The sequence below is a fragment of the Noviherbaspirillum sp. FW303-A3 genome (assembly GCF_058788695.1).
In genome coordinates this window covers 2,143,150-2,601,257 of the sequence record NZ_JBYTAZ010000001.1, presented here as the reverse complement: position 1 = coordinate 2,601,257, position 458,108 = coordinate 2,143,150, and the positions used below count along the sequence as shown (strand labels likewise).

Annotated in this window: 412 protein-coding genes, 5 pseudogenes and 3 riboswitches (1 of these 420 running past the window's edge); of the genes and pseudogenes, 222 read left to right on the top strand and 195 right to left on the bottom strand. The window is 62.7% G+C overall.

The genetic code is table 11. From position 1 onward, the window contains the following. The 8 genes from AC3WOY_RS12615 to AC3WOY_RS12580 all read right to left on the bottom strand — a co-directional run. On the bottom strand, nt 1-2,390 hold the 5' portion of the coding sequence (locus AC3WOY_RS12615; RefSeq protein ID WP_492424234.1) for an EAL domain-containing protein. It extends 1,537 nt beyond the left edge of the window; only the first 2,390 of its 3,927 coding nucleotides appear in the window; it begins with the start codon at nt 2,388-2,390; its stop codon lies beyond the left edge, outside the window. A 211-nt stretch (nt 2,391-2,601) separates the two neighbouring features. Next, complete coding sequence (locus tag AC3WOY_RS12610; protein WP_492424232.1) at nt 2,602-4,362, bottom strand: carboxylesterase/lipase family protein; 1,761 nt, start codon at nt 4,360-4,362, stop codon at nt 2,602-2,604. 212 nt (nt 4,363-4,574) lie between these two features. After that, entirely contained in the window at nt 4,575-5,405 is an 831-nt protein-coding gene (locus AC3WOY_RS12605) for a hypothetical protein (RefSeq protein ID WP_492424230.1), read from the bottom strand. Nucleotides 5,406-5,428: 23 nt separating this feature from the next. Continuing rightward, nucleotides 5,429-6,049 carry a penicillin-binding protein activator LpoB gene (lpoB, locus tag AC3WOY_RS12600; RefSeq protein ID WP_492424228.1) on the bottom strand — a complete coding sequence of 207 codons (621 nt, stop codon included), beginning with the start codon at nt 6,047-6,049 and terminating at the stop codon, nt 5,429-5,431. Between the two features lie 32 nt (nt 6,050-6,081). Then, nucleotides 6,082-6,480 (bottom strand): YcfL family putative periplasmic lipoprotein, encoded by a 399-nt coding sequence (locus AC3WOY_RS12595; protein WP_492424226.1) that lies wholly within the window; start codon nt 6,478-6,480, stop codon nt 6,082-6,084. 33 nt (nt 6,481-6,513) lie between these two features. Then, entirely contained in the window at nt 6,514-8,007 is a 1,494-nt protein-coding gene (locus AC3WOY_RS12590; RefSeq protein WP_492424224.1) for a COG3014 family protein, read from the bottom strand. Between the two features lie 104 nt (nt 8,008-8,111). Then, nucleotides 8,112-9,035 carry an alpha/beta fold hydrolase gene (locus AC3WOY_RS12585; protein WP_492424222.1) on the bottom strand — a complete coding sequence of 308 codons (924 nt, stop codon included), beginning with the start codon at nt 9,033-9,035 and terminating at the stop codon, nt 8,112-8,114. 39 nt (nt 9,036-9,074) lie between these two features. Beyond that, nucleotides 9,075-9,446: a hypothetical protein gene (locus AC3WOY_RS12580; RefSeq protein ID WP_492424220.1), complete on the bottom strand. Its 372-nt coding sequence runs from the start codon at nt 9,444-9,446 to the stop codon at nt 9,075-9,077. 223 nt (nt 9,447-9,669) lie between these two features. Here AC3WOY_RS12580 and AC3WOY_RS12575 point away from each other — a divergent pair, with 223 nt between their 5' ends. The 3 genes and pseudogenes from AC3WOY_RS12575 to AC3WOY_RS12565 form a co-directional block, all read left to right on the top strand. Beyond that, nucleotides 9,670-10,176: an Hsp20/alpha crystallin family protein gene (locus AC3WOY_RS12575; RefSeq protein WP_492424218.1), complete on the top strand. Its 507-nt coding sequence runs from the start codon at nt 9,670-9,672 to the stop codon at nt 10,174-10,176. A gap of 58 nt (nt 10,177-10,234) precedes the next feature. Beyond that, nucleotides 10,235-11,359, top strand: a complete 1,125-nt coding sequence (locus AC3WOY_RS12570) for a Do family serine endopeptidase (protein ID WP_492424216.1) — start codon at nt 10,235-10,237, stop codon at nt 11,357-11,359. A 178-nt stretch (nt 11,360-11,537) separates the two neighbouring features. After that, nucleotides 11,538-12,353, top strand: a pseudogene (locus tag AC3WOY_RS12565) (NYN domain-containing protein); the annotation flags it as partial. Nucleotides 12,354-12,504: 151 nt separating this feature from the next. Here AC3WOY_RS12565 and AC3WOY_RS12560 read toward each other — a convergent pair. Next, nucleotides 12,505-13,134 (bottom strand): ComEC/Rec2 family competence protein, encoded by a 630-nt coding sequence (locus tag AC3WOY_RS12560; RefSeq protein WP_492424214.1) that lies wholly within the window; start codon nt 13,132-13,134, stop codon nt 12,505-12,507. A gap of 151 nt (nt 13,135-13,285) precedes the next feature. Between AC3WOY_RS12560 and AC3WOY_RS12555 the strand changes: the two genes are divergently transcribed. The 7 genes from AC3WOY_RS12555 (at nt 13,286) to AC3WOY_RS12525 (ending at nt 22,036) form a co-directional block, all read left to right on the top strand. Further along, complete coding sequence (locus tag AC3WOY_RS12555) at nt 13,286-13,606, top strand: hypothetical protein (RefSeq protein WP_492424212.1); 321 nt, start codon at nt 13,286-13,288, stop codon at nt 13,604-13,606. Between the two features lie 68 nt (nt 13,607-13,674). Beyond that, the gene (locus AC3WOY_RS12550) at nt 13,675-14,253 is read left to right on the top strand and encodes a restriction endonuclease subunit S domain-containing protein (protein WP_492424210.1); all 579 of its coding nucleotides are present in this window, start codon (nt 13,675-13,677) and stop codon (nt 14,251-14,253) included. Between the two features lie 20 nt (nt 14,254-14,273). Further along, nucleotides 14,274-15,785 carry a type I restriction-modification system subunit M gene (locus tag AC3WOY_RS12545; protein ID WP_492424208.1) on the top strand — a complete coding sequence of 504 codons (1,512 nt, stop codon included), beginning with the start codon at nt 14,274-14,276 and terminating at the stop codon, nt 15,783-15,785. Then, a complete protein-coding gene (locus tag AC3WOY_RS12540) occupies nt 15,778-16,827 on the top strand; it encodes a virulence RhuM family protein (protein ID WP_492424206.1) in 1,050 nt (349 codons plus the stop codon). The genes AC3WOY_RS12545 and AC3WOY_RS12540 overlap by 8 nt, the downstream gene beginning before the upstream one ends. Further along, nucleotides 16,817-18,034: a restriction endonuclease subunit S gene (locus AC3WOY_RS12535; protein ID WP_492424204.1), complete on the top strand. Its 1,218-nt coding sequence runs from the start codon at nt 16,817-16,819 to the stop codon at nt 18,032-18,034. The genes AC3WOY_RS12540 and AC3WOY_RS12535 overlap by 11 nt, the downstream gene beginning before the upstream one ends. Continuing rightward, the gene (locus AC3WOY_RS12530; protein ID WP_492424202.1) at nt 18,031-21,309 is read left to right on the top strand and encodes a type I restriction endonuclease subunit R; all 3,279 of its coding nucleotides are present in this window, start codon (nt 18,031-18,033) and stop codon (nt 21,307-21,309) included. Before AC3WOY_RS12535 ends, AC3WOY_RS12530 begins: the two co-directional genes overlap by 4 nt. A gap of 1 nt (nt 21,310) precedes the next feature. Next, entirely contained in the window at nt 21,311-22,036 is a 726-nt protein-coding gene (locus tag AC3WOY_RS12525; protein WP_492424200.1) for a M48 family metallopeptidase, read from the top strand. A gap of 36 nt (nt 22,037-22,072) precedes the next feature. Here the strand turns inward: AC3WOY_RS12525 and AC3WOY_RS12520 are convergent, their stop codons facing one another. The 8 genes from AC3WOY_RS12520 to AC3WOY_RS12485 all read right to left on the bottom strand — a co-directional run bounded on the left by AC3WOY_RS12520 (nt 22,073) and on the right by AC3WOY_RS12485 (nt 31,861). Further along, nucleotides 22,073-22,786 (bottom strand): hypothetical protein, encoded by a 714-nt coding sequence (locus AC3WOY_RS12520; RefSeq protein WP_492424198.1) that lies wholly within the window; start codon nt 22,784-22,786, stop codon nt 22,073-22,075. Further along, nucleotides 22,783-24,183, bottom strand: a complete 1,401-nt coding sequence (locus tag AC3WOY_RS12515; RefSeq protein ID WP_492424196.1) for a LysM peptidoglycan-binding domain-containing protein — start codon at nt 24,181-24,183, stop codon at nt 22,783-22,785. Before AC3WOY_RS12515 ends, AC3WOY_RS12520 begins: the two co-directional genes overlap by 4 nt. Continuing rightward, nucleotides 24,167-26,962: a type VI secretion system Vgr family protein gene (locus tag AC3WOY_RS12510; protein WP_492424194.1), complete on the bottom strand. Its 2,796-nt coding sequence runs from the start codon at nt 26,960-26,962 to the stop codon at nt 24,167-24,169. The genes AC3WOY_RS12515 and AC3WOY_RS12510 overlap by 17 nt, the downstream gene beginning before the upstream one ends. 119 nt (nt 26,963-27,081) lie before the next feature. Next, entirely contained in the window at nt 27,082-28,338 is a 1,257-nt protein-coding gene (locus AC3WOY_RS12505; RefSeq protein WP_492424192.1) for a patatin-like phospholipase family protein, read from the bottom strand. A gap of 81 nt (nt 28,339-28,419) precedes the next feature. Then, nucleotides 28,420-29,232, bottom strand: coding sequence for a type 2 periplasmic-binding domain-containing protein (locus tag AC3WOY_RS12500; protein WP_492424190.1), 813 nt, complete (start codon nt 29,230-29,232; stop codon nt 28,420-28,422). Between the two features lies 1 nt (nt 29,233). Next, nucleotides 29,234-30,007, bottom strand: coding sequence for an ABC transporter permease (locus tag AC3WOY_RS12495; protein WP_492424188.1), 774 nt, complete (start codon nt 30,005-30,007; stop codon nt 29,234-29,236). Between the two features lie 91 nt (nt 30,008-30,098). Then, complete coding sequence (locus AC3WOY_RS12490) at nt 30,099-31,094, bottom strand: ABC transporter substrate-binding protein (protein ID WP_492424186.1); 996 nt, start codon at nt 31,092-31,094, stop codon at nt 30,099-30,101. Further along, nucleotides 31,091-31,861, bottom strand: a complete 771-nt coding sequence (locus tag AC3WOY_RS12485) for an ABC transporter ATP-binding protein (protein WP_492424184.1) — start codon at nt 31,859-31,861, stop codon at nt 31,091-31,093. Before AC3WOY_RS12485 ends, AC3WOY_RS12490 begins: the two co-directional genes overlap by 4 nt. 275 nt (nt 31,862-32,136) lie before the next feature. On the opposite strand from AC3WOY_RS12485, the gene AC3WOY_RS12480 reads away from it, so the two are divergent. Beyond that, the gene (locus AC3WOY_RS12480) at nt 32,137-32,859 is read left to right on the top strand and encodes a glutathione S-transferase (protein ID WP_492424182.1); all 723 of its coding nucleotides are present in this window, start codon (nt 32,137-32,139) and stop codon (nt 32,857-32,859) included. Here AC3WOY_RS12480 and AC3WOY_RS12475 read toward each other — a convergent pair. The 13 genes from AC3WOY_RS12475 to AC3WOY_RS12415 all read right to left on the bottom strand — a co-directional run bounded on the left by AC3WOY_RS12475 (nt 32,856) and on the right by AC3WOY_RS12415 (nt 49,966). After that, complete coding sequence (locus AC3WOY_RS12475) at nt 32,856-33,116, bottom strand: hypothetical protein (RefSeq protein ID WP_492424180.1); 261 nt, start codon at nt 33,114-33,116, stop codon at nt 32,856-32,858. The genes AC3WOY_RS12480 and AC3WOY_RS12475 overlap by 4 nt on opposite strands. Before the next feature lie 168 nt (nt 33,117-33,284). Further along, on the bottom strand, nt 33,285-34,853 hold the full coding sequence (locus AC3WOY_RS12470; protein ID WP_492424178.1) for an SDR family oxidoreductase: 1,569 nt from the start codon (nt 34,851-34,853) through the stop codon (nt 33,285-33,287). 54 nt (nt 34,854-34,907) lie between these two features. Beyond that, a complete protein-coding gene (locus AC3WOY_RS12465; RefSeq protein WP_492424176.1) occupies nt 34,908-35,921 on the bottom strand; it encodes a DUF2156 domain-containing protein in 1,014 nt (337 codons plus the stop codon). 145 nt (nt 35,922-36,066) lie between these two features. Then, the gene (locus AC3WOY_RS12460) at nt 36,067-36,720 is read right to left on the bottom strand and encodes a class I SAM-dependent methyltransferase (RefSeq protein ID WP_492424174.1); all 654 of its coding nucleotides are present in this window, start codon (nt 36,718-36,720) and stop codon (nt 36,067-36,069) included. Between the two features lie 329 nt (nt 36,721-37,049). Beyond that, complete coding sequence (locus AC3WOY_RS12455) at nt 37,050-38,204, bottom strand: MFS transporter (RefSeq protein ID WP_492424172.1); 1,155 nt, start codon at nt 38,202-38,204, stop codon at nt 37,050-37,052. Nucleotides 38,205-38,342: 138 nt separating this feature from the next. Then, nucleotides 38,343-38,726, bottom strand: a complete 384-nt coding sequence (locus AC3WOY_RS12450) for a nucleotide pyrophosphohydrolase (RefSeq protein ID WP_492424170.1) — start codon at nt 38,724-38,726, stop codon at nt 38,343-38,345. 4 nt (nt 38,727-38,730) lie between these two features. Next, complete coding sequence (locus AC3WOY_RS12445) at nt 38,731-41,280, bottom strand: sensor domain-containing protein (protein WP_492424168.1); 2,550 nt, start codon at nt 41,278-41,280, stop codon at nt 38,731-38,733. Between the two features lie 111 nt (nt 41,281-41,391). Then, on the bottom strand, nt 41,392-42,177 hold the full coding sequence (locus tag AC3WOY_RS12440; protein ID WP_492424166.1) for a metallophosphoesterase: 786 nt from the start codon (nt 42,175-42,177) through the stop codon (nt 41,392-41,394). 192 nt (nt 42,178-42,369) lie between these two features. Then, a complete protein-coding gene (locus AC3WOY_RS12435; protein WP_492424164.1) occupies nt 42,370-42,726 on the bottom strand; it encodes a DUF4148 domain-containing protein in 357 nt (118 codons plus the stop codon). A 309-nt stretch (nt 42,727-43,035) separates the two neighbouring features. Further along, entirely contained in the window at nt 43,036-44,481 is a 1,446-nt protein-coding gene (locus tag AC3WOY_RS12430; RefSeq protein WP_492424162.1) for an efflux transporter outer membrane subunit, read from the bottom strand. Beyond that, a complete protein-coding gene (locus tag AC3WOY_RS12425) occupies nt 44,481-47,654 on the bottom strand; it encodes an efflux RND transporter permease subunit (protein WP_492424160.1) in 3,174 nt (1,057 codons plus the stop codon). Before AC3WOY_RS12425 ends, AC3WOY_RS12430 begins: the two co-directional genes overlap by 1 nt. A 158-nt stretch (nt 47,655-47,812) precedes the next feature. Further along, the gene (locus AC3WOY_RS12420) at nt 47,813-49,027 is read right to left on the bottom strand and encodes an efflux RND transporter periplasmic adaptor subunit (protein ID WP_492424158.1); all 1,215 of its coding nucleotides are present in this window, start codon (nt 49,025-49,027) and stop codon (nt 47,813-47,815) included. A 75-nt stretch (nt 49,028-49,102) separates the two neighbouring features. After that, nucleotides 49,103-49,966: an alpha/beta hydrolase gene (locus AC3WOY_RS12415; RefSeq protein WP_492424156.1), complete on the bottom strand. Its 864-nt coding sequence runs from the start codon at nt 49,964-49,966 to the stop codon at nt 49,103-49,105. A gap of 143 nt (nt 49,967-50,109) precedes the next feature. On the opposite strand from AC3WOY_RS12415, the gene AC3WOY_RS12410 reads away from it, so the two are divergent. Together AC3WOY_RS12410 and AC3WOY_RS12405 are read left to right on the top strand one after the other, a co-directional pair. Continuing rightward, nucleotides 50,110-51,129: a LysR family transcriptional regulator gene (locus tag AC3WOY_RS12410; RefSeq protein WP_492424154.1), complete on the top strand. Its 1,020-nt coding sequence runs from the start codon at nt 50,110-50,112 to the stop codon at nt 51,127-51,129. Nucleotides 51,130-51,367: 238 nt separating this feature from the next. Further along, nucleotides 51,368-53,611, top strand: coding sequence for a putative bifunctional diguanylate cyclase/phosphodiesterase (locus tag AC3WOY_RS12405; RefSeq protein WP_492424152.1), 2,244 nt, complete (start codon nt 51,368-51,370; stop codon nt 53,609-53,611). Nucleotides 53,612-53,670: 59 nt separating this feature from the next. Here AC3WOY_RS12405 and AC3WOY_RS12400 read toward each other — a convergent pair whose 3' ends face one another. The 8 genes from AC3WOY_RS12400 to AC3WOY_RS12365 form a co-directional block, all read right to left on the bottom strand. Further along, complete coding sequence (locus AC3WOY_RS12400; protein WP_492424150.1) at nt 53,671-55,788, bottom strand: T6SS phospholipase effector Tle1-like catalytic domain-containing protein; 2,118 nt, start codon at nt 55,786-55,788, stop codon at nt 53,671-53,673. Continuing rightward, nucleotides 55,785-56,513, bottom strand: a complete 729-nt coding sequence (locus AC3WOY_RS12395) for a DUF3304 domain-containing protein (protein ID WP_492424148.1) — start codon at nt 56,511-56,513, stop codon at nt 55,785-55,787. The genes AC3WOY_RS12400 and AC3WOY_RS12395 overlap by 4 nt, the downstream gene beginning before the upstream one ends. Nucleotides 56,514-56,530: 17 nt before the next feature. Continuing rightward, nucleotides 56,531-57,439, bottom strand: coding sequence for a DUF4123 domain-containing protein (locus AC3WOY_RS12390; protein ID WP_492424146.1), 909 nt, complete (start codon nt 57,437-57,439; stop codon nt 56,531-56,533). A gap of 4 nt (nt 57,440-57,443) precedes the next feature. Next, nucleotides 57,444-59,987 (bottom strand): type VI secretion system Vgr family protein, encoded by a 2,544-nt coding sequence (locus AC3WOY_RS12385; RefSeq protein ID WP_492424144.1) that lies wholly within the window; start codon nt 59,985-59,987, stop codon nt 57,444-57,446. A 136-nt stretch (nt 59,988-60,123) separates the two neighbouring features. Beyond that, nucleotides 60,124-60,951 (bottom strand): Crp/Fnr family transcriptional regulator, encoded by an 828-nt coding sequence (locus AC3WOY_RS12380; protein WP_492424142.1) that lies wholly within the window; start codon nt 60,949-60,951, stop codon nt 60,124-60,126. A gap of 387 nt (nt 60,952-61,338) precedes the next feature. Then, the gene (locus AC3WOY_RS12375; RefSeq protein ID WP_492424140.1) at nt 61,339-64,197 is read right to left on the bottom strand and encodes a putative bifunctional diguanylate cyclase/phosphodiesterase; all 2,859 of its coding nucleotides are present in this window, start codon (nt 64,195-64,197) and stop codon (nt 61,339-61,341) included. Between the two features lie 266 nt (nt 64,198-64,463). Beyond that, nucleotides 64,464-66,392 carry an acyl CoA:acetate/3-ketoacid CoA transferase gene (locus AC3WOY_RS12370; protein WP_492424137.1) on the bottom strand — a complete coding sequence of 643 codons (1,929 nt, stop codon included), beginning with the start codon at nt 66,390-66,392 and terminating at the stop codon, nt 64,464-64,466. Nucleotides 66,393-66,587: 195 nt separating this feature from the next. Further along, a complete protein-coding gene (locus AC3WOY_RS12365) occupies nt 66,588-66,977 on the bottom strand; it encodes an ANTAR domain-containing response regulator (protein ID WP_492424135.1) in 390 nt (129 codons plus the stop codon). A 122-nt stretch (nt 66,978-67,099) separates the two neighbouring features. Here AC3WOY_RS12365 and AC3WOY_RS12360 point away from each other — a divergent pair, with 122 nt between their 5' ends. After that, the gene (locus AC3WOY_RS12360) at nt 67,100-67,648 is read left to right on the top strand and encodes a glutathione peroxidase (RefSeq protein ID WP_492424133.1); all 549 of its coding nucleotides are present in this window, start codon (nt 67,100-67,102) and stop codon (nt 67,646-67,648) included. Nucleotides 67,649-67,739: 91 nt separating this feature from the next. Beyond that, nucleotides 67,740-68,192 (top strand): universal stress protein, encoded by a 453-nt coding sequence (locus tag AC3WOY_RS12355; protein WP_492424131.1) that lies wholly within the window; start codon nt 67,740-67,742, stop codon nt 68,190-68,192. A gap of 46 nt (nt 68,193-68,238) precedes the next feature. Here the strand turns inward: AC3WOY_RS12355 and AC3WOY_RS12350 are convergent, their stop codons facing one another. The 3 genes from AC3WOY_RS12350 to AC3WOY_RS12340 all read right to left on the bottom strand — a co-directional run bounded on the left by AC3WOY_RS12350 (nt 68,239) and on the right by AC3WOY_RS12340 (nt 72,711). Beyond that, entirely contained in the window at nt 68,239-69,753 is a 1,515-nt protein-coding gene (locus AC3WOY_RS12350; RefSeq protein ID WP_492424129.1) for an alpha/beta hydrolase family protein, read from the bottom strand. A gap of 223 nt (nt 69,754-69,976) precedes the next feature. Next, nucleotides 69,977-70,438 (bottom strand): cyanophycin metabolism-associated DUF1854 family protein, encoded by a 462-nt coding sequence (locus AC3WOY_RS12345; protein WP_492424127.1) that lies wholly within the window; start codon nt 70,436-70,438, stop codon nt 69,977-69,979. After that, nucleotides 70,435-72,711 carry a cyanophycin metabolism-associated ABC transporter gene (locus tag AC3WOY_RS12340; RefSeq protein ID WP_492424125.1) on the bottom strand — a complete coding sequence of 759 codons (2,277 nt, stop codon included), beginning with the start codon at nt 72,709-72,711 and terminating at the stop codon, nt 70,435-70,437. The genes AC3WOY_RS12345 and AC3WOY_RS12340 overlap by 4 nt, the downstream gene beginning before the upstream one ends. Nucleotides 72,712-72,994: 283 nt before the next feature. Here AC3WOY_RS12340 and AC3WOY_RS12335 point away from each other — a divergent pair, with 283 nt between their 5' ends. Both AC3WOY_RS12335 and cphA read left to right on the top strand, forming a co-directional pair. Beyond that, nucleotides 72,995-75,181, top strand: a complete 2,187-nt coding sequence (locus AC3WOY_RS12335; RefSeq protein WP_492424123.1) for a cyanophycin synthetase — start codon at nt 72,995-72,997, stop codon at nt 75,179-75,181. Between the two features lie 113 nt (nt 75,182-75,294). Beyond that, on the top strand, nt 75,295-77,859 hold the full coding sequence (gene cphA, locus AC3WOY_RS12330) for a cyanophycin synthetase (RefSeq protein ID WP_492424121.1): 2,565 nt from the start codon (nt 75,295-75,297) through the stop codon (nt 77,857-77,859). A 190-nt stretch (nt 77,860-78,049) separates the two neighbouring features. Here the strand turns inward: cphA and fusA are convergent, their stop codons facing one another. Continuing rightward, entirely contained in the window at nt 78,050-80,098 is a 2,049-nt protein-coding gene (gene fusA / locus AC3WOY_RS12325) for an elongation factor G (RefSeq protein ID WP_492424119.1), read from the bottom strand. A 354-nt stretch (nt 80,099-80,452) separates the two neighbouring features. Between fusA and AC3WOY_RS12320 the strand changes: the two genes are divergently transcribed. The 7 genes from AC3WOY_RS12320 to AC3WOY_RS12290 all read left to right on the top strand — a co-directional run bounded on the left by AC3WOY_RS12320 (nt 80,453) and on the right by AC3WOY_RS12290 (nt 88,567). Further along, complete coding sequence (locus AC3WOY_RS12320) at nt 80,453-80,992, top strand: GAF domain-containing protein (protein ID WP_492424117.1); 540 nt, start codon at nt 80,453-80,455, stop codon at nt 80,990-80,992. Between the two features lie 39 nt (nt 80,993-81,031). Continuing rightward, nucleotides 81,032-82,729, top strand: a complete 1,698-nt coding sequence (locus AC3WOY_RS12315; protein ID WP_492424115.1) for a methyl-accepting chemotaxis protein — start codon at nt 81,032-81,034, stop codon at nt 82,727-82,729. A 338-nt stretch (nt 82,730-83,067) separates the two neighbouring features. Then, on the top strand, nt 83,068-83,751 hold the full coding sequence (cysC, locus tag AC3WOY_RS12310) for an adenylyl-sulfate kinase (protein WP_492424113.1): 684 nt from the start codon (nt 83,068-83,070) through the stop codon (nt 83,749-83,751). Next, complete coding sequence (locus tag AC3WOY_RS12305) at nt 83,748-84,773, top strand: hypothetical protein (protein WP_492424111.1); 1,026 nt, start codon at nt 83,748-83,750, stop codon at nt 84,771-84,773. The genes cysC and AC3WOY_RS12305 overlap by 4 nt, the downstream gene beginning before the upstream one ends. Then, nucleotides 84,763-85,983 carry a chromate efflux transporter gene (gene chrA, locus AC3WOY_RS12300; protein WP_492424109.1) on the top strand — a complete coding sequence of 407 codons (1,221 nt, stop codon included), beginning with the start codon at nt 84,763-84,765 and terminating at the stop codon, nt 85,981-85,983. Before AC3WOY_RS12305 ends, chrA begins: the two co-directional genes overlap by 11 nt. A 93-nt stretch (nt 85,984-86,076) precedes the next feature. Continuing rightward, a complete protein-coding gene (locus AC3WOY_RS12295; RefSeq protein ID WP_492422126.1) occupies nt 86,077-87,198 on the top strand; it encodes an IS110 family RNA-guided transposase in 1,122 nt (373 codons plus the stop codon). 274 nt (nt 87,199-87,472) lie between these two features. Then, the gene (locus tag AC3WOY_RS12290) at nt 87,473-88,567 is read left to right on the top strand and encodes a sulfotransferase family protein (RefSeq protein WP_492424107.1); all 1,095 of its coding nucleotides are present in this window, start codon (nt 87,473-87,475) and stop codon (nt 88,565-88,567) included. Here the strand turns inward: AC3WOY_RS12290 and AC3WOY_RS12285 are convergent. Then, on the bottom strand, nt 88,564-89,277 hold the full coding sequence (locus tag AC3WOY_RS12285) for an autoinducer binding domain-containing protein (protein WP_492424105.1): 714 nt from the start codon (nt 89,275-89,277) through the stop codon (nt 88,564-88,566). The two genes, AC3WOY_RS12290 and AC3WOY_RS12285, sit on opposite strands and share 4 nt — an antisense overlap. A 195-nt stretch (nt 89,278-89,472) precedes the next feature. Between AC3WOY_RS12285 and AC3WOY_RS12280 the strand changes: the two genes are divergently transcribed. Continuing rightward, entirely contained in the window at nt 89,473-89,958 is a 486-nt protein-coding gene (locus AC3WOY_RS12280) for a DUF4902 domain-containing protein (RefSeq protein WP_492424103.1), read from the top strand. A 68-nt stretch (nt 89,959-90,026) separates the two neighbouring features. After that, the gene (locus AC3WOY_RS12275; protein WP_492424101.1) at nt 90,027-90,680 is read left to right on the top strand and encodes an acyl-homoserine-lactone synthase; all 654 of its coding nucleotides are present in this window, start codon (nt 90,027-90,029) and stop codon (nt 90,678-90,680) included. 27 nt (nt 90,681-90,707) lie between these two features. Here AC3WOY_RS12275 and AC3WOY_RS12270 read toward each other — a convergent pair whose 3' ends face one another. From AC3WOY_RS12270 to AC3WOY_RS12245, 6 genes are all read right to left on the bottom strand, one after another. Continuing rightward, nucleotides 90,708-91,751 carry a DUF2804 domain-containing protein gene (locus AC3WOY_RS12270; RefSeq protein WP_492424099.1) on the bottom strand — a complete coding sequence of 348 codons (1,044 nt, stop codon included), beginning with the start codon at nt 91,749-91,751 and terminating at the stop codon, nt 90,708-90,710. A 39-nt stretch (nt 91,752-91,790) separates the two neighbouring features. Next, the gene (locus AC3WOY_RS12265) at nt 91,791-94,412 is read right to left on the bottom strand and encodes a putative bifunctional diguanylate cyclase/phosphodiesterase (RefSeq protein WP_492424097.1); all 2,622 of its coding nucleotides are present in this window, start codon (nt 94,410-94,412) and stop codon (nt 91,791-91,793) included. After that, nucleotides 94,405-95,589: a GGDEF domain-containing protein gene (locus AC3WOY_RS12260; RefSeq protein WP_492424095.1), complete on the bottom strand. Its 1,185-nt coding sequence runs from the start codon at nt 95,587-95,589 to the stop codon at nt 94,405-94,407. The genes AC3WOY_RS12265 and AC3WOY_RS12260 overlap by 8 nt, the downstream gene beginning before the upstream one ends. 392 nt (nt 95,590-95,981) lie before the next feature. Further along, entirely contained in the window at nt 95,982-96,491 is a 510-nt protein-coding gene (locus AC3WOY_RS12255) for a response regulator (protein WP_492424093.1), read from the bottom strand. Between the two features lie 235 nt (nt 96,492-96,726). Next, nucleotides 96,727-97,266, bottom strand: coding sequence for a response regulator transcription factor (locus AC3WOY_RS12250; protein WP_492424091.1), 540 nt, complete (start codon nt 97,264-97,266; stop codon nt 96,727-96,729). Continuing rightward, nucleotides 97,256-98,524, bottom strand: a complete 1,269-nt coding sequence (locus tag AC3WOY_RS12245; RefSeq protein WP_492424089.1) for an ATP-binding protein — start codon at nt 98,522-98,524, stop codon at nt 97,256-97,258. The genes AC3WOY_RS12250 and AC3WOY_RS12245 overlap by 11 nt, the downstream gene beginning before the upstream one ends. 136 nt (nt 98,525-98,660) lie before the next feature. Here AC3WOY_RS12245 and AC3WOY_RS12240 point away from each other — a divergent pair, with 136 nt between their 5' ends. Genes AC3WOY_RS12240 through AC3WOY_RS12225 form a run of 4 tightly spaced genes read left to right on the top strand, consistent with a single transcriptional unit; the run spans nt 98,661 to nt 103,850 of the window. Beyond that, nucleotides 98,661-99,374 (top strand): energy transducer TonB, encoded by a 714-nt coding sequence (locus AC3WOY_RS12240; RefSeq protein WP_492424087.1) that lies wholly within the window; start codon nt 98,661-98,663, stop codon nt 99,372-99,374. A 29-nt stretch (nt 99,375-99,403) separates the two neighbouring features. Beyond that, on the top strand, nt 99,404-101,701 hold the full coding sequence (locus tag AC3WOY_RS12235; protein ID WP_492424085.1) for a TonB-dependent receptor: 2,298 nt from the start codon (nt 99,404-99,406) through the stop codon (nt 101,699-101,701). Nucleotides 101,702-101,712: 11 nt separating this feature from the next. Next, nucleotides 101,713-103,380, top strand: coding sequence for an exo-alpha-sialidase (locus AC3WOY_RS12230; protein ID WP_492424083.1), 1,668 nt, complete (start codon nt 101,713-101,715; stop codon nt 103,378-103,380). Beyond that, nucleotides 103,377-103,850: a TlpA family protein disulfide reductase gene (locus AC3WOY_RS12225; protein ID WP_492424081.1), complete on the top strand. Its 474-nt coding sequence runs from the start codon at nt 103,377-103,379 to the stop codon at nt 103,848-103,850. Before AC3WOY_RS12230 ends, AC3WOY_RS12225 begins: the two co-directional genes overlap by 4 nt. 15 nt (nt 103,851-103,865) lie before the next feature. On the opposite strand, the gene AC3WOY_RS12220 is transcribed toward AC3WOY_RS12225, so the two are convergent. The 5 genes from AC3WOY_RS12220 to AC3WOY_RS12200 form a co-directional block, all read right to left on the bottom strand. Beyond that, nucleotides 103,866-104,927 (bottom strand): PQQ-dependent sugar dehydrogenase, encoded by a 1,062-nt coding sequence (locus AC3WOY_RS12220; protein WP_492429283.1) that lies wholly within the window; start codon nt 104,925-104,927, stop codon nt 103,866-103,868. Between the two features lie 118 nt (nt 104,928-105,045). Next, nucleotides 105,046-105,432: a hypothetical protein gene (locus AC3WOY_RS12215; protein WP_492424079.1), complete on the bottom strand. Its 387-nt coding sequence runs from the start codon at nt 105,430-105,432 to the stop codon at nt 105,046-105,048. Nucleotides 105,433-105,438: 6 nt separating this feature from the next. Beyond that, nucleotides 105,439-105,738, bottom strand: a complete 300-nt coding sequence (locus tag AC3WOY_RS12210; protein ID WP_492424077.1) for a hypothetical protein — start codon at nt 105,736-105,738, stop codon at nt 105,439-105,441. A 41-nt stretch (nt 105,739-105,779) separates the two neighbouring features. Further along, nucleotides 105,780-106,058 (bottom strand): hypothetical protein, encoded by a 279-nt coding sequence (locus AC3WOY_RS12205; protein WP_492424075.1) that lies wholly within the window; start codon nt 106,056-106,058, stop codon nt 105,780-105,782. Further along, nucleotides 106,055-106,594: a hemerythrin domain-containing protein gene (locus AC3WOY_RS12200; protein WP_492424073.1), complete on the bottom strand. Its 540-nt coding sequence runs from the start codon at nt 106,592-106,594 to the stop codon at nt 106,055-106,057. The genes AC3WOY_RS12205 and AC3WOY_RS12200 overlap by 4 nt, the downstream gene beginning before the upstream one ends. 174 nt (nt 106,595-106,768) lie before the next feature. Here AC3WOY_RS12200 and AC3WOY_RS12195 point away from each other — a divergent pair, with 174 nt between their 5' ends. The 3 genes from AC3WOY_RS12195 (at nt 106,769) to AC3WOY_RS12185 (ending at nt 108,574) form a co-directional block, all read left to right on the top strand. Next, nucleotides 106,769-107,668, top strand: coding sequence for a DMT family transporter (locus AC3WOY_RS12195; RefSeq protein WP_492424071.1), 900 nt, complete (start codon nt 106,769-106,771; stop codon nt 107,666-107,668). Between the two features lie 91 nt (nt 107,669-107,759). Then, entirely contained in the window at nt 107,760-108,068 is a 309-nt protein-coding gene (locus AC3WOY_RS12190; RefSeq protein WP_492424069.1) for a YkvA family protein, read from the top strand. 107 nt (nt 108,069-108,175) lie between these two features. Beyond that, nucleotides 108,176-108,574, top strand: coding sequence for a nuclear transport factor 2 family protein (locus tag AC3WOY_RS12185; RefSeq protein WP_492424067.1), 399 nt, complete (start codon nt 108,176-108,178; stop codon nt 108,572-108,574). Here AC3WOY_RS12185 and AC3WOY_RS12180 read toward each other — a convergent pair. Beyond that, the gene (locus AC3WOY_RS12180) at nt 108,571-109,386 is read right to left on the bottom strand and encodes a metal-dependent hydrolase (protein ID WP_492424065.1); all 816 of its coding nucleotides are present in this window, start codon (nt 109,384-109,386) and stop codon (nt 108,571-108,573) included. The genes AC3WOY_RS12185 and AC3WOY_RS12180 overlap by 4 nt on opposite strands. Nucleotides 109,387-109,502: 116 nt before the next feature. Here AC3WOY_RS12180 and AC3WOY_RS12175 point away from each other — a divergent pair, with 116 nt between their 5' ends. The 4 genes from AC3WOY_RS12175 to AC3WOY_RS12160 all read left to right on the top strand — a co-directional run bounded on the left by AC3WOY_RS12175 (nt 109,503) and on the right by AC3WOY_RS12160 (nt 116,046). Beyond that, a complete protein-coding gene (locus tag AC3WOY_RS12175; protein WP_492424063.1) occupies nt 109,503-110,096 on the top strand; it encodes a TetR/AcrR family transcriptional regulator in 594 nt (197 codons plus the stop codon). A gap of 116 nt (nt 110,097-110,212) precedes the next feature. Then, on the top strand, nt 110,213-112,945 hold the full coding sequence (locus tag AC3WOY_RS12170; protein ID WP_492424061.1) for a bifunctional diguanylate cyclase/phosphodiesterase: 2,733 nt from the start codon (nt 110,213-110,215) through the stop codon (nt 112,943-112,945). A gap of 85 nt (nt 112,946-113,030) precedes the next feature. Continuing rightward, complete coding sequence (locus AC3WOY_RS12165) at nt 113,031-114,527, top strand: ATPase domain-containing protein (RefSeq protein WP_492424059.1); 1,497 nt, start codon at nt 113,031-113,033, stop codon at nt 114,525-114,527. After that, nucleotides 114,517-116,046 (top strand): hybrid sensor histidine kinase/response regulator, encoded by a 1,530-nt coding sequence (locus tag AC3WOY_RS12160; protein ID WP_492424057.1) that lies wholly within the window; start codon nt 114,517-114,519, stop codon nt 116,044-116,046. The genes AC3WOY_RS12165 and AC3WOY_RS12160 overlap by 11 nt, the downstream gene beginning before the upstream one ends. A 188-nt stretch (nt 116,047-116,234) precedes the next feature. On the opposite strand, the gene AC3WOY_RS12155 is transcribed toward AC3WOY_RS12160, so the two are convergent. The 4 genes and pseudogenes from AC3WOY_RS12155 to ku form a co-directional block, all read right to left on the bottom strand. Beyond that, a complete protein-coding gene (locus tag AC3WOY_RS12155; RefSeq protein WP_492424055.1) occupies nt 116,235-116,528 on the bottom strand; it encodes a hypothetical protein in 294 nt (97 codons plus the stop codon). 106 nt (nt 116,529-116,634) lie between these two features. Beyond that, nucleotides 116,635-117,366, bottom strand: a complete 732-nt coding sequence (locus AC3WOY_RS12150) for a type 1 glutamine amidotransferase domain-containing protein (RefSeq protein ID WP_492424053.1) — start codon at nt 117,364-117,366, stop codon at nt 116,635-116,637. 82 nt (nt 117,367-117,448) lie between these two features. After that, nucleotides 117,449-119,106, bottom strand: a pseudogene (gene ligD, locus AC3WOY_RS12145) (non-homologous end-joining DNA ligase). Between the two features lie 9 nt (nt 119,107-119,115). Next, nucleotides 119,116-119,997 (bottom strand): non-homologous end joining protein Ku, encoded by an 882-nt coding sequence (gene ku / locus AC3WOY_RS12140; RefSeq protein WP_492424051.1) that lies wholly within the window; start codon nt 119,995-119,997, stop codon nt 119,116-119,118. 196 nt (nt 119,998-120,193) lie between these two features. On the opposite strand from ku, the gene AC3WOY_RS12135 reads away from it, so the two are divergent. Further along, a complete protein-coding gene (locus AC3WOY_RS12135) occupies nt 120,194-121,111 on the top strand; it encodes a Tim44 domain-containing protein (RefSeq protein ID WP_492424049.1) in 918 nt (305 codons plus the stop codon). Between the two features lie 114 nt (nt 121,112-121,225). Here the strand turns inward: AC3WOY_RS12135 and AC3WOY_RS12130 are convergent, their stop codons facing one another. The 4 genes from AC3WOY_RS12130 to AC3WOY_RS12115 form a co-directional block, all read right to left on the bottom strand. Next, on the bottom strand, nt 121,226-121,423 hold the full coding sequence (locus AC3WOY_RS12130; protein ID WP_492424047.1) for a DUF3079 domain-containing protein: 198 nt from the start codon (nt 121,421-121,423) through the stop codon (nt 121,226-121,228). A gap of 2 nt (nt 121,424-121,425) precedes the next feature. Then, nucleotides 121,426-122,829, bottom strand: a complete 1,404-nt coding sequence (hemN, locus tag AC3WOY_RS12125; RefSeq protein WP_492424045.1) for an oxygen-independent coproporphyrinogen III oxidase — start codon at nt 122,827-122,829, stop codon at nt 121,426-121,428. A gap of 73 nt (nt 122,830-122,902) precedes the next feature. Continuing rightward, the gene (locus AC3WOY_RS12120; protein WP_492424043.1) at nt 122,903-123,523 is read right to left on the bottom strand and encodes a hypothetical protein; all 621 of its coding nucleotides are present in this window, start codon (nt 123,521-123,523) and stop codon (nt 122,903-122,905) included. 29 nt (nt 123,524-123,552) lie between these two features. Continuing rightward, a complete protein-coding gene (locus AC3WOY_RS12115) occupies nt 123,553-123,804 on the bottom strand; it encodes a heavy-metal-associated domain-containing protein (protein WP_492424041.1) in 252 nt (83 codons plus the stop codon). A 204-nt stretch (nt 123,805-124,008) separates the two neighbouring features. On the opposite strand from AC3WOY_RS12115, the gene AC3WOY_RS12110 reads away from it, so the two are divergent. Beyond that, complete coding sequence (locus AC3WOY_RS12110) at nt 124,009-124,530, top strand: hypothetical protein (RefSeq protein WP_492424039.1); 522 nt, start codon at nt 124,009-124,011, stop codon at nt 124,528-124,530. Nucleotides 124,531-124,585: 55 nt separating this feature from the next. Here AC3WOY_RS12110 and AC3WOY_RS12105 read toward each other — a convergent pair whose 3' ends face one another. Beyond that, nucleotides 124,586-124,999 (bottom strand): hemerythrin domain-containing protein, encoded by a 414-nt coding sequence (locus tag AC3WOY_RS12105; RefSeq protein WP_492424037.1) that lies wholly within the window; start codon nt 124,997-124,999, stop codon nt 124,586-124,588. Between the two features lie 88 nt (nt 125,000-125,087). On the opposite strand from AC3WOY_RS12105, the gene AC3WOY_RS12100 reads away from it, so the two are divergent. Next, the gene (locus tag AC3WOY_RS12100) at nt 125,088-125,342 is read left to right on the top strand and encodes a hypothetical protein (protein WP_492424035.1); all 255 of its coding nucleotides are present in this window, start codon (nt 125,088-125,090) and stop codon (nt 125,340-125,342) included. A 24-nt stretch (nt 125,343-125,366) separates the two neighbouring features. Here the strand turns inward: AC3WOY_RS12100 and AC3WOY_RS12095 are convergent, their stop codons facing one another. Then, complete coding sequence (locus tag AC3WOY_RS12095; RefSeq protein WP_492424033.1) at nt 125,367-126,536, bottom strand: DUF4382 domain-containing protein; 1,170 nt, start codon at nt 126,534-126,536, stop codon at nt 125,367-125,369. A gap of 168 nt (nt 126,537-126,704) precedes the next feature. Here AC3WOY_RS12095 and AC3WOY_RS12090 point away from each other — a divergent pair, with 168 nt between their 5' ends. From AC3WOY_RS12090 to AC3WOY_RS12060, 7 genes and pseudogenes are all read left to right on the top strand, one after another. Then, complete coding sequence (locus AC3WOY_RS12090) at nt 126,705-127,001, top strand: hypothetical protein (protein WP_492429281.1); 297 nt, start codon at nt 126,705-126,707, stop codon at nt 126,999-127,001. Nucleotides 127,002-127,144: 143 nt separating this feature from the next. Further along, nucleotides 127,145-127,474 (top strand): annotated as a pseudogene (locus tag AC3WOY_RS12085) (tripartite tricarboxylate transporter permease); the annotation flags it as partial. Beyond that, nucleotides 127,470-127,751, top strand: a pseudogene (locus AC3WOY_RS12080) (type 2 periplasmic-binding domain-containing protein); the annotation flags it as partial. The pseudogenes AC3WOY_RS12085 and AC3WOY_RS12080, both read left to right, overlap by 5 nt. 320 nt (nt 127,752-128,071) lie before the next feature. Continuing rightward, on the top strand, nt 128,072-129,157 hold the full coding sequence (locus tag AC3WOY_RS12075) for a porin (protein WP_492424031.1): 1,086 nt from the start codon (nt 128,072-128,074) through the stop codon (nt 129,155-129,157). A gap of 13 nt (nt 129,158-129,170) precedes the next feature. Then, nucleotides 129,171-130,205, top strand: coding sequence for an ABC transporter substrate-binding protein (locus AC3WOY_RS12070; protein WP_492424029.1), 1,035 nt, complete (start codon nt 129,171-129,173; stop codon nt 130,203-130,205). 61 nt (nt 130,206-130,266) lie between these two features. Beyond that, a complete protein-coding gene (locus AC3WOY_RS12065; protein ID WP_492424027.1) occupies nt 130,267-131,088 on the top strand; it encodes an ABC transporter ATP-binding protein in 822 nt (273 codons plus the stop codon). Then, complete coding sequence (locus AC3WOY_RS12060) at nt 131,085-131,852, top strand: ABC transporter permease (protein ID WP_492424025.1); 768 nt, start codon at nt 131,085-131,087, stop codon at nt 131,850-131,852. The genes AC3WOY_RS12065 and AC3WOY_RS12060 overlap by 4 nt, the downstream gene beginning before the upstream one ends. A 199-nt stretch (nt 131,853-132,051) precedes the next feature. Here AC3WOY_RS12060 and AC3WOY_RS12055 read toward each other — a convergent pair whose 3' ends face one another. Next, nucleotides 132,052-134,646 carry a sensor domain-containing protein gene (locus AC3WOY_RS12055; protein WP_492424023.1) on the bottom strand — a complete coding sequence of 865 codons (2,595 nt, stop codon included), beginning with the start codon at nt 134,644-134,646 and terminating at the stop codon, nt 132,052-132,054. Between the two features lie 253 nt (nt 134,647-134,899). Between AC3WOY_RS12055 and AC3WOY_RS12050 the strand changes: the two genes are divergently transcribed. The 4 genes from AC3WOY_RS12050 (at nt 134,900) to AC3WOY_RS12035 (ending at nt 137,233) form a co-directional block, all read left to right on the top strand. After that, nucleotides 134,900-135,115 carry a hypothetical protein gene (locus tag AC3WOY_RS12050; RefSeq protein WP_492424021.1) on the top strand — a complete coding sequence of 72 codons (216 nt, stop codon included), beginning with the start codon at nt 134,900-134,902 and terminating at the stop codon, nt 135,113-135,115. Then, nucleotides 135,112-135,435, top strand: a complete 324-nt coding sequence (locus tag AC3WOY_RS12045) for a hypothetical protein (protein WP_492424019.1) — start codon at nt 135,112-135,114, stop codon at nt 135,433-135,435. Before AC3WOY_RS12050 ends, AC3WOY_RS12045 begins: the two co-directional genes overlap by 4 nt. 191 nt (nt 135,436-135,626) lie before the next feature. Then, nucleotides 135,627-136,352 (top strand): hypothetical protein, encoded by a 726-nt coding sequence (locus tag AC3WOY_RS12040; protein ID WP_492424017.1) that lies wholly within the window; start codon nt 135,627-135,629, stop codon nt 136,350-136,352. 191 nt (nt 136,353-136,543) lie between these two features. Beyond that, complete coding sequence (locus AC3WOY_RS12035) at nt 136,544-137,233, top strand: aspartate/glutamate racemase family protein (protein WP_492424015.1); 690 nt, start codon at nt 136,544-136,546, stop codon at nt 137,231-137,233. Between the two features lie 4 nt (nt 137,234-137,237). On the opposite strand, the gene AC3WOY_RS12030 is transcribed toward AC3WOY_RS12035, so the two are convergent. The 5 genes from AC3WOY_RS12030 to AC3WOY_RS12010 form a co-directional block, all read right to left on the bottom strand. Beyond that, nucleotides 137,238-138,350, bottom strand: a complete 1,113-nt coding sequence (locus AC3WOY_RS12030; protein ID WP_492424013.1) for an NADH:flavin oxidoreductase/NADH oxidase — start codon at nt 138,348-138,350, stop codon at nt 137,238-137,240. 93 nt (nt 138,351-138,443) lie between these two features. Further along, nucleotides 138,444-139,364 carry a delta(1)-pyrroline-2-carboxylate reductase family protein gene (locus tag AC3WOY_RS12025; RefSeq protein WP_492424011.1) on the bottom strand — a complete coding sequence of 307 codons (921 nt, stop codon included), beginning with the start codon at nt 139,362-139,364 and terminating at the stop codon, nt 138,444-138,446. Nucleotides 139,365-139,394: 30 nt separating this feature from the next. After that, a complete protein-coding gene (locus AC3WOY_RS12020) occupies nt 139,395-140,660 on the bottom strand; it encodes a c-type cytochrome (RefSeq protein WP_492424009.1) in 1,266 nt (421 codons plus the stop codon). Then, nucleotides 140,657-141,346 carry a c-type cytochrome gene (locus AC3WOY_RS12015; protein WP_492424007.1) on the bottom strand — a complete coding sequence of 230 codons (690 nt, stop codon included), beginning with the start codon at nt 141,344-141,346 and terminating at the stop codon, nt 140,657-140,659. Before AC3WOY_RS12015 ends, AC3WOY_RS12020 begins: the two co-directional genes overlap by 4 nt. Nucleotides 141,347-141,354: 8 nt before the next feature. After that, nucleotides 141,355-142,428, bottom strand: coding sequence for a 3-deoxy-7-phosphoheptulonate synthase (locus AC3WOY_RS12010; RefSeq protein WP_492424005.1), 1,074 nt, complete (start codon nt 142,426-142,428; stop codon nt 141,355-141,357). Between the two features lie 114 nt (nt 142,429-142,542). Here AC3WOY_RS12010 and AC3WOY_RS12005 point away from each other — a divergent pair, with 114 nt between their 5' ends. The 6 genes from AC3WOY_RS12005 (at nt 142,543) to AC3WOY_RS11980 (ending at nt 147,792) form a co-directional block, all read left to right on the top strand. Further along, the gene (locus AC3WOY_RS12005) at nt 142,543-142,947 is read left to right on the top strand and encodes a gamma-glutamylcyclotransferase family protein (RefSeq protein WP_492424003.1); all 405 of its coding nucleotides are present in this window, start codon (nt 142,543-142,545) and stop codon (nt 142,945-142,947) included. A gap of 80 nt (nt 142,948-143,027) precedes the next feature. Further along, nucleotides 143,028-144,755, top strand: a complete 1,728-nt coding sequence (gene argS / locus AC3WOY_RS12000; protein ID WP_492424001.1) for an arginine--tRNA ligase — start codon at nt 143,028-143,030, stop codon at nt 144,753-144,755. A 21-nt stretch (nt 144,756-144,776) separates the two neighbouring features. Continuing rightward, nucleotides 144,777-145,424 (top strand): SPOR domain-containing protein, encoded by a 648-nt coding sequence (locus AC3WOY_RS11995; RefSeq protein ID WP_492423999.1) that lies wholly within the window; start codon nt 144,777-144,779, stop codon nt 145,422-145,424. Nucleotides 145,425-145,452: 28 nt separating this feature from the next. Further along, nucleotides 145,453-146,118 carry a thiol:disulfide interchange protein DsbA/DsbL gene (locus tag AC3WOY_RS11990; RefSeq protein ID WP_492423997.1) on the top strand — a complete coding sequence of 222 codons (666 nt, stop codon included), beginning with the start codon at nt 145,453-145,455 and terminating at the stop codon, nt 146,116-146,118. A gap of 79 nt (nt 146,119-146,197) precedes the next feature. Continuing rightward, on the top strand, nt 146,198-146,983 hold the full coding sequence (locus AC3WOY_RS11985; protein ID WP_492423995.1) for an SDR family oxidoreductase: 786 nt from the start codon (nt 146,198-146,200) through the stop codon (nt 146,981-146,983). Next, nucleotides 146,980-147,792: a helical backbone metal receptor gene (locus AC3WOY_RS11980; protein ID WP_492423993.1), complete on the top strand. Its 813-nt coding sequence runs from the start codon at nt 146,980-146,982 to the stop codon at nt 147,790-147,792. The genes AC3WOY_RS11985 and AC3WOY_RS11980 overlap by 4 nt, the downstream gene beginning before the upstream one ends. Here the strand turns inward: AC3WOY_RS11980 and AC3WOY_RS11975 are convergent. Next, nucleotides 147,776-148,177 (bottom strand): hypothetical protein, encoded by a 402-nt coding sequence (locus AC3WOY_RS11975; RefSeq protein ID WP_492423991.1) that lies wholly within the window; start codon nt 148,175-148,177, stop codon nt 147,776-147,778. The two genes, AC3WOY_RS11980 and AC3WOY_RS11975, sit on opposite strands and share 17 nt — an antisense overlap. 248 nt (nt 148,178-148,425) lie before the next feature. Beyond that, complete coding sequence (locus tag AC3WOY_RS11970; protein WP_492423989.1) at nt 148,426-149,466, bottom strand: MBL fold metallo-hydrolase; 1,041 nt, start codon at nt 149,464-149,466, stop codon at nt 148,426-148,428. 153 nt (nt 149,467-149,619) lie between these two features. On the opposite strand from AC3WOY_RS11970, the gene AC3WOY_RS11965 reads away from it, so the two are divergent. From AC3WOY_RS11965 to AC3WOY_RS11870, 20 genes are all read left to right on the top strand, one after another. Further along, the gene (locus AC3WOY_RS11965) at nt 149,620-150,060 is read left to right on the top strand and encodes a MerR family transcriptional regulator (protein ID WP_492423987.1); all 441 of its coding nucleotides are present in this window, start codon (nt 149,620-149,622) and stop codon (nt 150,058-150,060) included. 133 nt (nt 150,061-150,193) lie between these two features. Beyond that, a complete protein-coding gene (locus tag AC3WOY_RS11960) occupies nt 150,194-151,378 on the top strand; it encodes an isovaleryl-CoA dehydrogenase (RefSeq protein ID WP_420475706.1) in 1,185 nt (394 codons plus the stop codon). Nucleotides 151,379-151,545: 167 nt separating this feature from the next. Next, the gene (locus AC3WOY_RS11955) at nt 151,546-151,983 is read left to right on the top strand and encodes a PaaI family thioesterase (RefSeq protein WP_492423985.1); all 438 of its coding nucleotides are present in this window, start codon (nt 151,546-151,548) and stop codon (nt 151,981-151,983) included. Nucleotides 151,984-151,998: 15 nt separating this feature from the next. After that, on the top strand, nt 151,999-152,940 hold the full coding sequence (locus AC3WOY_RS11950) for a pyridoxal-phosphate dependent enzyme (protein ID WP_492423983.1): 942 nt from the start codon (nt 151,999-152,001) through the stop codon (nt 152,938-152,940). 1 nt (nt 152,941) lies between these two features. Beyond that, on the top strand, nt 152,942-154,735 hold the full coding sequence (gene aceK / locus AC3WOY_RS11945) for a bifunctional isocitrate dehydrogenase kinase/phosphatase (protein ID WP_492423981.1): 1,794 nt from the start codon (nt 152,942-152,944) through the stop codon (nt 154,733-154,735). Nucleotides 154,736-154,755: 20 nt separating this feature from the next. After that, entirely contained in the window at nt 154,756-155,937 is a 1,182-nt protein-coding gene (locus tag AC3WOY_RS11940) for an acetyl-CoA C-acetyltransferase (protein ID WP_492429279.1), read from the top strand. Between the two features lie 133 nt (nt 155,938-156,070). After that, nucleotides 156,071-156,742, top strand: coding sequence for an SDR family oxidoreductase (locus AC3WOY_RS11935; RefSeq protein ID WP_492423979.1), 672 nt, complete (start codon nt 156,071-156,073; stop codon nt 156,740-156,742). An 11-nt stretch (nt 156,743-156,753) separates the two neighbouring features. Beyond that, complete coding sequence (locus AC3WOY_RS11930; RefSeq protein ID WP_492423977.1) at nt 156,754-157,884, top strand: acyl-CoA dehydrogenase family protein; 1,131 nt, start codon at nt 156,754-156,756, stop codon at nt 157,882-157,884. Nucleotides 157,885-157,894: 10 nt separating this feature from the next. Beyond that, nucleotides 157,895-158,500, top strand: a complete 606-nt coding sequence (locus tag AC3WOY_RS11925; protein ID WP_492423975.1) for a 2-hydroxychromene-2-carboxylate isomerase — start codon at nt 157,895-157,897, stop codon at nt 158,498-158,500. 12 nt (nt 158,501-158,512) lie between these two features. After that, nucleotides 158,513-158,914, top strand: coding sequence for a rhodanese-like domain-containing protein (locus AC3WOY_RS11920; protein WP_492423973.1), 402 nt, complete (start codon nt 158,513-158,515; stop codon nt 158,912-158,914). Further along, entirely contained in the window at nt 158,914-159,303 is a 390-nt protein-coding gene (locus AC3WOY_RS11915) for a YchJ family protein (RefSeq protein WP_492423971.1), read from the top strand. Before AC3WOY_RS11920 ends, AC3WOY_RS11915 begins: the two co-directional genes overlap by 1 nt. 17 nt (nt 159,304-159,320) lie before the next feature. Next, nucleotides 159,321-161,015 (top strand): AMP-binding protein, encoded by a 1,695-nt coding sequence (locus tag AC3WOY_RS11910; RefSeq protein WP_492423969.1) that lies wholly within the window; start codon nt 159,321-159,323, stop codon nt 161,013-161,015. Nucleotides 161,016-161,040: 25 nt separating this feature from the next. Next, the gene (locus AC3WOY_RS11905; RefSeq protein WP_492423967.1) at nt 161,041-162,648 is read left to right on the top strand and encodes a carboxyl transferase domain-containing protein; all 1,608 of its coding nucleotides are present in this window, start codon (nt 161,041-161,043) and stop codon (nt 162,646-162,648) included. Nucleotides 162,649-162,650: 2 nt separating this feature from the next. Further along, complete coding sequence (locus AC3WOY_RS11900; protein WP_492423965.1) at nt 162,651-163,436, top strand: enoyl-CoA hydratase/isomerase family protein; 786 nt, start codon at nt 162,651-162,653, stop codon at nt 163,434-163,436. Between the two features lie 69 nt (nt 163,437-163,505). Next, on the top strand, nt 163,506-164,846 hold the full coding sequence (bioA, locus tag AC3WOY_RS11895; RefSeq protein WP_492423963.1) for an adenosylmethionine--8-amino-7-oxononanoate transaminase: 1,341 nt from the start codon (nt 163,506-163,508) through the stop codon (nt 164,844-164,846). A 2-nt stretch (nt 164,847-164,848) separates the two neighbouring features. Beyond that, nucleotides 164,849-166,030, top strand: a complete 1,182-nt coding sequence (gene bioF / locus AC3WOY_RS11890) for an 8-amino-7-oxononanoate synthase (protein WP_492423961.1) — start codon at nt 164,849-164,851, stop codon at nt 166,028-166,030. Beyond that, nucleotides 166,027-166,734 (top strand): dethiobiotin synthase, encoded by a 708-nt coding sequence (gene bioD / locus AC3WOY_RS11885; protein ID WP_492423959.1) that lies wholly within the window; start codon nt 166,027-166,029, stop codon nt 166,732-166,734. Before bioF ends, bioD begins: the two co-directional genes overlap by 4 nt. A gap of 17 nt (nt 166,735-166,751) precedes the next feature. Then, nucleotides 166,752-167,783 (top strand): biotin synthase BioB, encoded by a 1,032-nt coding sequence (bioB, locus tag AC3WOY_RS11880; protein WP_492423957.1) that lies wholly within the window; start codon nt 166,752-166,754, stop codon nt 167,781-167,783. 217 nt (nt 167,784-168,000) lie between these two features. Continuing rightward, nucleotides 168,001-170,016, top strand: a complete 2,016-nt coding sequence (locus AC3WOY_RS11875; RefSeq protein ID WP_492423955.1) for an acetyl/propionyl/methylcrotonyl-CoA carboxylase subunit alpha — start codon at nt 168,001-168,003, stop codon at nt 170,014-170,016. A gap of 14 nt (nt 170,017-170,030) precedes the next feature. Next, nucleotides 170,031-170,939: a hydroxymethylglutaryl-CoA lyase gene (locus AC3WOY_RS11870; protein WP_492423953.1), complete on the top strand. Its 909-nt coding sequence runs from the start codon at nt 170,031-170,033 to the stop codon at nt 170,937-170,939. A 24-nt stretch (nt 170,940-170,963) separates the two neighbouring features. Here the strand turns inward: AC3WOY_RS11870 and AC3WOY_RS11865 are convergent, their stop codons facing one another. Beyond that, nucleotides 170,964-171,761, bottom strand: a complete 798-nt coding sequence (locus AC3WOY_RS11865; RefSeq protein WP_492423951.1) for a bestrophin-like domain — start codon at nt 171,759-171,761, stop codon at nt 170,964-170,966. A gap of 100 nt (nt 171,762-171,861) precedes the next feature. Between AC3WOY_RS11865 and AC3WOY_RS11860 the strand changes: the two genes are divergently transcribed. From AC3WOY_RS11860 to AC3WOY_RS11830, 7 genes are read left to right on the top strand one after another with little or no spacing between them, the layout of a single operon-like run. Next, nucleotides 171,862-172,446, top strand: coding sequence for a uracil-DNA glycosylase family protein (locus AC3WOY_RS11860; RefSeq protein ID WP_492423949.1), 585 nt, complete (start codon nt 171,862-171,864; stop codon nt 172,444-172,446). Nucleotides 172,447-172,456: 10 nt separating this feature from the next. After that, entirely contained in the window at nt 172,457-172,954 is a 498-nt protein-coding gene (locus AC3WOY_RS11855; RefSeq protein ID WP_492423947.1) for a YbaK/EbsC family protein, read from the top strand. Between the two features lies 1 nt (nt 172,955). Then, complete coding sequence (locus tag AC3WOY_RS11850; protein WP_492423945.1) at nt 172,956-173,384, top strand: thioesterase family protein; 429 nt, start codon at nt 172,956-172,958, stop codon at nt 173,382-173,384. A 5-nt stretch (nt 173,385-173,389) separates the two neighbouring features. Next, nucleotides 173,390-173,590, top strand: a complete 201-nt coding sequence (locus AC3WOY_RS11845) for a DUF1289 domain-containing protein (protein WP_492429277.1) — start codon at nt 173,390-173,392, stop codon at nt 173,588-173,590. 20 nt (nt 173,591-173,610) lie between these two features. Next, nucleotides 173,611-174,240 carry a 2-hydroxychromene-2-carboxylate isomerase gene (locus AC3WOY_RS11840; protein WP_492423943.1) on the top strand — a complete coding sequence of 210 codons (630 nt, stop codon included), beginning with the start codon at nt 173,611-173,613 and terminating at the stop codon, nt 174,238-174,240. Then, complete coding sequence (locus AC3WOY_RS11835) at nt 174,240-174,689, top strand: hypothetical protein (RefSeq protein WP_492423941.1); 450 nt, start codon at nt 174,240-174,242, stop codon at nt 174,687-174,689. The genes AC3WOY_RS11840 and AC3WOY_RS11835 overlap by 1 nt, the downstream gene beginning before the upstream one ends. Then, nucleotides 174,686-175,594: an MBL fold metallo-hydrolase gene (locus tag AC3WOY_RS11830; protein ID WP_492423939.1), complete on the top strand. Its 909-nt coding sequence runs from the start codon at nt 174,686-174,688 to the stop codon at nt 175,592-175,594. The genes AC3WOY_RS11835 and AC3WOY_RS11830 overlap by 4 nt, the downstream gene beginning before the upstream one ends. Here the strand turns inward: AC3WOY_RS11830 and AC3WOY_RS11825 are convergent. Beyond that, the gene (locus tag AC3WOY_RS11825) at nt 175,581-176,510 is read right to left on the bottom strand and encodes a LysR family transcriptional regulator (protein ID WP_492423937.1); all 930 of its coding nucleotides are present in this window, start codon (nt 176,508-176,510) and stop codon (nt 175,581-175,583) included. The two genes, AC3WOY_RS11830 and AC3WOY_RS11825, sit on opposite strands and share 14 nt — an antisense overlap. A 137-nt stretch (nt 176,511-176,647) precedes the next feature. On the opposite strand from AC3WOY_RS11825, the gene AC3WOY_RS11820 reads away from it, so the two are divergent. Both AC3WOY_RS11820 and AC3WOY_RS11815 read left to right on the top strand, forming a co-directional pair. After that, on the top strand, nt 176,648-178,261 hold the full coding sequence (locus tag AC3WOY_RS11820; RefSeq protein ID WP_492423935.1) for an FAD-binding dehydrogenase: 1,614 nt from the start codon (nt 176,648-176,650) through the stop codon (nt 178,259-178,261). Nucleotides 178,262-178,284: 23 nt separating this feature from the next. Beyond that, nucleotides 178,285-180,018 carry a thiamine pyrophosphate-binding protein gene (locus AC3WOY_RS11815; protein WP_492423933.1) on the top strand — a complete coding sequence of 578 codons (1,734 nt, stop codon included), beginning with the start codon at nt 178,285-178,287 and terminating at the stop codon, nt 180,016-180,018. Here AC3WOY_RS11815 and AC3WOY_RS11810 read toward each other — a convergent pair. From AC3WOY_RS11810 to AC3WOY_RS11800, 3 genes are read right to left on the bottom strand one after another with little or no spacing between them, the layout of a single operon-like run. After that, nucleotides 180,015-180,917: an SDR family oxidoreductase gene (locus tag AC3WOY_RS11810; protein ID WP_492423931.1), complete on the bottom strand. Its 903-nt coding sequence runs from the start codon at nt 180,915-180,917 to the stop codon at nt 180,015-180,017. The genes AC3WOY_RS11815 and AC3WOY_RS11810 overlap by 4 nt on opposite strands. 59 nt (nt 180,918-180,976) lie before the next feature. Then, nucleotides 180,977-181,834, bottom strand: coding sequence for an enoyl-CoA hydratase-related protein (locus AC3WOY_RS11805; protein WP_492423929.1), 858 nt, complete (start codon nt 181,832-181,834; stop codon nt 180,977-180,979). Nucleotides 181,835-181,852: 18 nt separating this feature from the next. Beyond that, nucleotides 181,853-182,527 (bottom strand): TetR/AcrR family transcriptional regulator, encoded by a 675-nt coding sequence (locus AC3WOY_RS11800; RefSeq protein WP_492423927.1) that lies wholly within the window; start codon nt 182,525-182,527, stop codon nt 181,853-181,855. Between the two features lie 135 nt (nt 182,528-182,662). Here AC3WOY_RS11800 and AC3WOY_RS11795 point away from each other — a divergent pair, with 135 nt between their 5' ends. After that, complete coding sequence (locus AC3WOY_RS11795) at nt 182,663-183,634, top strand: NAD(P)H-dependent flavin oxidoreductase (protein WP_492423925.1); 972 nt, start codon at nt 182,663-182,665, stop codon at nt 183,632-183,634. 42 nt (nt 183,635-183,676) lie between these two features. Here the strand turns inward: AC3WOY_RS11795 and AC3WOY_RS11790 are convergent, their stop codons facing one another. After that, nucleotides 183,677-184,081 carry a hypothetical protein gene (locus AC3WOY_RS11790; protein ID WP_492423923.1) on the bottom strand — a complete coding sequence of 135 codons (405 nt, stop codon included), beginning with the start codon at nt 184,079-184,081 and terminating at the stop codon, nt 183,677-183,679. Nucleotides 184,082-184,212: 131 nt separating this feature from the next. Here AC3WOY_RS11790 and AC3WOY_RS11785 point away from each other — a divergent pair, with 131 nt between their 5' ends. After that, nucleotides 184,213-185,001, top strand: a complete 789-nt coding sequence (locus tag AC3WOY_RS11785) for a helix-turn-helix domain-containing protein (RefSeq protein WP_492423921.1) — start codon at nt 184,213-184,215, stop codon at nt 184,999-185,001. Here the strand turns inward: AC3WOY_RS11785 and AC3WOY_RS11780 are convergent. The 6 genes from AC3WOY_RS11780 to AC3WOY_RS11755 all read right to left on the bottom strand — a co-directional run bounded on the left by AC3WOY_RS11780 (nt 184,998) and on the right by AC3WOY_RS11755 (nt 192,420). After that, nucleotides 184,998-187,586: an EAL domain-containing protein gene (locus AC3WOY_RS11780; protein WP_492423919.1), complete on the bottom strand. Its 2,589-nt coding sequence runs from the start codon at nt 187,584-187,586 to the stop codon at nt 184,998-185,000. The genes AC3WOY_RS11785 and AC3WOY_RS11780 overlap by 4 nt on opposite strands. Further along, a complete protein-coding gene (locus tag AC3WOY_RS11775) occupies nt 187,583-188,221 on the bottom strand; it encodes a SpoIIE family protein phosphatase (protein WP_492423917.1) in 639 nt (212 codons plus the stop codon). The genes AC3WOY_RS11780 and AC3WOY_RS11775 overlap by 4 nt, the downstream gene beginning before the upstream one ends. Nucleotides 188,222-188,224: 3 nt before the next feature. Further along, nucleotides 188,225-188,638, bottom strand: coding sequence for an anti-sigma regulatory factor (locus tag AC3WOY_RS11770; protein WP_492423915.1), 414 nt, complete (start codon nt 188,636-188,638; stop codon nt 188,225-188,227). Continuing rightward, nucleotides 188,619-188,996 carry an STAS domain-containing protein gene (locus AC3WOY_RS11765; protein WP_492423913.1) on the bottom strand — a complete coding sequence of 126 codons (378 nt, stop codon included), beginning with the start codon at nt 188,994-188,996 and terminating at the stop codon, nt 188,619-188,621. The genes AC3WOY_RS11770 and AC3WOY_RS11765 overlap by 20 nt, the downstream gene beginning before the upstream one ends. A gap of 9 nt (nt 188,997-189,005) precedes the next feature. After that, nucleotides 189,006-189,980, bottom strand: coding sequence for a protoglobin domain-containing protein (locus AC3WOY_RS11760; protein ID WP_492423911.1), 975 nt, complete (start codon nt 189,978-189,980; stop codon nt 189,006-189,008). A gap of 364 nt (nt 189,981-190,344) precedes the next feature. Continuing rightward, nucleotides 190,345-192,420 carry a putative bifunctional diguanylate cyclase/phosphodiesterase gene (locus tag AC3WOY_RS11755; RefSeq protein ID WP_492423909.1) on the bottom strand — a complete coding sequence of 692 codons (2,076 nt, stop codon included), beginning with the start codon at nt 192,418-192,420 and terminating at the stop codon, nt 190,345-190,347. 323 nt (nt 192,421-192,743) lie between these two features. Between AC3WOY_RS11755 and AC3WOY_RS11750 the strand changes: the two genes are divergently transcribed. From AC3WOY_RS11750 to AC3WOY_RS11740, 3 genes are all read left to right on the top strand, one after another. Further along, a complete protein-coding gene (locus AC3WOY_RS11750; RefSeq protein ID WP_492423907.1) occupies nt 192,744-193,691 on the top strand; it encodes a homocysteine S-methyltransferase family protein in 948 nt (315 codons plus the stop codon). A 446-nt stretch (nt 193,692-194,137) separates the two neighbouring features. After that, entirely contained in the window at nt 194,138-195,112 is a 975-nt protein-coding gene (locus AC3WOY_RS11745; protein ID WP_492423905.1) for an NHL repeat-containing protein, read from the top strand. 224 nt (nt 195,113-195,336) lie between these two features. Then, a complete protein-coding gene (locus AC3WOY_RS11740) occupies nt 195,337-195,624 on the top strand; it encodes a hypothetical protein (protein ID WP_492423903.1) in 288 nt (95 codons plus the stop codon). Here AC3WOY_RS11740 and AC3WOY_RS11735 read toward each other — a convergent pair. The 6 genes from AC3WOY_RS11735 to AC3WOY_RS11710 form a co-directional block, all read right to left on the bottom strand. Then, nucleotides 195,602-196,771, bottom strand: coding sequence for a zinc-dependent alcohol dehydrogenase (locus AC3WOY_RS11735; protein WP_492423901.1), 1,170 nt, complete (start codon nt 196,769-196,771; stop codon nt 195,602-195,604). The genes AC3WOY_RS11740 and AC3WOY_RS11735 overlap by 23 nt on opposite strands. Then, nucleotides 196,768-197,817, bottom strand: coding sequence for an SRPBCC family protein (locus AC3WOY_RS11730; RefSeq protein ID WP_492423899.1), 1,050 nt, complete (start codon nt 197,815-197,817; stop codon nt 196,768-196,770). The genes AC3WOY_RS11735 and AC3WOY_RS11730 overlap by 4 nt, the downstream gene beginning before the upstream one ends. 149 nt (nt 197,818-197,966) lie before the next feature. Beyond that, complete coding sequence (locus AC3WOY_RS11725) at nt 197,967-198,539, bottom strand: hypothetical protein (RefSeq protein ID WP_492423897.1); 573 nt, start codon at nt 198,537-198,539, stop codon at nt 197,967-197,969. A gap of 148 nt (nt 198,540-198,687) precedes the next feature. Then, a complete protein-coding gene (locus tag AC3WOY_RS11720) occupies nt 198,688-200,394 on the bottom strand; it encodes a methyl-accepting chemotaxis protein (protein ID WP_492423895.1) in 1,707 nt (568 codons plus the stop codon). 118 nt (nt 200,395-200,512) lie between these two features. Further along, entirely contained in the window at nt 200,513-200,818 is a 306-nt protein-coding gene (locus AC3WOY_RS11715) for an antibiotic biosynthesis monooxygenase family protein (protein ID WP_492423893.1), read from the bottom strand. Nucleotides 200,819-200,890: 72 nt separating this feature from the next. Beyond that, on the bottom strand, nt 200,891-202,027 hold the full coding sequence (locus AC3WOY_RS11710; RefSeq protein ID WP_492423891.1) for a DNA topoisomerase IB: 1,137 nt from the start codon (nt 202,025-202,027) through the stop codon (nt 200,891-200,893). Nucleotides 202,028-202,234: 207 nt separating this feature from the next. Here AC3WOY_RS11710 and AC3WOY_RS11705 point away from each other — a divergent pair. Next, nucleotides 202,235-203,027, top strand: a protein-coding gene (locus AC3WOY_RS11705) for an IS5 family transposase (RefSeq protein WP_492423889.1) whose coding sequence is annotated in 2 segments (ribosomal slippage) — nt 202,235-202,507 and nt 202,509-203,027 — 792 coding nt in all. Because the reading frame shifts where the segments join, the coding sequence is not laid out codon by codon here. Nucleotides 203,028-203,095: 68 nt separating this feature from the next. Next, nucleotides 203,096-204,457 (top strand): EAL and HDOD domain-containing protein, encoded by a 1,362-nt coding sequence (locus tag AC3WOY_RS11700; protein ID WP_492423887.1) that lies wholly within the window; start codon nt 203,096-203,098, stop codon nt 204,455-204,457. Between the two features lie 13 nt (nt 204,458-204,470). Here the strand turns inward: AC3WOY_RS11700 and AC3WOY_RS11695 are convergent, their stop codons facing one another. Next, nucleotides 204,471-205,607: a sensor histidine kinase gene (locus tag AC3WOY_RS11695; RefSeq protein WP_492423885.1), complete on the bottom strand. Its 1,137-nt coding sequence runs from the start codon at nt 205,605-205,607 to the stop codon at nt 204,471-204,473. 207 nt (nt 205,608-205,814) lie between these two features. On the opposite strand from AC3WOY_RS11695, the gene AC3WOY_RS11690 reads away from it, so the two are divergent. Further along, entirely contained in the window at nt 205,815-207,308 is a 1,494-nt protein-coding gene (locus AC3WOY_RS11690; RefSeq protein ID WP_492423883.1) for a sensor domain-containing diguanylate cyclase, read from the top strand. Nucleotides 207,309-207,351: 43 nt separating this feature from the next. Here the strand turns inward: AC3WOY_RS11690 and AC3WOY_RS11685 are convergent, their stop codons facing one another. Further along, nucleotides 207,352-208,476 carry a branched-chain amino acid ABC transporter substrate-binding protein gene (locus AC3WOY_RS11685; protein WP_492423881.1) on the bottom strand — a complete coding sequence of 375 codons (1,125 nt, stop codon included), beginning with the start codon at nt 208,474-208,476 and terminating at the stop codon, nt 207,352-207,354. A 254-nt stretch (nt 208,477-208,730) separates the two neighbouring features. Here AC3WOY_RS11685 and AC3WOY_RS11680 point away from each other — a divergent pair, with 254 nt between their 5' ends. Together AC3WOY_RS11680 and AC3WOY_RS11675 are read left to right on the top strand one after the other, a co-directional pair. Then, on the top strand, nt 208,731-209,066 hold the full coding sequence (locus tag AC3WOY_RS11680; protein WP_492423879.1) for a cupin domain-containing protein: 336 nt from the start codon (nt 208,731-208,733) through the stop codon (nt 209,064-209,066). A 5-nt stretch (nt 209,067-209,071) separates the two neighbouring features. Then, nucleotides 209,072-210,346 (top strand): amidohydrolase family protein, encoded by a 1,275-nt coding sequence (locus tag AC3WOY_RS11675; RefSeq protein WP_492423877.1) that lies wholly within the window; start codon nt 209,072-209,074, stop codon nt 210,344-210,346. Here the strand turns inward: AC3WOY_RS11675 and AC3WOY_RS11670 are convergent. Next, nucleotides 210,336-210,725: a phosphopantetheine adenylyltransferase gene (locus AC3WOY_RS11670; RefSeq protein ID WP_492423875.1), complete on the bottom strand. Its 390-nt coding sequence runs from the start codon at nt 210,723-210,725 to the stop codon at nt 210,336-210,338. The two genes, AC3WOY_RS11675 and AC3WOY_RS11670, sit on opposite strands and share 11 nt — an antisense overlap. A gap of 11 nt (nt 210,726-210,736) precedes the next feature. Continuing rightward, nucleotides 210,737-211,174, bottom strand: a complete 438-nt coding sequence (locus AC3WOY_RS11665) for an MAPEG family protein (RefSeq protein ID WP_492423873.1) — start codon at nt 211,172-211,174, stop codon at nt 210,737-210,739. 92 nt (nt 211,175-211,266) lie between these two features. Between AC3WOY_RS11665 and AC3WOY_RS11660 the strand changes: the two genes are divergently transcribed. Then, the gene (locus AC3WOY_RS11660) at nt 211,267-212,268 is read left to right on the top strand and encodes a GlxA family transcriptional regulator (protein WP_492423871.1); all 1,002 of its coding nucleotides are present in this window, start codon (nt 211,267-211,269) and stop codon (nt 212,266-212,268) included. Then, nucleotides 212,265-213,362, top strand: coding sequence for a DUF748 domain-containing protein (locus tag AC3WOY_RS11655; RefSeq protein ID WP_492423869.1), 1,098 nt, complete (start codon nt 212,265-212,267; stop codon nt 213,360-213,362). The genes AC3WOY_RS11660 and AC3WOY_RS11655 overlap by 4 nt, the downstream gene beginning before the upstream one ends. A 2-nt stretch (nt 213,363-213,364) precedes the next feature. Here the strand turns inward: AC3WOY_RS11655 and AC3WOY_RS11650 are convergent, their stop codons facing one another. After that, nucleotides 213,365-214,051: a FecR family protein gene (locus tag AC3WOY_RS11650; RefSeq protein WP_492423867.1), complete on the bottom strand. Its 687-nt coding sequence runs from the start codon at nt 214,049-214,051 to the stop codon at nt 213,365-213,367. Nucleotides 214,052-214,178: 127 nt separating this feature from the next. Here AC3WOY_RS11650 and AC3WOY_RS11645 point away from each other — a divergent pair, with 127 nt between their 5' ends. Continuing rightward, a complete protein-coding gene (locus AC3WOY_RS11645) occupies nt 214,179-214,943 on the top strand; it encodes a phytanoyl-CoA dioxygenase family protein (protein ID WP_492423865.1) in 765 nt (254 codons plus the stop codon). Nucleotides 214,944-214,972: 29 nt separating this feature from the next. On the opposite strand, the gene AC3WOY_RS11640 is transcribed toward AC3WOY_RS11645, so the two are convergent. Both AC3WOY_RS11640 and lon read right to left on the bottom strand, forming a co-directional pair. Then, nucleotides 214,973-215,341 (bottom strand): hypothetical protein, encoded by a 369-nt coding sequence (locus AC3WOY_RS11640; RefSeq protein WP_492423863.1) that lies wholly within the window; start codon nt 215,339-215,341, stop codon nt 214,973-214,975. After that, the gene (lon, locus tag AC3WOY_RS11635; RefSeq protein ID WP_492429275.1) at nt 215,317-217,650 is read right to left on the bottom strand and encodes an endopeptidase La; all 2,334 of its coding nucleotides are present in this window, start codon (nt 217,648-217,650) and stop codon (nt 215,317-215,319) included. The genes AC3WOY_RS11640 and lon overlap by 25 nt, the downstream gene beginning before the upstream one ends. A 334-nt stretch (nt 217,651-217,984) precedes the next feature. Between lon and AC3WOY_RS11630 the strand changes: the two genes are divergently transcribed. Beyond that, the gene (locus AC3WOY_RS11630) at nt 217,985-218,584 is read left to right on the top strand and encodes a type 1 glutamine amidotransferase domain-containing protein (RefSeq protein ID WP_492423861.1); all 600 of its coding nucleotides are present in this window, start codon (nt 217,985-217,987) and stop codon (nt 218,582-218,584) included. Here the strand turns inward: AC3WOY_RS11630 and AC3WOY_RS11625 are convergent. Both AC3WOY_RS11625 and AC3WOY_RS11620 read right to left on the bottom strand, forming a co-directional pair. Beyond that, nucleotides 218,581-219,324: an MgtC/SapB family protein gene (locus AC3WOY_RS11625; protein ID WP_492423859.1), complete on the bottom strand. Its 744-nt coding sequence runs from the start codon at nt 219,322-219,324 to the stop codon at nt 218,581-218,583. The genes AC3WOY_RS11630 and AC3WOY_RS11625 overlap by 4 nt on opposite strands. A 64-nt stretch (nt 219,325-219,388) precedes the next feature. Continuing rightward, nucleotides 219,389-220,075, bottom strand: coding sequence for a Crp/Fnr family transcriptional regulator (locus AC3WOY_RS11620; RefSeq protein ID WP_492423857.1), 687 nt, complete (start codon nt 220,073-220,075; stop codon nt 219,389-219,391). A gap of 218 nt (nt 220,076-220,293) precedes the next feature. On the opposite strand from AC3WOY_RS11620, the gene AC3WOY_RS11615 reads away from it, so the two are divergent. The 7 genes from AC3WOY_RS11615 (at nt 220,294) to AC3WOY_RS11585 (ending at nt 228,945) form a co-directional block, all read left to right on the top strand. Further along, nucleotides 220,294-222,249: an AMP-dependent synthetase/ligase gene (locus tag AC3WOY_RS11615; RefSeq protein ID WP_492429273.1), complete on the top strand. Its 1,956-nt coding sequence runs from the start codon at nt 220,294-220,296 to the stop codon at nt 222,247-222,249. 1 nt (nt 222,250) lies between these two features. Further along, nucleotides 222,251-223,039 carry an ABC transporter ATP-binding protein gene (locus AC3WOY_RS11610; RefSeq protein WP_492423855.1) on the top strand — a complete coding sequence of 263 codons (789 nt, stop codon included), beginning with the start codon at nt 222,251-222,253 and terminating at the stop codon, nt 223,037-223,039. Between the two features lie 153 nt (nt 223,040-223,192). Beyond that, nucleotides 223,193-224,095, top strand: a complete 903-nt coding sequence (locus tag AC3WOY_RS11605; RefSeq protein ID WP_492423853.1) for a branched-chain amino acid ABC transporter permease — start codon at nt 223,193-223,195, stop codon at nt 224,093-224,095. Between the two features lie 135 nt (nt 224,096-224,230). After that, the gene (locus AC3WOY_RS11600) at nt 224,231-225,289 is read left to right on the top strand and encodes a branched-chain amino acid ABC transporter permease (protein WP_492423851.1); all 1,059 of its coding nucleotides are present in this window, start codon (nt 224,231-224,233) and stop codon (nt 225,287-225,289) included. Nucleotides 225,290-225,344: 55 nt separating this feature from the next. Continuing rightward, nucleotides 225,345-226,646: an ABC transporter substrate-binding protein gene (locus AC3WOY_RS11595; protein WP_492423849.1), complete on the top strand. Its 1,302-nt coding sequence runs from the start codon at nt 225,345-225,347 to the stop codon at nt 226,644-226,646. Nucleotides 226,647-226,750: 104 nt separating this feature from the next. Next, on the top strand, nt 226,751-227,596 hold the full coding sequence (locus tag AC3WOY_RS11590) for an ABC transporter ATP-binding protein (RefSeq protein ID WP_492423847.1): 846 nt from the start codon (nt 226,751-226,753) through the stop codon (nt 227,594-227,596). Nucleotides 227,597-227,697: 101 nt separating this feature from the next. Continuing rightward, on the top strand, nt 227,698-228,945 hold the full coding sequence (locus tag AC3WOY_RS11585) for a phenylacetate--CoA ligase family protein (protein WP_492423845.1): 1,248 nt from the start codon (nt 227,698-227,700) through the stop codon (nt 228,943-228,945). A gap of 39 nt (nt 228,946-228,984) precedes the next feature. Here the strand turns inward: AC3WOY_RS11585 and AC3WOY_RS11580 are convergent, their stop codons facing one another. Continuing rightward, nucleotides 228,985-229,242: a hypothetical protein gene (locus tag AC3WOY_RS11580; protein WP_492423843.1), complete on the bottom strand. Its 258-nt coding sequence runs from the start codon at nt 229,240-229,242 to the stop codon at nt 228,985-228,987. 251 nt (nt 229,243-229,493) lie between these two features. Between AC3WOY_RS11580 and AC3WOY_RS11575 the strand changes: the two genes are divergently transcribed. Then, complete coding sequence (locus tag AC3WOY_RS11575) at nt 229,494-230,075, top strand: hypoxanthine-guanine phosphoribosyltransferase (RefSeq protein ID WP_492423841.1); 582 nt, start codon at nt 229,494-229,496, stop codon at nt 230,073-230,075. 28 nt (nt 230,076-230,103) lie between these two features. On the opposite strand, the gene AC3WOY_RS11570 is transcribed toward AC3WOY_RS11575, so the two are convergent. Further along, nucleotides 230,104-230,718: a response regulator transcription factor gene (locus AC3WOY_RS11570; protein WP_492423839.1), complete on the bottom strand. Its 615-nt coding sequence runs from the start codon at nt 230,716-230,718 to the stop codon at nt 230,104-230,106. After that, nucleotides 230,715-232,532 (bottom strand): sensor histidine kinase, encoded by a 1,818-nt coding sequence (locus AC3WOY_RS11565; RefSeq protein ID WP_492423837.1) that lies wholly within the window; start codon nt 232,530-232,532, stop codon nt 230,715-230,717. Before AC3WOY_RS11565 ends, AC3WOY_RS11570 begins: the two co-directional genes overlap by 4 nt. 257 nt (nt 232,533-232,789) lie before the next feature. Between AC3WOY_RS11565 and AC3WOY_RS11560 the strand changes: the two genes are divergently transcribed. Beyond that, entirely contained in the window at nt 232,790-233,755 is a 966-nt protein-coding gene (locus AC3WOY_RS11560) for a c-type cytochrome (protein ID WP_492423835.1), read from the top strand. A gap of 113 nt (nt 233,756-233,868) precedes the next feature. Next, a complete protein-coding gene (locus tag AC3WOY_RS11555) occupies nt 233,869-234,468 on the top strand; it encodes a LysE family translocator (protein ID WP_492423833.1) in 600 nt (199 codons plus the stop codon). Here AC3WOY_RS11555 and AC3WOY_RS11550 read toward each other — a convergent pair whose 3' ends face one another. The 3 genes from AC3WOY_RS11550 to AC3WOY_RS11540 all read right to left on the bottom strand — a co-directional run bounded on the left by AC3WOY_RS11550 (nt 234,469) and on the right by AC3WOY_RS11540 (nt 238,661). Continuing rightward, on the bottom strand, nt 234,469-236,466 hold the full coding sequence (locus tag AC3WOY_RS11550; protein ID WP_492423831.1) for a M1 family metallopeptidase: 1,998 nt from the start codon (nt 236,464-236,466) through the stop codon (nt 234,469-234,471). After that, nucleotides 236,463-237,647 (bottom strand): ChaN family lipoprotein, encoded by a 1,185-nt coding sequence (locus AC3WOY_RS11545; RefSeq protein ID WP_492423829.1) that lies wholly within the window; start codon nt 237,645-237,647, stop codon nt 236,463-236,465. The genes AC3WOY_RS11550 and AC3WOY_RS11545 overlap by 4 nt, the downstream gene beginning before the upstream one ends. Nucleotides 237,648-237,746: 99 nt before the next feature. Next, nucleotides 237,747-238,661, bottom strand: coding sequence for an SDR family NAD(P)-dependent oxidoreductase (locus AC3WOY_RS11540; protein ID WP_492423827.1), 915 nt, complete (start codon nt 238,659-238,661; stop codon nt 237,747-237,749). 166 nt (nt 238,662-238,827) lie between these two features. Here AC3WOY_RS11540 and AC3WOY_RS11535 point away from each other — a divergent pair, with 166 nt between their 5' ends. Genes AC3WOY_RS11535 through AC3WOY_RS11520 form a run of 4 tightly spaced genes read left to right on the top strand, consistent with a single transcriptional unit; the run spans nt 238,828 to nt 243,470 of the window. Continuing rightward, on the top strand, nt 238,828-240,045 hold the full coding sequence (locus tag AC3WOY_RS11535) for a 6-phosphofructokinase (RefSeq protein ID WP_492423825.1): 1,218 nt from the start codon (nt 238,828-238,830) through the stop codon (nt 240,043-240,045). Between the two features lies 1 nt (nt 240,046). Next, nucleotides 240,047-240,466 (top strand): secondary thiamine-phosphate synthase enzyme YjbQ, encoded by a 420-nt coding sequence (locus AC3WOY_RS11530; protein ID WP_492423823.1) that lies wholly within the window; start codon nt 240,047-240,049, stop codon nt 240,464-240,466. After that, nucleotides 240,463-243,084 (top strand): ATP-binding response regulator, encoded by a 2,622-nt coding sequence (locus AC3WOY_RS11525; RefSeq protein ID WP_492423821.1) that lies wholly within the window; start codon nt 240,463-240,465, stop codon nt 243,082-243,084. The genes AC3WOY_RS11530 and AC3WOY_RS11525 overlap by 4 nt, the downstream gene beginning before the upstream one ends. A gap of 14 nt (nt 243,085-243,098) precedes the next feature. Beyond that, the gene (locus tag AC3WOY_RS11520; protein ID WP_492423819.1) at nt 243,099-243,470 is read left to right on the top strand and encodes a response regulator transcription factor; all 372 of its coding nucleotides are present in this window, start codon (nt 243,099-243,101) and stop codon (nt 243,468-243,470) included. Between the two features lie 3 nt (nt 243,471-243,473). Here the strand turns inward: AC3WOY_RS11520 and AC3WOY_RS11515 are convergent, their stop codons facing one another. Then, the gene (locus AC3WOY_RS11515; RefSeq protein WP_492423817.1) at nt 243,474-243,839 is read right to left on the bottom strand and encodes a hypothetical protein; all 366 of its coding nucleotides are present in this window, start codon (nt 243,837-243,839) and stop codon (nt 243,474-243,476) included. A gap of 185 nt (nt 243,840-244,024) precedes the next feature. On the opposite strand from AC3WOY_RS11515, the gene AC3WOY_RS11510 reads away from it, so the two are divergent. Then, nucleotides 244,025-244,861, top strand: a complete 837-nt coding sequence (locus AC3WOY_RS11510) for an SIR2 family NAD-dependent protein deacylase (protein ID WP_492423815.1) — start codon at nt 244,025-244,027, stop codon at nt 244,859-244,861. On the opposite strand, the gene AC3WOY_RS11505 is transcribed toward AC3WOY_RS11510, so the two are convergent. Genes AC3WOY_RS11505 through AC3WOY_RS11495 form a run of 3 tightly spaced genes read right to left on the bottom strand, consistent with a single transcriptional unit; the run spans nt 244,847 to nt 247,555 of the window. Continuing rightward, the gene (locus AC3WOY_RS11505) at nt 244,847-246,073 is read right to left on the bottom strand and encodes a metal-dependent hydrolase (protein ID WP_492423813.1); all 1,227 of its coding nucleotides are present in this window, start codon (nt 246,071-246,073) and stop codon (nt 244,847-244,849) included. The two genes, AC3WOY_RS11510 and AC3WOY_RS11505, sit on opposite strands and share 15 nt — an antisense overlap. Before the next feature lie 53 nt (nt 246,074-246,126). Further along, on the bottom strand, nt 246,127-246,453 hold the full coding sequence (locus AC3WOY_RS11500) for a thioredoxin family protein (protein ID WP_492423810.1): 327 nt from the start codon (nt 246,451-246,453) through the stop codon (nt 246,127-246,129). 1 nt (nt 246,454) lies between these two features. Beyond that, the gene (locus AC3WOY_RS11495) at nt 246,455-247,555 is read right to left on the bottom strand and encodes a 6-phosphofructokinase (protein ID WP_492423808.1); all 1,101 of its coding nucleotides are present in this window, start codon (nt 247,553-247,555) and stop codon (nt 246,455-246,457) included. A gap of 199 nt (nt 247,556-247,754) precedes the next feature. Further along, a riboswitch (cyclic di-GMP riboswitch) is annotated at nt 247,755-247,839 on the top strand. A gap of 216 nt (nt 247,840-248,055) precedes the next feature. Between AC3WOY_RS11495 and AC3WOY_RS11490 the strand changes: the two genes are divergently transcribed. Further along, entirely contained in the window at nt 248,056-248,760 is a 705-nt protein-coding gene (locus AC3WOY_RS11490) for a lytic transglycosylase domain-containing protein (protein ID WP_492423806.1), read from the top strand. On the opposite strand, the gene AC3WOY_RS11485 is transcribed toward AC3WOY_RS11490, so the two are convergent. Then, nucleotides 248,730-249,299, bottom strand: coding sequence for a tetratricopeptide repeat protein (locus AC3WOY_RS11485; protein ID WP_492423804.1), 570 nt, complete (start codon nt 249,297-249,299; stop codon nt 248,730-248,732). The genes AC3WOY_RS11490 and AC3WOY_RS11485 overlap by 31 nt on opposite strands. Nucleotides 249,300-249,487: 188 nt before the next feature. Here AC3WOY_RS11485 and AC3WOY_RS11480 point away from each other — a divergent pair, with 188 nt between their 5' ends. From AC3WOY_RS11480 to AC3WOY_RS11450, 7 genes are all read left to right on the top strand, one after another. Continuing rightward, nucleotides 249,488-250,390: a GNAT family N-acetyltransferase gene (locus tag AC3WOY_RS11480; protein WP_492423802.1), complete on the top strand. Its 903-nt coding sequence runs from the start codon at nt 249,488-249,490 to the stop codon at nt 250,388-250,390. A 90-nt stretch (nt 250,391-250,480) separates the two neighbouring features. Further along, nucleotides 250,481-250,768: a GNAT family N-acetyltransferase gene (locus AC3WOY_RS11475; protein ID WP_492423800.1), complete on the top strand. Its 288-nt coding sequence runs from the start codon at nt 250,481-250,483 to the stop codon at nt 250,766-250,768. 155 nt (nt 250,769-250,923) lie between these two features. Beyond that, nucleotides 250,924-252,312 (top strand): efflux transporter outer membrane subunit, encoded by a 1,389-nt coding sequence (locus AC3WOY_RS11470; RefSeq protein ID WP_492423798.1) that lies wholly within the window; start codon nt 250,924-250,926, stop codon nt 252,310-252,312. 40 nt (nt 252,313-252,352) lie between these two features. Next, nucleotides 252,353-253,510 (top strand): efflux RND transporter periplasmic adaptor subunit, encoded by a 1,158-nt coding sequence (locus tag AC3WOY_RS11465; RefSeq protein WP_492423796.1) that lies wholly within the window; start codon nt 252,353-252,355, stop codon nt 253,508-253,510. A gap of 15 nt (nt 253,511-253,525) precedes the next feature. After that, the gene (locus AC3WOY_RS11460) at nt 253,526-256,624 is read left to right on the top strand and encodes an efflux RND transporter permease subunit (protein ID WP_492429271.1); all 3,099 of its coding nucleotides are present in this window, start codon (nt 253,526-253,528) and stop codon (nt 256,622-256,624) included. 307 nt (nt 256,625-256,931) lie between these two features. Beyond that, entirely contained in the window at nt 256,932-257,450 is a 519-nt protein-coding gene (locus tag AC3WOY_RS11455) for a helix-turn-helix domain-containing protein (protein ID WP_492423794.1), read from the top strand. 10 nt (nt 257,451-257,460) lie between these two features. Beyond that, nucleotides 257,461-258,759: a type II toxin-antitoxin system HipA family toxin gene (locus tag AC3WOY_RS11450; protein ID WP_492423792.1), complete on the top strand. Its 1,299-nt coding sequence runs from the start codon at nt 257,461-257,463 to the stop codon at nt 258,757-258,759. Between the two features lie 67 nt (nt 258,760-258,826). On the opposite strand, the gene AC3WOY_RS11445 is transcribed toward AC3WOY_RS11450, so the two are convergent. Further along, nucleotides 258,827-259,237, bottom strand: a complete 411-nt coding sequence (locus AC3WOY_RS11445) for a hypothetical protein (RefSeq protein ID WP_492423790.1) — start codon at nt 259,235-259,237, stop codon at nt 258,827-258,829. A gap of 266 nt (nt 259,238-259,503) precedes the next feature. Between AC3WOY_RS11445 and AC3WOY_RS11440 the strand changes: the two genes are divergently transcribed. From AC3WOY_RS11440 to AC3WOY_RS11415, 6 genes are all read left to right on the top strand, one after another. Beyond that, complete coding sequence (locus tag AC3WOY_RS11440) at nt 259,504-260,469, top strand: glycoside hydrolase family 16 protein (protein WP_492423788.1); 966 nt, start codon at nt 259,504-259,506, stop codon at nt 260,467-260,469. Nucleotides 260,470-260,827: 358 nt separating this feature from the next. Continuing rightward, nucleotides 260,828-261,415 (top strand): NAD(P)H-dependent oxidoreductase, encoded by a 588-nt coding sequence (locus AC3WOY_RS11435; protein WP_492429269.1) that lies wholly within the window; start codon nt 260,828-260,830, stop codon nt 261,413-261,415. A gap of 14 nt (nt 261,416-261,429) precedes the next feature. After that, entirely contained in the window at nt 261,430-261,699 is a 270-nt protein-coding gene (locus AC3WOY_RS11430) for a DUF4389 domain-containing protein (RefSeq protein ID WP_492423786.1), read from the top strand. A gap of 65 nt (nt 261,700-261,764) precedes the next feature. Next, entirely contained in the window at nt 261,765-264,947 is a 3,183-nt protein-coding gene (locus AC3WOY_RS11425; protein ID WP_492423784.1) for a DUF748 domain-containing protein, read from the top strand. Nucleotides 264,948-265,184: 237 nt separating this feature from the next. After that, entirely contained in the window at nt 265,185-266,879 is a 1,695-nt protein-coding gene (locus tag AC3WOY_RS11420) for a diguanylate cyclase (RefSeq protein ID WP_492429267.1), read from the top strand. Nucleotides 266,880-266,986: 107 nt separating this feature from the next. Continuing rightward, nucleotides 266,987-267,661, top strand: a complete 675-nt coding sequence (locus AC3WOY_RS11415; protein WP_492423782.1) for a cyclic di-GMP-binding domain-containing protein, MshE-related — start codon at nt 266,987-266,989, stop codon at nt 267,659-267,661. Nucleotides 267,662-267,673: 12 nt separating this feature from the next. Here AC3WOY_RS11415 and AC3WOY_RS11410 read toward each other — a convergent pair whose 3' ends face one another. Next, nucleotides 267,674-269,041 (bottom strand): sodium-dependent transporter, encoded by a 1,368-nt coding sequence (locus AC3WOY_RS11410; protein WP_492423780.1) that lies wholly within the window; start codon nt 269,039-269,041, stop codon nt 267,674-267,676. 25 nt (nt 269,042-269,066) lie between these two features. Then, nucleotides 269,067-270,296, bottom strand: coding sequence for a serine/threonine transporter SstT (gene sstT, locus AC3WOY_RS11405; RefSeq protein ID WP_492423778.1), 1,230 nt, complete (start codon nt 270,294-270,296; stop codon nt 269,067-269,069). Nucleotides 270,297-270,716: 420 nt separating this feature from the next. Here sstT and AC3WOY_RS11400 point away from each other — a divergent pair, with 420 nt between their 5' ends. After that, nucleotides 270,717-274,784, top strand: coding sequence for a PAS domain S-box protein (locus tag AC3WOY_RS11400; protein ID WP_492423776.1), 4,068 nt, complete (start codon nt 270,717-270,719; stop codon nt 274,782-274,784). A gap of 12 nt (nt 274,785-274,796) precedes the next feature. Beyond that, the gene (locus tag AC3WOY_RS11395) at nt 274,797-275,993 is read left to right on the top strand and encodes an EAL domain-containing protein (RefSeq protein ID WP_492423774.1); all 1,197 of its coding nucleotides are present in this window, start codon (nt 274,797-274,799) and stop codon (nt 275,991-275,993) included. 102 nt (nt 275,994-276,095) lie between these two features. On the opposite strand, the gene AC3WOY_RS11390 is transcribed toward AC3WOY_RS11395, so the two are convergent. Further along, nucleotides 276,096-276,827, bottom strand: a complete 732-nt coding sequence (locus AC3WOY_RS11390) for a response regulator (RefSeq protein WP_492423772.1) — start codon at nt 276,825-276,827, stop codon at nt 276,096-276,098. A gap of 143 nt (nt 276,828-276,970) precedes the next feature. Next, entirely contained in the window at nt 276,971-277,309 is a 339-nt protein-coding gene (locus AC3WOY_RS11385) for a PilZ domain-containing protein (protein ID WP_492423770.1), read from the bottom strand. A gap of 112 nt (nt 277,310-277,421) precedes the next feature. Here AC3WOY_RS11385 and AC3WOY_RS11380 point away from each other — a divergent pair, with 112 nt between their 5' ends. Beyond that, entirely contained in the window at nt 277,422-277,628 is a 207-nt protein-coding gene (locus tag AC3WOY_RS11380; protein WP_492423768.1) for a hypothetical protein, read from the top strand. Between the two features lie 87 nt (nt 277,629-277,715). Next, nucleotides 277,716-279,023 (top strand): solute carrier family 23 protein, encoded by a 1,308-nt coding sequence (locus AC3WOY_RS11375; RefSeq protein WP_492423766.1) that lies wholly within the window; start codon nt 277,716-277,718, stop codon nt 279,021-279,023. Nucleotides 279,024-279,059: 36 nt separating this feature from the next. Here the strand turns inward: AC3WOY_RS11375 and AC3WOY_RS11370 are convergent, their stop codons facing one another. After that, nucleotides 279,060-280,019, bottom strand: coding sequence for a LysR family transcriptional regulator (locus tag AC3WOY_RS11370; RefSeq protein ID WP_492423764.1), 960 nt, complete (start codon nt 280,017-280,019; stop codon nt 279,060-279,062). A gap of 109 nt (nt 280,020-280,128) precedes the next feature. On the opposite strand from AC3WOY_RS11370, the gene AC3WOY_RS11365 reads away from it, so the two are divergent. From AC3WOY_RS11365 to AC3WOY_RS11355, 3 genes are read left to right on the top strand one after another with little or no spacing between them, the layout of a single operon-like run. After that, on the top strand, nt 280,129-280,683 hold the full coding sequence (locus AC3WOY_RS11365; protein WP_492423762.1) for a flavodoxin family protein: 555 nt from the start codon (nt 280,129-280,131) through the stop codon (nt 280,681-280,683). A 10-nt stretch (nt 280,684-280,693) separates the two neighbouring features. Further along, nucleotides 280,694-281,059, top strand: a complete 366-nt coding sequence (locus AC3WOY_RS11360; RefSeq protein ID WP_492423760.1) for a nuclear transport factor 2 family protein — start codon at nt 280,694-280,696, stop codon at nt 281,057-281,059. Nucleotides 281,060-281,070: 11 nt separating this feature from the next. After that, a complete protein-coding gene (locus AC3WOY_RS11355; protein WP_492423758.1) occupies nt 281,071-281,853 on the top strand; it encodes an enoyl-CoA hydratase/isomerase family protein in 783 nt (260 codons plus the stop codon). A gap of 2 nt (nt 281,854-281,855) precedes the next feature. Here AC3WOY_RS11355 and AC3WOY_RS11350 read toward each other — a convergent pair whose 3' ends face one another. After that, on the bottom strand, nt 281,856-282,200 hold the full coding sequence (locus tag AC3WOY_RS11350) for a zinc ribbon domain-containing protein YjdM (protein WP_492423756.1): 345 nt from the start codon (nt 282,198-282,200) through the stop codon (nt 281,856-281,858). A gap of 69 nt (nt 282,201-282,269) precedes the next feature. Here AC3WOY_RS11350 and AC3WOY_RS11345 point away from each other — a divergent pair, with 69 nt between their 5' ends. Then, nucleotides 282,270-282,719: a hypothetical protein gene (locus tag AC3WOY_RS11345; protein ID WP_492423754.1), complete on the top strand. Its 450-nt coding sequence runs from the start codon at nt 282,270-282,272 to the stop codon at nt 282,717-282,719. Here AC3WOY_RS11345 and AC3WOY_RS11340 read toward each other — a convergent pair. From AC3WOY_RS11340 to AC3WOY_RS11290, 11 genes are all read right to left on the bottom strand, one after another. After that, nucleotides 282,716-284,413, bottom strand: coding sequence for a cation:proton antiporter domain-containing protein (locus AC3WOY_RS11340; protein WP_492423752.1), 1,698 nt, complete (start codon nt 284,411-284,413; stop codon nt 282,716-282,718). The genes AC3WOY_RS11345 and AC3WOY_RS11340 overlap by 4 nt on opposite strands. A gap of 3 nt (nt 284,414-284,416) precedes the next feature. Then, nucleotides 284,417-285,190, bottom strand: a complete 774-nt coding sequence (otnI, locus tag AC3WOY_RS11335) for a 2-oxo-tetronate isomerase (RefSeq protein WP_492423750.1) — start codon at nt 285,188-285,190, stop codon at nt 284,417-284,419. A gap of 48 nt (nt 285,191-285,238) precedes the next feature. Continuing rightward, nucleotides 285,239-285,643 (bottom strand): hypothetical protein, encoded by a 405-nt coding sequence (locus AC3WOY_RS11330; RefSeq protein ID WP_492423748.1) that lies wholly within the window; start codon nt 285,641-285,643, stop codon nt 285,239-285,241. A gap of 294 nt (nt 285,644-285,937) precedes the next feature. Next, complete coding sequence (locus tag AC3WOY_RS11325; protein WP_492423746.1) at nt 285,938-287,401, bottom strand: NAD-dependent succinate-semialdehyde dehydrogenase; 1,464 nt, start codon at nt 287,399-287,401, stop codon at nt 285,938-285,940. Between the two features lie 146 nt (nt 287,402-287,547). Then, the gene (locus tag AC3WOY_RS11320; RefSeq protein ID WP_492423744.1) at nt 287,548-288,702 is read right to left on the bottom strand and encodes an iron-containing alcohol dehydrogenase; all 1,155 of its coding nucleotides are present in this window, start codon (nt 288,700-288,702) and stop codon (nt 287,548-287,550) included. Between the two features lie 18 nt (nt 288,703-288,720). Then, a complete protein-coding gene (locus tag AC3WOY_RS11315) occupies nt 288,721-289,377 on the bottom strand; it encodes an ATP-binding cassette domain-containing protein (RefSeq protein ID WP_492423742.1) in 657 nt (218 codons plus the stop codon). Next, complete coding sequence (locus tag AC3WOY_RS11310; protein ID WP_492423740.1) at nt 289,374-290,156, bottom strand: ABC transporter ATP-binding protein; 783 nt, start codon at nt 290,154-290,156, stop codon at nt 289,374-289,376. The genes AC3WOY_RS11315 and AC3WOY_RS11310 overlap by 4 nt, the downstream gene beginning before the upstream one ends. Beyond that, entirely contained in the window at nt 290,153-291,136 is a 984-nt protein-coding gene (locus tag AC3WOY_RS11305; RefSeq protein ID WP_492423738.1) for a branched-chain amino acid ABC transporter permease, read from the bottom strand. The genes AC3WOY_RS11310 and AC3WOY_RS11305 overlap by 4 nt, the downstream gene beginning before the upstream one ends. A gap of 1 nt (nt 291,137) precedes the next feature. After that, nucleotides 291,138-292,043, bottom strand: coding sequence for a branched-chain amino acid ABC transporter permease (locus AC3WOY_RS11300; protein WP_492423736.1), 906 nt, complete (start codon nt 292,041-292,043; stop codon nt 291,138-291,140). 163 nt (nt 292,044-292,206) lie between these two features. After that, nucleotides 292,207-293,520 carry an ABC transporter substrate-binding protein gene (locus AC3WOY_RS11295; protein ID WP_492423734.1) on the bottom strand — a complete coding sequence of 438 codons (1,314 nt, stop codon included), beginning with the start codon at nt 293,518-293,520 and terminating at the stop codon, nt 292,207-292,209. Beyond that, entirely contained in the window at nt 293,517-294,860 is a 1,344-nt protein-coding gene (locus tag AC3WOY_RS11290; protein ID WP_492423732.1) for an ABC transporter substrate-binding protein, read from the bottom strand. Before AC3WOY_RS11290 ends, AC3WOY_RS11295 begins: the two co-directional genes overlap by 4 nt. Before the next feature lie 376 nt (nt 294,861-295,236). Here AC3WOY_RS11290 and AC3WOY_RS11285 point away from each other — a divergent pair, with 376 nt between their 5' ends. Together AC3WOY_RS11285 and AC3WOY_RS11280 are read left to right on the top strand one after the other, a co-directional pair. Continuing rightward, nucleotides 295,237-296,940 carry a sensor histidine kinase gene (locus tag AC3WOY_RS11285; protein WP_492423730.1) on the top strand — a complete coding sequence of 568 codons (1,704 nt, stop codon included), beginning with the start codon at nt 295,237-295,239 and terminating at the stop codon, nt 296,938-296,940. Next, nucleotides 296,940-298,295, top strand: a complete 1,356-nt coding sequence (locus AC3WOY_RS11280; protein WP_492423728.1) for a sigma-54-dependent transcriptional regulator — start codon at nt 296,940-296,942, stop codon at nt 298,293-298,295. Before AC3WOY_RS11285 ends, AC3WOY_RS11280 begins: the two co-directional genes overlap by 1 nt. 13 nt (nt 298,296-298,308) lie before the next feature. On the opposite strand, the gene AC3WOY_RS11275 is transcribed toward AC3WOY_RS11280, so the two are convergent. Beyond that, nucleotides 298,309-298,818, bottom strand: a complete 510-nt coding sequence (locus AC3WOY_RS11275; RefSeq protein ID WP_492423726.1) for a hypothetical protein — start codon at nt 298,816-298,818, stop codon at nt 298,309-298,311. 248 nt (nt 298,819-299,066) lie between these two features. On the opposite strand from AC3WOY_RS11275, the gene AC3WOY_RS11270 reads away from it, so the two are divergent. Further along, entirely contained in the window at nt 299,067-300,626 is a 1,560-nt protein-coding gene (locus AC3WOY_RS11270) for a methyl-accepting chemotaxis protein (RefSeq protein ID WP_492423724.1), read from the top strand. 165 nt (nt 300,627-300,791) lie between these two features. After that, a complete protein-coding gene (locus tag AC3WOY_RS11265) occupies nt 300,792-302,468 on the top strand; it encodes a methyl-accepting chemotaxis protein (protein ID WP_492423722.1) in 1,677 nt (558 codons plus the stop codon). Between the two features lie 84 nt (nt 302,469-302,552). On the opposite strand, the gene AC3WOY_RS11260 is transcribed toward AC3WOY_RS11265, so the two are convergent. Further along, nucleotides 302,553-303,026 carry a bacteriohemerythrin gene (locus AC3WOY_RS11260; protein ID WP_492423720.1) on the bottom strand — a complete coding sequence of 158 codons (474 nt, stop codon included), beginning with the start codon at nt 303,024-303,026 and terminating at the stop codon, nt 302,553-302,555. Nucleotides 303,027-303,317: 291 nt separating this feature from the next. Between AC3WOY_RS11260 and AC3WOY_RS11255 the strand changes: the two genes are divergently transcribed. The 4 genes from AC3WOY_RS11255 (at nt 303,318) to AC3WOY_RS11240 (ending at nt 309,994) form a co-directional block, all read left to right on the top strand. Further along, nucleotides 303,318-304,439: a mandelate racemase/muconate lactonizing enzyme family protein gene (locus AC3WOY_RS11255; RefSeq protein WP_492423718.1), complete on the top strand. Its 1,122-nt coding sequence runs from the start codon at nt 303,318-303,320 to the stop codon at nt 304,437-304,439. An 81-nt stretch (nt 304,440-304,520) separates the two neighbouring features. Then, a riboswitch (cobalamin riboswitch) is annotated at nt 304,521-304,724 on the top strand. A 106-nt stretch (nt 304,725-304,830) separates the two neighbouring features. After that, complete coding sequence (locus AC3WOY_RS11250; RefSeq protein WP_492423716.1) at nt 304,831-309,186, top strand: cobaltochelatase subunit CobN; 4,356 nt, start codon at nt 304,831-304,833, stop codon at nt 309,184-309,186. After that, entirely contained in the window at nt 309,183-309,617 is a 435-nt protein-coding gene (locus AC3WOY_RS11245) for a MotA/TolQ/ExbB proton channel family protein (protein WP_492423714.1), read from the top strand. Before AC3WOY_RS11250 ends, AC3WOY_RS11245 begins: the two co-directional genes overlap by 4 nt. Beyond that, the gene (locus AC3WOY_RS11240; RefSeq protein ID WP_492423712.1) at nt 309,614-309,994 is read left to right on the top strand and encodes a hypothetical protein; all 381 of its coding nucleotides are present in this window, start codon (nt 309,614-309,616) and stop codon (nt 309,992-309,994) included. The genes AC3WOY_RS11245 and AC3WOY_RS11240 overlap by 4 nt, the downstream gene beginning before the upstream one ends. Before the next feature lie 66 nt (nt 309,995-310,060). On the opposite strand, the gene AC3WOY_RS11235 is transcribed toward AC3WOY_RS11240, so the two are convergent. After that, complete coding sequence (locus AC3WOY_RS11235; RefSeq protein WP_492423710.1) at nt 310,061-310,957, bottom strand: LysR family transcriptional regulator; 897 nt, start codon at nt 310,955-310,957, stop codon at nt 310,061-310,063. Nucleotides 310,958-311,348: 391 nt separating this feature from the next. Here AC3WOY_RS11235 and AC3WOY_RS11230 point away from each other — a divergent pair, with 391 nt between their 5' ends. Further along, nucleotides 311,349-312,419, top strand: coding sequence for a DmsE family decaheme c-type cytochrome (locus AC3WOY_RS11230; RefSeq protein ID WP_492423708.1), 1,071 nt, complete (start codon nt 311,349-311,351; stop codon nt 312,417-312,419). Between the two features lie 37 nt (nt 312,420-312,456). Beyond that, entirely contained in the window at nt 312,457-315,177 is a 2,721-nt protein-coding gene (locus AC3WOY_RS11225) for an MtrB/PioB family outer membrane beta-barrel protein (protein ID WP_492423706.1), read from the top strand. A 52-nt stretch (nt 315,178-315,229) separates the two neighbouring features. Here AC3WOY_RS11225 and AC3WOY_RS11220 read toward each other — a convergent pair whose 3' ends face one another. After that, nucleotides 315,230-315,862 (bottom strand): LysE family translocator, encoded by a 633-nt coding sequence (locus tag AC3WOY_RS11220; protein WP_492423704.1) that lies wholly within the window; start codon nt 315,860-315,862, stop codon nt 315,230-315,232. A gap of 437 nt (nt 315,863-316,299) precedes the next feature. Here AC3WOY_RS11220 and AC3WOY_RS11215 point away from each other — a divergent pair, with 437 nt between their 5' ends. From AC3WOY_RS11215 to AC3WOY_RS11200, 4 genes are all read left to right on the top strand, one after another. Then, nucleotides 316,300-316,845 (top strand): RrF2 family transcriptional regulator, encoded by a 546-nt coding sequence (locus AC3WOY_RS11215; RefSeq protein WP_492423702.1) that lies wholly within the window; start codon nt 316,300-316,302, stop codon nt 316,843-316,845. A 128-nt stretch (nt 316,846-316,973) separates the two neighbouring features. Continuing rightward, complete coding sequence (locus tag AC3WOY_RS11210) at nt 316,974-318,182, top strand: NAD(P)/FAD-dependent oxidoreductase (RefSeq protein ID WP_492423700.1); 1,209 nt, start codon at nt 316,974-316,976, stop codon at nt 318,180-318,182. A gap of 117 nt (nt 318,183-318,299) precedes the next feature. After that, nucleotides 318,300-318,512 carry a GDCCVxC domain-containing (seleno)protein gene (locus AC3WOY_RS11205; protein ID WP_492429265.1) on the top strand — a complete coding sequence of 71 codons (213 nt, stop codon included), beginning with the start codon at nt 318,300-318,302 and terminating at the stop codon, nt 318,510-318,512. Between the two features lie 159 nt (nt 318,513-318,671). Then, entirely contained in the window at nt 318,672-318,989 is a 318-nt protein-coding gene (locus AC3WOY_RS11200) for a hypothetical protein (RefSeq protein ID WP_492423698.1), read from the top strand. Between the two features lie 107 nt (nt 318,990-319,096). On the opposite strand, the gene AC3WOY_RS11195 is transcribed toward AC3WOY_RS11200, so the two are convergent. Continuing rightward, the gene (locus AC3WOY_RS11195) at nt 319,097-319,273 is read right to left on the bottom strand and encodes a hypothetical protein (RefSeq protein WP_492423696.1); all 177 of its coding nucleotides are present in this window, start codon (nt 319,271-319,273) and stop codon (nt 319,097-319,099) included. 49 nt (nt 319,274-319,322) lie between these two features. Here AC3WOY_RS11195 and AC3WOY_RS11190 point away from each other — a divergent pair, with 49 nt between their 5' ends. Next, nucleotides 319,323-321,242 carry a hybrid sensor histidine kinase/response regulator gene (locus AC3WOY_RS11190; protein ID WP_492423694.1) on the top strand — a complete coding sequence of 640 codons (1,920 nt, stop codon included), beginning with the start codon at nt 319,323-319,325 and terminating at the stop codon, nt 321,240-321,242. 39 nt (nt 321,243-321,281) lie between these two features. Here AC3WOY_RS11190 and AC3WOY_RS11185 read toward each other — a convergent pair whose 3' ends face one another. The 7 genes from AC3WOY_RS11185 to AC3WOY_RS11155 form a co-directional block, all read right to left on the bottom strand. After that, entirely contained in the window at nt 321,282-321,863 is a 582-nt protein-coding gene (locus AC3WOY_RS11185) for a NapC/NirT family cytochrome c (protein ID WP_492423692.1), read from the bottom strand. Between the two features lie 10 nt (nt 321,864-321,873). Further along, a complete protein-coding gene (locus tag AC3WOY_RS11180; RefSeq protein ID WP_492423690.1) occupies nt 321,874-322,350 on the bottom strand; it encodes a nitrate reductase cytochrome c-type subunit in 477 nt (158 codons plus the stop codon). 9 nt (nt 322,351-322,359) lie between these two features. Beyond that, nucleotides 322,360-324,858, bottom strand: a complete 2,499-nt coding sequence (gene napA / locus AC3WOY_RS11175) for a nitrate reductase catalytic subunit NapA (protein ID WP_492423688.1) — start codon at nt 324,856-324,858, stop codon at nt 322,360-322,362. Next, the gene (locus AC3WOY_RS11170) at nt 324,855-325,127 is read right to left on the bottom strand and encodes a chaperone NapD (RefSeq protein WP_492423686.1); all 273 of its coding nucleotides are present in this window, start codon (nt 325,125-325,127) and stop codon (nt 324,855-324,857) included. The genes napA and AC3WOY_RS11170 overlap by 4 nt, the downstream gene beginning before the upstream one ends. A gap of 7 nt (nt 325,128-325,134) precedes the next feature. Beyond that, on the bottom strand, nt 325,135-325,296 hold the full coding sequence (locus AC3WOY_RS11165) for a periplasmic nitrate reductase, NapE protein (RefSeq protein WP_492423684.1): 162 nt from the start codon (nt 325,294-325,296) through the stop codon (nt 325,135-325,137). 443 nt (nt 325,297-325,739) lie between these two features. Further along, nucleotides 325,740-326,183 (bottom strand): thioesterase family protein, encoded by a 444-nt coding sequence (locus AC3WOY_RS11160; protein WP_492423682.1) that lies wholly within the window; start codon nt 326,181-326,183, stop codon nt 325,740-325,742. Nucleotides 326,184-326,813: 630 nt separating this feature from the next. After that, on the bottom strand, nt 326,814-327,146 hold the full coding sequence (locus tag AC3WOY_RS11155) for a hypothetical protein (protein WP_492423680.1): 333 nt from the start codon (nt 327,144-327,146) through the stop codon (nt 326,814-326,816). Between the two features lie 92 nt (nt 327,147-327,238). Beyond that, nucleotides 327,239-327,349, top strand: a riboswitch (guanidine-I (ykkC/yxkD leader). Nucleotides 327,350-327,412: 63 nt separating this feature from the next. Between AC3WOY_RS11155 and AC3WOY_RS11150 the strand changes: the two genes are divergently transcribed. The 7 genes from AC3WOY_RS11150 to AC3WOY_RS11120 are packed head-to-tail and all read left to right on the top strand — an operon-like array spanning nt 327,413 to nt 336,108. Then, on the top strand, nt 327,413-328,414 hold the full coding sequence (locus AC3WOY_RS11150; RefSeq protein ID WP_492423678.1) for an ABC transporter substrate-binding protein: 1,002 nt from the start codon (nt 327,413-327,415) through the stop codon (nt 328,412-328,414). 5 nt (nt 328,415-328,419) lie between these two features. Then, on the top strand, nt 328,420-329,268 hold the full coding sequence (locus tag AC3WOY_RS11145) for an ABC transporter permease (RefSeq protein ID WP_492423676.1): 849 nt from the start codon (nt 328,420-328,422) through the stop codon (nt 329,266-329,268). A gap of 4 nt (nt 329,269-329,272) precedes the next feature. Further along, nucleotides 329,273-330,109: an ABC transporter ATP-binding protein gene (locus tag AC3WOY_RS11140; RefSeq protein ID WP_492423674.1), complete on the top strand. Its 837-nt coding sequence runs from the start codon at nt 329,273-329,275 to the stop codon at nt 330,107-330,109. Nucleotides 330,110-330,165: 56 nt separating this feature from the next. Next, entirely contained in the window at nt 330,166-330,906 is a 741-nt protein-coding gene (locus tag AC3WOY_RS11135; protein WP_492429263.1) for an urea amidolyase associated protein UAAP1, read from the top strand. 9 nt (nt 330,907-330,915) lie between these two features. Further along, a complete protein-coding gene (locus AC3WOY_RS11130; protein WP_492423672.1) occupies nt 330,916-331,566 on the top strand; it encodes an urea amidolyase associated protein UAAP2 in 651 nt (216 codons plus the stop codon). Nucleotides 331,567-331,570: 4 nt separating this feature from the next. Beyond that, nucleotides 331,571-335,194 (top strand): urea carboxylase, encoded by a 3,624-nt coding sequence (gene uca, locus AC3WOY_RS11125; protein WP_492423670.1) that lies wholly within the window; start codon nt 331,571-331,573, stop codon nt 335,192-335,194. A 32-nt stretch (nt 335,195-335,226) separates the two neighbouring features. Then, nucleotides 335,227-336,108, top strand: a complete 882-nt coding sequence (locus AC3WOY_RS11120) for a TorF family putative porin (RefSeq protein WP_492423668.1) — start codon at nt 335,227-335,229, stop codon at nt 336,106-336,108. Nucleotides 336,109-336,221: 113 nt separating this feature from the next. Here AC3WOY_RS11120 and AC3WOY_RS11115 read toward each other — a convergent pair whose 3' ends face one another. The 6 genes from AC3WOY_RS11115 to lipP1 form a co-directional block, all read right to left on the bottom strand. Beyond that, nucleotides 336,222-337,022 (bottom strand): DUF2145 domain-containing protein, encoded by an 801-nt coding sequence (locus AC3WOY_RS11115; RefSeq protein ID WP_492423666.1) that lies wholly within the window; start codon nt 337,020-337,022, stop codon nt 336,222-336,224. 8 nt (nt 337,023-337,030) lie between these two features. Beyond that, nucleotides 337,031-337,480, bottom strand: a complete 450-nt coding sequence (locus AC3WOY_RS11110) for a hypothetical protein (protein WP_492423664.1) — start codon at nt 337,478-337,480, stop codon at nt 337,031-337,033. A 23-nt stretch (nt 337,481-337,503) separates the two neighbouring features. After that, on the bottom strand, nt 337,504-337,959 hold the full coding sequence (locus AC3WOY_RS11105; protein WP_492423662.1) for a YiaA/YiaB family inner membrane protein: 456 nt from the start codon (nt 337,957-337,959) through the stop codon (nt 337,504-337,506). Nucleotides 337,960-338,084: 125 nt separating this feature from the next. Next, nucleotides 338,085-339,680, bottom strand: coding sequence for a polysaccharide deacetylase family protein (locus tag AC3WOY_RS11100; protein ID WP_492423660.1), 1,596 nt, complete (start codon nt 339,678-339,680; stop codon nt 338,085-338,087). 152 nt (nt 339,681-339,832) lie between these two features. Next, nucleotides 339,833-341,797, bottom strand: coding sequence for an MFS transporter (locus tag AC3WOY_RS11095; protein ID WP_492423658.1), 1,965 nt, complete (start codon nt 341,795-341,797; stop codon nt 339,833-339,835). 118 nt (nt 341,798-341,915) lie between these two features. After that, nucleotides 341,916-342,845, bottom strand: coding sequence for a LipP1 family hormone-sensitive lipase (lipP1, locus tag AC3WOY_RS11090; RefSeq protein WP_492429261.1), 930 nt, complete (start codon nt 342,843-342,845; stop codon nt 341,916-341,918). 326 nt (nt 342,846-343,171) lie between these two features. On the opposite strand from lipP1, the gene AC3WOY_RS11085 reads away from it, so the two are divergent. Further along, nucleotides 343,172-343,780 carry a TetR/AcrR family transcriptional regulator gene (locus AC3WOY_RS11085; protein ID WP_492423656.1) on the top strand — a complete coding sequence of 203 codons (609 nt, stop codon included), beginning with the start codon at nt 343,172-343,174 and terminating at the stop codon, nt 343,778-343,780. A gap of 4 nt (nt 343,781-343,784) precedes the next feature. On the opposite strand, the gene hpf is transcribed toward AC3WOY_RS11085, so the two are convergent. The 5 genes from hpf to AC3WOY_RS11060 all read right to left on the bottom strand — a co-directional run bounded on the left by hpf (nt 343,785) and on the right by AC3WOY_RS11060 (nt 350,244). Beyond that, complete coding sequence (gene hpf / locus AC3WOY_RS11080) at nt 343,785-344,126, bottom strand: ribosome hibernation-promoting factor, HPF/YfiA family (protein WP_492423654.1); 342 nt, start codon at nt 344,124-344,126, stop codon at nt 343,785-343,787. Nucleotides 344,127-344,418: 292 nt separating this feature from the next. Beyond that, entirely contained in the window at nt 344,419-345,561 is a 1,143-nt protein-coding gene (locus tag AC3WOY_RS11075; protein ID WP_492423652.1) for a PA0069 family radical SAM protein, read from the bottom strand. A 72-nt stretch (nt 345,562-345,633) separates the two neighbouring features. Then, entirely contained in the window at nt 345,634-346,131 is a 498-nt protein-coding gene (locus AC3WOY_RS11070) for a hypothetical protein (RefSeq protein WP_492423650.1), read from the bottom strand. A gap of 211 nt (nt 346,132-346,342) precedes the next feature. After that, on the bottom strand, nt 346,343-348,586 hold the full coding sequence (locus tag AC3WOY_RS11065) for a helicase C-terminal domain-containing protein (protein ID WP_492423648.1): 2,244 nt from the start codon (nt 348,584-348,586) through the stop codon (nt 346,343-346,345). Further along, the gene (locus AC3WOY_RS11060; protein WP_492423646.1) at nt 348,583-350,244 is read right to left on the bottom strand and encodes a VRR-NUC domain-containing protein; all 1,662 of its coding nucleotides are present in this window, start codon (nt 350,242-350,244) and stop codon (nt 348,583-348,585) included. The genes AC3WOY_RS11065 and AC3WOY_RS11060 overlap by 4 nt, the downstream gene beginning before the upstream one ends. Nucleotides 350,245-350,349: 105 nt before the next feature. On the opposite strand from AC3WOY_RS11060, the gene AC3WOY_RS11055 reads away from it, so the two are divergent. Next, on the top strand, nt 350,350-351,249 hold the full coding sequence (locus AC3WOY_RS11055; protein ID WP_492423644.1) for a DMT family transporter: 900 nt from the start codon (nt 350,350-350,352) through the stop codon (nt 351,247-351,249). Here AC3WOY_RS11055 and AC3WOY_RS11050 read toward each other — a convergent pair. Together AC3WOY_RS11050 and AC3WOY_RS11045 are read right to left on the bottom strand one after the other, a co-directional pair. Further along, nucleotides 351,246-351,449, bottom strand: coding sequence for a hypothetical protein (locus AC3WOY_RS11050; RefSeq protein WP_492423642.1), 204 nt, complete (start codon nt 351,447-351,449; stop codon nt 351,246-351,248). The genes AC3WOY_RS11055 and AC3WOY_RS11050 overlap by 4 nt on opposite strands. A 46-nt stretch (nt 351,450-351,495) precedes the next feature. Further along, nucleotides 351,496-351,933: a response regulator gene (locus AC3WOY_RS11045; protein WP_492423640.1), complete on the bottom strand. Its 438-nt coding sequence runs from the start codon at nt 351,931-351,933 to the stop codon at nt 351,496-351,498. Between the two features lie 155 nt (nt 351,934-352,088). Between AC3WOY_RS11045 and AC3WOY_RS11040 the strand changes: the two genes are divergently transcribed. Continuing rightward, nucleotides 352,089-352,283 carry a hypothetical protein gene (locus tag AC3WOY_RS11040; protein WP_492423638.1) on the top strand — a complete coding sequence of 65 codons (195 nt, stop codon included), beginning with the start codon at nt 352,089-352,091 and terminating at the stop codon, nt 352,281-352,283. Nucleotides 352,284-352,476: 193 nt separating this feature from the next. Then, complete coding sequence (locus AC3WOY_RS11035) at nt 352,477-353,412, top strand: alpha/beta fold hydrolase (protein ID WP_492423636.1); 936 nt, start codon at nt 352,477-352,479, stop codon at nt 353,410-353,412. Between the two features lie 65 nt (nt 353,413-353,477). On the opposite strand, the gene AC3WOY_RS11030 is transcribed toward AC3WOY_RS11035, so the two are convergent. Continuing rightward, the gene (locus AC3WOY_RS11030) at nt 353,478-353,756 is read right to left on the bottom strand and encodes a hypothetical protein (protein ID WP_492423634.1); all 279 of its coding nucleotides are present in this window, start codon (nt 353,754-353,756) and stop codon (nt 353,478-353,480) included. Nucleotides 353,757-353,949: 193 nt separating this feature from the next. Here AC3WOY_RS11030 and AC3WOY_RS11025 point away from each other — a divergent pair, with 193 nt between their 5' ends. Both AC3WOY_RS11025 and AC3WOY_RS11020 read left to right on the top strand, forming a co-directional pair. Then, nucleotides 353,950-355,980, top strand: coding sequence for an FAD-dependent oxidoreductase (locus tag AC3WOY_RS11025; RefSeq protein WP_492423632.1), 2,031 nt, complete (start codon nt 353,950-353,952; stop codon nt 355,978-355,980). Nucleotides 355,981-356,056: 76 nt separating this feature from the next. Further along, entirely contained in the window at nt 356,057-357,367 is a 1,311-nt protein-coding gene (locus AC3WOY_RS11020) for a sialidase family protein (RefSeq protein WP_492423630.1), read from the top strand. Here the strand turns inward: AC3WOY_RS11020 and AC3WOY_RS11015 are convergent. Together AC3WOY_RS11015 and AC3WOY_RS11010 are read right to left on the bottom strand one after the other, a co-directional pair. Continuing rightward, entirely contained in the window at nt 357,364-357,759 is a 396-nt protein-coding gene (locus AC3WOY_RS11015; RefSeq protein ID WP_492423628.1) for a VanZ family protein, read from the bottom strand. The genes AC3WOY_RS11020 and AC3WOY_RS11015 overlap by 4 nt on opposite strands. Nucleotides 357,760-357,886: 127 nt before the next feature. Continuing rightward, nucleotides 357,887-358,225, bottom strand: a complete 339-nt coding sequence (locus AC3WOY_RS11010) for a DUF1294 domain-containing protein (protein WP_492423626.1) — start codon at nt 358,223-358,225, stop codon at nt 357,887-357,889. Between the two features lie 171 nt (nt 358,226-358,396). On the opposite strand from AC3WOY_RS11010, the gene AC3WOY_RS11005 reads away from it, so the two are divergent. Continuing rightward, nucleotides 358,397-358,768 carry a hypothetical protein gene (locus AC3WOY_RS11005; protein ID WP_492423624.1) on the top strand — a complete coding sequence of 124 codons (372 nt, stop codon included), beginning with the start codon at nt 358,397-358,399 and terminating at the stop codon, nt 358,766-358,768. On the opposite strand, the gene AC3WOY_RS11000 is transcribed toward AC3WOY_RS11005, so the two are convergent. The 3 genes from AC3WOY_RS11000 to AC3WOY_RS10990 form a co-directional block, all read right to left on the bottom strand. Then, nucleotides 358,765-360,117 carry a UDP-glucose dehydrogenase family protein gene (locus AC3WOY_RS11000; RefSeq protein ID WP_492423622.1) on the bottom strand — a complete coding sequence of 451 codons (1,353 nt, stop codon included), beginning with the start codon at nt 360,115-360,117 and terminating at the stop codon, nt 358,765-358,767. The genes AC3WOY_RS11005 and AC3WOY_RS11000 overlap by 4 nt on opposite strands. 126 nt (nt 360,118-360,243) lie before the next feature. Beyond that, complete coding sequence (locus AC3WOY_RS10995; RefSeq protein ID WP_492423620.1) at nt 360,244-361,005, bottom strand: TerC family protein; 762 nt, start codon at nt 361,003-361,005, stop codon at nt 360,244-360,246. A 154-nt stretch (nt 361,006-361,159) separates the two neighbouring features. Then, nucleotides 361,160-361,849 carry a Bax inhibitor-1/YccA family protein gene (locus AC3WOY_RS10990; RefSeq protein ID WP_492423618.1) on the bottom strand — a complete coding sequence of 230 codons (690 nt, stop codon included), beginning with the start codon at nt 361,847-361,849 and terminating at the stop codon, nt 361,160-361,162. A 161-nt stretch (nt 361,850-362,010) separates the two neighbouring features. Between AC3WOY_RS10990 and nhaR the strand changes: the two genes are divergently transcribed. Further along, complete coding sequence (gene nhaR, locus AC3WOY_RS10985; RefSeq protein WP_492423616.1) at nt 362,011-362,919, top strand: transcriptional activator NhaR; 909 nt, start codon at nt 362,011-362,013, stop codon at nt 362,917-362,919. On the opposite strand, the gene AC3WOY_RS10980 is transcribed toward nhaR, so the two are convergent. Beyond that, nucleotides 362,916-363,542, bottom strand: coding sequence for a LysE/ArgO family amino acid transporter (locus AC3WOY_RS10980; protein WP_492423614.1), 627 nt, complete (start codon nt 363,540-363,542; stop codon nt 362,916-362,918). The two genes, nhaR and AC3WOY_RS10980, sit on opposite strands and share 4 nt — an antisense overlap. 70 nt (nt 363,543-363,612) lie before the next feature. Here AC3WOY_RS10980 and AC3WOY_RS10975 point away from each other — a divergent pair, with 70 nt between their 5' ends. From AC3WOY_RS10975 to AC3WOY_RS10960, 4 genes are all read left to right on the top strand, one after another. Further along, nucleotides 363,613-364,506, top strand: coding sequence for a LysR family transcriptional regulator ArgP (locus AC3WOY_RS10975; protein WP_492423612.1), 894 nt, complete (start codon nt 363,613-363,615; stop codon nt 364,504-364,506). Nucleotides 364,507-364,558: 52 nt separating this feature from the next. After that, nucleotides 364,559-365,752 (top strand): MFS transporter, encoded by a 1,194-nt coding sequence (locus AC3WOY_RS10970; protein ID WP_492423610.1) that lies wholly within the window; start codon nt 364,559-364,561, stop codon nt 365,750-365,752. Nucleotides 365,753-365,783: 31 nt separating this feature from the next. Next, nucleotides 365,784-366,164, top strand: coding sequence for a carboxymuconolactone decarboxylase family protein (locus tag AC3WOY_RS10965; protein WP_492423608.1), 381 nt, complete (start codon nt 365,784-365,786; stop codon nt 366,162-366,164). Between the two features lie 75 nt (nt 366,165-366,239). Then, a complete protein-coding gene (locus tag AC3WOY_RS10960) occupies nt 366,240-366,821 on the top strand; it encodes a CHRD domain-containing protein (protein ID WP_492423606.1) in 582 nt (193 codons plus the stop codon). Nucleotides 366,822-366,863: 42 nt separating this feature from the next. Here AC3WOY_RS10960 and AC3WOY_RS10955 read toward each other — a convergent pair whose 3' ends face one another. The 3 genes from AC3WOY_RS10955 to cls form a co-directional block, all read right to left on the bottom strand. Further along, entirely contained in the window at nt 366,864-367,856 is a 993-nt protein-coding gene (locus AC3WOY_RS10955) for a M28 family peptidase (protein ID WP_492423604.1), read from the bottom strand. A 70-nt stretch (nt 367,857-367,926) separates the two neighbouring features. Beyond that, complete coding sequence (locus tag AC3WOY_RS10950) at nt 367,927-369,336, bottom strand: PQQ-dependent sugar dehydrogenase (protein ID WP_492423602.1); 1,410 nt, start codon at nt 369,334-369,336, stop codon at nt 367,927-367,929. A gap of 98 nt (nt 369,337-369,434) precedes the next feature. Next, nucleotides 369,435-370,862 carry a cardiolipin synthase gene (gene cls / locus AC3WOY_RS10945; RefSeq protein ID WP_492423600.1) on the bottom strand — a complete coding sequence of 476 codons (1,428 nt, stop codon included), beginning with the start codon at nt 370,860-370,862 and terminating at the stop codon, nt 369,435-369,437. 161 nt (nt 370,863-371,023) lie between these two features. Here cls and AC3WOY_RS10940 point away from each other — a divergent pair, with 161 nt between their 5' ends. Continuing rightward, a complete protein-coding gene (locus tag AC3WOY_RS10940) occupies nt 371,024-371,869 on the top strand; it encodes a DUF429 domain-containing protein (RefSeq protein ID WP_492423598.1) in 846 nt (281 codons plus the stop codon). 43 nt (nt 371,870-371,912) lie between these two features. On the opposite strand, the gene AC3WOY_RS10935 is transcribed toward AC3WOY_RS10940, so the two are convergent. After that, entirely contained in the window at nt 371,913-372,167 is a 255-nt protein-coding gene (locus AC3WOY_RS10935; RefSeq protein WP_492423596.1) for a DUF6139 family protein, read from the bottom strand. A gap of 306 nt (nt 372,168-372,473) precedes the next feature. Between AC3WOY_RS10935 and AC3WOY_RS10930 the strand changes: the two genes are divergently transcribed. From AC3WOY_RS10930 to AC3WOY_RS10915, 4 genes are all read left to right on the top strand, one after another. Next, the gene (locus tag AC3WOY_RS10930) at nt 372,474-373,709 is read left to right on the top strand and encodes an alpha/beta hydrolase family protein (RefSeq protein ID WP_492423594.1); all 1,236 of its coding nucleotides are present in this window, start codon (nt 372,474-372,476) and stop codon (nt 373,707-373,709) included. Between the two features lies 1 nt (nt 373,710). Then, nucleotides 373,711-373,944: a hypothetical protein gene (locus tag AC3WOY_RS10925; protein WP_492423592.1), complete on the top strand. Its 234-nt coding sequence runs from the start codon at nt 373,711-373,713 to the stop codon at nt 373,942-373,944. A 36-nt stretch (nt 373,945-373,980) separates the two neighbouring features. Then, entirely contained in the window at nt 373,981-374,553 is a 573-nt protein-coding gene (locus tag AC3WOY_RS10920) for a DNA-3-methyladenine glycosylase I (RefSeq protein WP_492423591.1), read from the top strand. Between the two features lie 111 nt (nt 374,554-374,664). Continuing rightward, a complete protein-coding gene (locus AC3WOY_RS10915) occupies nt 374,665-375,084 on the top strand; it encodes a hypothetical protein (RefSeq protein WP_492423590.1) in 420 nt (139 codons plus the stop codon). 13 nt (nt 375,085-375,097) lie between these two features. Here the strand turns inward: AC3WOY_RS10915 and gstA (AC3WOY_RS10910) are convergent, their stop codons facing one another. Further along, the gene (gene gstA, locus AC3WOY_RS10910) at nt 375,098-375,706 is read right to left on the bottom strand and encodes a glutathione transferase GstA (RefSeq protein ID WP_492423589.1); all 609 of its coding nucleotides are present in this window, start codon (nt 375,704-375,706) and stop codon (nt 375,098-375,100) included. Nucleotides 375,707-375,777: 71 nt separating this feature from the next. On the opposite strand from gstA (AC3WOY_RS10910), the gene AC3WOY_RS10905 reads away from it, so the two are divergent. From AC3WOY_RS10905 to AC3WOY_RS10885, 5 genes are all read left to right on the top strand, one after another. Next, nucleotides 375,778-376,668, top strand: coding sequence for a LysR family transcriptional regulator (locus tag AC3WOY_RS10905; RefSeq protein ID WP_492423588.1), 891 nt, complete (start codon nt 375,778-375,780; stop codon nt 376,666-376,668). 163 nt (nt 376,669-376,831) lie between these two features. Next, nucleotides 376,832-378,541, top strand: a complete 1,710-nt coding sequence (locus AC3WOY_RS10900; RefSeq protein WP_492423587.1) for a sensor domain-containing diguanylate cyclase — start codon at nt 376,832-376,834, stop codon at nt 378,539-378,541. Between the two features lie 102 nt (nt 378,542-378,643). Beyond that, on the top strand, nt 378,644-379,210 hold the full coding sequence (locus AC3WOY_RS10895; protein WP_492423586.1) for a hypothetical protein: 567 nt from the start codon (nt 378,644-378,646) through the stop codon (nt 379,208-379,210). Between the two features lie 393 nt (nt 379,211-379,603). Next, nucleotides 379,604-380,341 (top strand): YoaK family protein, encoded by a 738-nt coding sequence (locus tag AC3WOY_RS10890; RefSeq protein ID WP_492423585.1) that lies wholly within the window; start codon nt 379,604-379,606, stop codon nt 380,339-380,341. 27 nt (nt 380,342-380,368) lie between these two features. Beyond that, the gene (locus tag AC3WOY_RS10885; protein ID WP_492423584.1) at nt 380,369-381,136 is read left to right on the top strand and encodes a ParA family protein; all 768 of its coding nucleotides are present in this window, start codon (nt 380,369-380,371) and stop codon (nt 381,134-381,136) included. Here AC3WOY_RS10885 and AC3WOY_RS10880 read toward each other — a convergent pair whose 3' ends face one another. Next, the gene (locus AC3WOY_RS10880) at nt 381,137-381,346 is read right to left on the bottom strand and encodes a hypothetical protein (protein WP_492423583.1); all 210 of its coding nucleotides are present in this window, start codon (nt 381,344-381,346) and stop codon (nt 381,137-381,139) included. Between the two features lie 180 nt (nt 381,347-381,526). Here AC3WOY_RS10880 and AC3WOY_RS10875 point away from each other — a divergent pair, with 180 nt between their 5' ends. The 7 genes from AC3WOY_RS10875 to AC3WOY_RS10845 all read left to right on the top strand — a co-directional run bounded on the left by AC3WOY_RS10875 (nt 381,527) and on the right by AC3WOY_RS10845 (nt 386,922). Continuing rightward, nucleotides 381,527-382,258, top strand: a complete 732-nt coding sequence (locus AC3WOY_RS10875) for an AzlC family ABC transporter permease (RefSeq protein ID WP_492423582.1) — start codon at nt 381,527-381,529, stop codon at nt 382,256-382,258. After that, nucleotides 382,255-382,578, top strand: coding sequence for an AzlD domain-containing protein (locus AC3WOY_RS10870; RefSeq protein WP_492423581.1), 324 nt, complete (start codon nt 382,255-382,257; stop codon nt 382,576-382,578). The genes AC3WOY_RS10875 and AC3WOY_RS10870 overlap by 4 nt, the downstream gene beginning before the upstream one ends. 171 nt (nt 382,579-382,749) lie before the next feature. Beyond that, on the top strand, nt 382,750-384,741 hold the full coding sequence (gene siaA, locus AC3WOY_RS10865; RefSeq protein WP_492423580.1) for a biofilm regulation protein phosphatase SiaA: 1,992 nt from the start codon (nt 382,750-382,752) through the stop codon (nt 384,739-384,741). A gap of 9 nt (nt 384,742-384,750) precedes the next feature. Then, the gene (gene siaB, locus AC3WOY_RS10860) at nt 384,751-385,293 is read left to right on the top strand and encodes a biofilm regulation protein kinase SiaB (protein WP_492423579.1); all 543 of its coding nucleotides are present in this window, start codon (nt 384,751-384,753) and stop codon (nt 385,291-385,293) included. An 11-nt stretch (nt 385,294-385,304) separates the two neighbouring features. Next, nucleotides 385,305-385,682, top strand: coding sequence for a biofilm regulation phosphoprotein SiaC (gene siaC, locus AC3WOY_RS10855; protein ID WP_492423578.1), 378 nt, complete (start codon nt 385,305-385,307; stop codon nt 385,680-385,682). 2 nt (nt 385,683-385,684) lie between these two features. Further along, nucleotides 385,685-386,470 (top strand): biofilm regulation diguanylate cyclase SiaD, encoded by a 786-nt coding sequence (gene siaD, locus AC3WOY_RS10850; protein ID WP_492423576.1) that lies wholly within the window; start codon nt 385,685-385,687, stop codon nt 386,468-386,470. 131 nt (nt 386,471-386,601) lie between these two features. Beyond that, a complete protein-coding gene (locus AC3WOY_RS10845) occupies nt 386,602-386,922 on the top strand; it encodes a DMT family transporter (RefSeq protein WP_492423574.1) in 321 nt (106 codons plus the stop codon). Nucleotide 386,923: 1 nt separating this feature from the next. Here the strand turns inward: AC3WOY_RS10845 and AC3WOY_RS10840 are convergent, their stop codons facing one another. Continuing rightward, nucleotides 386,924-387,415: an SET domain-containing protein gene (locus AC3WOY_RS10840; protein WP_492423572.1), complete on the bottom strand. Its 492-nt coding sequence runs from the start codon at nt 387,413-387,415 to the stop codon at nt 386,924-386,926. 136 nt (nt 387,416-387,551) lie between these two features. On the opposite strand from AC3WOY_RS10840, the gene mnmC reads away from it, so the two are divergent. From mnmC to AC3WOY_RS10800, 8 genes are all read left to right on the top strand, one after another. After that, nucleotides 387,552-389,492 carry a bifunctional tRNA (5-methylaminomethyl-2-thiouridine)(34)-methyltransferase MnmC2/FAD-dependent 5-carboxymethylaminomethyl-2-thiouridine(34) oxidoreductase MnmC1 gene (gene mnmC / locus AC3WOY_RS10835; RefSeq protein WP_492423570.1) on the top strand — a complete coding sequence of 647 codons (1,941 nt, stop codon included), beginning with the start codon at nt 387,552-387,554 and terminating at the stop codon, nt 389,490-389,492. Next, entirely contained in the window at nt 389,476-391,872 is a 2,397-nt protein-coding gene (locus AC3WOY_RS10830) for an AsmA family protein (RefSeq protein ID WP_492423568.1), read from the top strand. Before mnmC ends, AC3WOY_RS10830 begins: the two co-directional genes overlap by 17 nt. A gap of 441 nt (nt 391,873-392,313) precedes the next feature. Then, nucleotides 392,314-394,236: a PrkA family serine protein kinase gene (locus AC3WOY_RS10825; RefSeq protein ID WP_492423566.1), complete on the top strand. Its 1,923-nt coding sequence runs from the start codon at nt 392,314-392,316 to the stop codon at nt 394,234-394,236. A 241-nt stretch (nt 394,237-394,477) separates the two neighbouring features. Then, a complete protein-coding gene (locus tag AC3WOY_RS10820) occupies nt 394,478-395,743 on the top strand; it encodes a YeaH/YhbH family protein (protein ID WP_492423564.1) in 1,266 nt (421 codons plus the stop codon). Further along, nucleotides 395,740-397,305 (top strand): SpoVR family protein, encoded by a 1,566-nt coding sequence (locus AC3WOY_RS10815; RefSeq protein WP_492423562.1) that lies wholly within the window; start codon nt 395,740-395,742, stop codon nt 397,303-397,305. Before AC3WOY_RS10820 ends, AC3WOY_RS10815 begins: the two co-directional genes overlap by 4 nt. 389 nt (nt 397,306-397,694) lie before the next feature. Further along, nucleotides 397,695-398,426, top strand: a complete 732-nt coding sequence (locus AC3WOY_RS10810; protein WP_492423560.1) for a DUF4142 domain-containing protein — start codon at nt 397,695-397,697, stop codon at nt 398,424-398,426. A gap of 61 nt (nt 398,427-398,487) precedes the next feature. Further along, entirely contained in the window at nt 398,488-398,934 is a 447-nt protein-coding gene (locus AC3WOY_RS10805) for a PA2169 family four-helix-bundle protein (RefSeq protein WP_492423558.1), read from the top strand. 51 nt (nt 398,935-398,985) lie between these two features. After that, nucleotides 398,986-400,635, top strand: a complete 1,650-nt coding sequence (locus AC3WOY_RS10800) for an NAD(P)/FAD-dependent oxidoreductase (protein WP_492423556.1) — start codon at nt 398,986-398,988, stop codon at nt 400,633-400,635. On the opposite strand, the gene AC3WOY_RS10795 is transcribed toward AC3WOY_RS10800, so the two are convergent. Next, nucleotides 400,632-401,102: a metallophosphoesterase family protein gene (locus tag AC3WOY_RS10795; protein ID WP_492423554.1), complete on the bottom strand. Its 471-nt coding sequence runs from the start codon at nt 401,100-401,102 to the stop codon at nt 400,632-400,634. The genes AC3WOY_RS10800 and AC3WOY_RS10795 overlap by 4 nt on opposite strands. A 297-nt stretch (nt 401,103-401,399) precedes the next feature. Here AC3WOY_RS10795 and cysE point away from each other — a divergent pair, with 297 nt between their 5' ends. Continuing rightward, nucleotides 401,400-402,272: a serine O-acetyltransferase gene (gene cysE, locus AC3WOY_RS10790; RefSeq protein WP_492423552.1), complete on the top strand. Its 873-nt coding sequence runs from the start codon at nt 401,400-401,402 to the stop codon at nt 402,270-402,272. 56 nt (nt 402,273-402,328) lie between these two features. Here cysE and AC3WOY_RS10785 read toward each other — a convergent pair whose 3' ends face one another. Genes AC3WOY_RS10785 through AC3WOY_RS10775 form a run of 3 tightly spaced genes read right to left on the bottom strand, consistent with a single transcriptional unit; the run spans nt 402,329 to nt 408,701 of the window. Beyond that, nucleotides 402,329-405,334, bottom strand: coding sequence for an ATP-binding protein (locus AC3WOY_RS10785; protein WP_492423550.1), 3,006 nt, complete (start codon nt 405,332-405,334; stop codon nt 402,329-402,331). A gap of 5 nt (nt 405,335-405,339) precedes the next feature. Then, complete coding sequence (locus AC3WOY_RS10780; RefSeq protein WP_492423548.1) at nt 405,340-406,377, bottom strand: substrate-binding domain-containing protein; 1,038 nt, start codon at nt 406,375-406,377, stop codon at nt 405,340-405,342. Between the two features lie 29 nt (nt 406,378-406,406). Next, nucleotides 406,407-408,701, bottom strand: a complete 2,295-nt coding sequence (locus AC3WOY_RS10775; protein ID WP_492423546.1) for a two-component system response regulator — start codon at nt 408,699-408,701, stop codon at nt 406,407-406,409. Between the two features lie 76 nt (nt 408,702-408,777). On the opposite strand from AC3WOY_RS10775, the gene AC3WOY_RS10770 reads away from it, so the two are divergent. The 3 genes from AC3WOY_RS10770 to AC3WOY_RS10760 are packed head-to-tail and all read left to right on the top strand — an operon-like array spanning nt 408,778 to nt 410,527. Continuing rightward, a complete protein-coding gene (locus AC3WOY_RS10770) occupies nt 408,778-408,966 on the top strand; it encodes a hypothetical protein (protein WP_492423544.1) in 189 nt (62 codons plus the stop codon). Next, complete coding sequence (locus AC3WOY_RS10765) at nt 408,963-409,622, top strand: class I SAM-dependent methyltransferase (RefSeq protein WP_492423542.1); 660 nt, start codon at nt 408,963-408,965, stop codon at nt 409,620-409,622. Before AC3WOY_RS10770 ends, AC3WOY_RS10765 begins: the two co-directional genes overlap by 4 nt. A 50-nt stretch (nt 409,623-409,672) precedes the next feature. After that, complete coding sequence (locus tag AC3WOY_RS10760) at nt 409,673-410,527, top strand: TolB-like translocation protein (RefSeq protein WP_492423540.1); 855 nt, start codon at nt 409,673-409,675, stop codon at nt 410,525-410,527. On the opposite strand, the gene AC3WOY_RS10755 is transcribed toward AC3WOY_RS10760, so the two are convergent. Together AC3WOY_RS10755 and gstA (AC3WOY_RS10750) are read right to left on the bottom strand one after the other, a co-directional pair. Continuing rightward, on the bottom strand, nt 410,516-411,667 hold the full coding sequence (locus AC3WOY_RS10755) for a patatin-like phospholipase family protein (protein ID WP_492423538.1): 1,152 nt from the start codon (nt 411,665-411,667) through the stop codon (nt 410,516-410,518). The genes AC3WOY_RS10760 and AC3WOY_RS10755 overlap by 12 nt on opposite strands. A 45-nt stretch (nt 411,668-411,712) precedes the next feature. Continuing rightward, nucleotides 411,713-412,324 carry a glutathione transferase GstA gene (gene gstA, locus AC3WOY_RS10750; RefSeq protein WP_492423536.1) on the bottom strand — a complete coding sequence of 204 codons (612 nt, stop codon included), beginning with the start codon at nt 412,322-412,324 and terminating at the stop codon, nt 411,713-411,715. A 139-nt stretch (nt 412,325-412,463) separates the two neighbouring features. Here gstA (AC3WOY_RS10750) and AC3WOY_RS10745 point away from each other — a divergent pair, with 139 nt between their 5' ends. Next, entirely contained in the window at nt 412,464-414,125 is a 1,662-nt protein-coding gene (locus AC3WOY_RS10745) for a long-chain fatty acid--CoA ligase (protein WP_492423534.1), read from the top strand. A gap of 170 nt (nt 414,126-414,295) precedes the next feature. Then, nucleotides 414,296-415,081, top strand: coding sequence for a c-type cytochrome (locus tag AC3WOY_RS10740; protein ID WP_492423532.1), 786 nt, complete (start codon nt 414,296-414,298; stop codon nt 415,079-415,081). Between the two features lie 45 nt (nt 415,082-415,126). Here the strand turns inward: AC3WOY_RS10740 and AC3WOY_RS10735 are convergent, their stop codons facing one another. Further along, nucleotides 415,127-415,537: a bacteriohemerythrin gene (locus AC3WOY_RS10735; RefSeq protein WP_492423530.1), complete on the bottom strand. Its 411-nt coding sequence runs from the start codon at nt 415,535-415,537 to the stop codon at nt 415,127-415,129. 306 nt (nt 415,538-415,843) lie between these two features. On the opposite strand from AC3WOY_RS10735, the gene AC3WOY_RS10730 reads away from it, so the two are divergent. The 3 genes from AC3WOY_RS10730 (at nt 415,844) to AC3WOY_RS10720 (ending at nt 418,901) form a co-directional block, all read left to right on the top strand. Beyond that, nucleotides 415,844-416,500 (top strand): hypothetical protein, encoded by a 657-nt coding sequence (locus AC3WOY_RS10730; RefSeq protein ID WP_492423528.1) that lies wholly within the window; start codon nt 415,844-415,846, stop codon nt 416,498-416,500. A 72-nt stretch (nt 416,501-416,572) separates the two neighbouring features. Next, complete coding sequence (locus AC3WOY_RS10725) at nt 416,573-417,325, top strand: hypothetical protein (protein ID WP_492423526.1); 753 nt, start codon at nt 416,573-416,575, stop codon at nt 417,323-417,325. 76 nt (nt 417,326-417,401) lie between these two features. Then, the gene (locus tag AC3WOY_RS10720; RefSeq protein ID WP_492429259.1) at nt 417,402-418,901 is read left to right on the top strand and encodes a B12-binding domain-containing radical SAM protein; all 1,500 of its coding nucleotides are present in this window, start codon (nt 417,402-417,404) and stop codon (nt 418,899-418,901) included. A gap of 260 nt (nt 418,902-419,161) precedes the next feature. Here the strand turns inward: AC3WOY_RS10720 and AC3WOY_RS10715 are convergent, their stop codons facing one another. Further along, the gene (locus AC3WOY_RS10715) at nt 419,162-419,377 is read right to left on the bottom strand and encodes a DUF3717 domain-containing protein (RefSeq protein ID WP_492423524.1); all 216 of its coding nucleotides are present in this window, start codon (nt 419,375-419,377) and stop codon (nt 419,162-419,164) included. A 69-nt stretch (nt 419,378-419,446) separates the two neighbouring features. On the opposite strand from AC3WOY_RS10715, the gene AC3WOY_RS10710 reads away from it, so the two are divergent. The 6 genes from AC3WOY_RS10710 (at nt 419,447) to AC3WOY_RS10685 (ending at nt 426,211) form a co-directional block, all read left to right on the top strand. Further along, nucleotides 419,447-420,145, top strand: a complete 699-nt coding sequence (locus AC3WOY_RS10710; protein ID WP_492423522.1) for an SDR family oxidoreductase — start codon at nt 419,447-419,449, stop codon at nt 420,143-420,145. Between the two features lie 6 nt (nt 420,146-420,151). Beyond that, entirely contained in the window at nt 420,152-420,835 is a 684-nt protein-coding gene (locus tag AC3WOY_RS10705) for a response regulator transcription factor (protein ID WP_492423520.1), read from the top strand. Beyond that, nucleotides 420,825-422,093 (top strand): sensor histidine kinase, encoded by a 1,269-nt coding sequence (locus AC3WOY_RS10700; RefSeq protein WP_492423518.1) that lies wholly within the window; start codon nt 420,825-420,827, stop codon nt 422,091-422,093. Before AC3WOY_RS10705 ends, AC3WOY_RS10700 begins: the two co-directional genes overlap by 11 nt. 108 nt (nt 422,094-422,201) lie before the next feature. Beyond that, nucleotides 422,202-424,112: an LTA synthase family protein gene (locus AC3WOY_RS10695; RefSeq protein WP_492423516.1), complete on the top strand. Its 1,911-nt coding sequence runs from the start codon at nt 422,202-422,204 to the stop codon at nt 424,110-424,112. After that, complete coding sequence (locus tag AC3WOY_RS10690; protein ID WP_492423514.1) at nt 424,109-424,822, top strand: phosphatase PAP2 family protein; 714 nt, start codon at nt 424,109-424,111, stop codon at nt 424,820-424,822. Before AC3WOY_RS10695 ends, AC3WOY_RS10690 begins: the two co-directional genes overlap by 4 nt. A gap of 69 nt (nt 424,823-424,891) precedes the next feature. After that, nucleotides 424,892-426,211 (top strand): DUF1161 domain-containing protein, encoded by a 1,320-nt coding sequence (locus AC3WOY_RS10685; RefSeq protein ID WP_492423512.1) that lies wholly within the window; start codon nt 424,892-424,894, stop codon nt 426,209-426,211. Between the two features lie 9 nt (nt 426,212-426,220). Here AC3WOY_RS10685 and AC3WOY_RS10680 read toward each other — a convergent pair whose 3' ends face one another. From AC3WOY_RS10680 to AC3WOY_RS10670, 3 genes are read right to left on the bottom strand one after another with little or no spacing between them, the layout of a single operon-like run. Continuing rightward, nucleotides 426,221-427,408 (bottom strand): pyridoxal phosphate-dependent aminotransferase, encoded by a 1,188-nt coding sequence (locus AC3WOY_RS10680; RefSeq protein WP_492423510.1) that lies wholly within the window; start codon nt 427,406-427,408, stop codon nt 426,221-426,223. Beyond that, the gene (locus tag AC3WOY_RS10675) at nt 427,399-427,527 is read right to left on the bottom strand and encodes a hypothetical protein (RefSeq protein WP_492423508.1); all 129 of its coding nucleotides are present in this window, start codon (nt 427,525-427,527) and stop codon (nt 427,399-427,401) included. The genes AC3WOY_RS10680 and AC3WOY_RS10675 overlap by 10 nt, the downstream gene beginning before the upstream one ends. 5 nt (nt 427,528-427,532) lie before the next feature. Then, nucleotides 427,533-428,753, bottom strand: coding sequence for an MFS transporter (locus AC3WOY_RS10670; RefSeq protein WP_492423506.1), 1,221 nt, complete (start codon nt 428,751-428,753; stop codon nt 427,533-427,535). Nucleotides 428,754-429,076: 323 nt separating this feature from the next. Between AC3WOY_RS10670 and AC3WOY_RS10665 the strand changes: the two genes are divergently transcribed. Together AC3WOY_RS10665 and AC3WOY_RS10660 are read left to right on the top strand one after the other, a co-directional pair. Further along, nucleotides 429,077-430,675 carry a CHASE domain-containing protein gene (locus tag AC3WOY_RS10665; RefSeq protein ID WP_492423504.1) on the top strand — a complete coding sequence of 533 codons (1,599 nt, stop codon included), beginning with the start codon at nt 429,077-429,079 and terminating at the stop codon, nt 430,673-430,675. Nucleotides 430,676-430,765: 90 nt separating this feature from the next. Then, nucleotides 430,766-431,128, top strand: coding sequence for a DUF1304 domain-containing protein (locus tag AC3WOY_RS10660; RefSeq protein WP_492423502.1), 363 nt, complete (start codon nt 430,766-430,768; stop codon nt 431,126-431,128). A gap of 1 nt (nt 431,129) precedes the next feature. On the opposite strand, the gene AC3WOY_RS10655 is transcribed toward AC3WOY_RS10660, so the two are convergent. From AC3WOY_RS10655 to AC3WOY_RS10630, 6 genes and pseudogenes are all read right to left on the bottom strand, one after another. Further along, the gene (locus AC3WOY_RS10655; protein ID WP_492423500.1) at nt 431,130-431,966 is read right to left on the bottom strand and encodes an alpha/beta fold hydrolase; all 837 of its coding nucleotides are present in this window, start codon (nt 431,964-431,966) and stop codon (nt 431,130-431,132) included. After that, nucleotides 431,963-433,027, bottom strand: coding sequence for a branched-chain amino acid ABC transporter permease (locus AC3WOY_RS10650; protein WP_492423498.1), 1,065 nt, complete (start codon nt 433,025-433,027; stop codon nt 431,963-431,965). The genes AC3WOY_RS10655 and AC3WOY_RS10650 overlap by 4 nt, the downstream gene beginning before the upstream one ends. Before the next feature lie 5 nt (nt 433,028-433,032). Beyond that, the gene (locus AC3WOY_RS10645) at nt 433,033-434,061 is read right to left on the bottom strand and encodes a branched-chain amino acid ABC transporter permease (protein ID WP_492423496.1); all 1,029 of its coding nucleotides are present in this window, start codon (nt 434,059-434,061) and stop codon (nt 433,033-433,035) included. A 139-nt stretch (nt 434,062-434,200) separates the two neighbouring features. Next, nucleotides 434,201-434,938 (bottom strand): ABC transporter ATP-binding protein, encoded by a 738-nt coding sequence (locus tag AC3WOY_RS10640; RefSeq protein WP_492423494.1) that lies wholly within the window; start codon nt 434,936-434,938, stop codon nt 434,201-434,203. Then, a pseudogene (locus tag AC3WOY_RS10635) lies at nt 434,935-435,719 on the bottom strand (ABC transporter ATP-binding protein). Before AC3WOY_RS10635 ends, AC3WOY_RS10640 begins: the two are co-directional and overlap by 4 nt. A gap of 59 nt (nt 435,720-435,778) precedes the next feature. Then, nucleotides 435,779-436,954 carry a substrate-binding domain-containing protein gene (locus AC3WOY_RS10630; protein ID WP_492423492.1) on the bottom strand — a complete coding sequence of 392 codons (1,176 nt, stop codon included), beginning with the start codon at nt 436,952-436,954 and terminating at the stop codon, nt 435,779-435,781. 306 nt (nt 436,955-437,260) lie between these two features. On the opposite strand from AC3WOY_RS10630, the gene AC3WOY_RS10625 reads away from it, so the two are divergent. Genes AC3WOY_RS10625 through AC3WOY_RS10615 form a run of 3 tightly spaced genes read left to right on the top strand, consistent with a single transcriptional unit; the run spans nt 437,261 to nt 439,494 of the window. After that, nucleotides 437,261-438,724 carry an AlkA N-terminal domain-containing protein gene (locus AC3WOY_RS10625; RefSeq protein WP_492423490.1) on the top strand — a complete coding sequence of 488 codons (1,464 nt, stop codon included), beginning with the start codon at nt 437,261-437,263 and terminating at the stop codon, nt 438,722-438,724. Between the two features lies 1 nt (nt 438,725). After that, a complete protein-coding gene (locus AC3WOY_RS10620; protein ID WP_492423488.1) occupies nt 438,726-439,199 on the top strand; it encodes a methylated-DNA--[protein]-cysteine S-methyltransferase in 474 nt (157 codons plus the stop codon). Next, nucleotides 439,186-439,494 carry a hypothetical protein gene (locus AC3WOY_RS10615; RefSeq protein WP_492423486.1) on the top strand — a complete coding sequence of 103 codons (309 nt, stop codon included), beginning with the start codon at nt 439,186-439,188 and terminating at the stop codon, nt 439,492-439,494. Before AC3WOY_RS10620 ends, AC3WOY_RS10615 begins: the two co-directional genes overlap by 14 nt. A 407-nt stretch (nt 439,495-439,901) precedes the next feature. On the opposite strand, the gene AC3WOY_RS10610 is transcribed toward AC3WOY_RS10615, so the two are convergent. Continuing rightward, nucleotides 439,902-440,123, bottom strand: coding sequence for a YMGG-like glycine zipper-containing protein (locus AC3WOY_RS10610; protein WP_492423484.1), 222 nt, complete (start codon nt 440,121-440,123; stop codon nt 439,902-439,904). Nucleotides 440,124-440,243: 120 nt separating this feature from the next. Here AC3WOY_RS10610 and AC3WOY_RS10605 point away from each other — a divergent pair, with 120 nt between their 5' ends. Both AC3WOY_RS10605 and AC3WOY_RS10600 read left to right on the top strand, forming a co-directional pair. Beyond that, nucleotides 440,244-441,128 (top strand): NAD(P)-dependent oxidoreductase, encoded by an 885-nt coding sequence (locus AC3WOY_RS10605; RefSeq protein ID WP_492423482.1) that lies wholly within the window; start codon nt 440,244-440,246, stop codon nt 441,126-441,128. Beyond that, on the top strand, nt 441,125-441,529 hold the full coding sequence (locus AC3WOY_RS10600) for a GFA family protein (protein ID WP_492423480.1): 405 nt from the start codon (nt 441,125-441,127) through the stop codon (nt 441,527-441,529). The genes AC3WOY_RS10605 and AC3WOY_RS10600 overlap by 4 nt, the downstream gene beginning before the upstream one ends. On the opposite strand, the gene AC3WOY_RS10595 is transcribed toward AC3WOY_RS10600, so the two are convergent. From AC3WOY_RS10595 to AC3WOY_RS10575, 5 genes are all read right to left on the bottom strand, one after another. Continuing rightward, nucleotides 441,526-441,870, bottom strand: coding sequence for a DUF4870 domain-containing protein (locus AC3WOY_RS10595; RefSeq protein ID WP_492423478.1), 345 nt, complete (start codon nt 441,868-441,870; stop codon nt 441,526-441,528). The two genes, AC3WOY_RS10600 and AC3WOY_RS10595, sit on opposite strands and share 4 nt — an antisense overlap. 24 nt (nt 441,871-441,894) lie before the next feature. Further along, complete coding sequence (locus tag AC3WOY_RS10590) at nt 441,895-444,522, bottom strand: DNA topoisomerase III (protein ID WP_492423476.1); 2,628 nt, start codon at nt 444,520-444,522, stop codon at nt 441,895-441,897. Between the two features lie 236 nt (nt 444,523-444,758). Continuing rightward, nucleotides 444,759-445,235, bottom strand: coding sequence for a Smg family protein (locus tag AC3WOY_RS10585; protein ID WP_420472777.1), 477 nt, complete (start codon nt 445,233-445,235; stop codon nt 444,759-444,761). A gap of 209 nt (nt 445,236-445,444) precedes the next feature. After that, nucleotides 445,445-446,560, bottom strand: a complete 1,116-nt coding sequence (gene dprA / locus AC3WOY_RS10580) for a DNA-processing protein DprA (protein ID WP_492423474.1) — start codon at nt 446,558-446,560, stop codon at nt 445,445-445,447. A 10-nt stretch (nt 446,561-446,570) separates the two neighbouring features. Further along, nucleotides 446,571-447,695 (bottom strand): LysM peptidoglycan-binding domain-containing protein, encoded by a 1,125-nt coding sequence (locus AC3WOY_RS10575; protein ID WP_492423472.1) that lies wholly within the window; start codon nt 447,693-447,695, stop codon nt 446,571-446,573. Between the two features lie 179 nt (nt 447,696-447,874). Between AC3WOY_RS10575 and def the strand changes: the two genes are divergently transcribed. Beyond that, complete coding sequence (gene def / locus AC3WOY_RS10570) at nt 447,875-448,408, top strand: peptide deformylase (protein ID WP_492423470.1); 534 nt, start codon at nt 447,875-447,877, stop codon at nt 448,406-448,408. A gap of 56 nt (nt 448,409-448,464) precedes the next feature. Further along, complete coding sequence (gene fmt, locus AC3WOY_RS10565; protein ID WP_492423468.1) at nt 448,465-449,418, top strand: methionyl-tRNA formyltransferase; 954 nt, start codon at nt 448,465-448,467, stop codon at nt 449,416-449,418. Here the strand turns inward: fmt and AC3WOY_RS10560 are convergent. Continuing rightward, entirely contained in the window at nt 449,415-449,798 is a 384-nt protein-coding gene (locus AC3WOY_RS10560; RefSeq protein ID WP_492423466.1) for a tautomerase family protein, read from the bottom strand. The two genes, fmt and AC3WOY_RS10560, sit on opposite strands and share 4 nt — an antisense overlap. Before the next feature lie 349 nt (nt 449,799-450,147). Between AC3WOY_RS10560 and metH the strand changes: the two genes are divergently transcribed. After that, the gene (metH, locus tag AC3WOY_RS10555) at nt 450,148-453,891 is read left to right on the top strand and encodes a methionine synthase (protein ID WP_492423464.1); all 3,744 of its coding nucleotides are present in this window, start codon (nt 450,148-450,150) and stop codon (nt 453,889-453,891) included. A gap of 61 nt (nt 453,892-453,952) precedes the next feature. On the opposite strand, the gene AC3WOY_RS10550 is transcribed toward metH, so the two are convergent. The 3 genes from AC3WOY_RS10550 to AC3WOY_RS10540 all read right to left on the bottom strand — a co-directional run bounded on the left by AC3WOY_RS10550 (nt 453,953) and on the right by AC3WOY_RS10540 (nt 457,315). Next, on the bottom strand, nt 453,953-455,230 hold the full coding sequence (locus AC3WOY_RS10550) for an EAL and HDOD domain-containing protein (protein ID WP_492429257.1): 1,278 nt from the start codon (nt 455,228-455,230) through the stop codon (nt 453,953-453,955). Nucleotides 455,231-455,562: 332 nt separating this feature from the next. Continuing rightward, nucleotides 455,563-456,333, bottom strand: a complete 771-nt coding sequence (locus tag AC3WOY_RS10545) for a class II glutamine amidotransferase (protein ID WP_492423462.1) — start codon at nt 456,331-456,333, stop codon at nt 455,563-455,565. A gap of 67 nt (nt 456,334-456,400) precedes the next feature. Beyond that, a complete protein-coding gene (locus AC3WOY_RS10540; protein WP_492423460.1) occupies nt 456,401-457,315 on the bottom strand; it encodes a LysR family transcriptional regulator in 915 nt (304 codons plus the stop codon). 149 nt (nt 457,316-457,464) lie between these two features. Here AC3WOY_RS10540 and AC3WOY_RS10535 point away from each other — a divergent pair, with 149 nt between their 5' ends. Next, nucleotides 457,465-457,755 carry a DUF4148 domain-containing protein gene (locus AC3WOY_RS10535; RefSeq protein ID WP_492423458.1) on the top strand — a complete coding sequence of 97 codons (291 nt, stop codon included), beginning with the start codon at nt 457,465-457,467 and terminating at the stop codon, nt 457,753-457,755. Nucleotides 457,756-458,108 lie beyond the last annotated feature (353 nt).

Here is a 458,108-nt window from a genome sequence, read left to right as displayed (position 1 = left end):
TGCTTGTTCCGGCCCAGCGTTTCATCCGCAGACCAGCCGTACAGCCGCTCCGCGCTCTTGTTCCAGAAGGTGATCCGGTTATCCGTGTCGCACACGATGATGGCGTCCTGCGCCTTGTCGAGCAGGGACGCCTGGTCGCGGATGCGCTGGTCGGCTTCCTGCCGCTCCAGCTCGCTCGCCGCCCGCGCGGCAAAGATGCGGAACGTCGAGTTCACCAGGTCCAACTGTTTCAGCGGTGTGCGGAACAGGACGAACAGCAGGCCCATGAGCTGGCCCGAGGCATCGACCAGGCGGCTGCCGACGTATGCCCTGGCGCCGAGCTCGGCCAGCGACGGGGATTGCGGAAAACGTTCGGCCACCTTGTCGAGGACGACGCAATGGTTTTCCGTCAGCAGGTGCTCGCAGGGCGTGCCTTGGATCACGTACTCGAAATTGTCGACGACCTTGCCGTCCACCACGGCGACGATGGTCCGGCTCCTGATCGGTTCGCCGGGAATGACGCGCGCGATGAACCCGGCCTGCGCGTCGACTGCTTCGGTGAGGTTGCGGGTCAGCTGCTCGAAGAATTCGGTGCCGGTGCTGGCCGAGACGCTGGTTGCTACCTTGACGATGGCCTCTTCCAGCCGGCGCTGGCGTTGCTGCGCGCGCAAGTGCTCGATGCCGAACGACACATCATTCGCAAGGTCCTGCATCAGTTTCACTTCATCCTGCGAAAAGGTGCGGACGCCGCGGTCATACAGGACAAGGACGGCAAATACCCGTCCCTTGGTCACCAGCGGCAAGGCGATCATGCTCCTGAAGCCTTCCGCACGGATCCACTCCTCCCATGGCGCCATGGAGGGGTCTTGCGCCAGGTCTTCGACCAGGACCGGCTTGCTTTCCCAGACCACCCTTCCTACCGGGCCGCGTCCGAATGCCGAGGTGGGGGACCAGCTGATCTGCGTTGCCGCCGCGTGCGCCGGCTCGTGCAGCAGCCCGGCATGCGCAACCGGCTGGATGTTCTTGCGCTCGTCATCGTGCACCAGGCCGACCCAGGCGAACTGATAGCCGTCGCTTTCCACCGCCAGTTCGCAAATCTGGTACAGCAGTTCGCGCTGGTCCTCGGCACGCATGAGCGCCTCGTTGCAGCGTTTGAGCATGTGCAGCGCCCGCGTGGTCTTTTCCAGTTCGAGGTCGCGCTGCTTGCGTTCGGTGATATCGCGCTGGACGGCGACGAAGTGCGTTGCCTTGCCGTGCTTGTCGAGCACGGGCACGATATCGATCTCGACCCAGAACTCCTCGCCGCTTTTCCTGTAGTTGATCACCTCGATGCAGATACCCTGCTGCCTTTTCATGGCTTCGCGCAGGCGTTCGAGTTGCTTGCGGTCCGTCTTCGGGCCTTGCAGGAAGCGCGGGGAGCGCCCCGCTACATCCTCGTGGCTGTAGCCGGTGTGGCGTTCGAACGCGCTGTTGACGAAGACGATGCGCGGCCCCGGCTCGTCGGCGGCGGCCTCGGTAATCATTACCATGTCGTTGAGGTGCGCGACGCTGGTTTCCAGCAGGCGCAGGTGCTCGGCAACCTGCCGTTTCGCCGTGATGTCCTGCACCGTGCCCGACAGCGATTCTTCGCAGGCCGAATTGGTGCCCATCTCGGCACGCATGTGCACGAAGCGCACCTCGCCGTCGGGACGCACGATGCGGAATTCGGTATCCAGCGGGGCGTTTCCCCTCAATGCGCGTTCCTGTGCAACGACGACGTTTCGCCTGTCTTCTGCGTGGATCAGCTGCATGAATGCCTTGATATCGTCCCCGGAAGATTTTCGTTCGAAGCCGAAGATGCGGTACATCTCGTCAGAGCAGCGCAACTGCCGGTCGCGCAGGCCGATTTCCCAACTCCCCATGTAATTGAGGCGTTGTACGGTTTCGAGATGCCGGTTGCGTTCATTCAGGATATCTTCCTGGCATCGCAATTCCTCCTGCAGCGTGTCGAGCCGCGACGACTGCCGTTGCAATTCCAGCTCCATCATCACATGCACGGCGAGCAGGCGGATCGCTTCGGCCTGGACGTCAGACAGCGTGCGGGGCTTGTAATCCAGTACGGCAAGCGTACCAAGCGGAAATCCACTGCGGGAAATGAGCGGCATGCCGGCGTAAAAGCGGATGCCGGCTCCCCGCACCAGCGGTTCGTTCATGAACAGCGGGTCGATGCTCGCGTCGGATACGACATAGAGGTCGGTGCCGCATACTGCCTGGGCGCAAAAACAGGTGCCGCCCTTTCCTTCAAGCGCGACCCCGAGCGTCGACCGGAACCATTGTTGGCGCTCGTTAATGAAGGCCAGCAAAGCGGCCGGGGCGTCGCACAAGCGGGCGGCCCGTTGCGGAATTTCCTCTAACTGTATTTGGAGCGGCATGCTTGTTGCGGCGAGCCGTTACTGCAACGTTGGGACACGAGGGAAGGGAAACCGTATTGCCACTATAGGAACATCAAAACGGCGTAATGTTCCGTACGTCACGCGAACGCAGCAACGAGCGTGCTGCGGTATGAGTTCGGACGGGCACGGCATCATGCCCGCTGATACGAGCGGACCGGGGGACATGCCCCCGGGATGGCAACAGGCTGGCTTACTTGATCGCCGGTTCGATGTTCTGCACGCCGATCACCTTCTGTGTCTGCGTCGCGTCGAAGATCACTCCGGTCGGCCACGCCGGCCAATAAACGCCCAGCGCATCATTGTTCGGATTGCCGTGCCGTGCAAACGCACCGATGCTGCGCATCATCGCGTCCGACAATTCCAGGCGTCCCTGCTTGTTGGCCGTCGTGTTCATGATGTTGGCCATGAGCGACGGGCCGAAATTGCCGAACACGAAGGGCAGGTCGAACAGGTGGGCCGCGCCGTAGATCACATTCCACGGCGCCGGCTGCTCATCCCAGTCGAAACGGTAGTACCAGACGTCCGGCTGTTTCGATTTCAGCGCATTGAGGATGTTGTCGCGGCTGGCGAGGAAGAAGATGCGGTTGAACTGTTCAGCACGCGCGGTGAAGCCGGTGACCGGCGCGTCGGCCGGCAGATAGGACGGCGTGATCCACTGTTCGATCGTCGTTTGCGGCGGATCGTTCGGTTTGTAGCTGAAGTGGTTGGCAAACAGTTGCGCGTCCGTGACAGCGCGCGCACTGCCGGTGCCGCCGACCAGCGGGAGGAAGCCTGGGAACAGCTTACCCTCGTCGCGGGTGTTGCCGGCCAGGACGGGTACCTTCACATACTGCTGGCTGTAGATGGCGTTGACCGGATTGCTGGCAACGATGGCGCCATCCGGGATCGGCCCCGATCCGGCCAGACCCTGCAGCGCCAGCCGGGTGAGCAGGACGCTGAACAGCTGTGCCGGCGTCTTCGAACGCAGGTAGGCGGCGATCTGCTGCTCCGTCTGGCTGGCCGCATAGGCTTGCGCGGACGGGACGTCGACGGCCTTGCCATCGACGATCAGCAACTGGTACAGCAAGGCATTGCCCTGGGCCGCGTAGGTCGCCGCGGGTGACATTGTCGGGATGGTTCCCGGCGGCAGGTTGGATGCCAGCGAGAGGCCGCCGCTCAATGGTACCGCGCGGTGGAACAGCTTCGTCGGTGCATTCGCCAGCCTGGGCGATGTCAGCAGCGCGTACACGTTGATCGCGCCGGCCGACTCGCCCATGATCGTCACGTTGCCGGGATCGCCGCCGAAGTTTTCGATGTTGCGGTTCAGGAATTCCAGCGACTTGATGCTGTCGAGGATGGCGAAGTTGCCCGACTGGGTGTCGGCATCGGTGCCCGTCTTGAGCTGCGGCAGGTTGAGGAAGCCGAGGATACCGAGGCGGAAGTTGACGGTCACGACCACCGAGTTGGTGCGCTGCGCGAGGTTGGCGCCTTCATACATCGGGTCTGCGGTGTAGCCGGACACATTGCTGCCGCCGTGGAAGAACACGATGACCGGCAGCTTCTTGCCATTGTTGGCGGGACGCCAGATGTTCAGGTAAAGGCAGTCCTCGTTGCCTACGGCCGTGTTCAGCGTGGTGCCGATGGTTTCGTCATACTTGTTGTTGGCACCCGGGCCGTAGATGCGGCCGTACTGCGAACAGGCGTTGCCGAACGCCTTGGTGCTGAGCACGCTGCTCCATTTGTCCGGATCGGCCGGCGCGCGCCAGCGCAGCTCGCCGACGGGCGGCTTCGCATAGGGAATGCCCTTCCATGACAGGGTCTTGGTACCGGCATCGACTGTGCCGTCGATCCATCCGTATTCCGTCGCGCGTGTCGTCTTGTCGAATCCGTTTTCGTTGTTCGCGTAGGCCCCGGACATCAGGGGCAAGGCGATTGTTATTGTGATGAGCCATTTTGTTTTAATGCTTGGCATCGAGTCTCTCCTTGGTGGCAGTGGGTGGCGCACGATTGCGCCGAATGCAAGCAGACCACGGCCGGAGAGCCTGGAAATTGCGGGTTATCAAAGGCATTGGCGGGAAGCATGCGTCGGGCCCGCCACAATGAAAAACGCCCGTTCCGGTTTCGCGGAACGGGCGTTTTTACAGCAAAAAGTGTATTCGAATCAGACAGTGTTCACCCTGTCTGTTATTTGTACACGGTCACCGGTTCATTGCGCTGGACCTCGACCGGCTGCACGCTGATCGTCCCGCCCGCAGGCGTGGCACGCGCAGCGCGCGGCACACCGAACTGCACCATCAATTCCGAATACGCAGCGTCGGCTAGGCTCTTCGAGGTCTCCGAGATCACCTTGCCGCGATTGAACACCACGCGGTCGCCGGGGCGGGAGACGATCTTCGTTTCCTGGCCCGCGCCGCTGGCGCTGAAGGCGGCCTTTACTTCATAGGTCTTGGTGTTGATCAGGCTGAAGTCGGCCACCAGGTCGAGGCTGAGGATGCCGGTGTAGGAGTGGGTGCCGGGCAACTGCATCGTCTCCTGGCGGAAGGCGATGTTGCTGACGGTGCCGAACAGCACGTAATCGGCGCCCGGGTAGAAGCCCTTCTTGATGCGGTCGATGATGTCGTAGATCTTTTCGGTCGGCGGGCCGGAGTACGGCTTGGCCTGCACCAGGCGCACGCCGCCGCCCTTGATCATCGCGCCCTTCAGGTCGGCGGTGTAGTTGCGCAGTTCGCCGCGGTCGATCCAGGTGTAGGTACCTTCCGCTTCGTAGTAGCTGCTCTCGTGCCTGGCGTTGACGCGCTCGCGTGCGGAGTAGGTGTTGGGTGTCTCGCGCTCGCTGCTGCTGGCGTTGACGCTGCCCTTGCTGTGGGCGGCGACGACGCGGAAGTATTCGCTGACCTTCTCTTCATAGGTCAGGTCGGTGACGGCGATCTTCGGCTGTGCGGCGACAGTCGCGGCCGCTGCGGCCAGCATGATGGCCGCAGCGGCGCGCAAGGTCTTGGTGAATGCGTTCTGCATGTTCGGTTCTCGTTTGGTGTGGATCAGCGCGTGGACGTCTTGCGGATTTCTTTTTCGTCCTGCCATTCGACGGTGCCTTCTTCCACGTCGTACACCTTCAGCGTCATCTTGTAGAAGACGTCCTTGGTGTTGGCGTTCTGCTTGACGATGGAGACGATTTCTCCTTCCAGCGAGTATTTGGCGGCAGTCATGTTGCCGACCTTGGCCTTGCCCTGGGCCTTGTAGAGGCCGCTCTGGTTCTGGCGCTGCAGTTCGTCGACGCCGGCCTGCATCTCGTCGGCGCTGCGCGTGAAGCGGACCTTGCGGCTCTTGACCAAGGCGGTCTGGATGCTGTTCATGATCGCCTTGGTGTCGATGTACTCGCTGGTCTTGTTGCGCACGGCGGACAGCGTCATCGTCGGACGGTTGGCGAGGATGGGATCTTCCAGCAGCGAGCCGACCATCTTTTCCGCGATCATTTGCAGGTCGGTCGAGCCGAACTCGTTGGTCACGGTTTCGACGGCCTTGGCGTCGCCGTAGTTGACGGTCTGGCGCGAGAAGCGCACCGTCGGCTGCGACAGCGTGGTCGGGCAGCCGGCGAGCATGACGGTGGTGCCGATCACGGTGCCGATGACGGCGAGGGAGGAAAGGGATTTCTTGTTCATGATGTCTGTCCGGTGAAATGTCGTGGTCGAGATCAGCGCGGTTCGGCGCTCATCTCGATCTTGAAGTCGGTGGCCTGCGGGCCGTAGGCCGTGCCCTTGATGAACTGGCTCTGCTTGCCGAGGAAGACCAGCGGCTTCCAGACTTCGCCGTCGCCGACCTGGAAACCGTTGGCGTCGAGCCAGCGGAAGCGGTAGTACAGGCGCAGGTCGCGCGTGTCCATGTTCATGATTTCGGCTTGCACCACCAGCACGTCGTTGCGGCGTTGCGAGCGCAGGTCCACGGCCTGCAGGCCTTGCAATTCGCCGCGCACGATCAGCTTGGCGGCGATGCCGCTGGAGGCCGCTGCCGGCGCGTCCTGTTGTGCCTGTGCCGTCGCGCCCAGCAATGCGAGGCTGGCGCAGAGGACGATTCGTTTGAATGAGTGGGTCATGGCGATTGATGTCGTTGGTTCAGGTGAAATGGCTTATGCCTTCTTGTCCTTGCTTGCCGGGGTGGCGGCGGGCTTGGCGGGTTTGGTCGATTTGCCGGGGCGCTTGGCGGGGGCTGCGGGTGCAGCCGGCGCTTCTTCCACGGCAGGTGTGATGACGGGCGGCAGCATGCCGATTTTCACCGGCTCGCCGAAGTAGGTCTTGTTGCGGTAGAGGCGCACCGGCACCACCATGTAGCGGCCGTCGATGACCAGCTTGCGGTTGCTGTCAGGCTGGCTCGGCAGGCGCAGGTCGTATTCGCCCGGCGGGACGAAGCCGCGCGCGATGAACACGCGGTCCGGCAAGCCGCGCCACATGCGGTCGTCCGCTTCGCCTTCGGTGGCGGCGACGACGAGGTTGCCGATCAGGCCGGCGAAGGCGCCCATCTTCTTGTTCATCTGGTCCTGCACCAGGCCCTTCGCGATCGCGCGGACGGCCGCCCGGGTCTGGATGCCCGGCAGTTCATCCTGCAGAGCGCGGCGCGCCATGACGTTGAAGTCGGTCACGAGCGCGGTCTGCATGGAGTGCGGGCCGAGGTTGACCTGTGCGAGGTCCATCGCATCCTTGTTCGGATAGATGACCGGGAAGGAGAACGACACCGTGACAATGCCGTTGGTGGTGGGGATCGGGAACTGGATCTTCTTCGATTGCCGCGCCGGCGCGTTGCCGGATTCGACGATGAAGAGCACGTCGGTCACATGCTTCTGGCGGCGGAAGCTGGTGCGCTGGTCGAGTCCGCGCAGGCCTTCCTCGAGCACCGGCAGGTCGGGCCGCAGTTCGATCGCCTTGCGGTAGCCGGGGGCGGCGAGGCCGGGTTCGTTGAGCGCTTCATAGACGAATCCGGCGAGGTAGTGGCTGAGCGCGTTCTGGTAGCCGTTCTTCAGCTTCAGCACTTCGGGGTCTTTCAGGGTTTCGACGGGGTAGCCGTTGAGTTCCTTGGCTTCCATCTTGATGCCTTTTTCCTTCGCTTCTTCTTCGGCCTTCAAGGTTTCGCGCGCGCGGAATTCGGCGATGACCGCTTCGCGCTCATGCGTGCGCTTGATGTCGACGCGCGCGGTATCGAGATCGCCCAGGTTGATGCGGTTCATCGCCATGCGCGTGGTGAGCATCACCTTTTCGTAATCCTGGCCTTCATAGGTGCGCGAGCTGTCGCCCATGAACAGCGCGCCGACCTGGTTCAGCAACTGGTCGGGCGCGGTCTTCGCCGTTTCTTCCCATAGCTTGACTTTCTGATCGGCAATTTCGAGCGCCGCAAGACTGTCCTGGTAACGTGTGCCGATGCGCAGCAGCTCGCCCTTTTCGAGATTCAACAGCAGGTCGGTCTTGTCGCTGCCTGCCGCGATCTGCGCGTCGAGCGTCTTGATCGCCTCGTCGATATCGCCGCGGGTTGTTGCGGCAAGGGAACTGGAGAGTTTGCTGTCGTGCGTGGGGCCGGTGGCGCATGCGGTCAGGACCAGCGTGGCCGCGACGGGAAGGAGATAGGAGCGCATAGTGGTTTTCGTTGTTTGTCTTGTTGTCGATGGCAGCGCCATGCGGCAACAAGTATCGCAGCGAAACTTGCGCTCTTACAAGGATTTTTCCTGTCCGGATTGAACTATTTCTGCAGCCATTTCTCTAAGGCATCCCACAAATATGGGAGAACGCTTTCCCCCTGCCGAAGGAAGTCATGGCCGGTGCCGGGGATGGTGAGCAGGTGAAGGTTTTTTTTGCCTTCTGTGGTGAATTTGTCCCGGATGAACCATGCCGATTCAATCGGGACCAAGGTGTCTTCTTCGCCCATGGCGATGAAGACGGGTATGTCGAGCGCGAGCAGGTTGTCCGCATGGCGGATCGCCTGCAGTTCCTGCCAGTAGCGGCAGGTTCGCTCGGCCGCCAGGATGGCGTCCGACGACGTGATGCACAGGCGCGCGATGTCCGCCAGCGCGTGTTGGAAACCATGCCGTTGCATTTGCGCGCGATAGGCGTCGAACGGGTCCATGCCGCCGTTTGCCAGCAGGGCCGCATGAGTGATTTCCGGAATGCGCAGGGCAAGGACAGGCGCGATTTCTGCGCCTTCCGACATGCCGACGATGGCAACCCGGTCCGGCGGCTGGCCGTTGACGCGGGCGGCCGCCAGTTCTGCCCGGATGAATGCCTCCTGGTCGGCAAGCCATCGTGTCGGATGGTCGGATCGGGTGAAGTCGCCGCTGCAGTTGCCGTTCGCATCGGTCCCGATGAAGCGCTTGTGCAGGATGAAGATGCGCGTCGTGCCAGCCCTTCCGTCCAGTCCGTCGAAATACCCGGGAAGGACACCGCTCATGCTGCCGCAGTCGGAGCCCGGGATCATGAACAGATAAGTCGACGGCGGACGCCCCGTGTTCGACGGCTTGTCGAGGACGAAGTAGCGAGCCGTGCCGCCGTCGGCGAACGCAAACTTGTGTGTGCTTACCGGGACGTCATGCGCACGCGGAGCGAGATGGCTGCACGCCTGACACAAGAGCAGGCAAAAAACGGCAATGATGCGGACAGGAAATGGCATGCGCTTATGATAGCCGCCCGCCGTGCTGCTGCTGCTTTTTCAGGTGCCCGTGCCGGTTCCTGTGGGGGCGCGTGCGCGCGATTGCGAGAGCCGCAGCGCGATGTGGTCGAGCATCGCCGCGTGCAGTTCTTCCATGTAAGCCTCGACGAATTTCATACCGAAGGGTTTGTCCGCGTTCTCTTCAATGAGCTTGAGCATGACCGCCTGGCGCTCGCCGTCGCACTGGCGGATTGCGCTGCGTGCGATCTCCGCAGGCGTTTCACCGTGATCCGTGCCGAGGAATGCGCGGGTGACGGCGCATGCGATGTAAGCCTTTCGTTCCTGCGCGTTTGTCGCGTCCGAGTAGGCCCGGTTGCCGGCGCAACCGGTGATGAGCGCAGCAAGGAGAGCAAGGGAGGAGCGATGGACCATGTCGCAATGAAAGACGATCGTCGGGTCATCGTAGTCGTGCCGTGCATGGATGTTATGCGCGCAGACAAGAAAACGCGCGCTTCCACACGCGCTTGCATTGCCGCAACGCGCAGGCCGTCCTGTTCATCGCCACAGCTTGCGCCGTCCCAAGGCGGCCTCTGTTCGCCGTCGCACAATATGGAGCGGGATTCATTCCCGGCCTTTACATTGAACGAGGTAAATCATGAATCTGGATGAACTCAAGCAAGGCTTGTCCACCCTGATGGATTCGATGTCCGGCGGCTGGCAGCACCTGCGGCAGGCCGCGTCGAGCGCATTGACGTCCTTCCGGCCCAGCGCGCAGACCAACGTGCCGGAAAAAATCGACGTGGACGACATGTTCTACATTCCCTCCGGCACATGGTCGATGCTTGGCGCGAACCTGTTCGAGGACAACAAGCGCGTCGTGGTCCGCATCGAGCTTCCCGGCGTGGACAAGAACGACCTCGATATCGAGGTGCTGGACAACCGGCTTGTCGTGCATGGCGAGAAGCGTTTCGAGCGGGAGCACAGCGAAGGACGCTATCGCGTGCTGCAATGCGCGTACGGCGCCTTCGAGCGCGCTGTGCCCCTGCCGGTCCCCGTAGTAGCCGACCAGGCGACGGCGAGCTACAGCAATGGCGTGCTGCGCGTCGAGCTGCCGAAGGCTGACCCAGGCATGCCGCACAAGGTGAAGGTCAAGGTGGAATAGGCTTGAAAACGGGCTTCCCGTCCTTATTTTTCCCCTGATGCAAACCAGGGAGGTCTTCATGCTGAATACGTCCATCGGCCGCAGGCCGGCCGCCGTCCTCATCCTTGCCCTGCTTCTTGCCGCCTGTTCGCCGAAACAGGAGGACGCGCCGCCGCCGCGTGCCCAGGCGCCTGCCGCCCCGCCCGTCACCGGCAGCGGCGTCCAGCTCCCCAGTTTCGTCAATCTGGTCAAGCAGCAGGGACCGGCCGTGGTCAACATCAGCGCCACCCGGCAGGGCAACGGCATGGGGCTGCGCCAGGGCGATCCGCTGTTCGAATTCTTCCGCCGCTTCGGCGGCGCGCCCGACATGGGCGAGGCGCCGCAGCAGAGCCTGGGGTCGGGCTTCATCATCAGCAACGACGGCTACATCCTCACCAATGCCCATGTCATCGACCAGACCGATGTCGTGACCGTCAAGCTGAACGACAAGCGGCAGTTCAAGGCGAAGGTGATCGGCGCGGATGTTTATACCGACGTGGCGCTGATCAAGATCGACGCAAAAGACCTGCCGGCGGTGAAGATCGGCAATCCATCTTCCGTGGAAGCGGGCGAATGGGTGGCGGCCATCGGCTCGCCCTTCGGCTTTGAAAGCAGCGTCACGGTCGGCGTGGTGAGCGCGAAAGGCCGCCTGCTGCCCAACGGCAGCTATGTGCCATTCATCCAGACGGATGTGGCGGTCAACCCGGGCAATTCCGGCGGGCCGCTGTTCTCGACCTCGGGCGAGGTCATCGGCATCAATTCGCAGATCTACAGCCAGACCGGCGGCTACATGGGCATCTCGTTCGCGATCCCGATCGATATCGCTGTGGGCATCTCGAACCAGTTGCGCGAATCGGGCAAGGTGACGCGCGGCCGTATCGGGGTGCAGTTGCAGGAGCTGACGCAGGACATTGCCTCCTCGCTCGGCATGAAGGATGCGCAGGGCGCGCTCGTGGCAGCCGTCCAGCAAGGCGGGCCTGCACACAAGGCGGGCATCCGTCCGGGCGACGTGGTTGTCGCCTACAACGGGCAGCCTGTGCAAACCACGGCGGACCTCGCGCGGCTCGTCGGCGGGACGAAACCGGGGACGACGGTCGCCGCGCAAGTGCAGCGCGACGGCAAGACCATGGACGTGAAGATCACGCCGGATTCACTCGAACGATAACCCCTTCGCGGATGCGATTTCCCGCATCCGCGCATCTCTTCCACATCACTGCATTTCCATTTCTTCAGGCATCAGACAAGGGGACCGTGCGGTTCCTTTCCTGTTATTCGGCGACTCTTCGAGACTGGGGATGAGGGAAATGCAATAATTCCTTCTTCCACACAAATCAGGAGCCCACATGGCCGGCCAGGTAGAAATCACCAGCATGGCGCTGTTCTGCGATTTCGAGAACATCGCGCTGGGCGTGCGCGATGCGAAGTACGCCCATTTCGACATCCGCCGCGTGCTCGAACGCCTGCTGCTCAAGGGCAGCATCGTGGTCAAGAAAGCCTATTGCGACTGGGACCGCTACAAGGACTTCAAGGGGCAGATGCACGAGGCATCCTTCGAACTGATCGAGATTCCGCATGTGCGCCAGTCGGGAAAGAACTCGGCGGACATCCGCATGGTCGTCGATGCGCTCGACCTCTGCTACACCAAGGCGCATGTGGATGCCTTCGTCATCATCAGCGGCGATTCGGATTTTTCGCCGCTGGTGTCCAAGCTGCGCGAGAACAACAAGTACGTGATCGGCATCGGCGTGAAGGATTCAACTTCCGACCTGCTGGCGGCCAATTGCGACGAATTTATCTTCTACGACGACCTCGTTCGCGAGCAGAAGCCCAAGCGCAAGCCGGCGGAGAAGAAACCCGCCGCGAAGAAGGCTGGCAACGGCGCGGCCAAGACACCGCCGCCGAAGAGCGAGGACGACCGGCGCCAGGAAGTGCTCGACTTTGCCGTCGAGACGGTGGAGGCGCTGATCGCCGAACGTGGCGACGACAAGATATGGGGTTCGATGGTCAAGCAGACGATGAAGCGGCGGCGTCCCGGCTTCAATGAATCGGCCTACGGCTACCGCTCGTTCCGCGAGCTGATCGAGGATGCGCAGCAGCGGCACATGCTGACGATCACGCGCGACGACAAGACGGGGCAGTACACGGTGAGGCTGGCGGCGGGAGAGGAGTAGGAGGCTGTTGACACGCGGTATGCAGTGGCAACGTTGACCTCCAATATTCCATCAAGGGTGTTTGCCGACAGCAAGCTGGAAGGAGATTCAGTTAATCGAAATTTTCGAATAACTGCTGCCAATAATCGGCCGGTGATGTTCAAGCCCATGGCTCGACTTCGGAAGAGAAGTTCATCGGTGTCACCTGTATCCAGCCTGTCCGCGGATCCATGTTGAACCTGTGACTTTTCACGCTTCCTTTTGTCGCGATGATCTTGGCGCCGCGACGCATGAATGCGTTGATGACCGCTTTCCGCGGATGCGTGGCACTGTGTTTGCCCGCCGAGACAAATGCCGTGCACTTCGGCGCCGGGAGCGGGGCAGGAAGTTTTCTTCCAATCAGCCGGTCCAGCACGGAAGGAGAGACGTTGCGCCGGCTGCCGTGATGCGGCACCTGGATAAACTTCAGCACCTCGGGCAGCGATATCCCGCAAGACTCAGCGTACAGGGCAGATAGGGTGAGGGCGCGGGGGCCGGCGTCACCCGTCAACAAGACGCCGCGGTCTGCCGGCATGCCGAACAGGACAACGCTGCTTTCATTGTCGGCGGAAGTGCTTACTCCTTCATGCAAGGTCTCGATTCCCCACGACTCGGCGATGCCTGTCAATACCTCCGCGGCCGAGTCGATCGCCCTTCTTAGCGTCCCGTTCAGCCGCGCGATGCGGTCCGGCAAAGACTCCTCGATGTCCGCCATCAGTTGTTCCACATACCAGGTGCGACTGGGCGACATGACTGTGAACTCGCCAATTCGCTGGCCCTGAAATGGTTCGTGGACTGGAATGCCTCGCGCAATGGCCAATTGCGCGAGCGCATGGACTGACGCAAGACTCTGGTCCGGCCGTGGAGAGCGCATCAATGAGCGCCGAATACTCCCAAGGGCGATGCATCCACAACGACCTTACCTCCATCTTTTCCAGAACGACGGACAAGCCTTCGGCGTGATCAATATCGGGATGAGAACAAACGACGTGGTCAACAACGTTCGTCCCGAAGTAACTGCGAATATGGCGAACCAGGTTTTCGCCGGCTTGGCGCGTACCTGCGTCATATACCAGTACTTTGTAGCAGCCAGGCAAGCCATACCGCATGCATATGGCATCTCCGCCTCTCTCGCCGTCATCAACGGGCAAGAGGTCAATTTCAAAACTGACGCTCATGAGTCTTCCGCAAAAAACATGCACCATTTGAGATGGCGCAAATGAAATGCAATCATAGTTGCACGGCGTTCTTTTCACAAGCAGAATTCAGCACCATTGAGGATGGTGCATAAATGATTAATGAGCTGAAACATTTTGCTGACATCCGGGCCGGCTATCCTTTTCGAGGCAGCGTTCCGGAAGTGGGGGATGGCGACGCGTTCGCCGTGCAAATGCGGGATATAGACCCAGCCGCAGGCGTGCTGTGGGCCGGTGCTGTACGCACTCGCCTGGAAGGCCGCAAGGCCCCAGACTGGCTGAAGAAGGGAGATATCCTGTTTGCCGTGCGCGGCTCACGCAACTTCGCGGTCTGCGTGGGCGACATGCCGGCGCCAGCAGTGGCTTCGCAGTATTTCTTTCAGCTAAGGGTGCGCGAACCGCACATCCTGTTGCCGGAATTTCTCTCCTGGCAAATCAATCAGCCTCCTGCGCAGCGTTACCTGCGCAAGAACGCGGAAGGCACCGACCAGCTCAACATCCGCCGCGCCATTCTTGAGGGCCTGCCTGTCGCCGTGCCACCGCTTGAGCAGCAACGCCGGCTGGTTCAACTGGCCGAGGCCGCCCGGCAGGAGCGGGAGACGCTGCAGCGGTTGATCACCGCCCGCGAGCGCCAACTGCACGCCATCGTCGAAAACCTTTTCTCAGTGCATTGAACTTCTTCCCGGAATCACCGATGAACCACACGCCCATCGAACAAGACCTGATCAACCGCACCGTCTGGGGCGCCTGCGACACCTTTCGCGGCACCGTGGACCCCAGCATCTACAAGGATTACGTCCTCACGATGCTCTTCCTCAAATACATCAGCGATGTGTGGCAGGACCATTATGAAGAGTACGAGCGCAAGTACGGCGACCATCCCGAGCTGATCGGTGAAATGCTGCGCAATGAACGATTCGTCCTGCCATCGGAAGCAAGCTTTACCGCACTCCATGAAAAGCGATTCGAACCCGGAAACGGCGAGCGCATCGACAAGGCCTTGCATGCCATCGAGGAAGCCAACATCCAGAAGCTGCGTGACGTCTTCCAGGACATCAGCTTCAACTCTAACAAGCTGGGCGACGAAGCGCAAAAGAACGACATCCTGCGTCACCTGCTGGAAGACTTCGCCAAGCCGGAAATGAACTTGCGGCCCAGCCGCGTCGGCAAGCTCGATGTCATCGGCAATGCCTACGAATACCTCATCAAGAACTTCGCCTCCACCAGCGGCAAGAAGGCCGGCGAGTTCTACACCCCGCCAGAAGTCTCGCAACTCATCGCCCTGCTGGTCGACCCGCAGGAAGGCGACGAGATCTGCGACCCGACCTGCGGCTCCGGCTCGCTGCTCATGAAATGCGGCCAGCTCATTCGCGAGCGTGCCGGCACCCGCAAGTACGCGCTCTACGGCCAGGAAGCCATCGGCAGCACCTGGGCGCTGGCCAAGATGAACATGTTCCTGCACGGCGAGGACAACCACCGCATCGAATGGGGCGACACCTTGCGCAACCCCAAGCTGCTCGACAGCGACGGACTGCTCAAGCATTTCGACATCGTTGTCGCCAATCCCCCGTTCTCGCTCGAAAAATGGGGTTACGACGCCGCCGAGGCCGACAAGTACAAGCGATTCCGGCGCGGCCTCCCGCCGCGTACCAAGGCCGACTACGCCTTCATCCTGCACATGATCGAAACCATGAAGCCTGGCACCGGCCGAATGGGTGTCGTCGTCCCGCACGGCGTGCTCTTCCGCGGCGCGGCCGAAGGCAAGATTCGCAAGCAGCTGATCGACGAAAACCTGCTCGAAGCCGTGATCGGCCTGCCGGAAAAGCTGTTCTACGGCACCGGCATTCCCGCCGCCGTCCTCGTCTTCCGCAAGAGCAAGCGTGATGACAAGGTGCTCTTCATCGACGCCAGCCGGTCCTACCAGGACGGCAAGAACCAGAACTTCCTGCGCCCGGAAGACCTGCGCCGGATTGTCGATACCTGCGCTGCACGCGAGAGCGTCGAGAAATTCGCCTACCTTGCCACGAGGTCGGAGATTGCCGAGAACGATTACAACCTCAACATCCCGCGTTATGTTGATACTTTTGAGGAAGTGGAGGCCATCGACCTGAAGGCGGTGCGCGAGGAGCGGCTCAAGCTCAAGGCCGAGTTGGCGGTGCTGGAGGAAAAGATGGCGGGTTACCTGAAGGAGCTAGGCTATGAGTGAGCAAGCCCCACGTGCTGAGCTGGTGCTCTATGCCACCGAGGACGGTTCAGCCAGATTTTTCCTGCGGGCAGAGGACGGCAGTGTCTGGCTCAGCCAGAGCGAACTGGCCGAGCTGTTCCAAACTTCAGTGCCGAATATCAATATTCACATCAAGAACGTGCTCGATGAGGGAGAGTTGAGCGAAGTTCGAACTGTTAAAGATGACTTAATAGTTCGAACCGAAGGCACGCGGCAAGTGCGACGCTCGGTCAAGCTCTACAACCTCGACATGATCCTCGCCATTGGCTACCGGGTGAAGTCGCCGCGCGGCACCCAGTTCCGGCAATGGGCTACCACCCAGCTGAAGGAGTACCTGATCAAGGGCTTCGTCATGGACGACGAGCGCCTGAAGGGTTCAGACCGCTGGGACTACTTCGATGAGTTACTGCAGCGCATCCGGGACATACGATCTTCGGAGAAGCGCTTCTACCAGAAGGTGCGCGACCTGTTCGCCCTCTCAGTGGACTACGCCGACGATGGACAGGCCACCGGCCTCTTCTTCGCCGAAGTGCAGAACAAGATGTTCTTCGCCGTGACAGGCCATACGGCCGCCGAGCTGATCGTGCAGCGCGCCGATCCCAGTCAACCCAACATGGCGCTCACCTCGTGGAAAGGCGGTCGTGTGCGCAAGGCGGATGTCACCGTGGCCAAGAACTACCTCAACGCTGAGGAGCTGGACCAGCTCAACCGCGTCGTCAGCATGTTCCTGGAATTTGCCGAGATGCGTGCCATGCAGCGCAAGGACCTGCACATGGCGGACTGGCGTGCTTATGTGGACAGTTTCATGGTCTTCAGCGAGCAGTCGGTGCTGCAAGGCAACGGTCGTATGAGCCACCAGGCCATGACAACCATTGTGCACGAGCGTTATGAGCAGTTCGACGCGGAGCGGCGGAAGTCTGAGGCGCTGGAGGCGGATCGCGCGGAAATGCGTGAACTGGAACAGGTGGAGAAGTGGATCAGCAGTCAGCGACAGATCGGCAAGGGAGAGAAAGATGGTGCCTGACGGATGGACGAAAACAGCGCTTCAGGGGTACGTACATATCTACGCCGGCCTTGCGCCAGGAAACTTGGCACTGTCCCAATCGGGGCCGATCCCCTATGTGAAAGTGGAGGACCTCAACAACTGCGACAAGTACCAAACTTCGAGCCGTGAATACCTTCAGGCCAGTGAGACGACCATCCCCGCAGGCACCCTAATTTTTCCAAAGCGGGGCGCTGCAATCTTTTCCAATAAGATCCGTATCGCTGCGAAACCGATGGTGCTCGATACAAACTTGATGGGGGTTGAAGCAGAAAGTGGTCTGCATCACGAGTTCCTCTACTATGCAATAGACTTTGCAGGTCTGTATTCGCTCGCTGATACATCCACCATTCCACAGCTAAATAACAAGCATGTATATCCGTTCCAGCTACTGCGGCCGCAAAGCAAGAAGGAACAAGCACGAATTGCCAAAGTCCTCGCAACTTGGGATCTAGCCATCACCGCTACCGAAAATCTCCTTGCCAATAGCCGCAGGCAGAAACAGGACCTTATGCAAGGATTGCTGACCGGACACAGATACTTTGGGTCACGCAAGACACGTTGGTCGCACCCCGACTTTGATCACGTTTTCGAGCGCATAACGCGCAAGAACACGGCGGGCAATCAAAACGTACTTACCATTTCGGGCCAACACGGATTGATCAGCCAGCGCGAGTTCTTCAACAAGAGCGTTGCCAGCGAAAACTTGCAGGGTTATACCCTGCTGGAGCGCGGAGACTTTGCGTATAACAAGAGCTATTCCTCCGGCTATCCCGTTGGCGCCATCAAGCCGTTGTTGGCCTATGCATCAGGCGTCGTATCCAGTCTTTACATCTGCTTCCGGATCAGACCAGACGTAGAAGCGGATGCGGACTTCTTTCGGCACTACTTTGAAGCAGGCATGCTGAACGATGCGATCAACGGCATCGCTCAGGAAGGTGCCCGAAACCACGGTCTGCTTAATGTTAGCGTCAAGGACTTCTTCAAGCTAAAGCTCCGCGTACCGGCCATCGAGGCGCAACAGCGAATAGCAGAGGTGCTCAACTCCGCTGAGTCCGAGGAGCGATGCATTGCACAACAACTGGCGAAGCTCAAGCGGGAAAAGCGCGCTCTCATGGCCGAGCTGCTGACGGGAAAGCGCCGCGTATCCCTGCCTGAGGCAGCAACAGAGGTGCAGGAGATTGCATGACCGCCGCCCCCCAAACCCGCGAGCAGTACAGCGCCCACATCCCCGCCCTGCACCTGCTCTGCAACCTAGGCTGGCGATTCCTCTCCACCGCCGACTGCCTGCACCTGCGCGGAAGCACGCGCGAAGTCCTCCTGAAACCGCGCCTCATCGAAGTCCTGCAAACCCGCCGTTTCGACTACAAGGGCGAGCAGTACCCGCTCTCGCCCGGCGGCATCGATCAGATCGTGCGCGAGGTTTCTGCATTAAGCCTCGCGGAAGGCCTGCTGCCGGCCAACGAACGCCTGTACAGCAAACTCGCCCTCGGCATCACGATCACCGAGTTCATGCCGGACGGGAAAAGGCATCAGCCTACGATTGCACTCATCGACTGGCACGACCCGGAGGCGAATCGCTGGGACGTGACCGAAGAGCTGGAGGTGCTGTCCACCCATGGCACGCATAACCGGATTCCGGACATCGTCTGCTACGTGAACGGAATTCCGCTGGCCGTCATCGAGGCCAAGCGGCCCGAGGGCGGACACGCAAAGGCGATGGTGGAAGAGGGCGTCAGCCAACAGATCCGCAACCAGCGCAATGACGAGATTCCACAGATCTTCGCCTATGCGCAGATCCTGCTAGCCGTTAGCCAGACGGAAGGGCGTTACGCAACCACGGCCACGCCCTCGAAATTCTGGGCGCGCTGGCGCGAGGAAGAGTTTTCCGAAACGCAGCTCGGCGAGATGAAGAACCGCACGCTGTCGCCCGCTGATCGCATGGCACTGTTCACCGGCAAGCCTGCCACACTGCGCGCCTACTTCGAGTCGCTCTGGTCGCAGTCCATGTTGCCGACCGAGCAGGACCGCCTGCTGGTGGCGCTGTTGTCGCCGGCGCGCTTGCTTGAATTCCTGCGCTTCTTCGTGCTGTTCGACCGCAAGTCCGGCAAGGTGGTAGCCCGCTATCAGCAGTTCTTCGGCATCCGCGCGCTGCTGGCGCGTATCAACCAGAAACGCCCCGACGGCGGACGCGAGGGCGGCATCGTCTGGCACACGACGGGATCGGGCAAGAGCTTCACGATGGTGTTTCTCACCAAGGCGCTGTTGCTGCATCCGCGCCTGAAGACTTGTCGCGTGGTGGTGGTGACGGACCGTGTCGACCTGGAAGACCAGCTGGCGCGCAATTTCATCAACAGCGGCGCCTTCGGTTCCGCCCTGGCGACGAAGAAGGAAGGCGAAAAGGCCAGAGTGAGTTCGGGGCGCGAACTGGCGCGGCGCATCGGGCAGGGAGCCGAACGCATCATCTTTACGCTGATCCACAAGTTCGCCACTGCATCGCGTCTGCCGGAGTGCTACAACCCGTCCGCCGACCTGATCGTGCTGGTGGATGAGGGGCACCGCAGCCACGGCGGCGAAACGCACGAGCGCATGCGCACATCCCTGCCCCGGGCCGCCTATGTCGCCTTTACCGGGACGCCTCTGCTGAAGAGCGAAAAGACGGCGAACAAGTTCGGTCCCATCCTGCATGCCTATACGATGCAGCGTGCGGTCGAGGATGGTACGGTGACGCCCTTGCTTTACGAGGAGCGAATTCCGGAGCTGACGATCGACGAGGGAGCGGTCAACCGCTGGTTCGACAAGATTACGGCCGGCCTGTCCGCGGCGCAGGAGGCGGACCTGAAGAAGAAGTTCGCCAGCAAGCGCGTGGTCTACGGAGCGGCCAACCGCATCGAACTCATTGCCTGGGATATCGCGCAGCACTTCAACGAGAACATCAAGAAGCTCGACCTTGGATTGAAGGGGCAGGTGGCAACGGCGAGCAAGCTGGATGCGATCCGTTACAAGACCTATCTCGACGATACCGGGCTGGTGAGCAGCGCGATCGTGATGTCCGCACCGGACAGCCGCGAGGGCAATACCGAGGTCGATGAAGGTGCGCTGCCTGAAGTGCAGAAGTGGTGGAATGCCAACGTCGTCAACCGGCAGGAGGAGTATGAGCGGCAGGTACTTGAGAACTTTTCGACGGATGGCGAGCCGGATTTGTTGATCGTGGTCGATCGCTTGCTGACCGGCTTCGACGAGCCGCGTAACACGGTGCTTTATATCGACAAGCCGCTCAAGGAACACAATCTCATCCAGGCCATTGCTCGCGTAAACCGGCTGCATGAAGAAAAGCGGTATGGCGTGCTGGTGGACTATCGCGGCATTCTCAAGGAGCTGGATACGGCGGTACGCGCCTATCAGGATCTGGAAGCGCGAACGCAGGGCGGGTATGAAATTGCGGATATCGAAGGCCTCTACCAGCAATTCAGTGCGGAGTACAAGCAGCTGCCGGCGCTGCACGAGGCATTATGGTCGATCTTCCATGAGGTGAAGAACCGGCAGGATATGGAGCAGTTCCGGCAGGTTCTGATGCCGCGCTATGCGGAAGACGAGGATGGCCAGAGTTACGACACGCGCCAGAAGGTGCGCGATGACTTCTACGTGGCCATGACCCGCTTCGGATTGTGTCTGCAAACGGCGCTTTCCTCGCGCAGTTTTTATGAGGACCACCGTTTCTCCGAGGAGAATGTGCGCACGTACAAGAGCGATCTGAAGTTTTTCGCCGACCTGCGCCTGGTCGCACGGCGAGATGCGATGGAGACGGTCGACTATGGCGTGTACGAAGAGCAGATCAGGCGCATGGTGGACAAGCAGGTGATCGGAAGGGAAGTGCGGGAACCGGAAGGCGTCTATCTGGTGCACAAACTGGGCGTCGACGACGATCCAGAACAGTGGAGCGAAGAAAAGACACGCAACGAGACCGATATGATCCGCACCCGTCTGAAGAAGACGATCGAACAGGACCTGGCGGACGACCCCTATGCGCAGAAAGTGTTCTCCGAACTGCTGAAGCAGGCCATCGCGGAGGCGGAAGCCATGTTTGATCACCCGCTCAAGCAGTATGCCTTGTTCAAAAAGTTCGAGGAGCAGGTCGAGCACCGGGAGCTGGTGGGAATGCCGGATGCTTTCGGCGATAACGCACATGCACGCGCCTATTTCGGCATTTTCCGGATGGTGATGGGTGAGCGCGATTTCGCAAATGTGGATACAGCGCAGCTGATCCGCGAGGCATTCGACGTCGACGCGACGGTGCGTGAAGCGGTGGCGGAAAATTCGCTGAATCCGCAAAACATCGAATCGGCGATTCGCAAGGCATTGCTTCCTGGTCTGTTTTCACTCCTTGGGTTGGATCGTGCGAAAGCAGTGATCGACCAGGTAATCCAGGTGACGCGAATCGGACTCAATCGCGGCGCGTTCTGACATGCAGCGTCACGTCCGGTACGGTGATACAAGAATTTCCTTCACGATCCGATTCGTGCAGGGAAGGAAGCGCAGCATTGCCATTCATGTTCTGCCGGACGGCAAGGTCGGCGTCGATGCGCCAGAGGGGACTGCACCGGAAGAAGTCGCAGCGGCTGTCGCCAAACGTGCGCGCTGGATCGTGCAGCATCTGGCGTCATGGTCAGAACGCCGACAGCATGTCTTGCCCCGGGAGTATGTCAGCGGCGAGTGCCACTTTTATCTGGGCAGGCGATACGTGTTGAAGGTGCTTAAGTCTGCGCATGCACCTCCCGGTGTGAGGCTGCTGGGCGGAAGGCTCGAAGTGACCGCGAAGTCGCCGGATGCGGAAACGGTGCGTTGCCTGCTGGATGCGTGGTATCGGTTGCGCGCCCGTGAAGTTTTCTCAAAACGCATCGCGGAGATGGCGAGTCGGGCCGGGTGGCTGCGAACGTTTCCGGATTTCCGATTGCTAAACATGCGGACTCAATGGGGGAGCTGTTCGCCGAAAGGCCTCCTGGTATTGAACCCGCAACTGGTCAAGGCACCGCGCGCGTGTATTGACTACGTTGTTTGCCATGAGCTGTGTCATCTGAAGGTGCACAACCACAGCGCGGGATACTATCGGCTGCTTGAAACGCTTATGCCCAACTGGCAGGAGCGGAAGCGTGAACTGGACGGGATGGCGGAGATTTTGCTGAACTGGTGAGGGGGGCGCAATGGTGGAGGCGCCACTGTCCAGTCTCTAATTGCAAGCTGACAAAATTTTGTCCCCTTGAAGCTGCACCGTATCAGCTTTCCTGATCCATCCGACTGTTTCTGAACGCCCATCTGAAAATTTTGCGTAGTACCAGTCACCTATCTCATCAAATACATATACGAAATCACCGGCAACGACGAATGCCTTTCGCTTTTTTTGTTCAGCCGGCGCTGAGTAAAAATGGGCTCTCTTTCTACAAATAACGGCAAGAGAGTTCCAGTCACCGCTTTCTTCACCTAGGAAAGTGAGCTGGAAGCTGGTCCCCTTTTGCAGAACTGACGGGCCTCCGATAAAGCCTAATATCCAGTCGCAATCCCCGATTTTCTCGGGATTCGAGATTTCAAGTACGTACTTTTTCCCAACGGTCGTGATGACTCCATGGACAACGTCGCTACCCGCCGGCGATGATGGTGCCCGATAACGCGCTGCATCAGCTATGGATATGCGAGCTGTGCCATTCTTAAAGGGTTCACCTCGAAAGAAAAACTTGCATTCGTCAGTTCGTCCAGGCGCGGTTCGGAGGGCAGCTACAAATCCGTGTAAAAGGTTGTTCTTAGGATCGTCGGCGAGAACCATGTAAGGATTGTCGAGGATCGATGAGCGAATTGAGTGGCTAGGTGTCTTCGCGTGAGCCGTCGTGCATCCTGTGAATGCAATTGTCAGGGTCAAGAAGGATTTTAAAATTTTCTGCTGTTTCATTTTTCTTTTTTGAACTTACGGTAGGCGGTCTCGAACTGAACATCGTATTGATTTTGTTTGTAATTAGCGCCGTTATAGAGCAGTGCAGTAGTCGTCCAATCGAGTTTCTTTAGCGCCGCCAGGATGCGCGGTTTCACTTTTTTTATGAATAGGACAAATGCCTTAATTTGTTCCTTCTCCGAGCGCGACATGGCTTTTGTAAAATCATGAGCGGAAGCGTAGCCCATCTGCTTCCAGTTACTTCCCATAATTTGAAATGCCCCCCAGGAGCAACTCTCTAAAGCCGCTGCTTTGTTTAGTTGGTATGCTTTGCATAACCGCTTGTAGCTTAATACTCCAGCAAGGTATTTATCTTTCGCTTCGGTTGCCGCGCCGGATTGAAGCATTTTGTTTATATCTACTGCACTGTCCTTAACTTTCTGACTATCGCGCTTATTAATAGGGCGATAGTATTGGACGTTTTCAGGGACGTTGCGCTTTTTCTTGTAGTCGCTATCGGCCGGTACATACTTAGTCTTAGGAACGTAATATCCGTTTGGAAGGGAGATATCCGGATGTTGCGCACTGTGCTGGTGTTGTGTCAGGTTAGAGAAATAATGTCGTTCGTAGAGAATTTTTGGAAGCTCGCGACCGTTAATCTCAATAAAACCTCCGTTCTTGGATTCCACCTCTGCAAAGGCCCGAATTGCAGCCTCTTCGACGTCGAGTTCCTTTGCTGCCCATGCATAGTCAGCCGCTGTCATCTTTTCGCCGTTGAATTTGTCTAGGAACTCATCCAATCCAGGGAGATCTCCCTGCACGATCGTTACTGACTTTCTATCTGCAGTGGTACTTATTTTTTTTGTTGGGCCAAGGTCTTTCTTGTCAGTCGTCGGTGGCGGTGGCTTCGTTGGGTTGGTCGTCGGCGCCGGACGTTCTTTTGGATCGGGTCTCTTTTTTTCGGGAGATTCTGGATGCTTTTGGGCCTTTGACTCAATCATCATATGGCCGCCTACGAGAGTGACAAGTTTATTACCCACACCTGAGATTGCGGTTGCAGGATGCTTCCAAGTACCGTTTAATCGTTGAATGCGGATTCGTACGAAGTCATCAGGTGTTTCGGTCAAAATTCTCTGACTTCTCCCATCCTTGCCTGACTTGCCTCTGACGGTTTTGTTGCAATACTCAATCTGATAATTGAGCCCTTCAATTTTATTTCGGTCAATGTCAAGAAAGAGCGCTTGTACACCACAGGCGGCTTCTTTTCGTAAGGCGATACGTTGGTTAGTTGCAATCTTGTTTGGATCCTTTATGCCATTGATCTTCATTAGCTCGCTGACTGTCGTGCCGTTTTCACGAGCAATTTTTCCGAGAGTGTCTCGATCTTTGACAATGTGGAAGTTACGTTGTGTGTCCATGTTGCTCCTCATTCGAATTTGTCTGTTCGTCTAATTCGTCGTCTGGATTCTCAATGTACTCTTCGACCTGCCAGCTTCCCTCGTCCACGAAAAGAACCAGCTCTTTCGGTTCATTGATGAATATTCGATCCGTTAACCCGTTTTCATCGACGATGCCCGATGAAATAAAGTTGCCTTGCTTGTCGTAGACGGAATACGGTTTTCCCTTGCTGAGGAATCCAATCTCGCCGTCGTTGTGAGCTAAGTGAGACAGATCGAACTGCTGGCTATATAGCGGCTTTTCCATATCAACGAGAAGCGGTATCTTAGGCAGCTGCGGTAGATCAGGGGTGACTGATGCAGGCCCGGTCAAGTTTTTTACGCTGCCATGAATGTTCACCGGTCCTGGCGCCTTCAAGGTGATCTGTCCGTTACCGACTTCAATCTGGCAACCACCAGCAGTGAGGCGGATACTTTTCGGTGCAGTGATTTCAATATGCCCGTCCACGGACGTGACCTTGATGTCTTTCTTCGCAATGGCTTCTATTTCATCGTCCTGCGCCTGGATCTGCACCTTGCCCTTGCCGGCGAAGAGCTTGATGCCGGACTTGGCGACGAACACGCTCCACGCTTCCTTGATGGCCATCGACAGCTTGTTGCCCACCGCGATGTTGGTATCCTGTTGACTGGAGAAGTGGATATGCTCGCCGGCGGCGATTTCATGGCTTTTCGGCGTCGCATTGATGATGCCTGCCGGGCTGGAAATCGCGAGGATCGGTTCTTCATAGCCAGGCACCGTTGCCTTCTGCCCGGTGCCGCCTTGCTGTGTGTAGGTCTTCCCTGCGACCTTGATCAGGCGCTCCGCTTCGGCGTTCGCTTCCAGCGGATCGGCGTTGTGGTCCTTCGCCGCATCGGACAGCATCTTCGATAGTTCGAGGTTGTTCGCGAGCTGGTTGGTCAGTTCCTTGCTGTCCAGGTGCGTGCTGCTTTCATTGTTCCTGGCATCGGTGCTGATGAGCATGCCCCTGCCCGCACGAATGGCGCCGTACTGGTCTGTGCGCAGCTCAAAACCCTCGCCCCTTGGCTCTCCTTTCCCTTCCCTTCTCGGAAGGACGAGGTAACCTTGATTGAGTGCAGTCTTGCCATGATCCGTTGCTACCCGGATGCGCTGCTCGTTCGTGGTGTCATCCCAAACGATCTCGTTCAGACCCCTGCCCTTGTACATCTTGCTCTTGATGCCGGAGAGCGCCTTGTTGCCGGGGAGATTGCCGGCATCGGTGAAAGCAGCCGGACGATGCGTGCCGTTGTAGACCGAACCGATCACGATCGGTCGGTCGATGTCGCCGTGGATGAACTGGATCAATACCTCGTCACCGATGCGCGGAATCCACACCTGCCCATAGTGGTTGCCGGTCCATGGTTGCGCCACGCGTATCCAGAGGGAGTCGCGATCGGTGCTGCTCGCCCCCGCGCCTTCGGCAAATGCGTGGTCCAGGCTGCGGGTAAAAGGCATCCTGACCTTGATGCAGCCGTACTCGTTGACGTGGATCTCTTCGCCGGGCGGGCCGACGACGACGGCGGTCAAGAGTGTTGGTGCGACCGGCTTCGCATGTTCGGTGGTGCTGAACGCGGGAATGATGGGGATATGGCGGCGGGTGGCATCGAAGCCGGTGCGGAACACCGGTTCACCGCCCTTGTCGTCTTGCAGCAGGTTGTTGCGGGCGAACAGGCGGGTGCGCAGCACCGTGAACTGCCGGTCTTCCGGCGCGTCTTGGTCGTGCACTGGGTGGTCGGCCAGTTCGAAATAGCGGCCGACGGCCAGTTCGCGGTGGCTGCCGCTGCCGTTGAAGGTTTTACTGGCGAATTCATGGGCGCCGATGCGCAGCTTACCGTAGCGGGCGTAATCGTCATCGTCGTTGGCGCTGTGGTGCGGTTCGTAGCGCACGTCTTCCAGCGTGCTGGCCAGTTTCTCGCCATGTTCGCCCTGGTCGATGCCGGCGCCGTCCTGCTGGGTGCTGGTGACGACAGACTTGTATTCATAGCTGGCGCGTTCGGTGCCGCCGGGTTGCAGGGTGCGTACGCCCTGCCAATTCGTGATGCTGTCCTCGGACTCGGTGCCGTCGTCACGGTGGAAGCGGATCTTGTCCGCAGAAGCAGGTTCCAGTACCGACACATCGTCGAACAGCACCAGTGTCAGCTTCGGGTGCTCTCCCGGTACTCCCGCATCGCCATGCTCGAAATACCAGGAAATCCCTTCTTGCGCCAACCATCGACAAATGAACGCTGTATCCGATTCGTTGTACTGGGTGACCCAGGACTGGGCGGGGTGTTCTCCCATGCAGCGGTCGTCGAGGTCGAAGCAGGAAGCCAGCACCGGATTGTTCTGGCGGTGTTCCTGCAGCAGCACATCGACAAACTCCAAAACGGACAAGTCCTGGAACACGCGGCTGTTGACGCGACGGGCCAGCACGGCGAACGGGTCCTGCAGGGTGAGCACATAACGGGTGAAGCCGCCGTCGGAGCCGCCGAATTCGGCGCGGGTGACCAGGCCGCACAGCGCGCGCTCCTCGCCGCCATCCGTCAGCAGTGAAACCTGCACCGGCAAACCGATGAACTGCTTCAGTTCGAGGTGGGCATCGGCAGACAGGCAAGTCAGGGAGTAGGTGAAGCCTTCGGAAACAGCTTCATCGCCGGACAGCTCCTGCGGCAGCAGCGTGCTTTCCTCGATACCGGAGCCGGGTGCAAACGACAGCGTGAACAGGCGGCCGGACTGGGTGAAGGGCAGATCGAGCGCGGACATGAATTGCCTTTATTGAAACAAATCAAGGCTGCAAACACTACCATGAAGTTGTCTCAATAACAATTGTTCGCGAAGGAAACTATGTTTACGGCGAGATGGATTCGGATTCGACGCGTCGCTCAGGCCATTTCGCTGCTTGCGGGCTGTACCACCGCCGCCTGCATCGGCGCAGGCGCGCCGGGAATGGTGCGGGCCCCCTGCACCGGCTTCGGCAGCGTCGGGGCCTCCGCATGATGCGGATTGATGAACAGGCGTTCTAGGTTGGTATCCGACGCAATACCGAGCAGCGGCGCCCCGCCGCCGTCGATCTTGCCGTTTTCCCACGCCGCCGCCACTTCACGGCCCAGTTCCCGCAGGTGCTTGAGGAAGCCCAGCGCGGTATTGCTCTTGCTGGCCACGCCCATGCACGCCATGTCGGCATGCGGCGGGATGTAATGGATCAGCACTTCCACCTTGTCGTGCAGCGTCTTGCATGCTTTCATCGCCTCCGCATGCGGGCGCAGCTGGCGCAGCAGTTCGTTGATTTCGTGGATGCGCTTGATCTCGGAAATCAGCGAGGCATTGAATGTGATCTCGTTCATGCGGTCGATGATTTCCCATGCGGTATCCGGCGGCAGGGCCGTCTTGTCCATCACGATCGGATTGACGCCGACGATCACGAGGTCGCGCGACTCCTGCTTGTGATGCTGGACCAGGGGGATGAGCGCGGGATCGGCCACATAGCCGCCGTCCCAGTAGTATTCATCGCCGATCTTTACCGCGCGGTCCGCCACCGGCAGGCAGGCTGAGGCGAGCAGGTGGTCGACATCGATCTCATGCTTGCTGAAGGTCTGCAGCTGGCTGGTGCGCACATTGGTCGTGCAGACATAGAGCGCCGGACCAATCGTGCTCGCGCGCAGGGCCTTGAAGTCGATGCAGTCGGCGAGCGCCATCGAGACCGGATTCTGGCGCAGGTCGAACAGCCGCTGGTATGGCGACATGACGAGCGACAGCGCGTTCAGTGCAATCGGGACCGGCGTGCCGTCGATGTTCCAGGATGGATGGAGCGGATTGGCAATGAAGCGGTACGGATTGAAGTTGAAGTCGCCGATGGCGGCGACATTGGTCCAGAATTGCTTGAGCAGCTTTCGCGTTTCCGCACGGCGCGCTGCGTCCGTCAGCGGCGTGCCGTCCGGCCCCTTTTCCATGTTCAGGCCATAGGCAAGCACCGCCGCAACCATGGCGCCGCCACTCGTGCCGCTGACAGCGGCGATCTCGATATCCTCGTTCTGCAACAGCCGGTCGACGACGCCCCAGACATAGGCGGAGTGCGCGCCGCCGCCCTGCAAGGCAAGGAGGATCTTTTTCTTTGATTTGCGATGGTGGTTCTTGGGCATGGTCCTGGTCTCATGATGAAGATTGGCGCAGTACCAATGTAGGGGAATGCCTTCGCATGTGCAACCTGCGTCGGCGATTGCTCAGTGGCAATCGGGGGCATTCTGGTCCAGGTAGACCTCGAAGGCGATGTTGCGCACGGCGGTCTTCATCGTCTTGTCGAGATGGCCGGTGGCCTTCCAGTCGGCCGCGACCTGCCGGAGGAAATCCGCGCCCTTCTTGTCGGATGCCGGCACGACGAAAGCCAGTGCCGATTGCGGACCGGTCGGCAGGCGGGCGGAGAATTTTTTCCACTCCGGATACTTGATCAATTCTTCCAGCAGTGCGCTGTCATGCACGGTCGCATCGCATTCGCCGACGCGCACCGCGATCAGCGCATCGGCCGGCGCCTTGTAGACCATTTCGATGGCGCCGTATCTGGGTCCGAGGGTGCCGATGTGCAAGCCCCCTTCCGACACGCAGACCTTGCGCCCTTTCAGCTGTTCCCAGGTCTTGATGTCGGTATCGGTGCGCATGATCGCCATCGGGCCGGAGGCGTAGCCGGTCGGGATGACGGTATGGGTGCGGGTAAGCGGATCGTTCTCGGCGACAGTGGCAAGCGTGAGGTCGATCTTGCCGTCGGCCAGCAGTGCCGCCTGTTTGCCGGGCACCGTCTGCACTGCGTGCAGCGGCAGTTGCTGGCGCTTGGCCACGTCTTCCAGGAGCGCCTTGTCCAGCGTCTCGGGCGTGCGGTACTTCGTGCCGGCCTTGTATTCCGGCACGATAAAGTGGATGCCTGCGAGCAGTTTGCCGCGTTGCTTCGCACGCTCCAGTCCGCTTGCCTGGCCCGTGCTGCCGGCGCCGGAGATGGCGATGGCAAGCAGGACGTGCGGCAGGCGGAGGGCGGCAATGTTCATGTCAGACGTATTGGTAACGAAGGACGCGGTGCTTCAGGCGCTCAAGCAGGACCTGGTCGATCAGCGGCGCGATGATGGCGATGGCGAGGATGTTGGTCATCACGCCCACCATGTCGGCGGTCTCGCCTGCGTAGGAGAGCGAGCGGCCGAGGCCTTTGCCGAAACCGACCAGCATTTCACAGGATATCAGCGCGCGCCATGCATTGCCGAAGGCGAGCTGGGCGCCGGTGATCAGCTCGGGCATGACGGCGGGCAAGTAGACGCGCTTGACCATTTCCCAGTGCGAGGCGCCCATCACGCGCGCGGCGGACACGTGTACCTGCTGCACGCTTTCGGTCGCGTTCATGACCGACAGTGCGGCGGGGAAAAAGGCGGAGATCGCGACTACGACGATGATGGGCATGTTGCCGAAGCCCATCAGGATCAGGAACAGCGGCACCCATGCAATCGATGGAATCGACTGCAGGATGATGATGGCCGACTTGAGCACTTCGCGGAAGAAGAACAGGATCGCGCCGATCAGGCCGAAGCCGACGCCGAACAGCATCGCCGAACCGTAACCGGTACCGAGGCGGAACAGGCTGCCCCAGAGCGCGGTGCGGAAGTTCTCGGACTGCATTTCGTTCGACAGCCGGATCATCACGGTATGCACGTCCGGCATGAGGAAGTCGGGCAGCGACCAGGCAGCGGCCTGCCAGCCGAGGAGGATGAAAACGACGGCGAGGACGAAGGCGAATTTCTTGCTGTTGCCGCTGATGCGTGTCTTGGTGCTCATGTTGTTCTTAAATGCGATGGCCGGCGGAGGTGCCGGCCATGTGTCGTTCGTTGATGCTCCCTTCTCCCGCAGGCGGGAGAGGGGAGTTGGATTACAACTTGCGCTGCTGCTGCCAGCTCAGATCGAGAATCGACTTCACATCAAACGGCTTCCCGTCGCGCGTCTTCAGCGAACCCTGTTCCTGCAGGATGTCCGCAATCTCCTGCATGCGTGCCTGCTCCTTCGCCGTCAGCACCGGGCTGAAGGTCTGGCTCTTGATGGCGTCGGTGATGACGGTCTCGCGCGGGATGTCGCCCTTGTTCAGGGTCTTGAGCGTGGGCTCGCTGATGAAGTAGCCGGCGATCAGCTTGGAGGCATCCTGCGGCTTCTTCTGCAGCATGTCGATCGCGTCCTTCTGCGCATCGAGCGACTTCCACAGTGCATCCTTGCGGTTCTTCAGCGTGTCGCCGGAGGTGATGACCACCATGCAGGGGAAGGGCCACACTTCGCCGATCTCGTAGACCTGCTTGACCGGGGCAACCAGTTGCGCGATGCTGGCCTGCGGCTCGAACAGGAAGGCGGCATCGACGCGCTTGCCGATCAGCGACTGCACCGCGACCTGCGGGCTGACGCCCATCACGTTGACGTCGTCCGGCTTGAGGCCGGCCTGCTTCAGCACCACGCCCTTGAGCACGGTGTCGGCGGTGCTGCCCTCGGCCTGCGAGGCGAGCGTCTTGCCCTTCAGGTCGGCGACCTTCTTGATGCCCGATTCGTCGCGCGCGATGATCGCGTGGTAACCGTGCTGCGCGCCGCCCACCACCTTCAGGTCCGCGCCCTTCGATGCCCATGCCACCGCGTTGGTGAAGCCCAGCACGCCGGAGTCGAGCTGGCCGCCGACGATGGCCTTGATGAGGTCGGTGCCGGACTTGAATTCGACCAGTTCGACGTCGAGGCCGTACTTCTTGTAGAGGCCGGCTTCCTGCGCCACGATCGCCTGCGCGTCGTCCATCACGCGCAGGTAGCCCACCTTGAATTTTTCCTGAGCGTTCGCCTGCGTGGCGAGCGCGAATGCCGCGACTGCGGCGAGCAACAGTTTCCCGGATTTCATATTCCAGCTCCTTCCGTCAATGGTACGTCCTCGTGCTCTGCATGGATGCCGAGCAATCCCAAAATCTCGCGCCGCACATCGGCGAAGTCCGACAAATCGTGTGTCTTCTCGAAATGCTCGAGGTTGAATTCCTTCAGCACCTTCGCCGGACGGTGGCTGAATACCAGGATGCGGTCGGCGAGGAACAATGCCTCGTCCACATCATGGGTGACCAGCAACACCGTCGGCCGCGCTTCGCGGATCAGGTCGCGCAAGACATCCTGCAGTGTCATGCGGGTAAGAGCGTCGAGCGCACCGAAGGGTTCGTCCAGCAGCAGCACCTTCGGACACGTGATGAAGGCGCGCGCCAGCGCCGCGCGCTGCCGCATGCCGCCCGAAACCTGGTGCGGGTAGTAATCCTCGAAGCCCTGGAGGTTGACCTTCGCCAGCCAGGCAGTCGCCTGCTCGCGCGCCTGCTTCTTGTCGACCTTCTGCAGCTCCAGCGCCATGGCGACGTTCTGCACCAGCGTCATCCAGGGATAGAGCGCGTTTTCCTGGAACATCAGCATGCGTTCCGGGTTCGGGCCCTCGACCGGTTTGCCGGCCGCCAGGATCTCGCCGGCGCTCGGTTTTTCCAGCCCGGCGGCAATGTGCAGCAGCGTCGACTTGCCGCAGCCGGACGGGCCGACCAGGGCGACGAGCTGGCCTTCGTCGAATTCGCGGCTGAAATCGTCGATGACCTGCAAGTCGGAAAAACGCTTCTTTATGTTGTTGAACGACAGCTTCATCAGGATTCGTTGGGGTGGCGCCGGGCGGCAGGGGGAGCCGCGCATGGGGCGCAGGTTATGGTTTGGCCTGCCGGAATTACTTTTGGTAATAACGCAATGTAGTGGCGCGTTGGGCAGAGGACAACAATTTTTCCCGACTATGCTTATACAAAAATGTGAATAAGCTTAGCGCGGAGCGTCATTAGATAGTGGAAACAAAAGAGAGTCAACGCCGCGTCGCAGGCGTGGCAATTTGATAATTGGTGGTTCGACAATCTTGTGCGGGGAGCTGTTCCATGCGCTACGAATTGTTCTACTGGCCGGGCATCCAGGGGCGCGGCGAGTTTGTGCGGCTGGCACTGGAGGAAGGCGGCGCCGATTACGTGGATGTGGCGCGGCGCTCCGAGCGGAGCGGGATGGGAATGGCGGCGATGTTCCGCCTGATGGAGGACGAAACCCTGCGGCAACTCCCCTTCGCACCACCCTTCCTGCGTGCCGGCGAGCAGGTGATCGCGCAGACGGCGAACATCCTGTTCTTCCTCGGACCGCGGCTTGGGCTGGCGCCGGAAGACGAGGCCGGGCGGCTATGGGTGCATCAGTTGCAACTGACGATGGCGGATCTTGTTGTGGAGGCGCACGACACGCACCATCCGATCGGTGTGGATCTGTATTACGAGGAGCAGAAGAAAGAAGCCTTGCGCCGCGCGAAGGAATTCACTGCGTCGCGGATGCCGAAGTTCTTCGATTACTTCGAGGCCGTGCTGCGGCGGAGTGCGGGCGAATGGCTGGCGGGGGACATGCTCACCTATGCCGACCTCTCGCTGTTCCAGATGGTGGAATGTTTGCGCTACGCATTTCCGCGCGCGATGGAGCGGCTCGAACCGGGGTATCCGCTGCTGGCGTCGCTGCATGCGCGTGTGGCGAAACGGAAGAGGATTCAGTCTTACCTCAAATCGAAGCGCAGGATTCCGTTCAACAACGACGATGTGTTCCGCCGGTATCCCGAGCTGGATGCTTAACCGCCCACGGGCGGTGTCGATTCCCTCGCGCAATCGCACTCATACCACTTGTGCTCGTTCCAGATGTCCAGGTTGAATTCTCCCTGCTGCGGCACGCGCTTGCCGGAAGAACTCGTAGCCGAAGTGCCATGCAGCTGCGCCGGTGCGAGCATCGGGTCTTCTTCCAGCGGACTGCCGCCGCACCCGGACAACAATGCTGCAAGAGGCAATAGCAGGGGGAGGGAGTAATGCTTGCGGAGAATTGCAACGAACGTCAAAACGGGTCTTCTCACTCTTTGTCAAAAGAAATTTCGTAACCGACTGCAACATCTCTGAGGTTGCGAGCGGGAAAAGGTTCCGTGGGGATTGGATGACGGACAGGAAGGCATGCCAAGGCGGAAACGTGTCCGCCCGGCGAGAGGGGTACTACCTGGCAGGCAATGTGTTTACTGCACCGCCTCCACGGCAGGCAATGCGGGTGCAGCTGTTTCCGGCGTGACGGCAGCCGGTGATGCAGCAGCTTCCACCACCGTTGCACCCTTGCGCCGCAGCGCGTAGCGATTCAATCCGGCCATGTGGATGCGGCACAGGTAGTCCGTCCAGTTGACGAGCTTGGCGTCCACAGGAAACAACACCTTGTCATGCGTGCGGAAGCGTTTCACGAGCGCCAGCAGACTCTTGTTGTGGAAGCGGTAACGCGGTTGCGTGTAGAACGAGAACGTCACTGCCAGCGTCTGCGTGGTCCGCATTTTTTCCATCGACTTCGTCTCGCCGCTGGCGCCGAATGCGCGGCGGATGCCGCTCCACATGCTGACGCCTGCGCGCATCGTCGCCATCATCAGCCGGAACGTGGCATTGCCGACCACGCGGAAGTCGTGCTTCGGTTCACTGTAGAACAGGCGGTCGTACTTCTTCCAGTTGCGCTTCGATTCTTCCTGCAGCAAACGGATCACGTCGCCCATGCGGATCGGATTGCCCGACCCGCTGCAGCACTGGTAGATGCGATGACCGACCGGATCCGACAAGACTTCTGCTGCGGCCAGCAGGATGCTGTTGGCGACGAGGTCCGCCGGAATGATGTCGATGATCCCGTCCGGCCTGGCCGGGAAGAAGCTGGTCTTGCCGCGCGCATAGGCAAGGATGACGGCGTCGGCGACTTTCACGCCCTCGATCCATCCTGGCGTCGGTTCCTGCAGCGTGCTTTCGATGATGGACGGCCTCACGATCGTCAGGGAGCGTCCGAACATGCCGCGCATGGCGAGCTGTTCGCCCATCCATTTGGTGAAGGTGTAGGTATCGTTCCATCCGTAGCGGTTGGATTCGGCAATGCCCAGTTCGGTCAGGCGGCGCTCCAGCAGCTTCGGGTCGCGCACGGCGGACTTCACCTGCTCGATCTTCTGGGCGAGCCTCGTGATCAGCGTCTCGACGTCGTAGTAGCCGTCGCGATGGCGCGGGATCGATGCGCCCGCCGGCGGCACGATCTCTTCGCGCATCTCGCCGCGGTTGTGGCCGTTCACATAGCAGGTCGACACCTGGATCAGCGGGGCGTTGGCCACGCGCGTCAGTGCCGTCAGGTAGTGCAGGCTCAGCGTATTGATGGAGAGTGCCTGGTCGAGCGGTTCGCGGAAGTTGACGCTGGCGGCAGCGTTGATGACGACGTCGATGCGCGAGGCCAGTTCGATGAACTTGTTGGCGGGCAGGCCGAAGCTCGGCTCGGTGATTTCGCCGGTCACGCATTCGATCTTCTCTTCGAAGAAGCGCGCGAGGTAGGCGGGCTGTTCTTCACGCAGCTTGTCGAAGATCGACGAGGTGGCGATCTCCCGCTCGAAGCGTTCACGCGCGGTCCGGCAGTTGCGGTTGCCGCGCAGGACCAGGGTCACGCGGCCGACATGCGGCACGGCGCGGATGATCTTTTCCAGTACCACCTTGGCGAGAAAACCGGTGGTCCCTGTCAGCAGGACGCGTTTGCCGGACAGGGCGGTCTGGACGCTGAGCGGGGTGGTACGGCGTGTCATTCTTGGTCTCCATATCTTGTTCCCTTCTCCCGCAGGCGGGAGAAGGGAGTAAATTCAGATAATGCGTGTCAGGCGGAACATCGCGGTCATGGCGACGCCGGGCATGGCGTTGCGGTGGCAGCAATAGGTTTTCTCCACCTTCCCCTGGAAGCGCGACTTCGCGAATTCCAGTCCCTTGAAGTTGTAGAGGAAATCCATGCGCTCCCGGATCACGGACATCGTCATGCGCAGCAGGCGCGACTCCTGCGGTTCGATCTCGTTGGCCATCATCAGCGGCACCAGGCCGAGGTCGAGGTACTCCACGCCTTCCGCCTTGAACACATCCATCGCGTGCGCCATCAGCGCGTACCACAGCCCCTGCTTGAAGTTGGCCGACGAGCGCGAGATGTTGGGCACATAACCGATGAGCCTGTTGTTCGCGTACACCGGGTCGAAGAAGATGAAACCGACCGCTTCGCCGTTGAGGTAGGCATAGAAGTAGCGCGTGCCTTCGCGGTAATCGATGAGCATCGGCCGGATAAGGAAGCGGATTTCGTTGTTCTTGCAGCGGCGTGTCTGGATCCATGCTTCGGAAATTTTCTTCACGTCCAGGTTGAACCCCGACTCGCGGATGTCGATGCCCTGGTTGCGCGCCTGGTTGATCGCCGTGCGGATGATCTGCTTCTTTGCCCCGCGCAAGGACCAGGTGGCGAGGTCGATCTTCGATTCGCTGCCGAACTGCGTGCCGTAATAGCCGTAGTGGTTGTGCAGGTGGTCGACTACCGGCTTGCTGACTTGCACGAAGACCGCGCTCGGGTATTTTTCGAGGAAGCGGTCGAGCATCAGCGAGCGATGGTGCGGGTGGCATACCGGATCGGCGAGCGCGAAGCGCATGCCCCAGTGCGACGCATAGGCGATGTAGCCGACGCCGGGCATGTCGAAGTAAGACATGTCGGGCTGCAGCGTCGAGAACGACATCGAATGCGAGCCGAACTGCTTGAGGCAGGCAATGCGCCTGGCCATGTCGAGATGGGTGACGTCCGCGATGAGCGGACGGTCCAGCGTGATGACTTGTGCTTGTTCTTGCAAAACAGCCTCCCTGGGGGATGGGAAATGGAGCGGAGAGCGGGCGTTCCCTCCTCTTCAAGGGGAGGGTTAGGGCGGGGATGGGGTGAGGGCTGAAGAAACCCATCCCTATCCCAGCCTTCCCCTTGAAGGGGAAGGAGTCCGGCCGCTAGCGGTTTGCCGGCTTCGTCCCCAGCACCGACCAATAGCAATTCAGCAGCATCAGCCGGTAATGCTTCTTTTCCCGGACCTGCAGCCCGAGCTTCTGCATGGACTCGGGGTAGTTGTAGATCTTGTGCACGGCATTGCCCGCGAATGCCCAGAAGAACAGCACGGCGCCGTACCAGTAGGCTTTCTTCGCGAGTCGCGAAAGGATGTTCCCGGTGGGATAGGCGAAGTCGCCGACGACGACGTGCGCGCCCGGCTTGCCGAGACGGATCAGGTGTTCCAGCACGCGGTGCATCATGTCCTCGTCGAACACATTGAGGAAGAAGTTGGCGACGACCATGTCGTACTTCTCGAGCTCGCGCACCTTCATGATGTCGCTGTGCAGCTGGCGGATGCGGACCTTGATGCCTTCCTTTTCCAGGTTGCGCTGGAAGTTCTTGAGCATGGTTTCCGACAGGTCGACGACGGTCACCTCGGCGCCGAGGCGGGCGGCGTACACCGCATCCTTGCCGTGGCCGACGCCGGCGAACAGCACCTTGTCGCCCGGCTTGAGCTTGTCCAGCATCGCGACCTTGCAGTGGTGGATCGACTTGCCGCTGTAGAAATCGCTCAACCAGTCGTAGATCGGACCTACCAGCTTGTACTTGTCTTTCATGCCTTGATCCTCGGGCCTTTGCGGCCTTTTCGTTTGTCTTGGCGCCGGCGGATGCGGTCGGCGCGTCTCCTCAACATCGACTCTCCTGTGTCGGCACGACGAGGCGTTTACCGCAATGGAGTGTGTTTAGATTAAGACAAGATTCGCGGAGGACGAGGGGTGGCGCGTTGGCCTGCGGAGCCAAACTCGTGACATCGGAAGTCACGGGAAAAACTGTGTCCGCAGGGCATTTTTTCGACGCGCGCGGGGGGGAATGCGCGCGATGAGGATAGCGGGAAGGTGCCGCGGCCGCTTCTGATTTTCATCAAATGCGGCGCGGGAAAACCGGATTACGCCGCCTGCGCGGCACTGCGCCAGAACAGCGAACGTCCAATCAGGTATTCCGTCGCCATCGCCGCCGCGAGGAAGGCGGCGCCGGCCAGGAACAGGTGCGTCGGCGTGAGCAGCATGGCCAGTCCCCAGAACATGCACAGCGCCGCCATGCGCAGCACCCACAGCACCAGTTCGCGCGCGAAGATGCGGTCCGCGAGTTCGCCGCGGATGTCGAGCGTGCACTGGTTGAGCACCTGCTGGCTCGCCGCGAGGAAGGGCGCACCGGCTGCGCGCATCATGGAATGGACGACGTACAGCACCGGCACCCATGCGCTGGCGCCGAGCAGCAGCCAGGACGCCGACATCACCAGGCAGGCGCCGCCGAACCAGTGCGCGCGGTTGTCCTTGTTGCGTTTCTTGCGCGTGACATACAGCGCGATGCCGCCGGCCAGTCCCGCCACGGTGGACACCCAGCCGTAATGGCTGGCCACACCGAGCGCGTTGGATGCGCCGGTGGCCGCCATCGCCTGGCTGATGCCGAACAGGCCGGATTCGAGGAAGAAGATCGGCATGCAAGCGATGAAGCGCGGCTGGCGGATGACCGCGAGCGGCGCTTTCAGCGATACCGGTTCGGTGTGCGGAATCGCCTTGCCGAGAAAGAGCGCGCCGAAGAGGCACAAGGCGCCGTACAGCCAGTACACGTAACGGCTCTGCTCGCTGAAGGTGGCCAGCAGCAGGGTCGAGGCCAGCGTCGCGCCGAAGCTGAGGACGATGGTGGCTGTGCCCGAGCGGGCGGCATAGGGATCGCGGTCGGCATCGGCAAGCAGCGACATTTCCAGCGCATGCCTTCCTGTCCATGTGATGCCGAGGTAGGCGCCGAACGCGATGGCCGTCAAGGCAACCGAGCCATCGGCCACGAGCAGCAGCAGGCCCGGCAGCAGCAAGCCAAGCCGTATCAGCGCCGCGCCGCCGATGCGCAGGCGTGGACTGACCATGTAGGCAAGAAAGGTCGATGCCATCGCGGCGGTCAGCATGCAAGCCGTATAACGGAACAGCGCATGCAGGTCGTTCGCGCCGATCACGAAAAAGCCGATGAAGCCGCCGAAACTGCCGACGGCGCCTTGCAGGGCTACGAGGGGAAGCAAGGTGCGGTGGTGGGGTCTGGACTGCATGAATGGCAAGGTGTTCTTTGTCCGGCGAGTTGCCGGGGAACAAGAACAGACATGCCTGGGGGAATGATAGTTCCCGATGGAAAGAAAGGTGAAGAAGAAGGATGGTGTGCGAGCGTCAAGCCCGCAAGCGGACGACGGCTACTCCTGCCCCTTCTTGCGCGCCGCGTCCTTCAATTCGGTGTACTTCTTTGCCGACCCGAACGCCTGCTCCACCGGATACCGCGCTGCATTCTTCGCGATCTTCGCCTGCGCCGCCTCCAGCAGGTCGATGCTGGCGTCGTCCGCTACCAGCAGCAGGTACAGCAGCACGTCCGCGCACTCGTCGCGCAGGGCTTCGCGGAAATCGGCATCGGTCTTCAGTGCGTCGAGCTGCGCGTCGGTCTTCCACTGCGTCAGTTCCAGCAGCTCGGCCGATTCCAGGTTGAGCGAGACGATCAGGTTCTTCAGCGTATGGAACTGCTTCCAGTCGCGCTCATCGCGAAAGGCGAGCAGCTGCCGGCGGATCGCATCGAGGTCCGGCATCGCTTCACGCCTTCCCTAGCGTCGCCGACTGCGTCCACAGCAGCGCGGCGACGTCTTCCGGCGGCATCGGCTTGCTGAACAGGAATCCCTGCATCTGGTCGCAGGCCTGGTCCTTCAGGAAGCTTTCCTGTTCCATCGTCTCCACGCCTTCGGCGATCACGGTCAGGTTGAGCGTCTTGCCCATCGAGATGATCGCCTCGGTGATGGCCTTGTCGCCCGGATTGTCGACCACATCGCGGATGAACGAGCGGTCCACCTTCAGCGTGTCGATCGGGAAGTGCTTGAGCTGGCCGAGCGCGGAATAGCCGGCGCCGAAATCGTCGATGGCAAGGCGAATGCCCATGCGCTTGATTTCCTTCAGCAGGTTCTGCGCGTGTTCCGGGTGGTGCACCACCATGCCTTCGGTGATTTCCAGTTCCAGCAGCTCGGGCGGCATGCCCGTCTCGCGCAGGATGGCGGCAATGTCGTCGATCAGGTGTTCGTCCGCAAACTGGCGCACCGACAGGTTCACCGCCATGCAGATCGGCGGCAGGCCGGCGCGCTGCCAAGCCATGTTCTGCGCGCAGGCGGTCTGCAGCACCCATTTGCCGATCGGGACGATGGCGCCGATTTCCTCGGCCAGCGGGATGAACTGCGAGGGCGGCACGTTGCCCAGTTCGTCATTGTTCCAGCGCAGCAGCGCCTCCACGCCGGTGACCGCGCCGGTCGCCAGGTCGCGCTTGGCCTGGTAGTGCAGACAGAATTCGTTGCGCTCCAGCGCGCGGCGCAGGTTGGTTTCCAGCGTGAGCCGCTCCAGCGACTGCGTGGTGATCTCGCGCGAATAGAACTGGAAATTGTTCTTGCCCTCTTCCTTCGCGAAGTACATCGCGATGTCGGCGTTCTTCATCAGCGTCTGCTCGTCGTTGCCGTCGCGCGGATACATCGCGATGCCGATGCTGGCGCTGACGCGGCACTCGCGGCCCATCAGCATGAACGGCCGCGCCGCCGCCTCGAGGAGCTTGCCGGCCGCCTTCGCCACCGAGTCTGCCTCGGAAGTCTCATGGATCAGCGCAACGAACTCGTCGCCGCCGAGGCGGGCGATCATGTCGCTGGCGCGCAGCGCGGACTTGAAGCGGGTCGCCACTTCCTTCAGCAAGGTATCGCCGGCATGGTGGCCGAGCGTGTCGTTGATGGTCTTGAACCGGTCGAGGTCGATGAACAGGACCGCGAAACTGCGGTTATACCGCTGCGCGGAACGGATGGCGGAGGTCAGGAGTTCGCTGAACATCACCCGGTTCGGCAGCCCCGTCAGGCCATCGTGCGTGGCCAGGTACTGGATGCGCTCTTCAGCGAGCTTGCTGTCGGTGATCTCCCGCGCCACGCCCCGGTAGCCGGTAAATGCGCCATGGCTGTCGAAGATCGGTTCGCCGCTCACGCTCACGTAGTACGGACTGCTGTCCTCCAGCGTGCGGTGGAAGACGATGTCGCGGAACGGGCGCCGTGCTGTCATCATGTCGCGGAAGGCATCCCATCCGCGCGCAAGTTCGACGCGCAGGCCGGTTTCCCAGGGCGTCCGGCGCAGGAAGAAATCGCGGACCGTATCGGAATTGGCGTCGCGGCTTTCCATGCGCGTGAAGCGGATGTCCGCATCCTGCTCCCAGTACCAGTCCGAGGTCAGGTTGGTCAGCGAGCGGAAGCGGGCCTCGCTCTCGCGCAGCGCCTGCTCCACGCGGCGGCGTTCGGTGACGTCGCGCAGGATGCCGCAGAAACCGACCGGTTCGCCCTTGCTGTCGCGCACCAGCTGCACCGAGCCTTCGCCCGTCACGGTGGTGCCATCCTTGCGCAGCATCTGCCAGTCGAAGCTTTCGGTCGGGATGCCGGTGCGATAGACCTTGTGGAAAACTTCGTAGGTGCGGCCATGGATCTCGGGCGGCTGCAGGCTGCGGTTATTCCGCCCCAGCACCTCCTCCTCCGTGTACCCGACCATGCGGCAGAACGCGCCGTTGCACATCACCATGGTGCCGGCGAGATCGACTTCATAATAGGCGTCCTGGATGCTGTCGATGATGCTGCGATAACGCGCCTCGCTTTCGCGCAGCGCCTGTTCGACCCGGCGGCGCTGGGTCACGTCGCGCAGGATGCCGCGGAAGCCGACCGGCTCGCCCTTGAGGTCGCGCACCAGCTGCACCGAGCCTTCCCCGACGACGATGCTGCCATCCTTGCGGATCATTTCCCAGTCGAAGGAGGTCGCCGGTATCCCGGTGCGATATACCCGGTTGAAAGTCTGATAAGTGCGGGCCGCGATGTCAATTGCCTGGAGGCTGCGATTGTTGCGGCCGATCAGTTCCTGGGCTTCATAGCCGAGCATGCGGCAGAAGGCGCTGTTGAACAGGACCAGGTTGCCCTGCAAGTCGACCTCGTAATACGCATCCTCGATGGTTTCCAGGATGCCTCGGTACTTTTCCTCGCTTGCTCGCAAGGCATCCGAGACATAGGCGCGCGCGGCAACGGTTGTCGCTGCCGCTGAGTCTGCCTCTTTCATTGGCGTGAGGGGTGCCAGAACCTCTTTGTCCATGCCCGGATCCTGATCAGTATCGTCGCAGCCGTATTGGCTTTCTTTTCGGCAATTATTGCATCTTGCCGCACATGCTGCATCGACAGCGTAACAGGAAGTGCGCGGTCGGAGTCAGATTTCCAGTACCAGTGCCGGCTGGAATGCCGGATTCTCCCACTGGATCTGTTCCGGCGTGGCGGCGGCCCGCCGGTTCAGGGCGTAGCCGCGGGGGTTGGTCACGATGCGGGTAGCGGCCACCGTGTAGTCAAAACTGTCATGCACATGGCCGTGGATCCAGAGCGCGGATTTTCCGAGCAAGGGCGTGAGGTCGCTGATGAAGCCGGCGTTCAGCAGCTGGCCGTCATAGCGGGGATGGATGGAGCCCGGGTGCGGGCCGTGGTGGGTGACGACCACGGTCGGGCCGTCAAAGGATTCGTCCAGCTTCGCAGCCAGCCAGGCGCGGGATGCGTGATGCAGCCGCAGGGCATCTTCGGCAGCGAACATGCCGGTTCCGGTGCGAATCGCGCGGTGGTCGAGCAAGCGTTCCTCGCATTCCTGCATGGCCGCTTGCTGTCTGTCCGGAAACAGCAGGTAGTCGGTCCACATACAGCAGCCGAGGAAACGTACGCCCTTGAAAACGAATGTGTCATTTTCAAGATAATGCACATTGCCGCCGGCGGTGGTGCGCAGCGCCCCGATCGTGTCATCCAGCGTACTGCCGTACGCTTCATGGTTGCCCTGCACATAAATTACCGGCACCTGCCAGTCGGAAAACATGTCGACCGCGCCCGTTCCATGGTGAATGTCACCGGCAATGACGAGCACGTCGGCATCGGCAGCGGGTTCGACGGCACGGAAACCGGGGAAGCGTTCCTGCAACAGGTCGAGGTGGAGGTCGGAGGCGATCTGGATTTTCATTGCAATGGATGGCGGTGCGGAGACGCATCCATTGTACGTGCGGAAGAAAAAAAGCCCGCAGACCTTGCGGCTGCGGGCGAAATCCAACTCTCGGAGAGTCTGGAGGAGACTTCGTGAACAGGAACCGGTTCCTCCTCTGGGATACGATTCCTGCAAATACTGTCAGGCGGGGTACGCCGACTTGTTCAGGCATCAGCCGCCAGAGCTTTTGACTTTGACTTGCGTGCCCTTGGCAGCCTGGATGGCTTCATTGCGCACTTCATCACGGGTGCGGGTGGAAGCGACGTTGACGTGTTCGACGAATTCCGGGTTGCTGCCGACGGACTGGGCCAGTTCGTGGCGTACTTCGGCGCGAGTCTTGCCCGAGGCAACATTCTTGTGCTCGACGAACTCGGTGTTCACGGCCGGCTTCGTTTCTGCAACGACTTCCGCACGGGTCTTGGTCGATGCCACGTTGGTGTGCTCGACGAACGGGTAGGTCTGGTCGGCCAGCACGGAACCGGCGGCGGTCAGCAGGGAAACGGCGGCAATCAGGTTTTTCGCATTCATGTTATTACTCCAATAAAGTTAATGACTCCGGCGCGTCGGTCAGGACATCCTGCTTTCCTTCGCGTCTTTCGTGAGTCGCATCAGTTGTGTGCTCATCGATGAAGCACAGTCTAGCCATCGCGCGCGAATTGAAAAACAGCAATAAAGGCAATAGACCATTTCTGAAACCGAAACAATCGACTGCTGCTGCCTGCAAGTTCAAACGCTTTTTGTCTCCTTGGCACGATTTCCGGGACGGCGGAATCGTGCCTGTCTGCACACCGGGCATTGCGGGATGTCGTCGCGCCGCCCGGTATGCCATATACGTCCTTACTTCACATCCGGATTCGCCTGCCAGCCGCCGCCAAGCGAACGGATCAGCGCAACGGTCGTAGTGGCACGCGCGCCGCGCAATTGCACGGCACTGCGTTCCACTGCCGCAAGATTGCGCTGGGCATCGATGACGTCGAGGTAGCTCGACCGGCCGGCCTGGTACAGCTTGTTGGCCAGCTCCGTCGAACGGCGCGCCGAGGCAACAGCGTCGTCGATGGCCTGTGCCTGGCCGGCAAGCGTGCGCAGCCCGGCGAGGTTGTCCTCGACTTCGGCAAAGGCGGTCAGCACGCTCTGGCGGTACCCGGCGACGGATTCCTCCAGCGCCGCTTCGGCACGCGAGATGTTCGCCCGGTTGCGTCCGCCGTCGATGATCGGCATCGACAACAGCGCGCCGACCAGCCAGGTGCGGCTGCTCCACTGGAACACGTCGGACAGGTCTGCCGACTGGCCGCCGCCTGCCGCGGTCAGCCGCAGCGCGGGGAACATCGCCGACTTCGCCACGCCGATGCGCGCATTGGAAGCGATCATCGCGCGCTGTGCGGCGGCGATATCGGGACGGCGCTCCAGCAAGGCAGAAGGCAGGCCGGCGGGAATGCCGGGCAAGGCGGACGAGGCGAGCAGCGGGTTGCTCTCCGCGCTGAATGCCGCCGCCGGCTTGCCGAGCAGTACGGCCAATGCATGTTCGAGCTGGGCGCGCTGGCGTTCCAGCGCGATCGCTTCCGAGCGCGTGGTCGACAGTTCTGTCTTCGACCGCGCGAGGTCAAGTTCGCCGAGGTCGCCGAGGTCGAAACGGCGCTGGTTGATGCGCACGTTTTCCTCGCGCAGGCGCACCGTCTCGTTCAGGAAGGCGAGTTCGGCATCCGTGGCGCGCAGGCGGAAATAGGTCTGCGCGACGTCGGCCTGCAGCGCGAGCAGCACCGAACGGTAGGTCGCCTCGCCCGCCGCTGCATCGGCCTGCGCTGCGCTGACGTTGTTGCCGATGCGGCCGAACAGGTCGACCTCATAGCTGGCAGTGAGCCGGCCGGTCCAGGACGTGGTCGCGGGTACCGGCGTGCCTTCCGGCAGTCCGAGCGAGACTGCCGACGTACGTCCACGCTGCGGGCCGAAGTCGACGTTCACGTTCGGGATGCGGTCCGACTCGGCAATGCCGGCGATGGCGCGCGCCTGCTTCACGCGCGCCGCCGCTGCGGCAAGGTTCGCGTTGGCGGCGGTGGCTTCATCGACCAGCCTGTTGAGCGTGCTGTCGTTGAAGACCTTCCACCATTCGCCGCGAGCCTGCGCCTCTGCCGGTTCGGCGGGTTTCCACTTGCCGGCATCGATGGCGGCTTCCTTGAAACCGGATGGCACTTCGACCTGCGGGTCCTTCAGCACCGGCGCCGCGCATCCTGCCAGCACCAGTGCGGCCACCATCGGCAGCAGGGAGGTTTGCAATTTGCGGATCATCACACCACTCCTTCCGGACGCGTGATGGCGGCCGGTACTTGTTTTTCAAAACGCTGCGCGAAGGTGCGCAGCAGGACATAGAACACCGGTGTCAGGAACAGGCCGAACAGCGTCACGCCGAGCATGCCTGCGAACACCGCGACACCCATCGCATGGCGCATCTCCGCACCGGCGCCCGAGGAGAACACCAGCGGCACCACGCCCATGATGAAAGCGATCGAGGTCATCAGGATCGGTCGCAGGCGCAGGCGGCAGGCTTCCAGCGCGGCCTGCACCACCGTGCGTCCGTGGTGTTCCAGCTCGCGGGCGAACTCGACGATCAGGATCGCGTTCTTGGATGCCAGGCCGACCAGCACGAACAGCGCGATCTGCGTGAAGATGTTGTTGTCGCCGCCGGTCAGCTTCACGCCGAGCAGCGCGCACAGGATCGACATCGGCACGATCAGGATCACGGCCAGCGGCAGGGTCCAGCTTTCGTACTGCGCGGCCAGCACCAGAAACACCAGCAGCACGCACAGCGGGAAGATGAAGACCATGGTGTTGCCGGCCAGGATCTCCTGGTATGTCAGTTCCGTCCACTCGTAGGTAATGCCCTTGGGCAGCACTTCCTTCGCGATGCGTTCCATCGCCGCCTGCGCCTGTCCGCTGGAGAAGCCGGGAGCAGCCGCGCCGTTGATGTCGGCGGACACGTAGGCGTTGTAGCGCTGCACGCGGTCCGGGCCGTAGCTGTCCTTCACCTTCATCAGCGACGACAGCGGGATCATCTCGCCCTTGTTGTTGCGCACCTTCAGCTGGGCGATGTCGTCCGCATGCGAGCGGTACGGCGCATCCGCCTGCACCTTCACCTGGTAGGTGCGGCCGAACTGGTTGAAGTCGTTCACGTACAGCGAGCCGAGGTTGATCTGCAGCGTCTGGTAGATCGTCGACAGCGGCACACCGAGCTGCTTGGCCTTGGTGCGGTCGACGTCGGCGAACAGTTGCGGCACGTTGATCTGGTAGCTGGAGAACACGCCCGCCAGTTCCGGCGTCTGCCATGCCTTCATCTGCATCGCCTGCACCGCTTCATACAGCTTGTCGTAGCCGAGGTTGCCGCGGTCTTCCACCATCAGCTTGAAGCCGCCGATGGTGCCGAGACCGTTCACCGGCGGCGGCGGGAAGACCATGATGAACGCATCCTCGATCCCGCCCAGCTTCTGGTTGATCTGCTGCGCGATCGCCGCGCCGGACAGCTCCGGCGAGGTGCGCTGGTCGAAGGGCTCCAGGCCGAAGAACACGATGCCCGCGTTCGGCGCATTGGTGAAGCCGTTGATCGACAGGCCGGGGAAGGCGACGGAATCCTTCACGCCGGGCACCGATTTGGCGATGTCCGACATGCGGCGGATCACGGCGTCGGTGCGGTCGAGCGAAGCGGCATCCGGCAGTTGCGCGAAGCCGACGAGGTATTGCTTGTCCTGGCCGGGCACGAAGCCGCTGGGCACGGCCTTGAACACGAACACCGCGGCAATGGACAGCACTGCATACACAACCAGTGCAGCGCTCTTGCGTCCAAGCACTTGCTTCACGCCGCCTTCATAGCGGTTCGATGCACGGCCGAAGGCACGGTTGAACCAGCTGAAGAAGGGGCCGAACATCTTGTCCATGCCGCGTGTCAGCGCATCCCTCGGCGCGTCGTGCGGCTTGAGCAGCGCGGCGGCCAGCGCGGGCGACAGCGTCAGCGAGTTGAACGCGGAAATCACGGTGGAGATCGCAATCGTGAGCGCGAACTGGCGATAGAACTGACCGGACAGGCCGGACACGAAGGCAATCGGCACGAACACCGCGCACAGCACGAGGGCAATCGCGATGATGGGGCCGCTCACTTCCTTCATCGCCTGCACGGTCGCTTCGCGCGGCGTGAGACCGTACGCGATGTTGCGCTCGACGTTTTCCACCACCACGATCGCATCGTCCACCACGATACCGATGGCCAGCACCAGGCCGAACAGCGACAGCGTATTGATCGAGAAACCGAATCCCAGCAGCACCGCGAAGGTGCCGACGATGGACACCGGCACCGCCACCAGCGGGATGATGGATGCACGCCAGGTTTGCAAGAACACGATCACTACCAGCACCACCAGCGCGATCGCTTCGAGCAGGGTCTTGATCACTGCATTGATGGACTCGCGCACGAACTGCGTCGGGTCGTACACCACGCTGTACTCGACGCCTTCCGGGAAGTCCTGCTTCAGTTCATCCATCTTGGCGCGCACGTCGGAAGACAGTTGCAGCGCATTGGCATTCGGCGCTTCGAAGACGGCAATGGCGGCAGCCGACTTGTTGTTCAGCAGCGAGCGCAGCGCATAGTCGGTGGAGCCGAGTTCGATGCGCGCCACATCCTTGAGCAGCGTGACCGAACCATCGGCGCCGGTGCGCACGATGATGTTGCCGAACTCTTCTTCCGACTGCAGGCGGCCTTGCGCATTGACCACGAGCTGGAACTCGGCGTTCTTTGCCGGTGCGGCGCCGATCACGCCGGCCGCGACCTGCACGTTCTGCTCGCGGATGGACTGCACCACGTCGGAGGCGGTCATGTTGCGCTGGGCTACCTTCTGAGGATCGAGCCACACGCGCATCGCATAGTCGCCAGCACCGAACAGGATGACTTCGCCCATGCCCGGGATACGGGAGAGCTGGTCCTTGATGTTGAGCACCGCGTAATTGCGCAGGTAGACGTCGTCATAGCGGCCGTTCGGCGAGGACAGGTGCACCACCATGGTCAGGTTGGGCGAGCTCTTCACCGTAGTCACGCCGATCTGGCGCACTTCCTCCGGCAGGCGCGGCAGGGCGCGCTGCACGCGGTTCTGCACCTGGGTCTCGGCCTGTTCGACGTTGGTGCCGATCTTGAAGGTGACCGTCAATGCCAATGCGCCGTCGGAGGTCGCCTGCGAGGACATGTAGAGCATGTTCTCGACGCCGTTGATCTGCTCTTCGAGCGGGGCGGCGACGGTTTCGGCGATGACCTTGGGATTGGCGCCCGGGTAGACGGCACGCACCACCACCGACGGCGGCACCACGTCCGGGTACTCGGAAATCGGCAGCTTGAAAATGGCCAGCACGCCGGCCACGAAAATGAGGATCGACAGCACAGCCGCGAAGATCGGGCGGTCGATGAAGAATCTGGAGAAGTTCATGATGTTCTCGCTGGAAATATTCTGGGAGCACTTGGCTCCCTTCTCCCGCGGGCGGAAGAAGGGTTGGGGATGAGGGGGGCCGTCAAGACCTGAAGAGATCTTGCTATTACCCTCACCCCCGGCCCCTCTCCCGCCTGCGGGAGAGGGGAGGCTAGATGTCAGGACTTTGCGCTGGTGGAAGCTTCAGCCTTCTTTGGTTCCGGTTTGTTCGGGTCCGCATCCATCGGAATCAATTGCGCAGTGACCGGGGAGCCAGGCCGCACGCGCTGCAGGCCGTTGACGACAATCTTCTCGCCCGGCTGCAAGCCTTCACGCACCACGCGCAGGCCATCGACAACAGGACCAAGCTTGACCGGACGGTATTCCGCCTTGCCTTCGCCATTCACCACGAACACGAACTTGCGGTTCTGGTCGGTGCCGATGGCGCGTTCATTGATGAGCGCCGCCCTGGTCTCGCCGCCGGTCCCGTTGCCGCTTGCAATCTGCACGCGCGCAAACAGGCCCGGAGCGAGTTCGTGGCCGGCGTTCTTCAGGACGGCGCGCATGCGCACGCTGCCGGTCGCCGGGTCGACGCGGTTGTCGACGAATTCGAGCTTGCCTTCATGCGGGAAGCCGGTTTCGTTGGCCAGACCGATGCGCACCGTCACCGGCGTGCCCTTGCGCGCCATCGCGCCGACTTGCAGGTAGGATTGCTCGTCGCCGTCGAAACTGGCGTAGATCGGATCGGCCGAGACGACCGAGGTCAGGATCACGCTGCCGTCGACCAGGTTGCCGGTGGTGACTTCCGCCTTGCTGACGCGGCCGTTGATCGGCGAGTGCACCTTGGTGAAACCGAGGTTGAGCTTCGCGGATTCGTGCGCGGCCTGCGCGGCGCGGGCCGTCGCTTCCAGTTCCTTCACCGAGGACGCCTTTTCATCGGCTTCACGCTGGGCGATGGCTTTCTCTGCCACCAGTTTTTCCGCGCGGGCGAGTTCCACTTTCGCCAGGTCTGCCTTGGCCCGTGCCGCCAGTGCGGCGGCTTCGGCACGACTGGCTTCCGCTTCGTAAGGACGCGGGTCGATGACGAACAGCACGTCGCCCTTCTTCACTTCCGCGCCCGGCTTGAAGTTGACCGAGGCAATGAAACCGGACACGCGCGGGCGAACCTCGACGCGCTCGACGGCTTCCAGGCGTCCGGAGAATTCCTGGGTTTCCATGATCGACTTCTCGATCACTTCGGCGGCGGAGATCGGCGGGCCGCCGGCCGGCTGCTGGCCGAGTTCCTGCGCGTTCGGCTTGCCGCAGGCGGACAGCACCAGCGCCGCAAGGACGCTTGAGATGGTGGCGGCAGCCGCGGTGCGGGCTGCGGGGGACAATGTCGACAGGTGCCTCATGGTGTTCTTCCTTATGCAGTTGTTTCTGATGTCGAGAGCTTCAACCTTCCCGTGATGGGAGAGTCAAGCGATTTTTTATTCCGGGCTTTCCAGTCCTTCGAGGAAGGTCGCGATCTCGTGCAGCACGGTCTCCTTCCGTGCGCAGTTGCATCGCGCATCCGGTTCTTCCAGTTCGATCGGCGGCAGCCGCCGCACCGTTGTCCTGATGCCGGCCGTTGCCAGCTTGGCGCCGTACTGTTCGCCTTCGTCGCGCAGCGGATCCTCGTCGGCCGACAGGATCAGCGCCGGCGGCAAGCCTTTCATGCGGCTCGATTGCATCGGGCACGCATACGGATGCGTGCGGTCCAGCGCGCGCGGCAGGTAGTCGCGGTAGCCGGCCGCGCAGGCATGGGCTGCACGCGCCGCGCCGCCCTGGTCGGCGACCGAGCGCATCGAGCAGGTGGTCAGGCCGGGGTCGAGCATCGGCATGATCAGGACCTGCGCCTGCAGCGCGGGACCGGCACGGTCGCGCGCCATCAGCGCCGACACCGCCGCGAGGTTGCCGCCCGACTCGATGCCGGCGGTCACCAGGCGCCTGCCGTCCCATCCCAGGCGTGCGCGGTTACGCACTACCCATTTCAGTACGGCGTGGGCGTCTTCCACGGCCGCCGGGAACGGTTGTTGCGGTGCGGTCGTATAACTCGCCGCCAGCACCCGGTAACCGGTGCGCGCCGCCAGGGCAATGGCGAATTCTTCGGCATCGTCCAGTTCCACCGTCATGAAGCCGCCGTACGGAAAGAACACAATCAGCCCCGTGGCCGCTCCCTGCGCCACGGCCGGCGTGTACAGCCGCGCTTCCAGCTTGTCCTGCGCGCCTTGCGCTGCGAGGGCTTTCACCTTGACGTCGTTGCCGGGCTGTTGCGTCCTGTTTTCCATTACCGTGCGAAGCCTGTATGTCATGCGACGCACTATAGCTTTGTTCTAGAATATGAATAAACAGCAATAAATCGAATTGACTGTTCAGGAATTTGAACAATACTGAGCATGTGTGTCAGGACTATACGCAGGGGCTACTGACAGCCTTATGTCAGGAAGGATGCAAAATGGACAAGCTGCAGGCGATGGAAGTGTTCGTGCAAGTGGTCGACGCCGGCGGGTTCACCCGCGCCGCGGACAACCTGAAACTGCCCAAGGCCACCGTGTCGACACTGGTGCGCAACCTGGAAACCGCGCTGGCGGTCAAGCTGCTCAACCGCACCACGCGCCAGATCAGCCTGACGGCGGACGGCGCCGCCTATTACGAGCGTTGCATACGCATCCTCGCCGAGGTGCGCGATGCCGAAGATTCCCTGTCGAAGACCCACGCCAGCCCGAGCGGCCGCCTGCGAATCGATGTGCCGTCGGCATTGGGAAGGCATGTGCTCATGCCGTCGCTGCCGCAATTCCTGGCACGCTATCCTGACATCCACCTCGAAGTCGGCTGCAGCGACCGGCCGGTGGACCTGATCGAAGAGAACGTCGACCTGGCGGTGCGCGGCGGCGTGCTGGCCGATTCGACGCTGATCGCGCGGCGCATCGGCCTGATCCATTTCGTCACCTGCGCCGCGCCGTCGTATGTCGCCCTGCACGGGCGGCCGCAGCATCCGAGCGACCTCGAGCGGCATCAGTGCGTGAACTACTTCTCGGCCAAGACCGGCAAGATCTCCGAATGGGATTTCGCCCGGGACGGCGAACGCCTGCAGATGCGCGTGCCCGGCCGCATCGCGGTCAACGACTCGAATGCCTACATGACCGCGACGCTGTCCGGCATGGGCATCGCGCAGACCGCGGCCTTCGTGATCTGTCCCTATCTGCAATCCGGTGAACTGGAACTGCTGCTGGAAGACTGGACCATCGACCCCCTGCCGCTGCATGTGGTGTATCCGCAGAACCGCCACCTGTCGGCCAAGGTCAGGGTGTTCGTCGAGTGGATCTCCGAACTGTTCGCCGACCATCCCGCGCTGCACATCCGCGCCGGCCGCTGCCCGCTGACCGACGAAGGACTGGCGGCATCGGTGGCCGAACAGGCCGTGCAGAAGGCGAGCGAAACCGCGCCGCTGGACGTGCGCCCGGTGCCGGGCTGACCCTCGGCTTGTCATTGCTTCTTTGTCACATATTGTTGTTGCTTTTTGGTGGAATCGCTCTAACCCGCGCACTGCGCCGGCATAAGCTGTTGATGGGCGTCAACTGCCTCGGTACCATGGGCATATAACAATATAAATACATGGATGAGGAGATGAAGCATTCCGCAACGGCGTCCTGCGCGCCCGCTTGCCGTTTGGCGCCCTGTTGCCGCCAGCCACTGTCCGGAGAATGAAGAGCATGGAGTTCCCGGCCCACCTGAACATCAACCAGCGCATGCAGCGTTTGCCGCGCCGCCGCGTCGCGCTCGTGCTCGGCCTGTTTGCAGCCACGATCGCACTGGCGGCGCCGTATGTGCCGTACTGGCTGGTCCTGGTGCTTGCGGTGGCGGTTGCCGGGGCCGTCTGGTCCATCGTCACCACGCCCGCCATCTCCAGCGATGCCGCGCTGCGCGAGTCCGAACGCAAGTTCCGCAACTTCGTCGAGCAGTCCCTGGTCGGACTGTACGTGGTGCAGGACGGCAAGATTGCCTATGCCAACAACAAGACCGCCGAACTCCTTGGTTTCGACAACCCCGAACAACTGATCGGCACACCTGTCAGCAGCCTGACCCACCCCGACGATGTCGGCATCCTCGAGGAAAACCACCGCCGTCGCCTGACGGGCGAGGTGATGAGCATCCGCTATACCTACCGTGCAATACGGCGCGACGGCCGCGTGGTCTGGGCGGACGTGCACGGCAGCCGCTGCGAGTACGAAGGCCGGCCGGCGGTCATGGGCGTGGCCCTCGACGTCAGCCAGCAGGTCGCCTTCGAGCACCAGTCGCGCCTGGCCAACCGCGTGTTCGACTCCGCCAGCGAAGGCATCGTCATCACCGACGCGGAGTGCCGCATCGAAGCGGTCAACCCCGCCTTCACCCGCATCACCGGCTATACCGCGCAGGAAGCGATGGGCAAGCTCTCGCGCATGATGACCGGCGCCGGCGCCGAGCTGAACCAGGACATGCTCACCAACCTCGCCAACAGCGGCCACTGGCAGGGCGAGATGCGCGACCGCCGCAAGAACGGCGACTGGTATCCGGCGTGGCTGTCGATCTCGACCGTGCGCGATGCCGAGCGAAACATCACCAATTACGTCGGCGTCTTCACCGACAATACCCGCCGCAAGGAAGACGAAACCCGCCTGCAATTCCTCGCCAGCCACGACAGCCTGACCGGCATGTGGAACCGCAGCGGCATGATGAACAAGTTCAGCCTCGAGATCGAACGCGCGCGCACCTCGGGGCGGCAACTCGCCCTGCTCTTCATCGACCTCGACCGCTTCAAGACCGTCAACGATACCCTCGGCCATCTCGCCGGCGACCAGCTGCTGGTGGCCGCCGCGGGACGCATGCGTGCCCAGCTCAAGCCGGGCGACATCGCCGCGCGTCTTGGCGGCGACGAATTCACCGTGCTGCTGGACGATCCGCTCTCATCCGGGGCCGCGGCCGGCCTTGCGGAACGGCTGCTTGCTGCCATGGGACAGCCGTTCTCTATCGGCGGCCAGGAAATGTTCGTCACGGCCAGCATCGGCATCGCCTGCTATCCAGCCGACGGCCATGACGCGGCCACCCTGCTCAAGAACGCCGACGTGGCGATGTACCGCGCCAAGCAGCGTGGCAAGAACACCTTCCAGTTCTTCACCAGCGATATGAACACGCAGGCCTTCGAACAGCTCCTGCTCGAGAACAGCCTGCGCCGCGCGCTCGACCGCGGCGAGTTCGAGCTGCACTACCAGCCGCAGTTCTCCGCCAACACGGGGCGCATTGCCGGCGTCGAGGCGCTGATCCGCTGGCGGCATCCGGAACTCGGCCTGGTCCTGCCCGGCACCTTCATCTCGCTGGCCGAGCAGAACGGCCTGATCGTGCCGATCGGCGCGTGGGTGCTGCGTGAAGCCTGCCGTCAGGGCAAGGCGTGGCTGGATGCGGGGTACGACTTCGGGCATATCGCGGTGAACCTGTCGGCCAAGCAGTTCTCTTCCGGCGACCTGCTCGACACCATTCGCGCGGCCCTGGACGAAAGCGGCATGCCGGCGTCGCGCCTCGAGTTCGAGATCACCGAGAGCACCATCATGCACAACCCGCCCGAAGCGGTCGTCATGCTCGACCGCATCCGCGCCATGGGCGCGGCGCTGTCGATCGACGATTTCGGCACCGGTTATTCCTCGCTCGTCAGCCTCAAGCAATATTCGCTCGACAGCCTCAAGATCGACCGCGGCTTTGTGACGGGAATTCCAGGCGATGCGGATGACATCGCCATCACCGAAGCGATCATCGCGATTGCCAACAAGATGGGATTGAAGGTGGTGGCCGAGGGGGTGGAGACGCGCGAGCAGGCTGAGTTCCTGCGCGCGGCGGGGTGTGGGGTATTGCAGGGGTTCCTGTTGGGGAGGCCGGTGCCTGCTTCGGAGTTAGCGCGGCTGTTTGTGACGGCGGTGCCGGCTTGAGTGGAGGCGGCAGTGTTCCAAGACAGGGGGAGCAGCGAATCCCACTACCCTGACGGAGTCTACGCGACCTTCTGCTGACGAGCAGTCCGCACCGCCGCTATCCGCCGGTCCCGCATCTGTCGCCGATGCTCGGAAATCAGAATCCGATCCCCTCCCGCATACACCTTCCGGTACCGCAGGTAACCCGCCTGGCCGAACCATGCCGGCTCGCGGCCGCCGGTCTTCATTTCAGGTATCTGTCCCGTCAACGCGTACTCCGTCGCCCATTCGCGTTCTTCGGGCGTGAGCGGATCGGGTCGGTGTTCGTAAGGCGTGTTCTCGTCGTATGCCTTCATCTTGTTGACAAGCTTCTTCAACTCTTTTTCCACTTTCCCCGCTTCGGGACCCGTCAGCTTGAACCAGGCGCGCGAATCGTGCACGAAGTTATCAAAGAACCGGGCTACTTCTTCCGGCAAAGTTTCAATGCCCCAGAAGCGTGTGATCTCCTTCCATTCCTCTTCGCGCTGGTTTTTGAAGCCCGGTGCGCGGCGTGTAATATCCTCCGGCTTGCGCTGTCGTTGCGTCCAGCCATGCGACTCCGATTCTTTCGGAGCGGGATTGAGATAGTCGTCCCGCCAGCGTTCGAACTCGGCGATCTCGTCCGTGAACTCTGCGTTGGCCCCGCGCAGGTCGTTCTTGTCGACTTGCGGCGCATTCTCGAAACTCCCGATTTTCTCCAGTGGCGCCGGCCCTCCTTGCCGGCGTAGATGCCGCCACAGGATCTGGAACTTGCACTGCTCTCGCATGATGTCGGTCAGCGAACCGCTCGTCATCGTGGCATGCGACAGGTACTGATTGAATGCAGCGAGCGTGCCGGGATCAATCCTGAAATCATCTTTCACCGATTGCTGCGTCACCAGTTCAAGCTTCAGCGGCACGCCGGCCAGGCGTGCCGCGCGGTACATATGCGCCAGCGGCAGTCGCGACAACAGGTCCTTGCCGGTGCTGTCTTTTCCCTTGCCCTGCTCCTTCGGCGGGTAACCTCCGCCCACGTCCGAATGGACACCCGGATAGACCACCTCAGTACGTCCACTCCCCAGTAGGCCGTCGTAGGAGATCGAGTCGAGCGGAAAGCTGCGCCGGATCTCATGCCCGGACACCAGGTGCAGGCATTGGACGAATTCCTGCGGCACACGCAGGCTTGCTTCTGCATCGGCCCATCCCCAGTGGCCGTCTGCCGTGTTGAGGGTATTGGCCAGACCGACCGAAGCGACGGTGTCGAACAGGCCGAGGAAATCGAAGTTGACCGGAAAGCCGCCGAGCGTGGTGCCGGACTTGCCGAGTAGTTCAGCGTCGAGCTTGCACAGGGCGACGAGCCAGTTGGCGAAGGCACGCGCGGCAGCCGCGCCGCGTGAGAAGCCGAAGACGGAGACGTAGATTTGCTTGACTACGCCGGGATCAGTGTTGTGCGGCTTGCCGCCGTCCTTGCCTGGCATGTGGAGCTTGATCGCGTCATGTAACTGGCGCAGCAGCTTAGTGAATTCCAGACGAGCGACGAAGTGTTCGCGCCTGTTGACGTCGTCGAACTGGTCCGGCGGTGTGTCCGCCATGCGTGCCAACGTGATCTTGGTGAGGTTGATCTTGCGGTACAACTGTTTTGCCTCACCCGGGGTGATCAAAGGACTGTCTTTGTAGAAATAGCGATGCAGGTTGTTGATCGCCTGCAGCAGCGTCCAGATGATTCGTGGCTCACCCTTGTAGGCCATCGCTGCGCCGAGCGTTTCATCATTTCCTTTTCCGCTGTCTTCGACCAGCTCAAAGGCGCTACCTACGCCCGGCGTGTAGACGCGGAAGAAGTGCTTGAACTGGTTCTCGTTGTATTCCCACTTTGGCTCGCCGGGAATTACATTTGGGATGCTGCGACCAGGGAAGCAGCTATACAGGCGTGCCACGTTACTCTGCGTATGGTCTTTGTCCTCGATAGATCTGCCGTAATTGTTGCGGGTGCCATCGTGGAAGAAGCCGAAGAAGAGGTTGGTGTCGCAGGAGGCGGAGAGGTTGCCGAAAGGGGGTGATTCGCGTTTTTCGAATGCTTGCAGCGTAATTTCGTCGTCCGCAGAGAAAAAGTTGTCGCGGATATCCGGGGCCGTGTAATTTATTTCATTTGAATCAAATGGCGATACGAGTGCGGCAGTCATGGCTTTTTCCTCATCCAATCATCAACGTCACGTTGCGCATCGATCAAAAACTGCTCGTAATCCTTCACCAGATATTCCTTGTAAGCGGGGTCATGGGGGCCAGTAAAGCTGGCGATATCTTTGCTCCTGTATTGCTGCTTGTGCTTCCAACTTTCCTGTAGACGTTTCTGCGGATTTTCCTTTAGTTCTTTCGTTAACCTCTGTGCTGCACGCAAAGTACCCATTTTTATTTCTAAATGCTTCGTCCACAACTTCCTCCGGTACTCTACCGTCGGCACCGGCCAACCCTTGACCTTGCCCGGCCATTTTGCATGCGGCGGGCCGTACTCGCTCGACAGCGCCTCGACACTTCCATCCTGATAGAGCACTGCCCAAATCCGGCCAGGCTTACCGTCCACATACGGCGGCAGATCGACGATTTCTTCCTTGAACGGATTGCGGTTCGTGTCCAGTATCTCCACCCGTACCTTGATCCCCGGCTGCCATGTCTCAGGCAGGCGGAAGCAGCACATGGAACCGCCCGCAGTGAAGGGATCGACAGGCTCGGCACCGATGCTGGCCTTGTCGTTCGGATCGGACACGATGTAGGTGATGGGCATGTCGCTGTAATTGACGCCGGATATGTCGACGCCGATCTTTGAATCGGACTTGGGCGAGATCGAGCAGGCGGCAAGCAGCATGCTTGCGGCAAGCAAGGTGGATAAGCGATACATGAATGTTTTCATTTCCCTGGAATCTTCTGTTAGTTCGGAAGGTCGTGCATTCGCACGAGTTTCGTCAGTTCACCCCTGATATCGGCGTAGCTGCATTCCTTCGCCAGCAACGAGGCGAGCAGCGGAATGGCGCCGCTCATTTGCTCCAGCGTCGGTTGCTTCAGATACAGGCTGCACCATCGAGTACGTTCGATGTCGGCAATGCCGTACCGGTCGACACGTTTCAGCGCTTGGGTAACGAGCTGGTGTGCATTGGCTGCATTGTAGGGAAGCATGGTTGACGGTTCCTTGACATTGAGATTGGCCATGATCGCGTCCGCCTCGCTGTCGTTGATCAGCTGTGCACACTGTCGTGTATCCAGTTTCACGTATTCGGCAACGGGACGTGGCGTGGCCGGTAAAGGGAGCTCCGCCCATTGCGCTGAGCGTGTGCGGTAACGCCATGCGATGGCCGGGCCAAAGAACTGACCGTGCTGTTCCGGTGTGAGTACATCGACGATCGCGGGCAGGCGGCGCGTGTCGGGGAAGCGGAACACAAAGGGCTGACCATCGGCATTGACGATGCACCACGGGCTGAGGCGCAGCGCCAGTTCGTCGAGCGATTCCGGTGTGACAATGAGGGACAGCATCGGCCAGCCGTCGGTGAGGTGCAGAACGTCCCGCCATTGCGGCGCGGTTTCAGGCGTCATGGGGATCAGAGTCGGCGAAATGACCTGCAGCTCGCGCGATGGGGTTGTGGAGAGGTCATAGAGGCTGCGTGAGGGTAGGCCGTGCTTTAGGATTGCGGCGTGCGTGCGTTCGATGAATGCGCAATCGATCAGCGCGAAGACATGGGCGTCTGGCCAGGTATTGCTGATCGATACGGTCTCTTCCTGCAAGGCGTCGAGCCAGCCGGGCGCGTGTTCGCAGATCAGTTTGAGTTGAATGGTGCTGTTCATGGCGTTACGCGACTTTAGTGAAAGGGGCGCCGTTTGCCAGGTTCTTCTTCAGGCATTCGATGCAGATGCTCTTTGGCAGCTCCGGCAGTTTGGGTGTTACCCGTGCGGGGCCGGTCAAATTCTTCACGCTGCCATGAATGTTGACAGGCCCTGGTGCCTTCAACGTAATCTGGCCGTTGCCGATATCGATGCGCGAGCCGCCTGCAGTGAGGTGAATGCCATTGAGGGCAGTGATCTCGACATTGCCGTCGACGGATGTAATGCGAATATCCTTCTTCGCAATCACCTCGATCTCATCGTCCTGCGCCTGGATCTGCACTTTGCCCTTGCCGGCGAAGAGCTTGATGCCGGACTTGGCGACGAACACGCTCCAGGCTTCCTTGATTGCCATCGATAGCTTGTTGCCTACCGCGATGTTGGTGTCCTGCTGGCTGGAGAGGTGGATGTGCTCGCCGGCGGCGATCTCATGGCTCTTCGGTGTCGCGTTGACGATTCCGGCAGGGCTGGAGAACGCGAGGATCGGCTCCTCATACCCCGGAACTTCCGCCTTCTGTCCTGTGCCGCCTTGCTGTGTGTAGGTCTTTTCCGCGACCTTGATCAGGCGTTCCGTTTCCTCGTTCGCTTCCAGCGGATCGGCGTTGTGGTCCTTTGCTGCATCGGACAGGGTCTTGGATAACTCCAGATTGTTTGTCAGCTGGTTGGTCAGATCTTTACTGTCCAGATGCGTGCTGGTCTCGTTGTTGCGGGCGTCCGTGCTGATGAGCATGCCCTTGCCGGCGCGGATGGAGCCGTATTGGTCTGTGCGCAGCTCGAATCCCTCGCCCCTCGGTTCTCCCTTGCCTTCGCGCCTCGGATGCACCAGATACCCCTGGTTCAGCGCCGTCTTGCCATGGTCAGTCGCAGTCCGAATGCGCTGCTCATTCGTGCTGTCATCCCAGATGACTTCGTTCAATCCCTTACCTTTGTACATCTTGCTCTTGATGCCGGAGAGGGTCTTGTTGCCAGGGAGATTTCCGGCATGGGAGAACGCGGCAGGGCGGTGCGTGCCGTTGTAGACAGAACCGATCGCAATCGGCCGGTCGATATCGCCGTTGATGAATTGGATCAATACTTCGTCACCGATCCTTGGGGTCCACACGTGACCGTACTGGCTGCCGGTCCAGGATTGCGCCACCCGGATCCACAAGGAATCGCGGTCGGTGCCGCTGGCCCCCGCGCCTTCCGCATACCCATGATCTTGGCTGCGGGTAAACGGCATCCTGACCTTGATGCAGCCGTATTCGTTGACGTGGATTTCCTCGCCGGGCGGGCCGACGACGATGGCGGTCAATAGCGTTGGTGCGGTGGGTTTGGCATGTTCGGTGGTGCTGAACGCAGGGATGATCGGAATGTGACGGCGGGTGGCGTCGAAGTCGGTGCGGAACACCGGTTCGCTGCCCTTGTCGTCCTGCAGCAGGTTGTTGCGGGCAAGCAGGCGGGTGCGCAGCACCGTGAATTGCCGGTCTTCCGGCGCATCCTGGTCGTGCACCGGGTGGTCGGCCAGTTCGAAATACCTGCCTACCGCCAATTCTCGGTGGCTGCCGCTGCCGTTGAAGGATTTGCCGGAGAATTCGTGGGCGCCGATGCGCAGCTTGCCGTAGCGCGCGTAATCGTCTTCGTCATTGGCGCTGTGGTGGGGTTCGTAACGCACATCTTCCAGCGTGCTGGCGAGCTTCTCGCCATGCTCTCCCTGGTCGATCCCGGCGCCATCCTGCTGGGTGCTGGTGACGACGGTCTTGTAGTTGTAGCTGGCGCGCTCGATGCTGCCGGGCTGCAAGGTGCGTACACCCTGCCATTCGGTGATGCTGTCTTCGGATTCGGTGCCGTCGTCGCGGTGGAAGCGGACCTTGTCGGCGGTTGCCGGTTCCAGTACCGACACATCGTCGAACAGCACCAGCGTCAGTTTCGGGTGTTCTCCCGGCAAACCCGCATCGCCATGCTCGAAGTACCAGGAAATCCCCTCCTGCGCGAGCCAGCGGCAAATGAACGCGGTGTCGGATTCGTTGTACTGGGTGACCCAGGACTGGGCGGGGTGTTCTCCCATGCAGCGGTCGTCCAGATCGAAGCAGGACGCCAGCACCGGGTTGTTCTGGCGATGTTCCTGCAGCAGCACATCGACAAACTCGCGCACCGACAGGTCCTGGAACACGCGGCTGTTGACGCGGCGGGACAGCACCGCGAAGGGATCCTGCAGGGTGAGCACATAACGGGTGAAGCCGCCGTCGGAGCCGCCGAACTCGGCGCGGGTGACCAAACCGCACAATGCACGCTCCTCGCCGCTATCCGTCAGCAGTGAAACCTGCACCGGCAAGCCGATGAACTGCTTCAGTTCGAGGTGGGCATCGGACGACAGGCAAGTCAGGGCGTAGGTGAAGCCTTCGGAAACAGCTTCATCGCCGGACAACTCCTGAGGCAGCAGCGTGCCTTCGTCGATGCCGGAACCGGGGGCAAACGACAGCGTGAACAGGCGGCCGGACTGGGTGAAGACAAGGGCGTCGAACGGAGACATTGATTGTCAGATTGGTAACAAATCGGTGTTGCCGACAATATCCCAAAATTGACAATAATGCAATTAAAAGGGCCGGATTCAAGGAATGCTTTCCTTGAATCCGGCCCTGAAAGCCAGGCTGGATTGTGGACCGGCTTTACGCGGCGGCGGCGGCCGGCTTCGCTTTCGCGGCATCCGCCTTGGCGCGCACGCGCGACGGCGGCAGGCGGCGCAGGGTGCGCAGCGATTGCAGGTCGTGGATCACGATCGCGCGCTGGTCCACGCCGATCAGGCCGATGGTGTTGAAGGCAGAGAAGGTGCGGCTAACGGTCTCCAGCGTCAGGCCGAGGTAGTTGCCGATTTCCTGGCGGGTCATGCGCAGGTTGAACTGCGTGCCGGAATAGCCCATCTCGGTGAAGCGCTCCGACAGGAACACGAGGAAGCGTGCCACGCGCGCTTCGGCGGACAGCGAGCCGAGCGTGCCGACCATTGCCTGCTCGCGCACCAGTTCGCGGCTCATCACCGCATAGATGGACGCTTCCAGTTCCGGATGGCTGCGGCCGAGGCCGGCGAAGACCTTGAACGGGATCAGGATCACATCGCAGTTGGACAGTGCCACAGTCTCCGTTGCGTACTGCTTGCGATGGATGCCGTCGATGCCGAACATGTCGCCCTTCATCGGGAAGCCGAGCACCTGCTCATTGCCCAGTTCGTCGATCATCACGGTCTTCAGGAAGCCGGAGTTGACCACATACAGCATGTCGAACGGCTGGCCGATGGTGTGGATGCGCTGGCCGGCCTTGAACTGCATGTGCTGGAACTGGAAATCATCCGCGGCCAGCTTGGCCGGGATGCGCAGCAGGTCGCACACTTCTTTCAGGTCGGACCACAGTTTGGCCTGGCGCTGCCATGCGGCGCCAGCGGGGGACGGTGTTGCCAGCGATAGCGGGGAGGTGCGGGTATCGGAGAGTGGGGTAGTCAGCATTGCGAATCCTTCTTTGAAGAATAGTTGTTCAGGCTTTCGTGCTCTTGGAAATATTTCCGTCGTGTGACGCTGTCAGGGGCGACTGTGGCGTTTTGCGAGGCGGAAACCAGTGAGAAGAATTATGTCCGGGCGTTCGCTTTCCCGAAATCAGCGGACGGATGAAAACGGATGTCGGACAACGGAGAAAAGTGTTCGGAATATTCCTACAAAGTTGAGGAATTGCAACTTTCTTCAATTGTTTCCGAGTGTTACAGAATGGCGTCCCGAAGCCGTTCCGCTTGTCGATGGCGTGATCCGGCAGACCGCATTGCACGGCCTGTCGTGTAGGAATTTTCCTCCCTGCATTTAACGAGGGAAGATATGCAGAAGCTGCGCGGTAGCATTTTGTTACGCGGCAGCGTGTGCCCAGGCCGACTGGAAGGCATCCGCCGGCACCGGTTTGCCGAACAGGTAGCCTTGCGCCTGGTCGCAACCTTCCTGGGCAAGGAAGTCGGCCTGCTCGACGTTCTCCACGCCTTCGGCGACGGCCTCCAGTCCCAGTGTCTTCGCCATGGCGATCACCGCTCGCACGATGGCCTGGTTGTTGCCGTGCTCGCTGACTTCCATGATGAAGGAGCGGTCGATCTTCAGCGTGTGGACCGGCAGGCGCTTGAGGTAGCTGAGCGAGGAATAGCCGGTGCCGAAGTCGTCGACCGACAGGCGCACGCCGAGCGCATCGAGTTCTTCCAGTACTTCGAAGGCCTCTTCCGTTTCCATGAGTACGGTCTCTGTCAGTTCGAGTTCCAGCGAGGACGCGGGTAAATCGTACTCGCCCAGGATGGTGGCCACCATGTCGGCGAATCCCTTGCGCTCGAGCTGGCGGCCGGAGACGTTCACCGCCACCTTGGGCAGATCGAAACCATCTTCGCGCCACGCGCGGATCTGCCGGCACGCGGTACGCAACACCCATTCGCCAAGCTGGCCGATCATGCCCGAGTCTTCAGCCAGGGAAATGAAGCGCGACGGCGGCAGCACGCCGTGCTCGGGATGGTTCCAGCGCACCAGCGCTTCGGCGCCGATCACCTCGCGCGTGCACAGGTCCACCTGCGGCTGGTAGCACAGGAAGAATTCCTCGTTGACCAGCGCCTTGCGCACGGCGGAATCGAGTTCCAGGCGCTCGAACGCATAGGCGGTCATTTCCTGTTCGTAGAAGTGGAACTGGTTCCTGCCGTGGCTCTTCGCCCGGTACATGGCGGCATCGGCATTGCGCACCAGCGTGTTCGGGTCCGCGCCGTCGAGCGGGTAGAGGCAGATGCCGACGCTGGATGTGATGTAGAGTTCGTGCCCCTCGAGCGGGATGGGCTTCTGGAAGATCGATGTCAGCTTCTCGGCCACCAGCGTCGCATCATGCGCGCCGTCGACTTCCTCGACCATCACGATGAACTCGTCGCCGCCCAGACGGGCGATGGTGTCTGTCTTGCGCAACTGGGCCTGCATCAGCACCGCCACTTCCATCAGCAGCCGGTCGCCGACATGGTGCCCGAGCGAGTCGTTGACGTTCTTGAAGTGGTCGAGATCGATGAAATACACCGCGAACATCGTCTTCTCGCGGGAGGCGCGCTGGATGGCATGCGCGAGCCGGTCATGGAACAGCAGGCGGTTCGGCAACTGCGTGAGCGGATCGTGGTAGGCGAGGAAGCTCACCTTTTCCTGCGAACGCTTGATTTCGGTGATGTCGGAGAATACGCCGACATAGTGCGACACCTCGCCGCTGTCGTTGCGCACCGCGCTGATCGACAGCCACTCGGGATAGATCTCGCCGTTCTTGCGGCGGTTCCAGATCTCGCCCTTCCATTGGCCCGACTGGTCGAGCGAGTGCCACATTTCATCGTAGAAGGTCTTGTCCTGCCGGCCGGATTGCAGGAGCGCCGGGCACTTGCCGAGCACTTCCTCTTCCGTGTATCCGGTCACTTCGGTGAAGGCCTTGTTGACCGCAAGGATGCGCGTATCGCGGTCGGTGATCGTCACGCCTTCCTGGGTGTTGTCGAATACCTTGGCCGCCAGCCGCATGCGCTCTTCCGCCTTCTTGCGCTCGCTGACATCGGCGACGACCCAGACGCTGCCGCCGCCCGGCATCCCCATCGCCAGTGGACGCACCGTCAGTTCGGCCCAGAAAGTGGAGCCGTCGTGCCGAGCCAGTTCGAGTTCACGCCGGAAGATCGATCCGGATTGCAGGTTGCCGAGGATCTCGCGCGCCAGGTGCGCATAATGCCGGCCGGCGCCGAACAGGCGGTTGATGCGCTTGCCGAGGATGGCACCTTCATGGAATCCGAACAGCGACTCCATTTGCCGGTTGCAGGTGAGTACCTTGCGGTTGCGCAGGAAGGCTACGCCCTCGGTGATGTTGTTGAGGATCGCGTCCTTTTCGATCAGGAGCCGCTTCGCCTCTTCTTCCGCCCGGCGCCGTTCGACGATCTTGTCGCTCAGGTCGCGGTTGGCCTCGACCAGGGCCGTGGTGCGTTCGCGCACGCGGGTATCGAGCAGGCTGTTCGCATGTTCCAGCGAGTGGCGCTGCATCTGGATGATGCGGTGCGCGCGCGCCACCACGGCATACAGGGCGGCGTACAGGGCAGCGAGCAGGGCGACGACGGTGCCGACCACGATGAACTGCGCGTCGTTCATCTGTTCCACGAAGCGGGTGACGTCGGAGTACAGCTCGAACACGGCAACGATCTCGCCCGCCTCGTCCTGGATCGGCAGGTAGCTCGATATGAGGTCGCGGTCCTCGATGACCTGTTCAAAGGCGTCGAAGGCGTCGCGGTGGGTGAGTTCGCTGACGACATGGCCGATGCGCGCTGTCTGGAAGCCGACGTTGCTGCGCTTCTGTTCGCCGATCTGCTTGCTGTCCGTCGAGAAGACGGTCACGCCGTCGAGGTTGTACAGCTTGATCTTGACCACGTTGGTGTCATGCATCAGCGTCACGGCATGGGCGCGCAGCTGGGGCAATTCCGGCGCAGCCTTCAGCGTGGCCGCCGAGAGGCCATATGACTTCCTGATCGATTGCGCGAACTGTGGCCAGAGGGAGTTGCGGAAGGTGGTGGCAAGGGCAACGTTCTTCTGTTCGCCCAGGGAGAGCAGTTCAGCCTTCGCAAAGCGCCGGGTGGTCCAGCCCAGCGCGATGGCAATGAGCAGGATGAATGCGAAGCTGATGAGGGAGTAGTAGCGTCGAAGGTTGAAGCGTTTTCCGTTGCGAGTATCCATTGGCATGGGAAATGTGCAGCGAAGCCCGGTTACACTTCGCTAATAACCATTCGGCAAAAACGGTCATTTCATCACAGGTCCCCGGGGGCTTCCATGATCCCGGATAGGTTTAATGCACGAGATGGACAGTCTGGTTTGGAACCAGGGGGCATGAGGGTCGGATTTGCCGGCGCAGCGGTCCGTCATCCCCGCGAAGGCAGGGATGACGGGGTAAAGGATGTGAAAAAATCAATGAAAGCACCCGCAGGCGGTGGCAGGGAATCGTCCCTGCTTCAGTCGTCCGCCGCCGACTCCATCGCCTCCTGCTGCGTCTCGAAAATATGCGCTGCCAGCCCCCGGCTTTCCAGCGCCGTGCCCATCTTCATGCGCATGAAGGCGCTGGTGGTGTAGCGCGAGACATGGGTGTAGTACTTGTCGTGCAGGCCCTTCACCATGGCCCAGTATTCGTCGGAGATGTTCTCGTCGATCTGGAAATCGTCGTAGTTGACGATGACCTTCACCTTGCGGCCGATCGGATGGCAGAGCTTTTCGGCGGCGTGCCGGATATCCTCGACATCCTTGTGGTTCATCACGCGCAGGCCCTGGAAGTTGTAGAAGGCGGCGCCCTTCTTCGCGTCGTACTGCATGCGGTCTTCGAGGCTGATCGACAGCAGCGTCTCCTTGAGCTTCATCGGCTCGTCCATGAAGATGCGCGCGTCCATGGCCACCGGCTTGTTGATGATCGGCTTGAAATCCATCTGCGCCAGGATGTCCTTCTCGATATCCACGCCGGGCGCGACCTCGATCAGTTCCAGTCCCTGCGGCGTCAGCTTGAACACGCAGCGCTCCGTCACATACAGCACGTTCTGGCCGGTGCTGGCCGCATACGGGCCGCTGAAGGTCACCTGTTCGATCTTGTTGACGAACTTGCGCGCGCGCCCTTCCTGCAGGATCTGCAGCTTGCCGCCCTCGACCTTCGTCTTCAGGCCGCCGGCGGTAAAGGTGCCGACGAAGACCACCGTGCGGCTGTTCTGCGTGATGTTGATGAAGCCGCCCGCGCCGGCCAGCTTGGGGCCGAAACGGCTGACGTTGATGCTGCCGGCCGGGTCGCATTCCGCCAGGCCCAGGCAGGCGAGGTCGAGGCCGCCGCCGTCATAGAAATCGAACTGCTGGTTCATGTCGATCACCGCGTCCGGATTCACTGCCGCGCCGAAATTGACGCCGGACGCCGGCACGCCGCCGATCACGCCCGGTTCGGCGGTCAGGGTCATGTACTTCAGGATCTTCTCTTCGTTCGCCACGGCGGCCACGCCTTCCGGCATGCCGATGCCGAGGTTCACCACCGAGTTCGGCAGCAGCTCGAAGGCGGCGCGGCGCGCGATCACCTTGCGCTCGTCGAGCGGCATGGCTTCCAGCGCATCCAGCGGCACGCGCACCTCGGCCGAGAAGGCCGGGTTGTAGCTGCCGTTGAGGTTCTGCGGATGATTCTCCGGCTGGGCGACCACCACGCAGTCCACCAGCACGCCCGGCACCTTCACGCGGCGCGGATTGAGCGAGCCGCGCTCGGCGATGCGTTCCACCTGCGCGATCACGAAACCGCCGCTGTTCTTGGTCGCCGTGGCGACGGCCAGCACGTCCTGCGTCAGGTTCTCGCGCTCCATCGTGATGTTGCCTTCCGGGTCGGCCGAGGTGCCGCGGATGAAGGCGACCGAGATCGGGAAGGTCTTGAAGTACAGCAGTTCCTTGCCGCCCAGCTCGACCACGCTGACCAGGTCTTCCGTGGTCTTCGTGCCGATCTTGCCGCCTTCCAGGCGCGGGTCGACGAAGGTGCCGAGGCCGACCTTGGACACGGTGCCCGGCAGGCCGCAGGCGATGTCGCGGTACATGTGCGAGATCACGCCCAGCGGCAGGTTGTAGGCCTCGACCTTGCTCTCCAGCGCCAGCTTGCCGACCTTCGGCACCAGGCCGTAGTGGCCGCCGATCACGCGCTTGAGCAAGCCTTCGTGCCCGAGATGGTTCACGCCGCCTTCGCCGCCGTCGCCGGGACCGCCGCCGAACAGCAGCGTCAGGTTCTTGGGCGAGCCGGTTTCGAGAAAGCGCTTCTCCAGCGCGAGGATCAGTTCGACGGGTACGCCGTTGCTGCCGAAACCGGAGCAGCACAGGGTGTCGCCGTCATGCAGGATGGCGATCGCTTCAGCGGCGGATACGACTTTCTTTCTCATGGGAGTGACCTTTCAGAATGGAATGCCGGCGGCAAGCCGATGCCCGCCGCCGACATGGTGAAGTCCATTGTAGGCAGTCCGGCCGACAACTTCCTTGATCACGGATACTTGACGCGAGGAACAAATGCAGGCCCGCTGCGGTGCAGCAGGACATGGTTTCGTCTTTTGATGCGCTGACGCGGGTAGGTTCCCCGGTTATGCAGGGGCGCGGTGGGACTTGGCCAGTTTGATAATGGCCTTGCGGATGCTGCCGAGGACGTTGACGGCGTTGAAAGGCTTCACAATAAAGCCGTGCACGCCGCGTTCTGCGGTGGTCTGCACGGTGGAAGCGTCGAACTGGCTGGAGACGAGGAAGACGACGGCCTTGGGCAGGCCGGTGCGGATCGTGTTGAGCTTGTCGAAGGCATCATCGTCCGCGCCGCCGAGGTCGATGCACACCAGCTGCGGCTGCAGCTTGATCATCGCGGCGAGGCCTGCCGGCGCGGTGTTGGAATCGCCCACCACATTGAAGCCGCCGTTTACCAGGACGGAGGTCAGCAGGTTGCGCGAAATGGCGTTTGCATCGATGACGACGACCTTGAGCATGCGAAGTCCTTGCCGGAATTTTCACCATATTAGCGCAATGCCAACGGGAAATGTCGGGACTGCCGGCCGGCTGTGTGGTTTTTGACTAGAATGAAACGGTCCATTCTTTCGCCGGGATTCCCATGCTGCCTGCCATTCTCCTGCCTGTCCTGCTTGCGGTCGCCGCGCCCGCTTCCGCGCAGGGCCAGTCCTGTCCGTCCCTCCTCAACCAGCGCTTCAACCGCCTGCAGGACGACGCACCGCAGAACCTGTGCCAGTACGCGGGCAAGGTGGTCCTCGTGGTCAACACGGCCAGCTACTGCGGCTTTACCGGCCAGTACGAGGGGCTGGAGGCGCTGCATGCGAAATACCAGCCGAAAGGCCTGGTCGTGCTTGGCTTCCCGTCCAACGACTTCGGCAACCAGGAGCCGGGCGACAGCAAGCAGATCGCGGATTTCTGCTTCAACACTTACGGGGTGAAATTCCCGATGTTCGCCAAGAGCGCGGTCAGCGGCAAGGAAGCCAATCCGCTGCATGCCGAGCTGGCGAAGATCACCGGAACCGCACCGAAATGGAACTTCTACAAGTACCTGATCGACCGCAGCGGCAAGGTGGTGGGGAGCTATAACAGCCGGGTGGCGCCGGATGATGCGAAGCTGGTCGGCGCGATCGAAAAGGCGCTCGCACAGTAATCAATCTTTTGCCGGAAATCGATTGCCTAAACCTGTGTGCGATGTATGATTGAAATGGAAACGTTTCTTCACCCTGCACAAGGAGGCAATCATGTACCGCAAAATTTTGGTCGCCTATAACGGAACACCCGAAAGCCGCCATGCCTTGCAGGAGTGTATTCGCCTTGCACCCGGCGCCTCGACGGAAATCCATCTGCTTGTTGTCGTGACGCCGACGCCGATTGTGCTGGCCGGCGAGTTTGTCGCTGCCGTGCCTACCGTGGATGAGGAGCTCGCCGAGAAAGAAGCCATGGCGCAGGTGCTCGAAGCGGGGCGCAAGCTGCTTGAAGAAGCGGATTTGCGGGTGACGCTGCATCTTGAGGTCGGGGAGCCTGTGAATGTCATCGCCGAGCTTGTGAACAAGCATGGGATCGATCTGGTGATCGTGGGACACTCGCGGAAGAAGCCGTTTGCCTTGCGGTGGTGGCGAGGGTCTATGGATGCTGTGCTGGTGGATAAGGTTCGGTGCAGTGTGCTGGTTGCTGCTGAGCCTCGGGCGGCCTGATTCTCTGCGGAGAGCCTGCAGAACAGGTTCTCCGCAGAGACAACCTTCACGAAGCCGGACAAGGCACCAGCATAGGCGCAATAACAGCCCGGGTCCCCACGGTCACCTGACTGTCATCCGCCCCACCCGCATTCCGCGTAAATGCACACCCATACTGCGGATGGGCGACAGTAGCCGGCGTCACCACATCATCCCCAGCCGGCTTGATCCCCGTCTCCGCCCACTTCACCATCGCTTCAAACGCCTCCACCTGCTCACGCACCGTGAAGTCGCAATGGCTGGGCGCCCGGATCGCCCGCTGCACCAGCCAGTCGCCGCTGCCCTGTGCATCGGCTCGCTTGCGATAGATCTGCTGCATGCTGAACGGCACATACATGTCGCCCAGCGTGTGCAAGGACACGACAGGGATATTGAACTGCCCGTTCACCTGCGGAATCCAGCGCAGCCCGTCGGCGCGCAGGCGGTTCGCATCCGGCGCGGCGGTAAGGTCCTGCACCGTCTGGTTGAACTGTTCTTCGTCGTATGACAGCGCCGGGTCGTTGTCGAACTGGTAGATAAAACGGTGCGTGTCGAGCGTGCTCTTGTTCAGGATACCGTTCACCGTGCCGTCGCTGCCGAAGGTGCCCCAGACAACGTTCTGCAGCCCCGTATTGCCGAAGCCTTGCAGGAACACCGGCCGCTCGCCGCCGGTCAGGTTCTTCACCGCCTGCAGCAGCTTCACGCCCTGCGCCGTGGGCACGGTGCTGAAGGTCGTGAACAGTTTGGCGCGCACGTCCGCCGCGATCGTGCCGAATGCGCTCGAGGGATGCGCCGGGTAGCCGGCCAGCGTTTGCGCGGCAAGCTGGTAGGCGGCGAAGTAGTCGAACAGTTCCGTGTCGCCCATGACGCCGCACATCGGCACCGCGCCGTCGTACTTCTGCTTGTTGACCGCGGTCCTCCAGGTCTCTTCCTCGATTGCCGCGCCGGTGATGTGACCGCCCATGGAGTGGCCCATGATGTAGGTCTTGTACGGCGCGTGCAGCTGGCGTCCCCGTTCCCTGGCAATTTTCTTGAAGCCATCCGCCAGCGCGTTGGTATCTTCCACGCCGGCGCTCACGTCATAGTAGTTCTTGCTGTAGCTGGACGCCGCCCATGCGTAGCCGTTCTCGATCAGGTGGCGGCGGATCGAGGGCATGGAGACGCGCAGTTCCGGCGCCGGCCCGACATAGCCGTGCGCGTACATCACCAGCTTGCCGTTCCAGTTCTTCGGGACTTCGATGCGGTAGGCCGCGCCGTTCAGTTCGCCTGCCCAGCGGTCGGTGGTGACGGTTGAGCCGGACATGGCCTTGAATCCCGGGCCGCCATCCTCGGCTGTCTCGTAGTCGGCGGCCGCGGCGGGATTGGGAACGACGAAGCTGCGTTCGTCATGGATGCGGGATTCCTCGGTGACGACTTTCTTTGCCGGCGCCATCAGGGAAGTCGCACCCAGGGATGCGCTGTCCGCCTGGTTGCCGCCGCAGGCGCTCAACAGAAAGGTGCTGCCGAGCAGCAGCGCTCCGCCGCTGCAGAGTTTCTTGTTCACGGTTTGTCTCCTCTTATGTTGATTTTGGTTACGCGCCGTTCTGCATTGCAGAATCAAGTTTTAAACTGCGCGCGCAAAGATCAAAATAAGTCAAAAAACGAAACAAAAAGAAGCGATACGAAGAAGTTTTGCGCTCGCGCAATGGAATGCGACAAGCATTGCCGCAGGGCATCAGGCGCAGGGAGACCATCCCGCCCGGACAGGCGGGATGCAGATGGCAGGATCAGAGGAAGCGGTCGAGGAGCTTGCGGCTGCCCTTGTCGAGCGCACCCTGGTCGCGGATCAGGTATTGCACGCCGTGGCTGTCGGCGATGATGAGCGCCGACCCGGCGATGCGTCGGATGTCTTCCTCGCCCTTGAGGACGAAGCTGGTCACGCCGCGATCGGTTTCGACTTCCCAGGTACTCGGCACAGCGAAGGTGGAGACCGTGCGAATGCGATTGATCACCGGCAGGAATTCGCGGCTCTTCAGCTCTTCCTGCAGCAGCGCGCGCGTGTCGGCCGGCAGGTCTTCCAGCCGGTTGATCCATGCCAGTTCGTGACCATCCACGTCGACGATGGCGATGCCGGTGTCCGGCGCGGCGATGGGGAAGGCGCGCACCGGCACCACGCCTTCATGCACGCCCTCGGCGTCGGAAAAGACCAGCTTGCCGAAGGCGTTGCGGCTCAATGTGAAGTGGTTCATGCCGCGTCCTCCTCGACGTCTGCCAGTGCCTCATTTTCCGCCTGGCGCAGTTGCGCCTGGTACAGGCGGAAGTAGTGGCCGCCGCGCGCGAGCAATTCCTCATGCTGGCCGACTTCGACGATCTGGCCCTTGTCCAGCACCACGAGGCGGTCTGCCTGCCGCAGCGTGGACAGGCGGTGCGCGATCGCGATGGTGGTGCGGCCGCGCACGAGGTTGTCGAGCGCTTTCTGGATTTCCTTTTCGGTGGTCGTATCGACCGAGGATGTGGCCTCGTCGAGGATCAGCAGTTGCGGATCGATCAGCAGCGCGCGCGCAATCGAGATGCGCTGGCGCTCGCCGCCGGACAGCGTCTGGCCGCGTTCGCCGACCAGCGAGTCGTAACCGTGCGGCAGGCGCAGGATGAATTCGTGTGCGTTGGCCGCGCGCGCCGCCGCCATGATTTCCTCGCGCGTCGCATTCGGCTTGCCGTAGGCGATGTTGTCGGCGATGGTACCGAAGAACAGGAAGGGCTCCTGCAGCACCAGCCCGATATGGCGGCGGAACTCGGCCACCGGCAGCGAACGGATGTCGACGCCGTCGACCATGATCGCGCCTTCCGAGACATCGTAGAAGCGGCAGATCAGATTGACCAGCGTGCTCTTGCCGGAGCCGCTATGACCCACCAGACCGATCATCTCGCCCGGCTTGATCGCCAGGTCCACGCCACGCAGCACTGCGCGATTACCGTAGCGGAAACCGACCGAACGGATGTCGATGCGGCCCTCGATGCGGTCGAGGTGCACCGGGTTTTGCGATTCCGGCACCGACGACACATGGTCGAGGATGTCGAAAATGCGCTTGGCGCCGGCGGCCGCCTTTTGCGTGACCGACACGATGCGGCTCATGGAATCGAGCCGCGTGTAGAAGCGGCCGATGTAGGCCAGGAAAGCGGTCAGCACGCCGACGGTGATGTCGCCGCGCGACACTTGCCAGATGCCCACGCCCCACACCACCAGCAGGCCGATTTCGGTGAGGAAGGTTACTGTCGGCGAGAACAGCGACCACACCTTGTTGACGCGGTCGTTGATCAGCAGGTTGTGCTTGTTCGCTTCGCGGAAGCGCGCGGCTTCGCGCTTTTCCTGGGCGAAGGCCTTCACCACGCGGATGCCGGGAATGGTGTCGGCCAGCACGTTGGTCACCTCGCCCCATACGCGGTCGATCTTCTCGAAGCCGTGGCGCAGCCGGTCGCGCACGATGTGGATCATCCACGCGATGAAAGGCAGCGGCAGCAGGGTCACCAGCGCCAGCCAGGGATTGATCGACACCAGGATGATCGCGGTCATCGTGATCATCAGCACATCGGTGGCGAAGTCGAGCAGGTGCAGCGACAGGAACACGCAGATGCGGTCGGTCTCCGAGCCGATGCGCGCCATCAGGTCGCCGGTGCGCCGGCCGCCGAAGTATTCGAGCGATAACTTCAGCAGGTGCTCATAGGTCGAGGTGCGCAGGTCGGCGCCGATGCGTTCCGATACCAGTGCCAGGATGTAGGTGCGCGCCCAGCCCAGTATCCACGCCACCATCGCCGCGCCGAACAGGCCGCCGAGGTACATCGCGACCAGGCCTTTGTCGATCTGCTGTCCGTTCTGATAGGGAATCAGCACATTGTCCATCAGCGGCATCGACAGGTAGGGCGGCACCAGCGTCGCGGCGGTCGAGGCCAGCGTCAGCAGGAAGCCGGCCAGCAGCTGGCCCTTGTAAGGCTTGGCAAAACGCCACAGGCGGAACAGCGTCCAGGTGGACGGCGGCGTGTGCATTTCGCGCGTGCAGATCGGGCATTCTTCCTGGTCGGCCGGGATCGGCGCCTTGCAACTCGGGCAGGTGAACTGTTCCGGTTCCTGCACCGGGCGGCCGCTCACGGCGGCGTCGCGCTGTTCCTCGAAATGCTTGATCAGGCGCAGCGCCTCGGGATTGCGGCCCAGGGTGTAGCGCCAGCAGGCCAGGCGTGCCGAGCCGTCATGCAGCTCGAGCGTGCCGACGCCGGCGTGGTCGTGGTGGCCGAGGGCCAGGCCTGCGCGGTACGGCCATTCCTGCCAATCGCCGCCGGCCGTCCTGGCAAGGAGGCGGCGTTCGGTCGCGACCACCATGCCGGAGGCGAAACGGAGCTCGGCGTCAAGGTCCAGCTCGACGCCGGCCACGGCGGTTTCGCCGGCCTGCAGGCGCGACTGGACTTCCTGTTGCCAGTGCGCGGGCACGGCTTGCCGCTGCGGCAACAGATTCGGGGATTCAGTATTCATCAAAGCTCGGAAAGGGCAAACAAGGGTGCCGGAATTGCACGAAACGGCCGAAAATTGTTTGCAAAATGTAAATAACTACTGGCGGGAGCGCGCTAATTGACTCGCCGATGTGGCGCTAAGTATACCGAGAGGCGATAATCTTGTTTCCCGGACTTTGCGTCCGACCGATAATTTTTTTCGCATCAAGTAAACTTCCGCGCCTGAAAAGCGTTAATCCGGAACAGGCCAGCAAAAACGACGTTCAAATCCATAAGGCCTTTTACCCCACTGCCCCAAGTATTAAATGAACAACAAAACCATTGAGATCATCAATGTGATGTCTCTGCGCGGTCCGAATATCTGGACATATCGGCCGGCCCTCGAGGCATGGGTTGACATCGGCGACCTCGAAGACTCTCCCTCCAATACCATCCCCGGCTTCTACGAACGCCTGACCGCCATGCTCCCCGGCCTGGCCGAGCACCATTGCGGCGTCGGCGAGCGCGGCGGCTTCCTGCAGCGCCTGCGCGAAGGCACCTGGCCCGCCCACATCATGGAACACGTGATGATCGAGCTGCAGAACCTGGCCGGCGTGCAGACCGGGTTCGGCAAGGCGCGCGAGGTGAAGGGCAAGCGCGGACTGTACAAGCTGGTCGTGCGGGCGCGCTACGAGGAAGTCAGCCGCAAGGCGCTCACCGCCGCGCGCGACATCGTGATGGCGGCCATCGAGGACAAACCCTGCGACGTCGAGGCGACGGTCACCGAACTGACGGATTTCGCCGAGCGCATCGGCCTCGGTCCCAGCACCTACAACATCGTCGACGCCGCCACCGACCGCCGCATCCCGGCCCTGCGCCTGAACGAAGGCAACCTGGTGCAGCTCGGCTACGGCGCCCGCTCGCGCCGCATCTGGACGGCCGAGACCGACCAGACCAGCGCGATTTCCGAAAGCATCTCCCGCGACAAGGACCTGACCAAGCGCCTGCTGCAATCCTGCGGCGTGCCGATCCCGGAGGGCCGCGTGGTGACCAGCCCCGAGGACGCCTGGGATGCCGCCGAGGACATCGGCATTCCGGTCGTGGTCAAGCCCTCCGACGCCAACCACGGGCGCGGCGTCTCGATGGACCTGACCACCCGCGAGCAGGTCGAAGCCGCCTACAAGCTGGCCGACGAAGAAGGCAGCGACGTGATGGTCGAGCGATTCGTGCGCGGCGACGAACACCGCCTGCTGATCGTCGGCGGCAAGCTGGTCGCTGCCACCAAGGGCGAGATCGCCGCCGTTACCGGCGACGGCAAGTCCACCGTCACCGAACTCATCGAATCGCAGATCAACACTGATCCGCGCCGTGGCGACCATGAGGACTTCCCGCTCAGCCGCATCACCTACGAGGAAGATCCCACGATCCTGCTGGTGCTGGAGCGCCAGGGCTTCGGCCCCGACTCCGTGCCGCCGGAAGGCAAGCATGTCCTGATCCAGAGCCGCGGCAACCTCGCCTTCGACTGCACCGACGAGGTCCATCCGGCCGTCGCCGCCGCCGCCTCGCTGGCCGCGCGCATCGTCGGGCTCGACATCGCCGGCGTCGATATCGTGGCGCAGGACATTTCGCGCCCGCTGGAAGAACAGGGCGGCGCGATCGTCGAAGTGAACGCCGGCCCCGGCCTGCTGATGCACCTCAAGCCCGCAGTCGGCAAACCTCGTCCCGTCGGCCAGGCGATCGTCGACCACCTGTTCCCCGTCAAGGACGACAACGGCCGCATCCCCATCGTCGGCATCACCGGCAGCCGCGGCAAGACCATGGTCGCTCGCCTGGCCGCGCGCATGCTGAAGCTGCACGGTCCCTATGTCGGCACCGCCTGCAGCGACGGCATCTTCCTGCGCCAGCGCCAGATGGACGCCAGGGACAGCGCGAACTGGAACTCCGCGCATCGCATCCTGATGAACCGCTCGGTCGAGGCCGCGGTGTTTGAAAACGGCTTCCGTGCCATCGCGTCGGAAGGCCTGGCCTATGACCGCTGCCTCGTCGGCGTCGTGACCAATATCGATGCGCATGGCGACCTCGCCGACCTGCATTTCGCGGATGCGGATGCACTGGCGACGATCGCGCGCACCCAGGTCGACATCGTCCTGCCCGAAGGCACCGCCGTGCTCAATGCCGCCGACCCGCGCGTCGCCGGCCTGGCCGAGTTGTGCGACGGCGGCGTGATCTTCTTCAGCCTGTCGCCGGAAACCGCGGCGCTCGCAAAGCACCGCGAACAGGGCGGCCGCGCATTGTTCGTACGCGACGGCAGCATCGTCCTTGCCGAAGACGGCGTGGAAACGCCGCTTGTCGACACGACCAAACTGGCGATCAAGGACCTCGACAGCCAGCACTGGATCGTCGAGAACATCCTTGCTGCCGCCGGCGCCGCCTGGGCGGTGGGCGTGGGGACGGATGTGATCCGTGCCGCGATCGAGACCTTCGATTACGGCAACGCAAGGAAGGCGGCCTGAACAGGCCGTCCATTCCCGGAAATCGAACGAGAACAAAAGCCGCCTGAACACAGGCGGCGAGTTGCAAGCGCGGAACCGGCATCAGCGGCTGCCGCGCACACAAGGAACTATTGATGGAAATTTCGCGTATCCGCGCCCTGCGCGGCCCCAACCTGTGGAGTCGGCACACGTCGATCGAAGCCATTGTGTCCTGCACCGAAGCCGAGCGGGACATCACCGCCATGCCCGATTTCGAGCCGCGGATGCGCGCGCGTTTCCCCGACATCAAGTTCCTCGAGCCGGCGACCGGCCAACCGTTCTCGCTCGCCCATGCGCTCGAGTCCGCCGCGCTCTGCCTGCAGGCGCAAGCCGGCTGCCCTGTGACCTTCAGCCGCTCGGTGGCCACGGTCGAAGCCGGCACTTACCAGGTGGTCGTTGAATACACGGAAGAAGACGTCGGCCGCCTTGCCTTCGACCTCGCTGAAAAGCTGATCGCCAGCGCGATCGACAACACGCCTTTCGACCTCGATGCCGCGCTGAAGGAATTGCGCGACCTCGACGAAGACATCCGCCTCGGGCCCAGCACCGGGTCCATCGTCTACGCCGCCGTTGCGCGCGGCATTCCGTACCGCCGCCTGACCGAAGGCAGCATGGTGCAGTTCGGCTGGGGCCATCGCCAGCGCCGCATCCAGGCCGCCGAAACCGGCGAGACCAGCGCCATCGCCGAATCGATCGCGCAGGACAAGGAACTGACCAAGATGCTGCTGCACGCAGCCGGCGTCCCTGTTCCCAACGGCCGAGCCGTGACCGATGCGGAAGACGCATGGAAGGCCGCGCAGGAAATCGGCGCGCCGGTCGTGGTCAAGCCGCGCGACGGCAACCAGGGCAAGGGCGTCGCCGTCAACATGAAGACGCGCGAAGACGTGCTGCGCGCCTATGAAGCCGCGCACGCGATCAGCGAAGACGTGATCGTCGAACGCTACATCACCGGCCACGATTACCGCATTCTCGTGGTGGGCGACCAGATGGTTGCCGCCGCGCGCCGCGAACCGCCGCAAGTCACCGGTGACGGCGTGCACAGCATCGCGCAACTGATCGAGCAGGTGAACAAGGACCCGCGCCGCGGCGACGGCCATGCCACCTCGCTGACCAAGATCCGGGTCGACGACATCGCACGCGCCGTGCTCGACAAGCAGGGCTACACCATCGACAGCGTGCCGCCCAAGGGCGTCCTCGTCGTGCTGCGCAACAACGCCAACCTCAGCACCGGCGGCACCGCCACCGACGTCACCGAGGACGTGCATCCGGACATGGCCGCGCGCGCGGTCGAGGCCGCGCAGATGGTCGGCCTCGACATCTGCGGCGTGGACGTGGTGTGCGAAACCGTGATCAAGCCGATGGAAGAACAGGGCGGCGGCATCGTCGAAGTCAACGCCGCGCCCGGCCTGCGCATGCACCTGCAGCCGTCCTACGGCAAGGGCCGTCCGGTCGGCGAAGCGATCATCTCCACCATGTTCAAGGATGGCGACGACGGCCGCATCCCGGTCGTCGCCGTGGCCGGCACCAACGGCAAGACCACCACGGTCAAGCTGATCTCGCACATCCTGACCACCGACAAGCACCGCGTGGGCATGACCGGCACTGACGGCGTGTACATCGGCAGCCAGCGCATCGACACCGGCGACTGCAGCGGTCCGCGCAGCGCACGCAACGTGCTGATGCATCCCGACGTCACCGCCGCCGTGTTCGAAACCGCGCGCGGCGGCGTGCTGCGCGAAGGCCTCGGCTTCGACCGCTGCAACGTCGCAGTCGTCACCAACATCGGCGAGGGCGACCACCTCGGCCTGAACTTCATCACGACGGTGGAAGACCTCGCAGTCGTCAAGCGCGTGATCGTGCAGAACGTCGCGGCCAACGGCACCGCCGTGCTCAACGCGGCCGATCCCATGGTCGCCAGCATGGCGGCAGTCTGCCCCGGTTCGGTGACCTTCTTTGCGAAGGATGTGCATCATCCGGTGATGACCATGCACCGCGCACAGGGACGCCGCGTGGTGTATGTCGAAGACAATGCTATCGTTGCCGCCGAAGGCAAGGCCACGCAGCGCATCGAACTCAAGGATATTCCGCTCACCCGAGACGGCACCATCGGCTTCCAAGTCGAGAACGCGATGGCATCCATCGGCGCGGCATGGGGACTGGGCATCGACTGGGAGGTGATCCGCAAGGCGGTGCAGACTTTCGTCAACGATGCGCAGAGCGCGCCGGGGCGCTTCAACCTGTTCTCGTACAAGGGCGCGACCCTGATCGCCGACTATGGCCATAACCCGGATGCGATCCAGGCGCTGGTCAACGCCATCGACAGCATGCCGGCCAAGCGCCGCTCCGTCGTCATCAGCGGTGCCGGCGACCGCCGTGACATCGACATCCGCCGCCAGACGGAAATTCTCGGCGATGCCTTCGACAGCGTCGTGCTGTACGAGGATGCCTGCCAGCGCGGCCGCGAGGAAGGCGAGGTCGTGGCGCTGCTGCGTGACGGCCTGAAGGAGGCCAAGCGTGCCCGCATGATCAAGGAGATCAAGGGCGAGTTCGTGGCGATCGACACGGCGCTGGCCGACCTCGCCGAAGGCGACCTGTGCCTGGTCCTGATCGACCAGGTTGAAGAGGCGCTGGCCTATATCGCTGAGAAGTGCAAGGCGTGAGGCTCGCAGATATCGGTAACCTTATTCTTCTCTCCGGTGGCCCGAATCGGTAGTCACTCCGTGGAAGCTTGCCGTGACTGGCCCCGGCGGGCCTCCACGGAGAACCAGCAGAATCGGTTCACCGAAGAGAAGAAAAACATCATCATCGGAAGCACGAGCGCGCATGTCACGCGCCCGAACGTCCAGCACCCTACTCTTCCGCTTCCACCTTGTGCTCGCTCACCATCCGCTGCTGGGTGGAAGGCGGCACGATATCGTAATGACTGAATTCCACCGTATAGCTGCCACGCCCTGCGGTGGTCGAATTCAGCCGCGACTGGTACCCGTTCAGCTCGGACAGCGGCACCTGCCCCGACACAACCGCGACAGAAGCCTGCACCGTCTGCATCCCGTTGATCTGCCCGCGTCGTGACGACAGGTCGCCGGTGATGTCGCCCATGCACTCCTCGGGCGTCACGATCTCGATGTTGACGATCGGTTCGAGCACCATCGGCCGCGCCTTCATGACCGCATCGATGAAGGCCTTGCGCCCGGCGGTGGCGAACGCCACCTCCTTCGAATCCACAGGATGGCTCTTGCCGTCATAGACAACCACGCGCACATCCTGCATCGGGAAGCCGGCCAGCGGACCGGCATCAAGGACCTGGCGTATCCCCTTCTCGACGGCCGGGATGAATTGACCGGGGATCGTCCCGCCCTTGACCTCGTCGACGAACTCGAACCCTGTTCCGCGCGGCAGTGTTTCCACACGCAGGAACACTTCGCCGAACTGCCCGGCGCCACCGGTCTGCTTCTTGTGGCGGTGATGTCCCTCGGAGCGGCCGGCAATCGTTTCGCGGTAAGCGATCTTCGGCGGATGCGTGGCGACGTCGATCTTGTACACTTCCATCATGCGCTCCAGCGCCGAACGCAGGTGCAGCTCGCCCAGGCCGAGCAGGACGGTCTCATTGGTGGTGGCCTGATGCTCGACCTTCAGGCAGGGATCTTCCGCGGTCAGCTTCTGCAGGATTTCCCACATGCGCTGTTCGTCGCCGCGCTTCTTCGGCTCGATGGCGAGGCCGAAGATCGGCGTCGGGAAGACGGACGGACGCAGGTGGATATGGTCGTCTTCCGCCGCATCGTGCAGCACGGCGTCGTACACCATGTCCTCGACCTTGGCGACCGCGCAGACATCGCCCGGCACCGCCTGCGGCACTTCCACCTGCTCCTTGCCCTGCAGCATGTAGAGATGCGCGACCTTGAACGGCTTCCGGCCGTCGCCGATGTAGAGCATGCTGTCGCGCCGCACCGTTCCCTGGTGGATGCGGAACACGGCGATCTTCCCGATGAAAGGGTCGACGGCGATCTTGAAAACGTGCGCGAGCACATGCTGCGACGGATCGGGCGCAGCGCGGATTTCTTTCTTCCTGTCCGGCACATTGTCGTCGTCGCGGTAGAACAGCGGTGGATTGCCTTCCGCCGGGTTCGGCATCAGCTTGACGAAGACATCGAGCAATTCCTTGATGCCAGCGCCATTCTTCGCCGAGACGAAACACACGGGCACGAGATGGCCTTCGCGCAATGCCTGCTCGAAGGGCGCATGCAACTGTTCCGGTTCGATCTCGCCCTGCTCGAGGTAGAGCGCCATCAGGTCGGCATCGACTTCCACCACCTGGTCGACCAGCGCGCGATGCGCGGCCTCCACAGATGAAAAATCCGACGCGCCGGCCGGATTGAAGAAGCAATCGACGACTGTCGAGCCGCCCGCAGCGGGCAGGTTGATGGGCAGGCATTCCTTGCCGAATGTTTCCTGGATGCGTGTGACCAGCGCCGGCAGGTCGACGTTGTCGGCGTCGATCTTGTTGACGATGATCATGCGGCACATATTGCGCTGCTTCGCCCATTCCATCATGCGCCCGGTGATCATCTCGATGCCGTTCTGCGCATTGATGACAACGGCTGCCGTTTCCACGGCCGCCAGCGCGCTGATCGCCTGGCCGATGAAGTCCGGATAGCCGGGCGTATCGAGCAGGTGGATGCGCGTGTCGCGGTGGTCGAGATGGACGACGGCGGAGTTCAGCGAGTGCTGGTACTTGCGTTCCAGGGGATCGTAATCGCAGGTAGTGGTCCCGCGCTCAAGGCTGCCCGGGCTGCCGATCATGCCGGCGCCGTGGAGCAGGGCTTCGGCAAGGCTGGTCTTGCCGCTGGAGGTGTGCCCGACGAGGGCAATGGTACGGATGGCTTCGGTACTGTATGGCATAGGTCGTTCCTTTCCCACATGCAAACCGCAAAAACCCGTTCAGGACATTATCGCGCTTGCCCCGATTACCGGCAAACCGATTGCTCGCAAGGTTTGATTTGGAATGGGAAATCGAGGAGAAAACCGGGCTCCGATCGGGTTGTGCACTGCAGCAGCATCGCCCCGCTCCCGTATGCGCAAACAGCACATCCGCCCCTGTCAACCTTGACAGGTTTTCGTGCTGCGGTGCGGATTCCGGTTGACGTTCTCCTTTCTCGAAAGCAATAGTGTTCCCGAGCCGTTGCCGCTTTGTACAGAGAGACAGCTGCGACCGCCGCCCATGCCATCTGGAACAAACAAGAAAAGGAGATCGAGATGAAATATCGCCTGCACATGCTGATCGCAACCATGCTGGCCTGCGCCAGCGTATCCGGTGTTGCTGCCGACCTGCCGGCACCGCTGCAGTCCAAGGTGGATAAATACAAGCAGAAGCTTGTCGAGTGGGCCGCCAATCCGGTGATCGTCAGCGCGGTCAAGGACGCCAATTCCAAGGGCGGCCTGCCGGGCATGACCAACGCCAAGTGGCTCGAGGTGCCTGACAACGATCCCGCTGCCCAGTCCTTCATCACCAGCAAGGCCGGCAGCGTGGTGAAGAAGTGGGAGGAAGACAAGGAGATCAACAAGCTGGTGGTGCGCGACGAAAAGGGCAATCTTGTCGCCGCCAGCACCAAGCCGCTGCTGTACAACAATGCAGTGCGCCCGGTGTACATCAACGCGATCAAGGGTCAATCCTGGATCGACAGCAAGATAGCGCCCGATCCCACTACCCAGATCAAGAGCATTCAGGCGTCCGCCCCGGTTCTGGAAGGCGGAAAGGTCATCGGTGTGATTCACGTTGGCATCACGATCGAATAACACAGCGGCTGACCGCAGCCTTCTTGCCTGGAGATGTCCATGAAATTGATCGAGAACCTGAAGGTCGGCCCCAGGCTTGCCATCGGTTTCGGGATCGTCCTCGTGCTGATGACGGTCCTGACCGGTGTGGCAATCAGCCGCATGTCGTTCATCCGGGCCAGCCTGGACGGCATCGTCCATGGCGATGCCGCCAAGCTGCGCCTGGTGAATGCGATGCGAGACCTGGTGCGCTACCAGTCCGTGACTGTGCGCGATGTGGTGATGCAGGAGGATTTCGCGTTCAAGAAAAAGGAACTGACGCTGGCGCGGCAATCCAAGGAAACCTACCGCACCACGGCGGAGAAATTGCAGAAACTGCTGACCGATGAAGCAAGCAAGGCGTCCATGAGCAAGATCGCCGCGCTCGACAACAAGGTTCGCGTCGCGATGGACAAGGCGATCGACCTGTCGCTCAGCGGCGACATGGCGGAAGCCGCCAACATGATCCGGGACGAGGTAAGGCCGGGACAGATCGAGCTGATCGGCGCGCTGGAGGCGCTGCTCAAGCAGGTCGAGGACGGATCCCGGCTGGCCGCCGAGGACGCCGGGCAGACATACAGGAGCGCGGTGACCGCCATGATCGTCGTCGGCTTGCTCGCGCTCCTGTTCGGCGTTGCCGCCGCTTTCCTGATCACGCGCAGCCTGCTGAAGCAGCTCGGTGGCGAACCGGCCTACGCAGCCAGTATCGCCGCACAGATCGCCGCGGGCGATCTCTCGGTGAACGTGCAGACCAGGGCCGCCGACCGTGGCAGCCTGGTGCTGGCGATGAAAGAGATGCGCGACAGTCTGGCGCGCATCGTCAGCGAGGTGCGCAACGGCACCGACACCATCAACACCGCGGCGGGCGAAATCGCGGCCGGCAATCTCGACCTGTCGTCGCGCACCGAGCAGCAGGCGAGTTCGCTGGAAGAGACCGCATCCTCGATGGAAGAGCTGACGTCCATCGTCAAGCAGAATGCCGACAATGCGCGTCAGGCAAACGGGCTTGCCGACTCCGCCACCGAGACGGCCCGGCGGGGGGGCAGTGTTGTTTCCGAAGTGGTCCGGACCATGGGCGCCATCAATGACTCGGCCCGGAAGATTGTCGACATCATCGGCGTCATTGACGGCATCGCATTCCAGACCAACATCCTCGCGCTGAACGCAGCGGTCGAAGCGGCGCGTGCCGGCGAACAGGGGCGCGGTTTTGCCGTGGTCGCCGCCGAGGTGCGCAACCTGGCACAACGCAGTGCCGCCGCCGCCAAGGAAATCAAGACGCTGATCGACGATTCGGTGGAAAAGGTCGATGCCGGCACGCGACTGGTGGACCAGGCCGGCGCCACGATGACGGAGATTGTCGACAGCGTCAAACGCGTGAGCGACATCATCAACGAAATCGCTGCCGCCAGCCAGGAACAGGCATCCGGCATCGAACAGGTCAATCAGGCTGTGACGCAGATGGATGAAGTCACGCAGCAGAATGCTTCGCTGGTCGAACAGGCCGCGGCGGCGGCCGAGTCGATGCAGGACCAGGCGGGCCACCTGTCGCAGGTTGTCAGCGTATTCAAGCTGGGCATGGCGGACGCGCGGGTCGAAGCTGCACCGCCCAGAGCGACTGTGACGAAATTCCCGGACAAGGCGGCTCCGTTGAAATTGGCGCAGCAGGCGTTCGTTCCCTCCGGCAGCAGCAACATCCGGGCAATACTGACGAAAAGGTAGGCACGCGCGGCTTTGCCGCGGTGCGATGGGCATTCGCTTCCCCCATTCCCTTCCTGCCAGGGAATGGGCATACACCTTCAGGCAGCAAACCGTTGATCCGCACCATCCGGTGAGCGACCTCCTCTATCTTGCCTTGCGCCAAGTGCAGCATGCAGGACTCTCCCATTCCGTCTCCCAAATTCCACAGTGTCCCTGTCAACGTTGACAGGATTTGCCGCCAAAGCTGCGGCATGCGATTGACGGCAATTGACGCTCTCGGAATAGTAGCAATGGTCATATTGATATTCTTTTAATTCATAACGGTATGCAGCCTGCGATACCGCAATCGGGAAATGACAATGAAACTATCCCTGGGAGACACGGATACCTTGCCTGGGCAGCAGGATGTGTCACGGTCGCTTCCGGCGTGCAAGAGCGAGTCCGGCGGCGCGAAGACGCCGAACATTTTCTGGCACGCGGGCAAGATTCCGCACCAATTCCGCCAGGAGAAGTTTGGTCACTGCCCGGCCACGGTGTGGCTGACAGGCTTGAGCGGTGCCGGCAAGTCGACCATTGCCTACGAACTGGAAATGCTGTTGCTGACGAAGGAGCATCCCTGCTATGTCCTCGATGGCGACAACATCCGCCATCACCTCAACAGCGACCTCGGATTTTCCGCGAACGACCGCAAGGAAAACATCCGCCGTGCGGCGGAAGTGGCGCGCCTGATGAACGAGGCCGGCCTCATCGTGGTGACATCCTTCATTTCCCCGTATCGCGACGATCGGGCCATGGCAAGTGCCATCATCGGCGAAGAGCGCTTCATTGAAGTCCATGTCAGCACGCCAGTGGAAGTGTGCGAGTCGCGCGATCCGAAAGGCCTGTATGCGAAGGCGCGCACCGGACAGATTGCCGAATTCACGGGCATCACGTCACCCTACGAACCGCCGCCATCACCGGCGCTTGTGCTCGACACGGGGGCGCTGTCCGCGAGCGACGCTGCCCGTTCCATTTACAGTTTCCTGGCGCAGCGGTTCGCATGAGCGGCATGATTGCAGAGACGCAGCGTGCACCTGCGTACGACGTATTCAACGGAGACGCTGACGGCATCTGCGCGCTGCAGCAATTGCGCCTGGCCTGTCCGCGCGAGGCAACGCTGGTGACCGGCGTCAAGCGCGATATCGCATTGCTGCAACGCGTGCCGCCAGGGCCCGGCGTGGAGGTAACTGTCCTCGATATATCGCTCGATGCCAACGTGCAGTCCTTGCGGCGCATTCTTGATGCCGGTGGGCGCGTGAGCTACTTCGATCATCATTCGGCACAACATGCATTCAGGCATCCCAACCTGCGTCTCCGCTGGGACGACGCGCCCGATGCCTGCACCAGCATACTGGTCGACCGACATCTGCAGGGCCGTTTCCGGAAGTGGGCTGTCACGGCAGCCTTCGGCGACAACCTGCCCATGGCCGCCCACGCGCTCGCCAGCCTGACCAATGTGCGGCGCCGCGACATCGAAGCGTTGGAGAAGCTCGGCACCCTGCTCAACTACAACGCCTATGGCGAGCAGATCGAAGACCTGCATGTGACACCGGAGACGCTTTGCCGATCGCTTCAAGGCTTCGCCGATCCGTTCGATTTCATCTTCGCATCGCCGTACTACCCCATGCTGGAAGACGGCTACCGGAGCGACGCGGCGCGTATGGCGTCGCTTGTTCCCGACTGGTGTTGCGACGAGGGCGCCATCTACATCCTGCCATGTGCCCCATGGGCGAGGCGCATATCCGGCGAGTTCGCCAACCGTCTCGTGCGACAAGGGGAGGGAAGGTCGTTCGCGGTACTGACCGAACATCGTGACGGTAGCTTTGTTGCAAGCGTCCGGTCCGGGCATCCTGAATATTTCAGCGCCAACATATTCTGCGAGCAGTTCCTCACCGGTGGCGGGCGAAAGGCGGCAGCCGGCATCAATGTCCTGTCGGCATGCGAACTGGGTCGTTTCGCCAAGGCTTTTACCGACTATTTCTGTGCTGGCGCCAACGCGATGAATGGGACTATCTATGCAAGCTAGCAGCCGAGCGGATTTCATCGGCACGCGCCAGACCGGGTTGGTGGAGCTGTTCCGGATTTTCCTGGGCATCGCCAGTACCAGTTTTGGCGGATACATGGCAATGATCTCCGTCGTGCAGGAAGTCGTCGTCACGCGCCGTCGCCTGCTGCGCGATGAAGACGTGCTGGATGCATTGTCGCTGGCATCAGTGCTTCCGGGGCCGACGGCAGTCAACGTGGTGGCGTGCCTGGGATACCGCCTGCGCGGCATCGCCGGCGCTGCGGTATGCGTACTCGCGGCGCTGCTGCCGGCATTCCTGCTCATGATTGCGCTCGGCGAAGCATATCTCCGCTGGGGACAGCTTCCCGCTGCCGGCAAGGCATTCATGGGACTGGTCCCGGCCGTGACGGCATTGATCGTCGTGGCGGCATGGCGCATGTGCCGCACTTCGCTCATCACGATGCATGAAAGCGGGCTTGCCGTGGCCGCCGCTGCCGCCCTCCTCGTCTTTCCCGGCATCCTGTCCACGCTGGCGATTATCGTGATCGCGGCACTCGCCGGGCGCATTTGGTTTGGTGCGCATGCGCAGGCATTTCCGGAAGTGCTGCTGTACAACGCACGCACCGCATCGAATCCTTTCCTGAAAATCGCGGCGAGATGCATGCCGTTGGCGTTACTGCCGGCCCTTACCGTGCCGTTTGCCGCCATCGAAACAGGGGTGCTGATGCAACTGGGCGGCGCGTTTTCCGGCATGAGTATGCTGATGTTCGGCGGCGGCTATGCCTTCGTACCGATGTTTCAGCAAGCCGTTGTGGATGGCTACGGCTGGGTGACGCGGCAGGAATTCGTCGACGCGCTTGCGCTCGGGCAGGTGACGCCGGGCCCGATCATGATCAGTGCCGCTTTCATCGGCTACAAGGTCGCCGGCATCGGTGGTGCCGTTGCAGCTACCGCCGGGATGTTCCTGCCGCCTGCGGCATTGATGGTCCTGTGCACCCGTCTTCTTGATGGGGCCGGCGCTTCGTCCAATATGCAGGCTGCGGTGCGCGGCGTGCGTGCTGCCACTGCGGGAATGATGATTGCTGCGGCTGTACTGATCGGCAAGACGGCGGCAGCGCACTGGTTGTCGGTCGTATTGTTTGGCGTTTCCCTGGCCGCGCTGATGTGTTATCGCGTCAATGCCGCATGGATTGTATTTGGTGCGGCCGCGACCGGGTTTTTCTTTTACTAGACATAATGTATTGACCTGCCGCACCTCAAGCGACGCGGATTAAGCTTGAGGTTTTTCAACCCAGGCTCAGAGCCGTAATTGAGGGGGCAGGCCGTGAACGAGTTTAGCAAATACGTTGGATTGGATGTGCACAAGGAGACGATTGCGGTCGCTGTGGCGGAGGCCAACGGTGGCGAAGTGCGCTATGTCGGAGAGATTGCCAACACGCCGGAAGCGATGATCAAGCTGGTACGGCAGCTTGGCAAGGGCGGCACGAAGCTGTCGTTTTGTTATGAAGCTGGGCCGTGCGGCTATGGGGTGTATCGACAGCTGCAAGGGCTCAAGCAGGCTTGTCTGGTGGTAGCACCGTCGCTGATTCCCAAGAAGGCTGGCGACCGTGTCAAGACGGACCGACGTGACAGCTTGAGCCTGGCAAGACTGCATCGTGCTGGCGAACTGACAGCGGTCTGGGTGCCGGATGAGGAGCATGAGGGCTTGCGGGATTTGACCCGGGCACGCGAGGACATGAAGCATTTGCAGCGGCAAGCCAAGCAACGCTTGCTGGCTTTTCTGCTACGGCATGGCAAGCGTTATGACGGCAAGAGCAAGTGGACGCAGGCACATTACCGATGGCTGGAAACGGTGAAGTTCGAGCAGCCGGTGCAACAAATCGTTTTCCAGGAATATGTCGATACGGTGCTGTCATGTCACAAGCGTGTGCAAGGGCTGGACAAGCAGATTGAGCAGGTGGTTCAGGCAGCGTCGGTATGGCCTGTGATTCAGGCGCTCATGGCGCTGCGCGGAGTAAATCTGCTCACGGCAGTCACCATAGTGGCCGAGATCGGGGATCTGAAGCGATTTGCCAATGCCCCGCAGTTGATGGCGTACCTGGGCCTTGTGCCCAGCGAGTATTCCAGTGGAGGCAGCGTGCGCCGTGGTGCGATTACAAAGACCGGCAACAGCCACGTGCGACGGGTACTGATCGAGGCGGCGTGGACCTATCGGCATCCAGCACGCAAGACTGCGGTCCTGCAGCGGCGTGCCGAACACGCGCCCGAGGCGGTTCAGGAAATCGCATGGTCGGCACAAAAGAGACTGTGCCGACGGTATCGGCTCCTCGACGAAAAAGGCAAGCTCAAGGTGCAAGTCTGCACGGCGGTAGCACGCGAGTTGGCCGGGTTCATCTGGGCAGTCGGACAGACATTGCCTGCGCCACGCAGTGCAAAAACAATTTGAAGGACACGCAGATGAATAATCAGCGGGCTCACAGCAGGGCAAGCAACGGTCGGAGAACCCTCGCACCCTCTATGAGGCACCAGACCACCGGATGATCCTCGCCACTAGAGAGAGGCAGCTCCACGACGAATCTTTGTCATGCGGTAACCAACCCGCGTATATCAGACTGATCAACCGTCGTATCGCCGCCTGCTCTGCTGTGAGTCCGTTGTAATTGTAATGATGATTTTTTGAATGACCTTGACGGGTCAATACATATCAGAGGATGAGGAAGATGAAAGCAACAGCAATGAACGGAGCGGCTGGGACAAATGACACAACCGATGCACGTCCGCGTCCGATACTGATGATTCCCCTGCGCCGCTGCGGCAGCCACGCGCTGCGCCTGCGCCTGAATTTCAACGAACAGTTTTATTCGCCTTATCCGTTGCACATCGTCGATTTCATGCCGCTGGTGCCCTTGTACGGCAATCTTGCCGACGACAAGGCTTACTTCAAGCTGGTCGTCGACGTGGTCGGCCTGCAGGCGGCAAGCATGGTGAAGTGGTCCAGCATGGTGTTCGATCCCATCGACATCTTCGAATCGATTCGCCAGCAGCCGCGTAGCGTGCACCGCATTGTCTGGGAACTGCTGTTGCGCGCGGGCGAGCAGCACCATGCCCGCGTGGTCATGGACAAGTCACTCGACAGCGTGCATTACGCCGACGACCTGATGCGCCTGTTCCCTGACATGCTGTTCCTGAACGTGGTGCGCGATCCGCGCGCCCAGGTGGCATCGATGAACCGCGCGATCATCCACGATTTCGACACCATGCTCAATGCGCGGACCTGGGTCGATGCCCATCGCACTGCCTGCGCACTGATGGAGCAGCACCCGCACCGTGTGCTGACGATCCGCTATGAGGACTTCCTCGGCAGCCAGGACGAAACGCTGAAAAAGATCTGTTCCTTCTTCGGCATCGACTACCTGCCGGAGATGCTCGATGTGGGGCGCTCTTCCGAGGCGCAGCAGATCTCGCAGATGTCGGCGCTGTGGTCGTCCAACTGCTTCCCGCCGATCGTGGCGAACGCCGACAAGTTCAAGAAACAGCTGTCCCTGGAAGAAATCGAAATCATCGAAACCCTGACGCGCGACTACATGGAAATCTACGGCTATGAACGCATGACGAATGCGAATGCCAGCATCTCCGAGGCAAGCGTCAACATCGCGCGCGTCCGTTCCGAGACAGGAAGGCGGTCGGCCTGGACGGATCTGGAAGCCAGCAACTTTCGCGATTACACATTGCGCCGGTTCCGTGCGGACTATCTTGCCAGGTTGCGTGCCTCACTAGAACAGGGCGCGGCTGCAAAGGCGTTGCAACCGGCCTAGGCCAGCATTCCCAGTGCTGCGGCCTTGACCGCGGCCTGGGTTTTGTTGGACGTGCCCAGCTTGGCAATCACATTATTGATGTGAAAGTTGACGGTGCGCTCGGCGACCGAAAGGATCTGCGAAATTTCATAGGCGGTCTTTCCCTCGGCCGTCCAGCGCAGGACTTCCTTTTCACGTGCGGTCAGCACGACCTGGGATTCCGGCGCCAGCTTCGGTGACAGCAGGCGCGACATTCCTGCGTGTGCGTACTGTGCGAGCCAGGACATGCGCGCCTGGTTTCTTGCGAGTTCTTCGGCCGTCAGTGGTTCCGCACTGCGAGCCAGGGAGAGCAGGCCCACGGCGCCGCTGGCATCGCGCGAGGCCTGCGCCCAGCCGAACTGCAGGCCATGCCCGCGCGCTTCTTCCCACATGTCGCGTGCCGAGTCGAACAGCCGGTTTGACCAGACAACAGGCAGCGTGGATTTCAGCGCATGCTGTACGGTGGGATCGACGCGGAGATAGCCGCGTTCGTTGTAGCACCGTTGCCATTGCGCGGAGTAGTTGCTGTACATCGCCACTTTCGGTCGCGAGACGGGGATGGGCATCCGTATGCCGTAGGCACAGTATTCGAAACCGAGCGTTCTCGCTGTCCTGGCGATTTGCTCGAACAAGGCCTGTTCCGAATCGATGCTCAGGAGCGCATTCAGGCTGTCTTCGCGCCATGTGTCCATTCACGACCTTTCTCGGTGAAAGATAAAGGGATACACCGGTGCTGCAAAAATGAGGAATGCAATACGGAACAGTGGTGGGCAGCGACGCAGGTCTTCGCCTTGCCGTGCCAGTGTAATGGCGGAGTGTCACGGGGAATGTCAATTCTGACAGTCCCCATGCGGCGGGAGCTCGCATAGAATCTTCAGGAACGGGGCATGCGCGCCGCGCGCCATGCCCGGCACAATCCTGTCTTCCAAAGCACTCAACGATCCGCCGTGAATACGCACCTATACTCCTCCAGCCCGCCCCGGGCACTTGCCGTCTCTCCGGACGGCTATATCCGCATCCGCCTGTCGAACCTGGACGTCCTGCCATTCGTGCATCTGTTTTCAGAAAGCGATAACAGCTTCCTGCAGGAGTTGCAATCGCAAACCATCCCCGCCCGCTGCGCCGGTTTCTCGGAATGGATCAGCGATACCACTCCGCCTATTTCCATTGGCTGGGGATGGTTTGTCCACAGCGATTCGGAGCGGATGTTGCTCGCCCCCGATGGCGTGCGCAGCAACGTGATGCTGATCGACACACAGGGTTACGACCTTGGCCCGCAGAAGACCGCGAGCCTGTTCGGCGCATGGCTGAATGCATTCGAATGGCAGCCTGCGGTCAGCACGGCACTGAATCATCATGCCAGCCACTGTTAGATCTGTCAGTTACTCAACACAGGTGACGAAGTTGTAATGGCGTCGGGCAAACAACTTGCTGGACGACCATGAAGACGATTATCGGCAAATCCAAGGAACTCTCCCCGGCCATCGAACATGCACTCGCCATCTACCGTCACAAGATCTTCATCGAGCGGCTGGGCTGGACGCTGCCGGTCGAGAACGGTGTCGAGCGCGACCAGTTTGATCATCAGGACACGCTGTACGTCATGACGCGCGATCAGGACGGCGGGATCTGCGGATGCGCACGCCTGCTGCCGACTAGTGAGCCTTACCTGTTGAGTGAAGTTTTCCCGCACCTGATGGCGGGCGCCCCTGTGCCGCGTTCCGGCGACGTGTGGGAGCTATCGCGCTTTGCCGCCGCCACGGTCGACCCGAACTCCGCCGTCGATGCAACGATCAATACCCGTTGCCTGCTTGCCGCGTCGGTAAGGATCGCCGCGGCACACGGGGCCAGGCGCCTGATTACCGTATCGCCGCTGGGCATCGAGCGCCTGCTTCATCGCATGGGTGTGCACGCTCACCGTGCCGGTCCGCCCATGCTTGCGGACGGCAAGCCGATCTTTGCCTGCTGGATCGAGATCGATGAGCAGACAATCGACGCCCTGGGCATTGCGGAGCCTGCGCGGGAAGAGACGGTGCATCGACGGGAGCTGCCCGTGTTTCGCAATGTGCAGGCCGAATTGTGTGAAGCGGCATGATGCGCGAGGCAGCACGCGGGCTTCATGCTACCAGCGCGAGAAATGGTCCTCTGTGACCCCGGCCAGGCGGTGGATCTCGCGCGGCCGGGCATCCGGCGCCGCCTTCACCCAGCCGCTGAAGCTGCCGATCGGCTGCACGTAGCGGGATACCGCGACCAGCAGGTTCTTGTCTTCATGCCGCATGCCCTCCGGCTCGAAATGCAGCTCAAGCAGGCCATCCTCGGTGCGGATATGCCAGGGTGCCATCGGATCGGTACGGTCATAGTCGAAGACGGCGGCTCCCAGCGGTATCAGCCGACCGTCGAGCCACAGTACGTTCTCGTGGCCGCCGAAGTAACCGGCCTGCAGGTTGAAGCCGATATCGAGGCCGTGCGCGGATGCCCAGCGCCATTCCGTGTCGCGGGCGAGCAGGCCGTTGGAATAGTCGTAGCTGGCCACGCCGCCGTTGAGATCGTATTTACCGTCCTTCACCCGCACCTCGCCGCCGAGCGGCATGCCGGGCGACTTTTGCGTGGCATGCACCGAGCCGCCTTCAACCGGGCCGACCGCCAGCAGCGGTGGCGTGCTTCCCGCATTGAATACGGCATCGATCCGGAAGTCGCCGCAGCGCAGTTCCAGCACATGCTGCAGGCCGCCGTCCGCGGTGCTGCAACGGATGCGCTTGCCCGGAAAACGGAAATGGCTCGTGCCTTGCGGCGTGTTCGGCACATGCGCGGTCACGCCCGGGATGCCGTCTTGCGAGAAGGAGGCGACGATCGCGCGCTTGCGGCGGTCGAAGGCGTAGGCGAATGCGGTATTGGTCCAGCCCACGTCGACGATGGCGATGCCGCAGAAAAGCTGTTCCGTGGACAGCGCGACATAGTGCCAACGCTTGTGGTGGAGTCGGCGCCAGAGCGCATTGCGCGCATAAGGGGAGCGCAATGCGGACCAGTCGATATGGCCGGCGGTGCCGGCAAAACGGCCGAATGGCGGATAGCCGTCTGCGTCCGGCAAGCCAAGGCTGGCGGCAGGCAGCAGGGCGACCGGGGGCGGCTTCAGGTCCATCGGATCGGAGAACGGTTGTGAAAACAACCATATTACTCCCGCGCCACAGAGCGGGCTTGAAGCCCCTCAAATCGCCAGGCGGCCCTGCTTTTCCTCGGGCGCATTCGGCACATGGATCTTCGCCGACGGACGGCTGATGTGATAGCCCTGCGCGTAGTCGATGCCCAGCTTGCCGACGGCTTCCAGGATATCGGCATCCTCGACGAACTCGGCCACGGTCTTGATCTTCAGTTCCTTGGCCAGCGTCACGATACTCTTGATGAAAGCGAGGTAGGTCTCGTCGTGCAGCATGTTGCGGATGAACTCGCCTTCGATCTTGATGTAATCCACCGGGAAACACTTGATGTACTGGAAGGACGAATAGCCCGATCCGAAGTCGTCGATGGCGAAGCTGAAGCCCTGCACCTTGGCGTCGAGCACGAACTTCTCCAGCAGAGTGAGGTTGCGCACTGTCTCGCGCTCGGTGATCTCGAACACGATGCGCGACGGCTCGATGCCGTACTGTCCCGCCAGCCGGCTCACATGCGAGGCGAACTCGCCGACGATCAGCGCCTTCGGCGACAGGTTCACGAACAGCATGCCCTTGTAGCCCTGCAGGCGGACTTCGGTGAACGCCTTCTCGATCAGCTGGTAGTCCATCTTGTGGGCGATGCCCATGCTTTCGGCTTCTTCGATGAAGTCATTGGCACTGATGATCTGGTCGTCAAGCTGGATGCGCATGAGCAGTTCGTGGATCACGATCTCCCCCGTATGCGCGTCGCAGATCGGCTGGAAGTAAGGCACGATGCGCTGCTGGTCGAGCGCATTCTGGATCATGATTACCTTCTCGCCGGCCTTGCGGAAGACTTCGGCCATCTCGTCCTCGCTCGGCATCGCGATCGCATTTTTTCCCGCGTTCTTGGCCTTGTACATCATGTTGTCGGCCACCAGGAACAGGTCCTTCGGGTTGTCGCCGTGCGTGGGACTCAAGGCGATGCCGATCGAGGTGGTGGCCTTGATGCGGTTGCCGTCCGGCGTTTCCATCCAGAAGTGATCGAGCGACTCGGCGATGCGCTGCGCCACCATGTGCGCCTGCGGCTCGCTGGCTTCCGGCAGGATGATGCAGAATTCGTCGCCGCCGTAGCGCGCGATCATGTCGCCGTTGCGCACGCACTTGTGCAGCAGGTCGGCAAACTTCTGCAGGAAGGCATCGCCGAAATGATGCCCGAAGCGGTCGTTGATGGTCTTGAAGTTGTCCATGTCGAGCATCATCACCGCGAAGGTCTGGTTGTGCCTGCGCGCGCGCCCGATCTCATAGCCCAGCAATTCCCAGAACATGCGCTGGTTGTACAGGTCGGTCAGCGGATCGCGCGTGGCGTAATGCTCGAGGTCCTTGGTGTACTTGTAGATCGCCTTGACCGAGCCGACCAGGTTGAGCAGCGTGGTCAGGATGCTGCCGATCACCATGTTGCGGATATTGTCCTCGGCCATCATCGACTGCACGCCGATGCCGACGATGCCGCCGATCTTCGGCGTCTCCAGCAGCAGGGTCTTGGTCTGCACCTCGATATCGCGCGGGCTCAGGTCCGGCAGCGATCCTTCCTCGTCGGCGATGTTATGAGCGATAGGCAGCAGCATCGCGCCATGGAAGAACGGCGTCTCGTCCAGCTGGCGGCGCAGGATTTTTTCGAACAGGCGCACCGTTTTTTCCTGCGGCGGATTGCGCCAGAAGACTTCGCATTCGTAGGCTTCTTCCTCGACGCGGAAGATGGTCACCAGCGCATAGGCGTCGATGATGGGATTGATCTCCAGCAGCAGGTTCTTGATGAACTCGCGCCAGTCGCGTACCACGTTGGAGGTGATGATGAATTTTTCCAGCAGCCGGATCTCGAATTCCAGCACGCCCTTGTCCACCGCCACGCGCTTGATCTTGTCCACCAGCAGCGACACGTTGTCGAAGGCGACGTTGAATTCCTCGAAGCCGAAGTCGACCTTGTGCATGTCGAAGCGGTCGAAGTCCTTGATGGTGTTGAAGGTCTCGACCTTGCCCCGGAACAGGTCCATCGAGCGCTTGAGGCGGCGCGCGGCGAACGAAGTCAGCGCCAGAGCCGTCAGCAGCACGACGAGGGCGAGCGCGAGGAACAGTGCGACATAATAAATGCGCACGGTGGACGTCACGGTCTGCAGGTTGTGCTTCACGGCGACCACGCCCAGGACATCGCCGGCCTTCGCATTGGCGTGGCAGCGCAGGCATTCCGCTTGCGCCGGGACCGGCTGGGCATACGCCACATGTGTACCGGTCTTGATCGTCACATCGTTGCCGCTGCTCATCGCCAGGCGAACATGATCCGGGGCATCCTTCCCCAGGCCGCCGTAGCGTGTCTCGACGCCGGGGGCGCGATAGACATCAAGGCTATCCACGGTAGTCGCGAAAGTCGATTTTCCCGCGGCCATGACCTCTTCGAGCTGGTTGCGGCTGACACCGCGGCGCAGGGCCTGGACGATTGAATCGACGTTCTGCCGGGCGATTTCGGACGAGGATTCGAGATTGCGCTCTTCCAGCAGTTTCTCGTAGAGCAGCGACGAGGCGAGCGTCGCGCCAAGGAAGACCACGGCGGCAACGCCGACCGTCGCCCCGAACACGAAGCCGCGCAGCGTGGTGAACAGGCGGACAACGCTCTGATGGATGGTTTGGCGGAGCTTACGCATTGACCACCGCCTCGTACTGTACCGGGTCCGCACAACCGACCAGCCGGTTCTTGCCGGCCATTTTTGCTTCGTACATGCGCTGGTCGGCGATCTCCACCAGCTGGTGCCAGTCCGCCACGCCGTCGGCGATGCGTTCGGCAATGCCGAAGCTGGCGGTGACGGGATCGCCATCGGGACGCGTCCCGAGGCCGATTTCCCGCAGGCGGGTGACCGCGCTGGCAGCGGTGGCGCCGCCGGCATTCGGCAGCAGGATGACGAACTCTTCGCCGCCCCAGCGCAGCAGGACGTCGCCGGAGCGCAGATTGGCGCGCAGCTTTTCCGTCATCGTCCGCAGCACGCGGTCGCCGGCGTCATGGCCGTGGGTGTCGTTGATCTTCTTGAAGTTGTCGATGTCGAGGAAAACGATAGACAGCGGTGCGCCGCTGCGCGATGCGATGTGGAACTGGATGTCGAGCAGCTCTTCCCCGCTGGTGCGCGAGAAGCAGCCGGTCAGGCCGTCATGCGTGGCCTGGCGCACCAGCGACATCATGAAACTGAGCTGACTCATGCCGGCCAGCGCGGCGACCGTGGAGATCAGGAACAGCAGCCAGAAGGCGCCGAGGTGAGAGCTCCAGTTGAGCATGTCCAGCTGCAGCAGCGCGACGAGTGCCTCCGCACACAGGACAGGCATCGCAAAGACCGCGCTCTCCGACGCGGTGAGCGGAAAGACGGCCAGGCCGGCGATCATCACGAACGGCAGGAAGGCATAGCCGGCGGCGATTGCCGCGGCCGGACCCGCCATGTCGAAGTGCGACAGCATTGGATGGGAATAGATGAAGAACAGCGTCGGGATGCCGAACATCATCGCCAGCGCCTTGTAGGCTTCGCGCATGCGGATCGACTTGCGGAAGGAAACGGCGAGCACGCCGAAGGCAATGGTGGTGACAATGCGCCCCGCGACCAGCAGGCCCGTCACCGGCCAGTTGAAGACCAGCAGATCGATCGCGATCCACAACGGCGTCAGCACGGCGAAGAGCCCGGCAACCATGCGCACGCGGGAAATGATCATGTCGGCGCGGCGACGCGACAGCAGCGCGACATGGCCGCGCGGAAGGATGAGTTCGCGCAGCATGTCGCGAGGTATCGCGGCAAACACGGTGCCGGTCAAGAGTTTCAGGAGTTGGGAAAAACTTTGCACGCTGTTTCCTACGCATTCCGGACGGCGGAATGCCATTGTTGGGGCGCGCAGTCAGGACAGGAGTGCGCCGACGCCGTAAAGGCGTGGTACGACGGGATTGATGCCTTTTCGGTACTGCGCAATGTACTGCTACGCGCGTGAAATTTTATTGCTTTGAATCAAAATTTCCACAAATAAACTGTTGTGTGCCCGTATATTTTGTGGTTGTCCTTTGCGCTTCCCGACCGGAACCGGACCCGGCGCTGCCAGTCATAAAATCATGCGAAGTCTGTCGACAGGAGGCATGTCATGCGAAAAATGATCTTGATGGCGCTGGCTGGTTACGTCTGGCGCAAGGTGCAATCCCGGGTCGCCCGGCGCGCGGCCTCCGGCAGGTCGGTGCATCGTCCCCATTAGGCGGCAGCCGCAACGACCGTCGTTGCGGTTGCGCGGCTGCGTGACCGTTTCGACATGATCTGCTGGAGCTTGGTCCGCAGCGTGTCGGCATTGAACGGTTTGACGATGTAGCCATCGGCACCTGCCTTGGCGGCCTGGAGGATCATTTCCTTCGTCGCTTCGGCGGTCACGAGCAGGACCGGCAGGTGTTGCAGCGATTTTTCTTCGCGGATGGCGCGCAGCAGGTCGATCCCGCTCATATGCGGCATGTGGCAGTCCGTCACGACGAAATCGAACGGCTTCCCCTCCGCTTCCGCGGTCTTGAGCATCTGCAGCGCGCTCTTGCCATCCGCGGCCTCGGAAATCCTGACATTGCGCAACTGGTCTTTCAGCAGGCTGCCGATGACGCGGCGCATGCTGGATATGTCGTCGACGACCAGGAAATTCGAAACAGGGTAATAGGCAGAATCCGAGCCTGCCAGGAGGGCGGCGGGGGCCAGGGAGGCCATGAGGTTCGTCGGGCACATATATGTTCCTTCTTGTTGCTCGTGCACGTCGCGAGGCGCGCTACTTTTAGCCTGTGCCGTCGTCTCCCCTTGTTGTTTTTCCGGCCAGGCCGCCTCTTCTGCTCGAAGGGCATGACTGAAGCTTATTCCCGTTGTTTCCGCAGGGAAATGATTGGGGTCAAGGAAACGTGGGAGTGTGGTTGCTTTTTTCCCCACGTCCTGATGGATGGTTCGCGCAATTAACCAATTTCCGGCGCTACTTCCCGACCGGCTTTTTGGTGAGCTTTCGCTGCAATGTGCGGCGATGCATGTTCAACGCGCGCGCGGTCGACGAAATGTTGCCCTGGTGTTCGGCCAGCACGCGCTGGATGTGTTCCCATTCCAGCCGGTCGACGGTCAATGGTGCGAACTCTTCGGGAGCGGACGTCACCGGCGCTGTTTCTGCATTGAACTGCAAGGCGGACAGGATCGAATCGACATTCACCGGCTTGGCCAGGTAGTCGTCCGCCCCCAGCTTGATTGCCTGGACCGTGGTGGCAATGCTCGCGTAGCCCGTCAACACGAGCAGGCGCGCATGGGGCAATGCCTTGCGAATCGGTGCGATCCATTGCAAACCGGAGTCGCTTGCCAGATGCAGGTCGATCGTTGCGTAATCGAAAACGATTTGAGATGCGGCGTGCAGCGCCTCTTCACCGGTCGATACCACGGTCGCCTCCACGCCGCGCCGTCCGAGCGAACGCGCCAGCGTGGCGGAAAAGACGTCGTCATCGTCAAGAAGGAGTAATTTAGGCTTCATGCAAGGGGACGGTAACGGTTGCGGTCGTGCCGGTGCCCGGCCTGGATGAGAGCTTGATGGCCGCGCCCATCTGGCGTGCCGTGGCAAACGCCAGCATCAGGCCCAGCCCCTGCCCGCCGGACCCGCTCTTGACCTGTTCTGCGCCCAGTCGTCTCAACAACTCAGGGGGAATGCCCGGCCCCTGGTCTTCGACCCGGATTGCGGCAGCATTGCCTTCTACGGAGAGAAACACGCCGATCCCGGTATTCGTCACGCTTGCCGCATGCGCGGCGTTGTCGAGCAGGATCAGCAGGATCCTGCCGAGGTCATGCTCATTGCGTATTTGCGCAGTGCCCGCCGGCGCGGACAGTTTCAGCTGGATGGCGGGACACCGCAAACGCCATGTCTCGATGAATTGCGTCAGCCACGGCGTCAGCACAACGGGTGCGCCGGGAGATACGGCATCCTTGTTCGCCGTGACCGTCATCCGGTCGAGGGATGCCTTGCACAGCGCAATTTGCTGCTCGATCGTCGCGATGTCTTCGCGATACATCGCCAGTTCCGCCTGTTGCGCAAAGTCATGCTTCAGGTCTCCCGCAATCAGGGCAATGGTCGACAGCGGCGTGCCCATTTCGTGCGCCGCGCTCGCTGCCTGGGTGCCCAGCGCAATCATCTGCTCGTTCTTGAGGTGCTGTTCGCGGGCCAATGCCAACTGTGCATCCTTTTCCCGCAACGTGCGCGAACGCCGGCCGACGAACCAGGTGATCAGGCCCGCGGAAAGCGCAAAATTCGCCCACATGCCCACCAGGTGGTAGCTCATCGCCATCTCATGGTCCATCACGTGCAGCGGCACATAGTTGGACATCATGGCCGAATAGGCGGCCAGGGAGAAAACAGCCAGCAGCAGCGCATATCCCCACGGCAGGATCGCTGCCGCCACGGCCAGCGCCGGCAGGTAGAAAGAGACAAAGGGATTGGTGGCGCCGCCGGTCAGGTACAGCAGCACGGACAAGGCGGCGATATCGACGAAGAGCTGGACAAACAGCCCCGCATCGCCGACCGGTTCCGGTTTTTGCATGCGCCACCAGGTCCATGTGTTGAATGCCGTCAGGAGTCCCAGCACGAAGAACACGGGCTCCACCGGCAAGTGCACTTCCAGCCATTGCGCCGCGATCATGACGCCGAATGCCTCGACGGTCACCGCAATCAGGCGCATCCAGGTCAGGCGGCCGAGCGCTTCGTGCTGCGGCAAGGGTTTGAGTTTCGAGGGCAATTGCATGCGGTGATTATATAGACCGGAGGCAAGCGGATTAGCCGGGTGCGACATTTTGTCGCATTCCGCGAATGCACGGACTTCTCTATCCTTTCCAGAAGAATCCGGGAATGCGCCGAATATCAACCCCTGCGAGCATTGAGTGACTACCGCCACATTGTCTGACCTGCAAGAACCACGCGAGTCCGCAGGCGCGCGTGCATTCAAGCTCGCGGCAGTGCTCGGGATGCACATTGGATTGCTCGCCTGGCTGATGCAATTGTCGCCCGCGCCGGCAACGGTCGCGCCGCCGATGCCCATGCAGGTGCGCATGATCGAAGCGACGCCGCCTGCGCCGCAGCCCATGCGCACAGAGCCTCCCAAAACAGTTGCCGCCGCACCCAAGCCGGCTGTCCAGCCAAAGCCAGCGGCGGTTCGCCCCGCGCCCGCGCCGCGCCAGGTACTCGCCGCCGCGCCGCAGAGCGCACCGGGTCCGACGCCGTTCACCGTTGCGTCCCAATACGCCGCGCCCGTCAAGCAAGACGCGCCCGCTGCGCAACCGTCTCCTCCTCCCGCAGCATCGGCAGCGGTCGCGACACCGGCGCGGTTCGATGCGGACTACCTGCAAAACCCGGCGCCAGCCTACCCCGCGGTATCGAAGCGCCTGCGCGAGGAAGGAACCATCCTGCTGCTCGTGCGCGTGACGGCAAAGGGCGAAGCGGAGCGCGTGCAAATCCAGCAAGGGAGCGGATTTGCGCGCCTGGACGAGGTCGCGATCAGGACCGTGCAGCAATGGCGCTTCGTGCCCGCGCGTCAAGGCGCGGAAGCCATCGCCGCAAACGTCGTCGTGCCGATCGTCTTCCGGCTGGACAGCTAAAGAATGAATTCAACTCAGGGATCAAAACAATGAAGTTCAGTTACACGCCGCTTTACGCCGCCCTCCTTTGCGCGCTGTCAACGGGCGCATTTGCGCAGCAGGCTGCGGAGGGCCCGGTCAAGACGCTTGGAACCGTCACCGTCACCGGCGGCCAGCCGACTTCGCTGCCGACACAGATCCCGACCACGATCGAAGGCATCACCGGCAAGCAGATCGAGGAAACGATCAATGCGACCGACAGCCAGGACGCGCTGAAGTACATGCCAAGCCTGGTCGTGCGCAAGCGATACATCGGCGACTATAACCACGCGGTACTGTCGACGCGCGCCTCCGGCACCGGCAACAGCGCCCGCTCCATGGTGTATGCAGACGGCGTGCTGCTGTCCAACTTCCTCGGCAATGGCGCGGCCTTTACGCCGCGCTGGGGACTGGTGACGCCGGAAGAAATCGAGCGCGTCGACGTGCTGTATGGCCCGTTCTCGGCCGCATATCCGGGAAACTCCGTCGGTGCGGTCGTCGATTACGTGACGCGCATGCCGACGCAGTTCGAGGCGCATGCCAAGCTCACCTATGCGAGCCAGAACTTCGACCTGTACGGCACCAGCGAGCGTGACGCCGCGAAGCAGGCGAGCGTATCGGCCGGCAACCGCAGCGGCGCGTTGTCCTGGTGGTTCAACGTCAACCGGCTGGACAGCACCGGCCACCCGATGGTGATTGCGAACAGGCTGGTGTCCGACGGTGCCGCACCCACGGCCGGAACACCCGTGGTGACCGGCGCCATCGCATCGAAGAACCATCAGGAGCGCGATTGGTGGATCCTGGGCACGGCAACCAGGTACCACACGGTGCAGGACCATGCGAAGCTGAAGCTTGCCTACGACTTTTCTCCCACCATGCGCGCGAGCTACACGCTCGGCCTGTGGCGCAACAGCACGGACGGCGGCGTCGAAAGCTACCTGCGCGACAGCGCCGGCAACCCTGTCTATTCGGGCAATGTCGTGATCGGCGGCCGTCAGTACAACCTGAATACGCCCAGCCTCGCGTTTGCGCCGAGCCGGAACGAGATCGAGCATGTGATGCATGGCGTGTCGGTGAAGACCAACACCAAGGGCGTATTCGACTGGGAAGTTGCCGCCAGCCTGTACGACTACCACAACGATATCGCCCGCGCGCCGACCGCAGTGCTGCCGGCAGCGTTCAATGGCGGCGCGGGACGCATCACCGACATGGACGGCACCGGCTGGAATACCCTGAGCCTGCGCGGCACCTGGCGCCCGACCGGGACCGACAAAGGCGTCGGTGCGCATGTGGTGGATTTCGGCGTGCAGCAGGAGGCATACAAGCTGCGCAACCTGGTCAGCAACACGCCGGACTGGATCAATGGCGGTCCGACCTCCCGTTTCTCCGCCTTCAACGGCAATGCCCGCCTGCTCGGCATGTACGCGCAGGACACCTGGCAATTCGCGCAGGACTGGAAAACGACCCTGGGCGGCCGCTATGAAATGTGGCGCGCATGGGGCGGCGAACTGGGCAATGCCGCGAGCATCGTGCCGTTCGGCACGGAGCGTGACGAGAACCATTTCTCGCCGAAAGCCGCGATCGCCTTCCAGGCAACGCCGGACTGGGTGCTCAAGGCATCGACCGGCCGCGCGGTGCGCATGCCGACCGTGAGCGAACTGTATCAAGGCTCGATCACCGGCAATACGATCATCAATACCAACCCCGATCTGAAACCGGAAAAATCCTGGACCACCGAACTCACCGCAGAGAAGGCCCTGGATAACGGACTTCTGCGCGCGACCCTGTTCTTCGAGCGTACGCGCGACGCGCTGTACTCGCAGCCGCTGTCGGCGACCGTCAGCACGGTGCAAAACGTCGACAGGATCCGCACCAACGGTCTCGAGCTGGCATTCATGGCTGCCGACGTCGCTGTCCGGGGGCTGGAATTGTCAGGCAGCCTCACCTATGCCGATTCGGTCATCACGGCCAATGCCGGCTTCCCGGCGAGCGTGGGCAAGCGGCAGCCGCGCGTGCCGAAGTGGCGCGCCAGCGCACTGGCCACCTACAAGCCCGATGCCCGCTGGGCCTACTCCCTGGGCGCACGCTACAGCAGCACGCAGTACGGCCAGCTCGACAACAGCGATACCAACGGTTTCAGCTATCTCGGCTTCAGCAAGTATTTCGTGACGGATGTGCGCGTCCGCTACCAGATCGCCAAGCAGTGGAGCGCCGCGTTCGGCATCGACAACCTCAACAATGACAAGTACTGGGCCTTCCACCCGTATCCGCAGCGCACCTTCGTTGCGGAACTGAAATTTGATATGTGATCGGAATCGGCATGCAAGACAAATTCGGACTCGCCCATTTCTGGGCCCAAGGCGATGCGGTGACGCATGCGGTGGCCATCGTGATGCTGCTCATGTCGGTGGCCAGCTGGACCATCATCATCGGCAAGGCCATCGGCCACTTCCGCAACCGCCATTCGATTTCGCTTGCCATGCAATCGTTTTGGGATGCGGATTCGCGGGCGCAGGCACTGGATGCGATCCGGAGGACGGACCGGTCAGGCGTTTTCGCACTGGTGGCGACAGATGCGGTGCTGGCGGCCAGGGCATGGGAAGAAAAATCGGCCGGCAGGACCGGCCCCGGGGTCGATGCCAGCGAATTCATCGGACGTACGCTGCAGCAATCGACGGTGCTGGCGCAAGCGCGTCGGCATCATACGGATTGCGTTCGTGACGGAAGCGCCTCGTTGATGACATTCATTTCCGGAAAACGCATGCATACCAGGCGCAGGCCACCTTTTCTCTTCGTCGCGGCACTCTGCATGGGCATGTCGCACCTGGCCACGCCTTCAGCCATGGCGCAGGACAAGCACGCGCACGGCAATGCCGCACCTGCATCCGCTGCACGCGACCTCGGCACCGCTGCCGCATTCGACAACGACGGACGCCTCTGGGTCGTCACCAAGGAATCCGAGAATACAGACCAGTATGTCGTCCTGCGCAGCTCGGCGGATATGGGCAAGACATGGACGCCGGGCCAGCGCATCCAGAAGACGCCCGAGCCGGTCGCGGCAAATGGCGAGGCCCGTCCGCATATCGCCATCGGCAAGAAGGGCGAGCTTTACATTTCCTATACCAGCACCATCGCCAGGCCGCATATCGGGAATATCCGCTTCGTCCGTTCGCTGGATGGCGGCAAGTCATTTTCTGCCCCGGTGACGGTGCATGCGAACCGCGACCACATTGTTCACAGTTTCGAATCGATGGCCGTGGCCCCCGACGGCAAGCTCTACATCGCCTGGATCGACGGCCGTGGCGCCACGCAAGCGAAGCAGCAAAACGAACGCTATGCCGGCTCGGCCGTGTACTACGCTGTATCGAGCGATCAGGGCGAGTCCTTTGCTGGCGACTACAAGGTGGCCGATCATGCCTGCGAATGCTGCCGTATCGGCTTGTCCTTGAACCAGGATGGCAAGCCGGTGGCGATGTGGCGCCACATCTTCGCGCCCAATATCCGCGACCATGCGATGGCGGAACTCGGGCCGAATGGCGCAGCATCGGAAATAAAGCGTGTCACCTTCGACGACTGGATGGTGGATGCATGCCCGCACCATGGACCGTCGCTCGCTTTCGGGAATGACGGCAAGCGGCACCAGGTCTGGTTCACCGGGAAGGAAGGTGTCGCCAGCAGCACGTTGTACGCGGCGGAAGATGCGCGTGTCCCCTCGGCGCTCGGCAGCGGCCAGACTTCCCATCCCGACCTCATCACGCACGAGGATCAGGTCGCGATCGTCTGGAAGGTATTTGATGGCCAGTCGACAGCGGTCGTGCTGAAACAATCGGACGACGGCGGGAAATCGTGGACGGAAAAGGAAGCAGGCCGGACGACGGCAAACTCCGACAGTCCTTACCTGGTCAAGTCTGCCGATCGCATCGTCCTCATCTGGCGCACGCAGAACGAAGGAATCCGGGTCATCCCCGTGGAAAGGAAAAAAGGATGAACCGGCTCCTGGCGGCAGCGGCGATTGCATTGTCGAGCATGGGCGCCGTTCATGCTGCGGAGGCGATCCACGTCTTCGGGCCGGAGTCCTTCAGGCAGATCGTGGCGAGCAAGGCCGGCAAGCCTTTCGTCGTCATGGTCTGGTCTCTCGATTGCGCTTATTGCGCACAGAGCTTTGAGGCGCTGACCGAGGCGAAGAGAAAGCATGGCCTCGATGTGGTGACGATTGCAACCGACCCCGCGGACGATGGCGAGTCGGTCAAGCTGATCGCCGGGAAGCTTGCCGCTTACCGGATGACCGGGAATGCCTGGGCCTTCGGCTCGTCGCCGCCGGAGCAGCTGCGCTATGCGATCGATCCGAAATGGCGTGGCGAGCTTCCGCGCAGCTATTGGTTCGGCGCCGACGGGAAGGCGGTTGCGCATTCCGGGCTGGTGTCGAAAGAGAGGGTTCTGGCGCACGTCGGGAAGTGAATCGGGGCAGTAGTCCTACCGCGGCCGCAATCGCAGGATCTCCCCCCGCGACTCATCCGTCAGCAGATACAGCAACCCGTCCGGCCCTTCCTTCACATCCCGGATGCGCTTCCCCAGGTTCTCCAGCAGTTTCTCTTCCTTCGCCACCTTGCCGTCCTTCACTTCCAGCCGCGCGAGATAGCGGAACTTGAGCGCGCCGACGAACAGACTCCCCTGCCAGTCCTTGCCGTACTTGTCGCTCCTGAGGAATGCCATGCCGGAGGGCGCGATCGACGGCGTCCAGTAATGCAACGGCTGCTCCATGCCGGCCTTCGTGTTGCCTTCGCCGACCTTGCCGCCGCCGTAGTGTTCGCCGTACGAGATCACCGGCCATCCGTAATTCCTGCCCGCGTCGGCGCGGTTGACCTCGTCGCCGCCCTGCGGTCCATGCTCGTTCATCCACAGCTTGCCGTCCGGTGCCAGCGCGGCGCCCTGCGCGTTGCGGTGGCCGTAACTCCAGATTTCCGGCAGCGCGCCGCTGCGGCCGGCGAAGGGATTGTCCTTGGGGACGGAACCATCCTTGTTGATGCGGACGATCTTGCCGTGGTGGTTGTCGAGCTTCTGCGCATCCTCCATGCGGCGGAAGCGGTCGCCGAGCGTGAGGAAGAGCGTGCCGTCGCCGCTCTCGACGATGCGGCAGCCGAAGTGGGCGTTGCTGCCGTACTTCGGCTTCTGGCTGAAGATGACCTTGACCTGATCGAGCCGCTTCGCGTCGTCCGACAGCCGCGCCGAGGCCAACGCGGTCGAATTGCCCGAGCCGGATTCGGCCGGTTCGGAATAGCAGAAGTAAATAGTGCGGTTGAGCGCGAACGCGCTGTCGGCCAGCACATCGAGCAGGCCGCCCTGGCCGCCGACGTCGATCTTCGGCAAGCCTTCGAGCGGCGCGCCGGCGTCGCCGTTCGGCTGCACCACGCGCATGCGCCCGGGGCGTTCGGTGACAAGCATGCGTCCGTTGTCGAGAAAGGTCAGTCCCCAGGGATGTTCCAGGTTCTTGGCGACCGTTTCGGAACGGATTTGCGCTGCGGCCGGGAGGCTCATGCCGCATAGCAATGCCGCGGCGACCAGGCATCGGGGGATCTGCGTGAAGGACAGCCGGTGCGGGCTCATACCTTTCCTTTCCTTCGGGTTGACCGCCCCATGATAGCGCCGCGCCGGTTTAGTCGTTTGATCCCGAGCTGCGCGTCTGCACTTTTTCCTTGATCGATTCGACCTTGGGTTCGCCGGCAATGTCCTTGATGACCGCTCCATAGCTTGCCTTGCCGCGCACGCTGCGCGTGCCGCGTGCGACTTCGAAGTCGATGGTGTAGCTGACGAAGAGCCGGTCCGAGTGCGGGTCGGCGCTCATGAAATCGATGCGTTCGATTTCGTAATGGCGCTTCGGCCAGTGATGGACGTAACGTTCCACGTCGCGCAGGATGTCGCGCGGCGTGTCGTCTTCCTCGTCGCCGTCGCGCTGCGCATGCCCGGCCGGCACGGGGAGTGCCGCGGTCAATCCCGACGATACCGGCAGGAGCAGTGCCGCCGCCAGAATCCAGCCCGCCATGTTGCGTCAGGCGATCCTGCGGAAGGCCTTGATCGAGTTCAGGTTCAGGCCCTTTTCCAGGCGCCGCTCTTCGTCGACGTCGAACCACTGTTCCGGCTCGGGCCCGTCGATGCGTACCGTGCGGATCACGTTGCGCATCTCGCGTCCGAAGGGGATGCGGCCGAATGCGATCTGGTAGGTCTTGCCGATGATCGGCTCGAATTGTTCGTCCACCATCCAGCCGGTTTCATGTCCTTCCTCGCGGTCAGGATGCATGACGGGATTTTCAATGCCGAGTTCGGTGAGGATGCCGTGTAGAGTAGCCATGGTGTGCTCTGTCGAGTGTGGTGGGAGGAATCGCCGGGGGCTTATCGTGCGCTCTTTTGCTCCGACTTCTTCCGGTTCCGGCGGTCGATGTCCGTTGTCGCATCGTCGATCTTCGGATCGACCGCCTTGTTGGGCGTCTTGACGATTTCTTCCGTTCCGGTATGCGGCGGCGTCACCACTGCACCGGGATCGGTTGGTGTCTTGTCCACGCGGGGTGGTGCCTTTGTCGTGGACTCCGGGATCTTCGCCGTGCCGCTCTGCGCTGCCGCGTATGTGCTGACGCACATGGCCGCAGCGAGGAGGAAAGCAATGCGTTTCATCGCGCTCCCGCAGAGAGGGGGCCGCTGCGCTGGGGCTGCAGCGGCGCGGCCGCTTCGGTTTCATCGGCGACGGCTTCATGCGGCTCGCCCAGCCGGGTCAGGCTGGCCTGCCGCACGCGCATTTCGTCGCCGAGCGCGATGCGCTGCGCCTGGTCGAGGAGCTTGAGGACCGCAGGGAACAGATGTTCTTCCTCTTCCTTGTGATGATGCTCTGCCTGCTCCTTGAGTACCTTGAATTTCGCTTCGAACGACTTCTCCGATGGTTCGAGCCCGATCAGGTCGGCCAGCAGCCGCTTGAGCGACAGGTGCTCTTCCAGCGATTCCAGCAAGTCGTCCTCGGTGCGCGCGCGGTGGACGGCCGGGTAGAAGATTTCCTCCTCCGCCTTGATGTGGACAGTCAGCTGGTCCGCCACCTGCATGAACAGCGCCTTCTTCCGCGCGTCCTCCTCGGCGTCGGCGACCTGGCTGAACAAGTCTTCCATGTCGCGGTGCTGGGCAGTCAGGAATGTCACTGCGTCGAGGTCTTGTGGGGTCATTGTGTTGCGCTCCGGATTGGTTGTTCTGAACAAGTTAGAGATAGCCTCCCTGAACTGGTTCAGGCAATGCAGGCCTTTTCGCCATCTCCCCTGAGCGAGTGCAAGAAGTGCGGGGCGGCAACGCGAAAACTTTCCCGCGCATACAATAGCCGCTTCACGTTTTCAGGTTTCAACATGTCAGTGCAACGCAAAGCCCTCGATACCCTCGCCATCACCACGATGCTCGTGCTGTGCGTGCTGTGGGGACTGCAACAGGTGGCGGTGAAGCTCGCCGCGCCTTCGATGGGGCCGGTGATGCAGATCGGCCTGCGGTCGCTCGCTGCGGCTGCGCTGGTATTGGCAGTGATCCTGTGGAAGGGCGAGCGCCTGTCTGTGCGCGACCGGTTTTTCCTTCCCGGCATCGGCGCGGGTTTGCTGTTCGCGCTCGAGTTCCTGTTCGTCGCCGTGGGCTTGCAATACACCACCGCATCGCATATGTCAGTGTTCCTCTACACGGCGCCGATCTTCACGGTGCTCGGGCTGCACTGGTTCATTCCCGGCGAGCGGCTGGGGACCTTGCAGTGGGCCGGCGCGTTTGCGGCCTTCGCGGGGATTGCCGTCGCCTTTTCCAATGGTTTCGCCAGCACGTCGCGCGACTGGACGTCGATGCTTGCGGGCGACGCGCTCGGTGTGCTCGGCGGCGTGTTCTGGGCGGCGACTACCCTGCTGATCCGCCGTTCCGCACTGTCCGAAGCGCCGCCGGCAATCACGCTGTTCTACCAGCTCGCCAGCTGCGGCGTGATCCTCGTGGCCATCGCGCTGCTGATCGGCCAGGGCAGTGGTGTGGCGATGACAGGGGTGGTGTGGGGCAGCCTGTTCTTCCAGTCGGTCATCGTGGCTTTCCTCAGCTATCTCGTCTGGTTCTGGATGCTGCGCAAGTACCTCGCCTCGCGGCTGTCGGTGTTTTCCTTCCTGACTCCGATGTTCGGTGTCGGTTTCGGTGTGCTGCTGCTGGACGATCCGCTCGATCCGCGCTTTGTTGCCGGCGCGGTGCTGGTGATGTTCGGCGTTGTCATGGTGAACATCAGGCGCTGACGAAGCATCGTTCAGGAAATACGACGGCACTTTTCCGTTGCGCCGTTGCCAAAGCTTTCCGTATCAACTTTATCGGGTACTGGAGATCGCAATGTTTCTGCGCCTGGGTCGTTTGTTCCGTGCTGTCGGACGGGAAATCCTTGTGTTGTGGTACGCCTGCCGCAATCCGGCCACGCCATTCCGCCTGAAACTGGTGGCAATATTGCTCGGCCTGTACGTCTTCAGCCCGATCGATATCATTCCCGACTGGCTGGCGCTGCTGGGACTCGTCGATGACGTCACGCTGCTGGCGCTCGGCATCCCGGCACTACTGAAGTTCGTGCCGGAACCTGCGCTGCACGATGCGCGCAGTGCCGCTGACGGCTTGCTCTCGCGCATGCGCTTCGGGATGCACCGCTGAGTTTGCGCCGGCGCAAACAATTCCCGTCTCTTCATTCCTGTTTCAGCGCGCCTGCCTACCATGGTGGCAGGCGCCGGCCTTTGCCGGACGCACATGAGGAGACCGTCATGTCACAACTGAACGTGGAGACGATACGCGGACTGTACGATGCTTTCAGCAAGGGCGATGTCCCGGCGGTGCTGGATCGCATGGACGAAAGTATCGAGTGGATCGAGGCGGACAATTTTCCGTACGCCGACCGGAATCCCTACGTCGGCCCGAAAGCAGTGCTGGAAGGCGTGTTCATGCGCCTGGGACATGACTGGGACGAGTTTGCCGTCAAGCCGGAACAGATGCTCGACGCCGAGCACAATGTCGTGGTGCTGGGCACGCACCACGGACGTTACAAGGAAACCGGCAAGGAGCTGCATGCGCAGTTTGCGCATGTATGGAGCCTGCGCGACGGCCGCGTGGTGCGCTTCCAGGAATACACCGACACCAAGCAGTTCGCGGATGTGGTGACTTAAGCCCCAACGGGCGTGTACTTCTCCGCGTTGTCGGCCAGCCAGCGCGACGACAGGCTGCTGTCCTGTTGCGCCGGGTGGAAATCCTCGCGGAAGTATTCGCGCCATGGGGCATAAGTCTCGCGCACCAGCCCGCGCTTGCCGAACAGGAAGCTGGCGGCGCTTTTCCACGTGCTCCACTTCCACAGGGTTCCGTCGCGGCGCAGGTTGTTGACCGTCTGGCGGACCAGGTCGCCAAGGAAGATAGTGGTGATGCGCCGCATCCAGACGATGCGCCATGTGTGGTTGCCGTCCAGCGCGTGATACAGGTCGAAGGCGGTGCTCTTGTGCTCCGATTCCTCCGCGCAATGCCACAGCCACATCGTCTTCAGGCGCGGCTCGCCTTCCAGCACGTCGTGGTTGCGCAGCAGCCAGTCGGCCAGGATCGCGGTGTAGTGCTCGTTGGCCGCGGTGATGGCGACCCAGTGGCGGTAGTCGGCGCCGTCCAGCAGCTTCAGGCGCTTCTGCGCGCGCGGCGCCCACTCATTGACCAGTCCCTGCTTCTCCAGGTGGCCGTTGAACAGGGAATGCAGCCGGCGGTGCGTCGCTTCCTGCCCGACGAATCCCTGTACCTCCGTGCGGAAGTGCTCCTGCTTATCCTCCGGCAAGGCCTTGTAGCCGTTGCGCACGGAATCGATGAAAAACTGCTCCCCGACCGGAAAGCTCATCGACAGCGCATTGAACAGCGCGCTGCGAAAGGCGTCTCCGCCGCACCAGTGGCGGGCGAACGGCTTTTCAAGGTCGATCAGCAGACGGCGGACGACGAGGTCGGTCATCGGAACGCTCCGGCGGGCAGGGGATTGGCAAAAACTGCGATTGGTACTGTTGCGTACCAATCATGTTCGTATGCCGCCTTGGTACTGTCAAGTACCAGACTGTTAAAATTCCTGACATGACGCAAACCTTGTCCGACACGGATTCCCTGACCCGCCATCGCCACCGCTTGCTGGAAGGCATGGCGCAGGCCGTCGCGGAAAAGGGATATGCGGAAACAACGATTGCCGACATCGTGCGCGAGGCGGCCGTTTCGCGCCGCACGTTCTACGAGCATTTCGCCACCAAGTCGGCGTGCCTGATCGCGCTGTACGAAGCGGCCAGCCACGGCGCCCTCAAGGTTTTGCGTGAAGCACTCGATCCGGGGCGCGACTGGGAGGACCAGGTGGAACAGGCCATGGCCGCCTACTTCGACTGCCTGGCGCAGAATCCCGCGCTGGTCCGCACCCTGTTCATTGAAATCCTCGGCCTCGGTCCGGAAGGACTTGCCGCCCGGCGCAGGATGAATGATGAAATCGCCGACTTCATGTTGCATGTCATCAATCGCAGCCGCGGCCGTCGCCCTCTGTCGCGCGAAATGGCAATGGCCGTCGTGGGCGGAGTGAACGAATTGGTGCTGAACGCTATCGAAACCGGCCAGGTCGAGCAGTTGCGCGACCTGGCAACGCCCGCCGTCCAACTCATCCGCGCCGTGACCCGGGACCACGCCTGACGCACTTTCCCGCCCCGGAACTTCGGTGGGCGGTCGCGTTTCTTAGTTTCAGTTAAACCTTCAGCAGGCAGCGCTGCTTGCACGCATACGGCGCCTGCACCACGACGCCATCATTCATGAACGATTCGGACATCGGGACGCCCGAAGCGCCCCGCAACGCCGCAACGACCACGCAACCCGGGTTCCCCAGGAGAAATGCGCGCGCCATCGTCCTCTGGCCGGCCGCCGCGCTCCTGCTTGCCTGCCTTCTCTGGGGCGCGATCCTTTCCATCCTGAACCGCGACCATGCCAAGGTCCGTGACGACGCAAGCCGGCAGGCGGAGTCGCTTGCGCGCGCCTACGCCGTCCAGCTGGAACGGACCGTCGGTTACATCGACCAGCTCACCCTGCGCCTGAAGCACGACTGGGAAGATCCCTACGTCATCCTCAACCTGGAGCGCCAGCAGGAGCGCGGCCTGTATCCCGACAACGGCCAGCTCTACGCCAGCGTGGCCGATAGCAATGGCGATGTTGTTACGAGCACGCTGCCGCTGCCGCAGCGCCTGTCCTTAGCCACGCATCCGAATTTCCTGGAGCACAAGGCGGGCGAGTCCGGACTATTGATAGCAGGACCCGAGATATCCAAGCGGCTTGGCGTGCCCGTGATTCGCTTTACCCGGCGGCTCGAAGATATCGACGGCAACTTTGCCGGCATGGCCATGATTTCAGCCCAGCCGGCTTTCCTCGGGACCTTCTATGACGAAGCCGTGCTGGGGCGCGATGATTTCGTCTCTGTACGCTACAGCCGCGGCCCCATTCTCGCCGTCACGGCCAATGGCCGGACCACCAACGGGCACCAGTTTTATCGTGACGACCCGGTGTTCAAGACGCCGGCAGGTTCGGAAGTGGAGGGAGCGGGCCGATTCCGGGACGGCCAGTCGCGCATCGTGGCCTGGAGACAACTGGGCCGCTACCCCCTCGTTGCGCTGGCTGCCCTGTCCGAAAAGCAGGTATATGCCGCGTATAACGCCACCGCCCGTCGCTACTTCGCGCTTGCTACCGCCGGGAGCCTGTTCCTGTTCCTGTTCGCCAGCATCGGTACGGCACTTTCCGCCCGGCTTGCGTGGCGCCGCCAGAAGGAGCATGAGGTCCGGGAAACCTACCGGCTCGCGGTCGATGCTGCCAAGGAAGGTTTCTACATGCTGCGCCCGCTCCGGGACGGCAGCGGCAAGGTCACCGATTTCCAGGTGGCCGACTGCAACGAGCGCGGCGCGGCGCTGGTCGGCATGAGCAAGGCCGGACTCATCGGCCGTACCGTGGCGGAGCTGCATGCCGAGGATTATGCGCAGGCTGCGCTGGAGCGGTTGCGGCAGGCAATGGAGGAAGGCTATTACGAAGACGAGGTGCGCGTGTCGAGCCGCAGCATGCTGAAGGTCGATTGGGTGCATCGCAAGCTGGTGCGTTCCGGCGCCGGCCTGGCGATGACCATCCGGGATATTTCCGACATCAAGGCGCACGAGCAGGAACTCACCAACATGGCCAACGCCGATGCCCTGACCACCCTGCCCAACCGCCACTGGCTGACCAACTACCTGCCCATCGCCATCGACCAGGCGCGCAGCAGCCATCACAACCTGGCCGTCCTGTTCATCGACCTCGATGACTTCAAGAACATCAATGACACCCTGGGGCATGTGGCGGGAGACGAACTGCTCAAGGCGGCGGCCGACCGGTTGCGCTCGCTGGTACGCGGCAGCGACCGGGTAGTGCGCCTGGGCGGCGACGAATTCACCATTGTGCTGGACCAGGTCAGGCGCGTGGACGATGTTGCCCGCGTGGCACGCCTGATCATCGAATCCCTCGACGAGCCGTTTTCCGTCGCGCATTCGAGCGGGCACCGCGTGCATGCCTCGATCGGCATCAGCATGTACCCGCAGGACGGCCAGGACGGCGACACGCTCCTCAAGCATGCGGACGTCGCCATGTATGCGGCCAAGGCCGCGGGCAAGGGGCGCTACCAGTTCTACCAGTCGCATCTGTCGGACCGGCTGGTCCTGCGCATCAACCGGGAGCAGGCGCTGCGCCAGGCGATCGAGCGCGACGAATTCGTCCTGCATTACCAGCCTCGCGTCGATACCGCCACCGGGAAACTGTGCAGCATGGAAGCACTGGTGCGCTGGCAGCATCCCGAACGCGGCCTGGTGCCGCCGATCGAGTTCATCGAGGTCGCGGAAGATACCGGCCTGATCCTGCAGCTCGGCAGGAGCGTCATCGAGAAGGCCTGCGCCCAGATCGCGCAGTGGAAGATGGAAGGCTTGCCGATCGTGCCGGTCTCGATCAATGTCTCGGCACTGCAATTCAACGACGGCCACGTCAGCGATTTCCTCGCCGGCTCCATGCGGCGTCACGGCGTGGACCCGTCGCTGGTCGGGGTCGAACTGACGGAGTCCTGCATGGCTGGACAGGACGATACGGTAACCGGCGAACTGGACGGACTGCGCCGTCTGGGCGTCAAGCTGCTGGTGGACGACTTCGGCACCGGTTATTCGTCCCTGTCACAGCTGCAACGGCTCAATGTCGACATCCTGAAGGTCGACCGCGCTTTCACTGTCACGTTGTGCGACGGCGCCGAAGGAAAGGCGCTGTTCAAGGCCATCGTCTCGATGGCCGATGCCCTCGATATCAGCATCGTTGCCGAAGGGGTGGAAACCGAAGAGCAGCTCCACGCTCTGCAGATGCTCGAATGCGACGAAGTGCAGGGTCACTTCGTGTCCCGGCCAGTCCCCGCCACGGAAATGGCCGGCCTGATGATCAAGCGATTCCTTTTTCCCGAGGAAATCTCGCACCCGCATGGAACCATGCCGGCTTGATCAAGTGCATGCAGCCCTGCGCGGCTTCATGCAAAATGCTGGAATACTTTCCTGATCGCAGCCCGTGTGGACGGAGCCAGACACCATGCCCAGTGAACAGAATACCGATACCTTCATCTCTACCGGCGTTCCCGGTCTCGACGAAATCCTGTGCGGCGGCCTCACGCGGGAACGTCTCTATCTTGTCGAAGGCCAGCCCGGCTCCGGCAAGACAACGCTCGGCCTGCAGTTCCTGATTGAAGGCGTGAAGCAGGGCGAGCGCGTGCTGTACATCTCGCTGGCGGAAAACGCCTCCGAGCTGCGCGCCGTCGCCGCCTCGCACGGCTGGTCGATGGACGGCATCCACATCCACGAGGTAATCCCCAGCGAAAGCCTGCTTGATCCGAAGGAACAGTACACCATGTTCCATCCTTCCGAGGTGGAACTGGGCTCTACCACGCAGGAGATCCTGGCTGCGGTGGAATCGTTCAGGCCGAGCCGCGTCGTGATCGACTCGCTTTCCGAACTGCAGCTCCTGGCCGACAACGCCTTGCGTTACCGGCGCCAGGTGCTCGCGTACAAGCAGTTCTTCGCCAACCGCGCCTGCACCGTTCTACTGCTGGACGACCGCACGGCGTCCAGTGCCGATCTCCAGGTGCACAGCATCGCCCATGCGGTGATCATGCTCGAGCAGAAGCCGAAGGAATACGGCGTCGACCGCCGGCGCATCCGCGTCGGCAAATACCGCGGCGTCAATTTCCGTGCCGGCCTCCACGACTACGCCATCGTGCGCGGCGGGCTGATCGCTTATCCGCGCCTGGTGGCGTCGACTTCCCGCGTCACGGCGCGCCGGCAGCAGTTCGTCTCCGGACTGCCTGAACTGGACAAGCTGCTCGGCGGTGGCATCGAGGAAGGCACCAGTACCCTGATCTCCGGCCCGCCGGGAACCGGCAAGTCCTCGCTGGCGGCTCAGTTCGTCTCGGCCGTGGTCGAGCGCGGTGCGCGCGCCGCGATGTTCATCTTCGAAGAATCCGCCAACAACCTGATCAACCGCGCCGAGGGCCTTGGCATGAAGCTGACGCAGCCGCTGGAAACGCAGCTGCTGACCATCCAGCAGATCGACCCGGCGGAACTTCCGCCCGGCGAGTTCGCGCACAACGTGTGCGCCGCCGCTGAGCAGGGCGCGAAGGTCATCGTGATCGACAGCCTGAACGGCTACCTCAGCGCGATGCCGGACGAGCGCTTCCTGACCACCCACCTGCACGAACTGCTTACCTGGCTCGGCCAGCGCGGCGTTGTCACCATCCTGGTCGGCGTGCACCAGGGCCTCATTGGCAGCAACAGCACGGCCAGCGTGGATGCCAGCTACCTTGCCGACAACGTTCTGCTGTTGCGCCACTACGAGGCGGATGGCGAAGTGCGGCAGGCGGTGTCGGTCTTCAAAAAGCGCGGCGGTCCGCATGAGCGCACGCTGCGCGCGTTTTCCATGTCCAGCGAAGGCATCCGCGTCGGGCCGGTGCTGCGCCAGTTCCACGGCGTCCTGACCGGTGTGCCGACCATCCGCGACAATGCCGGGGACGTCGGGATTGACAATGACAACTGATCTGCACGCGCTGGAATCGCGGATTCTGCTGTTCGCCCCGACCGGGCGGGACGCGCAGCTTGCGCAACGCGTGCTTGAGGCGGGGGGCATGGCGAGCGTCATCTGCAACACGACGCAGGACGTGCTGGCCGAGCTCGAACGCGGCGCGGGCGCACTGCTGGCGCAAGAGGAAACATTGACGCCGGCCGCGCTCAGGCTGCTCGGAACGTGGGTGGCCGGGCAGCCGCACTGGTCCGACATCCCGATTCTCGTGGTGACGCACCAGGGAGCTGATTCTCCGGGCCTGCAATCCGTGATGGATACTTTGCGCAACCTCACGCTGCTGGAACGGCCGGTGCGCACGCGCGCCCTGATCAGTTCCGTGAAATCGGCGCTCAATGCGCGCATGCGGCAATACCAGGTGCGCGAGGCCGAACAGCGCAAGGATGAATTCATCGCCAGCCTGGCGCACGAACTGCGCAATCCGCTCGCGCCCATCCGCACCTCGATGAGCGTGCTGTCGCTCATGTACCCGGCGGCATCCGGCGTGAGCAAGGTATGCGATGTGGTGGAACGGCAGATCGGACACCTGACGCGGCTGGTCGACGACCTGCTCGACGTGGCGCGCATCACCAGCGGCAAGATCGTGCTGCAACGGGATCCGGTCTTGCTCTCCTCCATCATTTCCCATGCGATGGAGATCTGCGCGCCGATGCTGGAAGGAAAGCCGCACGCGCTCCATGTGTCGCAGCCGCAGGAAGACATCACGCTCGACGTTGACCCGGTGCGGCTGGTGCAAAGCCTGGCCAACGTCCTCGGCAATGCGATCAAGTTTACGCCGTCGCCCGGCAGCATATCGCTTGCCGTCGAGGTGCACGACAGGAATGTCAGCTTTCGCGTCCGGGACACCGGTATCGGCCTGGAGCCGGCGGCGACCGAACGAATCTTCGAGATGTTCGCCCAAGGCATGCCGGCGCATGCGCGCGCGCACGGCCCCGGCGGACTGGGGATCGGCCTCAGTCTCGCCCGGCGCTTTGTCGAAATGCATGGCGGCACGCTCACCGCGGCAAGCGAGGGACCCGGCAAGGGCAGCGAATTCACCATGACCCTGCCGGTCGTGACCGATCCCGGCAGGCGCCGTGAGACAGCCGGCGCGCTGCATCCGCCGGTCGCCGGCAACCGGCGCGTGCTGGTGGTCGACGACAACCGCGACGGCGCCGACATGCTGCAGCAATTGCTCGAGGCCGACGGCTTTACCGTCGATGCCGTCTACAACGGTCCCGATGCACTGCAAGCCGCCGCCGCGCGCCTGCCGGACATTGTGGTCATGGATATCGGCATGCCCGGCATGGACGGGTACGAAGCAGTGCGTCATATTCGCGCACTGCCCGGCGGCAAGGGTATCCTGATCATCGCCGTCACCGGATGGGCACAGGACAGCGCCAAGCTGCAATCGCGCGACGCGGGATTCGACCACCATCTGGTCAAACCGGTCCGGCTCGACCAGATCCGGTGCTTCCTCGAATCCAAGCGCGCCTGAGCGCCCTATTTCCACCGGATCTTGTTGTCGCGCAGAACGTGTGCCGATAATCGCGCCTATCCTGAGCTCGTCGTACGTTCTCCTACAAGACATGGATCCGGATTATCTCGTCATCAGGGAAGACGAGGCGGAGGACACGCGCGCGTCCGGCATCATGGACCGGACGGGCGCGCGCAGTGTGGATGACTTCAGTTCATGGCGACGCCACGAGGGGTGATAACGGAAACGCTCAACCGGCATTTGGCGCGGCGGTCGCCCATGAGACGCCGCAATTCATCGATGCTGATGCCGGTCGCTTCATGCATCAGCAACAGTATCGAACCGCCAACCGGCATGCGGCATGCGCGGATGTCGCCGATGACATTGCGCGCGACCTTCAGCTTGCGGGACAGGGCGCCATCGCTTGACACGCCAAGCCGTGCATTGATGATGTTGAGAAGCTTGTTGGGATCGTAAGAAGAGAGAGTTGCTGCCTGGATCATTGCTTTCCTTGCTCATGAAATAACAAACATGGGAGTGCATTGACTCTTCGATAACGATGAAGTTCCCTCTTCCGGCAGATTCCAGGCAGCAAGCTGGGGCATGTGCTTATTGCGTCGCCGCCTGCCGTCGCTTGTTGACCGCCATGATGCCCGCCCCGACCACGGCCACGCCGACGAGCGTGCGGAGTGAGGGCCGCGGAATGAAGCGCATTGCGGTCGTTGCCAGAGCCGGCGGCGCCTCGCGTTGCGGATCGGAAAACATCGAGTGGGCAACGTTGTCCGTGACCGGCGCCGTTTCCGCAAATAAGGCTGTCATTTCCTTGATGAAGGGTTTGAGGTCTTGCGGACTGCGGCTCGTCACCCAGTTGCCGTCGCGCACCACGGCCTGGTCGAGCCAGACCGCGCCGGCATTCACCATGTCATCGCGTACGCCCGGCCAGGAGGTCATGGTCCGTCCTTTGGCAAGTCCGGCCGAGGCAATCACCCATGGACCATGGCAAAGACTGGCGATCGGCTTGCGCGCGGCGTCGAACGCGCGCACGAAATCGCGTGCCGAGGCCGACTGGCGCAGCAGGTCGGGACTCATGAATCCACCGGGAATCAGCAAGGCATCGTAATCGGACGGGCTGGCTTCCTCGAGCGTGCGGTCAACCTTGATGCGGCTCGCCGGTTCATGCAGGTTGACGCCGCGAATGCTGCCGGAGCGAAGCGAAATGATGTCGACTTCCGCACCCTTCGCTTCCAGTGCCTTCAGCGGAAGCGTGAGTTCGATCTTTTCAAAACCGTCCGCGGCGAGCACCGCTACGCGGCGGCCGTTCAGTGAAGTGCGTTCAAACATAGGTGACTCCTTCGTTGTATCTGATCGGGTGATGCGCAGGATCAGAGCGTGGAACGGCTGGAATAGTTCGTCTTTCTCTGGATCAATCGAGCCCCAGCTTGTTCCGCATGGCCTTGCCCAGCGTCTGACGCATGGTGGCGTAATCCTTCCACGGATCATCGTGCAGCGTTGAGAGTCGTCCGGGCAGCGTTGCAATCGTCCATTCCGCCGCGCCTTTGATGGTGTCCAGTTCATCCCGCGCAATGGGCACGGCGACAGGCAGGCCGGGTCTTGCGCGCACGGAGTAGGGCGACACGGTGCTGGCCTGCCGCTTGTTGCGCAGGTAGTCCACGAAGATCTTCCCCACCCTGTTTTTCTCGCCCATCTTCGCGCTGAAATGCCGGGGCAGCGTCGCCGCAAGATGGCGCGCCACCGCCTGCGAGAATGCGGATACCTCGTCCCATGAGTGGCGGCGCGCGAGCGGCACGACAAGATGCAGTCCCTTGCCGCCGCTGGTCTTCAGGAAGCTTTGAAGGCCGAGTTCGTCGAGCACGACGCATACCAGCCGCGCGCCTTCGACCACTTTCTGCCAGGGCAGGGATGGATCGGGATCGAGGTCGAACACCATGCAGTCCGGGCGCTCGATGCGATCCGCCGTGGCATTGCAGGTGTGCAGTTCGATCGCACCCATCTGCGCCGCGCCGATCAGCGCATCCGTGCTGCCGATCACCATCAACGGATCGTGGTCCGGATCGAGGGCGGGATCGAGCGTGCGCATGCCGGGAATGGCTGTGCGGTTGATGTGCTTCTGGAAGAAATGCTCGCCGGTGACGCCATCGGGGCAGCGCAGCAGGTAGACGGGCCTGTCGTGCAGCCAGGGGAGCAGGTAATCGGCAACCTGTTCGTAGTAGCGCACGAGATCCAGTTTCGTCAACCCGCTCGCCGGATCGATGACACGCTCGGGATGCGTCACCTTCACGCCATGCACCTTTGTTCCTGCGCCGGCAGTTTCGCCGTCCAGTCCTTGCCGTCGCGCGTGAAGAGCTTCACCTCGTCGCCGTCGACGCGCGCCAGCAGCCGGTAGCCGTCGAACTTGATTTCATACATCCAGTCGCCCGTACGCGGGATGTCACCGACCAGTGTCGCCAGTTGCGGCACGAGCGTGTCGGGAAGGGCAGACGGCTTGCGCGAGACGAGCGCGGCATCATCGGTCTTCGGTTTGCGCAGCACGCTGTCCGGTTCCGCTTCTGTAATGTCGTACTCCTTCGCGCTGCGTGCCGCCTCGTCCTTCTCCTTGATCAGCAGCCATTGTTCCTTGCTTCCGCCGGGCAGGCGCGTACGCACCAGGTTCCATCCGCCGTGCAGCTTCTCGCCGTCGAGCCGGAACTTGATCTTGCCCGCCTTGTAGGCGGCGACCGGATCGCCCTGCGGTTCCCAGGTGCCGGTGTCCCATACATCGACATGGCCGGCGCCATACTGCTTCTCCGGAATGTCGCCCTCGAAATCGATATAGTCGAGCGGATGGTCCTCGACATGCACCGCCAGCCGCTTGTCCGAAGGATCGAGGCTGGGCCCCTTCGGCACCGCCCAGCTTTTGAGCGCGCCGTCCATCTCGAGGCGGAAGTCGTAATGCAGCTTGCGCGCATGGTGCTTCTGCACGACGAAGCGCAGGCGTCCGGCCGGCTCGGCGACTTCACCCTTCGGTTCAGGCGTGATCCGGAAGTTGCGCTTGGCGTGATAGGCGGACAGCTTTCCCGGCATGGCGATGCATCAATGAACGGACTTCGAGCTGCGCGCATTCGCACGCTTGCGAGGCGGAGGCGGCGCCTTTTCCTTCTTCGCCGCAGCCTTCGGTGCCGGCGACTTTCCTTGCAGGCTCTTGCGCAGCAGTTCGGTGAGATCGACCACGTTGCTGGTTTCCTCCGGCTCCTCGATCTTCACCTCGGTGATTTCGGTCGCCATGCCGGCGTCGAACTTCTGCTTCACCATCTTCATGATGTCGTCGCGGAAGGTGTCCTTGAACTGTTCTGGCTGCCATGCCTCGGCCATGCTTTCGATGAGTTGGGTGGCCATCTGCAATTCCTTGGGCTTGATGGCGACGCCTTTCAGACCTTCTTCCGGCAGGTCGAGGTCATCGGCGCCGCGTACCTCGGTGGCCCAACGCAGGGTGTTGAGCACGATCGCCTGCGGCGTGGCGATCAGCGCGGCGAGATGCTGCTTGTTGTGCAGCACGACGAGCGCGACGCCGATCTTCTTTGTCTTCAGCAGGGCTTCGCGCAGCAGTGCATAGACCTTTTCGCCGCCCTTCGTCGGAGCGAGATAGTAGGGCGTTTCGAAGAACAGGAAATTGACGTCCTCCGCCTCGGTGAAGCCGACGATATCGATCGTGTGCGTCGACTTGACGTTGGCCGCCTTGATTTCCTCGTCCGACAGCACGACGTACTGGTCCTCGTACTTGACTGCCTTGACGATGTCGTCCTTGCCGACTTCCTCGCCGGTGTCCTTGACGACGCGCTTGTAGCCCACCGGCTTGAGCGACTTGCGGTGCAGCCAGTCGAAGTCGATTTCATCCTGTTTCGATGCGGGATAGAGCCCCACCGGCGCGTGCAGCAGGCCGAAGCTGATCGCGCCTTTCCACATGGTTCTTGCCATGACGGCCATCCTTCAAACATGTAATGTTGACTGTTTGACATGCGGCTCAGGCGCAAGTTCGGTCGGGTGAATTTCCTGTTTTATCGAAGTAAATATCTATATTTATTCGCTTTTTATAATTATGGCGGCGCTTTACCATGTAGCTCGTTGTGAATGGCTCGATGCCTTCACACGAATTTCAACTCTCGGAGGAAACATGAAGAAATTTCTGGTCACCCTGATGGTCGCGGTCAGCGCGCTGTCGGTTGTCGTGTCCGAAGCCCAGGCGAAGCGCATGGGCGGCGGCGGTTCGGTCGGCAAGCAGTCGCAGAGCGTAAGCCGCCAGCAAGCCGCACCGATGCAGAACCAGCAGGCCGCACCCGCGGCAGCTACCGCGGCCAAGCCTGCAGCTCCTGCTCCCGCTCCGGCCGCCAAGCCCAGCATGTGGAAGGGCCTGCTCGGCGGCGCCCTGCTCGGCCTCGGCCTCGGCGCACTGCTGTCGCACCTCGGCATCGGCGGCGCACTGGCCGGCATGATCAGCACCATCCTGATGGTCGGTCTGCTTGCAGCCGCGGCATTCTTCATCTACCGCATGCTGACCAGCAAGAAGAACGGCGCACAGGCAAAGAGCGCATTCCAGCCGGCAGCCGCCGGCACGGGCTTCGCCACGCCTGACATCGGTTCGCGCATCGAACCGGCTGCACTGCAGTCGCCGTCCGCTGCTGCTGGCGCTGCTGATGTGGACGGCGCGCCTTGGGGCATCCCGGCCGACTTCGACACCGCGGGTTTCCTGCGCCACGCGAAGACCTACTTCATCCGCCTGCAGGCGGCATGGGACAAGGCCGACGTGAACGATCTGCGCGAATTCACCTCGCCGGAAATGTTCGCCGAGATGAAGCAGCAACTGCTGGAGCGCGGCGCATCGGCGAACCACACCGACGTCGTGTCGCTGGACGCGCAGCTGTTGGGCATCGAAACCATCGGCGACGAGCACCTCGCCAGCGTGCGATTCACCGGCATGATCCGCGAAGTGGAGAATGCACCGGCGGAACAGTTCACCGAGGTGTGGAACCTGTCCAAGCCGGCATCCGGCAATGGTGGCTGGGTACTGGCGGGGATTCAGCAAGTGTCCTGAACGCGGTCACAGTCGCGAGAATTGCCAGGGCAGTTACAGGCCCTGCACGAAAAACCACCGGTCGGACGATCGGTGGTTTTTTTTCGGCTGACATCCATCCCTTGGGGCCGGACGTCAGCTATCGGCCGTCTTGGCCGGCTCCTCAGGCGCGTCCAGCCCCCACTCCTGCCAGCCTTCGCCGAACAGCTCGACCGGATGCTGGGTACGCTCCGAGCCGTTTCCGCAGGCGAGCGAATCGGATGGGCAATACTTGTCGCATCCCCAGCAGACGCGCTCGGGATGTTTGGGATTGACAGGAAACTTCTTGCTCATGCCTAGATCAATTTGGAATACGTCGACGTCGTCGGCTGCGCCAGATACTTGTCGAACGTCATGCCGACCGCGCGCACGAACAGTCGGCCCTTGGTGGTGACGCGGATGGCCGAGGGATCGGTCGTAATCAGCCCCGCGTCCTCGTATTGCCGCAAGACGCCCATCTCGTGCGCGAAATAGTGCTGGAAATCGATGTCGTACTGGCGGTTGATGGCTTCGATGTCCAGCGGCGCGCTGCACATCAGCGTCATGATGATCTGGCGCCGCAGCAGGTCGTCCTTGCTCAGCTCGAATCCTTTTTCAACTGGCAGCCGCCCGGCGTCGAGTGCCGCGTAATACGCAGTCACGCTGCGCACCGACTGGCTATAGGAATTGCCGACCTTGCCGATGGCCGACACGCCGAAACCGATCAGGTCGCATTCGGCGCGCGTGGTGTAACCCTGGAAGTTGCGGTGCAGCGTGCCATCGAGGCGCGCCTTGTTCAATTCCTCGTCCGGCCTGGAAAAATGGTCAAGGCCGATATACACATAGCCGGCGTCAAGAAGACGGCGCGTCGACATCATGAAAATCTGCAAGCGGTCTTCCGCGGACGGAAGGTCTTCGGCGACGATCAGGCGCTGCGCCTTGAACCGGCTCGGCAAATGCGCATAGTTGTACAGCGCGATGCGGTCCGGCGCGACCTGGATAAGACTGTCCAGCGTGCGGCTGAAGCTTTCGAGGGTCTGCTTGGGCAAGCCGTAGATCAGGTCGGCGTTGATCGACTGGAAATTCGCCTTGCGGCTCTCGGCCACCGCGCGCTCCACCATTTCGAATGGCTGGATGCGGTTCACCGACTGCTGCACCGCCGGATCGAAGTCCTGCACACCGAAGCTGTTCCGGTTGAAGCCAAGGCCGGCGAGCATGGACAGCGTGCCGTCACGCACCGTGCGAGGATCGATTTCGACGCTGAGTTCGGCGTCGGGCGTGAACGTGAAATGCTTGCGCACCATGTCCATGAGCTGGCGCAGCTCGTCGGCGTTGAAGAATGTCGGCGTTCCGCCTCCCAGATGCAGCTGGACCGTCTTGCGATCCGGACCGAGATGGGATGCGACCATCGCCATTTCCTTGTCCAGGTAGCGCAGGTACTCGGTGACGCGGCCATGGTCCTGGGTGATGATCTTGTTGCACGCACAGAAGTAGCAAAGCGACTCGCAAAACGGCAGGTGCAGGTAGACCGACAACGGCGGGTTGCCGGTACGCGTGGAACGTTGCGCCAGGTAGGTGTGGTACGTCTGGTCGTTGAATGCCGTATTGAACCGGTCCGCGGTCGGATAGGAAGTGTAGCGCGGTCCCGGCTTGTCGAACTTGCGGATCAATTCTTCCGAAAGTTCGATGTCTGGCAGGGTGTGCGTGACGGACGTAGCCATATGAATACCTCGCAATTCATTCGCCAGGATTCCGGCGAGTGCCTTGCGACATCTTACTCCAGTGACCGGTTCCCTACAGGCAGGGCATCACCTCTGTTGCAGAAATCATTTCCGGGTCGTCGGCATGGTCGATCAGGATGCGCCGCACCCGTTCCTGCCAGAGCGCTGAAAATTCCGACGTTTCCTCCTGCGTAGCCAGGCCTTCCAGAATCTTTCTCAATAATTTCCCGGTCCGCGGGTCGGCATCGACCCTGTTCAAATGCGTGGCCAGCTGAACGGATGTCCCGTTGTCGAGCCGTTCGAACGATACCTCACCTTCCAGGTCGCAAGAAAAATGCATCAGATTCTGCCGCCCGAAATGTCCGCCGATGCCCTTGAATCCACCCAGGCCGGCTGCGCCCGTCACAAGGCTGACAACGTTTCCGATGACACCTGTCACGCCTTCGTCCATGGCAGCGGAGAACCGCACCTGGAGTTCGCCGCGTTCGGGAGTCCGGTCCGGATACAGCAATGCAAGCGCGCGCCGCGTCATGAGATAGGCGCCGGCAACGGTCGGGCAGGAATGCCCAGCGAGACGTACCGCGTCGATGTAGTGGTAGGTGATGAGGCCATCGTCGCAGGCCCCGAGAAACTGCGCGAGGCCGTCGTACACGGTGATGGCGGGGACATGGTCGAAAAATGCGGGGGTGTTCATGATCCGTGGAGAAATCCGTTGCGCAGGATTCAGCTGCCGCAACTTCCGCAGCACATTCCCTCTTCTCCGTGGGCACGTTTCACACCAAAGCCTGCCCGTTGCAGGGCCGTCCTCACCTCTTGAAGCGAGGTAACGTCATCGTCAAAACCGATGTTGATCGTCCCGGTCGCGGTAGTGATTGCAACCTTGCTCACCCCGTTGATTGCATTGAGCACGCGTGCGGCTTCCATGGCGCTCGTTTCGTCCAATGCACTCGACAATGACAAATTTTCAGTTTTCATACTGTTCCCTCATGTTTGAAAAATAACCGGCTGACGTATCGGTACGACATTACTCTAACATAACATCTATTTTAATTGAATGTTTAAACTCGCCTTTTTCACATCATGCCGGCTCGCTTTTTTCAGGCCGATGTTCAAGAAAACCGAATCACGGAAAACTGGTCAAAACTGTCGTGCTACAGCTGATGTGACGGAGAGACGCTTATGGGAATCCGCACTTCCATTGACGATGTTGCGCTGGAAGCAGAATTCCTGTTCTGGAAGGCGCAATTCGTGTTGTCACTATGGATCGCAGCGACGTTTGCGGCCGTGACAGGTGTACTCATCGCATTTTGGCCGGCCGGAATGGGCGATGCCCAGCTTCGCGCCTTTGTCCGGGAAGTGTGGCCGCCGTTCGTCGAATTCGCGTTGTGGTTCGGCTTTCTCATTGGACTGCTCTGGGCGGCCGCGCGCCGCATCGGTTGCGCGTTTGCCGGCACTGTTCCATGGGAAAAGACGGAAGATACCCGTCCATTCGCCGCGCGACGATTTCTCGGACAGGCGGCGTGTTGCCTGGCATTCGGCGCATCGTTGCTATGGATGGCGCAGCAGTTAACCCTTCATATCGGCGGTGATTATTCCGGCTTGCTGCAACTGCTGGCCCAGGCAGTCCGCGGCGGTTTTGCATTGGCCGGAATGTGCGGACTCCTGGCCATCGGCCCGGGGCTGATCAAGGGGCATGGATGAATTTGCGCAGCGTTCCAGTCCGGATGCTTGTCATCGCCGTACGTGGACATGTCCACTAAATACCCTCGATGGCAGGATAGAAGTTCAAGTCTTCCTGGCGAATGCGGGCATGCAGCTTCTTGAGCACGATGTTCGCTTCAGCCCGGAATCCATCGGGATCCTTTGCGACATTGGAAGCCGTGTTCCATTTGCGCGCGAACTCTTCGTAACTCTTGGCGATCGTCTTCATGTCTTCCTGGTACTGGTTGCCCAGGCTCGCCACTGACGCGCTATGGCTCGATCTCAGGGCGGGATAGAGGACCGTGTCCTCGACGCTGAGGTGAAGCTTGATCTTCGAGCTCATGGAAACCACGCCGCGCGCAATTTCCCGCGCATTTTCAACAATCCCCGACAGTGCATGCCGGCGCAGCGTGTTAATGCATTCATAAATCTCGACGTGCTGGTGCTTGAATTTATCGATGTTCATCATTGCTCCTTATCAGTACCAGCACATTGTATGTTTCCAAATTTAAACATTCAAGTAAAATGCATCTTTTAGTAGGGTTATGAATTCGCATATGAAATCACTTGAAAAGACAGCAATGCAGACGAGCAATGAGAGAAAGGCGCCAGTGCTATCACCCGGCGTCTGGAGTACGGACGACTACATTCGCCGGTGGGCGAAAAGCCAGGGAATGGATGGCGAATGCGTCGTGCAGCTTCAAAGCCTGCACGATGAATGGAGCGCGAAGATCAATTTCGATCGCGCCGGGCATCCGGTTGAGCGACGGAAATCATCAGGCGGGAAAATGCTCACCGGCCTGGGCCAGTGAGCATTCCTGCGTGCTGATGGAGACTTACTTCACCAGTGAAAAATTCCGGGTCAGGTTGGCGCCGGCCAGGTCGATATCGGCCGATTGCGTCTGGTAACCCGTAGCACCGGCCTGCAGCGCATATTTCCCTGCGAGCGCGGTTTGCGCCGTGAAGCTGATCGGCAGCGTGCTGCTGTATTGACCGTAGCGCGGCGCGGCCAGGGGAAGCGGCAGCGCGTACTCCCCGGTCGTGCCATTGGCCGCGACATACCTGATCGATGCCACCGGTCCGCCGCTCACCGCCTGGAAGGCGGTCACGCTTCCTTCGGCATCGGCCGGCAGCACCGTTCCGGATACCGACCCCATGGTGGAGGTGGCGGTCAGCAGCGGGGCGGCACTGGTGCTGAGCGCAGTCGTGCCCTTGGCGGCGACAGGGACGGCGTTGATGATGTCGGTTGAGCGGGATGTTCCTGTCACGACTACCACGTAGTTGCCTGCTTCCAGCGGCGCAAGCGAGAAGAATCCTTCGCTGTCCGGCACGGTGCTGCGCACCACGACACCGTTGAGCTGGGCGCTGACGGCGGTTTGCGGGCCGACGGCGTTCTTCTCGACGTAACCGTTGATCGTGCCGCTGCTGACCATCGGAATCATCCGGATAACCGGTTTGAGGCCATAGCTTCCATTGCCGCGCGTGACGATGGATTTGCAGGCGTCGAAATCGAGCGCGATCTCTGTGGTTGCGCCGCCGGTGACTTCAAAGTTGCCGTTGAGCTTGATGCCGCTCTGCACGCCGCTGGGCGTGGCCAGCGCCACTTCGGTGCCGCCGGTCGGCACGATGGAGTTGGCGAGGGTGGTGCCGGAGTTCGGGACCAGCACCAGGCGGATCTGGTTGTAGGTGCCGGCAGGGAGGCTGGTTTGCCCGAGGTCTTCGAGCTTGCCGTTGACGAGATTGAGCAGGTCGATCTTGCGCGGCGTGGTCAGTACGATCTCCGACCAACCGGAATCTCCCTCGGCGGCGTCGCCGCCCTTGTGCACGCGCACCTTGCTCACGGTGACAAAGACGTTGTTGAACCCGCAAGCAGGAGCATCGGTGAGCGACACCTTGAGCGTGCCGGCTGCCACCGAAGTGTCACCGCCGCCGCCACCCCCGCATGCAGCAAGCAGAACAGCACTGGACAGACCGGCAATCAGAATCGGGGTATGCATAGTCTTCATATATTTCTCCTCGTCCATGGCACCTGTTTTACTGCTGGAAATATAGGCAGGATGGGTGGAGATTTCGACTTTTGTTGCAAATCGAAACAATGAAGACACAAGCTAGGCCTTGTCCAGCAGCTTCCGGATCTTCGTAATGTTCTTGACCGTGATCCGCGTGCGCTCGCCCTGTCTTCCGGCAAGCGGCTCGCGGGTGTCGAGGTGCCGACGCTCAAGGAGCAGGGCATGGACGTCAAGCTGGTCAACTGGTGCGGCATTGTTGGCGCACCCAGCATCACGGCCGACCAGCGCAAGGCGCTCGCGATGGCCGTCGACAAGGCGGTCAAGTCGGCCGAGTGGGCCAAGATCCTGAAGGCACGCGGCTGGGATGACGCCTACCTGCCGGCCGATCAGTTCGCCGTGTTCCTGAAGAGCGACCAGGCGCGGGTCAAGGATGTGCTGACCTCCATCGGACTTGCAAAATGACGAACCCCGCTGCGCAAAAGGTGCCCGCCTGGCGGGAGCCGCTGGTCGTCGGCATGGTGTTGCTGGCGCTGGCAACGCTGACGGTCGTCGATGCCTTCAGGGTGACAAGCGGCACCGGCCCGGGCGTCGGGCCATCGGTCGCCATGAAGCTGATCGGCGTCTTGCCCGGCATCAGCCCGTCGCTCACGGTTGCGCTGCTGCTTCCGGTTACCTTCAAGCTCGACCCGACCGGATCGATCATCATGTTTGCCGGTATCTACTTCGGCAGCATGTACGGCAGTTCCACCACCGCGATCCTGATCAATACGCCCGGCGAAGCCGCCTCGATCGCGACAGCCATCGAGGGGCACAGGATGGCGCGCACCGGCCGTGGCGGACCGGCGCTGGCGACGGCGGCAATCGGTTCGTTCGTTGCGGGAACCATCGCGACATTCGGCCTTGCCGTGCTGGCGCCGACCATCGTCGAACTCGCCGACCGTTGTCGATACCTTTGTTGCCGAGTCGCTGGAAGTCGCAGCAGGCGTGCGCCAGCAGCTGGAATCGGACTGCGCCCGGTTTGCCGGCCTGCGGCTGCTGCCGGAACGTTTCATGGTTATCCAGCAGGCCATGGCGACGCCCAAGAGCCGCCCCGCCCATGTCGTCGATTACCTCGCTCGGTTTGTGGAGGAAATGAAGGCGTCGGGATTCGTGCGCGAATCGCTTGGACGTCACGGCATTGAAGGGGCGTCTGTTGCACCGCCGCGCAGGTAAGCACGCTTTCGGCGCGACCAGGGCTGCGCCGAAGCAGATCGAGTGACACCTGCCCGGTCGGTGCTCCTTCCTGCCGCTGGTATAGGTGGGGCCGGAGCGCTTCTCATGCGGCGCGGGCATTTGAACCTTTCAATCATCCGGATAGCAGCGCGCACCCCGATGGCGCACGGGCGGTGTGAGCTGCTTTCGTTTCTTGTCCTGCATCAAGAAAACTTGCACCAAAAGAATGATTTCCACCGGGCATGCCAATTGCTGAAGGGGAAACATGCTGCCGCAAGTGCAAGGCGCGGCGCTGTTTAATCCATCAACAAGGACTGGAAATGAAAAAAGCACAAGCGGCACTGGGACTTCTGGCATGTGTGGCAACAGGGAGCGCGCTGGCGCAAACGAATATCACCGTCGGCGGGCTGGTCGACATGTTTGCCGGCTCCATGAAGAACAGCGGCGACACTGGCCGCAAGGGCGTTGTCGGCAGCGGCGGCATGACGACGGCGTGGTGGGGATTCAAGGGCACGGAAGACCTCGGCGGCGGCTTGCGCGCGGAGGTTGCGCTCACCGGGTTCTATCGCGGCGACACCGGCGAGATCGGCCGCTTCGGCGGCGACAACCTGTTCTCGCGCGACGCCAACGTCGGCCTTGCCGGCGGCTTCGGCAAGGTGCAGTTCGGCCGCGGCCTGGCGCCGCAATTCCTGCCGACGGTGCTGTTCAATCCCTTCGGCGATTCGTTTACCTTCTCGCCGCTGGTGGTCAACGCCAACGTGCCCTCCGGCCCCTTCGGCGCGCGCACCTGGACCGCCGCCAACGCGGGCGACACCGGCTGGAGCAACCAGATCATCTACACCACGCCGAAGATCGGCGGCCTGAGCGCCAACCTGCATTACCAGTTCGGTGAAGTCGCCGGGGCGACCAGCCGCAACAACGTCGGCGTGAACGCGCTGTACTTCAACGGCCCGCTCGGCCTCTCTGCGTTCTATCACGACGTGCAGGTTGCCAACCCCAACCCGGGGGCGATCATTGATGTCACCACTGTGCCGTTCAGCGTCGCCTCGATCAACCAGCAAAAGACGGCCTTCGTCGGTGCGAGCTACAACTTCAACGTGGCCAAGCTGTTTGCCACCTACCAGCGCAACAAGGATGAAACCACCACCGCCGCGACCATGACCGACAAGCTTTACAGCCTCGGGCTCTCGGCCCCGGTCGGCCAGGGTTCCGTCCTGCTCGGTTACGCGAACACCAAGCGTACCGGGTCGCTCGTCGGCGCGGACCGCAAGCGCAACACGCTGTCCGTAGGTTACGACTACATGCTGTCCAAGCGCTCGGACCTCTACACCATCGCCATGAGCGACAAGATCAATACCGCTTCGCGCGCGACCAGCTTCGGCATCGGCCTGCGCCACAAGTTCTGACGAGGAGAGACACATGCATCCGACACGTTTGCACAAGTGGGCCGCCGTCCTTCTGCTATGTGCCGCCGCGCTGCCCGCGCTGGCGCAGGAAACCAAGGTCAGGTTCCAGCTTGACTGGCGCTTCGAAGGGCCGTCCGCGCTCTTTCTTGTCGCCAAGTCGAAGGGGTACTTCGCGCAGGAAAAGCTGGACGTCACCATCGATGCGGGCAATGGTTCCGGCAATGCGGTCAACCGTGTCGCCTCCGGCACCTATGACATGGGATTCGCCGATCTCGCGGCGCTGATGGAGTTTACCGCCAACAACCCGACGGCACCGGGCAAGCCGGTCGGCGTGATGATGGTGTACAACGACACGCCGGCGGCGGTGTTCGCACTGAAGAAATCCGGCATCAAGTCGCCGGCCGACCTGACGGGCAAGAAGCTGGGCGCGCCGGTATTCGACGCCGGCCGCCGCGCCTTCCCCATCTTCGCCAAGGCCAACCAGCTCGATGCGGCCAAGGCGACCTGGGTGAGCATGGACCCGCCGCTGCGCGAGACCATGCTGGCCAAGGGCGATGTCGATGCCATCACCGGTTTCTACTTCACCTCGCTGCTGAACCTGAATGCGCGCGGGATCAAGGACGAGGACATCGTCGTCCTGCCCTATCCCAATCATGGGGTGAAACTGTACGGCAACGCGATCATTGCATCCGATGCCTTCATCAAGCAGAAGCCGGAAGGGGTGAAGGGATTCTTGCGCGCCTTTGCGAAAGCGGCGAAGGATGTGATGGCCAATCCGGAGGAGGCGATCAAGGTGGTGAAGGAGCGCGATGGCCTGATCGACGAGAAGCTGGAACTGCGGCGGCTGAAGCTGGCTATCGGCAGTTCGATTGCCACCGCGAATGCGAAGGCGGAAGGCTTCGGGCAGGTGTCGCCGCCGCGGCTGTCGCTGATGGCGTCGCAGGTGTCGGATGCGTTCAATACCAAGACGCGGGTGGATCCGAATGCGGTGTGGAATGGGTCTTTTCTCCCTTCGAAAGTGGAACTGAACGTCTTCCCTGGCAAGTGAGCGACTCCCCCTCTCCCGCCTGCGGGAGAGGGGAGCAATGTGCGACAACAGGATTACTACCATGCTCTCCCCAACAAAGCTCGTCACTCCCGCCGCCGAAGTCAACACCTTCGTCGACTTCCGCCACGTCTACCTCGCCTACGGCGAATCCTCCGAATTCGCCGTGGAAGACATCAACCTGCAGACCCGCCACGGGGAATTCATCGCCATCGTCGGTCCCTCCGGCTGCGGCAAGTCCACCTTCATGAAACTCGCCACCGGCCTGAAGCCGCCGACACGCGGCAAGGTAATGGTCGATGGCGCCCCGGTCACCGGCCCGCTCAAGTTCGTCGGCATGGCCTTCCAGGCTCCCACGCTGCTTCCCTGGCGTACCACCCTCGACAACGTTCTGCTGCCCCTGGAAATCGTCGAACCCTACCGCAGCAATTTCAAGCGCCACAGGCCGCAGTACGTGGAGCGCGCGCTCGCATTGCTCAAGACCGTCGGTCTCGAGGGGTATGCGGACAAGTATCCGTGGCAGCTTTCCGGCGGCATGCAGCAGCGCGCGTCGATCTGCCGTGCGCTGATCCACGAGCCCAAGATGCTGCTGCTCGACGAGCCCTTCGGCGCGCTCGATGCATTCACGCGCGAGGAGTTGTGGTGCGTGCTGCGCGACTTGTGGAGCGAGCGCAAGTTCAACGTCATCCTGGTCACGCACGACCTGCGCGAGGCCGCTTTCCTCGCCGACACGATCTACGTGATGAGCAAGCGGCCAGGACGCATCGTGGCGCGGAAGGAGAATCCCCTGCCGCAGCCGCGCGACCTGGAAGTGACTTACACCGAAGCATTCACGGAACTGGTGCACGAACTGCGCGAACATATCGGACGGGTACGAAGCACATGAATACCAAAGCCATCAAGACCTTCGCTCCCTGGATCCTGCTGCTCGCCATCCTGGTCCTCTGGCAGATGATCTGCAGTGCCTTCCAGGTGTCGGAATTCATTTTCCCCAGCCCGTATGCCATCGGCGAATCGCTGGTCGAATACGCCGGTCCCATCGGCGGCCATGCGCTGCGCACCTTCTGGGTGACGATGGCCGGTTTCGGCATCGCGGTGGCGGTCGGCGTTGCGCTCGGCTTCCTGATCGGTTCGTCGCCGCTACTCTATGCGGCGGCCTATCCGCTGATGACCGCCTTCAATGCCTTGCCCAAGGCAGCCTTCGTCCCGATCCTCGTCGTCTGGTTCGGCATCGGCGCCGGGCCGGCGATCCTGACGGCCTTCCTGATCTCGTTCTTCCCGATCATGGTCAACATCGCCACCGGGCTGGCGACGCTGGAGCCGGAGCTGGAAGACGTGCTGCGGGTACTCGGCGCGCGGCGCATGGATGTGCTGCTCAAGGTCGGCTTGCCGCGATCGATGCCGTATTTCTTTGCCTCGCTGAAGGTCGCCATCACGCTGGCCTTCGTCGGTTCCACCGTGTCGGAGATGAACGCGGCCAACGAGGGCATCGGCTACCTGCTGGTGTCGGCGGGCTCGGCGATGAAGATGCCGCTTGCCTTCGCCGGACTGGTGGTGATCGGCGCCATGGCAATGGCGATGTACGAATTGTTTGCTGTCATCGAACGGCGGACGACAGGATGGGCGCACCGCGGGGCCAGCGCGAAATAACGCGATTGAAAGGCGGCCGAAAGCTTGGCCCGTGCATACTCCACGCATCCGGTGATTGTCAAAAGCATCACCTGGAGATGCGGGAGGCGACCGGTTCAGCTAGCTGGGAGATGCCGCCTGATATTGCCGATAGCAGAACGGTGTCTTCAAGGGTTGCCATTCCGCAGCTCTCTTTTCCCCGCCTCGTGCGGGGATTTTTTTAATGGAATGCCGCGCCGCGCGACAGCAGTTTTTCGAACTCCTCCGCCGGAGCCGGCGCCGCGTAGAGGAAACCCTGCCCGAAATCGCAGCCTGCATTGCGCAGCAGCTCCCATTGCTCCTGCGTTTCGATGCCTTCCGCGATGACCTTCAGCCCGAGGCGGTGCGCCATCACGATCATCGATTCGGCAATCGCGCGGTCGCCTTCATCGACGGCGATGTCGCGCACGAAGGACTGGTCGATCTTCAGGTAATCGATGTCGAACTTTTTCAGGTAGGCCAGCGAGGAATATCCGGTGCCGAAATCGTCGATGGCCAGCTCGATGCCGGCATTGCGGTATTCGATCAGCCTGTCGAGGATCGTGGGCGAGGCATTGAGCAGCAATCCTTCGGTGATCTCGACCGTGATGCTGCCGCCAGGCATGCCTTGGCGCTGGAGATATTCCGTCCAGTGGTCTTCCTTTCCCTGGGTCAGGAATTGCACCGGCGACTTGTTGACGCCGACCTGGAAGGGCGCACCGGTTGCCGCGCTCCAGCGCAGGGAACAGTCGGCTGCCTGGCGGAATACCCAGTCGCCGATCTCGTTGATCATGCCCGATTCCTCCGCCAGCGGAATGAATTCCACCGGCTCCACCGCGCCCAGGCTCGGGTGGTGCCAGCGCAGCAGCGCTTCCGCCTTGACGATGCGGCCGCTGTGCAAGTCGACGACCGGCTGGAAGTACACGCGCAGCTGCCCCTCGCCCAGGGCATTGCGCAGGTCGCCGCTCAACCGCAGCCGGGCATGCGCATGTTCCTGCATCGAGCGTGTAAAGAAGCTGAACTGGTCGCGTCCTCCGCCCTTGGCGGCATACATGGCCTGGTCGGCGTTGCGGATCAGCTCTTCCGGGTTGCCTGCGTCGTCCGGATACATGGTGATGCCGATGCTGCCCGATACATACGCGACCTCGTTGCCGAGATGGAAAGGCGCGTGCAGCGCGTCGAGGATTTTCTTGGCGAGGATTTCCACGTGTCCCACGCCGTCCAGTTCCGTCAGGATGACGGTGAACTCGTCGCCGCCCAGGCGGGCCACCGTGTCGGACTCCCGCACGCAGTCGCTCAGGCGGCGCGCGGCCTGCGTCAGCAGCAGGTCGCCGGCGTCATGGCCGAGCAGGTCGTTGACTTCCTTGAAGCGGTCGAGGTCGATGAACAGCAGCGCCGCCTGCATTCCCGTGCGATGCGCCTTGCGCACCTCCTGGTCGAGGCGGTCGCGAAACAGGCGGCGGTTCGGCAAGCCGGTCAGCGTGTCGAAGTTGGCGTGGCGCCAGATGCGTTCGTCCGATTCTTTCTTCGTCGAAATGTCGGTCATGGTGCCCGTCAGGCGCAAGGGCCGGCGGCGCTCGTCGCGCGTCACCACGACCGCACGCGCCATCACCCACTTCCATGTGCCATCCTTGCTGCGCAGACGGTGCTCATCCTTGAAGGACGCCACTTTTCCGTCCATGCATTCCTGCAGGCGCGCCAGCGTGGACGGCGCATCGTCCGGATGCAGCCGGTTGCGCCACTCCTCGACCTTGTTGCCGATTTCCTGTTCGGTATAGCCGAGCATTTCCTTCCAGCGCGGCGAATATGCCACTTCGTTGGACTGCATGTCCCAGTCCCAGACGCCATCGCCGGTGCCCTCGATGGCGAGCTTCCAGCGTTCGTTGCTGATGCGCAGCGCATCTTCCGCGCGTTTCTGCGCCGTGATGTCGTGACCCTGCACGAACAGGCTGGAAACAGTGCCATCCGGATCCATGATCGGCTGCACCACCAGATCGATGTAGATATCCGATTTCGGGCCGCCCGGTTTGCGCTGCACGATCGCCTTCAATCCCCTGCCGACAAAGGCCGTGCCGGTCTTTAACACCTCGTCCATGATTTCGATGAAGCCCTGTCCTTCCAGTTCGGGCAGGATGTCGCGAAAAGCCTTGCCGACCAGTTCCCGATGGCCGACCAGTTGCTGGTAGGCCTCGTTGGCCATCTCGAAAATGAACTCCGGCCCGCGGACGACTGCGACAAAGCCCGGCGCCTGTTCGAACAGCCTTCGCAAGTCGCTCAGCTTGGCGTCGAGCAGGCGGTTCGTCTCTTCCAGTTCCCGCGAGCGCGAGAACAGGCTTCCCGCTGTCCGGAAGCGGAAATCATGCGCCTGCTCGACGGCGCGCAAGGCTTTCTTCAGTGAGTACAGTTCGGTGACGTCGATCGGATTCTGCACGATGCACGACACTTCGCCGCGACTGTCGAGGACAGGCGTATGCACGATGCTCCAGTATCGCTCCACCATGCCGGCGCCGCCGGTTTCCGGATCGGGAATGGCGTATTTCACCAGCGCCATCGTATCGGGCTTGCGTGCGGCCAGCACGCGCGCGAAGGAGGCGCGAAACTGGTCGGCGCCTGTCGGATCGTTCGGGTCCGGCGGGAAAGCATCGAACACATTGCGTCCCACCAGTTGCTCGCGCGGTCTTCCCGCTGCTTTCGCATAAGCGTCATTTACCCACAGGATAGTCAGGTCAGGCGCGAGCAACAGGTGGAGATAGGGGGAGGTGTTGACAATGGCGGCGAAGTCAGGGGCTTCGTGCATATTTACATGCTCCTGGGGCGCTGGCTGGCGGGCAATGGGCTGGCTGGCCGGTCGTTTGCGCCGGATTGCATGGGCGTAACGACCAATAGTTATCTGACTTCCGCTACTCCGGAATACAAATATGATTGCCCGGCGAGGCACGCAGTTCCCGCGCTGCGCCTATTGAATCGCTGTCGTTTGATCCTAAATAGAAGGAAAGCCGCCATGCATCCGCAAGTAATGCGCATGGGGGGCATTCTCTCCGGACTCCTGAATGCGCATTCGGTTATCGACGCTGATTCTCCTGGGCATCCTGGCATGCCTGCATCGGCCCGATCTTCCGCTGCCAGCCGCAGCCAAATGGGTGGGGGCTGCCTGGCTTTGCGCCGCCATCTTCCTTGTGCCCGCCGGTTTCTTTGCGTATGCGATCCGCACGCCGCATGTCGCCGACAGGGTGACCTGGGCCGGCATGCCGGCGATGGAGTCGTGACCTGGAGCGCCGCCGCCGTACCTGCGCTCGCCGTGTTGGCCACGCTGATTGGTTTCGTCAATGCGCGGCGGGTGGCGGGAGTCGTCGATGTCGATGTGCCGATCGAGGGACTGCCCCGCGCGCTGCATGGCTTCACCATCGACCGGATCAGCGACATCCACGTCGGACCGACGATCAAGCGCGGCTATCTCGATGCCATCGTCGCTGCGGTCAATGCGCTCGATGCCGACCTCGTGGCAGTGACCGGCGACCTGGTCGACGGCTGCGTGGACGGCTTGCTCCGCACACCGCGCCCCTGGCGCGCCTGCGTGCGCGGCTGACCGCTTTGTAACCTTTCACCGGCAATCCTTACCGGATGATGCGGGCTGCAGCGCCGGCGCGGGCCGCGCTACATCCGGAAACAAAATCGCCCGCAAGATGTCCGTAGGGTATCGAACCCGCGACCTTGGACCGTGTCGAAACGGGCGGCTTGCAGAGAACGCATTCCACCAGCAGGAGGAGCCTCCTGTTGATGAAATGCGTTTTAAAGGAGATCGACGTGGGCATTCTCGGCACCCTGCTCGGCAGGCGCGAGCCTGTGGTGGAATACCGCACGGTCGACGGCGGACATCCGGCGCCGTTCCCGGACATGACCGACGAGCAGCTGTACAACTACGAAGTGACGTTCAACGTGCCCAAGCGCACATTCAAGGAACCGCCGCGTTCGGTGCGCCCGCCCGATCCCCGGCAGCCACGGAAGGAGCCGCCATTGAGGAAGGAACCGGTTACAGAAACCGTCGCGCAGAAAACGCAGGAGCGTCCGCCGCACAGCTCTTTCGATACGCGACAGCACACGACGACCGCGCATCGTCCCACGCGGCCCATGCCGCCACCTCCGCTGGAGCATGAAAACCTCCCGCCGCTCGACCTCGGCAAGCCGGTGCGGCTTATCACGACCAGGCAGCCGGTGGAAATCATCACCACCCGCGCGCGCCACCCGGTGTACAAGGTACACGCCTACATCGGCGACGACGATGTGGTCACCGTCTTTACGCTGGAGGGACAATTGTCGGAGAACGGGCCGCGCTACCTCGAAAACATCCCGCAGAAGCAGCAGCTTTTCCTGAACATCTATCCGAACCCGGATGGGCATGGGACGGAAAAGTATCTGCTCACTCAGCACGCATCGCGCGAGCAGGCCGACGCGGCAGCGAAGCCGGGCCGCATCAGCTGCGTGCCGCTGCAATTTGACCTGTAATCGGCACCGGCAGACAAAAATCGTCAGTTGACTGCCGGAAATTGGCACATTCGCATGCGGGGCTGCACCGAAACCCGCATGTGACCGAATGGCATGCCCCTTGCACGACCCTGGCATCTGCCAATAACAAGAGACAACGCCATGAAAACGAGAATATCCACGGGAGTGGAGGACCTGTTGCGGGGGCAGGGATGAAATCGCCGATCTCCCCGACCATCGGCCTGGTTTCCGGCCTGGGCTTGCGCGCTACGGGCGCGTTGATCGACCTGCTGGCGGAGGAATGCCGGTCGCAGTACGGCGCCCGGCACGACAGCGATTTTCCACGGATGCTGGTCGCCGTCGAACCGGTCCCGGACACCGGCGCGGCGGACGAATCCTTCCGTGACGGTTTGTTCCGGCTGGAACAGGCGGGCGCGGATTTCCTTGCGCTTGCCTGCGATGCTGCGCCCATTCCCTTCGCGCGCCTGGCGGAGTCGGTCGGCGTGCGCATCCTCAATCCCATCGACCTGATGCTGGAGGCGATTCCCCTGTCGGCGCAACGCATCGCACTGGTTGCCGCGCGCCCCGTCGTGGAGTCGGAAATCTTCCAGCGGGCGCTCTGGCGTGGCGGCCACCGACTTGTCGATCCGGGCTGGCAGCAGGAGATCGATTCCATGGTCAGCGCCGCACGCAACGCCGGCGATGCACCCCGGCTCGAACGCCGCTGGATGGACTTCCTCGGCAGTGCCGCCGAAGCCGGCGTCGATACGGTGCTCGTCTCCTGCTTCGAGCTGGGTTGCGTGGCGCGGGAGGTGAATGCGGCGCTGCATGTCGTCGACGGCGCGCAATGTCTTGCGCGCGGCATCGTCGCGGAGTGGCTCGCCTGGTGCGTCGAGGAGTGAGCCGTCAGCGTTTGCCAGGCAAGGCGTGGCTGAACAAATCCTTCGCCTCGCGCGGCTGCGAACGCCAGTACTGCGGCGGCGCATCCGCCTGCGCACCCATCCGCGCTGCCGCATGCCACGGCCAGCGCGGGTCGTAGAGAATGCCGCGCGCCAGCGCCACCATGTCCGCCTGGCCGGATGCGATGATTTGCTCGGCGTGCTCCGCTTCGGTGATCAGGCCGACAGCGATTGCCGGCATGCCCGATGCGCGGCGGATGTGTTCGGCGAAAGGCACCTGGTAGCCTGGCTTGAGCGGAATCTGCTGCAGCGGCGACAGTCCGCCGCTCGACACATCGATGAAGGCGCAGCCGCGCTTCTTCAGTTCCTTCGCGAATGCCGCCGTCTGCTCTACATCCCAGCCCCCTTCCACCCAGTCGGTAGCCGACACGCGGATGCCCACCGGCTTGTCCGGATTGAAGCTGGCGCGGACCGTCTCGAAGACTTCCAGCGGGAAGCGCATGCGGTTCTCCAGCGAACCGCCGTATTCATCCTCGCGCCGGTTCGACAGCGGCGACAGGAATTCATGCAGCAGGTAACCGTGGGCGGCATGCACTTCGATGGCATCGATGCCGAGCCGGTCGGCGCGGCGTGCCGCTGCCGCAAAGCCGTCGCGGATGCGGCGCAATCCGGCCGCGTCGAGGGCAACCGGCGTCTCGTCTCCTTCTGCAAAGGGAATCGCCGACGGCGCGAAGGTGCGCCATCCTCCGGCATTCGACGGAATGGATTTGCCGCCTTCCCAAGGCACGTGCGTCGATGCCTTCCGTCCCGCATGCGCAAGCTGGATGGCAATCGGCATCGCCGAATATTTGCGAACGGCATGCAGCACGCCGCCCAGCGCGCGCTCGGTCTCGTCCGACCACAAGCCGAGGTCGGCCGGAGAAATGCGGCCTTCCGGTTCAACGGCGGTTGCTTCGATGATGAGCAGGCCGGCGCCCGACAGCGCGAGATGGCCGAGGTGCACCTGGTGCCATTCGGTGGCCGCGCCATTGTCGGCGGAGTACTGGCACATCGGTGCGATGACGATGCGGTTTTTCAGGGGCAGGTTGCCGAGGGAAATCGGTGAAAAGAGTGCACTCATGGATGGTTTTGTCCGGACTGTGGAATGAAACGGCACAGGCCATTTAACCATCAATGCGGCGGACCTGCTTGGCGCGCCCTCCAGGCAAGGAACTCAACCCAATCCGGCGATCGCCACCCGGGCTGCGGCAAGGTCCCATGTCGCGTGTCCTACAGTCTTCAGGACGGGGGTAGCATTGACCTGCGGCATGCCGCAGGCAGCAACATCCGCCAGGCTGCGTATGCCGCTCCAGTCCAGTTGCGCCCGCAACAGGTCGCCTGCTTCATGCCTCGCCCCGGCAAGGTCATCGACCACGATGCTGCGCGCGTGCAGCAATTCTGCCGGCAGCTCGGCCATTTCGGGCTTGAACGCGCCGACACCGATTGCCATCGTATGCAGCGGAAGCGTCGAAGGGATGACCGGACTGGTGGAGGTGGTGAGTGCGATCACCAGGTCAACGTCCTGGCAAGCATCCTGCAGGCCTGCCATATCGATCGCTTCGACCGACATGTCCGGATGGGCGCTTGCCATGCTCGCGCAGAATGCCTTTGCATTGCCGGCATTGCGGCTGGCAATGCGAAACCGCCGGATGCCGAAGTAGGTCGCCAGCGCATCCACATGGGCCGCCGCCTGCACCCCTGTCCCGATCAACAGCGCAGATGCCGGCCTGGCCGGTGCAAGCAATTCAATGCCATGCAAGGTGACCGCCGCCGTGCGCCGCGCAGTGACCGTCGGCCCGTCCAGCAATGCCAGCCTGCGCCCCGTCGCCGTGTCGAACACGGTCACCTCGCCCTGGATCGCGGGCAAGCCATGGCGCGCATTGTCGCCATGCACCGTGATCAGCTTGGTCACGCTGACATCCTTCGCCACCGCCGGCATGCATAACAGGACGCCGCTGCCGCCCATGCCGACCACCAGCCTTTCCGGCGCGTTGATCTCGCCGCTTGCCAGCTGCTGCGCCGCGAGCGCAATGGCAGGGACGAGCTTGTCGTAAGGAAGGATGCGTGCGGTTTGTTCGGCGTTCAGTATCTGCATGGGAGATGGCATGGAATGGGAGGGCGGGGATCAATCCAGTTGCACGGTCCGGTACGGGTTCACCTGCTGCCCGGTCACCATCGATGCGCGATTGCCCCAGTGGTTGCGAACGAATGATACGGCGGCCGCCACTTCATCATCGCTCAGGATGTTGCCGAAGGGCGGCATGCCGAAGGGACGCGGATTGCCTTGCGTGCTCGGCGGATAGCCGCCGTGCATGACCGCGCGGATCGGATTGACCGGCGAGGCAAGCGTGACGGCATGGTTGCCGGCGAGCGCCGGAATATGCGGAGGCTCGCCGGCGCCGGAAGCCTTGTGGCAATCCTCGCAATGCTTTTCGTACAGGGAAGCGCCCAGCTTGAGTATCCGTTCGCTTTCCGGCGAGAGGGCAGCGTGGGCTTCCTTTTCCGAGTTTGCCTGGGGCAGCGACTTCAGGTACACCGCCATCGCGCGCAGGTCCGCGTCCGCCAGGTGCTGCAGGCTTTCGCGCACGACTTCGGACATGGGACCGGAAACGACGCCGCGTGGCGACACACCTGTCTTCATCAGGTCGACCAGGTGCTGCACTTCCCAGTTGCCGAGGCCTGCTTCGCTTTCGCCGGTGAGCGAGGCGGCATACCAGCCCAGCATCGGAATCATCGCGCCGCCGAGATCGCGCTTGCCGCTCGTCGCACCCAGGACATTGCGCTGGGTATGGCAGGCGCTGCAGTGGCCGAGGCCCTGCACGAGGTAGGCGCCGCGGTTCCATTCCGCGGCCTTCTGCGGCTGTTCAGTGTAAACACCCGGGCGGAAGTACAGCGCCCGCCATGCGACCAGCAGCGCGCGCTGGCTGAACGGGAATCGCAGCGCGTGTTCCTTGTTTGCCTGGCGCACCGGCGGCAACGACATGAAGTACGCGTGCAATGCATCCGAATCGGCGCGCGTCACCCGGGTGTAGTTCGGGTACGGAAAGGCCGGATACAGCAGCTTGCCGTCCTTGCCCTTGCCGTTGTGGAGCGCATTCCAGAAATCGCCGGCACTCCAGCTGCCGATGCCGGTTTCCTTGTCGGGCGTGATGTTGGGCGCATGGAGCGCGCCGAACGGCGTGCGTATCGCGCGTCCGCCGGCGAAGGGCGCGCCACCGCGCGTCGTGTGGCATGCCTGGCAGTCCCCTGCGCGCGCAAGGTAGGCGCCGCGCGCCACGAGGTCGCCGGTTCCCGTGCTGGCTGGGACCGTGTCCTCGCGCAACCCAAGATACGCCGTGGCCGCGATCAGGGCAGCAAGCAGGATGACGAGGATGAGTCCGAGCCGCTTCATCGTTGCACGCTGCCGCACTCGACCGGCAGTTTTCCGGGAAGGCTCGCTGCCGGCTTGGCGTCGGGAGGAACAGCCTGCGCCGCGAGCCAGGAAGAAACGGCGTTGATGTCTTCCAGCGAAAGCCGGCTGGTGATCTCACCCATGCAATCCGGGGCGGCGGCACGCCGCGCGCCTTCGCGCCATGCGCCGAACTGTCCGAGCAGGTAATCGCGCGGCAGGCCGAGCAGCCCCGGCAAGGCCGGCGCCACCCCGGTCAGCGCCTTGCCGTGACAAGCCGTGCAGGCAGGGATGTTGCGCGCGCGATCGCCGTCCATGGCGAGGACCTTGCCGCGTTCAAGGACGGCAGGCGAAACCGCGGCCGGCTGCGGCGGCGGATAGGGCAAGTCCTGCGCCGCGAAGTATTCCGCCATCTCCTTCAGGTAGTCGTCGGACAGATGCTGCACGAGATAGGTCATCAGCGGATACTGCTCGCGCCGGCCGTCGCGGAAGTTGCGCAACTGGTTGAACAGGTAGCCGGCGGGTTTGCCCGCGATGCGCGGGTAGTAGCCGTCGTTGGTCGCCCGGCCCTCCTTGCCGTGGCAGGTCATGCAGGGCGCGACGCGCTTGGCGATACCGTTGTCCGCCATCGCGCTGCCGCCGAACATGCAGGCCAGCACGAGTGCGGGCAGGGCGAATCGCGTGGGCATGAACCGGCTTATTTCAGGCGCCGCGGCAGCACGTCGCGCAGCAACGCATCCGCATCGCGCAGCATCTTCTCCGTCGTTTCCCAGCCCACGCAACCGTCCGTGACAGAGCAGCCATAGACCAGCTTGGACAGGTCTTCCGGGATCGACTGCTTGCCGCCGACGATGTTCGATTCGATCATCACGCCGACCAGCGACTTGTTGCCGCAGCGGATCTGGTTCACCACATCGGCCATCACGAGCGGCTGCAGGTCGGGATTCTTGAAACTGTTCGCATGCGAACAATCGACCACCACGCTGGCGGGCAGCTTTGCTTTCTGCAGCGCCTGCTCGGCCATGGCGACGGATACCGTGTCGTAATTCGGGCGGCCGTCGCCGCCGCGCAGCACCACGTGGCCGTAGCGGTTGCCGCTGGTGCGCACGATGGACACTTTGCCCTGGCCGTTGATGCCGAGGAAGGAGTGCGGATGCGACGCCGACAGGATGGCATTGATCGCGATGCCGATATCGCCATCGGTGCCGTTCTTGAAGCCGACCGGCGTCGAGAGGCCGGACGACATTTCGCGATGCGTCTGCGATTCGGTGGTGCGCGCGCCGATGGCGGTCCATGCGATCAGGTCGCCGAGATATTGCGGCGAGATCGGGTCGAGCGCTTCGGTCGCGGTCGGCAGGCCGAGTTCGCACACATCGAGCAGGAACTTGCGCGCATTGGCCATGCCGCGTTCGATGTGGAAGGAGTCGTCCATGTCCGGATCGTTGATATAGCCCTTCCAGCCGGTCGTGGTGCGCGGCTTTTCGAAGTACACGCGCATGACCAGCAGCATGGTGTCCTGCACTTCTTCCTGCAGCTTCTTCAGGCGTCGCGCATAGTCGAGGCCCGCCGCCGGGTCATGGATGGAGCACGGTCCGACCACGACGAACATGCGCGGGTCCTTGCGATCGAGGATGTTGCGCAGCGCCTCCCGGCCCTGCATCACCGCATTGCCCGCGGCGTCGGTCAGCGGCAGTTGGGCATGCAAGGCCTCCGGCGTGGGCATGGTTTCAAAGGAGGAGATGTTGACGTTTTCTATGTGGAATGTGGTCATGGCGGGTCGGCGCGCGATGTAAAAGCGACTAGTTTAGCGCTTGTGCCCGGTGCGGGTGCGACGCGCTTCAGGGAAAACGGCTATGCTTGGGTTTCTTCAAATTTCCGGCGATCCATGTCTTTCCACGTTTTTACCTACGGTTCCCTGATGTTTCCCGAAGTCTGGCAGCGCGTCGTGCGCGGCGAGTACCGCAGCGTCCCGGCCCGCCTCGACGGCCACGCGCGCTTCGAGATTGCCGGGGAAACCTATCCGGGCATGGTTGCGGCCCCTGGCGCGAGTGTGGACGGCGTGCTGTACTTCGACGTCTCGCCCGAGGACATGGCCGCGCTCGACCACTTCGAAGGCAGCGAATACCGGCGCGACACGGTCAGGGTCACGCTTGCGTCAGGGGAATCGGTCGAAGCCGGCACCTACATCTACCTCCTGCCGCAAAAGTTGTCAGGATCGCCATGGCTGCCCGATGCTTTCCAGATGGCGCGCTTCATCGGCTCCTACTGCCGCGAGAAACTGGGCGGATAAGATTGGGGGCCGGGAGCCGGTATAATTCCCCCCATCCTCAAATTCACTGAACAACGGCACCCGCCGTTGTCTTTCATTCCATGCTCGCTTCACAAAAACAACAGATCGTCGACCTGTTCCAGGCCGCCCTCGCCCCCATCGTCGCCGGAACCGAACTGCAACCCAACGTCGTGCTGGAGCGCCCGCGCGATCCATCGCATGGCGACATCGCCTGCAACATCGCGATGCAGCTCGCCAAGCCGCTGAAGAAGAACCCGCGTGAACTGGCGCAGGCCATCGTCGCGCATGTGCTGGCCAACAAGGGCGACCTGATCGATACCGCCGAAATCGCCGGCCCCGGCTTCATCAACCTGCGCGTGGCCGCCACCGCCAAGCAGGCGGTCGTGCGTGCCATCCTGAACGAAGGCGCGGAATACGGCAAAGGCAAGACCGGCGCAGGCAAGAAAGTGATGGTCGAATTCGTCTCCGCCAACCCGACCGGCCCGCTGCACGTCGGCCACGGCCGCCAGGGCGCGCTCGGCGACGCGCTGTCCTCGCTGCTGGAAGCGCAGGGCTACAACGTCACCCGCGAGTTCTACTACAACGACGCCGGCGTCCAGATCGGCAACCTCGCGCTGTCGGTGCAGGCGCGCGCCAAGGGCTTCAAGCCGGGCGACGCCGACTGGCCGGAAGCGGCGTACAACGGCGACTACATCGCCGACATCGCCGACGACTTCCTCGCGAAGAAGACCGTGTCCGCCAGCAACGGCTCGCCGGTGACGGCCAGCGGCGACGCCAACGACATCGAATCGATCCGCAAATTCGCAGTGACCTACCTGCGCCACGAGCAAGACCTCGACCTGCAGGCCTTCGGCGTCAAGTTCGACAACTACTACCTCGAATCCTCGCTGTACACCGACGGCAAGGTGGTCGCCGCGGTGCAGGCGCTCATCCAGGCCGGCAAGACCTACGAACAGGACGGCGCGCTGTGGCTGCGCACCACCGAGTACGGTGACGACAAGGACCGCGTGATGAAGAAGTCCGACGGCACCTACACCTACTTCGTGCCCGACGTTGCTTACCACGTCACCAAGTGGCAGCGCGGCTACGGCAAGGTCATCAACGTGCAGGGCAGCGACCACCACGGCACCATCGCGCGCGTGCGCGCCGGCCTGCAGGCGGTCGGCCTTGGCATCCCACAGGGCTATCCCGACTACGTGCTGCACAAGATGGTTACCGTGATGAAGAACGGCGAGGAAGTGAAGATTTCCAAGCGCGCCGGTTCCTATGTCACGGTGCGCGACCTGATCGAATGGTCGGCGGGCGACGCCGCCAACGAGGCCGGCGAGCGCGACCTCACGCGCGGCCGCGACGCGGTGCGCTTCTTCCTCATCTCGCGCAAGGCCGATACCGAATTCACCTTCGATGTCGATCTCGCCCTGTCGCAGTCCGACGAGAACCCGGTGTACTACGTGCAATACGCGCATGCGCGCATCTGCTCGGTGCTGGCGCAATGGGGCGATGATGAAAACACCATCGACGGTAGCGATCTGTCACCGCTGACTTCGCCGCGCGAAGCCGCGCTGTTGCAGAAGCTTGCCGAGTACCCGGAAATGTTACAAAAAGCCCTCGACGAACTCGGCCCGCATCAGGTAGCGTTCTACCTGCGCGACCTGGCGGGCGAGCTGCACAGCTACTACAACGCCGAGCGCGTCCTGGTCGACGACGTGTCCACGAAAATGGCGCGTCTTGCGTTATTGATCGCAACGCGCCAGGTTTTGCGAAACGGTCTGGCATTGATCGGTGTATCCGCGCCAGCCAGGATGTAACGAGATGTAATCCGGGGAAGTATGTACAAGACTAAACAGCAGGGCGGGACGATTTTAGGTCTCATCATCGGCCTGATCATCGGCCTTGGCATCGCGCTCGGCGTGGCCATGACCATCAACAAGACGCCGATGCCCTTCACCGACAAGTCCGGCAAGGTCAAGGCCGGCGAGCCGACGCCGAACCAGAGCGCGGATCCGAACCGTCCGTTGTACGGCAACAGGGCGGCCTCGAAAGACGTGGCAAAGGACCTGGCGAAGGAGCCGGCGCCACCCGAGAATACTGCCGCGCCGCAGCCGGACAAGAAGCCCGAAGTGGTGAAGGTCGATCCCAAGGCCGAAGCGAAGCAGGACGGCAAGCCGCCGGTGATCGATCTGTCGGCCGCGGCGAAAAAGCAGGAAGCGGCAGAGCCGAAGACCGACAGCCAGGACGACAAGTGGAGCTACTTCCTGCAGGCCGGCGCCTTCCGCGAGCAGTCCGACGCAGAAGGCATGCGCGCCAAGCTCGCGCTGATGGGCGTGGAAGCCAAGGTCTCCGAGCGGCAGGCCGAAACCGGTGTGCTGTACCGGGTGCGCGTCGGTCCGTTCAACCAGATGGACGCCATGAACAAGGTCCGCAGCAAGCTGTCCGACAACGGTGTCGACGCCGCGGTGGTTCGCATCGCCAAATAAGTCATTTACTCCAAGCAAAGGAAGCATAATGCGTTTTCTTCAACGTTTACTTGCAGTACTGAGCATCAGCCTGATCGCCTTCGGCGCCAACGCCGCCCCGAACAATCCGCAGAACGGCGTCGACTACCGCACGCTGGACAAGCCGCAGCAGGCCGAGCCCGGCAAGAAAGTCGAAGTCATCGAGTTCTTCTGGTACTCCTGCCCGCACTGCTTCGCGCTCGAGCATGAACTCGTCGCATGGGTGAAGAAGCAGGGCGACAACATCGTTTTCAAGCGCGTGCCGGTCGCCTTCCGCGACAGCATGGTGCCGCAGCAAAAGCTGTTCTACACGCTGGAAGCGATGGGCAAGTTCGATGAGCTGCACCAGAAATTCTTCAACACCATCCACGTCGAGAAGCGCCGTACCGACACCGATGCCGAGATCCTGGATTTCGTCGTCAAGAACGGCATCGACAAGACGAAGTTTCTCGAGGTGTACAACTCCTTCGGCGTGCAGAGCAAGGCCAAGCGCGCCACGCAGCTGATGCAAGCCTTCCAGGTCGACGGCGTGCCGATGCTCGCGGTCGACGGTCGTTTCACGACGTCGCCGAGCATCGTCGGCGCCAGCCTCGGCAATCGCCCGGAACCGGTGCTGCACCAGGCGACCTTCCAGGTCATGGACTGGCTGGTCGGCAAGGCCAAGCAAGGCAAGTAAGCCAGCGGCGTATTACACTGAAGTCCGCCTCTCGAAAGAGGGCGGACTTTTTTTATTGCCCGTTCCCGGAACAACAAGAATGAAACGTGTATTCATCACCGGCGCCTCCAGCGGCCTCGGCGCCGCGCTCGCGAAACGCTATGCGCAGCAAGGCGCTGTCCTCGGCCTGCTCGCGCGCCGGCGCGAGATGCTGGAACAGTTGGTGCAATCCCTGCCCGATGCACATCGGCACCGCATCTATCCGGTGGACGTCACCGATCATGCGGCTGTCGCTGCCGCCGCGCAGGACTTCATGCGCGCGCAGGGCGGCATCGATATCGTGATCGCCAACGCCGGCATCTCGGCCGGCACGCTGACGGAGTATTCGGAAGACCTCGCCGTCTTCGAGCGCATCCTCGCCACCAATGTGACCGCGACGGCGGCCACCTTCGCACCCTTCATCGCCGCGATGAAGCAGCAGGCGCAAGCCGGCAGCCGCGACTGCCGCCTCGTCGGGATTGCGAGCGTTGCCGGTATCCGCGGTCTTCCGGGGGCGGAGGCCTACAGTGCGTCGAAGGCTGCGGTGATCAGCTACTGCGAGTCCCTGCGCCTGGAACTGAAAGCCAGCGGCATCAAGGTCGTCACCATCGCACCCGGCTACATCGACACGCCAATGACGCGCGGAAACCCCTACCCGATGCCTTTCCTCATGCATGCCGATGTGTTCGCCGACAAAGCGGCTGCTGCGATCGAGGGCGGTACGGGTTACCGCGTCATTCCCTGGCAAATGGGCATCGTCGCCAAAGTCCTGCGATTGCTGCCAAACTGGTTGTACGACCTGGCATTCTCGAAAGCGCCGCACAAGCCGCGCCAGGCCAAGCCATGACATTCATCGACGCCATCGGCAGCGAACACCGTCCGGTCGCACCCGGTGCGGCGCGCATCGTGTCGCTCGTGCCGTCGATCACCGAACTGCTGTGCGACCTCGGCCTGGCGTCGTCATTGGTTGGCCGAACGGGCTTCTGCATCCATCCAGACGTGATCGTGCGCAACATCCCGAAGGTCGGCGGCACCAAGGACGTCAACGTGGAAAAGATCCGCAAGCTGGCGCCCACCCATCTCGTCGTCAACATCGACGAGAACGATAAGCCGGTGGTCGATGCGCTCGCAAGCTTCATTCCCCATGTCATCGTCACTCATCCGCTGGCACCGCGCGACAACCTCGCACTCTATCGCCTGCTTGGCGGCATATTCGGTATGGTGGAAAAGGCCGAATCGCTGTGCGACGCCTTCGAGCGCGAATATGCGTTGCTGAAGGCAATGCCAAAGGGGCCGGAGCAGGTCATGCTGTACTGCATCTGGCAGGACCCATGGATGACGGTCTCGCGCGATACCTATATCGCGAGGATGATGGAAGAGATCGGGTGGAAGTGCTGGAGGCCGGAAGGATTGGCTGGCGGGGAGGCTGGCTCGCGGTATCCGGTGTTCAACTGGTCGGACGCTGTCGTGCGTTCGATCGACGGGGTATTGCTTTCAAGCGAACCTTATCGCTTCATGGAAACGCATGTGGACGCGCTTGAAAAGCAGATAGGCAAGCCGGTACGGCTGCTCGACGGGGAGATGATGTCCTGGTACGGAAGCCGCGCGGTCGCGGGATTGCGTTACTTGCGGGAGCTTCTTATTTCTGGCGGTTGATCCGCAACAGCATCCGGATGAATTCCCGTGCAATCGCTTGATGGTGCGCATCGAGGCGTTGCAGGTCGGCAACCAGCTTCACATCCGCCGATTCGAACCGTGCCGGTGCATTACCATCGCCGTTCACATAGCCGTCGGCGCCGCCGAAGCGCAGCCATTCGGCCGGAACGCCCAGCCATTGCGCAAGGGTGCGCAACTTTTCCTGGGTTGGAATCGCCTCGCCAACCAGCCACTTGCGCGCCGCATGGACGGTAATCGGACGTCCTTCAAACCGGATGTTGAATTCACGTGCCAATTGCGTGGGGCTGTCTGGAGAGTAATCCGCGTTGCGCAGCGCCTGTTGCAAGCGCTCACTAAAGCTTTCTCGTTCAATAGATGGATTCATGACCGCGAACTATTCCATGCCGAGGCTTGACAGTCAGTCAATGTCCGGAAGGAACTGACTGTGGCCTGATGTGTTAAGCGAATGTAACACACAATGACAAGCCGACAATGGCTTTTTACCCCGCAGAGCTACAGGGCTGGCGCGCTATGTCAACAAAATGTGCGATAAGCGCGATGCATGGGTGTGGTTGTGAAATGACAACAAAACTGAGGCAAAGGCCAATAAAAACAGGCTGTGCAATATATATGTCAGACACGCTGGAAGCGAATCATGCCGTCCGCGCCGGTCGTGCGCTCCAGCGTTCCGTCGAACCACAGCTTGTGCAGATGCGCGAGCGCCTCGCCCATCGCAAAGGTCAACTGGTGGGCATCCAGCGGACGGCGGAACATGACCGGAACGATATCGGCGGCGGATTGCGGCGTGACGCACGCGGCCACCACTTCCGCCAGGCGGTCGCGGTGGTGGTCGTGCAATTGCCCGATGCGCGTATGCAAGCCGCGGAAGGGCTTGCCATGGGAAGGCAGGACGAGGGTGTCGTCAGGCAGGCCGGCATACTTGCCGAGGGAGTCAAGGTAAAGCTGCACCGGATTGGCTTCCGGCTCGACGGCGAAGACCGACACGTTGGTCGAAATGCGCGGCAGCACCATGTCGCCGGAAACCAGGATTTTCAGATCCTCGCAAAACAGCGACACATGTTCGGGCGCATGGCCGAAACCGGTGATCACCCGCCATCCGTGCCCGCCGATATCCAGCACCTGCCCATCTTGCACGCGGCGGTACGAGGAGGGAACTGCCGGCACCAGCGTCGGGTAGTAACTCTTCCGTCCCTGCAGCTTTTCCAGCATGGCATCATCCGTCAGCCCGTGGCGCTGGAAGTGCGGCAGCATCGCCGTCCCGTCCACGCCCGGGAGCGAGCCGGACATCATGCGGGCAAAGCCGTATTCGCCGGTGCTCATCCACAACGGCGCGTTCCAGCGGCTGCACAGCCAGTCGGCCAGCCCCACATGGTCCGGGTGGCAGTGCGTGGCGATGACACGCGTCACCGGCAGGCCTTCCAGGCCGTTGGCGAACACGGTTTCCCATGCGGCACGGGTCGCGTCGTTCGCAATGCCGCAATCGACAATGGTCCAGCCCGCGCCATCACGTAGCAGCCACAGGTTGATGTGGTCGAGCGCGAAAGGCAGGCCCATGCGCAGCCAGTAAACGCCGGGAGCGATTTCGTGGCGCGTGCCGGGAGCGGGAATGGTGTCGCCAAAGGCGTAACTGAGCTGGGATTCGAGCGGATTCATGCGAAAAGTTTCCAGATTCCAATGACTGCGCGTGCATGTTCACATTTCGGACCGGCGCGTCTACAATGCGCTTTACGTTAACGTAAACTGCAACCGATACCAGCGATTCTAAGACCAATCCGTTTTTATTGCTGAAGCCACCCAGATTCCGCCATGCCGACCTACACGATCACCGAACTTGCGCGCGAATTCGACATCACGCCGCGGGCCATCCGCTTCTATGAAGACCAGGGCCTGCTGAGTCCGAAACGCGAAGGCGCGGGCGGTCGCACGCGTGTCTACAGCGCCCGCGAGCGCACACGCCTGAAGCTGACCCTGCGCGGCAAGCGCCTCGGCCTCAGCCTGCAGGAAATCAAGGCGCTGGTCGACATGTACGAGTCGCCGAAGGACACCACTGCGCAATTGAAGCGTTTCCTCACCGTGCTGGCGCAACATCGCGAAACGCTGGAGCGCCAGCGTGAAGACCTGGAAGTGACGCTGGCCGAGATTGCCGCGCACGAAGAGGAGTGCCATCGCCTGCTTGAGGGGGAGAAGACCGGCAAGCCCGCTGCCGTGAAGAAATCCTCGGCACGGAAGCTGAAGGATGCGGCCTGAATGGCCTTGATACCGTAATTCCACCATATTCACTTTACGTTTACGTAAACGTAAATTGGAAGTATGATTTTGCATCATCGACGGCCGCGTGCGCCCGCACCGGTTGCCATAAATCCAACAACGTGAGGACGACATGATCCATTTGCCCGGCTTGACCTTTGACCATGGCGAAGACATCGCCGCGCTGCGCGAAACCGTGCAGCAATTCGCGCAGGCGGAGATCGCCCCGCGCGCCGCGGAAATCGACCGCACCGACCAGTTCCCGATGGACCTGTGGAAGAAGATGGGCGAACTCGGCCTGCTGGGCGTCACGGTGTCCGAGGAATACGGCGGCACCGACATGGGCTACCTCGCGCATATCGTCGCGATGGAAGAAATCTCGCGCGCTTCCGCCTCGGTCGGCCTGTCCTACGGCGCGCATTCCAACCTGTGCGTCAACCAGATCAAGCGTAACGGCACCGAAGAGCAGAAGCAGAAATACCTGCCCAAGCTGATTTCCGGCGAACACGTCGGCGCCTTGGCGATGTCCGAGCCGAACGCCGGTTCCGACGTCGTCAGCATGAAATTGCGCGCCGACTGGAAGGGCGACCGCTGGGTGCTCAACGGCACCAAGATGTGGATCACCAACGGCCCGGATGCCGACGTGCTCGTGGTCTATGCCAAGAACGACATCGAAGCCGGCCCGCGCGGCATGACTGCCTTCCTGATCGAAAAGGGCTTCAAGGGCTTCTCCGTGGCGCAAAAGCTCGACAAGCTTGGCATGCGCGGCTCGCATACAGGCGAACTGGTTTTTGAAAACTGCGAAGTGCCGGCGGAAAACGTCCTCGGCGGACTCGGCAAGGGCGTGAACGTGCTCATGTCCGGCCTCGATTTCGAGCGCACGGTGCTCTCCGGCGGGCCGCTGGGCATCATGCAGGCCTGCATGGACGCCGTCGTGCCTTATGTTCACGACCGCAAGCAGTTCGGCCAGCCGATCGGAGAATTCCAGCTGATGCAGGGTAAGCTCGCCGACATGTATTCGACCATGATGGCCTGCAAGGCCTATGTCTACGCAGTAGGCCAGGCGTGCGACCGCGCCAAGTTGCCGGAGCAGGTGCGTGCGTTGCGCAAGGATGCGGCCGGCGCCATCCTCTACTCGGCCGAGAAGGCGACGTGGATGGCCGGCGAAGCGATCCAGACGCTGGGCGGCAACGGTTACATCAACGAATACCCGGTCGGCCGCCTGTGGCGCGATGCGAAGCTGTATGAAATTGGCGCCGGCACGAGCGAGATTCGCCGGATGCTGATCGGTCGCGAGTTGTTTGCCGAGACGAAGTAACGCAAGACAATTCTTGCAAAAAGCCCTCCCCTTCAAGGGGAGGGTTTGGGTGAGGATGGGTCTCGTCGCGCTCCGGAGACGTATTTCGCGAGTCCCCACCGCAACCCATCCCCATCCCAGCCTTCCACTTGAAGGGGAAGGAGCCGACAAGAGCAGGAGGAGACGCCATGCACGCACCCGACCCCAATTACAGAAGGATTGTCGAAAACGCCTTCAACGAGGCCGCTTTCCTGTCTGCGACCGGCATCACGTTTGCCGACTGCGGCCCCGGCTGGTGCGAATCATCCCTTCGCATCGAGCCGCGTCACCTGCAGCACACCGGCGTCATCCACGCCGGTGTGCAGGCGACCATTGCGGACCATACGGCCGGCGGCGCGGCCATGACGGTGACGGCGGAGGAAGACTTCATCCTGACGTCGGAATTCAAGATCCACCTTCTGCGCCCGGGCGTGGGTGATGCGCTGCTTTGCCGCGCACAGGTCCTCAAGCCGGGCAAGGCGTTCCATGTCGTCGAGGCAGAAGTGTTTGCCCTGGCCGGCGACCGGAAAACATTGATCAGCAAACTGACGGCCACCATGGCCGTCCTGCCGCGAAACAGAAAGTAAGCACTGGGCGCCGCTATGTCCGCACTCCACATCACCACACCGCTGCTCACACATGGCCCGCTCTCGGCCGCGCTCGGGACGCGTGTCATGCTGAAGATGGAGAACCTGCAGCCGTCCGGCTCCTTCAAGCTGCGCGGCATCGGCACCATGTGCCGGCGCGCGGCGGACAATGGGGCGACGCATTTCGTCTGCCCGTCCGGCGGCAATGCCGGGTTCGCCGCTGCCGTGGCCGGATCTGCGCTGGGTGTGCGGACAACCATCCTGGTGCCGCAAACGACCCATGAATCCGTGCGCGCCAAGATCCGCGACATCGGCGCGGAATGCATCGTGGCCGGCAATGTCTGGGACGAAACCAACGAAGAGGCGCTGCGCATGTGCCAGGCGCCCGGCGCCGTCTACATCCCGCCCTTCGACCATCACGATATCTGGGACGGCAACGCCACGCTGATCGACGAAGCGGTGGCGCAAGCGCACGAGGCTGGATTCGATTTCGACGTCGTGATCTGCTCTGTCGGCGGCGGCGGGCTGCTGTGCGGCGTGCTCGAAGGCCTGCATCGCAACGGCAAGGCGCATGTGCCTGTCATCGCGGTGGAGACGGAAGGCGCGGCATCGCTGAATGCCGCCGTCCATGCAGGCGAACTCGTTACCCTGCCCGCCATCACCTCGATCGCGACAACGCTCGGCGCGAAGCGCGTTGCCCAGCAGGCATTTGAATGGACAATGCGTCATGACGTGCGCGTCACGACCGTCAACGACGCACAGGCGGTTGACGCCTGCCTGCGCTTCGCCGACGACCTGCGCACCCTGGTCGAACCCGCTTGCGGCGCGGCACTCGCCGTTGCATATCGGCAATTGCCGCTCTTGAAAGAATTTCATGCTCCCTTGATCGTTGTCTGCGGCGGCATCGGGGTGGATTTGGCTAAACTGGAGGCTTGGAAGAACCACTTCGAGCGTTGACATGCCCCAGACCGCCTTTCCCAAACTCCTCTCGTCCCAGATCGCATTCGACATTGCGCGCACCATCCTTGACGGCTTCGACAAGCACTACCGGCTGTTCCGCGAGGAGAGCCTGGCGGCAAAGCGGTATTTCGAGAAGAGCGACTGGAAGACCGCGCAGCGGAAGGCACGCGAGCGTATCGCGTTCTACGACACACGGGTCCAGGAATGCGTGCAGACGCTGGAAGACGAGTACGACCAGGAAGAAATCGGCGATGAAGTCTGGCGCGAGGTGAAGCTGCATTACATCGGCCTGCTGATCAACCACAAGCAGCCGGAGCTGGCCGAGACCTTCTTCAATTCGGTGTGCTGCAACATCCTGCACCGCTCGTACTACCACAACGATTTTATTTTCGTGCGGCCGGCCGTGTCGACCGAATACCTCGAGACCGAAGAGCTGCTGCCGACCTACCGCGTGTACTACCCGGCCAAGGATGGCCTGCATTTCACGCTGAAGCGCATCGTCACCAACTTCCAGCTGTCGCCGTCCTTCGCCGATCTCGACCGCGACGTCGGCTTCGTCGAGGCGCGCATGCGGGCGATGTTCGGCAGCGACCTGCTCGAACCGAACCACCAGATCCAGGTGCTCGCCAGCCTGTTCTATCGCAACAAGGGCGCGTACATCGTCGGCAAGGGCATCAACGGCAATCGCATCTACCCGTTCGTCGTGCCCATCCTGTACAACCGCAAGGGGCAGCTGGTGCTCGATACGGTGCTGTTCGACCCGACGCTGATCACGGTGCTGTTCTCGTTCACGCGCGCCTACTTCATGGTCGACATGGAAGTGCCGTCCGCCTACGTGCATTTCCTGCGCTCGCTGATGCCCTACAAACCGCGCAGCGAAATCTACACCATCCTCGGCCTGCAGAAGCTGGGCAAGGCTGCGTTCTACCGCGACTTCCTGCACCACCTGCGGCATTCGTCGGATTGCTTCGAAGCGGCGCCAGGCATCCGCGGCCTGGTCATGGTGGTGTTCGCGCTGCCTTCCTTCAACTACGTGTTCAAGGTGATCAAGGACCACTTCCCGGCGCCGAAGGAAACCACGCGCGCGATCGTCAAGGAAAAATACCTGCTGGTGAAGAACCACGACCGCGTCGGACGCATGGCGGATACGCTCGAATATTCCAACGTCGCCTTCCCACGCGCGCGCTTCTCGTCAGAGCTGCTGGCGGAGCTGAAGGAAGTCGCGCCCTCCATCGTCGAGGAAGAAGGCGACGAGATCATCATCAAGCACGTGTACATCGAGCGCCGGATGATTCCGCTGAACATCTGGCTCTCAGAAGCGGAAAAGCGCGGCGACCACGCGGCGGTCGAGCACGGCATCGTCGAGTATGGCAATGCGATCAAGGAACTTGTCGGCGTGAACATCTTCCCCGGCGACATGCTGTACAAGAACTTCGGCGTCACCAAGCATGGCCGCGTGGTGTTCTACGACTACGACGAAATCGAATACATCACCGATTGCCAATTCCGCGAGATCCCGGCGCCGCGCAACGAAGAGGACGAAATGTCCAGCGAGCCGTGGTATCCGGTGGCGAAGAACGACGTTTTTCCCGAGCAGTTCGGCACCTTCCTGCTCGGCAATCCGGAAGTGCGCAAGTACTTCCTGAAGCACCACGCCGACCTGCTGACGGCGCATTACTGGCAGCGCGCCAAGCAGCGCATCCTTGACGGACACGTCGAGGACGTATTCCCGTATCCGCAGGAACTGCGCTTCAGCTACAAACCCCTTACCCCCGCGGCTCAGGCCGCCTAGCCACCTACTGGAGATGAATGATGAGTGATCCTATTGTTATCGTCGGCGCAGCACGTACCCCGATGGGCGCCTTCCAGGGCGACTTCTCCGCGCTGTCCGCAAGCGACCTGGGCGCAGTAGCGATCCGCGCCGCCGTCGAGCGCGCCGGCCTGGAGCCGAAGTTCGTCAACGAAGTCCTGTTCGGCAACTGCCTGATGGCAGGCCAGGGCCAGGCGCCGGCTCGCCAGGCGGCGATCAAGGCGGGCATCCCCGTTTCCGCGGGCGCCGTCACGCTGTCCAAGATGTGCGGTTCGGCGATGAAGGCCGCGATGATCGGCTATGACTCGCTGCTCGCCGGCAGCAACGAGGTCGTGATCGCGGGCGGCATGGAATCCATGACCAACGCTCCCTACCTGATTCCGAAGGCACGCGGCGGCTATCGCATCGGGCACGCCATGATGTACGACCACATGATGCTCGACGGCCTGGAAGACGCCTACGAGAAGGGCCGCTCGATGGGCACCTTCGGCGAGGATTGCGCCGCCAAGTACGAGTTCACCCGCGAAGAGCAGGATGCCTACGCCATTGCCTCCGTGCAGCGCGCGCAGGCGGCGACCAATGACGGCTCCTTCAAATGGGAAATCGCGCCGGTCACGATCGCAGGCAAGGCCGGCGACGTCGTGGTCGAAAAGGACGAAGGCCCGCTCAAGGCGCGCCTCGACAAGATCCCGTCGCTCAAGCCCGCGTTCAAGAAGGACGGCACCATTACTGCTGCCTCCTCTTCCTCGATCAACGACGGTGCTGCTGCGCTCGTGATGATGCGCGAATCGACCGCGCAGAAGCTGGGTTGCAAGCCGATCGCCCGCGTCCTCGGCCACACTACGCATGCGCAGGAACCGAACTGGTTCAGCACCGCGCCCGTCGGCGCCATCGAGAAGCTGTACAAGAAACTGAACCTGACCACCAAGGATGTGGACCTGTTCGAGATCAACGAAGCGTTCGCGGTCGTGCCGATGGCGGCCATGCGCGAGCACGGCATCCCGCACGACAAGATCAACATCCACGGCGGCGCGTGCGCGCTTGGCCATCCGATCGGCGCGTCCGGTGCGCGTATCCTCGTTACGCTGATCGGCGCACTGAAGAAGACCGGCGGCAAGCTGGGTGTGGCTTCGCTGTGCATCGGCGGCGGTGAAGGCACGGCAATGGCGATTGAGATCGTCTGATGCCAGGTCCCTCCCTCTTCAAGGGGGAGGTTAGGTGGGTGATGGGTTTCTGCAGTAACGCAACGGAAACCCATCCCCACCCCATCCCTCCCCTTGAAGGGGAGGGGGTTCCGAAAACGATACGGCCATCATCATGCCCACCGCACTCATCCTCGGCGCCTCCCGCGGCATCGGCCGCGAATTCGTGCGCCAGCTCCTCTCCGCCAACTGGCGCGTGATCGCCACTGCGCGCGACGACGCCTCGCTCGCCGAACTGCGCACCGCAGGCGCGGAGCCGTTCAAGCTCGATGTCGCCAATCCCGATTCGCTGGCCGGTCTCGGCTGGCAGCTCGATGGCGAAAAGCTCGACCTTGCCGTCTACGTTGCAGGCGTCTACGGTCCACAAGCGCAGAGCCCCAAGTCGCCGCCGACCGCACAGGATTTCGACAAGGTGATGCATACCAACGTGCTCGGTGCGATGCAGGCCATCCCGACGATTGCGCCGATGGTGGAAGCAGCCCAGGGCAAGTTCGCATTCATCAGCAGCGGCATGGGCAGCATCGGTGAAACCGATTCCACCTATGGCTGGCTGTACCGCACCTCGAAGGCCGCATTGAACATGGCCGTCAAGAGCGCATCGCTCGACTATCCGTCCGCCACTTTCGTCGCACTCTGCCCGGGCTGGGTGCGCACCAACATGGGCGGGCCGAATGCAACGACTTCCGTCGAGGACAGCGTCAGCGGACTGTTGAACGTGATCGACGGATTGAAACAAGAAGACAGCGGCACTTACCGCAATTACACCGGACGCACGCTGTCCTGGTAAAGGGAAAAAACATGGTTCTGTCGGAACAACACGAAATGATCCGCGATGCACTGCGCGCCTTCTCGCAGGAGCGGCTCGCCCCCAATGCCGCGCGCTGGGACAAGGAACACCACTTCCCGAAGGATGAACTGAAAGGTCTCGCGGAACTGGGCACCTTCGGCGTCGCGGTGCCGGAAGAACTGGGCGGCGCAGGCCTCGACTACCTGTCGCTGTCGCTGGTCCTCGAGGAAATCGCGGCCGGTGACGGCGGTACTTCGACCGTCATTTCTGTCAACAACTGCCCGGTGTGCAGCATCGCGATGATGTATGCCAACGATGCGCAGAAGGAGCAGTGGCTCAAGCCCCTCGCCCGCGGCGAAATGCTCGGCGCCTTCTGCCTGACGGAACCGCATGTCGGCAGCGATGCTTCCGCACTGCGCACGACGGCGACGCGCGATGGCGACTCCTACGTGTTGAACGGCGTGAAGCAGTTCATCACCAGCGGCAAGTACGCCGACGTCGCGATCGTGATGGCGGTGACCGACAAGGAAGCCGGCAAGCGGGGCATCAGCGCGTTCTGGGTGCCGACCAATACGCCCGGCTACATTGTTGCCCGTCTCGAGGAAAAGATGGGCCAGCATTCATCGGATACCGCGCAGATCCTGTTCGAGAACTGCCGCATTCCGACGCAGAACCTGATCGGCGAAGAAGGCCAGGGCTACAAGATCGCGCTGTCGGGACTGGAAGGCGGCCGCATCGGCATCGCCTCGCAGTCGGTCGGCATGGCACGCGCCGCCTTCGACGCCGCCCTCGCGTATGCGAAGGAGCGCACCAGCTTCGGCAAGACGCTGTTCGAACACCAGGCAGTGCAGTTCAAGCTGTCCGAGATGGCGACGCAGATCGAGGCCGCCCGCCAGCTCATCTGGCACGCCGCCAGCCTGAAGGATGCGGGCAAGCCCTGCCTGAAGGAAGCGGCCATGGCCAAGCTGTTCGCCAGCGAGATGGCCGAGCGTGTCTGCTCCGATGCGATCCAGGTCCATGGCGGTTACGGCTATGTCAGCGATTTCCCGGTCGAACGCATCTACCGCGACGTGCGCGTCTGCCAGATCTACGAAGGCACGAGTGAAATCCAGAAAATCCTGATCAGCCGCGCGCTGGCCTGACGGAGTGCGCATGGCGACGCCGCTCGATTTCTACTTCGATTTTTCTTCGCCTTACGGGTACTTCGCTGCAACACGCATCGAAGCGCTCGCGGCGAAGCATGGCCGTCGCGTGGCATGGCATCCGGTCCTGCTCGGAGCGATCTTCAAGACCACGGGCGGGGTGCCGCTGCCCATGGTGCCGTTGAAGGGCGATTACTCGTACCGCGATTTCGAGCGCAGCGCGCGTTTTCACGACATTCCGTACACGCGTCCCGCCAGCTTTCCCATCGCCACGCAACTGCCTGCGCGCGCGATGACATGGATCGCCCGCGACTTCGGCGATTACAAGGCGGTGCCGTTTGCGAAAGCCGTGTACGCATCGTATTTCGTCGACGGGATCGACATCTCGCGTCCGGAAGGCATCGCTGCCGCATGCGAGCAGATCGGCATCCGCCACGATGCCGTGCTGGAAGGCGCGAACAGCCAGGAAATCAAGGACATGCTGAAAGACGAGGTCGACGCCGCCGTCGAGCGCGGCGTGTTCGGTTCGCCCTTCGTCATCGCGGACGACGAACCGTTCTGGGGTTTCGACCGCTTCGACCAGCTCGAAGCATTTCTGAAAAACGGAAAAATTTAGGGAGACAAGGTCATGCCGATGAAGAAGGGATACAAGGCGCTGGTCGATGAAGCGATGGCGCAGGTCAAGACCTACAGCGTGGAACAGGCGAGGGCCAGGCTGGAAGACCCGAACGTGCAGTTCGTCGACGTACGCGACGTGCGCGAGCTGGAGCGCGAAGGCGTGATCCCCGGCGCCTATCCTGCGCCGCGCGGCATGATCGAATTCTGGGTCGATCCGGATTCGCCGTACTTCAAGCCGGTATTCGGTGAGAAGAAGGAATTCATTTTCTTTTGTGCCGCCGGCTGGCGCAGCGCGCTGACGACCAAGACGGTGCAGGACATGGGCATGGAAAACGTGGCCCACATCGAAGGCGGCTTCAGCGCATGGAAGGCGGCGGGCGCCCCGGTGGCTGAAAAGGCAAAGAAGGCGTAATGGCAAAGAAGGAAGTGCAGCCCTGCCCCTGCGGCGGCACCGCTTATGAAAACTGCTGCGGCCGCTTCATCGACAACGGCGAGATACCGGAGACGGCGGAGCAACTGATGCGCTCGCGCTACAGCGCCTATGTCCTGCAGAAGGAACCCTATCTGAAGGCAACCTGGCATCCGAGCACGCGCCCTGCGGACGCCATCGTGCAGGACGACGGCACGAAATGGCTGGGGCTGGAGGTAAAGAAGCATGTCCCCGCCGGCAACGAGGCGACGGTGGAATTCGTTGCCCGCTACAAGGTCGGCGGACGCGCCCATCGCCTGCATGAGGTCAGCCGTTTCGTGCGCGAGGACGGCCGATGGTTCTACGTGGATGGAAGTTTTCCCGAAACATAATGAGTGGAGAGATTGGAATGGCGAAGTTGGTTACAAGCTACGACCAGGGCAGTCGCGAAACGCCGTTGATCGAACAGACGATCGGTGATTTCTTCGATGCCATGGCCAGCCGTTTTCCCGATAACGAGGCACTGGTGTCATGCCACCAGCAGATCCGCACCACCTATCGCCAGTTGCAGCAGGAATCGAACAGGCTGGCGAGCGCATTGCTCGAATCCGGCTTGCGTCCCGGCGACCGCATCGGCATCTGGTCGCACAACAACGCGCAATGGCTGCTGACGCAGATTGCCACCGCCAAGGCCGGCCTCATCCTGGTCAACATCAATCCGGCCTACCGCCTCGCGGAGCTGGAATATGCGCTGAACAAGGTCGGCTGCAAGTCGCTGATCACGATGACCACGTTCAAGACCAGCAATTACATCGAGATGGTGCAGGCGACGGCGCCGGAGCTGGCAGTGAGCAAGCCGGGTTCGCTCAACGCCGCCAAGGTGCCGGCACTGAAGACCGTGATCCAGCTGGGCGACGATCATGTTCCCGGCATGATGCGCTTCGCCGACCTGATGGCGATGGGCAATCACGAAGATGCCCGCCTGGCGGACATCGCGAAAAAGCTGAAGAACACCGACGCGATCAATATCCAGTTCACCAGCGGCACCACGGGCTTTCCGAAGGGCGCGACGCTCACCCATCGCAATGTGCTGAACAACGGTTTCTTCATCGGCGAAGCAATGCGGCTTACGCCGCAGGACCGGCTCTGCATCCCTGTGCCGCTCTACCATTGCTTCGGCATGGTGCTGGGCAACCTCGCCTGCCTCACGCATGGCGCGACCATCGTCTATCCCAACGAAGCCTTCGATCCGCTTTCGGTGCTGCAGGCGGTACAGCAGGAACGCTGCACCGGGTTGCACGGCGTGCCGACCATGTTCATCGCCGAACTCGACCATCCGCGCTTCAAGGAATTCGATCTCTCGACGCTGCGCACCGGCATCATGGCCGGTTCGCCCTGCCCCATCGAGGTCATGAAGCGCGTCGTCAGCGACATGCACATGAGCGAAGTGACGATTGCCTACGGCATGACCGAGACCAGCCCGGTCAGCTGCCAGAGCACCACGGATACGCCGCTGGAAAAGCGTGTCGCGACCGTCGGCAAGACGCAGCCGCACCTTGAGGTGAAGATCGTCAATCCCGATACCGGCGCAACTGTCCCCGTGGGCACGTCGGGCGAATTGTGCACGCGCGGTTATTCGGTGATGCACGGCTACTGGGAAGATCCGCAGAAGACCGCCGAGGCGATCGACGCCGAAGGCTGGATGCATACCGGCGACCTCGCGGTGATGGATGCCGAGGGGTACGTGAATATCTCCGGCCGCATCAAGGACATGGTGATCCGCGGCGGCGAAAACATTTATCCGCGCGAGATCGAGGAATTCCTGTACCGGCATCCCGCCGTGCAGGATGTGCAGGTGGTGGGCGTGCCCGACAGGAAGTACGGCGAGGAACTGTGCGCGTGGATCATCCTGCGTCCGGGCGCTGAACTGGACGAGGAAGGCGTGCGCGAATTCTGCCGCGGGCAGATTGCGCATTACAAGGTGCCGCGCTACATCCGCTTCGTCAGCGCCTTCCCGATGACGATCACGGGCAAGGTGCAGAAGTTCAGGATGCGTGAACTGATGAAAGAAGAACTCAAGCTCGAAGAAGACAAGACGGCTTGAAAACCACAATAACAAAGGACCGGACATGGCTCACATTGAAAGCAAACTGAACACCCGCAGCGAAGACTTCAAGAACAACGCTGCTGCCATGCAGCGCGTGGTGGACGACCTGAAGGAAAAGATCGCGAAGATTTCCCTCGGAGGTGGTGAGGACGCGCGCAAGAAGCATGTATCGCGCGGCAAGCTGCTGCCGCGCGACCGCGTGCAGATGCTGCTCGACCCTGGCACGCCCTTCCTCGAACTGTCGCAGATGGCGGCGTACGACATGTACGACAATGCGGCGCCGTCGGCCGGCATCATCACCGGCATCGGCCGCGTGGCTGGACAGGAATGCGTGATTGTCTGCAATGATGCGACGGTGAAGGGCGGAACGTATTACCCGATCACCGTGAAGAAGCACCTGCGCGCGCAGGAAATCGCCGACCAGAACAACCTTCCCTGTATTTACCTCGTCGATTCGGGCGGCGCCAACCTGCCGAACCAGGACGACGTGTTCCCCGACCGCGACCACTTCGGCCGCATCTTCTACAACCAGGCCAACCTGTCGGCCAAGGGCATTCCGCAGATCGCCGTGGTGATGGGGTCCTGCACGGCCGGCGGCGCCTATGTGCCGGCGATGAGCGATGAATCGATCATCGTGAAGGAACAGGGCACGATTTTTCTCGGCGGCCCGCCGCTGGTGAAGGCAGCGACCGGCGAAGTGGTGAGTGCGGAAGACCTCGGCGGCGGCGACGTGCACACGCGCCTGTCCGGCGTGGTCGACCATCTCGCGATGAACGACATGCACGCGCTGTCGCTGGCGCGCACCATCGTCTCCAACCTCAATCGCCAGAAGCCGCAGCAGCTCGTGCTGCGCGAGCCGGTGGCGCCGAAGTACGACACGCATGAACTGTACGGCGTGATCCCGACGGATACCCGCAAGCCTTTCGACGTGCGTGAAGTGATCGCGCGCATCGTGGACGGCAGCGAATTCGACGAGTTCAAGGCGCGCTACGGCACCACGCTGGTGTGCGGCTTTGCGCACATCTTCGGCATGCCGGTCGGCATCATCGCCAACAACGGCATCCTGTTCTCGGAATCGGCATTGAAGGGTTCGCACTTCATTGAACTGTGCTGCCAGCGCAAGATCCCGCTGGTGTTCCTGCAGAACATCACCGGCTTCATGGTCGGCCGCAAGTACGAGAACGAAGGCATCGCGCGCAACGGCGCGAAGATGGTGACGGCGGTGTCGACCGCATCCGTGCCGAAATTCACGGTGATCATCGGCGGCAGTTTCGGCGCCGGCAACTACGGCATGTGCGGCCGCGGTTTCTCGCCGCGCATGTTGTGGATGTGGCCGAACGCGCGCATCTCGGTGATGGGCGGCGAACAGGCGGCCAGCGTGCTGGCGACGGTCAAGCGCGACGGCATCGAGGCCAAGGGCGGTAGCTGGTCGGCGCAGGAAGAGGAAGCGTTCAAGGCGCCGATCCGCGAGCAGTACGAACACCAGGGCCATCCGTACTACGCATCGGCACGCCTGTGGGATGACGGCGTCATCGATCCGGCGGATACCCGCATGGTACTGGGGCTGGGATTGAGCGCAGCGTTGAATGCGCCGATCCCGGAAACGAAGTTCGGCGTATTCAGGATGTAAGCATGAGTTACCAGACCCTTGAAGTAGCCCTTGACGGCCGCGTAGCCACCGTCACGCTGAACCGGCCTGAGGTCCGCAACGCGTTCAACGAAACGACGATTGCGGAAATCACCCAGGTTTTCCGCGAACTCGGCCGGAACGGCGACGTGCGAACGATCGTGCTCGCCGCCAACGGCCCGGCCTTTTGCGCCGGCGCCGACCTCAACTGGATGAAGAAAATGGCCGGCTACACGCACGAGGAAAACCGTGCCGATGCCGCCCAACTGGCCGAGATGTTGCGCACCATCTATACCTGCCCGAAACCGGTCGTCGCAAAGGTGCAGGGCGATTGCTATGCCGGCGGCATGGGGCTGGCTGCCGCATGCGACATCATCATTGCAAATGAGGCAACAAATTTTTGCCTGAGCGAAGTCAAACTCGGCCTGATTCCTGCGACAATCTCGCCTTACGTCATTATCGCGATGGGCGAAAACGCCGCCCGCCGCTATTTCCTCACCGCGGAGCGTTTCTCCGCCCAGGAAGCGCACCGGATCGGATTTGTGCACCAGGTTACCGCCGCAGATGCATTGGACGCGGCAGTCGCCGACATCGTCAAGGCGCTGGTCACCAACAGCCCGAACGCCGTGAAGGAAGCCAAGCGTCTCGTGCAGGACGTCGCCGGCCAGCCGCTGACAGCGGAACTGATCGCCGACACCGCCGAGCGCATCGCTGACATCCGCAGTTCCGAAGAGGGCAAGGAGGGTGTGCGTTCATTCCTGGAGAAGCGCAAGCCGAACTGGCTGGGATAAGAAAGGACGAGTCCCTTCCCCCTGGCAGGGGGAAGGAGCAGGCAAGTAGATGTATTACGTGGAGCATTCTTGAACGCAAGCCTCAAATCCGACTGGGTCGAACGCAGCCTGAAAAGCGTCTGGCACCCGTGCACGCAGATGCAGCACCACGAAACGGTGCCGCTGGTGCCGGTCAGCCATGGGCGCGGCGCATGGCTGTACGATGCCAATGGCCAGCGCTACCTCGACGGTATCAGCTCGTGGTGGGTCAACCTGTTCGGCCATGCCAATCCGCGCATCAATGCGGCGCTGAAGGAACAGCTCGACCTGCTGGAGCATGCGATGCTCGCCGGCTTCACGCATGAACCGGTGATCACGCTGTCGGAAAAACTGTCGGCGCTCACCGGCGGCGTGCTTGGCCATTGCTTTTACGCGTCGGACGGCGCTTCCGCCACCGAGATCGCGCTCAAGATGAGCTTCCATTACTGGCGCAACAGCGGCAAGGATGCCAAGCGCGAATTCGTGTGCCTGAAGGGCAGCTACCACGGAGAAACGGTGGGCGCGCTCGCCGTCACCGACGTCGCGATCTTCCGCGATGCGTACGGTCCGATGCTGCAGCAAGCCCATGTCGTGACCGCGCCCGATGCACGCAATGCGCAGGAGGGCGAAAGTGCCGCCGACATGGCGCGCCGCGCCGCCCGCGATCTCGAGACGCTGCTCCAGGAGCGCAGCGACAGGATCGCCGCCGTCATCATCGAACCGCTGGTGCAGTGCGCCGCCGGCATGGCGATGTACGATTCGGTCTACCTGAAGGAAGTGCGCGCCCTGTGCGACCGCTTCCAGGTCCACCTGATCGCGGATGAAATCGCAGTCGGCTGCGGCCGCACCGGCACCTTCTTTGCCTGCGAGCAGGCATCGATCTGGCCTGACTTCGTGTGCCTGTCCAAGGGCATCAGCGGCGGTTACCTGCCGCTGTCGCTGGTCATGACACGCGACGAAATCTATCGCGCCTTCTATCACAGCGACGTCACGCGCGGCTTCCTGCATTCGCATTCCTACACCGGCAATCCGCTCGCCTGCCGTGCGGCGCTGGCCACCCTCGCTATCTTCGAAGAAGACGACGTGCTCAAGCGCAATTCCGAGCGCGCGGCAAAGCTCACTGCTGCACTGGCGCCGCTGGCCTCGCACGCAAAGGTCAGGAACTTCCGCCAGCGCGGCATGATGTGGGCTTTCGATGCCGTGGTCGACGATCCGGCCAGGGCGGCGACCTTCTCGCGTCGTTTCTTTACCGAAGCCCTGCAGCAGGAACTGTTGCTGCGCCCGATCGGCCGGACGGTCTACCTGATGCCGCCCTACATCCTCGACGACGAGGAAATCGCGCTGCTGGCATCGCGTACGCTCGCCGTGTTCAACAAGGTCGTGGAGGCCTGACGATGGAACTGCTTGCCAACCTCGAACGCGAACTGCAGCAACTCGACCGCCAGAGCCTGCGCCGCCGCCTGCGTGTCGCCGAAACGCCGTGCGTGCCGCGCATGAAGGTCGACGGCCGCGACATGCTGGCCTTCTGCAGCAACGACTACCTCGGCCTCGCCTCGCATCCGCGCCTCGTCGAGGCCTTGCGCGAAGGCGCCTCCCGTTACGGTGTCGGCAGCGGCGCCTCGCACCTGATCAGCGGCCACTCGCGCGCGCATGCGCTGCTGGAAGAACGCTTCGCCGATTTCCTGTCGCCGCACATCGAATCGCCGCGCGCCCTGTATTTCTGCACCGGCTACATGGCCAACCTGGCGGTGCTGACAGCCCTTGCCGGGCGGGATGCGGAGATTTTCTCGGAAGAGCTGAATCACGCATCGCTCATCGACGGCGCGCGGCTCTCTCGCACCAGCGTCAAGGTTTATGCGCACGGCGACGCGGATGCGCTTGAGCAACTCCTCCAGGCCAGCACGGCGAAAACCAAGCTCGTCGTCACCGACAGCGTATTCAGCATGGACGGCGATCTCGCGCCGCTGCCGAAACTGCTGAAGCTGTGCGAACAGTATGGCGCCTGGCTGGTGGTCGACGACGCGCATGGTTTCGGCGTGCTCGGACAGAACGGGCGCGGTGCGCTGGAACATTTCAACCTGCGCTCGCCCTACCTCGTGTACATGGGGACGCTGGGCAAGGCGGCGGGCGTCGGCGGCGCGTTCGTCGCCGCGCATTCGACGGTGATCGAATGGCTGGTGCAACGGGCACGGCCCTACATCTACACTACGGCGGCAGCGCCCGCGCTGTCGCACGCCCTGATGGCCAGCATGGACATCATTGCCGGGGAAGAAGGCGCGCAGCGCCGCGCCCACCTGCGGTCCCTGATCGGCCAGCTGCGCAGCGAACTCAATTTGCAACGCTGGAAGCTGTTCCCCTCGAACACCGCGATCCAGCCCGTGATCATCGGCGCCAACGATGAAGCCATGCGCGCCGCGACGGCGCTGTATGACCAGGGTTTCTGGGTGCCGGGGATTCGTCCGCCGACGGTGCCGGCCGGCACGGCACGCTTGCGTGTCACCCTGTCGGCATCGCACACCGGGCCGGAGGTTTCTCAACTGGCCAGCGCTTTCAATTTGCTGGAGGCCTTCGCATGAGCGCATCGATCGGCTATTTCGTGACCGGCACCGATACCGAGATCGGCAAGACGCTGGTGTCGTGCACGTTGCTGCATGCTCTCGCGCAAGCGGGAGTACGCGCCGCAGCCATGAAACCCGTGGCCGCAGGCGCTGAATTCCGCGACGGCGCATGGCACAACGAGGATGTCGACCTGCTTGCCGCTGCGGCGCCGGTCGTGCTGCCGGTTGACTTGACGACGCCGTACCTGCTGCGCGATGCCGCCGCGCCGCATATCGCCGCTGCGCAGGAAGGCGTCGGCATCGACCTCGCCCGCATCATGGACTGCTACGCCCGTGTCGCGGCGGCAGCCGATGCGGTGGTGGTCGAGGGCGTGGGCGGTTTTCGCGTGCCCCTGTCGGCCACGCAGGACACCGCCGATCTCGCGCAGCAGCTCGGCCTGCCGGTCGTGCTCGTGGTCGGCATGCGGCTCGGCTGCATCAATCATGCGTTGCTTACCGCCGACGCGATCGCCGCGCGGGGACTCAAGCTCGCCGGCTGGGTGGCCAACGTGGTCGATCCCGGCATGCGCTATGGCGTCGACAACGTCGTCGCGCTGACCGAACGCCTGAATGCACCGATGCTCGGCACGATCCCGCGCCTGCCGTCGGCAGACCCGGCGCTCGCCGCGCCTCATCTCGATTTTTCAAGTTTGCCGGGCTGGCCCCGGCCCGTTTCACACTGATGCAAAGGAAGCAGTCCATGTCGTCGCAACCGATCACATTCCAGCAAGTTCCGACTCCCGCGAAGCTGCGCGAAATCGCCGCCCAACGTTGGCCGGTCGCCAAGATCGAGGAACTGTTCAACCTGCCGTTCAGCGATTTGCTGTTCCGCGCGCAGCAGGTCCATCGCGAAAACTTCGACCCGCAGGAAGTGGAACTGGCCACGCTGATGTCGATCAAGACCGGCGGCTGCCCGGAGGATTGCGGCTATTGCCCGCAGGCCGCGCGCTACGACACCGGCGTCAAGGCGCAGAAGATCCTGGAACTGGAAACGGTGCTCGACGCCGCCCGCAAGGCGAAGGAGCACGGCGCGACCCGTTTCTGCATGGGCGCGGCATGGCGCGAGCCGAAGGACCGCGACCTCGACCACGTCGAGGCGATGGTGCGCGGCGTCAAGGACCTCGGCATGGAAGCCTGCGTGACGCTGGGCATGCTGGCCGAAGGCCAGGCGGAGCGCCTGAAGGCGGCGGGCCTGGATTACTACAACCACAACCTCGACACCGCGCCCGAGTTCTACAACAACATCATCACCACGCGCGACTACCAGAACCGTCTCGATACGCTGGAGCGTGTGCGCAACGCCGGCATCAAGGTGTGTTGCGGCGGCATCGTCGGCATGGGCGAATCGCGCCGTCAGCGCGCCGGCCTGGTCGCGCAGCTGGCGAACATGGATCCGTATCCGGAATCGGTCCCGGTCAACAACCTGGTGCAGGTCGAGGGCACGCCCCTGCACGGCACCGACCCGATCGATCCGCTGGAATTCGTGCGCACCATCGCGGTGGCGCGCATCACCATGCCGAAGGCGCGCGTGCGCTTGTCCGCAGGCCGCCGCGAGATGGGCGAGGCGGTGCAGGCGATGTGCTTCCTGGCGGGCGCGAATTCGATTTTCTACGGCGACAAGCTGCTGACGACCGGCAATCCGGATGTCGAGGCGGATCGCGTGCTGCTGGAAAAGCTCGGCATGCGCGTGAAGCATACGCAGCATGAGCCGAAGTGCGAGGTAACGCAGTAATCCGTATGGAACCCCTCTCCCGTGGGCGGGAGAGGGGCAGGGGTGAGGGGGCTTGCAAGACCTTGGGCGCTTGCGCAACGCCCCTCATCCCCAACCCTTCTCCCGCCTGCGGGAGAAGGGAGCAGGAGACGCAGTTGATTTAACGAGGAATCACCCCCAATAACAACGATTTGCATCCCTCGACACAATCGAGAGAGACAGCACCAAAGGAGTCAGCGTGTTCACCAAGATCCTGATTGCAAACCGCGGCGAAATCGCCTGCCGTGTCGCCGCCACCGCCCATCGCATGGGCATCAAGACCGTCGCGGTCTATTCGGAGGCGGATGCCAACGCCAAGCACGTCGCCGTGTGCGACGAGTCCGTCCTCATCGGCCCCGCCCCCGCGAAGGAAAGCTACCTGCGCGCGGACAAGATCATCGAGGTTGCGCTTGCCACCGGCGCGCAGGCGATCCATCCCGGCTACGGCTTCCTGTCGGAGAACGAGGACTTTGCCGAAGCTTGCGCCAAGGCCGGCCTCGCCTTCATCGGCCCGCCGGCATCGGCGATCCGCGCGATGGGTTCGAAGTCTGCCGCGAAGGCCTTGATGGAAAAGGCGGCCGTTCCGCTGGTGCCGGGTTACCACGGCGACACGCAGGATGCCGACTTCCTGCAAGGGCAGGCCGACAAGATCGGTTACCCGGTGCTGCTCAAGGCCAGCGCCGGCGGCGGCGGCAAGGGCATGCGGATCGTCGAGAAGAGCGCCGATTTCAAGGCCGCGCTGGAATCCTGCAAGCGCGAAGCCATCAACAGCTTCGGCGACGACAAGGTGCTGGTCGAAAAATACCTGACCCGTCCGCGCCACATCGAGATCCAGGTGTTCGCCGACACCAAGGGCAATTGCGTGTACCTGTTCGAGCGCGACTGCTCGGTGCAGCGCCGTCACCAGAAGGTGCTGGAAGAAGCGCCGGCGCCCGGCATGACGGCAGAACGCCGCAAGGCCATGGGCGAAGCCGCCGTCGCCGCCGCCAAGGCAGTGGGCTACGTCGGTGCCGGCACGGTGGAATTCATCGCCAACCAGGACGGCTCGTTCTACTTCATGGAAATGAACACCCGCCTGCAGGTGGAGCATCCGGTCACCGAAATGATCACCGGCACGGACCTGGTCGAATGGCAATTGCGCGTGGCCTTCGGCGAGGCACTGCCGAAGAAGCAGGAAGAACTGACCATCCACGGCCATGCACTGGAAGCACGCATCTACGCGGAGAATCCCGAGAAGGGCTTCCTGCCGTCGATCGGCACGCTGCGCCACATGCACACGCCGTCCGCCGTCACCTTCGAACTGGGCAAGGGCATTGCGGGCAATGACCCGGCCGCGATCCGCATCGATTCCGGCGTGCGCGAAGGCGATGCCATCTCCCCGTTCTACGACCCGATGATCGCCAAGCTGATCGTCTGGGGCAAGGATCGCGAGGAGGCGCTGGCGCACATGGCACAGGCGCTGTCGGAATACCAGATCGTCGGCCTCGCCACCAACGTCGCCTTCCTCAAGCGCCTGGTCGAGAGCAAGCCCTTCTCCGGCGCGGACCTCGACACCGGCCTGATCGAGCGCAACCACGCCGAACTGTTCCCGCCGGTGCCGCAGACCGCGCTGCCGGTGCTCGCGCTCGCAGCCGCCTCGCTGCTGGTGTCGGAGCAGAACGCCGGCGCCGCAGCGAACGACCCCTGGGCCAATACCAGTGGCTGGCGCATGAACACGACCTTGCTGCGCACGCTCGATTACTCGGATGAGTCCGGCGCCTACCCGGTCACCATCGGCTACAAGGAGACCGGCTGGTCGATCGCCCAAGGCGCGACGGCAGCGGCGATGACGCTGGTGGAACGCAACGGCAAGCATCTCGTGATCAAACTCGACGGCGCAGCGGTGCGCGGCACGGTGGTGCGCGACGGCGAAATGTTCCACGTCTTCACCGGCGGCGCCCACTTCCCGCTGCACTACAACGACCCGCTCGCGCATGCCGGCGAATCGGAGGCCGAAGGTGGCCGCCTGACCGCGCCGATGCCGGGCAAGATCGTGGCGGTGCTGGTCGACAAGGGCAAGACCGTCGAGAAGGGCGCGCCGCTGCTGATCATGGAAGCGATGAAGATGGAGCACACGATTGCGGCGCCGGCCAACGGCACGGTCGAGGACCTGCTGTATGCGGTCGGCGACCAGGTGGCGGAAGGGGCGCAGTTGCTGGCGTTCAAGGCAGCCTGAACAAGGAGCGAGAAATGGGAATGCCCACCAAGGTAAAGATCGTCGAAGTCGGCCCGCGCGACGGCCTGCAGAACGAAAAGGAAACCATCCCCGTCGAGGTCAAGATCGAACTGGTCGACCGCCTGACGGAAGCGGGTTTCTCCAACATCGAAGCCGCATCCTTCGTGTCGCCCAAGTGGGTGCCGCAAATGGCAACGTCCACGGAAGTCATGGCCGGCATCTCGCGCAAGGCGGGCGTGATCTATTCCGCGCTGACGCCGAACATGAAGGGCTTTGAAGGCGCGCTCGCGGCGAAGGCCGATGAAGTCGTCATCTTCGGCGCCGCGTCCGAAGCCTTTTCGCAGAAGAACATCAACTGCTCCATCGCCGAATCGATCGAACGCTTCCGGGATGTCGCACAGGCCGCCAAGCAGAACAACATCCGCCTGCGCGGCAGCATCAGCTGCGCCTTCGGCTGTCCCTACCAGGGCGAAGTGTCGCCGGAAAGCGTGGCCGACGTGGTGCGCCGTCTGAAGGACCTCGGCTGCGACGAGATCGACATCGCCGACACTATCGGCGTCGGCACGCCGCGCCATGTGCAGAAAATCATGGAGCGCGCCGCGAAGGAATTCCCGATCGCGCAACTGTCCGGCCATTTTCATGATACCTACGGCCAGGCGCTGGCGAACATCTACGCGGCGATGGAAGTCGGCGTGTCGACTTTCCACTCATCGGTGGCGGGGCTGGGCGGCTGCCCGTATGCGAAGGGCGCAACCGGCAACGTGTCCACCGAGGACGTGCTGTACATGATGAACGGACTGGGCGTGGATACCGGCATCGACCTGGACAAGGTGGTGGATGCCGGCCAGTTCATCTCGAAACACCTTGGCCGCAAGGCCGTGAGCCGCGCGGGAAATGCGATCGCAGCCAAGCGCCAGGGATAAGAAAGAGCGCATCGCGCCCTTTTTCTAAAGATTGCGTTTATCCAGCAACACCATGTTGTCCAGCACGCGGTGGAACATGGTCGGTGCGACCTGCAGCTCGCCGCGGAACGGCCAGTCGAGTGCCATCACGAGAAGCAGCACCAGTGTGGTTGCCGCGGTGAAGCCTCCGGTCAGCAGCATGTGCATGCGGGTGCTGGGCATGCCGAAGAGGAAGGTGAATCCGATCGTGATCGCGGTACCGATCAGGACGATCGCCCATACCTCCGGTTCGACGCCGCTTTCCGATGCCGCGATGCGCTCGCGCCGGGTGTCGCGCAGTTCATTGATCTGATGCAGCACTTCCTGCATGTAGGCAGCCTGGCCGGCATGCTGCGGCTCGAACTTCACCAGCATGTCCTGGATATCTTCCAGGGGCTTCCAGCCGCTGCGGGGATGTTCGGTGCGCGCCATGGCGGGCCATTCGTCGTTGATGACGGTGTCGACATACTGACGCAGCTTTTGCTGCATCGGCACGGCGACCGGACCGAGTCCGCGCGCATCGCGGTAGAGGTCGCCGACCAGCTCCGCTTCCCTGGCCTCAAGACTGGTGGCATTGTCGAACGAGCCCCAGACAGCGACGGCGATAAAGGCGATCAGCACCGCGTAGTTGATGCCGATGGCGGAAATGATGAAGGCGGTATGCTCGTTGTGCGCCTCGCGCGTCGCGTGGGGCACGACACGGTGGAACAGGCGCATCGCCAGACAGGCAAGGACGACCGTCACGGTCACGAACAGTCCTCCGGCCAGCCAGAGCGGGTTGTTGTAAATGAAATCGAGGATCACGTCAGCTTGTCTCCCTGGGCTGATGGTTATGGAATGCGTGCTGAATGATTGCCTGCGAAGTGCGAAATTGCAATCGATTTTCCGGACGGCGGGGCTTGCCATGACCTCGCTGCCGCTGCTGCTCAGGCAGATCCGCGCCTGCGACAGGTGCGCGGTACACCTGCCGCACGGCCCGCGGCCGGTGGTGCAGGCGGGAAGCGGCGCGCGCCTGCTGATCGTCGGCCAGGCGCCGGGACGGATCGTGCACGAGACGGGCATTCCCTGGAATGACGCTTCGGGCGAACGCTTGCGCGCATGGCTCGGTATCGGCAAGGACGTCTTCTACGACGCAGGGCGCATAGCCATTGCGCCGGTCGGCTTCTGCTATCCCGGCAAGGGAAAAAGCGGCGACCTGCCGCCCCGCCGGGAATGTGCGCCGGCATGGCATCCGCAGTTGCTGGAAGCGATGCCGGGCGTGCAACTGACCCTGCTGATCGGGCGTCATGCGCAGGAATTCTATTTGCGGGACAATGGCAAATCGACGCTGACCGACACCGTCGCGGCGTACAAGGAATACCTGCCGTCGTATTTTCCGCTGCCGCACCCCAGCCCTCGCAACCAGGCGTGGTGGAAAGCCAATCCCTGGTTTGAGCGAGAGGTGCTGCCGGCATTGCAGCGGCAGATCGCAGCAGTCTTACTCAAGTGATCAAGGAAACATGCAAGACAAACTCCAGGAAAAACTGCCCGACACCGCACAGCGCGTGGCCGATCTGCTGATCTCCATCGGGCATGACAAGACGGTCGTGATGCTGTCCGAAACCGGCAAGACCTCGGCGGAAGCCGCCGCCGGGCTCGGATGCAGCGTGGCCGAGATCGCCAAGTCCATCGTCTTCCGCCGCCTGGCCGACGATGCCGCGGTGATGGTGGTGGCCAGCGGCGCCAATCGTGTCGATGAACACAAGGTGGCCGCCATCGTCGGACCGCTTGGCCGCGCGGATGCGAAGTTCGTGAAGACGCGCATCGGTTACGCCATCGGCGGCGTCTGCCCGATCGGCCATGTGGAGGAGACAGTGATGCTGATCGATCAGGACCTGATGCAGTATGGCAGTGTATGGGCGGCGGCGGGGCATCCGCATGCGGTGTTCAACCTGACCCCGCAGCAGCTCGTCGCGATGACCGGCGCGCCGGTGGTCGATGTGGCATTGAAGGCATAGCATGAGCCCCGACCTCAAACCCGGCGTAAGCTTCGATTGGACCTACACGGTGCCCGAGCGGGCGACCGTGCCGAGGCTCTACCATGACACCGGCTTCTGCCTCGACATGCCGGATGTGCTGGCGACCGGCTACATGGTCGGCATGATGGAGCTGGCCTGCGTGAACGGCATCATGCCCTACGTCGACTGGCCGCGCGAGCAGAGCGTGGGCGTGCATGTCAGCTTCTCGCACCTTGCCGCGACGCCGCCGGGAATGACGCTGCAGATCCGCGGCAAGGTGGTCGAGGTCGACGGCCGGCGCGTGAAGTTCCACGTCGAAGCCTGGGATGGCGTGGACAAGATCACCGAGGGCGTGCATGAGCGCATGATCATCGATCCGGCGAAGTTCAATGCGCGGATGGCGGACAAGAAATCGAAGCTGGCGGCGTGAGCGCGATGATCGACTACGACCCGGCAACCGATACCGGCAAGGTGCCCTCGCCCTGCATCAGCATTTGCAAGATGAATCCGCGCACCGGATTGTGCGAGGGATGCTTTCGTACGATTGACGAGATTGCGCAGTGGAGCACGGCGACCGAGGAAACGAAGCGCCGGGTGTGGATGGAGATCAAGCGCAGGCAGGATGCGCTGTTCTGAACAACAACGGAGGGAGCAACGTGAAGCAGATTGACTGGTACTTCGATTTCATATCCCCATTCTCCTATCTGCAGAGCGAACTGCTGCACACGCTACCCGGCAACGTCGCGGTCACCTTCCGCCCCGTGCTGTTCGCCGGCCTGCTTGCCCACTGGGACAACAAGGGGCCGGCCGAGATTGTGCCGAAGCGCACCTGGACTTTCGAGCACTGTGCCTGGCTCGCGTACAAGAACGGCATTCCGATGGCGATGCCTAGCCATCATCCCTTCAATCCCCTGCCGCTGCTGCGCTTGTGCATCGCGTTCGGCAATAAGGTGGAAGTGGTGCACCGCCTGTTCCGCTATGTCTGGCGCGAGGGACATCTGCCCTCGGACGAACGGCCCTGGCAGGCATTGATGCAGGAGCTGGGAGCGACCCAGGGCATGCTGGATGCACCCGAAGTCAAACAGCAGCTCCGCACCAATGGCGAAATGGCAATCGCCGCCAATGTATTTGGCGTGCCGACGGCAGTCGTGGATAATCGCAGTTTCTGGGGCCTGGATTCTACCGACATGCTGGTTGCCTACTTGCGTGAGGACCCCTTCTTCAGCTCCGATCTGCTCAGGCAAGCACAAACCCTGCCGCAAGGCATACAGAGAAGAAACACGTAATGAAATTCGCGTTTTACAAACCGGAGAAGCCGGTGACCGGACCGGCGTACAGTGGCATGTTCAAAGTTTTGGCGACGGTAGTGACCATTGTACTTGCCGGCTATGGCACACATATCGCGCTGCGCTTTCCCCTGATGCAGTACGGCTTCGGCGTGAAGGCGCTTCTGTTGTGCGCTGCACTGATGCTGGCTGTCAGCTATTACTGGTTCTTGCGTTCTACCATCACCATCGATGACAAAGGCATCACGCAGACATGGATGTACAACCGCAAGGTCGAATGGCCGGACATCCGCAGCGCGAAGATGATCGGCATCCCCTATATGAGCTGGATCTTCCCGCCGCGCCTCATCGTCCGTACCGGCACCGCCTATGCGACCTTCAACGGAGGATCGAAGGACGTGCTGGTTGAATTTGCGAAGATTTCCCTCGCGTACCAGATGAAAAAATGACACTTCACGAAACGATGCGCGTGTTCGAGCGCGGCTGGTTGTCGTCGAACAGCATCCTCTTCATTGGCTCCCGCGAGACGGCGCTGGTCGACAGTGGATATGCGACCCATGCCGACCAGACCCTTGCGCTCGTTGCCCATGCGCTGCAAGGCCGCACATTGGACCGGCTGGTGAACACCCACCTGCATTCCGATCATTGCGGAGGCAATGCCGCATTGCAGAACGCCTATGCATGCAGGACATCGATTCCTGCCTCCGAGGCGGACAAGGTGCATGCCTGGAACGAGGACGCACTGACCTACAAGGCGACCGGCCAGCAGTGTCCGCGCTTCACGTTTGACGACACGGTCGCGCCCGGCGACACGCTCACGCTCGGCGACATGACGTGGCAGGCTTTGGGTGCGCCGGGCCATGATCCGCATTCGCTGATTTTCTATTGCGCGGATGAGCGCATCCTGATTTCCGCCGACGCGCTGTGGCAGAACGGCTTCGGCGTGGTGTTCCCGGAGCTGGAAGGCGAGCCGGGATTCGGCGAGGTGCGCGCGACGCTGGAACTGATCGCCTCGCTCGACGTGAAGCTGGTCATCCCCGGACATGGCGCGCCCTTCACCGAGGTCGGCAAGGCGCTGGAGACGGCGTTCTCCCGCGTCGACTATTTCATGGCCGACCCGGCGCGCAATGCGCAGAATGCGGTCAAGGTGCTGCTGAAGTTCCTGCTGCTGGAGAAGCAGTCGATTCCGCTCGCGGAACTGGAGCCGCTGATGGGCGGCATGTATCTGTTCCGGGAATCGAACCGGCGCTACCTGAAGAAGGATGAGTCCGAGCTCGCACACTGGGCAGCCGCGCAGCTGGTGCGCGCCGGCGCCGCCGAAATGCGCGAAGGCCGCCTCTTCAACAAGGATTAGTGTCGGCGCGAAAGCGCATCGACGCGCACTCGATCACCGTACGCTTCATCAGTTCCGCCGACGCCGACAACTTGCGGCCCTTTTGCCATACGATCGCGAAATGGGTTTGCAGCTGTGCCGGCAGCGGCAGGTTCAGCCGCACCAGTTCCTTGCGGGCGACCTGTTCGATGACGGCGCTGGGTGGGGAAAAGAACAGCACGTCGGTCAGGACCGCGCTGGCCCTCAGCAGGCCGAAGTCGTTGCTGGCTAGCGCGCTGTTCGAGAGCTTGCTCGGCGGCAGTTCCGGATGCATCTTCAGCATGCGCTCCAGCTCCTTCGGAATCCGGGTCAGTCCGAGGAACGCATATTCCTGCAGGTCGGCAAGCGCCGGTTTCCTCTTCTTCGCCAGCGGGTGTCCCGCGCGCACATAAATACAGATCGGCTCCGCCGGCAGGTGCACGACATCGAATGCCATGATGTCTTCCAGCTCGCGCGAATCGGCGACAAAGAAATCGACCTCGCCATCCAGCAGCATGTGTTTCTGGTCATCCCAGTAACCGGACTCCACGACCACCTGCACATGCGCCGCGACTTCGTGCAGGCGCGCGAGGCACAGCGGGATCAGCGACGAGCACAGTACCGTGCCGGCGCCGATGCGGACCAGGCAGGCTTCCTGCCGCCTGATCAGGTCGATCTCGGTGCGCAGTTGCTGGAAGTCGCTCAATAGCGAGGACGAACGCGACAGCAGCCACTGCCCGGCCGGTGTCAGCTGCATCCCGCGCGAGAGCCGGTCGAACAGGATGACGCCCAGGTCGTCTTCCAGCGTGCGGATGCTCTTCGACAGCGCGGGCTGCGAGATATTCAGCCTCACGCTTCCCCTATGGACATTGCCGGATTCCGCCAGCGCCACGAAGTGCTGCAGCTGTTTCAGGTTCATCTGATAACTCCGGGATATCGGTCGAGGGAAAAAATCTCATTAGACAGTGTTTCGGCGCCACCAGATACTACGGCAACAACATACAAGATTCCATAGCCGGTTCGGCGTATGCCGGGGCGGACGACTGGAGGGGGACAATGCACGAGTATCGAAGCGATGTCATCGTGGTCGGTGGCGGCCTTGCGGGCATTGTCGCCGCGCAGGAGCTGCTTTCGGCAGGCAAGCGCGTGATCCTGTTCGAACGCGATGCGGAAGGGAATTTCGGCGGGCTGGCGAAAGAAAGCTTCGGCGGCATCCTGATGGTCGGCACGCCGGAGCAGCGCCGGTCCGGCATCCGGGATAACCCCGCGCTGGCCCTGCAGGACTGGCTGGCGTTCGGCGGCTTCGGCAAGGAGCCGGCAGCCGAAAACTGGCCGCGCCGCTGGGCAGAAGCCTATGTCAACGACAGCCATGACGAGATCTATCAATGGCTCAGGTCGCGCGGCATCCGTTTCCTTCCCTTGCCGCTGTGGGTGGAGCGCGGCCAGTTCTGCGGCGGCAACTCGGTGCCGCGCTGGCACGTCACCTGGGGGACAGGCCACGGCCTGGCCACGCAACTCATCCGCGCCTTGCAGGCGCATCCTCGCCGGGCGGCGTTGACGATCAAGTTCGGCCATCGTGTGGAAGCGTTAACTGTCGATGCCGGACGGATCAGCGGCTGCCATGGCGTCACCGAAGGCACTGGTGAACCGTTTTCCGCCACATCGGATGCGGTGCTTGTCGCCAGCGGCGGTATCAACGGCTGCATCGACCGCGTGCGGGAACACTGGCACGCTGAATGGCACCGGTCGCCACCCGTCATCCTGAACGGTTCGCACAAATTCGCCGATGGCATGCTGCACGACGCGGTGCGCTCCGCCGGCGGAAATGTCACCCATCTCGACCGCATGTGGAACTACGCGGCGGGCGTGCATCACTGGAAGCCGCGCAAGCCGGGGCACGGCCTGTCGCTCGTGCCGCCGCGCTCTGCGTTGTGGCTGAACTGGCGGGGTGAACGCATCGGCCCGCAACCGCTGGTCAGCGGCTTCGACACGCGCGAACTGGTCACGCAGATCTGCGGGCAGGAGCGGCAGTATTCCTGGCAGCTGCTCAACCACAAGATCGCGCTAAAGGAACTCGCCGTGTCGGGCGCCGAATTCAATCCCTCGATCCGCGACAAGAGCGTCGCCGGATTCCTGCGCGACACCCTCTTCGGCAACCGTTGGCTGCTGAAGCAGATGACCGAGAACTGTACCGATTTCGTGGTGGCCGGTTCGCTGCCGGAACTCGTGGAAAAAATGAATGCGCTGCAGGGCGACGACAGCGTGGACCTCGCCACCGTGCGCGCCGTGGCCGAGCGCTATGACGCCGAGATCGATCGCGGACCGGCGCTGCACAACGACGAACAGCTGCGGCGCATCGCCCACCTCCGGCGCTGGCGCGGCGACCGCATCCGCACCTGCAAATTCCAGAAGATCCTCGACCCCGGCGCGATGCCGCTGATCGCCATCCGCGAATTCATCATCAGCCGCAAGAGCCTCGGCGGCATCCAGACCGACCTCGGCAGCCGTGTGCTGGACAAGGCGGGTGCGCCGATGCCGGGACTGTTCGCGGCCGGCGAGGCGGCAGGTTTCGGCGGCGGCGGGATGAACGGCCTGCGCGGACTGGAGGGCACCTTTCTCGGCGGCGCCATCTACAGCGCGCGGCGCGCGGCGAAAGCCATCGCGGAATGAAACAATCATTACAGGAGACAAGCATGAAAAAAACCGCCGCCTGGCTGGCCGTATATGCAATGGAACAGCTCGGCATCAAGTTCACCTTCGGCATCCCGGGTGTCCACAATACGGAGCTGTACGACGAGCTCAACAACGCCGAGGCGGTGACGCCGATCCTGGTGACGCACGAGGGCGGCGGCGCCTTCATGGCCGACGGCGTGAGCCGCGCATCGGACGACACCGTCGGCGCGCTGGCCATCGTGCCGGCGGCCGGTTTTACGCATGCGGCCAGCGGTATCGGAGAGGCATTCCTCGACGGCATTCCGATGCTGGTGTTTTCCGGCGGCATCCGCACCGATACCGGCAACCGGTATCAGTTGCACGATATCGACCAGCTTGCGCTGGCCAAACCGTTGACCAAGGCGGCCTTTCGCATCACGCGCCATGAAGACGTGGTGCCGACCATCTTTGAGGCCTACCGCATCGCCACCAGCGGCGAGCCCGGCCCGGTGCTGATCGAACTGCCGGTCAACCTGCAACTCTTCCCCGGCGAGGTCACTTCGCTGCCGCGCTGGACGCCTTCGGGCGCGCCGGCCGCACCCGATCCGGCGCTCATCCGCCGCGCCGCCGACACGCTGCTCGCCTCGAAGAAGCCCGGCCTCTTCGTCGGCTGGGGCGCGCGCAGGGCGACCGAGGAAATCGCCGCCATTGCTGAGTGGCTGCAGGCACCGGTCAGCACCACGCTGCAGGGGCTGGCGAGTTTTCCGGGAGATCATCCCCTGCATGCGGGATTCGGTTTCAGCCCTTCGGCAGTGCCGGCGGCACGAAACGCATTCCGCGATTGCGACGCGCTGCTCGCGGCAGGGGCGCGTTTCGGCGAGATCCCGACCGGCAGCTTCAACGCGCCTGTGCCGCCGGCGCTGATCCACGTCGACATCAATCCGAAGGTGTTCAATGCCAATTACCCGGCGCAGGTGGGCATCGCCGGCGATGCGAAGGTTGTACTCGCCGCTTTGCTGGCCGAGCTGCGCAGCCGCGGAAAATCCGCAGCCGATACCGGCCTGGCGGCGCAGATCGCGCATGACAAGAAGGCTTACCGCGAGGAATGGCATGCGCATGACAGCAAGGGACGCGTCAATCCGGCGCGCTTCTTCGACGCGCTGCGGCAGCACATGCCGGACGACGCGGTTACTGTGCTGGACGACGGTAACCATACCTTCCTTGCCGCCGAGCTGTTCACGATCCGGCGCGGCGGGCGGCTGCTGACGCCGACCGATTTCAATGCGATGGGCTATGCGGTGCCGGCCGCGATCGGCGCAAAACTGGCGCAGCCGGACAAGGAAGTGTTTGCCATTGTCGGCGACGGCTGCTTCATGATGACCTGCATGGAGATCGTCACTGCCGCCATGCGAGGACTTGGCGTGATCTACTTCGTGTTCCACGACGGCGAGCTGTCGCAGATTTCGCAGGCGCAGCAGATTCCGTACAACCGCAAACCCTGCACGGTGCTGGCCGGTCCGAATATCGAAGGCATCGCCATGGGTGTCGGCGCAGCTTACGTCCACATGGCGGATGGCGATGCAATTGGCGGTGCGATCACGGAAGCACGGCGGCTGGCGCAGCAGGGGCGGCCGGTTATCGTCGACGTCGCCATCGATTATTCGAAGCGCACCGCTTTCACGAGCGGCACTGCGAAATCGACCTTCAAGCGCTTTCCGCTGTCGCAGCGGGTCCGTTTTGCCGGACGTGCGCTGCTGCGGAAAGTGACAGGCTAAGCTGTCCGCTGATCCCGGTCCTTCTTGTTCTGCGCCTCGATGCGGTCGCGGGCGTCCTTCCACTGGTCGGGCGTCCACGAGCGCAGTTCATAGAAGTTGCCGCCGGTGGCGAGGTGATGGCCGCCGTCCATCATGATCGCCTGGCCGGTCAGCCAGTCGCAGCCGTCGGCCATCAGGAAGGTCGCGAGGTTCTGCAATTCCTCCATCTTCCCGGCGCGGCCCATCGGATTGGTTTTCGCCGAGCGCGCGCCCGGTTCCTCGCCCGGATTGAGGCGCTTGCTCATGCCTTCGGTCGGGATTTCGCCCGGGCCGATCGCGTTGAGCCGGATGCCGTACTGCGCCCATTCCGTGGCGAGCGACATCGTCATCGCGTGGATCGCCGATTTGCTCATCGCCGACGGTACGACGAAGGGACCGCCGTTCAGCACCCAGGTGACGATGATGGAGATGATGCTGCGGTAGCCGTCCTCCGGTTTCCACTGGCCCTTGGCCGCCATCTCCACCCAGCGCTTGCCGACCGAGTGCGTGACGTAGAAGGTGCCGTGCATGACGATGTTGGCGACGGCATCGAAGCCGCGCGATGACAGCGCCGAGGTCGGCGAGATGAAGTTGCCGGCGGCATTGTTGACGAGGCCGGTCAGCGGGCCTTCGGCAAAGATCTGTTCGATCATGTCATCGACCGCGGCGGCATCGCGGATGTCGATGCCGAAGGTCTTCACGCTGCCGCCGTGCGCGGCCATCAGTTCTTTCGCGGTTTCATCGCAGACCTGCTTGCGGCGTCCGCAGATGTAGATATCGGCGCCCAGCGACAGGTATTTCTCCGCCATCGCGCGGCCGAGCCCCGTGCCGCCGCCGGTGACGAGGATGCGCTTGCCTTGCATGAGTTTGGGTTGGAACATGGCTGTCTCCTTGTTGTTCTGATCTTGTGCGAATTGGGTTGCTTAACGTTTGAGCAGCGTCACTTCAGCTCGTACTTGCCGTCCGAGAACGACTTCAGCGGCGGCAAGTCATCGAATTCCGGCGCGCGCCCCTGTTGCTTGGCGAGGAAGGCTTCAACAAGATTGCCCGTGCGCCAGATTCCCGACTGCAGCCAGCCCATCTGTTGCAACGCGTCATGCGTCGAATGGTCGCGCGCGTAGTGGATCGCCTGTTTGGTCCCCCAGATTGCGACCGGTGGTTTCTGCGCGATCTCGCGCGCCATCTCCAATGCGCCTTCGATCATGCCTTCCTGGGTGTCGAACACTTCATTCACGAGGCCGAGCGCCAGCGCGCGCTGCGCGGGCAGCCGGCGGCCGGTATAGGCAAGCTCGTGCACGACGCCTTCCGGGATCAGCTTGGGCAGGCGCTGCAGCGTGCCGAGGTCGGCGGTCATGCCGATGTTGATTTCCTGGATGCAGAAGAATGCGTCCGCACTGGCGAGCCGGATGTCGCAGGCGCAGGCCATGTCGACGCCGCCGCCGATGCAGCCGCCCTGGATGGCGGCAATGACCGGCATGCGCAACTGCTCGATCAGGTTGAACGCCTGCTGCATATCAGCCAGTTGCGGCGCGATGTTGGCGCGTCCGCCGGCACTGCCGTCGTTGAGCGAAATGCCGGCATCGGCGCCGAACACATCCAGCGCCATGCCCGCCGTGAAATGCTTGCCGGTGGAGGAAATCACCAGCGCGCGCGCGGGCGCCTCACGCTGCAGCAGTTGCAGGATCCCGGTCAGTTCGCGCCACATCACGGGCTGCATGGTGTTCAGCGCGGCGGGGCGGTTCAGCACCAGGTGGGCAACCTTGTCGGCGATCTCTAGGGTGAAGCACTGGTAAGTCATGGTGTCTCCTTGTCGTTGTTATTCAATGGCCTTCTGTCCCGTCTTCAGCGAGAGCAGGACCGCGTTGACGGCGGCGTCGAACAGTTCGTCGGCGCGTTCTGTTTTCAGGTAATAGCCTTTCAGTTCGAGGCTGACCGCGCCGTGCATGGCGGCCCAGAGCAGGCGCGCGGCGGCGGTCGGGTTCGATTGCGGCAGCGCGCCGTTCTTCATGCAGGCTTCGCAGGTATCGATCAGCACGGCCAGCGATTCCCAGGCCTGCTTGCGCGATTCCACCGGCGGCACAAAACCGGCAATCGCATCGCCGAACATCACCATGTAGTAACTCGGATTGCGGCGTGCATATTGATGATAGACGCGTGCGTGCAGGCGCAGCGGCGCGAGGCCGTTCATATCTTCGTTGCGGGCGACGGCCTGCTTCGAGGCGAGGCGGAATTCCTCCTTCAGCCGTGCAAAACCTTCGAGGTAGAGCTCGTTGGCCAGGCCGTCCTTGCCGCCGAAGAGGGAGTACAGGAGCGTGGTGGAACAATTGACGGCATCGGCGACGCGGCGCACGGTCATCGCTGCCGGGCCTTCCTCGGTCAGCAGGCGGGTCGCGGCATCCAGCATGCCCTGACGCAGGGTGGCGCGCAGGTCTTCCTGTGCCTGACGGAAATCGATGGGAGGCTTTTCTGCGGTGGATTTTCTGGATTTCATGCGCTTGACAAAAACATTGTTTTTTCTGATAACATCATAAACAGAATTCAGAAAAACGCAATGCTAGGCGCTATTGCGTATTAAAAAACCTGCAACGGAGACCTTGCCGGCTCCGACAACACCAAAGGAGTTTTCATGAGCAACACGCATTTGCCGCCCGTGCTGCAGAACCTCAGCCTGCCCGTCATTGCCTCCCCGATGTTCATCGCCAGCGGCCCGGCCCTGGTCACGGCCCAGTGCAAGGCGGGTATCGTCGGCTCCTTCCCCGCCCTGAATGCCCGCCCGGCCGAACTGCTGGACACCTGGCTGACGGAAATCCAGGAAGAGCTGGAAGCCTACAAGCAGGCCAATCCGGGCGCCAAGATCGGTCCCATCGCGGTCAACCAGATCGTGCACCAGTCCAACGACCGCCTTGAGCACGACGTGGCTGTCTGCGTGAAGCACCAGATCCCCATCATCATCTCCAGCCTGCGCGCGCCGCCGAAGGAAATGCTGGATGCGGTGCACAGCTATGGCGGCATCGTGATGCATGACGTGATTTCGATCCGCCACGCCGAGAAGGCGCTGGAAGCCGGCGTCGACGGCCTGATCCTGGTGGCGGCCGGTGCCGGCGGCCATGCCGGCGCGCTGTCGCCCTTTGCGCTGGTCGGCGAGGTGCGCAAGTTCTTCAATGGTCCGATTGCCCTGTCCGGCTCGATCGCCACCGGCGACGCCATCCTCGCCGCGCAGGCCATGGGCGCCGACTTTGCCTACATCGGCTCGCGCTGGCTGGCGACGAAGGAAGCGAATGTGGATGAAGCCTACCGCCAGGCGATCGTCGAATCGACCGCGGCCGATGTGATCTACACCAACCTGTTCACCGGCGTGCACGGCAACTACCTGCGCAAGTCGATCGTCGCCGCAGGACTCGATCCGGACAACCTGCCGGTCGCGGACAAGTCCAAGATGAACTTCGGCTCCGGCGGCGGCAGCAAGGCGAAGGCATGGCGCGATATCTGGGGTGCAGGCCAGGGCGTTGGCCTCATGGATGCGGTGCTGACCGTGCCGGAAGTGATGGAAAAGCTGAAGGCGGAATATGCAGCCGCCCGCAAGCGGCTGGCGCTGTAAGTCATGTTGCGCCTGCCGGAAACGGTCCGGCAGGCGCAACGATCAGGCGGGCATTGCAAGGCGCACGCGGCGCACGCCGAAGAACTCCAGCTCCGCGAACACCGCCACCACCACAGCCTGCCCCGCGACAAACACCTGCCCCAGCAACGTCGGCGCCACCCAGCCCGAGAACAGCAGGACGAAGCTGTCCACCACCCACAGCGCATTCACGGCGATCACCGCCCACACCATCCGGCGCGACAATTCCTTCCGCAATCCCGCATACCCCACGAAGGCAGCAATGGGCAGCAGGGCGAATCCCGCTTCGCGCAACAATATTTCCGGCAGACCGAGCAACGGCCCGAGCAGGCCGGCAGCGGCGACAAGCATCAGTCCCATCGCCAGGCCGGACACGGCATCGGCAAGCAATACACGGCGCAGGAAAACGGGGGATTGGAAGTTCAGCATGGCAAGCTCCTCAAGGTGGGTTGGACGATCCGGCATCACGCCGGCAAGCCATCTTTGTCCACGACCGGGAGCAAGTCGATTACGTCCGAGGTAATGGGAACGCTTTCCGCGCTTCCGCTATCATCGTCTCCATGATGCATGCCACCCGACCTGTCGGAGACTTCCTGCGCGAATGGCGCCAGCGCCGCCGCATGAGCCAGCTCGACCTGGCGCTGGAAGCCGAGATCTCCACCCGCCACCTGAGCTTCATGGAAACCGGCCGTGCCGCACCCAGCCGCGAGATGGTGCTGCGCCTCGCGGAACGGCTCGACATCCCGCTGCGCGAGCGCAATGCCCTGCTGGTTGCCGCCGGCTTCGCGCCGCTGTTCCCCGAGCGCAGCCTCGACGATCCGCTGCTGCAGCCCGCGCGTCGCGCGATGGAACTCGTGCTTGCCGGCCATGAGCCGTATCCGGCGCTCGCCGTCGATCGCTACTGGAACCTGGTCGCGTACAACAAGTCCGTGCCCTTCTTCCTCGCCAGCGTCGATCCGTCGCTGCTGGCGCCGCCGGTGAACGTGCTGCGCCTCAGCCTGCATCCGAAGGGGTTCGCGCCACGCATCGCGAACTACTGGGAGTGGCGCACGCATCTGTTCGAGCGCCTGCGGCAGCAGATCGGCATCACTGCCGATCCGGTGCTGGTGGAACTGGTCAATGAACTGTCCGCCTACCCGCCGCCGGCCGACGCCAAGCCGCACCATGGCGGCAATGAATATGCGGGCGTGGTGGTGCCGCTGCAGTTCATCACCGACGCCGGCATCCTGTCCTTCATCAGCACCGTGACGGTGTTCGGCACACCCATCGATGTGACGCTGTCGGAGCTGGCGCTCGAAACCTTTTTTCCAGCCGATGCGGCAACGGCGGAGACCCTCAGGAAACTTTAGGAAAGCAGCCTTGCCACTTCCTCCCTCGGCAATGGCACGCTGCAGTAGAAGCCCTGCAACTGGTCGCAGCGCAGCAGCTTGAGGAGCTTGGCCTGCTCGCCGTCGTCCACACCCTCGGCGATCACGCCCAGCTGCAGCGAATGGGCGAGCGAGATGACGGAACTGACGATGGCCAGCCCCGAAGGACTCTGGTTCATGTCGACCACGAAGGAGCGGTCGATCTTGAGCAGGTCGATCGGCAGGCGCGTCAGGTAGCTGAGCGATGAATAGCCGGTGCCGAAATCGTCGATGGCGACCTTCATGCCCATGTCGCGCGCAGCCTGGAGCTTGGCGATGTTTTGTTCGAGGTCTTCCATCAGGATGCTCTCGGTAATCTCCAGATCGAGGACGTGCTCGCCGGCCGGGATCTGCGCGCCGACGCTGGTCAGCGCATCAACGAAGTCGCGATGCCGCAACTGGACGACGGACAGGTTGACCGCGATCGGAACAGGCTTCAGCCCCTGCCGCTGCCAGTCGCGGTAGTCCGACAAGGCACGCTCCATGATCCAGCGGCCGACCGGCAGGATCATGCCGGTCTCCTCCAGGATAGGGATGAAGGAGGATGGCAGCGTCAGGCCGGCATCCGGGTCGTTCCAGCGCAACAGCGATTCGAGCCCGGCCACCTCGCCGCTGACAGTGTTGAACTTCGGCTGGTAGTACAGCGTGAATTCGTCGCGCTCCAGCGCGCGGTACAGGCGGTTTTCCAGCGTGAGGCGCCGGGCGACGCTGGCATTCATTTCGCGCCGGTAGAACAGATAGGAGTCGGCCGATTTCTGCGCCTTGCGCAAGGCGATCTCGGCATTCTTCACCAGTGTGTCGCCGTCCTCGCCGTCGCCGGGATACAGCGTGATGCCGGCCTTCACCGCCACATAAAGTTCGTTGCCGTCGATCTGGAATGCCGGGCCGAAACAGCCATCCAGCAAGCGCTCCAGCACATGCGCGGCGTTCGACGCGCCACGGATGTCGGCGAGCATGATGGCAAACACGTCGACGCCGAAATGGGCCAGCGTATCGTGCGAGGAAATCTTGATGTCCAGCCGCTCGGCCACTTGCTGCAGCAAGGCGTCGCCGACATGGCGGCCGAAGGTATCGTTGACGTTCGAGAAGCGAACGATGTCGATCAGCAGCACCGCGAGCACCTGGTCCTCATGCCGTGCGATTTCTACCTGGCGGCGCAGGCGGTCATGGAAAAGATCGCGGTTGGGCTTGCCCGTCAGCGAGTTGTAATAAGCGAGATAGTTGATCTTTTCTTCGTTGACGATGTGGTTGAGGGCGTAGGAAATGTCGTCCGCGAGCTCGTTCAGCAGTTTCATTTCCTCGCGGTCGAAGAAGCGGACTTCGGCGGAATACAGGCAGAGCACGCCGACAGTCTTTCCGCCCGCGCATAACGGCAGGACGGCAAAGGAGCGCAAGCCGTGTTGCAGGCATTCTTCCCGGTAGCGCAGCCGGCGCGCGTTCGCGATGTCGTTGCAGATGATGGACTTGCCGGAACGCAGAACCCGCATGACAAGCGCCTGCTCCTCCAGCGCCTTGTTCGTGATCCCGCTTGCGGCGGCGTGCTCCGTCAGCGCCACCGAACGCGTCATGCAGGAAACGGAAACTCCGCGGCTGTTGCCGAAACCGACCCACGCCATGCGGAAATTGCCTTGCTCGACTGAAATCCTGCACACTTCGCGCATCAGGGTGTTGCGCTCGGTGACGCGCACGATGGCCGCATTGGTCGCGCTCATCAGGCCCTGGATGCGGCTCAGGCGGGCAATCTTTTTTTCCTGGTTCTTGCGCTCGGTGATCACCTCCGTAAACATGATGATCCCGCCGATTTCGCCCTGTGCCGTGTACCAGGGATGGATTTCCCAGCGTACCGAGTCCAGCGTTCCGTCCGCGCGGGTGAACTGGGCCTCGTCGCATTTATCGATCGCGCCGGCCAGGCAGCGTTCATAGATCGTTCGCCATTCCGTCGGCGTTTCCGGAAAGACCTCGTAGTGCGAGAGACTGATGATGTTCTTGTCGCCAAGCCGGTAGTCGGAATGCCATCGTGGACTGACCAGCAGGTAGCGCATTTCCGTATCGAGCATGGCCACCGCCGCCGGATTGTGCTTGATGAAAAGCCGCATCCGTTCTTCGCTCTGGTGCAGCGCATCCGCGTGGTGCTTGAGAACCTCGTTCATTTCCCGCAGCTGCGCCACCGACTCCACGTATCCGCGATGCATCATTTCAAACGGCGCCATGGCCTGGTCGAGAAACTCGGCGGCCCGCGTCAGGAACAATGCTGTTTCGTGGCCCGGGACAGGATGCGTGCTTGCCTCAAACACAAGAAGGGTATCGTGGTGCGCGCCGTGCAGGTCAAGAATGCTGAGGCGGCTGGTGGCCGCACTGCGTCCCAGCTCGTAAGCATGCTGCAATGCACCCTCGTCGGAACGGCCGTGGAGGTAGTCGAGGAGCGCAGTGGCGTACTCGTCATGAAAGGCTGACAGGAAACCCTGCGACGCCGTATTTTCGACGGGGCGCAACTCCGGCGATGGCACGGAGAGGTCTTGCGGAATCATTGAGTGCCAAAGTTCGACACCCTGCTTCCGTTTATCCATTGCACCCCCAGTATCAAAGCATCGTCAGTATTCTTTGCGTGCTGCGCAAATATATGATTAATGAGTTGCCGCGGTTGTTCCATGCAGTCGACTTCGCGCATGAAGTTGCTGGCAATACCGTCCGTGGCAAGCAGCAAGAGATCGCCATGTGAAATGGCCAGTGTCGCGGGATTCAGCGGCGGCAGCCGGTCGCCGACAATCCCGCCGCGCGGCATGATAGCAACCGGTTTGCTGCGGGGATGGCTTTCGCGCCGCAGGACGGCCTCGACATTGCCCACGGCCAGCCAGGTCATGGAATTGGTGCTTGCCTCGAAGGAAGCCAGGGTGACGACCGCGCCGCGTGTTTTCTTCAGCGCATCATGGCACCGTTGCATCAGGACCTGTACGGGATCGTCCGGCTGTGCGGCAAGGGTGGCAACAGCCTGCCTTGCCGCAATGCTCGCCTGCTCGCCATGGCCAAGGCCGTCGATAACCGCAACCAGCACACCGCCCGGGTAATGGGCCACCAGATATTGGTCGCCGGACTCGTTCTGTCCCGGAATCGGCCGTTCTGCAACCCAGTAATTCACCAACGGCTCGGATCCGGGAGCAGTCATGGTTCACCGCTCCCACTTCTTCATGGTGATCACCGTGCCTTTGCCGACCTCGGACACGATGTCGAACTCATCCATCAGGCGTTTGGCGCCCGGCAAACCGATACCAAGCCCGCGGGAAGTCGTGTAGCCATCCTGCATCGCCAGCTTGAGGTCGGGGATTCCCGGTCCTTCATCGCTTGCAACGATCAGCAGGCCCCGCTTGACCCCGTTGCGGATGAGCTTGAGGTGCATGCTTCCCGATTTCGCATAGAGCACGGTATTGCGCGCGATCTCGGAGATGGCCGTGGCGATGATGGTGCGTTCGCTGCTGGAGAAATGCAATGAAGACGCAAGCTCCTTGACGTACTTGCGCGCCTTCAGTACGTCCACGTCGCTGCGCAGCGGCATGACAGTATCTTCATTGCTGGCGTGCAGCATGCCTCTGCCCCTCGCGCCTTCGCAGGAGGCACAGTCCGTCCTCCAGATCCATGGCTACCACGATGCCTTCCAGCGTCAAGCCTAGCTGCACCATCGACAGCGCGACGTCGGGCTGGATGCCGACCACCACGGTCTCGGCCCCGAGCAGCTTGGTCATGTGCGCGATCGAGCGCAGCGTGCGTGCGGCGAACGAATCCATGATGTCGAGCACCGTCACATCGATCAGCACGGCGCGCGAGCGGTACTGCCGCACCTTGTTGACCAGCTGGTCGCGCAGCAGGATGAGCTCTTCGTCGCTGAGTTCGTCCTGTATCGATGCGATCAGGAAGTGCTCCTGCTTGAGGATGGGTACCGGCATGGCGTGTCCTCAATCATTCCCGAAATCAAGGTTGTGATTGGGGTCCACCCGCACCATCTTGTATCCGCTCAACTGTTCCGCCCGCTCCAGGCCGCTTTGCATGTCGCCCACCGTCTCTATCCGCCCCAGATCGATGCCCAGCGTCACCATGGTGAGTGCGATCTCGGGCGACACGCCGGAGACGATCACCTTGGATCCCATCAGGCGCGCCGCCTCGACCGTTTGCACGAGATGACTGGCGACGCGCGAGTCCACATACGGCACACCGGTGATGTCGACCACCACTACCTTGGCGCGGGTATCGCGGATCGAATGCAGAAGTTGCTCCGTCAGCTGGCTGGCGCGGAAGGAATCGATCATGCCGATCACCGGCAGCAGCAGGATGCCATCGCGGAAGGGCAACACAGGCGTCGACAATTCCTTGATTGCGTCCTGCTGCTGGCCGATCGTCCGTTCGCGCGAGCTGATATAGGTATCGATAGCCAGGCCGATATCGAGGAAGGTCAGCTTCATCAACGAGAGGAAGATATCTATCGCGCGCTTGGGCTCCTCGCGGTAGGTATCGGTCAGCCTGTTAAATACGGAGCGCAGGTAGAAGTTGTACATCCCCAGATACGCCTTGATGGGCAGCGAGATACGTTCATGCACGCTGCCCACGCGCAACCTGTTTTCAATATAGTCCGGCCCGTAGTTGCCTTCCGTCAGGCGCAGGAAATAATTCTTCTGCGCATTTTTGACACGTGCCAACACCTCCGGGTCGCTCAGAAAAATGCGCGTTTCCTCGAACGAAAGCAGATGATGGTAGAACTCCTCGATTACTTCGTCGGCATAACGATCGGCAAGTCCGCCGATGCTTTTCAGCCGCTGTTCATCGTCTTCGTGGAACTGCAGGAATTTCTTGCGGCTATCGATTTCTTCCGCATCGATATTCAAGGTGTTCAGGAGGTTTGACCGCTCTTTCTTGTGCTTGGCTGGCGCGTCCATGGATGTGTCTCGACTCCGTTTTTGTAAGGAATAAGCCTGGAAGCGGGAGGATGGACAGCGCTATTGCTGTAAGGATCCGCCTGTTTGCATGCTCGACCGATGATGCGCAAGCGGCCCGGGGATGCAGGCAAGGTATGCTGAAAACCCGATTTTGACACCATGCTGGGTTGCATAGTTTCCCGCGCGATTGCGCTTTGCATATCAGTCTGCGCGAGCGCAACCCGCTACGTGATTTCCGAATCCGTACTATTCCCAATGGCAGGGAGGCCCCAGCGGCGCTACCATTCGCGGGTCTCTTCTCCACTGCAAAAAGTGTGGGGGTTTCAGCCCGCCGGCCTGTGCCGGCGGTTTTTTTTGCCGCGCTTCAGGAGCGGGATCTGTATCCGGAAAGGAACTGTTCGAACGCATTCGCATCGATCGGCCTGGAGAACAGGTAACCCTGGCCGTAATCGCATTTGCTCTGCAGCAGCAAATGGCGCTGCTCTTCGGTTTCCACGCCTTCGGCGATCACCTTGATGCCCAGCTTGTGGGCCATGACGATGATGGCTTCGCACAAGGCAAGGTCGTCCGACCCCGGTGCGAGGTTGCGGACAAAGGCCTGGTCGATCTTGATGTAATCGATGTCGAATTTTTTCAGGTAGGCAAGCGAGGAGTAGCCGGTGCCGAAATCGTCGAGCGCCACCTGCACCCCGTTGTCCCGGAACTGCAGCAATTGTTCTGTCACCGAGGCGGAGGCATCCATGAGCAGGCCTTCGGTGATTTCCACCGCCACGCTCTGTCCGGGAAGGCGCAGGGTGGTGAGGAATGCCAGCCAGGCCTTCATGTCGAGGCCCTCGTTCTGGAACTGCACCGGCGACACGTTCACGCTGATCTGGAAGTTCGGATGGAATGCCTCGCGCCATCGCGCCGCCTGCCGCGCCGTTTCCCGGAACATCCACTCGCCGAGGTCGACGATCATGCCGGTTTCTTCCGCCAGCGGGATGAATTCCGCCGGGCTGACCGGACCGCGCACCGGATGCAGCCACCGGATCAGCGCCTCTGCCTTGCGGACCTCGCCGCTGGCCAGGTCGACGATGGGCTGGTAATGCACGCAGAACTGCTTCTCGTTGAGCGCCGTCCGCAGGTCGCTCACCAGCCGCTTGCGCGCCTGCGCCGCATGCTGCATCGAGGCGGTGAAGTAGCTGTAGCGGTTGCGGCCCTGGGCCTTGGCGGCATACATCGCCTGGTCGGCATTCTTGAGCAGCGTGTCGATTTCGGTACCGTCTTCCGGATAGAAGGTGATGCCGATGCTGGCAGAGATGTAGACCTGCTCGGTGCCGAGCTGGAACGGCTCGGCGAGCGTCTGCAGGATGCCATGCACCGAACGCTCTACGCTGCCGGCGTCGCACAGTTCGCCGACGATCACGGTGAATTCGTCGCCGCCCAGCCGCGCCACCGTGTCCGAGTCGCGCACGCAGGCGCGGACGCGCTGTGCCGCCGCCTGCAGGAGGCGGTCGCCCATGCCGTGTCCGAGCGTATCGTTGACTTCCTTGAAGTAGTCGAGGTCGAGGAACAGCAGGGCAAATTGTTGTCCCATCCGATGTGCCTTCTTGATCGACTGTTCGAGCCGGTCATGGAACATGCTGCGGTTGGGCAGGCCGGTGAGCGTATCGAAGTTCGCCTGGCGCCAGATCAGTTCATCGGTTTCGCGCTTGCGCGTGATGTCCGAGAACTGCCCCACGCGGCATTGCACGGAGCCGTCCGCGTTGTAGATGGTGTTGACCGACAGCCAGCGCAGGAAATCCGTTCCATCCTTGCGGCGTGCCCACAGTTCGCCCTGCCAGCGTCCGCAGGTGGCGAGGGCCGACCAGAGGCTGGCGTAGGCTTCCGGGTTCTCGCGCGCGGAATTGAGCAGCTGAATGTTCTTGCCCATGACGTCTTCCGGGCGGTAGCCGGTGATCTCGGTAAACGCCGGGTTGATATTGATGATGGTCCCGTTGCCGTCCACCACCGACATGGCCTCGCTGCTGTTCTGATACACCATGGAAGCGAGCTGCAGCGAATCTTCCGCCTGCTTGCGCTTGGTGACGTCGAACACGATAGAGAAAAGCAGGGCCTTGCCCTTGAAGTCGATGGCCGAGGAATGCACTTCGACCGTGCGCACCTCGCCGCTGGCCAGGCGATGGTAAAAAATGAAGTAGTTGCGCTGCTCATGCAGCGCACGCCGCATTTCCGCGCGGATTTCATGCTCGGGCTGAATGTTGATTTCGCTGATATTCATCCCGCGCAACACGTTCTCGTCGTATTGATAAAACGCGGCGGCGGCGAGATTGGCGTCGGCAATGACACCGGTTGCCGGATCGATCAGCAGCATGATCGAACTGTGCTTGCGGAACAGCTTTCGAAACAGATCCTCGCTGGCGTCGGCGGCCGCAAGCCTTGTCAAAAGGTTATCCAGCATGGGTTTTGCCGACAGTGAGAATGTTGATTTGAGGCATCAGTAGAGCACAATTTATCCTCGTCTGGCTGACATTTTGAAGAGAAACGCGAAACGGGTAACAGATGTAACGCCGGGATGGGAAGGGGGGGCACCTTCCGCATCCGGAATTTGTCTTACGGGTTCCCGGGCGGGCGATTAAGCAAGGCAGAGGACAGTCGTGCAATTGCCGACATGACTTGAGCTTTTGATGCACGAGGCGCATATCGTTGTAATCGTCAATGCAACTGGAAATCGTGCCGCGACGCCAAGGCAGCCCGACTTCCCCGATACGAAGGAGACTTGCCATGAGCAAATACCGTCATCGCCTGCCTCAACTGCAAGGCGACCTCTTCATGACCGACGGCGGCTTGGAAACCACGCTGATTTTCCATGATAAGGTGGAGCTTCCCTATTTCGCCGCCTTCGACCTGCTCAAGGATGAAACGGGCACCGCGGTATTGCTGCGCTACTTTGCCTGCTACGCCGAACTCGCTTGCGCGCATCGCGTCGGGCTGGTGCTGGAAGCTCCGACCTGGCGCGCCAATCCCGATTGGGCTGCGAAGCTGGGCTATGACCGGGAGAGGCTTGCCGACGCCAACCGCAAGGGAATCTCCCTGCTGCTCAAAATCCGCGACCAGTACGAGACGCCGCAAACGCGCATCGTCATCAGCGGCAACCTCGGGCCGCGCGGCGATGGCTACCGGCCGGGCCACTGCATGAGCGCGGAAGAAGCGCAGGCCTACCACGGAACCCAAATCGAGACGTTCGCGCAGACCGATGCCGACATGGTAGCCGCCTTCACCATGAACTACGTGGAGGAGGCGATCGGCATTGCCGCGGCGGCCAGGGTGTGCGGCATCCCGCTGGCACTGTCGTTTACGGTTGAGACCGATGGCCGCCTGCCGTCCGGCCAGACGCTCGAGGAAGCCATCGTGCGCACGGACGCGGAGAGCGGTGGCTATCCCGCGTATTACATGATCAACTGCGCGCATCCGACGCATTTCGACCATGTATTGCGCGGCAATGGCGATTGGCTGCAGCGCATCCGCGGATTGCGCGCCAACGCATCGCGGCGTAGCCACGCGGAACTCGATGAGAGCACCGACCTGGACGCGGGCAATGCCGAAGAACTCGGCATGCTCTACGGCGCGCTGCGCACCTCGCTGCCACGCTTGTCCGTCGTCGGCGGATGCTGCGGCACCGATCACACCCATGTCGATTCGATCTGCCGCGTCATGAACGGCATGCGCTGACGCTGTCCGCAACCGCCTCACGAAATACAACACTCTTGACCGTGCGTACCCTTGCGCTGACTTTTATCAAACGGGCGCCGCACCCCCTCGGTGATGATGATCCAAAACTTGAAGGCTCTCTCGCAGGGCTCGTGAATCAGGGAGCATCATCATGTTTGAGGTGACACGTGTTACAGGCAACTCTAGGCAGTCGAATCACGGCAGGACTTCTTTGCGTATTGGTCGCCGCTTGCGGTGGCGGCAGCTCCGCTCCGCAGACGGGAACAACAGGTACGACAGCGACAACGGACACGGGGGCCGGCAGCAGCCAGCCGCCGGCGACGCCTTCCACAAGCACGGGACAGGGAAATACCTCCCCGCCTCCATCGTCGTCCATTGACGGCGGATCCGGCTCATCGGGCAACGGCTCGACGAACACCGGCAGCACGCCGCAAACACAGCCACCTGTGAGCACCGTTCCGCCGGATGCGACGCAGGCACGATTCAACCAGCCTCTCGGTATCGCACGCGACAGCAGCGGCAACCTCTATGTGGCGGATTCGGCAAACCATACCATCCGCAAGATTTCACCGGCAGGCGTCGTCACCACGCTGGCCGGAATGGCGGGGACCAGTGGCAGCAGTGATGGCGCTGGTACGGCGGCACGTTTCTCGGCACTGAAAGGCATCGCCGTGGACAGTGGGGGGAATGTCTATGCCGTGGATAACAGCGCGATACGGAAGATATCGCCACTTGGTGCCGTGACAACGCTTGCGGGTGCTGCGGGCGAACCTGGCGACGCCGACGGCACGGGAAGCGCGGCACGCTTCCGCCGGCCGTGGGGAATTGCGGTGGACGCGGCAGGTAACGTGTATGTTGCCGATACCGAGAACCTCCTGGTGCGGCGCATCACTCCAGCCGGCGTAGTCAGCACGCATGCGGGGACGCGCGGCATGCGCGGGCGGGCAGACGGTTCCACGGCCAGCGCCACCTTCCTCGGGCCCATGGGCATCGCCATCGATGCGGGCGGCAATCTGTACCTGACCGACTGGTTCGGCCCGCCGGCGCCGAATATCCCGGAGGGGAGCACCTTCATCCGTCGCATCGGTTCGGATGGATCGGTCAGTACGGTGGCAGGCACGATGAATGGCGAAACCGGACCGGGCGCCTTCATGGATACCTTTGCGATCACGGCCGACGGCAGCGGCAGTGTCTTTGTTGCGGCGATGCGCAGCATCAAGCGCGTCAGCGCAACGGGGGCGATCACGACCGTCGCCACGGGCACGGATTTTCAGTCGCTCAATGGCATCGCGATCGATGGCGCAGGCGCCCTCTATGTGACCGACGTCTCCAGCCATACAGTGAGCCGCGTGACGCAAGGCGGCGAGGTCACCCTTGTTGCCGGCAAACCCGGAGAACCTGGGGCCGCCAACGTTCCTTGACAGGATGGCAATGCACGCCATGTGCATTGCCTCCTTCCGCGCCGAAATTTTCCGCTGCGCTTTAGTCCGAGGGAATTTGCATCAGGGCGGCTTGTCAGATGGATAAGCCGGTGCTGTTGTACTCCTGATTTTTCGAAGTAAATACCATGATTTCTTCGATTTTTTAATGAGGCGAACCCTTGTACGATGCACACTTTCAGGAGCATCTCGCTCGGGAGAAGGAAATGACGGAAAGAGTGGAATGGGAAGTGGTCGATGGGTCGTCGCCGGGCCGTGAAAAACGCCAGGCGACGGGCGAAGCAATGCGCGTGATACTCGGCCGCGGGTGGAAGTGGAAGATTGCCGGCACGGCCATCGTGTCGCTGGTGACGCTGGCGCTCTTCGCAACGCTGACCGGGGCGCTGGTGCTGCTGTTTACCGCAGGTACGCTGCTTGCCGTCGCCGTGCGCAAGCTTAGATCGGTGTTCGGCGATAAGCGCGCGGCCGGCGCTACGGTCTCAGTACGATCTTGATGCAATCGTCCTGCTTGTTGCAGAAGATGTCGTAGCCATACGCGGCGTCGTGCAGCGGCAGGCGATGCGTGATCACCACCGACGGATCGATCTCGCCGCGCTGGATGCGCTCCAGCAGCGGCTGCATGTAGCGGTGCACATGCGTCTGGCCGGTCTTGATGGTCAGCGAGCGGTTCATCACCGAGCCGAAAGGCACCTTGTCCAGAAAGCCGCCGTACACACCGGGAATCGACACCACGCCGCCATTGCGGCAGGCCATCAGCGCCTGGCGCAGCGCGACCGGCCTGTCGGTTTCTGCCGCCAGCGCCTGTTTCACGCGGTCATACGCGCCCATCAAGCCCATGCCGTGCGCCTCCATGCCGACGGCGTCGATGCAGGCATCCGGCCCGCGTCCGCCGGTCAATTCCTTCAGCGCGGTCGCCACATCTACTTCTTCGTAATCGAGCGTGATCGCCTTCGACTTCTCGCGCGCCATGCGCAGGCGTTCCGGGAAGCGGTCTATGCCGATCACCTTTTCCGCGCCGAGCAGGTAGGCGCTCTGGATCGCGAACTGGCCCACCGGCCCGCAGCCCCATACCGCCACCACCGAGCCGGGTTTTATTTCGCAGGCCTCCGCTGCCATGTAGCCGGTCGGCAGGATGTCGGACAGGAACAGCACCTGCTCGTCGGTCATGCCGTCCGGGATGCGGAACGCACCCACATCGGCGAACGGCACGCGCGCATACTCGGCCTGGCCGCCGGCGTACCCGCCCGTCATGTGCGAATAGCCGAAGATGCCCGATGGCGAGTGGCCCCACATCTTCTCCGCCAGCGCCGCGTTGGGGTTCGAGTTCTCGCACACCGAATACAGCTTCTCCTGGCAGAAGAAGCAGTTGCCGCAAGCGATCGGGAAGGGGATGACGACACGGTCGCCGATCTTCAGGTTGGTGACCGCCTTGCCCAGTTCGACGATCTCGCCCATGAATTCGTGGCCGAGGATGTCGCCCTTCTCCATGCCGGGCACAAAGCCGTTGTACAGGTGCAGGTCGGAGCCGCAGATCGCGGTCGACGTGATCTTCACGATCGCGTCGCGCGGGTTGAGGATCTGCGGATCGGGCACGTTATCGACCCGCACGTCTTTCTTGCCATGCCAGACTGTCGCTCTCATCCCGGTTGTCCTTTCCTGAAAAGCGTGCGGGTGATCGCGCCGCGTTCGCCGGACGGTTGCCCGATGGTGGTCGGGATCTCGCCGGTCTCGATCAGCCACTTGAAGCGGCGCAGGTCTTCGTCGATCTGCTGCGACGGCTCCTCGCCGAACATCTTCGCCACCAGCGCGCCGGCAATGCCGCCCGGCGGCCTGTAGCTCATCAGCACGCGCACGATGGTGCCGCGGCCGCCGGGGGCGGGTTCGAAGCGCACCACGCCTTCGTTGTCGACCTGCGATCCTTCCAGCGAACGCCAGGCGATGTGCCGTCCGGGTTCGTCGGCCACCAGTTCCGCATCCCATTCGACCGTGCTGCCGGCGGGCCCCTTCGCCTTCCAGTGCATGCGGTTGTCGCCGGTGATTTCCACCGACTCGAGGTGCTTCATGAAGCGCGGGAAGCTCGAGAAGTCATGCCAGAAGCGGTAGCACTCTTCCGGGGAGAAGTTGATCGTAATGCTCTTTTCGAGACGTACCTCGCCCGTCACGGTCGGTCCCTGGCCCATCTGCTTGCGCTGCGTGTTGTCGATGCTCGATAACAGATCGAGCACGGCGACACCGGCAACGGCAGCGGTCGCCCAGCCGATCCGGCCGCGCAGGCTGCGCGGCGCGCGTGCGGCGGCGCCGAGCAGCGCCAGGTCCATCGCGTCGCCGGCCACGCGTGTCCACAGCCAGTTGGCGGGGCGGCGCTGGCTGAGGATGCCGACGCCGCTCGCAATTTCCCGGGCGCCCAGCGTGCGCATCAGCTTCGGGCTGTCCTGTACGCCGATCGCGCGAGACACGCCGCGCGGCGCAAGCAGCTGCGCCAGGCCGAGGCCGATGCTGAACCAGCCGAGGACTTTGGCGAGCTGCTCGGCACGGTCGGCTTTCGGGGAACGGTAGAAGGTATCGAAGGAGGGAGTGGCTTGCTGGTCGTAGCCGGTGGGGGCGGTGGCGTCGGGACTGGTATTGATGTCGGGTAAGGAGTCCGTCGCCTGGCCCGTCGCTGACGGGCTTGGTGCCTGGTCTTGCATGGTTTTCCTCCATCTGACGTCCGGGCAGGGCCCGTATGGTCTGGTTAGTCAGACTTATCGGAGGAGGAGTTCCCGCCGGATGGCGGCGGGCGAAGGGTGTTGATTGCCGAAAATGTGTGCGGCGGAATGCTTGCCTGCGGGACGTTGCCTTACTGGCCGGGCTGCCGGTCCTTGTTCTCGCGGCTCATCGTGGCCATCTGCTCGAAGGTTTCCCAGGGCAGTTCGGTCACTTCCGGCTTGGGGATGTGGCGGTAGTTCTCGAGGCCTTCGTTGATGTAATCGTCGGCCGGCTCTTCCCGCTTCTGGTCCTCTGCGCCGTTCTCCGCCGGTTTGGCTTCGCCGTCGCGCTGCACGGTCACGGCCTGGGTGGCATCCTTGATCGGGAAGCGCCAGTAGATCTTGTCCAGTTCCAGCCCGCAGGACTTGCGCACGTGCTCGCGCAGGGTCATTTCGATGATGTGTGACAGGCGGAAGCGCTTCATCGGCTCCGACTCGACGATGGCGGTATAGCGGCCGCTGTTGTCGAAGCTGGTGGCGTCGGCCGACACTTCGACGCCGCTGCGGCGGAAGTAATCGATGATGGTGTTGCGGATCAGGGTGGCGTGACGCTTGGCGCGGCTGGCCTTTGCCTTGGCCGCGCTGAGGTAGGCAAGAATGCCGATGATGAGCGCGGCCAGGACGGCGATGAGCGTCAGTGTAACTGCGTCAACATTGAAAGACATTCTTGTTCGACCTCACGGAACATGGGCAGATTGGCGGGGATGCCTGATGCAAGATCATATCACTGCAGAATCCAAAATGAATTGAAATCATGCAATTCCCGCGCCCGCCGTGGCGGCGCGGGAGGGAGGTACCATGGATCGGCAGGATTCACGGCCTGGACAGACGCGCCACGGGAGCTACCGGAGCGGGCGCTGTAGGACGCCTTCCGGCCACCGGGAGGTTGTCTGTCTGCCAGTCCGCCGGCGCAAGCTGGAAAACGCCCACCACGTTTTCCAGCACTTCCGCCTTCTGCCGCAGGGCGTCGGCCGCCGCCGACGCCTCTTCGACCAGCACGGCATTCTGCTGCGTCACCTGGTCCATGCGGGCGATTGCCTGGTTGACCTGTTCGATTCCGGCGCTCTGTTCGGCGCTGGCCGTGGTGATTTCGGACATGATCGCAGTCACCCGTTGCACGCTGTCGACAATCTCGTGCATCGTGCTGCCGGCACGTTCGACCAGTTGGCTGCCTGCTTCCACCCGCTCGACCGAATCGCCGATCAGGCCTTTGATTTCCTTGGCCGCCGCCGCACTGCGCTGCGCCAGGCTGCGTACTTCCGACGCCACCACGGCAAAGCCGCGCCCCTGTTCGCCGGCGCGGGCTGCTTCGACGGCGGCGTTCAGCGAGAGGATGTTGGTCTGGAACGCGATGTCGTCGATGACGCCGATGATGTCCGCGATGCGCCTCGACGACGCCGTGATGGAACCCATCGTTTCGACGACCTGCCCGACCACGGCGCCGCCCTTGGTCGCAACGTCCGAGGCGGATACCGCCAGGCGGTTGGCTTCGGCGGCATTGTCGGCGTTCTGCCGCACGGCGGAGGTCAGTTCCTCCATTGCCGATGCGGTCGCTTCCAGGCTGGCGCCCTGTTCCCGGTTGCGTTGTGACAGGTCGCTGTTGCCGGCGGCCACCTGGGCGCTCACCGCCGAGATTGCCGTGCTCACCTCGGCCATGCGTCCGGTGATGCCCACCAGGTTGTCCTGCATGCCGCGCAGCGCGGTGAAGAGCCGTCCGGCCTCGTCCGCCGATGCCGGTTCGATGCGGCAGGTGAGGTCGCCGGCGGTGATGCGCGCGGCAACCTCGACCGCATGCTGCAGGGGGGCCGCGATGCTGCGTTGGTAGACGAAGCGGATGAATGCCGCCAGCACGATCACCATGGCCACCAGCGCGCCGAGGATCAGCCATGTGATGCGGTCGCCGTTGGCCACTTGCGCCGAGCGGTCGCTGCTGACCTCCATCACGCCACGCAGGTCGCCCAGCTTCCAGTCCTTCTTGGTGCTCAGGGGGGAACTGTTGTGGCAGGCAACGCATGCCTGGGCCGTCATCTTGTCGGCCATTGCCACCCGGACGATGGTCTTGCCATCGACCATGTCGGTACGCGTATACGCCTTGTCCGGATTGGCGCTGAGGAAGGCCCACGCCTCCTCGCCGAACTTGTCCATCCCGCGGCCGGTACGGTTGGCGAAGGGGTAGGGGCTGTACACCCGCAATGCAACGCCTTCGTCCTTGAGCAGGGGGCTGAGGTCGTGGACCATGGTGGACGGGGCCGGGATGGCATTGGGGTCGTTGCGGTGGTCGACCGAAGTCTTGAATTCGCCCTTTCCGAGCACCTTGGCCACGACGTTCTCGGTGTAGTACGCACGGAAGGTCTTGATTTGCTTGACGGTGTCCTGGCCCGCATGGATCGCATCCTGTTCGATGTTCTCTCGGATCAGGCCAGGCAGCAGAATGGCCGCTGCCGCGGCACACAGGCCCAGCAGGACGCAGACTGGAATGTAGAGCTTCCAGAACAGGCTGCGGGTGAACACGTTGGCCATCGCCTCTTCTCCTCATGCAAGAAATGCAACGCTGCCGCGGATCGCGGCAGATGCATGACTATACGAAGGCCACGGCGATTTATTCCCGGATGTGAAGAAAAATGAGCTTGCCCAGGGATCAGTCCATGCTCTTGGCCAGCAGGGTGAAGTGCTCGACCACCGGCGGCGAGGCGAAATACGGGCCGACGATGGCGCGCCATTCGGTAAAGGCCGGCGACTGGCGGAAGTCGACGGTATGGTTCTCCAGGGTTTCCCAGAAAATCTGCAGCACGTAACGCTCGGGCGACTCGATGCCCTTGTTGACCTTGTAGCCGCGGAAGCCCTTTGCCTTGGCGATGACCTGTTCGACCCCACGCAGGATGGCGGCGTCGAATTCAGCCTGCTTGCCGGGCTGGATGCGGATGTCGGCGAGTTCGAGGATCATGTTGTTTCCATTGAATGAAGGGAGGGCCCGATTATCCCATGAAGGACGCAGCGGGCCGGTTGCGGCATCCGGCTACGCGGCCCGCCTTGCCTTGCGCCCCTTCTTTTCCTTGCCCGCGTCCGCTTTCGCCGCCTGCGCCAGCCTCTCCTGCAGCAGCGCCAGCACTGCCGCCTCTTCCGCGCCAAGCGCCCGGAGCTCCTGCGCCATCTCCTCGCGGGCCCGCTGCTGCATGGCGTTGACCATGGTGCCGTCGAGGTAGGACTCGATGACGGCCGGGTGCACATAGCACTTGCGGCAGATGCTCGGCGTGTTGCCCAGCCGTTCGGCCACCGATTCGATGGCGTGCACGACATTCTTCTTCGCCTGCGCTTCGGAATCGAACTTCTCGTATTCCTGCAGCGCGAGCGCCGCCAGCACCGTCCCCGACCAGGTACGGAAATCCTTCGCCGTATAGTCCTCGCCGGTGATCTCGCGCAGGTAGTCGTTGACGTCGGCCGAACCGACGCTGCGCTGTTCGCCGTCGTCATCCACGTACTGGAACAGTTCCTGGCCGGGCAGATCGCGCGTGCGGCGGATGATGCGGGCAAGGCGCGGATCGTCGACCTTGATCGAATGCTGCACCCCGCTCTTGCCGCGGAAGCGGAATTCGACCTCCTTGCCGTCGATGCACACATGGCGGTCGCGCAAGGTGGTCAGTCCGAAAGACTTGTTCTGGCGCGCATATTCCTCGTTCCCGATGCGCATCATGGTTGCCTCGAGCAGGTAGACGATGGTGGCCAGCACCTTCTCGCGCGGCAGGCCGGGCAGCTTGAGCGCCTCGCCGACGCGCCGACGGATCAGCGGCAGCGCCTTGCCGAAGCTAAGCATGCGCTCGTACTTCGCCTCGTCGCGCACGCTGCGCCAGCGTGCATGGTAACGGTACTGCTTGCGGCGTTTCGCATCGCGCCCTGTGGCCTGGATATGCCCGTTCGGCCATGGGCAGATCCAGACGTCGGTCCATGCGGGCGGAATCGCCAGCGATTTGATGCGCGCCAGCGTTGCCTCATCGCGCACATGCTTGCCGTCGGGGCCGATGTACTGGAAGCCGTCCTTGTCGGGCACGCGGGCGATGCCGGGCACGCCGTCGCCCGCATAGCGCAGCCCAACCTGTCTGGCGCTAGCGACAGCGTCGCCCGTCGTCGCAACCGTGCTGTCCGGCGTGTTTTTCATGCGTTCTCCGGAAGGGTAGGTCGACTGTAAATGCTCATGCGCCGCGAGACATGAGCGGAGTCAATCTGTCGTCGGGTGTTGTGCCACTTTCGACACAAGCCCCAGGCGCAATTGTTTCCTCTTGAAAACCCCTGTCGTGCCGCCTAAGAACCTGTTCAGTGTCTTTGAATCAAACGCTGCAGAAGCGATGGATGCGGAGCAGCGACCATGGGACGAAAAGATTATCCGAGCGATATCAGCCGAGACCAGTTTGAGGTGATCCGGCCGATGCTGGAGGGCGCGAAGCACCGGACAGCGCCAAGGCGTGTGGATTTGTATGACGTGTTCTGTGCGATCTTGTATCTGCTCAAAAACGGTTGTACCTGGCGCGCGATCCCAGGCGATTTCCCGGGTTGGAATATCGTGCGCTATTACTTCGATCATTGGACAGTCGGTACGATTGACGGCTTCAGCTTGTTTGAGCAAGCGTTAAAAAAAACTGGTCAAGCAAGAGCGTATCGAGAATGGACGCGCAGAAAAGACCAGCTTTTGCATTCTGGACGCGCAAAGCGTGAAGAACACGGACACGGCGCAGGCCAAAGGCTATGACGCGGGTAAGAAGGTATCGGGAATCAAGCGACATCTGGCGGTCGACACACAAGGGCTACCGCATGCGATCGACGTGACGACAGCTGATGTGACCGACCGCAACGGCGCCTTACTCATGTTATTGCTGAACGAGGACATGCTGTCAGAGGTGAAAAATCTCCTGGTCGACGGTGCCTATACCGGCGATCGATTCGCAGAGTTGGCGTGGAAGATCCTGGGTGCAAAGGTGGAGGTGGTCAAGCGAAGCGAGCTGCATAAGTTCGTCGTCATTCCGAAGCGCTGGGTTGTCGAGCGATCATTCGCATGGCTGGAGAAATGCCGGCGACTATGGAAGAACTGCGAACGCAAGCTGGAAACAAGCTTACAGTTCGTCGTGCTCGCGTTCCTCGCATTGTTATTACGGAGACACTGAACAGGTTCTAAGGTGAAAAGATTGGCGCTGTTCCTATTGATGAGCGGCGGTTGATAAAAGGAAATTCCATGGGCGCGATGTCCTTCCTCAGCCACATCCTCGGCCCCAAAAAGGAGGAGCCCTGGTATGCGCCGCCAAAGGATGAGGCCACCGTGCAGCACCCCGAGCAGGCTGTGCGTGCGCCGGAACAGGATGCGGTTGTCCCGGACGCCATCCTGCTGCGCGAGGAAATCGTCGATGCCCGCAACCGCCTGTGCGGCTACCGTTTCATGCCGCGCGCCCTTGCCGAGCAGCATGCTTATCCTGAACCGCTGTTCTTCGACGCGTTGCGCGAAGAGCGCGTCGCCGAATTCGCCCAGCGCCGGATTGCCGTGATCCCGATCACTCCGGACGCGATGATCTTCGGCAGGCATCACGCGGTCATGGCACCGCATGTGCATTTCCTGCTGGACGCCGGCCGGACTTCTCTACGCTACGACGACCTGGTCGGCAGGCTGGCCGCCTTGCGCGGCAGCGGTTGCCGCACGGCGCTGGCCGGTGTTTCCGTCACCCCGGAAGCACGGGCATTGCTGGCAGAAACCGACATGCTCTTCCTCGACCTCGCGGCGCAGCCGATGCCGGTCCTGCAGTCGATGCTGCGCGGACTGCGTGCCGACTTTCCGAAGCTTGCGCCGGTGGCGACAGGCGTGCATTCATGGGCCGAGCAACGCATGTGCGTATCCTGGGGATTCGAATACTGCATCGGGGATTTCATCGCCACGAAGGACGGCGACGAGGAGGAAGGCGACCTCAACGAAAGCCAGCTGGCGACGCTGGAAATGCTTAACCTGCTGCGCCGCGAAGCCGAACTATCCGATCTGGTAGCCATCGCCAAGCGCGATCCCGCGCTGACCTTCCACCTGCTCAAGTGGGCGAATTCGCCGGCGACCGGCCTCGCCCATGCCGTCACGAGCGTCAACCAGGCGATCATGGTGCTGGGGCGCGGACAGTTGTACCGGTGGCTGACGGTGGCCATGTTCCGCATGGGCCGCCACCGCGAACGGGACGAATCCCTGCTTGAAATCGCCCTCGCCCGTGCCCGCACGCTGGAAACGCTTGAGGCTCCCGATCTGTCCCCGGCGCGGCGCGACGAGCTGTTCCTGGTCGGCCTGCTGTCGCTGTTCGATATCCTCCTGAACATGCCGATGCAGAAAGTGCTGGCGCAGATGCACCTGTCGGACGAGGTCGCGGATGTGCTCCTGCGCAGCATGGGCCCTTATGCGCCCTGCCTGATGCTCGCCATGGCCATGGAAAAGGGACGCGTGAGCCAGGTCGCGGATCTCTCCGGCCGGCTGCATATTCCGCCTGATACCCTGGAGCCGGTGAGGAGCGCCGCCTTCCGCTGGGCCCAGGATGCTCTCCGCGGCGCCGATGCCCACGGATCGCATTGACAAAAAGGCATCGTCAGGTTTGCAGCGATGCGGCGTCCGTTTCCTCCGTCGCCAGGGGGATGGAGACGCGCAGCACGGTGCCCTTGCCGGGGGTGCTGTCGATACGCAGTGTCCCGCCGAGCATGGTGACGCGTTCCTCCATGCCGATCAGGCCGAAGCGATGCGTCTTGCGCTGCTCGCCGGGATGCATGCCGATGCCGTCGTCACTGATCACTATTTCCAGTTGCCGCATGCCGATGCGCACTTCGACGCGGACAAAGGTGGCGCGCGCATGGCGGCTGATATTGTTGAGCGATTCCTGCAGGATGCGGAAGACGGCGGTTGCCTGCGTTTCCGGCACCAGCCGGCCTTCGTCGTGCATGACGAGCTCGCAGATGAGGTTGTTGCGGCGCTCGAACTGCGCGACCTGCCACTCGATGGCCGCCGGCAGGCCGAGGTCCAGCACCGAAGGACGCAGGTTGTTCATGATGGCGCGGATCGATTTCATTGTGGTGTCGATGTACTCCAGCGCAGTCTCCGCTCGCTCCTGCAGCCGCGGGTGGCGTTTGCCTGTGCGTGCATGCAGGGCCGAGACGTCGAGCCGCAGCGCCAGCAGGTTCTGGCCAAGTTCATCGTGGATCTCGCGCGCGATGCGCTTGCGTTCGTCCTCGCGCACGCGCTCCTGGTAGGCAGCCAGTTCGCGCAGCGTCGCCTGCGACTGGCGCAGCGCCTCTTCCGCCTTCCTGCGTTCCTGGATTTCATGCTCGAGCTGATCGATGGCTGCACGCATTTGCAGGACAGACGGCACGCGCAGCACTTGCGGCATGATCTTCCACAGCATGACGGCGGTCAACGCGGAGATGAAGGCGGTCACTATTCTGGCAGAGGCGTCGAGCCAGTAGGCAGGATGCCAGATGGTCCAGATCGCGATGAAGTGCGTGGTGCCGCAGGCGAAGATGAACGCCGAAAACATGAGGAAGATCCAGTTGAACCGGAGGTCGCGGCGTTTGCGGACGAGGATGACCAGGGCAAGCGGGATCGAATAATAGGCCAGTCCGATGGCTGCATCGGATATTACGTAGGACCACAGCAGTTCCGGCGTCCACAGATAGCAGTGCCCGTGGGGCATGAATCCCTCGGTGGAAAACCATTTCTCGATCAGGTCGGTCACAATGCCTCCATGCTTGGAACCCGTCCGAGTCGGGAAAGGCTCCTTTCCTTGCCTTGAATCCCGAATGATGCCTCAGATTTTGCTGCACTGCCTCATTGATTGCCCCCTGATTAAAGGGTGTATCCCGTCTGTTGCACGATCGGACATTCATATCGCATACTTGAACGCATCCCTCGCGCATACCTGCGCGTCCACTGCAGGAGATTCATGCGGCTATTCCCTGAAAAATATCGTGTCCTGGCCTGGATCGGCCTGCTCCTGACCGCGGGTTTTCTGGCAACCTGCATCGCAGCCTACCTGGTGTCGCGCGAGGCCGTGCAGCGCGGCATTGCCGAGCAGGCCCTGCCACTGGCCAGCGAGGTCATCGACGCCGGAATCCGCGCCAAAATCACCCGCCCGGCCCTGATTGCATCGACGATGGCCAGCGACAGCTTCGTGCGCGACTGGATGGCCAGGGGGGAGGACGATACAGACGCCATCGTGCGCTATCTTGATGGCATCAGGAGGGAATATGGCGCCGTCGACGTCTTCCTTGTTTCCGAGCGCACGCGCGGCTACTACACACCGCAAGGCGTCTCCAGGATCGAGCAGGAAGGCAATGCCGGCGACACCTGGATGTACCGCACACGCGACTTGACGCAGCCCTTCCTGGCCGAGATCGATATCAACCGCGCGAACGGCAACGCCATGACGATCGTCATCAATCACCGCATGACCGGCCGCAACGGCCATTTCCTTGGCATTGCCGGTGTCGCGATGCGCATGGACGGACTGGCGGCGCTGTTCGACAACCACGAGAAGCATGGCGGAAGGCGCATCTATCTGGTGGACGGCCAGCGCAAGATCGTCCTTGCCGGCAGCACGCCACCCAGCGCCAGCCGGGCCATCGACCAAGTGCCGGGGATCGGTGAGATCGCGGACCGGCTCCTGCCGCGGGACGGCAAGCCCGTGCTGCTCGACTACCGGCACGAGGGGGCGCACATGTTTGCCAGCGCGCGCTTCATGCCCGAACTGGGCTGGCATCTCATCGTGGAACAGGACGCGGCGGACGACGTGGAGCCGGTGTGGAACGCATTCATGCTGACGCTGGCCATCGGCGCCGTCGTCACCCTGCTGGCCCTCGCACTGGCCTTGGCCACCGTCCAACGCTACGACAAGCGGCTGGAGCAGATGGCAGGCACCGACATGCTGACCGGGCTGCTGAACCGGCAGGCGTTCGACATCGTGTTCCGCCAGGCCATGCTCGAGGCCGAACGCGGGACGCATCCGTACTCCTGCATCCTGTTCGATATCGATCTCTTCAAGCAGGTGAACGAGTCCTGCGGCCACGCGGCCGGCGACGAGGCGTTGCGCACGATCGCGCGCATCTCCCGCGCCATGCTGCGCGAGAGCGACGTCATCACGCGCTGGAGCGGCGAGGAATTCGTTGTGCTGCTCAAGGAGTGCACGCTGGAGCAGGCGGTCGCGGTGGCGGAAAAACTGCGGCATTCGGTCGAACGTCACGACTTCTCGCCCGCTGTTCCGGACGGTCGGATCACGATCAGCCTCGGCGTTGCGCAGCATGAGGCCGGCGAGACGGCAATGCGCTTCCTGCAGCGTGCGGACGAAGCACTCTACAAGGCGAAGGCGAACGGAAGGAACAGGTTGCAGGTTGCCCGGACGGGCGGAATGGAAGGAAGTGCAGTGGAGGAGGCGTCGTAAGAATGCCCCCTCCCGGGCGGGAGAGGGCAGGTGCGGGTGCTGCTTAGTAGCTGGTCAGGGGAACCGGCTGGCCGCCCTTGAAGGTGAACACGGTCACCGGGGACGACTTCATGTTGCCCTTGTCGTCGAAGGCGTAGGTGCCTGCGACGCCCTTGTAGGAGCCCTTGGCGATTTCCGCGCCGACCTTGGCGGCTTCCACCGAGTTGGCCTTCTTCATCGCTTCGGCGAACATCATCATGCCGTCATAGAACGAAGCGGCGTAGACGTCCGGATCTTGGTTGTAGCGCTTCTTGTACTTGTCCTTGAATGCCGGACCGGAAGCGGCCTTGTCGAGGATCGCGCCGCCCTGTGCGCACAGCACGTTCTCGCCGACGGCGTCGCCGCCCAGCTTGCCCATTTCCGGCGCGCAGATGGTGTCGCCGCCCAGCAGCTTGGCGTTGATGCCGAGCTGCTTCATCTGGCGGGCCATCGGGCCGCCCTGCGGGGCATAGCCGCCGAGGAAGACCGCATCGACCTTCTTGGACTTCAGGTTGGTCAGGATGGCGGTGAAGTCCGCGGCCTTGTCGTTGGTGAACTCATGGCCGACCAGGTTCAGGCCGGAGATCTTGGCCTGCTTCTTGAATTCTTCGGCGACGCCCTGGCCGTAGGCGGTGCGGTCGTCGATCACGGCGACGTTCTTCACCTTCAGCTCATTGGCGGCGTACAGCGCCATCTTGGAGCCGAGCTGGGTATCGCTGGCGTTCACGCGGAACAGGCCCTTGTAGCCCTGCTCGGTGATCTTCGGGTTGGACGCCACGGTCGCGACCAGTGCGCCGCCGTCGTTGTACACGCGCGATGCGGGGATGGTGACGCCGGAGTTGTACGGACCGACGATGAATTTCACGCCGCTGTCGATCAGCTTCTGCGCTGCGCCGACGCCGGCCTTCGGATCGGCCTGGTCGTCTTCGGACATCAGTTCGAACTTGACCTTCTTGCCGCCGACGGTGATCGGCTTGGCATTCAGTTCCTCGATGGCGAGGCGCACGCCGTTTTCATTGTCCTTGCCCGAGAAGGCTTGCGAGCCGGACAGGGGGCCGCTGTGACCGATCTTGACGACGGTTTCTTGTGCTGCTGCGGCGCTGGCCAGGCCCATCAGGGCGAGTGCGCCGATAATCTTGTTGAGTTGCATGCAGGTTCCCAATTAAATGACTCTCCATTTGGCACAGGCCCCGATTGTGTCGGGGCCGCGCCCTCCTAATGTGAACTGGTTACTTCACGGCTGTGGATTATGGGGAAGTTCGTGCAAAATTATCTTGCGTTCTTTTTACGGAAACCCGGCGTTTTGAGCGATTTATTGCTCACGGAAGATTGAATTCGAATTAAATTTGGCTGAGAGTCGATTGTGGTCAGACAGACAAGCATCGCCACGCATGGAGGGGCAGGATGAAAACCGGCAATTTGTTTGGACAGATACCGACGCAGCTCCCGGAAGAACTCTTCCAGCTTCTTGCCGTGGGCGAAGGCGCGCGCGTCGAACGGATCGTGTCGAAGGGCCATGCATCGCCGCCGGACTACTGGTACGACCAGCCGGAAAACGAATGGGTGATGGTGGTGCGCGGCGAGGCAAGGTTGCGTTTCGAGAAGGACGACCGCGTCGTGCATCTCGCTGCCGGCGACTATGTCAACATAGAAGCGCACGAGCGCCATCGCGTGGAATGGACGCGCGAGGATATCGAGACGGTCTGGCTGGCCGTCTTTTACCTGGAATCGGGGGAATAAGGCAGATGGATCTGGTGATACGGAATGCAACGCTGCCCGACGGCAGGCAAGGCATCGACATCGCGATCGAACAGGGCCGCATTGCGGCGGTCGGCGCGAAACTGCCAGCGCAAGGCGCGCAGGAAATCGATGCGGGCGGCGACCTGGTGACGCCGCCCTTCGTCGATGCCCACTTCCACATGGACGCCACGCTCAGCTACGGCCTGCCGCGCGTCAACCAGTCGGGCACCCTGCTCGAAGGAATTGCACTGTGGGGCGAACTGAAGCCGCAGCTGACGCAGGAGGCGCTGGTCGAACGCGCGCTGCACTACTGCGACTGGGCCGTCGCGCGCGGGCTGCTCGCGGTGCGCACGCATGTCGACGTCTGCGACGACCGCCTGCTTGCCGTCGAAGCATTGCTGCATGTGAAAAAGCAGGTCGCACCCTACCTCGACCTGCAGCTCGTCGCCTTTCCGCAGGACGGCGTGCTGCGCAGCCCCAACGCCTTCGACAACCTGAAGCGTGCGATTGCGATGGGCGTCGATGTCGTCGGCGGCATTCCGCATTTCGAACGCACGATGGCCGACGGTGCGGAGTCCGTGCGGCTGCTGTGCGAATTTGCCGCGGACAAGGGCCTGCGCGTGGACATGCATTGCGACGAATCCGACGATCCGCTGTCCCGCCACATCGAAACGCTGGCTTACCATGCGCACCGCCTCGGCTTGCATGGCCGCGTGGCCGGTTCGCACCTGACGTCCATGCATTCCATGGACAACTACTACGTGAGCAAGCTGCTGCCGCTGATGCGCGAAGCGGGCGTCGCCGCCATCGCCAATCCGCTGATCAACATCACGCTGCAGGGGCGGCACGATACCTATCCGAAGCGGCGCGGCATGACGCGCGTGCCGGAACTGCTTGCCGCCGGCATCGACGTCGCCTTCGGCCACGACTGCGTGATGGACCCGTGGTACAGCCTCGGCTCAGGCGACATGCTCGAGGTCGCGCACATGGGCCTGCACGTCGCGCAGATGACGGGGCAGGAAGCGATGCACGCCTGTTTCATGGCGGTCACGCAGACGCCGGCGCGCATCCTCGGTCTGGAAGGCTACGGACTGCAACCCGGCTGCCATGCCGACCTCGTGGTGCTGGATGCCGGCAGCACGATCGAAGCGATCCGCCTGCGTGCTGCACGGCGGTATGTGGTGCGGCGCGGACGCATCGTCAGCCAGGCGCCGTCCGCGCATGCGCGGCTGGACTTGCCGGGACGTCCGGCGCAGGTCGACTTCCGGCTCAGGCGGTGACTGCCGCACGCGGCGACAGCAGGTGCAGGACAAGAGCGGCGGCCAGGCAAGCGATGGCCAGCACGTCCGCTGCGACCACTCTTCCGACCGCCGCGTTGTAGCCCCCGGTCGACCAGGCCAGCCACAGGAAGGACACGGCACTGGCAAGACCGGCGCCGATGGCAAGCACGCGGTACTCCATCCTGAACACTGCCAGCAGCAGGAACGCGCCGAGCAGGCCGAACAGCAGCGCGCGGTGACGCATCATGATCTGCAGGTTCGCATCGTCGAACGGCAGTCCGTACAGCGACACGAGCCGTTCCGCCCCGAGCAAGCCGGAGAGCGGGAGCAGGTGGATCACGCCCGCCACGCCAAGCAGAACCGCGATGGCTTTGTTCATATCCTCCTCCTTCACATTCCGGCGAAGGCCAGCATGGCGACGCGCGCCGCAATGATCCAGCACACGGCCATGCCAAGCAGGTAGGCCACCATGCGCCAGGGCTGAAGGCCGGCCAGGTAGACCGCCGTATGCGCGTACCGGATCACAACATACGCACCGAACAATGCTTGCGCCGCACCGAGCGGGGCACCGGCCAGCACATAGGCCAGCGCCAGCGCAAGAAACAGCGGCAGGTTTTCGACATCGTTGCGCCAGACGCTGGCGCAACGGCGCACGAAGCTGGATTCCTCCGGACGTGCCGGGATGCCGAGCAGGGCCGCATCTTCGGGGACGGTGAACATGCGGCTGCGAAAGCGGCTGCCTACTTGCAACATGCTGGTCAGCGTGACCTTCAGGAACAGCGCAACCAGCGCCAGGGCAAAAGCGGGAAAGGCAGGGTAATCGGTCATGGCATCCTCGTTGGTTGGGTGCGGCCATTGTCAGGCGTCTTGCCCGGCGCCACCATTGTCGAAACCGACATTGTTATGGTTAAATCCGCCATATGACACGACAGGCCAAAACAGTCCGCATCGGCATGCTGGTCTACGCCGGCTGCCTGCGCGGCGGGGCGGTGATGCCATTCGACGTGTTCCGCATCGCCAACACGCTGGCGGGTTTGCGGCCGGCCGCGCAGCGCGTGCATTTCGACGCGCAGTGGTGCAGCGCCCGCGAGGAAACGACGCTCGACATCGGCGGTCTCACCTTCCATCCCCAGCCCCTGGATCTGAAGAAACTGGATGCCCTGATGCTTCCCGGCATCGATCACCAGGGCCCTTTCGACATTACACCCATGCTCGAGAAGCTTGGGCCGGAGCAGGAAGTGCTGCGCCGCTTTTCGCGTACCGGCAAGCCGGTCATCTCCAGTTGTTCAAGCACCTGCCTGGTGGCCGAGGCGGGACTGCTCGACGGCCGCCGCGCGACGACAAGCTGGTGGCTGAGCGCCTACTTCCGCAAGCGCTACCCGCAGGTATCGCTCGATGCGGAACAGCTCGTGGTGCAGGACGGCAACCACGTCTCCTCGGGCGGCGTGACCTCCTATATCGACCTCGCGCTGTGGCTGGTCGGCCATTTTGCCGGCGAGGAATTGCGGCAGAATGCGGCGAAGGTGCTTGCCATGGATGCCAACCGTTACAGCCAGGCGCCGTACATCGCCACCGCCATGATCCAGGACGACGGCCATGCGGTGATCGAACGCGCGCGGCGCTGGCTCAACCAGCGGCTCGACCGCGCATGGTCGACGGCGGAACTGGCGGAGTACTGCAACACCAGCCAGCGCACCCTGCTGCGGCGCTTCCAGGAATCGGTCGGCATGAGCCCGATCCAGTATGCGCAGCAATTGCGCGTGGAGCGGGCCAAGGCCTTGCTGGAATCCACCCGCCTGTCGCTGGAAGACATCACCGGCCGTTGCGGTTATGAGGATGTATCGACTTTCAGCAAGGTATTCAAGCGCTGGGCGCAAGTGACGCCGCGCGAGTACCGCAGCCGGTTCGGATTGCGCCAATGAAGCCGGGACGTGCGAAGCGCATCCTTGTCGCCGCCATCGTCGTCGCCGGCGTGCTGGTCATCGCGGCCGTCGCCGGATTGCAATATGCCACCCGTGCGCTGAAGGAGCAGGTGCAGCAGGCGCTCGGCCCGGAAAGCGAAGTCGGCGAGATCGTGGTCGGCGTGTCATCCATCGAAATCCGCGACATCCGCATCGCCGCGCCCAAGGGCTGGCCGTCGCCCGACACGCTGCGCGCCGAGCGTGTGGTGGTGCGTCCCGATCTGCTGGGCCTGTTCTCGTCGCGCATCCACGTCCCGTCCATCCTCGTGGACAAGGCCTACGTATCCGCCGTGCGCGGACGCGACGGCAAGGTGAGGCTGCTGCCCAGCCTGCTGGAGAAAAAGCCCGGCGAGGGCGGGCAGTCCGCGCCGCCGGAAGTGAGCATCGGCACCATCGAACTGCGCAACGGCGCGCTGGAATTCTTCGATGCGACGGTGCGGCAACCTGCGCACATGACCCGGCTGGAACAATTGCACGCGCGCGTCGATGACCTGCGCATCCCCAGTCTTTCGAGCCGCACTGCCATCCAGATCGACGGCCAGGTCAAGGGTGTGCAGCGCAATGGCAAGCTGTCGATCACCGGTTGGGCGGAACTCGCCACGCGCAACTCGGAGATCGCCACCAAGCTGCAGGGCGTGGACCTGGTCGCGCTGCAGCCTTACCTGATCAAGGCATCCGAGACGGGCGTGCGCAAGGGCACGCTCGACCTGCGCCTGAAATCGACGGTGCGCAAGAACCACTTGCATGCGCCGGGCACGGTCACGCTGAGCAATCTCGAACTGGCGCCCGCGTCCGGCGCCTTCAATACCTTCATGGGTGTGCCGCGCCAGGCCGTCGTTGCGGCGCTGAAAAACCGCAAGGGCCAGATCAGCATCAATTTCACGCTCGACGGCAACCTGGACGATCCGAAGTTTTCGCTGAATGAAAGCTTTGCGCTGCGCGTCGGCGCGGCCGTTGCCGAAACCCTGGGCATCAGCATCGAAGGCCTGACGAAGGGCGTCGGCACCGCCGCCGAAGGGATCGGCGGCGTGGTCAAGAAACTGTTCGGCAGGTAAAACTAGTAGGATCTGTAGCCCTTGCCGACAAACGGCGGCACCCGGCCGACCAGTTCTTCCAGCATCACCAGTTGTTCGTCGGTGTGATCGACGACGTCCTTGGCACGGCGGATGGCCGGGCCTTTATTCCCGCTGCCGATGTTGTAGGGCGACTCGTGGTGCTTGGTGCGCACCCAGCGCCGCGCCTGCGGCCTGTCTTTGGGTGTGACCACGGCCAGGCCGTAGCAGAGGCAGAAATACGTGTTGTCCGGGCTGGCGCTGATGAAGCAGCCGGTGCCGCGTATGCCGATGGTGGCGGTGGGCGTTTCGAGACGCTTGCGTCCCTTGCCGAAGACACTGAGCACCTTGCCCGTGATATAGCGCAGCACCACCACACCCGTTGCCTGCGTGGTGCCGAACTCGCTGTTCTCCTGCTGCAGGAAGGCATCCTTGCCGATCACGAACACGGCCTCGCTCTCCGGGCCGGTCACGACAGTCTGGCCTGGCTTGATCTCCTGTCCGATGGCCGCGGGCTGTCCGTCGACCGTGACTGTCCCCTTGATGCTGCGGATGCCGCTTTGCATGCCGGTATGCTTGGCCGCCAGCGCGGCGCGCATCAAGCCCGCCATGCCGCCGATGCCGAGCGCACCTGCGACGGCCAGCCGGCGCAGTGCTGACCGCCGCGCCGTCCTTGCCTGGTTCCTGTCCATCGTTCTCCTCCCCGCTTTATTGTTTAATGTGGGTCCGAACATTCTATCGGTTCATCGGCTAAAGAGAAGAGGCAATTTTTGCCCGGAATGCGCTAAGGTATAGTCCTTTGGACAAGTAGACGCTGCAATGACTTCACCGCTCACTCCCGACCAGATCGGCCAGTTCAGGCACGACGGCTTCCTCGTGTTCAGGAAGCTTGCCCAGGCCTCCGCCTGCGACGCCATGCTGGAGGTCGTCCGCGCCCATCTGCAGCGTGAAGTGGCTCCTGTCGAGTATGAGGCCGAAGTGGGCTATGCCGGCGCGCCGGACTCGCTGGACGCTCCGGGCGGCAGGACCGTACGGCGCCTGCGCAGTGCCCACCAGCGCGACGCCTGCTTCCGCGCCTGGGCAGAGGACGTGCGCATTGTGACGTGGTTGCGGCAATTGCTCGCGGAGCCGGTGTGCCTGACGCTCGCGCACCACAATTGCGTAATGACAAAGCATCCCGATTTCGGCACCGCGACCGGGTGGCACCGTGACATCCGCTACTGGTCGTTCGCGCGCAATGACCTGATCGCCGTCTGGCTGGCGCTGGGCGTAGAGAGCGAGGAAAACGGCGCCCTGCATGTCATCCCCGGTTCGCACCGGCTGCCAGTCGGACGCCACCAGCTGGACGACCTCGATTTCCTGCGTCCCGATGTGCCGGAAAACCAGGCCTTGTTTGCACAGGGGCAGGTGCTGGAGCTTCAGCAGGGCGATGTGGTGTTCTTCCACAGCGGCCTGTTCCATGCCGCGGGGCGGAATGCGACCGGGCAAGTGAAGCATTCCGTCGTGTTCGCCTATCGCGGACAGAGCAACCAGCCTGTCGAGGGATCGCGCTCGGCGGCGGCTGGCGATATCTTTCTCGGTTAGGCCATGACGCCGAAGGAAATCCGGCTGCGCTATTCGTCGTGACGTCGGTTCCTGGACGAGGAAAGCAGCGGCGCGAACAGCAGGCGCGTGAAATTCGCCACCTGGTTCAGGAAGAACCCTTGCGCTTCGCTTATCGCCTGGTTGTACGCCTGCCGGTCGATCGTGCCTTCACATTCCTCCGATTTCAGCCGGCCGTCCTCATACCGCGTCTCGCGCCGGCGCACATGCAGGTTGCCGCCGTCGGAAAAAATTTCGGTGGAGGAGTAGCGGAAGGTGAAGAATCCTTTCGGTGGCGACCACGGCGAGGCGATGTGAAGCGGATCGGCAAGGCTGCCGCTTTCCCGTGGCGCAAGCGCATCCTTTTCCCCCTGCCTTAGCTTGTCGAGTTCCGTGCCCATTCCTCACCTCCGATGATCATGTTGCCGACGGCTTCGCGCAGTGCGTCGTCGACCGTGTCCAGCCATACGAATCGCAGCGCCCTGCGCGCCTCCTCCGGAATTTCGTCGAGTTCCTTGCGGTTGCGTCCGGGAAGCATCACGACCTCGATACCGGCCCGCAGTGCCGCGAGGACTTTTTCCTTGACGCCGCCCACCGGCAGCACCATGCCGCGCAGGCTGATTTCGCCGGTCATTGCGCAATCGTTGCGCACCGGCTTGCCGCGCACCAGCGAGGTCAGCGCGACATACATTGCCACGCCGGCGCTGGGCCCGTCCTTGGGCATGCCACCCGCCGGCACATGCACGTGGATGTCATTCCTGTCGAAGACATCTGCATTAACGCAGAGTTCGGCGCAATGGGCCTTGACCAGCGTCAGCGCCGCTTGCGCGCTTTCCTTCATGACGTCGCCGAGTTGTCCGGTGAGAATCAGCTTGCCGTTGCCCGGCGTCCGACTTGCCTCGATGAACAGGATGTCGCCGCCTGACGGCGTCCATGCCAGGCCGGTGGCGACGCCGGGCAGGCTGGTGCGCAGGGCGATCTCGCTTTCGAATTTCTTCGGGCCAAGGATGTCGGCGAGATCGCTTTCACCGACGCGGACTTGCTGCGTGCAGCCCTCTGCGATCCGCATCGCGGCATGGCGGAACACGTTGCCGATCTCGCGCTCGAGGTTGCGCACGCCCGCTTCACGGGTGTAGCCGCGGATGACCGCCTGCAATGCGCCCTCGCCCAGTTCGCACTGCGCGGCGGAAAGCCCGTCGGCCGCCAGTTGCCGTGCGATCAGGAAGCGGCGCGCGATCTCCAGTTTTTCTTCTTCCGTATAACCGGGGATGTGCAGGACTTCCATGCGGTCCTGCAGCGCGGCGGGAATGGTGTCGAGCACGTTGGCGGTGCCGATGAACATCACCTTCGACAAGTCGAAAGACTGGCCGAGGTAGTTATCGCGAAAAGTCCCGTTCTGCTCCGGATCCAGCACTTCCAGCAGGGCGGCAGACGGATCGCCGTGCAGGCCGGTGCTGAGTTTGTCCATTTCGTCGAGCATCATCACGCAATTGCGCGTGCCCGCCTTGCGGATGGCCTGGATGATGTTGCCGGGCATTGCGCCGACGTAGGTGCGGCGGTGGCCGCGGATTTCGGCTTCGTCGTGCACGCCGCCCAGGCTCACGCGCACGAACTTGCGGCCGGTGGCGCGCGCGATGCTTTGCCCGAGCGATGTCTTGCCGACGCCGGGCGGGCCGACGAAGCAGAGGATGGGGCTCTTGCCGTCCGGGTTCAGCTTGCGCACGGCAAGGTATTCGAGGATGCGGCGCTTGGCCTTGCGCAGGCTGAAATGGTCCTCGTCCAGGATACGGCGTGCAGCAGCGATGTCGATGCGCTCCTCGGTCATCGTGGCCCAGGGCAGCTCGCTCATCCATTCGAGGTAGGTGCACTGCATCCCGTATTCGGCCGAGGCTTCCGGCATGCGTGCGAGGCGCTGCAATTCCTTGCGCACATGCGCCTCCACCTCTTCCGGCATGCCGGAGCGGGCGATCGCTTCTTCGATGTCGCGCACGTCGCTGTTGCCGTCGTCGGCTTCGCCCAGTTCGTGCTGGATGGTCTTGATCTGCTCGCGCAACAGGAATTCGCGCTGGCGGTCGTCGATGCGCTCGCGGGTCTGTTCGTTGATCTCCTGCGACAGCCGCAGCACTTCAATGCGGCGCACCAGGTGGCCGAGCACCTTGTCGATGCGTTGCTGGAGGTCGATGGTCTCGATCAGATCCTGCTTCTGCAGCAGCGGCAGGTCAATCAGGCCGGCGATGAAATCCGCAAGGGTGGACGCGGAAGCAATATTGTCGGCGGCGCTGGCCAGTTCCGCGGGCGCCTGCGGCAGCAAATCGATCACCTCGGCTGCTTTCTCCTTCAGCTGGAGGAAGCGCGCCTGGATGCCGGGGGATTGCTCCTCGCTGTCTTCGATCTCCTGCACCCGCGCCGCGTGGAAGGGAAAACCGGCGACGAACTCGCGGATGCGGAAGCGGTGCTCGCCCTGGCAGACGAGGTAGTTCGCGCCATCCTGGCCGCTGATGTAACGCAGGACTGTTGCTACCGTGCCGGTACGGTGAAGTTGTTCCGGTTCCGGCATTTCCACCTCCGAGTCGTGCTGCAGCAGCAAGCCGACCGGGCGGCCGCTGCGCACGGCTTCCTGCGCGGCGGCGACCGAGCAGGCGCGGCCGAGGCTGATCGGCGCGATCATCCCGGGGAACAGGACGAGATAGCGCAAGGGGACCAGCGGCATGACATCGGCCGGGAGGTCGGGCCATACCGGGGCCGCGGCCTTGAATGCCTTGAAGGCGCTATCGCCATCGCCGCCGGCTGCAAGATCGCGGGCCGGGGCCTGTTCTGTTTTCATGGTGCGGCTTTCTTGAAACTCATTTCATGAGGAATCGGGCTCGCGTTCGCTGGCATTGCCGTTTTTTCAGGCATTGGACAGGAGCGCCGGTATTACCGTTCCTCATGCGCTGCCGGAAGCGGACGGACATGTCCACGGGAAAAAGGCGGCAGAACTTAACGCATCCGGACCAAGTCGAACTTGGCATCGCAACAACGCCGCAAACAAGGAAAGGAAACTCATGGACAACCAGACCCTGCCCGGCCTGCATGTGGCCGTCCTTCTCACCGACGGCTTCGAGCAGGTCGAATTCACCGAGCCGCGCAGTGCGCTCGAACAGCATGGCGCCATCATCAAGATCATTTCGAACGCCCGCGGAAAAGTGAAAGGCGTGCACCACGACCAGCCGGGAGACGACTTCAATGTCGATGCCACTTTCGATGAGGTCGATCCGATGGACTTCGATGCCGTCCTCCTGCCGGGCGGCAAGGAGAACGGCGGCCGCATCCGCGGCATCGAGGCAGCGCAACGCTTCCTGCAGCGCATCGATGAGGAAGGAAAGCCGATCGCCGCGATCTGCCACGGTTCATGGCTGCTGGCCTCGGCAGGCCTGGTCCAGGGGCGCACGCTGACCAGCTGGCCATCGCTGCAGGAAGACATCCGCAATGCCGGCGGCAACTGGGTCGACGAGGAAGTGGTGGTGGACGGCAGTCTGGTGACCAGCCGCAAGCCGGACGACATTCCCGCATTCAACGAGAAGCTGGTCGAAGTGTTTTCCTGGCGCATGAATGCCAGCCCGGGCGCGCAGGCGGAGCCCGCCAGCGCCGGTCCATCGAGCTAGTTGCGCGCGTGGGAGAGCTGGAAGCTGTCGATGCCGTCGACCGCAGCCAGCTCGCGGGAGAGTGTGCTGATGCGCGCGCCGCTGGCCTTGTTCAGCGCGACCGCGACGAACTGCCATTCCATCTTGCCGTCGCGCATCCCGATCACGATGGAGCCGCCGGCGACTTCATAGCCGTTCTTCAACATCCGTTCGCGGATCATGGCTTCGTCCGGCGCCTGGCCGCGTCCGAAGCAGAGCGAGATGGCGATTGCCTGCCGCGAAGGAAGGCGGCTCGACACTTTGGGCACCGACACCATGCACACGGCGGACAGCACCGCGAGCAGGATCGCCGCCAGGTAAAAACCGACGCCGACCAGGATGCCGGTCACCGATGCGGCCCAGATCGACGCCGCGGTGGTCAGGCCGCTGATGTTGAAACCTTCCTTCATGATCACGCCGGCACCGAGGAAGCCGATGCCGGTGACGATGCCCTGGATGATGCGGGTCGGGTCCGCGCCGAGGCCGATGGCAACCTGGCCGCCGTACCATTCGTGCGGATAGCCGGCGATGACGGTCAGCGCGGCCGAGGCCATGCAGACCAGGCCGTAGGTGCGCATGCCGGCCGCACGGCCGTGGTAGAAGCGTTCGTAGCCGACAAGGAACCCGAGCAGCAGGGCGCCCGACAACGTGAGGAACACGATCACGTTGCTCTCCAGTACCGGCCCGGTCCAGAACGCGCGTAGCGCTTCCTGCGTAAGCATAGTCACATCATCCTTCGTGTTCGATTGATCCCGTCGATGGAGACGGCCGCGGGCATAGTCCGCTTCACGCGCGGAAACGCCTCAGGCCGTCGAGGTCCAGGATCTGGATGCCGCCATAATCCACCTTGAGCAAGCCTTCCTTTTCCAGCACCTGCAGCGCCTGGTTCGCGCGCTGGCGGGATGCGCCGGACAGGTAGCCGATCTCCTCCTGCGAGATCTGCAGCAAGGAATCGGTGCCGGGATAGAGATGGGAATGGAAGAGTGCGGCCAGGCAGCGTGCCACGCGCGTGTCGACGTCGAGCAGGCGGTCGAACTCCACCATGCCGATGAACTGGCCCAGTCTTTCGTTGAGCTGCATCAATAGGAAGCGCGTAAACGGCAGGCTATTATCCAGCAGCCACATGAAGGTCTTGGCCGGCATGCGGGCAATGCGGCTGTCGCGCAAGGCCACCACGTCGTACTTGCGGCTTTCCTGCTTGAGCAGCGTACCTTCGCCGAACCAGCCGCCCTTCGGCACGCCGGTGAAGGTCACCGACTTTCCTTCGGGGGACAGGTTGTTCATTTTGACGAGGCCATCGATCACGCCGATCCAGGCATCCACCATCTCGCCTTTGCGGCAGACATATCCGCCTTTCGGCACGAACTGTTCGACGGTGTCGGCTTCGACGCGCGCCAGCTGTTCCGGTGTCAGGCCTTTCGCCCAGATGGTCTGGCGCAGTACCTCTTTGAAATCGCTCTTCTCGGACGTCATTGTGCGGCGCACCAACGAAATTTTATATTTATAAGGGGATTGTCAGTCAGATGACAGCGCACGAGAATCCAACTGTCTAGTATCCTGACACGAACAATAACGGAGACATTGTAAGCCGATATCAGTGCCGGGGATACCCCAAGGCACGATGGCTTGCACGCCCACGCAGGCGCTCCGATCCCTTCAAGACGGTTAGACCTGTTAAAGAGAGTGGGATGATGGTAGAGACGACAAAACCGGGCGGACGCACGTTCCCCCGACTGCTCCTGCAGCACGCGCAACAGCGCCCCGAAAAGCCTGCCTTCCGCGAGAAGGACCTCGGCATCTGGCAAACCTGGAACTGGAAACAAGTCGCCGACGAAGTGCGCGCGCTCGCCTGCGGTCTCGCCGCCATGGGCTTCAAGCGCGGCATGAACCTCGCGATCATCGGCGACAACCGTCCGCGGCTGTACTGGTCGATGGCGGCCGCGCAGTGCCTCGGCGGCGTTGCCGTGCCCCTGTACCAGGACGCGCCGGCGGCCGACATGGCCTACGTGCTCGACGACGCTGAAATCGATTTTGCCGTGGTCGAAGACCAGGAGCAGGTCGACAAGCTGTTCGAGATCAAGCAGAACCTGAGCCGCATCTCGCACATCATCTACGATGATCCGCGCGGCATGCGTCACTACAAGCAGAGCGAACTCGCTTCCTTCGAAAAGGTGCAGGAGCTCGGCCGCGCGTTCGACCGGGCGAACCCGGATTTCTTCATGAACGAGGTCAATGCCGGCAAGCCGGACGACACCGCCGTCATGCTGTATACGTCGGGCACCACCGGCAAGCCCAAGGGCGTGTGCCAGACGCACGGTTCCTTCATGGCTGCCGCCGAGGGCGGCGTCGGCTTCGACAAGCTCAGTGCCGACGACGACATCCTGTCCTACCTGCCGATGGCCTGGGTGGGCGACCACCTGTTCTCCTTTGCGCAGCAGATGGTGGCCGGCTTCACCGTGAACTGCCCGGAATCCGGCGACACCGTGTTGACCGACCTGCGCGAGATCGGCCCGACGTATTACTTTGCTCCGCCGCGCGTGTTCGAAAACATGCTGACCACCGTGATGATCCGCATGGAAGACGCGAGCGCCATCAAGCGCAAGATGTTCCATCACTACATGGAAGTCGCGCGCCGCGTCGGTTCCGACATCCTCGACCGCAAACCGGTCGGCATGATGGACCGCATCAGCTATGCGCTCGGCAACCTCTTCGTGTACGGTCCGCTGAAGAACGTGCTCGGCCTGTCGCGCGTGCGTGTCGCGTACACCGCAGGCGCGGCGATCGGTCCCGACCTGTTCCGCTTCTACCGCTCCATCGGCGTCAACCTCAAGCAGCTCTACGGTTCGACTGAAACCTGCGCCTATGTCTGCCTGCAACCCGACGGCAACATCAAGTTCGACAGCGTCGGCCTGCCGGCGCCGGGCGTCGAGGTCAAGCTGGCCGACAACGGCGAGGTGCTGGTGAAGTCTGCGGCGATGCTCAAGGAATACTACAAGCGTCCCGACGCGACCGCCGAGGTCATCGACAGCAACGGCTACTTCCACACCGGCGATGCCGGCATCTTCGACGAGGAAGGCCACCTGAAGATCATCGACCGTGCCGCCGACGTGGGCAAGATGAACAGCGGCGAGATGTTCGCGCCGAATTACATCGAGAACAAGCTCAAGTTCTTCCCCTTCATCAAGGAAGCGGTCGCTTTCGGCGACCAGCGCGACATGGTGTGCGCGTTCATCAACATCGACATGGAAGCCGTCGGCAACTGGGCGGAACGCCGCGGCATTCCGTACGCCGGGTACACCGACCTGGCCGGCAAGCGCGAGACCTACGAACTGGTCGCCGAATGCGTGGAGAAGGTCAACGCCGACCTCGCCACCGAGGCCATGATGTCGGGCACGCAGATCCACCGCTTCCTGGTGCTGCACAAGGAACTCGATCCGGACGACGACGAGCTGACCCGTACCCGCAAGGTGCGCCGCCGCTTCGTGGCCGACAAGTACAAGGTGCTGATCGATGCCCTGTACGCCGGAAAGATGTCGCAATACATCGAGACGCAGGTGAAGTTCGAGGACGGCCGCAAGGGCATGGTGTCCGCCGACCTGCGCATCGTGGATGTGAAGACCTATGACGCACTGAAGAAGGCCGCCTGACATGAACGAGAATCGCAAAATCGGCGATGTGATCCTGGATCTCCAGAACATCTCGCTGTCCTTTGGCGGCGTCAAGGCGCTGACCGACATTTCCTTCGATGTGCGCGAGCATGAAATCCGCGCCATCATCGGCCCTAACGGCGCCGGCAAGAGCTCGATGCTCAACGTGATCAACGGCGTGTATCGTCCGCAGCAGGGCGAGATCGTCTATCGCGGCCAGCACCGCAAGGACATGGATACCTACGCCGCCGCCAAGAGCGGCATCGCGCGCACCTTCCAGAACATCGCGCTGTTCAAGGGCATGTCGGTCCTCGACAACATCATGACCGGCCGCAACCTGAAGATGCAGACCAACTTCCTGCTGCAGGCGCTCTACTGGGGCCCGGCGCAGAAGGAAGAGATCGCGCACCGCAAGAAGGTCGAGGAAATCATCGACTTCCTCGAAATCCAGCACATCCGCAAGACGCCTGTCAGCCGCCTGCCTTATGGTTTGCAAAAGCGCGTCGAACTCGGCCGCGCCCTCGCCGCCGAACCGGAAATCCTGCTGCTGGACGAACCGATGGCCGGCATGAACGTGGAAGAGAAGCAGGACATGTGCCGCTTCATCCTCGACGTCAACGACCAGTTCGGCACCACCATCGTGCTGATCGAGCATGACATGGGCGTGGTGATGGACATCTCCGACCGTGTCGTCGTGCTGGATTACGGCAAGAAGATCGGGGATGGCTCGCCGGATGAGGTGCGGAGCAATCAGGATGTGATCAACGCTTACTTGGGCGTGGCGCACTGAAACTCCTCCCCTCTCCCGTAGGCGGGAGAGGGGCCGGGGGTGAGGGCGACAGCCAAGACCGGGAACCGCAATCTCACTTGCAAGCCCCCTCACCCCAACCCTCTCCCGCCCGCGGGAGAGGGGGCTGGACAAGGAATAGAACAGGGACAACACATGGAACTCAGTTTCTTCTTCGAAGTTTTGATCGGCGGCCTGCTCGCGGGCGTCATGTACGCGCTGGTGGCGCTCGGCTTCGTGCTGATCTACAAGGCCTCCGGCGTCTTCAACTTTGCGCAGGGCGCGATGGTGTTCTTCGCCGCGCTCACCTGCGTCGGCCTGATCGACAAGTTCGGCGTGCCGCTGTGGGTTGCGATTCCGCTGACCATGGGTGCGATGGTGCTGCTCGGTCTTGCCACCGAACGCATCGTGCTTCGCCCGCTGGTCGCGCAGCATGAGATCACGCTGTTCATGGCCACCATCGGCCTGACCTTCTTCATCGAGGGCCTGGCGCAACTGATCTGGGGCTCGCAAGTGCGCCGCCTCGACATCGGCATCGAAGACGTGCCGATCATGTTCCTGCTCGAGAACTACAACATCTCGATTTCGCAGTTCGACGTGACCGCCGCCGGCATCTGCGCGGTGCTCGTGACAGGCCTCGCGCTGTTCTTCTCGAAGACCAAGATCGGCCGCGCACTGCGCGCCGTGGCGGATGACCACCAGGCCGCTCTCGCAGTCGGCATTCCGCTGCAGCAGATCTGGGGCATCGTGTGGGCGGTCGCCGGTTTCGTGGCGCTGGTTGCCGGCCTGCTGTGGGGGGCACGCAACGGTGTGCAGTTCGCGCTGACCTTCGTGGCGCTGAAGGCGCTGCCGGTGCTGATCCTCGGCGGCTTCACCTCGGTGCCCGGCGCGATCCTCGGCGGCCTGATCATCGGCGCGTCGGAGAAGCTGGCCGAGGTGTACATCGGCCCGATGGTGGGCGGCGGCATCGAGGGCTGGTTCCCGTATGTGCTGGCGCTGCTGTTCCTGCTGGTGCGGCCGGAAGGGCTGTTTGGCGAGAAGATTATTCGAAGGATTTGATACCGGAAGCCCTCTCCTTCAAGGGGAGGGTTGGGGTGGGGATGGGTTTCTTCTTTATGCGCTACTGAAACCCATCTCCCACCCGGCCTCCCCCTTGAAGGGGGAGGAGAACATCAGAGAAAACAGAGGGTACATATGTTCTACCGCGAAGCAGGTCAATTCAAACCCACCTACCAGGCCGACAACCAGATCTTCCCGATCAGGCAGGACCGCATCGGCATCTATGCGCTGCTGGCGATCGCCTTCGTCATCGTGCCGATGTTTGCATCGCCTTATACGTTCTCGGCGATCCTGATCCCTTTCCTGATCTTCTCGCTCGCCGCGCTCGGACTGAACATCCTGACCGGTTACGCAGGCCAGCTCTCGCTCGGTACCGCGGCCTTCATGGCGGTCGGCGCTTTTGCCTCGTACAACTTCGTGCTGCGCATCCCCGGCATCCCGATCCTGGTCGCCTTCATCCTCGGCGGCCTGTGCGCCGCGATGGTCGGCGTCGCCTTCGGCCTGCCCTCGCTGCGCATCCGCGGCTTCTACCTGGCCGCCGCAACGCTGGCGACCCAGTTCTTCGTCGTCTGGTGCCTGACCAAGATCGGCTGGTTCACCAACTACAGCTCGTCCGGCGTGATCACCGCGCAGCAGATCACTATCCTCGGCTATGAGTTCAACACCCCGGCCAGCAAGTACCTGCTGACGCTGTCGATTGTCTGCGTGATGGCGCTGATGGTGAAAAACATGGTGCGAAGCAACGTCGGCCGCTCGTGGATGGCGGTGCGCGACATGGACGTGGCGGCCGAGGTGATCGGTTTCCGCCTGATGCGCACCAAGCTGCTCGCGTTCGCGGTGAGCTCGTTCTACTGCGGCGTCGCCGGCGCGCTGTATGCGTACGCCTACCTCGGCACCGTGGAGCCGGAAGCCTACAGCCTGGACCTGTCCTTCCGCATCCTGTTCATGATCATCATCGGCGGCGTGGGCACCATCATCGGTTCCTTCTTCGGCGCGGCCTTCATCGTGCTGCTGCCGATCGTGCTGAACATCATCGCCCACACTTTCGGGCTCCCCACTTCGGTTGCGTCGAACCTCGAACTGATGGTGTTCGGCGCCCTCATTATTTTCTTCCTGATCGTCGAGCCCCACGGCCTGGCCCGCCTGTGGCAGATCGCGAAGGAAAAACTGCGGTTATGGCCATTCCCGCATTGATGCAAGCAGTCCAATACAACTAGTTGTTACAACTGTCCTACCTTAGGAGGAGCACATGAAGTTGATCAAAACAGTCCTGCTCGGCGCAGCGCTGGCTGGCACGGTCGGCGTCGCCGCCGCCCAGGAACAATACATTCCCATCCTGTCCTATCGCGTCGGCCCTTACGCCGCAGGCGGATCCGGCTTCTTCGGCGGATCGATCGATTACTTCAACCTGGTCAACGCCAACGGCGGCATCAACGGCGTGAAGATCAAGTGGGAAGAGTGCGAAACCGAATACAACGCATCCCGCGGCGTCGAGTGCTATGAGCGCCTGAAGTCGAAGAACGGCGGCGCCGCCCTCGTTGAGCCGCTGTCCACCGGCATCGCCTACGGCATCCTGGACCGCGTCGCCAACGACAAGATCCCGATGACGACCCTCGGCTACGGCCGCTCCGACGCCGCCAACGGCAAGGTCTTCCCGTATGTCTTCCCGCTGATCACCAGCTACTGGAACCAGGCGGCCGCAATGACCGCTTACCTGGGCAGCAAGGAAGGCGGCCTGGACAAGCTCAAGGGCAAGAAGATCGTCCACCTGTACCACGACTCCGCCTTCGGCAAGGAACCGATCCCGGTTCTCGACGCGCAGGCTGCGCAGTACGGCTTCGAACTGATCAAGATCCCCGTCGCACATCCGGGCAACGAGCAGCAGTCGCAGTGGCTGCAGATCCGCCAGGCCAAGCCGGACTACGTGATCCTGTGGGGCTGGGGCGTGATGAACGCCGTGGCCATCAAGACCGCGCAGCGTAACGGCTTCCCGCGCGAGAAGATCCTCGGCGTGTGGTGGGCTGGTTCGGAAGAGGACGTGATCCCGGCAGGCGACGCCGCCAAGGGTTACACCACGATGACCTTCAACACCCCGGGCAACTACCCGGTCCTCGACGAGATCCGCAAGAAGGTCTATGACGCCGGCAAGGGCAACCTCGACGACAAGTCCCGCGTCGGTTCCGTGTACCACATGCGTGGCGTGACCGCCGCGATCCTGTGGACCGAAGCGATCCGCAAGGCGCAGGAAAAGTTCGGCAAGGGCAAGGTCATGAACGGCGAGCAGATCCGCTGGGGCATGGAGAACCTGAACGTCGACGAAGCCCGCCAGAAGGCGCTTGGCGTGCTCGGCATGTTCCCGCCGGTCAAGACTTCCTGTGAAGACCACGAAGGTTCGGGCGCCGTCAAGGTGCAACAGTGGAACGGCAGCAAGTGGGTGCCGATCACTCCGAACTGGGTCACCGGCGACAAGGCACTGACCAAGAAGCTGATCGAGGAATCCTCGGGCAAGTACGCCGCGGAGAAGAAGATCACTCCGGCCTGCGCAAGCTGAACGGCCAGGGAACGTTACCTGCATTTGGCCAAGCCATGGCTCCCTTCTCCCGCAGGCGGGAGAAGGGAGCCAGGCTGATGTAATCCGTTTCAAGAAGAGACACCATGACAACGCAAACCGTAGCGCAGGCCGTCCCCGCGGCCAATGGCCAGCCTTACCTCTCCGTCAACAACATCGAAGTGATCTACGACCACGTGATCCTGGTGTTGAAGGGCGTTTCGCTGCAGGTCCCCCAGGGCAAGATCGTGGCGCTGCTGGGCGCGAACGGCGCCGGCAAGTCGACCACCATGAAGTCGATCTCGACGCTGCTGCGCGGCGAGCGGGGCGACGTCACCAAGGGCAGCGTGGAATTCAAGGGCGAGCGCGTGGACCAGCTTACGCCCAACGAACTCGTCAAGCGCGGCCTGTCGCAGGTGATGGAAGGCCGTCATTGCTTCGGACACCTCACCATCGAGGAAAACCTGCTGACCGGCGCCTACACCCGCAAGATTTCGCGCGCCGAGCTGAAGGACCAGCTGGAGATGGTGTACCACTATTTCCCGCGTCTGAAGCAGCGCCGCATGTCGCAGGCCGGCTATACCTCCGGCGGCGAACAGCAGATGTGCGCGATCGGCCGCTCGCTGATGGCCAAGCCGTCGATGATCCTGCTGGACGAACCGTCGATGGGCCTGGCACCGCAGATCGTGGAAGAGATTTTCGAGATCGTGAAGGATCTCAACCACAAGGAAAACGTGTCCTTCCTCGTCGCCGAGCAGAACACCATGGTCGCGCTGCGCTATGCGGACTTCGGCTACATCCTGGAGAACGGCCGCGTCGTGATGGAAGGCGCTGCATCCGACCTGGCATCGAACGAGGATGTGAAGGAATTCTATCTCGGCGTGTCGGGCGCGGGACGCAAGAGCTTCCGCGACATGAAGTTCTACCGCCGCCGCAAACGCTGGCTGGCGTAAACACCGACCCGTCGGGTGCGCCCTGCACCCGATGTCTCGATTGCAGCCGCAACGGTGCGCGGGGCGCACCCTACCAAGCCAATAACACCCCTAAGCCGATCATGACCGACCACCTCGACTCCCTGGAAACCCGTGACCCCGCACAGCGCGAACGTGACTTGATGGCACGTCTGCCAGAACTCGTTGCCCGCGCGCAGGCGGCGCCAGGCTGGGCGCGTATCCTGAAGGGCGTCAATGCCTCCGGCATCTCGTCGCGCGCCGCTCTCGCACAATTGCCGGTCACGCGCAAATCTGACCTGAAAGACCTGCAGCACAAAGATGCCCCCTTCGGCGGATTGACGACCACGCCGGCGCGCCAGTTGCGTCACCTGTTCATGTCGCCCGGCCCGATTTTCGATCCGGAAGGCACAGGCCAGGATTGGTGGCGTTTCGCCCGCCCGATGGCGGCGGTCGGCCTGCGCAAGGGCCATATCATCCAGAATTGTTTTTCGTACCACTTCACGCCCGCCGCCTTCATGGCGGAAGGCGGCGCGGCAAGGCTTGGCTGCCCGGTGATCCCGGCCGGCATCGGCCAGACCGAAATGCAGGTGCAGGCCATGGCGGAACTGAAGCCGGACGCCTACATCGGTACGCCGTCCTTCCTCAAGATCATCATCGAGAAGGCGCGCGAGATGGGCGCCGACATCAGTAGCGTGCAGCGTGCCGTAGTCGGTGCGGAAGCGTTGCCGCCCTCGCTGCGCAAGTGGCTGCAGGACAACGGCGTGCCGAACGTGCTGCAGATGTACGGTTCGGCCGATATCGGCAACATTGCCTATGAAACGCAGACCGGCGGCCAGGTCAATCCGGGCATGATCCTGGACGAAGACCTGATCCTCGAAATCGTCCGTCCCGGCACCGGCGATCCGGTCGCCGAAGGCGAGGTGGGCGAAGTGGTGATCACCTCCTTCAACCCCGACTATCCGCTGATCCGCTTCGGCACCGGCGACATGTCGGCGGTGATGTCCGGCGTGTCGCCCTGCGGCCGCACCAATACCCGCATCAAGGGCTGGATGGGACGCGCCGACCAGACCACGAAGGTGCGCGCGATGTTCGTGCATCCGTCGCAGGTGGCGGATGTGGTGAAGCGTTATCCGCAGATCGCGAAGGCTCGCCTCGTCGTCACCGGCGAGATGGCGAATGACGTAATGACACTGCACTGTGAGGTGGACGAACCGGCGGCGGTGGCGGTCGAAGCGATCGTCGAATCGATCCGCGATGTGACGAAGCTGCGCGGCGAAGTGAAGCTCGTCGGCCGGGGCTCGCTCCCGAACGACGGCAAGGTCATCGAAGACGCCCGCAAGTACGAATAAGCCGTTCGAAGGTATGCGCCGGCAGATGCCGGCGCATGTTCAGAACGGCTTCTTGACGACCTTGTCCGGGGACTTGCCCGGACGGTCGTTGACCACTTCATCCACGCCGCCAATATTGCGCAGGTCGGTATCGACCTGCCCTTCCTGCAGATCCTTGTAGGCCTGCCGCATATCGTCGCGCACTACGCTCCCCAGGTTGTCATCCGACTCGTCGCGTTCGTGCGGCAGCCGCGGCGTCAGGTGTCCGCTTCCCGGCCCCTTTGTGCTGACCTGATCTTGCTTCAAGGTGGTTTTCATGACAGCTCCCGATAATGTCAGGCAATATGTGTTCGAACGCAGGCGCAAGGAAAGATTCCCTTTTTCGCATGCAGTTTTGACAAGAGAAAAGCAAGGTTCCTTGACCGGGGGCATTGCTGTGCCGGGAAACGACACTGTGCGTGTTTTCACGACTTGCGGGAGCGTATTGCACGACATATCATTGCGCGCTTTGCGTTAGGATGATGCATGGCATCTCCCTACTGTTTCAACCCTTCATCGAGGCCAGCACCATGACGTACATCGATTCCGAATTCCACCGCGACAAAGCGCACGCGCTCATGAAGGAAGCCGAACTGATTTTCGATGCCGATGCCGTGCAGAAGGCGGTGGACAAGGTGGCGCAGCAGCTCAACGAACGCTTCGACAAGGACGACAGCGAGGCGTTTCCGCTGGTGCTGGGCGTGATGGGCGGCGCGGTCGTGTTCTGTGGCCAGCTGCTGACCCGGCTGACCTTTCCGCTCGAGTTCGATTACATGCATGTGACCCGGTATGGCAGCAAGGACCAGGGCGGCACCATCGAGTGGAAGGTGATTCCGCGCTCGAACGTGGAAGGACGCACCGTGATCGTGCTGGACGATATCCTCGATGAGGGCGAGACGCTCGCGCATGTGAAGGAGCGGCTGCTGCAGATGGGGGCGAAGGAGGTCGTCCTCGCCGTGTTCGCGGACAAGGATATCGGGAAGTCCAAGCCGTGCCGGGCGGATTACATCGGTCTCACCCTGCCCAACAAGTTTGTGGTGGGATACGGGATGGATGCGTACGGCTACTGGCGCAACCTGCCGGCGATCTGGGCAATCAAGACCGGAGGATAAGCGCCGTCAGAGGGATCCGGGCGGCCCCTTACCTGCCGCCCAGTTGGGCCAGCATCCGCGCGATTTCCGCCGCGGAATGCACGCCCAGTTTTTCCATCGCGTGATAGCGGTGCACCTGCACCGTCTTTTCGCTGATCTTCAGATCCCGCGCAATCAGCTTGTTCGGCTTGCCGGTGGCAACCAGCTCCACCACTTCGCGTTCCCTCGGCGTCAGCGTCGCCAGCACATCCTGCAGCACCCTGTCCTGCGCAGTCTTCCGGCACAGGTCGATGCAGCGTTGCACCGCGCGCGCGACAGTATCGAGCAGCGCCTGGTCGTTGCACGGTTTTTCGAGGAAATCGCAGGCGCCGTTCTTCATCGCCTGCACCGCGACCGGCACATCGCCGTGGCCGGTGAGGAAAACAATCGGTAACTGCACACCGCGCTCGCGCAGGATCTGCTGCAGTTCCAGTCCGCTGACCAGCGGCATGCGCACATCGAGCACGAGACAGCCGGGCAGGTGGCCGTCGTAGCCGTCAAGGAAGGTACGGGCAGAGTCGAAGAGCGCGACGCGCCACCCCGCCGAATCGAACAGGTATTCCATCGAGCGGCGAATGGCGGCGTCATCGTCCACGATGAACACGATTGCATCCTGTTCCTTCATGCGCTTCCTTTTTCTGGTGAAATGGGCAGGCTGAACCACACCGTCAAGCCTTTCCCGTCGCTGGTTTCATTCGCGGAGAGCGTGCCTCCGCATGCCTCGATGATGTTCTTGCTCAGCGAAAGGCCAAGTCCGAACCCGTCCGCCTTGGTCGTGAAGAACGGCTCGAACAGGCGCTCGATCTGGCCGGGTTGCAGCCCGCAGCCCCGGTCGCGGACAGCGACCCGGCATTGGCCCCCGTCGCGGACGATGTCGAGCGTGATCGGTTCATGCACGCAGCCGGCGTCCTGTTGCGCGTCGTAGGCGTTTTTCAGCAGGTTGAGCAGGACCTGTTGAAGCTGCACCCGGTCGGCGCAGACCGGGACAGGCCCGGTGGCGGGTTGGCGCAGCACGCGTGCGTGCGGATGCGCGCCGGCGAACATTGCGATCGCTTCATCCACTACCGGCACCAGGTCGAAGTTCTGAAGGCCCGGCGCGTTCTTGCGGGCAAATGCGCGGATGTTGCGGATGATGGTGGCGGCGCGCTCGCTCTGCGCGGCGATCTCGCCGGCGCCTTCCATCAGTGGTTCGGGCTCCATCCTTCCGGCGCGCACACGGCGCGCAATGCCGTTGGCATAGTTGCGGATCGCCGCCAGCGGCTGGTTCAGTTCGTGGGCAATCGCACTGGCCATTTCTCCCAGGATTGCCAGCCGCGCGGCATGGTCGAGCGCCGCCTGGCGGTTGCGTGCGTCGTCTTCCATGCGCAGGCGCTCTGCCTGGGCCGCCTGCAGGGCGCGCGTGCGCTGGTTGATCAGGTATTCGACGCGAATGGTATGGGCGATCCACGCCAGCAGCAGGCCCAAGACCAGCAGTATCCAGCCCCAGTAGCGGCGCGCCATTTCATCGAGCGCGTAGGTGCGCAAGGCGGCATAGCGGCCGATGCGCAAGTCGCGGTACAGGTCGTCCACCACCTGGTAATCGCCCGGCACGGTCCAGCTGTATCCGTCCGAGGAAGGCGGCATGGACAGCAGGGCCAGCGCCACCTGTTTGGCGAGTTCGCCCGAGGTATGGCGCAACGCGGCGAACGGCCAGTCGGGATACAGGCGCGTGGAAGACCGGCAGCGCAGGCCCGGGGCATCGACCGGCGCCAGCACGCGCAGCTCGCCGGCGGCGATCTCGCCGCGCGCGACCATCTGCTCGAGCATGCATGCGCGCACTACACCCGCGTCCGCTTTCCCTTCCCTTACGGCGTGGACGATCTGCTGCAACGGGAAGCCGACGAACTGCCATGCGCGGATATCGCTTTCCGGATCGATTCCTTCGCGCGCAAGTTCGCGCGCCGCGACCAGGTATCCGCCGAAGGCATCCGGCGCAACCGCTTGCACGCGCTTGCCGCGCAGGTCGAGGAGCGACCGCAGCGGCGCATCCTGCCGAACGACGATGGCGGAGCCGATGGACTGCGCCGGCGAGGCAGCCCAGGGCGAGGCGAGCGTCGCGATGCGGCTGGCGCCTTCGGTGTGTTCGAGGTCGACGTAATGGCCGCTGTTGGTCAGCACGAAATCCACCGTGCGCTCGCGCACGCTCTGCGTCAGTGCCGCGCGGTCGAAATCGAGCAGGGTGAACCGATGGCCGGGCACGCTGCGTTCCAGCCAATCCTTCATGTGCACCCAGTCCTCGGTGACTTCCTTGCTGCCCTTGAAGGCGAGCACACCGATCCTGACCGTGGCCGCGCCGCCATGGTCGGCTTGCGCCGGCAGCGATATGGCCGCCGCGAGGAGCAGCGAGGCGCAACGCGCGATCAGCGACGGCACACGCATGTTATTGATCCTGTCGATCATTCTTGGCACCAGAAGCAGGACGTATGCGTGCATTTTCACCGATTCGCAGAGCAACGATGAGCGCGCGCTTGAGCTGGGTCAAGAAATCGCGGAATCGGCTGCGTTGCGCAGGAGGACTGCACAGGATGGCGGCCGGATCAATAAGGCGGATTGCTTAGGCGGATAACGTCACGTCCGGATAACGGGCAAGCGACGCGGACGCTACAGTGATGGCAAGGTCCGGACGGGCCGAGGCAAACCACGTTCAGGAGAAGGCCATGCGTATCACCAGAAAAACACTCATCGGACTCGCCATCGTCATGTCGTGGGCGGGCGGCGCTGCCGCGCAGACCCTGTCCGACTGGAAGGCGCCCGACATCGACAAGCTCGCCGACGACAAGTACGGCAAGATGGTCAGGCAGGGCAAGACACTGATGGAACAGACCTACAAGTACCTGGGACCGGAGGTGGCAGACCCCGCCAAGCGCTTCGCGGGCAACAACCTGTCCTGCGTGAGCTGCCATGTGGATGCCGGCAGACGCAAGTTCGGCAATCCCTGGGTCGGCACCTTCGTCAGTTTTCCGCAGTACCGCGGCCGCGAGGATGCGATCTCGACGACCGAAGAACGCATCAATGGCTGCTTCGAACGCAGCATGAACGGGCGCAAGATGCCGGTCGACAGCGACGAGATGAAATCCATGGTGGCCTATCTTCACTTCCTGTCGAGCGGCATTCCGGTCGGGGCGAAACTGGAAGGCACCGGGGTGCCGCGCCTGAAGCTCATGGACCGCGCGGCTGACCCGGTTTCCGGAAAACAGGTGTACACGACCCATTGTCTCGCCTGCCACGGCGAAAACGGACAGGGTGTGCGGCGCGGGAAGGCCGGCGACGCCGAAGGCTACCAGTTCCCTCCGCTGTGGGGGCCGGACAGTTACAACACCGGCGCGGGAATGGCGCGCGGCATCCTGGCGGCGGGATTCATCAAGGGCAACATGCCGAGCGGCGTGACGCACGCGAACATGGTGCTGACCGATGAACAGGCATTCGACGTGGCCGCCTACATCAACAGCCAGCCGCGCCCGGTGAAGCCCAACCTGGAAGCCGACTTCCCGGCACGGAAGAACAAACCCGTCGACGCCGCATTCCCGCCTTATACACCGGGGTTCACGGCCGAGCAGCACAAGTACGGTCCCTGGAAGCCGATCCTGGAGGCGAAGGAGAAAGGGGCGATGCCGCCGAAATGACTGGCAGGGCGTTCCCGGGCACAGCGCCCGGGAATCTTCTGTACGCAAAACCATCGCCACGCATCCGCTGCCGCAGCGATAATGACGGGGTTCCCATCGTTCCGGTCCACGCCATGCACTGGCAAGAATTCCTCGCGCTGCTTACCCTCGCCACCGCCACCAGCTTCACCCCCGGCCCCAACACCACCCTCGCCACCGCACTGGCCGCCAACTTCGGCCTCAAACGCGCCCTGCGCTTCGTACTCGCCGTCCCCGTCGGCTGGGGCCTGCTGCTGACCGCCTGCGCGGCAGGACTGGGCTCAGTGATCGTCGCCGTCCCGCTGCTGCGTACCGCGATCAAGTTCATCGGGATCGGCTACCTGCTGTGGCTGGCGTTCCGCCTGAGCCGTTCCGCGCGGCTCTCCACAGCAGACGCATCCCGCCTCAACGTCACCTTCTGGCAAGGCGTGCTGCTGCAATTCGTGAACATCAAGGCGTGGATGCTGGCGCTGACGATCGTGGCCGGCTGGATCGCGGGCACCGGCGATGCAGCGCAGCGCTTCGCCCTCGTGTTGCCGGTGATGCTCTGCTTCGGACTGGCCAGCAACTTCACCTATGCATTGACCGGATCGCTGCTGCGCAAATGGCTGGCGAAGGGGCAGCGGCTGCTCGTCTTCAACCGCGTGATGGCGGCGCTTCTGGTCGTCACGGCAGCCTGGATGGCTGCGGTGTAGTTACGGCGTCACCTTGACGAGCTTCCCCGGCGCGGGCCACACGCCGCGTTCGATCGCCCGGCTGCCTTCGAAGGCCACCCAGCTCTGCGCGCCGTAGTGCGGCAGCGGACGAAGCAGCGCGCGCAATGCGTTGGCGTCGTCAGCGGAAACGACCGCAAGCGGCGCGCCTTCATTGCGAGCGACTGTCCATGCCTGCGCGCTGCCCTTGCCGGCAAGGCCGGGAGGGCGCGGAGGAAGGCCGGCACGCGCCAGCGCGGCATCCACATCCGCATGCAGTCCGGCCAGCAGGAGGGGCGTGCCGCCGTTCAGGGCGTCGAGCGGCACCACGCGCGGCGGCGTTTCGAAGAGGCGCTGTGCGAGCGCGTCAGCGGATTCGCGTACTTCCTGCGCATTGCTCGCAATGGCCATGCGCGGAGAACGCGCGATGGTCCACTGACGCAGGATGGGCGGCAGCTGGTCGCGTTCGAGTATGCGCCACAAACGCAGGTCGGGATCGGCGCGCACGCCGGACGGCGTGAAGGGGACCTCCAGGCTGACCTGCTCGCGCGGGCGCGCGATGTCGACCCAGCGCACTTCGGACGAATCCTTGAACACCAGTTCGACAGGCACGCGCAGCGCATAGGCCGGAGCGGCCTGTTCGAACGTGAGCTGCAGTCGCTTTCCGGCCTCCGTCATGCGCGCGTCGGTGAGGGTGGCCGCCGGCCCGCCGGCACGGTTGAGCCACTGGTCGAAGAATTCGCCCAGGCGTTTTCCCGAGGCTTCCTCGAACGCTGCGCGCAGTTCGTTCCAGCCGGCGCGCCTGAAGCGCTGCTTTTCCCAGAATGCGCGTATCCCCTTGCCGAACGCTTCCTCTCCGATGGTATCGCGCAGCATGACGAACAGCATCGCCGATTTGCCGTACCCGACCGCGGCGGCGGCGCCATGCGTGCGTGAACGGAAATCGGCCAACGGCGTATGGTCGCCCGCCGGCACCGAGGCGAAATCGCGCAGCCAGCCGAGCCGCATTTCGCGTGCCGCTTCGGCGGAGTCCTGCTCCTTGTACGCATAGTCGGCCATGAAGGTGGTCAGGCCTTCGCTCCAGTTGCCCTTTGCATAGTCGACATAGACGCCGTTGCCCCACCAGTTGTGCAGCACTTCATGCCCCAGCGAGGTGGCGCGGATGAAGGGCAGGCGGATCACGTCGGCGCCGAGATAGGTCAAGGTCGGCATGCCGAAACCGGTCGGCAAGGGACTGGCAACGACGGAGAATCCGGCGAAGGGATAGGCGCCGATCTGCGCCGCATAGCGTTCGAGATAACGGCGCGTGTCGTCGAGATAGGCGTCGGCGAGGCCGGGGATGGCGTCGAGCTCGCGCGTGAAGTAGGTGCGCAGGCGAAGCGCATCGCCGCCGGCGCGCGGCGCCATCTTCTCGCGCACTATCCATGGCCCTGCCATGAGGTCGATGCCGTCCGCGGGTTGGTCGAATTCGAACGTGGCGCGGTAGCTGGCTGCGTCCGGGGTGCTTTCCGAGGCCAGCCTGCCGGGAACGATCGCGCGCTGTCCCGCAGGCACCGTCACGTTCAGGCGATAGCTGAACAGCGATGCCGGCGGCGGATACCACGCGCCGCCAGCAGGCAGGAAGCTGCCTTCAGGGGAGGTCATCGGCGGCAGGCCGCGCAGCACCCCGCGATGGTCGAGGCTGCGATCCAGTGCGGGCAGGGTGCCGGCATATTCGATGCGCATCCTGTCGGCGCCTGCGGGAAGGGGAAGCCGCCATTCGCGCACACCGCCGTCGCTCGGACCTGCGGACGCCCTGATCGTCCTGCCGCTCGCCGATGCTGACGTAATGCTCAGCGCCTCATGCAGCAGGAAGCGGAATTCCTTCGACGCCGGGACGACATCCGCCACTGCCTTGAAGCGCCGCGTCGCGGGATCGAGCTCGACCTGCAAGTCGAGCTGCGCAGCATGCGCGAGCGTGCCGGCCAGCGACAGCAGCAGGGCGCCAAAGAGCGTTCTCATTGTTTCACCGGGAACTTGACCACGATATCCAGCAATTCCTCGCCGCGCTTGATGCGCATCGGCAGCCAGGTGCCGGGCGGCTGGCGACGCACCGAGGCGGCAACCTGCGGCGCCTTGCCGACGGCGATGCCGGCTATCTCCAGCAGGCGGTCGCCGACCTTCAGTCCGGTGCGCTCTGCCAGGCTGCCCGCCGTGACTTCGCTCAGGCGCACGCCGCCTTCCACGTCTTCGAGCCGTACGCCGAGACGCGGCGGCTCCGGCTTTTCCTCCGGCTGCAGCGGCAGCGCAAACACGGCATTGGCGATGCCGGCAGGGATTTCCTTGCACTCGGTATCGGCAGGCGTGGCGACCAGCGTGCCGATGTTATTAATGCCGAGGTCGCGCAACTGGTGCGGGATGCCGTGACCGAAGCGCAGGTGGCCGCTGCCGACGATGCCGACCGCCAGCGGTTTGTCGCCGGACTTGACGCGCCTGGCCAGCGCCTCCGCCATCGCGCGGTCCCAGGTGGTCTGCGACTCGACGAAGCGTCCGAACGACGCATCGGTCTTGCCCGGCTTGTCGCCCTTGGCCCCATGCACGCCCGCATGCATGCGGAAGACGTCGAACAGATAGTCGCGGTACGCCTCCGGCGGCGGCGCCGCGCGGCCCACGCCTTCACGCGCCGCTTCCGGCACCTGGTCCCAGCCTTTCTCGCGGATTGCCTTGTTGAGCGTGTTGTCGACGTTCAGCGCGACCATGGGAATGCGGTTGATGCGCGCGAACTGGAACAGCGGCACATACAGGTCGGGCGGCGTGTTCCATACCTTGTCCCATTCCGCCTGTTCGAGGAACTGCTTGAGCGTCAGTTCGCCCTTGATCCAGCGGTCCAGCACCGGCTGCAACCGGCGCGGGAACATCTCGAAGCCGATCACCATGTTCGGCCGCAGCACATGCAGGGCGGAGAGCATCTGCACCTGCCAGCGGTGGTGATCGTCCTCGTCGTGGTATTCGCCGAGCAGGACGACGTCGCGCCTGGCCATGTCGGCGACGATGTCCGCCGGCGGAACGGTGCGCGTCTCGGCCTTGTCGAGCAGGGTCCACGCGGCGGGAGTCAGGCAGCTTGCCGGGGCGGCGTACGCGAGCGGTGCTGCGACGGAGACGGCGAACGCCAGCGGCAAGATGCGACGGATGAAGTGGTTCATGATCGGTTTCCTAGCCTTCACGCAACTTTCACCCTTGCAGGGTAGGGGATGTCAACGTCCGGGGGAATGATCAGGATCTACCAAACCACAAAATCCCGGTTATCCCCGTGCGGCGCGCGCCTTGGTCAGTTCCATCATCGGCTGTTCGAAGCCCGCGCGCGGGACGGTTTCGCCGCTGCGGTCCGCCAGCTTGTCCGCATTCCCGGCAAGCACTTCCGCCGCATCCGGCCGCTCGCCGACATGGAAGCCGTCGGTCAGCGTGATGTTGGAGCGGGAGAAGGTGCCGGCGCCGGCGCACAGCACGGTCTTCGTCGGGCCGTCCTGCGACACCAGCCAGATCATGCCGGGCGTGACGTTTTCCGGCTTCAGCAATTCGAGGTCGTCCGCGCCCAGGATGCCTTCCGTCATGCGTGTCGCGGCCGTGGGCGCGAGGCAGTTGACGCGGATGTTGAACTTCTCGCCTTCCAGCGCCAGCGTCTGCATCAGGCCCACCAGCGCCATCTTGGCCGCGCCGTAATTGGACTGACCGAAGTTGCCGAACAGGCCGGAGGACGAGGTGGTCATCACGATGCGGCCATAGTTCTGCTGCTTCATGATTTCCCACACTGCCTTGGTGCAATACACGGCGCCCATCAGGTGGACATCGACGATCGCGCGGAAATCGTCGAGGCTCATCTTCGAGAAGGTCTTGTCGCGCAGGAAGCCGGCGTTGTTGACGAGGATGTCGACGCGGCCCCATTCCTTCATCGCCTGGTCCACCATTTCCTGCACGCTGGCCGGGTCGGTGACCGATGCCGCGCTGGCGATGGCCTGTCTGCCGGCCGCGCGGATTTCGGCAACGACGCTCTCCGCCGGCGTCATCGCATTGCCCGAGCCGTCGCGCGCCACGCCGAGGTCGTTGACGACGACTTTCGCGCCGCGGGCCGCAAGCTGCAAGGCGTGCGAACGGCCGAGGCCGCCGCCTGCGCCGGTAACGATGGCGACCTGGTTGTCGAAGCGGATGGGTGTGCTCATGTCTCTGGTCTTGGAGTTGTGGAAAGTAATCAATGGTATCGGAATTCCTGAAGACCGGCCGGGCGGGGGTATTCGGAGGGTGTTGGCTAAATGTCATTCATTCCTGCAGCTAAATCGTCCATACTCAGCAATAGCGTTTAACGTTCAACGACAAAGGAGGAATGCCATGCCCTCAGGAAAAATCCTCGTCGCGCAAGGCGGCGGCCCTACCGCAGTCATCAACCAGTCGCTGGTCGGCGTGACGCTCGAAGCGCGGCGTTTCCGCAGCGTTGAACGAATATACGGTGCATGGCATGGCGTGCGCGGCATCGTCAACGAGGACTTCGTCGATCTCACGCAGGAAACCAGCCACAACCTGGAGATGGTGGCCAACACGCCGTCCTCGGCGCTGGGATCGACGCGCGACAAACCGGACATGAAGTATTGCCAGGAAATCTTCGAGGTGCTGCGCGCGCACGAGATCGAGCACTTCTTCTATATCGGCGGCAACGATTCCTCGGACACCGTGCGCATCGTCAGCCTCGAGGCGCAGAAGGCCAACTATCCGCTGCGCTGCATCCACATTCCCAAGACCATCGACAACGATCTCGTCGGCAACGATCACACACCGGGCTTTCCGTCGGCCGCGCGTTTCGTCGCGCAAGCCTTTGCCGGCGCGAATCTCGACAATGCCTCATTGCCCGGGGTCTACGTCGGCGTGGTGATGGGCCGGCATGCCGGTTTCCTGACGGCTGCCTCCGCATTGGGCAAAAAATTCCCCGACGACGGCCCTCACCTGATCTACTTGCCTGAGCGTACGTTCACGGTCGACAAGTTCCTTGCCGACGTGAAGGCAACCTATGAGCGATTCGGCCGCTGCGTCATTGCCGTCTCGGAGGGTGTCCACGACGCGTCGGGCGCGCCCATTGCGACCCTGCTGGCGAAGGACGTGGAGCGCGACGACCACGGCAACGTGCAGCTGTCGGGCACCGGCGCGCTGGCCGACCTGCTGTGCGAGGAGATCAAGTCCAGGCTCAAGATCAAGCGCGTGCGCGGCGACACCTTCGGCTACCTGCAGCGCTCCTTCATCGGCTGCGTATCCGACGTCGACCAGCGCGAAGCGCGCGAGGTCGGCGAAAAGGCGGTGCAGTTTGCGATGTGGGGCGACCGCGACGGCTCGGTGGCGATCAAGCGCACCGGCTTCTACTCCGTCGATTACGAGTTGCTGGAACTGGAAGCGGTCGCCGGCAAGACGCGCACGCTGGAGGACGAGTTCATCGCGCCGTCCGGCACCGACATCACCGATGCCTTCCGCCTGTACCTGCGGCCGCTGCTCGGGTCGAAGATGCCGGATGCCTTCCGCCTGCGTTCCAACCCCGTTCCCAAACGCATGAACCGCGGCTGACATGAAGAGCCACCGCAAGGAACTCTGGTTCAGGACGCGTACGCGCCGCGCCTTCATCAACATCACCCCGCAGGTCGAGGAGGCGTTGCACGCCAGCGGCGTCCGCGAAGGGATGGTGCTGGTCAACGCAATGCACATCTCGGCCTCCGTCTTCATCAACGACGACGAACCGGGGCTGCATCAGGACTTCGATGCCTGGCTGGAGAGGCTCGTGCCGCATGAGCCGATCCGGCAGTACCGGCACAATGACACCGGAGAAGACAATGCCGACGCCCACATCAAGCGACAGATGATGGGGCGCGAAGTGGTCGTGGCGGTCACCGAGGGCCGCCTCGATTTCGGTCCATGGGAACAAATCTTCTACGGTGAGTTCGATGGCATGCGCGACAAGCGCGTGCTGGTAAAGATCATTGGAGAGTGACCGCCATTCCCGCGGCCCAGCGTTGCGCCCCGCCAACTGCTCGCAGGAAAGCGCCGGCTCTGTCCGCCGCGCAAGGTTTCCTGCTTTCTTCCTCCGGCATCGAAGCGATGCCGACGTATGCGATGGAGAATGGAATGCCTTCGTGGATACGCGAAATTCTTGAACGAAGCGAAGCCTTCATGCCCCACGGGCATTGCTACCTGTGGATTCCAAGCTTGCTGTGGCTGCATGTGCTGTCCGACATATTGATCGGGATCGCCTACCTGAGCATTTCGCTGTTGCTGTATATCCTGGTCAGGACGATACGGTTGCCGTTCAGCCCGGTGTTCATTGCGTTCGGCCTGTTCATCGGATTGTGCGGCATGACGCACTTCATGGGCGTCTGGACGGTATGGAATCCGGATTATCTGGCGGATGGGCTGGTGAAGGCGGCGACGGCTGCCGCATCCGTCGCGACCGCCATCGGCCTCGTCTTCGTGCGTCCGCAGGTGGAAGAGGTAGTCCATACCGCGCGCCTGTCGGAAGAGCGGCGCGTGCGTCTCGAAAGCGCGCATGCCGAGCTGGAAGCACTGTACAGGAAAGTGAAGGAGCTCGACGAACTCAAGACGCGCTTCTTCGCGAACGTGTCGCATGAACTGCGTACGCCGCTGGCGCTCATCCTCGGCCCCGCCGAACGCATGCTGGAGGATGCCAACCTGACGCCGGCGCAGCGGCGCGAGCTGGAAAGCATCAGCGGCAACGGCAAGGTCCTGCTCAAGCAGGTGAACGACCTGCTGGATGTGGCGAGGCTGGAAGCGGGGCGGATGGAAATCCGCTATGCGCGTTTCGACATGGCCGGGCAGTGCCGGCACATCATGTCGCAGTTCGACGTCGCCGCCGGGCAGCGGAACATCCGGCAGCGGGTCGACGCGCCTGCCGAACTGCCGGTGGAGGCAGACCCCGAGATGATCGAGCGCGTGGTCGTCAACCTGCTTGCGAATGCGTTCAAGTTCACATCGAAGAATGGCGAGATCCGGCTCGAACTGCGGCCGGGAACGAGTACGTTTACGGTGGCGGTCGAAGACAGCGGCCCCGGCGTGCGCGCGGACCAGCGCGAGACGATATTCGAACGTTTCCGCCAGGCCGATGACAGCGCAACACGCAGGACTGGCAGGACTGGCGGGTCCGGCCTCGGGCTGGCGATCGTCAAGGATGTCGTGGAACTTCACCGCGGCCGCGTCAGGGTCGAAAGCGCGCTTGGCGGCGGCGCACGCTTTGTCGCGGAGCTTCCTTTATTCGCAGGCGCCGGCATCCACGTCGATGAGATGCCGCAGGCGCCCGCGACGGGCGCGCAGACCGTGCTCGATATTGCCCTGCTCGAACGGTCTCCTGTGTCCGCCGCAGCAGAAAATGTCCTGGCAGCCATCCCCGGACTGCCGACGGTGCTGGTGGTCGAGGACAACCGGGAAATGAGCGGATTCATCGCGCGCTGTCTTTCCGGCGCATGCAATGTCGTCACCGCGCATGATGGACAGGAGGGCCTGCAGCGCGCACTGGCGTTGCGGCCCGATCTGGTTGTCACCGACATCATGATGCCGAGAATGAGCGGCGACCAGCTTGTGCACACCATGCGCACCTATTCCGAGCTGGACCACACGCCGGTACTCCTGCTGACCGCGAAAGCGGATGACGACCTGCGGGTCAATCTCCTGCGCAACGGCGCGCAGGACTACCTGACCAAACCCTTCCTGCCGCAGGAGCTGCTCGCCAGGGCTGGCAACCTGCTCGCGATGAAACGGGCAGGCGACACCCTGCGCACCGAGCTGTCCAGCATGTCGGACAATGTCGAGGAACTGGCGAATGCGCTGGCGGTCAAGCACAGGCAGTTGCATACGGCGCTGGACACCACTGAAGTGGCGCGCGAGCAGGCTGAACGAGCGAGCCAGGTAAAAAGCCATTTCCTGGCTGCCATTTCCCATGAGATGCGCACGCCGCTGTCATCCATCTACATGAATGTCCAGCTGCTCGATCTCCACCGAGAGGGACAGCCGCCGGAAGCCGTCGCCGCGCGCATCGCGCGGCTGACCCGCGCCACGAAACAGCTGTCCACCCTGATTGAGGGATTGCTGGAATATACGCGTGTCGAAAGCGGCAGGATTTCCGCCCGGATGGAAAGTGTGGATGCCGCCGCGCTGACGAGCGAGGTGGCGGAAGCAATGGCGGACACCGTACCGGAAGGCGTGCAACTCGTCCTCGAGCCGCCGCCTTCCGGGCTGCAGCCGCTGGTGAGCGACATGCGCCTGCTGCGGGTGGTGCTCGGCAACCTTGTCGCCAACGCACTGAAGTTTACGAAGGAAGGCGAGGTGACGATTCGCGTGGGCGCCAGTGCCGGCTTCCATGTATTCGAAGTCCATGACACAGGCATCGGCATTCCGGAGGCAGACCTGCCACGCATCTTCCTGCCGTTCGAGCAGGTCGAGCCGGTGCAGCGCAAAAGCATACCGGGCGTCGGGCTTGGGCTGGCCCTGGTCAAGCAGATCGTGGAGACCCTCGGCGGCACCGTTGACGTGCACTCGGCATCCGGCGCGGGCAGCACCTTCCGCGTGCGCATGCCCAGCGGCGGGCAGCAGGCTTCCTGACCGGACGAACAGACATGGCATGTGACCGGATACTGATCATCGAGGACGAACCCGACCTGCGGGAAACCCTGCGCGACCTGCTCGAACTGGAAGGTTTCGAGGTGGCCTCTGCTGCCAACGGCAGCGAGGGGCTGCTGGCGCTGGAGAAAACAGGCAAGCCCTGCCTCATCCTGCTGGACCTCATGATGCCGGTGATGGACGGCTGGCAATTCCTGGAAGCGCTGCGCAACCGGCGCGGACCGGCCGACATCGCTGTCGTGGTCGTGTCCGCCATCGCGGACGTGAGCGACGTCAGGGAGCGGTATGGCTGCGAAGTTCTGAAAAAGCCAGTGAAGATCGAGCAGCTTCTTGCGTTTGCTCACGCGCACTGCGAAGGGCGGAAATGAGCGTTAACGACAGAAGTAGTCCATCACGATGCGATCGTGACTGCTGCCCGGCGCGACGACGGTAAAGGCATCGATACAGTTGGAGCTGGCGTCGCGCACCCCATAGAGGACGATTTCTCCCCGGTCGGATCGCAGGCCCGGATGTGCCATGACGCCCCTCGGCGGGCCGAATTTTTCCAGCAGGAATTGATAAGGCTGGCCGCGCCATGCGGCCTGCATGACGTGCTCGCGGTGCTTGCGGGGATTGGTCTTCTGCATCGGACCATCCTCGCGTACGCCGGCTTCCGGCGGCGCGGCACATCCGGACAGGATGAATGTGCCCGCCAGCGCCATGGCGGCCAGCAGATGATGCCGCGGCGAATGTCGCATAGCCATCTTCCTCCACGTCTGCATCCAAGAGGGAAAACAGGACTGCTGTGCTGCATATCCATTCTGCTGTCATGGGTTTGTTGTGTTTTGTGCAAGCGCAACCAGGAGGCCGGAGCAAGTCAAATGCGCATGTCTATGGCGCATGCCGTGGATCAACGCGATAATTGGGAAACACATCCGCGCCCATGAGAACGCCCAGCACCGCTCCCACTGCAACCTTCGGCCTTGAACCGGCCGGTTACCGCAAGTTGCTTGAACAGTTTGCGCATGCCACCCGCATATTTGTGTATAGCGGCGCAGGGATGTCTGCCGACTCCGGACTGCCTACTTACCGGGGCGCCGGGGAGCATCTCTGGACGGGGGACCTGCTCGAGCGCGTGGCGACACCGACCGGCTATGCGCGCGATCCCGCTTTTGCCGTCGAGTGGTACGTCGAACAGGCGCACCGGTTGCTGGCGGCAAGGCCGCATGAAGGGCACGCGGCACTGCGTGCCCTCGAGCGGCACTGGGACGTCACGCATGTGACGCAGAACGTGGACGTGCTGCTGGAGGAAGCAGGCTGCGCCGAAGTGGTCCACCTGCACGGCCGCTTCGACGAGCTCAAATGCCTGCAGTGCCGCTGGACCGGCCTTGCGACCGGCGCGGATGCATTGCGCGAGCCTTGCCCGAATTGCGGAGGCCAGTTGCGCCCGTCCATCGTCTGGATGGGGGAAATGCCGGACAAAGCCGCCGTCGAGCGGGCCGAGTACGGGGCCCGCTCGGCTGGCCTGGTGCTAGTGGTCGGCACGCCGGCGGAAATGTATCCCGGCGCGGCCGTGGTCGAAACCGCGCATCGCGCCGGCGTCCCGATCTGCGTCATCAATCCCGAATGGTGCGAGAACCTGCACTACGCGCAATGGCAATTGTTCGGCGGCGCCCGCACGGTGCTGCCCGTTCTCGCCAGGGACGCCATCGCCCGCATGCAGGCGGAAGGCAGGCCGGTGCCATGGTTCCTGCGCTGGCTGCCCTCATGGGCCAAGTAGGTCGGATCGCGGGAAACGCCAGCGCGGCACGTAGCGCGGGCAATCCAGCTTCCTGAAGGATTCGAAGTCCATCGTGGTGAAGTTTTCCTTCCAGGCGGGGCCGTAGCGCAGGTCCGTCGCTGCGGTCGCTCCCACCGACGGCGTACGGGAAAAACGCAGCCAGGTTTCGAAGTGGCAATTGCCGTCCTTCAGCGCCCGCAGCGTGTACAGGTCGGCGACCTCTCCCGAGTAGAAGGCAATCGACGTTGTCGCCTCCGGCGGAAGCACATCGCCCCACCGGCTGGCGGGACAACGGTCGAGCGGCAGCACGCCGGGCGACAGGCTCAGCACGCCGCGCCGCAACGCATACTTGCCCGCCTGCGGATCGCTCTCGACGGACACGAAGGTCCAGCAAAGGGGATTGGTGGGGAAGGGCGTCAGCGCGACGTCGAGAACACGGTTCGCGCGATCCCTGTGCTGCAGTGTTTCGGCCACGAGGCGTCCGGCGTTCCAGGACGCCATTCCTTGCGTGGCGATAAAGGCTGCGCCGAGTGCGAATGCCGTTGCCAGGCCCCGCCTGCCGGCCGTGCCGGCACGATGCTGAAGGACTCCGGTGATGATGGCAACGACGGCCAGCCCCGCGAGCGAGCTCCAATGGAGGAAGCCCTTCCCCGCGAAGTATGCCGGTGCAGCAGCCAGCGCCACAAGGAACAGGATGCGCAATGCTGGAGGCGCCATCATCGCCAGCGGTACGCCAAACACGATCCAGAAGAACGGCTCGAGGATGAACACCATGTCGCCGTAAAACCAGCGCGAGTCGAACGGGTGGAACGGATGGAGGCCGTACGAATTGAGGAAGTCCATCGACAGGTGCAGCGCGAGCCCGATCGACAGGGCCGCGAAGAAGCCCTTGCGCGCAACGGCACTGGCTTCCATCAGGCGGCGGGCATTGGGCCACAGGAGGAGGACCAGGCCCCACAACAGCAGTGCCTGCGGAATCGCATACAGCAGCGTGTGCGTATGGCCCCGGTGGTGCATCAGGTAGCCGAGCGGCGCCGGCAGCACCGGCGTCAGCACGAGATCAATGTCGGGAAAGTTGCTTGCTGCCCAGGCAGTGAACAGCAACAGGCGGCGGCGCAGGCGCTGCATGCCCGGATCGTCCTCCTGCGGCAGGCTGCGGTGCAGCAGTTCGCCGACTGCCAGGCCGGCGACCGAATGACTCAGGTTATCCATCGGACAATCTTACACGGCTCCCGTGCTCCGCCTCCGGGAACAGCGCAATCGCACTAGCCGTCGAGCTGCGCAAGTGCTTGCCGGATCGCGCCGGCATCTGCAGGACGCACGAGGCGCGCGACTTCGACGCCATCCTTCAGGAAGACCAGCGTCGGCCACAGCTTGATACGGTACGAGCGGCCGAGCCGCTGTCCGGGACCATCCTCGATCTTGATATGCCGGACCGCGTCATGTCCCTCGAATGCCTGTTCGATCAGCGGCTGCGCGCCGATGCAGAAGCCGCACCAGGGTGCGCCGAATTCGACGACGGTCGGGCCGGCAAGCGCATCGACCTCGCTGCGTGCCGGTTCCTGCTCGGCGTAACTGGTGTTGAGTCCCATGCTAATCACCAAAGCAGATGCCGATGTCGCGCGCCGTCTGCAGCGTATCGCTGTCGAGCGGCACGCCCTTCATGCGGCCGGCGACCTCTTCCAGCGCGACGTATTCCACGTTCGGGAAAGCCAGCGACACCATCACGCCCGACATGTCCTGTTCCAGCGCGCGCACGGCTGCCGCGCCGAAGCGCAGCGCCGCTAGCCGGTCGAAGGAGGTCGGGCTGCCGCCGCGCAGCAGGTGGCCGAGCACCACCACGCGCGCATCCTTGCCGGTGCGCTCCTGCAAGGCCTTGGCAACGCGCTCGCCGATGCCGCCCAGGCGCTCGGCATGTCCGGTGCCGGCTGCTTCGGCGACTTCCCGTCCGCCTTCCAGCGGCGCCGCGCCTTCGGCGACGACGACTATCGAGTACATGCGGCCGAGCCCGTCGCGCCAGCGGACCTTCTCCGCGACCTTCTCGATGTCGAACGGAATTTCCGGGATCAGGATACTGTGCGCGCCGCCGGAGATGCCGGCATGCAAGGCAATCCATCCCGCATAACGCCCCATCACCTCCACCACCATCACGCGCTGGTGACTCTCCGCCGTGCTGTGCAGGCGGTCCAGGCAATCGGTGGCAAACGCCACGGCCGTATCGAAGCCGAAGGTGGTGAAGGTCTTGTCGAGATCGTTGTCGATGGTCTTGGGCACGCCGACCACGGTCAGGCCCTTCTTGTGCAGCGCATGCGCGATCGTCAGCGATCCGTCGCCGCCGATGGCCACCAGCGCATCGAGTTTTTCCTTTGCGAAGTAGGCCAGGACCTCGTCCGACCGGTCCGTATCCTTCGTCGTGCCGTCCGGCATCTTCACCGGATAGTGCAGGGGATTGCCCTTGTTGGTCGTGCCGAGGATGGTGCCGCCCAGGTGCGCGATGCCGCGCACGCCGTCCCGCGTCAGGCGGAACACGCCGCCGTCGGCATAGCGATCCGGATTGAGGATGCCGTTGAAGCCGTCGCGGATGCCATAGCATTCCCAGCCGCGGTTGATGGCGGCGAGCACCGTTGCACGGATGACAGCATTGAGGCCGGGCGCATCGCCCCCGCCGGTATTGATGGCGATTCGTTTGACCACAGTTTCTCCTGGATATGTCAATTTAGTATCACCCCCGGGCATCACCAAGTCAATCCGGCCCGGGCGCATTGCCGTTGTGTCAGTAGATCGTGTCAAGCCGCTATCGTTTCGTGGCGCAATTGCCTCGCAGTTGTATCAAGATGCTTCAGTCGTTTTCTAATGGGAAACGATTGGCGTATGCTGGTTCCGGCAGCAAACATTCCGATAAGGGCAAACCCGTCGAAAGGCGGGGACGCAAAGCTTCTGGTCTAAGGGCACACGTCTATGACAGCAGGGCTGCCGAGTGGATACCGTTCCGCTCGCATCCTGCCGCCCTCCAGCTCTCTTCACTCCCGCAACATCTCTCCGTTGCTTGAGATCGTCGCGAATGCATGCCAGGCCATGCGGCACATCTGCGTGCCGCGAGCGGAGGAACCATGTGCAGCAACGATGCATCCGTGCGGTGGAACGCTACCGATTCCACAGCAGCGCGTGCGGCAGTGACAGCAAGGGCGGTGAACATGTTGATCGCCCTCTTTTTCGCGGCATTGCTTGCCGCATGTGCAGGACCCTTTCCCCTCGCACCGGTCTCGGTGGAAGAAAGCGAACAGCAGGCCGTTGCGGCCCAGGCCGCGCAAGAGTCGGCGCGCAAGAAACGCGTGCGGGCGCAGGACGTGCTCGCCGAGTGGGGGACGTTCGGTATCGAACCGCGATCCTTCCGCAAGGCGGCGCGCGGCGCATCGCCGCGGCCGCTGCTGCCCATGCCGGATTACAGCGAATCGATCCAGGATATCGTCGACAATGCCACCTGCCATTCCTGCGATGCCAAGCCTTACCATCACATGGTCGTCAATGCATCGCTGCGGCACGGCGTGCCGTCCAGCCTGATCCATGCGGTCATCCAGAAGGAGTCCGGGTACAACCCGAAGGCACGCTCGAAGAGGAATGCGCGCGGGCTGATGCAGGTCACCCCGGGAACGGCGAAGTTCGTCGGTATCGTCAACGCGCATTCGCTGTACGATCCGCAGACGAATATCCACGCCGGCACCGCCTACCTGAAGTACCTGATGCGTACCCATGCGACGTTCGACGAGGTGCTTGCCGCCTACAACTCCGGCCCCGGCAACGTGCGCAAATACAATGGCGTGCCGCCTTTCAACGAGACGCGGCGCTATGTGCGGGACGTGAGGAAGTTCTACGCGGCGACATCCGGCGACGAACCCTGAGGCAGCGCATCGGCAAGGTCAGGTTGCAATGCGAGTGCCTGGCGATATGCCGCTTCGGCCTCCGTCTGGCGTCCTGTTTCCTTCAAGAGGTTGCCGAGATTGACGTGGGCGCTTGCGGAGACTGGATTGAACTTGATCGCCCGCCTGAAGCAATCTTCCGCCTCATCCGGCCGACCCGCGCGCTTGAGCGCCAGTCCGAGGTTTTCGTGCGATTCCGCGTCGTCGGGCAGATGCTTCGCCGCCATGCGGAAGGCATGCACCGCGTCCTTGCCCTGCATCAGTTGCGCCAGTCCCATCCCCTTCCATGCGATGCCGAAGCGGGGCGCATCCTTCACCAGTTCCAGCGCCGCATTTTCCATGTCGGCATAACGCCTGCTCATGAACATCGCGGCCAGCATGTTGCGGCCGGCATCGGCGTGGCCGGGATGGATCTTGAGGACCACGCGGTATAACTGCTCCGCTTCCTTCAACCGGCCGCGCAGATGATGGGTAATGGCCTGCTGAAGGGCAATGTTCGTGGATGGGGACGACAGGGACATTTCTTTATCCGTGGCAAGGTGGCTGAGCGAAACAGGGTAGCGATCCCGGATTGTCTTTGGAGGCCAACATGCGTGCGGTTGCGGTGGAACAAAATCACGCGCCATGGATCGGCGGGAACTTACCTCCCGGTGATGCGCTCGCAGCCTTTCCGGCGGTACCTCGGTCCGTCTAACGTCCTGAAAACGCGGTGCCTTTCGACGCGAAGCCATTCCCTGCGGTGGCGGCCCCGGCCGCAATCGCCGTGCATGAAAACGAAGTGGTCCGTTTTGCGCGCCACATGTTTTCGCAGTCGGCCCTTGCGGACGTCATCGAATTCCATGCCGTGCAAACGGCGGCATCGCACATCCCGTTGGTGCATCAGCAAGCCTTCTGCGCCGAGGACTTCATCGTCGCGCTGCCGGCCACGCCGCAGGAATACCTTGCGCGGCTCGGTCCGGCCACCCGCAAGAACCTGAAGCGCCACCGCAACCGGCTGGAGCGCGATTTCCCCACATTCCGGCATGCCGTTCTTGAAGGCGGTGAAGCCGGCGAATGCCTCATCCGTCAGATCATCGAACTGAGCCGGCTGCGGATCGCGGCCAAAGGCATGGCCTTCGCCATCGATGAAGAAGAGACACGGCGCATCGTCGCCCTCGTCCGGCAGTCCGGCGCAGTGCTGGCCGCAACCGTCGACGGCCGGATGTGCGGCGGCACGATCATGTATCGCTTCGGAAAGAATTGCATTTCCCGGCTGAACGCCCATGCCGCCGAGTTCGATACGTATCGGCTCGGCACGCTGTGCTGCTATCTCGCGGCATGCCATGCGATCGAGACGGGAGCGGAGCGGTTCCACCTCGGCCATAGCTGGTACGACTACAAGACGGCGCTGCTCGGCGAGTTCCAGGCCTTCCATCATCTGGCGCTGTATCGCTCCCCGGGCGCGCTGGTCCGCCATGCCGGCACCGCCTTCGAGACGGCATGCAAGGGCTGCACCCTGGCCGCGAACCGCTGGGTCCTGCATCACGCCGCCCGCGACCACAGCCTTCCATGGCGCATGGCTGGAAAGCTGCTGGCAGCGTGGCGCGCGGCAAAAAGCTTGCGCGGACGCTGAATCGGATTTGCCGGCCTTGCACTACAATGTTTGCGCAATGACGGACAAGTTCCGGCAGGCATGCCGGCGCAAACTGGACAAGGGAGAATCATGAGTGGTGCAACCCTGAGAAACAACAGCGAGCAACAGCGTTACGAACTGCTCGATAAAGGTGAAATCGTCGGCATTGCCGAATACAGGCTCGACGGCGACGCTGTCGTGTTCACTCATACTGAAGTTGGCGACGGACACGAAGGAAAGGGCTATGGTTCGAAACTTGCGAAGCTCGCGCTGGACGATGCCGTCGCGGTCGGACGGAAGATCGTTGCCCGCTGCGAATTCATCGCAGGTTACCTGAGCCGTCATCCGGAGTACGGCGCATCGGTCAAGGCAGGCTAGCTTCTCTCCCCACGTCATTCGAAGCGGGATGACGGCGCCGTGCACGGCCTGTATTGTCCCGCCCGTTTTTTAGCCGGGCTACTTTTTCCTGAACCAGGACGACCTCCAGACTCCTGCCACGCGCGTCATCGCAGAATGCAACAAGAAAAAGAAACATGAACAAACGTCAAAAGCTCGTCACCGTTGGCCTGTCCATGCTGCTCGGCGCCTGCGCCACGCAGCAGCAGCCGGTCCCCCTTGCAACCGTCGCGCCGCAACAGTGGCACGCGCCGCTGCCGCACGGCGGCAACATCGCCGGACTTTCGCAGTGGTGGCAGCAGCAAGGCGATCCGGTGCTGGCGCAACTGATCGAAGCGGCGCAGGCGGCAAGTCCGACGATCGCTTCCGCGCAGGCGCGGATCGGCGAAGCGCGCGCTGTGCGTATCGCATCCGGAGCGGCGTTGCTGCCGGCACTGGATGCAGCAGCGAGCGTCGCCCGCAGCAGCGCACAGCCGCCGCAACCGATGGGGACGACCGCCCAGGCCGGCTTCCAGTCGGCATGGGAAATCGACCTGTTCGGCGCGGGAAGGGCGGCACGCGACGCCGCGCAATCGCGCCTTGAAGGCGCGTCCGCGGGCTGGCATGAGGCGCGCGTATCGGTCGCGGCGGAAGCGGCCAACCTGTATTACAGCCAGCGGTCCTGCGACGGCTTGCTTGTCATTGCGCTGTCCGACGCAGCGTCGCGCGGTGAGACCGCGCGGCTGGCGGACCTGAGCCGGCAGGCGGGCTTCACCGCCCCCGCGGTGGCCGCTCTGGCCCGTGCCAGCGCCGCCGAAGCCAACGCCCGCGCGACCCAGCAGCGCGCGCAGTGCGAGTCCGGCATCAAGGCACTGGTCGCGCTGACGGCGCTGCCCGAGCCCGAGCTGCGGCAGAAGCTGTCGGCGCCCGCCACCACTGCCGCCGAGACCGGCATCGCGATCGACAGCCTGCCGGCACAAGTGCTGTCTCAGCGGCCCGACGTCTTTGCCGCCGAACGCGAGGTCGCCGCCGCGAGCGCCGAGATCGGCGGCGCGCAGGCGCAACGCTTCCCGCGCCTGTCGCTCAGCGGTTCGGTCGGACGCGCCAGCTTCCGCACGGGCGGAACCGACGCCGAACTGTCCACCTGGTCCATCGGCCCGCTGGCCTTGTCGCTGCCGGTGTTCGATGGCGGCCGGCGCGCCGCCGGCGTCGAGGCGGCCGAGGCGCGTTACGAGGCCGCCGTCGCCGCCTACCGGGCGCGTGTGCGGCAGGCAGTGCGCGAGGTGGAAGAGGCGCTGATCAACCTGGACAGCACCGCCGCGCGCGGCGAGGATGCCCGCATCGCGGCCGAAGGCTATCGCGCATCGTTCAATGCAACGGAAGCGCGCTACAAGGGCGGGCTGGCCAGTCTTGTCGAGCTGGAAGAGGCGCGCCGCAACCGCCTCGCGTCGGAGAACGCGCTCGTCGCGCTGGAAAGGGAACGGCGCAGCGCCTGGATTGCGCTCTATCGCGCCGCCGGCGGCGGCTGGAACGCCGGACAGCAATGAACGCGCAAGATTTCGAAATATGAATGATGGAAACAATGTCATGAAGCCATTCCAACTCAAACCCGTCGCCTTCGTCCTGGTTGCATTGCTTGTCCTCGCGGGCGGTTCCGCATTCCTGTCCCACGATTCCAATGCGGCGGACGACAAGAAGGCAGCCGGCCCGAAACCGGCGCTGACCGTATCGACAGTCCGTCCGCAGACGGCCACCATGCCGATCCGGCTCGCGGCGAACGGCAACATCGCCGCCTGGCAGGAAGCGATCATCGGCAGCGAATCGAACGGCCTGCGCCTGGCGGAAGTGCATGTGAACGTCGGCGACCAGGTGCGCGCGGGACAGGTGCTGGCCACCTTCGCCAATGAATCCGTCGCCGCCGATGTCGCGCAGGCGCGCGCGGCGCTGATGGAGGCGGAAGCGAACGCCGCCGAGGCCGCCGCCAACGCGGCGCGCGCGCGCACCTTGCAGAGCACCGGCGCGCTGAGCGAGCAGCAGATCAACCAGTACCTCACCGCGGAACAGACGCAGAAGGCCAAGGTCGAAGCGGCCAGGGCGACCCTCTCCGCGCAACAGCTCCGCCTGAAGAAGGTGCAGGTGCTGGCGCCCGACAGCGGCGTCATTTCCGCGCGCGCCGCCACCGTGGGCGCGGTCGTGCCCGCCGGCACGGAACTGTTCCGCATGATCCGGCGCGGCCGTCTCGAATGGCGCGCCGAAGTGACGTCGTCGGAACTCGGCCGCGTCAAGGCAGGCATACCGGCATCCATCGTCGCCGTCAACGGCGCCGAACTGAAGGGCAAGGTGCGCATGGTCGGCCCGACCGTCGATCCGCAAAACCGCGCCGCCATCGTGTATGTCGACCTGACGGCGGCGAACGAGAACACGCCTTCCGCGAAGGCCGGCATGTTCGCGCGCGGCGAGTTCGACCTCGGCACTTCTTCCGCCTTGACGGTGCCGCAGCAGGCGGTCGTATTGCGCGACGGCTTCAACTATGTCTTCCGGGTCACGCCGGAAAATCGCGTGCAGCAGGTCAAGGTGAAGACCGGGCGCCGCATCGGCGATCGTGTCGAAATCCTGGAAGGCCTGAAGGGCGATGCGGCGGTCGTGGTCAGCGGCGCCGGCTTCCTCAACGACGGCGACCTCGTGCGCGTGGCCGACGCTTCCGCCAGCGGCGCCGATGCGAACGGCAAACCGGTTGCGAAATAAGGAGCGCACGCGATGATGAACGTATCATCCTGGTCGATCAGGAACCCGATACCGGCGGTCATGCTGTTCGTGATGCTGACCTTTGCCGGCGTGCTCTCCTTCAAGGGCATGAAAATCCAGAACTTCCCCGACATCGAATTGCCCACGGTCAGCGTGTCGGTATCGCTGCCGGGCGCAGCCCCCGCGCAGCTCGAAACCGAAGTGGCGCGCAAGATCGAAAATTCGATCGCCACCGTGCAGGGCCTCAAGCACATCTATACCAAGGTACAGGATGGCGGCGTCACGCTGACCGCCGAGTTCCGCCTCGAGAAGCCGGTGCAGGAAGCGGTGGACGACGTGCGCTCGGCCGTGGCGCGCGTGCGCGCCGACCTGCCGGGCGACGTGCGCGATCCCATCGTCAACAAGATGGATCTTGCCGCCCAGCCTGTGCTCGCCTTCACGATTTCTTCGCCGCGCATGGACGAAGAAGCCCTGTCGTGGTTCGTCGACAACGACATATCGCGCAAGCTGCTGTCGGTGCGTGGCGTGGGCGCGGTCAATCGCGTAGGCGGGGTGGCGCGCGAGGTGCGCGTCGCGCTCGATCCCGGCAAGATGCTCGCGCTGGGCGCGACGGCGGCCGACATCTCGCGCCAGCTGCGCATGATGCAGAGCGAAAGCGCCGGCGGACGCGCCGATCTGGGCGGCGGCGAACAGCCGATGCGCACGCTCGCCACGGTGAAATCCGCCGAGGAGCTGGCACGCCTGGAACTGCCCCTGTCCGACGGCCGCCGCATCCGCCTCGATGAAGTGGCCAATGTCAGCGACACCATCGCCGAGCGCCGCTCCGCCGCACTGCTCAACGGCAAACCGGTAGTCGGCTTCGAAGTGTCACGCAGCAAGGGCGAGAGCGAAGTCACGGTCGGCGCCGCGGTGCAGAAAGCACTGGTCGAGCTGAAGGCGCAGCACCCCGATCTCGACATCACCGAAGCCTTCAACTTCGTCGCGCCCGTGGAAGAGGAATACGACGGCTCGATGCAGCTGCTGCTCGAAGGCGCGCTGCTTGCAGTGGTGGTGGTCTGGCTGTTCCTGCGCGACTGGCGCGCGACCTTCGTGTCGGCGGTCGCCCTGCCGCTGTCGGTGATCCCTGCCTTCATCGGCATGTACCTGCTCGGCTTCTCGATCAATGTCGTCACGCTGCTCGCGCTGTCCCTGGTCATCGGCATCCTGGTCGATGACGCCATCGTGGAAGTGGAAAACATCGTGCGCCACCTGCGCATGGGCAAGACACCCTACCAGGCGGCGATGGAAGCGGCCGACGAAATCGGCCTGGCGGTGATCGCCACCACCTTCACGCTGATCGCCGTGTTCCTGCCGACCGCCTTCATGAGCGGCGTGGCCGGCAAGTTCTTCAAGCAGTTCGGCTGGACCGCCTCGCTCGCGGTGTTCGCGTCGCTGGTGGTGGCGCGGGTGCTGACGCCGATGATGGCGGCCTACATCCTCAAGCCCATCGTCGACGACCACGGCGATCCGCGCTGGATGAAGACCTACATGAAATGGGCCAGATGGTGCCTGAAGCACCGGCTGACGACGATGATTGCGGCCACGCTGTTCTTCATCGGCTCCATCATGCTGATCCCGCTGCTGCCGACCGGCTTCATTCCGCCGGACGACAACTCGCAGACGCAGGTGTACATCGAACTGCCGCCGGGATCGACACTGGCCAACACCATGAAGACCGCGGAACATGCGCGCGCGCTCATCTCCCGTGTCGAGCACGTCAAGAGCGTCTACACCACGATTGGCGGCGGCAGCGCCGGCGGCGACCCGTTCGCACCGCAGGGTGCGGCCGAGGCGCGCAAGGCCACGCTGACCATCCAGCTCACGCCGCGCGGCGACCGGCCGCGCAAGCAAGGCATCGAGAACAATATCCGTGCCGCGCTGGAACAATTGCCCGGCGCGCGCACCAAGGTCGGCCTCGGCGGATCGGGCGAGAAATACATCCTCGTGCTGACCGGCGAGGATGCCAATGCGCTGCGCGCGGCGGCGCTGGCTGTCGAGAAGGACCTGCGCACCATTCCCGGCCTCGGCAACGTGGCATCGACCGCCAGCCTGATCCGTCCTGAGATCGCGATCCGTCCCGACTTCGCCCGCGCCGCCGATCTCGGCGTCACGAGCAGCGCCATCGGCGAAACCCTGCGCATTGCCACCGTCGGCGACTACGACGTATCGCTGCCGAAGATGAACCTGTCGCAGCGCCAGGTGCCCATCGTGGTCAAGCTGGACGAGGCGGCGCGCGAAGACCTCGGTGTGCTGGAAAGGCTGACGGTGCCCGGCAGGCGCGGCCCGGTCATGCTCGGCCAGGTCGCCGACCTCGAAGTGACCGGCGGCCCGGCAGTGATCGACCGCTACGACCGTTCGCGCAACATCAACTTCGAGATCGAGCTGTCCGGCCTGCCGCTGGGCGACGTGACCGCAGCCGTGCACAAGCTCCCGGCGGTCCAGAATCTCCCGCCCGGCGTGAAGGTGGTCGAAGTCGGCGATGCCGAGGTGATGGGCGAACTCTTCGCCAGCTTCGGCCTGGCGATGCTGACCGGCGTGCTCTGCATCTACATCGTACTGGTGCTGCTGTTCAAGGACTTCCTGCATCCGGTGACGATTCTCGCCGCGTTGCCGCTGTCGCTCGGCGGCGCCTTCGTCGGCCTGCTGGTCGCGCAGAAAAGTTTCTCGATGCCGTCGCTGATCGGCCTGATCATGCTGATGGGCATCGCGACCAAGAACTCCATCCTTCTGGTGGAATACGCCATCGTCGCCCGCCGCGACCACGGCCTGTCGCGCTTCGACGCGCTGCTCGACGCCTGCCACAAGCGGGCGCGGCCGATCATCATGACCACGCTGGCGATGGGCGCGGGCATGCTGCCGATTGCCATCGGCCTTGGCGTGGCGGATGCCAGCTTCCGTTCGCCGATGTCGATTGCGGTGATTGGCGGGTTGATTACGTCAACGGTGCTGAGCCTGCTGGTGGTGCCGGCGGTGTTTACCTACATGGATGATTTCGAGGGGCTGGTGCGGCGGGTGAAGGACCGGCTTCGCGGGCGGACGAAGGGGAGTGCGGTTGCGCCGGAGGAAAAGGCGTGAAGGGCTGTGCCTGGAAAATGAACTAGCGTGTTGTTGCATTCTGTTTGGAACTTAAGCGGCTTTTTGCCCGAATGACTTTTTGCAGGATGTCATAGGCGCTTTTGGTCCAGATGAACGGCTTGGGGTTGGTTTTGTGATGTCCAAACACGCAACTGCTGCGTGGTCTGCTAGTAACATCAGATAGTATCGTGTCGTTTTTTGTTCTTTAACGATAAAATAATATCGCTTTAATGAGGAGATATTGCCGGGTTGCGTATATGATAAAATAGTATCGTTTAACTTCGAAAAACGATAATTTAATGCCGTTATGGCGAACGTAACCTCTCCTCTTCTGCCGGCCACCGAAGAGCTCCTGAAGGAATTTGGCGAGCGGTTGCGGATCGCGCGTCTACGGCGTCGTCTCCAGGCGAAAGAGGTGGCGCAACGCGCCGGGATGACAGAAGTGACTCTGCGACGCGTCGAACGTGGCCTGCCCGGCGTGACCATGGGGGCTTACCTGGCAGTTATGCAGGTACTCCAATTGCAGGAAGATGTAGCCGAGTGGGCAACACACGATCCGCTGGGGAGGGATTTGCAGGACGCTGAGTTACAACGCACAAGGCGTCCACGGCGGATTGTGGTCAAGACCACTCCTGGTAACGTCGTCGCATCGGGCAGGCAAGCGACTGTTCGCGTTCAGCAAGCCGCACAATCCACACAACTCTCCGACGCAAGCGAGGAAAAGGATAAGCAACCTGAGGGCGCGGAAAGCGTCAGTGCGACCGACTTGTTGAAAACGCTGGACCTGTCCGCCGTAAAGCTTTCCTCAAAGAAGCGCAAGGCATAGCGAGCGCGCGATGGCAAAAACTCCGGCAGGCAAGGCCAAATTCATCGCCGTCTATGCGGATTGGGGCCCCGGCAGCGATCCGTTCAGGCTGGGTACGTTGTGGCCGCATATGGCAAGGGGGCAAGAGACTTTCGCCTTTGAGTTTGATCCTGCCGCATTGAGCCGGCCGGAACTCGCTGCTTACCAGTTGGACCCACACCTGCTGTTGCACCCTGGTCCACAATACTGTCCGCACCGGATGGCGAACTTCGGCCTGTTTCTCGATTCTTCGCCAGACCGATGGGGCCGCATGCTCATGAAGCGTCGATTGGACCGGCAGCGACGTGCGCGACTCGTGCCGGAAGATGCGAGGCTTTTCGAATCCGACTATCTGCTGGGCGTTCATGACGCATATCGGGTGGGGGCGTTGCGCTTTCGCCTGAATGACGAAGGCAATTTTTTAGACAACAATCATGATCAGGCCGCGCCGCCATTCGTCCAGTTGCGTGCCCTCGAAGAAGCCAGTTTGAGCCTCGAGCGCAACCCGGACGATGATTCAGGCCGCGTCGACGAATGGCTGAGGATGCTCATTTCTCCCGGCGGTTCCTTAGGCGGCGCGCGCCCCAAAGCCAGCGTCGTCGATACGGCAGGCAATCTCTGGATCGCAAAATTCCCGAGTACGCGCGATAGCCGCGATATGGGTGCCTGGGAGCTAACCGTGCTCACGCTGGCCCAGGCCTGCGGCATCAACGTGCCGGAAGCGAAGGTGCAGAAATTCTCTTCTGACCATCACACCTTCCTCGTACGCCGCTTCGATCGCACCGATTTGCAGGAGCGGCTTCACTTTGCTTCCGCCATGACGCTGACCGGTCATAAGGACGGCGATGACGAGTCGACCGGCGTGAGTTATCTGGAGCTGGCACAGGTACTGATTCAGCACGGCGCCAATACAGATGCCGACCTGCGCGAGTTGTGGACCCGTATCGTCTTTAACATGCATGTGTCCAACACCGATGACCACTTGCGCAACCACGGCTTCCTGCTGAATCCCGCGCGGGGCTGGATGCTCTCGCCCATGTACGATGTCAACCCCATCCTCGATGGCGGCGCCGGCCTCAAGTTGAACGTCAACCGCGACAGCAATGAGTTGGATGTCGAGTTGGCGCTGAGCGTAGCGCACATCTACCGCCTGAATGCCAATGATGCGCGCGCGATAGTCGACCGCGTAAAGGCAGTCACCCGGCAATGGCGGAAAGTGGCGCAAGGACTGCGTTTGCCGCAGCGGGAAATCAACGACATGGCTTACGCGTTCCGTGTAGCCGACGCCTGAACATTGACGCCATCGAACCGTTCCTATTCGCGCAACGCGTCCCGGGCGCGGCTGGTCAGCATCCCGTCTATCGTTGCGTTGCGGTCCACGTTGTCCCTGGATTGAACGAACGCTGCCGGATCAGCGCAATGTCTTGTTCGTCAAGGTCAAACCATTCTCCATTGAAGTGGCTTCCCGACGATCTCGATCGGGTGTAGACGTTCTGGCGGAACGCGCGGATCGTGCGCCTCCGGGCAGGGCTTCTCTCGGTTCCAAGTCTGGAAAGGCCTCTGCGAACATCTGGTGCAATCCGTAGCCTACGACCTTGCAGCTTGCAACTGCCGGCGACCGTCATGATGCGCTCGACATAGCGCGAGTTGGTGCGCAGCCGCTCTTCAAGGGAGGTGATGCGCTGGTTCAACGCATCGATTTGCCGTGCTTGTTCCTTGATTCTTCGGGCCTGTGTTTGCGCCAGCGCCCACAAGGTATCGATCAGCACTTGCGCCTCTTCGAGGGTGCGCGCGCGGCGCCGCACCGCATTGCACTTGACTCCTGCAATTCCGCGCGGAGTGAACGATTACGCGTAATTCACGCCGATGTACTTCAGAGGCAGCCAACAATCTCTGTATATCAATCGTGACAGTGAACGAGATATCGATTTTTTCGAATCGTGATAGCAGAAGCAATCGGAAAAATGAGAATTACTTCCGGAACTATGGGGAATCGTATCTATCGAACTATATTTTTTGCAATGGAGAAGCTTAAATGGTCGAACACAATTCGAGAATCAACGCGTATCTGGTACCCGCGGCAGTTGCCGGATTACTTGTAGCATGCGGCGGTACCTCAGTTGAAGACGGGGCGGGATTGGTTACCGACACTTCACCGGCGACGCAATCGAATGTAAGCGTAGTATCCGGAACAACCGACAGTCCGCCGCAAGCAGCTCCCCCTGCATCTACTTCATCAGCAAACGCCAACTCGCCACAAGTTTCCAGCACTTCCTCCTTATCCCCAGCAACTCTTCCGGCATCAGATGGACCCGCCGGACAAGATTCCAGCGGTTACACGCTCACTTTTCACGACAGCTTCGACGCCGGCTTCGACCGCAGCGTCTGGAACACCGAGCGCACGGACGCCGATATTGCGGTAACTAATTACGCAGTAAAGGGCGGCGTGCTCAAGATCTGGCCTGAACGCGGGACGAACGGTGATTTTTTTGACCGCACATTCGATACCGACGGCCGCTTTTCGCAGAAATACGGATACTTCGAAATGGAAGCCAAGCTTCCCAAAGGTAAAGGTGTATGGCCAGCATTCTGGCTGCTTGGATATCAAGATGGCAGGCGTCCCGAGATTGATATTCTCGAAGCGTACCCCGGTGGAGCCGCTCCATGGGGGGCACCTGGCGGCGACGGCGTTCCCGTTCCAATGATGTACGCGCCAGTGGTGTGGAACGACCGCGGAGACCAGGCTGGCTACACAAAGGTTACAACGCCAGATATGTCTGCCGGGTTTCATCGTTATGGCCTCAAATGGGAACCCAATAGAATGACCTTCTACTTCGATGGCAAGGAAGTCTATTCGCTGCAGGCTTCGATTTCAGATCCGTTATTTCCTATACTGGACCTCTGGTTCGGAAGTGCCAGCGGCGAACCGGACGCCTCCACACCAACAGGTGAGTCCAACGCTTTTGAAATCAATTACGTAAAAGCGTGGCAGTTTAAATAGCCTGGTCATCCAGGCCAGGACCGCATGCTAAAGCACGGATTTACACCGCATATCCTGAATGCCAGGTAACAGGACAAGCTGCAGCCCGACAGGATCTTCCGGACAGGTGGTCAGCTTGCTTTTGCCGTCAGCCGGCTTGCCTCCTGCCAATGCCGTCGAGCGCCAGCAAGCGCTTGACGGCATTGGCGACGACTTGATTGAGCCGTCAATCCGCATTGCCTATCCCATGATGATGGGGAGTGGTGCAAGGCGGGTCGGGTCGCCCACTGCGTCCATCCCTTTTTTCCTTGATCCATTTCATTGCTTTCCCCCTCCCCCGGGTAGACAGTGTCATTGTGACCGCACACCAAAGGGAGGCATCATGAGCAAGCACGTCCTCTTGGTTCAAGCCCACCCGGATTCCAGCCAGCGGCATCTCTGCCACGCGCTGGCCGATGCCTATGCGGGTGGCGCGCTCGCCGCCGGGCATGAAGTCCGCCGCCTCGACATTTCCACGCTCGACTTTCCCCTCCTGCGCAGCCAGCGGGAATGGGAGCAGGGCGTGCTTCCGCCCGGCCTCGCCGATGCGCAGGCCGTGATCAAATGGGCCGGGCACATCGTGTTCCTGTTTCCGCTGTGGCTCGGCGACATGCCGGCCTTGCTGAAAGCCTTCCTCGAGCAGGTCGCGCGACCAGGCTTTGCGTTTACCGGAGAGAGGAATGCGTTCACGCGCAAGGGACTGACCGGCCGTTCGGCGCGCGTGGTCGTCACCATGGGCATGCCGGCTGCGGTCTACCGCTGGTACTTCCGCGCGCACAGCATCAAATCGCTGGAACGCAACATCCTCGGCTTCGTCGGCATCGCGCCCGTCCACGAATCGCTGGTCGGCAGTGTGGGCAACATGACGGAGAAGGATGCCGGCAAGTGGTTCGCGCGGATGGACAAGCTCGGCAGGCTCGCCTCCTGAAGAAAGGAATGACCATGAATGAGCAAACCAAGGCAGGCACGCGCAGCCTCTGGATGCGCGCGCTGTTCATGCTGCTGATGATGCTGGCCTATCAGGTATCGGTCACGCTGTTGTTCATCCTGGCGGTGATCCAGTTCCTGATCGTGCTGCTGAACGATGCACCGAACGCGCGGCTGATGGACTTCGGCCGCAGCGTCGGCACTTATCTAAAGCAGGTCGTGCAATTCCTTGCCTTCGCGACCGAGGAGGCGCCGTTCCCGTTCAGCGACTGGCCGGCAGGTTGACAATGTGCCGGGGAAAGGCGGCTGGTAGAATCGAGCAACACCCCGTTGCACCTTAGGTACGCATCATGCCGCCAACCACTTCAAGCCGCCTGCCCGCATGGGCGAAGCATCCGACGCTGCGCCGCAGTGCAGCAATCCTGGCCGGCGCGGTGTTCGCGTACGGCGTCGCCGGCTTTTTCATCCTGCCCGGTGTCATCCGCTCGCAGGCCGAAGCGACGATTGCCGAGAAGCTCCAGCGCGAGGCAAGCATCGGCGCGGTGGAGGTCAACCCGTATGCATTGACGCTGACGCTGCGCGATGTCAAGGTGCGGGAGCGAAAGAGTGAAGAGGTCTTCGCCTCGTTCGATCTGCTGCACGTCAATCTCTCATCGGAATCGCTGCTCCGGCTGGCACCGGTCGTCCGTGAGGTCCGTCTCTCCGCGCCCTATGTGCACCTGGCGCGCACGGCGCCGCACCGCTACAACATCGACGACATCGTCGAACTGGTCGCCAGCCAGCCGCCCTCCGACGAACCCGCGCGCTTCGCAGTCAACAATATCCAGATCGACGGCGGCCGCATTGCTTTCGACGACCGGCCTGCAAAAGCGTCGCATGCCGTCACCGACATCGCGCTCGGCATTCCCTTCGTCTCGTCGCTGCCCTCGCAGGTCGACATCTTTGTCGAGCCGCTGCTGCGCGCGAAAGTCAACGGTGCGCCGTTCGAGTTCAAGGGCAAGGCGCGTCCCTTCGCCGATCCGGCCGATGCAGTGGTGGATCTCAAGCTCGACGGCCTCGACCTGACGCGCTACATCGAATACCTTCCCGTCAAGCCGCAGGCGCGCATCTCGGGTGCGAAGCTGGACTTGAATCTCACTGCCCGCTTCCGCCAGGGAGGCGAGGGGCAGGCGCTGCTATTGCAGGGCGATGCCGCGCTGAAATCGCTGCAGGTCGCCGACACGGCGGGAAAACCGGTCCTGCGCTTGCAGGAACTGGCTGTGGCGCTGAACGAGGCGGACGTCTTCGGCGGCCGGGTCGACCTGTCGCGTATCCGCGTCGACGGCTTGCAGGCGGACGTAACGCGCGCGCCTGATGGCCGGCTCAATCTTGCCAGCCTCGTGCCGCCGCCGGAATCTGCTCCCGCGCCGCAGAAAACAGCGGACAAGCCGCTCGCGCTCAAGGTGATGCTCGGCGAACTGGCCGTGCGCGACGCTGCCTTGCGCTATACGGACGAACATTCCGCGCATCCCATGCGTATTTCTGCTGGCAAGCTCGACCTCGCGCTGCGCAAGCTTGCGGTGGACACCGGCAAGCAGAGCGTCGATATCGGCGAGATTGCTTCCGCAAGTGCCGACGTCCTGGTCAACCGCAACCTTCCGGTGGCATCCGGTGTGATGCGGAAATCCGAGCCGAAGCAAGAGGCTGCCGAACAAGGCAAGGGTTACGCCGTCAACGTAGCCCGCGCGGGCATCAGCAACTGGTCCATCCGCGTGGAAGACCAGGGCGCGCGCGAACCGGTCGTCACCACGGTGGCGCCGGTCAACCTGGCGATGGAAGGCCTGTCGACCGCGCCGGCATCGCGTGCCCGCTTGGACCTCAAGGCCGGCGTCAACAAGTCGGGACAGATGGCGGTAAACGGCGCCGTCGGCCTGTCGCCGCTGCATGCCGACCTTGCACTCGACATCAAGGCGGTCGACATCCTGCCCCTGCAACCTTTCGTCACGGCGAAGGTCAACCTGCGCGCCACCAGCGCCAACCTGTCGTCGAAGGGGCGGGTGCAGATCGATGAGGAGAAGGACGGCAAGCTGCGCGGCGGCTTCAAGGGCGATGTCACGCTCGGCAACCTGGCGACGGTGGACAAGGCGGGCAACAACGACTTCCTGCGCTGGAAGTCGCTGCATGCCGGCGGCGTCGACGTGCGCCTCGAACCGCTCGCCGTCTCGGTCGACCAGCTGGCGCTCGCCGACTTCTTCGCGCGTGTGATCATCGATCCGAGCGGACGCATCAACCTGCAGGACATCGTGCGCGGCGATGCCGAAGCAGGCGCTGCGCCGAAGGCCGACAATGGCGGACGCGCATCGGCCATGCCTCCGGTCACCATCAAGCGCGTGAGCTTGCAGGGCGGCCGCGTGCGCTTCACCGACAACTTCATCAAGCCGAACTATTCCGCCAGCCTGTCGCAGTTCGGCGGCGTGGTGTCCGGCCTGTCGTCCGATCCGGCCAGCCGCGCCGATGTCGATCTGCGCGGCGAGGTGAACGGCGCGCCGCTCGCGGTCGGCGGCCGCATCAACCCGCTGCGCGGCGATCTCTTCCTCGATATCAAGGCCAACGTGCGCGGCATGGAACTGGCGCCGCTGTCCGCCTATTCCGGCAAGTATGTCGGCTACGGCATCGAAAAGGGCAAGCTCTCCTTCGAGGTCGGCTACCAGGTCGACAACCGCAAGCTCAGCGCCGAGAACCGCCTGATCCTCGAACAGCTCACTTTCGGCGACAAGGTGGAAAGCCCGGAAGCCACCAGCCTGCCGGTGCGTTTCGCGGTGGCGCTGCTCGCCGACCGCAACGGCGTCATCGACCTCAACCTGCCGATCGCGGGCTCGCTCGACGATCCGCAATTCTCCATCGGCGCAATCATCTTCAAGATCATCGGCAACACCATTGCCAAGGCGATCACGCAGCCCTTCGCCCTGCTCGGTTCGTTGTTCGGCGGCGGGGCGGAACTGTCGAACATGGCTTTCGAGCCGGGACGCGCGTCCATTACCGCCGCCGGCGAGGAGAAGCTGCGCTCGCTCGCCAAGGCGCTGGCCGAACGTCCCGGCCTGCGGCTTGACATCGGCGGCCGCGTCGATCCGGAAGCGGACCGCGAGGGGATGAAGCATGTGTCGGTCGAGCGCAAGGTGCGCGCGCTGAAAATGCGCGACCTGCGCGCGAAGGGTGTCGAGGTCGAACCGGGCAGCGTCACCGTCAGCCGCGAGGAATATCCGGGCCTGCTGCTGCGCGCCTACCGCGACGAGAAGTTCCCGAAGCCGCGCAATGTGCTCGGCCTGCCGAAGGACTTGCCGGTCGAGGAAATGGAAAAACTGATGACCGCCAATGCCGACGTCGACGAGGACGACCTGCTGTCGCTCGGCAACCAGCGCGCGCAGGCGGTGAAGAACTGGCTGCAGAAGAATGGGCAGGTGCCGGTGGAGCGGATGTTCATTGTGGCGGCCAAGGTGGACGGCTCGGGTGAACGCGGCACGCCGGCGAGCAGGGTGGATTTCTCGCTCAAATAGCAGAGTGCGCCGCAGCCTTGCCAAAGCCGACGCGGCGGTCAGTGGTGTTTTCATGCATCGCAGCATCATCCCGGGGACCGCATTTGGGTGCAGCGCGCTGCGGTTCGTCTCATTTCGGCCATTCTGAGCGCGGCAGGAAATTTCCATGCGGAAATTTCGGTATCATATTTATTCGCCGGTCCCATTTGCATCGTCCCCCCTTCTCTTCTCATGCCGCATTTGTCGTCCTTGCAACGCGTGCTCGTTGTGCCGTTCCTGTTGCTGGTACTTGCCCTGGCAGGGGTGATCTATTGGGCGTCGTACCGGTCGAGCGAATATGCCGGCAGGGAGTTTTCGCAGACGGTCCTGCTGCACATGGTGGAGCGCGTCACCAGCGAAACCGAGAATCAATTGACCGGCGCCCGGGTTGCGCTCAATACGGTGGCACCGAATCCGGTTTATTCGCCCGCCGATTACACGACGGCCCCGATGCTGGTCCCGCACAGGCTTGATGAACTGGAGCGGCAGCTCTGGGTCGCCACGGGATTCTTCCCGGCCGTGAACAATTACGTCTACTTTGGCGGCGCCGACGGCAGCTTTGTCGGCATCATGCGCAAGCTGGACATGATCGAACTCCGGCTGCGAAAGCCTGGTGCTTCCGTCCGCGATGTCTTCAGCGTTGCCGCGCCCGGCAAGCGTCTCGGACTGCTGCGATTCGATGATTACGATCCGCGCACGCGCCCCTGGTACAAGACCGCGGTCACGAACGGCCGCGAGAGCTGGTCGCCGGTCTATACCGACTTCACCACGCGCGAACCGACGTTGACCCTCTCCAAGCCTGCCTATGGCAAGGACGAGCAGCTTGTCGGCGTCGCGGCCACCGACCTGTCCCTGAGTCAGTTGACGGAGTTTTTCAAGTCGCTGTCGGTCAGCCGCAACGGCGTCGCTTTCGTGGTCGAGCGTTCAGGCGCCATCATTGCCACCTCCACCAGCGAACTGCCCTACAGGATGCAGGACGATGCCCTTGTCCGGCTCACCGCCGAGCAGAGCGCTTCGCCCCTGCTCCGGCAAGCGTGGGAGCAGGTCAAGGCGTGGCAGGCAAACGGTGAGCGCCTCGAGACGCCGGTCTCGCGCGAATTCGACAACGAAGGCGGTACCATCCAGGTGGGCGCGACCTTGCTGCGCGATCCCATCGGCCTGGAATGGATTTCCATCGTCGCCATTCCGCGCGCCGATTTCATCGGCAATGTATCCACGGTGTTCTATCAAAGCATCGCGATTGCGTTTCTCGCCGTGCTGGTCCTGCTCGCCATGGGCGCCGCGCTGTTGCACTGGGTGCTGACCGACATTCGCAAGCTCACTGCGGCGGCCGAAAGCATCGGCCTGGGACGGCCCCTCGAACCGCTCGACATCCGGCGTGCCGATGAAATCGGACTGCTTGCGAAGAGCTTGCAGGAGATGGAGCGCAACCTGCGGACCGACAGGCTGACCGGCGTGCTGAACCGCCAGTCCCTCGTCTCTCGAATAGAGTTCCGGGCGCGCACCGCGACGGAGATTCAGCCACTGCGCTTCGCCCTCCTGTTTGTCGACCTGGATTTCTTCAAGCAGGTCAACGACCAGCATGGCCACGATGCCGGCGACAGGGTGCTGGCCGAAATCGCATCGCGGCTGAAGAGCGCACTACGCTCCGACGACGAAGTTGCGCGTTTCGGCGGGGACGAGTTCGTGGTCTACCTGCACGGCATGCTCTCCATCGACGATATCGGCGCCGTGCGGACCAAACTCCTGCAGGCGATCCAGGCGCCCATCGCATTGCCCTCGGGCGCGATGGTGAGCGTCGGCGCGTCTATCGGCTGGGCCCAGTATCCGGAAGATGGGCTGGACGTCGATGAGCTGCTGAAGGTGGCGGACCATCGCATGTTCGAACGGAAGAAGGCCCGCGCGGCCGGATGATCCATCCTGCGCAAAGAATCTCTTGACCTTGCAAGCCATCTTGATGAAGCGCATGCCTGCGCCGGGTAAGATGGTTTCACCGACGGTCTCGATACGAGGTGACGATCATGGGATGGCTAAGACCCAATGCAGAACAGCTCCTGCTCGGCCAGTTGCTGGTCAGGCAACGCCTGATCACCGAAGAGCAGCTTGCCGAAGCGATCGCGCTGCAGAAGGAGACGGGAAAGCGGCTGGGCGAAATCCTCGCGGGCGCAAACCTTCTCACCCAGGAACACATCCAGCGCGCGCTGAAGAAGCAGCGCGACCTGCGGCTGATCGCAGCCTTCGCCACCGCGATGTTTGCGCCGCTGGAGGCGTTGGCTGCTGCGCCGGTGCCGCCGGTCGAATCGGTGCAGGCAGTGACCGTGCACGAACTGTCGGACGACGACCTGCAAGCGGTCTCCGCCGCAGGCCTGCCCGAATTCGTGCGCGAACTCTACCTCGACAAGTCGAAAGGCAGCGGCATCGACCACCTCCGCGCGCTGGCGAGCGTGGTGAATCCCGTGCTGCACTTCCTCGATGCCGACGTCACCGTCAAGGGCATTACCTACGAAGCCTCCAGCGCACAGGCCATGGTGGATGCGGACGGATCGATCCGGCTCAGCATGCCCAGCACCATCGAGGAAATCTCGATGGAAAACATCCGCGTCAAGGGCGACAAGTCCGGCGCCAGCTTCGGCAGCATCAGCATGAAGAATATCGACCTCACCGGCACGACCATCACGCTGTCCGTGAAGAAGTAGGCGCGGGAAGGATCAGAACAGGTTCAAGCCCTTCAGCATCACCAGCAGGATCAGCAGCGGCGACACATAGCGCAGCAGGAAGAACACTACTCCGGCCAGCTTTTCGTTCCCGAGACTACCCTCGTTCGACAGCGCCCGGCGCAGCTGGCCGGAACCCCACACCCATCCCGTGAACAGCGCGATGAAGATGCCGCCCGCCGGCAGGATGAGATTCGACGAGACGAAGTCGAACAGGTCGAACATGTTCAGCCCGAACAGCTTGAAGCCGGACAGCGTGCTGTTGGTCAGCGCGCAGGTCGAACCGGTCAGCGCGAGCAATCCCAGCGTGGTCGCAGTCGCCTTGCGCCGCGACAGGCCGAAGCGTTCCTGGAGGATCAGGACCGGCACCTCCATCAGTGACAGCGTCGCCCCCGTGGCGGCAATCGCGGTGAGGACAAAGAACACCACCATCAGCGCCTGGCCCATCGGGATCTGCGAAAACACGGCGGGAATGGTGATGAACACCAGCGCCGGACCGGCGGCAGGCTCAAACCCGAAGGTGAACACGGCGGGGAAGATGGCAATGCCCGCCAGCAGGGAAACGCAGAGATCGGCCGACATGACGCGGAACGCGGTTGCCGGGATGTCCTGGTCGTCGCGGAAATAGCTTCCGTACGTCATCATCGTTCCCATGCCGATCGACAGCTTGAAGAAGGCGAGACCGAGCGCGGTCAGGACCGTCGCCGCAGTCAGCTTGCTGAAGTCGGGATTGAACAGGAAGGCGAGTCCCTCCACCGCCTTGTCGAGCGACAGGCTGACCGCGCACAGCAGCACCAGCAGCAGGAACAGCAGGGGCATGAGCTTTTTCGTCAATGCCTCGATGCCCTTGGCCACGCCCAGCAGCAGGATGCCGCCCATGGTCGCGAGGACGACCCACTGCCACACGAGCGATTGCACGGGATCGGTGATGAGCGAGCCGAACGCCGCCTCCGTCACCGCGCGGTCGCTGCTGAGCACCGAACCCGAGATCGCCTTGACGATGTAGGCGAATACCCAGGCGACCACTTCCGAATAGAAGGACAGGATCAGGAAGGACGCCACCATGCCGGCCGCGCCGATCAGCCACCACGGCTGTCGTGCGGGAGCCAGCGCCAGCAGCGCACTGACGGGATTGGCCTTGGCTTTTCGGCCGAGGGCGATTTCAGCAATCATCACCGGCAGCGCGACCAGCAGCGTAGCGACCAGGTACACCAGCAGGAAGCTGGCGCCGCCGTTGGCGCCGGTCAGGTAAGGGAATTTCCAGATGTTGCCGAGGCCGACTGCGGAGCCGAGGGTCGCGGCGAGAACGCCGAAGCCGGAGCTGAATCCGTCGCGATTTGCATGGGGGTGTTGTTGGGACATGACGATTGCCTGAGATGACTTTTGCTTACGCCTTGGCGGCTTCTTCCTGCGCGATGCAGGCGGCGGCGGTGAACAGCACGTCGCTGGAGGAGTTGAGCGCCGTTTCAGCGGAATCCTGCAGCACGCCGATGATGAAACCAACGGCCACGACCTGCATCGCGGTGTCGGAGGAAATGCCGAACAGGCTGCACGCCAGCGGAATGAGGAGCAGCGATCCGCCCGCCACGCCCGACGCGCCGCACGCGCAAATCGATGCCACGACGCTCAGCAGGATTGCGGTCGGCACGTCCACGCTGATGCCCAGGGTGTGGACCGCGGCGAGCGTCAGGACGGTAATCGTGATTGCCGCGCCGGCCATGTTGATGGTGGCGCCGAGCGGGATCGACACCGAGTAGGTGTCTTCATGCAGCCCGAGGCGCTTGCTCAGTTCCAGGTTCACCGGGATGTTGGCCGCCGAGCTGCGCGTGAAAAAGGCGGTGATGCCGCTTTCGCGCAGGCAGGTCAGCACCAGCGGATACGGGTTGCGGCGGATCTTCCACCAGACGATGGCCGGATTGACCGCCAGTGCGATGAACAGCATGCTGCCGAGCAGCACCGCGAGCAGGTGGACATAGCCGAGCAGCGCGCCAAGGCCTGCCTCGGCGAAGGTCGCGGCGACGAGGCCGAAAATGCCGAAAGGCGCAAAGCGGATCACTGCCTTCACGATGAGCGAGACGCCGTCCGACAGGTCGCTGAACACCACGCGCGTCGTGTTGCTGGCATGACGGATCGTGATGCCGAGAGCAATCGCCCAGACCAGGATGCCGATGAAGTTGCCTTTCAGGAGCGCGTTGACCGGATTGTCCACTGCGCTGGTCAGCAGCGAATGCAACACCTCCACGATGCTGCCGGGAGCGGTCGCGGCCTTGTCGACGGCGGTCAGCACCAGCGTCGACGGGAACACGAAGCTGGCAATCACCGCGACCACGGCCGCCGAGAAAGTACCGATCAGGTAAAGCATGAGGATCGGGCGAAGATGGGTTTGCTGGCCAGGCTGGTGGTTGGCGATCGACGCCGTCACGAGGACGAACACCAGCACGGGAGCAACGGCCTTCAGCGCGGAGATGAACACATTGCCAAGGAAACCGGCGGACAAGGCCGCTGCGGGCGACAGTTGCGAAAGGACGATTCCGGCGACGAGGCCGATGACGATCTGCGTAACGAGGCCCATGCGGTTGAGCAGGCCGAATACTGGAGCGGTGAGGGTGGTTGCCATGTGTACGTGTAGCGTTAAGTGACTGTAATGAATAAACGACAACAACCGGCGGGATGCGCCGGTCGAAGCGTGGAGTGCGAAGGGAATCTTGCGGTGACGATTTGATAAAAGTTGGCAGGGCCCCGGGATTGCCGGTCCGATGCAGGATTTCTTTCCTCGGTAAAGGATCGCGCGTGACTTTACCACGCGTTGCCTGAACGCATGTTTGATGTGACGCATGGAAATCTGGAATGCGACAGACGGGGGAGCTCAGGGAGTCAAGTGGTTAAGGTCCGCGCATATAATGCCTAATGCATTATTAGGAAATCCAAGTCCGGCTCGCGGTGTTCGCTAGCGACGCCAGACCGATGCAGAATTTCGCCGCCAATTGGCTATTCCAGAGAAGCTGGCGTGAATACAACATCCCGAACGGATAGTCTGATGCAAAGCTCAAAGAAAAAATCGGCGCGCCTGAAGTGGCATCACGTTTACCTTTTTTTGGCGGCGTTCAACCTGCTCACGGTGTCCGCGGGGTTGTACCTGACGGACAAGATCATGTCGATCTATGGACAGTCGATCGACATCAACAAGATCTGGGCCGCGCGAGCCGCCGACTATGCTCGTCTCGGAGAATTGGCCGGCGCGGTCAACGCACCCGGCAACGATGTATTCGATACGCGCAAGGTTGCCGAAGAATCAGCCAGGATGCGGGCTGCTTTGCTCGTATTCGACAAACAAGTCGCTAGCTATCGCGCGGAATTGCAAAGCGGCGTGGAGCAATCGGAATCAGGTCCGCTGCTGGAGCACCTCGACAACGTAAGTGCCGCGATGCGTCAGATGATCGATGAAGCGGAATCGATCTTTGCCCATTTTCGGGCGGGACACCCCGATTTGGCGGGCGAACGCATGGCGACCATGGATCGCAAGTACGCCGCGCTGAATGCATCACTCGCGCACCTGGGCAAGGCGGTTGATGACATCCAGCGAAAGAACTTCGAGCGCCAGACCGCGGCCGCTAACAGTCTCAAGGAATACGAATACGCCTTGGCGGCACTGGTCGGATTGATGGTCGTCGGCGCGGCTTATTACGGCTACCGGCTCGCACGCCAGAATCAGCAGGATACCGAGGAAAAGCTGCGGCATCTCGCCGCCCTGGCTGAAGCAGAACAAGCGCTGCGCGGGGTGGCCGCGACCGAGGCGGCCAATCTCGTCCTGCAGAGGAACGAGCGCCACTTGCGGCTGCTCAAGGACATCAGTGAGCAAACGAGCGCGGCCGAGGACGTCGAGGCCGTACTGCGCTGCAGCCTGGCCACGATTTGCGATTTCACCGGATGGGTCGTCGGCCATGCATGGGTGAGGGCCAGGGAGGATCGACGATGGGAATCGAGCGGAATCTGGGTCGTGAAAGACGGCGAGAAGTACATGCGCTTCCAGGCTGCGTCCGGCGCAACCAGGTACGCGGCTGATTCCGAGGGGATGGTCGGTCGCGTGATCGGAACCGTGCAAGCCGTTTGGATGGCAGATGCGGATCAGGAATGGCCCGCCGATCGCCGGCAGGCGATGCTCGATGCGGGCATCCGCCCGGCATGCGCATTTCCGATACTGGTCGATCGCGAGATCGACGCCGTATTGGAATTTTTTTCTGCCGAAGGCAATCCGCCCGATGCGCATTTTCTGGACTTTTTGGATCAGGCCGGCAGTTTGCTCGGGGCCGCGATACGGCGCAAGCGCGATGCAGCGGAACTCAGAAAGCTTGCGGTGATCATCCAGCAAAGCGACAGTGCCATCGTCATCACCAACCCGGAACGCCGCGTCGAGTGGGTCAATCCGGGTTTCACCGCGATGACCGGCTATACGCTGCAGGAAGCGATTGGCTGTAAACCGGCCGAATTGCTGCAGGGTCATGAAACCGACAGCGCGACGATAGAGCGCGTCCGCGAAGCGCTCGACGCCTGCCGCAACGTCGAGGCCGACATGATCAATTATGGCAAGTCGGGGCGCCGGTTCTGGGTGCGCATGCGTATCCAGCCGATCTTCGACGGCGCCGGAAAGCTTGAACGCTTCGTGGCGATCGAGCAAGACATCACCGAACGCAAGCAGGCCGAAGAAGCGTTGCGCGAAAAAGAAGAGGAACTCCGTTCGGTGGTCGATAACCTGGTCGACGGCGTGATCAGCATCGATGCACGCGGCATCGTGCGCTCTTACAATGCAAGCGCCGAGCGGATCTTCGGCTACAGCGCCGCCGAGGTGGTCGGCGGCAACGTCAACCTGCTCGTCCCGGAGCCGCATCATAGTGCGCACGACGGTTACCTGGAGCGTTATCAGCATAGCGGCGAACGGCGTATCGTCGGCATCGGGCGTGAAGTCGAGGGGCGGCACAAGGATGGACGGCTGATCCCGATCGACCTGGCGGTGAGCAGCTACCAAATCAAGGGAGGCCACTATTTCACCGGCATCTTGCGCGATATCACCGAGCGCCGGCGCTTCACCGAGGAATTGCAGCGTGCGCAGCAGGAGGCGGAGCAGGCCAACATGGCCAAGTCGGCTTTTTTGGCGACCATGAGCCACGAGATCCGTACCCCGATGAACGGGGTGGTCGGCATGATCGACGTGTTGTACCAGACCGAGCTGGACGCCGATCAGCGGGAAATGATCGATACCGCACGCGACTCGGCGTTTTCGCTGCTTGGCATCATCGACGACGTGCTCGACTTTTCCAAGATCGAGGCTGGCAAGCTGGAATTGGAACAAGTGCCGGTATCGATTGCCAAGATGGTCGAAGGCGTGTCCGAGACCTTGTTGCCTGTTGCCTATAAAAAGCGGGTCGAGTTGATCGTTTTCTGCGACCCGCGCATTCCCGATAACGTGGGTGCTGACCCGGTCCGGTTGCGGCAGGTACTGTTCAACCTGGCCGGCAACGCCGTCAAGTTCAGCGGTGCTGAAACCGAAAGCGGCAAGCTGGGCCGGGTGACCATACGGGCCGATTTGATTGAGGCGTGCGTGGATACTGTCCGCATCCGCTTGCAAGTCGCGGATCAGGGAATCGGCATGAGCGAGGAAGCGGTCGCAAAGCTCTTCCTGCCTTTTACCCAGGCAGAAAGTTCGACGACCCGCCGCTTCGGCGGTACCGGGCTCGGACTGTCGATCTGCGCCCGCCTGGTTGAATTGATGGGCGGATCGATTGCCGTGCAAAGCGCGCTCGGCCATGGATCCTCGTTCAGCGTCGAACTCGATTTCATGCGAATTCCGGGCGCGACCGCTCCGACCCAGCCGTTCGATCTGCGGGACTTGAGCGTCGTGATGCTGACCGACACTGATTTACGCGAAATCCTGGTCGGCTACCTGGAACACAGCGGAGTTCGCGTCTTGCAGGCGCAAGGCCCGGAAGAGGCGTTGGCACAAGCGGCGGCCATCTCGGCCAGCGGTGTTCCGCCAGTCATCCTGCTGGTGGACGCCGGCAGCGACGACTCGCAGGTGGCGCGGCTGCGCGCCCAATTCGCTGCCAATCCCGGAATGAACACACGCTTTGTGGTCGTCGAACGCGGCCGGCGTCGCACCGTGCGTCTGGGCGGTGTGGACAGCGTCGTTGTCGACGCCAACGCCATGCGCCGCGGGGCGCTATTGCGGGCGGTCGCGGTAGCTGCCGGTCGCGCTTCGCCGGAGCGTGAAGCGGCTGCTGAAGAAACGCTGATACCTGCGACACCGCGTCTCTCGGTTCCCGATGCCGAAGCAGCCGGGTGCCTGATCCTGGTCGCGGAAGACAACAAGACCAATCAGAAGGTCATCCTGCGACAATTGAGTCTGCTTGGTTACACTGCCGAGATTGCCGACAATGGCCAGCAAGCGTTCGACATGTGGCGCCGCACGCGCTACGGGCTGGTTCTTAGCGACTGCCATATGCCGGAAATGGACGGCTTCGAGTTCACTGCCGCGATACGCCACGAGGAGCGGAGCGGCGTCCGGCACACTCCGGTGATTGCGATCACCGCCAATGCATTGAAAGGCGAGGATGAGCGCTGCCGCGCGGCCGGCATGGACGATTATCTGGCCAAGCCGGTTCAATTGACCGCGTTGCGAGACATGCTGATGAAATGGATGCCGGTCGCCGCACCCGTGTCCCGCGATCAGGCGCCTGATGCCATGGCTGTACCAACGGCCGCCACGATGACGGCAGTCGATCCCGGCATTTTGAAGGAGATCGTCGGCGACGATCCGGCCGTGATCGCCGAGTTTCTTGATGATTTCCGCGCCACGGCCAGGGAATCCGTTGCCGAGATCGAGGCTGCGTTCGCGACACGCGCCGCCCAAGGGATCGGAGCCGTCGCACACCGGCTGAAGTCGTCTGCCCGAACCGTCGGTGCTAATTACATGGCCGACCTCTGCCAATTGCTCGAAGATGCAGGGAGGACATCCGACTGGACAGCGATCGAGGACGCGATGCCGCGTTTGGCTCCGGCATTCGCAGCTGTGGACGATTTTATCGGCACCTACACGGCCGAACAGGGATAGGAGAGACGAAAAATGCTTCCACAATCGCAAGCGATCAGATTCCTGGTGCTGGACGATGATGCAATCATGCGCAAATTGATCGCTCGCGGTCTCAATACTCTTGGGCATCACAACATCTTGGCCTGCAGCAGCGGCATCGACACCTTGCAACTACTTAGCCGCGACGCTGCGCCGGCGGAAGTCATCCTGTGCGATCTCAACATGCCGGAGATGGACGGGATTGAGTTCCTGCGCAATCTGGCGGCCCTCGGCTATGGCGGCGGCATCATTCTCATCAGTGGCGAGGACCGGCGCATCCTGCATACTGCGGAGGCGCTCGCCAAGGCGCATCGTCTGGCGATCATGGGGTATCTGGAGAAGCCGGTCAGACCCGAACAGTTGCGAGTGATCCTGGCAGGCTGGCCGATGCAAGTGCCGAGCGCCGAAGCGGCAATGCAACCGGATTGCACCGCCGAGGATATCGAGCGCGGCCTCGCCGCCGGCGAATTCATCGCCTATTTTCAACCGAAGGTGGAACTGGTCAGCGGCTGGGTGGCCGGGGTGGAGGCGTTAGTCCGCTGGCGCCACCCCGTGCACGGAATGATCGCGCCGGAAAAATTCATCGGCATCGCGGAACAGCATGGCCTTATCGGCGAATTGACAACCCGGATGCTGTCCGAATCGCTGCGCCAGGCGCAAGTTTGGCGCAGCGCTGGCCTTGCCCTGAAAGTCGCGGTCAACGTGTCGATGGACGATCTGGTGCGGCTGGATTTCCCGGAACGGGTGGCGAACGCAGCAGCGGCCGCCGGGATTCCCCCTTTCGACCTTTCGCTGGAAGTGACGGAAAGCCGGCTGATGCGCGATCCGGTCGCGCCGCTTGATATCCTGACCCGCCTGCGTCTCAAGCGGGTGGAGCTGTCGATCGACGATTTCGGCACCGGTTATTCGAGCCTGGCACAACTGAACGGCATTCCTTTCGACGAACTCAAGATCGACCGCAGTTTCGTACAGGACGCTGCTAACAATCCCGCCGCCCAGACCATACTGGAGGCGAGCGTCGGCCTGGGAAAAAAGCTCAACATGCGCGTGGTGGCGGAAGGGGTGGAAACCAGAGCCGATTGGGATCGCGTGTCCGCGCTCGGCTGCGATCTGGCGCAAGGGTATTTCATCGCTCGCCCGATGCCAGGCGATGCCCTGCCTGACTGGCTGAAAAACTGGCGGTCGCCTTAGGTTGCCTCTGACAGCCTGCAGCGCGGTTCGGACGTGTGTCTATGGGATCCGGCGTGCCTGCGTGTGCGTTTGTTCCCAGATACTGCGCCTGCCAGGCACTGCCTACGAAGGAACCACGGCCAGCCAATCCTCGCGCAACACGCTGCGCAATTCCAGCAGGCGATTGATGTTCAGCTGGCTTAGCGCATGTCCCTGCGCCAGCAGTAAAGCGCCATCGATCGTTCGGACCGGCTGGGCCAATTGCATGCCGGGTTCCAACTGGCTCAGTGCGACTCGCGATGCCGTGTGTCCATCGTCTGCCGGAGGCGCGGACGGTGCGCAGATTTCCCTGGCCGGATCAAGTGCGGCCGCTGCGGATGCGGGCGGAGTCTCGACGGTCAGCAGCGTGGTGCCGATGGATTGATAGGCCAGGGGCGCACGCATGACCACGCGCTCGCTCACGGCCTGCATGATCTTTTCCGCGACGCTGACCGGCTTCATCGGCTTGACCAGAAAGCCGTTGACGTCCAATGCCATTGCGATGCCCAGCACCTCGGTATTGGAAAATGACGTCAGCACGATAACGCGCGTGTCGCTCGGTGCAGCAGTCGATCCGGCACGCAGGCGACGCAGCAATTCAAGGCCATTCATCCCCGGCATCTGGACGTCGGTGATCACCAGATCGAATTGCGCGTCCCGCATTGCCGCCATGGCAGCCTCGCCGCTGGGCGTTTCGGTGACATGCGCAATCCGCAAGCCGTCGAGGACGCGGCGCACCACCTTGCGCGAGAAAGGATCATCGTCGACGACCAGTATCTTGATACTGCGTAGATGTTCGGAGTCAATATCGGTCATTCTTGCCGTTCATGGTGGATTGTTGATTGCGCGGTATGCGTTCGATCCTGTCTGGTCCAGCCACATCTTCGGCACCTGTATTTAGGCCAAGTACACAATCGCGAAAGATGCATTAGACGTGAGCCGCCGGATGACACTTCTTCTCACCCAGTTTCCTTTTCCAAGTCTTGTAGACGAAGCTTGCTGCAAGGGTCAATATCGACAAACGTTACGCCAATGCGAAATGTGTTTCCACGTAACTCGCAGTATGCGACCGTTCCCAAAGCATTCAGCCTTTGCAAGTGGGAGTTGCGTCGCGGTTCAATAGCCAGCATGTAACGACGGCCAAAAGTGAGCGATTGCGCCAAATAGATTCCTACACCGGAAGTTGAGATATCGTGAACATCTGCAACGACATCACTTCCGTCATCAGCCAAAATCCGGCACGCGGCGTCGATTTCAAATCGCGCCGTATTTCGTCTATCTGTCCACAGGTTGACCACGTCTCTCGTTTCCATGGGGAAATAGTATCGAATAACTTGCAGCTAATTCCTTGTCTTGGGTCAAGTATGCGCAAGGGAGTTGACAGTTACATTCCACGTCGCAAGACGGCTTATGGCGGTAAGCGCCCACCGTCCCGAGCACCCACCAGCCCTGCACCAGACCTCGACCTTCTGCTATTTCAAGCGCATCGTCGACTTCGGTGCCAAGTTGTCTCACCGTACCCACCCGCGCCCGCCAGGGGGGCTTTCCTGCCGGGCATTCAACCCGACGTGCAAGACTTTCGACGCCAAGATTGTCATTACACCCGTATCCCAATAAACTTTCCGCTGAAAAACATTTACCTCAACCAAAGACGGGCTGCCACGGCGCGCTGTGCCGGCCTGTCCGATTATCTGGACAACCCCAATGAAAGAATCCTTTTTCCCCCAATGGCGCCTGCGGCAAAGCACCAACGACGGCCAGGGGCCGGTGATCGGCATCGATGAGCGGCTGCCGTGGCCGCAGACGATCGCGATGGGGCTGCAACATGTGGTTGCGATGTTCGGCGCCACCGTGCTGGCGCCGCTGCTGATGGGCTTCGATCCCAACCTCGCGATTTTCATGTCGGGCATCGGCACGCTGCTCTTTTTCGTGTTCGTCGGCGGCCGGGTGCCGAGCTACCTGGGCTCGAGCTTCGCGTTCATCGGCCTGGTGATCCTGGTGTCCGGCTACGGCGGCCAGGGGCCGAACGCCAACATGGGCGTGGCGCTCGGCGGCATCATCGCCTGCGGTGCGGTGTACGCGCTGATCGGCCTGCTGGTGGCGGCGGTCGGCACCGGCTGGATTGAAAAGCTGATGCCGCCGGTGGTCACCGGCGCGGTCGTCGCGGTGATCGGCCTGAACCTCGCGCCCATCGCCGTGAAAGGCGTCATGGGCAACAACTTCGATGCGTGGATGGCGCTGCTGACGGTGTTGTGCGTGGGCGGCGTCGCCGTGTTCACCCGCGGCATGGCGCAGCGGCTGCTGATCCTGATCGGCCTGCTGCTCGCCTACGTCATTTACGCGGTGCTGACCAATGGCATGGGCCTGGGCAAACCGATCGATTTCACCACGGTCGCCAATGCCGCGTGGTTCGGCGTGCCGCAGTTCGTGTCGCCGGTGTTCCGCGCCGATGCGATGGCCTTGCTGGCGCCGGTCGCGGTGATCCTGGTCGCGGAAAACCTCGGCCACATCAAGGCCGTCAGCGCAATGACCGGCCAGAACCTCGACCGTTACATGGGCCGTGCCTTCATCGGCGACGGCGTTGCCACGATGCTGTCCGGCAGCGTCGGTGGCACCGGCGTGACCACCTATGCGGAAAACATCGGCGTGATGGCGGTGACGCGTATCTATTCGACGCTGGTGTTCGTGGTCGCGGCCGTGGTTGCGCTGGTGCTCGGCTTCTCGCCGAAATTCGGCGCGGTCATCCAGACCATTCCCGGCGCGGTGCTGGGCGGCGTGTCGATCGTCGTGTTCGGCCTGATCGCGGTGGCGGGCGCGCGCATCTGGGTGGAGAACAAGGTCGACTTTGCCAACAACCGGAACCTGATCGTGGCAGCGGTGACGCTGGTGCTCGGCGCCGGCGATTTCACGCTGAAGCTGGGGCAGTTCGCGCTCGGCGGCATCGGGACCGCGACGTTTGGCGCGATCCTGCTGCATGCGTTGCTGTCGCTGCGGAAGGATGAGACGGAGTGAGGTCTGGCGGGCCGGGCTTTCTTCGGGAGCCCGGCCTTATTTTTTCAGCGCCGTGCCCTTCAATGAACGGCTGACGTTGCGCCCCTCATCGCGCAGGTTCTCCAGCAGGAATTCCACCAGCACGCGCACCCGGTGCGGCATGTGCCGGTTGGCGGCATACAGGAGCGTGAACGGCCGCGACGCGCCGCCGAAAGGCCGCAGCACTTCCACCAATGTTCCCTTCGCAAGGTCGTCGGCGACGATGAAGCGGTAAGTCTGAACCAGCCCCATGCCGCCACGAGCGACCGTGGCGAGCCCCAGCACATCGTCGGTGATGCATACCGAACCGTTCGTGTGCACGTCGGCCATTTCTCCATCCACGCGCAGCACCCAGGGCATGGGCTGGCCCGTGATCGGACGTTCGAACTGGATGCATTCGTGCCGCTTGAGGTCGTCCAGCGTCTTCGGCGTCCCCTTGCGCTTCAGGTAGGCGGGCGAGCCGACGATCACGAGTTCGCCGTCCTCGATCGGCCGCGCGACCAGGCCCGAGTCGGGCGGATTGCGTGCGCGGATCGCAAGGTCGATGCCGTCGGCCACGAGGTCGGCATTCTGGTTGGTCAGCTGGATCTCCAGCCTGACCTGCGGATACTTCTGCCGGAAGCGCGACAGGATGGGCAGCACGCGGAAATGTCCATAGGACGTCGGCAGGCTGATGCGCACCAGTCCTGCCGCCACCATCTGTTCGCCGGTCAACTCCCGCTCCGCCTCGACGAGCTGCCCCAGCGCCTGCCGGCATTGCTCGTAGTAGGCGCGGCCCCTGTCCGTCAGCCGCACGCTGCGGGTGGAGCGTACGAACAGTTGCACGCCGAGCCGCTCCTCCAGCCGCGATACCGACCGGCTCACCGCCGCCTGCGTCACGCCCGCCTGCGTCGCGGCAGCGGTGAAGCTCTGCAGTTCCGCCGTCTTGCAGAAGAGCTCGATGCTGCCCAGCATCAGGCTGTCGAAATGTCGGCCCATGTTATTACGCGATGTAATGAATGTTGTGCCTGATTCTATATTTATCTTCGTTGGGCGGGTAAATAAGATGCGCTTACCGGTTAACGCAACCACTCAACGGGAGAACATCATGCGCAAGAACATCGTCATCGTTTATCACAGCGGCTACGGCCATACCCACAAGATCGCGGAGTCCGTGGCCGAAGGCAGCGGCGGCGCGCTGCTGCCGATCGACGCCGAAGGCAACCTGCCGGAAGACGGCTGGGACAGGCTGGCGCGCGCGGACGCCATCATCTTCGGCTCGCCCACCTACATGGGCAATGTGAGCTGGCAGTTCAAGAAATTCGCCGACGCCTCGTCGAAGGTGTGGGGCGCGCAGGGCTGGAAGGACAAGCTGGGCGCGGCCTTCACCAACTCGGCCTCGGTCGCCGGCGACAAGCAGACCACGCTGTACACCCTCTTCACGCTGGCGCAGCAGCACGGCATGCTATGGGCGGGCACGGGCATGATGCCCAGTAATGCGAAGGCGTCCACGCGCGACGATGTCAACTACCTGTCGTCGTTCGCGGGGCTGGCCACCGCCACGCCGTCGGATGCTTCGGTGGATGAAATGGTGCAGGGCGACCTGCGCACTGCGGTGCTGTTCGGCAAGCGCGTGCGTGCCGCTGCCGAACGGCTCTCCTGAAGCGCGTGCCATGACTGACCATGAGGCAGTGCTCATCGCGGTCGATACGTATTGCCAGGGCGTGTTCCGCGGCGATGTCGGCCTGCTGCGTTCGGTGTTCCACCCGAAGGCGGCGCTCTTTGCCGAAGTGCGCGGACAGCCTTATTACAAACCGCTGGAGGAATACCTCGCCGTGGTGGCGAACCGCCAGTCGCCCGAGGCGCTGGGCGAGCCGTACCGGATGAAGCCGCTTGCCGTCGAAGTGACGCACGAGATCGCCTTCGCGAAAGTGCATTGCCCGATGCTCGGCTTCCACTATACCGACTACCTGTCCTTCGTACGGGAAGCGGGCAGGTGGCGGATCGTCAGCAAGGTCTTCACCGACGTCCCGCGATAGGAGAACCAGCCATGCAATCCCAGGAACATGTCCTCTACGAGGAAAGGGACGGCATCGCCGTCATCACGCTGAACAGGCCCGATGCGCTCAATGCCATCAATGTCGCCATGCTGCAGCGGCTGGACCGTCTGCTCGATGCCGTGGGCGGGCGCGATGCGATCGGCGCCGTGATACTGACAGGCACCGGCAAAGCGTTCTCGGCGGGAGCGGACATCAAGTATCTGCATGCATCGACGCCCATGCAGGTACGGGACTTCGCGCATCTCGCCGTGCGCGTCACCGGCAGGATCGAGCATCTCGGAAAACCGGTTGTCGCCGCGCTGAACGGATTGACGTTCGGTGGCGGACTGGAGCTGGCGGAAGCATGCGCGATCCGTGTGGCGGCAAGTAATGCACAACTCGGCCATCCGGAGGTGCGCATCGGCGCGGTGGCGGGATTCGGCGGCACCACGCGCCTTGCGCGGCTGATCGGGAAGGGGCGCGCGGCGGAAATGCTCCTGCGCGGCCGGACCATCGATGCGGAGGAGGCGCTGCGCATCGGCCTCGTGCAGGCAGTGACGGTGCCCGAAGGCCTGATGGCCGAAGCCGAGTCCTTCACCCGGGACATCCTTGCGCAATCACCCGGTGCGGTGCGCCTGACCTGGGAGGCATTGCACCGCGGGCTCAACATGACGCTGGAGGAGTCGGCCGCGCTGGGCGCCGATTTCTTCGGCCTGGCCGCGGCCACCGAAGACTTCCGCATCGGCACGAGGGCCTTTGTCGACAAGACGCGGCCCGCGTGGACGGGGAAGTGAGGTCACACCTTCTTGACGAACTCCGACTTCAGGCTCATGGAGCCGAAACCATCGATCTTGCAGTCGATGTCATGGTCGCTGTCGACGAGGCGGATGTTCTTGACCTTGGTGCCCATCTTGACGACGCCGCCGCCGCCTTTCAGCTTCAGGTCCTTGATCACGGTCACGGTGTCGCCGTCCTGCAGCACATTGCCCGCGGCATCGCGGTACACCTTCTTGCCTTCTTCCGGCGACTCGGCGGCGGCCTGTGCCGGCCATTCATGCGCGCATTCAGGGCAGATGAACTGACCGCTATCCTCGTAAGTGAATTCGGAGTGGCATTTGGGGCAGGGGGGGAGGGCGCTCATGGAGAAATCCGGGGGATGGGTAAAGGACGCAAGTATACTTGCTCGGCAATCACTTTCGGGAGGCCGGCCGTGCGTCGTTATGCATTCATTCCATTCTTTCTTGCCAGCTTGATCACCTTCGGCGCCCAGGCGCAGGTCCTGGAATGCATCGACAGCCAGGGCCGGAAGGAGTTCGCGTCGGTGTGCCCGCCCGGCACCATGACGCAAAAAGAGCTCAGGGCCAAGGGGCCGGCCTCCGAAGCGCCGCAGCAGGACTGGCAGGCGCAGGAGCGGGCGTTCCAGGAACGCCGCCTGCAGCGCGAACAGGCGGAAAGCGATGCGGAGAAGCGCCAGAAGCAGCAGCAAGCCGCGGAGCGCCGCTGCGCCAGTGTTCAACGCGCCATGGACCAGCTGCAGTCCGGCCGGCGGTTGCGCTGGGTGGACAAGGCAACGGGCGAGCGTACCGTCATGACCGACGCGGAGCATGCGGCCGAAATGAAAGCCGTCACCGAGGAACTGCGCCGCTGCCGGTCGTCTTAGTGGTGCAGCCGGTCCTTCAGCCGCTCGATCACATAACCCGTCATTCCCTGCGCCAGTTCCTGCTCGCCGAGGAAAATCCGGCCGGTGTTTTCCTGTTTCAGCAGCTGCGCCTCCTCTTCGCTGTGCGTGCGCACGACGGTGTCGATGGAAGGATTCAACGCGCGGGCGGTTTCGACCATGGCGCGCACATGAAAGGTGTCCGGCGTCGCGATGACCAGCACGCTCGCGTTGGCGATGTGTGCCTGGATCAGCACTGACGGCTCCGCCGCATTGCCGGCTACGGCAGGCACGCCTTTATCGCGCAGCTGCTTCACCATCTCCCGGTTTTCTTCCACCACCACGTAATGGACGCCGCATTTTTCCAGCATCGCCGCGATGTGACGTCCCACCCTCCCATAGCCGACGAGCACCACCTGTCCGGTCAGTTTCTCTTGCTCGACGGTGAACGGCAGTTCCGCCAGCGGGTCGGCGCTGCGCTCGAACTTGCGCGCCAGGTCGGAGCGCGCATGCAGCCAGCGTTGCAGCGGTTCCAGCGTCTTGAACACGAAGGGATTGAGCGCGATCGAGAAGATCGCGCCGGCGAGGATCATGCTTTGCGCGTCGGGCGAGAGCAGTTCGAGCGAGACGCCGAGCGCCGCGAGGATGAAGGAAAACTCGCCGATCTGCGCCAGGCTGGCGGAAACCGTCAGCGCCGTGCCGAGCGGATAGCGCAGCGCCAGCACCAGGACGAAGGCCGCGAGCGACTTGCCGAACATGATGATGGCGACCACGGCCAGGACTTCGAGCGGCCGCTCCACGACCACCGAAGGGTCGAACAGCATGCCGACCGACACGAAGAACAGCACGGAAAAGGCCTCGCGCAACGGAAGCGATTCTTCCGCCGCACGATGGCTGAGGTCGGATTCGCGCAGCACCATGCCCGCAAAAAAGGCGCCCAGGGCAAACGACACGCCGAACAGTTTTGCCGATGCGTAGGCGATGCCGACGGCGGCGGCTACCACGCACAGCGTGAACAGCTCGCGCGAGTTGGTGCGCGCCACCTGCCACAGCAGCCAGGGAAAGAACTTCCTGCCGACCACCAGCATCAGCGCGATGAAAACCGCGACTTCGCCCAGCGTAATCGCGAGCGACGCCCAGAGGTTGCCGGCGGCAGCATCGGCCTTGCCGCCGAGCGGGCCGGACAGCGCCGGCAGCAGCACGAGCACGACCACCATCACCAGGTCTTCCACGATCAGCCAGCCGACCGCGATGCGGCCGTTGACCGAATCGAGCACGCCGCGGTCTTCGAGCGCCCGCAGCAGCACGACGGTGCTGGCCACCGACAGCGCAAGGCCGAACACCAGGCCCGCGCCGATGCTCCAGCCCAGCGAGTACGCCAGGCCCATGCCGAGCAGCGTCGCCACGGCGATCTGCAAGATGGCGCCGGGCAGGGCGATTTTCTTCACCTCCATGAGGTCGTCGAGCGAGAAATGCAGGCCGACGCCGAACATCAGCAGCATCACGCCGATCTCGGCGAGCTGCGTGGCAAGGTCGACGTCCGCGATGAAGCCCGGCGTGAACGGGCCGATGAAGATGCCCGCGACAAGATAGCCAACGAGGGCGGGCAGGCGCAGGCGCGCCGCGATGAACCCGAAGATGAGCGCCAGCCCGAGGGCGGCGGCGATGGTGGTGATCAGGCTGACGTTATGCGGCATGCCTCAGCCTCCCTTCATCCAGCCGAGTCCTTCGGCGGTGCCTTTTGCCGGCCGGTATTCGCAGCCGATCCAGCCTGCGTAGCCCAGCTCGTCGAGCAGACCGAACAGGTAGGGATAGTTGACCTCGCCGGTGTCCGGCTCGTTCCGCCCGGGAACGCCTGCGATCTGTATGTGTCCGATGTGCGGCAGGGTGCGCCGCACTTTCATCGCGATGTCGCCTTCCATGATCTGCACATGGTAGAAGTCCATCTGCACCTTCAGGTTGGCGGCGCCGACCTCCTCGCGGATCGCATGGGCGTCGGCCTGGAAGTTCAGGAAATAGCCGGGCATGTCGCGCGTGTTGATGGGCTCGATCAGGACGTCGATGCCATGCTTCGCCGCCTCCGCGCACGCATGCCGCAGGTTGTCCACATAAGCGGCGCGGCACGCGGCCCGGTCGGCGCCGGCGGGAACCAGGCCGGCCATCATGTGCAGGCGCGGCGTGCCGAGTACCTTCGCATAGCCGATGGCCTTGATCACGCCTTCGCGGAATTCGGCTTCGCGGCCCGGCAGGCAGGCAATGCCGCGCTCGCCGCCCGCCCAGTCGCCGGGCGGCATGTTGAACAGCACGTTCTCCAGTCCGTTGGCCTTGAGCTGCCGCGCAATCTCTTCCGGCGTGTGTTCATACGGGAACAGGAATTCCACCGCCTTGAAACCAACCTTCGCCGCCGCGCCGAAACGCTGCAGGAAAGGCACTTCGTTGAACATCATGGTCAGGTTTGCCGCAAATCTGGGCACGGTCTTTCCCCTTGGAAGTGTGTTGTTGCCCGCACGGACGGACGGCGTTCAGCCGCCAAGCAGGTCGTGCGCGTTCAGGATGGCATAGACGATATCAGGATTCTTCTCGAGGCACCGGCGGACGGCGGCAGGTACGTTCTGCCGCGTCTTCCTGCACAGCCCCGGCTGATCGGCAAGCTGGATGCTGATGCCGCGCACCGTGCGCACCTCGCGTGCTCCCGGCGCGATCTGCAGCACCATGCCGAGCTGTTCGATCATGCGGTCGCTGATGCGCTTGAGTTCTTCGTACGAGGTAATGTTCTCGATCCGTTCGATCAGCCGTTTTTCTTCCTCGCGCGTCATCCGCAGGATGCGGACATCGCCTTGCGGGTCGTTCAGCAAGTCATCCCGGCCGCAGACGCAGGCGCCCGGCGGACATTCCTTGCGGATCGGAAAAGGTGGCTGGGGGAGCATGGGGATCGTCTCGATACGGTGGTCCTGCGATAGACAATCTTGCCTGGAGGAGTATCCCTTTGCCGGCGGACTTCTGTCAAACGGGTTCATAATGCGGCTTTTGAACCGCCTTCCCGTTGACCTCCCGAAAGACTGCCGCCTGCTAATCCTCGGCGAAGTGGTGGCTGCGAGGGCAGACGCGGATGCGTTCCACGACGGGCACTGGTCGTGGAAGAAGGAACGCCCCGCTCCATCCATTACATTGCCGGCGGCAATTTTATCGAGACGGGCGAGGCGATCGCGGTGAAGAAGTAATTACTGCATGCCGCCGAGGCAGAGATACTTGATCTGCAGGTATTCCTCGATGCCGTAGTGCGAACCTTCGCGGCCGATGCCCGATTCCTTCACGCCGCCGAAGGGCGCGACTTCGTTGGAGATCATGCCTTCGTTGATGCCGACCATGCCGTATTCGAGCTGCTCGGCAACGCGCCAGACGCGGCCGATATCGCGCGAATAGAAATACGCGGCCAGGCCATAGCGGGTGTTGTTCGCCAGCGCGACCGCCTCTTCATCCGTCTTGAAGCGGAACAGCGGCGCAACCGGGCCGAAGATCTCTTCCTGCGCGACCAGCATGTCCGAGCTGACATCGGTAAGCACGGTCGGCGCAAAGAAGTTGCCGCCGAGCGCATGCGGCTTGCCGCCGACAATCGCCTTGGCGCCCTTGTCCACCGCGTCATCGACCAGCCGCTCGACCTTGCATACCGCTGCCTCGTTGATGAGCGGACCGATCTGCACGCCCGGTTCCATGCCGTCGCCGACCTTCATTTCCCGTACCGCATGCGCCAGCCTTTCCGCGAACAGGTCGTAGATGCCGTCCTGCACGATCAGCCGGTTCGCGCACACGCAGGTCTGGCCGGCGTTGCGGTATTTCGACGCGATGGCGCCGCGCACGGCCGCATCCACATCGGCGTCGTCGAAGACGATAAAGGGCGCATTGCCGCCGAGTTCCAGCGACACCTTCTTCACCGTGTCGGCGCATTGCGCCATCAGCCGCTTGCCGACAGGCGTGGAGCCGGTGAAGCTGAGCTTGCGTACCGTCGGGTTGCCTGTCAGTTCCTCGCCCACCGCGGCGGGACGCGCGGTGGTGACGACGTTGAGCACGCCTGCCGGGATGCCTGCGCGCTCGCCCAGTTCGGCCAGCGCCAGCGCGCACAGCGGCGTCGCTTCCGCCGGCTTCACCACGGAGGTGCAACCGGCCGCAAGCGCGGGGCCCACCTTGCGGGTGATCATCGCGATCGGGAAGTTCCACGGCGTGATGGCGGCGGTCACGCCGACCGCCTGCTTGATCACGATCAGGCGCTTGTCGCCGGCAGGCGAGGGAATCACATCGCCATAGACGCGCTTGCCTTCCTCGGCGAACCATTCGATGAAGGAGGCGCCGTAGGCGACTTCGCCGCGCGCTTCGGCCAGCGGCTTGCCCTGTTCCAGCGTCATCAGTTGCGCCAGGTCGTCCTGGTTGGCGAGGATGAGTTCGAACCAGCGGCGCAGGATGGCGGCGCGCTCCTTGGCGGTTTTCGCGCGCCATGCCGGCAGGGCGGCATCGGCGGCGGCAATCGCGCGGCATGTTTCCTCGGCGCCCATGTCGGGCACCGCGGCGATCGCTTCGCCATTGGCCGGATTGCGGATGATGTTGGTCGCGCCGGCATCGGCGACGCACCAGGTGCCGTTGATGTAGGCCTTCTGGCGGAACAGGGTGGGGTCGTTGAGTTGGATGGTCATTGTGAGTGTCCTGGATGAGATGTTCGCTCCTTCCACTTGAAGTGGAAGGTCGGGATGGGGATGGTCTTGCCTGATTGAAGCAACCCATCCCCACCCTAACCCTCCCCTTGAAGGGGAGGGGACGTCCTTTCATTTGGCGTTGACGACTAATACACCGCGCGATAGATGGCCAGCGCGTCTTCGTACTGCACCTCGCGCGGATTGTTCACCAGCAGGCGCTGCACGTTCATCGCATCCTTCGCCAGCATCTCCAGGTCGCCTTCCGGCACGCCGGCGCTCTTCAGGTCCTGCTCGAAGGGCATCTCGACGACCAGCTTGCGCAGCGCGTCGATGAAGGCGCGGGCGGCTTCGGCATCGTCCTTGAAGGTAGCGGACGGGAGGGTCGCGCGGCCCAGTTCCGCATACATTTCTTCCGCGGCGGGCAGGTTGAATTCCAGCACCGGCAGCAGCACGAGCGCGTTGGTCAGGCCGTGCGGCAGGTGATAGTGGCCGCCCAGCGGATAAGCCAGCGCGTGCACCGCGCCGACCGGAGCATTGGCGAAGGCCATGCCGGCGAACAGCGAGCCGAGCAGCATCGCTTCGCGTGCCACGGCATCCTTGCCGTCGCGGACCACCGTGCGGATGTTGTTGAACAGCATGGTCAGCGCCCGCACGGCCAACGCGTCTGACAGCGGGTTCTTCTTGTGGCGCGTGGTGTAGGCTTCGATCGCATGCACCATCGCGTCCACGCCGGTCATTGCCGTCACGCGCGGCGGCAGGCCGAGCGTGAGCAGGCTGTCGAGCAGCGCTACGTCGGGATAGAGATAGGAGGACACGACGCCCTTCTTCTCGTTCGACGGCGTGGTGAGGATGGAGATCGCGGTGACTTCCGAGCCGGTGCCAGCGGTGGTCGGCACCTGGATCAGCGGCAGGCGCGGGCCGCGCGCGAGGCCGACGCCATAGATTTCCGGCAGGGACTGCGGGCTGCGAACCAGCAGCGCGACCAGCTTGGCGGTGTCCATCGAACTGCCGCCGCCGAATCCGGCAACGCCATCGACGCCGGCCGCGCGGGCCTGTTCGACGGCGGACAGCACACTGGCTTCCGGCGGGTCAGCTTGCACGTCGGCGAACACGGTCGCCTTGATGCCTGCCGCCTCCAGGCTGGCCAGCGCGCCCTCGAGCAGGCCGGCATTCAGCAGGAAGCGGTCGGTGACCAGGTAGAGATGGGTGACGCCGAGGCCGGCGGCAAGTTCGCCAAGGCGCTTCGCCGCGCCCTGTTCGCACACGATCTTCGGGGCGGTTTCGAAAATGAACTGTGACATGGAAATCCTTTCGAAGGGTTAACCTGCGGTGACGACACCGCGCTCAATGCGGAACACGCGGTCGACCAGGTCGGCAGAATGCGAGTCGTCGGACTCGGACAGGATGATGGACATGCCTTCGCTGCGCAGCGAACCGATCACTTCCGTCAGGCGGCGCGACAGCACGGGCGCGACGCCTTCGAAAGGTTCGTCGAGCAGCAGCAGCGTGCGTCCCGGCATCAGGGCGCGCGCCAGCGCCACCAGCTTCTGCTGGCCGCCGGACAACTGCAGCGCACGCCGGTCGCGAAAGCCGGCCACTTCGGGCATCAGGCCATAGATCCAGTCGAGACGCTTTTCCGCATCCTTGATGCCGATCGACCAGACCGGCAGCAGGATGTTTTCCTCGACGGTCAGCGACGGGATCAGGCGGCGGTCTTCCGGCAGGTAGCTGATGCCGCGCGGCGCGCGTCCGTGGGGCGCCACGGCGGCAAGGTTTTCGCCGTTGACCGCGAGCTCCTTCGCGTCCATCGGCATCAGGCCCATGATGGAACGCATCAGCGTGGTCTTGCCGGCGCCGTTGCGGCCGATCAGGCCGACCATGGAGCCCTTCGGCACGTCCATGGACACATCGCGCAGCACCGGAATGCGGTCGATGGACACGTTCAGGTTCTTGATGGAAAGCAGGGACGCGCTCATGCTGCGGCTCCTTCGAGGATTTGAGAGGGATCGATGTGGTGGCCGATGACGAGTTCCTGCACGCGTTCGTCGGACAGCACCTTCATCGGCGCGCCGTCGGAAATGATCTCGCCGCTGTAGAAGGCGAGGATGCGCGATACGTAGCGGGCGACGATGTCCATGTCGTGCTCGACGAAGAGCACCGTGGTGCCGTGGTGCTTCACCGCAGCCATCACGGTGTCCATCAGCGGGAACTTCTCTTCCACGCTGACGCCGGAGGTCGGCTCATCGAGCAGCAGCATGCGCGGGTTGGACACCAGCGCCATCGCGATGTCGATCAGCTTGCGTGCGCCCTGCGGCACGGCGGAGACGCGCGAGTCCTTGTAATGCACGACGCCGAACTCGTCGAGGATTTCCAGCGCGCGCTTGCGGCGCGAAGGATTGTCGAAGCCGGCGAAGAAGGACGGACGCGGGCTTTCGGCGGCGATCAGCGCCACCATGACGTTTTCCAGCACAGACAGCTGCGGGAACAGCTGCGCCACCTGGAACGAGCGGGCCATGCCGAGGCGGGTGATGGCGCGCGGCTCCTGGCCGACGATGTGCTGGCCTTCGAACAGGATCTTGCCGCCGGAGGGCGGCAGGTAGCCGGTCACCATGTTGATGAAGGTGGTCTTGCCGGCGCCGTTGGAGCCGATCACGCCCACCACTTCACCCTTGTCGATGCGGACATTGATGTCCTTGGCGGCGACCACCGCCCCGAAGGTGCGCTGCAGGTCGATGGTTTCGAGAATCGCGGTCATGCTGTGGCCTCCTTGGCGGCGGTTGCGGCCGTGCTGTTGCCGGCGGCATGCGCGGCGCTGTGCTTCTTGCGGCTGACCAGGCTCCACAGGCCCTTGGGCAGGAAGATGATCAGGACGAGCAGCACGACGCCGAGCGTGAGCTGCCAGGTGTGCGGCGCTTCCTGGATGGCGAAGGTGCGCACCGCGGCGAACACGATGGCCGCGATGAAGGCCGCCGCGACGTGTCCGGTGCCGCCAAGGATGGCGATGAACACGAATTCGCCCGAGGTGGTCCAGAACGCCATGTCGGGATCGATGTGGCCGGTGGCGAGCGCGGTCAGGCCGCCGCCGAGGGCGGAGACGGCTGCGGCGGCGAGGTAGTTCGCGTAGATCACCGCGCGCGGCGATACGCCGAGGTACTCGACGCGGATCTCGTTCTCGCGAATCGCTTCGGTGACGAGGCCGAGGCCGGAATTCATCAGCCGATGGAACACGATGGCGGCCACGGCGCTGACGCCGACCGTCAGGAAGAACACGGCCAGCTTGGCGCTTTCCGGCGTCGGTTCCCAGCCGAAGTAGGTCGGCGTCGAAACGTTGAAGCCGTCGGTCGAGCCGAGCGCGGACGACTTCACCAGCACGCCGAACAGGATCATCGACAGCGCCATGGTCAGCATCGCGAAGAAGATGTCGCGATAGCGCGCCAGCAGCAGGCCGCACACGGCGGCCAGCAGGACGGCGACGCCGACGCCCGCGGCGAGCAGCGCGAACGCGTCGCGCACGCCGAGGTACTGCGCGCCGAGGCCGGCCGCGTAGCCGCCGATGCAGTAGAACAGCGCCTGGCCGAAGGTGACGAGGCCGACGCGCATCTGCACGACGACGCCGACGACGACCAGTGCCTTGGCGAAGGCGAGGGTGAGGAGAAAGGACAGCCAGTCAGGCGAGAGCCAGCCGGCGAGGGCGACCGCGACGGCGGCCGCAAGCAGGGCGATTTCGGTACGCATTTCAGATCTTCCTTGCGAGAATCTGACCGAACAGGCCCTGCGGGCGGACGGCCAGAACGAGGAACATGACGCCGTAGATCACGAACAGTTCGATCTCCGGCGCGACGTGGACAGCAAAAGAACGGGCCAGGCCGACCATCAGCGCACCGACGGCCGCGCCGCCGATGCTGCCGAGGCCGCCGACGACGACCACCGCGAAGGCGAGCACGATGACCTCGACGCCGATGCCCGGCGTCACCGAGATGGCGGGCGCGGTCAGCGAACCGGCCAGCGCGCCCAGCACGGCGCCGATGACGAAGGTGACGGCGAACATGACATTGACGTTGACGCCCATGGCCATTGCGATTTCGCGGTCATGGATCACGGCGCGCAACAGGCGTCCCTTGTTGGTGCGGTTGAGCGCATACCAGGCGGCGAGGCCGATCAGCAGCGACACGATGACCAGCGACAGGTCGTAATTGGCGAAGCTGAGCACGCCGCCGACCGCGCTCTGTCCGAGCAGGCGGTAGGGCTGGTAGGCGAAATAGGGATCGACGCCCCAGATCAGCTTGGTGGTGTCTTCGAGGATGAGCAGGAGCGCGTAGGTGACGATGACCATCAGGATCTCGTCCCGGCCGCGCATGAAGCGCAGCAGGCCCTGTTCCAGCACCAGGCCAACGATGACGCCGGCGGCGAGCGCGCAGCCGGCGAGCAGCGCGTAGCTCCAGTAGGGGGCGCTTTGTCCTTCGCCGGAGAAGTACCAGCCGACGAGCGATGCGGCGCTGTAGGCGCCGATGGCATAGAAGCTGCCGTGCGCCATGTTGAGGATGCGCATCACACCGTAGATCACGGTGAGACCCGCGGCGACGAGGAAGAGCCACGAGGCGTAGATCATCCCGTCGATGAAAATCGCGAAGAGTGTGTTCATGGGGATTCCAGGAGTGGTGGAACGGGTTGCTCCCCTCTCCCGCAGGCGGGAGAGGGGCAGGGGGGGGAGGGCGCGCGCAAAACCACTTCAGGTCTTGGCAGTCCCCCTCATCCCCAACCCTTCTCCCGCCTGCGGGAGAAGGGGGCCGGCAAGTTCAACTAAATCAGCTGCACTTCGCGCCCGGCATGCCGGACTTGATCCAGTCCACGGCCGTCGTGCCGTCCGGCGGCATCAGGCACTCTGCGGCGTAGCTCTTGACCTTGGTGACCGAACCCTTGCCGGTCTTCGGATCGAACTGGTATTCGCCGTAGGACACGCCCTGCACAGCCTGGTGGCCGTCGGCGCTCGACATCTTCACGGTGCCGCTCGGCGCTTCGAAGGTCAGGCCCTTGAGGCCGGCCGTGATCTGCTCCGGCGCCGGCATGGCGTTCGGCTTGGCGGTTTTTTCGACGGCGGCCTTCAGCGCCAGGATGGCCTGGGTCATCTTGTAGGCCGGGTAGGTCGGCGATTCCTTGAACTGCGTGGTGAAGTTCGGGCGGAACCAGTCGTTGAGCGCGTTCTTCGGCGCGAACTGGCCGAAGGGGCCGCGGCCGCCGACGATGGTGCCGTTCGGGATCTGGCCCTTGAAGCGTTCGACGCCGGTGTCGCCGCAGGTCAGCGCCGCCGGGCTCTTGTCGAACAGGCCGCGTGCGGAACCTTGCAGCATCAGGGCTTCCATGTCGCCGCCCCAGAAGCTGGAGTGGATCAGGTCGGGCGCGGCGACCGACAGGGCGGAGATTTCCGCGCCGTACTGGCCCTGTGCCAGCTTCGGCCACTGTTCGGATGCGACCTTGATTTCCGGCTTGATCTGCTTGAGCGCGAAGATGAAGTCGTTCCAGGAGTCCTGGCCCCAGGAATAGTTCTGCTGGATGGACGCGACCGACTTGATGTTCGGGCGGGTCTCGGCGACGTAGCGTGCCAGCGCGACGTTGTCGACCACGGCGTCGAGGCCGGTGCGGAAGGTGTACTTCGGATTCTTGACGGTGTCGAACAGGCGGGACGTGCCGCAGTCGAAGAAGATGGTCGGCGCCTTCAGTTCTTCGGCAACCGGGCCGACGGCGAGGCAGTCGCCGGAAGAGATGTAGCCGATCACGACGTCGACCTTCTGGCGCTGGACCAGGTTGCGGAACTCTTCGACCTGCTTGGTCGCGCCGCCGTTCTCGTCAATGATCACGGTCTCGATCTCGAGGCCGTTGATGCCCTTCTTGTTGTAGGGAGCGGGCAGTGCGCCCTTGTTCAGCGCCTCGACGGTCAGCTTGGCGGCATTCGCGGCCGGTACACCGAACGGGCCGGCTGCGCCGCCCGACAGGAAGGTAACGATACCGATGCGGAACTTGCCGTTTTCGGCGGCCTGTGCGGCCGGTGCGAACGCTGCGGACACAGCGAGGGAAATGGCGGCGATTGCGATGCCGGCGTGACGTGGGCGCTGAACGCTCATGGACTGCTTCTCCTGGGTGGTGGTTGGACTGCGGGGGAAATGCGCCGGATGTTGCGGCGCTGTTGAATCAGTTCGGGCGGCGGAAGCAGGTCTTCCGCGCGGTAGACGGTCCAGTTGCCCAGCATGACCTGGGCCGGGGCGAAGCGGTCGTCGGGGACGACTTCGCCGATCGCCTGCGCCTGTACGACCTGGTGCAGGACGGGATCGATGTAAGAGGTGTGGCCCTCGGGGTCTTCCGGCAGGGAGAGGCGCAGGCCTTCCAGCGTGCGCGCGAGCTGCTCGGCCGTTGCCTTGTTGCCGGTCTGTGCCAGTGCGCGGCCGATGGCCATGATGCCGGAGTACGCGCCTTCGGCGGTGTAGTTGGGATAGCGGCCCTCGGCCTTGTGGAAGTCGGCGACGAACTTGCGGTTGCGCGCGGTGTCGGGCCAGTTGTTGTGGTGGCGCGCCGACAGGATCAGGCCGCTCGGCGCATGCTGGCCGAGCGAGGTCAGCACTTCGTAATTGCCGCCGGTGTCGAAGTTGGCGATGCGCATCTTGGTGTGCAGCCCGCTCGATGTCGCCTGCTTGAGGAAGGTGACGAAGTCGCCGCCCCACAGTCCGACCACGGCAATGTCGGCCTTCGTCGCTTCGAGTTCGGTGATGTAGGCCGAGTAATCCGCCTCATACAGCTTTGACCAGTAATCGCCGGCGACCTCGTAGCGCACGCCGAGGCGATCGAGGCTGCTCTTCAGGTCGCGCCACGACACATGGCCGTAGTCGTAGTCGGAGCCGAGGAAAACGAGGCGCTTCCAGCCGTTCTTTTTCTGCAGGTCGGCCAGGTAGCGCGCGCCGGCTGCCATCGAGGTATAGGTGTCGTTGGAGAGACGGAAGTAATAGGGGTGGAAGTCCTCCATCGTCAGGCGGGAGGAGGCATGGTCGGTGCCGATCAGCAGCACACGCTGTTCCTTCGCGACGCGGGTGACGGCCTGCGCGACGCCCGAGCTGACGATGCCGCAGAGGAAGCGCACGCCGTCGCGCTTCACGAAATCGTGCGCGATGCGCTGCGCGAACGAGGCCTTGGAGCGGTCGTCTTCCACCAGCACGCGCAGCTTCGGCGCCTGCGCGCCCAGCTCGGCTTCCAGGTCGGCCAGCGCCACCTTGATGCCGCCGATGCTGTCGCGGCCATAGCTCGCCGCGCGGCCGGTCAGCGGGTACATGCAACCGACGACCGCATCCGCCTTGCCAGCCGGAGCGCCCAGCTCGACGCGCGCCGATGCCTGTCCCGGCAAGGCGAACGCCAGCGCCGTCATCAGGCATGACAGCCATCCGCGGCTGCGATCGTTCTGTTGTGAATTGGACATCGTCTCCTCCTGGCAAACAATCGAAAGGCCTTATTGTCATTGATCGGGCCGCGTCGATGTCGGGGTGTTTGCCTGCATGACATATCGCAAGCGGCATGCCAATCGCGCCGGGAAAAAGGAAATGCGGCGCAATGCCGCATGGGGATTGACGGATGGCGCGAGCGTGCATTCCGGGAATGCCGCTCATCGCGCGCGCGATGAGCGGCATCCGCTCGGGATGGTGAGCGCAATCCGCTCAAAACATGTTGGCAATCCGCTCACAAACGCCGGGAGACGGGAGGAAACGCGCTATTCTTGCGGCGCGGTTGTTCCTTGCCGAAAGGCACGCTACTTGCGTAGCCGTTTCGCTCCCTTCTCCAGCCCGCGGGAGAGGGGAGTGCTTCACCGCCCAACTTCCACCCCCATGGCCATCCAGAAAAGCATCGTCCGCCGCTACCTCATCCTGTCGCTCCTGGCGTCGGTCGTGCCCGTCGTCTGGATCGGCCTGCTGTACGACCGCTTTGCCGAGTCCGCCTTCCAGGAAGTCATCGACGAAAAGCTGCGCGCGCACCTGACCGCGACCGCCAGCCGCATTACCGGTTTCGTGGAAGCGCGCCGCTACCAGGCCGAGACGCTCGCCAATTTTCCCGGCATGGCCGGCTTTGCGGGGTCGGACGAAGGTGTGCCGAGCGACCAGGTGGGCGCCTTGCTGCAGGTGGAGTCCGACCTGCCCGACCTGTTCGGCATCCTGTTCTTCGGGGAGGACGACAGCCTGAAGAAAGTGGTGCCGGGACAGGCCGCGTCCGGGCCGCCCTACTGGAGCGAAACGACGCTCGAGATCGGCGACCTGCCGCAGACCCGTGCCGGCGACGTCGAGCTTGTCGGGCCTGCGCCGCCCGTTGACGGCAACTCGGGCTGGCTGCTGGTGCGCTATCCCTTGCGCGACGTGCAGCAGGACGGCGCGCGGCACGTGGCGTTGCATGTGCGGCTCGCGTCGCTGACGGAACTGATGGGCGCCGACCCGGCGGCGGGCGCGGTGGAGCCGGTGCTGAAAACGCCCGCAGGCTATTTCAACCGTGTCGGCCACCTGGTATCGCCGCGCGGCAAGCTGATTCCCGGACCGGAGATCTATCCAGGCTGGCAGCCGATGCTGCAGGTGGAACCCTCGCAACTGCTCGAACCCTTCGACCGCGCGCGCCGTGCCCTCTTCATCGCGGCGCTGGTCGGCGCGGTGCTGATCGTGATCCTCTTCACGCAAATGTCCCGGCGCCTGCGGCAGCGCGTCGGCCAGTTGCTCGCCGGGGCGAGCGCGATCTCGTCGGGCCGCCTCGAATACCGCATCGCCGACCACGGCGAGGACGAGATCGCCACCGTGTCGCGCGCCTTCGACGCCATGGCGCAGCGGCTGGAACAGCATCTCGCCCGCATCGTGCGGATGGAGAAACTCGCGGTGCTCGGCGAATTCGCAACCAACATCGCGCACGAGGTGCGCAACCCGCTGGCGGCGGTAAAGACCACGGTGCAGGCGCTGTCGCGCCGCGAAACCGACGCGCGCCGCTTGCAACTGCTGGCCGATGTGGAGAGCGAAATCGACCGTCTTGCGCGCGTGGTCAGCCAGCTCCTCGATTTCGGCCGCCCGCGTCCACCCGTCGCGGAAGAGGTCGGCGTGCGCGACATCTTCCGCCGCGTGACGCTGCTGCTGGAGCCGGAGGCAGACAATCGCAAGGTCTCGCTGTCGGCACAGGGAGACAGCGACATGGTGATCGTGGCCGATGCCGACCATGTCGTGCAGATCCTGCTCAACCTCGGCATGAATGCCTTGCAGGCATCCGAAGAGGGCGGCGCGGTCGTGCTGCGCGCCACGCGGGAATCGAGCATGGCGGTGCTGGAGGTCAGCGACCAGGGCCACGGCATCCCCGACGACGTGCTGCCCCGCGTGACCGATCCTTTCTTCACGACCAAGAGCAAGGGCATGGGCCTCGGTCTCAGCATTTCGCGCCAGCTCGCCGAGATCAACGGCGGGCGGCTGGACATCCGCAGCACGCCGGGAAGCGGCACATCGGTGCGGGTATTCTTTCCGCTAGCGTGGGAAAAAAGATAATGGCAAGCATCCTCATCATTGACGACGAAACCAACCTGGTCCGCTCGCTGAGCTTCGCGCTGGAAGACGAAGGGCACGCGGTGCGCGGCGCGGGCACCGGCGCCGAGGGACTGGCGGCTGCGGCGGAGTTCGCGCCCGACCTGATCCTGCTCGACCTGAAGCTGCCCGACATGTCCGGCCTCGACGTGCTGGAGAAGCTGACCGCGCAGAAGTGCGACGCACAGGTCATCATGATCTCCGCCCACGGCGACACGCGCGCCGCGGTGAAGGCGGTCAAGCTCGGCGCGGCCGATTACATCACCAAGCCCTTCGACCTCGACGACCTCTCGCTCACGATCCGCGCGACGCTGGAACGCCGCCACATGGCGTTCGAACTGGAATTCCATCGCGATGCGACGATGCGCAACTCCGGCCTGATCGGCGACAGCCCCGCCATGCGGGAGCTCGCCGCGACCATCGACCGCGTGGCGGCAAGCGCCGCCACGCGCATCCTCGTGCTGGGCGAGTCCGGCACCGGCAAGGCGCTGGTGGCACGCGCCATCCACGCCGCCAGTCCGCGCGCATCCGGTCCCTTCATCGAGATCAACTGCGCATCCCTCCCGGAACAGTTGATCGAGGCCGAACTGTTCGGCGCGGAGAAGGGCGCCTACACCGGCGCGCACCAGCGGCGCGTCGGCCTGGTGACGCTGGCCGACAAGGGCACGCTCTTCCTCGACGAGATCGGCGAGCTGCCGCTGGCGCTGCAGGCGAAACTGCTGCACTTCCTGGAGAACGGCCAGTACCGCGCCATCGGTTCCGGCCGCGCGCAGTCCGCGGATGTCCGCGTGGTGGCGGCAACCAACCGCGATCTCGCCGCTGCGGTGCGCGAGGGCGGATTCCGGGAAGACCTGTACTTCCGGCTGAATGTCATCCAGCTCAACATTCCGGCCTTGCGCGAGCGGGGATCGGATGCGCTGGACCTCATCGCGCATTTCGCCCTCGCGTTCGCAAGGGGAGAGGGCTCGGCGCCGATCCGGCTGTCCGGCGATGCGCGCGCGGTGCTGCTGCGCTACCGCTGGCCGGGCAACGTGCGGGAGCTGAAGAACCTGATCGAACGCCTCACGATCCTGCATCCCGGCACGGAGGTGCCCGAGGGCGCGCTGCCGCCGGAAATCCGCGGCGCGGCCGGTGCGAACCTGCCCGCGGCATCCGAGAAGGCGCCGGCCAGCATCGGCGATGCGCTGGCCAGTACGGAGCGGGAAATGATGCTGGCCGCCCTGCGCGATGCCGGCGGCCACAAGGGGCATGCAGCGGAACGCCTCGGCATTTCAAGGCATGCGTTCAAGCGCCGCCTGCAGCGGCTGGGGATCGACTAGTTCATTGCACGCTTCAGGCGGCTTCCGCGAGCTGCTTCAGGCGCTGGTGCAGGAGTCCCGGCAGATGCCCCCGCTCGCCGGTCGCCGTATAGCGCGTCAGCTCCGTGCATCCATCGAACTTCCCGTGCTGGAACACCGGATCGCCGGCGTAGGCATGCAGGTTGTTGAAGGCCGTGTCTTCAATCTTCCCGGCGCAACGCGGATCACAGCAGCCGTCGAGCAGGTCGCGCAACAGGACGGTCGATGCCGTCCCGGCCACGACCCGGCGTTCCGCGGCGGGCACCTCCCACTGTTCGCACAGCGCGTCGAACATGCCGTGCAGGTAGCCGAGGCAATAGGGATCTTCGCTCAGCAGCGTCGCCAGGCGCAGCAGGTTTCCCTGCCTGCCCCGGTTGGGCGCGGTGCCGCAGGTTTGCAGGAGGACAAGGTATTCCGTCATTTCCGCCATCGGGCGCGGATAGGCGACGGGACCGGGGCTCGGCGGGGCGTCGGTCGAACCGACAAGGTTTTTCAGGAATTTCAACACGGTAGAAGGCGCTGGTGGATCACTTCCCTGTGAGTGTGTCGTACGGAAATAGTTCTCCTCCGCAAAGGATTGTCGCGGTGTCGACTGTTTCAGGACTAGAATTGACATGGATCAACATTTGCCATTGCCTCAGGGCAGGACGTTCATTACGCTTGAGTCCGTACAGTTCGCAGGAGCCGGTCGGATCGGGCGTGGCATTGCGTCAAGTATTCATTCGCGCGCATGAACGCAACGGAAGGAAATACATGTCTGATTGGTGGAACCGGCTCGGGCTTCAGTCCCGGCTGACAATCCTGATACAGGGATTCCTGCTCGTCGTCTTCGTCGGCGTGCAGCACTGGATTGCCGCGCGCTACGAGGCGAGCATCCTGAACGACGCCAGGCACCGCACGATAGCGGTGACCGACAGCGCCATCAACGGCCTCAACACCCTGATGGATGTGCGCATCAACGGCGAAGACGCCATCAGCGACCAGAAGGGCCGCGCGCGCTTCATCAAGCAGATCGGCGTGACCGACGGCGTCAAGGAATTCCGGATCATCCGCGGCGAAGCAGTCGATAAGGAATTCGGCCCCGGCCTGCCGGAAGAGGCCGCCGTCGATGCGCTGGACAAGGCGGTGATGGCGGACGGAAAGCCGCAGTACGTCATGCACGACGACGGCACGATGCGCGCCGTCCTTCCCTTCATCGCCATGAAGGAATTTCGCTCCAGCAAATGCCTGCGCTGCCACGGCGTCGATGAGGGCACGGTGCTGGGCGCGGCCAGCGTGACGCTCGATATCAAGGACGACCTGGCCAAGATCCGCCGCTTCAACATCCTGTTGTGGACCGGGCAGGGCGTGTTGCAGGTGGTGCTGTTCTTCGTCATCGGCGCCATCGTGCGGCGCTCGCTCAGGCAGCTCGGCGCGGAACCGTCGGAAGCGGCTGCCGTGGCGCAACGCGTGGCGCAGGGCGACCTGGCCACGCGCATCGACCTGCAGCGCGGCGATAGTGCCAGCCTGATGGCGCAGCTCAATGTGATGCAGGACAGCCTGTCGAATGTGGTCAGCAACGTGCGTCGCAATGCCGAAGGCGTGGCCACGGCCAGCGCCGAGATCGCGCAGGGCAACAACGACCTGTCGGCGCGCACCGAACAGCAGGCCAGCTCGCTGGAGGAAACGGCGGCGTCGATGGAAGAACTGGGCTCGCAGGTGAAGCAGAACGCCGACAGTGCGCGCGAAGCCAACCAGCTCGCGCAGGACGCGAGCGCGATCGCGGTCAAGGGCGGCGGCATCGTCGACGAAGTGGTATCGACCATGAAGGGCATCAACGAAGCCTCGCACAAGATTTCGGAAATCATCGGCGTGATCGACGGCATTGCGTTCCAGACCAACATCCTCGCGCTCAATGCGGCGGTGGAAGCGGCGCGGGCCGGCGAACAAGGGCGCGGCTTCGCGGTGGTGGCGGCGGAAGTTCGCTCGCTGGCGCAGCGTTCGGCGCAGGCGGCCCGCGAGATCAAGACGCTGATCGGCGCCAGCGTGGAGCGCGTGGAGCAGGGCACGGTACTGGTGGACCAGGCCGGCAGCACGATGCAGGAAATCGTGGCGAGCATCCGCCGCGTGACGGACATCATGAGCGAGATCAGCGCGGCCAGCAACGAGCAGAGCATCGGCGTGTCGCAGGTGGGCGAGGCGATCTCGCAGATGGACGAGGTCACGCAGCAGAACGCGGCGCTGGTCGAGGAAATGGCGGCCGCCGCCGAGAACCTGAAGAAGGAAGCCGAAGAGCTGGTGCAGGCGGTGGCGGTGTTCAGGCTGAACGGCTGAGACAAACCGCCGGGTATTTGCGCGGCGGATTGACGTGAATCAAGCCGCCCCATTGCCGCTGATGAACGTGTTCTTTAGGCTTGAATGCGTGGTTTGAAATTGTTTGCGGCGCGCGCGGAAGACCGCATGGCGAGCCGGTCACCGAATTGCAAAGGAAGAAAGAGCATGTCTGATTGGTGGAGTCGGCTTGGCCTGCAACGCAAACTGCAAATTCTCATCCAGGGTTTCCTGCTGGTTGTCCTCATCGGTGTGCAGCACTGGGTGTCGAACCAGTTCGAGCAGCGCGAACTGATCGCGGCGAAAGAGCGGACGACGGCGGTGGCCGACGGCGCCATCAACGGTCTGAACACGCTGATGGACGTCACCGTGGCCGGCAAGGATGTCATCAGCGATGCCAAGGCCAAGGCGCGCTTCATCAAGCAGATCGGCATCTCGGACGGCATCAAGGAACTGCGCATCGTGCGCGGCAAGGGGACCAACGACGAATTCGGTCCCGGCCTGCCTGAGCAGGAGCCGGTCGATGACCTGGACAAGTCCGTGCTGGCGACAGGCAAACCGGCTTTCAAGATGACCGACAGTGGAAGCGAGGCCTCGCTGCGCGCCGTCTTGCCCTTCATTGCCATGAAGGAGTTCAGGAGCAGCAAGTGCCTGGACTGCCATGCGGTGGATGAAGGCGCCGTCCTCGGCGCGGCCAGCGTGACGCTCGATATCAAGGACGACCTGGCGGCGATCCGCCGCTTCAACATCCTGCTGTGGATCGGGCAGGGCGTGTTGCAGGTGGCGCTGTTCTTCGTCATCGGCGCCATCGTGCGGCGCTCGCTCAGGCAGCTCGGCGCGGAACCGTCGGAAGCCGCCGCCGTGGCGCAACGCGTGGCACAGGGCGACCTCGCCATGCGCATCGAACTGCAGCGGGGTGATCAACACAGCCTGATGGCGCAGCTCAATGTGATGCAGGACAGCCTGTCGAATGTGGTCAGCAACGTGCGTCGCAATGCCGAAGGCGTGGCCACGGCCAGCGCCGAGATCGCGCAGGGCAACAACGACCTGTCGGCGCGCACCGAACAGCAGGCCAGCTCGCTGGAGGAAACGGCGGCGTCGATGGAAGAGCTGGGCTCGCAGGTGAAGCAGAACGCCGACAGTGCGCGCGAAGCCAACCAGCTCGCGCAGGACGCGAGCGCGATCGCGGTCAAGGGCGGCGGCATCGTCGACGAAGTGGTATCGACGATGAAGGGCATCAACGAAGCCTCGCACAAGATTTCGGAAATCATCGGCGTGATCGACGGCATTGCGTTCCAGACCAACATCCTCGCGCTCAATGCGGCGGTGGAAGCGGCGCGGGCCGGCGAACAAGGGCGCGGCTTCGCGGTGGTGGCGGCGGAAGTGCGCTCGCTGGCGCAGCGTTCGGCGCAGGCGGCCCGCGAGATCAAGACGCTGATCGGCGCCAGCGTGGAGCGCGTGGAGCAGGGCACGGTACTGGTGGACCAGGCCGGCAGCACGATGCAGGAAATCGTGGCGAGCATTCGCCGCGTGACGGACATCATGAGCGAGATCAGCGCGGCCAGCAACGAGCAGAGCATCGGCGTGTCGCAGGTGGGCGAGGCGATCTCGCAGATGGACGAGGTCACGCAGCAGAACGCGGCGCTGGTCGAGGAAATGGCGGCCGCCGCCGAGAACCTGAAGAAGGAAGCCGAGGAACTGGTACAGGCCGTATCGGTGTTCCACGTGAGCGATGACGGGCTGCGCCAGAATGCGCCGATGCTCGCGCTTCCGGCGGCGGAACCGGCGCGCGCCTATCCTGCATTGCCGGGGAAAAGCAAGACTGCCCTGCGTTTGCGGCGCTGACAGCCGCCCGGGGCGGCGATGATGAAACCGTCCCGGATTACTTCCTGACGATCCTGATGATGATGGCGGCCGCACCCATGACGGTCAGTGCCGCGGACACTTCGGAATAGCCGGCGACGGATGCTGCGTCGCCGGCACTTCGCGCAATGCGATCGCGACCTGTGCATCGGACGTCAGGATGTGACGGGCCAGCCACCGGTCGAGGAAGACTTCAAGTTCGCCGGCAAGACCTTCGCGTCCGCTGTAAGCCTCACGCTGCAGGTTGCGAAGACGGTACGAAATGAGCTCATGCTCGAACCGGTGATCCTCCAGTCCGGGAAACCTCGCTGCTTTCATCAAGGCTTCCTCGCGCGCGAAATGCGTCAGGGTATAGTCCATCAATTCCACCATCACCTCACGCACCAGCAAGTCTTTGCGTGCTTCCCGAATGCCGGCATGGAGCCGGTCCGCAATCTCGAACATGCGTCGGTGGTCGGCGTCGATCTGCGCGTGGCCGACGAGCAGGATGTCGGACCAGGCAATGATCGGCCGGAGGGATGAGGAGTGAAGATCTTGCACGGTAGGGGACGGATGTCATTTTTGGGGCATTAAAGCATCGGCGCACACTTCATTCATCCCATGAATATGGGGTGCCTTCGCGCCAATCGGGTACCTGCTGGAACATGTTTGAAAAAGGGTGATCCAGGTCAAGAAATACGGCGCATCAATTGGTTGATGCATGGAAACTATGCCGCTTGTTCCGTCTGATCAATGCTGTTTTTGTAATTTCCAGGTGCGCGTATACACTGAAAATCGCGCGCGACGGGTCAGCACGCGTTTCAATCATGCTGTACTGGAATAGGGGCTTCCATGAGCACAGCCGCCAGCACGAAGATCGCCACAATCGAAGCCATTCCGTTGCGTATCCCGTTTACCGCAGGAGGCCGGTCGGATACCGGCGCCTGGGGCGGCAAGGACCTGAAAACGGTCGATTCCCTGGTCGTGAAAGTCACCACGGAGCAGGGGCTGGTCGGCTGGGGAGAAAGTTTCGGCTTCACTGCAGTCCCGGCGGTGAAGGCCGCAGTTGACCGGATCATCGCGCCGCTTTGCATCGGCCGCGATTGCTCGCTGATTGAGAAGCTCATGCATGAGCTTCAGGTGACGCTGCACATCTTCGGGCGCAGCGGCGCCATCATGTTCGGTTTGTCCGCGCTGGATATTGCGCTATGGGATTTGGCAGGCAAGATCGCTGGCCAATCCGTGCATCAGCTGCTCGGCGGCAGCGACACGGACAGCCTGCCCTGCTATGCCAGCCTGATCCGCTACTCGGACCCCGAACTGGTGCGGGAAAATGTCCGTCGCGCATTGAACGATGGCTACCGGTATCTCAAGCTGCATGAAGTGGCGATTGGCTGCGTCGACGCCGCGCGCCAGGCAGCCGGGGACGATATCGAGATCACCCTCGACGTGAACTGTCCGTGGACGGTGCGGGAAGCGCTCGATATGGCCGGCAGACTGCGGCCCTATCACTTGCGCTGGCTCGAAGAGCCGGTATGGCCTCCCGAAAATGTCGCCGGCCTTGCACGCGTGCGCCGCGAAGGCGGCATTCCTGTTGCTGCCGGCGAGAATGCATCGACCCTGATGGAATTCCAGCACCTGCTGCAAGCGGAGGCCGTCGATTTCGTGCAGCCGAGTCCGGCAAAGATGGGCGGCATCACCGAATTGCGCAAGGTATTCGCATTGGCCAGCGCACACAACACGACCGTCATGGTGCACACGTTCTATGACGGTCCCGGACTGCTCGCCAGCGTGCATGCGAGCGCCGCACTGGGCGGTCCCAATGCGCTGGTCGAGTGGCGCTACTTCGACCTGGAGGCGCAGCTGTACGGCGACGCCATCATCCCCAAGCGCGGCGCCATCGAGGTGCCGCAGGGGCCCGGGCTTGGCATTGAGCCGGATCAGGATGTCATTCGCGATTACCGCATGACCTGACGCGGCAGCGGGTGAACGAGGGGGTATTGCTGATCCTGTCCACGTCTCCACACCCTGCGCGGGCATCGCGTAATGTTGCGTTATACTGCCGTCACTTTAGGTGACTTGCTCCTTGTTTGCGAGCGAGTGAAACGGGAAGCCGGTGACTCTGAGCGATCAGGCATTCCGGCGCAGCCCCCGCTGCTGTAAGCCTGACGACTCCGAAAACACCACTGTGCATTGGCATGGGAAGGTCGGGGAAGGATGAAGGCGAGCCAGAAGACCGGCCTGAAGCATAGCCGCACCAATCCCCGGGGTGATGGGAAAGGTTTCATTGATGTCTGCCGTCCGGCAGGCTCGCGTGAGCTTTTTTCTCCTGGCCTGGTGCCTTTCAGTACACCGTCAGAAGAATATGCCGGCCCGCTCAACCGACTTTCATTTCGCCCGCTATCTGGTCTGCGCCATCCTTCTTGCCGCAGGCGCGCAGAGCTGGGCCGCAACCTTGTTCGGAGTGGTAACCGAACGTGCGGCGCCAAACGCCATCGAAGCCGCACACCGTCACCTCGCAAGTCACCCCGATGATCGCATCGTGCTGCGCACGCCAGCGCAACTGATGGCCGCGAGCGACAGGCAGCTCGGCCAATGGATAGGACAGGCTGACAGCGTGCTCGCGGCCGCTGTTTTCGGCGACCCGGCGCGTCGTCTGAAGGATGCCCTGGAGCGCCATGCACGCCCGCACACTGCCGTGCTCGCCATGAATGGGGAATCCAGCTTGAACCTGATGAGCCGCAACCTCGGTGCGGATCGCTCCGGAAGCCTGGGCAACTTCCCCGCCGATACATTGTTCCAGCTGGCACAGGAAAACCCGCCCGTATCGGCCTTGCATGCAGCCGGCGCCCACCCGACAGCCCGCCGGTGGCTGGCCGCCCGCCAAGTTTGGCAGGCCTGGGGCAGCGAAAACATGGCGGCGCTGTTTGCTCATCTGCTCGACCCGCGGCAGTCGTTGCCGGTCCCGAAGCCGGAGCCGGCGTTGCGCATGCGCGTCGGCGGCAAAGAGTTCAGTGACACATCGGCGAGGAGCGCAGGGGCATCCCTTGGATTAGGCCCGATGCACAGCGTCGTGGTCTTGGACCTCGCCAACATGGATGCCGGCACGCCCGCTGCGCTCTGCCAACGCATCGAACAGCGCGGCCTGCCGTGCGTGCAGATCCTGACCCGTTGGGGAACGGCATCGCGCGATGTGCTGGAACGCTTGCCCGAGCTGATTGCACCGGCACGGCCCGCTGCGCTGATCGTATTGCAGGACTTCGTCGTAGGCGCCGCCGAAGGGCGGGAAGCGGTGATCGACGCCTTCAAGAAACTCGATGTACCCGTTTTCAAGGCCATCCGTCTGACTGAACGCAACGCAACCCAGTGGCGTCTGTCGCCGGACGGACTGCCTGCCGACTCCGTTCAGTATCGTGTTGCCCTGCCTGAATTGCAGGGTATCGGCCAGCCCGTCGTCGTCTCGGCGCTCGGCAGAAGCCGGCTGGATCGCGTGACGGGCATCGAGACACGCCCGCCCGTCGCACTGGATGCGGAAATCAACCTCCTCTCGGCGCGTGTCCATCGCTGGCTGACGCTGCGCGGCAAGGCAAATCGCGACAAGCGTATTGCCATCATCTATTACAACCATCCGCCTGGCCGCCAGAACATTGGCGCCGACAACCTCGACGTACCTGCTTCCTTGTTCGACATGCTGCATGCCCTGAAGGCAGCCGGTTACACGACAGGCGAGTTGCCTGCTTCGCCTGAAGCCCTGCTCGACCGCATCATGGCGCACGGCGTAAACCTGCCGGAGGATCGCAGCGCACTGCGCGAGCTTGGTGCCTCTGTGGCCAGCGTCCCGGCTGCCGATTACGCCCGCTGGTTCGCGACGCTGCCGCGCCGCGTACAGGGCGAAATGATGGACGGTCCCCTCGGCCGCCTGCATGCCGAGGTGCTCGAAGCGGAGGCGGCCAATGAGCGTGCCGCGGGCCGCAAACGGGCCGACGCCATACTGAAGGAATTGCGGCATCTGGTTGAAGGCGCGGACCATCCGAAACGGCAACAAGCTATCCGCGATCTGGAGGCACTGGACACCGGCTATCTCGCCTGCCTCGCCGACAATCCGCAGCGCCGCTGTGCCGCGCTTGCCGCGACCGTCCGCCGCCTGACCGGCTACGGGATTGAAGGCCTCAAGGGTTGGGGCGCGCCGCCGGGCAGGATCATGGCCGACAGCGGAAAGCTGCTGGTGCCGGGCATCGTCTTCGGCAACATTTTCATCGGCCCGCAACCGCCGCGCGGCTGGGAGGTTGACGAGGAACTGTTGCACGCCAATACCAGCGTCACGCCGCCGCACCAGTACCTGGCGTTCTATCATTGGCTGCGTGACCGGTTCAAGGCCGATGCACTCGTGCATGTCGGCCGGCATTCGACATATGAATTCCTGCCGGGGAAAGCCGTCGGACTGGCAGCGGACGACTATCCCAGCCTGATCGCAGCCGATCTGCCCGGCATCTATCCTTACATTGTCGATGGCGTCGGCGAAGGCACCCAGGCCAAGCGGCGCGGTCTCGCCGTCATCGTCGATCACCTGACGCCGCCGCTCGCCTCGACACCGCTCTATGACCAATTGCTGGCCTTGCGCCAGGTCGTCGAAAGCTTCGAAGCCGCCTCCAGCGAATCGCTCAAGGCCCAGGCCGCCCGCACCATGCGGGAACAAGTCGTGGCGCTGAACCTGAAAGCCGAACTGGAAGCCTCGATGGCCGATGTCCTGGCCGTACGCGGCATCGGTTTCGACGCGGCCGACGATGATCTGCTGGCCCACGAAATCGGCCACTACCTGACCAAGCTGCAGGAAAAATTCATGCCCTACGGCCTGCATATCTTCGGCCGCCAATGGAGCCAGCCATCGCTGGACCTGATGCTCGATTCCATGAAAAAAGGCGGCATCGACGATCCGGCGATCAGCCGCAAGCTGGCCGACTCGCCACGGCTCGAAATGCTGGGCCTGCTGGCCGGCCTGGACGGACGGTATATCGCGCCCGGCAAAGGCAATGACCCGCTGCGCTCGCCGGAGGCACTGCCGACCGGCCGCAATTTCCACGCCGTTGATGGCGACATCCTGCCGACCCGCGTCGGGTACCGGCTGGGAGAATCGCTGGCCGGCAAGGCCGTGGCCCGCGACAAATCGGCGCCGGGATCGGAAGGCGTCATCCTCTGGGCGTCCGACGCTGTTCGCGACGAAGGCGTGATGGTGGCATTCGCGCTCGCGCTGATGGGGGCCGAACCGGTGTGGAACGCGCGCGGTATCGTCACGGATGTGCGCCTCAAGCAGGGAGTCGTGCGACGCGACGTGATCGTCACCACCTCGGGACTGTTCCGCGACCTGTATCCCAACCTGATCCACCTCATCGACCGTGCGGGACGGCTGGCATTGGCCGCATCTGCCGCCAGCCTGATCGAGCAGCGCCCGGACCTGAAAGATGCGCTGGGTGCCGCGCTGGCGCCGGTGCCGACGGCCGCATGGGGGCGCGAAGCGGTGAACGACAACCGAGTTGCGCGCGAATGGCTGAACCGCCTCGCTGCACTCGAACAATCCGGGCTGCCAGTTGCCGAAGCCGGCCGCGCCGCCGCGCTGCGCATTTTCGGTGACGCTCCCGGCGCCTACGGCACCGGCGTCAACCGCCTGACCGAACGCTCGGGTGCCTGGCGCGAACGCGACGAGATCGGGCGTGCATACCGCAAGCGCATGGGCCATGCGTATGGACTTGCCGATACGGGGGAAGCCAGTCATGCCGCCTTCGACACCGCACTCGTGGGCATCGCCCGCACCTATCACGGCCGCGCCAGCAACCTGTACGGCCTGCTCGACAACAACGACGCCTTCGACTACCTCGGTGGATTGTCGCTGGCAGTCGAAGGCCGCACCGGACACCCGCCTGAAGCCTTGATCCTGCAGCACGCCGAACCCGGCCGTGCCGATGTCGAACCGCTGGCCACCGCACTGCTGGGCGAACTGCGCGGCCGCTTTCTCAACCCCGCCTGGCTCAAGCCATTGATGAACCACGGCTACGCGGGCGCTCGCACGATGGGGACGGAGTTCCTAGAAAACCTGTGGGGCTGGCAAGTCACCCGCCCGGACCTGGTCAAGAACTGGGCCTGGGATGAGGTGAAAGCCGTCTATTTCGACGATGCAAAAACACTCGGCCTGCCGCAGTTCCTCGGGCAGGGGCAGAATGCCCATGTCAAGGCACACATGCTTGCCATCTTCATGGTCGCAGCCGAAAAAGGTTTCTGGAAGGCCGACACCGCGACCATCAGGCAGATGGGGGGCGAACTGGCGCGGCTGGTTGCAAGAAATGGATTGCCCGGCAGCGGCCATACGGCGCCTGACCACCCGATGTGGCAATGGCTCGCCCCACAGCTCGACGCCGCCGATGCCGGGGCACTTGGCGTGACGCTGGACAAGGCGCGAGGCGACTTCCCTGCTGTTGCGCCGGCCGCCATGGCAGCCAAGGCGGAAAGGACCCCCAATCCCGCCGGTGGAAATGAAAGCGCCGCAGCGCCCGCCGCCACTGAAGCACCTTCGCGCTATTACGAACTCATCGACCAGGAAGCGCCGGCAAGCAATCCTGCCGTCCGCATCGTCAACCTGTTAGGCCTTCTTGTCGCCGGCTTCGCCCTGTTTGCCTTCGGCCTGTGGCGCGGCGGGCAATTCCATTCACATAAAAGGAGTCTTCAATGACCGACTTGATGTCATTTACCTGGCTGCATGAAGCCGTCACCTGGTTGCTTGCCCCAGCACTGGCCGCATTGTTGCTGGCTTGTGCGATCGCCTTGATAGAAGCCGGCATCGCCACCGGCGAACGTTTCCATGGCCTGGCCAGGCTCAGGGCCGCCGGCGATGTGCTGCACGTGCAACGCGTCGCTCGCCATCGCCTTGAACGCGCCGACCTGCTCGCCCGAATTCCTCCCATGCTCGGCCTGATGGCCACCATCATTCCGCTTGGGCCGGGACTCGCCGCACTTGGCAAAGGCGATCCGGCGCAACTTGCCAGCGCTGTCACCGTCGCCTTCGACGCAACGGTGCTCGGTCTCGTCGCGGGCATCGGCGGCCTGGTCATCGGTAAATTGCGCCGTCGCTGGTATGAGGAAACGCTGGAGGCAATGGAATGAGCGACCGCCAGCCACGCAAACGCCTGCGTCTCTATTCCCGGCTCGATGCCCGCTTCGACGACCACGACGAAGACCCGCGCGCAAGTCTCGTCAACCTGGTCGACGTGATGCTGGTGTTCGCTTGCGGGCTGCTGGCGGCATTGGCGGCCGGCACGCAAAGCGCACTCAAGGTACCGAAGCCTGTGGACAAGGGCCGCGAAATCGAGCGCCCGGCCAGCGGCATTACCCAAAACGGCAGCGGCTACGATCGGGTCGGCGAAGTATTTCGCGATCCCAAAACCGGCAAGCTGGTACTGATCGATGCGACTGCCTCAGGGAATGAGAATCGAACACTGACCGGACAGGGTTCGACAATCAATCGCAAACAAAATCAATAACTCCAGCAAACGGATCTGCGGTACGCCATGCTAACCGCCAGGCGGGACTGCAGGACGAAGCGAACGCTAGTCGGGCAGCAAAGCCGGCAGCTCCGCGCGGAGAAAATCGACGAAAAGACTTGTCCGCACCGAATTCCGCCCGTCCTGCGGATACACTGCGTAGCAGCGATAAGCATATAGCCGGTAATCCGGCAGCAGTTCGACCAGCCTGCCGCTGCGCAGGTCGTCGTCGACCATGAAGACCGGCTCGATCGCAATGCCTTTTCCAGCGAGGCAGGCCTGGCGCAGCACGCCGCCGCAGTTGGAACGGAAACGGTACCTGACCGGCACCGTCATCTCTTCGGCGTCGCGGAAGAAGACCCAGTTGGCGCCATATCTGGTGTGCGCATACGCCATGCATGCATGATCGCGCAAGTCGTCGGGCGTTTCCGGCACGCCGCGCTGCGCCAGGTACTCCGGCGACGCTACGACGACGCAGCGGACCGGCGCGATTTCCTTGGCGATCAGGTTGCTTTCCGGTTCGCGCGTGATGCGGATCGCGACATCGATGCCGGATTCGCTGAAATCCACGAAATCGTCGCTGCACCACACGTCGATCTCGATTTCCGGATAACGCTCCATGAAGCGCGGGAGCAGCGGCGCGACATAGTGCACGCCGAACCCCGCCGGCATGCTGATGCCGAGATGGCCGCGCGCCTCCGCCTTGGTCTGCGCCGCCAGTCCTTCCACTTCCTCCAGCCGGTCGAGGATTTCGCAGCAATGTGCGTAGTACGTCGTGCCCACCTGCGTCACCAGCAGCGCGCGGCTGGAGCGGCGCAGCAGCGTCACGCGCAGGTGGCGTTCGAGATCGGCCACATGGCGCGACACCGAAGCAGCAGAGAGCCGCAACATCTTCGCCGCCTGCGCGAACGAGCCGGCATCCACCACGGAGCGGTACACCTGCATTGCCATCAAACGGTCCATCGGTAACACCAATCCATTGACGTGAGAACGGGGTGCGAGGAGGGCGAGGGCTTGCCATTCCCCTCTCTCGCGTGGGCGATTATTGCCGGTGGTTCCAGAAGGAAAAAGCACTCCGGCTGAAATTCATTATTCGTCGGATGTTGATAATCGCCGCGCATGCAGTGCTTCCGCACCAATGCGCCATACGGCTTCAGCAGGCGGACTTCGCCGCCCCCTCTGGGAGGACAGCCTAAGCCTTCGATGGCACTTCGCGCGCATCGATACGCGCTGTCCGCGTCCCGCCGACATCCGTTTTGCGCAAGTCTCGATTGCATTTTTCGAAATCCGCACACGCGGTTTTTCGTGACCCGGCGCTCTTACCATCCGTGGAAATTTCTCATGGAGCCACGTCATGTCACGTATCAAAAGGACACCCGGCGCGTTCGTCGCGACGCTACTCTGCTTACTGCTCTGCGCGGGATACGCGCTCGCCGGCACCGCGGCCGCGCAAGCTGCCCCGAGCGCGGGGCAGCGCATCTTCGACCTGTTCCGCCAGGACAAATCGCCGCAGCCCGCCGTCACCAGGCTAGCGCAGGCCGACACCAAGGCTGTTCCTGCACCGGCCGCCGCCGAGAAGAAACCCGAGGCGACCTACGTCGGCGAAGAACGCTGCGTCGCCTGTCACTCGCTCGAGAAGGAGCACTGGGCGCACACCACCCATGCCAAGGCGTTCAAGCTCAACCCGAAGACCGATCTCGAGAAAAAGAGCTGCGAGGCCTGCCACGGCCCCGGTTCGCGCCATCTGGAAAACGCCACCGACAAGAGCGCGCTGATCACCTTCACGCGCAAGGGCGACACGCCGCTCGAAAAGCAGAACGGACAGTGCCTGGCCTGTCACAAGGGTGGACAGCGCATCGGCTGGAGCGGCTCGATGCACCAGGCCAGCCAGGTTGCCTGCACCGACTGCCATAACCCGATGTCGAAAGCGTCGGCCACCGGCCTGCTCGCAAAAAACAGCATCACCGAAACCTGCTACACCTGCCACCAGCAGCAGCGCGGCGAGTTCAACAAGCGTTCGCACATGCCGGTCAATGAAGGCAAGATGTCCTGCGTCGACTGCCACAACCCGCACGGCAGCCCGACCCGCCCGCTGCTCAAGGCCGATTCGGTCAACCAGCTCTGCTACACCTGCCACACCGAAAAGCGCGGCCCCTTCGTGTGGGAGCACGCCCCGGTGCGCGAGAACTGCATGAACTGCCACAACGCGCACGGCTCGAACAATGAAAAGCTGCTGTCGGTGCCGCGCCCCTTCCTGTGCCAGCAGTGCCACACCCATGTGCAGCATCCGAACGACCTCCTCACCAAGGGCAACACGGCGGCGGGCGGCACGCCCGACGGACGTGCGCTGAACCGCAACTGCCAGAACTGCCACGCGCAGATCCACGGTTCCAACCATCCGTCCGGCGTGCGCATGCATCGCTGATGTTCCGTCGCCACCGTTAGCCATAAGGGAATAGATCATGAAAACCCAACGACTCGTGCCGCGCGTGATCGCGCTGGCTGTTTCCCAGTTGTTCGCCGGCTCGGCCATGGCGGACTCCGCCGCCGGACCGGATACCGTCTTCGCCGGCACCCTGTCGCCGCGCGGCGCCGTTTCCGCAGCCACGCCAGATGTCCGCGGCAAGTCCCTGATGATCCCGGACCTGGAACGCACGCCCACCGGCCTGCTTTATAGCTGGCCCTACGAACCGCCGGTCATGGTGCCGTATGCCGACGGCTGGATGGCGCGGCTGAACGCGGAAGCCGGCGTGCTGCACGTCAACGGGCCGGACAAGTCGGCGAAGTTCAGCGAGCGCAAGGATTGGAGCAACGGCTTCCTGCTCAACAGCTTCAATCTAGGACTGGAGAACGAGGCGCAGGCGCGTTATTTCGACGTGACCGGCGGCAGTCTCGGGCGCGACGATCAATACCTGCGCGCGGTCTATGGCAAGTACAACGCGTACAAGGTCAAGTTCTACGCGAACGAACTGGAGCAGCCCTTCGGCGACCAGACGAAAACCATCTTCGACGGCGCCGGCACCGGCAACCTGACGCTGCGCGAGGGCTTCGGCCTCGCACCCGGCGGGGCCGGTCGCGCCAACACGCCGGCGGCCAAGCAAGCCGATGCGCAGAACATGCTGCGCGCGCTGCAGGATGTCGACCTCGGCCTGAGCCGCAAGAAGGTCGGCCTCGAATCGGAAACGAAATTCGGTGCCGACACCAGCCTGCTGCTGCGCTACAGCCAGGAAAAACGCGAGGGCGCGCGCCCCTTCGGCGGCACGATGGGCTTCGTCACTGCGGTGACGGCGGCCGGCGGCAGCGCGACCAACCTGCCGGGCGGTTCGGCGGTCGAGACCATCGAACCGATCGACTACCGCACGCACGACGTAGTCGCAGGATTGCGCTGGGCACGCGAGAACCTGCAGGCCAACCTCACCTACACCGGTTCCTTCTTCCGCAACCATATCGATGCGCTGACCTGGGAGAACCCGTTTTCGTCGGCCAACGGCCCCGGCATCCTGAAGTACGGCAGGACCGATCTCGCGCCTGACAACAATTTCAACCACCTCAAGCTGGACTTTGGCGGCAGCGGCCTGCCGATGCGCGGACAGATCAACGGGGTGCTGTCGATCGGCCGCATGGTGCAGGACGATGCGCTGCTGGCGCCGGTCGCCAATTCCGGCCTGCTGGCCTCGACGCCGATTTCCTCCGCCAGCACGCCGCTGGCAAACCCGACGCCGTTCACCAGCCAGGGCGCCGCCTCGGCGAGTCCGGTGCTCAACGCTAACCTGTGGAACACCACGGACGCGCTCAGCCAGAAGTCGGCCAACGCGCGCATCGATACCTGGCTCGGCCAGATCGGCGGCTCGATACAGCCGACCGACGACCTGACGCTGCGGGCAAAGCTGCGCCGCTATGCGGAAGACAACAAGACCAGCTACGTTGCCTACAACCCGCTGACCGGACAATACGGCTACGTCGCCCTGGACGGCGGCCTGTGGGTCAACGCCAAGGGCTACAGCGGCATCTACAGCGACCAGACCGGCACCATCGTGACGCCGTCGGGCAGCATCGACGTGGTGCGCGCCGTGTTCCCGATCCGCTACCGCAGCATCCCGTTCGAATACCGCCGCGACAACTACAGCTTTGACGGCGACTACCGCCTTGCACGACGCACCACGGTTTCCCTCGGCTACGAGCGCGAGGAATATACGCGCGCGCACCGCGAACGCGACCGCACCTGGGAAGACCGCTTCCGTGTCGCGTTCAACAACCGCGACATCCCGTGGGCCACGCTGCGCCTGTCGTATGAATACGGCGAGCGCAAGGGCAGCGAGTACAACCCGGATCCGTACGAACCGTTCATCCTGAGTCCGGCCGCGGCGATGCCGACCACGCAGGGCACGAACTCCGGCAACCTGATGACGCTGCCGCCGCACACGCTGGCACAGCTTCGCAAGCTCGACCTGGCCGACCGCAAGCAGCACATCGTCAACGCAAGGATGAATGTCATCCTGCGCCAGGACATGGACCTGATGCTTTCAGGGAAACTGATCGACAACGGCAACGACGCTGCGTTCGGCCGCAGCGTGGAACGGATCACCAGCTGGAACGCGGACTGGAGCTGGAACGCCTCGCCCACCTCCGGTGCCTACGCGCACTACAGCCTGCAGCGGTCGCGGCAACGCCAGGCCAACATCAACGATTCGACATCGAGTCCGTACATGGCCGGGAACAACGACGCCAACGCCGGCGGCGCGAACTACCCGCTCGCCAACGCCTGGTCGGAAGCCTTCCGCGACAACAGCCATTCGTTCGGCCTCGGCGGCCGCTACGGCTTCGGCAAGTTTACGCTGGAGAGCAATTACACGATCACGCTGTCACGCGTGGCGATCGGCTACGAGTTCGCCTCTGCGGCGGCGCTGGCCTCGCCCGCGCTGGCCGCCACCGCAGGCAGCGGTATGCCGCAAAGCCTGTTCCGCCAGAACGTGCTGGAGACCGGCCTGCGCTACCAGGTGGCGAAGAACATGGCCTGGCGCTTGTTCCATCGCTACGAGAAGGCCAAGTTCACCGACTGGCATTACGACGGCCTGCAAAACGTGTACAACAACATGGTGTTCCTGAATGCAGGACCGCAGAACTACAGCGCGAACGTTGTCGGGGTATTCCTGCAATACACGCTCGATGCGAACGGGAGGTGACGCAGGCGGCCTCGTGCGTCGCATCGCTGCCCTTCGGCGTCGGGCCCGATGATCAGTTGCGCGCTGTCGCCATCACTGCCGCGAAGCCGATGAACGCGCCGCCGGTAATCCGATTGAACACTTTCAGGACGGGCGCGCTGCGCAGATAGGCCGCAAGGCGGTGGCCGCTGCCGGCATACACGAGGTACCAGCCGACTTCGATGACAGTGAAGGTCGCCAGCAGGATGTCGAACTGCGGCACCTGCGGCAGTTCCGAACGGATGAACTGGGGAAAGAAGGCCGCCGCAAACAGGATGGCTTTCGGATTGCTGGCGGCGACGAACAATCCCTGGCGATAGAGATGGCCGGCGCCGGGCGATTTTACGGCGGCCGCCGTCGACACCGGCGCCGCTTCCCCGTGTACCGGCGCGCGCCAGCTCTTGAAGCCCAGGTAGGCGAGATAGGCGGCACCTGCCCAGCGCAAGGCGTCAAACACGGACGGAAAGGCTTGCAGCAAGGCACCCAGCCCCGCAGCCGAAAGACTCATCATCGCCAGCAGTGCAGTCATGCATCCCGCCATGGTGGCAAGTGCGGCACGGAACCCAAAGCGCGCGCTATGGCTCATCACCATGATCATGTTTGGCCCTGGCGTCGCCGACACGACAAAAGTCATCATGACGAACAGCCACCATGTCTGGATACTCATTTCCGAATTACTCCTTGCGAAACCTGGAATTGGACGTTGCCACGAAACGCGGCGAAAACGGGGAAAAGCATAGCAGGTCTCGCCGATCGGCGAGCGTCATCACTGCCGCTGGCTATTTTGAAGATGGAGCAAGCGGTGGGTGTGCCATGCGCACCGGTCCGAAGAATGCATGTACAAGGGATTGAACACCACCCGAGAAGATGAAATGGTGCGCGGAGCGCACCCTACGCTCGCTGCAATGAATAGATCAGGTGCCGCAGGACAGGGTGCGTTCCGAGTGACCGTTCCCGCCATTCAGTCACAGACAGTTATTTTGATGCCCTGAATGCATCTGCAAGCGGGCTCGATTAGTTCATCGCAATACGAATTTATTTTCGCGGACAATATTTGTCGCCGTTTACTTGAATTTTTAAACGGCGACAGATATAGTCTGCGTTATGGCACATCTCACTGTTAGCGTTGAATACGGCATCCACTGCCTCCTATGGCTCGTTGGCTCAGGCGATAAGCCATTGAGCAGTCGAGATCTGGCCGAATTGCAGGGTATCTCTGTCAGCTTCGTCGCCAAGATCTTCCCCAAGCTTGAGAAGGCAGGAATTGTTACGGCCTGTGAAGGTGTGCGAGGCGGTTACCGCTTGGCGCGACCACCGGAAAAGATAAGCTTTCTGCAAATCGTTGACGCAATTGAGGGCGAAAAGCCCTTGTTCGATTGCCAGGAAATTCGCAGCCGCTGCGCCGTATTCGGAGCAACGGCGCCTGACTGGGCAACTAGCGGCGTCTGCGGCGTGCATCAGGTCATGCTGAAGGCCGAAAAGGCGATGCGCGACGAGCTGGCGGCTCATTCCCTCGCCGAAGTCTCAGCAACCTTCATCCGTAAGGCGCCAAGAAAGTTCTTCATTGAAGTTCATGACTGGACAACCGAACGTACTGGCAGCCGCAAGCCCGGGCGCCGGGCCAAGAAGCCCGGCCCCCCCGCCTCATAGAGCGCGGCGCTAAGCCGCATTCCCCCGCACTCAAAATCGTTCTCGGTCTTCGCCGGATGTGCCGAGCGAGCTCTTGCGCACCTGCGCAATGCCCCCCTACGTCCGGACATTTGCTAGGAGTGAATAGAATGGCCCAAAAAATTGTTGTCGCAGGTTCCGGCTTTGCCGGGTTATGGTCGGCGTTGTCGGCAACTCGTGCTGTCGAACTGGCCGGCAAGAGCGAGGATATCGAGGTTGTTGTTATCTCCCCAAGTCCGACTCTTGTCGTTCGTCCTCGCCTCTATGAAGCTGTAATGGAGAACATCGATCCGGACCTGGCGCCGCTTTTCACTGTTATGGGGGTACAGCATATTGCTGGCAGGGTCGCGGGCATTCGCGCCGACCGTCATGAACTGGAGATTGTCTCTGCCGAGGGGATGCGCTCTACCTTGCACTATGACAAGTTCATTCTTGCCGCCGGCAGCACTTTGTTCCGGCCGCCGATCCCTGGCCTTGCGGAGTTTTCGTTCAATGTTGACCAGCTGGCCGACGCCAAGGTACTTGACGCACATCTTGCTTCCTTGGGGGGCCGACCTGAAACGCCAGCGCGCAATACGGTCGTGGTGGCCGGTGGAGGCTTCACCGGCATCGAAACGGCAGCCGAAATGCCGGAGCGCTTGCGCAAAGTGCTGGGCAACACGGCAGAAATTCGCGTCGTGGTGATCGAACAGGCACCGGGAATCGGTCCCGACCTTGGTCCGGTACCCCGTCCGGTCATCGAGGCTGCCTTGGCCGAATGTGGCGTCGAGATCATTACCGGCGTGGCCGTTGCCGCGATCGATGCGAACGGAATAACAACCTCATCGGGCAAGCGTATCGAATCGAACACAGTCGTATGGACAGCTGGCGCTCGCGCCAATCCGCTCGCAGCGCAGGTTCCAGGTAATCGGGATCAGTATGGCCGCATCCACGCCGATCCCTATCTACGTGCTCCGCAAGCTGCCGACATCTTTGTCACTGGGGACGTTGCCCATGCGGCTACTGACGACCAAGGTAATGTGGCCGTCATGTCCTGCCAGCATGCGCTGAGCCTCGGGCGTGTGGCGGGCCATAATGCGGCGGCCGAATTGGTCGGTCTTCCACTCCATGCCTATAGCCAGCCCAAGTATGTCACCTGCCTTGATCTCGGCGCCTGGGGGGCGCTATATACCGAGGGCTGGGATCGCCAGATCTGCCTCATCCGCCAGGAGGCCAAGAATCTGAAGCGAGATATCACCACAAAGTGGATCTACCCGCCTGCCGCCGACCGAAAGGCCGCCTTCGAAATCGCCAACCCTGATTACGTGATCGTGCCCTAGCGGAGCACTACCTGCCTTCGTACCGGGGATGAATGCAGCATTTTGTGAAGGCTTCGCGGGTCTTGCTTCGGGCTGCAGTATCATGTGACTGTTTTGAACCTGCAGCGCCAAGCAACAATGCGTGCGACCATCCTCGAATCCGTGCTGACATGCCCTACCTGTGGTTTTGCCAAGCGAGAGACAATGCCTACCGACGCTTGCCAGTTCTACTATGAGTGTGAGAACTGCAAGGCGATTCTTCGTCCCAAGGCTGGAGATTGCTGCGTCTTCTGCTCCTACGGTTCAATAAAATGCCCGCCTATCCAGCAACAGCGCAGTTGTTGCGGATAGCCCGACTCTGAGGGGCGTGTTTATTGACCGCTTACGCTCAACCGCCCCGCACAAAAAATCTTCCCTCCCGATGCCCGTTTTCCATCGAAATGTCCTTGCGCCCTGTGCATAATCGGCCTGTCCCTTCGACTTGCCTCGCATCACCACTCCATGCACAACATGCCACAACCGAAACGCGTACTTGCCATCCAGTTCGGATGGGCAGTGGGCGGCCTTGGCTTTCTTCTATCCTTCGCGCTGTCGATCACGGTACTCATCCGGCAAGGCAATCCGGGTTTCCTGTGCATCTGGCTCGCCGCAGTGATGGCCACCGGCGCATGCATGCGCGCCCACTTGCGCTGGCGCAAATCCTGCGAGCGGATGTATTCGCAGGAAACCGTCCGCACCTGTTATCCGGCACGCAAAGCCTGGCGCCAGGACGTGGAAGAGATTGCATTCCGCGACATCCCCGACGCTGCCATGTCGTTCAGCCAATAAAAAGGCCCGCGCACCTTGCGGCTGCGGGCCTGAAATAAAGCTTTGGAGATTACGCCGCCATTACACTCCAGTGGCACATGCACGACTGTGACTCCTGTCACAAATCGTTACACCCCACGCAGATTTTTTTGCGCCGATATCAAACGGATATTCCACTCCTGCAAGAAGAACGATAATCGCAGGCCTATCGTGTTGAGCGGCAAGTTTGCCAGGCGTTGAGGCGGTGCAAAGGATCGTCCGCTTTCCTGCGATGCCGCGCCAAACCTTATAAAATCGACATTCATTCCCACCTGCAGTGTCTTCAATGACAAGCCTATCCAACGCGGGGCATTGATGCACAAGGATTCGCACCTGCCCTCCTTCAGCGCCGACGAGGCTGAACGGCTGCGGCTGTTTGTCGATGGCGTGACCGACTACGCCATCTTCATGCTGTCCACGACCGGGATCGTCAGCAGCTGGAACGCCGGTGCGCAGCGCATCAAGGGATATGCCGCCGGGGAAATCATCGGACAGCATTTTTCCCGTTTCTACACCGATGAGGATAATGCACGCGGCATCCCTGCGAACAACCTGCGCATCGCGATGGAGACCGGCAGGTTCGAGGATGAGGGGTGGCGCCTGCGCAAGGATGGATCGTGCTTCTGGGCGAACGTCGTGATCGATGCGATCCGCACGCCGGACGGCGCGCTCGCCGGCTTCGCCAAGGTTACGCGCGATATCACCGACAGGAAGCAGGCGGCGGAAGCCTTGCATGCGAGCGAGGAACGGTTCAGGCTCCTGGTGCAGGGCGTGACCGACTATGCGCTTTACATGCTGTCCCCCGAAGGCACGATCACGAACTGGAACGCCGGCGCGCGGCGGATCAAGGGCTTCGAGCATGACGAAGTGATCGGGACGCATTTTTCCCGTTTCTACAGCGACGAAGACCGCGCAAACGGACTGCCGGCGCGCGCGCTGTCGACAGCCATCGAGGAAGGACGTTTCGAGGGTGAGGGATGGCGCGTCCGCAAGGACGGCACGCGTTTCTGGGCCCATGTGGTGATCGATCCGATCCGCGACGAGTCCGGCACGCTGATCGGTTTTGCCAAGGTGACCCGAGACATTACCGAGCGCAGGGAGACGGCCGCGGCGCTCGAACGCGCACGGGAGGCGCTGTATCAGTCGCAGAAGATGGAAGCCATCGGCAAGCTGACCGGCGGCGTCGCGCACGACTTCAACAACCTGCTCAACGTGATCGTCAGCGGGCTCGACATCCTCTCGCTGGAGATCCAGAGTCCGCGGGCGCAGAAAGTGCTGGAGAGCATGCAGCGTGCGGCGGAACGCGGGTCGAAACTGACCATGCAGCTGCTGGCATTCGCACGCAAGCAGCCGCTCCAGCTGGAGCGGCACAATGTCAACAGCGTGATCGGTTCCTTCGAGGCTGTGCTGCGCAGGGCCGTCGGCGCAGTGAATTTCGATCTTGGTCTGCAACCCGGTTTGCCGCAGGCGATGATCGACGCGACCCAGTTTGAGGCCGCGTTGCTCAATCTCGTCGTGAATGCGCGCGATGCCACACCGGATGGCGGCAGCATCACGCTGTCTACGCAGACCGTCCGGATTGGCAGCACGGAGGTGGGCAATCTTCCCAAGGGGACGTATGTCAGGGTCACGGTGAAGGACAATGGGGCCGGCATGCCGCCCGAGGTCGCTGCGCGCGCCGTCGAGCCCTTCTTCACGACCAAGGATGTCGGCAAGGGCACCGGCATGGGATTGAGCCAGGTGTACGGCTTTGTGCAGCAGGCGGGCGGCGACATGGTGATTGACAGCGCCCCCGGACAGGGAGCGGCGGTGATGCTCTACCTCCCGGCCATCGAGGGGGAAAGCGCGGGCGATGCGACGCCTTCGACGCAGGAGCGGGTGGAGAAGGCGCTGGTCGTCGACGACCAGCCGGATGTCCTGGGGGTGGCGGTGGAATTGTTCCGCCAGCTCGGCTACGACGTACTGTCAGCCAGCAACGGGAAGGATGCGCTCGACACCGTGCGGCGCACGCCCGACATCGACGTGGTCTTCAGCGATGTCGTGATGCCGGGCATGAGCGGCGTCGAACTTGCGCGCCAGGTGCGGACCCTTGCTCCTCGGGCGAAAATCGTCCTGGCTTCCGGTTATGCGTCGAATGCTGCCAGGTCCAGGGATGCCGGTGTCGATGATTTCGAGTTCGTCACCAAACCCTACCGGATGGCGGAGATCATCAAGAGATTGCGCGTAGCGGAATAGCGCGAAGCGGCATGTGACCGCCGCTTCGCGCTAACCGTCCTACTTCACATTCGCCATATCCGGCAATTGATGCGCGATGCCTTTATGGCAATCGATGCAGGTCTTCTGGCCGTTGGCCAGCTGCGTCGAGTGCGCGTCGGATGCGCGCTTGCTCTGGCGGGTGAAGTCCATCGACTCGAACTGGTGGCAGTTGCGGCATTCCAGCGAGTTGTTCGCCTTCAGACGTTCCCACTCGTTCGTCGCCAGTTGCAGGCGGTGCGCCTCGAACTTCTCGCGCGTGTCGATGGTGCCGAAGAGCTTGCCCCACACTTCCTTCGATGCCTTGATCTTGCGCGTGATCTTGTCGGTCCACTTGTGCGGCACGTGGCAGTCCGGGCAGGTGGCGCGCACGCCACTGCGGTTGGCGTAGTGGATCGTGGTGCGCAGTTCCTGGAACACGTTGTCCCGCATTTCGTGGCAGCCGGTGCAGAAGGCTTCCGTATTGGTCACCTCCAGCGCCGTGTTGAAGCCGCCCCAGAACATGATGCCTGCGATGAACGCGCCGATCACCAGGAAGCCGAGGCTCAGGTGCGCGGCGGGCCGCCACAGGATGTTCCAGTACGTCTTGAGGGCTTGTCTCATGATCGGCCTCTCACTTCTTCTTCGCGGGGGCGAGCGACGGCTTGGTCGATTTGCTCAGGATCGTATCGACGTCGACGAACTCGTTTTCCACCAGTGGCTTCAGGTCGGCCTGCGGCACGTGGCATTGCAGGCAGAAGTAGCGGCGCGGCGACAGTTCGGCGAGGAAGTTGCCCTGGCGGTCCATGAAGTGCGTGACGCTGATCATGGGCGCCTGGCTTTCCTGCGTGCGCGTCCGTGCGTGGCACATCATGCACTTGTTCGCATTCTTGTCGAGCTGGTAGCCCTCGATCTTGTGCGGCACGACCGGCGGCTGCATCGCGTAGTTGCGGGCACGCTTGATGTCGCTGTTGTCCGTGTTGGCGATCGGCGGCGGCTGCGTGGTCTGGTCGAGCGGGGTGGCGCCGCGCATGCCGTCCTGGAAGTCCGCCGCAAAGCCTGCAAGCGGTGCCAGCAGGAGCAGCGTCATGATGAATTTTTTAATGTTCATGTCAGGCTCCTATACCTTGGTGATCTTGACTGCGCACTTCTTGAAGTCGGTCTGGAACGAGATCGGGTCGGTCGCGTCCAGCGTGAGCTTGTTGACCAGTTGGCTGGCGTCGAAGAACGGCACCATCACCAGTCCGCGCGGCGGCTTGTTGCGGCCCCTTGTCTCGACACGGGTGCGCATTGTCCCGCGGCGGGACGAGACTTCGATCATGTCGCCGCGGCGCACGTTGAGCTGCTTGGCGTCGTCCGGGTGCATGTAGCAGACGGCGTTGGGCACCGCGCGGTACAGCTCGGGGACGCGGCGCGTCATGGTGCCGGTGTGCCAGTGCTCCAGCACGCGTCCGGTGGTCAGCCAGAACGGGTATTCCTTGTCCGGCGATTCCGCGGGCGGTTCGTAGGGCAGGGCGAAGATGACCGCCTTGCCGTCCGGATGGCCGTAGAACTTGAAGCCTTCACCGGCCTTGACGTACGGGTCGGTGCCTTCGCGGTAGCGCCACTGCGTTTCCTTGCCGTTGACGACCGGCCAGCGCAGGCCGCGCTCCTTGTGATAGGTGTCGAACGGAGCCAGGTCGTGACCGTGGTCGCGGCCGAACGCGGCGTATTCCTCGAACAGGCCCTTCTGGAGGTAGTAACCGAACGCCTTGGCTTCCGCGTTCGCGTAGCCTTGCTCGATCTCGGTGTTGGGGAACTTGTCCACCACGCCGTTCTTGAACAGCAGGTCGTACATGGTCTTGCCGCGCCATTGCGGCGCCTTGTCCAGCAATTCCTTCGGCCAGACTTCTTCCATCTTGAAACGCTTGGAGAATTCGACCAGCTGCCACAGGTCGGAGCGCGCCTCGCCGGGCGCATCCACCATCTGGTGCCAGAACTGCGTGCGGCGTTCTGCATTGCCGTACGCGCCTTCTTTCTCGACCCACATTGCGGTCGGCAGGATCAGGTCGGCGGCCAGCGTGGTCGCGGTCGGGTAGGCGTCCGAGACAACGATGAAGTTGGCCGGATTGCGATAGCCGGGCAGCATTTCCTGCATCACGTTCGGGCCGGCCTGCATGTTGTTGTTGCACTGGACCCAGTAGGCGTTGAGCTTGCCGTCCTTGAGCATGCGGCTCTGCACGGTCGCGTGGAAGCCCGGCTTTTCCGGAATGGTGCCCGGGGGCAGTTGCCAGATCTTCTCGGCCATCTCGCGGTGCTTCGGATTCGTGACCACCATGTCGGCGGGCAGACGGTGCGAGAAGGTGCCGACTTCGCGCGCGGTGCCGCAGGCGGACGGCTGGCCGGTCAGCGAGAACGGGCTGTTGCCGGGCGTGGAGATCTTGCCGGTGAGGAGGTGGATGTTGTACAGCAGGTTGCTGCACCACACGCCGCGCGTATGCTGGTTGAAGCCCATGGTGAAGAAGGACGTCACCTTGACCTTCGGGTCGGCGTACATCTCGGCCAGGCGCTGCAGCTTGTCCTTCGGCACGCCGGTCAGCTTCGACGTGTACTCGACATCGTAGGTGCTGACGAACTTGGCGAACTCGTCGAAGGTGATCGGCTTGCTGCCGCCCGCATCCGGGCCGGCATTCTTCGCCGCCTTCTGCAGCGGATGCTCCGGACGCAGGCCATAGCCGATGTCGGTATTGCCCTGCACGAAGCGGGTGTGCTTGTTGACGAAGTCCTTGTTGACCTTGTTGTTCTTGATGATGTAGTGGGCGATGTAGTTCAGGATCGCCAGATCGGTCTGCGGACCGAAGATCATCGGCAGGTCGGCCAGTTCATAGCTGCGGTGCTCGTAGGTCGACAGCACGCAGACCTTCACGTGCGGCGCGGACAGCTTGCGGTCGGTGATGCGGGTCCACAGGATCGGGTGCATTTCCGCCATGTTGGAGCCCCACAGCACGAAGGCGTCGGCGGCTTCGATATCCTCGTAGCAGCCCATCGGCTCGTCCATGCCGAAGGTGCGCATGAAGCCGGCCACGGCGGAGGCCATGCAGTGGCGCGCGTTCGGGTCGATGTTGTTGGAGCGGAAGCCGGCCTTGAACAGCTTGGCGGCAGCGTAGCCTTCCCAGATCGTCCACTGGCCGGAACCGAACATGCCGACGCCGGCCGGGCCCTTGTCCTTCAGTGTCTGCTTGAATTTCTGCGCCATGGTGTCGAAGGCCACATCCCACGACACCGGCGTGAAATCGCCGTTCTTGTCGTACTTGCCGTTCTTCATGCGCAGCAGCGGCTTGGTGAGGCGATCCTTGCCGTACATGATCTTCGACAGGAAGTAGCCCTTCACGCAGTTCAGGCCGCGGTTGACCTCGGCATTGATGTCCCCGTGCGTGGCCACCACGCGGCCGTCCTTGACGCCGACGTTGACGCCGCAGCCCACGCCGCAGAAGCGGCAGGCGGCCTTGTTCCACTGGATCTGCGTCTTCGAGGCGTCGGTGACGACGTTGGAGGCGATGGATTCGATCGGGATGCCGACCGATGTGGCTGCCGTCACGGCAGCGGATTGCTTGATGAAGTCGCGTCGTGTGAGCTTCATTGTGAGACCTCCTGGTCGAGAGCGGAAATCGGTTCCGCATGTTGGTATACAAGGGCAACGTCGAGGACGCCGGGCAGTGCGCGGATGGCGTCCATGATGTCGAGGGTGCGTTTGGTGCTGTCGGTTTCGAGCGTGACGACGAGCTTGCCGCTGCCGTCGGAGGCGCAGACCTCGGCGGCCGGCACGTCCTCGATGCACGAGCGTATCGAGCCGAGTTGATCGGGCTGCGCGTAGACGACGATGCCGGCGATGTGGATTTCCTGTTCCATGTCGGCCTCAGCCGGTAGGCAGCGAGCCGGTCAGCAACTGGATCATCCAGATGCTGAAGCCGTATCCGCCCACGACCGCCACGGCCAGGATCGGCGCGGTGATGACGGTCAGGAAGAGGAAGGCGCGCATCTCCTGCGCTTTTGTCGGTGCCTTGTCATTGGCGTCCATTGCTGCTCCCGTGCGTTTCAATTGGTCGAATGGCGCTGCGGTGCGTGGACGGGTTTGGCGGTCGGTGTGGCTTCTGGATCAGGTGACCGGCTTGCCTTCGACGTCGTCACTGCGTCATGCTGCGGCGCCGCTTATGCAAGGTGGATGTCACGCTTCGAGGGGGGCAATGTGCGAGCGGCACGGCGGGAATGGACTGGTAGTACTGGTGCTTCGATGCATTCGGCCCGCCGTTGGACCGTTCGCCATGCTTAGCCATTTACTTTGAAGTTCTCATGGCATCAACCTTTGCATAGCGGAAGTCATGCTATCGAAGGGGACACGTTGGCAACCTTGATCTTGATCAAGATATTCCGAGACGCTGTAGGGCTTTTGCAACGCCCTAAAAATGGGGCTTTTGAAATAAGCATGTACTTACATCAACGCCCGAATGCATCGCAGTGAGCTTATTCGGTCCAGTTCACATGCTCGAATTTGCGGTGGAAGGCTTCGGGCATCGGCACGACCCGCTTGTTGATGTAATCGAAGAAGACGAATCCCGATTTCGCCATCGCCACCAGCGTCTGGTCTTTCGGCCGGGTGATGCGGAAGGTGATGTCGCCGCCGTACTTGTTGAAGTCCATGACCCCCACCTCGAACAGCAGCTGGTCGCGCGCATGCGCCTCGGTGCGGTAGGTGGTGGCGAGGTCGGTGACGATGATGCCGATGCCGTCGCCCTGGGTTTCCTCGATGCCGAAATCGAACAGGAAGCGGGCCCGCGCTTCGGAAATCATCGAAATCATCGAGTCGTTGCCGAGATGATTCGCGCCGTTGATGTCGGTGACGCGGACGGTCAGGGTGGTGGAGTAGTAAAACTGGTCTTCGGGGAAATCGAGTTTGAGGCGGGCCATGGGGATCTCTGCGGGTGTGGCTGGGTGGTGCGGTGCGGCAATTTTAACCTGAGGGAGGGGAGGCGCGCGTATATACTGCGTGATGTGTTTTTGTTATTTATTGCTGTGTTTTTGTGCAGTGGTCTGTCGGGGCGAGCGGGTGGCAACGGCCTGAGATGGATCGGGGGCACGGGTGAGGCGGACAGTGATTCGGGTTAATCAGACGGGTGTTGTCAATCTAAATAAGGTGCAATCGTGATATCACCACTTGCTGTTGCTTGGTCGACTGTCGGGATTGGAGTGGTTCTGTCAGCGTGTGTGGGATATGGTGCTCGTGAAAAAGCAGGATTGGTTTTCGTGTTTGTTTCGCTGTTCATAGCTGGTTGCCTTGGGGTTGGACTGGCCTTACTGAACGGCGTGCTTTATCAAGCGTGTGCTGGGGTTAAAGTTTGCGCGGCGACCACGGACGAAACGGTCTGGAGTTTGGCATACCCGATACTGGCTACCCCAATATACTGGGCTGCAAAGCCCAACCTGCGTCAGGGGGCTCATAAAATCGCCGGATGACGAAGAACTTGGGAGAGAAAATTGTGATCCGGAGATGGGCCGCAGATGTTGAAAATGTTGGGCTTCGTAGCCCAACCTACCGCGCTATCGCGAATTCTTGGCCGCCTTGAGTGGTACGGTCGGTACGGACTCAACCCCCGCCGCTTTCGCCCCCGGACGCCTTTCACGCACGAGCCATGGATGCGCAAATCGCGGGCGTGATGCCACCGCAACGACGGCCGAGACCAGCAGGTGAAGCAGGCTGGCGGAAAGACGGGCAAGCGGTCGTGGTTTCATCGGACGGGTGCTCCATGCATGAATAAAGGCGATATCCGCCACATGCAGGAACAGTGCCCGTCCTGCAGGCACTTCATACGCGACGTTTGCACTATTGGAGAGCTTTTCTCTGCCGGCTGGCGCCATTCCGGTGCGTTTCATCCTCGAATCCCGGCAAAAAACCTTGGCATCATTGTTGCTAAGTCTCCATCAGCGAGAGGCGCGCATGACAACTTGTCTGCAGGACGCTTCTTGAGCATGGATGCTAGGGTTCCGGTCGCCGCAATGCGATGCCTGGTCCGAGAGCAGCCGGTTTCGAATGCCGTCGGTTCGGAGCTACACGGAGGGATAAAAGCCCGGGAGGCCATCACGTTTCTTGCAATGTGATCGCTCGCCTCTCCGACTTTATCCACTCTTGGAGCCTGACGATGCGTTCATTTCTTCTTCCGCGCGTTCTGCGCAATTTCTCCGGATACCTGCTGTGCGTCGCAATCGGACTCGGCGCCTTGTCTCCCGCACGCGCTGAAGTGAAGGTGGGCCTGTCGGACTGGCCGGGCTGGGTCGCATGGTATGTCGCCGAGCAAAAGGGCTTCTTCAAGAAGCACGGCGCGAAGGTGACGCTGGTATGGTTCCCCAACTATACCGACTCGATCGCGGCGCTGTCGGCGGGCCAGCTCGACGCCAATTCGCAGACCTGGTCGGACACGATGACGCCACTGTCCAAGGGCGTGCCCTTGAAGGCGGTGCTGGTCAATGACAACTCGGCCGGCAACGATGCGCTGATGGTCGGCCCGAAGATCAAGTCCTTTGCCGACCTGAAGGGCAAGTCCATCGCGCTGGAGCAGTACAGCATCTCGCACTTCGTGCTTGCTACGGCGCTGGCGAAAAACAATATCGGCATCAACGAGGTCAAGATTGTCAATCTCTCGGCAGGCGATGCCGCGGCCGCGTTCATGGCGGGCCGTGTCGATGCGACGGTGGTGTGGAATCCGTGGGTGTCGAAGATCCAGTCCAGCGGCAAGGGGCGCGCACTGTTTACTTCCAGGGACATGCCGGGACTGGTGCCGGACCTGCTTGTCGCGCATGGCAAAGCCTTGGGCGACAAGGCCAAGCGTGCCGAGCTCGTCGGCATGGTGCGCGCATGGTTCGAGACGGAAGCCTTCATCCGCGCCAATCCCGACGAGGCGATCCGCATCATGGCGAAGGTGGTCAGCCTGCCGCCGGCCGAGTACAAGGTGTTCCTGCCCGGCACACGCTTCTTCAATGCCGGCGACAACAGCGCTGCCTTCGACGCGAAGCAGCCGCAGTCGCTGGTCGCCGTCGGCCCCATCATCCACAAGTTCCTCAGCGAGAACAAGCTGATCGAAGCGCCTGTCGACTACGCGAAGGGCCTCGATTCCTCGCTGCTTGCCGACGCACTCAAGCACTAAGCATCATGCCGAACCTGATGCCGGACAATCCGGCCGGATCGCGGGCGAAGGCCACGCGCAACCGGCGTTCGCCCTGGGCCGTGCGCGGTGAGATTCCGCATGCTGCATTCCTCGCGCTGGCCGTGCTGGGCTTCATTCTGCCTTTCGTCGCATGGAGTCTTGCCTCCGCCAGCGGCTGGGTGGACAACGTCTTCCTGCCTGCGCCGGTCGACGTCCTGCTGCGGTTGCGTGACTGGCTGCTTGCCGATGACTTGCTGAACGATATCGGGATCAGCATCGGCCGCGTGTTCGGAGGCTTTGCGTTGGCGGCGGTACTGGCGCTGCCGCTGGGCGTGATGATCGGCACCTATGCCCCGGTGCGCGCCTTGCTGGAGCCGCTGGCCGACTTCAGCCGCTACCTGCCGGCGGTGGCCTTCATTCCGCTGATCCTGCTGTGGGTCGGCATCGACGAGAGCGCCAAGGTGGCGGTGATCTTTGTCGGCACGTTCTTCCAGATGGTGCTGATGATCGCCGAGGACATCGCCCGCGTGCCGAATGCGCCGGTCGAGGCGGCGCGGACCATGGGCGCGACCAATGGCGAAATCGTGCAGCACGTGCTGATTCCCGCTGCACGTCCGGCGATGCTCGACACCCTGCGCGCCAACATGGGACTAGCCTGGACCTACCTCGTGGTGGCAGAGCTGGTGGCTGCCAGTTCCGGTCTCGGATTTGCGATCCTCAAGGCGCAGCGTTTCCTGCAGACCGACAAGATCTTCGCCGGCATTCTGCTGATCGGCCTGGTCGGCCTGCTGACCGACCAGGCATTCCGCTGGCTGCACCGCCGGTGCTTTCGCTGGCACCACCTGAGGAGCTGAAGCCATGCCCATCAAGATCAGCGTGCGCGGGCTGGATAAATACTACGGACGCGGCAGCCGCAGCACGCATGCCTTGCAGGACGTGAATCTCGATATCGGCGAGGGCGAATTCGTCACGCTCGTCGGCGCGTCGGGCTGCGGCAAATCCACCCTGCTGCGGACCATCGGCGGACTGGAGGAATATGCCGACGGCGACATCCTCTGCAACGGGCGCATCGTCGACGGCGCAGGGCCCGACCGGGCGATGGTATTCCAGAGCTACAGCCTGTACCCGTGGCTGACGGTCACCGACAACATCAAATTCTGCCGGCGCCTGGGCCACCATCGGGGCAACGCGACCTCGGCCGACGTGGAATTCGCCGCCGGCCGGGCGGATGCGCTGATTGCATTGATGGGCCTGTCGCATGTCGCCCATGCCTATCCGGCCGAACTGTCCGGCGGCATGCAGCAGCGCGTCGCCATTGCGCGCGCCCTGATGGCGCGGCCCGACGTGCTCCTGATGGACGAGCCCTTCGGCGCGCTCGATGCGCAGACGCGCGAGGTGATGCACGACCTGATCCGCCACGTCTACCTGCTGGAGAAGACCACGGTCGTCTTCGTCACGCATGACGTGGAGGAGGCGATCTACCTCGGCCAGCGCGTCGTGGTGATGGCGCCGCGTCCCGGACGCATCGACTCCATCGTCGATGTTCCCTTCGGCCGCGAACGCCGCCAGGACCTGAAGCTGAGTCCCGAATTCACCGCGCTCAAGCGCCGGATACTGGATCGCATCCGCGAGACGTCCGGCATCAAGACTGACCTGGAGCAGCTCGAGAAGCTGACCCGAACCACACCTGCCTGAGTCACTGGAGACATGACATGAATGACACGCAACGCGATACCGTCGACGTACCGGACATGGCGTCCGAACTCGCGCCCGGCATCGCCTCCGACAAGATCCTGTGGACCGAACTGTTCCCGGGAGGCGGCCACTGGTCGTATCGCGTCAGGCGCGGCACCACGCTGCGCTTCACCGATCTCGAAGGCGGCGCCAATGTGGCTGTCCTGCTGTACCGTGGCGACGAGCGCCTGGAAAGGCTGAACCTGCCCGACACACTCAAGGCGCAGCACACCGCCCATCTCACCGCCGGCAACGTGCTGTATTCGGACATGGGACGCATCCTGGCCGCGATCAGCGCCGATACTGTCGGTTGGCACGACCCGTTGTGCGGCGTGTCCGACGCCGCCCTGGTCCGCGCGAAATACGGCGAGCGCCGCTACCAGGAACACCGCAACGCGATGTACCGCAACGGCAAGGACAGCCTGCTGATCGAAATCGGAAAGTGGGGCCTTGGCCTGCGCGACCTGGTGCCGAACGTCAACCTGTTTTCCAAGGTGACGGTCGACGGCGATGGCCGTTTCCATTTCGTGCCCGGGCATTCACGGAGGGGGGACTGCGTCGAGCTGCGCTTCGAGATGGACACGCTGATCGCGCTCTCGACCGCGCCACATCCGCTCGACCCGAATCCCGACTACGCACCGAAAAAGGTCGGCGTCGCCGCCTGGCACTCCGGCTCCGCCGGCCCCGACGATCCCTGCCGCCTGTCCTGTCCGGAAAACCGTCGCGGCTACACCAACACCGAACTCATTTACCGCTAGGAGACAGCGATGACAACCCTGCGCGAAAGCACGCTCGACCCTTCCTCCGCCATCCTCGACCACTACCAGCCGGCCGGCGAACCCTGGCTGCACAGGGTCGCGCGCGGCCAGACCTTCCGCATCGTCGACCTGGAAGGCAACCAGGCCGTCGACACGATTTTCTACAACGCCGAGGACACGGCAGAAAGCTACAGCGTGACCGACACGCTGCAGCGGCAGGGCGGCATCTACCTCAGCACCGGCTCCGTCCTCTGCTCCAATCGCGGCAGGGCGATGCTGACCATCGTTGCCGACACTTGCGGCAGGCACGACACGCTTGGCGGCGCCTGCGCGGCGGAGAGCAATACCGTGCGCTACGCGCTCCAGAAGAAGTTCATGCACAGCTGCCGCGACAACTACCTGCTGGCCCTTGCGCATGCGGACATCGGCATGGGCAAGCGCGACCTCGTGCCCAACATTAACTTCTTCATGAACGTGCCGGTCACGCCGGACGGTGGTCTGAGTTTCGAGGACGGCCTTTCGGCGCCGGGAAAGTACGTCGAGATGCGTGCCGAGATGGATGTGCTGGTGCTGGTGTCGAACTGTCCGCAGCTCAACAACCCCTGCAATGCCTACAATCCGACGCCTGTGCGCTTCGTCATCTGGGACAGGGAAGGCTGAATCCATGTTCGACAAGATCCTGATCGCCAACCGCGGCGAAATTGCGTGCCGCGTGATCCGCACCGCGCGGCGCATGGGTATCCAGACAGTCGCCGTGTATTCCGAGGCCGACGTGGAGTCGCTGCACGTGCGCCTGGCGGACGAGGCCGTTTGCGTCGGGCCGGCGGCGGCATCCGAAAGCTATCTCTCGGCCGGGAAAGTGCTCGACGCGGCAAGGCAGTCCGGCGCGCAAGCCATCCATCCCGGCTACGGCTTCATGAGCGAGAATGCCGGCTTTGCGGAGGCTTGCGCGGCGGACGGCATCGTGTTCATCGGACCGACGCCGCAGCAGATGCGCGCCTTCGGCCTGAAGCACACAGCGCGAGAACTGGCGCAGCGCGCCGATGTCCCCCTGCTGCCGGGCACAGGCCTGCTGCAGGATAGGGACGAAGCCGTGCGCGAGGCCGCGCGCATCGGTTACCCGGTCATGCTCAAGAGCACCGCCGGCGGGGGCGGCATCGGCATGCGGCTGTGCCGCGACGCGGACGAACTGCAAGGCGCCTACGCCTCGGTCAAGCACCTGTCGGAAAACAATTTCAAGAACAGCGGCATCTACCTCGAAAAGTTCGTACAGAACGCGCGCCATGTCGAAGTGCAGATTTTCGGCGACGGCAGGGGCGGGGTGGTTTCGCTTGGCGAGCGTGACTGCTCGGTGCAGCGGCGCAACCAGAAGGTGATCGAGGAAACCCCCGCGCCCGGACTGAGCGAGGAGACGCGGCAGGCCTTGGCGGCCACCGCCGTGCGCCTGGCGAGATCGATCGCCTATCTGTCGGCGGGCACCGTCGAATACGTGCTCGACGCCGACACCGGCGCCTTCTACTTCCTGGAGGTGAACACGCGCCTGCAGGTCGAGCACGGCGTGACCGAGGAAGTGTTCGGCGTCGATCTGGTGGAGTGGATGATCCGTGCCGCCACGGACGGTTTCGAGCTGCCGCCGCAGGATTCGCTCCGGTGCCGCGGGCATGCAATGCAGCTGCGGGTGTACGCCGAGGATCCGGCAAAGAATTTCCAGCCGTCGTCCGGCGTGCTGACGGCAGTTGAATTCGCGGATGACCTGCGTGTGGATACCTGGGTCGAGCGCGGTGTCACTGTCAGTCCCTTTTACGACCCGCTGGTCGCCAAGCTGATTGTCAGGCGCGATGACCGCGCGTCGTCGATCGCCGCATTGGCCTGCGCCTTGCGGACGACGCGCATCGACGGCATCGAAACCAACCTTGCCTACCTCGCCGGCATACTGGGCTACGGCACCTTCCAGGAAGGCCGTCAGACCACCCAGATGCTGGCCTCGATGCCTTACCGGCCGCGTACGGTTGACGTGCTGGACGGGGGCATCCAGACCACCGTGCAGGATTATCCGGGGCGGCTGGGCTTGTGGGCGGTGGGCATTCCACCCTCCGGCCCGATGGATGCGTACGCCCATCGCTGCGCGAACCACCTGCTCGGCAACGATGACGATGCGGCCACGCTCGAAATGACGCTCCACGGTGCCACGCTGCGTTTCAATTGCGATTGCACCATCGCGCTGGCGGGCGCGGACATGGGCGCTGTAGTGAGCGGAACGGATGGCACGCGCAGCCTGCGCAACTGGCAGACGCATACCATCCTTGCGGGCGAGACCCTGCGCTGCAGTGACGTGTCGGGCGCGGGTGTGCGCGGCTACATCGCGTTCAGCGGCGGCCTCGATGCGCCGCCCTACCTGGGCAGCCGCGCTACCTTCACGCTCGGCAATTTCGGCGGGCACGGCGGCAGGTCGCTGCGTGCCGGCGACGTACTGAAGCTGAATCCATCGTCGGCCATCCCGCGCCGCCTCGGTACAGGCGCGATGCCGCTCTATACGCATGCATGGGAGATCGCGGTGCACTATGGGCCGCACGGGGCGCCGGACTTTTTCACCGACGAAGACATCGCCATGTTCTTCGGCACCGACTGGCAGGTGCATTTCAACTCCAGCCGCACCGGCGTGCGATTGGTGGGGCCGAAGCCGCGCTGGGCGCGGACAGATGGCGGCGAGGCAGGCCTGCATCCGTCCAACATCCACGACAACGCCTATGCGATCGGTTCCATCGATTTCACCGGAGACATGCCGGTGATCCTTGGTCCGGACGGACCCAGCCTCGGCGGTTTCGTCTGCCCCGCGGTGATCGTGTCGGCAGACTTGTGGAAGATCGGTCAGCTCAAGCCCGGCGATACCGTGCGTTTCATCCGCGTATCCCCAGTGGAGGCGGCGGCCATGCGCGCGGCGCAGGAGAGCGTCTTCGAGAAAACGACGAAAGCGTCCCCCATCTTCATTCCACCGCGCAGCGATGCGGGCAAGGCGGCGCCGGCAGTCATGTGCAGCGGCGTGCTCGCGGATGGAACGCAGGTGGTCTATCGCCGCGCCGGCGACGACTACCTGCTGGTGGAATTCGGTGAGCTGGTGCTCGACATCAACCTGCGCTTCCGCGTGCATGCGTTGATGCAGGCGATCGAACAGGCGCGTCTGGAGGGCGTGATCGACCTGACCCCGGGCATCCGTTCGCTGCAGGTGCATTTCGATCATCGCCGGTTGCCGGGCGACCGGCTTGTACACCTGGTCGACAGCCTGATTGTCCGCCTGCCGCCAGTGGACCACATGATGGTGCCGTCGCGCATCGTGCACTTGCCGCTGGCGTGGAACGACTCCCAGACCCGTCTGGCGATCCAGAAATACCAGACCACGGTGCGCCCCGATGCCCCATGGTGTCCGAGCAATATCGAATTCATCCGTCGCATCAACGGCCTGGATTCCATCGATGACGTGTATGACGTGGTGTTCAACGCCAGCTACATGGTGCTGGGATTGGGCGACGTGTATCTCGGCGCGCCGGTCGCCACGCCCATCGATCCGCGCCATCGCCTGGTGACCACCAAGTACAACCCGGCCCGTACCTGGACGCCGGAGAACGCGGTCGGCATCGGCGGCGCCTACCTGTGCGTGTACGGCATGGAAGGCCCCGGCGGCTACCAGTTCGTCGGCCGCACGGTGCAGATGTGGAATCGCTACCGCCAGACGGAAAGCTTCCGCGACAGCAAGCCGTGGCTGCTGCGCTTTTTCGACCAGATCCGCTTTTACGAAGTGAGCGAGGAAGAATTGCTGGCACACCGGCGCGATTTCCCGCTCGGGCGCTTCAACGTGAAGATCGAGGAAACGCAATTTTCGCTAGCTGACTACAACCGTTTCCTGTCGCGCGAAAAGGAGGCGATCGCGACCTTCAAGCAGCGGCAGCAGACGGCATTCGACGCCGAGCGCGAACGCTGGCGCAGCATGGGGCAGGCCGAATGGGTCGGTGAGGAGGCCGCCTCCGGCGAGGCCTCGGACATGGAACTGCCGGAGGGCTGCCGGCACCTGTCGGCAATCGTTCCGGGAAGCGTATGGAAAGTCATGGTGGAGCCGGATACGGAGGTCGCCGAAGGGGAAACGCTGGCGATCCTGGAGTCGATGAAGATGGAAATCCCGCTCGTCGCCACCCATGCCGGCGTGCTGGTCGAATGGCTGGTGAACGAGGGGACACCGGTCGGCGCCGGCCAGCGTATCGCGGTATTCAGGGAAGCAGTGCAGTCACTTCAGTAATGAAATTCAATAACTCACTCAAGGGAGCGCGTATGTCATTTCATCGTCACATCACCATTACGTTTGCCGCGGCCGGCCTGCTGGCCGCCGGCGCAGCCACTGCCCAGGACGCGGCAAAACTGACCGGCCACATCGACCTGGTCAGCCGCTACGTCCTGCGCGGCATATCCACCACCTACGGACCGTTCGATCCCGGCTTCGGCAATCCCGGCGGCGACGCGCCGGAATCCGACCGGGTCGCCCTGCAGTGGGGCGCGGACTGGGTGCATCCCTCCGGCTTCTACCTGGGCTACTTCGGATCGACCATCAATTACTCGTACAAGCGCGTCGGCCAGTCGTACACCGATCGCAGCATCACCGACTTCCAGACCGACAAGTCGATCGAGAACGATATCTACGGCGGCTATACCGGCACCATCGGCGACATCGGCTATACCGTGGGCCTGACGGGCTACGTGTACCTCAACGGCAAGAGCTCGAACGCGTTCGAAACCAAGCTCGGCCTGTCCTACGGCGACTTCAGCCTGAACGCGCAAACCCTGCTCAAGGACGTGGTCTGGGGCAACAAGGGCGATACCTACTGGACGCTCAACTATACAAAGGGACTGCCGAACGACCTGACGCTGACCGCTTCGCTGGGGTACTACCGCTACGACAAGGAGGGGAAATTCCTCGGTTCGGCGGATACGCTGGCGGGCGCCGCCTGTCCCGGCGGACAAAGCTTTTTCGTCAATGGCTGTTACGCCGGCGGCGCACCTTCGAGCGGAGGTTTTCGCCATCTGATCGTCGGCATTACGCAGCCGATCGGACAAACGGGAGTGACGTGGGGCCTGCAGGGGCTGCTTGCGGGAGACAACCGTTTCGGCGTGAAGCAGGGCAACAAGCTGCTGGCCAGCTTGAGCTACGGGTTTTGATTCGCGAGCGTGGAAAGGCCGATCTTCGAAAGCCGCGCCGAACGGGCGTGGCATTCAAGGAATGGACCTCATTCATGTTGAATCCCAATCCATAAGGTGCCGTGCGTGATTGGTTATTCAGGCACAACCGCAACCGACCTGCTGCCCAGGCCGGAGCGTTCGAGCCAGGTAAATACAGAATCCGCCGTCACCGTTTCGATGCGGTCCGAAAAGCGTTTCTCGAACGGATGGTCGTCGAACGCCACATTGGCCGCGCTGAGGCGCCCGCCCAGGCGGGTCAGCGCGCCGAGCTTCAACGTGGCCGGCCGGTAGTCGCGCAACTGCAGCCATGCCTGTGCCTGCGTGCGCGAGCGGATCGACGGTTCCATCGCGGCGGCAATGGTCTCGATGGCCCACTGGTTCGATTGCTGGTAGGTCTTGCCCCATGCATAGCTGACGATGCTGTAGGGTTTGTGATGCATCTTCGCCGCCGACCTGCTGTCCGTGAGGACCGGCAGCAGCCTGGCCTGCATGTCGGGCGACAGCATCGAGAAGGCGGCCTCGTAACGCCACAGGTCGTCGAGGAAGAACTCCCCCAGTCCCTGGCGGTAGATTGCCGCTTCCGCCGTGCCGCAATGATTGAGCTTGTGCACCACGCGCCACACGCGGCCGCCCTTGCTATCCGGCTGCCGGTAGGCGAGTCCCACATGCGAATAGTGCACGCCGTATTGCGTCAGATCCTGCCCGGCGCGCGCCAGGACGACGACATCCTGGTCGAGCGAATCGAGCATGTCCTGCGTGCGCGCGGCGAGCGTCAATCCACGCTCGATGGTCTGTACTGTCGGGCGCTTCTGCTCGCAGGAGCGCCCGGCCCAGGCGGCCGTCGCGATCATTGCCGCCGCAACGGCGACGGCGATCCTTGTCAGTCTTTGCATGGCCGGCCTCAGTAAGTCAGGCGCTCGTTGTGGAGCAGGGCCTGCCCCAGCGCATTGGGAATGAAGGCGATCGCTTCGCCCGCCGCTGAAAGGATGACGCCGGCGCCGATCACGCTGACGACGACGGCAGTGCCGGCGGCCATGCCGGACATCGCGAGGGCATCGCCCGCGATGCGCAGGCTGACGCGCGCGCCGTCCGAGGCACGCTCCAGCACGATCACCGTGGCATGTGCGCTCGCTTCCACTGCCTTGACCACCAGTACGGCGCCGGCAACCGACAGCATGGCAGGGACAGCGATGACCGCGCTGGCTGCCGAGCCCGCAACCATAACGGAGGCGACGGGCAGGGCGGAGATCGCACTCAATGCCGAGGCATCGCTCTGTGCGTGTACGGGAAGGATGGCGCCCGAAGCGATCAGGATCGATGCAAGCAGGGATACGGCAAAACGTTTGTTCATGACATTCTCCAGGGGACAAGTAATCAGGCGGCTTCCTGCGAGCGGGACGCGGCGCGGGCTTCAAGCAGGTCGGCTTCATGCTTGTCGCGCAGCGTCTTGGCCAGTGTGAACGCGCAGGTGATGAGGTACAGCCAGCTCACGCCGAGGAAGGCCTTGTAGGTCTCGTTGATTTCCATGCGCAGCAGGCCCCAGCCGGTGAGCGCCATGGCGAGGAAGAAGCTGGTCCACACGACATAGCGGAACAGCGGCGTGTCGGCGGGCTTGCCTTCGCGGCGGCTCTGTTCGGTATCGCGCACGAACTTGGCGAGGACGAAGGCCGTGGTCAGGCAGAAGAAGTAGCCCATGACCATGAAGGCACGGTCGAGGTCCTTGCCCGGCAGCCAGGCGAGGCCGACGCCGCACAGGAAGGCGGCGACGGCGAAGGAAACCCAGACTTGAATCTGCCAGGCGCTGGTATCGCGGTGAATCAGGACTTTCATTGCATTCCTCTCTGTGGTTGCGGGGTGAGAGGAGTGTCCCTGAAAGTCGCGGGAAAGGATCGCTATTTGATCCGGGTGTTCTTGTGAAGATCCCCCGGTATCACGATCCGATACCGGAGCCCGTTTTAACGCGAGACCTCGACCGTTGCCGTCTTGCCCGGACGGATGTCGAGGTACAGCCGGGTGGCCGTGCGCGTCACCGGTACCGCGGTGCCGTCGGCGAGGCGCGCGGTGACGTTGCCGGACCAGTCTTCCTTGACCGGCAGGCTGACCGTCAGCGGCGCGGTGCAGAGCGACGCATTGAAGCTGCCGTCGACCGTCACCGTCGCCTGGCTCGACGACGCCGCCGTGGCGGTGACGGATACCTGCGGACGGCACAGGCGGTAGCGCGCCACGTTCAGGTAGGTATCGGCCCACAGGGATGATGAGAACTGGCCGGCGTACGTCAGGTGATCGCGCAGGAATTGCGACGTGACCGGACTCCAGCCGTCGCCATCCACGCCATGGCCGCCGGCGACGAACCAGCCGCCGTTGTCGACGACGAAGCGCAGCTGGCCGTTGACGGTCGCGAGGGCTTCCGCGAGCGAGCCGTCATGCGCCTGGTCGAAGAACGCAAACTGGTAATTGCTTTCGCCGGTCGACATCTTGCGCACGGAGAAGTGACGCGCCTCGGCCACGCCCAGCGCCCGCGAGGTGTACGAATGCCATGGAAACGCAAACGTGAGCGGTTTGGTGCCCAGTTTCTGGGCGATGCGATCCTGCGCCGCGTTGATCTCGGTCTGGAGCGCGGCGTCGGACACCGAGGGATCGCCCATGTCGACTTCATGCGTCATCGAATGATTGCCGATCTCGTGCCCGCGTCCGGCGATGTCCTTCCAGAAATTCCATTCATCGTCAGCGATGATTCCCGGAATGATGTAGAAGGTCGCCCGCAGGCCGAAGCTCTCGAAGATGCCCGCAATTGTCGCGCTCGACTGATAGCCGTCGTCAAAGGTGTACGAGGCGGCCGCGGTCTTGTCCCCCTTGTACTTCGTGATGGACGGCGCGGTCAGGTCGAAGCAGCGGTCGATGATGGCGTTGCAGTCCGCGGGCGTGGGTGACGGCGTTGGCGTGGGCGTTGGGGATGGTGTCGGAGAGGGCGTCGGCGATGGTGCGGGTGTGGTGGTTTCGACTTCGCAGATCTTGTCGGCGCCCGGAAGCGGGTCGCCGAAGACATCGTTGTTGCAGCCGATCGAGCCGGTCGCGGTACGCGTCACGAAGGTCCCGTTGAGGCCGTAGCGGACCTGGCGCGTACCGGAAAAGGAACACGTCTGCCATTCATCGGCGCACTTGCTCCATGTCGGTGAAGGCGTGGGAGTTGGCGTTGGAGTTGGCGTCGGCGTGGGAGTTGGCGTGGGAGTTGGCGTCGGCGACATCGTCGCGTACTCGCAAATCTTGTCGGCACCGGGAAGCGGGTCGCCGAAGACATCGTTATTGCAACCGATCGATCCGGTGGCGGTTCGCGTGACCCAGGTGCCGTCCAGGCCGTAACGCACTTGCGTCGTTCCGGAGAAGCTGCATACCTGCCATTCGTCCGCGCACTTGATCCAGACTTCCGGCGCCATCACGGATGTCGGCTTCGGCCCTGCCGCCGCCGCTCTGTCCTCTCCTCCCCCGCCGCATGCGCTCAATCCGCTGACCAGTGCCAAAACAAGACTGCTTGGAACACGCGTTTTCTTCATGGGGGAGGACTCCTCGCTGTTCGATGGATGGAGTCTTCATGCTAGAGGCGAGGCGTCATGTGGCGGTTGCGTGTTCTCAACCGCCACATGCGCTCCTGCGGCCCGCGCCGCAGGAGGAACAAGGTCTTTTAAGCTATCGCAAGTGTGTGCGGTCACTCCGCCAGCAGTGCGGCGACACGTTCGCGCAGCATGGCGGGCTGTGCCTGCGCGGCGGGGACGGGCTGGCCGACGTTCAGTCCCACGCGGGAGAATATCCCGCGCCGGAACGGGCGCACCATCGCCACCCGGTCGCCGTTGACGACCTCGATGCGGCTGAAGAAGGATCCCCACAGGTTGGTCAGTCCCATCGGCACCACGGGCGGCGAAATGCCATCCTGCTGCGCGCGTTCCAGGATCTTCATCACGCCGCCCTTGAACTCCTGCAGGCTGCCGTCGCGCGTCAGCGCGCCTTCCGGGAAGATCGCCAGCAGGTCGCCTTCGCGAAGCACTTGCGCAGCGCGTTCGAAAGCACGCTCATAGGTTGTTTCATCCTGTGTGCGCGGCGCGACCGGAATCGCCTTCGCAAGACGGAACACGGCGCCAAGCACCGGGATGCGGAAGATGCTATGGTCCATCACGAAATAGATCGGGCGCGGGCTCGCCGCCATCAGCAGCACCGCATCGACGAAGCTCACATGGTTGCACACCAGCACCGCCGGTCCGGTGGTCGGGATGTTCTCGTCGCCGCGCACCTTGAAGCGGTACACCACATGCGACATCACCCAGGCGAAGAAGCGCAGCAGGTATTCCGGCACCAGCATGAAGATGTAGAGCGCGACGACCGCATTGGCCAGGCCGGTGAACAGGAAGATCTGCGGGATCGAAAAACCGGACTGGAGCAGGATGCCGGCGATGACGGAGCTGGCGATCATGAACAGCGCGTTCAGGATATTGTTGGCCGCGATGATGCGCGCACGGTGCGTCGGCTGCGCGCGCAGCTGGATCAGCGCATACATCGGCACGCTGTACAGGCCGGCGAACAGGCTGAGCAGCATGAGGTCGGCCAGCACGCGCCAGTGGGCGGGACGCGCCAGGAATTCGCCCAGCGCCAGCGTCTCCGCCGGCGGCAGGCTGCGCGTCGCGAAGTAGAAATCGACCGCGAAGATGGTCATGCCGATCGCACCCAGCGGCACCAGGCCGATCTCGACGTGGCGGCGGCTCAGCACTTCGCACAGCAGCGAGCCGGTGGCGATGCCGATGGAGAAGACGACCAGCAGGAAGGACGCGACCTGTTCGTTGCCGTGCAGGACTTCGCGCGACAGGCTGGGGAACTGGCTGAGGAAGACTGCGCCGAAGAACCACATCCAGCTGATGCCTAGCAGCGAACGGAACACGACCGGGTTGCCGTGCGCCATCTTCAGGTTGCGCCAGGTTTCCGTGACCGGATTCCAGTTGATCTTCAATCCGGGATCGGTGGCGGGCGCGAGCGGAATGAACTGCGCAACGGCGCGGCCGGCGACGGCGGCGGCAATGCAGCCGATCGCCACATGCAGGCGGCCGACCTCGGGCGTTGCAATCAGCAGGCCGCCGACGATGTTGCCGAGCAGGATGGCGACGAAGGTGCCCATCTCCACCATGCCGTTGCCGCCGGTCAGCTCGCGCTCGCTGAGCACCTGCGGCAGGTAGGCGAATTTCACCGGCCCGAACAGCGTCGAGTGCAGGCCCATCAGGAACGTGCAGCCCAGCAGCACCGGCACGTTTTCCATGAGGAAGCCGTAGGACGCCGCCGCCATGATGACGATCTCCAGGTTCTTCACGAAACGGATGATCGTCGTCTTTTCGTATTTGTCGGTGACCTGTCCGCTGGTGGCGGAGAACAGCAGGTAGGGCAGGATGAACAGCGCGCCGATCACGAGGCCGGCCATGGCCGGTTGCATCCAGCTTACCTGCAGCTGGTAGGTGACCATCACGGTGAAGGCGAACTTGAAGAGGTTGTCGTTGGCCGCGCCGGAGAATTGCGTCCAGAAGAAGGGCGCGAAGCGGCGCTGGCCGAGCAGCGCGAACTGGTTGGGATGCTCGGCATGCGCGGTGGTGCCGGATACAGTCGCGCCCGCTTGCGCATCGATGGGTTGTTCCATGGTCTCCTCTGCAGCGTGTTGATTAAGCGGCATCAAATATACACGCAGACGCAGCGCGGAGGGGATGGAATTGCCGGGGTGAATGCGGCGCAACCGATAGTCGCGCCGGACGATACCGTCAGCCGATGAGCGCGCTCCTCAGTTGCGACGCGCAGATGTCCACCGCAGCGTTGGCTTCATCGAGCACGCGGCCCATGCTAATGAAGCCATGGATCTGGCGGTCGAAGCAGATCGAAGTCGTGCGGTTGCCCGCTTCGCTCAGTCGCTGCGCATACATCAGCCCCTCGTCGCGCAGCGGGTCGAAGCCCGCGGTGAGGATGAAGGCCGGCGGCAGGCGCGACAGGTCGGGATGCAGCAGGGGCGACGCGCGCCAGTCGAGATCGTGCTTCGGGTCGTCGATGTAGTGGTCGTGGAAATAACGTACGGTGTCGCTGGTCAGCAGGTATCCCTGGCCGTTGGTGACGTGCGAAGCGGCGATGGCGCGCATGTCCGTCGCCGGGTAGATCAGGAGCTGGAACGCCAGCCGAGGGCCGTCGTTGTCGCGTGCGTCGATGGCCGCCACCGCCGCAAGATTGCCGCCCGCGCTGTCGCCGCCGATGGCGATGCGTGCGGCATCGATGCCGAGGGCAGGGGCATTCGCATGCACCCAGCGCAAGGCCATGGTGCAGTCGTCCACGGCGGCGGGGAAACGGTGCTCGGGGCCGAGGCGGTAATCGACGGACACCAGCGCGCAGCCGGAGCGGTTGGCAAGCTGGCGGCACAAGGTGTCGTGCGTGTCGAGGTCGCCGATGGTCCAGCCGCCGCCGTGGTAGTAGACCATCGCGGGCATCGGGCCTTGCGCGGCACCGAGCGGTTTGTAGAGCCGAAGCGGGATACCGTCATCCGCGCACAAGTCTTCCACATGCGCAACTTCAGGCGTATCGGGCTGGGTGAAGAAGCGTCGCTCGCGGTAAAAGCGCCGTGCGTCTTCGACCGTTAGTGTATGCGTCGGCGGGACGGCGCGTTGTTCGATCAGGTCAAGCAGTGCGCGCGCCTGGGGATGCAGCATATTGTCTCCTTTGTTGTCTTGAACGATGTTACACGCTTCCGGAAAATCGTCGAGCAGCACTTCATCCGCGCCGATGTGGATCAGCAGCGGCGGCAGGCCGCGCAGGTTTGCATAGAGCGACGATGCCAGGGCGTGCGCGGATCGCCGCCGCCAGCCGCCGCTTGACGGTCTGCCGCAGGATGAAACTGAAAACACGCGCTTGCCAGCTCATGCCGCCCTCCGAATCGCATTGCCCGGTTCGCGTCCAGTAAAATGGACAAAGGAAATGAATTTTCTGCAAGATCCACGTTAAGGGTGCCACCTTAAACCTGTCAATACGAACGATCATGACTGAAGCCGCCAGGAGTACGCGGGACCGCATACTGGATGTATGTTTGCGCCTGTTCAATGAATCCGGCCCCGCCGCTGTCACCACAGCCGAGATCGCGCGCACCGCAGGCATCAACGAAGGCAACCTGTATTACTACTTCAAGAAGAAGGAAGACATCCTCTTCGCCCTTTTCGCACAGTTCGAAGAGGCACTGAACGAGGTAGCCAATGCATCGCAGGCAAGCGAGGAAGGCAGCTCGGCAGGGCTGGCCTACCTGCAACGCTGGTTCAGGCTGATGTGGGAATGGCGCTTCCTGTACCGCGACGGGGCGGAAATCAAGCGCATGGCGCCGAAGCTGCGCGCAAGAAACGTGAAGCTCGCCGACCGCGGGCAGGCGGATATCAAGCGCGCGCTCAAACAGATGGTCGAGAAGGGGCTCCTCACCGCAGGCGACGAGGAGCTGGAATGCCTGGTGATCAATGCCTGGATCATTTCCAGCTACTGGCTGGATTATCTTGATTCACGGCACAACGTCGGCAAGGTGACGCGGGAACATCTTGACTGGGGATTCAAGCAGGTACTCAGTCTTTTCCTGCCCTACACCTTGCCTCCCCGCAGTCCCTGATTCGTCAGGAGAGGTCCGGGCTGATGTGCTTGATGGCCTCGTTCTGATGGCCCTGCACCTTGCTCTTGTGCTTGAGCACTTGCCTGTCGAGTTTGTCCACCAGCCCGTCGATGGCCGCATACAGGTCTTCGGCAAAATGCTCCACATGAATGACATTGCCCTTGAGCCGCATGTTCACTTCGGCGCGCTGGCGCTTGTCCTTTTCGGATGGCCTCTCGATACCAAGTATCACCGCAATATCGATGATCTGGTCAAAGTGACGGACGACCCGTTCCATCTTGTTTTCCACATAGTCACGCAAGGCTTGACTGACATCGACATGGTGTCCGGTGATCATCAGGTTCATACGGTCGGCTCCAATTGGCAAGGTACAAGGGGATCGCAGGCGCGTCGTGCACGCCTAGCTTTTGCTTGTAGACGGTATCTTGCCGGGCAGGTTCACCGGTTTCCGGTACACGGATGAATCAACGGCCGATCATTTGTTGAAACGGGGAAAGGAAAAATGCAGGTGGGGGGGGGGCGGTGTGCCACCCCGTGTCTATTCGGGATCGGCGGCACACCTGTCTGCCGTCATGCATATCGTTTGCATGTACAGTAGATGGGCGAATCTTACGGGCTCAGTGTGACAGCATGATGACCTAGAAGAGTTCGAATTGTCCACCGGCATTCCCGGGCTTCCCGTACATCGGCCGCCGGAAATGCGATGCATCGAGTCTCGCATACCCCTTCGAGCGCGAACCCATCCCAAGCCGTGCGACCGCCTTGTCGAATCGCTGCCGGATCAGGTCGGCCCATAACCCCTCGCCATGCATGCGTTTGCCGAACGTCGCGTCGTACTCCTTGCCGCCGCGCATGTCGCGTATGCGATTCATCACGCGCCGGGCGCGGTCGGGGAAATGCGCTTCCAGCCATTGCTGGAACAGCGGATTCACTTCCCACGGCAGGCGCAGCACGATATAGCTCGCCGCGACCGCGCCTGCATCCGCGGCGGCGGCCATGATGCGTTCCAGGTCGGGTTCGGTGACGAAGGGAATCACCGGCGCGATGCTGACGCCGACCGGGATGCCGGCATCGGTGAGCGTGCGTATCGTGCGCAAGCGGCGGGACGGTGCGGCGGCGCGCGGTTCCAGCGTGCGCGCGATTGCCGGATCGAGCGTGGTGATGGTGACTGCTGCCATGGCCTGGCGCTTTGCGGCCATGGGCGCGAGCAGGTCGATGTCGCGCTCGATCAGCGAGGACTTGGTGATCACCGCGACCGGATTGCCGCATTCGTGCAGCACTTCCAGCACGCGCCGCGTCAGGCGCAAGCCGCGCTCGCAGGGCTGGTAGGCATCGGTGTTGACGCCGAGCGCGATTGATTCCGGCATATAGGACGGCCTTGCCAGCTCGCGGCGCAGAAGTTCCGGCGCATTGACCTTGGCGTAGATCCGGCTTTCGAAATCCAGGCCGGGCGACAGGCCGAGGTAGCTGTGTGTCGGCCGGGCAAAACAATAAATGCAGCCGTGCTCGCAACCGCGATACGGGTTGAGCGATACATCGAACGGCACGTCCGGCGACGCATTGCGGGTCAGGATGCTTCGCGCCTGTTCCTCGAACACTTCTGTCCTGAAGGCCGGGGGAGATTCTTCCTCATCAGCCATCCAGCCATCGTCGAAGGCCTCGCGCGCCAGCATTTCGTAGCGGCCCTGCAGGTTGGTGACCGCGCCACGGCCCTTGCGCGCGGCAAGTGGGCGGTGGAGCAGGACAGGCTGGGAATCCCCGGGAAAGTCGTCGTCCGGCATGGCTAATATACTGTATATAAATACAGTATATTAGCCAGCCACATGCGCATGTTCAAGTGCGGGATCGATATTTCAGCGGCGCGTCACCCGGATCGTGGTGCCGCCGAAGTCCACGTCGCGGATCGTCACGCTGCCGAAGCTGGCGCCGTTGGAGCCGCGGATGCGGATGTTGCGGATACTGATTCCCCCGATCGTCGACGGCAGGCGCACCAGCACGCTGCCGTCGCTGTCGATGAGCGTCAACGGATTGAGCGGGTTGAATACCGCATCCTGGAACGTGATGTCAGCATCGAGCAATCCGGCGAAGGCGTCGCCCAGCGGATTGAGCAATCTCGCCGAGTCGCCGATGACTTCGACACCGAATCCGTTGGACGCATAGAGCGCCACGCGCTGCAGGAAGCGGTCGGCAAGACCCTTCGCGGCGACGAGCCGCAGTTCATCTTCCGACAGCCGCTGCATGCTGCCCGTCTCCAGCGCCATGGCGGACAGGGGCGCGAGAAGGATAGAGGCAAGTAGCGCGACGGCAGCGCGGCGGGGCGACTGTGCATCATTGCTTGAAAACCATCCCATAAGCTCTCCATTCATGAAGAATGACGATTGCGCTCTGCGGGCGCTATCTGCTCCCTGACGTGGTATGACTCGTGGAACTGCAGATACGGTCGCATCTGCGGAGAAAGGTGGCTGCGGTTGTGCCGCATTGGTTCGACCAAGGGAAATGGCTGCGAAATCCCGCCTTCGCAACAAAGCTTGGGATAGCGCATAACGCGATGCCGCGCAGACTCTAACGCTCCACCTTCCACCAGCCCGGCAGCAAACGCATCACGTTCGGGCGCGCGAAGCGGTCGTCGATCAGGTAGATCACGCCCTTGTCCGTCTGTGTGCGGATGACGCGCCCCGCCGCCTGCACCACCTTCTGCATGCCGGGATAGAGGTAGGTGTAGTCATAGCCGGCGCCGAAAGTTTCCTGCATGCGCTGCATGATGTGTTCGTTCACCGGGTTGAGCTGGGGCAGTCCGAGGGTGGCGATGAAGGCGCCGACCAGCCGTTCGCCCGGCAGGTCGATCCCTTCACCGAAGGAGCCGCCCAGGACGGCGAAGCCGATGCCGCGCCCCTCGGGTGTGAAGCGCGCGAGGAAGGCATCGCGTTCGCTCTCCGCCATGCCGCGCGACTGCTCCCAGAACGGGATGTCCGGGAAGCGCGCGGCGAAACGCTGCGCGACTTTCTGCAGGTAATCGAAGCTGCTGAAGAAGGCCAGGTAATTGCCGGGCCGGCTTTCATACTGCCTCGCGATCAGCGCGGCGATCGGATCGAGCGATGCGTCGCGGTCCTGGTAGCGCGTGGAGATGTCGCGCACGATCTTCACGCGCAGCTGGTCTGCATCGAACGGCGACGCCACTTCGATGCAGACCGTGTCCTCGGGCAGGCCGAGCATGTCGGTATAGAAATCCACCGGCCGCAATGTCGCGGAGAACAATGCCGCTGTCCGCGCTGCGGCGAAGCGCGGGCCGAGGAAGGGCGCGGGAACGACATTGCGGATGCACAGCACCGAACCGCGCGTCCGCGGCTTGCTGATATCGAACAGCGAGTGCGTGTCGAACACTTCCGCCAGGCGCGAGAAGTGCAGCGCGTCGAAATAGAACTGCTGCAATCCGGCATCGAAGAGCGCCGGGTTGTCGGCCATGTACTCAGTGATATCGGCGATGGACTGCTGGAGGGCCCCCGCGAATGTCGGCGGCACTTCCGGATAGACGTGGTAATCGGCTTCCTGCGCCTTGGTGAGTTCGTTCCACTGGCGGTGCAGGCGGTCGAGGCTTTTCTTCAGCGCTGCCGGCGCCGTGAGGCGCAGCCCGCGCAATGCACCCTGATCCAGTTCGGCCGTGTACATCTTGCGCGCGCGCTCGACCAGGTTGTGCGCTTCGTCGGCCAGCACCGCCACACGCCAGTCGTTCGCCACCGTGAGTCCGTGCAGCATCGCGCCGCCATCGAAGTAATAGTTGTAATCGCCCACCACGACATCGCTCCAGCGCGCCAGGTCCTGGCCCAGGTAGTAGGGACACACGTTGTGCGCCAGCGCCACCTTGCGCAAGGCGTCCTTGTCCTGCACGCGGATGTCGACAGCCGCCTGCCGCGCCTGCGGAAGGCGGTCGTAAAACCCTTTTGCCAGCGGGCAGGATTCGCCATGGCATGCCTTGTCCGGATGCTCGCATGCCTTGTCGCGCGCAACGAGTTCGAGCACGCGCAACGGCAGCGTCTTCCCCGCGCCGACCCGGGACAGCGCATCGAAGGCGAGCCTGCGCCCGGATGTCTTGGCGGCAAGGAAAAACACCTTGTCGAGCTGCTGCCCCGGACAAGCCTTCAGCAGGGGAAATATCGTGCCGATGGTCTTGCCGATGCCGGTGGGCGCTTCCGCAAGCAGGCAGCGTCCGCTGCCCGCAGCGCGGTACATCGCTTCCGCCAGTTCGCGCTGTCCGGCGCGGAAGGCGTCGTGCGGAAAACGCAATGCGGCCAGTGCTTCGTCGCGCGCGGAACGGTGCCTCATTTCCTGTTCCGACCATGCGAGAAAACGCTCGCACTGCGTTTCAAAAAACTGCTTCAGATCCACCGCCGAATGTGTCTCCGCCAGCACCGTCTCCTTGCCGGTGCCGATGTCGAAGTAGACCAGCGCCAGCCGCAGCTCGGCCAGGCCGAGTTTCTCGCACAGCAGCCAGCCGTATACCTTGACCTGCGCCCAGTGCAGGTGGCGATGGTTCGCGGGCAGCCGGTCCAGGTCGCCGCGGAAGGTCTTGATTTCCTCGAGCTGGTTGCGGTCCGCATCGTAACCGTCGGCACGGCCGCGTACGACCAGGTGCCGGTATTCGCCGCTGAGGCTGATTTCCGCCTGGTAGCCCGGTGGACGCCGCGACGTCACCGCCGCATGTCCGGCAATGCCTTCCTGCGCGGAAGGAGAAGGCGTGAAGCGCAGGTCAAGGTCGCCCTGTTTGGCGGTGAACTCGGTCAGCGCGCGGACGGCGACGGCGTACTTCATGCTTCCTTCCATTGCACCCGGCAGACTTCCACCGGCATGCCGTGCGCGGCGCAGAACTCGAGCCAGCGCACCTGGTTGTCCTGCAAGCGGTCGCCGGGCGCCTTGACCTCGACCATGCGGTAGCGCCTTTCCTGCGGCCAGAACTGGATGAGGTCCGGGAAGCCCGAGCGGTTTGCACGGATGTCGAGCAGCATGCGCTCGAACCACTTCTTCAAATGTTGCGCAGGGATGCATTCGAGCGCCGTTTTCAGCAGGCGCTCGTCAAGCATGTCCCAGAACACGAAGGGCGACTGGATGCCGTGTTTTTCGCGGAAGTGCAGGCGGATGATGTCCTTGTACCGCTGCGTCTCGAGCGCCGCGAGGCAATCGTCGAATTCGGTTGCGCGGCGCAGCCGGAAATCGGCGCTGTGCAGGTCCGCCGGACCGGTGTGGAAGGGATGGAAGAATGCGCCGGGAACCGGGGTGAACACGGCCTGCCAGCAGAGCAGGCCGAACAGCGAGTTGATCAGCGTGTTCTCCACATACCAGGCCGGCGCCTTCGGAGTGTCGATGTGCGCGCGCACCAGTTCCTCCACCGAGTAATCGTCCTGCGGCTGGGGCAGGATGAGATCGATACGGGTGACGGGTGCCGGCGCGCGCGGCGTGGGCTTCGGCAGTCCCGCGCGGCGCAGGAGCCGGGGCAGCATGCGCTGCAGCTGTTGCTGCTCGGCGTCGCTTTCTGGCTGATGCGCCGCGGCCTGCGCGAGTGACAAGGCCTCCTCATGTCTGTCGCTCAATTCAAGGACGCGAATGGTGCGCACGCGTGCTTCCGGATAGCGGATGCCGGTGTAGAGGCGCAATGCATTGTTCCAATCGCGGGCACGTTCATACTCTTGCGCGACGTGGAACAGCAAGCGCGCGCGGCGTTGCTCGATCCAGTGGTTGTCCAGCGGCTGCGCCGGCACATCGGCAAGCACCATCTCCATCGGCTCGCCTGCCTCGAAGCGTTCGCGGCAGCGGAACAGGTGCAGGTAATCGTTGACATCCTGCCGGTCGCGGAATGCCTGTGCGGACGCGGGAAACGCCACTTTCTCGTAGCGGGTGATGCCGAGATCGGACAGCACGAATTCGGTCCAGTCCTGGTGCAGGTTGCCGAAGAACATGAGACGCAGGCGGTCGCACAGTGTGCCGATGCGCAGGCGGTACACCTGTTCATCCGTTTCGGGATGCCATCGGGAAAAGGGACGCGTGCCTGTGAACGTGCTGCGCAGTGCTTCGAGTTGCTCTGCCTTCCTCGCACCTTTCGGAATGTGCGCGCGGAACAGGCTTTCAATTTCAGACTTTGTAAGCAGCGAAAACAATTCATCGAGCGAGAGATGCTCATCGCGCTCGATCCATCCCGCGTCGGCGAGGAGTGCCGCAGCTTCGCACGGATCGCCGATTTCCTCGTAATGCAGTTTGCCGGAACGGAACAGATCCCCCTTGCGCATCACCATGCGCACCAGCAGCGCGCGCGACGCCTGGGGCAGTCCGGCAAAGCGCGCGATGAATCCGCGCTCCGCATCGTCGAGCAGGGCGTCGTAACGTTCCCCGATCCAGTTGACGACCGTGTGGAAGTTGTCGAGGTAGTAAAAGCGGTTTTCCAGCGTCCTGATCATCTTGGCAATTCGCCGATGCATGACTCACGATTGTACCGGGAGGTGCCAGTGCCCGGCGGCGACAAATGAAATCAAGTATGCTCTTGGCTCTTTCCCATCGACACCTTCTTGCCGTCAGCCAGCAGCATGAATCATCCGCTCACACCGTCCACCGTCCTGATGCTCGTCGTTCCTCCGCTGCTGTGGGCCGGCAATGCGGTCGTCGGACGCCTGGTCAATGCGATGGTGCCGCCGATCACGCTCAATTTCCTGCGCTGGGCCATTGCGTTGCTGATCCTCGTGCCGATGGCGGGATGGATTTACCGCAAGCGCAGCGGCATGTGGGTGCACTCGCGCCGTTTCGCGGTGCTCGGACTGCTCGGGGTGGGCATGTACAACGCGCTGCAGTATCTTGCGCTGCAGAGCTCCACGCCGATCAACGTGACCCTGGTGGCGGCCAGCATGCCGGTCTGGATGCTGCTGATCGGATGGATGTTTTTCCGCGCCGGCGTGTCGCGCATGCAGGTCGCGGGCGCATTGCTGTCAGTGGCCGGTGTGCTGATCGTGCTCAGCCGCGGGCAGTGGGAGCAACTGGTCGCATTGCGACTGGTGCCGGGCGACCTGTTCATGGTGCTGGCCACGATTGCATGGTCGGTCTACAGCTGGCTGCTCGTCGCGCGCAAGGAGCCCGAGGCTATCCGCAATGACTGGGCGGCCTTCCTGCTGGCACAGGTGACCTTCGGCGTCATGTGGTCGGGAGCGTTTGCGGCAGGGGAATGGGCGATGGGCGGCAAGCACATCGAATGGGGCTGGCCGCTCGCGGCGGCACTGCTTTACGTCGCCATCGGTCCCGCGATCGTTGCCTTCCGCTGCTGGGGCGCTGGCGTGCAGCGCGTCGGCCCGAATATCGCCGCCTTCTTCAACAACCTCACGCCGCTGTTCGCGGCGCTGATGTCATCGGCCTTCCTCGGGGAATTGCCGCATGCCTACCATGCGGTGGCGTTTGCGCTGATCGTCGGCGGGATCGTGCTGTCGTCGCGGCGCTAGTCTTTACGCTCGCCCCTGGGCAGCAGCGCCAGCACCATCAGCGCAACCAGGGACAGTCCGGGAAAAATCGCGGCGGCCACGGCGCCGATCGCCGCCCAGCCGGCAAAGCTCCGCTGTTTGATGCGGGCGGCAACGGCGCCCAGGAGCAGGCCTACCGCGGTGGATTTCAGGAGGATGAGGTAGAGGTCGTCGTTGAACATGATGAGGCGTGTGCGAACGGAAATGCGCCCGCCATTGTACGCCGCCTCACCGGCTGATTTGCGAGATTTCCCTCAGCTTGTCGATCCCGACCGGCTTGACCCAGTGCTGGTCGAACCCGGAATCGGACGTCCTCTGCTTGTCCTGCTCCTGTCCCCAGCCGGTGAGCGCGACCAGCATCACTTCCTTGCCGAAATCCGACTGGCGCACCCGTTTCGCTACTTCATAGCCATCGATGCCGGGAAGGCCGATGTCGAGCAGTACCACTTCAGGATGCCACTGCTCGACGGCCGACACTGCTGCCAGCCCGTCATGCACCACCGACACTTCATTGCCAAGCAGGCGGAGAATTTCGCCAGCGGATTCGGCGGCGTCCACATTGTCATCCACCACCAGGATGCGTTTTCCGTTGCCGGCGAGACCGGATGCGGATTCGGATGGGGCAGGAGCGGCGTTGGAACTCGTCGTGGAAAGCGCGATATTCATTGCAGTTGTCCTGTGTTGTCTTTGATTATGCCGGTGGTGCGCGTCCTGCATAGCAGGGCTATTATGAAAGCTCGCCGTGTTGCATTGCTTGACTACCGTCATTTGGGCTTTCATGGGCAACAAAAAATTTCGGCCTTCCCCCTACGGAGTTTCCTTTGGTCACGCTATATGAGTACACCCGGCAACCTCGCTACTGGGTCGCACACAATGAGGAAGGTTACTGGCTGGTTCCTGCGCGCAATGGCGGGTGGGAGGAGCGCGTGCCCTTCGTCGGGCACGCTGTCGCGTTGCGCCCCCTCGACGATCTGGATGGGATCGATCTTGGCATTCCGGAGGACGGAAAGGGTTGATGTCCCGTCCGTGTCCGCCATCATGATTTTCATGCGCGGGGCGGAAATGCAGGTTTGCGACGCATGTGCGCGACAGCGCCAATCCTTGACCTCGCAACGCCAAGCGCGGTGACGGCATGAGGTGCATCAAGGTGACGCGACCGGTAATGCATAGCGTTGCAAGGATATTCATGCCTATGGCCGATTCGCTCCCATGATCACTGTAAGAAAATCCCTGCTGCCGCTGCTTTTCCTTGTTTTCCTGCTCACCGGTTGCGCGAGCGCCTACAAGCAGGTTGCCGACATCGCCATCGGTTTCGACCGCGGGCGTGCCGGCCTGGAGCGCAAGGAGGTCGCGCTCGAGGACGGACTGCGTTACGTCTACCTCGAAGGCGGCCAGGGCGAGCCGCTGATGCTGTTGCACGGGTTCGGCGGAAACAAGGACAACTTCACCCGCAGCGCGCGTCACCTGACGCCGCATTACCGCGTGATCATCCCCGATCATATAGGTTTTGGCGAATCTTCGCGGCCGGACGATGCAGACTACACGCCCGCTGCACAGGCGGAGCGGCTGTACCTGCTGGCGCAGGCGCTCGGTATTCCACGCGTACACCTCGGAGGCAACTCGATGGGCGGCCAGATCGCGATGGCCTATGCCGCGCGCTATCCGAAGGAGGTGGACAGTCTCTGGCTGCTGAATCCGGCAGGCATCTGGAACGCACCGCGCAGCGAACTCGCGCACATCGTGCTCGGTACGGGACGCAATCCGCTGATCGCCCGCAGCGAAGAGGAGTTCGCGGAGACCTTTGCTTTCGTGATGACGGATCCGCCTTTCGTGCCACGGCCCATCCTCAACGTGTTTGCGCAGGAGCGCATCCGCAATGCAGAGCTCGAAGAACGCATTTTCGCAAGGATCGCCACCGAGTCCGTCGAGCAGCGCGTGACGGGGCTGCGGACGCCGACATTGATCGTATGGGGCGACGGCGACCGCGTGATCCACGTTGGCACAGCGGAAGTGCTGCACAAACTGATGCCGCGCTCGCAGGTGGTCGTCATGCAGGGCGTCGGCCATCTGCCGATGCTCGAACGTCCGAAGGAGAGCGCGGAGGATTACCTGCGCTTCCGTGCCGTTGTCAACGAAGGAAAGTGAAAAGGCCCCCCGGGGACCGGGGGGCATCAAGTACCCATCAGGGTACGAACGGGGGCAGCAAACTCTTATTTTTCCTGTGCCGGCTTCACGTCGACATCCGGCACGGTAACCGTGCGTTCTTCCTTCTTGATCGTCGGGACTTCAACGGTGCGCTGTTCCTTGTTGACTGCGACGTCAGGTGTCTTGACGTCATACTCGGGCAGCTTCACGTTGCCGGCCTGTTTCTTCTCGACCTCGTACTTCGGCAGGTCAAGGTTGCCTTCCTGCTTCTTTTCGACGTCGCATGCGGCAAGACCGAAAGCGAATGCGGACATGACTGCAGGGGATACGGTTTTTTTCAACATGGCGTCCTCACAAAATAATGGGAAAGTGTTTTTGTTCGGGCTCTACTGCATGTTCTGACCGCGTGCGCGCCGCAGAAGTTGTTGCGACTGTGTTAAGAAATGTAACGCTTGTAATACGCCTAGAGGATTGCCACTAAGAATAGCGGCCTGACATCTTGTAGACTCTGCCGACCGCCATCGGAGATACAACAAGATGAAGACCGCCTACCCGCACCTGCTTGCCCCGCTCGACCTCGGTTTCACCACACTGCGCAACCGCGTGATCATGGGCTCGATGCATACCGGCCTGGAAGACCGCTTCTTCAACTATCCGAAACTGGCGGCCTTCTTTCGCGAGCGCGCGAAAGGCGGCGTCGGCCTGATCGTCACCGGCGGCATCTCGCCCAGCAGGCAGGGATGGCTGCTGCCCTTCGGCGGCACGTTGAACAGCATCTTCGATGTGCCCAACCACCGCAAGGTCACCAGCGCTGTGCATGAAGAGGGCGGCAAGATCCTGATGCAGATCCTGCACGCCGGACGCTATGGTTACCAGCCCTTCGTCGTGTCCGCATCCGCGGTCAAGTCGCCGATATCGAAATTCACGCCGCGCGAACTCGACGAGAAGGGCATCCTGCGCACGATCCGTGACTACGTGCGCTGCGCCGAACTGGCGAAGAAGGCCGGCTATGACGGCATCGAAATCATGGGCAGCGAGGGCTACCTGCTCAACCAGTTCCTCTGCGCGCGCACCAACCGCCGTACCGACCGCTGGGGCGGTTCGATCGAGAACCGCATGCGGCTGCCGGTGGAGATCGTGAAGCAGGTGCGCGAAGCCGTCGGAAACGACTTCATCATCATGTACCGCCATTCGCTGCTGGACCTCGTCGAAGGCGGCAACACCTGGGACGACGTGGTCGCGGTGGCGAAGGCGCTCGAGAAGACCGGCGTCAACATCATCAACACCGGCATCGGCTGGCACGAAGCGCGCGTGCCGACCATCGTCACCTCCGTGCCGCGCGCGGCATTCCGCAGTCTCGCGGGACAGCTGCGCAAGGCAATCGGCATTCCCGTCGTCGCCTCCAACCGTATCAACATGCCCGCGGAAGCGGAAGACATCATCGCCGGCGGCGATGCCGACATGGTGTCCATGGCGCGGCCCTTCCTCGCCGACCCCGACTTCGTGAACAAGGCCGCATCCGGGCGCACGGACGAGATCAATACCTGCATCGCCTGCAACCAGGCCTGCCTCGACCATACCTTCTCCAACAAGCGCGCGAGCTGCCTGGTCAATCCGCGTGCGGCGCACGAAACGGAACTTGTCTATGCGAAGGCCGCGCAGCCGCGCCGTGTCGCGGTGGTCGGCGCCGGCCCTGCCGGCCTGTCCGCTGCCACCGTCGCCGCGGAGCGCGGGCATCGCGTCACCCTGTTCGAGGCAAGCGACCGCATCGGCGGCCAGTTCAACTTTGCGATGCGCGTGCCGGGCAAGGAAGAGTTCCGTGAAACGCTGCGCTACTTCCGCCGCCGCCTCGACCTCGCCGGCGTCGACCTCGTGCTCAACCGGAGGGTCACGCGCGAGGAGTTGCTGCAGCAGGGCTTCGACGACGTGATCGTGGCCACCGGCATCGTGCCACGCACGCCGCGCATCGAAGGCGTCAATCATCCCAAGGTATTGTCCTATCTCGACGTGCTGAAGAACGATGCGCCCGTGGGCAAGCGCGTGGCGGTGGTCGGCGCGGGCGGTATCGGCTTCGATATCAGCGAGTTCCTGCTGCACGACGCGCATGTGCCGCTGCCGGTGCCGCTGCAGCACTGGCTGGACGAATGGGGCGTGGACCTCAAGGCCGGCACCAACGGCGGCCTGCGCAAGCCTGTTCCGGAACAACCCGTGCGTGAAGTCTTCCTCCTGCAGCGCAAGGCGTCCAAACTTGGTGCTTCCCTTGGCAAGACCTCGGGCTGGGTGCATCGCGCCACCCTGCAGCGCAAGGGCGTGCGGATGATGGCCGGGGTCGAATACCGCAAGATCGACGACCAGGGCCTGCATATCACCGTCGATGGCAAGGAGCAGGTGCTCGACGTGGACAACGTGGTCCTCTGCGCCGGCCAGGAGTCGCTCAAGGACCTGATGCCGGCGGCGCAGGCCGAGGGCGGTCCACGCTTCCACCTGATCGGCGGCGCGGCACTTGCGGCGGAACTCGACGCCAAGCGTGCGATCAGGGAAGGCGCGGAGCTCGCTGCACGTCTGTAAATCCCTGGCGGAAACTTTTTGCCGCGGCCCCCTGCCGGAAGTATGTAAAGTGCTTGCAGTCGCCTAGACTGCAAGCATGGGCGCGCGACAACTCCTGACGGCATTCCTGCCCGCATTTCTCCTGGCCAATTCCCTTGCCGCCGATCTGCACGGATGGCACGTAAGCACCGACATCGCCACCGGACGCGGCGAGAAGGGCCCGTGGCGGCAGAACGATTCCCGCTACGATTACGTCGACGATCCGACTGTCGCCATGGACGGCGGCGGACGGATTGCGGTCGCATGGGTCGAACAGGCGCGCAAGGATGTTTTCTTCCAGCGTTTTGCCGCCGACGGCACGACGCGTATCGGCGTACCGGTGAATGTGTCGCGCAGTCCGGCCACGTTTTCCTGGCTGCCGCGCCTAGCGATCGCACCGGACAATCCCAGGCGCATCTATCTCTTCTGGCAGGAAATCATTTTCTCCGGCGCGTCGCACGGCGGCGAAATGTTCTTTGCCCGCTCCGAGGACGGCGGCGTATCGTTTTCCGAGCCGTTGAACGTATCGAATTCCATCAGCGGCGACGGCAAGGGACGCATCAACAAGGATGTGTGGCACAACGGCAGTTACGACCTTGTTGCCGGCGAGGACGACGCGCTCCATGTCGCCTGGACAGAGTACGATGGACCGCTCTGGTTCAGCCGGTCTACGGATGGCGGCAAGCGTTTTTCCCGCCCGCAACATGTGGCCGGCGGAGGTCAGGCCAAGCCGGTGCGCGGCCCGTCGCTCGCCATCGGCAAAGGCCGCGAACTCTACCTTGCGTGGACGACCGGCGAGGATGACAGCGCCGACATCCATGTGGCCAGGTCGGACAACGGCGGCGGCACCTTCGGCGATCCGGTGCGCGCGTTCAAGGGGAAGGGATATTCGGACGCGCCCAAGCTTGCGGTCGGCGGCACCGGCACGGTGCATCTCGTTTTCGCGGAAAGCGCCAGCGGCCCATTCGACCGCTACCACGTCCGCTACACGCGCTCGACGGATGGGGCGCGCAGCTTTGAAGCGTCGCGCGACATCTCGTCAGCCGGCGGCACGGGCGCATCCTTTCCGTCGCTGGCCATTGATGCCGGCGGCAACGTGTTCGTACTGTGGGAGGTCGTCCCCGACCCGCGCAAGCGTCCCAGAGGACTCGGGATGACAGTGTCCATGGATGGTGGACGCCGCTTCTCCGAACCGCATGTCATACCGGGCAGTATCGAGCCTGGCGGCGACGGCAATGGCAGCTACCAGGGGCTGCTGATGAAAAAACTGGCTGTGGGCGGAAGCGGCAAGGTGGCGGTGGTCAACAGCAGTCTCACTGCGGGCGCGCGCAGCCGCGTATGGCTGCTGAGCGGCGGCTTGTCGCGCTAGGCCGCTTCCGTCTTGTCGCTGCCGGCGATGCGATAGGTCAGCGTGACAAAGAGTGCCGCGCTGATGTCGATCATCCAGTCGTCCAGCGCGCCGTCGCGATAGGGCAGGAGGCTCTGTATGCCTTCGTCCAGCGCGCCCATGAGCGCAACAATGCAGAACGCCTTGAAGGCCCTGGCGGAGACGTTGCCCGCGGCTCCGCAGGCGAGCAGGAGCGCGATGCAGGAGTAGGTCGCGAAGTGCAGCACCAGTCCGGATGCCACTTCCCCGATCTCATCGCGCGCACCCGGAATCGAGCCGAACAGGATGACGGCCAGGTACAGCGCGAGGCCGCAACGGAACATCAGGGCTTCAACATGTTTGTCGGAAATGAAACGGGTGAGCAGGGCGCGCATTGGAATGATCAGATGTCGTCGAAGTGCAAAACGTAGCTCGGACACTGCGGGCTGTCTTCGCGTTCCGTCAGAAATGTTTCGTGTTTTTTCGACATGGCTAATATGCGGGCTTTCCTGCTGACGAATATCAAACCCGGCCGGACAGGAGCAGCCAGGCGAGTCCGGCGCAATTGATGAGCGCCGTGGCCCGGAATGCCACCTGGAACGACTGCTTGCTCGTCTTGTGGCGGAACAGGGATTGGGCCGCCAGCGCACCCGGCCATCCGCCGGCGAGGCCGAGCGCGTGCAGCGTGCTTTCCGGCGTCCGCCGCAGTTTGCGCCGGGCTGCCGACTTGTCGATGCCATAGGCGACGAAGGCGGCAATACTGGTGGCGGCGTAGACGGCGAAGACAGCCAGCGATAGCAACCCGGCAAGGCCGGCGGCAAGCAAGCAGGTCAGGAACAGGGCGGCGAAGGTGGCGGGCATGGATGGTAGCGGACTGGCGATGGCGCGAGTCTAAGCAAAGCCTGTCGGGATGTCCATCGGACATGCTGTTGCGCGACTGCCGCAATGCCGGCCGCGAAGCGAGTTGTTACAAAGATTCCGCGCAGGGCATCCTTCTATCGCCTTTAATATAAGTAGATCGAGGAGCAGAACATGAACAGGAATTTCGCAGTTGCAGTCGGCGCGCTCGCAGCCTGGCTGGCTGCCATGCCGGCATATGCGGGCGGACGTGTGCAATGGTCGGTGACCGTCGGTTCGCCCGGCTACATTGTGCCGGCGCCCGGCGTCATCGTTTCTCCGCAGCCACATTACATCTACGGCCCGCCGCCGTCGGCATTCGCGCCGCCGCCCGCCGTGGTCTATGTGCAGCCCGCTTATCCGGTCTATCCGCCTCCGGTTCTGTACGTCGACCCGTATGGGCGTCAGATCGAGCCGCGCGGCCACAGGCACCATCATCGCCACCGCCACGACTGGGATGGCTGGGACGGCGGCCATCGCGGCGAACGCTGGGATTACCGTCGTTAACCCTGGCGTCCGATGCCGTAGTACTGCAAACCGGCAGCCTGTACCTGCCTCGGTTCGTACAGGTTGCGCCCATCGAACACGACTTTGTCGTACAGGCTTTCCGCCAGCCGCGCAAAGTCCGGCGTCCGGAATTCCCGCCACTCCGTCACCAGCACCAGCGCATCCGCGCCTTCCACGGCCTCCCACGGATCACGGGTGAGATGGATGCGATCGGCAAACCGGCCGATGCCATGCAGGCCTTGCAATACCCGCGCTGCTTCTTCGCACGCGACCGGGTCGCAGGCGCGTATGCCGCAGTATGCCTTCAGGAGCTGCTCGATCAGCACGAGGCTCGGCGCTTCCCGCATGTCGCCGGTGTTCGGCTTGAATGACAGGCCCCATAGCGCAAACGTCTTTCCTTCCAGCCGCCGCGCGCCGCCGTAGTGGCTGCAGATCTTTTTGTACAGCATCGATTTCTGCTTCTCGTTGACGGTCTCCGCCGCCTTGAGCATGTGCGGCGTGCAGCCGTATTGCGCGGACGTCCTGATCAATGCCTTCACATCCTTGGGCAGGCAGGAGCCGCCGTAACCGATGCCGGCCTGCAGGCAATGCGGGCCGATGCGCACGTCGGCGGCGATGCAGCGGCGTACCGCTTCGATGTCGGCGCCCGTCGCCTCGGCAAGGCCGGCCAGTTCGTTGATCAGGCTGATGCGCGCGGCCAGCATCACGTTGGCCGCGTACTTGCTCAGTTCGGCACTGCGCGCATCGATCTCGATGAGTTGTTCGCGCTGGCGCAGGAAGGGGATATACAGTTCGCGCATGATGCCGGCCGCCGTCGTGTCTTCATAACCGAGCACGATGCGGTCGGGATGCATGAAGTCGCTCACCGCCGAGCCTTCCTTCAGGAACTCCGGGTTGCTCACCACACTGAAAGAGAGCGCGAGATGGCGGGCGGCGAGTTCGTCCGCGATCGCTGCGCGGACCAGGCCGGCAGTGCCGACGGGCACGGTCGACTTGTTGACGATGACGGCGGGGCGGCGCAGATGCCGCCCGATGAGACGGGCCGCGTCGATGACATGCGAGAGGTCGGCGCTGCCGTCTTCTTCGGCAGGTGTGCCGACCGCGAGGAAAACGACTTCGGCATGCCGCACGGCCTCTTCATGGCCGGTGGTGAAGGCAAGGCGGCTCGCGCAGCGGTTCCGTGCAATGAGTTGCGGCAGTCCCGGCTCGTGGATGGTGATCTTTCCCGCATTCAGCAAGTCGATCTTCCGTGCATCGATATCCACGCAGATGACGGTGTTTCCGATCTCGGCAAGGCAGGCCGCGGTGACGAGGCCGACGTAACCCGTGCCGATGATCGCAATCTTCATATCACCCTCTTGAGCGAATGCATGATCGACCTGCAACCTGCGCTTGCCGTTCCTCCATTTGGTGTTCGTCAAAAGAAAATGCCGGGAAGGAAACGGATTTCCTTCCCGGCATTGCAGCGTTTTGGATCAGTGTTTTGAACCGGCTTCCGGCACGTAACGCGTCGCTTCCAGCTCTGCGCGCATCGAGCGCTTGCGCAGGCGGATATTGAGCATTTCCACTATCACCGAGAACGCCATCGCGCTGTAGATGTAGCCCTTCGGCACATGGTGGCCGAAGCCTTCGGCGATCAGCACCACGGCCACGACAACGAGGAAGGACAGGGCCAGCATCTTGATGGTTGGATGCTCGGACACGAAGCGGCCGATCGGACCGGCGAAGAACATCATCAGGCCGACGGAGGCAACGACCGCTGCGATCATGACCGCGATCTCGTCCACCATGCCGACCGCCGTGATGATCGAATCGAGCGAGAACACCAGGTCGATCACCATGATCTGCAGCACGATGCCGGCGAAGGTGTTCTTCACGGCAGTCGATGCGCCGCCTTCCGCGCCTTCGAAGGTTTCGTGGATCTCGCCGACGCTCTTCCACAGCAGGAACAGGCCGCCGGCCAGCAGCACGAGGTCGCGCCCCGAGAAGCCTTGCCCCAGAATGGTAAACAGCGGCTGCGTCATGCTCACGATCCACGACAGCGTCATCAGCAGGCCGATGCGCATGAACATCGCGAGGAACAGGCCGAGGCGGCGCGTGAATTCTCGCTTTTCCTTCGGCAGCTTGTCCACCAGGATGGAGATGAAAATGATGTTGTCGATGCCCAGCACCAGTTCCAGCGCGGTGAGGGTGAAGAAGGCGATCCAGACTTGCGGATCGGAGAGTAGTTCGACCATGGATTTTCCTTATATCTAGTTTCGTTTCTCAAAGTCCAACTCGTTGAATTGGACTTTGAGAAACGGAGACAGTTTGCAAAAAAAACCGGGGACGGTGTGAGCGCCCCCGGAAGGCAACAGACTTGCGTCTGCTCTCGGTTGAGGAACGGAGGGGTTAATCGTTGCTTGCAAAGCCCAGCAGGTGCAGCAGGCTGGTGAACAGGTTGAAGATCGACACGAACAGGCTCAGCGTCGCCATCACATAGTTCGTCTCGCCGCCGCGCACGATCTGCTGCGTTTCAAACATGATCATGCCGGACATCAGCAGCACGAAGACGGCGGACACCGTCAGCGACAGCGCCGGAATCTGCAGGAAGATCGCCGCCAGGCCGGCCAGGAAGGCCACCAGGATGCCGACCATCAGGAAGCCGCCCATGAACGACAGGTCGCGCTTCGTGACCAGCGCATAGCCGGACATGGCCAGGAAGATGGCCGCCGTGCCGCCCATCGCCAGCATGACCGTCTGCGTGCCGTTGGGCATGTTCAGGTAGTGGCTGATGACAGGGCCGAGCGTGTAGCCCATGAACCCGGTCAGCGCAAACACCAGCGCCACGCCGAGGCCGCGGTCGCGGTACTTGTTGACCAGGAACAGCAGGCCGAAGTAGCCGAGCAGCGTGATCAGGATGCCGGGATGCGGCAGGCGCAAGGCCGCCGACACGCCGGCCGTGATCGCGGAAAAGCCCAGCGTCATGGCCAGCAGCATGTAGGTATTGCGCAATACCTTGTGCGCCGACGCGTCGATGACGGTCGTCGCGGAGCCGGAACCGAAGGTCCGGTTGCGCAGGGTGGTGATACGGTCATTCATGATGAATCCTTTCCGGGATAGATGCCAAACAGTCAAGTTGCAGTGCTGTGTGCTCCTTCATTGCATCGGAACCTCCTGTTTATCGACCCACGCATCTTAAAAGACTTGTCATGTCTTAAAAAGCGAAGATAATGTGAAAGTTACTTCGCAAAAATCAGAAAATGAAAAACGTCTCCCTGAACTATCGCCATCTCTATTACTTCTGGGTGGTCGCCAAGGAGGGCAGCGTGACGCGCGCCGCGGAGCGGCTGGATGTGGCCGTGCAGACCATCAGCGCCCAGCTTGCCTTGCTGGAACAATCGGTCGGGAAGGCCTTGCTTGCGCCGCAGGGGCGGCGCCTTGTGCTGACCGAGGCCGGCCGGGTGGCGCTGTCCTACGCCGACCAGATCTTTTTGCTTGGGGAGCAATTGCAGGATGTGCTGACCGAGACCGATATCGGCCAGACGATGCGCCTCACCGTGGGCCTGTCGGATTCATTGCCGAAGCTGACCGCCTCGCGCCTGCTCGATGCCGCGTTGAAGCTGCCGCAGAAGGTCAAGCTGGTGTGCCACGAGGACGATTTCGAATCGTTGCTGGGCGAACTTTCAGTGCACAAGCTCGATGTCATCCTGACCGACCGCCCGGTGCCGTCCGGCACGACTTTGCGCGTATTCAGCCACTTGCTTGGCGAAAGCGAAACCATGCTCTACGGCGTGCCCGAACTGGCCGAAAAGTACCGTGACGGCTTCCCCGCCAGCCTGAAAGGTGCGCCGCTGCTCCTGCCGACGCGCAACCACGCGATTCGCGGCCGTCTCGACCACTGGTTCGAGACGCACGACGTCCGGCCCGATATCGTCGGCGAGTTCGACGACAGCGCCTTGCTCAACACCTTCGGCCGCACGGGACTGGGAATGTTTCCGGCCCCTTCCGCACTGGCATCGGCGGTGGAAGAGCAGTTTGCAGCGGTGCCCGTCGGCGAACTCACGCATGTGCGCGAGCAGGTCTATGCGATTTCCAACGAACGCAAGATCAAGCATCCGGCGGTAGATGCGATCCTGACGGCAAGCCACGTCAGCGTGTTTGCGCACTAGGTCACGAGCGAGGCGGCAAGGGACAGCATCACCACACCGATAGTCGCATCGAGCAGGCGCCATGCTGCCGGCTTCGCGAACCATGGCGCCAGTATCCGGGCGCCGAAGCCGAGCAGCGCGAACCAGACCGCGCCTGCCGTCATCGCGCCGAGCGCAAACCACCATTTCCCCTCCTGCCCTTGCTGCCCCCCGATGGCGCCGAGCAGCACGACGGTATCCAGGTAGACGTGCGGATTGAGCAGCGTGGCCGCCAGCACGGTAAGCAGTGCTTCGCGCAGGCTGATCTCCGCGTTTGGCGCTGCATTCAGCGCATGCCGCCCGAAGGCAGATCGCCAGGCGCGCAGCCCGTACCAGGCCAGGAACAGGGCGCCGCCCCAGCGTGCGAGCGAAAGCAGCATGGGACTGCGCTCGACCATCGTGCCGACCCCGGCGACGCCGACGGAAATCAGCAGCGCTTCGCACACGATGCACACCAGCACCGTGAGGCCGACGTGCTGGCGCTTGAGTCCCATGCGCAGCACATGCGCGTTCTGCGATCCGATGGCGACAATCAACCCTGCCCCAAGGCCCAACCCTTTCAGATAGAACGACACGTTTTCCTCCCGCTTGGCGAATGGATGCATTCTGTCGCGGCATCGCAAGAAAATAAACGATATTTAATATAATTCCATATCGTTTAAAAATACTTAATCAATGAAACTCGACCCCCGCCAATGCGAAGCGGTGCTTGCCGTGATCGAACACGGCAGTTTCGAGCAGGCCGCCGCCGTGCTGCACCTGACTCCTTCCGCCGTGTCGCAGCGCGTGCGTGCGCTGGAAGTTTTCCTCGGCACGCCGCTGGTCGTGCGCACCCGTCCCTGCCGAGCAACGCCGGCCGCGCAGCGCCTGCTGCAATATCTGCGCCGCGTGCAGTCGCTGGAAGAAGACCTGCGGGCGGAGCTCGCCGGCGAGCAGATGGCGCCGCAGTCCATCTCCATCGCGCTCAACAACGACTCGCTCGCCAGCTGGTTCCTTCCCGCGCTGGCGCCCTTCGCCATTGCCGAACAGGTCATGCTCGACCTCATCCTGGACAACCAGGACCACACCTATACGCTGCTCGAAGAGGGGCGCGCGCTGGGCTGCATTTCGACGGAGTCGCGGCCCATGCGGGGATGCAGCGTCGAGCCGTTGGGCGCCATGCGCTACCGCTGCATGGCGTCACCGGAATTCCGCGCGCGCTGGTTCGCCCGGGGCATGTCGCGTGCCGCGGCGGCCAAGGCGCCGGTGATCATCTTCGACCGCAAGGACCGCCTGCAGGCGGATTTCCTCCTGAAGCATTTCGGCCTGCCGGAGGATGCCTATCCCCAGCACTTTGTTCCCGCGTCCGACCCCTACCTGCAGGCCGTCGTGCACGGCCTCGGCTGGGGCATGCTGCCGGAACTGCAGATGGGCAGCCTGCGCGAGCGCGGCGTGCTGGTCGATCTCGCGCCGAACCGCGCCATCGATGTCGCGCTCTACTGGCACGCCTGGAAGGTGCAGTCGCCGCGCATGGAGCGCCTGTCGCGGACGCTGGTCGCGCAGGCGCGCGGTATGCTCAGGCGCGCGTGAGGAATTGCCGAACCGGGTACACTTTCGGTTCGGCAATTTCTTCGCGTACCGGATGAGCAGCAAAGATCCCTGGAAGATTGTTTACCTCCTTGCATTCACGCAGGTCGTGTCGTGGGGCTCGCTGTATTACGCGTTCGCGATCGTCGCCGGCGACATCCAGCGCGAGACCGGATGGCGCAACGAAATCGTGTTCGGCGCTTTTTCGTGGAGCCTGCTGATCGCCGGCCTGGCATCCACGCCGGCCGGAATGCTGATCGACCGCGTCGGCGGCCGCGCCGTCATGGCGGCGGGCTCGGTGCTGTCGGGCCTCGGCATGATCGGCATCGGCAGCGCGCATTCCGCCGCGCTGTATTTCGCTGCATGGAGCGCGGTCGGCATCGGCATGGCCATGGTCTTGTATGAAGCGGCCTTTGCCACCATCAATCGTGAATTCCTCCTCGCGCCGCGCAAGGGCATCTCCGTGCTGACGCTGTTCGGCGGCCTGGCCAGCACCGCATTCTGGCCGCTGACCCTGATGCTCAACAGCATGCTGGGATGGCGCGATACCTTCCTGATCTACGGCGCGGTCCATCTCGCGCTTTGCGCGCCCGTGCATGCACTGATGCGCTCGGGTGGCGCGCGCAAGCGTCCGCCCGCCGAGACGCATGCCGCGCGCAATTACACCCTGCATGAAGCGGTGCGCGATCCCGCGTTCTGGAAACTGGCCATCGCCTTTTCCGCCAACATGTTCGTCTTTTCCGCGTTGTCGGTGCATCTGATTCCGCTGCTGCAGCGATTCGGCCATTCGGCGGCCACCGCCGTGCTGGTATCGACGCTGATCGGTCCGATGCAGGTCGCCGGACGGATCGGCGAGCTGGCGTTTGCGCGTCATGTCCGTCCGCAGGCTGTGGGCAAGCTGACTTTCGCCCTCTTGCCGGCGGGGCTGCTGGCGCTGCTTTTCCTCGGCCAGCACAGCTACGCGGTTGCGGCATTCTGCATGCTGTACGGGGTGAGCAACGGCGTGCTGACCATCGTGCGCGGCACCGTGCCGCAGACGCTGTTCGGACGCGAGAACTACGGTGCGATATCCGGCGCGCTCGCTGGGCCGTCGCTCATTGCAAAGGCAGCGGGACCGCTGGCCGCCGCGGCGATCGTCGCCGCCGATCCCTCGCCGCCGTGGCTGCTCGGCATCCTGTTTGCCGTATCGCTGGTGTCGCTCGCCTGCTTCGTGGCAGCGGTGAGCGCGCCTCGGGACAGGCTCCTATAATCACCGTTTTGACTCAACGGGAAGCGGCAGCATGGACCAGCAATTCGAAGACGGCTTGCGGATGCGCAAGCAGGTGATGGGCGAGGATTTTGTCGAGAAGGCGTTTGTCAATGCCGACGAATTCACCATGCCCTTGCAGGAATTCGTCACGCGCAACGCGTGGGGAACGGTGTGGTGCCGCGAAGGCCTGGACCTCAAGACCCGCAGCCTGATCACCATCTCCATGCTCACCGCGCTCGGACGCGCGCACGAACTGAAGGGGCATCTGCGCGGCGCGCTCAACAATGGCGCGACGCCGGCGGAAATCCGCGAAGTGCTGCTGCACGCGGCCGTCTACTGTGGCGCACCGCTGGCGGTGGATGCCTTCCGTACTGCGCAGGAAGTGATGAAGGATGCAGCCGGGCAGGCATGAAGCCTGCATGCGTCACGCCTGACCGGAAGCAATCCGGCAGTCCAGGGAGCAATGACAGGGGGACAGGAGCAAGTCATGTCTTTCTTGCGTCTCCATCTGGCAGCATGCGTTGCAGTAATTGCCCTCGCGTCCTGCGGCGGTAGCATTGACGACGACCTTCCTTTTGCCTTCTCGGCAACGCTGACGGGCGCCGAGGAGGTCCCTCCGACGGCGAGCACCGGCAGCGGTGCCGGCCTCGTGACCGTCGATCCCGACGGCAGGGCGCTGACCGCCAGCGTGGTTACCACCGGCGTGGTGGATACGGATGCGCATATCCATCTGGCGATTCCCAGAACTACCGGCCCGGTGGCCTTCCCGCTGTCCAAAGCGGCCGGCACGAGCGTCTGGACGGCGCGCGCTCCGCTGACCGACCCGCAATTCGCAGCACTGCGCGACGGTAATTATTACTTCAACGTGCACAGCCCTTCCTACCCCAACGGGGAAATCCGTGGCCGGATCGTCTGGGCCATGCCCACGCCGGAGCAGCTCAACCGCCTGGAACAGGTCCGTGAGCAATCGGCGACCGTGGAGCTGCAACTGCGCCAGGTACAGGAAATCCAGGACGCAGACGACTGGCGTTTTACCGGCATCGGGCTTGGCTTCACGATTGGATTCTGACTCTTGCCACAGGTGGGAAGCGAAGCCTTGTCTTGTCGTCCATCAAGGGGCGGCGGCGAGGTCGCGGACGACGAATTCGATGCCCTTGACGACGCGCGCCAGGAGCGCGTAATCCAGCTTGTCCGGCGTATCCTGCGCCGTGTGGTAGTGCGGATAGCGGTAAGGCGCCGTATCGGTGATCATCAGCGCAGGATAGCCGTGCATGCGGTAAGACCAGTGGTCGGACCAGTCGACGCCGGGCACCGACGCCGGTGCGGCAAGGCCTTCCGATGGAAACTTCGCATGCCGGCGGAAGGATGCCAGCGCGTCCCGCACCAGATCGCGCGAGCCGAGGTCGCCGACGAAGGCAATGAAATTGCCGGTATCCGGATAAAGCGCATCCAGCGGCGGAGGATAGCGCTGGCTGCCCTTCGCGCCGGAGTAATAGCCGATGGTTTCCAGCGAGAGCATCGCCGCGACATTCTCGCCGCGCGCATACATGTCGCGCGCATGCAGCAGGCTGCCCATTTGTGTGGTCTTGAAATAGGGCGCTTCTTCATTGACGAAGAGCACCAGCCTGATTTCGTGTCCGGGTTCAGGCGTCATCTCCTGCAGCGCGCGCGCAAGCTCGATAACCGCTGCGCTTCCGGTTGCGTTGTCGTTGGCGCCGGGCGTGCCGGGCGCCGAATCGTAATGCGCGCCCACCACGACAATACGCGGCTTGCCTGCGGAGGGAGCGGCGCTGCGGACGGCGACTTCGAGGTTGCGCACGCGGTTGCCGTCGACGCTGAACATCTGCTGCTTGACCGCGTAGCCAAGTCCGGCCAGCGTGCTTTCGAGATAGTGCGCCACATCTTCGAGCTGCCCGGGAAACGCGGTGTTGTGCTCCTCGCGTGCGATGCGCTCGACATGAGCGCGCAACCTGCGCGCCAGCGACTCCTCCTCGGCCGTCAGCGGCGGCAGCGCTCCGCGGAAGGACTCTCCCGGCATCGATGTCATGTAACCGACGCCGCCGCCGGCCAGCGCGACCGCGCCCAGCAGCGGCGCCATTACCATGCCCCGCATCCTGCCAAAGCGTTTGAAGAGCCGGCGCATCAGGCAAGAATCCGTGTGTCCATGACGCCGCCTACCGGAGCGGATAGAGCTGGTAGACCGCGCCCGCGAAATCGTCCGACACCAAAAGATTGCCGCGCGAATCGGCGATCGTGTCGACCGGCCGTCCCCAGACTTCACGGCGGTCGGGATTGGTGACGAAGCCGCTGATCAGGTCGATCTCCGCACCCGCATTGCCGGCATCGTCGAACGGGAAGAAACTGACCTTGTACCCGGCGTCGAGGCGCGTGCAATTCCAGCAGCCGTGCTGCGCCACCGCCGCCCCCTTGCGGAAGGAGACAGGCAGGGTGCTCGCATGGAGGAAGCTGAAACCGAGCGGCGCCGAATGCGCGCGCAAGCCCTTGGCGGAGCGATCTGCCGCTGCACAATTCAATGCGCCGCCATTCCGGTTCAGCTCAATATCAGGCAACAGATCCAGCGCGGACATCGTCGCGTTCGGCACCGGGTTGCAGAACGGCCAGCCATAGTGGCCGCCATCGCGCACCGAGGTAAACAATTCGGGCGGGTTCTGGTCAACGTAGGACGGGATGAGTTTGCCGAGATCGCCCGACTGGTCTCCGTCCACGTCGGCGTCAACGGGCACGCGGATATCGTCGCGGCTGTTGACAGCAACCCAGAGGGTGGCGGTGCCGGGCAGGAAATCGAGACCTTCGGCATTGCGCAGACCGCGCGCGAACAGGCGCCGCTCCCGGCCGTCGGCGCTGTACTGGTAGATCGCCCCGCGCACCGGGTCGCTGGTGGTGTCCTCGGTGCAGGCATTGCAGGTGGATGCCACCGACACGTAGAGCCTGTTGTCGGGGGACAGGGCGATGTTCTTCAACTGGTGGCCGTATGTCCCTTGCAGCTCCGGCGTCGAATCGTCCGGCAGGTTGTCGACCACGGTTTCGCTCGCATTGCGGGACGTTTCATCGCCGCGATAGACGCTGCGGCTCACGCGGTGGGATTCGGCGACGTACAGGTAGGTGGTGTCGCCGATGCGGTGGAACACCATGTCGTGCGGATTACGCAGTCCCGTCGCATAGTCGAAGGCTTGCGGCACGTCGTTCACGCGTTCCCGCAGCAGGACGATCTTGCCTTCGCTCGGTACCGATACGAGCGCATCGCCGTTCGGCGCAAGCGCCATGAACCTCGCGCGCGGCACACGCGCCCACAGCCTGATACCGAAGCCCGGCGGCACAGTGAGGTTTCTTGTGGTGTCGAAGGGGGGATCGTCGAGCGCGGCGGGCACTTCCAGTCTGCGTACGATGCTCGCGGCAGCTGCCTGCGCTGTTGCGGGTGTTGCTGCCGGTACGGTAGCGGGAGCCGCGGCTTCATTGCTGCTTCCGCCACCGCCGCATGCTGCCAATCCGGATAGTGCTGTTGCAACCAACAGCGGCGCCCACAGCCTGCGGCCATGGCGCGCTGTTTCATCAGGAAAAGTCATTCCAAACTGAGGCTTCCCTAGTTCAATCACGTATTAATGTGATGCGGGAATGTCAATTTGGTTCAACCCTGAAGCAGGTGCGGACAAATCACCCGCAGTCAGAGCCAGTACTCGAACATGCGCACCATCCATTCGCGCATGCGGTTGCGCAGTCCGCGCCGGCTCCATTGCTCGGGGGTGATCTCGACGGATTCGCGCAGGTCGCGCTCGAACAGCGTTTCCATGCGATTGGCGAACTCCGTGCTGAGCACTACCGCGTTGACCTCGTCGTTGTGCAGGAAACTGCGCATGTCGATATTGGTCGAGCCGACGGTCGACCACACGCCGTCGATCACCGCCGTCTTCGCATGGAGCATGGCCACCTTGCGCTCATAGACCTTGATGCCCGCCGCCAGCAATTCATCGTAGTAGGACCGCCCCGCATGCAGCATCAGGCCGACATCCGAGAAACTGGGGAAGATGATGCGCACATCCACCCCGCGCCGTGCGGCATCGATCATGGCCTGCACCACCTGCCGGTCCGGGACGAAGTAGGCGGTGGTGAGGTGGATATATTTATCGGCATGCGCGAAGGCGGAGATGTAGGTCTTGTACACCGCAAAGTCTTCGTTGTCCGGCGTACTGCCGATCGCGCGGATCAGCGCGCTGCCGGCAGGTTGCAGGGAGGGGAAGAAATTTGCATCGGGCAAGGCCGTGCCGGATCTGCGCTGCCAGGTGCCGAGAAACAGTTTCTGGAATTCGGCGACGGCCGGCCCTTCGATCTGCATGTGCGTGTCGCGCCATGCCGCTTCCTTCGCATCCTTCGGCGGCGGTGCGCGCCGTTTTCCCTGCAGGAAGGAACTCTTGCCGTAGACCTTGCTGATATTGACGCCGCCGGTGAATGCGATGCGCCCGTCCACGACGAGAATCTTGCGATGGTCCCGCTGGTTGATGTCCCATTCGCCGCGTGCCCGCGCCGGATTGACCGGATTGAATTCCAGCACGTTGACGCCCGCGGCGCGCAAGCGCTCGAAGAATTCCTTCGGCGTATCCATCGACCCTACGCTGTCGTAGATGAGATTGACCGTGACGCCCGCGGCTTTCTTCCTGAGCAGCAGGTCTGCCAGCGCATGCCCGACTTCGTCAGCTTCGAAGATGTAGGTTTCCAGGTTGACGTGGTGCCGCGCCGCCTCGATCGCGGCCATCATCGCGCGCATGGTCGCCGGGCCGTCGTCGAGCAGGACGACCTTGTTGCCGGCCACGAGCGGGCGTCCGCTGATCGCCTCTTCGGCGGCGACATGCTTTGCAAGGATATCGGTCGGTCCGGCCTTCGCGGCCAGTCCGTCGAGCAGTGCCTGCTTTTTCGCATCGGACAACTCGCCGAAGGTGCTGATAATGGACGGGTCCGGCGCCGGCGCGACCTGCCGCTCGCGCAGATAGCGGACGTCGGGGAGGCTGGCGCAGCCGGCCAGGGCGGCCGCCGCAAGAACGGCCAGTTTCCGCACCATGTGGCCGGGCGAAAAGAAGCGCGAAAACAAGCCTGGCATTCCGGACTCTCGATGTTCTTGTTGTCGGATATAGGAATCGGTTTTCCGTCTGATAATTCCGCGCGCGGCAAGAATTATTCGAAGCGGAAACGACATCGCGCAAGAAGATGGGCGTGTGGAAAGAAGGCTGTTGCCGCGACGTACACGGTACACTCCGTGCCATGCATATTGTCGGCGTCGATTTCACCTCTGCACCGCGGCGGGCCAAACCCATCACGGTCGCCCATGGCCGCCTCGATGGAACCGACCTCTTCCTCGAACGCGTGGAGCCGTTTGCCGATTGGGATTCCTACGAAAGCTGGCTGAGTGCGCCGGGTTCGTGGCTGGGCGCCTTCGATTTCCCCTTCGGCCTGTCGCGCGAACTGGTCGAGCACCTCGGCTGGCCGCTGCAGTGGGCCGGCCTGGTCACGCATTGCGCCGGTCTCTCGCGGGAAGATCTGCGCGCTACATTCAAGGCATTCTGCGATGCACGTCCTGTCGGCAACAAGTTCGCGCACCGCGTCACCGACGGTCCGGCGGGTGCCAGTCCGTCGATGAAGTGGGTGAATCCGCCGGTTGCCTACATGTTCCATGAAGGAACGCGCCGCTTGCTCAATGCGGGCGTGACCGTGTTCGGCCTGCATGCCGGCGACCCGCAGCGCATCGCGCTGGAGGGATACCCCGGCCTCGTCGCGCGCCTCGTGACGCGGGCTTCCTACAAAAGCGACGAGCGCACGAAGCAGACGCCGCAGCGCCGCGCCGCACGAGAAGCCATCGTCGCGGCGCTGGAGGAGGGCACGCATCCGATGGGCGTGCGTGTCCGCATGAAAAAGACGCTGCGCCGGACGCTCATCGCGGACGGCACGGCCGACTGGCTCGACGCGGTGTTGTGCGCGGTGGCGGCGGCATGGGCGGCGGGACAGCCGCATTACGGCATGCCCATGCCGATGGACGTGGTGGAGGGATGGACGGCCGGGGCCGCGCATGGCGGCCCGTCGCCTGCCGGGGAGGCAGGCAAGTCGTCGTAAAAAGGCGTGAATGACTGGCGGCAGCTTGCCGCCGGCCGTCGTGTCAGACGCTTGGCCCGATGCTCAGCTTATAACTCCGCGTATGCGAAATCGCGTATCCCTTGTCGCTGATCTGCGACAGCGCATCCTCTGCTGACAGACCGAGAACCGGTTCATTGTTTTCGTCGAGATCGATACTGTTCTCGGCAGTTTCCCAGTCGATATTGGTTGCTTCCTCGGGAATGGGGCGGCCTTCCGGAACAGCAAGGTAAGAATACATGCCTTCCCGTTCCGGGCGTTTGTACACGTCGACTTTCATGACTTCGTCCTCTCGAAAAAAGCTGGTTTGCTATTGACCTTGCAACATCGTAAAGGTTGCGCACTGCATCAAATCCCCGCGTCACCCCTCATCTTTCCTCCTTGGCAAGCAAAGTTGCCGCAAAGCCTTGCCCTGCAATAAAACTTCCGAAAAAAAACGTCCGGAGTTGCCTAAACGCGTATTGAGTTGCGGAAACGCGCTCTTTAGAATGGGCAACATTGTGCTGGATCAAGAAGCTTGACGCAGCGCACTACGGCGGTTCGCCCTGCGGGCCGATGTGTTTGCAATTCGACGTGTATCGGATGTATGAAGTATCCCCCAATACAGAAGCGTGACGCGAAGAAAAGCTGGACCATCTCTGCTGTCCTGGGCCTCTTTGCCTTCGCGTCCAGCCTGTTTGCCAGCTCCGCCCCGGCGGAAGCCGTGTCGCTCGACGCGACCCTCAATGAGCAGGTTGTCATGGTTCCCGCTGCCTTCGGCGGGAAGTCGGCAGAACTCGAAACCACCATTTTCAAGCCTCCGGGCGAAGGCCCGTTCCCTGTCGTCGTGATGAATCACGGCAAGGCACTGGGCAACCCGCGCAACCAGAACCGCGACCGCTTCATCGTCCTGAGCCGCGAATTCGTCAAGCGCGGCTACGCCGTCGTGATCCCGATGCGCAAGGGCTTCTCCAAGTCCAGCGGCGACTACATCGACCGCGGCTGCGACATGACCGGTCACGGCTATTCGCAGGCCGATGACTTGCAGAGTACGCTCGATTACCTGCGCACGCAACGCTGGGCCGACGCGGAGCATGTGATCGTCGCCGGCCAGTCCTATGGCGGACTCACGGCGATGGCCTTCGGCACCCGCCAGTATCCGGGCGTGAAAGGCCTGATCAACTTCGCCGGCGGCCTCAAGATGCATGGCGGCGATTGCCGCTGGCAGCAGTCCCTGGTGCAGGCGTTCGCCAGCTACGGCGCCAGGAGCACCCTGCCGAGCATCTGGTTTTATGGCGAAAACGACAACCATTTCGGCCCCGAGCTCGCTGCACGCCTGCATAACGCCTACGTCCAGGCCGGCGGCAACGCCAGGCTGGTTGCCTACGGCGCGTTCAAGAAGGATGCCCACGGCATGAGCGGCAGCCGCGACGGCGTGAAGATCTGGTGGCCGGAAACCGAGAAATTCCTGAAAGAACTCGGCATGCCGACCGAGGCCGTGTACGCACTGAACAATGAAGTGAAGGTGCCGAAGACCGAATATGCCGCGATCGACAACGTCGAGGCCATCCCCTACCTGAAGGGCAGCGCGCGCGAGCAATACCGCGTCTTCCTCAGCAAGTCCACGCCGCGCGCCTTCGCCGTGTCCCCGACCGGCGCCTGGAGCTGGGCCGAGGACGGCGACGATCCGGTCGAGCAGGCACTGCAGGATTGTCAGAAGAACAGCAACCAGCCCTGCCGCCTGTACGCCGTGGACGATCATGTGGTGTGGATCGACGAAGCGCGTCCGGCCACGGCTGCCGCCCCGGCCAGCCCGGCCACCTCCGCACTCACCGGACCGTAACATGGACAAGCAATCGCCCGACAAGCCGAACCTGCTGACGCGCTTCGCGAAAGGCTATTCCGGCCCGCTCGCCGGCGTCGTCCTCGCCGGTCTCAGCGCGTGGATGATCGTCACCGGCCTCAAGGGCCTGGCCGGCTTCGAGGTCAACCAGCAGACCGCGCTGGCCGACCTCGCCGGCATCGCGATCGTCATCGGCGTCGCGCGCTGGATCAAGCTGAAGTACAAGGTCAAATAGGCATAGAATCGACGCATTCCAACTTGCGTCGATGCCATGACCGTCCGCTGCTCCTGGGCCAATCCGGCCAACCCCCGCTACCTTGCCTACCATGACGAAGAATGGGGCGTACCCTGCCATGACGAGGTGCGCCTGTTCGAAATGCTCAACCTCGAAGGCGCACAAGCCGGGCTGAGCTGGGAAACCGTGCTCAACAAGCGCGACAGCTACCGTGCAGCCTTCGACAACTGGGATGCACGCAAGATCGCGCGTTACGACGACGCCAAGGTCGCCGAACTGCTCGCCAATCCCGGCATCATCCGCAACCGCCTCAAGGTCGCGGCCGCCATCACCAATGCGCAGGCCTACCTGCGCCTGAAGGAAGAAGCGGGCGGGCTCGCACCCTTCCTCTGGACCTATGTCGACGGCAAGCCGATCCAGAACGCGTGGACGCACCTGCGCGACTGCCCGGCCAAGACGCCGCTGTCGGACCGCATTTCCAAGGACCTGTCGAAGCGCGGCTTCAAGTTCGTCGGTTCCACCATCATCTACGCATACATGCAGGCAATCGGCATGGTCAACGACCATTGCGTCGATTGCTTCCGCCACCGTCCGCTGCGCAAACCCTGATTGATCATTCACACGTTCCATCCGCCGATTCCCATTGAAAATCCCATGTTCATGGGTAGTGCGCCCGGCCGGCGCTCTGCATCATGTCGGAAAAATACTGGCGGGGGGCGTATGCTGATCTATATCGTGGTCGCGCACTATGAAGACGGGCACCGTGAAGAACGGGCCTTTGCATTCCATCGCGCCGCACGCGCCTATGCCGCCGCCCAGGGGGCGGAAGCCGACACGGCGATCCTGGAAGTGCCGGTCGTCGGCGAGCTCGAGCGGCCGGACCTTGCCTACACCCTTCGCTGGAACGACCACTGCGAGGATACGGACAATATCGAAGCCGTGTACGGAAAAGACCTTCTCGCGCTCCTGGCCGTCGGCCGGCACGGGCATGTGGAACAGTTGCACATCGATGTCAGCGTCGATGCCGACTATGCCCTGATGACCCTGCCGGAGCGCAACGAACGCAATGTCGTCGACTTCCGGCAGGCCATGGCCGGGATACGCCAGAACCGCGCCCAGCGCATGCGCCGCTGGGCCTGAACGGCGCGGCGCCTTACTTGAGCAAACCCTCGGCACGCATCGCTTCCCGCACCGATGTGCGGTCCTGCACGCGTTCGCGGAAGGCAACGATGGCCGGCCACTTGTTCAGGTCGATGCCGACAAAGCCCGACCAGCCCGCCACCACGAACAGGTAGGCGTCGGCGATCGAGAATCCGCTTTCGAGAAGGTAGGCATGCCGGGACAGGTGGCGTTCGAGGTAGTCGAAGTGCTGTGCGACCTGCGCCTTGAACATGGTCTTGGCTTCGGCCGGCATGCCGGGCTTGAACAGCGGCGAAAAACCCTTGTGGATCTCCGCCGTGATGAAGTTCAGCCAGGACTGCAGCCGGTAGCGTTCGCTGCTGCCCGCGACCGGGACAAGTCCCGACGTCGGTGCCTTGTCGGCAATGTACTGCATGATCGCCGGACCTTCGGTCAGGATGAAGCCGGGTTCGATCTCCAGCGCCGGCACATAACCATGCGGATTGATCGCGAGGTAGTCGCGTCCGCTTGCGGTGAGCTTCTTGTCGGTGTCGACCCTTTCCAGGTCGAAGGCAATGCCTGCTTCGCGCAGGGCGATATGCGGGGCGAGGGAGCAGACGCCGGGGGAGTAATAGAGTTTCATGGTGCTTCCTTTCACACGGGTTGGAGTAGTGCTAATGTAGGACTGCAAATACGCAATGAAAATAGGCATTCATGAAATCACCATATGCACAAATGCAATCGATGCTGAGCCTGTCCGACCTGGAGTTGCTGCTCGCGCTGGTGCGCGGCCGGTCGCTGCAAGGCGCGGCGGAACGTTTGCGGGTCGACACCTCGACGGTGTTCCGGTCGATCAAGCGCATCGAGAAGGATCTCGGCGAGCTCCTGTTCGAGCGCGGCAGGCAGGGATACCTGCCCACAGAACTCGGGCGCGAACTTGCCGGCTATGCGGAGCGCATCGAAACGCAGCTGCAGGAAGCGCGAGAAGCGGCGGCAAAGGGGGGCAGCGAGCCGGCCGGCGCCCTGCGCATCACGACCACCGACACCATCCTGAACGGCTTGCTGCTGCCGGCACTGGGCCGGTTCACCGCTGCCCATCCGCAGATCGAGCTGGAGCTGATCGCCACCAACACGCTTGCCAACCTCAGCCAGCGCGACGCCGACGTCGCCATCCGCGCCACCCGCAAGCCCCCGGAGCATCTCGTGGGCAGCAGGCTCGGCGTGCTGAAGTCAGCGGTGTTCGCATCCGCGGCGTATGTCAACCGCATGGGCGGAGAGATGGACCTGGAGCAAGCCGACTGGATCGCACTGGATGAATCGCTCGCGGACCATCCATCGGTGCGCTGGCGCCGCCAGCACTATCCGAAGGTGCAGCCGCGTTACCGTTGCAACAGCGTGCTGTCCATTGCCGGCTCGATCGTGTGGGGACTGGGCGTCGGCGTCGCGCCCATGTTCCTGCTCAAGGATCATCCGCAGGTACGCATCGTGGAAGGTCCGGTGGCGGAACTGGAGACGGACCTCTGGATGCTTGCGCACCCCGACGTCCGGCACCTGAAACGGGTGAAGCTGCTGTTCGATTTCCTGCGCGAGAACCTCGCGATTTAGTTTCTTGACAGAGAACCGGTGCCCATATGAATATCGGATCGCCTGCCCATGAAGGAATTCCATGCGTGTGTTGAAACTCCTGCTTGTTACGATTTTTTTCATACTGGCGGCGGGTCTCCTGCCGGAGGCCTCAGCGGGTGAACCCGTCCGCCTGCATGCGGATATGAAGACGGACCAACTTTGGAGCAGGCTGGAGTTTGTCGAGGACCCAGGCAAGGCGCTGACACTGGAGCAGGTGCGCGCCCTCCCTGCCGCACGCTTCACATCCCTCACGCGCGACAACTTCATCCGGGGCCTGACCGAATCCGACTTCTGGCTGCGCGTGACCCTGCAGAACCCCGGCGATGCCCCTTTTGAATGGGTCATGCAGCACCGCCTCCCCTTCACCGACTACGCCGAGTTCTGGGTGATCGTGGACGGCAAGGCGGTGACGCGGGCGATCGGCGGCGATCGCACCCTGTTGCGGGAACGCCAGGTGCAATACCGTTATCCCGCCGTCCGGCATATCAGCCGGCCAGGCGAAACGGCCGAAGTCTACGTCCGCATCCACAACAGGATGACCGCAGATGTCCATCTCATCTTTACGCTGGATTCGAGCGCGGTTTTCGCACAGACCGTCGCCCATAGCCAGATCGTGCTCGGCACCCTGTATGGAATGCCGCTCGCGCTGGCGTTCTCCGCGCTGACGGGCTGGCTTGTGTCACGCGACCGCCGCTTCTCGGTGTACGCACTGTACGCCCTGTCCGTTCTCGGCTCCTGGATGGGAATGAACGGGCTGCTCGGGCAGTACCTGTTCGTCGATCAGCCGGACCTGGCCAACACCACGCTGCATATCTTCTTCCTGCTGTCGCTCGTGTTCTCGGTGATATTCACGCGCGATTTCCTGCGCACGCGGAAGACGCAGGCATGGACCGACCGCCTGCTGCAGGTGCTGATGTGGCTGTCGATCGCAGCCATCGCCCTTCGCATCGCAGGCGTGTACGGCATGGTTACCCGCGCCCTCATGGCCCTGGTCGTCCTGCATGCCGTGGTTACGCTGGTGGCGGGCTGGAGCGCCTGGCGCAAGGGCGTGGTCTATGCACGCTGGTATGTGATCGCGCAGGCGCTTTATTCGGCAACCGTCGCCTTCGGGGTGATCGGCTCGCGCCTCGGCCTTTATTCCTATGAGGCTTTCCACTGGGCGGAACTGGCCTACTTCAGCGAGTTGCTGCTGCTGTCCGTCGCGCAGTATGACCGCATGCGGATACTCCAGCGCGACAAGGATGTGGCGGAACAGCGCTACCAGGCCGCGCTGGAAAGCAAGAACCAGGAACTGGAGAGCCAGGTGGCCGAACGCACGCGCAGCCTCGAGGAGGCGCGCCATCGCGCGGAATCGCTGTCGCGCACCGACGATCTCACCGGCCTGGGCAATCGCCGGCATTTCATCGAGCGCGCGCAAGACGGCGAAGGCAGGGCGGGCGTCTTCGTGCTCGGCCTGATCGACCTCGACTACTTTAAACGCATCAACGATACCTACGGCCACCCGGCGGGCGATGCCGTGCTGCGCGACCTGGGGCGCATCATGCGCGAGAACACGCGCCCCGGCGACGTGGTCAGCAGGCTGGGCGGAGAAGAGTTCGGCGTGCTGATGGAAGTGCCGGACACCGGGCGTGCGACCGAGGTTCTGGAGCGGCTGCGCCACGCGTTCTCGGAACAGGTCACGCGATTTGAAGACCAGGCGATCGAGCACACGTTGAGCATCGGTTATACGATTTTCAATGCGCGGCCCTCCGACAAGGAACTCGCGCGGCGCATGCGCGAGGCAGACCAGGCTTTGTATGCAGCCAAGTCGGCTGGCCGCAACCGCGTGATACCTTTCGCCGCCGCCGCGTAAGCCGGATTCAAGACCGCTGCGCGTCCTTTGCGGCCCCTCAAGGAGCGTCCGCCGTTCTCTGGTAAATGTAGTGGACGATCGCACTTCGGGGATACCATCGCCATGCGGCTTCACTCGCTCCTTTCCTTGCTCCTGTTCGCACCGTTGGCGCCGGCCTTCGCCGCCGATGATTTCAGCGGCGCATGGGTGGCGTGGATCTGTCCGGGCGGCGTGCAGCGCGATTCCGGCAAGTGCTCGAATTTCGTGCTCGAACTGCACCAGAAGGACGACCAGTTGTGCGGCGCGCATTTCTTTTCGACCGCCGGCGCGGAGCGGATCGACGAGGGCATGGCGCCATCGGTGCTGGGCGAGATCGCCAATGATGTAGCGACAGTCGTGGCGATGAGCACGCGGACCACGCCGCCGGTGAAGGTGCGCGTGGAGATGAAGAAATCCGGCGGCATGCTGCATTGGATACGCATGGAGCACCCGCCGGGCGACTACCTGCTGCCGAAGGCGACCCGCATGAGCAAGTCAAAAAGCAAGACCCTGTTCGCGCCGGTGTTCGAACAGGAGCTGAAAGCCGCTTGCGCATCGGCCTTCGTGATGGCGGCGGAAGCGGCGGCGAAGAAACCGCGCGAGGCGCCTGCCTCGGCAGAAGTAACCCCTCCGGCTGAAGCGAAGCCCTGAGCTTTTTGCGTCCTGTCGCTGTCCGTATTTGTATCTCGCCGGATGCAACGCATTCTCTGTCGCGGCGGCAATCGGCTTCCCGCTGAATCTTCTTAGATAGACCTCTCATCTTTCCGGATTTTCTCTTGTCCGCTCGCTGCTACATTCGTTCCGTGGGTACTTGGGGCCCACGGGTAACAGTAGCAATCGGCATGGGCATTGCCGTCCTCCCCCGGAGAGCGGCGGCCCATGCAGTCTCTCCTCAGTGTCTCCTGAGGTTTGGGGTGGAGATCACGCAGTCTCCACTCCTTTTTTTCCGCCCCTTCGCGGCATTGCAACGTTTGGCATTACACTCAGGCATCCCGGTGCAGCACGCTCGCCGGCCTTGTTGTTGCAATCCAGGCAATTCTTCAGATGCCCATCACTTACCTTGCTTCTCTCACTGCGCAGGAACGCTCCGCCCGCGCCAACCTGCATCTCGGCACTTCGCTTGCCTTCGTCGCGGGGGCGCTCAACGCCGGCGGGTTCCTCGCCATCGGTCAGTACACGTCCCACATGACCGGCATGCTGTCGTCGGCCGCCGACAACCTCGTGCTCGGCCACCTGCCGCTGGTGGTGACCGCCTTCCTGTCGATCCTGTCGTTCGCGCTCGGCGCTGCGTCCACCGCCATCATGGTCAATTACGCGCGGCGCAACCTGAGCGGCAATCCCTACATGCCGGCGCTGCTGACGGAATCGGTCCTGCTGCTGGTGTTCGGGCTGATGGGCGCCAACCTGCAGATGCACGAGTTCGTCGACCTGTCGCTGACGGCGGCGCTGCTGTGCTACGTGATGGGATTGCAGAATGCGCTGGTCACCAAGATTTCCAATGCCGAGATCCGCACGACCCACGTCACCGGCCTGTTCACCGACATCGGCATCGAGCTGGGCAAGCTGTTTTACTGGAACCGGGAGGCAGGCATCGAGCGCGATCACTTCGTTGCCGCCAACCGCACCAAACTGCGTGTGCACCTGTCCCTGGTGGTAGCCTTCTTCGTCGGCGGCGTGCTTGGCGCGCTGGGCTTCAAGCACGTCGGATTTTCGGCCACGATTCCGCTGGCCATCGGCCTGGTGATCATGTCGTCGGCGCCGATATTCAAGCCACAGGCATAGAAAACTCCAGTAAGATGGGCGGCACTCATGACCATCGTTGCCGTCTTCAACCAGAAAGGCGGGGTGGGCAAGACCACAACCACCCTCAATCTCGCCGCCGCACTGGCGCGCTGCGGCCGAACCCCTTTCGGCATCGACCTTGATCCCCAGGCGCACTTCAGCGCCATCACCGGCATCTCTGCTGCTTCCGGCGACGACACGCTGCTCAGCCTGTTCCAGCGCAACCGTCCGCTCGCCGAACTGGTGCGTCCCGCCGCCAGCGGCATCCGCGTCATCCCGTCCCACATGGAGCTGTCCAAGGTGGATACCCTGTTCGGCAAGGGCTACAACGTGGTCAATCGGCTCAACGCCAGCCTGCGCGCGGAAGGCTTCAGCACCGCGGCGAGCCCGGTGCTGATCGATTGCTGCCCGCTGATCGGGGTGCTGTCGCTCAATGCCATCTTCGCCAGCGACTGCCTGATCGTGCCAATCTCGGCCGACCATCTTTCCTGCAAGAGCGCACTGCAGGTGGAAAAAGCCCTGAAGGCGCTGGAGCCGGTGCTCAAGCGGCGGGTGAAGCGCCGCTACCTGCTGACGCGTTTCGACAACCGCCGCCGCATGGCGAAGGAAGTGCAGGCGATGCTGGAGGAGCGATTTGGCGAGGAGGTCTGCCGTACGCGGATTGCCGAGAACGTCAGCCTGGCGGAGAGCCCGGCCCACAACAAGACGGTGTTCGAGCATGCGCCGGGCAGCCGCGGCGCGCAGGATTACGATGCGCTGCTGGAGGAGCTGTTTGCCGCCGGATTCTTCGGATAGCTATTTCGAGATCAGCGTCAGCAGGTCTTCCATCGATGCCGCCTGCCTGGGCTTTTCCTCGGGATCTTTCATGCTGCAGGTGACGACCGTGCAGTTGCGGTACATCTGGAACAGCTTCCGTTCCGCATCTTCCCGGTCGCGGCCGGCAATCACGATGCTCTCGACCTTCTGGCCGCTGCGCGTGTGGATCGAAAAATCGAACTTCTGCATGAAGCCTCCCAGGAAAGCCGCAGGACCGGGTGTTGTTATTCAACCAAGTTTAGCCCAGGCCATGCCGGACCGCAAATATCGGCGGCATGCCGGCAAAAAACGGGGCGGCATCCGGTTGCGCAAGAACATACAAGCGGATCGGCGGCCATGACGTTACCATGGCCATCGAAAGGAAAACGCATGTCGCACCATCCCACCCGCCTGTCCAGTTTCGCCGCCGGCGCGCGCGATACCATTCCGATGCTGATCGGCGCCGCGCCCTTCGGCATGATTTTCGGCACGCTTGTCACGTCCGGCCCGCTCGCGCCATGGCAGGGGCAACTGATGTCCCTGGGCGTCTTTGCCGGCTCCAGCCAGTTCATCGCCGTCGGCCTCGTGGCAGGCAGTGCGGGCATGCTGGTCATCTGGTTCACCACCTTCATCGTCAACCTGCGGCACATGCTGTATGCCGCCGCCCTGTTGCCGCATGTGGCCCATCTGCCGGCGCGCTGGCGCTGGACGCTCGGCTTCCTGATGACCGACGAGACCTTCGCCGTGATGAACGGCTATTACAGCAGGCAGCAGGACAGCCCGTACGGCCATTGGTATTTCCTCGGATCCGGCCTGTCCATGTACGTGAACTGGCAGACGTGGACGCTGGTCGGGCTCGTGTTCGGCGCAATATTCCCGCAGCTGCAGTCGCTCGGACTGGATTTCGCGATGGTCGCCACCTTCATCGCCATCGTGGTGCCCCAGCTGAACCGGTTGCCGCATTTCGGCGCGGCGGTGGCGGCGGGCACGTTCGCATGGCTGTTGCAGGACCTGCCCTACAAGCTCGGCCTGACGCTGGCCGTCGTGGCCGGCGTGTCGACCGGCCTGGCCTTGTCGCGCTGGCGCGCAGGCGTGCGCGCCGACGAAAGGAGCCCGGCATGAGCCATACATGGATGATTCTCGGCATGGCCGCAGTGACGGTCTTCATCAAGGCCACCATCTTTGTCCTCGGCGGACGCATCGCTTTTCCGCCGCTGCTGCAGCAGGCCCTCGGATTCGTTCCCGTCACGGTACTGACAGCCATCATCGTGCCCATGGTGCTCGCGCCGCACGGCGAGGGCATGGAACTCACCTGGCGCAACCCGCAACTGGTTGCTTCGGTCATCGCCATCCTGGTGTGCGCCGCGACGCGAAAGCAGCTGCTGACCATTGCGATTGCGCTGATTACCTTCTTCGGCTGGCAGTTCGGCGTGCTGCAATAGCAAATTGATAATGCGGTGAGGGCGAGATTGACGCCCGGGCGACAATTGGCCGAAGATCATTGCGCGCAGCAACAATGACTGGCAGAATTTCCTCGTTCGCTGCAGGCCTGCGGATACACGAGAGGGGCGCCGTTCGCTGCGCTTCCGGCCATTCAACAAGCTGGAGAATACATGGGGCGCGCGTTCGGCCTTCGCGGCAAGTCGGTTCTTGCTCTGTTCGGTACCTGCGTTCTAGTTCTTCTGCTTGCAAGCCTGATCGGCTTCCGCGCCGTCGAATCGATCCGCTCCCACCTGGGCTCCGCCTACACCCGGAATTACACCCTGCTCAACCGCGAGCGCATCGTCGCGCCGGTGGCGCGCGAACTCGCCCTGTCCCTGCGCCTTGCCAAGTCGCAGGTGATCCGCGAATGGCTGCTCGATGACGACCACGCCGGGAAAAAGGCCGTGGCCCTGCGCGAGGCCGAGAGCTTCCGCCGCGATTTCACCGACCAGTCCTACTTCATCATCTCGGACATCACGAAGCACTACTTCTTCAACGATACCCGCTCCGCGTTCAACGACGCTCCGCGCTACACGCTGAAGGAAGAAGACCGCAACGACGCCTGGTACTTCAACACCATGAAGGGCGACAAGCCCTTCAACATCAACGTCGACCCCGACGTGAAGCTGAACGTCACCAAGGTGTGGTTCAACATCATCGTGAAGGACGGCGACCGCACCATCGGACTGGCGGGCACCGGCCTCGACCTCACGACTTTCCTGAACGATTTCGTCAGCACGACCGAAGCGGGTGTCACGCCCATGATCGTCGACGTCAACGGCGCCGTGCAGGCCCATCCGGACAACAAGCGCATCGCCTTCAATTCCGCAACCAAGGAAGCCATCATCGAACAATCGCTGTTCGGATTGCTGCAGGGGACAAAGGATGCGGAGGCGGCGAGGGCGGCGCTTTCCTGGGCTGCCGAGAACCCCGGCAAGGCGGAAGTGTTCAATGCCAACCTGGACGGCAAGAAGCAGCTGGTCGCCGTGTCCTACATTCCCGAACTGAAGTGGCATGTGCTGACCGCGGTCGACCTCGACGTGGCGGAGCTGCTCGACAGCGGGCTGCTGAAATGGGTGGCACTCGCGACACTGGCCCTGCTCGTGGTGGCGATGGCCGGCTTTGTATACGCGCTCAATCGCCTCGTCCTTTCACCGCTGCTCAGGCTCAAGCAGTCGGCGCAGGAAATGGCGGCCGGCAATTACACGCTGACACTGCCGCCGGCCGGCAACGACGAGATCGGCAGCCTGACCCGTGCGTTCGGCGCCATGGCCGAGAAGGTGCGCCGCCACACCGAGGAACTGGAAGAGAAGGTGCGCGACCGCACGCAGGAACTGACGCGGGCGAACCGGGAAATGTCGGTGGCGCACAAGAAGATCAGCGACTCCATCTCCTACGCCAGCCTGATCCAGCGCGCGATCCTGCCGGACCGCCAGCTCACCAGCGCCCTCGGCGAGAATCATTTCGTGCTGTGGCGTCCGCGCGATGTCGTCGGCGGCGACTTCTACGTCTATCGCGAGGTCGAGGGCGGGTGCCTGCTGGGCGTGGTCGACTGTGCCGGCCATGGCGTGCCCGGCGCCTTCATGACCATGCTTGCCCGCGCGGCGATCGACCAGGCCATCGACGAAACCGGCGCGCACGACCCCGCTGCCATCCTCGGACGGACCGACGCCGTCATGCGCGGCATGCTGCAGATCGACGACAGGCGCCGCGATATCGCGACGATGATGGACGCCGGCATCGCCTATGTCGATTTCGGCACACGCAAGGTTGTCTTTTCCGGCGCCAGGATCGCGCTGTACTGGAGCGATGGCGAAGACATCGGCTCGATCCATGGCGCGCGGCGCTCGATCGGCGACCGTTACGTCGGCGAGTACAGGAACGAGAGCGTCGACCTGCTGGGCTCGCGCACTTTCTATCTCGCCACGGACGGATTCCTCGACCAGGCGGGCGGCGACAAGGGCTTCGGCTTCGGCAATACGCGCTTCGTCGAGATGCTGCGCCGGCACGCCAACTGTTCCCTCGCGGAGCAGAGCGGTGCGTTTGCTTCTACACTTGCGGAATACCAGGGAAACCATCCGCAACGGGACGACATCACCATGCTCTGTTTCAGGTTCGCATAAGGAGAAGGCATGAGCCTTATTGATCTCTTTTCATTGCAGCAGACATACAACCAGCAAAGCATCATGCTGTGTTTCAACGGTCCGCTGACCAAGAGCCTGATCGAAGAGATCGGCAACGCGCTGCGCAACTACATGGAGCACGAGCACGCGACGCCGTCGTCGGCCATGGACGTGTTCGGCGCGTATATCGAACTCACGCAGAATATCCGCCACTATGCGGCGCGCAAGGGCTGGGGCGAGGCGGATGCCGCCGCCACGGTGGTGATCGCGCGCGACGCCGAGGGCCGCTATGTCGTATCGGCCGGGAATTTCCTCGACAGCACCGACGGACCTGCGCTGGAAGCGCGCGTGCAGCGGCTGGCGTCGCTGGACAAGGCCCAGCTCAAGGCCGAGTACAAGGAACAGTTGCGCAAGCCGCGCGAAGAGGGGGCGTCCACCGGCGCCGGCCTGGGGCTGATCGACCTGGCGCGCAAGGCGTCGGAGCCGCTGTCCTGTTCGCTGCGTACACTCGACAATGGACGCGCGTTCTTCAGCATGCGCGTCGTGATGTAAAGGAACGAAGAATGGACAACCTGAGAATCGAAGGCACCCAATCGACACCGTCGATCGTCGCCGACTTCAAGGCCGGCACCGTGGAAATGCGCGGCGACTCCTACCCGGAGAACTCGTTCGAGCTGTTCTCGCCTGCGATGCAGTGGATCGAAAACTACCTGCAGCAGGACCGCGCGCTGGTGCTGAACCTGCACCTGCTGTACCTGAACACCAGCAGCGTCAAGGCCATGATGGACATCTTCGACATCCTCGAAGACGCGCACAAGGCCGGACGGAAGGTGATGGTGAACTGGTTCTACGACGAGCAGAACGAGCGCGTCGCGGACCTGGCGGAGGAATTCAAGGAAGACTGCACTTTCCCGTTCGAGATCACCAGCCAGGTGGAATAATCGTGCGCGACGAAAAGCACCTCGAGCTGATCATCGAAACGCTGCTGGCGGATCCCGAGAACGAGGGCAATCCGCTGCGGTACGCGCTGAGCGAACTGTATGCGGAATACCGCAGCCTGCTGCACCAGATCGACCGCATCACGCGCATCTCCGACCGCTATCAGACGGTCAGCCGGGACGAGAAGGATGCGCTGACGGGACGCTATAACAAGCAGCTGCGGCAGCTCGAAAAGATCGCCCGCATTTCGGACCGCTACCAGTCGATGATGCGCGATCTGAACGAGGCGTTGAAGGATGCGTCGACCAAGGATGCGCTGACCGGCATCGGCAACCGCCGCATGCTGATGGAAAGCCTGAAGGCAGAAACGGCGCGCGCGGAACGCCTGGAGAGGCCGCTGACGGTAGTGCTGATCGACGTCGACCGCTTCAAGTCGGTCAACGACGCTTACGGTCACGAAGCCGGCGACAAGGTGCTGGTGCGCATCGCCAACGCCATCCGCAACGGCGTGCGCGACTACGATCTTTGCGGCCGCTGGGGCGGCGAGGAATTCATGGTCATCATGCCGGAGATCGCCGCTGCCGAAGGGGCGATGGTGGTCGAGCGCATGCGCGAGGCGATTGCCGGGATCGAGATGATGGCCGACGACGAGGCGGTACAGATTTCCGCCAGCTTCGGTATCGCCGAGCGCAGGTCCGGCGAGCGCATTTCCGACACCATCAACCGCGCGGATACCGCATTGTTCGATGCCAAGCGCAACGGGCGCAATCGTTACGAAATTGCCGGCTGAGCTTCCTGCAGCAATCGCAGGGATGCGATAAAGTATCGGCATGCCTCAGAGGGTGTTGTGACAAGCGCGGGGACGGCCCCGTGTCTTTCCGAACCACCGTGGACGTCCACGGAATCTCTTCGCAAGAAAAAATGTCCTGGTTCATCCTGATTATCGCCGGCCTGCTTGAGGTCGGCTGGGCCATTGGCCTGAAATATACCGAAGGCTTTTCCCGTCCCCTGCCTTCTGCACTTACACTCATTTCCATGGTCGCCAGCGTGGTGCTGCTCGGTATTGCCATGCGCACGCTGCCGGTCGGCACTTCCTATGCAGTATGGACCGGGATCGGCATCGTCGGCACCGCGATACTCGGCGCCGTGTTGCTGAATGAGGGATTGTCGGCGGGGCAGTGGATCTGCGTGGCGCTGATCCTCGGCGGGATTGCAGGGCTGAAGATGCTCAGCCCGCATTGACTCAGGCGGCCTTCTTTTTCTTCTTCGGCGCCAGCAAGGTGTGACGGCAGCCCGGCGCGCCGCACAGGCACTGGTAGGCGCGCTTGAGCGCCGCCGTGTGGCGTTCTTCCAGGATCAGGCCGTAGTCGTAGTTGAGTTCTTCGCCGCGCGCGATGTCGCGCAGCGCGTAGATGAACACGCGACCGTCTTCCTCGCGCGCTTCGCAGTTCGGTTCGCAGGCGTGGTTGATCCAGCGCGCGTCGTTGCCCTCGCTGCCTCCGTCGATGATCTTGCCGCTGTCCAGGCTGAAGAAGAAGGTGTGGAAATCGTCAGGCGCCTTCAGGTTTTCGCGCCGCACTGCTTCTTTCCAGTTGATGCGCTCGCCTTCGTATTCGATGATGCAGGTGCCCTCGGGGATTTTCTTCGTGGCGAACACGCCGCGTCCGTGCACGCGGGAGTTCTTGACGACATACAGGGGGCGTTCGGCGGAGTCGGTATTGCTGGTGCGATTCATCTCGGTTCAGGCAGGTTGGAATGGATGTGGGTGCGTATTATCTCAATACCACGGCGTGCCGGATGACTTTTTTGCACGGGTTTGAAGATAGGACAAGCACTACAATGTCGCCATTGTTTCCTTTCCCGCCTGTCCCATGTCCGGCCATCGCCTCCAGCCCGCTGTCCTGTCCTATGCCAACGGCATTCCCTACGCCGAAGCCTATGGCGACGTCTATCATTCCGCCGACGGCGGTCTGGAGCAGGCGCGATACGTTTTTCTGGCCGGGAACGGGCTGCCGGAACGATGGGCGAATCGGCACCGCTTCACGATCGTCGAGACCGGCTTCGGCCTCGGCCTGAATTTCCTCGCTACCTGGCAGGCGTGGCGGGACGATCCGCAGCGCAGCGCACGGCTGCATTATGTCGCCATCGAGAAGCATCCGTTCTCCGCACGCGACCTCGCGCAATTGCACGCGCTATGGCCGGAACTGGCATCGCTGTCGGCGCAACTGCGCGATGCATGGCCGGTGCTGGTTACTGGATTCCACCGCATTGAGCTGGAGGAGGGGCGCGTCGTCCTGACACTTGCCTTCGGCGACATCGCCGATTGCCTGCCGCAGATCGACGCGGCGGCGGACGCGTTTTACCTGGATGGTTTCGCGCCGGGCAAGAATCCCGAGATGTGGTCGCCGCAGGTGCTCACGCGCCTGAACCGCCTCGCCGCGCCGGATGCAACAGCCGCCACGTACACCGTTTCCGCCGCCGTGCGGCAGGCACTGACGCAAGGAGGGTTCCACTGCGAAAAGCGGCCGGGTTTCGGGCGCAAGCGCGACATGCTGGCGGCCCGTTATGCGCCCCGCTGGCAAACCGCGGACCGGCCAGGGGCGGCCGAGCGCCATGCCATCGTGATCGGCGCAGGGATCGCCGGCAGTGCCGCCTGCGAGCGTCTTGCCGCCCGTGGCTGGAAGGTGACGCTGATCGAACGGCATGACAGGCCGGCGCAGGAGGCTTCCGGAAACCTGGCAGGCATCGCGATGCCCTTGCTGTCGAAGGATGACAATCTTTCATCGCGGCTGCTGCGGTCGGCCTTTCTGTATACCGTGCGCTGCTGGGACCGGCTCGGCGGGATCGGCGAGACATTTGCGGGGGAATCGTGCGGCGTACTGCACCTGGCACGCGATGCGGCGCATGCGCAAGTGCAGCGCGAGGCGGTGGAGTCGCTCGGCTTCCCGGAGGAGTTCGTGCGCTGGATGGATGGGCGCGCTGTCGAGGCGCTGACCGGCGCCGGCGGTTTGGCGGGCGCGTGGTTCTTTCCTCGCGGCGGGTGGGTGACGCCGTCCAGCCTGTGCGCTGCGCTGCTTCATGCATGTGGCGACAGCTTGCAGCGGTGTTTCGTCAGGGAGGCGGCCGCGCTGGAGCGCACGGCGGAAGGCTGGTGTGTCCGCGACGGCCGGGGAGACATCGTGGCGCAGGCGCCGGTTGTCATTCTCGCCAATGGAACTATTGCAACATCCTTTCCTCAAACACAAGCATTACCCCTGAGCGCAATACGCGGGCAGGTGACGCATGTGTCGGCAGAGGCATTACCCGAGCTGCCTGTAGTGCTTTGCGGCGAAGGATACGTGACGCGCCCGGCCAACGGGATTTGCTGTGTCGGCGCATCTTATGACTTCGATAGCGATACGCAATTGCGGCAGGCAAGCCATGACGAGAACTTGGCGCGGCTGAAACAGGTACTGCCGCAAGCGGATGTCGATGTTGCCCTTGCGGGCCGGGTTGGCTTCCGCTGCGTGTCGCCGGACCGGCTGCCCCTGGTCGGCGCCTTGCCCGATGCGTCATTGCCGGTTGCCGGCAGCCGCCTGCGCGACGTGCCGCGCCTGCCCGGCCTGTACTGCTTGCTGGCATACGGGTCGCGCGGCATCGTCTGGGCGCCGTTTGCAGCCGAACTGCTTGCGTCTATGCTGGAAGGGGAACCACTGCCGATCGAACGTGAACTCGCCGAGGCACTCGATCCCGCCCGCTTCGCACTGAAAGCCTATCGTCGTGGCGGGGTCGAGGTGCGGACGGCATCGGGACAACATGCGCAAGACTTATAAGTATCTACTCATCGCCGGCGGCAGCCTGGTTGTGCTGCTCGCCGGAACCGCAGCCATCGTCGCCGCGACTTTCGACCCGAACGATTACAAGCCGCAGCTCATCCGCCTGGTGCAGGAAAAGAAGCAGCGCACGCTGGTCATTCCGGGCGAGATCAGGCTCAGCTTCTTCCCGAAGATCGGCGCCGAGCTCGGCAAGCTCAGCATTTCCGAGCACAAGGACAGTGCCGAATTCGCCTCCGTGGAAAGCGCGCGCGTGTCGCTGGCGCTGATTCCCCTGTTGTCGAAACAGCTCGTCGTCGACCAGGTGCGGATCGAAGGACTGCGCGCCAATATCCGCCGCTTCAAGGATGGCGGCACCAATTTCGACGACCTGCTTGCGCAGGACGAACAAGCGGCCGAGCCGAAAGACGAACCCGGGCAGCCGTTCCGGTTCGACATCGACGGCATTGTGTTGAAGAAGGCACAACTGCACTACGACGACCAGCAGCAGGGACGCACGCTGTCGATTGCCGGTCTCGACCTGGAAACCGGAAAGATCGCCGCCCGCGTGCCGGGAAAGCTGCAACTGTCGGCCCACATCAAGGGCAACCAGCCGGCCGTCGATGCCCGCGCCTCGCTCAAGACAGGATTTACGCTCGATCCGGACAAGCAACACATCGTTCTCAAGGGCCTGGATGCCGCGTTGCAGGGCGGGCTCGCCGGCATGTCGGATCTCGACCTGAAGCTGGCGGGCGATGCCGACCTCCTGCCGGCGGCGAAACGCTTTACGCTGGATGCCATCAAGCTTGCAGCGAAGGGCAAGCGCGGCGGCGAGGCCATCGAAGCGAAGTTCGATATCCCGCAACTCTCTGTGACGGATACAGCGGTCAGCGGCGGCAAGCTGCAGGGTGAAGTCCGCATGGCGGAGGGCGCACGCAACATGAGCGCCAGTTTCAGCGCTCCCTCCTTCGAAGGAAGTCCCAAGTCTTTCCGGGTACCTGCGCTGGTTATCGACGGTGTCGTGCGGGATGGCGCCCTGGATGCGAAGCTGAAGCTGTCCGGTGCGCTGATCGGCAATATCGACAAGTTGTTGTTTACTTCACCGCAGATGACGCTCGCGCTGGATGGCAAGCAGGGTGCGACGGCCATCAACGGCACGCTCGTCACGCCGCTCACCGTCGACCTGACCGCCCGTTATGCCGAACTGCACAAGATCAATGCCGGCTTCAACCTGCCGAATCCGGCCGGTGGCGCAATGGCGCTCAAGGCTGTGGGCAACGTCGCCATGGACTATGGCAAGCAGTCAGGATCGGCCATCCTGAACGGCAGTATTGATCAAAGCGCATTCCGGGCGAAGATCGGCTTGAGTGATTTTTCGCCGCTCATGTATACGTTTGACGTGGGCATCGATCAGCTCGATCTCGACCGCTACCGCAGCAAGACAACGCCTGCTGCAGCGACGGCCGGGAAGGGGGCTGCGGCGGAAGCGCCGATGAATTTTGATGCACTGCGAAAACTGAACGCAAATGGCAGCGTGCGGATCGGTGCGCTCAAGGCGGCCAATATCAAGAGCGCCAATGTGCGCCTTGATATGCGCGCGGCAGGCGGCAAGCTGGACATCCAGCCGCTCTCCGCCAACCTTTACGGTGGCAGCGTCTCCGGCGCATTGAGCGTTACGGCAGGCAACCCGGCGCGCTTCGCCGTGCGCCAGTCACTGTCCGGCATCGATATCGGCCCGCTGATGAAAGACGCAATCAGCAAGGACACGCTGGAAGGAAAAGGCAATATCCAGCTCGACGTCACCTCGTCCGGCATGACCTTCAGTCAAATAAAACAAGGACTGAACGGAAGCGCCCGGCTGGAACTGCGCGACGGCGCCATCCGTGGCGTCAATATTGCGCAGACCATCCGCGATGCGAAAGCGCGTATCGGGCAGATTCGCGGCGACGAAAAAACGCAGGGAGGCGTTGGATCTGCAGCGCAGAAGACCGATTTCAGCGAGCTGACGGGAAGCTTCCGCATCGTCAATGGTGTGGCGCACAACGAAGACCTGCTCATCAAGTCGCCGCTGGTGCGCGTTGCCGGCTCGGGCGACATCTATCTCGCCGAGGACCGGCTGGACTACCTTGCGCGCACAACCATCGTGTCCACCTTGCAGGGACAGGGCGGTCCGGAGCTGCAGTCGCTGAAGGGATTGACGGTGCCGGTGCGCCTGTCCGGTCCCTTAAATGCAATCGGCTGGCGCGTCGATCTCGCGGGCATGGCAAGCGAACTCGCAAAACAGAAGCTCGATGAGCGGAAAGAAGAAGTGCGGGCGAAAGCGGAGAAGTCGCTCGACGAACAGAAAGAAAAGGTCCGCAGTCAGCTGCAAGAGAAGCTGAAGGGTTTGTTGGGCAGGTAGCCTGAGTTACAACACCAATATACTCGAACATCCTCGCTGCGCAAGAAATTGTTGCGCAGCATAGGCTATCCCGATCTCCATCCAACGATTGGATGCCTCTATCGGTTGACGCGGACGACAGACTTTTTTGACCTGTGCATCGTCACGCACAACGACTGTCGCTTTTATGCACACGCACGGTGTCTCAAACAGTCACGCACGACAGTTGCGGCGCGAAAAAGTTTTGCGCAATCCAATCGATTTCTTAAAAAAACACGCGATAAATACTGCTTTGAAAAGAAGAAGTTGAAAGCCTTTTCTTCAACAATTTTCTCTCATAAAAAAAACCGAAAAATTTCCTATCGACGAGAAAAAATTCTGCGTATTATTAAATTGCGGAGTGGAAAATCAATCTGTATCCGACACCCACACGACCGGTAGACATATATCAAAGGAAGCCCAATGAAGATCTTTGACAACTACGCAGCACGGTATGAGCGGACACGGGAAGAGGAATACTCCCTGCAAGAATATCTGGAGTTGTGCAAGCGCGATCGCCTTGCTTATGCCACTGCCGCCGAGCGCATGCTCGAAGCGATTGGCGAGCCCGAACTGATCGACACCCGCCACGATTCGCGTCTCTCGCGCATCTTCGCCAACAAGGTTATCAAGATCTATCCGGCATTCCGTGAGTTCTACGGAATGGAGGAAGTCATCGAGCAGGTCGTCTCCTATTTTCGTCATGCCGCGCAAGGCCTCGAAGAGCGCAAGCAGGTCCTCTACCTGCTCGGCCCCGTCGGCGGCGGCAAGTCCTCCATCGCGGAGAAACTCAAGTCCCTGATGGAACGTGTTCCCTTCTACTGCATCAAGGGCTCGCCGGTGAACGAATCGCCGCTCGGCTTGTTCAATGCGGAAGAAGACGGCGCCATCCTTGAGGAGGACTTCGGCATTCCGCGCCGCTACCTCAAGACCATCCCGAGCCCGTGGGCGGTGAAGCGGCTTCACGAATTCAACGGCGACATCAACCAGTTCCGTGTGGTCAAGCGTTACCCGTCGGTGCTGAAGCAGATCGCGATCTCCAAGACCGAGCCGGGTGATGAAAACAACCAGGACATCTCCTCCCTGGTCGGCAAGGTCGACATCCGCAAGCTGGAAGACTACTCGCAGGACGATCCGGACGCCTACAGCTACTCCGGCGGCCTGTGCCTGTCCAACCAGGGCCTGATGGAATTCGTCGAAATGTTCAAGGCGCCGATCAAGGTGCTGCATCCGCTGCTGACCGCCACGCAGGAAGGCAACTACAAGGGCACTGAAGGCTTCGGCGCGATCCCGTTCGACGGCATCGTGCTGGCGCACTCCAACGAATCGGAGTGGAAGGCCTTCCGCAACAACAAGAACAACGAAGCATTCCTCGACCGTATCTACATCGTGAAGGTGCCGTACTGCCTGCGCGTGTCGGAAGAGATCAAGATCTACGAAAAGCTCATCACCAGCTCCTCGCTCGGCAAGGCGCCCTGCGCCCCTGGCACGCTGAAGATGATGGCGCAGTTCGCGGTGCTGTCGCGCCTGAAGGAGCCGGAAAACTCCAGCATCTTCTCCAAGATGCAGGTGTATGACGGCGAGAACCTGAAGGACACCGACCCGAAGGCGAAGTCGCGCCAGGAGTACACCGACTACGCCGGCGTGGACGAAGGCATGAACGGCCTGTCGACCCGCTTCGCGTACAAGATCCTGTCCAAGGTCTTCAACTTCGACAACACCGAAGTCGCCGCCAACCCGGTGCACCTCCTGTATGTGCTGGAGCAGCAGGTCGAGCGCGAGCAGTTCCCGCCCGAGACCGAGCAGAAGTACATGTCCTACATCAAGGAGTACATGGCGCAGCGTTACGTCGAGTTCATCGGCAAGGAGATCCAGACGGCCTACCTCGAAAGCTATTCCGAGTACGGCCAGAACATCTTCGACCGGTATGTGACGTTCGCCGATTTCTGGATCCAGGACCAGGAATTCCGCGATCCGGACACCGGCGAGAGCTTCGACCGCGATTCGCTGAACGGCGAACTCGAAAAGATCGAGAAGCCCGCAGGGATCTCCAACCCGAAGGACTTCCGCAACGAAATCGTCAACTTCGTGCTGCGCGCGCGTGCACAGAACAACGGCAAGAACCCGGCATGGACCAGCTACGAAAAGCTGCGCACCGTGATCGAGAAGAAGATGTTCTCGAACACCGAGGAACTGCTGCCGGTGATCTCGTTCAACGCCAAGGCCAGCGCCGACGATGCGAACAAGCACCAGGAGTTCGTGTCGCGCATGGTGGACAAGGGGTACACCGCGAAGCAGGTTCGTTTGCTCTGCGAGTGGTACCTGCGGGTTCGCAAGTCGTCGTGATGTAGTAAAGCCCCTCTCATGCCTCAGGCTGAGGGTTTGCTGCAGGTTGCAAGGCCCTGAAGTTCCCTCCCCTTCAAGGGGAGGGTTAGGGTGGGGATGGGTTTCCAATGCATCAGCCGAAACCCATCCCCATCCCGGCCTTCCCCTTGAAGGGGAAGGAGTGACAAGGGCTCGCCGACTTGCAACACCTTGTCCGCGGGAGAGGGGAACAATAAACGCCCATACAGTTTCAGGAGGCACTTTGGCTCACCTCATCGACCGGCGCCTGCAGGGCAAGAACAAGTCCGCGATCAACCGCGAACGATTCTTGCGGCGTTACAAGGGCCAGATCAAGGACGCCGTACAACGCGCCATCAAGGGCCGCTCGATCACCGAGGTCGAGAAAGGCGAAAAAGTATCCATCCCCGTCAAGGACATCAACGAGCCCACGTTCGGCCATGCCCACGGCGGCATCTGGGAAGTGGTCCGCCCGGGCAACGAGCAGTACCAGAAGGGCGACCAGATCCAGCGGCCGAAAGGCGGCGGCGGATCCGGCAAGGGCAAGGCGGGCAACAGCGAAGAAATCACCGAAGACGATTTCACTTTCGAGCTGACGCGCGAAGAGTTCATGAACTACTTCTTCGAAGACCTCGAACTGCCCAACCTGGTCAAGACCCAGCTCACATCCATCAACGAATTCCGCAACCAGCGCGCGGGCTACACCATCTCCGGCACGCCGACCAATATCCATGTGCTGCGTTCCATGCGCGGCGCGATCGGCCGCCGCATCGCCGTGGGTTCGAAGTCGCGCAAGCGCCTGCGCGAGGCGGAACAGGAGATGAACGAGCTGCTGAAGACGACATTCGAGGACGATCACCGCATCCTTGCGCTGCGCAACGAGATCCGTCACCTGCGCGCCAAGATCGACGGCATTGCCTTCCTCGATCCGATCGACCTGCGTTACAGCAACCGCATCAAGGTGCCCAAGCCGTCCAGTCAGGCCGTCATGTTCTGCGTGATGGACGTGTCGGGATCGATGGACCAGGCGAAGAAGGATGCGGCCAAGCGTTTCTTCATCCTGCTCTACCTCTTCCTGGAGCGCGCCTACGAAAAGATCGAGGTGGTATTCATCCGCCACCATACGCAGGCGACGGAAGTCACGGAAGACGAGTTCTTCAATTCCCGCGAGTCGGGCGGCACCGTGGTGTCGTCGGCGCTGCACCTGCTCGACAAGGTGATCAACGAGCGTTACTCGACCAGCGACTGGAACATCTACGTCGCGCAGGCGTCGGACGGCGACAACTGGGACAACGATTCCGTGACCTGCCGCGAACTGCTGGTCGAGAAGATCATGCCGCTGGTGCAGTACTACGCCTACGTCGAGATCACGGAAGGCGAACCGCAGAACCTGTGGTTCGAGTACCTGCAGATCCAGGACTATCACCCGCACTTTGCGATGCAGAAGATCGAGTCGCCGGCAGATATCTATCCGGTGTTCAGGGAACTGTTCAAGAAGCAACCCAAATGATCAAAGTCCTCAATAAAGCCCCCGTAAAGAAGACCGGCCGGAAGAAGGCAGCCAAGCCTGTCCGCCTGCCGGACCAGTCGGAGTGGACGTTCGAGCTGATCGAGCAGGCGCACAACGAGATCCGGCGCGTGGCCGAGAATTTCGGCCTGGACACCTACCCGAACCAGCTCGAGATCATCACCGCCGAGCAGATGATGGATGCCTACGCCTCCGTCGGTATGCCGGTGTCCTACTCGCACTGGTCTTTCGGCAAGCACTTCCTGGCCACCGAGAAAAGCTACCGCCGCGGCCACATGGGGCTGGCGTATGAGATCGTCATCAATTCCGATCCCTGCATCGCCTACCTGATGGAAGAGAACAGCCTGACGATGCAGGCGCTGGTGATTGCGCATGCCTCCTACGGCCACAACTCCTTCTTCAAGGGCAATTACTTGTTCCGCACCTGGACCGATGCGGACGCGATCATCGATTACATGGTGTTCGCGAAGAACTACATCGCAGAGTGCGAACAGCGTTACGGCATCGAAGCGGTGGAGCTGCTGGTCGACTCCTGCCATGCGCTGCAGAACTACGGCGTGGACCGCTACAAGCGTCCAGCCAAGCTGTCGCTGGCGAAGGAACGCGAACGCCAGGAAGAACGCGAAGCCTACCTGCAGTCGCAGGTGAACGACCTGTGGCGCACGCTGCCGCGCAAGGCCGAAGTCGTGACCGAAGCCGCGCCGAACCGTTTCCCGCACGAGCCGCAGGAAAACCTGCTGTATTTCATCGAGAAGTACGCGCCGCTGCTGCAGCCGTGGGAGCGCGAAATCGTGCGCATCGTGCGCAAGATTTCGCAGTACTTCTACCCGCAACGCCAGACGCAAGTGATGAATGAAGGCTGGGCCACTTTCTGGCATTACACCATCCTGAACCAGCTGTACGACGAAGGCATCGTCGGCAACGGCTTCATGATGGAGTTCCTGCAGAGCCATACCAACGTGGTGTACCAGCCGCCGGTCACCAGCAAGTACTTCAACGGCATCAACCCGTATGCGCTCGGATTCGCGATGATGCGCGACATCCGCCGCATCTGCGAAGAGCCGACGGAAGAGGACCGCCAGTGGTTCCCGGACATCGCCGGCAGCGACTGGAAGAAGACGCTCGACTTCGCGATGCGCAACTTCAAGGATGAAAGCTTCATCTCCCAATACCTGTCGCCCAAGCTGATCCGCGATTTCCACTTCTTTGCCGTGCTGGACGACGACAAGAAGGACAAGCTGCAGATTTCCGCGATTCACGATGACGACGGTTACCGTTACCTGCGCGAGCAACTGGCGGGGCAGTACAACATGCATAACCGTGAGCCGAACATCCAGGTGTGGTCGGTCGACACGCATGGCCAACGTTCGCTGACGCTGCGTCACAACCAGTACCTGCGCCGGCCATTGAACGGCCAGGCGGAAGAGGTGCTCAAGCATGTCACCCGCTTGTGGGGATTCGATGTGATGCTGGAAACGGTCGATCCGCAGGGTAACGTGTTGAACACGATCGAATGCAAATGTGAAAAGAGGCAGCGCGGCTAGAGAAACATCAGGTTTGCGGGGACGCCGCGAGGAAAGGGGAGCGCCGCAAGGCGCGCGGCGTCCTTCGCAACCGGCTGCGAGCCTCCAGGCTTGATAGCGGGATGTATCTCGTCATGCCGCCTTTTCATGGGCGCTTGCCGGAGCGATCCGGCAAGACTTGTGCCAAAGCGCAAGCTTTGGCACTTTTTTTTGTCCGTCGCCAATAGCGTCACACGGCGGACGATTCCTGTAATTTTTTCCGTCGTTCTGTAGTCTCTTCTCCCCTGTCTTTGCGCGCAGCCGCATCTTCTTCCGGGATCGCCACTGGCATGCACATTGCCTGACTGGCATGAGGCATCCAAGGATGTCACTTCCCGGCTATTGCCGTCACGTTCCCGAAGGAGATTCATATGCATCAACGTCACATTCTCAACCGCATGCTCGGGATCGCCGTGCTCGCGATGCTGTTCGGCGCATCCTCCGTGCAAGCGCAATCAGGCAGCACCTCCGGTTCCGCAGGACAAGGCGCAAGCAGCGCGCAATCCGGAGGCGCGAATGCGGCCGCCGGCAAAGAAGCGGGCGCCAAGTCATTGAGCAAATCCGACCAGAACATCATGCGCGAAATGGCCATGTCCAATCTCGCGGAAATTGAAACCGGCAAGATTGCATTGAACCAATCCAAGAACGACCAGGTGCGCAACTTCGCGCAGAAAATGATCGACGACCACCAGCAGTCGCAGAAGGAACTGGAACAGCTTGCGCAGGCCAAGGGTGTGACCCTGCCGACCGAGCCCGACAAGAAGCACCAGGCGGCCGCCAAGAAGTTGAGCGCGCTGGAAGGCGACAAGTTCGACAAGCAATACCTGAAGCAGGGCGGCCTGAGCGACCATCGCAATACGCACCGTCTGCTGCAACGCGCACAGACCCGCGCCACCGATCCGGACATCAAGGCGCTGGCCGCAAAAATGGAGCCGATCGTGAATCAGCACCTGACGCTGGCGCAGGACGTCAGCAGCGCGAAGAGCTCGACATCGGGATCCCAAGGACCTGCAGGCACCTCGGCATCGGGTTCTTCGTCCGGTTCGTCGGGGGCGGAGTCGAGCAAGTCCGGCACGTCCGACAGCACCAGCCCCAAGCAATAAGTCAGAAGTGCATTCAACTGTCCCCGGCCTCATGGCGGCCGGGGCGTGGAGCAGAGCGAGCATGACGAATGACGAGGTAATTTCGGTACTGAACAGCCTGATCGAAACCTGCAAGGATGGCGACGAAGGCTTTCGCACCTGTGCGCTGGACGCCAGCGACACACGCCTGAAGACTTTTTTCACCAACCGTGCCCAGAGCTGCGCGGCGGCTGCATTTGAACTGCAGAGCCTGGTTCGCGCCCATGGCGGCGATCCTGACAACAGCAGCAGCCTGGGCAGCGCCGTGCATCGGCGCTGGATCGACATCAGGGCGCTTGTCACCGGCAAGGATGACCGGGCCGTGCTGCAGGAGTGCGAGCGCGGCGAGGCGATGGCTGTCAGCAGCTACAGCCAGGCACTGGCCCGGAACCTTCCCGAGAGCGTGCGCGCCGTGGTGGAACGGCAGTACCAAGGGGTGCTGCAGAACCACGACCAGGTGAAGAGCCTGCGCGGCCAGTACCGTACTTAGTCACGGAGGATGCCTGCGGTAAAATAGCAGCCTTCCCTGAAGGTTCTCCGCATGCTGCGACTCACCAACGTCATCCTCCCGCTCGACCATCCCGAAGCCGACCTGCGCGCGGCCATCCTCGACCGCCTGAAGATCGCCGACGCCGACCTGCTCGCCGTCACCCTCTTCCGCCGCGGCTACGATGCGCGCCGGCGCAGCCAGATCACGCTGGTCTATACGCTCGACGTCGAGGTAAGGGACGAGGCGGCGGTGCTTGCGCGCCTGCAGGGTACGCCGAATGTGGGCATCGCGCCCGATACCAGCTACAAGTACGTCGCGCAGGCCCCGGAGCAACTCAAGTCGCGGCCGGTCGTCATCGGCTTCGGCCCCTGCGGGATTTTTGCCGCGCTGATCCTGGCGCAGATGGGTTTTCGCCCCATCATCCTCGAGCGCGGCAAGGTCGTGCGCGAGCGCACCAAGGACACCTGGGACCTGTGGCGCAAGCGCGACCTCAATCCGGAATCGAACGTGCAGTTCGGCGAAGGCGGCGCCGGCACCTTCTCCGATGGCAAGCTGCACAGCGGGATCAAGGATCCGAAGCATTACGGACGCAAGGTGCTGGCGGAATTCGTGAAGGCCTATGCACCGGAAGAAATCCTGTACGTCAGCAAGCCGCACATCGGCACCTTCCGCCTCGTGAAGATGGTGGAGGCGATGCGCGAAACCATCGAATCGCTCGGCGGCGAGTTCCGCTTCCAGGCGAAGGTGACGGACATCGAGATCGACAGCGGACAGGTACGCGGCGTCATGCTGGAAGGCGGCGAACGCATCGCCACCGACCACGTCGTGCTGGCCGTCGGCCACAGTGCGCGCGATACCTTCCAGATGCTGCATGACCGTGGCGTGTACGTGGAGGCCAAGCCGTTCTCGATCGGCTTCCGCATCGAGCATCCGCAATCGGTGATCGACCGCGCGCGCTTCGGCAAGTTTGCCGGCCATCCGCTGCTGGGCGCCGCCGATTACAAACTGGTGCACCATGCGAGCAACGGACGCACCGTCTACAGCTTCTGCATGTGCCCGGGGGGCACCGTGGTAGCGGCAACATCGGAACCGGGACGCGTGGTGACGAACGGCATGAGCCAGTATTCCCGCAATGAGCGCAACGCCAACAGCGGCTTCGTCGTCGGCATCGCACCGGCGGATTTCGGCGGCAACCATCATCCCCTGGCCGGCATCGGCTTCCAGCGCGAACTGGAATCGCGCGCCTTCGAAATGGGTGGCGGCAACTATGACGCGCCGGGCCAGCTGGTAGGCGATTTCCTCAACGGACGGGCGTCGAAGGAATTCGGCTCGGTGCAGCCGTCCTACAAACCCGGCGTGAAACTGACGGACCTTGCACCGTCGCTCCCCGCTTACGCCATCGAAGCGATGCGCGAAGCGATTCCCGCATTCGAGCGGCAGATCCGGGGTTATGCGATGGCGGATGCCGTGCTCACCAGCGTGGAGACACGTACTTCGTCGCCAGTGCGCGTCAAGCGCCTGGACAACTTCCAGAGCCTGAATGTGAAAGGACTGTTTCCGGCAGGGGAGGGGGCAGGGTATGCGGGCGGTATCCTGTCGGCGGGCGTGGACGGCATCAAGGTCGGCGAGGCGGTGGCGCTGAGCATGACCGGCGGAGCCGAGGCACGCGGCGGCGCGCAGGGCGGCGAGCAGATTTACTAATCGACTTCCAACGTCTGCAGGCGGCCTTTCGCCCGTCTGTTGGCAATTTCGAGGAAGCCGATCGAAATCGGCAGCGTAAACCGGCGCGGCCCCGCGCTGCCGGGATTCATGTAGAGCACGCCGTTTTCCATCTTCATCAGCGGGCGGTGAGAATGACCGGCGATGACGACCTTGATGCCGCAGGCTTCCGGCACGAGGTCCAGGTCATGCAGGTCGTGGACGATGTAGATCGGCACGCCCCCGATCTCGATGCGTTCCCTTTCATGCAAAGCTTCCGCCCACGCGCCACGGTCGTTGTTGCCGCGCACTGCCGTGACCGGCGCGATCGCTTCCAGCTCGTGCAGGACCGTGGCGTCGCAGATGTCCCCTGCATGGATGATGCGGTCGACACCCTTCAACGCCATGCGCGCTTCGGTACGCAGCAGGTTGTGCGTATCGGAGATCAGGCCGATGCGAATTATTTCCATTTTGTCAATCAAGGTGCAGGCGTGGCTGAAGTTGCAAGAAACGCGCCGCTTTGGCAGCGTGGTCGGAAATGTGCTTTAATGAGCTGACGGACAGTTTTGCTATATGCATATTCTCTTTTTGTTTTGACGCATGAACAAGCGCATTGTTTCCGCAAAGTTTTGTTGCCGTGGGCGGCCTGAAGGGCCTGCCGACTGACGCACGCGTATTCGACAGATTCCGATGGCCGCAGAGTTGACAAGACCTGCGGCCATTTTGCTTTTTCGGGCGGCGCTGTTGCCGCCATTGAAAGGATTGACATGAACACGACCGAAGCCACCCTCGCCAGGCGAAGCGCGATTCCGGCTTCGCTGTTGTCCGCGTCTGCGGCATTCGCGGATGCGCGGCTGCAGTCATGGACGCAGGAGGGTATCTGGCTGGAGATCCGTGCCGAGGCGGAACAGACGGCAGCACGGGAGCCGCTGCTGCTGCCGCGCCTGAAGGCGATGGTGCTGGACCGGCCCACGCTTGGCGCCGCGCTCGCGGCTGTGACCGCACGGCGTCTGGCCACCGAGGATCTGCCCGAGGCTGCACTGCGCGAGCTGTTCGACAGCGTGATGCTCCACGCATCCGGCATCGCGCAGCACGCCGCGGCGGATCTGGCCGCAGTGAAAGACCGCGATCCGGCATGCCCCAACCTCCTGCACGTGGTGCTCAACCTGAAAGGTTTCCAGTCCCTGCAGGCTTACCGCATCGCGCATGCGCTGTGGCAGGAAGGACGCCAGGAACTGGCCTTTGCCTTGTCCAACCAGGCATCGGTGGCGCTGGGCGTCGATATCCATCCGGCGGCGCGCATCGGCTGCGGCGTGATGTTCGATCATGCCACGGGCATCGTGATCGGCGAGACGACGGTCGTCGAGGACCATGTGTCCATCCTGCAGAATGTGACTCTCGGTGGCACGGGCAAGGAGCACGGCGACCGCCATCCGAAAATCCGCAGCGGCGTGATGATCGGCGCGGGCGCCAAGATCCTCGGCAACATCGAGGTAGGCACGATGAGCAAGATCGCCGCAGGCAGTGTGGTGCTGCGCCCCGTGCCTGCCCATTGCACCGTCGCCGGTGTGCCGGCACGCGTAGTCAGGCATCACCACGATGACAGCTGCCCGTCGGACGAAATGGATCAGACGATTTGAGAGGACGGCGCGGCAGGAAAACCTAAGGCGTCGCGCAGGTTATTCTTGCGTGATGCCTAATGTCCCTGCTTGTCGGCCATCGCCTCCTTCACCAGGGAGAGGATGGCCTTGGACTGGCAGCGGTCGGCGAGCAAGCCCAGCTTGCCGGCGAAAACGCGGAAATGCGCATCCCTGGCGCCGAGCCGGTCCGCCCACTCGCGAATCTCGCGCATGTTTCCCAGCAGCGCCATGTGATGCAGTGCCTGCAGCTCCTCCATGGAAGGGTGCGCAGCCAGGCCATCGTCCTGTGCCGGCTCTCCATGTTCTTCCGGCTCGTATTCCCATTCCAGATCTACCAGGCGGCCGATGTGCTGCAGCAACGCATTCAGGTCGATGGGCTTCGGCAGGAAGGCGTTGGCGCCAGCCGCAAGCTTGTCCACCCTTTCAGGATCGGAGGCGCTGGCGGATACGGCAATGATGGGTATGTCCTTGCTGCCGGGAAGTTCTCGCAGCCGCGCAATGGCTTGCTGGCCGGTCATCACGGGCATGACTTCATCCATGAGGATCAGGTCGGGCCGTTCGGCCTGCGCCTTGTCGATCGCTTCCTGGCCGTTCCCTGCTTCGACGGTGGCGAAGCCCAGCGAGCCGAGCATGTCCATCACCATCTGCCGGCTTTCGGCGATATCGTCCGTGACCAGGACGGTTTTTCGCGGCCCCTTGTAGCCGATGACGGTGCGAGGGAGGGACGGCGCTTCCGGACGCACATGCTCTTCCCGCAAGCTGATTTCTAGCCAGAACCGGCTGCCTTGGCCGGGCACGCTGCAGACCTGGATTTCGCTTCCCATCATCCGCGCCAGCTGCCGGCTGACCACCAGGCCAAGGCCTGTTCCGGCACTGCGGCGGCGTGTGTCGCCCGTCTGCTCGAAGGGGAGGAAAATCGCTTCCAGCTGGTCGGCGGCAATGCCGATGCCGGTATCTTCGACCTCGAACCGCAACCGGACCCAGGCTCCGGCTTTTCCTTCGTCGGGCAATCGGCGGGTGCGGAACCGGACTTCGCCCCGGTCGGTGAATTTCACCGCGTTGCCCAGCAGGTTCAGCAGGATCTGCCGCAGCCGTCGCGCATCGACCCATACCGCATTGGGCAAGCCGGCGGACGCATCGAATGCGAACTGCAGGTCTTTCTCCTCCGCGCGGGCGCGTATGACGTCCGCGATCCCTTGCAGGAAGCCATGGAGATTCACGGCTTCCGGATAGAGGTCCAGCTTGCCGGCCTCGATCCGGGACAGGTCGAGGATGTCGTTGATCAGCATGAGGAGCTGTTCCCCGCTTTCCTGAACGATGCGCAGGCCCGTCGCGTGATGGTCGCGCAAGCGTTTGTCGCGGCGGAGGATCTGCGCGTAGCCGAGTATGGCATTGAGCGGTGTGCGCAGTTCGTGGCTCATGCACGCAAGGAAGGCGCTTTTGGCGTCGTTGGCCGCTTCCGCCGCCACGCGTGCGCGCCGCTCCTTCTCGGCTTCCTTCTGCGACGTGACGTTTTCCATGGTGGCGATCGTGCGGTCGCCGTTATGCGTGGCTTCCGGAAGCAGGGCTTCGGTTACCCGTATGCATAGGATACGGCCGTCCTTGTGCCGGAAACGCGATTCGAACACCTGACTTTGCCCCGGCGCTTCAAACGGTTTTTGCTCTGACAATATCTTCCCGGCATCGCCGGGGCGCATCAGTGCCGCCAGCGTCTTTCCCTGCAGCTCGTCCGCGGTGTAGCCCAGCATGTTCACGAGTGCACGGTTGGCGAGGAGGATGCGCCCGTTCTGCGCCAGCACCGCCATGCCTATCCCCGCGTCGGCAAAGATGGTGCGGAACCGCATCTCGCTTGCATGCAGCGCCTTTTCGGCACGCGCCTGCTCGCGCAGGCTGTCGAGGAAGGCATTGAAGCAGGCGGTCAGCTCGGCCACGTCGTCCTCTCCGCGCACGGGCAGATGGTCGCCGTCTGCGGCGGAATTGCCGCGCAGCTGGATGAACCTGTCGGTGATCCGGCGCAAGGGCGCAACGAACTGGCGCGAAAACAGGTAGGCCAAAATCGCAACGATCAGCAGGCACAGCGCCACCACCAGGAGGGTCGCCTTGCCGATGACCGCAGTGCGGGCATCGATGGCGGACAGCGGCACGAAGCCGACCAGGTCCCACCCGGAAGGTTCGGAGCGCAAATGGCTGACAAGGGTATTCGACGACCCGGAGTCCAGCAGGAAGCTGCCGGCCGCGCCGCGTATCCGTTCAAGCATGAGGGGATCGGCGTGCAGGCCGATCAGGCTGGCGTCGGAGTGATACACCAGCCGCTGATTGCCGTCGACCAGCGCGATCTGGATGATCTCTCCCGGACCGATGCTGCCGAGTTGCTCTTTCAGGTAATCGACGCTGTAGTTCACCACCAGCAGTCCGAGGAATTCCTGGTCCGCGGATCGCGGCCGGAAGCCGTACAGTTCCTTTGCCGCCGTAATGACCCTGGTGTGTTTCGAGTTGCTGTTGATATTGTCGACGATGCCTGCCCAGTACACCGGATTCGGGCTTGAGCCGGCTTCGCGGCGGATCGCATCCAGCACATCGTCTCGCCGGTTGTCGATATCCATCGTGTCGCCGGCGTGGTAGCGCGCGCCATTGGCGGCGAAGATGTCGATCGACACCAGGCCGTTGATGTTCACGTAACCGTTCAGGATATAGCCGATGCGCGACTGCGTGAGCAGCCGGGTGTAATCGTCGGACGGGTTGTAGGGGAGCGACAGGCTCTTGATGATCGTCTCGACGCCGGAAATGTTCGAAATCAAGCCTTCGATCTGCGCTGTCTGCAAGTCGATGAAGCGCTTGCGTTCGCGCAGCAGCTGCGACAGGTGGCGTTCGGCCTCCGATTCGAGGGCCGAGCGGAAAATCTCGAAGGAGGCAAGGCCCAGTCCGAGCAGAGGCAGGATGCTCAGCACCATCAGATACACGATGAAGCGGTGAACGATATTGCGCTGCGGCTCGAACAGCCGCCGGGCATCCGTCGGCCGCACGGTATTGTCCATGCCGGTGCGCGGGGAGTCCGGTGTCAAGGCTGTCATCTTCCTTGTCCCGCGAGCGATTCCTTCGTGATGATGCGGGTCTCCAGCATGGTTTCCGCAGGCAACCGTTCGCCCTTCAGCCGCCTTGCCGCATAGGAAACGCCCAGGTAACCCTGCCGGCCCGACTGGTGGTCCACGCTTGCAACGAGCCGTCCTTGCCGGATGGCGCGGCGCGCTTCTTCGAGGCCGTCATAGCCCGCGACACGGACGGACTGGATGCGCGCGTCCAGCAGATACTGCAATGCGCCCAGCGCCATCAGATCGTTGGCGCAAAAGAGCAGGCGGATACGCGGGCGCGTGCTGAACAGCTTGCGTGCCGCCTCATAGGCATCGTCGATTTTCCAGTTGCCAGGTTCGCTGCCGACAATCGCGATGTTCCGGTTCTCGCCGAATGCCTGCATGGCACCCTGCCTGCGTTCTTCGGCGTTGGTCGCTCCCGGGAAGCCGTCGATGATTGCCGCCTCCGTCGGCACGGAGACGCCGGCCGTCAGATGCTTGACCGCCTTGTAAGCGGCGGCCTGGTTATCGACGCTGATCAGCGGCACATCGGCAAGCCCGTACCGGCGCGAACTGTCCGCGTCGAGACGGTTGTCCACGTTGATGATGGCGATGCCCGCATCTTGCGCCTTCTTGAGGACCGGGATCAGGCGATAGGAGTCGGCCGGCGCAATGACGATGGCGTCGATCCTGGCGCGCGTCAGCTGTTCGACGATGGCGATCTGCTGCTCGATCGAGGTCTCCTGGGTGGATGTCCTGACGACGAGGTCGATGCCGAACTGTGCTTCCGCCCGGCGCGCACCTTTTTCCATTTCGGTGAAAAAGGGACTGGTGAGCGTCTTTACCACCAGGGCAACGCGCGGCCGTGCTGCGGGAACGTCCTGCGCACGGGCTGCGTCCATGGAAGAGGCCGCCGGCATGACGGCCAGGAGCAGAGCCACCGCGGCAGCGGCAAGGATGCGCGTGAATGGGATGTCCGTTTCTTGCGGGATGTGCAGAAGACGGTGCAGCCTGCGATATCGATTGAGTGCTTTCATTTCCGTCTCCCGGCACAAGGCAGGCTTGCCTATGCTTTGTGCAGGTCAAGTCCGGGCATGCGTCCCCCGGTTTTGCGCAGGAGCCCCGTCAGATCATCGGGCGGCAGCGGCGCGCTGTAATAAAAGCCCTGGGCGCAGTGGCATCCATGGTCGAGCAGGAATTCGACCTGCTCTGCGCTTTCGACGCCCTCGGCAAGCACGTTCATCTCGAGCCCGTGGGCCATGGCCACGATCGCCGTGACCAGCGCGCGGTCATTCGCATTGCGGGTAATGCCGCTGACGAAGGCACGGTCGATCTTGAGCGTGTTGACAGGATAGCGTTGCAGGTACGCAAGGCTGGAGTAGCCCGTCCCGAAATCGTCGATCGAAAGGTGGATGCCCAGTTCGCTCAACCGGTGCAGCGCATTGATGTTGTCGTCTGTGCGCCGCAGAAGGATGCTTTCCGTGATTTCGAGATCGAGCGCGCTCGGGTCGATGCCGGTGGCATCGACGATGCGCGCGATGGTTTCGCAGAGGTTCGGCTGGAAGAACTGGCGGGCGGAAAGGTTCACCGCCACATGCAGGCCGGTATGTCCGAGGTCGTGCCACTGCTTCAGTTGCCGGCATGCCTTTTCGAGAACCCATTCGCCAAGCGGCATGATCAGTCCGGTTTCTTCCGCGACGCAGATGAAGTCACCGCAGGAGACCGGGCTCTTTCCCGGCTCGCGCAGACGAAGCAGGGCCTCGGACGAAAACATGACGCCGGTCCGCATGTCGATCTGCGGCTGGAAGTGGACCTCGAACATGTCCGCCGCCAGCGCATAGCGCAGCCGGTTCTCCAGCGCAAGGCGCAGGCGCGCCGCCTTGTTCATCTCCGGCGTGAAGAACTGGGCGTTGTGGCGGCCTTTTTCCTTGGCGTGATACATCGCGGTGTCCGCCGCCCGCATCAAGGCATCGACATCCATGCCGTCATCGGGGAACAGGCTGATGCCGATGCTGCCGGTAATATGCAGCTCGTGCCCTTCGACCATGAAAGGCGCCTCCAGCGCATCCAGTGTCTTGCGGGCGACCAGCGCGGCATCGTTGTCGTCGGCAAGGTCAGGCAGGCACAGCACGAACTCGTCGCCGCCGAGCCGGGCCAGGTTGTCACCTTCGCGCAGGCATGCCAGCAGCCGCATCGCTGTCATCTGCAGCAGGCGGTCGCCGATGGCGTGGCCGAGCGAATCATTGATGCGCTTGAAATAATCGAGGTCGAGAAACAGGACCGCCACCTTGCGTCCGGAGCGGCGCGCGTGCGCAATGGCCTGCGTGATGCGATCCTGCAGGAGAGTCCGGTTGGGTAATCCTGTCAAGGCATCGTGATGTGCCATGAAGGCGATGCGCTTTTCCGCCCTCTTGCGCTCCGACAGGTCGAGGACGAATGCCACGCCGGCATCCATCCGTCCTTCGAAGAGGGCAGCGCCCACCAGGATGGGAACACGGCTGCCGTCCTTGCGGATGTACTCCTTCTCGTAGGGGGCGCAGGTTCCGCTTGCCCTCAACTCTGTCAGCGCATGGGTGTCCGCCGCTTCGTGCTCGGCGGGTGTCACACTTGTCCAGTGGACGGCACCGGCCTGCAATTCCTGGCGCGAATAGCCGATGATCTGCAGAAAGGCGTCGTTCGCTTCGCTGATGCCACCGTCGACCCGCCAGTAGAAAATGCCGATCACGTTGGCTTCGAACAGCCGCCTGATCCGCGCTTCCCGTTCCTTCAGCTCTTCCTGTACGCGGGCCCGTTCGGCGTTTTCCTTGCGCAGGTTGTCGTTCGCCTGCGCAAGTTCGGCAGTGCGCTGCGCCACGCGCTCCTCCAGCTTGTCACGAGCCTGATGCAGTTCCGCCTCGACCTGACGGCGTACGCTGATCTCTTCCCGCAACTGCAGGTTTTGCGCGGCGAGCTGCCGCTGCATGCAACGTAAATCAAGGTGGGCACGGACGCGGGCGAGGACTTCCTCTACCTGGAAGGGTTTGGTGACATAGTCGACGCAACCGATGTTGAATCCGGCGATCTTGTCGCTCGCATCGGACAGCGCCGTCATGAAAACGATGGGGATGTCCCTGGTTTCCGGATCCTGCTTGAGGCGCCGGCATGCTTCGAACCCGCTCATGCCGGGCATCATGACGTCCATGAGGATCAGGTCGGGACGCGAATACACGGCCCGTGCGATGCCTTCTTCGCCGTCTTCGGCTACCACCACCGACAGCCCGTTGTCTCCAAGGTAGTTCGACAGCACCGCAAGGTTCGCAGGCGTGTCGTCCACGATCAGAACGGTCGGCGTCTCGGCGGCGTTCGAGTTCTTCGTAAGCATTGTGCCCGCTTGCAAACGTACAAGTCCGGTATTCAGGGAGGATTCCCTTGCGCGGCGCGACGACCGGCAACTTTTCATGCTAAAAGCCGGGCGTCGCTCCGATATGATCGATGTCAACCTTTTCCCAAAATGTTGGAAAACATCACGTTTTTTTCTCCAGGGAAAGCAAGCGAATTCATTGGCCGGAATGGTGACGCCCCACGCTCTGCCGGACGTTGCACAATATGCTTTCGCCGCTTTCGATGACAAGAAAGGAAAACCATGACGACACGTACATTGAATCTCGATGACACGCTTTACCAGTACCTGCTCGATGTTTCCCTGCGCGACCATCCTGTGCTGGCAGCAATGCGCGAGGCCAACCGCACGCATCCGCGGGCAAGCATGCAGATCGCGGCGGAGCAGGGGCAGTTCATGCAACTGCTGGTGCGCTTGCTCGGCGCGCGCAACACGATCGAGATCGGCACCTTCACCGGCTATAGTGCGCTTGCTGTCGCCCTGGCGCTGCCGGAGGACGGGCGGGTGGTGGCCTGCGACATCAGCCGCGAATACACGGATATCGCGCGTGCCTGGTGGGAGAAGGCTGGCATGGCGCACAAGGTCGACCTGCGCATCGCACCTGCACTGGAAACACTGGACGCGCTGATCGCCGGGGGCCGGGCGGGCAGCTTCGACTTCGCCTTCATCGATGCCGACAAGACTGGTTATGCCGCCTACTACGAACGCTGCCTGGTCCTGTTGCGGCCGGGAGGCCTGGTGGCCGTCGACAACGTGCTGTGGGGCGGGAAGGTGGCGCAGGCGCCGGAAGATGAGGACACGGCTGCCTTGCAGGCATTCAACCGGCTGCTGCGTGACGACGCGCGCATCGACCTGTCGATGCTGCCCCTTGGCGATGGGCTCACCTTGGCCCGGAAACGGTAACGCAATGCTTTATACTCTGCGGCTATCCCGGTTCGACAAGGAATGACAATATGGCATCGATTGCATCGCGCATCGTGTTATCAGGCAGTGTGTGCGCGCTCGCCGGCTGCGCGGGGTGGCCGGCCCTGCCTTCGCCTGCGGCTGCCCAGCTGCCGGCGCCCGATCCGCTTCGCAAATTCGTCGCCAGCATCGATGCGCCCAGCGGCAGCAAGGCCTCGCCCGACGGCAGGAAGCTGCTCTGGCACGCCCAGTACGGCAGGGAGGTCACGACCTTCGTGCGCAATGTGGACGGCGGAGACGCCGCCGTGTTCCGGCTCGGACGCAACCTGCCCTACTGGTCCTGCGACAGCCGCCACCTGATCCATGAAGCCGATCCCGCCGGCGGCGGCAATACCCAGGTCATGCTGATCGATACCGACCGCCCGGGTGCGACGCCGATCAACCTCACCCCATGGAAAGGCAGCACTTCGCACGTGATCCATGCCGGCGATGCCCAGTCCGGCAAGCTTGTCCTTGTCAGCAACCGGCGCGATCCCGCCGTCTTCGACGTCTACACCGCCGATCCAGCGACCGGCAATGTGGAGATGGTATGGAAGAACAGCGGCGAAGTGACGCGCTGGATCATGGATGTCGACGGTTCCGTGGGGGCTCGCGTGCGCCGGCAGGATGGCCAGTACTTCCTCCAGATACTGAACAAGGCGAGCAATACCTGGAAATCGGTCAGCGCCTGGTCGGAACTGGCCGACATTCGTCCGATTCGTGTTGACCGGTCTGCAGGCAACGTGTTCGTCATGTCGCGCCTTGCAGGCGCAGCCGGCGACGGCGTCGCCAACGCGGCGATGGAGCGCGGCCTGCCCTGCCGCATGTCCGCCGAGCAGGGCGTGCTCTCCGCCTCAGCTCGATAACCGTTCTTCGCGCCCGTCCGGGCCGATTTCATGCACCAGCACGCCGGCCCCTTCGGGGGCTTCCGCGTGCCAGGCGCCATGGTCGATGGCGCGCATCGCATCCAGATAGCCCTGTTCCCAGCGCCATTCGATCGAGCCCTTCGAGAAGTTGATGTCCTTGGACGCCATCTGCCAGTCGCGGCCGGCGTACGCGAGCCGCACGATATGCATCGTAGTGTCGGTGCCGACCTTTTCCAGCTCGCGCAGTTCATCCTCTCCCAGCATGTGATCCGGGACTTTCTCGCGCAGCGTTCGGATGAGGCGGCGCAAGCGGTAACCGCGCAGGTAGGCATCGATATGCCGGCGCGAGCGTGACGCATACAGCACATCCTTCTGCCGCGTGTACACCTGTTCCAGCGTATTCGGTTCCGGGCCGTCGGGGCTCCACAGGTCGACCATGAAGCAGATGGTGTCGACACGCGGCTCGTCCGCCAGCACGGTTTCCAGCGGCGTATTGGAATACAGTCCGCCGTCCCAGTAGAGTTCGCCGTCGATGCGCACCGGCGGAAACCCGGGCGGCAGCGCGCCGCTGGCCATCACATGCTTGATGCTGACCGCCTGGTGCGCGGTGTCGAAGTTGTCGAGCCGCCCGCAGGTGACCTTGATTGCGCTGACGGTCAGGCGGATGCCGCTCGACGCGTTCAGGCATTGCAGGTCGACCAGGCGCTTCAGCGTATCCTCCAGCGGCGTGGTGTCGTAGAAACTCGCCGCTTCCGCCTCGACCGGCCAGCCCGCGAAGAAGGGATTGAACCAGCGCAGCGAATACATCCCCGGCACGCCTTGCGTGACGGTATCGATGGTGGTGAACATGGTGTTGAGCCGGCGCGCGGGATCGGGCACCTTGCGCATGTCGAGCAGGTCGGAGTGCGCGACTTCGTCCCAGAATTCCTTGAGCCTGTCGAGCCGGTTGGCTCGTTCATTGCCGGCGATGATGGCGCCGTTGATCGCACCGATGGAAGTGCCCACCACCCAGTCGGGTGTCAGGCCATGTTCGTGCAGTGCCTGGTAGACGCCTGCCTGGTAGGCGCCAAGCGCGCCGCCTCCCTGGAGAACGAGCGCGACGCGCGGCCTGGCACCGATTGACTTGATTTTCGAGCTCATTTCCCTGCAACCTCCCAACGCGACAAGTTGCAGCGCGTGGACCGATCATTCCTTGATCAGGCCCTCCGCCTTCATGGCGTCGTGGACTGCCGGCCGTGCGGCCACCCGCTGCATGTATGCCTGTACCGCGGGCCATTGGCCCAGGTCGAACTTCATCGGCCGTGCCCAGTTCAGCACGGTGAAGAGATAGGCATCCGCAACGCTGAATTGGTTCCCGTTCAGGTAGTCGCGTTCCTGCAATTGCTTCTCGACTATGTTGAGCCGTGCGGCAATGGTGTCGCGCGAAGCCTGCTTGGTTTCTTCCGGCGCGTTCGGCTTGAACAGCGGAGAGAAGGTCTTGTGCAGCTCGGTCGAGATGAAGTTCAGCCACTCGATCAGGCGATAACGCTCCATGCTGCCCGCTGCCGGCGCAAGCTGCTTTTCCGGCGCCTTGTCCGCGAGGTACTGGATGATGGCGGGTCCTTCCGTCAATACCTCGCCGTTGTCGAGCGCCAGCGCCGGCACGTAGCCTTTCGGATTGACCGCGAGGTAATCCGCGCCGCCGGCTGTCTTCTTGCTGGCAAGGTTCACGCGCTCGAGTTCGAAGGGAAAGCCCGCCTCGCGCAGGACAATGTGCGGAGAGAGGGAGCAGGCTCCGGTCGAGTAATAGAGTTTCATGGCATGTATCTTTCTTGATCTGACGGGAAGAAACTGGATGGTAGCGCAGCAGAAAAAATCCTGCCGGAAGGCAGCGTCAGCAGCATTTCCCGTGCCCACCTATAATCGATTTTCCATATAAGAAAACGAGACGGAGACAATGAACACCACCCACTACGCCCATTGGCCGGCGGGACTCCCGTACGCCATCACCACTCCCGATACCAGTGTGTACGTGAACATGGAAGTGTCCGCGCGCCGCTATCCGGACAAGCCTGCGATCATCTTCTACGACACCGTGCTGTCCTATGCGCAAGTGCACGAGCAGGTGCTCGCGCTGGCCGGTTACCTGCAGCATGCGTGCGGCGTGCAGCGCGGCGACCGCGTGCTGCTGAACATGCAGAACAGCCCGCAGTTCATCATCGCCTTCTACGCGATCATGCGCGCCGATGCGATGGTGGTGCCGGTCAATCCCATGCTGATGACCGACGAGCTGCAGCATTACGTCGAGGACAGCGGGGCAAAGGTCGCGATCGTGTCGCAGGAAATCTTCTCTCGTACCGCGCCGCTGGTGGGCAAGGGCGCGCTGCAGAAGGCGATTGTCGCGAGCTACTCCGATTACCTGGTCCAGCCGACAGAACTCAACGTGCCCGACTTCGTGCGCGCGCCGCGTGACGTGCCTGCAATGCCTGGCGTGGCGGCATGGAAGGATGCGCTCGATGCGGCACATGCCCCGCGTGCGCACGCGGCGGGGCCGGAGGACCTGGCCTGCATGCCCTATACCTCGGGCACCACGGGCAAGCCCAAGGGCTGCATCCATACGCACCGCTCCGTGATGTTCAATGCGGTCGCATCGCCCACATGGTCGGGGCCGATGGCGCCGGACCATGTCACGCTGGCCGTGCTGCCGTTCTTCCACGTCACCGGCATGCAGTCGGTGATGAACGCGATGATCTATACCGGTGGCGCCATCGTCGTCCTGCCGCGCTGGGATCGCGATGCGGCCGGCCAGCTCATCACGCGCTACAAGGTCACGACATGGACGCTGATCCCGACCATGATGATCGATTTCCTGTCCAATCCGCGCCTGCCGGAATACGACATCTCCGGACTCAAGCGCGTGTCCGGCGGCGGCGCGGCGATGCCGGCGGCGATCGCGCAAAAGCTGCTCGACCTCGCCGGACAGCAGTACATGGAAGGCTACGGCCTGTCGGAAACCATGGCCGCATCGCACGTCAACCCGCCCAACCGGCTGAAGCAGCAATGCCTGGGCGTGCCCTACCTGAACGTGGATTCCCGCGTCGTCGATCCGATCACGATGAAGGAAGTGCCGCAGGGCGAAACCGGCGAGATCTGGATCCATGGCCCGCAGGTCTTCCAGGGATACTGGAACGACCCGCGCAAGACCGAGGAATCCTTCGCCGAACTGGACGGAAAGCGATTCTTCCGTTCCGGCGACCTGGGCTACATGGATGAGGAAGGATTCTTCTTCTTCACCGACCGCCTCAAGCGCATGATCAACGCCAGCGGCTTCAAGGTCTGGCCGGCGGAAGTGGAGTCGATGATGTACCAGCATCCGGCCGTGCAGGAGTGCTGCATCATCGCCGCCCGCGACCCGTACCGCGGCGAAACGGTCAAGGCCGTCATCGTCCGGCGGCCGGGCGTGGAGGCGACGGGAGACGAGATCATCGCCTGGGCGCAGCAGAAGATGGCGGCCTACAAGGTGCCCAAGCTGGTGGAATTCGTGCAGGCCCTGCCCAAGTCGGCGACAGGGAAGGTGATGTGGCGCGCGCTGCAGGAAAAGGAGATGGAAAAGAAGTAAGCCTGACAGCTTGTCATCACGGACTTGCCATGGCGGTATCAAACAAGCATCGAATCGACGCAAAAACTTGATGTAGATTCGGTTGCGCGGTTTCCGGGGGGCTATACAATGGGCCCCAAACCCGATGGCAGGGTGCCTCCTGCCTGATCGATATCGTTGAGAGGTTCGTGATGTACCAAAGCCAAGCCGCACGCCGGGCGGCCGTTTTCGCGCTGCTGGCGGCAAGTCTTGCCGCCGGTTCTGCCATGGCGCAGGACAAGAAGTGGAAAAGCCACATGAGCACGGACGAGCCGGACAAGCTCTACCGCCACTACTGTGCCGTGTGCCACGGGCCGAACGGCGACGGCCAGACCCAGGCCCGCTTTGCGCTCGACCCGGCGCCGCGTGATTTCACCAGCGCCAAGGCGCGCGATGAACTGTCGCGCGACCACATGCTGCAGACCCTGATGAAGGGGACGTTGACCAAGGATGGCAAGCGCACCGCCATGATCTCGTGGAAGGAGCACCTGAGCCCCGAGCAGATGGAAACCATGGTGGACTACATTATCGTCCGCTTCATGGGCGGCAGGCCGGCCGACAATGTCCATGACCACAACGACCCCCGGCACAAGGGCCACGACCATTCCAATGCGAAGAAAGTGGACTATCCCTACGGGCTGAAACCGGATGCGGTGCGCGGGAAGACGGTCTATGCGGCGAACTGCCAGTCCTGTCATGGCGCGAACGGCGACGGAAAGGGGGCCGACCAGCGCGTGGCGCAGATCAAACCGCGCAACTTCCAGGAGCAGGATTTCCGCGACTATGCGACCGGGTTCTCGCTGTTCTCGACAGTGTCGAACGGACGCGGCCATATGCCGTCCTGGGAAAAGAGCCTGAGCAACCAGGATATCGCCGATGTGTCGGAATACGTCCTGCGTACCCATGTGACACGCAAGCCGGTAACGGCGGCGAAATAGGCAAATTCGAGACAACCCCGGGGTACGCCCCGGGATCGATGGGATTCAGCGGTCCGCGTGCATGAAGCGGCCGAGCTCCATGTCCGAACGCATGATGTGGCGTACCAGGCCGTACTGGATGAAGTTCGCCACTTCGACCGGCAGGTTCCAGTTGCGTCGGCTATCCATGAATTGACGGTGCAGGTGGTTGACCTTCTGCATCAACAGGGTGTGCTCACGCTTGTGTGCCTCATACGCGGGAAATCCGATTTCCCGCATCAGCGCCTCTTCGCGCGCGAAATGCCCGCCGGTGTGATCGATCAGCTCGACCAGCACTTCGCCGACGATGGAATACTCCGGCTCTTCAGACGAGATTTCCGCCTGCAGCCGCTGCGCGGCGTCGAAAATTTCCTGATGGTCTGCGTCAATCAGTTCATGGCCGATGGCGAGATCCTGCGACCAGGAAATCTGGAGCATATCAAGCTCTTTTTTTTCGGTGGTTTCAATCATGGCTACCTCGACAGTCTTTAACGTCACTGGTTAAAGCATTTAATCACTGCGATTCCACCGGGAAAAGGCGCAGTTCCGAATCCATTGATTGAGGTCAAGATGCCGCTACAGGCGGAGGGGGTATAGCCCTCCGGGACTGGAGGCCTGGATAGAATATTTCTAAATGGTAGCATTTTCTTACAGCTGAAACATTTCCGTGGCGCCAATTCCTTCAATGCGCACTTAACATGGTCCCGGCATTGATTACTTGATACCTGCCTTTGGGAGACCACCATGAAACGCACCAAGATCACCGCCCCCGCCATTGTCCTGAGCGCACTTGCCACTGCCCTGCTGGCTACGGGTTCTGCATTCGCACAGACTGCCACCACGACTGACGCCACGGTCACGACCACCAGTTCGACGCCGGTTGCGACTACGACAACTGCAACGCCGGCCACGACGACTGCGACGACGACCGACACTGCGACGCCGACCACTACTACGACGGCAACGCCTTCAACCACCACGACGACGACTGCAACGACTACGCCGACTACGACGACGACCTCGACCGCCACGACTACCACGACCACGACAGTCCGCAAGGGCGCAACCGTCTACAAGCCGGGCTCGACCCTGCCGGACGGCGTGACAGCGAAGGCGCACGGCGCAACAGTCGTGCTGCCGGAAGCCGCGCAGGCAGGCCAGGCGCGCGCTGCCCTGAACCGGGAAGCCGCTGCGGAGAAGCGCGAAGCGATTGCCGCCTTCAAGGCTGAAAAGCCGGTCAAGGTCGACAAGGTTGAGAAGGTCGAGAAAGTTGAAAAAGTCGAGAAGATCGACAAGGTAGAAAAGGTAGAAAAGGTAGAGAAGGTGGAGAAAGTCGAAAAGGTCGCCAAGGTTGAAAAGATCGAGCGGCCTGAGAAAGTCGAAAAGACCCGCCGCAATTAAGCAGCACTTCCCCCTCCCGACCGGGCAACATGCGTTGCCCGGTTTTTTGTTGGACCAACGATTGTTATAGCAATGAAAAGACTGACCCTTCTTGCCGCCGTGCTCGTGTCGCAGGCGGCGCTTGCCGACGGCAACTTCACCGTGAAAACCGGATTCGACTACACCACCGGCAAGTACGGTACGGACACCACCACGGAGATCACGGCGATTCCGCTCATCGGCGCCTATGAAACCGGCAACTGGACCTTCAAGGCATCCATCCCTTATGTGCGCATTACCGGTTCGGACAATGTGATTGCGGGTGTCGGCGCCGTGAGCCAGACGGCGACGCGGGTACGCACGGACTCCGGGATGGGCGATCTCACCACCGCGGCGACCTACTCCTTCATGATCGATCCGAAGTCGCAGTTCGGCGTCGACGTCACCGGCAAGGTCAAGTGGGGCACGGCCGACAGCGACCGTGGCCTAGGCACCGGCGAGAACGATTTCTGGATCCTGGTCGACCCCTATGCGAAGTTCGGCAACGTGACCTACTTCGGCGGGATCGGTTACGGCATGCTCGGTTCTTCCGACAGCCTGAAGCTCAAGGATGTCGTCAGCGCCAATGCCGGCCTGTCGTACAAGCTGGACCAGCTGTCCAGCGTGGGCGCGATGCTGGACTATCGCAGCCGGTCCACCGACACCGGCTTCGCGCAGCGCGAGATCACCGGCTTCTATTCGCGCAAGCTGGGCGGCGGCTACAAGCTGCAGGCGTATGCAACCAAGGGTTTTGCCGACGGCAGCCCGGACTGGGGCGCGGGACTGAACGTGGCCTACAGCTATTGAGGCAGGCCGGGGGCGCGGTGTCGCGATGGGCGGACAGGCGTAAAATGTGGGGCTGCCGCTCCCGCCTGTTGCCCCCATGACCATCCTGCTATCCACCCTCAACGCCCGCTACGCCCATGCCTCGCTCGGGCTGCGTTACCTGATTGCCAACATGGGCGATCTGCAGCCGGAGACGCAACTGAAGGAATTCGTGATCGGCGCGAAGACGACGGAAATCGTCGAACGGATTCTCGCGCACCGGCCGCGCATCGTCGGACTCGGCGTGTATATCTGGAACGTGGAAGAAACGACGAAGGTCGTCGCGATGCTCAAGCGCGTCGCACCGGAGATCGTCGTCGTGCTCGGTGGTCCCGAAGTCTCCCACGAAACGCAGGAACAGCAGATCGCGCAGCTCGCCGATTATGTGGTCACCGGCTGGGGCGAGGCGACCTTTCCGCAACTGTGCAGGCAGATCCTGCATGGCCCGAAGCCCCTGATGAAGATTCACGCCGGCGTGCAGCTGCCGATGTCGGACATCAAGCTGCCGTATGCGCTGTACGACGACAAGGACGTCGCCCATCGCAACCTCTATGTCGAGGCATCGCGCGGCTGCCCGTTCAAGTGCGAGTTCTGCCTGTCCTCGCTCGACAAGACGTCGTGGCCTTTCGACCTCGACCTGTTTCTCGCCGAACTGGAATCGCTGCACGCGCGCGGGGCACGTTTGTTCAAGTTCGTCGACCGCACCTTCAACCTGAACATCAAGTCCAGCCTGCGCATCATGCAGTTCTTCCTCGACAAGCTGGCCGCGCATCCCGATGACCCGGTGTTCGCGCACTTCGAAGTCGTGCCGGACCACCTGCCCGACGCGCTAAAGGACGCGATAAAGAAGTTCCCGCCCGGCACGCTGCAACTGGAGATCGGCATCCAGACCTTCAACCCGGAAGTGCAGGCCATCATCAGCCGCAAGCAGAACGACGAGAAATCCGCCGCCAACATCCGCTGGCTGTGCGAAGAGTCGCATGCGCACCTGCACGTGGACCTGATCGCGGGACTGCCGGGGGAGGACATCGACAGCTTTGCCCGCGGCTTCGACCGCCTCGTCGCCATCAACCCGCACGAGATCCAGTTCGGCATCCTCAAGCGCCTGCGCGGCACGCCGGTGATCCGGCATACCGAGGCGTACAAGCTGGTGTTCGATCCGAACGCGCCGTACACCATCCTCTCCACCGACCGCATCGACTTCGCCAGCATGCAGCGGCTGGTGCGCTTTGCGCGCTACTGGGACATGGTCGCCAACTCCGGGCGTTTCGCGAACACGCTGCCGATCGTTCTTGCCGATGCGCCTTTTGCCAATTTCATGGCGCTGGCGGATTGGTTGTATGCGAAGACGGATGCGACGCACCGCATCGCACTGGACCGGCTCGCCGCGCTCGTGGCGCAATGGCTGCGCGAGCGCGGGCATGATGGCGAGAAGGTCGCAGCGCTGCTCGACAGCGACTATGCGGGTCAGGCCAACCTGCGGCACCTGAAGCCGAAAGGGGAAAAGGACAGGCCGGACGTCGCGAACCCGCGGCAGGCGCGGCACATGGCAGCCTAGACATAATGTATTGACCTGCCGCACCTCAAGCGACGCGGATTAAGCTTGAGGTTTTTCAACCCAGGCTCAGAGCCGTAATTGAGGGGGGGCAGGCCGTGAACGAGTTTAGCAAATACGTTGGATTGGATGTGCACAAGGAGACGATTGCGGTCGCGGTGCCGGTTACGCCAGGGGGCACCAGAAATGCGGGGAGGCAAGACGAGGCGGGAGGCGGAAATGTGGCATGAACCGGAAAAATTCCGGCAGATGTTGCCATGGCGTCAAGTTTTTTGCGCGCGCCAGGCTTCCACCAGTTGCTGGGCGGCCTGGCCAAGCTGGGCAAAAGGCAGGGAGTGGCTCCTGCTGTAGATCATCATTGCGTAGACATCGGCCAGTGCGTTGACTTCGGGAGAGAGCGCGCATTCCTCGCCGGTCGATGGACGCAAGGCCCGCCAGTAGTTGATGGCCTGTTCCAGTTCGGGAAGGGTGATGTTCATCCGGCTATTGTACGGCAGGGTATGGCGCTTGATATGATGTGCCGTCGATTCATCACCGGGACCGTATCCATGGACAAGGTTGTATTGATTACCGCCGCGTCGCGCGGCATGGGCGCCGCATGCGCAAGGGAACTCGCTGCGCGCGGCTACAAGCTGGCGCTGATGTCGCGCTCGGCGGACATCCACACGCTTGCAAAAGAGCTCGGCGGCATCGCGCTGCAGGGATCGAGCGACAATGCCGATGACCTGCGGAAGCTCGTCACGCTGGCGATGGACACGCATGGCCGCATCGATGCCGTCGTCAACAACACAGGCCATCCGAAGAAGGGCCCGTTGCTGGAACTCACCGATGCAGACTGGCATGCAGGCCTCGACCTGCTGCTCCTGAACGTGGTGCGCATGGCGCGCCTCGTCACGCCGGTCATGCAGGCGCAGGGCGGCGGCGCGATCGTCAACATTTCCACCTTCGCCGCCTACGAGCCATCGGCGCGCTTCCCCATCTCCGCAACGCTGCGTGCCGCGCTCGGCAGCTTCACCAAGATCTACGCGGACGAGGTCGCGAAGTCGAACATCCGCATCAACAACGTGTTGCCGGGTTATGTGGACTCGATCGCGCAGAATGACGCGACGGTCGCGCAGATTCCCATGGGACGGCAGGGGACGCAAGAGGAGATCGCGAAGACGGTCGCCTTCCTGCTGTCGGCCGATGCCGGATACATCACCGGCCAGAACCTGCGGGTCGACGGTGGTATCACGCGCTCGGTATAACTTGCGATGCGCATCCTGATCGCCGAGGACGACGCCGACATCGCCGGCAACCTGTACGACTACCTCACCGCCAGGGGCTACGAGGTGGACGCGGCGCCCAACGGCCTGGCCGCGCTGCACCTGCTGACGACGGAACGCTTCGACGCCGTCGTGCTGGACCTCGGCCTGCCCGGCATGGATGGGTTGACACTGGCACGGCGCATTCGCGGCGATGCAAGGATGAGCATTCCCATCCTCATGCTCACCGCGCGCGATGCGCTCGACGACAAGCTGGCCGGTTTCGATGCCGGCGCTGACGACTACCTGGTCAAACCGTTTTCCCTGAAGGAAGTGGATGCGCGCATCCAGGCGCTGGTGAAGCGCGCGCAGGGCAGGGTGGTCGACGCCGCCGTGCGTGTGGGGGCGCTCTCTTACGATCCGTTCTCGGGCAACGTGACCTGGCAGGGCAAGCCGCTGAAGCTGTCGCCGAAGAGCCTGAACCTCCTCGTCACCATGCTGCGGCAGCCCGGGCGGCTGTTTACGCGAGAGGAACTGGAGCAGGCGGTGTGGGGACAGCAGCAGGCCAGCAGCGACACCTTGCGCAGCCACCTGTCGCAGTTGCGGCGCGAACTGGCGCTCCCGGAAGGAAAGAACATGATCGAGAACGTGCACGGCCGCGGCTACCGCCTGGTGAATCCCGATGATCAATAGCCTGCGCTGGCGCCTCGCCTGGACCTTCACGCTGCTCTCGACCTTCGCCGTACTGATCCAGACGGTGGCGCTCTTCGTGAGCACCGAGGAGCAGGAAGAGGACATGATCAACGAAGTGGTCAATGCCACTCTCGAAAACCAGCTGCGCCAGCCCGGCACGCCGCTCGACCTGGACGACCTGCCGACAGCGCCGCAACGCATGAAATTCTTTCGCCTTGCGCCCGGACAGCGCCCGGCAGAATTGCCCGAGCAATACGCAACCCTGCCCGCTGGCATCCATGAATGGTATGCAGGCGATACCGAATACCACGTCGGCATCCGCGACAGCGGCAGCGAGCGCCTGTTCCTGATGTACGACGCCAGCGAGCACGAGACACGGCTTGAACAGCTGGAATGGAAACTGATCATGGGAATCGCGGTGCTGAGTCTCGCATCCCTCTGGCTCGGCTACTGGCTCGCCGGGCGTGTGCTGCACCAGCTGGAGAACATCACGCAGCGCCTCAAGCGCGACGACGAAACCGCGTTGAACGAGCCCGGCCTGGATCGCGAAGTGTCGCTGCTCGCCGATGCGCTCGACCGTTACCGGCAGCGCAACCGCGAACTGCTGGAGCGAGAGCGCGAATTCACCGCCAATGTCAGTCACGAACTGCGCACGCCGCTCACGCGCATTCGCACCAGTGCCGAGCTGCTTGCTGAAGACCCGGCGCTGTCCGAGCGCAGCAAGGACCGCGCCGGACGCATCGTTGCTTCCGTGGACGCGATGGAATCCCGTTTGCGTGGCTTGCTTTTCCTGGCGCGCGAACTGACGCTTGACGAGCGCAAGCCGCTCGACCTGAAAAAATCTGTGGAAGCCGCAATTGCACCGGTGCGTCATGCCTGCGAAGAACGCGGCGTGCAGATCGACATCGCTATTGCCGGGCATTCGATGGTGCAAGCCGATGCGTCGCTCCTGCAACTGCTGCTCGACAACCTGGTCGGCAATGCAGCGCGCTATACCGAGCGTGGACGGATCGTCATCGGCTTTGCCGATGGCGTGTTGAGCGTCACCGACACCGGCCCGGGCATTCCTGCGGAACATGTCGCGCGTGTATTCGAAAGGCATTACCGCGCAAGCGACCTCCCCGGAGGAATGGGCCTCGGCCTTTCCATCGTAAAGCGCGTCTGCGACGCCCACGGCTGGATCTGCAGCATTGACAGCCATGCCGCAGAAGGTGATCCGCAGCATGGCACCAGGGTGGCCGTTCGCTTCCATGCCTGACATTTCGCAAGCGGCAGCGCAGCACATCACAATTCCTTCACAAAACCCCCATCCGGCCTTCACAGTCCCGTTTCTATACTCCGCACGTCACCTTTGGAGGACTTGCGGATGTCATTCACTATTCAAGCGCGCACCGGACTGCAACGCCATTTCGGCGGCATGCCCTTGCTCTTTCTTTTCGTCTTCCTGATTGCGTCATTCGCCACACGTCTCGCTCTGCTGGCGATGGCAGCCGGGGACGTGGACTGGGCCGCTGTCCCGGCAAGCCTCGCGCTTGGATTCGTGTACGACCTGGTTGCCGGATTGTGGGCAATGCTGCCGGTGCTGCTCATGCATCTCTTCCTGCCACAGGGGCGGAAATGGCAGCCCTTCTCCAGGACGCTGAAGGCGGCGGCACTCGCGCTCGCCGTGTACCTGCTGCTGTTCGATTTCGTTTCCGAACTGTTGTTCTGGCAGGAGTTCGGCGTGCGTTACAACTTCATTGCCGTGGACTACCTCGTCTATACGCATGAGGTGATCGGCAATATCCGCGAGTCCTATCCTGTCGGACAGATACTTGGCGCGCTGCTGGTGCTGACGGCGGTGTTGCTGTTCCTCGCGAGGAAGAAACTGGCCGCAGCGCTCGCTGTCACCGATCCGTTCGCGCGCCGCCTGCGCCATGTCGCCTGCTGGAGTGGGGTGGTACTCGCCGGCTGGCTCGGCAGCGGCCTGCTCTCCACGGAAATCTTCAAGAACCAGTACAACGGCGAGCTGGCGGCGAACGGTCTGTACAGCTTCGGCGCCGCCTTCCGCAACAACGAACTCGACTACGCGCGCTTCTATGAAACGCTGCCCAGCGGCGAAGTGCGCCGCATGCTCGGGCAACTGGTCGCGCCCGGTACCGTCCGCGTCGAGCAGCCGCGCATCGTGCAGGCGCTGGCCGCCGAGAAGCGTCTCAACGTCGTGCTGATTTCCGTCGAAAGTCTTTCCGCGGATTTCCTCGGAAGCTTCGGCAATCGCCGGAACCTGACGCCGAACCTCGACCGCCTCGCAAGCGAAGGCCTGCTGTTCACACGCCTGTACGCGACGGGGACACGCACTGTGCGCGGCCTGGAGGCATTGACGCTGTCGCTGCCGCCGACGCCGGGTCAATCCATCGTGAAGCGCCCCGACAATGCGCAGCTCTTCTCGCTCGGCAGCGTATTCCAGGGCAAGGGCTATGACGTGCGCTATGCCTACGGCGGCTACGGCTACTTCGACAACATGAACGCCTTCTTTGGCGGTAACGGCTACCGCGTCGTTGACCGCGTATCGATCCCGTCCGAGCGCATTCCGTTCGAGAACATCTGGGGTGTCGCGGACGAGGCGCTGTTCGACCAGGTGCTGGACGAAATCGACGAATCGCACCGCGCGGGCAAGCATTCCTTCACGCATGTGATGACCACATCCAACCACCGGCCCTTCACCTATCCGGAAGGGCGCATCGACATTCCCTCGCATACCGGACGCGAAGGCGGGGTGAAGTACACCGACTATGCCATCGGCCGCTTTTTCGAGCGGGCACGCAGCAAGCCGTGGTTCCGCGACACGGTGTTCGTCATCGTGGCCGACCACTGCGCATCGAGTGCCGGCAAGACCGAGCTGCCTGTCGAGCGCTACCACATCCCGATGATCGTGTACGCACCCGCCCACATCCGTCCGGGCAAGGTGGACCGTCTCGCGAGCCAGATCGATGCCGGGCCGACGCTGCTCGGGCTGCTCGATTTCAGCTACCCGACCCGCTTCCTCGGCAGGGATGTCCTGCACACCCCGGAAGAGGAAGACCGGGCATTCATCAGCAACTACCAGGCCCTCGGCTACCTGAAAAAGAACATCCTGACCGTTTTGCGCCCGAAGCGGCAGGTGGCCGCCTACCGCGTCGACGAACAGTCCAACCTCACCAGCATCCCGGTCGACCAGTCCCTGCTGCGCGAGGCGATTGCGTATTACCAGGGCGCGGCGGAGCTGTACAAAGGCGGCCTCTATCGCCGGCTGCCATGACAGGCTTCCTGGCACGCTGCCGCGACCCGCGCCTGCTGTGGGCCGTGGCGCTGGCGCCGCTTCTGGCGCTGCTGTTCGAAGCGACGCCGCTGGACCGGGCACTGATTGCCGCCTATTACGATGCATCCGCGCATGCCTTCCTGTTGCGCGATGACCTGTTCCTGCAGAACGTCATGCACAGCGGCGCCAAGCTGCTGGTCATCGGCATCGCCTTCGCGGTATTCGGCGCCTACCTGCTCACCTGGCTCCTGCCGCAGTGGGAACCGCACCGTCGCCGCCTGTTATGGATCGTCGCGGGCATGGCCGGCGGCGCGCTGCTGGTGTCGCTGCTCAAGCATGGCAGCGCCCTGCACTGTCCCTGGGACCTGGCTGAGTACGGCGGTTATGCGCCCTTCCACGGACTGCTCGACCGGCTTCCAGATGGGATTGCGGCGGGACACTGTTTCCCCGGCGGGCATGCCTCGGGCGGCTTTGCACTGGTCGCGTTGTATTTCGGGTTGCATGATGTTCGTCCCCGGTTGGCGCGGCTGTTCCTTGCTGTCGGCCTCATTGCCGGCATGGCGATGGGATGGGGGCAGATGATGCGCGGCGCCCACTTTTTGTCGCACAACGTGTGGTCCGGGTGGGTGGTGTGGATGTATCTTGCGGTGCAATATGCGGTATTCCCGCCCGGCAGCAGCCTCGATTGTCGTTCCCCCCTTTTTGTGTGACTATGTGCAATATCGGCTTTGATAGTGCACGGGCCCTTTTCATGGCGATCCCTGCGGACGGGAGCTTCGATGAACAAGTTACAGGCGTTGGCTGTCCTGGCAGTGGCTGCTGCTTTTGGCTCGCCCGCGGCGGCAAGCGACGACTGCTCGGCCGTAAAGAAGGCCATTGAAGCAAAAATGACGGCGAACGGCGTGAAGGATGTCACGCTGACCGTTGTCGACAAGGACGTGAAGGTCCCCGGCAAGATAGTCGGCCGGTGCGACCGCAAGAAGCGCAAGATCATCTACGCGGCAAAAGGCGTTGAAAGCGAGATGGTTGACGCCCCGGGCGGACATGCGACGAGCCCGGCGGATGCGCACTCCCCCGATGCAAGAATTGCAATGACCTCCAGGGCGACGGTTACCGCCAGGACCGCTGTGGATGCCAAAGCCGCGGCTGCGGCCAAGGCCGCGTCGGAGGCCGCGACAGCGGAGGCCAGGGCAGCATCGGCCGCCAGCCTCGCTGCGGAAGCCAAGGCCGCTGCGAACAAGGCTGCCGCCGAAGCCAGGGCAGCGGCAATGGAAGCCCGGACAGCCGCCGAAACCCGGGCCATGGCCGCCGCCAGGGTCGCGGCAGAGGCCAAGGCACAGGCGGACGCTGCGGCAAATGAGGCCACGAGTGCGGCCGATGCCAAGGTTGCAGCCGACACTTGGGCGGCGACCGCGGCCAAGGCGGCGACTGATGCCGCTGCGGCAGCCGCCAAAGCTGCAGCAGACGCCAGGTCCGCAGCGGATATCAAGGCAGCGGCCCAGGCCAGGGCTGTGGCTGCTGCCCAAAAAGCGGCAGCCGAGGCAAGGGTGGCCGCGACCGCGCGCGCTGCGGCGGATGCGATCGTGATCGATCCGGCAGACGCTGCCGGCGTGCTCGCGGCTGCGGGCACTGTGGAGGCGAACGTGGCAACCAGAGCGGCGCCACAGGCAAGGGCGGCGGCAGACGTCAAAACCATTGCCGACCCGCGCGCGGCTGCCGGTCCCCAGTTGCAATACGACGGCGTCTACCGGGCGCCGGTCAGCGTGAACGGCACCCTGTCCTGGAAATACTTCCGCTTCTATCCGGATGGAACCTTTATCACCGTACGCTCCGTCGGGACGCCGGAGCAACTGCGGCAATGGTTTGTGCGCGACGAGCCGAACAACGAGCGCGGCATCGTCAAGTTCCAGGGCATGCGCCTGCTTTTTTTCACTCCCGAAGGTTCACCCGCGGCCTATGACGGCAGCATGGAAGCTGGCCAGGTCGTGATCAATACGCGTGGCCGGACCGGGCAAAACCAGCATAGCGATATCTATGAATTCGTGCGGTGGCCGGCGGGCGGGGGAATTGCGCCGGCGGCGACGGCGCAGAGCCGCTGAGGCTGTCTGTCAGCGTTCGGACAGGAACTTCGACAGCCGTTTCACGCCTTCATCCAGCCGCTCCACCGAACTCGCGAAGCACCAGCGGATATAACCCTCACCCTCCGGCCCGAACGCGTTGCCGGGTGCCAGGCCGAGCTTCGCTTCCACCACCAGTTGCTTGCACAGCGCCAGCGTGTCTTGCGCACCGTCGACGCGGAAGAACAGGTACATCGCCCCCTTCGGTTTTGGTGTCGTGATACAGGGGAGCGCATTCAACCGTTCGTACAAGAAGTCGCGCGCCGCCTGGTAGCGCGACACGGTGTGCGCGATGATCTCCTCGCCGCGTTCGATGGCGACCACACCGGCGCGCTGCACGAAGCCCGGCGCGCAGGAGGTGTTGTATTCGATCAGCTTGCCGAGATCGGCCATCAACGGTTCCGGTGCAACGACCCAGCCGAGCCGCCAGCCGGTCATCAGCCAGGATTTGGAAAAACTGTTGGCCGACACGAGGCGGTCATCCGGCGCAGCGATGTCGAGGAAGGACGGAGCGCAGGAACGCTGCCCCGCCGTGCCGTCGTAGACGAGGCGTTCGTACACATCGTCCGCCAGGATCCAGATGCCGTGCCTGCGGCAATGCGCAAGAATGATTTCCTGTTGTTCCTTCGCGATCACCCAGCCAGTCGGATTGTTGGGGGAGTTGATCAGCACCGCCCTGGTACCGGGCGTGAGCGCATCCAGCAACTGCTGGACGTCGAGTTCCCAGGTCTTGCCGAAGCGCAGCGGCACCTTCACCACTTCCGCGCCGAGAATCTTCGGGATCTCGACCAGGTTCGGCCACAGCGGCGTGATGGCGACGACGCGGTCGCCCGGATTGATGATGAGCTGCGACAGCAGCATCAGCGCCGATACGCCGGACGACGTGACCGCCACGCGGCCCGGATCGATCGGGCGATGCAGCGCCGACAGGTAGGCCGCAATCGCTTCGCGCAGCGGCGGGATGCCGAAATTGTGCGTATAGAAGGTGTCGCCAGCGTCCAGCGATTGCTTCGCCACTTCACGGATGAAAGCAGGCGTTTCCTGGTCAGGCTCGCCGAACCAGAAGGGCAGCACATCCTGCAGGCCGATGCCTGCGTTGGCGACTTCGCGGATGCGCGATGCGCCCAGGTGTTGCACGGCTGCGCGCGCGGCCGGCAGGGAAGCGGAATTCAGAAGCATAGGATGATGCGGTTGGCGAGGTCGAAGATGAAGGACGGACGCAGGTAGCCGACGAACACGGCCGCCAGCACCGCCGCGATGGCGATGCCGAGCAGGAAGCGTTTCAGTCCGTCGCGCATGATAGTCAGGCCATCGCAGGATGCGGCTGGCGTACGATGGCCTTCTCGTTGATCGGCAGGTTCACCAGCGCGGCAAACACGCCGAGCGCGATGACGATGCCCCATACAGTGTCGTAGCTGCCGTCTCGCGTGAACAGGTAGCCGCCCAGCCACACGCCGATGAAGCTGCCCACCTGGTGCGAGAAGAACACGAAGCCCGACAGCATCGACATGTATTTCACGCCGAAGATGCCGGCGATCACGCCGTTGGTCAGCGGCACCGTCGACAGCCACAGCAGGCCGATCGCGGCGGAGAACAGGTAGATCGACCAGGGCGTCAGCGGCGCCAGCAGGAACAGGCCGATGACTACCGCGCGGGCGAGATAGATCGCCGACAGCAGGTAGCGTTTGGGCAGGAAACTGCCCAGCTTGCCGGCATAGTAGGAACCGAAGATGTTGAACAGCCCGATCAGCGCCAGCGCCATCACCGCCACGTTGGCGTCGGTGATGCCCTTGTCCTTCAGGTAGGCCGGCATGTGCACGCCGACGAACACGAGCTGGAAGCCGCACACGAAATAGCCGGCGACGAGCAGCTGGAAGGGGCGGTAGGCGAAGGCTTCGCGGATCGCTTCGCCCATGCTCTGCTGCGGACCGGAGGACTTCTGGTGCGGCAGCTCGCGCAGGCCGAAGGCCATCGGCAGCATGACCAGCGCCACCAGCGCGGCGAGGATGTAGAAGGCGGTTTGCCAGCCGGTACTGGAAATCAGCTGTTGCTCGACCGGCATCATCATGAATTGGCCAAACGAACTTGCCGCGCCGGAAATGCCGAAGGCCCAGGAACGCTTCGCTTCCGGCGCCGTGCGGCCGATGATGCCGCTGACCGCGCCGAAGGCGGTGCAGGCAAGGGCAGCGCCGATGAGGATGCCGGAGCCGATCACGAACGCCGTCGGATCGGCGACCGTCGCCATCCACAGCAGGCCGCCGACGTAGAACAGGGCGCCCACGATCACCACGCGCGCCGTGCCGAAACGGTCCGCCGCCATGCCGGCAAACGGGCCGAACACGCCCCACAGCAGGTTCTGCAACGCCATCGCCAGCGAATAGGTTTCCCGCGTCCAGCCGTGCGCCTGCGAGATCGGCTGCAGCCAGAAACCGAAACCGTGCCGCACGCCCATGGCGAGAGTCAGCACCAGGCCGCTGGCGATCAGCACGTTCTTGAGTTGCGGGGCGCGGGTGGCGGTCAGCATGGCGGGCTTTCGGATGACAGGAGGGAACAATCGAGTGTAGCGCAAAGCGAAAAAGCATGTGGACCGCCGGTTTTACCGGGCCAGGCAGGCGCCTTGCTTGCGACAAATTTCCGCACGGCGAGAAGTGGCGGAACAAGGTTTGTGACGCGTCAAAAACCCTTGGCGCGCTTTCTTGTCTTAAATCTTTTGAAGAGGACCAACGATAAGGAAAACCGAGTGTATCGAACACAGGGAATGGCGGCCACGCCGGCAGGCAGATGTCCTTGGATGGCGATGATGCCGGGGATATTGTCCGCGCGGCACCGCACGCCAGGGAGGGCGGCATGATGCAGATGGAAGAACGCTGGCAGCGGATTCCTGAACTTATCCGTGCGCGTGATGTCCTGACGGTCCTCGTGCTCGTTGCCTCGCTGCTGGTGACCTACAAGCTGTGGGAAGATGCGCGCAACAATATGGCGCAGATCGTGCAGAGCGCATTCGACTACCGCGTGCGCGAAGTGGGCGAAGTGATCCGCCAGCGGCTCATGATCTACGAGCAGGTCCTGCGTGCTACCAAAGGTCTGTTCGTCGTCAAGGGCGAGGTCTCCCGCGACATGTTCCGCACCTATGTGGATGCGCTGAACCTGACGGACAACTATCCGGGGATCCAGGGCCTCGGTTTTTCTGCCTTTATCCCAGCGGCCGGGAAGGCGCAGCACATCGCGCGCGTGCGCAATGAGGGATTCGCCGATTACACGATCCGTCCGGAAGGCGCGCGCGACGTCTATTCGGCCATCCTCTACCTGGAACCCTTCTCCGGCCGCAACCTGCGCGCTTTCGGCTACGACATGTATTCCGACCCGGTGCGCCGGGCGGCGATGGACAAGGCGCGCGATACCGGCTCGGCCGCGCTGTCGGGCAGGGTGACGCTGGTGCAGGAAACCGGCGGCGAAGTACAGTCCGGTTTCCTCATGTACCTGCCAGTCTATGAAGACGATACACCCTACGACCTGCCGGAGCAGCGGCGCACGAACCTGATGGGGTGGGTGTATGCGCCGTTTCGCATGGGTGACTTCATGCGCGGCCTGTTCGATAACCTCGGTATCGATGTCGACATCGAGATCTACGATAACGGTGACCTGAATGAACGCGCGCGCACGTTCGACGCAAGGACGGATGTGCAGGCCATGTCGCCTGATTTTCTCTACCGGGCGGTGACGCGCATCGAAGTCGCAAACCATGCATGGAGCGTGGCGATTGCAGCCCTTCCGGTCTTCGAGCACCGGATCGAGTCCGGAAGGACGCTGCTGGTATTGCAGGCCGGCATCAGCATCAGCCTGTTGCTTGCCCTGTTGGTGTGGATTTTTTTGGACGACAGGGCACGTGCCTTGCAGGCGGCCAGCCAGGCGATGCAACTGGCCTTGTACGATCCGCTGACCGGTTTGCCTAACCGCAAGCTGCTTGACGAGCGTCTGCAGCACGCGCTCGCCACCGCGAAGCGGCACGGCGGGCAGGTGGCGCTGCTGTTTATTGACCTCGACAAGTTCAAACCGGTCAACGATAACTACGGACACGGCTACGGAGACCTGCTCCTGAAAGAGGTGGCGCTGCGCTTGCGTAGCTGCGTGCGCGAGTCCGACACGGCTTCGCGTCTCGGCGGCGATGAATTCGTCGCCCTGTTGCCGGAGGTGGAGGGGGAACACGATGTGGCGGTGGTCGCGGACAAGGTTTTGCAGCGCCTGACCATGCCATACCATATCGCCGGCCATACCTTCGGCATCTCGGCCAGCATCGGCGCGGCAGTCTACCCGAGGGATGGCGCCGACGCAAAATCGCTGACCCGCAGCGCCGACCTGGCGATGTACGAAGCGAAGAACAGCGGACGCGCCAACGTCAAGTTCGCGAGGGAGCCGTTCGCACAGCACGGTTTGCAGGGCGTCTGAAATGTCGGCCGGGAAGGATATCGGTCGAGTAGACGGATATCTCTAATCTCCCCATGATATATATGAAGAAACTCACCTGAAGGGGAACCCATGCTGCTCATCGCCAAAATACTGACCGGCCTCGTCATGCTCATCCACGTCTACATCTTCCTGCTTGAAACGGTGATGTTCCGCACACGGGGGCGCAAGGTATTCGGATTGAGCGGGGAACAGGTCGAAATGATGGCGCCGGCCATGTCCAACCAGGGGTGTTACAACGGCTTCCTCGCCGCAGCCCTCGCCGTCGCCTTGCTGCATCCCGAACCGGCCATCGCGAATGCGTTCGCGGTATTCGGCCTGCTGTGCGTGGCGGTGGCCGGGATCTGGGGCGCGGTCACGGTCCAGAAGCGCATCCTGTATGTGCAGACCGTGCCCGCAGTGCTGGCGCTGGCGGCGCACTTCCTGGTGAAATAAATCAGCCGGCGAGGAAGCCGCGCACCAGGTCGATTTGTTCCGCAACATTCAGGGCCGGCGCATGGCCGCAGCCTGGGATGACCGCCAGCTTCGCCCGCGGTCCGCGGCGCGTCATTTCCTCCGCCGTCTCCTGCAGCAGCAGGTCCGACTCCACCCCGCGCAAGACCAGCGTCGGCATGTCGAGCGCGTCGTACTTTTCCCACAGGTCGTAGTCGTCCGGATACACGATGAACTGGCGCACCATCGCCGGATCGTAATGCGGCGTGACCTTCCCGTTCGGCATGCGGCGGGCCGATGTCTCCGTCATGCGCCGCCACTGCGCATCGCTTTGCCATCCATACGGCTTGTACACCGTGCGGAAAAAATTCTCCAGCTCGGTGACCGTATCGAACTGCGGCGGATTGCCCGCATACGTCTTGATGCGTTCGATCGCCGCGCTGGCCAGCGAAGGGCCGTTGTCGTTCAGCACCAGATGGCTGATGCGGCCCTTCAGCGTGGTTGCGCCCGCCACCGTGCCGATGGCACCGCCCATCGAGGTCCCCACCCAGCGCACCTTGTCGAATCCCAACTGGTCGACCAGCGATGCCGCCAGCCTGGCGTAGAAGGCGAGGCAGTATTCCTTGTCCGGATCCGGGCTCCACTGCGACAGGCCGCGCCCGAGCGTGTCGGGGCAGATGATGCGGTAGGTGCCGGACAATGCTTCCGCGAGATCGTCGAAATCCCGCCCGGTGCGCGCAAGCCCATGCCACATGATCAGCGGCGGCGCATCCTTGTTTCCCCACTCGACATAATGGATCTCGCGCTCGCAGCAGCGGAGGTAATGCGAAACCGGTTTCATCGTGTCCCCCATGTACGCAGTTTGCCGACGATGCCTGTCGGGAAGAAATACACCGACAGGATGAATAGGATACCCAGCCACAGCAGCCAGCGGTCCGGCGACAGCAGTGCCGGCAGCAACGGCAGGTTTTGCGCGGCGCCCGACGCGAGCCGCATCAGGTCCTGCAGGTAATTCTGCGCCAGCAGGAAGATGGCCGAACCGCAGATTGCGCCATACATCGTGCCCATGCCGCCGATGACGACGATCAGCAGGATGTCCACCATGATTTCAAAAGACAGCGAGGTATCGGGGCCGTTGTAGCGCAGCCAGATTGCCAGCATGCAGCCGGCAAGCGTGGCGAAGACCGCCGCCAGCACATTGGACAACGTGCGGAAGACAACGATCTTGTATCCGATCGCCTCGGCGCGGAAATCGTTCTCGCGGATCGCCTGCAGCACGCGGCCGAACGGCGAGTTCACGATGCGCAGCATGGCCAGGAACAGCAGCACGGTCGTGAAGAACAGGATGTAATAGGTGATGAACTTGCCGTCCAGCCAGGCGCCGAGGACTTGCTCCTCGGCGAGCTGGAAGGCAGGCGAGAGCAGCTCCGGCAGCTTGAAGTTGAGGCCGTCTTCGCCGCCGGTAAATTGCGACAGCTGCGAAGCCAGCGTCTGGAACGCAGACGCCACCGCCAGCGTGATCATCGCGTAAAAGATCGCCCGCACCCGCAGCGAAAACAGGCCGATGATCAGCGACAGCGCCAGCGACAGCACCACCGCGCACAGCGCGCCGACCAGCAGGCTGCCCCAGCCCGGCCCCATGCGCGTGCTCGCGATAGCGATGCCGTAGGCGCCGATGCCGAAGAACATCGTATGCGCAAAGGACACGATGCCGGTATAGCCGAGCAGCAGGTCATAGCTGGCGACCAGCACGATGAAGATCAGGATCTTTGCCGCCACATTCAGCGCCTTCGCGCCGGGAAAGAGGAAGGGCGCAAACGCCAGGGCGAATACGATGACGAGCAGCACCGCGCTCAGCACCTTGTTGCGCGGCAGGTCGTGGGAAAGGAGTTGTCTGAGCATCGCGTTTACCTGTTCGTCACCTGGTAGAGGCCTTGCGGGCGCCATAGCAGGATGGCGACCATCAGGAGGATGTTGGAGAACAGTGCCACCTTCGGCGCCAGGAATCCGGTGTAGTTGGCCAGCAGGCCGACCAGCAGGGCGCCGAGGAAGCAGCCGCCGGTGGAGCCGAGGCCGCCGATGATGATGACGATGAAGATCAGCACGTTCACATGCGCGCCCATCTGCGGGATCACGCTCTGCTGGTACAGCCCCCACATCACGCCGCCCAGCCCCGCCAGCGCGGAACCGGCGACGAACACGCCGACGAACAGGCGCTTGATGCGGTAGCCCAGGCTCTCCACCATCTCGCGGTCCTGCACGCCTGCGCGGATCAGCAGGCCGAGCTTGGTGCGATTCAGCACGATCATCATCGCCACGAAGACAGCCAGCCCGACCACGACGGCAAGGATGCGGTACTTCTCGATCGCGGAATCGCCGAACAGGATTGCGCCGCGAAACGATGCAGGCAGGTTCAGCGCAATCTGCTGCGGCCCCCAGAACACCTTGATCAGTTCTTCGCCGACCACCATGCCGCCCATGGTGATCAGGATCTGCTTCAGGTGCTGGCCGTACACGCGGCGCACGATCACGCGTTCGAAGAAGAGTCCGATGGCGCCCGCTGTGACCATCGCGCCAACCATCGCCACGGCAATCGCGGCAAGGTTGAGCCCGATGTTCGCGGAGCCCATCCAGCCAGGCATCATGCCCAGCACGGTGACCGCCATGAAGGCGCCGAGCGCGATGAAGACGCCGTGGCCGAAGTTGAGCACGTCCATCAGCCCGAAGATCAGCGTCAGGCCGGAGGCGATGATGAAGATGATCATGCCCATGGCGAGTCCTGCGGCTGTGAGCGTGATCCAGGTGGATGACGAGCCGATCAGCGGCAGGGCGGCCAGTGCCAGCACGGGCACCAGTGCCAGGGGCGCCCAGTCGATCTGTGTGTAAAGCCGCGGACCGGTGGCCTGAGCTGACGGCAGTGTGGTTGCTTGTTCCATGCAAATATCCTCTCTTGCTTCTTCCTCCCTTCTCCCGCAGGCGGGAGAAGGGCCGGGGATGAGGGGCGTTGACAAGTCCTCAGAAGGTCTCGCGCGCTCCCTCACCCCAACCCCTCCCCGCCTGCGGGAGAGGGGCTATTCAGTGATGTGCCGCCAGCGACAGCCCCAGCAGCTTCGTCTGCAGCGCCTCATCTTCCGCGAGCTCCTGCATCGCCCCCCGGTGCACGATCCGCCCGTCATCCATCACCGCCACCGTATCCCCAAGCTGTTTCGCAAAATTGAAGTTCTGCTCCACCAGAAGAATCGTCGTGTCGGTCTGCTTCAGTTCCCGGAACGCCGAGATCATGTTCGCGATGATCGCCGGCGCCAGTCCTTTGCTCGGTTCGTCGATCAGCAGCAGCTTGCGCGGCTCGACAATCGCACGCGACACCGCCAGCATCTGCTTCTGCCCGCCCGACAATTTTCCCGCCGGATGCAGCCAGAATTTCTTCATCGCGGGAAACAGGCCGAAGATCCAGTCCAGCCGCTTCTCGTCGATCTGCTCGATGCGTCCCGCGCTGCGCGCGGCGAGCAGCATGTTTTCCTTTACCGTCAGGTCGCCGAAGATGCCCATGTTCTCCGGCACGTAGGCGATGCCCGACTGCGCGATATCCGGCGTGCCGCGCTTCGTGATGTCCTGTCCGTCGAAGGTGATGCGTCCCTGCGACGCCTGCCACAAGCCCATGATGGTGCGCAGCGTCGTCGTCTTGCCGGCACCGTTGCGGCCGAGCAGCATGGTGAGCTGCCCGCGCGGCACTTCGAGGTCCACGCCGTGCAGGATGTGATACGCGCCGATATGCGTGTGCACGCCTTCCAGTTTCAGCAGTGCCTGCGTCATGCTGCCTCCTCGACGGGCGCCATGCCCAGGTATGCCTGTTGCACGATGGGCGATGCGATCACCGTTTCCGGGTCGCCGTCCGCCATCAGCGAGCCGTTGTGCAGGACGATGATGCGATCGGCCAGTTCCGCACGACATCCATCTTGTGCTCGACCAGCAGGATGGTTTTGTGAGAGAGCTTCTTCAATTTGCGGATCAGGTCGAGGATGACAGGCACTTCATCCACGCTCATGCCCGCAGTCGGTTCGTCGAACATGAAGATGTCGGGATCAAGCGCGATCAGCAGGCCGACCTCCAGCTTGCGCTGGTCGCCGTGCGGCAATGCCGCTGCCGGCGTGTCGCGCTTGGAGGCGAGGGCGACGTCTTCCAGCACCTGCTCCGCGCGTTCGATCAGTTCCTTGTGATGGTTCCATACGTTCCACAGGTCCAGTCCCAGGTGCGCGCGGGACTGCAGTGCGAGGCGCACGTTCTCCATCACGGTCAGGTTGGGGAACAGGCTGGTGAGCTGGAACGCGCGCCCGAGCCCGGCGTGCGTGCGTGCCGATGCAGGCAATGCCGAGATGTCGTTCCCGTTCAGGAATACCTGTCCCGCGCTCGGTTTGAGCTGGCCGGAGATCAGGTTGAAGTAGGTTGTCTTGCCTGCGCCGTTCGGACCGACGATGGCGGTCAGCGTGCCGGTCTGGAATGCGCACGAAACGGCATTGACCGCCACATGGCCGCCGAAGCGGATGGTGAGGTCGCGTGTTTCGAGCGAGGTTTTCTTGGTGGATTGCAGAGACATGAGTCGTCCCCGGCATGCTGCCCTGCGTTAGGTGAGCCTGAGGGGGCGTGTTCGCCCGATCAGCGCTTGTTCGTGATCGGCACGTGCATCTCTTCCGGCTTGATCTCGCGGACCAGTTCCGGAATGCCCCACTCGACCTTGGGATCGACCTTGATCTTGAAGTGGTACATCGACTGCATCGCCTGGTGATCTTCCTTGCGGAAGGTCATCTTGCCCTTCGGCGTGTCGAAGCTCATACCTTCCATGGCCGAGATCAGCGCGTCGGTCTTGGTCTCGCCATTGGTCTTCTTCAGTGCCTCGACCAGCGCCATGGCAGCCGACATGCCGCCGGCGGTGAAGAAGTCAGGCGGCGAGTTGTGGCGCTTCTGGTGCTCGGCGACCAGCCAGTCGTTGGCCGGGTTCTTCGGGATGCCGTAGTAGTAATAGGCTGCGCCCTCCATGCCGGGGAAGCTCTTGTAGGTCGCCATGGCCGGCAGGATGTTGCCGCCGCTGGCCACTTCCACGCCGTAGCGTTTCGGGTCGAGGTCGGCCAGCTTGCCGATCGGCGACGGGCCGGCCCAGATCACGAAGATCACCTTGCGGCCCGACTGGCCCTTGAGCGTGTCGAACATGCGCTGCGCGCCGGCGGTGAAATCGGTGGTATTGCCCGGCAGGTACTCTTCATGCACCAGCTTGGCATTCTTCAGTGCCTCCTTGAATGCCTTCACGCCGTCGCGGCCGAAGGCGGTGTCCTGCGCCATGGTGGAAATTGACACGCCGGCCTTGTCCAGCGCAACCGCGTTGGAGATCGCATCTTGCGACGAGTTGCGGCCGGTGCGGAAGATATAGCGGTTCCACTTCTCGCCGGTGATGGCGTCGGCCACGGCGGGCTCGACCAGCAGGATCTTCTTGTATTCCTCTGCCACCGGCAGCATCGCCAGTGCGACGCCCGAGCTGGTCGGGCCGACGGCGATGTCGACACGGTCGTCCGCATAGGCGGAAGCCAGCTGCGCCTTGCCGACGTCCGGCTTGCCCTGGCTGTCCTTCTCGATCACCACCAGCTTGTTGCCGTTCACTGTCATGGTGCCCTTGGTCGCGTACTCCAGGCCCATCATCAGGCCGATGTGCGTTTGTTTTGCGTAGGCTTCGAGCGCGCCGGTCTTGTCGTAGACGTGTGCGATCTTGATGTCTTTTGCGTGGAGTGCGGTGGTGCAGCAAAGCGCGGCGAGCGCCGCCATCAGGTGGTGTCGGGTCATGTCTCTTCCTCTTGTTGATTGTTCTGGTGCCTCATTGCATATGCAGCGCGAACAACGCCCAACAAGCGGAAACAGGACGTCGGGGGCTATGGCCTCGCCCCCTGCTACGGCGCAGATGAAATCAGGCTCCGGCCAGATTACTCCATGCCGTGTTGACGGGAAAGTAGTAAAAATACGGTGGGACGCCTGGTTGGAATTTGTAAAGAAGCTGTTACGGCAATTGCTGCATTGCGTCGATGATTGCCTCGTTCGTGTGATGTCCGAAAACGGCTAGACGCCCTCCGCCGGGGCGCGTATAAAGATCGCATGAATGCCCATGCTCCCGCCTCTCCGGCCCTCGACCATGAAAGCTGCTACCGCGCCCTTGCCGCGCGCGATGCACGTTTCGATGGTGTGTTCTTTACCGGCGTGAAGACCACCGGGATTTACTGCCGGCCAGTGTGCACCGTCAAGACGCCGCGGGAATCGTCCTGCCTGTTCTTCGGCACTGCAGCCGCAGCAGAAGCCGCAGGCTTCCGTCCCTGCCTGCGCTGCAGGCCGGAACTCGCACCCTACGCGTTGCAGGAAAACCTGGCACATGCGGTGTGGCAGCGCATTGCCGCCGGCGCACTGAACGACGGCAATGTCGAGCGCCTGGCTGAGGAGGTCGGCCTGTCGTCGCGCCAGTTGCGTCGTGTGCTGTTGCAGCATTTCGGCGTCACGCCTGTGGAACTCGCGCAGACCCAGCGCCTGCTGTTCGCGAAGAAGCTGTTGCAGGAGACCAGCATGCCGATGACCGATATTGCCTATGCGGCGGGTTTCGGCAGTGTGCGCCGTTTCAATGCATTGTTTGCGCAACGCTATGGGATCGCGCCCACGGACATCCGCCGCGCGCAGGCAAAAGAGGATGCCATGGAGCGTGACGCGCTGCTCCTGCGCCTCGCTTACCGGCCGCCGTATCAATGGGAGCACCTCTTGCGCTACCTCTCGGGAAGGGCCATCGCCGGCGTGGAATCGGTGCAGGATGGCGTCTATGTCCGCAGTGTGCGCAGCGGTGACGCGGCCGGCTGGCTGCGCGTCGCGCATGCGCCGGCGCGGCAGCAGCTCGAACTGGAAGTATCCGCATCGCTGTCTGCGCAGTTGATGCCCTTGATCGCCCGTCTTCGGAACCAGTTCGACCTTGACGCCAATCCCGCCGTGATCGAGGCGCACCTGATGCATGACTCGCTCCTCGAAGCCCGCATCCTTGCCATGCCCGGGTTGCGCGTGCCGGGCGCCTTCGATGCATTCGAGCTTGCCGTGCGGGCGGTGCTCGGGCAGCAGGTCAGCGTGGCGGGAGCGACCACATTGTCCGGCCGGCTTGTGCAGCGTTTCGGGATGCCGGCAGAGACGCCTTTCGCCAAGGTGACGCATCATTTCCCGTCCGCCGGGCGTCTCGCAGCGGCCGAGGCGCTGGAGATCGCCGCCATCGGATTGCCCGCGACGCGCGCAGAGACGATACGCAACCTCGCACGGTTTGCAGCAGAAGGCGGCATGCAAGTCAGGCCTGGACTCGCACTGTCCGACGCGGTGGAGCGCCTGAAGTCCGTGCGCGGAATCGGCGACTGGACCGCGCACTACATCGCCCTGCGTGCGTTCCGTTATCCGGATGCTTTTCCCGCAGGCGACCTCGGCCTGCAAAAGGCCGCAGCTATCGACGGCACGCGGCTCACCGAAAAACAACTTGCTGCACGCGCAGCCGCCTGGTCTCCCTGGCGCGGCTATGCAGCACTCGCTTTATGGATGGCATGACATGACCGACTATACCGAACACACCAGCCCGCTCGGCACTCTGCTGCTGGCGGCAACCGCCGACGGCCTGTGCGGCCTGTACTTCGAAGAGCACAAATACTTCAACGGCCCGCAAGGCTGGACGCGCAATCCTTCGAATCCGCATTTACAGGCGGCCATGCGCCAGCTCGATGAATACTTTGCAGGCACACGCACCGCCTTCGATGTCGCGCTCGATATGCGGGGAACCGAATTCCAGCGCGCCGTGTGGAATGCACTGGCCGCACTGCCTTTCGGGGAGACGACGACCTACCGGTCCATTGCGCATGGCGTGGCGAACCCGAAAGCCGTTCGCGCCGCAGGCACGGCCATCGGACGCAATCCCGTATCGATTATCGTGCCCTGCCATCGCGTGCTGGGCACATCGGGCGGCTTGTCCGGCTACGCGGGCGGCCTGGAACGCAAGCGTTACCTGCTTGCCCATGAGGGGCGCTGATGCCGCTATTGGGCAAGCGGCATGCGCGGAACGCGTGTGCAGGCGCAGGAAGCGCACGGAACGGCGCCATCCTCGCGCAGCACACGGATGCAACGATTACTTCGAGGTAGATGAACTGCCGCTCGTGGGGCTGGAGCTGCCCGGCGTGCCCGGGACAGCCTGGGAGGTTCCGCTTGCGCCGGGCTGGCTGGACGAGCTGCCGGAGGTATCGCTGGAAGACGACCCGGACGACATGCCGGACGAGCTGCCGCTCGGGCTGCTGGTCGAGGAGCTGCCGGAACCGGACGTGCCGTAGCTGCCCGATGCGCCGGAAGACGAACTCGGCGACGTTGCCGACGAACCGGACGACGAGCTGCCCATCTTGCCGGTGCCGCAAGCCGCCAGGACGAGTGCGCATGCGAGAGGGATGGTCCATTTCAACATAAATATTCTCCTTGAAAAGTTCGCGAAGCACGTGAGCCATTCATGCCAGAATGGCATGTATGCGAGTGTGTAGAATCTTTCAACTAACGAAAGTTCCGGCGCGATTTCCGAATGGCATGCGACGCAAGGCGGCAGCGCAGAAAGAGGATGCAATGAGGACGGGAAGCGGGTATGCGGCATCGCCCCGTGAATCAAGGGCTTGCGCAGGGAAGGGGCGACGGACAGGGGAGATGATGCGCGAAGCAAGGCTGCCGTCGCGCACCATCGCGTTACAACTTCTTACCTTTTCTTTTTCGCGACTTCGTTGCCGATGACGCCGCCGACCGCCGCGCCACCGACCGTGCCGATGGTGCTGCCGTTCGTCACGGCACTACCGGCCATGCCGCCGAGGACGGCACCGGTGCCGATACCCACTTGCTGACGTGTGGTGGTGCCGCAAGCGGTAAGTGCCAGCGCGAGCGAGAGCGCACCCGTGATGGAAGTCAGTCTGCGTGTGTTCATTTTTTCCTCCGGAGGAATTGGACGCACCGCGGACGCGATGCATGGAGCTTGTCACAGTTCGACCGTTAGGCTACGTTGGGAGTTCCAAGTGGAATTTTCCGGGGTGAAATCAGAATGATCATGCAGCCAGACACGAAGCTCGGCCTCATCGGTATCGGCGCCATGGGGATAGCGATGGCGAAGAACCTTCACAGAAAGGGATTCAATGTGCAGGTGCGCGACATCAGGCCGGAAGCAGAGGCAGAGGCGAGCGCAATCGGCATGAAGGCATGGCCGTCTCCCTCGGCATTGGCAGAACATGCGGACCTCGTCATCGTCGTGGTTGTCAACGCGCAGCAGATCGATGACGTGCTCTTTGGTGCCGATGGACTCACGCACGCGCCGGTGCAGGGAAAATGCGTGATGCTGTGTTCGACGATTGCGCCGGAAGACACGAGCCGGATTGCACAGCGCCTCGCGGAGCACGGCGTCGCTGCCATCGACGCGCCGATCTCCGGCGGCCCCGCGCGAGCGGAAGCGGGCACGATGAGCATGATGATCGCAGGCGAGGATGCCGTGCTGCAGCGACATGCGCATGTGCTGGACGCGCTCAGCGACAAGCAGTACCGCATCAGCCAGACGATCGGCGACGGCGCAAAGACCAAGCTCGTCAACAACCTGCTCGCAGGGATCAACCTCGCCGCCGGCGCCGAGGCACTTGCGCTCGGCATGAAGATCGGCCTCGATCCGCACACGCTGTTCGACGTCATCTGCGCATCGAGCGGCAATTCATGGATCTTCCAGGACCGCATGGCACGCGCGCTGAAGGAAGACTTCGAAGCACGCGCCTTCGCGCACATCCTCACCAAGGACATCACGCTCGCCACCGCCATGGCGGACAAGGCGCGGTACGACACGCCGCTCGGCGACGCAGCACTCGACATCTTCCGCAAGACCGTCGACAACGGCTGGGCCGGGCTCGACGACGCGGCCGTCATCAAGACCTACCTGAAAGGAACAACATGATTCGTGGAAGCTGCATGTGCCGCGGCGTGCAGTACGAGTACGCCGGAGAATTCGGCACCATCACCGTCTGTCACTGCAGCGATTGCCGCAAGGCGCAGGGCAGCACGACGGTCGTTGCTGCACCGGTCGACACCGCATCGTTCCGCTGGCTTTCGGGGCAGGACCTGATTGCGGAGTACGAGTCGTCGCCCGGCAAGAAGCGCGCGTTCTGCCGGCAATGCGGCGCGCCGCTGTATTCGCGCAAGGATGAAATGCCGGATGTGCTGAGACTGAGGATGGGAACGATCGATACGCCGACCGACGCAAAGCCTGTGGCGCATATCTTCGCAACGAACCTGCCGCCATGGGCGGCGATGGACGATGAACTGCCGCGCTACGAAGGACTTGAGCCCACCCGCTAATTGACGAGCCTGAGCGCCAGCGGATAACGGTATGCCTTGCCCTTGGCCGTCGAAAGCGCGGCAAGCAGGCAGAAAATGAAATTGGCGAGGAAGACCAGAGGAACAAGCAGGAAGCCGATCAGCACGAACTTGAGGATGAAGGCGGCCATCATGGCGATGGCAATCGTGATCTGGAAGTTGAGCGCCTCGCGCGCTTCCTGGGCGGCGAAACCGTTGTCTTCACGCTTGACCAGCCACAGCACGAGCGCGCCGACAAAGCCGCTGAAGATGCCGAGCAGATGAGCCAGCATCGCGAGGTTGCACTCTTCCCTGGACGGGCTGGTCTCGATGATCTCGTTCATTGCCTGCTCCTCACGCGGAAGAAATTAGGCGGCTTTCTTGGCCGCCGCCTTCTTCGCTGCCGGCTTCTTCACGGCGGTCTTCGCTGCCGTCTTGGCCGCGGTTTTCGCTGCAGGTTTCTTCGGCGCTTCTTCTTCCTGCGTTTCCTCGGCAGCCTTGCCCTTCGCCGGCACCTTGGCCTTGCGCTCTTCGAACTCGAAGCTCACCTTGCCGTTCTTGTCCTTCACCAGGTAAGCCTTGAAAGGACGGCGTGTGCGCTGCGAGATGAAGCCGGGCAGCAGGTCGGTCTTGCCGTCGTTGAGCAGCTTGGCCATCTGTTCCGGCACGATTTCCTGCTGCAGGATGATGCGGCCGCTGCGGAAGTCGCAGGCCTTCGGCTTGGCAACGGTCTTCTCGCACACATAGGCGAGACCCATTTCGAACACGCCGCTGCCGCACTTCGGGCAGGCGCCGAGCGGCGTCTGGTTGCTGAAGTCGACGCCTTCGCCGTCCTCGCCTTCATCCTGCGCCTGGCCGAAGTCGAACTCCAGCTTGTAGTTGCTGTTCTCCTCGTCGCGCACGATCTTCAGGATCGCGGCGAACGGGCGGCCCATCTTCGAGCGGAAGCCTTGCAGCGGACCGATCTCGCGCTTCTGCAGCAACTCCTCGACCTCGGCGATTTCGAACTGCCTGCTGCCGGGGATCTTGGTCATCGAGAATTCGCACTTCGTGCAGGCGAAGCGACGATAGTTTTCCTTCACCACGCCGCCGCAATTCGGGCACGGCGTCTTCAGCGTCGCATAGTCGCCGGGAATGGTGTCGTTGTTGTATTCCTTCGCGCGCTTGACGATGATCTGCGTCATCTGCGCGATCTCGCGCATGAACTCTTCGCGGCTGATCTTGCCGCGCTCCATCTGAGACAGCTTGTATTCCCATTCGCCGGTCAGCTCGGGCGCCGTGAGTTCATCCACGCCGAGGCCGCGCAGCAGCGTCATCAGCTGGAATGCCTTGGCCGTCGGAATGAGTTCGCGGCCTTCGCGCAGCAGGTATTTTTCATTCAGCAGGCCTTCAATGATCGCCGCGCGCGTCGCCGGCGTGCCGAGACCCTTGCCGGCCATCGCTTCACGCAGGTCTTCATCCTCGACCAGTTTGCCGGCGCCTTCCATCGCGGACAGCAGTGTCGCTTCCGTGTAGCGCGCGGGCGGCTTGGTAACGAGGCCGTTGGCGGCGACCTTGTCGGTCTTCACCTTCTCGTCCTTGGCGACAGGCACCAGCGTGCCGGCATTTTCCTTGTCGTCGTCGTTCGCCGCTTCCTTGCCGTAGATGGCCAGCCAGCCGGCATTGGTCATCACCTTGCCTTCGGTCTTGAAGCTGTGGCCGGACACTTCGGTGAAGCGGGTCGTGACGAGGTACTCGGCTGCGGGGAAGAACACCGCCATGAAGCGGCGCACCACCATGTCGTAGAGCTTTTGTTCCGGCTCGGACAGGTTCTTCGGCGCCTGCAGCGTCGGGATGATCGCGAAGTGATCGCTGATCTTCGCATTGTCGAAGATGCGCTTGTTCGGCTTCACCCAGTTCTTGTTCAGGATCTGCTTGGCGAACTGATGGTAGTTGTTGTTCTCGGCGACCACGTCCAGCGTCTGCTTCACCGTGTCGAAGTAGTCCTCCGGCAGATGGCGCGAATCGGTACGCGGATAGGTCAGCACCTTGTGCTTTTCGTACAGTGCTTGCGCCAGTGCGAGGGTGTTCTTCGCGGAAAAACCGAAGCGCGAATTCGCCTCGCGCTGCAGGCTGGTCAGGTCGAACAGCGCGGGCGACAGTTGCGAAGCCGGTTTCGCTTCTTCGGTAACCGTGCCCTGCTTGCCGCGGCAGGCCGCGACGATGGATTCGGCTGCGGCCTTGCTCCAGAGGCGCTCGGCTTTCTTCTCGGGATCGGTTTCGTCCTTCTTGAATTTCGTGTCGAGCCAGCGGCCCTCGTAAATGCCGGCGGCGCACACGAATTCGGCGCGCACTTCCCAGTAGTCGCGCGGCACGAAATTCTTGATCTTCTCTTCCCGCTCGACAACGATCGACAGTGTCGGCGTCTGCACGCGGCCCACGGTCGTCAGGTAGAAGCCACCATCCTTGGAATTGAAGGCGGTCATTGCGCGCGTGCCGTTGATGCCGATCAACCAATCGGCTTCGCTGCGGCAGCGGGCGGCATCGGCCAGCGGCAACATTTCCTTGTCGTCGCGCAAGCGGGCAAAACCGTCGCGGATCGCGGCCGGCGTCATGGACTGCAGCCACAGGCGCTTGATCGGCTGCTTGGCCTTGGCGTACTGCATGATCAGGCGGAAAATCAGCTCACCCTCGCGGCCCGCGTCACATGCGTTGACGACGGCGGAAACATCCTTGCGCTTGAGCAGCTTGTTCAGCACTTTCAGCCGCGATTCCGTTTTGGCAATCGGCGTGACCGCAAAGTGGGGCGGGATCATCGGCAGGTGCGTGAAGGTCCACTTGCCGCGCTTGACGTCATATTCTTCCGGGACGCCGATTTCGACCAGGTGGCCGACGGCGGAGGACAGCACGTACTCGTCGGATTCAAAGTACTCATCGTGCTTGGCAAAGCCGCCCAGCGCCTTCGCGATGTCGTTCGCGACCGAGGGCTTCTCTGCGATGATGAGGGTCTTAGTCATAAAGTTGGTCTCGAGAGTGGCGCGGGCAAGCGCTTATATATATAGACAGCAATCGGGGCAGACTCAAGGCTTGCCTGGCTGCAAACCCTACCAATATATCAACGATCCGGGGTTTTAGCGGCCAATGATAAGCGTGATGCGGCGAAAACCGCAAGCGAGGAGAGGGAGGGGAGCGCCGCCGCACGCCGGTTTGCCCGACAGGAAACAAGTGGGGAGGTGCCTTTGTTACTTTGCCGTCAATGCATCAGGCGTGGTTCGGAGTCTTCGTCGGTCGAGAACAATTCGTCGAAAATCAGCGCATCCGGTTCCTTGCCCTGGCTCCACAGTACCATCAGGACGATGACCTTGATCTTGTCCAGCGACACTTGCGATTCGCTGACGGCGAGCGCGCGCTCAATGATGATTTCGCGCTGGATCGGATCGATGACTTTGGCGGATTCGAGGAATTGCAGGAATCCGACCGCTTCCGTGCCGAGCACATCCATTTCCTGCGGCGCGTAGATGCGGATGCCGAAGGAAAAGGCGGTTTGCTGCGGATAGCTTTCGGCAAATTCGTTGGTGGCCTCTGCGAGGTCGGTCAGCCAGCCCAGCGCCTTGGAAATCTCTTCTTCCTCGAAACCGACTGCCGACAGCTTCTTGACCAGCGCTTCCGAGTCCGGGCAGGCGTCGGGGCGGTAGTAGGTTTCGTAGAGATAAACGAGAACGTCAAACATGATTTACTGTAGCGTTAAGGCCGTTTTGCCAGAAGGCGGCGCCGCGACCAGGTTGCAAAAAATGACATGCTCGTGGTGCGATCCCCGTTAAAACGCGATGTTGCCACGCACAGGAAAGAGCCGTGTCATGCCAGCGACAGTACAAGGTTTATCGGGCCTTACGATTACAGCATATCCCAAAAACGGGAACTGGGACAGCAGATTTGGTTTCAGGTTGTTGCGAGCCGGCGCACCATTCCGCCCGGGAGCATCTCGATATGGCCGTCCAGTTCGAGCGTGAGCAGCTCGGCATTCAGGGCTGCGATGTCCATTTCACAACGGAGGGCGAGGACGTCCGGCGCGACGGGATCGAAGCCGAGCGCGGCCAGGATGCCGGATTCGACAACCGGTTTGTCGTCGTCGGCAACCGGTGCGGTTTGCCTTGCGGGGAGGGGAATGTGCCGCAGTTCATCGAGCACGTCCTGCGCGCATTCGACCAGTTTGGCGCCCTGCTTGATGAGCAGGTGGCATCCCTTGGAAAGCGGCGAGTGGATGGATCCGGGAATCGCGAACACGTCGCGGCCCTGCTCGCCGGCCATGCGCGCGGTGATCAGCGATCCCGACTGCGCAGCGGCTTCCACCACCAGCACGCCGCGCGACAGTCCGGAGATGATGCGGTTCCGGCGCGGGAAGTTGGCTGCGAGTGCGCCCATGCCCAGCGGGTATTCGCTCACGATGCATCCATTCTCCGCGATGCGATGCGCGAGTCCGCGATTGCGGGCGGGATAGACGATATCGGCGCCGGTGCCGATGACGGCGACGGTGGAGCCGCTGCCGCGCAGCCCGCCGGTATGCGCAGCAGTGTCGATCCCGAGGGCGAGTCCCGAAATGATGGCGAGGTCCGCATTGCTCAGTACCGCAGAAAACTGCTCTGCATTGACCATGCCCTGCGTGGTTGCGTTGCGGCTGCCCACCACGGCAATCGATGGACGCGAAAGCAGATCGGCATTGCCCTTTACATACAGAACCAGGGGCGGGTCGGAGATGTCGAGGAGGGATTTCGGATAGTGCTCGTCAGCGAGCGTGAGCACATGGTTGCCGGGCTGTGCCGCCCATTCCAGGGTCTTGTCGATTTGCGCGCGTGTCTCGTCCGGCATCGGTGCCGCCAGTGCGCGCGCGATGCGCTCGGGGACGGCTTGCAGGAGCGAGGAGAGGTCTGCCGCGAAGATATTGTCCGGCAGGCCAAAGGCGGTCAGGAGCTTGCGCGCGGTCTCAGGGCCCACGCCAGGAGTGCGCTCAAGGCGAATCCACTGCGCAAGCTCGTGCGCCCTGTCAGTTTGCGCCATGCGTCAGTGCTTATTCCGGCGACTTCGCGACGTCGCCTACCTGCACCGTGTCCGTAACCTGCATCACGAGTCCATACGAAATGGAATCGAATACGCGGAAGATGAACAGGCTGCCGTACTGGTGATCGGGCAGCTTGACCTGCGTGCGGCCCCACGGGCCGATGGTCCACATGGAGCCTTTATCGGTGCGGTCCGTGATGATCGGGCCGTAGCGGAAGAGCTCCAGCACCGTCCCCATGTTGAGGCCGTCCTTGCTGCCGCGGTTGACGGCGACGATCTGGTTCTGGCCGGCCTGGGTCACGCCGCCGTACACCGACACGATGCGGCCGGCGACATCCTTCTCGGGCGGGTGCGGTACGTAATTGAGGATAGGCGTGGGCGGAACAGGCAACAGGCGGTCGCCGACAGCCATCTCCTGCTTCACGCTGACGACATTGAAGACATGCGCCTCATCTGGCGTGCGGGCGGGGCGTTCGAGCTTGATGGTGCCGAGATAGGCTGCTTCGTAGCCGATCACCGCGTTGGTATCCGGGTCGCGCAGGGGCGTGCCTGGACGGAAGACCTGGAACGATGTGCCCGAAGTGATGGCGCCGCGGACATAGGCCTTGTCGTCCTTGCCCAGCATCACGCGCGATTCCTGGGTGGCAATGATGCGAGGCGCATCGTTCAGCTCGCCCTCGCCGACGACCAGCGGCTGGGACAGGAAGGGTTCGATGACGTTCGACGGAATGGCGGGGACGGCTTCCATGCCCAGGCCTTCCGTGCGCAATTGCGGCGTCAGCTTCACGGTCTGGCTGGCGCGTCCGTCCTGCGCGCCGTTGCCGCCGACGGGTTTGCCAAGACGCAGCCTGCCGGCAGCGCGGTCAAAATAGACAATCTGGCCGGGGTAGATCAGGTGCGGGTTTCGGATCTCGTCCTTGTTCATGCCCCAGACCTGCGGCCAGCACCAGGCGTTCTGGAGGAAGCGTCCGGAGATGTCCCACAACGTATCCCCGCGCACCACGGTATGCTGGTCCGGCGCATTCTGCAGGAAGGCACAGCGCGGGTTGTTCATCGCTTCTTCGCCTGCTGCGAACGCGCTGCCGTAAGCAGAGGCAAGCGCGAGAACGAGGGCGGCTGTGCTAAACTTTTTCATAGTCAGTCCGGTAAATGTGGCTCAAATCAACGACTATTCTTATCGCCACTGCATGTTGTCAGTGTAACAAATTGTTGCCTGACGAAACTTGTCAAAGTGAATCAAATTCTGCACATAAATCCTTGAACTAGCAAGAGAAACGACAATCCTAGATCCAGCAGTTGTTGCGCAAAAGCCGTATGTCCATATTGAATATTCTTCGCTATCCCGATCCGCGCCTGCACAAGGTCGCCAAGCCGGTCGCCGTATTCGACGAGCGCCTGAAAAAGCTCGCCGCCGACATGGCCGAGACCATGTACGATGCGCCCGGCGTCGGACTGGCCGCGACGCAGGTCGATGTCCACGAGCAGCTGATCGTGATCGACGTGTCCGAAACCCATGACCAGCTCCAAGTGTTCATCAACCCCGAAGTCATCTGGGCGAGCGAGGAGCGGCAGGTCTATGACGAAGGCTGCCTCTCGGTGCCCGGCATCTACGACGGCGTCGAACGTCCGGCCAAGGTCAAGGTATGCGCCTACGATCTCGACGGCAAGCAGTTCGAAGTCGAGGCGGACGGCCTGCTGGCGGTGTGCATCCAGCACGAGATGGACCACTTGAAGGGCAAGGTCTTCGTCGAATACCTGTCACCGCTCAAGCGCAACCGCATCAAGACCAAGCTCCAGAAGGAAGAGCGGGAACTGGCGAAGCAGCGCAAGACTGTCGGCGCACGGTAATTCACGCGCCGTCCCTTTCTCCCCAGGCCCGCGGGCCTGCAACAAGACCAACAAGCATGAGAATCGTTTTTGCCGGTACGCCGGAATTTGCCGCGGTCGCCCTCCAATCCCTGCATGAAGCAGGCTTCGAGATTCCGCTGGTGCTGACGCAGCCGGATCGTCCAGCAGGACGCGGCATGCTGTTGCAGGCATCGCCCGTCAAGCAGTTTGCGGTGGCGCATGGGATTCCGGTTGCGCAGCCGGTGTCGCTGCGCCTGAACGGTAAATACCCCGAGGTCGCCGAGGAGGCGCACGCGCTGCTGCGTGCCACGCCGCACGATGTCATGGTCGTCGCCGCTTACGGCCTGATCCTGCCGCGTAGCGTGCTCGACATTCCCATGCAAGGTTGCATCAATATCCACGCATCGCTCCTGCCACGCTGGCGCGGTGCGGCACCGATCCACCGTTCGATCGAAGCCGGCGATGCGGAGACGGGCGTGACGATCATGCAGATGGAAGAGGGCCTCGACACCGGCCCGATGCTGCTGATGGAGCGCATCCCCATCATGGCGACGGATACGACCGCGAGCCTGCATGACAAGCTCGCCGAACTCGGCGGGCGCATGATCGTCGATGCCCTGCGGAAGCTTGAGCAGGATGAGCTGAATGCCGCGCCGCAGCCGGAAGAGGGCGTGACTTACGCGGCCAAGATCGCGAAGGAAGAGGCGGCCCTCGATCTTGCGCAACCGGCGGACCTGCTGGAGCGCAAAATCCGCGCGTTCAATCCTTTCCCTGGAGCGACTGCCATGTTCAATGGCGTTGCAGTCAAGTTCTGGCGCGCCGAACCGGTAGCTGGTGCGACCGCAGCCGAACCCGGCAAGGTGCTGGCGGCTTCCGCACAAGACGGCGTCCTGATTGCCTGCGGCCAGGGAGCGTTGCGCGTGCTCGAATTGCAAAAGCCTGGCGGCAAGCGCCTGCCTGCCGCCGAATTCCTGAAGGGTTTCCCCCTCGAAGGCGGACGTTTCGCCTAAACGTGAATCTGGCGTCCGCCCGCGAACGACCAGTTTTCCCACGCGGTTTCCTTGAAAACGACCATCACCTGCTCCGGGTCGAGGCCCGGGGCTTGCGCGATTCCTTCGATGATGTCGGCCAGGATCTTCTTCTTTACTTTCACGCTGCGCCCAAACGACAGCAGGATCTCGACCAGCACGAAATCATCGGTGCGTGGGGATGACAGGTCGGGATAACCTGGGTCGTAGCGAAAGTCTTCCTGTTCCAGTTCCAGTACGCGGTGGAAGCGGTCGGTTTCCGGTACGCCGGAGGCAACCAGCGCGCGGTGCACGGCGTTCAGGACACTGTTCTTGAACGAGGCGGTCTTGCCTTTGCGGAGGGTGAGGGTGACGAGGGGCATGGCGTTCTCCTTGTGGGGGCCAGGGCTTCTGCAAGTGCAATCCCGTAATCAAAAGCTTAAGCGCGGACGCGGCCGGGAACTACGGGCTGTCTTGCACAGGACCTGTGCCGAAACGGCACGGATCCCTTTCTAAAATGCAAGAATCTCAACAATGTGCATTTCTTAACCGTCCAGGTGATTTCCCGTATAATTTTTGTTGCGCCGATTTGATTGAACAAGTCAAAACCAGCTTGCGGGCGCCAGGGTGCAGTCCTCCAGGGGATAGTCCCACTACCAAATGCAGCTAAAGCGGAGATCAGACCCGGTCCTGCTTTTGCTGGCCGGGTTTTTTGCTTTTAGAGAGTCCAACATGAAACGCGACGCCGTCTCTGCCACCGAAGCGCTCCTGCGCGATCTGCTGTCCAAGCGCATCCTCATCCTCGACGGTGCGACGGGCACCATGATCCAGCAGTACAAGCTGACGGAAGAGGACTACCGCGGCACGCGTTTCGCCGACTTCCAGGTGCCGGGCAAGGAATTGTTCATCAAGGGCAACAACGACCTGCTCGTGCTGACCCAGCCCCAGGTCATCAGCGAGATCCACGAGAAATATCTCGCCGCCGGCGCCGACATCATCGAGACCAATACCTTCGGCGCAACCAGCGTCGCACAGGACGACTACCACATGGGGCATCTCGCCTACGAGATGAACGTGGCGGCGGCGAAGCTCGCGCGCGCGGCCTGCGACAAGTATTCGACGGCCGACAAGCCGCGCTTCGTCGCCGGCGCAGTCGGCCCGACCCCAAAGACCGCATCGATTTCGCCCGATGTGAACGACCCCGGCGCACGCAACGTCACCTTCGACCAGCTCGTCGCGGCCTACATCGAACAGGTGCGCGGACTGGTTGAGGGCGGTTCGGACGTGCTTCTGGTCGAAACTATTTTCGATACGCTCAACTGCAAGGCGGCACTGTTCGCCATCGATAGCTTCTTTGAAGAATCGGGCAAGCGCCTGCCGATCATGATCTCCGGCACCGTCACCGATGCCTCCGGCCGCATCCTGTCCGGCCAGACCGTTCCCGCGTTCTGGCACTCGGTGCGCCACGCCAAGCCCTTGACCATCGGCCTGAACTGCGCGCTCGGCGCGGCGGTGATGCGTCCCTACGCGGAAGAATTGTCGAAGATCGCCGATACCTTCGTCTGCATCTATCCGAACGCCGGCCTGCCCAACCCGATGGCCGATACCGGTTTCGATGAAACGCCGGACGTCACGTCCTCGTTGCTGAAGGAATTCGCGCAGAGCGGCTTTGTCAACATCGCCGGCGGTTGCTGCGGCACCACGCCAGACCATATCCGCGCGATCGCCGCCGAGCTGAAGGACGTCGCGCCGCGCACGGTGCCGGTCAGCGACCATCGCATGAAGCTGTCGGGCCTGGAGCCTTTCATCGTCGACGACGAATCGCTGTTCGTGAACGTCGGCGAGCGCACCAACGTCACCGGTTCCAAGGCGTTCGCGCGCATGATTTTGAACGAGCAGTACGACGAAGCCTTGTCGGTCGCGCGCCAGCAGGTCGAGAACGGTGCGCAGGTCATCGATATCAACATGGACGAGGCGATGCTCGATTCCGTCGCGGCGATGACGCGCTTCCTGAACCTGATCGCATCCGAGCCGGACATCGCTCGCGTGCCCATCATGATCGACTCTTCCAAGTGGTCGGTGATCGAGGCCGGTCTGAAGTGCGTGCAGGGCAAGGCCGTCGTCAATTCCATCTCGATGAAGGAAGGCGAAGAGGAATTCCTGCGCCAGGCCAAGCTGTGCCGCCGCTACGGCGCTGCAGTGATCGTCATGGCCTTCGACGAAACCGGCCAGGCCGACACATTCGAACGCAAGATCGAAATCTGCAGCCGTGCATACAAGCTCCTGACAGAAGAGGTCGGCTTCCCGCCGGAAGACATCATCTTCGATCCGAACATCTTCGCCATTGCGACCGGCATCGAAGAGCACAACAACTACGCGGTCGATTTCATCAATGCGACGCGCTGGATCAAGCAAAACCTGCCGCACGCGAAGATCAGCGGCGGCGTGTCGAACGTCAGCTTTTCCTTCCGCGGCAACGACCCGGCACGTGAAGCGATCCATACCGTCTTCCTTTATCACGCAATCAAGGCCGGTCTGACCATGGGCATCGTCAACGCAGGCATGGTTGGCGTGTACGACGACCTCGCTCCTGAGTTGCGCGAGCGTGTGGAGGACGTGGTGCTGAACCGCCGCGAGGATGCGACGGAACGCATGATCGAATTCGCCGCCACGCTGAAGGCCGGCGCGAAGAAGGAAGAGCAAAGCCTCGAATGGCGCAGCGATCCGGTCGAGAAGCGCCTCGCGCATGCGCTGGTGCACGGCATCACGCAATGGATCGTCGAAGACACCGAGGAGATGCGCGTCAAGACGCTGGAAGCCGGCGGCCGCCCGATCAATGTGATCGAAGGCCCGCTGATGGATGGCATGAACATCGTCGGCGACCTGTTTGGCCAGGGCAAGATGTTCCTGCCGCAGGTGGTGAAATCCGCGCGCGTCATGAAGCAGGCGGTGGCGCACCTGATCCCGTACATCGAGGAAGAGAAGCGCCTCGAAGAACAGCGCACCGGTATCGCCGCCAAGCCGAAGGGCAAGATTGTGATCGCGACCGTGAAGGGCGATGTGCATGACATCGGCAAGAACATCGTGTCGGTGGTCCTTCAGTGCAACAACTTCGAAGTGGTGAACATGGGCGTGATGGTGCCGTGCTCCGAGATCCTCGCCAAGGCGAAGGCGGAGAATGCGGACATCATCGGCCTGTCCGGCCTCATTACGCCCTCGCTGGAGGAGATGGCCTACGTTGCGAAGGAAATGCAGCGCGACCCGCATTTCCGCATGCTGAAGATCCCGCTGCTGATCGGCGGCGCGACCACCAGCCGCGCGCATACCGCAGTGAAGATTGCGCCGAACTACGAAGGCCCCGTGGTCTACGTGGCGGACGCATCGCGCTCGGTTTCGGTTGCGCAATCGCTGCTGACGCAGGAGCAGCGCGACCAGTACATCGAAGATATCAAGGGTGACTACGAGCGCATCCGCGAACAGCATGCAAACAAGAAAGCGACGCCGATGGTGTCGCTGGCCGAAGCGCGTGCGAACAAGGCGAAGCTCGAGTTCGCACCCGTGAAGCCGAAATTCGTCGGCCGCCGCGTGTTCAAGAATTACGACCTTGCGACCCTCGCACAATACATCGACTGGGGCCCCTTCTTCCAGACCTGGGACCTTGCCGGTCCCTTCCCCGCCATCCTGAAGGATGCCGTCGTCGGCGAGCAGGCGAGCAAGGTCTATGAAGAAGGCCAGGCGATGCTGAAGAAGCTGATCGAGGGCCGCTGGCTGACCGCCAACGGCGTGATCGCACTTCTGCCGGCGAACACGGTCAACGACGACGACATCGAGATCTACACCGACGAGACACGCACCAAGGTCGCGTTCACGTATTACGGCTTGCGCCAGCAGACGGCAAAACCGGTAATCGATGGCGTGGCGCGTCCGAACCAGTGCCTCGCCGATTTCATTGCCCCCAAGTCCTCGGGCGTCGCCGATTACATCGGCCTGTTCGCGGTTACGGCCGGCATCGGCATCGAGAAACACGAGAAGCGCTTTGAGGATGCGCACGACGACTACAGCAGCATTATGCTGAAGTCGCTCGCCGATCGCCTTGCCGAAGCATTTGCCGAGCACCTGCACGAGCGCGTGCGCAAGGATCTGTGGGGTTATGCGTCGGATGAGTCGCTGTCCAATGAGGATCTCATCAAGGAAGCCTACCGTGGCATCCGCCCGGCGCCCGGCTATCCGGCCTGCCCGGAGCACACGGTGAAGGCGGACATGTTCAAGCTCCTGCAGTGCGACGAGATTGGCATGCAGGTGACCGAGTCCTTCGCGATGTTCCCCGGCGCATCGGTGTCCGGCTTCTACTTCGCGCATCCCGAGTCGAAGTACTTCGTCGTCGGCAAGATTGGCGAGGACCAGGTGGCCGACATGGCTGCCCGGCGCGATGTGCCCAGGGACGACCTGGAGCGCTGGCTGGCGCCGAACCTGTAACCGGCCTGGAATGAAAAACGCCACCGCAAGGTGGCGTACTTTTTCGTGGATGGGCCCGCAATCAGGCGTATCGCGCCACGCTGTCGCTCCATTCGAATGCCGAGATCTGCAGGTTGACCAGATCGTCGGACGACAGGTGGAATTGGTCGACCAGGTCGTCGAGCATGGGGCCAGCTTCTTCAATGCGTTCCATCTGCTCGACAAGGCTCAGCATGTCGCCATAGACGCCCTTGCGGTGCATCAGGGCATCGCTGACGGCGTCCACGACGGATACCTGTTCCAGGATCTCCTCCATGGGGATGGAGAATAGGGTATCCATCAGCGACATGATGCCCACGGTGAATGCCGTATCGGCCATGCCACGGTTGCGCGGTTCGACCTGCTGCGCGATCAGTTCCAGCAATTTTCCGCGCGTCGTGGCGAGGCGAAGCAACGGCGTCATCGCCTGGCCCTTCTTGCAGGGTTCGGCATACAGCATGATCTGCAGCCAGCGCCGCAGCTGGTTGCGCCCGAGGACCATCAGCGCCTGGGTGACGGAGTCGATGCGGCGCGGCGAACCGACGGCGGGCGTGTTGACGAGCCGCAGCAAGTTGAAGCACAGCGACACATCCTTCTTGATGGCGCGTTCGATGTCGCTGTTGTCCGCGTCGGAATTGATCAGCGACATCAACTGCATTACCGAGAGCTGCGAGGGTGACAGCTTCTTGCCGCTCAGGATGACCGGCTTGGCGAAGTAGTAGCCCTGAAAATAATCGAAGCCGAGTTCGAGGCAGGTCTGGAACTGTTCCTGGGTTTCCACCTTCTCGGCCAGCAGTTTCTTTTTCGAGAGCTTGAAGCGCGGCGTCAGTTTCAGCAACGCTGACAGCGGCATGTCGCGCAGGTCGAACTTGATGACCTCGACCAGCGGCAGCAGTTGCTGCACATCGTCCGAATCGGTGATCACATCGTCCAGCGCGAAGCGGAATCCGTCGGCGACGAGGTGTTCGATGCGCGCGAGGATTTCCGGCGTGACCTTCATCGTCTCCACGATCTCGAGCACTACTTTTTCGCGCGGGAGGAACTTGAAGATATCGCTCATCAGCACGGCCGCGTCCACATTGAGATAGCCGACCGAGTCGCCGATGACTTTTTCCATGCCGAGCTGCGAAGCGTGGGCGATGACGGAAGCGGTCGCGGAAAGATCGCTCGTCACTTTGGCCGGACCGAACGCGGCGTTGCGGAACAGGAGTTCATAGGCAACCAGTGCTTGGGTGCGGTCGAGGATAGGTTGTCGTGCAAGGAAGAATTCCCGCACTTTCAGCGGTATGGCGGCTCCTGCGCCTGATGATGAGTCGGCGATGATCACGTTCTTGTTCTTCTCGTCGTTGAGATGACATGTGTCCCCGCAGTCAGGGCGGGGGCCGAGAGTTGCACGCGCCAAAAGCAGGCGCGCACAGGACGTATGGGTTGCGGGTATGGGGCAACGCATACGGCCTGTTCACCCTTTTGCAGGGCAAAGCCGGATGCCGAATTACCTGCTGCACTCTAGCGTATTTTTATTGCCTTTACGCAACTTTTGATGGTGCGCTGCACAGGAAAATCCTCGCATGAAGTCAAGAGCGGGCGCTTACATGCTGGATTGTTTAGCGCAGGCCAAGAAAGTCCGGACGCTCTGTGAAATGCTGCGCCTCGTCAAAACGAGACGGGTTCGCCTTCGACAAAGACCTTCAATTCACCGGCGCCAAACTGCGTCCACGCCTCGTTCGTGGTCAGCGGCGCAGTGACGATAATCGCCACCCTGTCGCGCGGGGTCGTGACTTGGGCAAAGTCCACGCTCAGGTCTTCATCCGAGAGTTTGGCAGTGGCGAAAGGATGCTGGCGCACGATGTAGTGGAGATGCGTGGAGCAGTGCGCAAACAGCGCAGTCCCGTCGGACAGCATCATGTTGAAGGTGCCGTGGCGCGCAATCTCCGCCGTCAGTTCCCTCAGGGCCGGGGCGAGGGCATCCAGTTCCGGCCGCGTATCCCCGAAGCGTCGGCGCAATTGCTGCAACAGGTAGCAGAAGGCCTGTTCGCTGTCCGTGGTGCCGACCGGCCTGAAGGCGCCGTCGAGTTGGGGCGCAAAGTCCTTCAGGTCGCCGTTGTGCGCGAATACCCAGTATCGGCCCCAGAGTTCGCGCACGAAGGGATGGCAATTCTCGAGCGAGACGCGTCCCTGGGTGGCTTTGCGGATGTGGGCGATGACGTTCTTGGACTTGATCGGGCAGCGCTTGATCAGGTCGGCGATGGGCGAGGCGACGGCGGACTCGTAGTCGACGAAGTGGCGCACTCCTGCGCCCTCGAAGAACGCGATGCCCCAGCCATCCTTGTGCTCGTCCGTGCGCCCGCCGCGCGTGGCGAATCCGGTGAAACTGAACACGATGTCCGTCGGGACATTGCAGTTCATGCCAAGTAGCTGACACATGGTGAGCAGGGATATTTCGATTGAACCCACAACATAGCACGTCGCGGACAAACTGGCGCGTGCTGCATCACCATAGCCATGGATCGGTTTCCGGCCGTGGGAACTGCTGCGCCATGAAATCGACGAAGCTGCGCACCTTGGCGGACAGCAGGCGGCGGCTGGGATAGACCAGCATCACGGTCAGCTGGCCAAGTTCGTGGTGGGGCAAAAGCCGAACCAGCCGGCCCGCTGCGAGGTCGTCGCCCAGTGCGAAGGAGGGACGGATCATGATGCCCATCCCTGCCAGCGCGCATTGCCGCAGCAGTTCTCCATTATTGGAGATCACCTTGCTGTTTATTGGCACATTGACGGTCTCGCCGTCCCGGCCTTTGGTCGGCCAGTAATGCCGCAACTGCTCGTAGGAAAAATTCAGGCAGGCATGCCGCGAAATGTCGTCCACGCTGCGCGGTGTGCCGCGTTCCTTGATGTACTTGGGCGAGGCGCACAGGATCGCTTCCGACACGGCAAGCTGACGCGCAATCATGCCGCTGTCGAATTTCTGGAAGTCGATGAAAATCCCGGCGTCATAGCTGTCTTCGACCAGGTCCACCGACCGGTCTGAAAGTGTCACGTCCAGCGTGACGTCGGGGAATTTGGCGGCAAATGCCGGCAGCAGGTGCGCCAGCTGTGTCTGGCCGAAACCGAGGTGGGAATAAAGGCGCAGCGTGCCGCTCGGCTTCTTGGATTGGGAGGAGGCGATCGCTTCAGCATCCTCGATCTCCTGCAGGATCTGCAGCACGCGCTCGAGATAAGCGTGCCCGGTTTCCGTGAGGGACAGGCGGCGCGTGGTGCGGTTGAGGAGGCGCGTGCCGAGATGCTCTTCCAGGTCCGCCACATGGCGCGTCACGACGGCATTGGAAATATCGAGCGCCTTGCCGGCGGCGGCGAAACTGCCCTGTTCGACCACCTTCGCGAAGACGCGCATGGATTGCAGTCTGTCCATCGTTGTCTATTGTTTCTGAATCGGAAATAGTGTCTTGCGATTATTCGTCTTTTTTGTGATCCGCGCAATCTCTACACTGTGACTCATCGATGCGCGACATCCGGTCGCCACCGGAGCAAATATCGAATCAATCTATCGGGAGTCTGAACATGAACGCAAAGCAAATCGTCGCCGCCATCGCGGTATTCGCAGCCACCGGCACCGCCTTTGCCGCTGACAACGGCATCTTCGTCGAGCACACCAACGTACCGTCAAGCAAGACCCGCGCGGAAGTGCGCGTCGAGCTCGAGCAGGCACGCGCTGCCGAGCAGATCGCCGGCAACAGCGAGTTCGTCGAGCATACCCATGTCGCATCGACCAGGAGCCGTGAGGAAGTGCGTGGCGAGGCAGTGCAGGCCGCACGCAACCAGACTGGCCGCACGCTGTACTTCGGTGGCTGATTTCTGGTGCCGGCTTGAGCGCCAATGCAAGGCGTGTCCCAGGGCACGCCTTTTTTCTTCTCCGTTCGAAGCGAATGCACATGCATTGCACAGTCTGCGCAGCAATTGAACGTCATTGACACACTTCAGGACAGGTGCCGCACTGATTTTCCGGAGACGGCAAAACAAGCGTAAACGAATCAAGCATTTGCAGAAGTGGCACGCCACTTGCGATATGCCGGGGACTGACTTCTCCGGGGCGCAGCCTGCGCTTGCGCCGCTCGCGACGTCTTACCCTCTCCGGTTCCCGCCATTGTCTGTGCAAGCAGGCGTGGCGGGTTTTTTTTCGAGGCGCAGGGAATGGATGTGCAGGC

Coding starts and splice junctions, on each gene's coding strand:
- AC3WOY_RS12610 (WP_492424232.1), bottom strand. CDS start 4,362: ATGCCAAGCATTAAAACAAAATGGCTCATCACAATAACAATCGCCTTG.
- AC3WOY_RS12605 (WP_492424230.1), bottom strand. CDS start 5,405: ATGCAGAACGCATTCACCAAGACCTTGCGCGCCGCTGCGGCCATCATG.
- lpoB (WP_492424228.1), bottom strand. CDS start 6,049: ATGAACAAGAAATCCCTTTCCTCCCTCGCCGTCATCGGCACCGTGATC.
- AC3WOY_RS12595 (WP_492424226.1), bottom strand. CDS start 6,480: ATGACCCACTCATTCAAACGAATCGTCCTCTGCGCCAGCCTCGCATTG.
- AC3WOY_RS12590 (WP_492424224.1), bottom strand. CDS start 8,007: ATGCGCTCCTATCTCCTTCCCGTCGCGGCCACGCTGGTCCTGACCGCA.
- AC3WOY_RS12585 (WP_492424222.1), bottom strand. CDS start 9,035: ATGCCATTTCCTGTCCGCATCATTGCCGTTTTTTGCCTGCTCTTGTGT.
- AC3WOY_RS12580 (WP_492424220.1), bottom strand. CDS start 9,446: ATGGTCCATCGCTCCTCCCTTGCTCTCCTTGCTGCGCTCATCACCGGT.
- AC3WOY_RS12575 (WP_492424218.1), top strand. CDS start 9,670: ATGAATCTGGATGAACTCAAGCAAGGCTTGTCCACCCTGATGGATTCG.
- AC3WOY_RS12570 (WP_492424216.1), top strand. CDS start 10,235: ATGCTGAATACGTCCATCGGCCGCAGGCCGGCCGCCGTCCTCATCCTT.
- AC3WOY_RS12560 (WP_492424214.1), bottom strand. CDS start 13,134: ATGTCGCCCAGTCGCACCTGGTATGTGGAACAACTGATGGCGGACATC.
- AC3WOY_RS12555 (WP_492424212.1), top strand. CDS start 13,286: ATGCATCCACAACGACCTTACCTCCATCTTTTCCAGAACGACGGACAA.
- AC3WOY_RS12550 (WP_492424210.1), top strand. CDS start 13,675: ATGATTAATGAGCTGAAACATTTTGCTGACATCCGGGCCGGCTATCCT.
- AC3WOY_RS12545 (WP_492424208.1), top strand. CDS start 14,274: ATGAACCACACGCCCATCGAACAAGACCTGATCAACCGCACCGTCTGG.
- AC3WOY_RS12540 (WP_492424206.1), top strand. CDS start 15,778: ATGAGTGAGCAAGCCCCACGTGCTGAGCTGGTGCTCTATGCCACCGAG.
- AC3WOY_RS12535 (WP_492424204.1), top strand. CDS start 16,817: ATGGTGCCTGACGGATGGACGAAAACAGCGCTTCAGGGGTACGTACAT.
- AC3WOY_RS12530 (WP_492424202.1), top strand. CDS start 18,031: ATGACCGCCGCCCCCCAAACCCGCGAGCAGTACAGCGCCCACATCCCC.
- AC3WOY_RS12525 (WP_492424200.1), top strand. CDS start 21,311: ATGCAGCGTCACGTCCGGTACGGTGATACAAGAATTTCCTTCACGATC.
- AC3WOY_RS12520 (WP_492424198.1), bottom strand. CDS start 22,786: ATGAAACAGCAGAAAATTTTAAAATCCTTCTTGACCCTGACAATTGCA.
- AC3WOY_RS12515 (WP_492424196.1), bottom strand. CDS start 24,183: ATGGACACACAACGTAACTTCCACATTGTCAAAGATCGAGACACTCTC.
- AC3WOY_RS12510 (WP_492424194.1), bottom strand. CDS start 26,962: ATGTCCGCGCTCGATCTGCCCTTCACCCAGTCCGGCCGCCTGTTCACG.
- AC3WOY_RS12505 (WP_492424192.1), bottom strand. CDS start 28,338: ATGCCCAAGAACCACCATCGCAAATCAAAGAAAAAGATCCTCCTTGCC.
- AC3WOY_RS12500 (WP_492424190.1), bottom strand. CDS start 29,232: ATGAACATTGCCGCCCTCCGCCTGCCGCACGTCCTGCTTGCCATCGCC.
- AC3WOY_RS12495 (WP_492424188.1), bottom strand. CDS start 30,007: ATGAGCACCAAGACACGCATCAGCGGCAACAGCAAGAAATTCGCCTTC.
- AC3WOY_RS12490 (WP_492424186.1), bottom strand. CDS start 31,094: ATGAAATCCGGGAAACTGTTGCTCGCCGCAGTCGCGGCATTCGCGCTC.
- AC3WOY_RS12485 (WP_492424184.1), bottom strand. CDS start 31,861: ATGAAGCTGTCGTTCAACAACATAAAGAAGCGTTTTTCCGACTTGCAG.
- AC3WOY_RS12480 (WP_492424182.1), top strand. CDS start 32,137: ATGCGCTACGAATTGTTCTACTGGCCGGGCATCCAGGGGCGCGGCGAG.
- AC3WOY_RS12470 (WP_492424178.1), bottom strand. CDS start 34,853: ATGACACGCCGTACCACCCCGCTCAGCGTCCAGACCGCCCTGTCCGGC.
- AC3WOY_RS12460 (WP_492424174.1), bottom strand. CDS start 36,720: ATGAAAGACAAGTACAAGCTGGTAGGTCCGATCTACGACTGGTTGAGC.
- AC3WOY_RS12455 (WP_492424172.1), bottom strand. CDS start 38,204: ATGCAGTCCAGACCCCACCACCGCACCTTGCTTCCCCTCGTAGCCCTG.
- AC3WOY_RS12450 (WP_492424170.1), bottom strand. CDS start 38,726: ATGCCGGACCTCGATGCGATCCGCCGGCAGCTGCTCGCCTTTCGCGAT.
- AC3WOY_RS12445 (WP_492424168.1), bottom strand. CDS start 41,280: ATGGACAAAGAGGTTCTGGCACCCCTCACGCCAATGAAAGAGGCAGAC.
- AC3WOY_RS12440 (WP_492424166.1), bottom strand. CDS start 42,177: ATGAAAATCCAGATCGCCTCCGACCTCCACCTCGACCTGTTGCAGGAA.
- AC3WOY_RS12435 (WP_492424164.1), bottom strand. CDS start 42,726: ATGAATGCGAAAAACCTGATTGCCGCCGTTTCCCTGCTGACCGCCGCC.
- AC3WOY_RS12430 (WP_492424162.1), bottom strand. CDS start 44,481: ATGATCCGCAAATTGCAAACCTCCCTGCTGCCGATGGTGGCCGCACTG.
- AC3WOY_RS12425 (WP_492424160.1), bottom strand. CDS start 47,654: ATGAACTTCTCCAGATTCTTCATCGACCGCCCGATCTTCGCGGCTGTG.
- AC3WOY_RS12420 (WP_492424158.1), bottom strand. CDS start 49,027: ATGAGGCACCTGTCGACATTGTCCCCCGCAGCCCGCACCGCGGCTGCC.
- AC3WOY_RS12415 (WP_492424156.1), bottom strand. CDS start 49,966: ATGACATACAGGCTTCGCACGGTAATGGAAAACAGGACGCAACAGCCC.
- AC3WOY_RS12410 (WP_492424154.1), top strand. CDS start 50,110: ATGGACAAGCTGCAGGCGATGGAAGTGTTCGTGCAAGTGGTCGACGCC.
- AC3WOY_RS12405 (WP_492424152.1), top strand. CDS start 51,368: ATGGAGTTCCCGGCCCACCTGAACATCAACCAGCGCATGCAGCGTTTG.
- AC3WOY_RS12400 (WP_492424150.1), bottom strand. CDS start 55,788: ATGACTGCCGCACTCGTATCGCCATTTGATTCAAATGAAATAAATTAC.
- AC3WOY_RS12395 (WP_492424148.1), bottom strand. CDS start 56,513: ATGAAAACATTCATGTATCGCTTATCCACCTTGCTTGCCGCAAGCATG.
- AC3WOY_RS12390 (WP_492424146.1), bottom strand. CDS start 57,439: ATGAACAGCACCATTCAACTCAAACTGATCTGCGAACACGCGCCCGGC.
- AC3WOY_RS12385 (WP_492424144.1), bottom strand. CDS start 59,987: ATGTCTCCGTTCGACGCCCTTGTCTTCACCCAGTCCGGCCGCCTGTTC.
- AC3WOY_RS12380 (WP_492424142.1), bottom strand. CDS start 60,951: ATGCTGACTACCCCACTCTCCGATACCCGCACCTCCCCGCTATCGCTG.
- AC3WOY_RS12375 (WP_492424140.1), bottom strand. CDS start 64,197: ATGCCAATGGATACTCGCAACGGAAAACGCTTCAACCTTCGACGCTAC.
- AC3WOY_RS12370 (WP_492424137.1), bottom strand. CDS start 66,392: ATGAGAAAGAAAGTCGTATCCGCCGCTGAAGCGATCGCCATCCTGCAT.
- AC3WOY_RS12365 (WP_492424135.1), bottom strand. CDS start 66,977: ATGCTCAAGGTCGTCGTCATCGATGCAAACGCCATTTCGCGCAACCTG.
- AC3WOY_RS12360 (WP_492424133.1), top strand. CDS start 67,100: ATGCTGCCTGCCATTCTCCTGCCTGTCCTGCTTGCGGTCGCCGCGCCC.
- AC3WOY_RS12355 (WP_492424131.1), top strand. CDS start 67,740: ATGTACCGCAAAATTTTGGTCGCCTATAACGGAACACCCGAAAGCCGC.
- AC3WOY_RS12345 (WP_492424127.1), bottom strand. CDS start 70,438: ATGAACCACTTCACATTGAGCCGCAACGCCTTCGGCAAGCTGGTCTTT.
- AC3WOY_RS12340 (WP_492424125.1), bottom strand. CDS start 72,711: ATGAATACTGAATCCCCGAATCTGTTGCCGCAGCGGCAAGCCGTGCCC.
- AC3WOY_RS12335 (WP_492424123.1), top strand. CDS start 72,995: ATGAACAACAAAACCATTGAGATCATCAATGTGATGTCTCTGCGCGGT.
- cphA (WP_492424121.1), top strand. CDS start 75,295: ATGGAAATTTCGCGTATCCGCGCCCTGCGCGGCCCCAACCTGTGGAGT.
- fusA (WP_492424119.1), bottom strand. CDS start 80,098: ATGCCATACAGTACCGAAGCCATCCGTACCATTGCCCTCGTCGGGCAC.
- AC3WOY_RS12320 (WP_492424117.1), top strand. CDS start 80,453: ATGAAATATCGCCTGCACATGCTGATCGCAACCATGCTGGCCTGCGCC.
- AC3WOY_RS12315 (WP_492424115.1), top strand. CDS start 81,032: ATGAAATTGATCGAGAACCTGAAGGTCGGCCCCAGGCTTGCCATCGGT.
- cysC (WP_492424113.1), top strand. CDS start 83,068: ATGAAACTATCCCTGGGAGACACGGATACCTTGCCTGGGCAGCAGGAT.
- AC3WOY_RS12305 (WP_492424111.1), top strand. CDS start 83,748: ATGAGCGGCATGATTGCAGAGACGCAGCGTGCACCTGCGTACGACGTA.
- chrA (WP_492424109.1), top strand. CDS start 84,763: ATGCAAGCTAGCAGCCGAGCGGATTTCATCGGCACGCGCCAGACCGGG.
- AC3WOY_RS12290 (WP_492424107.1), top strand. CDS start 87,473: ATGAAAGCAACAGCAATGAACGGAGCGGCTGGGACAAATGACACAACC.
- AC3WOY_RS12285 (WP_492424105.1), bottom strand. CDS start 89,277: ATGGACACATGGCGCGAAGACAGCCTGAATGCGCTCCTGAGCATCGAT.
- AC3WOY_RS12280 (WP_492424103.1), top strand. CDS start 89,473: ATGCGCGCCGCGCGCCATGCCCGGCACAATCCTGTCTTCCAAAGCACT.
- AC3WOY_RS12275 (WP_492424101.1), top strand. CDS start 90,027: ATGAAGACGATTATCGGCAAATCCAAGGAACTCTCCCCGGCCATCGAA.
- AC3WOY_RS12265 (WP_492424097.1), bottom strand. CDS start 94,412: ATGCGTAAGCTCCGCCAAACCATCCATCAGAGCGTTGTCCGCCTGTTC.
- AC3WOY_RS12255 (WP_492424093.1), bottom strand. CDS start 96,491: ATGTGCCCGACGAACCTCATGGCCTCCCTGGCCCCCGCCGCCCTCCTG.
- AC3WOY_RS12250 (WP_492424091.1), bottom strand. CDS start 97,266: ATGAAGCCTAAATTACTCCTTCTTGACGATGACGACGTCTTTTCCGCC.
- AC3WOY_RS12245 (WP_492424089.1), bottom strand. CDS start 98,524: ATGCAATTGCCCTCGAAACTCAAACCCTTGCCGCAGCACGAAGCGCTC.
- AC3WOY_RS12235 (WP_492424085.1), top strand. CDS start 99,404: ATGAAGTTCAGTTACACGCCGCTTTACGCCGCCCTCCTTTGCGCGCTG.
- AC3WOY_RS12230 (WP_492424083.1), top strand. CDS start 101,713: ATGCAAGACAAATTCGGACTCGCCCATTTCTGGGCCCAAGGCGATGCG.
- AC3WOY_RS12225 (WP_492424081.1), top strand. CDS start 103,377: ATGAACCGGCTCCTGGCGGCAGCGGCGATTGCATTGTCGAGCATGGGC.
- AC3WOY_RS12220 (WP_492429283.1), bottom strand. CDS start 104,927: ATGAGCCTCCCGGCCGCAGCGCAAATCCGTTCCGAAACGGTCGCCAAG.
- AC3WOY_RS12215 (WP_492424079.1), bottom strand. CDS start 105,432: ATGGCGGGCTGGATTCTGGCGGCGGCACTGCTCCTGCCGGTATCGTCG.
- AC3WOY_RS12210 (WP_492424077.1), bottom strand. CDS start 105,738: ATGGCTACTCTACACGGCATCCTCACCGAACTCGGCATTGAAAATCCC.
- AC3WOY_RS12205 (WP_492424075.1), bottom strand. CDS start 106,058: ATGAAACGCATTGCTTTCCTCCTCGCTGCGGCCATGTGCGTCAGCACA.
- AC3WOY_RS12200 (WP_492424073.1), bottom strand. CDS start 106,594: ATGACCCCACAAGACCTCGACGCAGTGACATTCCTGACTGCCCAGCAC.
- AC3WOY_RS12195 (WP_492424071.1), top strand. CDS start 106,769: ATGTCAGTGCAACGCAAAGCCCTCGATACCCTCGCCATCACCACGATG.
- AC3WOY_RS12190 (WP_492424069.1), top strand. CDS start 107,760: ATGTTTCTGCGCCTGGGTCGTTTGTTCCGTGCTGTCGGACGGGAAATC.
- AC3WOY_RS12185 (WP_492424067.1), top strand. CDS start 108,176: ATGTCACAACTGAACGTGGAGACGATACGCGGACTGTACGATGCTTTC.
- AC3WOY_RS12180 (WP_492424065.1), bottom strand. CDS start 109,386: ATGACCGACCTCGTCGTCCGCCGTCTGCTGATCGACCTTGAAAAGCCG.
- AC3WOY_RS12175 (WP_492424063.1), top strand. CDS start 109,503: ATGACGCAAACCTTGTCCGACACGGATTCCCTGACCCGCCATCGCCAC.
- AC3WOY_RS12170 (WP_492424061.1), top strand. CDS start 110,213: ATGAACGATTCGGACATCGGGACGCCCGAAGCGCCCCGCAACGCCGCA.
- AC3WOY_RS12165 (WP_492424059.1), top strand. CDS start 113,031: ATGCCCAGTGAACAGAATACCGATACCTTCATCTCTACCGGCGTTCCC.
- AC3WOY_RS12160 (WP_492424057.1), top strand. CDS start 114,517: ATGACAACTGATCTGCACGCGCTGGAATCGCGGATTCTGCTGTTCGCC.
- AC3WOY_RS12155 (WP_492424055.1), bottom strand. CDS start 116,528: ATGATCCAGGCAGCAACTCTCTCTTCTTACGATCCCAACAAGCTTCTC.
- AC3WOY_RS12150 (WP_492424053.1), bottom strand. CDS start 117,366: ATGTTTGAACGCACTTCACTGAACGGCCGCCGCGTAGCGGTGCTCGCC.
- ku (WP_492424051.1), bottom strand. CDS start 119,997: ATGGCAAGAACCATGTGGAAAGGCGCGATCAGCTTCGGCCTGCTGCAC.
- AC3WOY_RS12135 (WP_492424049.1), top strand. CDS start 120,194: ATGAAGAAATTTCTGGTCACCCTGATGGTCGCGGTCAGCGCGCTGTCG.
- AC3WOY_RS12130 (WP_492424047.1), bottom strand. CDS start 121,423: ATGAGCAAGAAGTTTCCTGTCAATCCCAAACATCCCGAGCGCGTCTGC.
- hemN (WP_492424045.1), bottom strand. CDS start 122,829: ATGGCTACGTCCGTCACGCACACCCTGCCAGACATCGAACTTTCGGAA.
- AC3WOY_RS12120 (WP_492424043.1), bottom strand. CDS start 123,523: ATGAACACCCCCGCATTTTTCGACCATGTCCCCGCCATCACCGTGTAC.
- AC3WOY_RS12115 (WP_492424041.1), bottom strand. CDS start 123,804: ATGAAAACTGAAAATTTGTCATTGTCGAGTGCATTGGACGAAACGAGC.
- AC3WOY_RS12110 (WP_492424039.1), top strand. CDS start 124,009: ATGGGAATCCGCACTTCCATTGACGATGTTGCGCTGGAAGCAGAATTC.
- AC3WOY_RS12105 (WP_492424037.1), bottom strand. CDS start 124,999: ATGATGAACATCGATAAATTCAAGCACCAGCACGTCGAGATTTATGAA.
- AC3WOY_RS12100 (WP_492424035.1), top strand. CDS start 125,088: ATGAAATCACTTGAAAAGACAGCAATGCAGACGAGCAATGAGAGAAAG.
- AC3WOY_RS12095 (WP_492424033.1), bottom strand. CDS start 126,536: ATGAAGACTATGCATACCCCGATTCTGATTGCCGGTCTGTCCAGTGCT.
- AC3WOY_RS12075 (WP_492424031.1), top strand. CDS start 128,072: ATGAAAAAAGCACAAGCGGCACTGGGACTTCTGGCATGTGTGGCAACA.
- AC3WOY_RS12070 (WP_492424029.1), top strand. CDS start 129,171: ATGCATCCGACACGTTTGCACAAGTGGGCCGCCGTCCTTCTGCTATGT.
- AC3WOY_RS12065 (WP_492424027.1), top strand. CDS start 130,267: ATGCTCTCCCCAACAAAGCTCGTCACTCCCGCCGCCGAAGTCAACACC.
- AC3WOY_RS12060 (WP_492424025.1), top strand. CDS start 131,085: ATGAATACCAAAGCCATCAAGACCTTCGCTCCCTGGATCCTGCTGCTC.
- AC3WOY_RS12055 (WP_492424023.1), bottom strand. CDS start 134,646: ATGCACGAAGCCCCTGACTTCGCCGCCATTGTCAACACCTCCCCCTAT.
- AC3WOY_RS12050 (WP_492424021.1), top strand. CDS start 134,900: ATGCGCATTCGGTTATCGACGCTGATTCTCCTGGGCATCCTGGCATGC.
- AC3WOY_RS12040 (WP_492424017.1), top strand. CDS start 135,627: ATGAAATGCGTTTTAAAGGAGATCGACGTGGGCATTCTCGGCACCCTG.
- AC3WOY_RS12035 (WP_492424015.1), top strand. CDS start 136,544: ATGAAATCGCCGATCTCCCCGACCATCGGCCTGGTTTCCGGCCTGGGC.
- AC3WOY_RS12030 (WP_492424013.1), bottom strand. CDS start 138,350: ATGAGTGCACTCTTTTCACCGATTTCCCTCGGCAACCTGCCCCTGAAA.
- AC3WOY_RS12025 (WP_492424011.1), bottom strand. CDS start 139,364: ATGCAGATACTGAACGCCGAACAAACCGCACGCATCCTTCCTTACGAC.
- AC3WOY_RS12020 (WP_492424009.1), bottom strand. CDS start 140,660: ATGAAGCGGCTCGGACTCATCCTCGTCATCCTGCTTGCTGCCCTGATC.
- AC3WOY_RS12015 (WP_492424007.1), bottom strand. CDS start 141,346: ATGCCCACGCGATTCGCCCTGCCCGCACTCGTGCTGGCCTGCATGTTC.
- AC3WOY_RS12010 (WP_492424005.1), bottom strand. CDS start 142,428: ATGACCACATTCCACATAGAAAACGTCAACATCTCCTCCTTTGAAACC.
- AC3WOY_RS12005 (WP_492424003.1), top strand. CDS start 142,543: ATGTCTTTCCACGTTTTTACCTACGGTTCCCTGATGTTTCCCGAAGTC.
- argS (WP_492424001.1), top strand. CDS start 143,028: ATGCTCGCTTCACAAAAACAACAGATCGTCGACCTGTTCCAGGCCGCC.
- AC3WOY_RS11995 (WP_492423999.1), top strand. CDS start 144,777: ATGTACAAGACTAAACAGCAGGGCGGGACGATTTTAGGTCTCATCATC.
- AC3WOY_RS11990 (WP_492423997.1), top strand. CDS start 145,453: ATGCGTTTTCTTCAACGTTTACTTGCAGTACTGAGCATCAGCCTGATC.
- AC3WOY_RS11985 (WP_492423995.1), top strand. CDS start 146,198: ATGAAACGTGTATTCATCACCGGCGCCTCCAGCGGCCTCGGCGCCGCG.
- AC3WOY_RS11980 (WP_492423993.1), top strand. CDS start 146,980: ATGACATTCATCGACGCCATCGGCAGCGAACACCGTCCGGTCGCACCC.
- AC3WOY_RS11975 (WP_492423991.1), bottom strand. CDS start 148,177: ATGAATCCATCTATTGAACGAGAAAGCTTTAGTGAGCGCTTGCAACAG.
- AC3WOY_RS11970 (WP_492423989.1), bottom strand. CDS start 149,466: ATGAATCCGCTCGAATCCCAGCTCAGTTACGCCTTTGGCGACACCATT.
- AC3WOY_RS11965 (WP_492423987.1), top strand. CDS start 149,620: ATGCCGACCTACACGATCACCGAACTTGCGCGCGAATTCGACATCACG.
- AC3WOY_RS11960 (WP_420475706.1), top strand. CDS start 150,194: ATGATCCATTTGCCCGGCTTGACCTTTGACCATGGCGAAGACATCGCC.
- AC3WOY_RS11955 (WP_492423985.1), top strand. CDS start 151,546: ATGCACGCACCCGACCCCAATTACAGAAGGATTGTCGAAAACGCCTTC.
- AC3WOY_RS11950 (WP_492423983.1), top strand. CDS start 151,999: ATGTCCGCACTCCACATCACCACACCGCTGCTCACACATGGCCCGCTC.
- aceK (WP_492423981.1), top strand. CDS start 152,942: ATGCCCCAGACCGCCTTTCCCAAACTCCTCTCGTCCCAGATCGCATTC.
- AC3WOY_RS11940 (WP_492429279.1), top strand. CDS start 154,756: ATGAGTGATCCTATTGTTATCGTCGGCGCAGCACGTACCCCGATGGGC.
- AC3WOY_RS11935 (WP_492423979.1), top strand. CDS start 156,071: ATGCCCACCGCACTCATCCTCGGCGCCTCCCGCGGCATCGGCCGCGAA.
- AC3WOY_RS11930 (WP_492423977.1), top strand. CDS start 156,754: ATGGTTCTGTCGGAACAACACGAAATGATCCGCGATGCACTGCGCGCC.
- AC3WOY_RS11925 (WP_492423975.1), top strand. CDS start 157,895: ATGGCGACGCCGCTCGATTTCTACTTCGATTTTTCTTCGCCTTACGGG.
- AC3WOY_RS11920 (WP_492423973.1), top strand. CDS start 158,513: ATGCCGATGAAGAAGGGATACAAGGCGCTGGTCGATGAAGCGATGGCG.
- AC3WOY_RS11915 (WP_492423971.1), top strand. CDS start 158,914: ATGGCAAAGAAGGAAGTGCAGCCCTGCCCCTGCGGCGGCACCGCTTAT.
- AC3WOY_RS11910 (WP_492423969.1), top strand. CDS start 159,321: ATGGCGAAGTTGGTTACAAGCTACGACCAGGGCAGTCGCGAAACGCCG.
- AC3WOY_RS11905 (WP_492423967.1), top strand. CDS start 161,041: ATGGCTCACATTGAAAGCAAACTGAACACCCGCAGCGAAGACTTCAAG.
- AC3WOY_RS11900 (WP_492423965.1), top strand. CDS start 162,651: ATGAGTTACCAGACCCTTGAAGTAGCCCTTGACGGCCGCGTAGCCACC.
- bioF (WP_492423961.1), top strand. CDS start 164,849: ATGGAACTGCTTGCCAACCTCGAACGCGAACTGCAGCAACTCGACCGC.
- bioD (WP_492423959.1), top strand. CDS start 166,027: ATGAGCGCATCGATCGGCTATTTCGTGACCGGCACCGATACCGAGATC.
- bioB (WP_492423957.1), top strand. CDS start 166,752: ATGTCGTCGCAACCGATCACATTCCAGCAAGTTCCGACTCCCGCGAAG.
- AC3WOY_RS11870 (WP_492423953.1), top strand. CDS start 170,031: ATGGGAATGCCCACCAAGGTAAAGATCGTCGAAGTCGGCCCGCGCGAC.
- AC3WOY_RS11860 (WP_492423949.1), top strand. CDS start 171,862: ATGACCTCGCTGCCGCTGCTGCTCAGGCAGATCCGCGCCTGCGACAGG.
- AC3WOY_RS11855 (WP_492423947.1), top strand. CDS start 172,457: ATGCAAGACAAACTCCAGGAAAAACTGCCCGACACCGCACAGCGCGTG.
- AC3WOY_RS11850 (WP_492423945.1), top strand. CDS start 172,956: ATGAGCCCCGACCTCAAACCCGGCGTAAGCTTCGATTGGACCTACACG.
- AC3WOY_RS11845 (WP_492429277.1), top strand. CDS start 173,390: ATGATCGACTACGACCCGGCAACCGATACCGGCAAGGTGCCCTCGCCC.
- AC3WOY_RS11835 (WP_492423941.1), top strand. CDS start 174,240: ATGAAATTCGCGTTTTACAAACCGGAGAAGCCGGTGACCGGACCGGCG.
- AC3WOY_RS11830 (WP_492423939.1), top strand. CDS start 174,686: ATGACACTTCACGAAACGATGCGCGTGTTCGAGCGCGGCTGGTTGTCG.
- AC3WOY_RS11825 (WP_492423937.1), bottom strand. CDS start 176,510: ATGAACCTGAAACAGCTGCAGCACTTCGTGGCGCTGGCGGAATCCGGC.
- AC3WOY_RS11820 (WP_492423935.1), top strand. CDS start 176,648: ATGCACGAGTATCGAAGCGATGTCATCGTGGTCGGTGGCGGCCTTGCG.
- AC3WOY_RS11815 (WP_492423933.1), top strand. CDS start 178,285: ATGAAAAAAACCGCCGCCTGGCTGGCCGTATATGCAATGGAACAGCTC.
- AC3WOY_RS11810 (WP_492423931.1), bottom strand. CDS start 180,917: ATGTTCCAACCCAAACTCATGCAAGGCAAGCGCATCCTCGTCACCGGC.
- AC3WOY_RS11805 (WP_492423929.1), bottom strand. CDS start 181,834: ATGACTTACCAGTGCTTCACCCTAGAGATCGCCGACAAGGTTGCCCAC.
- AC3WOY_RS11800 (WP_492423927.1), bottom strand. CDS start 182,527: ATGAAATCCAGAAAATCCACCGCAGAAAAGCCTCCCATCGATTTCCGT.
- AC3WOY_RS11795 (WP_492423925.1), top strand. CDS start 182,663: ATGAGCAACACGCATTTGCCGCCCGTGCTGCAGAACCTCAGCCTGCCC.
- AC3WOY_RS11790 (WP_492423923.1), bottom strand. CDS start 184,081: ATGCTGAACTTCCAATCCCCCGTTTTCCTGCGCCGTGTATTGCTTGCC.
- AC3WOY_RS11785 (WP_492423921.1), top strand. CDS start 184,213: ATGATGCATGCCACCCGACCTGTCGGAGACTTCCTGCGCGAATGGCGC.
- AC3WOY_RS11780 (WP_492423919.1), bottom strand. CDS start 187,586: ATGATTCCGCAAGACCTCTCCGTGCCATCGCCGGAGTTGCGCCCCGTC.
- AC3WOY_RS11775 (WP_492423917.1), bottom strand. CDS start 188,221: ATGACTGCTCCCGGATCCGAGCCGTTGGTGAATTACTGGGTTGCAGAA.
- AC3WOY_RS11770 (WP_492423915.1), bottom strand. CDS start 188,638: ATGCTGCACGCCAGCAATGAAGATACTGTCATGCCGCTGCGCAGCGAC.
- AC3WOY_RS11765 (WP_492423913.1), bottom strand. CDS start 188,996: ATGCCGGTACCCATCCTCAAGCAGGAGCACTTCCTGATCGCATCGATA.
- AC3WOY_RS11760 (WP_492423911.1), bottom strand. CDS start 189,980: ATGGACGCGCCAGCCAAGCACAAGAAAGAGCGGTCAAACCTCCTGAAC.
- AC3WOY_RS11755 (WP_492423909.1), bottom strand. CDS start 192,420: ATGCTGGATAACCTTTTGACAAGGCTTGCGGCCGCCGACGCCAGCGAG.
- AC3WOY_RS11750 (WP_492423907.1), top strand. CDS start 192,744: ATGAGCAAATACCGTCATCGCCTGCCTCAACTGCAAGGCGACCTCTTC.
- AC3WOY_RS11740 (WP_492423903.1), top strand. CDS start 195,337: ATGACGGAAAGAGTGGAATGGGAAGTGGTCGATGGGTCGTCGCCGGGC.
- AC3WOY_RS11735 (WP_492423901.1), bottom strand. CDS start 196,771: ATGAGAGCGACAGTCTGGCATGGCAAGAAAGACGTGCGGGTCGATAAC.
- AC3WOY_RS11730 (WP_492423899.1), bottom strand. CDS start 197,817: ATGCAAGACCAGGCACCAAGCCCGTCAGCGACGGGCCAGGCGACGGAC.
- AC3WOY_RS11725 (WP_492423897.1), bottom strand. CDS start 198,539: ATGTCTTTCAATGTTGACGCAGTTACACTGACGCTCATCGCCGTCCTG.
- AC3WOY_RS11720 (WP_492423895.1), bottom strand. CDS start 200,394: ATGGCCAACGTGTTCACCCGCAGCCTGTTCTGGAAGCTCTACATTCCA.
- AC3WOY_RS11715 (WP_492423893.1), bottom strand. CDS start 200,818: ATGATCCTCGAACTCGCCGACATCCGCATCCAGCCCGGCAAGCAGGCT.
- AC3WOY_RS11710 (WP_492423891.1), bottom strand. CDS start 202,027: ATGAAAAACACGCCGGACAGCACGGTTGCGACGACGGGCGACGCTGTC.
- AC3WOY_RS11700 (WP_492423887.1), top strand. CDS start 203,096: ATGGGCGCGATGTCCTTCCTCAGCCACATCCTCGGCCCCAAAAAGGAG.
- AC3WOY_RS11690 (WP_492423883.1), top strand. CDS start 205,815: ATGCGGCTATTCCCTGAAAAATATCGTGTCCTGGCCTGGATCGGCCTG.
- AC3WOY_RS11685 (WP_492423881.1), bottom strand. CDS start 208,476: ATGCAACTCAACAAGATTATCGGCGCACTCGCCCTGATGGGCCTGGCC.
- AC3WOY_RS11680 (WP_492423879.1), top strand. CDS start 208,731: ATGAAAACCGGCAATTTGTTTGGACAGATACCGACGCAGCTCCCGGAA.
- AC3WOY_RS11675 (WP_492423877.1), top strand. CDS start 209,072: ATGGATCTGGTGATACGGAATGCAACGCTGCCCGACGGCAGGCAAGGC.
- AC3WOY_RS11670 (WP_492423875.1), bottom strand. CDS start 210,725: ATGAACAAAGCCATCGCGGTTCTGCTTGGCGTGGCGGGCGTGATCCAC.
- AC3WOY_RS11665 (WP_492423873.1), bottom strand. CDS start 211,174: ATGACCGATTACCCTGCCTTTCCCGCTTTTGCCCTGGCGCTGGTTGCG.
- AC3WOY_RS11660 (WP_492423871.1), top strand. CDS start 211,267: ATGACACGACAGGCCAAAACAGTCCGCATCGGCATGCTGGTCTACGCC.
- AC3WOY_RS11655 (WP_492423869.1), top strand. CDS start 212,265: ATGAAGCCGGGACGTGCGAAGCGCATCCTTGTCGCCGCCATCGTCGTC.
- AC3WOY_RS11650 (WP_492423867.1), bottom strand. CDS start 214,051: ATGGACAGGAACCAGGCAAGGACGGCGCGGCGGTCAGCACTGCGCCGG.
- AC3WOY_RS11645 (WP_492423865.1), top strand. CDS start 214,179: ATGACTTCACCGCTCACTCCCGACCAGATCGGCCAGTTCAGGCACGAC.
- AC3WOY_RS11640 (WP_492423863.1), bottom strand. CDS start 215,341: ATGGGCACGGAACTCGACAAGCTAAGGCAGGGGGAAAAGGATGCGCTT.
- lon (WP_492429275.1), bottom strand. CDS start 217,650: ATGCCGCTGGTCCCCTTGCGCTATCTCGTCCTGTTCCCCGGGATGATC.
- AC3WOY_RS11630 (WP_492423861.1), top strand. CDS start 217,985: ATGGACAACCAGACCCTGCCCGGCCTGCATGTGGCCGTCCTTCTCACC.
- AC3WOY_RS11625 (WP_492423859.1), bottom strand. CDS start 219,324: ATGCTTACGCAGGAAGCGCTACGCGCGTTCTGGACCGGGCCGGTACTG.
- AC3WOY_RS11620 (WP_492423857.1), bottom strand. CDS start 220,075: ATGACGTCCGAGAAGAGCGATTTCAAAGAGGTACTGCGCCAGACCATC.
- AC3WOY_RS11615 (WP_492429273.1), top strand. CDS start 220,294: ATGGTAGAGACGACAAAACCGGGCGGACGCACGTTCCCCCGACTGCTC.
- AC3WOY_RS11610 (WP_492423855.1), top strand. CDS start 222,251: ATGAACGAGAATCGCAAAATCGGCGATGTGATCCTGGATCTCCAGAAC.
- AC3WOY_RS11605 (WP_492423853.1), top strand. CDS start 223,193: ATGGAACTCAGTTTCTTCTTCGAAGTTTTGATCGGCGGCCTGCTCGCG.
- AC3WOY_RS11600 (WP_492423851.1), top strand. CDS start 224,231: ATGTTCTACCGCGAAGCAGGTCAATTCAAACCCACCTACCAGGCCGAC.
- AC3WOY_RS11595 (WP_492423849.1), top strand. CDS start 225,345: ATGAAGTTGATCAAAACAGTCCTGCTCGGCGCAGCGCTGGCTGGCACG.
- AC3WOY_RS11590 (WP_492423847.1), top strand. CDS start 226,751: ATGACAACGCAAACCGTAGCGCAGGCCGTCCCCGCGGCCAATGGCCAG.
- AC3WOY_RS11585 (WP_492423845.1), top strand. CDS start 227,698: ATGACCGACCACCTCGACTCCCTGGAAACCCGTGACCCCGCACAGCGC.
- AC3WOY_RS11580 (WP_492423843.1), bottom strand. CDS start 229,242: ATGAAAACCACCTTGAAGCAAGATCAGGTCAGCACAAAGGGGCCGGGA.
- AC3WOY_RS11575 (WP_492423841.1), top strand. CDS start 229,494: ATGACGTACATCGATTCCGAATTCCACCGCGACAAAGCGCACGCGCTC.
- AC3WOY_RS11570 (WP_492423839.1), bottom strand. CDS start 230,718: ATGAAGGAACAGGATGCAATCGTGTTCATCGTGGACGATGACGCCGCC.
- AC3WOY_RS11565 (WP_492423837.1), bottom strand. CDS start 232,532: ATGATCGACAGGATCAATAACATGCGTGTGCCGTCGCTGATCGCGCGT.
- AC3WOY_RS11560 (WP_492423835.1), top strand. CDS start 232,790: ATGCGTATCACCAGAAAAACACTCATCGGACTCGCCATCGTCATGTCG.
- AC3WOY_RS11555 (WP_492423833.1), top strand. CDS start 233,869: ATGCACTGGCAAGAATTCCTCGCGCTGCTTACCCTCGCCACCGCCACC.
- AC3WOY_RS11550 (WP_492423831.1), bottom strand. CDS start 236,466: ATGAGAACGCTCTTTGGCGCCCTGCTGCTGTCGCTGGCCGGCACGCTC.
- AC3WOY_RS11545 (WP_492423829.1), bottom strand. CDS start 237,647: ATGAACCACTTCATCCGTCGCATCTTGCCGCTGGCGTTCGCCGTCTCC.
- AC3WOY_RS11540 (WP_492423827.1), bottom strand. CDS start 238,661: ATGAGCACACCCATCCGCTTCGACAACCAGGTCGCCATCGTTACCGGC.
- AC3WOY_RS11535 (WP_492423825.1), top strand. CDS start 238,828: ATGCCCTCAGGAAAAATCCTCGTCGCGCAAGGCGGCGGCCCTACCGCA.
- AC3WOY_RS11530 (WP_492423823.1), top strand. CDS start 240,047: ATGAAGAGCCACCGCAAGGAACTCTGGTTCAGGACGCGTACGCGCCGC.
- AC3WOY_RS11520 (WP_492423819.1), top strand. CDS start 243,099: ATGGCATGTGACCGGATACTGATCATCGAGGACGAACCCGACCTGCGG.
- AC3WOY_RS11515 (WP_492423817.1), bottom strand. CDS start 243,839: ATGCGACATTCGCCGCGGCATCATCTGCTGGCCGCCATGGCGCTGGCG.
- AC3WOY_RS11510 (WP_492423815.1), top strand. CDS start 244,025: ATGAGAACGCCCAGCACCGCTCCCACTGCAACCTTCGGCCTTGAACCG.
- AC3WOY_RS11505 (WP_492423813.1), bottom strand. CDS start 246,073: ATGGATAACCTGAGTCATTCGGTCGCCGGCCTGGCAGTCGGCGAACTG.
- AC3WOY_RS11500 (WP_492423810.1), bottom strand. CDS start 246,453: ATGGGACTCAACACCAGTTACGCCGAGCAGGAACCGGCACGCAGCGAG.
- AC3WOY_RS11490 (WP_492423806.1), top strand. CDS start 248,056: ATGTTGATCGCCCTCTTTTTCGCGGCATTGCTTGCCGCATGTGCAGGA.
- AC3WOY_RS11485 (WP_492423804.1), bottom strand. CDS start 249,299: ATGTCCCTGTCGTCCCCATCCACGAACATTGCCCTTCAGCAGGCCATT.
- AC3WOY_RS11475 (WP_492423800.1), top strand. CDS start 250,481: ATGAGTGGTGCAACCCTGAGAAACAACAGCGAGCAACAGCGTTACGAA.
- AC3WOY_RS11470 (WP_492423798.1), top strand. CDS start 250,924: ATGAACAAACGTCAAAAGCTCGTCACCGTTGGCCTGTCCATGCTGCTC.
- AC3WOY_RS11465 (WP_492423796.1), top strand. CDS start 252,353: ATGAAGCCATTCCAACTCAAACCCGTCGCCTTCGTCCTGGTTGCATTG.
- AC3WOY_RS11460 (WP_492429271.1), top strand. CDS start 253,526: ATGAACGTATCATCCTGGTCGATCAGGAACCCGATACCGGCGGTCATG.
- AC3WOY_RS11455 (WP_492423794.1), top strand. CDS start 256,932: ATGGCGAACGTAACCTCTCCTCTTCTGCCGGCCACCGAAGAGCTCCTG.
- AC3WOY_RS11450 (WP_492423792.1), top strand. CDS start 257,461: ATGGCAAAAACTCCGGCAGGCAAGGCCAAATTCATCGCCGTCTATGCG.
- AC3WOY_RS11440 (WP_492423788.1), top strand. CDS start 259,504: ATGGTCGAACACAATTCGAGAATCAACGCGTATCTGGTACCCGCGGCA.
- AC3WOY_RS11430 (WP_492423786.1), top strand. CDS start 261,430: ATGAATGAGCAAACCAAGGCAGGCACGCGCAGCCTCTGGATGCGCGCG.
- AC3WOY_RS11425 (WP_492423784.1), top strand. CDS start 261,765: ATGCCGCCAACCACTTCAAGCCGCCTGCCCGCATGGGCGAAGCATCCG.
- AC3WOY_RS11415 (WP_492423782.1), top strand. CDS start 266,987: ATGGGATGGCTAAGACCCAATGCAGAACAGCTCCTGCTCGGCCAGTTG.
- AC3WOY_RS11410 (WP_492423780.1), bottom strand. CDS start 269,041: ATGTCCCAACAACACCCCCATGCAAATCGCGACGGATTCAGCTCCGGC.
- sstT (WP_492423778.1), bottom strand. CDS start 270,296: ATGGCAACCACCCTCACCGCTCCAGTATTCGGCCTGCTCAACCGCATG.
- AC3WOY_RS11400 (WP_492423776.1), top strand. CDS start 270,717: ATGCAAAGCTCAAAGAAAAAATCGGCGCGCCTGAAGTGGCATCACGTT.
- AC3WOY_RS11395 (WP_492423774.1), top strand. CDS start 274,797: ATGCTTCCACAATCGCAAGCGATCAGATTCCTGGTGCTGGACGATGAT.
- AC3WOY_RS11390 (WP_492423772.1), bottom strand. CDS start 276,827: ATGACCGATATTGACTCCGAACATCTACGCAGTATCAAGATACTGGTC.
- AC3WOY_RS11380 (WP_492423768.1), top strand. CDS start 277,422: ATGGCGGTAAGCGCCCACCGTCCCGAGCACCCACCAGCCCTGCACCAG.
- AC3WOY_RS11375 (WP_492423766.1), top strand. CDS start 277,716: ATGAAAGAATCCTTTTTCCCCCAATGGCGCCTGCGGCAAAGCACCAAC.
- AC3WOY_RS11370 (WP_492423764.1), bottom strand. CDS start 280,019: ATGGGCCGACATTTCGACAGCCTGATGCTGGGCAGCATCGAGCTCTTC.
- AC3WOY_RS11365 (WP_492423762.1), top strand. CDS start 280,129: ATGCGCAAGAACATCGTCATCGTTTATCACAGCGGCTACGGCCATACC.
- AC3WOY_RS11360 (WP_492423760.1), top strand. CDS start 280,694: ATGACTGACCATGAGGCAGTGCTCATCGCGGTCGATACGTATTGCCAG.
- AC3WOY_RS11355 (WP_492423758.1), top strand. CDS start 281,071: ATGCAATCCCAGGAACATGTCCTCTACGAGGAAAGGGACGGCATCGCC.
- AC3WOY_RS11350 (WP_492423756.1), bottom strand. CDS start 282,200: ATGAGCGCCCTCCCCCCCTGCCCCAAATGCCACTCCGAATTCACTTAC.
- AC3WOY_RS11340 (WP_492423752.1), bottom strand. CDS start 284,413: ATGCCGCATAACGTCAGCCTGATCACCACCATCGCCGCCGCCCTCGGG.
- AC3WOY_RS11330 (WP_492423748.1), bottom strand. CDS start 285,643: ATGCTCCCCCAGCCACCTTTTCCGATCCGCAAGGAATGTCCGCCGGGC.
- AC3WOY_RS11325 (WP_492423746.1), bottom strand. CDS start 287,401: ATGACCATCCAACTCAACGACCCCACCCTGTTCCGCCAGAAGGCCTAC.
- AC3WOY_RS11320 (WP_492423744.1), bottom strand. CDS start 288,702: ATGTCACAGTTCATTTTCGAAACCGCCCCGAAGATCGTGTGCGAACAG.
- AC3WOY_RS11315 (WP_492423742.1), bottom strand. CDS start 289,377: ATGAGCGCGTCCCTGCTTTCCATCAAGAACCTGAACGTGTCCATCGAC.
- AC3WOY_RS11310 (WP_492423740.1), bottom strand. CDS start 290,156: ATGACCGCGATTCTCGAAACCATCGACCTGCAGCGCACCTTCGGGGCG.
- AC3WOY_RS11305 (WP_492423738.1), bottom strand. CDS start 291,136: ATGCGTACCGAAATCGCCCTGCTTGCGGCCGCCGTCGCGGTCGCCCTC.
- AC3WOY_RS11300 (WP_492423736.1), bottom strand. CDS start 292,043: ATGAACACACTCTTCGCGATTTTCATCGACGGGATGATCTACGCCTCG.
- AC3WOY_RS11295 (WP_492423734.1), bottom strand. CDS start 293,520: ATGAGCGTTCAGCGCCCACGTCACGCCGGCATCGCAATCGCCGCCATT.
- AC3WOY_RS11290 (WP_492423732.1), bottom strand. CDS start 294,860: ATGTCCAATTCACAACAGAACGATCGCAGCCGCGGATGGCTGTCATGC.
- AC3WOY_RS11280 (WP_492423728.1), top strand. CDS start 296,940: ATGGCAAGCATCCTCATCATTGACGACGAAACCAACCTGGTCCGCTCG.
- AC3WOY_RS11270 (WP_492423724.1), top strand. CDS start 299,067: ATGTCTGATTGGTGGAACCGGCTCGGGCTTCAGTCCCGGCTGACAATC.
- AC3WOY_RS11265 (WP_492423722.1), top strand. CDS start 300,792: ATGTCTGATTGGTGGAGTCGGCTTGGCCTGCAACGCAAACTGCAAATT.
- AC3WOY_RS11255 (WP_492423718.1), top strand. CDS start 303,318: ATGAGCACAGCCGCCAGCACGAAGATCGCCACAATCGAAGCCATTCCG.
- AC3WOY_RS11250 (WP_492423716.1), top strand. CDS start 304,831: ATGCCGGCCCGCTCAACCGACTTTCATTTCGCCCGCTATCTGGTCTGC.
- AC3WOY_RS11245 (WP_492423714.1), top strand. CDS start 309,183: ATGACCGACTTGATGTCATTTACCTGGCTGCATGAAGCCGTCACCTGG.
- AC3WOY_RS11240 (WP_492423712.1), top strand. CDS start 309,614: ATGAGCGACCGCCAGCCACGCAAACGCCTGCGTCTCTATTCCCGGCTC.
- AC3WOY_RS11235 (WP_492423710.1), bottom strand. CDS start 310,957: ATGGACCGTTTGATGGCAATGCAGGTGTACCGCTCCGTGGTGGATGCC.
- AC3WOY_RS11230 (WP_492423708.1), top strand. CDS start 311,349: ATGTCACGTATCAAAAGGACACCCGGCGCGTTCGTCGCGACGCTACTC.
- AC3WOY_RS11225 (WP_492423706.1), top strand. CDS start 312,457: ATGAAAACCCAACGACTCGTGCCGCGCGTGATCGCGCTGGCTGTTTCC.
- AC3WOY_RS11220 (WP_492423704.1), bottom strand. CDS start 315,862: ATGAGTATCCAGACATGGTGGCTGTTCGTCATGATGACTTTTGTCGTG.
- AC3WOY_RS11215 (WP_492423702.1), top strand. CDS start 316,300: ATGGCACATCTCACTGTTAGCGTTGAATACGGCATCCACTGCCTCCTA.
- AC3WOY_RS11210 (WP_492423700.1), top strand. CDS start 316,974: ATGGCCCAAAAAATTGTTGTCGCAGGTTCCGGCTTTGCCGGGTTATGG.
- AC3WOY_RS11205 (WP_492429265.1), top strand. CDS start 318,300: ATGCGTGCGACCATCCTCGAATCCGTGCTGACATGCCCTACCTGTGGT.
- AC3WOY_RS11200 (WP_492423698.1), top strand. CDS start 318,672: ATGCCACAACCGAAACGCGTACTTGCCATCCAGTTCGGATGGGCAGTG.
- AC3WOY_RS11195 (WP_492423696.1), bottom strand. CDS start 319,273: ATGAATGTCGATTTTATAAGGTTTGGCGCGGCATCGCAGGAAAGCGGA.
- AC3WOY_RS11190 (WP_492423694.1), top strand. CDS start 319,323: ATGCACAAGGATTCGCACCTGCCCTCCTTCAGCGCCGACGAGGCTGAA.
- AC3WOY_RS11185 (WP_492423692.1), bottom strand. CDS start 321,863: ATGAGACAAGCCCTCAAGACGTACTGGAACATCCTGTGGCGGCCCGCC.
- AC3WOY_RS11180 (WP_492423690.1), bottom strand. CDS start 322,350: ATGAACATTAAAAAATTCATCATGACGCTGCTCCTGCTGGCACCGCTT.
- napA (WP_492423688.1), bottom strand. CDS start 324,858: ATGAAGCTCACACGACGCGACTTCATCAAGCAATCCGCTGCCGTGACG.
- AC3WOY_RS11170 (WP_492423686.1), bottom strand. CDS start 325,127: ATGGAACAGGAAATCCACATCGCCGGCATCGTCGTCTACGCGCAGCCC.
- AC3WOY_RS11165 (WP_492423684.1), bottom strand. CDS start 325,296: ATGGACGCCAATGACAAGGCACCGACAAAAGCGCAGGAGATGCGCGCC.
- AC3WOY_RS11160 (WP_492423682.1), bottom strand. CDS start 326,183: ATGGCCCGCCTCAAACTCGATTTCCCCGAAGACCAGTTTTACTACTCC.
- AC3WOY_RS11155 (WP_492423680.1), bottom strand. CDS start 327,146: ATGAAACGCACCGGAATGGCGCCAGCCGGCAGAGAAAAGCTCTCCAAT.
- AC3WOY_RS11150 (WP_492423678.1), top strand. CDS start 327,413: ATGCGTTCATTTCTTCTTCCGCGCGTTCTGCGCAATTTCTCCGGATAC.
- AC3WOY_RS11145 (WP_492423676.1), top strand. CDS start 328,420: ATGCCGAACCTGATGCCGGACAATCCGGCCGGATCGCGGGCGAAGGCC.
- AC3WOY_RS11140 (WP_492423674.1), top strand. CDS start 329,273: ATGCCCATCAAGATCAGCGTGCGCGGGCTGGATAAATACTACGGACGC.
- AC3WOY_RS11135 (WP_492429263.1), top strand. CDS start 330,166: ATGGCGTCCGAACTCGCGCCCGGCATCGCCTCCGACAAGATCCTGTGG.
- AC3WOY_RS11130 (WP_492423672.1), top strand. CDS start 330,916: ATGACAACCCTGCGCGAAAGCACGCTCGACCCTTCCTCCGCCATCCTC.
- uca (WP_492423670.1), top strand. CDS start 331,571: ATGTTCGACAAGATCCTGATCGCCAACCGCGGCGAAATTGCGTGCCGC.
- AC3WOY_RS11120 (WP_492423668.1), top strand. CDS start 335,227: ATGTCATTTCATCGTCACATCACCATTACGTTTGCCGCGGCCGGCCTG.
- AC3WOY_RS11115 (WP_492423666.1), bottom strand. CDS start 337,022: ATGCAAAGACTGACAAGGATCGCCGTCGCCGTTGCGGCGGCAATGATC.
- AC3WOY_RS11110 (WP_492423664.1), bottom strand. CDS start 337,480: ATGAACAAACGTTTTGCCGTATCCCTGCTTGCATCGATCCTGATCGCT.
- AC3WOY_RS11105 (WP_492423662.1), bottom strand. CDS start 337,959: ATGAAAGTCCTGATTCACCGCGATACCAGCGCCTGGCAGATTCAAGTC.
- AC3WOY_RS11100 (WP_492423660.1), bottom strand. CDS start 339,680: ATGAAGAAAACGCGTGTTCCAAGCAGTCTTGTTTTGGCACTGGTCAGC.
- AC3WOY_RS11095 (WP_492423658.1), bottom strand. CDS start 341,797: ATGGAACAACCCATCGATGCGCAAGCGGGCGCGACTGTATCCGGCACC.
- lipP1 (WP_492429261.1), bottom strand. CDS start 342,845: ATGCTGCATCCCCAGGCGCGCGCACTGCTTGACCTGATCGAACAACGC.
- AC3WOY_RS11085 (WP_492423656.1), top strand. CDS start 343,172: ATGACTGAAGCCGCCAGGAGTACGCGGGACCGCATACTGGATGTATGT.
- hpf (WP_492423654.1), bottom strand. CDS start 344,126: ATGAACCTGATGATCACCGGACACCATGTCGATGTCAGTCAAGCCTTG.
- AC3WOY_RS11075 (WP_492423652.1), bottom strand. CDS start 345,561: ATGCCGGACGACGACTTTCCCGGGGATTCCCAGCCTGTCCTGCTCCAC.
- AC3WOY_RS11070 (WP_492423650.1), bottom strand. CDS start 346,131: ATGGGATGGTTTTCAAGCAATGATGCACAGTCGCCCCGCCGCGCTGCC.
- AC3WOY_RS11065 (WP_492423648.1), bottom strand. CDS start 348,586: ATGAAGTACGCCGTCGCCGTCCGCGCGCTGACCGAGTTCACCGCCAAA.
- AC3WOY_RS11060 (WP_492423646.1), bottom strand. CDS start 350,244: ATGCATCGGCGAATTGCCAAGATGATCAGGACGCTGGAAAACCGCTTT.
- AC3WOY_RS11055 (WP_492423644.1), top strand. CDS start 350,350: ATGAATCATCCGCTCACACCGTCCACCGTCCTGATGCTCGTCGTTCCT.
- AC3WOY_RS11050 (WP_492423642.1), bottom strand. CDS start 351,449: ATGTTCAACGACGACCTCTACCTCATCCTCCTGAAATCCACCGCGGTA.
- AC3WOY_RS11045 (WP_492423640.1), bottom strand. CDS start 351,933: ATGAATATCGCGCTTTCCACGACGAGTTCCAACGCCGCTCCTGCCCCA.
- AC3WOY_RS11035 (WP_492423636.1), top strand. CDS start 352,477: ATGATCACTGTAAGAAAATCCCTGCTGCCGCTGCTTTTCCTTGTTTTC.
- AC3WOY_RS11030 (WP_492423634.1), bottom strand. CDS start 353,756: ATGTTGAAAAAAACCGTATCCCCTGCAGTCATGTCCGCATTCGCTTTC.
- AC3WOY_RS11025 (WP_492423632.1), top strand. CDS start 353,950: ATGAAGACCGCCTACCCGCACCTGCTTGCCCCGCTCGACCTCGGTTTC.
- AC3WOY_RS11020 (WP_492423630.1), top strand. CDS start 356,057: ATGGGCGCGCGACAACTCCTGACGGCATTCCTGCCCGCATTTCTCCTG.
- AC3WOY_RS11015 (WP_492423628.1), bottom strand. CDS start 357,759: ATGCGCGCCCTGCTCACCCGTTTCATTTCCGACAAACATGTTGAAGCC.
- AC3WOY_RS11010 (WP_492423626.1), bottom strand. CDS start 358,225: ATGCCCGCCACCTTCGCCGCCCTGTTCCTGACCTGCTTGCTTGCCGCC.
- AC3WOY_RS11005 (WP_492423624.1), top strand. CDS start 358,397: ATGAACAGGAATTTCGCAGTTGCAGTCGGCGCGCTCGCAGCCTGGCTG.
- AC3WOY_RS11000 (WP_492423622.1), bottom strand. CDS start 360,117: ATGAAGATTGCGATCATCGGCACGGGTTACGTCGGCCTCGTCACCGCG.
- AC3WOY_RS10995 (WP_492423620.1), bottom strand. CDS start 361,005: ATGGTCGAACTACTCTCCGATCCGCAAGTCTGGATCGCCTTCTTCACC.
- AC3WOY_RS10990 (WP_492423618.1), bottom strand. CDS start 361,849: ATGAATGACCGTATCACCACCCTGCGCAACCGGACCTTCGGTTCCGGC.
- nhaR (WP_492423616.1), top strand. CDS start 362,011: ATGAAAAACGTCTCCCTGAACTATCGCCATCTCTATTACTTCTGGGTG.
- AC3WOY_RS10980 (WP_492423614.1), bottom strand. CDS start 363,542: ATGCATCCATTCGCCAAGCGGGAGGAAAACGTGTCGTTCTATCTGAAA.
- AC3WOY_RS10975 (WP_492423612.1), top strand. CDS start 363,613: ATGAAACTCGACCCCCGCCAATGCGAAGCGGTGCTTGCCGTGATCGAA.
- AC3WOY_RS10970 (WP_492423610.1), top strand. CDS start 364,559: ATGAGCAGCAAAGATCCCTGGAAGATTGTTTACCTCCTTGCATTCACG.
- AC3WOY_RS10965 (WP_492423608.1), top strand. CDS start 365,784: ATGGACCAGCAATTCGAAGACGGCTTGCGGATGCGCAAGCAGGTGATG.
- AC3WOY_RS10960 (WP_492423606.1), top strand. CDS start 366,240: ATGTCTTTCTTGCGTCTCCATCTGGCAGCATGCGTTGCAGTAATTGCC.
- AC3WOY_RS10955 (WP_492423604.1), bottom strand. CDS start 367,856: ATGGTAATGGCGCCGCTGCTGGGCGCGGTCGCGCTGGCCGGCGGCGGC.
- AC3WOY_RS10950 (WP_492423602.1), bottom strand. CDS start 369,336: ATGACTTTTCCTGATGAAACAGCGCGCCATGGCCGCAGGCTGTGGGCG.
- cls (WP_492423600.1), bottom strand. CDS start 370,862: ATGCCAGGCTTGTTTTCGCGCTTCTTTTCGCCCGGCCACATGGTGCGG.
- AC3WOY_RS10940 (WP_492423598.1), top strand. CDS start 371,024: ATGCATATTGTCGGCGTCGATTTCACCTCTGCACCGCGGCGGGCCAAA.
- AC3WOY_RS10935 (WP_492423596.1), bottom strand. CDS start 372,167: ATGAAAGTCGACGTGTACAAACGCCCGGAACGGGAAGGCATGTATTCT.
- AC3WOY_RS10930 (WP_492423594.1), top strand. CDS start 372,474: ATGAAGTATCCCCCAATACAGAAGCGTGACGCGAAGAAAAGCTGGACC.
- AC3WOY_RS10925 (WP_492423592.1), top strand. CDS start 373,711: ATGGACAAGCAATCGCCCGACAAGCCGAACCTGCTGACGCGCTTCGCG.
- AC3WOY_RS10920 (WP_492423591.1), top strand. CDS start 373,981: ATGACCGTCCGCTGCTCCTGGGCCAATCCGGCCAACCCCCGCTACCTT.
- AC3WOY_RS10915 (WP_492423590.1), top strand. CDS start 374,665: ATGCTGATCTATATCGTGGTCGCGCACTATGAAGACGGGCACCGTGAA.
- gstA (WP_492423589.1), bottom strand. CDS start 375,706: ATGAAACTCTATTACTCCCCCGGCGTCTGCTCCCTCGCCCCGCATATC.
- AC3WOY_RS10905 (WP_492423588.1), top strand. CDS start 375,778: ATGAAATCACCATATGCACAAATGCAATCGATGCTGAGCCTGTCCGAC.
- AC3WOY_RS10900 (WP_492423587.1), top strand. CDS start 376,832: ATGAAGACGGACCAACTTTGGAGCAGGCTGGAGTTTGTCGAGGACCCA.
- AC3WOY_RS10895 (WP_492423586.1), top strand. CDS start 378,644: ATGCGGCTTCACTCGCTCCTTTCCTTGCTCCTGTTCGCACCGTTGGCG.
- AC3WOY_RS10890 (WP_492423585.1), top strand. CDS start 379,604: ATGCCCATCACTTACCTTGCTTCTCTCACTGCGCAGGAACGCTCCGCC.
- AC3WOY_RS10885 (WP_492423584.1), top strand. CDS start 380,369: ATGACCATCGTTGCCGTCTTCAACCAGAAAGGCGGGGTGGGCAAGACC.
- AC3WOY_RS10880 (WP_492423583.1), bottom strand. CDS start 381,346: ATGCAGAAGTTCGATTTTTCGATCCACACGCGCAGCGGCCAGAAGGTC.
- AC3WOY_RS10875 (WP_492423582.1), top strand. CDS start 381,527: ATGTCGCACCATCCCACCCGCCTGTCCAGTTTCGCCGCCGGCGCGCGC.
- AC3WOY_RS10870 (WP_492423581.1), top strand. CDS start 382,255: ATGAGCCATACATGGATGATTCTCGGCATGGCCGCAGTGACGGTCTTC.
- siaA (WP_492423580.1), top strand. CDS start 382,750: ATGGGGCGCGCGTTCGGCCTTCGCGGCAAGTCGGTTCTTGCTCTGTTC.
- siaB (WP_492423579.1), top strand. CDS start 384,751: ATGAGCCTTATTGATCTCTTTTCATTGCAGCAGACATACAACCAGCAA.
- siaC (WP_492423578.1), top strand. CDS start 385,305: ATGGACAACCTGAGAATCGAAGGCACCCAATCGACACCGTCGATCGTC.
- AC3WOY_RS10845 (WP_492423574.1), top strand. CDS start 386,602: ATGTCCTGGTTCATCCTGATTATCGCCGGCCTGCTTGAGGTCGGCTGG.
- AC3WOY_RS10840 (WP_492423572.1), bottom strand. CDS start 387,415: ATGAATCGCACCAGCAATACCGACTCCGCCGAACGCCCCCTGTATGTC.
- mnmC (WP_492423570.1), top strand. CDS start 387,552: ATGTCCGGCCATCGCCTCCAGCCCGCTGTCCTGTCCTATGCCAACGGC.
- AC3WOY_RS10830 (WP_492423568.1), top strand. CDS start 389,476: ATGCGCAAGACTTATAAGTATCTACTCATCGCCGGCGGCAGCCTGGTT.
- AC3WOY_RS10825 (WP_492423566.1), top strand. CDS start 392,314: ATGAAGATCTTTGACAACTACGCAGCACGGTATGAGCGGACACGGGAA.
- AC3WOY_RS10815 (WP_492423562.1), top strand. CDS start 395,740: ATGATCAAAGTCCTCAATAAAGCCCCCGTAAAGAAGACCGGCCGGAAG.
- AC3WOY_RS10810 (WP_492423560.1), top strand. CDS start 397,695: ATGCATCAACGTCACATTCTCAACCGCATGCTCGGGATCGCCGTGCTC.
- AC3WOY_RS10805 (WP_492423558.1), top strand. CDS start 398,488: ATGACGAATGACGAGGTAATTTCGGTACTGAACAGCCTGATCGAAACC.
- AC3WOY_RS10800 (WP_492423556.1), top strand. CDS start 398,986: ATGCTGCGACTCACCAACGTCATCCTCCCGCTCGACCATCCCGAAGCC.
- AC3WOY_RS10795 (WP_492423554.1), bottom strand. CDS start 401,102: ATGGAAATAATTCGCATCGGCCTGATCTCCGATACGCACAACCTGCTG.
- cysE (WP_492423552.1), top strand. CDS start 401,400: ATGAACACGACCGAAGCCACCCTCGCCAGGCGAAGCGCGATTCCGGCT.
- AC3WOY_RS10780 (WP_492423548.1), bottom strand. CDS start 406,377: ATGAAAGCACTCAATCGATATCGCAGGCTGCACCGTCTTCTGCACATC.
- AC3WOY_RS10775 (WP_492423546.1), bottom strand. CDS start 408,701: ATGCTTACGAAGAACTCGAACGCCGCCGAGACGCCGACCGTTCTGATC.
- AC3WOY_RS10770 (WP_492423544.1), top strand. CDS start 408,778: ATGCTAAAAGCCGGGCGTCGCTCCGATATGATCGATGTCAACCTTTTC.
- AC3WOY_RS10765 (WP_492423542.1), top strand. CDS start 408,963: ATGACGACACGTACATTGAATCTCGATGACACGCTTTACCAGTACCTG.
- AC3WOY_RS10760 (WP_492423540.1), top strand. CDS start 409,673: ATGGCATCGATTGCATCGCGCATCGTGTTATCAGGCAGTGTGTGCGCG.
- AC3WOY_RS10755 (WP_492423538.1), bottom strand. CDS start 411,667: ATGAGCTCGAAAATCAAGTCAATCGGTGCCAGGCCGCGCGTCGCGCTC.
- gstA (WP_492423536.1), bottom strand. CDS start 412,324: ATGAAACTCTATTACTCGACCGGAGCCTGCTCCCTCTCTCCGCACATT.
- AC3WOY_RS10745 (WP_492423534.1), top strand. CDS start 412,464: ATGAACACCACCCACTACGCCCATTGGCCGGCGGGACTCCCGTACGCC.
- AC3WOY_RS10740 (WP_492423532.1), top strand. CDS start 414,296: ATGTACCAAAGCCAAGCCGCACGCCGGGCGGCCGTTTTCGCGCTGCTG.
- AC3WOY_RS10735 (WP_492423530.1), bottom strand. CDS start 415,537: ATGCTCCAGATTTCCTGGTCGCAGGATCTCGCCATCGGCCATGAACTG.
- AC3WOY_RS10730 (WP_492423528.1), top strand. CDS start 415,844: ATGAAACGCACCAAGATCACCGCCCCCGCCATTGTCCTGAGCGCACTT.
- AC3WOY_RS10725 (WP_492423526.1), top strand. CDS start 416,573: ATGAAAAGACTGACCCTTCTTGCCGCCGTGCTCGTGTCGCAGGCGGCG.
- AC3WOY_RS10720 (WP_492429259.1), top strand. CDS start 417,402: ATGACCATCCTGCTATCCACCCTCAACGCCCGCTACGCCCATGCCTCG.
- AC3WOY_RS10715 (WP_492423524.1), bottom strand. CDS start 419,377: ATGAACATCACCCTTCCCGAACTGGAACAGGCCATCAACTACTGGCGG.
- AC3WOY_RS10710 (WP_492423522.1), top strand. CDS start 419,447: ATGGACAAGGTTGTATTGATTACCGCCGCGTCGCGCGGCATGGGCGCC.
- AC3WOY_RS10705 (WP_492423520.1), top strand. CDS start 420,152: ATGCGCATCCTGATCGCCGAGGACGACGCCGACATCGCCGGCAACCTG.
- AC3WOY_RS10700 (WP_492423518.1), top strand. CDS start 420,825: ATGATCAATAGCCTGCGCTGGCGCCTCGCCTGGACCTTCACGCTGCTC.
- AC3WOY_RS10695 (WP_492423516.1), top strand. CDS start 422,202: ATGTCATTCACTATTCAAGCGCGCACCGGACTGCAACGCCATTTCGGC.
- AC3WOY_RS10690 (WP_492423514.1), top strand. CDS start 424,109: ATGACAGGCTTCCTGGCACGCTGCCGCGACCCGCGCCTGCTGTGGGCC.
- AC3WOY_RS10685 (WP_492423512.1), top strand. CDS start 424,892: ATGAACAAGTTACAGGCGTTGGCTGTCCTGGCAGTGGCTGCTGCTTTT.
- AC3WOY_RS10680 (WP_492423510.1), bottom strand. CDS start 427,408: ATGCTTCTGAATTCCGCTTCCCTGCCGGCCGCGCGCGCAGCCGTGCAA.
- AC3WOY_RS10675 (WP_492423508.1), bottom strand. CDS start 427,527: ATGCGCGACGGACTGAAACGCTTCCTGCTCGGCATCGCCATCGCGGCG.
- AC3WOY_RS10670 (WP_492423506.1), bottom strand. CDS start 428,753: ATGCTGACCGCCACCCGCGCCCCGCAACTCAAGAACGTGCTGATCGCC.
- AC3WOY_RS10665 (WP_492423504.1), top strand. CDS start 429,077: ATGATGCAGATGGAAGAACGCTGGCAGCGGATTCCTGAACTTATCCGT.
- AC3WOY_RS10660 (WP_492423502.1), top strand. CDS start 430,766: ATGCTGCTCATCGCCAAAATACTGACCGGCCTCGTCATGCTCATCCAC.
- AC3WOY_RS10655 (WP_492423500.1), bottom strand. CDS start 431,966: ATGAAACCGGTTTCGCATTACCTCCGCTGCTGCGAGCGCGAGATCCAT.
- AC3WOY_RS10650 (WP_492423498.1), bottom strand. CDS start 433,027: ATGCTCAGACAACTCCTTTCCCACGACCTGCCGCGCAACAAGGTGCTG.
- AC3WOY_RS10645 (WP_492423496.1), bottom strand. CDS start 434,061: ATGGAACAAGCAACCACACTGCCGTCAGCTCAGGCCACCGGTCCGCGG.
- AC3WOY_RS10640 (WP_492423494.1), bottom strand. CDS start 434,938: ATGACGCAGGCACTGCTGAAACTGGAAGGCGTGCACACGCATATCGGC.
- AC3WOY_RS10630 (WP_492423492.1), bottom strand. CDS start 436,954: ATGACCCGACACCACCTGATGGCGGCGCTCGCCGCGCTTTGCTGCACC.
- AC3WOY_RS10625 (WP_492423490.1), top strand. CDS start 437,261: ATGAATGCCCATGCTCCCGCCTCTCCGGCCCTCGACCATGAAAGCTGC.
- AC3WOY_RS10620 (WP_492423488.1), top strand. CDS start 438,726: ATGACCGACTATACCGAACACACCAGCCCGCTCGGCACTCTGCTGCTG.
- AC3WOY_RS10615 (WP_492423486.1), top strand. CDS start 439,186: ATGAGGGGCGCTGATGCCGCTATTGGGCAAGCGGCATGCGCGGAACGC.
- AC3WOY_RS10610 (WP_492423484.1), bottom strand. CDS start 440,123: ATGAACACACGCAGACTGACTTCCATCACGGGTGCGCTCTCGCTCGCG.
- AC3WOY_RS10605 (WP_492423482.1), top strand. CDS start 440,244: ATGCAGCCAGACACGAAGCTCGGCCTCATCGGTATCGGCGCCATGGGG.
- AC3WOY_RS10600 (WP_492423480.1), top strand. CDS start 441,125: ATGATTCGTGGAAGCTGCATGTGCCGCGGCGTGCAGTACGAGTACGCC.
- AC3WOY_RS10595 (WP_492423478.1), bottom strand. CDS start 441,870: ATGAACGAGATCATCGAGACCAGCCCGTCCAGGGAAGAGTGCAACCTC.
- AC3WOY_RS10590 (WP_492423476.1), bottom strand. CDS start 444,522: ATGACTAAGACCCTCATCATCGCAGAGAAGCCCTCGGTCGCGAACGAC.
- AC3WOY_RS10585 (WP_420472777.1), bottom strand. CDS start 445,235: ATGTTTGACGTTCTCGTTTATCTCTACGAAACCTACTACCGCCCCGAC.
- dprA (WP_492423474.1), bottom strand. CDS start 446,560: ATGGCGCAAACTGACAGGGCGCACGAGCTTGCGCAGTGGATTCGCCTT.
- AC3WOY_RS10575 (WP_492423472.1), bottom strand. CDS start 447,695: ATGAAAAAGTTTAGCACAGCCGCCCTCGTTCTCGCGCTTGCCTCTGCT.
- def (WP_492423470.1), top strand. CDS start 447,875: ATGTCCATATTGAATATTCTTCGCTATCCCGATCCGCGCCTGCACAAG.
- fmt (WP_492423468.1), top strand. CDS start 448,465: ATGAGAATCGTTTTTGCCGGTACGCCGGAATTTGCCGCGGTCGCCCTC.
- AC3WOY_RS10560 (WP_492423466.1), bottom strand. CDS start 449,798: ATGCCCCTCGTCACCCTCACCCTCCGCAAAGGCAAGACCGCCTCGTTC.
- metH (WP_492423464.1), top strand. CDS start 450,148: ATGAAACGCGACGCCGTCTCTGCCACCGAAGCGCTCCTGCGCGATCTG.
- AC3WOY_RS10545 (WP_492423462.1), bottom strand. CDS start 456,333: ATGTGTCAGCTACTTGGCATGAACTGCAATGTCCCGACGGACATCGTG.
- AC3WOY_RS10540 (WP_492423460.1), bottom strand. CDS start 457,315: ATGGACAGACTGCAATCCATGCGCGTCTTCGCGAAGGTGGTCGAACAG.
- AC3WOY_RS10535 (WP_492423458.1), top strand. CDS start 457,465: ATGAACGCAAAGCAAATCGTCGCCGCCATCGCGGTATTCGCAGCCACC.